Source organism: Kribbella aluminosa, assembly GCF_017876295.1.
In the GTDB taxonomy this organism is placed as follows: Bacteria; Actinomycetota; Actinomycetes; order Propionibacteriales; family Kribbellaceae; genus Kribbella; species Kribbella aluminosa.
Window position 1 is genome coordinate 2838710 of the sequence record NZ_JAGINT010000002.1, and the last position, 461373, is coordinate 3300082.

Genomic DNA, 461373 nt, shown 5'->3' on the forward strand with positions numbered 1-461373 from the left:
GCCAGGAGAGCGGGGCGCCTCCGGGCCCGACGGGGTCGTCCGCGAGCGCGAATCGAGGGAAACGGTCATGTCATTCCTTGGCCAGGGCGTCGTTCATCGCGGCAGCGAGCTTCTTGCCGACCGTGTCTGCGGACGCCTTGCCCTGCCACAGCGGCGCCAGGGTGGGAGCCTCGAGTTGGTCCCACGCCTTGGTGTTCTTCGACGTCGGGTACAGATAGCCGTCGGCGGCGGCATCGATGAAGGTCTTCAGGTTCCAGTTCGGGATCGTCTTCAGGAAGGCGCCCTGGCTGCCGTCGTACGCCGGGATGACCTGACCGTCCTCGGCGACCGCTGCCGCGAACTCGGGACCGGCGATCCACTTCAGCACCTCGCGGGCGGCCGCCTTGTTCTTGGACCGCGAGGAGATGACCGTCGTGGTGCCGTTGAGGACGCACTGGTTGGTCTTCTTCGTGGGCAGCCGGACGATCTGGAAGTCCTTCGCCAGCTTCGACCCGGACAGGTCGGACAGGTTGTACGACGCGGCCCAGGTCATCGCGCCCTTGCCGTTGATGAACCAGTCGGTCCCGGGGATGTCGGTCAGCTGCTGGATCGTCGGTGACGTGCCGTTGTTCAGCACGTCGCCGAAGAACTTCAGCCCTTCGATCGTCTCGGGCCGGTCATACCCGGACTTGTTCTGCTTCCGGTCGATCACGTAGCCGCCGGCCGCCGGGATCGAGTTGTAGTAGGTGATCTGCGAGTCGCCCATCGCCGGCGTGAACCCGTAGATCCCTTGTCCCTTGAGCTTCGCGCTGATCGCCGCGGCGGTCCTCAGGAACTGGTCCCAGGTCCAGTCGTCGGTCGGGTACTGCTGACCCGCATTGTCGAAGATCGACTTGTTGTAGAACAGCGCGACCGAGTCGAAGTTGTTCGGTACGCCGTACTGCTTGTCCTGCCAGACGTACCGCTCGACCAGCGACTTCGGGTACTTCGCCAGGTCGAGCTGGCCGCCGGACACGAGCTCGTCGATCGGGTCGATCATGCCCTCGGAGGCGTAGAGGTCGAACTGGACGCCGTTCATCGCGAACAGGTCGGGTGCGTTGCCCGCGCTCGCCTGGGTCTGCAGCTTGGTGAAGTAGTCCTTCCAGGGCGTCAGGGTGACCTCGAGCTTGATCCCCGGGAACTTCTGCTGAAAGGCCGGGAGCTGCTTCTTGATCGCGTTGGCCGTGTATGACTCCCAGGTGGCGAAGGTGAGGTCGGCCTTGCCGGTTTCGCCCTCACCACCACTTCCTCCGCCGCTGCCCCCGTTCCCGCCGCAGCCTGCCAGGACGCCGGCCACGGCGGACGATGCGAGCCCGGCGAGCACTGTGCGCCGGTTGATCAGGTTTCGTGTCATTGGGTATCTCCAGAAGAAGTTCTTGGATGACTGGTGGAGCCGCGTTCGAACAGCGACCACTCGAGGACCGCGCGGGTCGCGCGGGTGTCGTCCCCGAGTGCGCGGCGGCGTACCTGCCGCGCGATCTCGCCGTACTCGTCGGCCGCGCCAACGGTTGTCAGCGCCGGGGTGCTCATCGTGCCGTCCGGGATGTTGCCGGCGCCGACGACCGACAGTTCGCCGGGAATCCGGATCCCGCGGCGTTCTGCCGACTTGACGACACTGAGCGCCAGATAGTCCGAGGCGCAGAAGATCGCCGACGGCGGATCCGGCAGGTCGAGCAGATCGGACGCCGCCTGGTAGCTGCCGAGCGGCGTCGACCCGGCCGCCCGCAGAAAACCTTGGGGGATCGGGTAGCCGTTCGCCGCCATCTCGGCGAGGTACACCGCGGCGCGGTTGGGCCGGTCCTCGGTGTGGGGCTCCACCGTCAGACAGGCGATCCGGTCGTGACCCAGGCCGATCAGGTGACGCATCGAGAGTTCGCAGCCCGCGGTCGCGCGCGACTCGATGACGTCGTACCCGCCGCCGGGCAGGTTCTCGCCCAGGACGATGATCCGCTGCCCGCCGGCAACCAGTTCGTCGACGTGTGCCACGTCGACCGCGCCCCACAACCCGTCGATGAAGACCGCGTCCGGGTTCATCCGTTGCAGGGCGCCGTACCAGTTGCCGTCGGGCAGAACGAGGGCCTGTACGTCGTGCTTCTCAAGTTCCTCGCTGACGGCCGAGACAACTGCCTGCACCCAGGGATCGGAGGTGACCGTCATGGCGAGCAGTACTTGTCCCGTACGTCCGGTGCGAGTGGCCAGGGCGGAGGCGTTCGCACGGTAGTGCAGCCGCCTGGCGGCCTCACGGACCCGGAGCTCGGTGGATTCGGCCACCTTGGCCCGGGAGTCGATGCGGCTTCGACCGGTGAGCACGTACGACGCGGTCGCAATGGAGACGCCGGCCGCTCGGGCGACGTCGCGAAGGGTGACCCGTCGCATCGTGAACCATCCCGTCGTATTGCGTGTCCTCTTAATCGTTTAAGGCAGCCTGTGGGAACAGCCCGGGTCGTCACAAGGACTTCGCGATGCGCAAGGAGCAATGGCCGTATTGCAAAACGAGTCCGGAAGTATCGACGGGCCGTCCGTCGCTGAGCTCTTGGCCTTATGTGCTAACTTTCGGAATCCCTTTCGTATGCAGGAGACAGATGCGGGCGAAGAGTTTCGGTGATCTGGCGTCGAGGGCAAGCTGCCTGACGGCCCTGCGTACTCTCGGTGCCGGCACGGTCTCCGAGATCGCGGAAGCTGCCGGAACCTCGCGACAGACGGTCGACGTCGCGCTTGCCAGGCTTGCTGAGATGGGGCTCGCGGAGTACAGGGTGGACTCCGTCCTGCCGCACGAAGGCGGCGGCCGGCCCGCGCGGGTGTCCCGGTTCCGGGCCGACGCGGGGTACGTCGTCGGTGTCGATCTGATCGGTACGACGGTCAAGGTGGCGCTGGCCGACCTCGCCGGACGGTGGGTGCGAGTCGGATCCCTTCGGCCGCCGACGCCGACCAGCGATCGCCCGGCTCTCGATCCGGTCGTGGCGGCCGTGCGTGATGTCGTGGACGAGGCCGGAGTCGACCGGTCCCTGCTGCGAGCGGTCGGAGTCGGGACCTCGGGCGTGCCGAGCCCGGACGGAAGCATGCTGACGTCGCCGCTGATCAAGCCGTGGACCGAGGGCAACGTCGGCAGGCAGTTGTCGGACCTGCTCGGTGTCCCAGTCGTGCTGGACAACGACCTGACGCTGGGCGCGATCGCCGAGTCACGCCTGGGCGCCCTGCGTGGGGCGGCGACCGCGGTTTTCGCCGAGACGTTCTACAACCTGTCGGCCCGGATTCTCATCGATGGTGCCGTCGTCCGGGGGCGGAGCGGGGTTGCGGGCGAGTTCGGTGTACTGAAGGCCTTCGGTCGGCGCAGGAGCCGGCTCGAGACGTACTTCAGCGATGTCGGCCGAATGGACGAGGTGCTGCATCGACTGGCCGATGGCTCGGATGAGCCTGCTGACACCGCGGAACTGGACGAGTTGGTCGAGGCGATGGCAGCGCCGCTCGCCGGTCTGGTATTGGCGGTCGACCCGGACGTGATCGCGCTGGGTGGGCGGCTCGGCAGGTACGCGAGCGTACTCGCGAAGCCGTTGCGGGCGGCGCTCCGTGATGCGATCGAGGGTGGGCCGCCGGTCGATCCGCGCATCGTCGGTGCCGAGTTCGTGACCGAAGGCGTGCTGGTCGGTGCGATCGACCAGGCCTTCGCGCGGTTCCCGGACCGCATCTACGGGCTGGACAGCATCCAGCCACCTACGCAGCTCCTGCCGGCCGAAGCGGCCTTCGCCGTCTGAGACCGTGAGGCGCTCGAAGGGCATCGTTGTCAGCGCCGGAAACATGCGCCTCGCGGAACAGCCCGCATCACATCTGCGTGTCGCGTTCGCCGACGGCGTGAATCGAATCAGCTGACCGCAGAACCCCGCAACCTGTCGCGTTTGCTCCGTTGACACGCAGAACCAGGCCCGAGCGAACGCTCGTGCCAGCCACGTCCGCGAACCCGGCGCACGACAGCCGCAGCTTGGGCCGGGCGAAAGGCTTCCGGCTATGGCTCCTATAACCGGAAGTAGTTGCTCGGGGCCTTGACTTCGTGACCGCGCAATTTGAACATAAGTGCGCGCGCTAGCTCAGAAATACACAGAAATCATCATGATCGAAAGATCGACACCCTTACCGTCCTGAGGAGTGAGATGCGACGCTTGCTTGCTGTTTCCGTTGCGGTGCTTGCGATGGCTGTGTCACCGGCGCGGGCCGCGGTCGCCGCACCGGGCGCCGAGTCGGACGCCACCGACACCGGAACCCTCGGCGCTCGGCCGCCGATGGGATGGAACTCCTGGAACACCTTTGGCTGCAACATCAACGAGAAGCTCATCCGGGAGGCCGCCGACAGCCTGGTGTCCTCGGGGATGGCGAAGGCCGGCTACCAGTACGTCAACATCGACGACTGCTGGGCCGAGAAGGATCGAGACCCGGTCACCGGTCAGTACGTGCCGAGCCGGACACGGTTCCCGAGCGGGATCAAGGCGCTCGCCGACTACGTACATGCCAAGGGCCTGAAGCTGGGGATCTACACCAGTGCCGGCACGCTGACCTGCGCCAAGACGATGCCGGGCAGTCTCGGTCATGAGGACCTCGACGCCCGGACTTTCGCGTCCTGGGATGTCGACCTGCTGAAGTACGACAACTGCAACAACCAGGGCGTTCCGGCGAAGGATCGCTACCAGGCCATGGGTGACGCACTCCGCAAGTCCGGCAGAGACATCCTCTACAGCATCTGCGAGTGGGGCGCGAACGACCCGTGGTTGTGGGGCAAGTCGGTCGGCGGACAGATGTGGCGGACGACCGGTGACATCAACGCCTCGTGGGGCAGTGTGATGTCGATCCTCGATCAGCAGGCCGCGTTGTCGCCGTACTCCGGTCCGGGTGGCTGGAACGACCCGGACATGCTGGAGGTCGGCAACCCGGGACTCACGGTGGCGGAGAGCCGGGCGCACATGAGCCTGTGGTCGTTGCTCAACGCACCGTTGATCGCCGGAAACGACGTCCGGTCGATGCCGGCCTGGGTCCGCACGATGCTGACCGATCCCGACGTACTCGCTGTCGACCAGGACTGGGGCGGCCGCCAGGGGATGAGGATCCGCGACGACGGCGACCAGGAGGTCTGGTCCAAGCCGATGTCCGATGGCTCAGTGGCGGTCGTCCTGCTGAATCGCGGCGCGGCTGCGCAGACCATCTCGACCTCGGCCGCCGAGCTGAAGTTGCCCGAGGCGAAGGCGTACACGGTCCGGGATCTCTGGGCCAACACCGAAGCGGCGTCGAACGGCGCGATCCGCGCCCAGGTCGGCTCGCATGACGCGGTCATGTTGCGGATCACTCCCGGCACCACGACCGCATTGCCGCCGCTGGTGACTGTGGTGGTGCAGCCGTCGGCACCGTACGTCGAGGACAACGCACCCGTGAAGGTGCAGGTCAAGGTGTACAACGACGGTACGTCGAGCATCGACGGTGTCCGTGTCGATCTGACCGCTCCCGAGACCTGGACGGCGAAGCCTGCGGGATCGACTCGGATCGCCTCGATCAGGGCCGGCCAGATCGGCAGCGCGACCTGGTCGGTGAGTGCGGATCGTCCCGACGCCGGGCCGGTAGACCTCGGTGCAAGCGCCAGTTGGCTGTGGCGACGGAACGCGTACTCCGACGGTGGCGCAGGCCGCTTCGTTGTCGCGACCCGGCCGCCCGCCGGGGAATCGAACCTCTCGGATCTGACCCTGCTCTCGTCCCAGAACGGGTGGGGCCCGGTGGAGCGGGACCAGAGCAACGGTGAGGCCGGAGCCGGTGACGGGAACCCACTGACGATCGCAGGTGTCCAGTACGCCAAGGGATTCGGGACACACGCCCCCAGCTCGATCGACTTCTTCCTGGGGTCGCATTGCTCGCGCCTGACGGTGACCGCCGGCATCGATGACGAGGTAGGCGACCAGGGACGAGCCGGCTTCGAGATCCGCGGCGACGACGCGGTACTGGCCTCCACCGAGGCAACCGGTGCCGGGCCAGCGGTCCCACTGACCGTTGACCTTACCGGAGTGCAGCACCTGGAACTACGCACCACGAACGTGGACGGCCCCAACTTCGACCACACCGACTGGGCGCAGCCGAAGATCACCTGCGCCTGACAGAACCTCCCTTGGCCTTGCTCAGGTGCCGGGCAGGCCAAGGGCAGGCAGTTCCTCCAGGGCGGAGGAGGGCACTACCTACCACCGTGCCGTTCTGAGCACGGCGGAACAGCAGGACCAGCACAGAATCACTGGAGGAGTCATGAAGTACACCCGTCGTGGTGTTGTGGTACCCGTTGTCGCGGTCGGCGTCCTCGCCGCCCTGCTGGCCGGCTGTTCGAGCGGTGCAGAGTCCTCCGGGGAGGCGACCGTGAGCGCGCCGAAGTCCGGCAAGCTGACGATCGCGCTGCTGCAGAAGCAGGGCGATCAGCAGTACTTCGTAGACGAGGCGACCGGTGCGAAGGACGAGGCCAAGAAGTTGGGCGATGTCGAGGTGAAGGTGATCGACCTCGGTACGGACGCCAACAAGGCGATCAGCGAGCTCGACAACGTCATCGCTCAGAAGGTCGACGGTATCGCGATCGTCGTTCCGGACCAGAAGATCGGCCCGCAGGTGATCGATGCGGCCAAGGCGGCCGGGATTCCGCTGGTCGCGTCCGACGACGCGATCTCGTCCGGTGACGGCAAGCCGGCACCGTTCGTCGGCTTCGATGGCCATGGCATGGGCATGGAGGTGGGCAAGAAGGCGGCCGAGCTGTACAAGGCCGCGGGCTGGACCGCCGCCGACACCAGGATCATCGCGGGCTGGAAGCAGGACCTGAAGACGTGTGGAGACCGGGTCCAGGGTGCTGCCGAGGCGTTCAAGGAAGGGATCGGCGGCGGCGAGGCGCCGAAGACAATCGAGCTCGGTACCGACAACTCGGTGGGTGACGCGCTGAACAAGACCGGTGCGGCGCTGACCGACAACCACGCCGTGAAGCACTGGGTGGTCTGGGGCTGCAACGACGAGAACGAGACCGGCATCGTCACCGGCCTGCAGAACGGGAAAGTTGCCCCCGACAACATCATCGGTGTGGGGCTCGGTGCGTATCTGACCTGCAAGGACTGGAAGGCCGGACAGACGACCGGCAACAAGGCCGCGCTGTACATCGGCGGCCCGGCGGTCGGCAGTGCCGCCGTCCGGGTGCTGACCGAGAACCTGCGAGGCCAGAAGCCGCTGCCGGAGAGGACGATCGCCAAGACGCAGATCGTGGATGCCAAGACCTGGCAGAGCAGCGGCCTGGTTTGCACCTGATCCGGACGGGAGCCGACACAGTGGGCGCAGTACAACCCTCCGCTTCCGAGGTTCTGGTAGCGCGGGGCATCACCAAGAGATTTGTCGGCGTTCGCGCGCTGACGCAGGTCGATCTCGCCGTCCGCGGTGGCGAGGTCCTCGCCCTGATGGGGGAGAACGGCGCGGGGAAGTCGACGTTGCTCAAGATCATCACCGGTGACTACCAGCCGGACGAGGGATCGCTGATGCTCGACGACGCCGTCGTCGGGTACTCGTCGCCGGCAGGGGCGCATCGCGCCGGAGTCAGGGTGATCGCCCAGGAGCCGGAGATCGTCCCGCACGTCGACGTGGCGGAGAACGTGTACGCCGGTGCGTTGCCGCGCCGCGGCCGGATGTACTCGCGGCGCCGGGCGCACGAGCAATGCGCCCGGGACATCGACAGACTCGGTCTGACCGGGTTCCTGCGGCCCGGCACGCTGGGCCGGCGGCTGTCGCCGGCGCAACGCCAGCTCGTCGAGATCATGCGCGGCCTGGTCGGCGCGGTCCGGGTGGTCGCGTTCGACGAGCCGACGTCGTCGCTGTCCGATCACGAGGTGGAGATCCTGTTCGGGCTGATCCGGCGCCTCCGCGACGACGGCGTGGCGGTGATCTACGTCTCGCACCGAATGAAGGAGATCTTCGCCGTGGCAGACCGGATCGCGGTCCTGCGCGACGGTCGGCTCGTCGGTGTGCGCAGCGCCTCCGAGACCAACGAGGACGAGCTGGTCCGGATGATGGTGGGCCGCGAACTGCAGGCGATGACCCGTCCCGCCCGGAGCCCTGGTGAGGTCGTCCTGTCGGTGGAGAACATGACAAGCGACGAGGTCCGCGGCATCGACCTCCAGGTTCGCCGGGGCGAGGTGGTCGCCCTGGCGGGGCTGGTCGGCGCGGGCCGGTCGGAGTTGGTGCGTGCCGTCGTCGGCGACCTGCCGATCCGCTCCGGAGCCGTCCGCATGAACGGGCGCGCGCTGCGTCTGCGATCCCCGCACGACGCCGTTCGTGCCGGGATCGGCTTCGCCCCTGAGGAACGCAAGGCCGAGGCCCTGGTGCTGGAGCGAAGCGTGCGGGAGAACATCTCGCTTGCTGTCCTGGACCGCATCCGGCAGTTCCGATTCGTTCGGCGGCGGCGCGAGCAGGAGTTGGTCAGCGGCTACGTGAGTTCGCTGCGGATCAAGACTCCGAGCGCGGAACAGCAGGTCCGCAAGCTGTCCGGTGGCAACCAGCAGAAGGTGGTCTTGGCCCGCTGGCTGGCTCGCGATCCCGAACTGCTGATCCTGGACGAGCCGACCCGCGGCGTCGATGTCGGCGCGAAGGCCGAGATCTACACCGTGATCAACCAACTGGCCGAGCGCGGTACGGCGATCCTCGTCGTGTCGTCGGAGCTGCCCGAGGTAATCGCCCTCGCCGATCGCGTGCTGGTGATGCGGGAGGGTCGGATCACGGGCGAGCTGCCGGCCGGCCCGACCGAAGAGCAGATCCTCGCGTTGGCCATGACGGCCGATTCGCAGAACCTGAAGGAGAGCCCCGCGTGAGCGCCAACAATGACACCGTGCCGGTCCGTGCAGATCAGGACGGTGAACACCGTGACGAGCAGGCGGATGCTTCGCTCGCAGCCAGCTCGGCGCCGCGGCGGATCCTGGACGCCGTCGGGGTTCAGAACGTGAGCCTGCTGATCGCGCTGGCCGTCCTGGTCAGTTTGGTCGGCAGCCGGTTCCCGTCGTTCTTCAGCCTCGCGAACTATCAGGTGATCGGCAAGGCGGTCTCGGTGATCGGCATCCTGGCCGTGGTCGAGACCGTCGTGATCATTCTCGGTGGCCTGGACATCTCGGTCGGCTCCGCGGCCGGCGTGGGCTCAGTGGTGACGGCCCTCGTGTTCATGCACACGGGCAGCAGTTCGGTGATCGGCATCCTGGCCGCGCTCGGGGTGGGTGTTCTCGCCGGGCTGGTCAACGGCTGCGTGATCGTCTACGGACGGGTGAATCCCGTGGTGGCGACGCTGGCCACGCTGGCGGCGTACAAGGGGGTCGCACAGTTGATCTCCGACGGCCGGGCGCAGGGATACACGGGTGCCGACCCGGTGTTCGTCTTCATCGCCCGGGGTGCGATCCTCGGCATTCCGACCCTGATCTGGATCTTCGTAGTGGTCGCAGGCCTTGCTCATCTCGTTCTGCGCTACACCGATCTCGGCCGCAACATCTACGCGATCGGCGGCAACGACACGGCCGCCCGGCTAGCCGGCATCAACATCAACCGCTACATCATCGCGGTGTACGCGATCACCGGGCTGGCCGCAGCCTTGGCCGGCGTCATGATCACGGCCCGCACCGGATCGGGTCAGCCGGTTTCCGGCAGCGAAGGTCTCGAACTGCAGGCGGTGACCGCGGCCGCGCTGGGTGGATGTGCTCTCCAAGGCGGTCGGGGCACGATCGCCGGAACGGTGCTGGCTGTCGTCCTCTTGGGCGTTCTCGACAACGGAATCACTCTGTTCGGCGTGAATCCGTTCTGGCAGAACGTTGCCCGAGGCTCCCTTCTGGTCATCGCCGTGGTCATTCAGCAGCTTCGCAACGGCGAACGCCGGGTCGGGATGCCGACCTGAGCGTCCGGCTCTGGAGATCGGACAAAGCCGCCGCCGGAACACGTGATTTGGCGATGGCTTTGATGGCGAAAGCGGTGGAGTCGAGTTCTTGCCGGCTGATGGCAGCGAGGTAGTCCGCCGTGGAAAGCGTGGAGCAATTTTCGTCGTCCGGAGAGTCTTGACGTCACGGGACGGAAGAGGCACCATCAAGCAGGCAATATCCTATAGGATTCAGGAGTCAGTCCCATGATCGTGTCGTCGTTCTGCCGGAAGGCTGCTGCGGGGCTGGCCCTCGTCGCGCTGGCCGCGACCGGATGCACCACGAAGAACCCGAGCGCCACCGGTAGCGCCACGACCGGAGACGACGCATCCACGAAGTCGTCCTCAGGACCGGTGACCCTGAAGGATGGTTCCCAGGTGAAGCTGGCGCTGATCCCGGGCGGCGCGCACCCGTACTTCCAGCCGTGGAAGACCACGGCCGACCAGGACAAGACCGAGTTCAAGCTCGGCGCTGTCACGTTCAACGAGACCGGCGAGTGGGACCAGGGTAAGCAGAACAACGTGATCAACTCGCTGGCCGCGCAGGGGTACAACGCGTTCGGGATTTTCGGGGTGTCGCCGACCGACATCAACTCGACGTTCGAGGACCTGAAGGCGAAGGGTTTCGCGGTCGGTTCGCTGGCGTCCTGCCCGGCCGGTGACACCAACTCGGCCGACTTCTGCCTGTCCACCGACGTGGAGACCGCGGCGTACAAGGCGGCCAAGGCAACGATCGCGGCGATCGGCGGCCACGGCACGATCGTCCACCTGACCGGCAACAACGTGGACTCGAACACCCAGCGCCGGATTGCCGGGGTGAAGAAGGCGGTCGCGGAGACGAACGGCAAGGTCACCGAGCTGCCGGTGATCACCGACATTGACAAGGACCTGTCCACGGCGCAGAAGGCGGTCGCCGACCTGCTCGCGGCGCAGGGCACGAAGATCAACGGAATCGTCACGACCGCGTACAACCCTGCCGTGGCCGCCGCCGACGGTGTTGCCAGCAGCAAGCTTCCGATCAAGGTGGTCGCGATCGACGACGACGCGAAAATCCTGGCCGGCATCAAGTCCGGGGGAGTGGCCGCGACCGTCACGCAGAACCCCGTCGGTCAGGCGTACGTCGGCGGCTGGCTGCTGGCTCTGCTGCAGTCGAAGCAGTGCACGATGAAGGACCCCGGCGTGATCGTGGACTCCGGGTCGTTCGTCGTCACCAAGGCCAACGTCGACACCTACGACCAGGAGCGGCAGGCGAAGACCAAGGAGCTCCAGACCGAGTTCGCGAGCCACCTGACGTGTTCGTGAGCGATCGCAAGGGTTCAGAGCTCGCGGACGGGCTTGTGTCACCGACGGCCGCCGCGGCACTGCAGGAGCCTGATGTCCCGGTCGGGAAGGCGGAGAGCCGGCGCGTCGGCGGACTGGTGCCGTGGTGGGCGAATCAGCGGATCGGTCTGCTCGTTCTCGTGGTCGCGTTGTCGGCGTTGTTCGGCGTTCTGCGGCCCGCGTTCTTCAATCAGCAACTGGTGATCTTTCCGTTGCTTCGGGATATCGCGATGTTCACCGTGGTCGGCCTGGCGCAGCTTTGCGTGCTGTCGATCGGTCACATGAACCTCGCGGTCGGCCGGATGGCTGCGTTCTCGATGATGATCACCGGCATCTCGTACGATCTGTGGCATTTCACCCTGTACGCCGGTCTGGTGATCGGCCTCGTCGCCGGAGCGGCGATCGGGGCGCTGGCGGGCTGGGTGATCGCTCGGACCAGGGTCAACTCGTTCGTGGTGACGCTGGCGCTGGACTTCCTGCTGCTCGGCCTGATTCCCCTCGTGTACACGGCCCTGACCGACAACGCGGCGTTCGTGACCAGGCCGCCGGGGATGCGGGAGCTGCGCAACTACTCGCTCGCCGACGTGTGCGTCGGCAACGTGTGCGGCTCGCCGGCGGTCCCGCAACTGGCGCTGTTCGCTGTGGTCGCCATGGCCGTCGTCGGGTGGATCTACAGCCGGACGAAGCTCGGCCGGGAACTGCTGATGACTGGTGCCAGTGTGCGGGCTGCCGAGTTGTCCGGGATCCCGACCGCGCGTCGGGTGATCGTCGCGCATGCCATGTCGGGCAGTCTGGCCGCGCTGGCCGGGTTCATGCTGGCCGTGTCCACAGGCTCTATTAAGGCAACCATCGGTGAGGAGTTCATGCTTCCGTCCTTCCTGGGCCCCATCCTTGGAGGAACGCTGCTGGCCGGCGGCTTCGTCTCGATCTGGGGAACGCTGATCGGCACCGCGCTGACAACGGTGATCCGCAAGGGCCTCGATCTGCTCGGTGTCGGCCTGGAGAGCCTGAACATCTACCTGGGTCTGATTCTGCTGGTAGCTCTGTCCACCGATCGAATCCGGGCAAAGTTGTCCGACCGGCAGGGGGTGCGAGAACGATGAGACGCTTCGCGCGGTCCACGGAAATGACCTTGCTGGCCATCTGCGTCGTGTTCTTCGTCGCTCTCGTGATCGCCTCCGACGGCGAGCTGCTGGCGGCGAACTCGTTGCGCGTGCTGCTGCAGTTCCTGGCCGTGCCGGTGTTGATCGGGCTGGCGCAGATGGTGGTGCTGGCCGTCGGGCAGCTCAACCTTGCGGTTGGGGCGATCGGTGGGTTCGCGGCGGCCGCGATGGCTGTGCTGATGGCGGATCACGGCGTACCGGCTCCGTTCGCGTTGCTGATCGGGTTCCTGCTCGCGGCGGTCGCCGGCCTGGTGAACGGCGTCCTCGTGGTGCTCACCCGGATCAACGGCTTCATCGTCACGCTCGCCACGATGACCGTGCTGATCGGCGTGCAGTACCGGATGGTCGGCACCCGCACCGTCGACGCCTATCCACAGGCGCTGAAGATCTTCGGGTCCTCCGCCCTCTTCGGCGTCGTCCCGTGGATCTTCATCGTCGCGCTGATCGTCGCGGGCGGGCTGTCGGTTCTGCTCCGCCGTACCGTCCCCGGCCGGAAACTCCTAGCCTCCGGCGGGAACCCGATTGCGGCACGCCTTTCCGGAATCTCCAACGACCGCTCGGTGATCGTCGCGCACACGCTGTCCGGCGCGGTCCTCGGGGTCGCCGCGATCCTCACGGTCGCCTCCTCGCCGGGGGTGAACAAGAGCATCGGCGGCGACTGGCTGCTGCCGTCGTTCGCGGCGCCGATCATCGGTGGCGCGTTGCTCACCGGCGGATCCGCAGTTGTGCTGGGGACCGTGCTGGCCGCGTTCATCGTGCGGTTCGTGGACACCGCGAGAGCGGAGTTCTCGCTCGAGCCGTCCTGGGTCAATTTCGTGGTCGGCGCTGTGGTTCTTGGGTCGGTGGTCCTGGGGCAGGTCCGCACCCGGCGCCAACAACGGCGTACCGTCGTGAAATCCCCTGACGTGACCGTCGCCGGAGGTGTGTCGTGACGCTGTTCGAAGCCGAGCGAGTGGAGAAGGTCTTTCCCGGTGTACGGGCCCTGGACGGCGTCAATCTCTCGCTTGAGCCCGGTTCGGTGCATGCGCTGCTCGGTGAGAACGGCGCTGGGAAGTCGACGCTGATCAAGGTGATCACCGGGCTGTACCGCCCCGACGGCGGGCGGCTGCTACTGGACGGACAGCAGGTGTCCTTCGGCTCGCCGCACGAGTCGGCGTCGGCAGGCATCGGCGTCGTCCACCAGGAGCGCAACCTGATTCCCGGCTTCACTGTCGGTGAGAACATCCTGCTGCAGCAGCTCCCGACCTCGCGCGGGCTGGTCGATCGCACAGCGATTCGCTCCGAGGCGGCGCGCTGGCTCGCGGAGCTGGACCTCGAGCTGGATCCGGATCTGCCAGTGACGGAGTTGTCCGTAGCACAAGCGCAACTGGTCGAGATCGCGAAGGCCCTGTCGATCGAGAGTCGAGTGTTGCTCCTCGACGAACCGACGGCCTCCATTACTCCGAGCGAGGCCGAGCGGCTGTTCCGCGTCGTTGGCAAGCTCAAGGATCAGGGCTGCGCGGTGCTGTTCGTCAGCCACAAGCTCGAGGAGGTCTTCGAGATCTGCGACACGGTCACGGTCCTGCGCGACGGAGCATCCGTGCTCGAAGGCGGTCCGCTGTCCGACCTGACCCGCGACGAGGTTGTCGACCTCATGGTCGGTCGTGTCCACGAAGCCCTCGTGCTCCCGCCACGAACGGTCGACACCACGGCCGAGCCCCTACTGGAGTTGTCAGGCCTGAGTACGGCGACCGGGCACGACGGCGTGGATCTCGCTGTCCGGCCGGGGGAGATCGTCGGGTTGTACGGACTCGTCGGCGCCGGCCGCAGTGAGCTCGCGAAGGCCCTGCTCGGACTGGACCGGATCACGGCGGGCGAAGTTCGCGTGCGCGGCGCCGCGGTCCGAATCCGGAACGTCCGCGACGCACTGAAGAACCACAAGATCGGGTACGTCAGCGAGAACCGCAAGGAGGAAGGCGTCTTCCTCGAGCAATCCGTCGGCCGGAACATCGCGGTCACCGTCTGGGACCGGCTCCGCGCGGGGATCGGCCGGTTGCCGGTACTTCGTTACGTTCCGAAGCGGGCCGAAGCGGACTTGGTGTCCGACTACGTGGAGCATCTGGGTATCAGGATCGCGTCGCCGGCGCAGTTGGCCGGAACTCTGTCGGGCGGCAACCAGCAGAAGGTGTCGCTGGCGAAGTGGCTTGCGGCGCAGACCGAGATCCTGATCATCGACGAACCGACCGTCGGCATCGACGTCCGGACGAAGGATGCGTTCCACACGCTGATCTGGGACCTGGCCGCGAACGGCCTGGCCATTCTGCTGATCACCTCGGATCTGCCGGAGATGATCACGCTGGCTGATCGGGTTGTCGTCATGCGGGACCATCGCGTTCGCGGCGAGGTGGTGAACAGCCGCGACTACGACACCATGAGCCAGCGAGTCATCCGCCTGATTCACGCCGAACCGGCGCCCGCAGCCTGAGCAACGGGACGCCGTCTCATCGAGTACATGCTGAATCCTCCGACGCCCGGCTGGACCGGCCCCGACCGAGGATTCGCCGATCTGTTCGCCCACCAGAGGAGTCGCACATGGGATACCCGGCTGAAGGCTCGTCCCGCCCCAATCACGAAGAGCGCGGCAACCACATCGCAAGGCGGCGCGTCCTCCAGGCCGCTGGTCTCACCGGCCTGGCGACGTTCGCGCTACCGGTCTTCGAGGCGCACGCCGCCGTCGACCGACCGGCAGACTGCCAACTCGTGCCGGACGAGGAGGCACTGCGGCTCTGGTATCGCACACCGGCGGAAGAATCGATCATCATCGAGGAAGGCCTCCCGATCGGCAACGGACGACTCGGAGGTCTGATCGGCGGCACTCCAGCGGATACCGCGCTCTTCCTGACCGACGCGTCATTGTGGAGCGGTGGTCGCAACACCACGCTCGACGGCGCGGGACAGTTCCCGTACGACAGGTCGACGTTCGGTACCTTCCAGTTACTCGCCAAAGCCCGGGTGCTCCTGCCGGACCACACACCCGATGTCGTCACCGACTACCAGCGATCCCTCGACCTGAGCAACGGCCTCGTCGTCACGACGTACCGAGTGGGCGAGGTCGCCTACCGCCAGGAGTGCTTCAGCAGCCACTCCGACGACGTCGTCGTAGTACGCATCACGCAGTCAGGTGGAGGATCGCTGACCGGATCGGTGGCCGTCGAGGGCACGCGCGGAGAAGTTGCGGTCGTCGACCGGTCCGCATCGACGACGTCGATCACGGACGCTCTCGACAACGGCCTTCGGTATGCAGCGGTGGCGGGCGTCTCGACCGACGGCGGGACTGTCGGAACGGGCAGTTCGACGGTGACATTCACTGGGGCGTCCGAGGTGCTCGTCGTGATCAGCGGTGGGACCAACTACCGGCCTGATGCTTCGATCGACTACCGCGACACACGGGTCGACCCCGGGACGGTCGCGCGACAGAAGTTGCGGACGGCGTTGCTCGAGCCCCGGTTGGTCGAAACCCACGTGGCCGACTACCAGCGGCAGTTCGGCTCGTTCTCGCTCCACCTTGGCGACTCGACCGCGCAGCAACGAGCCCAGGACACTGCCGCAAGGCTTGCCTCCCGAGGCGCCCCAGGTGCGGCGCCTGACCCTGAGTTCGATGTGCTCTACCTGCAGCTCGCCCGGTACCTGACCATCACCGGATCCCGGGCGGGCCTCCCGACGAACTTGCAGGGCCTGTGGCTCGACACCAACGAGCCGGACTGGATGAGTGACTACCACACCGACATCAACATCCAGATGAACTACTGGCCGACGCACCGATTCGGGCTCGCCGAGCATGCCGAGCCGCTACTCGACTACTGCCTCGCACAGCTTCCGCAGTGGTCGAAGCAGACACTCGAGCTGTTCAACGATCCCCGCAACCGGTTCCGCAACACGTCCGGGCGGGTCGCCGGCTGGACAGTGGCGTTCTCTACGAACGTCCACGGCGGTAACGGTTGGTGGTGGCATCCGGCCGGCGGGGCGTGGTTGTGCCTTGAACTGTGGCAGCACTACGAGTACACCCTCGACAAGCGGTTCCTCGCGCGACTCATGCCGCTCCTGCGTGGCACCGTCGAGTTCTGGGAGAGCCGGCTGATCGAGCGCACCGTTGGCGAGGGAAGCGATCAACGGACCGCGCTGCTGGCCGACAAGGCATGGTCGCCCGAGCACGGGCCTCAGGACGGGATCGGTAACACCTACGACCAGGAGCTGGTGCACGCGGTTCTCGGATGCTTCGTCGAAGCGTCGAAACTTCTCAATCGGGACGTGGAGTTGGCGGGCCGGGCTCAGCTGATGCGCGAGCGCCTCTATCTTCCCGAGGTGAGTCCCAAGACCGGCTGGCTCGAGGAGTGGCGGAGCCCGGACAATTTGGGCGACGCCCAGCACCGGCACCTGTCCCCGTTGATCGGTTGGTACCCGGGTGACCGGATCCGCCTGGACAACCAGCCCGCTGCGTACATCGCTGGAATCCGCAACTTGCTGGAGGCCCGCGGATTTGACAGCTACGGCTGGGCCTGCGCGTGGCGCGCGGCCTGCTGGGCGCGGCTGAAGGATTCCAACCGCGCCTACAAGACCATCTCCAACGTACTGCGTCCCGCACACGGGCACCTGGGCGGGACAGGGATCAACCTGTTCGACCTCTACCGGACCAACCGGTACATCTTCCAGATCGACGCCAACTTCGGGATCCCGGCTGCGATGCTGGAGATGCTGGTCCACGCCAAGCCCGGAGTGGTCGATCTGATGCCGGCCGTCCCGGCTGCCTGGAACGACGGCAGCGTGCGCGGCATGGGGGTGCGAGGTGGATTCACGCTCGACATGACCTGGAAGGCCGGGGCGCCGATATCGGTGACGCTGCACAGCGTGGGAGGCACGGCTACCGAACTGCGAGTCGGTGACTGGAAGCGGAGCGTCCACGTGCGGCCGGGAGGGTCGGTCACTCTGCAGCCGCAAGGCGTCCCATACCCGCCGCCGCCTCCGCCACCCGAACCCGCTCCGGCAAGTGTGATCAAGAACGTGCACAGCGGACTTGTGATCGATGTCTCCGGCGGCGGCTCGAACCCCGGCGCTGCGATCGATCAATGGCCGGATGTCGGCTCCACCAACCAACGCTGGCAGCAGGTACAGACCAACAACGGCTTCGTCATGCTCCAATGCGTCAGGTCAGGCCAGGTCATCGACGTGCCGAACGCGGCTACCGCGGAAGGAACCGACGTCGTGCAATGGACGACCAGTGGCGCCCCGAATCAGCAGTGGATGATCGAGAACACCGGTTCAGGACAGATGCGCATCGTCAGCCGGATCACCGACAAGGTACTCGGCATCGCCGGTCAGTCGGCCCAGGCAGGCGCAGCCGTCGAGATCCAGGCCGACACCGGCCATCCCAGCCAGCGATGGACCATCGTCCAGGAATAGCCATGCACCATTGCCCAGGACTGCTCCGGTGGAGGTCGCCACCGGACCTGATCGTTGCCAAAGGCCCCTGATTGACGAGTAGATGTATCGGGCGGTAACCACTGGCGATGCGTTCGTCGCCCCGAGCATGATCGTGGTCGGCGCGCCGACAAGTTACGCCCTACCCGTGGCCGATCCCTGCCAAGCCCGGGATCGGCCGATGGCCGGTCAGGTCGCGGGTGGAATGTGGAACGCTCCCGCTGGGAGGTTGGAGTGGAGTCACACACCACTGCAGGTGACTGCTTCGCCGCGTACGACGTGGCGCTGCCTCAGGTGCGCACGTAGGTCAGCCAGATCAACTAGTCCCGCGCCCGTTGTGGCAGCGATGCCGGGCTTCGGATGCTGTCGAGGTCCAGCAGAGACTTGGCCAATAGCGCGCTGGCGGCGCTCACGGCCACGTCCGGATCCCGACGCCTGATGGCGTCGAGAACCGCTGCATGCGCTGGGGTGGGATCATCGTCCTCGACCAGGTCGTGGACGACCTGGTCGCGCGCTGCCAGGCCTGGTTCGAGCACGATCCTGGTGCGGATCAGCAGTTCGTTGTGAGAGGCGGCCAGGAGCGCGCGGTGGAAAAGGAGGTCGGCCTGGACGGGATCGCCGACGCCGTGGGTCGCCTCTGACATCTGGGCCAACGACGCGTCAAGGGCCTGGAGGTCTGCCTCGGTGCGGCGCAGCGCGGCCAGTCCTGCGGCGGCGGGCTCGATGATGTTCCTCAGCTCGTTCAGGTCGTTGAACAGTTGCTGGCTGTCCTGTCCCTCGAACTGCCAACGAATGACATCGGGGTCGAGCAGGGTCCACTCGGTCCGCGGCTGAACGAACGTGCCCCGTTTCTGGCGGGCGTCGATGAGACCCTTCGCCTTGAGGACCCGCAGCGCCTCGCGAATGACAGAGCGACTGACGTCGAGCTCGGCTTCGAGCGAGGCGATGTCGAGAGTGGCGCCCTGGGCGACCTCGCCGGTCAGGATCCGCCGCCCGAGCTCTTCGACGACCGCTCCGTGGATACCGCGTCCACGGTATCCAAGCTCGGAACCCGCGCCATGCACGTTCGAGGTCACACCGACTCCTTTGAGCTGCTCTGCCACTTTCTCACGACCGTCCGGTCGCTGACTGGCTCCTCGTGAAAGATTACGCGAAGTAGCGCGATTAGATCACTAAAGAAGAAATTATGATTTAATCTTGACGTCAGTGTCCACTGTCCTCCAGAGTTGCGATTGGGCCGCTCCCCGGTCCGGACCAGCATCAGCGGTGACGGAGTCACCGGAAAAGGAGACCCTGATGTCCTTCGAGATCGATCGCCGGCGACTGCTGGGGGGCTTCGGAGCCCTGGGAGCCGCAGCCCTGGTGCCTGGATGTGCCACGTCCGGCGGTGGGAAGAAGCAGGCAGCGGGCGGTGCCGGGGATGGCTCGATCTTGTTGCAGAACAGCGAGTCCAATGACCCCACGAAGTCCGCCACGGAGGCCCTGGTGAAGGCGTTCAACAAGGGGGCCGGATCGGACGTCAAGCTGAACACCGTGGCGGTCGAGACCTTTCGTACCCAGCTGCCCAGCTACCTGAGCTCCAACAACCCGCCCGACGTCTACACCTGGTACGCCGGCTCGGTCGCTCGCCAGTTCGCCAAGAAGGGCGAACTCCTCGACCTCTCCCACGTCTGGGAGAGCTCACTGAGCAACTACTCGCCCGCTCTGAAGAGCTTGTGCACCGACACCAACGGCAAGCAGATCTTCGTCCCGCGAAACTACTACTACTGGGGCGTTTGGTACCGAAAGTCCATGTTCGCGCAGTGGGGCGTCGAGGTTCCGGCGACCTGGACCAAATTCCTGGACGTGTGCAAGAAGATCCAGACCAAGGGGGTGCCCGCGGTCGGCACCGGCCACCAAGGCACCAACGCGTGGATCCTTGCCGGCTGGTTCGACTACCTGAACATGCGCATCAACGGTCCGGACTATCACGTCAAGCTGCTGGCCGGCGCCGACTCGTTCGACTCGCCAAAGGTCACGACGGTCTTCGACACCTGGAAGCAGGCCATGCCCTACTTCGACCCCAAGGGCGCAGCGACCGACTACAACCTTACTTTCACCCAGCTCGCCCAGGGCAAGGTCGGCATGACGCTCGCAGGGTCGTACATCCTCGGAGCACTGCCCGAAAACGTGCTCGGCGACATCGACTTCTTCCAGTTCCCCATCATCGATCCGTCGGTACCCGTGGGAGAGGAAGCGCCGACCGACGGTGTGTTCGCCAGCGCCCGCACCCAGAACTCACGGACGGTCGAGGCGTTCTGCTCCTTCATCGCCCGGCCGGAAGTCCAGCGAGACTGGATCGCCGTTGCCGGAGGCGGAAATCTGCCGTGCAATCCGGGCGCGCCGATTGCCGACGATGTCCATACCAAGAAGGGAAAGGACATGCTTGAGAGGGCAGGTGCGCTGACCCAGTTCTTCAACCGTGACTCAAGCGACGGACTCCAGGAGACCGCGAATGCCGCCCTGGCGGAATTCCTGGCCAAACCCAACGACGCCAAGCGGATCCAGTCGACCTGGGAAGACGCTGCCAAGCGGGTCTTCACAAGCTGATGAGTGCTACAGCCACCATGGGGGACCAGGGCCGCCGACTGAGCGGATCACGGAGGCGGCGCGGCGGCGGTCTGCCGCCGGTCTTGCTCGCCTTCATCCTTGTGCCGTTGTTGGTCGAGGCGACATGGGTTCTCTGGCCGGCGATTCAAGGCTTCTACCTCTCGACCCTCAAGTGGGACGGCATCACCTCACCTGAGTTCGTCGGCAGCAGCAACTACCGGGCGATGATCCATGACCCGGTGTTCCAGACGGCGTTCAAGAATACGATCATCTGGCTGGTGTTGTTCGGCGGGCTGTCGATACTGGGCGGTCTGGGCATGGCAATGCTCCTGCAGCGTGATCGCCGCGGTGTCTCGTTCTATCGCAGCGTGCTGTTCCTGCCCGTTGTGCTGTCGATGACCGCTGGGGCGCTCGTCTGGGGGGTCTTCCTGCAGCCCGATGGCCCGGCGAATCAGGTGCTGAAGCTGCTCGGACTGGGATCGTTTCAGCACTTCTGGCTTGCCGACCCTAAGGTCGCCTTGTACTCGATGACGCTTCCGGCGCTATGGCGTCAGATCGGGTACCTCATGGTGCTGTTCATCGCTGGGCTCAAGGCCATCGACCCGCAGCTCTACGAAGCGGCGCGCATCGATGGTGCGTCGCGATGGCAGGAGTTCCGGCACATCACGATTCCCCAGCTTCGCAGCGTCAACGGCGTCGTGATCGCGGTGACCATCATCGACGCCTTGCGCTCGTTCGACGTCGTCTGGGCGCTGACGCGGGGAGGTCCCTATCACTCGACCGAGCTGCTCAGCACCTACATGTACTCCGAGGCCTTCCAGTCACGGCAGCTCGGCTACGCGTCCGCGCTGGCAGTCGTGATCTTCCTGCTGGCCAGCGCCGTCATCGTCACGCATCTCGTGCGCGCGTTCAGGGAGGACTCCGATTGATCACCATCGACCGAGCAACTGAGCAGACGGAACTTGCCGCGTCACCGGCCCTGCGACGCAAGGCCCGGAGACTTCGAAAGTTGACCGACCTGGCCTTCCACGCAGCGATGATCGCGATCTGTGCGGCCTGGCTGGCGCCTGTCGCTCTCCTGGTGATGGTCTCGGTGCGTACCCAGAACGACATCACCGGAAACGGGCTCGGCGCGATACCCAGTTCCTTCTCTCTGAGCTCGTTCGGCGCCGCCTGGAACGAAGGCGGGGAGAAAGGGGCAATCGTCAACAGCCTCGTGGTCGCGGTCCCGGTGGTCGTTCTCGAGCTGTTCCTGGGGTCCCTCGCAGCGTTCGCACTGGCGCGCTTCGCGATCCCGGGTCGCCGTTCCCTGCTCCTGCTGATGCTGGCCGGCAACCTGCTGCCTCCACAGATCCTGCTCATCCCTATCTACACATTCACCCAGCAGCTCGGCATCTATGACACCAGGCTGGCTCTCATCATCGTCCAAGTGGGCTTCGGGATCGGCTTCTTCAGCTTCGTCCTGCATGGCTTCATGCGCGGCATACCACGGGAGCTCCAGCAGGCTGCACTCGTCGATGGTGCGAGCGTGGTCCAGATTTACGCCCGGATCATCATGCCGCTGACCCGTCCTGCTCTCGCCGCGCTGGGAGCGCTGGCGTTCACCTGGGCGTTCAACGACATGCTCTTCGCGATCACCGTCCTGACGAGCAGCTCGAAGATGCCGGTCACCCCCACCTTGCTGGGTCTGCAGGGCAATTACGTATCTCAGTGGAACGTCATCGCTGCCGGCACGCTCATCGCGGCGGTGCCCACCGTCCTCGTGTTCCTTCGCTACCAGCGCTACTTCATCGGCGGACTCATGCTTGGAGCAGTCAAGTGATCCAGGGCCCCTCTCACCAGTGGTTGCTACAGACCGCAACCACCACTTACTCGGTGAGCCTCGCCGGCCCCGGACTGGTGCTCGACTACTGGGGGCCGACCACGCTCGAAGTGCCGATGTGGGCACCGCCGGATCCCATGCCGGACTTCGAGACCCTGGCCGACATCGCTCCTCTCGAGTGCACCTCCAACGGCACGCGGCACGTGCACCAGAGTGAACTGCTGATCGATCACGGCGACGGCCTTCTCGGCTCCACGTGGGTGTTCGACGGGCACTCGCTGACTGAGGACATCGAGTCCGTCCTCGCCGTACATATGCGCGACGAGACTGGATCGCTTCGGCTCACGTTGCACACCGCAGTCCGACCTGACTCTGACGTCGTACGACGTTGGTCGACCATCCACAACGTTTCGGCCGATCGCGCGGTGACGTTGCGACGAGCGTGGTCGGGAGGCTGGTCGGTCAATGCACCGCACGGCGCACGCCTGAGCTACCTGGCCGGTGCGTGGGGTCGGGAGTTCGACAACCTCCAAGTGCCTCTCCGATACGGCACATTCTCCATCGGCAGCCGGATGGGCGTTACCGGTCATCTGTTCTCACCGCATATGGTGTTCGAGCCCTTCGATGTTCGTGGTGAAGTCTCCGAGGGCACAGCCGCCATCGGGGTAGCGCTGGCGTGGAGTGGGTCATGGGAGATGGTCGCCGAAGCACACGCGAACGCCCGTGCCTGGAGAGTCTCAGCCGGCGTGCAGAGTGAAGCCCTCGCCATCGTTCTCAACCCCGGCGAGTCCTTCCAGACGCCGGAGACGCTGGGCGTCTATTCGGCAGCCGGCGCTGAAGGCGTACGCCGTGCATGGCACCACTACCAGCGCAAGGTGCTGGCCCGGTCGGTGACGCCCTATCACCAACCCGTTGTCTACAACTCGTGGTTCGCTACCAGGTTCGACGTCCGTTCTGACCACCAGCGCGAGCTCGCACGCGTCGCGGCCGACCTCGGCGCAGAAGTGTTCGTGGTCGACGACGGATGGTTCCGCGGACGTGACAGCGAGCGCCGCGGACTGGGCGACTGGACTCCGGATCTCGATCGGATGCCCGAGGGACTGACCCCGCTGATCGAAGCCGTTCAAAAAACCGGAATGCGGTTCGGTCTCTGGATCGAGCCGGAGGGGGTCAACCCCGACAGCGACCTGTTCCGCGAGCACCCCGACTGGGTGTATCGAGCCTGCGACCGCCCCTTGGTGTCGCTTCGCAAGCAGTACGTCCTCGACTTCGGCCGGCCCGAGGTCGTCGAGTGGATCCAGGAGACCCTTCGCGATCTCCTCACGAGCTATCAGATCAGCTACCTGAAGTGGGACATGAACCGCCCGGTGACCGATGGCGGACGCCCAGGCGACGCACGATCGGCGCGTTGGGCGATCGACCACACTCAGGGGTACTACCGAGTCCTGCAGATGCTGCGCGACGAGTTCCCACATGTCACCATCGAAGGGTGCGCCGGCGGCGGCGGCAGGGTCGACCCGGCCGTACTGGCCCTGACCGATGTGGTGTGGCCGAGCGACGAGACTGGGCCCCGCGACCGCTTGATGATCCAAGATGGCTTCCTGCGCGCCTACCCCCAGCACGTCATGAGCAGCTGGGTCACCGACCTGCTCGGCACCAGGGACCGAGCACAGACCTCACTCGGGTTCCGCTTCGTGACCTCGATGGCTGGCGCCTTGGGAATCGGCTCGGATCTGCTCTCCTGGGATCACGAGAAGGTCAAGCACGGTCGTGACCTGGTCGAGCTGTACAAGTCGATCCGCCAGATCGTGCACAACTCCCAGGTACACACGCACGGCGACCCTGGGATGCGTGGATATACCCAGGAGTTCCTTGGAGAGGACGGCACCATCGTTCTGCTCACCTGGGCCGCCGGTCGAGACCGTCCCGCGGATGCTGGCAGGTTCACCGAGTGGCTGCTTCCCGCCCGGCTCTTCCCCAAGACCGTGACCGCCGATCGCCGCTATCGGGTGCGCAGCACGGGGGAGATCTTCACAGGTGCTGTGCTGCGATCGGACGGGCTGCCCATTCCGTGGCTTGTGGCACCGGACGCCGACGTTCTCATCCTTGATCCGCTGGACGAGCGCCCGACGTAACCACCCTCAGCCCACCACGATCGTCTGGCGTACGTGCTGGTGAAGGAGTTCTCGCGGCGACTGTCGCCAGTTTTCGAGAGGACCCGCGGTGGTACCCCGCTGTCTGTTCACGGCGGATGCGCGACGCCGTACGGGTCACAGTCGAAGGAGCGCACCTGTACCGCACCGGTCTCGACACCGTAATCGGTCTGTACTCGGCGAGCGCTTCACACGGCTGGTCCACCGGAACGATCGTTCAAGCCAGGACCGCCTATCTGTCCGCACCATAGCCGTATGACAAGCTTGCTTCTCACGCGTGCCTCCGCGGCCGCCGGCGAGCAGGACCTGGATGGTGCCGTGCGGCCTGGCCGCCACCTGGAGCACCGTCGGCTCACCATCTCGGCCCTCGTGCTGCCGTCATCGCCGCGTTGCTTACTTTGAACGCGGTCCTGATCAACGAACAGACGGCATCCGCTGCACCGACGGGCACCGTACAGATCGACGGGACTGCGCTGTACGTGCAGCAGGTCGGCCCGGCGACCGCGCCGACGCTCGTCCTCATCCACGGTCTCGGGAGCTCCACCCACGTGTGGGACGCCGTGGCGCCGACCTTGGCGAAGTCACATCACGTCGTACTCGTTGACCTGCTAGGGCACGGTCGGTCCGCCAAGCCTGTTGGCGACCAGTACTCGATCGCCAACCAGGCCAGGCTTGCTGGGGATGTTCTGGTCAAGTTGGGTGTTACTCACGCGGTCGTCGTTGGTCCCTCGACCGGCGGATCGGTGGCCACAGCCCTGGCCGAGCAGCGCACCGACAGCATCCTGCGCAAGGCCGCGTCCTCGGCCTTCAGTCGCCCAGGGTTCAAGATTTCGCAGCAGATGATCGAAGACGTGCACGGGATGACCTACCAGGCGCTGACCGCGACCTCTCGCGCGTCGGACGACTTCATCAAACAATAGCCAGTACCGCAGCGGCTGGCGCCACTCGGCGAACCGCTCCTCGTCCTGTACGGAGCCAACGACCACCGTTGGCAGCCGGCGTCGTACACCCAATATCGCCTGGTGCCGGGCGCCCGCATCGAGGCGATCGCCGGCGTCGGTCACTCCCCGATGCTCGAGAACCCCAAGCGTATGTTGTCGCTCATGTTTTCGTTCCCTTGCAGCAGTCGGGCCGAGGTCAGGGCCTTATACGATCAGGGTGTGGGATCGCCTGACTGGGACATCGCCGTACCGCAGGGACGATTGTTGCCTGGGTTGCGGATGGCGCCTTTCGCCGACCGATCGGCCGAGCGGTCGACATCTCGATACTGCCGCATCCGACAGTCACACCGATCCTCGACCTTGGCGACGCAGCCGTCTCAACCCGGTGGGCGACGATTGCGTCCGTGGCGGTGGAGTCATTGGCATGAGCACCGGCCGGCTCCGTGGGCGCGTTCTCACGCTCGACTGCGTGCAGGTGCGGTTGTCCCCGACTCTGGCGTACGCCGTCCGATCTCGTCAGTGAGGCTGTCGCTCTTGACGCGCTCTTGACGCGCTCTGGTGCGCGGAGGTAGAGCGATTGCGCGGTCGTCTTCATACGCATCCGAACTGGGACGACCGGTTCGCGACGATCGAGCCGGCATCGGTCCGACTGTGTCACGATCGACGCCGGGCCAGCCCGGAGATCGCCGAGGCATGGCGCCGGATGTCCGCCTCCGGCGGCCGGCTGCGGGTCGACCGGCTTGCGGACGCGGTCGGCTGGAGCCGAAGACGGTTGTTGAGCCGGTTCCGATCGCAGCTGGGCATCACTCCCAAGCGGGCTGCGCAGCTGGTCCGGTTCGATTATGCGGCGCACCGGCTCGCGGCCGGTCAGAGTGCAGCTGTCGTAGCCGCTGAGTGCGGATACGCCGATCAGCCGCACCTTCAAAGTGACGCGGCGGCCTTCGCCGGACTAACACCCTCCGGCGTCGCGACCGCACCATGGCTGCAGGTCGACCCGATCACTTGGTCGCAGGAGCCGGCGTATTGGGGTTCGTTTCCCAATCCCACGCCGTCAGGCCCTGACTGGGCCTGATCTGCGGTTGTGTGAGCCAGCCGGTCGATCCCTAGATCCTCACGGGCGAGCGAGCGTCCAAGGTCAACGACGAGCAAAGCTTCAAGGTCGCGGCGTACGGTGGCATCCAGTACACGCGGGTGATCGGATCGGGGGTGCTCAGGCGAAGGTTCGCTGCCAGAGATAGTTGTTCCAGTTGTAGGAATTGTCGTGCTTGTCGCTGTAGACGGCGCCGGCGCGGGCTGGTGCGCACGTTGCTGGTGAGATCACGGTTGAAGGATGCCCAGTTGGTGCCGAACACGTTCCAGCGTCGCTCCTTCGTCGCGGTGCACACGCTCTGCCAGACGGCGTTGACCGTCGTCCTGTAACCGGTGGTCAAGCACAACCCGGTCGCCTTGTTCTGGATCAAGTAGAAGCCATACTGCGGATTGCCGGTGGTGCGCCACTGCTGGTACTCGCTTTCGTTGCATTTGGCAACGAATGCGCTTCGGCCTAGTCCTGCGGTCAGGCACGTTCGGGAGTGTTGATTCCACAACCTTGCATTTCGGGGGCCGTGAGGCCCGGCCGTCCAGTACGGCCCCGTGATGCCGCAACGATCGCGCCGGCGGTCAGCAGGGAAACGGACAGGGCCAGGATGCCGGTCCTGCGCTGGGGGTTCTTCATGGAGTCGTTCACCTCTCGTGTGGTGGTTCCGAGACCGAGGACTCTAGTATCGTAGAGGCTCATGTTCTACGATGATGAAATGAACGTGTTGAGTGACGGGCCCTCGTGGCGTTCCTGGCGGGCCGAGATCTGCGAGGCTGCGCTGGATCTGGTCGCTGAAGGTGGGAACAATGCGCTGACCCACCAGGCGATCGACAAACGGCTCGGCGTCGCCCAGGGGGCGACGTCGTACTACTTCCCGAGTCGCCACCTGCTGGTGATGGCCGTCATCACCCATCTGACAACTGTCGCCCGATCGGCGTTCACCGCCGCTGCGGGCGAGAACCCTTCCGATGGCGCTGTCGAGCACACCGTCGACGGCGTTGCAGTTGTCATCGCCGCGCAACTCGACGGCCTGCTCGGCTCACGCCGTCGTGCGGTGCTCGCGCGATATGCCTTGCTGCCCGACGCCGGGCTGGACACAGAAGCTCGGGCGACCCTCGCCCGGGCCCTGTTCAGCCCGGACATGGCCGCACACCTGATGTCGTCGTTCGGTGTGGCTGACTCTCGGGTGGCGGCGAGTGATCTGCTGAGCCTGCTTGAAGGGTTGCTCTTCGACCGCATCTACGGGACCCGCCCCGAGCTCGCTGCGGGAACGCCCGAGAGTATCGAGGACCTGCGTCGGCCGGTCGCGCGCTGGCTGATGGCCCTTCAAGCGGTGTAGGTGGTGCGCGTGCCGATCGGATACTTGTGGAGTGTCGCCGTACCGGCGATCGCGGTCATGCTTGCGCTGGCGCCGCTGCGTCGGACCTGGGCACTGGGGCAGCTGAGCTGGCGTTTGGGCTTTCAGGTGAACGAGCTGCCGTTCCTCGTTGCGTTGTGGGTGACCGCTGCCACCGCGCAAGCCGCCGTACAGGGTGATCTGGCAACCGTTGTCGGTCTGGTCGGCGCGAGTCTGGCAATGTCCACGATCGCCGGGCTTGCGGTCGTCGTACGGCGTTCTCTGCGCGCCGGACCTGTCGTAGTGACCGCGCTTCGCGACGGCCTGGGGGAGGGGTGGGCTGACGATCTCGGGTGGTTGCCGAGGGTCAGCCTGCCGTGGGCGCCGATCGTGCTGGCACCGCTTTCCAGGTGGCCGCGGGACGTCGTGCGGTCGAGGAATCTGGCGTACGGCGATGCCGGGCCGCAGAACCTGCTGGACGTGTACCACCGGAGAGACAGGGGATCCAGCCGTCCGTGCCTCGTCCATTTTCATGGGGGTGGATATCGCCGTGGCCGCAAAAGCCGTGAGGCCCGTGCGCTGATCCTGCGTCTGGCCGCTCAGGGCTGGGTCTGTGTGAGCGCGAACTATCGGCTGAGCCCAAGGGTCGGGTATCCGGCGCCGCTCGTCGACGCCAAGCGCGTGATCGCTTGGGTCCGTGAGCGGGCACCTGAGTACGGCATCGACGCTGGTTCGATCTTTGTCGCTGGTAGCTCCGCGGGGGCGCACCTGGCGGCGATGGTCGCGCTCACTCCTGGGTCGATCTCACTGCAGCCCGGCTTCGAGAATGCCGATACGACCGTCGCGGGGGCGATCTGTCTGTACGGCTTCTACGGCAGCCCGGAGTGGATAGCGTGTGTGGAGGATGCCCCGTCGGCGCCGGTCGAGGAGATTCGTGCGGCTGTGCCGCCGTTCCTGATCGCGCACGGTGACAAGGACTCGTTCGTGCCGGTCGACGGTGCGCGGGACTTCGCGGCGCGCTGCCGTGCTACCTCCGACGCGCCGGTCGTTTACGTCGAGTTGCCCGGTGCACAGCACACGTTCGACCTCTACCACTCGATCCGGTTCGAGTCGGTCGTCAACGGTGTGGAGGCGTTCACCGCGTGGGTCCGGTCGTCGGCCGATGTCGCCTAGGGTTCGTGGTGTGTACAGCAGCGCATTCCTGCCAGTGCCGGCGACGCCCTCCGCTCCCGCTTTGCGTCTTCGCCCGTGGCGTGAGGGGGACATCGATCAACTGATCGAGCTCAGCCGAGACCCTGGCCTGCGGCGCTACACGAGTACCTCGGTGGACAGCGTCGCGGACGGAGTGCGTTGGGTGCAGACCCAGGAGTCGGGGTGGGTGGCCGGCAGGCGGTTCAGTTTCGCAGTGGTTGGCGACGGGCCGAGTACCGAGCGCGTGCTCGGCAACGTCGTACTCAAGGAGTTCGCCGACGACGGGGCGACCGCCGAGGTGGGCTATTGGACCGCGGTGCACGCTCGAGGGCAGAGCCTGGCGCCGCGCGCGCTCGACGTACTGACGGAGTGGGCTTTCGGAGCCTTCGCGGCGCTCGAACGGCTCGTGCTGCGTCATCAGGTGGACAACGTCGCATCGTGCAGAGTCGCGCAGAAGTGCGGCTTCGCCTTCGACCAGGCTCTGGTTCCCGGACCGCCCAGGTTCCCACTTGAAGGGCACCTGCATGTGCGGATGAACGCAACAACCAAGACGTCAACTGACATGGAGAATCCACTGCGATGAACCGGCCCGATGCAGTCGAGACCGTTCGCACCTTGATCGAAGATCGGTATCCCCAGGCCGTTCAGGCGTTGCTCGGGGGCTCCGCGGCCGCGGAGCGGCTGACCGAGACATCGGATCTCGACGTGACCGTGCTGCTGCCCGACACCACGGTCTGCCGGCAGGCGCTGACGTATGCCGGGTGGCCGATCGAGTTGTTCGTCCACACCGAGGAATCCGTACGCCGCTTCGTGCAGTTGGACGCCGCCAAACGGCAGCCATCGATGGCACGGCTCGTCGCGAGAAGTATCCCTGTGCTTCCCGGCGATGGTGGTGCCGTGCTGCGTGCCTACTGCTCGGCGCTACTTGAGGAGGGGCCCGCTCCGCTCAGCGAGGACGAGATGCAGCTGGCGCGGTATATCCTGACCGACCTTCTCGATGATCTCGACGGCGGCGCGTCGAGGCCCGCCATGGACGCTGTCGTCGTCGAGGTGTGGCGCCGTGCGGCCGAGTTGCTGCTGGCGTCCGAGCGGCGCTGGAGCGGGTCCGGCAAATGGCTGGTCCGCGAGATCGAGGCACTCGATGCTGCCGCCGGCAGTCGCTTCGCCACGAGGTTCCACGGGTCGCTCGAGGCCGCTGTCAACGGCCGGCCGGACAACCTCGTCAGGCTCGTAGACGAGATCCTTGGCCGGGTGGGAGGACGCTTACGGGACGGGTTTCGCCTCGTCGCGGCATCAGGTGAGTGACAGGTAGGTCGCGAGGACGTTGAGGCGGTGGAGGTCGCGGCAGAGCGCCAGATATGCCCTGCTGATGTCGTCTGTGTTGCCCTCGTACTGGTCCAATGCTGCGAGCAGATCCGGCTCCAAGCCGTCGGCGAAGGGGGACGGGCACCGCCGGACCGTGTCGAGCATCGAATGACCTGAGGCGTGCAGGGAGGAGACGTCGTCCCGCAGCCGTTCGAGGTACCCGATCAGCCAGTCGATCGCCTGGTGACCGTCGCCGATCGGGCCGTGGCCGGGCACGATCGTGCCGAGGTCGGGGAGCGTCTCCTGCATCCGTCGCAACGAGGCCAGGTACGGTTCCGGTCCGCCTTGCAGCAGCATGGGAGCCGTCCCACCGGAGCACGCCAGCTCTACGATCTTAGAGTAAAACTCTATGATCGTAGAGACCGGGAAGACAAGAGCCGGCTTTCTCCGGCGGCGTGTTCAGTGTCACGTGGTCGGGTCGTCGTCCTCCCATGCGATCGAGCTGATGCGCCAGCCGGCCGGCGTATGGACGAACTGGGTCGACTTGTGGCCGCCACCCTTGAATTGCTCGCCGTTGTCGACGCCCGACTTGCGGTACTCGCTGAACCGGTGTGCGATCGAGCCATAGATCTCGGTCTGATCGCTGACCTCCCACTCGGAGAACCCGGTCAGCGTGCCATCGGTGAGGATCTGCCGGTGGGGTGCGATGAACGAGTCGAGGTCGCAGACGACCGACTGTTCTCCGGTCTGGCTGATGATCGTCGCTTCAGGGATGCAGACCTCGCGGACGCGGTCGGTGCGGGGTAACGGGGCCGTCCGTGTTGGTGAAGGCGCTGAAGAACAGTCGCATCAGCAGGTCGAGTTCGGCCTTGGCGGCAGAGCGCTCGGGGCGGGTGTGGGCGGTGAACATCGAACCCCATTCATGGGTGTTGTCAGGTCTCGTTGCGGAGGGCCTCGAGCCACAATGCGATCGGGCGGCGAAGGTCGTTGAGGCTGGCTCGGGTGCCGGGTGTGATGGCGGCGCGAGCGCCGTACAGACGGTCGAAGAGGAGGCCTTCGAGCAGGCTCAGTAGGTCGCGTGCGGAGCGGGCTGGGCGGGGCGCTCCGAGCGACTTCATCAGTTCGGTGGCCGACTCGAGGCCGAAAAGGCAGACTGCGAGGGCGTTGCGGAGTTCTTCGTCGTCGATGGCGTCCGGGGCAAGTGCATAGCGGGCGAGGGCGTCTCGGCGACGTGGCCCGAGCAGCGTGTCGACGTACTTGGCCATGGAGGCGGCCGCGGTGGCGGTCGTCACCTCGGTCGCACGGCGCTCGGTCTGGGCGGTGGCGAAGGCGTCGCGGGTCACGTCGGTGAGGTGCCTGATCGCGGCCTCGACCAGTTGCTCGCGGGTGCGGAAGTAGTACGACGTAGAGCCCTGCGCGATGCCGAGCTCCCTGTCGATCTTCTGATGGGTCAGGGCGTGATTTCCGCCTTCGGCCGCGAGCGTCAGCGCGGCATCGCAGATCTCGGTGCGGCGACTCGAACGGCGAGGCATGCTGCGCATCCTAATAACTCTAGGATCTCTGAGCCTCGCCGGACGCGCCGCGTGGCTCAGATCCAGCCGGTGGTGTTGATCTTCGTGCTCGCCTGAGCACCGATCCAGGGTTCGTCGACAGCCCACAGCAGGCCGGCGTTGAATTCCGGTACGTCGAAGTCGCACATCACCCAGCCGCCGGCCTCGCCGCGGTCGTTGAAGCACTCCCGATACCAGCTCCCCGACGATTCCTGGTCCTGGATCGTGGCGGCGACGGGATGTCCGTTCGCCTTGGTGTCCTTCACCCAGACCCGATCTCCGTACGCGGCGAAGCACGCCTTCGCGCCGGTCACCGAAACGCACCAGACATTGTCACCCGAGGGCGGCGGTCCACTCGGGACACCGTTGGTTGCGGAGGCGACGCTCGCCGTCCCGGCCGCGATGAGGGTCGCCGCCACCGGAATCCCGATCAGCACACGCACCAGCCTGTTCATCAGTAACTCTCCGTCTTCGTCTTCGACTCACGACAACTCTAATATCCTAGAGTATGGCGCGACGGGCTCTGCCGGGACCAGATGTCGCGGATCCACATCTCGACGTCAGCGGCGGTGCGGGGCATTGCGGCGGACAGGTTCTCGTAGCCGTCGGAGGTGACCAGGACGTCGTCCTCGATGCGTACTCCGATGCCTCGGAAGCGCTCAGGGACTTTGAGATCGTCGGCCTTGAAATAGAGGCCGGGTTCGACCGTGAGAATCATTCCTGGCCGGAGTTCGGCGTCCATGTACTCGCCGCGGGTGGCCAGCGCGCAGTCGTGAACGTCGATGCCCAGATGGTGGCTGGTCCCGGTCACCATCCACCGTCGGTGATATTGGCCGTGGTTCCTGTCCAGGGTGGCTTCCACATCGATGCCGTCGGGTAACAGACCCCATCCGTACAGGTGTTCGGCGATCACCCGGATGGCCGCCGCGTGGATGTCGGAGAACCGGTTACCCGGCTTGACCGCAGCCAGTCCAGCTTCCTGCGCGGCGTAGACAGCGTCATAGATCTCCCGCTGGGTATCAGTGAACTCGCCGTTGATGGGTAGCGTGCGGGTGATGTCAGCGGTGAAGAGTGAATCCAGTTCGACACCTGCATCCAGCAGGAGGAGGTCTCCGAGCCGCAGGTCGCCGGTGTTCTTGATCCAGTGCATTGTGGTGGCGTGGTCACCGGCCGCGCAGATGGAGTCGTAGCCGATGCCGTTGCCTTGATGGCGGGCGTGCAGTCCGAAGACGCCCTCGACCCAGCGTTCGCCGCGGCCCCGGGCCACGGCCTCTGGAAGGTCGGCGATGACGGCCTCGAAGCCGTGCTGCGTCGCCGCGACGGCCTGACGCATCTGCTCGATCTCCCAATCGTCCTTGATCATCCGCATCGTCGAGAGAAAGTGGGACAGCTCCTCGTCCAACTCGAGTGCGAGGACCTCGTGCGCGGCAGGCCTGATTCGCGTCGCCAGCGCAGTGACATCGGGGTCGGCGTCGGGAACCACCCGCAGAGTTACCCGGCCGAGGTCCTTGGCGACGGCGTCTGCGAATCCGTCGATGTGCCGAGCAGTCAGGCCGAGCTCACTCTCGATGTCCTCGATCGTCGGGCTAGCGCCGACCCAGAATTCGCCGTACCGCGTGTCTGCGAAGAACTCGTCTGTATCCCGGTCGGCCAGCGGGCGGAAGTACAGGACGGCCTCGTGACCGCCTTGGTCGCGTGGCTCAAGTACCAGGACTGCGTCGGGCTCGCGGTCGCCGCCGAGGCCGGTGAGATGTGCGAATGCCGAGTGGGGGCGAAAAACGTAATCCATGTCGTTGCTGCGTACTCGGTGTCCGCCGGCAGGGATCACCAACCGTTCGCCCGGGAACCGATCGCTCAGCGATTCGCGGCGCCTGGACGCGTACGGTGCCACCTCGGCCGGACCGGTCGTCGCGGTGCGGCGCGGAGCCCAGTCCTGCCCGATGAAGTTGCGCAGTTCATCGGTGGTGGGACGCGCTCTATTGGCGACCAGTCGTTCACGTTCCTTCGTCATGGGCTCATCGTGACGCCGAGTCCCTCTGGACGGTGCCCAAATCCGACAGTGGCGCGGTTGGGCGTCGGCGGACGGCCGGTGGATGTAGAAAGCGGTCCTGCTATCAGATCATCGGCCAGAGAGGACCTACCGCCATGCGTCTTCGTCGTTCCGCCATGATTGCTGGTGCTTGTGTGGCGCTGCTTGCGCCCGCGGCTCCCAGCATCGCCGTACCCGCTCCGCCACCGCCTACCGCGTGCACTCCGTTCAGCGACACCGCCACGCACCGTACCGACGAACGCCCGAGTTGTCTGAAGACCGTCGTGACGCTGTCCGGCGCACCCGCCGTTGGACACGAGGCAAGGGTCGATCTCGTGGTCGACACCACGGCGACCACCCAACCGGTCAAGCTCGAGGTGACACTTCCGGCCGGCCTGGAGTGGGTGGATCCGCCGGGCGACCTGAGCTCCAGCGTCAGCGCATCGAAGGTACCTGTCAACCGCGGCGAGGTGCATCGGGCCGTAGGACAGGGGCTGGCCGGGAAGGGGCATCCGTGGCGGCTCAGTGGCACGATCCGGGCTGTGGACGCGGGAGCTGCGGAGATCGGGGTGACAGCCACGGCGACGTCCGGAGATGAGGCCACGGCGAGCACATTCGTGACCGTTGGCGCGAAGACGTCCAGCGCCGGGATCGCGGTCAAGGAGGTCGCCCAAGCTGCTCCGGCGGCGAACGGGGCGACGAGGACGTTCCCCCGATACGCTCCGAAGGCCGTCGCCGACTCGTCTGCCGCAACAGTTCCGGCGGCCAAGCCCGCGGCCGCAGAGGCCTGTGCGGCCGGTTCCTGGAACTACGTCGACTACCAAGGGGTCGCACGGGTGTCGGCGAACGCTCGGGTGAAGGTGTACGACGCGGACAAGGGCGGGGACGACCTGCTCGCCAGTGGACTCACCGATGCGGACGGCAGGTACCGACTCTGCTTCGGGAATGTGGACGAGGACGGAACGGGTCAGGACGTCTACGTCGAGTTCGGGACGGAGAACCCGAACTGGGTGATCCAGAACAACGTCTCGAAGAAGGCCTACCGGTTCACCACCAACACCCGTCAAGACGTAGCAAATGGTGAAACGGTCGATTTCGGTGCGTTTCAGCCGGCCGATCCGGCCCTGATGCGCGGCGTCGAGGCCTTCGATACGATCAACACCGCGTGGAACTGGAAACCCGCCAGCAAGTGCTGGGACGCCCGGGACACCAAATGCCGGCAAGGCAAGGTGAACTGGGCCCCTGACTCCACGACATGCTGCTGGTACGACCTGCAGGAGAATGCTGCCTACATCGATGCGAGCACGCCGGACTTCCACGTCATGGTGCTGCACGAGTTCGGGCACGGCGTGATGGACGATGTCTACGAGGACAAGTTCCCCGATTCCCCCAACTGCTCCCCACACTGGTTCGAGAAGGCGAGTTCGGCAGGGTGTGCATGGACCGAGGGCTGGGCCAGTTGGTTCGCGATGACGGTGCTCGACGACCCGCACTACTACTGGCCGGGCGGCTACGTGCTGGATCTGGAGAGTCCTACCTGGGGGACCACGCCGCCGAACTGGGAGAACGGAGACACAGTGGAGGGACGGGTTCTGGGGGCCATGATCGATCTCGGCGACGGCGGCGACCGCAACGAGGCCGGTGACACCTGCAGCGAGGACCCGACCAAGGCCTTGTGGAACACCTTCCTCGACGATGTCTCCGGCAGCTTCGCCGCGTTCTGGGCCGCGCGTGCCAAGTTCGGCTACAGCGTGGGGCCGAACGAGCTCAGCTGCCTGTACCACAACACGATCGACTACCGCTGACAGTCGCAGGTGCACCACGTTCGGGGGACGTGGTGCACCTGCACGCCGTCGCTTGTTAGGTTGCGTCCATGGTGACATTCACGGTCTCCGAAGCCCTGAGCCAGCTGGGTCTCTCGCGCGAGGCGGGCCAGGCGTATCAGGAACTGCTGAGCGGGGGAGTGTCGAACCTCGAAGAGCTGACGACCAGGACGGGCATGTCAGCGGACGCCGTCGGACTGGCTCATCGGGACCTCGTCGATGCCGGTCTCGTCAACACCCTGGAGTCGCCGGACGGGGTCATTGTGCCGCTACCACCGCAGGCCATCGTGGAGATCCTCGGCAGGCACCGTGCGGCGGAGATCGACGAGTCCCGCCTCGCCGTGGCCAGTGCCTTCGAGGCGTTTCGCCGTCGGCAGATGGCCACCAGCAGCGACAACCTCGTAGAGGTAGTGACCGGCTCAGCGATTGGCCCGCGGATGAGGCAGTTGTATACCAGCGCTCGCAAGCAGATCCGGCAGTTGGACTCGCCGCCGTACTATCCGCATGAGGCACTGCGCGACGCGCTGGAGAACCTGGCCCGCGGCGTCGAACAACGGATCGTTTACGCCAGGGAGTCCTTGACCCATCCGGGCAAACTGCATGACGACATCGAGCCGTCCATCGAGGCCGGGGAACAGGCGCGGGTAGCACCGGAGATCCCGGTCAAGCTCATCATTGTCGACGAGACCGTCGCCATGGTGTCCTTCTCCATCCGGGAGGTGGACGTCTTCAACACCATGCTGGTCGTCCAACCCTGCGGCTTGTTCACGGCGCTGGCGGCGCTCTTCGAGCACATCTGGCGGGCGGCGCTGCCGTTCCACGATCGCGAGGTGGACTCGCAGCGGCTGCTCGCTCAGGACCGGCGGCTGCTGGCGTTGCTGGCCGGTGGAGTTTCCGACGAGGCAATCGCCCATGAGTTGGGCGTCAGCCGCCGGACGCTGTACCGGCGGGTCGAGATCCTCGGCGCCAGGCTGGGGGCTTCGACCCGCTTCCAGTTGGCCCTCCTGGCCCAGCGCCGAGGATGGTTGTGACGGAGCCGTCAGGTCACTTCTGCCAGCCGATGTCCTCGAGGCGCCCCCGGAAGAACAGACCGGATCCGTAGTTCGCCAAGCCGGTCTTGACGGCGGTGATCTTCGGCCCGTTGAACAGCGGCAGCACTTCGTACTGCTTGAGCGCCTCGACCTCGAGATCGTTGAAGCGGCTCTCCTGCTGCGCCTTGTCCGGAAGCCTGCCGATCTCCTTCGCCTGCTTGGCGAGCTCGGTGGTCGTCTTGGCATCGCTGTAGCCGGCGTCCGGCGAGCAGTAGAACTGGCAGAACAGATAGAACCCCTCATCGGGTCCGCCGGTCGCCCAGCCGAGGTACAGGGTGTCGTACTCCTTCTTGGCCAGGATGTCCGCGAACTCGGATCCCTTGCGCTGCGGCAGTTCGAGTTCGATACCGACCTTCTTCAGCATCGCCTGCGCGGCCACGCTGACGTTCTTCACGACCGCGGCGTCGCCGATGATCGGCCAGACGAGGTGGAGCCTGGCACCGTCCTTGGTGCGGATGCCGTCCGCCCCCTTGGCCCAGCCCGCGTCGTCCAGAAGCTTGTCGGCGGCGGCCTCGTCGTAGCTGATGCCAGCCTGCTTCAGGTTGTCTCTATAACCGGCCTGGAACGGGTAGAGGACGAACGAACCCGGCAGCTCCTCGCTGTAGTTCATCCCCTCCGTCTTGATCTTCAGGAGCGTCTCGCGATCGAGTGCCCGCTCCACGGCCTGACGGACCCGCGGATCGCTGAACGTCTTCGAGTTGGGGTTGAGGGCCACGAACCCGGTGCTCAGGGCGGCGGACTGACGCAGGTCGATGCCCTGCATCGTCTTCACCTGGGTGTTCGGTTCCTTGCTGCTGGCGTCGACGGCGTCGAGTTCGCCGTTGCGGAAGGCGTTGATCGCGGCTGTCGACTCGAGGTTGCGGAAGATCCGCTGATCCAGTTTGCCGGGCTTACCCCACCACTTGGGGTTGCGCTCGAAGACCACCGTCTTGTCGGTCTTGCTGATCGACTTGATGTGGTACGGCCCCGCACCCCACTCGTCATGCGGGTTGTCGATGTAGCCCTCGTTGAACGTCTTCGGGTTTCCGACCTTCGGGTTCAGCAGCGTGTTGAACTGACCCTGCCACCACACCCAGGGACCGGAGTACGTCACCACGGCCTGCTTGGAATTCGTGCCTGGCTTGACCGAGCTGATGATGTCGTAACCGTCGGTGCTGTTGACCGAGTACTGCTTGTTCTTACCGTTCGACACCTTCCACACCGTCTCGAACGCACGCCAGTCGATCGGTGTCCCGTCGTTGAATGTGGCCTTGGGGTTGATCGTGTAGGTGACCACCCTGTTGCCGTTGACGAGTTGGTCCTTGACATCACTGAGGTAGTCAGGGTTGGGCGACCACTTGCCATCGGGTGACATCAGGCTCAGATTCGCGTTGTACCAACTGAAGAGCTGGACGCTGTCGCTCGTGTAGTCGGCATGGAACGGGTTGAGCTGGTCCGGCGCGCCGCCGTTGGCGGTGGTCAGCGTGCCGCCGTCCTTGATGTTCTCGCGCGGTTGAGGATTGTACTGAGCCAAGGTCGAAAGGCCCTCGCGGTCGATCTTCGGGCCGGATCCCGCAGGACTGTTCGACGAGCACGCGGCGAGGGCGAGGACGAGGAGTGCCCCCACGACCATGCCCTTGTTCTTGAACTTCATGGTGGGTGCCTTCTGTGAGAGTGGTGAGTGGAGGAGCGCCTCAGCGGTGCAGGCAGGCATGACTGTGGTCGGTCCCGCCTCCGATCCCCTCCAACGCAGGCGACACGGTGGTGCACCTGTGTTGCTGCTCGTGGCTGAGGGTTGGTTTGAGCGGACAGCGGCTCGCGAACGGGCACCCGGTCTGCTGCTCGGTCGGGCTGGGAAGCTCACCGGACAGCAGAATCCGGCGGCGTGACCGCTCCACGTCGGGTTCGGGGATCGGTACAGCCGAGAGCAGCGCCTCGGTGTACGGGTGCGTCGGCCTCCCGAACACCTCGTCGACTCCGCCATACTCCACGAAGCGGCCGAGGTACATGACCGCCACCCGGTCGGCCAGATGCCGGACCACGGACAGGTCATGGGAGACGAACAGATAGGACAGGCCGAGCTGGTGCTGGATCCGCTCGAGGAGGTTGATCACGCCCGCCTGGATCGACACGTCCAGCGCGGAGACCGGCTCGTCGAGAACCAGCAGGGAGGGGTCCGAGGCGAGTGCGCGGGCGATCCCGATGCGTTGCCGCTGGCCTCCGGAGAAGGCACCTGGGAAGCGTTCCACGTGCGCCGGGTCGAGTCCGACCAGATCCATCAGGTCAGCTACTCGCGCGTCGATCTCGCGGGTGGGTGCCAGGCCGAAGGCACGGATCGGCTCGCTGATGATCTCGCCCGCGGTGAACCGTGGATCCAGTGCGCCCATCGGATCCTGGAAGACGATCTGCAGCCTGCGCCGCAACCCCCGTACGACGCTCCGGTTCGCAGCTGAGAGATCGATCCCCTGGAATTCGATCCTCCCGCCGGCGTCCCTGGCCAGATCCATGATGGAGAGCAAAGTCGTCGTCTTGCCACATCCGGACTCCCCGACGATGGCAAGTGTCTCGCCGGCCCGAATGTCGAAGCTGACCCCGCGCACGGCGTGCACGGTGCCGATCCGTCGCTTGAGCAGCGCGCCCTTCGTGAGCGGAAAGCCCTTGGTGAGGTCCTCCACCACCAAGACCGAGTCGCGCTGGTCTCGCGGTACGTCGGCGATCGCGCCCGGTGGAATCTCGGGCGGTGGAAAGACCGGGGTCCCATCGATGGAACCGTCGACGATCTCGTGGCTTCTGATGCAGGCAGCCCCGTGGCCGGCCTGTATCTGGAGCAAGCGAGGTTCAATGTCCAGGCATTCGTCGACCGCGACGGGACATCGCGCGGCGAACGGACACCGGTCAGGCAGGTCAATGAGCAGGGGCGGGTTGCCGGTGATGGGCACCAGCGGAGAATCCGACCGGTCGTCAGAGCGTGGGACGGCGCCCAGCAGACCGATCGTGTAGGGCATTCGAGAGTGGTGGAAGATCTCGTCCACGCCGGCCCTGCTCGACCGGTCGGCCGGCGTACATCACCATGACGTCGTCGGCCAGACCGGCCACCACGCCCAGGTCGTGCGTGACGAAGATGACGGCGGCGCCGGTCTCCGTCTGGGCCTTCTTCAGCAGGTCCAGCACCTGCGCCTGAATGGTGACGTCGAGGGCCGTGGTCGGCTCGTCCGCGATGATCACCTGCGGATCGTTCGCGATGGCGAGGGCGATCACGACCCGCTGCCGCATCCCTCCGGACAACTCGTGCGGGTAGGAGCGCATTCGCTGTGCCGGGTTCGGGATGCCGACCAGGTCGAGCAGTTCGATTCCGCGCTCCCAGGCGCGGTTCTTCCCGAGTTCCTGATGGACCCGAATCGCCTCTACGAGCTGCTTGCCGATGCTGTGCACGGGAGTCAGGCTGGTGAGCGGATCCTGGAAGACCATCGCGATATCGTTGCCGCGCACGGCCGACAGCTGCTTGTCGGTGAGGCCGAGGAGTTCGCGGCCCAAGAGGCGGATGGACCCGCTGACCCGGGCATTGTCCGGGAGCAGCCCCATCACCGACAGCGCGGTCACCGACTTGCCCGAGCCGGACTCGCCCACGATGCAGAGAGTGCGCCCGGGATGGAGCTCGAACGAGACCCCCCGTACGGCGTCCACGGTGCCCGCCTCGGACGGGAAGGACACCTGGAGATCGTCCACCCGCAGTACAGGCCCGCCGCGGACCTCCCCAGGGACGGTGACCGCTGGAGTTGTAGACGTCATGCGTGGCCTCCCGCCCGCGAGTTCGGGTCCAGGGCATCGCGGAGCCCGTCGGCGATGAAGGCCATCGAGACGGTCAGCAGAGTCAGCGTCACGGCAGGGAACCAGAACTGCCACGGAGCGCTGTAGAGCAGCGAGCTGCCGTCACCGATGAGCGCTCCGAGAGACACATCGGGGGTCTTGACGCCGAACCCGAGAAACGACAGTCCGGTCTCGGCCTGGATAGTCGTCACGACGCCGAGGGTGAAGTGGATGGTCAGCATCGAGCCGATGTTCGGTACGATGTGGCGCCGCACGACGGCGGCCGCTCCGAGTCCCATGTAGCGGGCGGCGGCGACGTACTCGCGTTCGCGCAGCGACATGGCCATCGTCCACACGACGCGGGCGTAATACATCCAGCCGAAGACGATCAGAACGACGATCAGCATTCGCCAATTGCCGTTCACACTGTTCGACACGAGGGCCAGGATGAGGAAGCTCGGGACGACGAGCAGGAAGTGGATGATTTCCAGCACGATGCGTTCGATGCGGCCACCGAGGTAGGCCGCGATGGAACCGACGAAGGCAGAAACCGCCGTTGTGCACAGCGACACCAGCACACCGATGGTGAGCGAACGCTGGATGCCATGTGCCAGTTGGGCGTACACGTCGTTCCCCGACCCCGTGGTACCGAACCAGTGCTGACGACTCGGGCCGGTGCCGATAGCAAGGAAGTCGACGTCGCTGTAGGTCCAGTGCACGAGGTGGCCGCCGATCATGCCGAACAGTGCAATCAAGACGAAGACGCCGACGCCGGCGACGGCCGTCCGATTGCGCAGGAACCGCTTGAGGTACAGCCGAGACTTCCGGGTACTCCGAGGCAACGTTCGTGCCTCCAAGGAATTGCGGGTAACGCCGTCGGCGCGGACGGTCTGGTTGGCCACGTCAGCTCACCCGCACCCGCGGGTCGAGGATGCCGACCACGACGTCGGAGAGCACAGCACCGATCGCCGTGACGACGGAGCCGAAGGCGGCCACGGCGACGGCACCGTGGATGTCATTCTTGGAGATGGTGGTGACGAAGTATCGCCCCATGCCTTCCCAGCCGAAGATCGTCTCTGCGATCACGGCACCCGTGAAGATGCCGGGTATCGAGAACGCTATGGAGGTCGCCACCGGGATGATCGAGGTGGGCAGCGCATGGCGCCGGATGGCGGTCGCCTTGGTCAGCCCCTTGGCTCGGGCGGTGCGGACATAGTCGGCACCGATGTTGTCGAGCAGCAGCGCCCGTTGCAGGAAGTGATAGCCGGAGTAGCCGGTGACGACCAAGGTGACCGTCGGCAGGATCAGGTGCTGGACACCGTCCAGCAGACCGGGGAGGAAACCTCGCGTGCCGACGCTACCGGACCCGGCGACGAACAGCACCGTTCGGCCGAGCTGGTTGTTCAGTGCGATGCCGGCCACCACAGCGGCAAGTGCCATCACCGGCGTGGGGATGTTGAGGGTCACCACCGACACCTGCTGCAGGATTCGATCGGAAGCCTTGTACTGGCGGGATGCGGTGAAGACACCGAGCGCGATCCCGATCAAGGCCGTGAGCACGGTTGCCCCGAGAACGAACTCCGCGCTGACCCAGATCCGGGTCGCGACCTGGTCGTTGACCGAGGCACCCTCCGGGCTGGCGCCCCAGTTCCAGTGCAGGACGATCGCGGTGATCCAGTCCCACCAGCGGTGCAGGATCGGTTCCTTGTCGTTGAGGTTGAAGCGGGTCAGATTCGCATCGACAGCGAACTCGGGCACCGGTGGTCGCCGCTGGAGGTAGTTGGCGCGGGGGTCGAGGAAAGCCGAGGCCAGGAAGTAGGTGAGATTCGTAGCCAGGACGATCATCAGCGCCCAGCCGAGGATCCGGCGCAGGATGTACTTCGTCATCGACGATCCCTTCTCGTCGTAGAGGCCCGGAAGCCGTTCGGCGCTGAGGGGAGGTCTATCGAGCCGACGAGCGGCGTGGAGCACATATCCGCCACTGGCACGATCCGGCCAGCAGGGTCAGGTGGGTGACAGAGGTGCGCAATCCGGCCATTGGCGCGCCTGGGACCATGCCGACGGCAACTTCCGCAAGAGTTTCTGAGTCAAATGCGGACCACTACCAAGGAAGCCCATGGCCAGCGACTTTCTCGAGGACCAGATCAGAACCCGCAACTTCTCGCTCGGACGACCGACACAGCTGAAGGTGAGTGCTGATGGGCGGAGAATCCTGTTCTGCCGCGCTGCGAACGGCTTCAGCGATCTCGTCAGCCTCTGGTCGTACGACGTCGAGAATGGAACTGAGCAACTGCTGTACGAGCCTGACAGATCGGATTCACCGCTGGCAGCCGAGGAACGGGTACGTCGGGAGCGGCAGCGGGACCGCTCGCGCGGAGTGAGCCGGTTCAGCACAGATACTTCAGGTACGTTGATCGTGACCGCGGTCGAGGGTCGGCTGATCGTGGTTGACGCCGCGAGTGGATCCGTTCGTGAGATGCCAACAGCGGGCCCGGTCATCGCGCCGTCGCTGAACCGAGCAGGAACTGCCGTGGCTTATGTGAGTGGTGGGTGTCTGTTCGTGCTGGAGCTCTCGGACCTGCACAGCAAGGCGTTGCTGCAGTCTCCCGAGCCCGAGGTCAGCTATGGACTGCCCGAGCACGTCGCTGCGGAGTCGTTCGATCGTCAGGAGGGCTTCTGGTGGTCGCCGGATGGTCAAAGCATCCTCGTCGCTCGCGTCGACAACTCGCGGCTGCCGGTCGTCCACCTCGCCGACCCCACGGACCCGGTCGCCGAGCCCAGAAGTCTGCGCTATCCCACGGCCGGCGGACCGAACGCCGATGTGAGCCTGTCGATCGTCGGACTCGACGGGCGGGCTACGGAGGTCGTCTGGGATCGGTTGGGCTATGAGTACCTTCTGCGCGTCCTGTGGGACGCGCACGGGCTGCTGATCATGGTCCAGAACCGTGCGCAGACAAAGATTGTCCTGCTGGCCGTGGATCCGGCGACCGGGGTGACCCGCGAAATCTATGCCAGGGAGGAAGCAACGCCTATCCCGGTCCGGACCGGAGTCCCCGCGCGGCTCGCCTCAGGTCAGGTCCTGTGGATCGGCGGCGGCGGCGACGCGGTCAGCCTGCTAGTGGACGGCGAAGTCGTGACACCGCGCGAGCTGCAAGTTCGTGCGGTCATCGACGTCGAAGGCGACAGCGTTCTGTTCCGGGCCACCGACGAGCCGACCCAGACCCACGTTTACCGGTGGACGCCGGACGACGGAGTGATTCGGGAGTCGACCGATGCGGGGGTGCACGATGCTGTGCGTGGCGGAGGGACCATTGCGCTCTCGAGCCAAAGTCTTGACCTCGACGGTGTGCAGGTCGTCGTGCGTTCACAAGGGCGCCCGGACGGTGGAATCGCCTCCCGCTCGCATCCGTCGCCGACTCCAAGGGTCGACATCTTCCGGGCCGGGCAACGGGACGTCCGGACTGCCGTCGTTCTGCCCCGCGACGAGAAGTTGGCGTCCGGACCACTGCCGGTCCTGTTCGCGCCGTACGGCGGACCGGGTGGACAGCGCGTGACTCAGGCGCGTGGCGGTTATCAGCTGCCGCAGTGGTTCGCCGACCAGGGCTTCGCCGTGGTCATCGCGGACGGCCGTGGGACCCCCGCTCGGGGCCGAGCGTGGGAGCAGGCGATCTGGCTGGACAAGGCCGGCCCCGTGCTGGAAGACCAGGTGGCGATCATCGACGATGTCGCCGCCCGCTACCCGCAACTGGACTTCGGGCGGGTCGGTATCCACGGCTGGTCGTTCGGTGGGTACCTTGCCGCGCTCGCGGTACTCCGGCGCCCGGACGTGTTCCATGCCGCCGTCGCTGGTGCCTCGGTGACTGACCAGCGGCTGTACGACACGCATTGGGCCGAGCGTTATCTGGGACATCCCGATGAGCAAGCAGCGGCGTACGACCGGTGCTCGCTCATGCTCGAGGCGCACCAGTTGCGTCGACCGCTCCTGATGGTGCACGGCTTGGCCGACGACAACGTTCTGCCAGTGCACACGTTCCGCCTGTCCGAGGCGCTGACAGCCGCAGGCAGGCCACACGGTGTGGTGCCGCTGCGAGGGGTCAGCCACATGATCTCCGATCCGGAGGTCGCGATAGCCCTGCGCCGCATGGAGGTCGAGTTCTTCCATCAACATCTGGGTACGTCCACCCGCGTATAGGCGCAGCACCCGCAGGACCTTGCGCAACAACCCGCCCCGCTGGCGTCGGACGGCCGGCGCGATGACCAGTGCCGGCCAAGCCGGCAGCAGCGCGGCGAAGATCCCGATCAGTAGGTCGAGCCAGAAGGATCCGGTCAGAGCTGATCCACCACCCGCAGCCGTGAGGCCGCGGGCGTAGGCGCTTCGGCGTGAATCGCGCCTTGCTCGAACGCGGCGAGTTCGGTGGCGACCGGCTCGATGGCATCACGGCCGCCAGGCCGCCTTCGTCGTCGAAGTAGTCGCCTTCGGCCATCTTGGCCCAGCCAGTTGCCGAGGCGCTCAGGGCCGGCATACAGCGCGCCGAGGGACCGCAGCTTGCGCCAGACCTGTACACGCAGGATTCCGGCCCCACGGCTCTCGGCATAGGGGCTGCGGCGTTCCAGGACGGGCTGCCGTTGTTCGGCGATGCGTTCGCCGTGGCCCAGGACGGCGCGGCCGGGCGATCCGGGCGAGGGCGGTGGCGATGGCCTCCGCCCAGACCGGCAATCTTGAGCGGACCTTCCTTACCTGGCAGCGAAGACCTTGTCGAAGGTGCTCGGGAGCGCGACGGTCGGTGGGTATCGGGTCGAGCGAGTCGACGTCTTCACCAACGTCGGGCGTCGCCGATGTCGAGCAGGTCAGCGCTGCGGTTCGATTCGCGCGGACCGGGGCGCGATCCTGCCCATCAACGCGTTGAACATCGACTGCCACTGCCGGCCATCCAGGCTGTCGCCGGCGACCTCCGTCACATCAGCTGGATTCCACAAACCCGGCGTGATGACGCGGTGGCTGCGCCACGCACACCACCATGCCGCACATCGCCATGTCCCCCAGACCCTCAGCGGCGGGTGAAAGGGAAAAGCGTCAGTCGAGGGTGTACGCCGCGGTCTGTATTCTGTAAAGCTCGGCGTAGCGGCCATCAGCGTTCAGCAGGTCCTGATGTGTGCCGTGCTCGACCAGGGTGCCCTTGTCGAGGACGAGGATGAGGTCGGAACCGGCGACGGTGGAGAATCTGTGCGACACGATGACGGTGATGGCTCCGGTGCTGCGGGCGAGCGACCGGGCCCGTTTCATGTAGCGCTCGAAGATGGTGTGTTCGCTGGGCGCGTCCAGGGAAGCTGTCGGCTCGTCCAGGACGAAGAGCAGGGGAGCTTGGCGCATGGAGGCACGCGCGAGGGCGGTCTTCTGCCATTGACCCTCGGAGAGGTCGACGCCGCCGAAGGCCCGGCCGAGGCTGGTGTCGAGACCGTTCGGCAGACTGTCCACAATCCCGTCGGCATCTGCCTGCCTGACGGCGTCGGCGATGCGCGCGGAGTTGGAGATGTGCTGCAGGTCGCCGAGTCCGACGGCCTCGGCGAACGTGGTCTGCGGGTAACGGCCGAAGTCCTGGTATGCGGCGCTCGTTCGCGCGCGCCAATCGTCGGTGTGCAGGGCGGCCAAGTCAGTGCCGTCGACCAGAATGCTGCCACTGTCCGGTTGGTAGAACTTGCCCAGCAGCTTGATGAGTGTGGACTTCCCCGAACCGTATTCCCCGACGACCGCAACTACTGAACCCGCCGGCAGGGTGACACTCACGTCCTGCAGCGCCGGGTGCAGCGTGCCTGGGTAGGTGTGGCACACACCCTTGAACTCGATACCGTCGCGCAACGCGGGCGGTGGGGGGAGGGTTCCGTTGGCACGCGCACGGTCGGTTTCCGCATAGGATCGTAGCCAGAGATACGGCTCGATGACGACGCCGGCGCTCATCGTGCCGGTGAGCTGGCTGACCGCGGCCTGGACTGTCTGCTGCAGCGACGCGGCGAGGGTCACGGTCATCACCACGTCTCCCACCGAGCGGCCCGAGGTCGTATGCATGACCACGAAGGCGAGCGTGGCGGTGAACCCGGCGGTGAAGGCTGCCCATCCCACCAGCCTCCACAGGAAGGCATGCAGCCGAGCGCGGAAGCGTTGCCGCACCATGACGTTCCATGCGTGGTTCTGGTGCTCGAGGAGTCGCTCGGTGGCACCGCTGATGCGGATCTCCTTGCTCGCGGCAACGTCGGTGGAAAGTTCGAACAGGCGTCGCTGGAGGCGGAACTTCTCGGCGGTTGCAGTCTGGGCCTGATGGTGCAGCCTTCGCGCACGGGAGTCGCACCACAGCGGCACCGCCGCCAACGCGAACAGACACAGCAGCCAGGGCGACACGCTACCGAGCAGGAGCAGCACGAGCAGGAGTTGTACGGCCGAGAAGAGCGTGCGGATGGCGGTCCACATGCCGGCCACGAGTTCCCACGAGGAGGTCCGCAGCAGGCCGATGCGGTCCAGGTAGTCTCCGCGCTCCATGTGCTCGGTGCCTTCGAGCGTCGCGACCTCGTGGGTGATTCGGCTCGCCAGCCAGGCCGGACCGATCTTCTCGACCACCAGGAAGTTGCCGATCAGGTCACGTAGGCGTGCGGTCACCAACGTCGCCGTGGCTGCCAGTGCCGCTCCGCAGGCTCCGATCAGCGCCTCGGTGCTGTCGCCGTACGCGGCCCCCGTTGGCGGCAGCGCGCAGGGCCAGCGCCATTCCCACCCCGGCCAGCAGGGTTACCACCTCGACGGCGAGGTTCACGGTCATCAGCACCGGGGTGCGCTCGCTGGTCACGCGCAAGATGTCCCACCAGAAGCGAAGGTAGCGAGCACTGTTCATCGGGCTTCGTCCTCGATCCTGTCGTTGTCACCGGAGCGGAAGCGCTCAGCTTGAATCGTGAACAGGCGTGCGTAGGTGCCGCGCTGTGTCATGAGTTCGTCGTGCGTGCCGCTCTCCGTGATCCGTCCGCCGTCGAGCAGGACGATGCGGTCGGCGTCGCGGACGGTGGACAACCGGTGAGAGATCAAGACAATGCCGGCATCCCGCCGGCGGTCAACGATCCGATGGAACACGTCGAACTCGGTGCGGACGTCCAGGTGCGCGGTCGGCTCGTCCAGGACGAGCACATCCACGCCGCTGCGGACGGCATACAAGGCCCGTGCCAGCACGACTTGCTGCCATTGCCCGCCGGACAGATCAACCCCTCCGGTGCGCGAGCGCGACAGTGGCGTATCCCAGCCCCCAGGAAGCTGGGCAACCAGTCCGGCGAACCCCGCGTCCTCGGCTGCCTCGACGACACGGCTGTGTTCGGCCGGGACACTCGCACGGCCCAGCGCGATGTTCTCCGAGACGGACAGCGGGTAGCGGACGAAGTCCTGGAACACGATCGCGAGACGCCGTCGCCACTGTGCGGCCTCGAGGTCGGCGATGTCTACACCGTTGGCAGTGATGCGGCCCGACGTCGGGACGTACAGGCCCCCGAGAAGTTTGATCAATGTGGACTTGCCGGCGCCGTTGAGCCCCACCACGGCAAGCAGTTCGCCGGGATGCAGGGTCAGGTTCAGATGGGTGAGGACGGGCCGGTCCGTCCCTGGATAGCGGAACGATACGTCTTCGAAACGAATGACGACGCGACCTTCGGGGATCGTCGCTGCGGCAGCCCGCACTGCATCCTTCTCGCTCTCACCGAGATCCCGTTCCAGTTCGTCCATTGCTGTCAGGCCCGGCAACGCTCCGTCGATGTCGACGGCGTCCGTGTAGCTGAGGGCGCCGAGCACCGACCACGCTGCGGCAAGGACGGCCGTCTCGACGGCGACGGTGCCCGGACCGTACACGGTGTCCCACATGACCAAGAAGTACGCCGCGAGCAACGGCGGCCCGACGACAACAGCCACCAGCCACTGCCGTTTCGCGCTACGCTCGGCTGCCGCCCAGGTCGGTGCGCATTGCGCCAGCGTGTGGTGCCGGGACTTGGCCGTCGCCCAGTCGGCGAGGCCGAACGTCCGGACCTCCTTGCCCTCGGTCCACTCCGTCGCGAGCTGAGTCCAGTGCCGGGCATGGATCTCGTCCATCAGACCGGAGCGGTCAAGCGAGAGTGCGGCGGCGAATTCCCGGCGCCACATCCATCGGCAGAAGAGGGCGGGAAGCAGCACAAGGGCAACGAGCCACCACGCATAGGCGGCGAGCACCAGGCACGAAGCCAGCAGGCCGACGTAGCGCACCGCCAGCGCGAGCTGAGCCAGGGCCCCTTCGCCCGGAGTCCGTTCACCCCAGAACTCCCGCTCTCCGCGCGCGAGTCGCAGCAACTGGCGCGTACGCGGACGTTCCAACGCATCGATCGTTGCGGCACGGGAGACCAGGCGGACCACAGCGGCCCGGTGTTGACCGTCGATGCGCTGCAGAGCCAGGTACGTCAGCGGGCCGGCCAACTCCTGGGTGATCCGGCCGAGGAGGAAGGCGCCCCCAAGGAGCACAACAGGCAGCAATGCGCTGTCGACAATGGCCTCTTGCGGTCCGTTCATCAGCCTGCCTACCAGGAACCCGGTGGCGAGCGCGGTGCCTGCGGGAACCAGTGCGGCCACTGTCTCCACTGCGGCGACTGTCACCGCCAGACCGATCCCGGCCTGCCGAAGAATGAGCATCAGTAGAATCCGCTTCTTCAATGACGCCACTGGGCGACCCCCTCGACTAGACCGACGGCGACTATTGCAGACACGACCACATTCGCGCAAGGAGAAATACCCGAAAGTCCATTTGACGGCGCCTGAAATGACGCCGAGAGCCTGGTGATTAATATCCTTCATCGCCAATGAGGCCATTAATCCGGCTCTTTGCAGTGAGTCGGCGTCGTCCCGTGGTTGGCTGTGCTCCGGCCTGGCGGCCGGCGCACGCATGCTGGACTCGGAGGCGTTGGCTGCTGGGGCTTCTGGCTCCGCAGGCGCCTCGGCCGACGTCCTGAATGAGTCTGTTGGTGCTGCAGTCCTGGCGGTCCGGATTGTGCCCAGGCGGCCGCGGCGAAGGTGCCGACGGGCGCAGGTGACGGCGACCGTTTTGACTGTCTCGAGGATCTCGGCGACGACCGCCCCGTTCCGGGCTTGTGGTGCTCGACGTTGGTCGGAAGCATGCCCCTGAAGGCCAACCTCTGCGTCTGCTGCAAATGAACTAATGGCAGTCGTTGTCACGGTGATGCAGCGCAGGTGTCCGCGGTTCAACGAGCCAGCCCTAGCAATATTCGGCGGGCCGCCGAGGCTGTCCCGACACTCGACGGGATCGTGCAGCAAATCGGACTGGACTATCAAGGTGATAGGCGCCCCTCGCCGACCAATTCCTACCGAGATGTGCCTCGTCGAGATCGCTGACCCGAAATGGACGCACCCACGGAATCCGGATCTCTTCGATGTCCCGCTCCTCAGATTCTTCGTGCGACGACGGGAGGAAGGACGGCACCCGGAAAAAGTTGTGCAGGCGGTCCGGGCGATAAAGAGGTCGGGGTCCGAGAACAGCCGGGTGCGTTGGCGGTGCCAACAGACGTAGATTGGTCCGATGCTCAGCAGGGTCGGCACGACAACAGCCACGGCGTCAGACCGTCGTACCGGTTCCGGCGCGGGCCCGGAGATCTCGGCGCCTCCGACTCCGACGATGTCGTCCGCGATTGTGGGTCGAGGGAACTGGGCCATTGCATTCCTTCGGCAGGGCGTCCTCATCGCAGCAGCGCTGGTTGCCCACCTGGTCGGCGGAAGCCTTGCCCTGCCACAGCGGTGCGAGATTGGGTGCCTCGAGTTGGCGGACTCTGGCCGGCGATCCATCTCGCACCGCGCGAACAGCTTCCTTGTTCTTCGATCGCGAGGAGACGACCGTCGTCTTGCGGTGACGACCCACCGGTTCGTCTTCTGCGTGGACAGCCGGACGATCTGGAAGTCCTTGGCCAGCTTCGCCCCGGACAGGTCGGAGCGGTTGTGCGACGCGACCCGCGTCGTCGTGCATCGCCGTTGATGAACCAGTCGATCCCGGCGATGTCGGTCAGCTGCTGGATCTTCGGTGCAGCGCCGTTGCTGAGCACGTCGTCGTCGGCCACCGGGAACCAGTTCTAGTAGGTGATTGCGATCGCCCATTGCCGGGGTGAACCCGTGGATGCCGTGCGTCTTGACCTGGGCGCTGATCGTGGCCGCGGTGCGGAGGATCTCGTCCCGGGTCCAGTTGTCCGTCGATTACTGTTGGCCGGCCTTGTCGAAGATCGCCTTGTTGCAGAACAGCGGCACCGAGTCGAAGTTGTTCCCGCCGGACGATAACCGTGCAGAACGCCCGGGAACAGCCAGAGCGCGGCGGGGGCCTGGACCTGTGTGATCCGGCGGCTCGGGCCGTGCAGGAGCGCGCCGTGTCCCGCCCTGAGCAGCACGGCCGCGTGACAGCCGAGAGCGCGTTCAGGGCTCGGCTGGGGCTGATTCCGCACCTCGCCGGCGCCGAGGCAGAAGAGTCCAAGTTGCCGATGTGCTGCGCCGGGGGTGCGGTAGATCGACCAGTTCTCAGACCGCCGTCGGCGCCGGGCCTTGAGATGTCATATACACAAGAATCCAATAGCCGGGCGACAGATGTCCAGGCGCCGCCCCCCACGACGTCGCCCGGGCTCACGCCCGGCTGCGCGCGCGAGGCCGAAGGGGGGTACCTGGCGGAACTCCGACGAACGAGAGCGGCTGGAACTCCGACCGACGACTCGGGCCTATTGTCTCAGCTGGTCAAGGGGGCCGTAGGTCGCCAGCGCCGTGAGAATGTAGGGGTTCAGGATCTCGTCGTCGTGAGCGAGGACGAAGCGCCAGAGACGGCCGTAGAGATCGTGGACGACCGGGCGGAACGGCTCCGGAACGGTGTCGTCCGCGCGCCGTCCCAGCGTCCTTCGCTGCCCGGCTGGACGGGCGATCAGGTTCACCATCTCACCGGGATCGGTTTCTCGGTCATACAGTTCGTCATCGTCGAACAAGTTGACGACCAGCTTCCACCGGTCGGTCAGCACGATCCGCTGGATGCCGTAGACCTCGTTGCCGTTGGACTGGAAAACCAGATCGCGTGTCGCCGGGGCATCCGGTGACCTGAGATCGGCGGCGACCGACTGACCCGACATCGGCGAGGTCGCAGCTACCCCGCAGAGATCGAGAAGAGTCGGGCCGAGGTCAACCAGTGTGGTCGGACGTTCGAACACGCGTACCTGGCGCGGCTGGCCCGGGCCGCGGTCCGCGTCCTTGATCAGCATCGGCACCTGGTAGGCCGGTAAGAAGCTCGGCAGGCCCTTTGCCCAAAGGCCGTGCTCCCCGGTGTAGTCGCCATGATCGGACACGTAGAGCACGATCGTGTTGTCGTAGTGGCCGGTCTCGACCAGTGCGTCGAGGAGACGTCCGAAGAGCTCGTCCTCGTAGCTGCAGAACGCGAGGTAGTGGTGCAGTGCAGCGCGGTGCTCGCGCTCGGTGAGCTGGTCGAAACGATCGCGCGCTCGACGGTACATGGCCGGCTTGTCGGCCATGTCGTCGACGAAGGTCGGGGGCAACTCGATCTCGGTGGGGTCGTAGAGGTCGAGGAACCTCTGCGGCGGCACATAGGGATCGTGCGGACCGAGGGTCCCGACGTACAGGGCGAACGGTTCGTCGTCGGGGGCGGAGCGGATGTATTTCACCCCCCGGTCAACGACATCGTCGTCACCGAAGGGGTTCTCGCGGGTCCCGTACAGGGACCAGGCAGGCCAGCCCGGACGGAGGATCTGTCCGTCGCGGCGTTCGCCGTCAATGACACTCGGGCTGCTCCGGACCAGGATCTCGCGCTGACTTGCGATCGCCTCGGCGCGCTGTCGATCGTCCGACTGCGGCTCGACCGGGAACGGTGGTGCCGCGTTCAGCTCTTCCCAGCCGTACGCCGACGGACCCTGACGGTTCGCCACGTGCCACTTACCCGTGAAGCCAAGCCGGTAACCGGCCTGAGCGAGATCGGTCGACCAGAACGGAACGCCCTCACGTGGCCCTCGGCTCAGTGCGTTCGGCACGTTGACGTTGTTCCACACACCGTGTTCCGAAGGGTAGAGCCCGGTGAAGAAGCTCGCGCGGGCCGGGCAGCAATGCGGCGAAGGGGTGAACCCTCGGCAGAATGTGGTCGTGTCATTGGCGAACGCGTCGAGCCGCGGTGTCAACGCACGCAGCGGATGACTGCCGCTGACGGTCACGCCTCGCTGCTGGTCGGTCATGAAAATCACGATGTTCGGGCGGGACGGCATTATGGCCTTTCGTAGGTCGTCCCGTCCGAGCCGACGTCGTACTCGTCGAACTGACGGCTGGGATTGGGGCGGGGGACAAGTGCATGGACATCCCGAAGCCAATCGTCGAGGAGCCGGCCAAGGTCGGCCCGGTGGCTGACTTCGGTCGCGGCGAGGTTCAGCGTCTCGCCGGGGTCGCTCGTCAGCTCGAAGAGGGACTCGGTTGCTGTCTCGTAGCGTCTCATGAGCTTCCAGCGCCCCCGTCGTACGGCGGAGCAGGGACTGGCGCCGCCGTAGTTGTAGTGCGGGAAGTGCCAGAACAGTGCGCGCCGGGAGAGCTCGTCGATATCTGGACCCGGGTGCGTCATCAGACCTGCGAGACTTCGCCCGTCGAGATGTCTTTCCGGCAGTTGACTGAGCCCGGAGAGCTCGAGCAGCGTCGGAAAGAGGTCCAGCCCACTGACGGGGGTGTGGACCGTCGTGCCGCCCTGGACTGCATCCCGGTCCCGGAGGCATGCCGGCTTGATGATCATCGGGACCCGAAGGCCGCCCTCTTCGAGCCAGCCTTTGCCCTCCGACAACGGCTCGTTGCTTGTCGGGGCGCTGTTCGAGTGCAGTCCACCGTTGTCGGAGGTGAAGACGACCACGGTGTCGTCGAGGATCGCGTTCCGACGCAGCGCGTCGGCCACCCGTCCGACATTGGTGTCCAAGTTGCTGATCATGGCCGCGTACGTCGGGTTGCCCTGCAGGCGTCGCCGCCGGACCCGAGCACCGGTGGTGTTCCAGTAGGGCAGGGGTTCGCCGATCTCGATGTCGCGATCAGCGCCGCGCCCCAGCGTCTCGGCGCGCGCCGTCTGTGCGGCCACGAGATCACTGGGAGCCTGCAGCGGTGTGTGCACCGCGTAGTGCCACAGGTTCAGCAGGAACGGACGTGAGTCCGCGCCGGAAGCCCGTTCGGCTGAAGCCTTGTCGATCAACGCGATGGCCTCGGTGGTCAGTCGATCGGTGAGGTACTCGCCGGCTGGGGCCGTCGTCGAGCGTCGGACACCCGTACGGGCTCAGGTAGGTCCGCGGGCTGCCCCAATCGCAACCACCCACGTTGACGTCGAAACCGTGCCGCTGCGGCCACGAGTGCTCGGGACCGAGGTGCCACTTCCCGACGTGCCAGGTCCGGTAGCCGGCGGCCCGGAACGCGCGCGCGTAGGTGTACTCGTTCCTGGGCAGCTGCCCGAACGACGGCACGTCCGCGAGCCGTCCGACGCCGTGTCCACCGACGATCTGGGTCAGGCCGATCCGCGCCGGGGCGCGCCCGGTCAGCAGGCTGGCACGAGAAGGGGAGCAGTTCGGTGCGGCCGAGTACGCCTGGGTGAATGTCACTCCCGCCGCCGCGAGTGCGTCGATCTGGGGCGTCTGGTAGAAGTCGGAGCCGGTGCAGCCGAGGTCCCGCCAGCCGAGGTCGTCGACGACGATGACCACGACGTTCGGCGAGGTCACTCAGCGCTCCTTGTAGTCTGCGTCGCCGTAGTCCTTGATGGGATCCCAGTTGCCGAAGACGCGGTCGGCCCGGGACACGACGGCTCCTTGCTTGCGCACCTTGGCGATCGCGTCGTCCAGCGAACGCTCGTAGCGGTCGTTGGTTTCTTGAAGCGCCTTGGGCAGGTTGTCGACCTGGCCGAGGAGGTATCCCTGCACGATCTCTCCGAATGTCGGCGAGGCCGGCTTCTGCACCAGTGCGACCTTCTGGTTGGCCGCGTTGACCAGCAGCGGGTCGGGCAGCATCCGGCAGAATTCGTCCGCGAGATCGAAGCTGACCTTGTCGTGCGGGTCGATCGTCGCGGACTTCCTGAGATTCGCGACCGCCGTCTCCGACCAGCCCGCGTTGGCGGAGCCGCAGTACCGGGCCCAGGCGCCCTGCCCTTCCGGGGTGCCCAGGAAATGCAGGAGATCGCCGGCGACGGCCTTGTGGTCATCGGGTGCATCGAGCGCGACGCTGTACATCGTTCCGCCGCGGCTGGTTCCGATGTGGCCGTGGTTCTGCGGGGCGGGTGGGGCCGCGACGCCGTACTCGAACCGAGGGAAGTTCTGCTTGTAGTTGGAGATCTGGTAGGCCCCGGTCAGCATCATGCTGACCTGTCCCAGCGGGAACTGTTTGCGGCTGGCATCGTCGGTTCCCACCGAACCCCACCCTGGGAACAGGACCTTCTCCTTGACCATCGCCTGGAACATCTCGATGATGTCGACCTTCAGATCGGAGGCAAAGTCGTAGCGGCCCGTCCGGTAGTCGAAGCCAGGTGTGCCGTGCTCGAGCTCGGACAGCGCCTCGACCAGGCCGCCGAAACTGCCGTCGATCCCGCCGTGCAGGAATCCGAAGTACTTTCCCGCGCCCTGCGTGGTCAGTCGTGTCGCCGCCGCGCGGAACGCGTCGCGGGTGAAGGGCGAGCCCACCGGGTCGAGGCCGGCGTCGCCGAGCTGGCGCTTGTTGAACAGCAACAGCGGATCCAGCGAGCGGCCACCCCCGGACACCATCGAGTACATCTTGCCGTCGAACATATTCCTTCCCGCGACGTTGACCCCGAAGGGCATGGCGTTCTTCCACGCCTCGAAGTCGGGCACGATGTCGTCGATCCGGCGCCAGCCGGCCGGAGGCGATCAATGCCGGCAGCGGAATGTTGATCACGTGGAAGACGTCGGCGGTGTTCCGGCTCCGGAGCTGTAGAGGCAAGACCTCGGCGATCTTGGCGTTGGGCAGCTCGTCGTACTCCACGGTGATGTTCGGATGCGCCTTGTGGTACGCCGAGAACAGCGCCTTGAACAAGGGCGACTTGGCGCTGGGGCCGCCGCTCATCCACCGGATCGACACGTCGCCAGACGGCAACGGCTGGATCGGGTCGGGGATCGAGATACCACCGGGGTCGGCCGCTGATCCACGGCCAGAGCTGACCTGGACCTTGCACCCGCTGAGCGCTGCGGCAGCCGCCAACCCCAAGCCGACGCCCCCGAGCAGCCGCCGGCGGCCGATTCTCAACCCCTGTTCGAATTCGATCTGGTTCATGTCGAGGAGCTCCTCACTCTGGCACGGCTCTCCCGAAGACCGTAGGGTAAGCGCGATGTTATTCACAAGGCCTTGATTAATAGATTCGAAGAGTGGGCCGCGAAGAGGAGGCCACATGGCCAGCATCACCGCCTCCCGGGGAACCGGGCGCCAACCGGCTGCTGCCACCGCGCCGCGACCGCGGCCGAAGCAGCAGCAACGACGCGGCATCTGGTTCTGGTGCTACGTCTTCATGCTCCCCGCCGCGGTACTCGGCGCCCTCTTCACCTTCTACCCGATGGTGATGTCGTGGGTGATCTCGTTCATGGACTGGAACGGCTTCACCGCCCACGGGACCTTCATCGGACTGGCGAACTACCGCGAGCTGATCGGCGACAGCATGTTCTGGCAGGCCTTCGGCCGATCGATGATCTTCATGGTGGTCGGCACACCGATCAGAGTCGTTCTTTCGCTGCTGGTCGCCATCGCCCTGAACAGCCAAATCGTCAGGTGCCGGCCAGCGATCCGGACGTTCTTCTTCCTCCCGGTGATCACGACCGCAGCCGTCGTCGGAGTGGTCATGAGTTTCGTGCTGGGTTCCTACCAAGGCCCGGTGAACACCTTGCTGATGGCCCTGCACCTCACCGACAGCCCGATCGAGTTCCTGGCCGATCCGAGGACGGCGATCTGGAGCGTGGTCGGCGTCCAGATCTGGAAGAACTTCGGCATGACGATGATCTACTGGCTTGCCGCACTCCAGACGGTCCCGGCGGAGCTGTACGACGCCGCCAGGGTCGACGGAGCGAGCCGGATCGCGGTACTGCGTCACATCACCGTGCCGCTGTTGCTGCCTTTCGCCCTGGTGATCATTGTCCTGACCGCTAAGGAGAACCTGCACGCCTTCGCCCTCGTGCAGTCGATGACGGCCGGCGGTCCGTTCTTCAGCACCCAGGTGATCGAGGTGTACATCTACCAGACCGCGTTCGCCGCCGGTGAGACCGGCGGCCAGCCCCGGCTCGGCTACGCATCGGCCGCCGGGTGCTTCTTCGGCGTTGTCACTCTCGTGATCGCGGTCTTCCAGCTCTACGCGGTGAAACGCGTCAACGACCTCCGCGGACAGCTCGGCAAAGGACGTGCGGCATGACCGGAACCCCGCCAACCACCGCAGACACGAGATCGGCATTGCGCCGGCGGCGACGGGCGTTCGAGGCTGGCCGGGTGACACTGATCACCGGAGTCCTGCTGCTGATCTGCGCCGTCTGGATCTACCCGTTCCTGTGGAATCTCAGTGCCTCTGTCAAGAGCCCAGCCGAGGTGTTCGACGGTCTGAACCCCTTTCCTTCGGTCGTCCGGCTCGACAACTACGTCCGGGCGTGGACCGACGGCTGGATGGGACGCTACTTCCTGAACACGGTCTTCATCACGTTCTTCTCCATCGTCATCTCCGTCACCGTCACTGCGCTGATCGGCTACGTGCTCGGGCGATACGCCTTTCCGGGCAAGAAGGTGGTGATCGCCTTGTTCGCGGTATCGGTGTTCATGCCCGAGGGCTACACGATCATCCCGAGCTTCGACCTGATCCACACGTTGCACTTGGACAACTCGTTGTGGGGCATCACGCTCGCCGAAGCCGGTGGCGCCCACGTCGTCGCCGTGCTCCTCTTCGCGGGTTTCTTCCGGCAACTCCCGGGCGAGCTCGAGGAGGTCGCACGAGTCGACGGGGCCGGCTTCCTGCGCATCTTCGCCCGGATCTACCTCCCGCTCGCGAAACCCGTTACGGCCACGGCGATCATCCTGCAGTTCATGGCGAGCTGGAACAGCTTCCTGCTCCCGCTCGTCCTCACCTTGTCGCGGCCCGACCTGCGCACTCTCGCGGTCGGGATCTATTCGTTCCAGGGCGAGCACCAGACCGACTTCGGCGCGATGGCGGCCGCATCGGCCATCGCACTGATTCCGATCGTCGTCGTATTCCTCGTCCTGCAGCGCTATTTCGTGGAGAGCGTCGCGGGCGCAATGAAAGGCTGACCGATGACCTTACTTGCCTCCGGACGGAGCACAGTGCAGCGGCAGAGAGCCGAATTCGTGGGCGGCTACGATTGTGCAGTGCCGGCGCAGACAGTGACACCGCTGATGAGGGCGACCCGAGACCAGTCGGCTGGAGCCTTGTTGCAGCACCTGCTGATGTCCGGTCCGACTGGCCGCAAGACGCTCGCCAGGGAAACGGGTCTGAGCACCACTACAGTCACCAAGTTGACGACGATGATGACCGAGAGCGGCTTGCTGACGGACGAGGAGCCACTCGACAACGGCACCGTCGCCCGGGCGGGAGCCGGCCGACCTGAGCGGCCGCTGACCTTCAGCGCCGGAACCCGTGCCGTGCTCGGCGTCCACGTTCGGGAGAACGCGACCACCGTCACGGCCTACGACCTGCGGCAACGACCGCTGGCGACCGCGAGGGCGGCGCATCGCGGCCGATCGGCCTCGGCAGTCCTGCGCGGAGCGGCGCGCCTCACCCAGCATCTGATCGATGTCCGGCTCGGTCGACTGGCCCCGTCACCGCAGGTCCTGGGCGTCGGCCTGAGCGTCGGCGGCACCGTCGACTTCGAGCGTGGCACGCTCATAGAGTCGCCGCAGCTGGGCTGGCACGACGTCGATCTGGCCGGTCCGTTCGCTGACTTCGACGTCCCGGTGCTGATTGACTCCTCGGTGCGCGCGCTGGCGGTACGGCAGCTCTGGGACGCGGACGATCCGGTCGGCAAGACGACCGTCACGATCTTCGTCGCCGGCGTCGTGGCCGCAGCCCTGATCGTCGACCGCCGCCTGCTGCGCGGGCCGGGGGCGTCCGCGGGCGACATTCGCCATCTTCCGGTTCGTGACGGTCTCGGTCTTCGCTGCTGGTGCGGGCGCACCGACTGTCTCGGCGTCACGGCCAGCAATCGGGCCCTCTACGATCACGCCGTCGCGCGGGGGCCTGCTCGACCCATCGGTCCGGTGGCAGTCCAGGGTCGGCGAGGGGTACGTCGACACGCCTGCTCTCGCGGCGCTGCGGCGTCGCCGCGCCGGCTGGCTCGGCGAAGCGATCGCGACGACGATCGAACTCGTGGATCCGGACACGACGGTGATCTTCGGGTACCTCGGCACCGACGACGACGTCAGAAACTGTCTGTCGATCATCGACGCGAGGTGTGCCGCGACCCTCGACGGCCGACAGGGCCGGGTACTGCACCGCGACTCCCCGGCGTCGATCTGGGACGCAGCGTCGGCCGCTCTCGTTCTCGACGACTTCCTCTGCCGACCGACCCGCTACGACAGGAGTCTGCTCACGTGACGCGGCCGACGAACGTCCTGCTGATCACCACCGACCAGCATCACTGGCGCGCCATTGGATCCCGCACGCCACTGCTGCAGACCCCGAATCTCGACCGCATTGCTGCCGGCGGGGTGACGCTGGATCGCGCCTACTGCGCCAACCCACTGTGTACGCCGTCCCGAGCCTCCATCTTGACCGGCCAGTACCCGTCCACCCATGGCGCATGGACATTGGGCACCAAGCTCGATGAGGAGGCGACCACCGTAGCGGGTCTACTGACCGACGCGGGTTATGCGACGTCGCTGATCGGCAAGGCTCATCTGCAGCCACTCAGGTCGATCCCGGGCCAGACCTCGATCGAGACTCCCGACCACTTCTGGGACGCGAGCCTCTGGCGTGGCTTCCACGGGCCGCACTACGGATTCCAGCACTTCGAGATCACCCGCAACCACGCCGACGAGCAATGGGTCGGGGCGCATTACGCGTTGTGGATGGAGCAGAACGGCCTGAAGGACTGGCGCAGCTACTTCCGTCGTCCGGACGGCAGCGGCGGCCGCAAGCACCAGTGGGATCTTCCGGCAGAACTGCATTACACGACCTGGACCGGCGAGCGCACCATCGCCGCGATCGACGCGGCAGCCGTCGGCAACACCCCGTTCTTCACCTGGGCGAGCTTCCACGACCCGCACCCACCCTATCTCGTCCCCGAGCCCTGGGCGTCCATGTACGACCCGGCCGACTGCGAGCCTGGCCGGCTGGTGCCCGGTGAGCTCGACCGGATGCACCCATGGTTCGCCCAGACCCAGCAGGCCGAGCCCGACTTCAGTCGCTGGTCCGAGACGCCGTACGCCACCCACGGCTTCCACCGTCAGGTCGTCGATGACGACACGATGCGGAAGAACATCGCGGTCTACTACGGCATGATCAGCTTCGTCGACGCACAGGTCGGGCGGATTCTGGACCGGCTCGACACGCTCGGGCTGACCGAGGACACCCTTGTCCTGTTCACCACCGATCATGGTCACTTCCTCGGCGCTCATGGGCTGACGGCCAAAGGCCCGTTCCACTACGAGGACCTGATCAGGGTTCCCTTCCTCGCCCGCCTCCCGGGCCTGCTCCCCGCTGGCACCCACACCCAAGCCATCACATCACTGATCGACCTGGCCCCGACCATCCTGTCCGCGATCGGACTGCCCGTACCTGGAGCAATGCAAGGCATCGACCAGCTGAGCAGTTGGAGTGGTGCTCCGCCCGCTCGCACCCACGCGATCGTGGAGAACCGCTTCCAGCCCACGAAGGTCCACATCAGGACGTACGTCGAGGACCGGTACAAGATCACCGTCTACCGCGACGAGGACCACGTCGAGATCTTCGACCTCGTCGAAGACCCGGAGGAGCTCCACAACATCGCGCTCGAGTCGACGTACGACGTCCTGCGGGCGGAGCTGTCGGCCCGGTTCCTCAATGCCGAGCTACGGCGAGAGGCAAGCGATCAGGTCCGCGTGTCACACGCGTGACGTCACGGTTGTCCGGCGGGAACCGAGTCGGCTCAGCTCCGGTGCCGAACCATCAGGCGAGGCACGACCGCGCCCCGGAACGAGAGCCGAAACGGATGTTGCCCGGCGGCTAGGCGGACGGACCCACGCGAGCCCTCGTCGACGATCACGGCGTCGTGGACCCGCAGCACCGCATGGTGGATCCCGACCAAATCGAAGTCGTAGAGCCCTGCCGCCGGCACCACCAGTTCGCCCGTCCACTCCTGGGCCGTCACGTCGGGGGTGACCGGCTCGCCGACATTCACTGATTCGCGTCGTGGCAGCGATGACGAGCGAGTAGCTGCCAGAGTTGGCGTCCACGGCAACTCGCTGAGCACGGGGTCCCTGCTGATCAGCTGCTCCGTCACCACTACAGCCACCTTCTCGGTTGCCGCGGCCTCGGCATCGGTCGCCGGCAGTGCCTGCATGGCTTCGCCGTCGTAGGGGCGGGGAAACTCGGGGTGGGCCCGGCGTACCCGCGACGCCTGCGCGGCGAGCATGTCGTGCAGGTCAGGCCTGGTGTCCGCCAGATCGTGCTCCTGCTTCGGATCACGCGCCACGTCGTACACCTCGAAGCGGTCGTCCGCCGCTGCGACGTCGTACCGGACCCCGACGTGGTCACCCATCCTGACGAGCTGCATCTGTCCGCGCTGTCGTCCTCGGTGCGCGGGAGCGAAGGCGGCATAGGCGGGCGTCCGGCCGTCCACGGCGTACTCGACGTAGAGCGTCGATGGCGAACGCGAGCCGCTTCCGAGAAGGGTGGGAGCGAGCGACACTCCGTCACTTCTGGCGGGCGCGGCGATGTCGGCCAGGTCGGCGAAGGTGGCGAGGAGGTCATGGAACTGCGCTGGTTCGGCGTCGATGCGGCCACCGGGTATCAGTCCGGGAGCCCGGACGAGGGCGCCGACACGAACGCCACCTTCCCAGCAGTCGCGCTTGATGCCGTCGAACGGCCCGAACGACCGGAAGAAGTCGGCGCGTATCGGTTCGTCCAGATAGCTCTCGATGCTCGGACCATTGTCGGAGGTGAAGATCACCAACGTCTCCTCGTCGACACCGACGTCGGCGAGCAGGGCCAGCAGGTCGCCGACGCAGTCATCGATCCGTCGAACGGCCGTGGCGTACCGCTTGTACACGTCGGGCCACTGTTGTTCTGCCTCGGGATCGCCGAAGGTCGCGTGCCTGTAGTCAGGGTGTACGAAGGAATCCGGCAGACCGGCGGCTGTGTTGATCATGGCACCAGGACGCCCCGTCCATTGGAGACCCCCCGCCAGACCTGAGCCGGCCGGGTAGGGACCCGTGGGCAGTTCGAGGACTGCGTGGGGGGTGTCGTACGCGAGATAGAGGAAGAAGGGCTGTTCCGCATCCGCCCGTACCTGCTGTCCGATCCACTGTTTGGCGAACGCCGTGAACAGATCGGTGGTGTAGCAACCCGCGAGATCGGCCGAAACCTCGTCGTCGTTGTGCCAGACCTCTTTCGGGCCACGGTAGAGGCCTTCCACCGGATAGTGCTCATGGCCATCCCCGTGCCGGACGTAGCCGAAGAACTCGTCGAACCCGCGACGGGTCGGGTATCCGGGCCAGGCCCCGCGGCGTCTGCTCCTGCTCGAGGGGGTCCTGACCTTGCAGTCCCCATTTCCCCACGGCGGCGGTCGCGTAACCAGCCTCCTTGAGCATCGAGGCGAGATTGGGCCCGTCCTGCAACTGGCGGTCGAACGCGTTGTCACGCAGATCGCAGTGCCCCTGCGTGGTCCCGGTAAGCAGGGAAGCCCTGGACGGGGCACAGACCGGCGCTGGGCAGTACATGCCGGTGAGCACCACTCCATCCGCCGCCATCTTGTCGAGCCTAGGAGTGTGCAGAGTGGGCGAGCGATCCCCGTTCCGCCGCGCGCTGTTCTGGAACAGGACGCCGAGGTCGCCGTAGCCGAGGTCGTCACACAGCACTACGACGATGTTGGGAGGGCGGCGTCGTGTCCTCGTCATTGCCGGTCCCCGGACCGTCGCTGTATCGGATCCGCAATTAGTGCCATGGCTACGATAAAAGCGCATCTCTCACCGCGCCGCAACGCCGACGGGCGTGACCTTGAGGACTGTCCGTGGCTACACAGTCGTATAGTATCCGTCGTGAACGTGTAGGGCAGTGCCCGTACGAGCAGGGTCGCCTTGATGGCTCGCGGCCCCATGACAGGAACCGGAGAACGATGGTCGCGATCAGGCCCGACCTCACCGGAGTACAGGTGACGTCGCTCCTCACGCTGTATCAACGCTGGCAGGACAATCAACGGCGTACGCCGTTGCTCGACGACCGATGGCCGGATCAACTGGTGCCGGCGATCGACTTCGACTTCGGCCAGTTCGTCCGGATGGCGCCGTTCGGCGGATACTCGCTGACGGCCCTCCGGACCCGCGTGATGGACGACTGGATCAGGCAGTTCCTGGCCGGTCACCCGGATGCGATCGTCGTTGATCTGGGGGCGGGCCTGGACAGCCGTGTTTTCCGTATCGATCCTGCGGACACCCACCACTGGTACGACATCGATCTTCCCGACGTCACCGAGCTCGCCCGCAGGCTGCTGCCCGAGCGCCCCGGTCATTCCCGGATCGCCGCGTCAGTCGTCGGCCCCAGTTGGGTCGAAACCCTTCCGCGAGACAGGCCGGTGGCAGTCGTGGCCGACGGCTTGTTCGGGTTTCTGTCCGAGGAGGAGGCTCGGGGTCTCCTTCGCCTGGTCGCCGACCATTTTCCTCGCGGCGAGGTCCTGTTCAACGCGTACGGGCCGATGATCCTGAAGAAGCGCGAGCCCGTCTTCGCGAAGTACGGGATCACCTTCGGATGGACGATCGACGAAGCGGCTGACGTCGAGCGGCTCGAGGGTCGCTTGAGGCTCGTTGAGGAAGCAAGTCAGTTCCGGAATCCGCTGCTGGCCGAGACCTCTCTGCCTTGTCGACTGATGTGTGCCGCGATTCGCCTGTCGCGCAACGCGACGTACACCACCCGTCTGCTGCGATACGAGTTCTGATGCCACGATGTGAGGAGAATCGTCGATGACCACCTTCGTCCTTGTCCACGGAGCATGGCATGGCCCGTGGGCCTGGGATCGCGTCATCCCGCTACTGCAGGCCACGGGTGCGCGCACGCTCACACCCGATATCGGCGCCGGGGGAGACCGCGGGCTTCATGACGACGCGGCCGTGGTCGTGGCCGCACTCGACACGATTCCCACCGAGGAGAATGTCGTGCTGGTCGGGCACAGCTACGCGGGACTGGTGGTACGAGAAGCCGCGGATGTGCGATCTGACACGGTCGATCACGTCGTTCTTGTGGACGGATGGGCGGGAGCCGGCGGTGCGAGCCTGTTCAGCCTGGCGCCGGAGCCTTTCGTCGAGGCGATCCGCCACGCCGCCAAGAGCTCAGGTGACGGGCGGCAGATCCCAGCTCCGCCGCCCGCCGCATTTGGCATCGTGGACAGTGACATGGCTCGCTGGCTCGGTGAACGGCTGGTCCCTCAGGCGCTGCGCACCTTCACCGAGCCAACGATCCTGACGGGAGCGGTCGACCGGATTCCTGGGACGGCCATCTACTGTCGGCCGCAGACGTACCCCTTCGAGCAGTTCGGCGAGGCGCTCGGGTACCGGACCCTCCCGCTGAGCGGCCCCCACGACGTGATGCTGACCGATCCGGAAGGGCTCAGCGACATGCTCTTGTCGTCGCACATGTACACCAGCGACGTGTGAACCTCAGAACGACGAGACTGGGGCACCGACAGCCAGGACATTCATTCGGTGCCATCGTTCTCGATCTTCCGTTCAGCGATCCGGATGAACTCGGTCCAGTCCGGATCCGAAAGAGTCAGCGAGGCGCCGGTTCTGGCGATCTCTGCGGCTGCCGTGTCCACCAGCCAGGCGGCTGTTCGGACCATCTGCGCCGCGGCGTCGCGGTTGCTCCGCACGCCGGCGGGGGTCAGGTCCTGGTTGGTGAGCGCCTGGGCCGCGGTGGTCAGGAGATTCGCTACCAGGCTGTACGAATGTCCCGCCGCCGTGGTGCGGCTCAGCGCCATGAATCGTGGGCGGGCTGCTTCGGCCAGGTCCGGCGTTAGCAGCTGAGTGAGCCGCGGCCACTCCGCACTCATGTGTTCGGCCAGCCAGACTGACAGCTTCCCGTATCGCATCGAGGCCGTTTCCCAGCCGGCCCGCATCGCGGTCAGCTCGGCCGGCTCGGATGCACCCTCCATGAACAGGATTCCCGTCGTCGCGACCACCGCTGGGTCGTTGAGGTCGGCGCACCCGACGGCACCTTGGTCGGGATCCGCCAACCGGGGACCGTCCTCATCCGTGACGGACCATCGGTCGGACAGCAACTTCAGCGCATTCGCATCCCGGCGCCACGCAACAGCCTCCTCCAGCTTGAACAGCGAGTGGAAACGCTCATGCTCACGGTGTGCCCGAGCAACATCGACGAGTCCCTCGAGCTCCGAGGTGTCACCATCCATGATATTTCCTCTGTGTTGAACAGGCGGTCCGACTAGGAACGCATCGATCACCGTCACGATATCCGGTCACCAGGACGACGGCTCGGCATGCTGCCGCGGCGAGAAACCCTTGCCCTGAACGCGGTCGCGGCTCAGCTTCGCCGAGCTCCAAGATCCTCTCGCGCATTTCGGCCGTGCTGATCTTGCCGGTGACGGTCGTCGGGAGTCGTCGACGAGCAGCTGTCATCTCGGGATCCTGAAGTGCACCAGGTTGCCGGCGGCAAGCTTCTTGACGCCTCCGCATCGAGGGGATCGCCGCCGGGCATGTGTTGCTCCAGGCGCAGAGCTCGTCGCCGCAAGCACCTCTGGTCCGGTCCCGCGCCGCAAAGCCGGCTCCGGACGCCGAGGTCCACCTCGGAATCGGCATCGTAGGTGACGTCGGCTTCGCCACGTTCCGGTGCCTTCGAGCCGCCGTACGTACTGCGACCGGAGCTGCCGTTCGTAGCGACCGAGAGCACGAGCTGGAGGTTCGGCTCACCTCTCGGCGGCGCCGATCGAAGGCGGTTGTTCGGTCGGCACTCGGCGGCCGAAGATGTCGTACGGGCTGTTGCCGGGGATGACGAGTCCTGCCGAGCGAGCGGGTGAATCGGGGCCGAGGTGGTAACCGGCGAGGTCGTGGATGCTGGTTGCTGTTCCGGGAGCGACGAGGCGCGGATCGGCGGTGGAGCCGCCCGGGTTGTCGAAGGTACCGCCGACGCCGGTGAGGAGGTTGTACGACGTACGGACCGCGGTGCCAGGTTGGAGCCGCATCGTGGCCGTCCCGGTTCCTTGTTTGAGGACGATGTTGTTGTCGAAGCGGACCTGGTGCGGTGCTGTGGTGGTCTCATTGATCACGGTCATCGAGCGTCCGGATCCGACAAAGATCGTGTTGTTGTGGACGTGTGCGCTCTCGAGCGGCCCGGAGCACATCTCGACACCACGGAACGAGTCGTTCTGGCTTACGTTGTAGCGGACGACCGCGTTGGCCACGCGGCCCGACGCGTTGCACAGCAGGAGGAATCCGCCCGCGTTGTCGTGGCTGTAGTTGTACTCGAACGTCGTACCGTCGGTGCCTTGATCGACGTCGAACGCCATTCCGTCGCGGGTCGTCTCGCCGCCGGACACTTCGTTGTGACGGAACGTCGTACCGTCGGAGTTCCACGGCCACAGGCCGGCGTTGTATCCGGCAGATCGCCGCTGGAATCCATCGATGCGATTGTTCGCGACCAGAGCGTCGCGGGCGGTCAGTACGACGATGCCGTCGCCGCCGATGTCGCGTACGTCGTTGCCGCTGACGACGATGTTCGTGTTCGCGGTCCACGGTTTGGTGTAAGGCGCAGCGCCGCCGACCTCGGCGCGCTGCTCCCATTGCGAGACGACCAACCGGATACCGCCGCGATTGACCCCGGACACCGTGTTGCCGATCACCTTGATGTCGTCGAAGTTGCTGGGTCGCTGGTCACCGATGACCGAGAACAAGATGCCGTCGCTGCCCGAGGTGCTTTTGGTGTCGTCGCCCCAGATGTCGTGGACGTCGAGGTTCTGCAGGACGTAGTGGCGGCCCTGGCCGTAGTTCTCCAGTTCAACGTGGACGCCGCGCCGGTTGGTGCCGGGGGCCGCGGCGTTGGTGACCTCGAGGTCGCGGACCTCGATCCATTCCGTGTTGCGCAGCAGGACGGCGTCCGGCGCACCCGCTCCGTCGATCGTCGGTCGTGAACCGGATCCGTACGCGCCGATCCGGATCGGCGCGCCGGCCAGGCCTTGTCCGGAAGGCGCCAGGGTCCCGACGCAGCGCGAGCCGCGTCGGAACAGCAGCGACTGGCCGGGCTGCAGTCGAGTCGCGTTCACCGCGGCGAGCGAGTTGAACGGCCGACCGACCGAACCGTCGCCCGGAACGGAGGCAGCGCAGTCGACATGAAGGGTCGCCGTACCAGCCGCGTCGGCCGAAGAGAGTGGGAGCAGTGCGGTCAGCAGTCCGGCAGTAAGCCCAACCGCGACCCGGAGCACTGACGTACGGGAAGTGATCATAGGTGACGTATTCCCGCTGACTACGCGCATAAACACGCATCTCGATGGAGGGCTGGTCAAGGGCTCGTGACGGTCTTCTTGGTTATCGCCGCGATAACCAAGATGCCGGTACGCCGACGGTCCTCGTCGTGGGAGTTTGGCGCTCGTTCCTGGTTTCTCGGATTCGCACCGCCCGCCACAGCGACCCGGAAGGATGTTCATGAACGATCAGCTACCCGCGGAGACGCGCGAAGGTCTGGCGCGACGGTCGCTTCTCGGAGGTGGTGTCGCGGCGGCCGTGTCGCTCGCGGCCACGCCGGCCCTCCGCGGCCGACAGGCCACGAGCCACCGGACCGATCCGGGCGGCCGTGCTCGAGTACGTCGACCAATGGACCCACGGCAAGGGGCTCGCGGCATTACTGACCCAGGCCGGCGTCGAGGTGATGACCCTCGATGTCAGCAAGCCTGCGAGTGGTCAGCTGATCGACGGGCAACGGGTCGATCTGATCGCGTTCGGCAGCTTCACCAACAACGATGCCGCCTACCCCGCCTATGTCGCCGAGGAGGCGCAGTCGATCCAGGACTTCGTCGCCCGCGGCGGCGTCGTTCTCGATCTGGCCCAGTCGGACCAGCTCGGTGCAAGCGTCGCGTATCTGCCTGAGGGCCTGAGCGCGCGGCGGGCGGACCCTGATCACGACACGGTGTACCCGATCGACGCTGAGCACCCGCTCGTCGCCGGTCTGCGGACTGTCGACGGGAGGTTGTTCACAGGTCGCAGTACGGCGATCCGCGTCAGCTGGGAGACGTTGGCGTCCGGGCTGTCGATGTGCGTGCTGATGGCGACGGCCCCAACCGGTCTTCCACCGTGCCTGCTCGAAGGCGCGTACGGCCGCGGCCGGTTCCTGGTCAGCAGTCTGACCCTCGACAAGGTGTACGACGCATCGGGTCAGACGCCGATCCAGCCCGACGCGGCGATCGCCGACAGTGTCGCATTCTTCACAGCCGTCGCCCGGTACACCTCGATGGTCCGTGCGGGCACGGCTCCGAAGGTGGTGCCGACCCCGATTCCGACGGAGCCGGCGACCGGCCCGCTCGTCGGTCATGTCGACACCGAGCGGGCGAGGATCTGGTTCCGCCCAGGTGCCGACCACCAGACCCTGACGCGCTGGCAATGCACCGTCCGCAAGGGATCTGGTGTGGTCACGGTCGCGAGCACCGAGTTGTCCGCGTTCAACGACAACACCGCGCTGTTCGACGTCCGCGGGCTGAGTGCGGCCGGCACCTACACCTACGCGATCACGCCGAAACGGTTCGACGGCGACTTCGCGCCGCTGACCGGATCATTCACCACCGGACCACGATCCGGCCGCCCCGCCGTGGTCACGATGGGTCTCGGGTCCTGTGCCCCCTCCGGCGCCAACACGATCTGGACCAGGATCGCCGACGAGGGTTGCGACAGCTTCGTCATGATGGGCGACACGCCGTACGTCGACTCGGGCGACCTGGAAGTTGCCCGCGGCAAACAGCGCGCCTTCCTGAAGGTTCCCCAGCTGGCCGAGCTGATCCGGTCCCGGCCGATCTGGGCGACCTGGGACGACCACGACTTCGGTGGCAACGACCAGGCCGGTGACTTTCCGGGGAAGAAGAACACCCGGCGGGCTTTCGTCGACTACCGGGCGAACGCGACGTTCGGGCACAACTCGGCGGGGGAGCAGTTGACGGACCGCCAGGAAGGGCTGGGGGTCTACACCTCGTTCCGGCGGGGTCCGATCGAGGTGTTCCTGCTGGATCCGCGCTGGTTCAGCCGGACCGAGCCCAGCTGGGCCGACCCGACGCAGACGACGTGTCTCGGCGGGATCCAGTGGCAGTGGTTCCAGGAGCAGGTGCGTCGCAGTGCGGCGACCTTCAAAGCCATCACCACCGGCATGATCTGGGACGACAAGGAGAACGCCGAGAAGGACGACTGGGCGACGTACTCCTACGAGCGGGAAGCGATCTTCGACTTCATCAAGACGGAGAAGATCCCTGGCTGCTTCCTGCTCAGCGGCGACATCCACGTGTCGCGGGCGCTGAACTACGGGCCCCGCGTGGGGTACGACCTGTGGCAGTACATCGTCAGCCCGATGCACGGCAGCACGATCCCGAGCCTGAACGTGCCGAACCCGGCCCTGGTCCACAGCGCGGTCGAGCCGTACGTGTTCCTGAAACTCGTCGCCGACACGACGGTCACCCCGGCCACACTGACCGCCACCTGGATCAACCGCGACGGCCGCCGCATCTTCGAGGTGCGACGCACCGCCGCAGAGATGGGCTATTAGTAGCGCCCCACCCGCGGCTTGGACCTGCAGGCCGACCGACCCGGGGGCCATGACGTTAGTGGCACCCCGGGACCGTCGATGAGGAGCGTGCTACTTGATCAGGTGTGAGCGGCCTGCAGTTGGCCGACCAAGGTTGCGAAAGGCATGTCGAGTGCCTGGTAGACATCGCCGGCGAGTCGGTCGGAGTTGTCTGCCAGGATCTCGACGACCAGGCTCGCGTAGTCGCTCGCAACGACTCCGGCTTGGTGTAGGCGGAGCAGGGCGGTCTCGTGCTTGGTGGACGAGAAGGTTCCCGAGGCGTCGACGGCGACGTACGTCGCGTAGCCGTCCGCGGTGGCTGCGATGGCAGGCAGGGCTGCACAGACCTCCACTGAGACCCCGGCGACAATGAGCTTGCGCCGCCCCGTTGCTTTGACGGCTTGTCGGACTCGGGGGTCGTGCCAGGCGTTGACCGTGTTGCGGTCGATGACCTCCAGGTCGTCCGGTAGTACCGAGGCGAGTTCGGGCACCAGCGGTCCCCACATGCCTTCTGATTGTGTGGTGGTGACGATCAAGGGCAGCTTGAGCAGCTGGGCGGCGCTGGCCAGGGCTGCCACGTTGTGTTTGAGTTCGGCGACCGGTAGGTCGCGGACGCCGGTGAACAGGCCGATCTGGTGATCGACCAGCAAAACGGCTGCATTCTCGGTGGTCAGTACGTCGTGGAACATGGGTCTCTCCTGTCTGAAGGGGCGTACGCCTGCTTGGTGTTGGCTTCGAATCGAGGTGTCACAGGAGGTGAGTGATTGCTCATGGATCGACCTTGACGTGCGGGCGGCGAACCACGAAAAGTTTCATTCGTGACTGAATCCTCGATGGCCGAGTTCGACTTCACCTCGGCCGATCTGGCCCGGCTGCGCTTCGCCTTCTCACCGGCGGCGGAGGCGGTTGCCAGCCTGCGCCTGCTGCAGGATCCCGGCCGGCAGGCGCTACACCTGCCTTGGGTCAAGGCGGTCCGGCCCCGCCTTGCGGAGCTCGATCTGCGGCTGCTGTTCGCGCTCGTCCCACTCGGTGCCTATTTCGTCGACTTCCTCACCCCACCCCCAACAGGACCACTCCCCGACATCGCCGCGGAGCTCGACCTCATCGCGGCCGTCGGCCTCGATGAGGCCGTGGCCGAAGCCTCCCGCGTGCCTGCCGCCGAATCTCCGATCGTCGAAGAGTTCCTCGCCGATCCCGCCGCCGGCGTCCTCCGTGCCACTGACCAGCTACGGCAGTACTGGGACGCAGCACTGGACGAGTTCTGGCCACAGATCCGCGGTCTGTTCGAATCCGAGATCCTTCGCCGCGCCCGCCAACTCACCCGCGACGGAGCCGGCGCCATGTTCAACGACCTGCACCCGAATATCGCCTGGCGCGACGGTACGCTCCGTGTCCGCACCCGCGCCTGGAGCCGCAGCGGCCCGGTCGGCGGAGACGGGATGATCCTCGTGCCCAGCGTCTTCCATTGGCCGGACACCTCGATCATGGCTGAGCCGTACCAGCCCAATCTCGTGTATCCGGCCAGCGGAATCGCGACCGTCTGGTCGCACGACGTCGTACCGACCACCGACGCACTCGACGCGCTGATCGGCAAAACACGCGCCCGGCTGCTGATCACTCTCGAAGACACTGCCACCACCAGTACCTTGGCTCGCCGCCTTGCCATGGCACCCGGCGCCGTCAGTCAACACCTCAAGGTGCTACTCGAAAGCGGCCTGATCAGTCGGCACCGCAGCGGTCGCGAAGTCTTCTACCAGCGCACCAGACTGGGCGACACTCTCTGCGCCGCGTCCTGAGCCGCGCCACCCCGGGTGCTTCATGGCCGCAGGCCTCGGGCTGACGCGGGCGTCAGCGGCTCAACTGATCGTTGCAGTCGGCCCCGTTCTGCCAGTCGCGGAGGTGATCGATCAGCGCGCGGGTTGCGGGGGTGAGGTAGCGGCTGTGTGAATGCACCAGGAAATAGTGATGCCGTGGAGTGGCCTGTACCAGCCGGCGGACGGTCACCAGGCCGGCGTCGCGCCACACCCGGATCGAGCTGAGCGGAACCAGGGATGCGCCCGCGCCGGCGGCGACAGCTTCGTTCACCGCCGTCGTACCGCTCAACCGTGCGACGACATTGGTCTCGTACGGCTCGAGCAGGTCCTGCATCACAACGCTGGTCATCGACCCGTCCTCGCGGGCGACCAGCGGCAGGGTCGCGAACTCCCCGACGGTGATGGGATCCGCGGCCGCACGGTCGCGCGGCAGGGCGACGACGAGGTCGTCGGCGAAGAAGGGCTCACAGGTAAGGTCCCGGGTCAGCGGCCGCAGCGGGGTGACGGCGACCTCGGCTTCGTCGCGTTCGACCAGCCCCCAGACGTCTTCGGTGTTGCTGACGTTCATGGTCACGACGATCTCGCAGTTGCTGCGCAGGAAGTCGGCGACGATCGCGGGCAGGATGTGATTGCCCGCCGTCGACGTCGCGGCCAGCCGGACCGAACCGCGGTGCAGACCCCGGAACTGCTGGACGACCTGCTCGGCTTCTTCGATGTCGGCGAGGATGCTGTTGATCCGCTCGTAAAGGGCCGTCCCCGCTTCGGTCAGCGAGATGCCCGGACGGGACCGGATGAACAACGGCACCCGATAGTGCTCCTCCAGCTTGCGGATCTGGTTGGAGACATGGGGCTGCGAGGTGTACACCTCGCGGGCGGCCAGCGAGAACGACAGGTTCCGCGCCACTACCCGAAAGACTTCCAGTTGCTGCAGCGTGACCGCCATGCCGACACGATACGACGCGCATTCGTAGCCCGCAGCTCCGGGCGAGCCCATCGGCTATGGGCCCATAGCCCACTGCGCATTGACCGTCAGCACGTCCAGGAGAACGCTTGATCAGCAACCTTCGACAATCTGTCGATCGTCACCGGTCGTCCGTCCTGCGACACGGGATCAGCGCAACCACACCAGCGATGAACGGTCGCTGCGGGGCGATCTGCGTCAACGGGCCATCGTGACGACTGAGTCCTTAGGCAACGAGGAGTCCATTGCATGGATCAGCACACGCAGTCCTCGAATCAGTCGACCACCTCTCGTGGATCCGTCCGGCCGAGCCGGCGCCGTTTGTTGCAGGCCGCCGCAGCCGGCACAGCAGGCATCGCCCTTGGCGGCACCGTCGGACAGGCCTGGGCTCGCCCCGGCGCTGGTGGTCCGCTTCCGGGGTCGGCCGGTTCGGTTTCCCCAGGTGACCGCGCCTTCCTCCGGCACGGCCTGCAGCACCTGGCGTGGCTCGGCATCGCGGGCGGATCGGACTTCCCCACCGGAGAGCCCACGCCCATTCCGATTCCCAACGCCGAGCAGTTCAACGGCTCCGGCTTCACCGCGCCGTGCTACTACTTCATCGGCCCGGATGGTATGTACGACAAGGCCTACCAGCGTCAGCTCGATGCAGGGCTCTGGTCGGCGGCGCAGTTTCCTGAGTCCGGGCCGACTGTCGGTCCGCCGCAACCCGGTCAGAGGTTGCTGACGCCGGCGATGCGCGCCAACCGGCAGAACTTCTTCTCGGCCTGCCTCGGCGACGAGGAGAGCTACTCCGAGGACCTGGTCGGGTGGCTGAGGCAGTACTTCGACCTGTTGCGCGAGCAGTCTCCCGGCACACTCGTGTACAACAATCAGTACGCGAACCAGTGGACCGACGATCAGTTGCGGCACTACCTCCAGACCTGTCATCCGGACCTGCTGTGCTGGGACTCCTACTACTTCTCCCTCACCGCCCAGTACGCCAGCGGTAGCGTCACCCCGCTCTACAACAACACGTACCGCTACCGCAGGCTCGCCCAGGAAGGACTGGACGGTACCGGCGCGCAGCCGATCAACTTTGGTCAGTACACCCAGGGGTACGGCGGCAGTAAGGGCCTGTATGTGCTGTCCGAGTCGCAGTTGGCCGTGGTGCCGTACGTGAGCTGGGCGATGGGTGCCAAGCAACTGGATCTGTTCCGCTGGACCTGGCAGACCAGTTCGAGCAACATCTTCCTGCTGAATTACCCAGACGGCCGGGTCACGCCCAACTACTACGTCTTCGCCCAGCTCAACGCCGACATGCAACGGCTCAGCCCGTACCTCGTTCGGCTGCGGACCTCGACGGTCGGCATCCGGCGCGGCTCGTACGATCCAGCAGCACCGAAGCCGACGCCACAGAGCCAGGTCCCGGACTGGACCGCCACAACAGATCCTGGAACCTGCATCAGCGCGCTCGACGTGACCAACACCGGCGGCGCCAACGGCGGGCTGCCCGGCGACGTGCTGGTCGGCAGCTTCCGGACGCTGCCCGGGCTGAGCGCTGCCGAGTGTGGTGAATGGGTGGACCCGAACGGTTCGGCGTTCATGCTGGTCAACGCGCTCAACCAGCCGAACAGCGACCCGACGTCCTCGCCCGGCACCGGAGGTCGCAGTGTCGACACCCGGCAACGGATCCGGGTGACGCTGGACCTTTCCGGTCGGCACCGCCGGCTCTATCGGGTACCTGCCGAGAGGCGGCCCGACGAGGAGGTCCAACTGCAGCCGGCCGGCGGGTCGAGCTACACGTTCGACGTCGAACTGGGCGGGGGCCAGGGGACCTTGTTCATCTGGCGTTAGCCCCACAGTCCACGGCTGCCCGGCCAGCGGCTGGACCGGGCCGCCGTGCTCGCGCCACGACCCCCGGTCAGACCGCTGTTTCCTCCGCGATCGTCGGCCACTCCGGATCCGTCGTCCGCAGGGACAGCAGGTGGGCGGTCCATGCGTTCCGGCCAGGGAGGGGCGGGTTGCACGCCCCTGCCTGGCTCTCATGAGAGTGTCCGTTCTAGACGGTATGACGTGACGCCGTCGTGGTGGCGGGGTTGCGGGCCGGGGCCTCACTCACAAGATTCGTGGGTTACCGAGTAGGGGCTGCCTGCTCGGCCTATCCGACATTTGTGGGAGGCCCCGGTGTTTACCGAGCGTACGAGTGTGGGGCTGGATGTGCACGCCCGATCGGTGGTCGCGGCGGCGATCGACGGTGTGACGGGTGAGCTTGTCCAGGTCAGGCTGACGCCGTCGCATGACGACATCCGGTCGTGGTTGAGGCGGTTGGAGGGTCCGGTCGCGGTGGCGTATGAGGCCGGGCCGACCGGGTTCGGGCTATCCCGCGCGCTGGAAGCGGTAGGGATCCGGTGTGAGGTGGTCGCGCCGAGCAAGTTGCAGCGGCCCTCGGGTGACCGGGTGAAGACCGACGCCAAGGATGCTGTGCATCTGGCCCGGTTGTTGCGGCTGGACGAGTACGTCGCGGTGTCCGTTCCGACGGTGGAGCAAGAGACCGCCCGGGACCTGGTCCGGGCCCGCGAAGACGCCCGCGGTGATTTGATGCGGGCCAGGCATCGGTTGTCGAAACTGTTGCTGCGGCAAGGGTTCGTCTATTCCGGCGGGCAGGCCTGGACCGGGGCGCACGACGCGTGGCTGCGCCGGATCGGCCGGGAGTTCGGCTCACCGGTGCTGCGGACGACGTTCGAATCCGGATACGACGCCGTACTGACCGTCCAGGGCCCGCCGTGACCGGCTCGACACCGCCATCACCGAACTCGCCGCGACGTCGGAGTTCACCCCGCTCGTGCGGCGGCTGGGATGCCTGCGCGGGATCGGCACCCTGACCGGGTTCGCGCTCGCGGTCGAGATCGGCGACTGGCACCGGTTCACCGGCAATACCATCGGCGCGTTCGTCGGTCTGGTGCCCTCGGAGTCCTCATCCGGGCAATCCAGGGTGCAGGGGCCGATCACCAAGACCGGCAACACCCACGTCCGCAGACTCCTCATCGAAGCCGCCTGGCACCACCGCGCCCGCTACGTCGCAGGAAAGACCATGCGCGACCGCTGGGAACTCGCATCACCGGCAGCCCGGGCACGCGGACACGCCGGCAACCAGCGGCTGCACGCCCGGTGGAACACGTTCCGCGAACGCCGCAAGCGACACGTGGTCGCCAACGTCGCGATCGCCCGCGAGCTGGCCGGCTGGTGCTGGTCCCTGGCCGTCCTCGAGGAGTAAATCCACCCCCAAACCGGCTTCGTCGACCACCGTGGTGGAAGCAGCGCGTGGAGCGACCCGCGAACCGACTATGAGCAGCCAGCGCACCACCACGGCGACGCTCGACTCTAGACACGCGGCCAGCTCCTGCCGAACACCCCGTCCTGCGGTAACCAACCCGCGCATATCAGTCTGACCGCGCGTCGCCAACGACACGCTCACCACCAACCAGCCGACGACGCCAGAGACGCCCGTCCACTGCACAAACCAGGACGGGCGTCTCACCCTGCCCATTGACAGGAGACCGCTACATATCAGTCGGTCAGTTGAAGATGTGCAGTCCGTCGATCGAGAACTTCGTGTCCGACGACGCGGCGTTCTTCGTTCCGGTCGGAGCGATCGTGACCGTATGCCGCCCTGGCCTGAGAGCGTCCGACGTGTAGACGATCTGCTGTGCCTCCGGTCCAGCCGCGTACTCGTCGATCAAGACGGGCGCGTGACCGTCGATCGAGATGGTAGCCATCCCGTAGCTCGGCGCCTTTGCCCCCAGGAGTGAGAAGCCGTTCCCGTAGAACGTCATGCTCGAGGTCGGCCCGGCCACCGTGGCCGAGTGCGTCGTGCCGCCGCTGGCGCTGCTGTCGTTCGTCTCCGTCCAGGTCCCGGAGTAGCGGAAGAGGTTCTCACCGATTCCGTCGCCGGGCACCTGAGTACCGCCCGCGCCGCGGACCACGTTGGAGTCCTCGACGAGCATGTCTGCCTTCTTCCACACCCTGATGTAAGCGGTCTGGCTGTCCGCGGGAAACCCGGTGCCCGTCGGAGACGTTTTGTACGGCGAGCGGATGCCCTGCGAGAGGATGATGTTGAGGCCGGTCTGGTCGTAGTCGGTGCTGGAGTAGCTGCGCCGCAGCACTCCGTCGACGTAGAACTTCAGGGATCCGGGAGCCCACTCGAGTCCGTACGTGTGGAAGGAGCCGTTCAGGCTTGTCGGGCTGACATAGTCGGCCGTGTGACTCGTCAGGGTAGTGGATGTCGGCGACTTCCAATTGTGGTCGGTCATGCTGACATCACCGGGAGTGGTTGTGCGCTGCCCGATCTCCTCGATGTCGATCTCGTTGCCCCAGACCGGGTCGATGTGCTCGAGCCAGAATGCCGGGCAGGTGCCGGGAAATGCGGTCGATGACGCTTTGATTCTCGCTTCGAAGTAGCCGTATTTCGCGGTGTCGAGGCTAATGATTCCGCCGGATTGGTACGGCGTCATCGTTCTCGTCTCGAAGCCAGGATTGGTCAGGAGATTCGTCGAGCTGCCGGTGGGGGCGAAGCTGGCGTCATCGATCCGCACCCACCCCTGATGGTCGGATTGGCTCTCGACGCCGACGGTGCAACTGCCGCCGACCACGGAGATGCCGCTGAGCGTTGCGAGCTGCCATCCTCCGGTTCCGACGGGGATGGGCGTCGACGTTGCGGCCGATCCGCAGTCCTTCGCCACGAGTGAGTGCGACTGCTCGCTGGCGCTGATACCGCTCGTCCACACGTATGCGGAGAAGGTGTACGTGCCGTCGGTCAGACCGGTCACCACCTGCTGTGTCGTAACGTGATAGCTCCAGTAGTTGTAGTGCACGAGCGCCGACGACCCTGTGCGGTGCCAGTCGGTCGTGATGTAGTCGGCCAACGGAGACCAGGAACCGTCCGCGCTGACGGTCTGCCAGCCCGAGACGGTCTGGTTGAACGAGTCATTCGGCTTGTATTCCGAGCGCAGCCCGAGGTTTCCTCCTCCGACGCTCACGTCACTCGCATCCCAGCGCCAGACGGGGGTGTAGGTGAGTGGCATCGCCTGCCACTTGGCCGGGTTGAGCCGGGTGCCGTGGAATTCGTCGGAATAGGCATGCGAGTAGACCCAGTTCCCACTGTTCGACGGGTCCGAACTGGGCAGCGGATCGGTGTCGGCGTGAGCTGTTTCGGTCGTGTCCGTCATGGCGCCGACCGCTGCCGTTCCGGTACCGCTCAGGAGAGCGAAGACCGCAACCGCTGCCGCGAGGCAGCGACGCCAGTTCTTGGCAGTTCGCACTTACTCATCCTTTCGTCGAATCATTTCCCGGCGCCGAGAGTGAGTCCCTCAATGATTCGCCGGCCCAGCCACACGTAGATGATCAGAATCGGGAGCAGAACGATGACGACGCCGGCGAACAACTGGCCCCAGTCCGCGCCGGTGTACTGCAGGCGCTGGAGGAACTTCAGCAGGGCCAGAGGAAGCGTCTCGTTGACGGTCGTCTGCATGAAGACCAGCGCAAAAGTCGTCTCGCTCCAATGGGCGATCACGTTGAGGATGACGAGGGTGACGATGCCGGAGCGCGCGAGCGGGAGCATCACCGTCCAGAAGGTTCGGACGGGTGAGGCGCCGTCGAGGGATGCGGCTTCCTCGATCTCTCGAGGAAGGGAACCGAAGAAGGCGGTCAGGAAGAACACCGCGAACGGCATCGACGTCGCAACGTAGATCAGCCACAGTCCGACAAAGTTGTTGACGAGACCGACACTGCTGAGTGCGGAATAGAGCGGGAGCACGACCAGTTGGACCGGGATGCCGAGGCCGATAGCGAAGCCCGCAGTGATGAACCGGCTTCCACGGACGTGGAACCTGCTGAGCGCATAGGCCGCAGGTGCGGCCAGAAGGACCGTCGCCGCCGCTGTCGCGATGACGAGGCCGAGCGTGTTCAGGAACGCGACACCGAAGTTGCTCTCGTTCCATGCCGCTATGAAGTTCTGCCATCGCCAGACGGCGGGCAACCGGAGCGGACTGCTGAAGATCTCATCTGTCGTCTTGAAGGCAGCGAGGACGATCCACGCCAGCACGAAGATGCTGAACAGTGCGATCAGCCAGGTCATGATGGCGAACAGGTGGGAGAGCACCCACGAGACCGCGCCGGCCGCGTTCGAACGGCGATCCGTGGCAGGGACTGCCTTGAGCGTGGTCACAGTTGACTCCTCGTCAGAGTTCGATGGGGTCGCGACGGAAGAGTCGACCGAGCAGGCCGACCGCGGCGATCACCAGGACCATCATCACGACGGAGGTGGCAGCGGCCGTCCCGAATCTCGGAGTACCGACCGCGGCGAACGCCTCCGCGTACGCATAGATCGAGGTGTTCCAGATCTTCAGTGGCGGCAGATAGCCGGCGCCACCGGCGAAGGCGTAGAGGAACTCGAAGATCTTGATCGAACTGATCGTCCACAGAATCGAGGCGACCCCGATCACGTCCCACGTCAGCGGCAAGATGACGTAGCGGAGGCGCTGGAACGCGGTAGCGCCGGCGAGCTCACACTCCTCGAACAGATGCGGCGGAATTCTGTCGACAGCCGCCATCAGAATCGTCGTGTAGAACCCGGTGCTGATCCAGACGAGTCCGGCCATGACCACCAGAAACAGGGTGTCCTCGGCCAGCCACGCGGGAGGATGCGCGACGCCCAGCCACCCGAGTGCCTGGTTGATCATTCCCTTCTGCTGGAACAGGAACCCCCACACGATGGCCAGCAGCACGCCGGGAGCAATGTTGGGAAAGAAGATCACCATCCGGATGAACTTGCGTCCGCGGAGGTCTCGCAGCGTCAGCATCATGACGAACGCGAGCAGGAACGTGACGATGCCGACGCCGAACAGGATCGTCAGGGTGTTCCGGAACGACGCGACAAACGTCGGATCCTTGAAGATGGCACGGTAGTTGCCGACGCCGACGAACGTCATCGGGCCGGCTCCTGGCCATTTGTTGACCGAGATCCACAGCGTGACGAGTCCCGGAACGATGAGGAACGCGGCGTAGAGTATCGCGGCGGGCGCGACGAACCACCCGAACAGCCGCTTGCGCCCACGGTCCAGCGGGTTCACCCGTGGACCCTTCGGCACGTTGCCGGAACCATGCGCGACGACGTCCACAGGTGTCTCGGTCAGAGTCATGTTTGGTTCCTTTGGAGAGTGCTGGAGCACGCCTTCTGGACGCGACAACGGGTTCAGCCGTGGGCCGCCCAGTAGTCCTTCGTCTGCTTGGCGAGCTCGTCGACGAATGATTGGGCGTCGCGCTTGCCGAAGATGAGCTCGTTGTCCAACGGCTGGAGGACCTTGGTCGTCCAGTCGCTGTAGTCGTCGACGACTCCGTCGAACTGACCGTGCAGCGTCTTCGATGCGTCGAGCGCCTTCTTCACGTTCGCGAGAGCCGCCGGCGCCGGGATGTCGTCACGAGGGGTGAGGTTCTGGGCATCGGTGGCGATCGGAGCGAGCCTGTCCTTGTTGAGGAAGTAGCTGATGAACTTCTCGGCGGCCGAGGCATGCGCAGCCTTCTTCGGAACGGCGAAGCCGATCAGGTACGCCTCAGCCGAGTCGTCTCCGCCCGGCTGCGTGGAGGGCATGGGAAACGATCCGAACTGGAATCCGGGAGCGAGGTACGACGCGGTCTCCGATGGGATCCAGGAGCCGTTGTACATGAAGTCGGCCTTGCCCGCGGCGAACTGCTGCTGGAGCGCAGGGAACTTGCTGCCGGAATACCCCGGCGCGAAGAAGCCCTTCTTGACGAGCTCTTCGACGTGCTGCGCGGCCTTCAGCATTCCAGGCGACTTGAAGGACTCACCGGTCTTGTCTCTCGCGGCCTTGTTGAGACCGCCGGCCCCGAGTTCGCGCACCGCCAGCTCGGCGAAGTAGTAGAGGTTGTACGGCGCGATGTCACCGTCGAGCGCCAACGGGGCCCGGCCTGCGTCCTTCGACGCCTGGAGCATCGAGACGAGGTCAGCCCACGTCTCCGGCGCGTGTCCGGCGACGTCGCCGAGTCTGGCCTTGTTGTACCAGAATGCCGACGACGCGACCTCGTAGGGAACCATCCATGGATTTCCCTTCGACTCGATCAGCTCGGCATACCGTTTCGGGATCACCTGGGCAACGGTCTTGTCCTCGCCATCAACTTTCGAGTCGAAGACCGTGCCCATGTCCAGAGCGCTGCCGGTATCGACCATGACGGACTTGATGTTGCGCTGGGCACCGTCGACGAGATCGACGGGCGTCGTGGATGCGTTGAGAGTAGGCGACAGCTTCTTGAAGTTGTCCCTGCCGACCCATTGGACATCGACCTTGATGCCTGTGTCAGCGGTGAACTCTCCGATCGCCTTGGCGAGAACTTTCTGCTGTGGTTCGCCTTCGCTCCAGCTGGACCAGTACGTGAAGGACTGTGCGCCGGCGGACGACTTGGATTCGGAACCGCTGATCAGGCTTCCGCATCCGGAGAGCAGAAGCGACGCGACAGCGACGGGAACCGTTGCGATGATGAACCGGCGACTGAGGGGTCGTGACATGTGAGGCACTCCTCGTGTTCAGGGTTGTCCGGCGTCGCGAACCATCTCGGGTGCCTCGCTGCCCGCCGAACAGGTGCACGCTCACATGTCGGTGCCGGGGTGCGGAAGGTGGTTTCGGCTTATAGGGGTCATAGGACAGATCAGGTCTTGAACGCGATCCGGGGGCGCGTGGAGTCCTGCACACTGGTGTACGACGGCCCTGGCCCGGTGAGTGCGCCGCGGCCGATTGCCAATCACTGCCACTGCCGGGTTACGTGTCGTCATTTCCTGACCTTCGAAGGATCACCGTTGAGCCAATATGACCTCCCATTGAACGAACTCGCCGGTTACCGCGGAGCACTTCCCGAACCGACCGATTTCGACGCGTTCTGGTCCGGCACCATGCACGCCAATGCCCATCCGTCCGCCGTGACTGCAGAGCGGGTCGAAACACCGTGGTCTCTGATCGATGCGTACGACATCACGTTCGCGGGATACGGAGGCGCTCCCATCAAGGCCTGGCTGACTGTGCCTGCCGGGGCGGACACGCCCCGACCGGCCGTGGTCACCTACCACGGGCATACCCGGGGCCGTGCGTTTCCCCATACCGACCTGCTCTGGGCTGTGGCAGGATACGCTCACTTATCGGTCGATACGCGTGGCCAGGGGAGCGGTTCCGGTGGGCCCGGTTCGGGCAGTCCTGACCCTGACGTCGCCGCGGGACTTCCGCATGCACCCGGCTATCTCACCCTCGGTGTGGAAGATCCGGCGACGTTCTTCTACCGACGTGTATTCGTCGATGCGGCACGCGTGCTCGCCGCCGCCGCCGAGCTGCCGTACGTGGACGCCGGCCGGATCGTCGTCCACGGAGCGAGCCAGGGCGGAGGAATCGCTCTGGCGGCCGCAGCGCTCGCTCGTCACGTCGGGGTCAGCCTGCGCGGAGTTGGTGTCGACGTCCCCTACCTGTGCGCCTTCCCGCGCTCGATCCGCCTCGTCGACACGCACCCGTACAACGAAGTCACCAAGTATCTGGCGGCGTGGCGGGACCGCGAGGAGACGGTCTACCGGACGCTGTCCTATTTCGACGGCGCCCTTCTCGGGCAGCGCGCCGAGGCGCCTGCGCTGTTCTCCGTCGGGCTCATGGACCTCACGTGCCCACCCTCGTCGGTGTACGCCGCCTTCAATCGTTACGGTTCGCTTGCCGCGCCCGAGGTGGAGAAGACGATCAAGGTCTACGGTCACAACGGACACGAAGGCGGGGGCGACTATCAGACGCTCGCACAGGCGGAGTTCTTCCAACGGGTCGCGGCGCGCTGAACCATCGTGGGTCATCGACCACGCCAGCTGGACGACCGCCCCATCGGCATCATCGACGGCGACGGCGACGAACCGTTCGAGCTTTCTCCTGGGCCTGTTTGCCACATGGTCCGCAGCGGCCCGGCGAGCGCCTGACGGCCGCCGTGCTGGCCCCAAGGTTCGTCAGTGCAGGCCGCGGAGGGAGGCGCCCTGGAGATTCGGCACGCCGAAAGCTGCGTCCCGAAGGCGACGAGACGCCTCATGTACAGCACCGGCGAGCACTGCGCTGTCACCGAGCCGCGACACCCGCAGGTCGACTCCCCATGGCAGGTGGTCAGTCAGCACAGAGGTCAGTGGCTGGACGAGCGCGCTGCCGAGCATCTTCGCTACCTCGCCGGCAAGGACGATGCATCCGGGATCGACGACACTGACCATCGCGAGCAGTCCGACGGCTATCTGCTCCGCGATCGCCCGCCATTCCGGAGCGGTAGACCGCAGGGACAGCAGGTGTTTGGTCCACGCGTACGTGGGATCGTGCTTCATCCCCGCGGCACCGGCGAGAGCCACCGCGCCGGCCACCGTCTGGTAGCTCGCGATCCTCCTCTCCAGTCTGCGCATCGGGACCGGCTCGGCGCTGGCCGGAAGGAAGCCGATCTCGCCCGCGGCACCGTGTTCGCCACGCAGGATCCGTCCCTTGAGCATCAAGGCCGAACCGACGCCCATGCCCAACGACAGCAAGAGAAACGAGTCAACGTCCTGCGCGGTGCCCTGACGATGCTCGGCGACTGCGCGAAGGTTGACCTCGTTCTCAAACGCGGTGTCAGGGCCCAGATGCCGGCGAATTCGCGCGGCAGCACCGGCCGGCCAGTCGGGCCGGTCCCAAGCGAAGATGATGTCACCACCGACCGGATCGACCGAGCCAGGAAGGCCGACAACACTGCTGAGGTACTTGAACTGCCGGTCCTGCTCCGTCAGCCCGACGGCATCGACGATCTGGTCGACCAGATCCACGCCCGGAATGATCGGCGTACTGGTGTCGCTACGGCGTGAGCTGCCGAGAACCACGCGGCGAACGCGGATCTCGTCCAGGGCGATGTCCACTCCGATGCACAGTCCGAGATCCGGCGGGAGCCCGTACAAGGCGGCCTTCCGTCCACGTTGAGCACTCTCCCTGGTGCCCTGCCGTGCGACGAGCCCGCGCGCGGCGAGCCGGTCGGTGAGTTCGAGCACATAGGGCCGGGAGAACTGCGCAGCCTGGGCGATCTGGCCACGGGTCAGCGGCCCGTGATCGGCCAGTAGTTCGAGGAAAGCCCTGTCGTTGATTGCCCGGACGACCTCGACCGAGAGTTGGGGCACCTTCATCCGCGGCTCCTGACCAAAAGTGGGTGGGCCTATTCAAACATCCCGAACCTGCCCAGAATGGCCCCCGTTGGCTGGACCCGAGCTCTTGACGGATCCGCATCGTTCGATAACTCTTGCTATCGAATTCTCTCATCGGAGCGGCCACGGGGCACTCCGCGGAGGACGGGATCAAGGCATGCACAACCCGTCGCCCGGGCGGAACGAGTTGACCTGGGAGCAGGTTCAGGAGCGGTTCGCCTGTCCGCCGTGGCTCGCTGAGGCCCGGTTCGGTATCTGGGTGCACTGGGGATTCAAGGACGTCATCCATGAATGGAAGGCGGCCGAGCTCGACGGCGAGGGGACCTGGTGGGACGGGCTCGATCCGGCCGATCTCTACGGGCCTCCGCCCAGTCGCCTTACCGACGAGTGGATCGCCGGGATGGAGCAGCAGTGGGAGTTGCGGCGCACGCTGATCGAGATGCTGTTCGATATCATCAGCAAGAACGGCAACCTCCTGTTCAACGTCGAGCTGACGCCGGACGGCAAAGTTCCTGACGATCATCGTCCGATCCTCGACGGCCTGGGCGCCTGGATCCGCACACACGCCGAGGCGATCTTCGCGAGTAATCCGTGGCACGTGTACGGAGACAACCAGGCGGCGAACACCGCGGTTCGGACCGTCGACAACGCGGACCTGGCCGGGGCAAAGGAACACACTGACGGGCACTTCAACGAACGGACGCTGGCCGGTGCGCCCTATCCTCACGACGAGGTGCGCTTCACCACCCGGAACAATCATCTGTACGTCTTCGTCCTCAACCCGGAGGCGGGCGAGCTCGTGCTGCCTGCCCTCGGCCCGGACTCACCGCTCGGGCCGGAAGGGCCAGCAGCAGTCCGCCTGATCGGTAGCGAAGCTGTCATCGATCACCATGTCCACGACAACGGGCTGTCGCTCAGGGTCCCGCCGAGTGGGGGAGTCCTTACACCGCAGTCTTCGATCTGATGCTGAGCGCCGGGAAGACGGTCGGTCCCACCTGATGCGGGACACCACGCCAGGTGCCGCAGCCCGTTGCTTCAACCTCATTGTCGCCGTTAGGGAGTCTTGCGTGACCGTCCAATTGGCCTCCGCCTGGAAAGGGTTCCACCACCAATCGACCGACGACGAGGGGTGGACCACTTTCTGGCGACTGGATCCTCGTGGTGAGAACCCTGACCTAGCTCGGTGGCACGGCGCCGACGACCGGGCGAAACGTCCTCCGATGCCGGCGCTCTGGTCGCGGGCCTGTACGCCGGCGGGTGTGCACGGCCGCTGGCGTACTGCGGCGCGTCACCTGCGGCTCGAGATCCGCGGAGACCCGGTGCCTGAGGGCACGATCGGATCGATCGATGTGCTGGTCGACGGCACGTTGCGCTCGCGCCGCCGGGTCGTCGAGGGTGAGCAACTGGTCGAGGTCGATCTGCCCGGGACGAGCTCCGAAATCGACGTCTGGCTGCCACACCTCGGAAAAGCGTCGGTCCGTGACCTCGCCTTCGACGCGCCGGCCGTTCCGCTGCGGCGAGACGGAGTCCGCTGGACGACGTACGGCAGCTCCATCACCCAAAGCGGAGCTGCTCCGGGGCCGTCGGAGACCTGGCCCGCTCTGGTCGCACGGGCGAACAACTGGGAGGCGTTCGCTCTCGGCCTCGGGGGCGAATGCCACCTCGACCCGGTCGCGGCCAGGGCGATCCGGGATACCCCCGCGGATCTCATCTCGCTCTGCATCGGCATCAACATCTACCTCAGCGGGACCTTCAGCGGGCGCACCCTTCCGGGACAGGTCGAGGCCTTTCTGACCACCGTGCGAGGACAACACCCCCGCACACCGATCGTCGTGATCACTCCGCTGGTGGCGCCGCTGCGAGAAGGGCAGCTGAACGCCGTCGATATGACCTTGGATGACGTCCGGTCCTGCGTGTCGCTGGGAGTCGGGTCGCTGGTCGACCGCGGCGATCATGCTCTCCACCTGGTCGACGGACGATCAGTCCTGTCAGCGTCCGACGCGCTCGCGCTATACGGCGACGACGTACATCCGAGCGCCGCGGGCTACCAGCTCATCGCATCGCGGCTGACGCCGAGACTCGCGGGATACCTGTCGACTGGCGGGGCCGGGAAGCCGGTCTGATCGCGCTGTAAGGGCGGAACGAGGAGGAAGAACACGTGAACCAGAAGGTATCCAACTCCCAGCACGAGTCACGCGCGACGCGACTGGAGATCTACGACGGCCCGCTCGGACCTACGACGTTCACAGTGATGACGATGAACCTCTGGGGCTCCAACCACTGGGACGAACGTCGGGAGGGGGTGGCCGCCCTGATGCGGGCTCGCAGGCCAGATGTGCTTTGTGTGCAGGAACTCACGGCCTGGTCGCGGCAAGTGATCGACGAGTCCCTGGTCGGCCACCGGCGGGCAGAGGGGCCGCATCCCGGCTGGGAACGAGCAAGCAACATCTGGTGGCGTGCAGATCTGTTCGAGTGCGAGGGCCAAGGGGTCGAAGACATCGATGAACTCGGGGACCATCGCGGCTTGTTCTGGGTTCGCTTGCGTCCCCTTACCGGGCCCGACCGTGATGTCGTCGTCGCGACGGCGCACCTCACCTGGCAAGGCGATACGGCGGAGCTCCACGACCTGCGTAACCGCCGGGTGCCGCAAGCCCGCCAGATCTGCGAGCATCTGGACCGCCTCGCGGCGGGCGGACCGGTAGTCTTCAGCGCCGACCTCAACGACGTGTCGCCGGCACAGTACGCGATGGCCGGCCGTGGTTTCTGTGACGCATGGGCGGCTCTGGGGCAAGGTATGCCCGCTACATCGCCGGTGCCTGCTTCGCTCAGCTACGGCGGCCTGTGGGATGTGTCGAAACAGCTTGTGCGTGTGGCGACCGGGTTCGACGTGCAGTTCTCAAAGGGCGCTGTCCGGGTACGCGGTGCGGAGGTGGTCGACTTCTACCACCTGGGCCGAGCGGTCTCAGACCACTTCCCGGTGCAGGCCACGTACACCTTGGGCATCTGAACGTTGTTATGCCTACCAAAGCGCCGCACCCTGCCGCGCGCACACCTGGCACGGCATCGATGCAGCCTCTTGACGACCTCGATCAATTACGTAACGATGATGCCTAATCGTATTTAGTAGGTCTAACTACCGAAATCACGCTGAACCCGATCGCGTACGTCGCGGGGAACGCGCGGGACAGGCCGGCACGATCCGCGCGGCACGCTCGGACAGCGTCTGAACACGGTCTCGATCGTGGTGCTCAGTGCGATTGCACCGAACTGCCGGTGCCGCACCGAGGTATCTCAATCGGCACGAGGGACACCGCGAAGCGGAGAGCAATGCCGGTCGGCCTTGCCTCGCTGAGTCGCAGCAACGGATGCGAGGAGACGCGCGACATGCATCTGCGCGAAGGCGCGCGCGGTCTTTCATTCCCACAGAGAGCAAGAGATCGGAGAAGGGCAGTATGAACGTTGAGCGACCGAAAGGCGCCCTCGGATTGAGTCGGCGCAGGTTGTTACAGGGCTCTGTGGCCGCAGCTACCGGACTTGCGTTCGCGGGTGCGATGGCGGATCCATCTGCGGCATCACCACAGCCGTCGGGATTGTCCGTTGGTGATCGTGCGTTCCTCGAACGTGGCTTGCAGCACCTGGCGTGGATCGCCACGCCAAACGCGACGACCGCCACCGGAGCCGCGCTGCCGTATCCCAGTGCAGAGCAGTTCAACGGCTCTGGCTTCACTGGCCCGTGCTACTACACCGCAGGCCCAGATGACATGTACAGCACAGACTACGAACGGCGGTTGGATACGCGCTTGTGGGCCGCCGCACAGTTCCCGGCCGGCCGGCAGCAGCAGGGACAGCCACCGAGCAGCGGCGGGATCGTCGGCCCGCCGCAACCGGGTGAGCAGTTGCTCTCTCCGACGATGCGTGCCGATCGGGACAACTTCTTCTCCGCCTGCTTCGGCGACGAGGAGCGATACTCCGAGGACCTGGTCGGGTGGCTGAAGCAGTACTACGACCTGTTGCGCGAGCAATCTCCGGATACCCTGGTCTACAACAACCAGTGGACCAACGAGTGGACCGACGACCAACTGCGTCACTATATCCAGACCTGTCACCCCGACCTGCTGTCTTGGGACCGGTACTACTTCTCCCGGATCAATCAGTTTTCCAATGGGAGCGTCACTCCTCTCTACGATGGCACCTATCGCTATCGCCGGCTGGCTCGAGAGGGTCTGGACGGCACCGGTGCGTATCCGATCAACTTCGGCCAGTACACCCAGGGCTACACCGGACCCGCGGGACCGTACATCCTGTCGGAGTCGCAGCTGGCAGTGGTGCCGTACGTGAGTTGGGCGATGGGAGCCAAACTCCTCAATCTGTTCCGTTGGACCTGGCAAACCAGTCCCGCCAATGTCTTCTTGCTCAACGACTCCGACGGGCGGTTGACGCCGATCTACGACGTGTACGCCGCACTCAATGCCGAGATGCAGCGGTTCAGCCCGTACCTGGTCCGGTTGCAGACCAATGAGGTCAGCATCAAGCGCGGATCGTATGATCCGGCAGCCCCTAAACCGACGCCGAAGAGTCAGGTCCCGGACTGGACGGCAGGAGCGGATCCGTGCAGCCGGATTTGCGGACTCGACGTGACCAATATCGGTGGGTCCAACGGCGGGCTTCCCGGCGACGTGCTGATCGGCAGCTTCCAGACTTTGCCCGGGCTACGAGCCGCCGAGCGCAATCACTGGGTCGACTCTGATGGTTCGGCGTTCATGCTGGTCAACGCTCTGACCCAACCAAACATCGACTCAACGTCTTCCACCGGCACCGGCGGCCGCAGCATCGACACCCGGCAGCGGATCCGAGTCACGCTGGACCTCGGCGCCGAGGAGTCCCGTCTGGCGCATGGCCTGTATCAGATCGATGGCGGCCACAGTCACGCCGAGCTTGTCCGGCTTCAGCGAGCAGGAGAGTCGAGGTTCACTTTCGACGTCGAACTGGGCGGTGGACGGGGGGCGCTCTTCATCTGGAGTTGATCACCCAGGCGGCGATCGAGCGGGCGACCGGGGTCCGGGAAGGCAAGCGTCAGGTCAAGGACCCTGGCCGCCGCGGTGGCCGTTGATGTGGACGCTCACCACGCAGCGTGCGGGACATCATCGGCATCACGACGGTCCCGCCCGGCACGGCGGCAGCCACAGACCGGTGCGGCATCAAGCACGAGGGGACGTCGAAGCACGCCCAGGATCGAAGCAGAGCGGCGATGCAGCCTCTTGACGACCCCGGTCAAATTACGCAACTCTAGTTAATATTTCTCATTGAGTAGGTCTAGCTACCGAATTCGAGCACCGGATTCGGCACCCGCTGCAACGCGCGGACCGCCGACAGGGAGTTGTGATAGGTGAAGACGCAGGAGCGCTCCGAACCGGTAGCCGCGATGCCACACGACGCCGAGCATCGGTCGCGCGCGACCTCCCGAACGTCGCAGGGCTCAGCCAGAGCGAGCAAGATCCGCGAGCCGCGGTCGGATCGGCTTCTGAACATGGTCTCGATCGTGGTGCTCAGTGCGATTGCGGTCTCGATCGTGTATCCGTTCGTCTACATCGCGAGCGCGTCGTTGAGCGATCCGGACGCGGTGAACTCGGGCCGGGTCGTGCTGTGGCCGGTCGGGTTCAACCTGGATGCCTACTTGGCGATCCTGCACTACCCGGACGTCGTCCGCGGGTTCGTGAACTCGTTGATCTATTCGGGTTCGGTGATGGTTCTCGGTACGGCGATCGTCATCGCCGGCGGGTACGCGCTCTCGCGGGCGGACCTGCCGGGGCGCAGGTTGTTCATGGTTCTCTTCGTCGTCACCATGCTCTTCTCGGGCGGGATGATTCCGCTCTACCTGGTGATCCAGCGGCTGGGGATCCTGAACACGATGTGGGCGATGGTGCTTCCCAGCTGCATGAGTGTCTGGCAGCTGATCATGACCCGGACCTACTTTCAGGTGACGGTGCCGAAGGAGTTGCTCGAGTGCTCCCAGCTCGACGGTGCGACGGACTTCGGCTTCTTCTTCCGGATCGTGGTCCCGCTGGCCAAGCCACTGATCGCGGTGAACTGCCTGTTGTTCGCGGTGGCCACCTGGAACGGATACTTCAACGCGCTGATCTACCTCAATGACCCGCACCTGTACCCGCTGCAGTTGGTGATGCGGAACATCCTGCTGGAGAACAGCTACGACCCGTCCAAGCTCACCAACGTCGACCCGAGCCGGCTCGTCCAGGCGCAACAGTTGGCGGGGAAGCTCAAGTACGCGTTGATCATCATCGCGTCCATTCCACCTCTGGTGGCCTACCCCTTCGTGCAGAAGCACTTTGTCAAGGGCATGATGATCGGCTCGCTGAAAGGCTGACGACGATGGCTGAACCGACGACCAACTTCGTCGACACCCTGCGAGTCGACGACAACGCCCGTCAACGGCGCCGACGGAGGGTCAAACCGCAGTTGCCGTTGGCAACGCGGATCCTTCGGGCGTGGCGTCTCTACGTACTGCTCGCACCGGCGCTGATCTGGGTGCTCGTCTTCTGCTACTGGCCGATGTACGGCGTACAGATCGCGTTCCGGGACTTCTCACCGGCGACCGGACTGACCGGTGGCCCGTGGGTCGGATTCGAGCACTTCACCCGGTTCGTCACCAGCTACCAGTTCGGACTGGTGCTGAAGAACACGCTTATTCTGCACCTGTACGAACTGGCTGTCGGTTTCCCGGCGCCGATCATCCTCGCCCTCGTGCTGAACGCGGTTCGGCAGAAGTACTTCAGCCGGGCGGTGCAGTTGATCACCTACGCGCCGAACTTCATCTCGGTCGTCGTGGTCGTCGGCATCATGGTGATGCTGCTGGATCCGCAGGCCGGCGCGGTCAACAGCCTGGTGAATCTGTTCGGTGCTCCATCGGTCAACTTCATGGGCCAGGCAGGGTGGTTCCGGCACCTCTACGTGTTCTCGGGCGTGTGGCAGACCGCCGGCTTCTCCGCGATCATCTACCTCGCAGCCTTGAGTTCGGTGCCACCGGAACTGCACGAAGCGGCCCGGGTCGACGGTGCGAGCCGGTTGCGCCGGATCTGGCACCTCGATCTGCCCGCGATCCTGCCGATCGCGGTCATCCTGCTGATCCTCAACATCGGAAACATCCTCAACGTCGGCTTCGAGAAGGTGCTGCTGATGCAGAACCCGCTCAATCTCGACGTCTCCCAGGTGATCGGCACCTACGTGTACCAGGTCGGGCTCAAGGCCCCGATTCCGCAGTACTCCTACGCGACGGCCATCGGTCTGTTCAACAGTGTGGTCGGCGTGCTCCTGCTCGTGATCGTCAACCAGATGGCCAGGCGGATCGCCAAGGCCGGACTCTTCTGAGGCATCCCCCGCACCGAAAAAGGACATGGCATGTACAACCCAATGCTCACCCGGCGGCGCATGCTCCGGAATCTCGCCGCGGCGGGCGCTACGGCTGCCGCCGGTGCTGCGGCACTGGCTGCCTGCAGCGGAGGTTCTGGTGCCAAGGCAACAAAGGCCGGCGCGAACTACAAGCCGGGTAGCGCCGGGCTGAAGGTGAAACTCGGCCCCGAGGTCGAGGGCGTGCTATATCCGGATCCGTTCGACTCGCCCAGGGTCAGGACTTTCGAGAGGTTCGCCGACGGCTCGAAGAGCTTCCGCGTGGTCGGCCCCACCTATCCCGGGCTGGACTATGCAACCAACAGCTTTGCGCAGTGGCTGGAGAAGGCGACCGGTGTCAAGGTTCAGTACGACGTCGTGCCGGGGGGAGAGGAGGGGAGGCCGAAGATCAACGCGATGATCAGCTCTGGCAACCTCCCGGACGCATTCCTGAACGGGCTCAACCAGTACTTCACCCGCTCCGAGGTCGCGCTGTACGGCCAGCAGGGACTGTTCATGCCGACAGACCAGCTGATCGACGAGAACTGCCCGGAACACCTGGATCTGTTCAAGTTCCGGCCTGAACTGCGTCCGTACCTCACAGCACCGGACGGCAAGATGTACGGCTTCGGCTACACCAGCGAGTGCTACCACTGCTTCAGCGCAGGTGTCCGGATGTGGGTTGACCAGGAGTGGCTGGACAAGCTCGGCCTGGAGCACCCGAAGACGAGCGACGATCTGCACGCGATGCTGGTTGCATTCCGGGATCGGAATCCCTCCGGCCTCTCCGGCACGATCCCGATGAGCGACGCTCGCCCAAGTGCCATCGGCGGGGCGGACGGCGGCGGCATGATCAACTACCTGCTATCGGCGTTCACCTACCCGGCTGAGAACTACATCGACAAGCAGGGCGACAACCTGCTGTTCACACCCGTGCAGGACAGCTATCGCGAGGGTCTGAAGTGGATCCGGACATTGTTCGCCGAAAAGCTGATCGACCCGAACGCCTTCACCCAGACTCCGGCGCAGCTCAAGGGCAAGCTGATGAATGCCAAGGGGCCGCTGGTCGGCGCGCACTACGCCTACTCGACCGTCGTCGACTTCGATCCGAGTCCCCACAGCATGTTCCACAAGATGGCGCCGTTGGCACCGGTGACCGGTCCGGACGGCAAGGCCTACATCCCGTGGCGGCATGAGCCGTACGCCAGCAATGGACTCGTCATCAGCAGCAAGTGCCAAGACCCGGTCGCGATGGCGCGCTGGGCCGACGCCATGATCGGTGTCTACGGCACACTTTCCCAGTGGCAGGGCCCACAGGGAGGTAAGAACAACACCTTCAGCTGGGCCGCGAAGGGCGACAAGGGTATCGACGGCAGGCAGGCGACCTGGGCGACCAAACAGGTCGATCCGGACCAGAAGAATACCGGATGGTGGAGCTACGGGCCGATCAACAATCTGGTGGACGTCCGGCACAGCCAGTCCGCTGACCCGGCCAAGTCGCTCGAGCCCACGTTGTACCGGTTCGGCAGGTTGTACGAACCGTTTGCCATCAGCAAGGATCGGTACTTCAGCGAGCCGATCTACACGGCCGACCAGGCATCTCAGCTGAGCGAAGTGGAGACCAACCTGGCGAACCACCTTGCGCAGTCGACCGCTCAATTCTGCCTCGGTCAGCTTGACATCAACGACGACGGCGCGTGGCAGCGGTACAAGGAGAAGTTCAAGCAGATCGGCTCGGAGAAGTATCTGCAGATCCAGTCCGATGCGATGAAGGCCTCCAAGTGACCCACGCCGAGGAGCCGGCCCGCTACACCTGGGAGCAGATCCAGCAGAAGTTCACCTGCCCGGCGTGGTTCGCCGAGGCTCGCTTCGGGATCTGGGTCCATTGGGGTGCACAGACTCAGCCTGCTGAAGGCGGCGGCTGGTACGGGCGGCACATGTATATGGAGGACGTCGGTGATCAGACCTGGGGTGCGGACGCGTATTCGTACCACCTGAAGACCTACGGGCACCCGTCGGAGAAGGGGTTCAAGGACGTCATCCACGAGTGGAAGGCGGAGAATCTCGACGCAGACGCCCTGCTCGAGTACTTCGCGGGTCTGGGTGCAAGGTACTTCGTCGCGCTGGCGAACCATCATGACCATTTCGACAACTTCGACTCGACCTATCAGCCCTGGAACTCAGTCAACGTCGGACCGAAACGGGACCTGATCGCGGAGTTCGCGGCGGCCAGCCGCCGGATCGGGATGCCGTTCGGGATCAGCTCGCACGACGACCGCATGCTGATGTTCTACGAACACGCCTTCGGTGCCGACTCGTCCGGCCCCAAGGCAGGCGTGCCGTACGACGGCAACCTGACGGCGGCGGACGGGGCCGGCACCTGGTGGGAGGGGCTTGATCCGGCTGACCTGTACGGGCCGCCACCTGCGCGCCGTACTGCGGACTGGGTTGCCGACATGCAGCACAAGTGGGAACTGCGGCTCAAGGAACTGATCGAGAAGGCCCGCCCGGACATGTTGTGGTTCGACGGGCACGGATTCCCCTACGGCGAGCACGGCAAGGAAGTCTGCCGGGCGTTCTACTCCGGCCGCCTGACCCGAACGGGCGAACTCGACGGGGTGGTCGTCGCGAAGATTCCGGGCGACCGGGCGATCGTGCAGGACGTCGAGCGCGGTGCCGCGGAGGACCTCCAGCCGGACGTGTGGCAGGGCACCTCGACGTTCACCTCGTGGTTCCTCAAGACCGACAAGGCGATCAAGCACGACGCGCGAACCCTGATCGAGATGCTGGTCGACATCGTCAGCAAGAACGGCAACTTCCTGCTCAACGTCGAGCTGACCCCGGACGGCCGGGTGCCCGATGATCACCGGCCGATCCTGGATGGGCTGGGTGAGTGGCTCGCGATCCACGGCGAGGCGATTTTCGCCACCAAGCCGTGGCATGTCTACGGCGACAACCTGGCCTCCGATCGATCCGCCCGAACCGTGGACGAGGCCGATCTCGCCGGGGCGGAGGAGCACCCGTCCGGGCACTTCATCGAGCGCACGCTGGCCAGCCCGCCGTACCCGAGCGACGAGGTCCGTTTCACCACGCGCGACGGACATCTGTACGTCTTCGTGCTCAACCCGCGACCAGGTGAGATCGTTCTGCCCCAGCTCGGTACGGGCTCATCGATCGGGCTGGCCGGACCTGCGGCGGCGAGGTTGATCGGTAGCGACGCACCGGTGCATCACTCGGTCGGCGAGCAGGGACTGTCCCTCGAGATACCGCACAGCCGGCCGAGCCTCTACACAGCTGTTTTCGACCTGACATTCCGTACGACTTAGTGGTCCGCTCCCGACCGAAGGAGAAATCCTACGGCCCAGGAGTACACCGGCGCCGGATTCACCTTGCCGATGTTCTACGATCCGCCGCAGTTCAACGCGCCGCTGATCGCCAGCCTTCCGGCGCATTCGACCTGGGGTCTCGCCAACGCACCGCACGCCGGCCCGATGGACCGGGCTCCGCAGCCCGGCTGAGTACGTCGGGGACGACGGGTGGACCAGGTTTCGTACCGGGCGGTCGACGAACCAGGGCTGGACCACGACCTGGCACTCGACCCGCGTGGTCAAATCTCGACCTGGTCCGCTGGGACCCTGATGACGAGCGGCTGGAGCTGGTTGCGCGAAGCAACGGCTGGGACGCGTCCGCATTTGGTCTGGGCGGTGAGTGCCACCTTGATCTGATTGCGGCCAGGGTTGTCCGGGATGAGCCGGCGAGCTACCTCGGCTCCACCATTTCCGGCCGCAGCCGACAGATGGGAGACCCGGAGGTCAGCTGGTGTGGTTGCGGCGTGCTGACTCGAAGAACTCACTTACGACGGTGGGACCGCCGTGGGCGTCGTCGATACTGTGCGGATGGTGGTCGGCGCCAGGGCGAATGATGCTCGTCGACGGGCCACCGAGGGCGGCGTATCTGGAGACGAGAACCTCTGAGTTCTCCTCCGCGGGAACGACCTGGTCGGAATCGCCGTAGACGACCAGGAGCGGGATCCGGGCTGTGGCGAGCGGGGCGAGCTTGCTGATCGGGCTGGCCGCCGCAAGGGCGTCCGAATCGTCCGGGCCGAAGCCGAACACGTTCAGCATCTCCTGCCATTGCTCTGGTGCGCCGGTGCCCCGGCCGTATCCGTGCGGCCGCCCGCCAGGCCAGCTGCGCAGATCGCACACGGCGTTGTCGAGGTAGATCGCGCTGACGCACTCCGGGTGATCCGACGCCCATGCGATCGCATACAGGCCGCCGCGGCTCAGGGCGATCAGCCCGGGTCGCGGATGGAAGCCGAACTCGTCCACCAGGGTCCGGTACGCCGACCACCAGGCAGCCATCGACACCGGATCGCCGTACCGATCCGGCACGTCGACCTGGACAAGGTGCCACCCTGCGTCCAGTAGGGCTCGGTCGGCGTCGTCGAAGGCACCGAGGAACTCCGCACGCCAGATCCACGGCAATCCGCATGCAGGTGGTGTACCGCTCGAAGGAGTGACGACTCGGACGCAGGTACCTCCGACGGTGGACGCATACATCGGATACCGGTCCTGGTAAGTGCCGGCGGGCGCCATCCCCGGGTCCAAGGACGGCAGATGAGTTGCTTGATCTGACATCTTCCCACTTCCTGTTGCGTCTGTCCGCTAGCCCGTAGAGGGACTGCGATCGCCATCGCTGCCCCAGAGCAGCAGGCGGCCCTGTTCCTTGGCGACGCGCAGACCGCCGGCGAGAGCGGCATCGCGCCAGTCGGTGAAGCGTGGCGCGACGACACGCGAGTCGAGGGGTGAGCAGTCCCGCAGCTGCGCCTCGACCCGCGCGGCGAGATGGGCGCCACCGGCAACGCCGGTCTCGCCGTGCAGGACGAAGAGGCCCGGATCCATGACGGAGGAGATCGCAGCCAGGCCGACCGCGATGCGACGGGCGACCTCGTCGAGGAATGCGTCCGCCTCTGGGGTTTGTCCGCGCATTGCCTGGGTCAGCATCGTCTTGATGGAACGGCTGGTGAGGCCGTACTGCGTTCGGCCGAGGTCGCGCAGTGCGCGGGAGCCGGCCAGAGTCTGGAAGTCGCCACGGAAGCCATCCGGTGCGGACGGGATTCGGTCAACCGGGGGCACCGGCGCACCGGGCACGGGCATGTAGCCGATCTGGCCGGCAGCGCCGCTTGCACCGAGGTACGGGCGGCCGTTGTCGATCACAGTCAAGCCGAGGCCGACTCCCAGCCAGACCAGGGCGTACTGGGTGTCCGGGGGAACGTCCAGGAACTGCTGCTCCGCGAGTGCGACGAGTCGAACCCCGGTCACGAGTTCGACCGGCCCGGCGATCAACTCCCGCAACGGGTCCAACATGCCGGATCGCCATTCCGGCAGGTCCCAGGAGAAGCCGAGATCGCCGGTCGCACGATCGATGATGCCGGGCAGGCCGACGACCGTGTGGACCGGTGTCTCGCCGGACCGTCCGGCTGCGGCGATAACCTCACGGACGAGACCGGCGATCTGCTCAGGCAGGGGAGTGTCGTCCTGTGCACGGCTGAGGGTGTGCCGTGGACCGCCGGCGACGTCGATGACAGTTGCCCACAACTCGTTGTCCCGGACGTCTGCCGCGGCTACCAGATGGTTGCCGGTGCGTAATCCGTACAGAACGGGACGTGGGCCGGGGCGGACGGCCTCGACCTGTCCGAGCTCCTCGATCAGGCCGCTGTCAGTGAGGCGGCGGACGAGATCGATGACGGTTGGCTGAGCCAATCCGGTGATCTCCCGCAGTTGCGTTCGGGTCAGCGGTCCCTGGTCGGCGAGCAGGTCGAGTGCGACCCGGTCGTTGATCTGCCGCGCCATCCGCGGATCGCCGCGTCCGACAGTTCTGGTCATCGTTCCCTCCTTCGGTCTTGACGACACCCTACGCAACATCTGCGCGGAAGTGGGCCAGAGGCGGACGCGTCACACACGTTTGTACGGAACTCCGCCATTGACTAGTAGGATGCCGACTGATTAACTCTCGTCTCGACCGATCGCGAGCGTCAACGGCCTACGACCGACCACGGAGACGAGGAGTTGGGTCATGACTGCGGACTCCAGCACAACGGAAGCCACCGAGTCACCGACCTGGTCGAAGATCCAGCAGAGATTCAGGTGTCCTGCCTGGTTCGTGCATGTCCGGGGAGCGGGAGCCTCCTGCTACCACCAGAAGACGTACGGCCACCTGTCGTCGTGCGGCTTCAAGGATGTGACGCCCGCCTGTGACGACCGGCGTCCGCGCACCGACCGAAGAAGATCTCTCAGAACTGGCGATGGCGCCACCGCGGGCCAGCTCCGGGTGTGCTGAGCTGCGGCGCAACCAGTGTGCGGGAATGGCCGGTTCCCGGCCCATCGGTTGACGATCTGCAGGCCGACGACACGATGCTTTGGCACGACCGGCGGCGTGGTTCGGACCCCGCCGTCATCGCCCCAGCAGGATCCAGCAACTGGAATCAAATTCGTCAAGGAGGACCGCAATGCCCCCTTCGAAAGATGTGAGTCGTCGTACGCTTCTTCAGATTGTCGGCGCCGGTACCGCGGCCGCGGTGACCGGTGTGACGCCGCTACGCGCTATGGCGGGTGCGGCTGCTGATCCGCTGACGCACGCCGACCGGGTGTTCCTCACCTCTGGCCTGCACCATGGATCCTGGAACCGCTCGGGGCCGAGTGACGGCTGGGACCCGACGCCTCAGCGGTACGTCGAGTCCGGCTTCACCGCCCCGACGTTCTACGGTGGCGCCCCGGGCTATGCGTCTGACTTGATGGCAGGCCTGCCCGGCTATCACTGGTCGAGCGCTGGGGACCCTGGCGGCAACGGTGGACTGCACCAGCCGCCGCCCGCCGGTACGCCCATCTTGACGGGCGACCGCGCGCTGAACGCCGATCGGCTGTTCAGCGTCTCCGTCGGTGACGAGAACGACTACACCGCTGAGCATCTGTCGTGGTGGACCGAGTACTTCTCCCGCCTACGCGTCGAAGCCCCCAACGCGATCCTGCACAACAACCAGTGGGGTGGCCAGTGGACCGACGCGCAACTGCGCACGTACATCCAGACCTGTCACCCCGACCTGCTGACATTCGACAACTACTACTTCTGGGGGAATCCGCAGTTCGCGGGTGGCAGCGTCACGCCCCTCTACAATTACACCGCGCGTTACCGGAGTCGTGCGCTGGAAGGTCAGGACGGTGCGGGGACGGCGCCGCTCGCCTTCGGCCAGTACACCTGTGGATTCCGGCTTCCGCTGACTTCCTCGTCGCCGGGCTACGAGCGGAAGTACATCACGTCCGAGTCCCAGCTCAAGGTCGTGTCTGGAGTCACTTGGGCGATGGGTGGGCGCTGGCAGACGCTGTTCCGCTGGGAGCTCGACGCCACCAACCCGCCAGATTGGCCGGAGAGCGACGGGCTGTTCCTCAACTACGCCGACACCACCCCGTCGCCGCAGTTCTACCAGTTCCAGAAGCTGAATGCGGAGATGCGCGCATTCTCGCCGTACCTGGTCCGGCTGCGGACGAAGGCGATCGCGGTACGACGTGGCAAGACAGCTGCCGGAGCCACCAATCCCGCATCGAACGTCGGCGATTTCAGCGCCGCGACCGACGCGGGCAGCTGGGTCAACGACATCACCGCAGTGAACACCGGGATCGCGAACAATCACCAGCCCGGCGACGTGTTCTTTGGTTCGTTCCGCACAGTCCCCGGGCTGACGAGCGCGGAGATCGGAAGCTACCTGCCCGGTCCGGACGCGCGGGCGTTCATGCTGGTCAACGCGCTGACCGCCAGCAACACCGACGGCACCAGCTACACCGGCACAGGCGGACGTGGCGTGGACTGCTCGCAGCGAATCACGGTCACGCTGAACACCGCGAAAGCCGGCAGCTACGTACTCAACCGCGTCAATCGCCTCGATGGAACGCTCGTGCCTGTGCCGTTGACGCAGGTCAGTACCGGCGTACACAGGTTCGACATCGACGTCTGGGGTGGCGACGCACACCTGTTCATCTGGAGCTGACCATGCCTGTCCAGAATCGATCCGTTGACCTAGACCCAGGTTGGCGCGGATATGCCTACGCCGAGACCGACCCGGACCGCTGGACCACGTTCTGGCGGCTCGATCCGCGCCGGGAACCGTTCGAGCTGGCGGATTGGCACTCGTGGCCTCGCAAGGATTGGTCGCATCCCGATGTCCCGCTGTGGGGACGGGCGCGTACGCCCGCGGGCATTTGCGGCCGCTGGGATGTCGACGCTCGCGCCGTGGAGCTCGATGTACGAGCAAGTACTGGGGTCGACGGGTCGATGGGGCAGGTGGACGTCGTCGCCGACGGCGTCATCGTACACCGGCAGCAGATGGAGACCGGCGTACAGCGAGTCCGGGCGGAATTGCCCGAACAAGCCGGGCAGGTGGAGATCTGGCTGCCCCAGCTTGGCGACGCAGCTGTTCGTGGATTGCGTTTCGCGGGGACGGCGACGCCGGCTCCCCTCGACCGTGTCCAGTGGGCGACGTACGGAAGTTCGATCACGCAGTGCGGCGAGGCGGCGGGGCCCGCCGATGCCTGGCCGGCGATCGTGTCGCGACGGCTCGGATGGGGACTGCGCGGGATGGGCTTCGGCGGAGAGTGTCACCTCGATCAGGCTGCCCTGCACGAACTCACCAGCAGGCCGTACGACGTGGTGTCGATGTGTTTGGGGATCAACATCTTCGGCGCCGAGACCTTCAACGGCCGTTCGCTGCCAGGACAAGTCGCGACCTTTGCCGGCGCTGTGGCCCGAGCTCAACCCGACGCCGCGGTCGTCGTGATCACCCCGATCGCAGCGTCGGCTGCGAAAGAGGCCGAGCGCAACGGGGTAGGACTCACCTTGGACGACATCAGGATGTGTGTGCGATTGGGAGTGGAGACAGCCAACCGGACACTCGAGAAGCCGGTGCATCTCATAGCGGGGCCGGACGTCCTCGGTCACGCCGAAACACTTCAATACCTCGGGGATCCTGTCCACCCGAATCCCGCGGGCTACCGGCTGATGGGCGAACGCCTCGCCAAGATTCTGCAGGAAATCGCGGCCTGCTGAACCGCACAAGTGTCTGCTGGGCCGCATCCCGGCCCAGCAGGCGTCATCGAAGCAGGTGTGCGGTCACCACGCGGAGCGTCGCGCCAATCCAGGTCCAGCAGGTCCTGCGCCAGTTGCAGGATGCGAGCGCGCCAGTCCATGAGACCCCAGGAGAATCTGAGATCCCTGGGGCTCGGTCGACGATGCCGGCCAGGCCGATAACACAGTGCACGGCAGGCGGGCCAGGTTCTCATGCTTGGTCAGGCCTCGCGTCAAGGTCCACGGGTTGCTGTTGACTTCGCTGAGCGCGTGCAGCCGGATGTAGTGCGCGGAGACAGGTTTGAAGCGCGCTTCCTGCTCGGCGGAGGTGTTGGTCCAGGTTCCGGACCCGACCAGGGCCACCACAGGTACTGCCGTCCCGACCGGTGTAGGCCTCGTACGTGGCGACGCGGCCGTTGGAAGCGCTCTGGCGTGGCAGGTAGAACAGGCATGACGCGGTTCGGTCGCGGCCGAGGTTGAGCTGGATCTCGTGCGGCATCGGTGCGGCGCTGCCGGACTGCTTGGTGTGCCAGGTTTCCGGGCCGCCGTCGAGGACGTTGGTGGTCGGGGCGTTCTCGACGGCGGTCTCCTCGCTATTCACATAGGCCACCGAGATCTCATCCTGCGGGGGCCGGACCTCCCTCGGGGGTGTATCCGAGGTCGTCGACTGCGAGGTCGTCGATCGACAGGTCGTGCTGGGAGCCGGAGCTGCCGACTCGCTGCACGCCGATCCACGTGCTGTCGTCAGGGTTTGCGGCGAAGGTGGTGGTGAACGTGGTCGGGGTGTGGGCCGCGGCGAATTTGGCTTGTCCGCCTGGGGTGACGAAGGCGTATTCGCCGCCGTTGGAGGCCTCGTAGGCGAGGGTGACCTTGTAGGTGTGGTTGGGCTTGAAGCGCAGGGTCTGCGGCAGTGTGCGGTATATCAGACCGCCGTCGCCGTGGGACTTGAGCGAGTAGTTGCCGTCGATCACGTCATCGATCAGCTGCCCGTTCCAGCCGGCCTGCGTGTACGGCGCGTTCTTCGGCGCCAGGTGCGTCCGACCGTTCGTCGGTCCGCCTCCGGATCCGGCGTAGACGAACGGGCCCCACATCTGGCCGGTTTCGTGCTCGAAGCCGGTGTAGTAGTCGTGGCCTGCCTGATCCGTCGGGCTGGTCGCGACGACCCGGACGTTGGCGAACAAGGACGCGACCGTGCCGCTGTCCGCTGACAGGGTCAGTGTGGCGGTGGTCTGCCCGGCCGGTTCTTGGAACAGGACCTTCATCGGCTGCATGGTGGTGCCGTTGTAGTCGCTGGCTCCGTCGAAGTTCTTGAACGGGGAGCTGTCGGTGTAGTTGGTGACCGCGGTTCCAGCGGCCGGTTTGACCGAGATTCGGGTACGCCGGGAGCTGCTGGGAACCTGAACGTCGGCGGTCACCGCGTAGGTCCGCCCGCCGGTCAACCCGGTCATTTTCTGGGAGACGGTGGTGCCGTCACCCGGCGCGATCTGCAGCACCCTCTGGCCTCTGGTGTTGGTGATCTGCGATGCCTTCGAGCTGTCGCCGCCGATGGTCCAGCCGGACAGGTCACTCGCTTCGAACGAGGGGTTGCTCAGTGGCGTACCATGGCCGAAGTGCGGATCCGGCACCGCGCCGGGGTTGGATTTGTAGACGACGTACGGCGTGTTCGCCTCCGCGGTGATGGTGATCCGCCGGTCGGTGACCGGTAGGTCCTGCACCGGGGTGCGGCCGTTGTCGGTCAGCTTGTACAGCTTCACCGACTTCGGACTGCCCCAACTGTCCGGCAGAGTCCAAGTGGTGGTGCCGCCGGCGGAGTTCCAGTGGTAGAGCTTGGTTTCCTTGGTCTGGCTCCACGGCAACAGGTAGGCGCCGCCGTTGAGGATCAGGTGGCCGTCCTTGGTGATCTGCCGCGTGCCGGTCGCGTTCGACACCGACACACCGTCGGTGAAGGTGACCGTGTCAGGGGTCCACTTCATGATCGGGAAGCCCTGCAGGTATTTGGTCGGCACGTTCGTGGCGAAGGTGGTCTTGATGAAGCCGTTGTAGTCCGTGCCATTGTGCCAGCCTTCCAACAAGGGCAATGTGGCCTTGCCGAGCAGCGGGTCGTTGCCCCAGGTGTCCTTCTGGTGGTTGCCCATGAACCGGGCGATCTGGGAATTGAAAGCGGAGGAGCCGGCCTCGTTGGCCCAGTGCGTCCACGTGGTGTTCAAGGACAGGGCATTGGAGGCTTCGGTGGCGATCCGCCATCCGAGGCCGTTGACCTCGCGGGCGAACTCGTTGCCGACGTATCCGTCGCCCGGATAGGAGTCTATGTAAAGGAAGTCGAGGTTGGGCACTGTGCGCTTCAGCTCGGTCAGCCTGGCCAGCCGCCGGCCGCTCACACCGTCGTAGCGCTTGTCGATGAGGTAGCTCTGGTCCAGCCAGTCCCAGCCAAGTCTTGTTTTGACGTCGATGGCCAGCGCAGGGTCGAAGGCCGGGGAGTTCGGGTACTCCTCGTTGCCCTGCAGGTGCACTCCGATGTTGGCGTTGTACTTGTGCGCGGCGTTGACCAGGGTGTTGAGATCGGCCGCGCCGCCCTGCTTGGTGCCCACCCCCGCGTAGTCCGGGTGGCCGGAGTCGTGGCCTTCGTTCGCATAGCCCTTGAGGATCACCGACTGGCCGAGGCCGTCGGTGTTCAACCAGATCCGCTTGGTCTCGTCCAGCGTCTGCAGGAACGGGTGGGTGGCGGTGGAGGCGAAGTTGAACGGGATCCGCTCCACCGGCTGCTGTGCCACGCTCTGCCAGCCCTGGGGGCTGGTCATGATGTCCCGGGACGCGATCGCGCCGTCCTGCCAGTCGACCTTGCTGTCATCGTTGCGGTCACCGGTGATGACCACCTTGGTGTGGGGCAGCGGCTCGGTCTTGTCGAATGCCGCCTGTCGCGGGTGGTAGAGCCAGTCGCCACTCCACAACCCCAGACGGTTGTAGCCGTCCTTGGCCACCACCTGCTTCATGATCCGGCTGTTCTCGATGGCCGTCGCACCCGAGGGGTCGTCGTACTCGGAGTTCGTCGTGATGGTCGCGGCCAGCTCGGCGTTGTTGACGATGGCGTACATCCAGCCCGTGGGAGCCGGATCGGCCGGCGTGCTCGCGTCCAGGGTGCTGAAGGTGTCGCGGGACTGGTCCATCCGCGCACCGGCGAACGCGGCCCCGCCGTCCGTGCTCCGGACCGACACCAAGTTCTGCTCCGGTATCGACAGCGTGTTCACCGGGTTCGACATAGTGTCCGCGATCTTCGTGACGGCGAAGTCGACTGCGGCCCCCTCGACCTGCACCGTCGCATCGATCTCGACGCCGCCGTAGTCCGGGAACTTCATGACGTAGTCGATGCGGTCCTCGGACAACTCGCTGGTCACGACCGGTGTGTGCGTACTGCCGTTGACCACCACCTGCGTGAGAGGATCCTCGTTGCCATGCATCACACCCCCGCTCGCCTTGTCGGTGTACGAGACCACCTGCGGGAACGTGCGGTCGACGTTCACCTTGAGCGCATTCGAGAAGATCGTCACCGCCGCGGCATCGGCCTGCGCCGAGTGCGGCGCCGACGTCGGCGCGTCGGCGGCCCGCGCCGCGGCGGGCGCCAGCATCGGTGCGAGACCGCCCGCGGCGGTCAGCGTAACGACGGCGGCAGCGCAGACGAATCGCGTCAGCCGAAGCCGCCTCCTGGGTTGTCCCAGCTGTGGGCCGGACGATAGCTGCATCGCAACCTCCGTGATGTCCAGAGCCTGGCGACCGGGCAGGGCCGACGCAGGCCGATCAAGTACGGCGACTGACGCGAACCGATGTGCGTTACTGCTCGAAAATTCATGTTTCCAGGCAGAAACGAATCGATCCGGCTATTGTTGGAACTAACTCGAGCCCGCGTGAACCCCAGAGGTGAAACGGCAGTGAGCGCGAGCAGGCATCTGTCGGAAGACCAGGACGACGCATCAGGGTGTCGGGTCAGATCTTGAGACCACCTTGGCCGACCCCTCGGTAGAAATGGCGTTGCAACAGGCCGAAGACGACGAGAATGGGAACGATCGATACCACCGCGCCGGCCATGACGACTCTCTCGTCGTTTCCGAGTTGGGTGGTGGCCAGCTGTGCCAAGCCGAGCGTGAGCGTGAAGTGCGCGTCCTGGCGCAGTACGAGCAACGGCCAGAGGAACTCATCCCAGCTGGAGATGAACGTCATCAACGCGACAAAGGTCAGCGCACCCTTCGCGGCCGGCAGGAAGACGTGGGTGAAGCGGGTCCACTCGTTGGCGCCGTCGAGAACCGCCGCTTCCTCGAGCTCGTCGGGTACGGCGAGGAACGCCGCCCGCATGACCATGATGTTCACTGGCGTGACAAACATCGGCAGCCAGACGCCGATGAGGTTGTCGATCAGTCCCAACGAGTTCACCATGACGAACAGGGACACCATGATCGCCTCGAACGGGAACATGATCGACGCGATGAGCAGGAGGAAGACCAGCCGGCGGCCGGGCCAATACCGGCGTGACAACGCGTAGCCGCCCAAGGCGCTGAACAGGCACTGCGAGCCGATCGACAGGACCGCGACGAACAAGGTGTTGGCGATGTAGGCAACGACCGGTATCCGATCGAACAATGCCCGGTACGCGCCGAGTGATGGGTGGCGGGGCAGGACGGAGGTGCTGCCGTACAGGTTCTCCCCGGTGCTGCGGAAGGAGGTGACGATCATCCAGAAGAGCGGCAGCACCGTGACTACGAGGATCGTGACGAGCAGCAGGTAGCGCAGTGCGAGCGCGCCGCCGCGCCGCCGGCCCACCGCGACCGCGAAGGTTGTTCCGCGCCATGAACTGCCCGATGTCACCGCGGTCATGAGGTTTCCTCCTTGACGAACGCTCGCCCGAGCAGGGCGACGACGAGGGTCAGCAGGAACAGTCCGACACTGATCGCAGCGCCGTAGCCCGCGTTCCCGTTCACCGGATCCAGACCGGCATCGCGGATCAGGAAGGGTAGGGTCCTGTCTACCCCACCCGGGCCGCCGGTCGGCCCGCCGAGCATGTAGACCTCCGCGAACACCCGCAGCGACCCGATCGCCGCCAGCGTTCCCACCAGCAACATCACTGGCCGGATCGCCGGCAGTATCACGTACCAGACCCGCCGGACGGCGCCTGCTCCATCGATCCTGGCCGCTTCCAGCTGACCTTGATCAACGTTGCCAAGAGCAACTAGATAGAGAACCATGTACCACCCGGCTCCCTTCCACACCGTGACCGCGATGCACGCCAGCAGCAACAGCCACTGGTCGGTGAGGAACGGCAGCGGTCCGTCGATCAGGTGCAGCTTGCCCAGCACTGTGTTCACCAGCCCGCGGTCTTGGAGCAGGAACTGCCAGGCGATGCCCGCGACAACGACTGAGGTGAGCACCGGGACGTAGTAGCCCGTCCGGAACACGCCGACGAACGGCGCTTGCTTCTCCACCAGAAGGGCAAGGAGTAGCGGCAGAACGATCAGCAACGGGGTCGCGATCGCCATATAGCACAAGCTGTTCGTGGTTGCTTGCCAGAACTCCGAGTCGCCGAGCATCTCCCGGTAATTCGCCAGTCCGACGATGCGTCCACCGCCTCCGATCGCGGGCGCATTGGTGAATGACAGGGCGATCGTGTTCAGGAACGGAAACACGGCGAACACCAGCGTTCCGATGAGGCCAGGCAGGAGCCACACATACGGAACCCACCAGCGGCGGAATCTGGCGACGCCTGGCCTCGAGGAGATCGCGCGAACACTCACGTAGCTGATCCCCTAACCGAGCGCCTTGTTGGCTGCGTTCTGAGCGTCCTGCAGGGCCTGCTGCGGCGTCTTCTTGCCTTGCATGGCCAGCTGGATCTGCGGTACTACCTTCGCGGATACGGCGCCGGACCAGTACCAGATGACCGGATCGCTCTTGGAGTTTGCGATCGACTCGCGCTGGATGCTCATGTACTTGCGGAAGGTTGGGTCGTACGACGCGTTGTTCCAGCAATCGGCCGTCGCCGGCAGGTTCGCCATCGGTGGAATCGGCTGGACGCCGTTCTTGGAGCACCAGGCCTCCTGCTCGCCGAGGCTGGTGACGAACTTGGCGAATGCGAGCGCGGTGGCCAGGTTCTTGCTGGTCTTCGATACCGTGATGAACTGTCCGTTGACGAGTGGCCCGCCGAGCTTGTCGTAGTAGAACGGCGCCGGTTCGGTGTTCTTGTACACCTCGGGCGCGTTCTGCTGGATGAAGCGTGGTCCGAGGGCACCCATCACCAGTTGGCCGGCGACGAACGCCTTGGCGGCGTCGGGTGAACCCGAGACGCTGTCGCGTGGAAACGCACCCTCGCTGTAGGCCTTTGCGAGCTTCGTCAGCCACTGCACCGCGACGGGGTCGGAGGCGAACGTGAACTGTGTGTGGTCGTCGTTCATGACTTTGACGCCCTGGAAGACGAACGCGTTCGGTAGCAGGTACTGCGGATTGCCCCAGTCGCCGTAGTAGGCGCCCTTGGCGGTCGTCGCGATCTTGTCCATCGCGGCGAAGTATTCGTCGAAGGTCGTCGGCGGCTTCACCCCGACCTTGCCCGCGAGCGGCTTGTTGATCATCAGAGTCGGCGCCCCGGTGTACCACGGAAGCGCGACGTGCTCGGTCGAGCCCGGTGGTTGCACGGAGGCCCAGTTGCCCTCGGAGTAGTTCTTGGCCACGTCGGGCAGGCGGTCTCCGAGGTCCAATGTGAGGCCGGCGTCGTGCAGGACGCCCACGCCCTGGATGTCCGCGTTGATCACGTCGGGGACCTTGCACACCTTGACGTCCGTGGTCAGGCGGGTGATGTAGTCAGCGCCGCCTGGATCGTCGATCCAGTTGATCTTGACCCCAGGATGCAGGTCCTCGAACCGCTTGATCTGATCGTTGAAGAAGGTGGCGAACGTGCCCTTCAGCCCGAGGGTCTCGAACGTGACCTCGCCCGTCACGTCGCCCGTGATCGGACCCGTTTTCTGGTTCTCGTCGGGGATCGGACAGGCGGCCTTCTTCGGGTCCGCGGCCGACTGGCTCCCGACGACGCCGCCGCTCGTACATGCTGTCAGCGCCAGTGAAGAGATCACGGCGGCTGTGAGGAAACGGGTCTTCGCCATTTCCGACTCCTTGGCTACGTGGAGGCCCGAGCGCCCCTCGACTGTCGGTGGGACGCTATTGAGTAAGGTTCCTACTTGTCAATAGATCGGATCGGTTATCTGTCTGCTGTATCTCCATAGCGCAGACGGTTTACAGGCAATTGACAGATCGGTAGCCTACTAATCAATGATTGTCCGCTTCGTCCGGCGTGAGGTGAGATGAGTCCCGTATCGCGACAGCACCCGAACATCGTGCTCGTGATGACCGACGACCAAGGTGCCTGGGCACTTGGTGCGTCCGGTAATCGCGAGATCATCACTCCGCACCTCGACCAGTTGGCGGCCGAGGGGACCAGGTTCGACCGGTTCTTCTGCGCGTCGCCGGTCTGCTCGCCGGCCCGGGCCAGCTTGTACACAGGTCTGATGCCCTCGGCTCACGGCGTACACGACTGGATCTCAGACCGTCATGTGGGTCCGCGCGGCCAGAACTTCCTCGACGGGCTCGAACTGGTGACCGACGTCCTCGCCAAGCACGGGTATCGCTGTGGACTGGCTGGAAAGTGGCATCTCGGTGCCAACGATGTGCCGCGGCCGGGCTTCGTGCACTGGTTCTCCCACCAGAGTGGAGGCGGCGTGTACACAAACGCCCCGGTCGTTCGTGACGGAGCGCTGGTCGAGCAGCCAGGCTATGTGACGGATGCCTTCACGGCCGACGCCTGTGCTTTCATTCGTCGTGAGGCCGGACGTGACCGGAACGCGCCCTTTTTCCTCGCCCTGAACTACACCGCGCCGCACTCGCCCTGGAAGGACCAGCATCCACGGCGGTTGACCGAGCTCTACGACGACTGCAGGTTCGAGACTGCTCCGCAGGCTCCACAGCATCCATGGGCACGTGTTACGGCGCTCGGCACTCCGGCCGAAGGCGAATCGGATCTGCGCGCCGCACTCGTCGGGTACTACGCATCGATCACCGGTGTTGACGAGGGCGTCGGCCGCGTGCTCGCCGAGCTCGACCGGCTCGGCATTCGCGACGACACGCTCGTCGTTTTCACCAGCGACAACGGCTTCAGCTGCGGCCAGCACGGCTTCTGGGGCAAGGGCAATGGGACGAACCCGCAGAACTTGTACGAGAGCTCGATTCTGGTGCCGTTCATCGTGAACCAGCCCGGCAGGGTGCCGGCTGGTCGCACGGTCCGCGCGCTTGTTTCGGCGTACGACGTGAAGGCGACACTGCTGGAGTACGCCGGTATCGATCATCCCGGCGATCCCCGGTCACCCGGCCGGAGCTTCGTCGACCTGATCGAGGGCAGCGACAGTGGCGCAGAGCGGGAACGCGTGGTCGTTGCCGACGAGTACGGTGGAACTCGCATGATACGGACGGAGCAGTGGAAGTACGTCCGGAGGTTCCCGCTCGGTCCGGACGAGTTGTACGACCTGGCGGCCGACCCGTGGGAACGGCACAATCTCGTCGGTGACCCGTCACAAGCCCGACGAGTCACGCAGCTGGCCGAGGAGTTGGCTCTGTGGTTCGCGAAGCATACCGATCCTCTGCACGACGCCCGGGCGGCGTCGGTCACAGGCTGGGGTCAGGTGGAGTACGACCATGTGCCGGGTGCGTTCAACCAGGGACCAACAGACCGTGTTACGCCCTGACCACCGTGACCAGGTCAGCGGGATCTGAACTGCGTCGGCGATGTTCCGGTGTCGCTGCGGAATCGGCGGGAGAAGTACAGCGGATCGTCGTACCCGACCCGCGTTGCCACCTGCGCGACGGTCAGATCCGTCAGCTCGAGGAGCTCTCGCGCGGCGTCGATACGTAGCCGCTGGACGAAGCTCATCACCGGCATCCCCGTGTGCCGGCGGAAGGTGTGAGCGAAATGGGATGGCGACAGACCCGCGATCCGCGCCAGCGACGCGACCGTGTGCGGCTCAGGCAGACGTGCGCTGACGTACTCGACGACGGCCATCACCTGAGGATCGGACGCGCCCTGGCGAGGATTCTGTCGGCTGCACCACAACAAGGCCTCCTCGACTGCATTGATCGCGAAGGCGGTGGCATGCTGGAGACCTGCGCGGTGGTGACCCACTGCCGCCTCCAACGCGGTAGCCACGCGCTGTGAAATGACCGGTGTCAGGTCCAGCCGTCTGATGCCGGGGGCAACCGTCGGCCAGTCCAGCAGTGTCAGCCACTCGGGCCGTGGCCGCAAATGAACCCACAGAAGATCCCAGGTGCCGGTCTCGGCATGGGTGGCGTAGTCCTGAGGTGTGTTCGGAGCGAAGGTCACGACCGAGTGCGGCGTCAGTGGCGCGTGCCGGCTGTCCTTGCTGGCGAACCGGCCGGCGCCACCGATGGTGTGAATGAGCAACCAGTCCTCGGTGCCGCGAGGCCGGACTGTGCTGTAGCCGGGACCGACGTCCAGGTGTCCAGGCAGCAGGCGATCCACGATCGGAGTGCCGTCGTCTCGGGACTGAGTGCGTCGCACAGCAGAATTGTCCATGCCGACGACTGCCCCGTCCATGGCTGGACATCCTGCTCGGCGGCGACAGTTGATGGCATGACGATCACGGAAGCATTCTCATACCGTCGCGCGACCTATGAGCGCGACGGAGTCGTCCAGATCGACGGCCTGCTCGCGGCGGCCGAGATCGACGAGATCCGCGCGGCGTTCATGGAGCAGGTCGCCCGCGACCGCAACGCCGTCGGCGCGGTCCACGAGGTCGCCGGCGACGAGATCCTGGCGAAGTACCCGCGGTTCATGCACCCGCACCGTCGTACCGATCTGCTGATCGGCCGGATCGCCAGGAGCTACTTGGCCGATCGGCGCATCGTGGACATCGTGACCGAGCTGATCGGGCCGGCGTGGGGCGCGCAGTCGATGTTCTACTTCAAGCCGCCTTCGGCCAGGGGACAGGCCATGCACCAGGACAACTACTTCCTGCGTGCTCATCCGGAGACCTGCCTGGCCGCGTGGATCGCGATTGACGACTGTGACGCCGAGAACGGTGCCCTGTCCGTAGTTCCCGGTTCCCACACGATGGAGGTCGTCTGTCCCGACGAAGCCGACGCGGAGGAGTCGTTCACTCGTGGCCTCGTGCGGCCGCCGGCCGGGATGGAGGCGCGCCAGACCAGGATGCGGGCCGGCGACGTCTTGTTCTTCCACGGCAGCACTGTCCACGGCTCGCTCCCGAACACCTCAGCCGACCGTTTTCGGCGGTCACTCATCTTCCACTTCGTGCCGAAGGCGAGCCAGGAGATCTCCGACGGCTACCTTCCGCTGCTCGATCCCGACACCGGCGAAGACGTCACGATCACCACCGCCTCCGGCGGCGGCCCGTGCGGCGACGGGTGGGAAGGAGGCGCCCACTGACTGGCGGCCGGCGAATGCTCTGACCGCGGACCGCCGGGAAGCAGATTTCCCGGCGGTCCGCGGTCGACCTTCGCTACGAGTAGATGTCGAAACCGTCGACGACTCCGATGTCATCGGTCGCGGCTGCCCGCTTCACTCCTAGGACTCGGACAACCATCGTGTGTGCCCCCGAGGCGAGCGTCGGCGTTGTGTAAACCGAGAGATCTCCGATCCGTGTCTGCGAGTACAAGTCGACGGCCACCTCCGGCCCGCCATCGACCGAGATTCCGACTTGCCCTTCGTTGTTGTCCTTCACGACCCGGAACGCCGCCTGGGTGCCGGTGAAGCGGAGCGTGGCGGTCGCGCCGGTTGTACCGTTCCAGTGATTGCTGTTGTTGAACTGAGGTGGCACACCGTACGGCGGAGAGCACGGACCACAGCTGGACCAGCCGCCGGAATACTGGATCTGATTGGTCCCGGTGCCTGTGACCGTGTCGTCGATCCGGAGCGGAGTTCGGACGACATCGGCACGGTCGACCGAAATCAGTGTTCCCGTCGACGAGGCGTTCTTGGTGCCCGTCGCCCGGACAGTCAGAGTGTGAGCGCCTGAAGACAGGACGGCTGAGGTGAACAGCCGCCGATCACCCTGGCGAGACGGCGCGTAGAAGTCGACGAGTTGCTCGCTGCCACCGTCGATGGACACGCCTGCGATGCCGTGCGACGGATCGACCACTCCGTACAGCGATACCTGCGTGCCGGTGAACCTGAAGGTCGCCGTCGCGTTCACGGTGCTCGACCAGCTGTTGCTTCCTTCGAACTGGGAGAACTGGCTGGACTCCACGCAGGGCTTGCAGTGATCCCAACCGGCAGGGTAGGCCCAGGTGCGGTCGGTCGTTCCCTGAATCGAGTCGTCGACGGCCAGAGCAGTGAGCACCTGCTGTGCCGCACTGAGGCCCGTGCCGTTGTCTGCCCCGATGTTCGGTGCCGCCGTGGGGCTCACAGGGTTGCCGAAGTAGTCCACGCTCGGCGCGCCGGGAATGATGATGCCGGCACCGATGACCGGTGCGGACGGGCGCAGCTTGTATCCTGACGTGTCGTCGATGTTGGTGGCGACGCCGGGCGCGACCAGCAGGGGATCGGCGACGATCTTGCCGGTCTCGGCGGGTTCGGGGGCGGGGTGGTTGCCGAAGTACGCATTGTGATCGAACACGAGGCCCGTCGTCTGGTAACCACCGTCGCCCCAGTTGACGAACAGGTTGTTCTTGAACGATGTGTTCGCCGGGGTGGATCCGAGGACCTTGATCATGGCTGTGTGCTGGCCAGGACCGTTGTAGATCGTGTTGTTGTAGATCTGAATGCCGTTCACGCTGTTGTAGAACGTGAAGGCCGACCCGTCGTTGTCCTGCCAGATGTTGTAGCGGAAGACGCCGGTGGTTTGGTAGAACATCTGGAGGAAGCCGACCGAGTTGTCGTGCGCGTAGTTGTATTGATAGGTGACGTTGGTCTGTGCGAAGTCCAGGTCGAAGGCGTACCCGTCGCCGCCGGTCGTGGTCTGTCCGGCGACTTCGTTGTACTGGTAAGTGGGGCTGTCGTTCATCGCGCCCCAGAGCCCGGCGTTTGCGCCGCACCGCCCGCCACTGTTGAACACCTTGCTGTGCTCGATCACGCCATGGTCGGTGTTCGCGAGCAGCAGACCGTTTCCGCCGGCGTTGTTCACCGTCACCCGATTGATGCGGACGCCGGTCGCCCGGGCGGAATTGTTGCGGGTGTTGATCCGTACTCCGGCATCGTCCACGGTGTTGATCGTGATGTCCTGGACGAGGAGGTTGTTCACCATCGACGTACTGCTGTCGCTGCGGCCGGTGACGACGATTCCGCCGTCTCCTGGTTCTACCCATGCAGCGTTCGGGTAGCTGACGCCGATCACATCGTGGATGGACAGATTGGTGAGTGCGATGCCGGTGAGTGGGGTGGTCAAGGCGTCGTCGACGACGATGCCGCTGCGCAGGTCGCGCGTCGCGGCCCCGGTTCGCGATGTCGAGGCCGGTCACCGTGATGTACGAGCCGGTGGTGATGACCAGCGTCCCTGGTTTCGCGCCGCCGCCGTCGATCGCCGGCTTGTGGCCAGTGCCGTAGCTCGAGATCGTGATGGGGGATCCCGCAACTCCTGAGCCCTGAGGTGCCAACTTTCCGGTCCAGGCGTCGCCCGCCTTGAACAGGACCTGGTCACCAGGACCGAAGGTCGCACCGTTGACCTTCGCCAGGCTCTGCCAGGGCGTCGAACTGGACGTTCCGGAGTTGCTGTCGCTCCCTGTCGACGACACGTAGTAGGTCGTGCCGGCGGCCAGGGCTGGGGTAGGCAGGACGGCCATTCCGAGAATGGCGAGAGCTGACGCCACGATCAGCGCGAGCGCCGATCTGGCGAGGCGGACAAGATGCACGGCTCCTCCTTGAAAGGTCGCGCGAGCATCATCTGGGCGGGAGTCGCAGCGGTGTTCGCGCGAGGTGATGGCGACGGTCAACGTCTGGTGCGAGCGCTATCGGTGACGTATCCAGACAGGAGTCCATCGCGGCTGCGCATAAAAGTAGCCAACCTACTAGCAAGTGTCATCAGCAGAGCTGTGACTTTCTGCGAATGAGGCACCTGCACGGCCTTGATCGGTAGGTATCCTATCTACTAGGTTCTTCGCAGTTCGCGAGTGCACGTGCCGAGCACCTACCCCTCGCCGGCGGGCGCGTGCCCGTGTCCCGCCAACGCGTACCGGAGGTCCACTTGTCAGATTCCGTCCCTCGCCACATCCGCCAGAACATCAGTCGAGACTGCCGAGATCTGAGGAGTTTCCATGCAGCTGCTCGATGTCACCTTCCTGGGCGATTTCGACGGTTCGTCGTACACCGCCGGCCGGGGGGGAGACGGTTCACGGCGCGTTGACCAGAACCGGCGACGTCTGTAGGTGGCGCGGCGACGCGGTCCGGCTGGGATCCGGCGATGCCGAGTTGCGGTTCGTTGCCGATCAGTTGCCTGTCGCCGAGGCGGTGCTGGTCGAACTGGTGGTTCGCCGAGACCTCGTGGCAGATGCACCAGACCTGACACTGCTCACCGTCAACGACCTCCGCTACGAGCGGCTCCGAGCGTCGTGGCGGCTCACTGCCGGGGATGTCTCAATGCCCGTGCCCGGGCCGACTTCGGCCTTTCCACAGCACCTGGCTGTGCTGATCCGGCGCGTGGACGAGGCCGCGGTTGTGAGCGTCTGGTTCAACGGTTGGCAGGTCGGCTCCGGCGCCGAAATGGACTGGCCGCTCGGTGGTCCGCTGGTTGTCACCGTCGGTGGCGGCTCGACGGCGATGCACGGCTTCCTGACTGCGCTGGCTGTGTCGGCGGTCGATCCCGCTGTTGACGCCCCGGTGTTCGCAGTGGCTGATCTGCCCGCGAACGCAGTACCCGTGAATCCCGACGACTCGCAGGAACTGCTGGTCCGGAAAGCGGCGAATGTCCGGCCCACGGCGCTGCAGCACGAGTGGCAGCGGTTGGGGCTGACCGCGTTCGTGCATTTCGGGATGGCCACGATGACCGATCGTGAAGGTGGTGACGGATACGAGGACCCTACACAGTTCGATCCGAAGGAGCTGGACTGCAGGCAGTGGGCTCAGGCGCTCAAGCGGGCCGGGTTCACGATGGCGATCCTCACCGCCAAACATGCGGACGGCTTCCTGCTTTGGCCGAGTCGGTACGCCGCTCACTCGGTCGCTGCGAGCCCATGGCGCGACGGCCATGGCGACGTGATCCGTGAGTTCGTCGATGCTATGCGCGCCGAAGGGCTACGGGTCGGGCTGTACTTCTCGCCGTTGAGCCGGCACGAGATGCGCGTTGTGCCGAGCCGCGTCGACGGCCGGCATCACCGGTTCGGTGGCACTGAGGACAAGGGCGTTCGGCTGGAGCAGATCCCGGGTCCCGAAAGGGACGTGCCGTCGGACCAGCGGTTCAGCTATGTCGTCGACGAGTACAACGCGGTCTATCTACGGCAGCTGCACGAGTTGCTCACCGAGTACGGCGAGATCGACGAGGTGTGGCTGGACGGCAATTCCGACTGGTTCCCTGATGACGAGGTCTGGCAACGTTTCGACGGTCGGCTCTGGTACGACATGGCGCGCAAGCTTCAGCCGCGGGTCAAGTTTTTCGGCGGCTGGGAGCTGCGCTGGGTGGGCAACGAGGACGGCCTGGCCCGGGACGCGGAGTGGAGCGTGCTTCCGGTGGCGGGCGATCTCGACGGCAACCAGCCGCAATGGACAGCCGGCGAACCGGAGGCGACGGTGCTCGGCGACCGCAAGCAGTGGAAGGGTGCGTCGTACTTCGTCTGGCACCCGGCCGAGGTGGACGTTTCGATCCGGCCGGGCTGGTTCTACCATCCACACGAGCGTCCCAAGTCGGTTGCAGAGCTGACCGAGATCTATGTCCGCTCGGTCGGGCGGAACTGCAACCTGCTGCTGAATATCCCGGCAGACAGGCGCGGACTGCTTCCTGAGGAGGACGTCGACGTACTGACCGGGTTCGCCGACCACCGCGCGCGGATCTTCGGCGAGAACGTCGCCGCTGACTTGCCCGATGGACGGTGGTCACCGAGCGCAGCGGACCAGGTCCTCGAGATTCCGCTGAGCCGGCCAGCCGCGGTGCGGTACGTGGACCTGGCCGAGGACGTGACTGTCGGGCAGCGGGTGGAGAGTTTCACGGTCTCGGCGCGGGCGGGGCGAGACTGGATTCCCGTGGCCGGCGGAGGAACGATCGGGCAGCGGCGAATCGTCGATCTTCGGTGGTCGGTGTACACGGATCATCTCCGCCTCGAGATCACGGCGGCTCGAGACGCTCCCGTCATCGCGGAATGCAAGGTGTACGCGGTACCACCTGATGGGGACCATCTGCCGCAGGCAGGGGGACCGATCCGATGACGAGCGCGACGGTAACGGGCAGACATGCCGGGAAGCCGCTGGGAGGTCCGCTGACGCTCGCTGTGGCGGGCTCAGGTGCCAGGGGAGCGGCATACGCCGAATTGGCAACTCGTCGACCCGAGCGCTGCCGTGTTGTCGCTGTCGCGGAGCCGCACGAACCGGCTCGGACGGCATTCGCGTCGCGGCACGGTCTCGCGGACGAGGCGGTGTTCATCTCCTGGCAACACTTGGCGGCGGCCCCGCGGCTGGCCGACGCTGTCGTAGTGGCGGTGGTGGACGACCAGCACGTCGACGCTGCGCTGGCCTTCATCGAGCGGGGATACGACATTCTCCTGGAGAAGCCGATCGCAACCACGGCCGACGGTTGCCAGGTAATCGCTGAAGCCGCTGCTGCAGCCGGTGTCGCCGTGCGCATCTGCCACGTGATGCGGCACACCGACTACACCTGTGCCTTGAAGGCAGAGCTCGCCTGTGAGAACGACGGTGCCGACCACCAGGTCGTTGCCATCGAGTACGACGGCGGTGTCACCGCATCGTTCACACTGTCCGCCTTCACTCCACTGGAGCACCGCCGGACCAGGATCTTCGGCACCCATGGTCAACTGACCGGGGACGGCCGGTTCCTGGAGATCTTCGACTTCCGGAGCGAACGCCGGACCGTCGTAGACACCTCCAACGACGGGTCCACGCAGGCGGAAGGCCACGCTGGCGGCGACCAGCGGCTCGTCGACGATTTCGTTGACCGGCTCCTCAGCGGCCGCCGCGACCTGATCATGGACCAGCTTCCACAAACCGTCGACAGCCACCGCGTCGTGTTCGCCGCCGAGCGCGCCCGCCGCGAGGGAAGGATCGTGACACTGTGACTGGAACCGACTGGTTGCTGGATCCACAGGCCTATCGGGCACGGGTGGTGCACACGGCAGACGGGATCGTCTTGGACAACGGCCTGGTCCGCCGGACCTTCCGGACGCAGAACGGCTTTGCGACGGTCGCGCTGGAACACCTCGAGTCGCTTCTGCGAAGCGTTCGGCCTGAGGCATCGTTGGTGCTGGATGGTGTCCGGTACGACGTCGGCGGTCTGCTCGGGCAGCCGGTGCACAACGCCGTACTACCGACCTTCCTGGAGGAGATGCAGACCGATCCGGCAGCCTTCGCGCTGACAGCTGTCGACGAGGGGCAAACCCAGGCACCTTTCGACTGGACACCGCGCAAAGAGTGGTTGACGGTGACGCCGGAATGGCCGGCGCCCGGTGTGTCGGTGACCTTCCGGTGCGAGCCTCCGTCAGGTGCGGGCCTCGAAGGCATGTCGGTCGACGTGCGGTACGAGCTCTACGACGGTCTTCCGGTGATCTCCAAACAGCTGGTCCTGCACAACTACGGCACACGTGCCGTAGTGCTGAACAGCTTCGTAGCCGAGACGTTGGCAATCGCCGCCCCTGCGCCGCCGGCGATGACACCGAGCGAGGGGTACGGGAGCGCTGACGTGCGGCTCATCTACGACCGGATCGCACCGCTGCACGTGCAGACCGACTATGCGTTCGGGGCGGCGATGGTGGCGGCACGGGACAACCCGGCGGTGACCTGGTCGCGCGACACGGCATACACCACCGGACTGCCCGCTGACGACGCTCTGCTTGTGGTGGAGCCGCCTGTCGGGCCGGAGGCCATGATCGTACCGGGGGAGACGTTCGAGACATTCCGCGTCTTCGAACTGCTGCATGACAGCACCGAGCGCGAGCGGCGAGGGCTCGCTGTTCGGCGGATGATGCGCGTGCTGGCTCCGTGGGTTCAGGAGAATCCGCTGATCTTCCACGTCCGCAGTACCGATCCGGCGGTGGTGAAGCCTGCCATCGACCAGGCGGCTGATGCTGGCTTCGAGTTGGTCATTCTGAGTTTCGGTTCCGGACTGTCGATGGAGGACGACTCGGCGGACAACGTCGCTGCGATGAAGGAACTCGCCGACTACGCGCACGGCCGGGGGATCGCGCTCGGCGGGTACTCGTTGCTGGCGAGCCGCGCCATCTCACCGGCCGACGACGTTGTGGACCCCGCACCGAGGTTCGGCGCCTCGCCCTGTCTCGGTAGTCGGTGGGGGCAACGGTACTTCGACGCGCTCCGGCACTTCCTCGACGCCACCGGATTCGACTGCCTTGAACATGACGGCTCGTATCCCGGCGATCTCTGCGCATCCACCGAGCATCCCGGGCATCGCGATGCGAACGACTCCCAGTGGAACCAGTGGCGAAGCATCACGGGCTTCTATGCTTGGGCCCGGAGCCGCGGCATCTACCTGACAGTGCCCGACTGGTACTTCCTGGCAGGCTCGAGCCGGATCGGCATGGGGTACGTCGAGGAGAACTGGTCACTGCCGCGCGCGCAACAGGAGATCATCGAGCGGCAGAACGTGTACGACGGCACCTGGGAGAAGACGCCGTCGATGGGATGGATGCACGTGCCGTTGGTGCAGTACCACGGCGGGGGCGCCGAGGCGACACTCGAGCCGCTGCACGAGCACCTGCCGGACTACGAGCGGCGACTGGCGAACCTCTTCGGCGCGGGGGTGACGGGGGTCTTCAGGGGCACCCGGTTGTACGACGCAGACCGGACCCGCGCTGCCGTCGTCCGGTGGGTTCAATTCTTCCGCCAGTACCGAGACCTCCTCGACGCAGACATCGTCCATTGCCGCCGTGCCGACGGCCGCGACCTCGACTACCTCCTACACGCCCGCCCGCTTCCCGAACCAGCGGGTCTACTGATGCTGTACAACCCAATGCATGTTCTGGTCGAGCGCGAACTTCTCGTACCGCTTCGTCACGTGGGTCTGACAGTCCGTACCACCGTCCACCATCCCGGCGGCGAAGCCCGTGTCCAGCCGCTCGACGCCGACCAGCGTCTCCATCTGTCAGTCCGCGTCGGTCCGCACTCGTCGTCGTACTACATCATGAAGCCGGCGCCGTAGCCCACCTCCTGCGCGCAGCACAGCGGTGCTGGAACCGCCGCGCTCAGGCCGATGCCCACCGGCCATCACGATCGACGACGTACCAGGTCTCATGGCTTCCGCCCTTCGCGCTGATGTGGTGGGCAATCGGTCACAACTCACCCCCCATGCTGTCTGCCGAGAATCGGCCGCAGGGCACGCCGGTAAGCCTCGGCGTATCGCATCCCACCCAAGTCGCTTGGGTGTGATCCATCCACGAGCGCCCTCGCCGTCATGGCCTAGCAGGTCATCGGCGGCCAGGTAGTGCAGGTTACTGACACGATCCGACCGTAGCCGCTCGTAGGCGGCCCGCAAGGCGTCGTGATTGCCTTGGTTGCTCTCGCGAGAAGCGGCCACCAGGACCGCGTTCGGGTAGTTGCGGTGGCCAGGATCGATCCCCGCAGCCAACTGCTCTTCGACGTCCTCGGCGGACGGCTTGGTGCCCGCCAGCCAGTGATCGTTGCCGTGGTCGAGCTCCACATACAGATCCAGTCAACTGACACCGGTAGCCGGCATGTGGGGCATGGCTATCCGCGATGAGCTCAGCCGGTAGCGGACGTCGAATCTCGTCGAGTCGGTCTCGAACCGGGCTGCCATGCCAGCGGACTGCCGACTCAGGCTCCAGACAGGGGGACGGACCATCGCTTCAGCCCGGGCGGGCAGGCGGTCGTAGAACCCGTTGGTGTCGGACCAGCCCTTTCCCTCGACGCCCCAGCCGGCGACGTCGTACCACACGACATCTCCGTCGATCGCGGGCTCAGCTCCCGGAGCCAGTGCGCCGGTTCCGCTCGGGACGGCGGCGCTTGCACCGTCTAATCGGCCCGCGGCGATCAGACCTGCGCCGGAGACTCCGGCGGCCTTGAGCACGCCTCGACGAGAAACCCTTGCTGACATTGGAGAACCCACTTTCTCAGTTCCGAGAGGGCGTGACCTGTGCATGTACTGCTTCAGGTGATACAGCCACCGACCCCGCGGGTCAGCCGGGATCCTTTGGCCGGCATCGCGGTCCCAACCGTTGCCGCAGAGTCTGACGACGGGGGCAGCGGAGTTGGCGTAGGCCACCGTAGTGGGGCCCTCACAGTCGCTCGAGCATTGCTCGCGGCCGTTCGGCCAACGGCGGCATTCACGCGATGAACGGTTGCGCTTCGATCAGCCGGACGGCCCCGCCCTCCAGCCCTGGCACGAACCGGCAACTCCTCGATCTTCACCATCGACAGGGGTGCCGTGGTCAGACCGCCGCTCACACAGGCACGGTGCTCCTCGTACGGCAACCCAGGTGGTTCCATGAAGCTGCTGAAACCGGTCGGTCGATCCGATGCTCATGGCAGGCGACATCGTGGGATGGAAGGGCTCGCTTGGTCCTTTCCTCGTATAGGAGTCATAAGTGGAACCCTTGTTCACGCGTTCCTCCCCGGCTGCGATCCTTCCAGGTGAGCCCCGGTCGGACGGCGTGAAGCGGCACGAGCATTCTTTCTCTCCATGCTTGTGCACGAGTTGCCTCACTCAGTCCTCCACCCCACCGGGACGGTGCCCAAAATCCAGCACCGACAGCTCCCTCGTCTGAACCCATCAGAAGAACGGCGCCGTCTCGGCACCCCAGAGAAGGGTTGGCCATGTACAGAAATCGAAGAAATCGGGTGGCGTCTTTCGCTCTAGCCGCCCTCGCAGGAGCGGTTGTGTCCGCGTCGATCGGCGGCACCACGAGTTCGGCGGCTCCCGCAACGACCGCGGCCTCTCCGCCGGAGACCGCCGTCCAGATCGTGCCGAAGCCGGTGTCGATGACGGCCGGTCAGGGTGCGTTCACTTTGACTGCCGGGACCCGCATCCGTGCCACCTCACCCGAAGAGAGGGCCGTGGCCTCGAGCCTCGCCGCGGATCTCGCACCGGCGACCGGTTTCCAATTTGAGATCAGTTCGGGCAGCGCCCAGCCGGGGGACATCCAGCTGGTGCTGGCCGACCCGGGGACGCTCGGCGCCGACACGACCCACGAGGGTTACCAGCTCGATGTCACCGAGGGCCGGATAACGTTGGTCGCGCCAACCCAGCAGGGCCTGTTCCACGGCGTTCAGTCGATTCGCCAGCTGCTCCCGGCGTGGATCGACAGCTCGGTCGTACGCCCCGGTCCATGGCGGATCCCCGCCGTGTCGATCACCGACTATCCCCGGTACGCCTACCGCGGCGTCATGGTCGACATCGCCCGCCACTACCAGACACCGGAGACGGTCGAGGAGATCATCGACCAGGCCTCTTCGTACAAGCTGAACACCCTGCATCTGCATCTGTCCGACGATCAGGGTTTCCGTGTGGTCATCAACGGATTCCCGCGGCTCACCGAGATCGGCGGCCGCGGATCAGTCGGCACGCAGGGACGGACGATGGATCCAGGGGGCTTCTGGACTCAACAGCAGTACCGCGACGTCGTGGCGTACGCGAAGGCCCATGCCATGGACGTCGTACCCGAGGTCGACTCGCCCAGCCACAACAATGCGATCGAGATGTCGGAGTACGGCGACACCACGAACCCGCTGCTGGACGGTCACCCACAAGACATCGCCTGCGGATACAAGAACCCGCCTGTGTGGAACTACACCATTGACGTCGGCTACAGCGGGATGTGCCCGAACAGTGCCAATACCTGGGCGATCTACACGGCGATCACCAATCAGCTCGCCGCGATGTCGAGCAGCCCGTATTACCACCTCGGCGGCGACGAAGCGCATCCGTTCACCGCGGCCCAGTTCGCCGACTTCATGAAGCGCCAGACGCAGATCGTGCAGGCCACAGGGAAGACCCCGATGGGCTGGGCAGACGGCTACGCGACCGTCGCCGGGACTACACCACCGCCGGGTTCGATCGCCGAGTCCTGGGCACGCGGCGCCAAGGACGGTGCGGCCGCGGTGCAGAAGGGCATGAAGGTCGTCATGGCTCCCGCCGACCACGCATACCTCGACCAGGCGTATCCGAATGACACGAGCGGCCTCGGTCTCAACTGGGCATGCAAGGGGTGCGACCTGGACGTGAACTACAACTGGGATCCGGGCTCGTTCACAGGCGTGCCGGACAGCAGCGTTCTCGGTGTCGAAGGAGCGTTGTGGAGTGAGACGACCCGCACGCTCAAGGACTGGCAGTACCTGCTGTTCCCGCGGCTGCTGGCGATCTCCGAGCTCGGCTGGTCGCCGAAGGCGTCCCGTACGGGGGTGACCAGTCCGGCGTTCCAGGACTTCTCGGGTCGTGTCGCGGCACAAGGTGCACGTTTCCAGGCTGCCGGCGTGAATTTCTACCCGACCTCTCAGGTGCCTTGGCCCATCACCGGTGTCGGTGTCGGCGCCACCGCGGACTCCGACGGCCAGGTCAGCGGGACGATCGCTCGGGTCTCCGCGCCCGGTATCGCCCTCGGTAACCTCAGTGCGACGATCGACTGGGGCGACCACTCCGAGCCGACCAATGCGACCATCTCCGGCATCTCGCCGAAGCCCGGCCGGGTGAACGGGCTCTACGACCTCGCGGGCGACCACGCGTACCACTCGAACGGCAGCCACACCGTCACCGTGACCGTGACCGCGTCGAACGGTGCGAGCGGCACCTTCACTGTCAGGCTTGCGCCGGGCGGCGAGCCCCCCAACGGCCACGTTCGCGTGCTGACGCTGAACATCCATCACGGCGCTGACGCTGCCGGCGACTTCGACATCACGCGTGCCGCCGAGGTCATCAAAGCGTCCGGTGCGGATGTGGTGAACCTGCAGGAGGTCGACAGAAACTACTCGTCGCGCAGCAACAACATCGACGAACCTGCCTATCTGGCCAAGGCGCTGAACATGCGGGTCGCCTACGGGGCCTGGCTGCACTCCCCGGGTGAGTACGGCGATGCCATCCTCACCAAGGGCGACATCACGGAGTCGCGCACACAGTTGCTACCGACAAATGCCGGCAGCGAGCAACGCGGCATCCTTGAAGCCACCATGACCGTCAAGGGGCGCACCTTCCACGACTACGTGACCCATCTGGCCTACCCGTCCGTTCCCGAGGCAGAGCAGCAGGCACAGGCTGTTCAGGAGTACGTCGCAGGGACGCCAGGGCCCTCGATTCTCGCTGGTGACCTCAATCTGCATCCGGACGACCCTGCCGTCCGTGCACTGAGCGGTGAATACACGGACGTCTGGGCTGTGGCGGGCGATGGCCCGGGCCTTACGGAGCCGGCACCGAGCCCGACCGAGCGCATCGACTACATCTTCGCGTCGCCCGGCGTCAGGGTCCGCTCGGCGGCCGTCATGACCTCCAGCACGGTGTCCGACCACTACCCGGTCGTCGCCGACCTGTCCTTGCCCTCCGACCGATGACCTGTCCACCAACTCACGAACCGCACATGAATGCGAATCAGCAGCCCCAAGGCCCGCCAAGGCGCCGTTCCTGACGGCCGCGCCGGCGGAAGCGCGAACCTGGCCGATGGGCCGTCCTCGGATCGCCGGGGGCGGCCCACGCGGAAGTGTCGCCGGCTCGCCCCTGGTACCGGCCGGCGGTTCGGTCGGTCGGTCCACGGGAGGGACAGCATCGGGTTCGACGAGACCGGCATCGAGCAAGTGCAGCTGCCACACGGTGTGACGCCGATGTCCTGGCGCAACCGGAAATCCGATGCCTGGACGGGCATGTCGTTATACCGCAGGCACGTCGCTGCCCGAGCAATGATCAGCACCTGCGGATGATCCTCGGCCAGTTGACATGAAGGCGCGCACCTTCCCGAAGATGGTCTGAAATCCGTTGCAGTTCTGATCAAGAGCCCTCGTTGGTCGCCTGGTGTTCTACGTGGACGGGCCTAGATGACGACCAAACGGGCAATGGCCGCGGGCACGCACTCTCCGAAGCGCCGACGGTCAAGTGTGACCAAGACCTGTTCTGAAGGTTGGCCCGGACGCGCCGGCGCTCGCCACCCCGCCTTTGGCGTTATCCGCCTCCGTGGCCCCGGAGGAGCGGGCGCTGCCGGTTCCTCGACGTCGCGAGGAGCCGCTCGTCGGCGAGCTCGGCAGGCTCGCGCAAGACGATGCAGCGGTGTGATTAGACCTGACGCAGCTGCGCTGCGGGGTGCCGGCGCGTCTCGGCCGGGCCGCCCCGGACCGAGGTCAGGTCTGCTCCCAGCCTTGGCCGCATGTCCGTGCGGAGCGTCATTCCACGTCACCGCAATTGGCAGGGATCCTTCTGGTCGCACTTGGTCAGCACAGCGTGAATCTCGGCTGCCGCTCAACCTTGCGACCACAACTCGTTGCACTTCTGAGCTGGGGAACGAGACAAGTCTCATCTGGAGGCGTGGAGGAACTCGCGGTTCAGTCTGGCGATGCTGGCGAACGGGATTTCCTTCGGACACGATGCGACGCATTCGCCGGTGTTGGTGCAGCCGCCGAATCCTTCGTCGTCCATCGCGGCGACCAGGTCGAGGACCCGCTGTTCGCGCTCAGGTTGCCCTTGGGGCAGCACGTTCAGGTGTGTCACCTTCGCCGAGGTGAACAGCATCGCCGACCCGTTCGGGCAGGCTGCCACGCACGCCCCGCAGCCGATGCACGTGGCGTTGTCGAACGCGACCTCGGCGTCCGGCTTCGGGACCGGCGTGGCGTGCGCCTCCGGGGCGCTGCCGGTTGGTGCGGTGATGTAGCCGCCGGCTTGGATGATCCGGTCGAACGCCGACCGATCGACGACCAGGTCCTTGACCACCGGGAAGCCCTTGGCGCGCCACGGCTCCACGTCGATCACGTCCCCGTCGCGAAATGCCCGCAGGTGGAGTTGGCAGGTCGTGGTCTGCTCCGGACCGTGTGCTCGGCCGTTGATGACCACTCCGCAGGCTCCGCAGATGCCTTCTCGGCAGTCGTGGTCGAAGGCGACCGGTAGCTCGCCGCTGGTGATCAGGTCCTGGTTGAGCACGTCCAGCATCTCCAGGAACGACATGTCCGGGCTGAGGTCCTCAACGGCGTACGAGACCATCCGCCCTTGGTCCTGGGGACCGGACTGACGCCAGATGCGTAGTGTGAGTTTCACGTGTAGCTCCGCTGCGTGGGGTGAACATGATCAAAGGTCAGTTCCTCGCGATGCAGTACGGGTCGGTCGCCGTACTCCCACGCGGCGACGTGACTGAAGTGCGCGTCGTCCCGCAGCGCCTCACCGTCGGCGGTCTGATGCTCCTCGCGGAAATGCCCGCCGCAGGACTCTTCGCGCAGCAAGGCGTCCAGCAGCATCAGCTCGGCGAGTTCGAGGAAGTCCGCGACCCGGTTGGCCTTCTCCAGCTCCTGGTTGAGCTCGGTTCCCTCGCCCGGGACGCGGACCGAGCGCCAGAACTCCGTGCGTAGCTCAGGTACGCGTTCCAATGCCGAGCGCAGGCCGCTGTCGTGACGAGACATGCCGCAGTGGTCCCACATCAGCAGGCCCAGTTCGCGATGGAACGAGTCGACGGTTCGCGTGCCGTTGATCGAGAGCAGCCGGGTCAGTCGGGTCCGTACCTCGGCTTCGGTCGCGGTGACCGCGGGATGTGCCGCGTCGACCGCGTCGAACGTGGTGCTGCCGATGTAGTCGTTGATCGTGGTCGGCAGGACGAAATAGCCGTCCGCCAGGCCCTGCATCAGCGCCGAGGCCCCGAGCCGGTTCGCCCCGTGATCGGAGAAGTTCGCCTCGCCGATCACGAACAGGCCGGGGACCGTGCTCTGCAGGTCGTAGTCGACCCACAGCCCGCCCATCGTGTAGTGGATCGCGGGGTAGATGCGCATCGGGACCTGGTACGGATCCTCGGCGGTGATCCGCTGGTACATGTCGAACAGGTTGCCGTACCGGTCCTCGATCGCCGGTCTGCCCAGCTCTTCGATCGCGTCGGCGAAGTCCAGGTACACGCCCAGCCCTCCCGGCCCGACCCCGAAGCCGGCATCACAGCGGCTCTTCGCCGCCCTGGACGCGATGTCGCGTGGGACGAGGTTGCCGAAGCTCGGGTACAGCCGTTCGAGGTAGTAGTCCCGTTCGTCCTCCGGGATCTGGTCCGGCGGCCGGGTGTCGCCCGGGCGTTTGGGCACCCAGATCCGGCCGTCGTTGCGGAGCGATTCGCTCATCAGCGTCAGCTTCGACTGATGGTTGCCCGAGCGAGGGATGCAGGTGGGATGGATCTGGGTGAAGCAGGGGTTGGCGAAGTAGGCGCCGCGCCGGTGCGCGCGCCAGATCGCGCTCGCGTTGGACCCCTTGGCGTTGGTGGACAGGTAGAACACGTTGCCGTAGCCACCGGTCGCGAGCACGACGGCATCGGCGAGATGCGTTGTCAGCTCGCCGGTGATCAGATTGCGGGCGACGATTCCCCGCGCGCGGCCGTCCACGACGATGAGATCGAGCATCTCTGTGCGGGCGTGCATCTCGACGGTGCCGGCGTCGATCTGCCTCGACAGCGCCTGGTAGGCACCGAGCAGCAGTTGCTGGCCGGTCTGGCCGCGAGCGTAGAACGTGCGCTGAACCTGTACGCCGCCGAACGAGCGGGTGTCGAGCAGACCGCCGTACTCGCGGGCGAACGGCACGCCCTGGGCAACGGCCTGGTCGATGATCTGCGCGGAGATCTCCGCGAGCCGGTAAACGTTGGCCTCTCGCGAGCGGAAGTCGCCGCCCTTCACCGTGTCGTAGAACAGCCGATAGACGGAGTCGCCGTCGTTGCGGTAGTTCTTCGCCGCGTTGATGCCGCCCTGCGCGGCAACCGAGTGGGCCCGGCGGGGAGAGTCCTGGAAGCAGAACTGCACCACCTGATAGCCCTGCTCGCCCAACGTCGCGCCCGCCGACGCACCTGCGAGCCCGGTGCCGACCACGATGACCCGGTGCTTGCGGCGGTTGGCCGGATTCACCAGTTTCGCAGTGAACTTCCGCTCGTCCCAGCGCCGTTCCAGAGCGACGTCCGGCGACTTGGTGTCGGCGATGGGAGCTCCGACGGTGTGATCGATCATGCTCAGGCCACCAATCCGCTCATCACACCGATCGGGACAGCGAGGAACCCGGCCGTGATCGTCACGGCAACGACAGCACCAGCGATCCTGATCGCCCCGCCGGCGACGCCCAGGGTGCGGGCCGCGCTCGAGCAGCCGTGGTAGAGATGCAGTCCGAGCATCAGCAGCGCCAGGATGTAGATCACGTTGACCCACCACACGCTGAAGTCGGCGACGATGTTGTGGTACGGCTGTCCGTCGACGTAGTCCCGGTTCGCCACGCCCACGGTCAGATCGAGAATGTGCCAGACGACGTAGACAGCCAGCGTGGCGCCGCCCCAGCGCATCGTGCTGGTCGCGAAGCCGGCCCGCAAGCGCCGGCTGTGCACGTACCGGACCGGCCTGGCGCGGCGATCTCTGACGGACAACTGCGCGGCGGCGGTGACGTGCAGGACGACCGCGACGATCAGGCCGGCGCGCACGATCCACAGGAACACCCCGTACGGCAGCACAGGTTCGCCGATCTCGCGCAGCCAGCCCGCCTACTCGTTCAGGGCGGCAGCACCGAGGAAGACCTTCAGATTGCCCAGCATGTGCGCCAACAGATAGCCGACCAGCGCCAGGCCGGTCACCGCCATGACGGCCTTCTTCCCGATCGTCGAGGTCCAAAACCGGCCGATCGACGTGCGCCGTCGCGGCTGCACAGCGAGATCCGTGGTCACCTGACCGACGGTAGAGCCGCAGATGATCAGAGGGCAAAGACAAGATCAGTCTGATCATGATAGGTGGCGCCTATCATGGGCCAGGTGCAACTCCACCAGCTCAGCTACTTCGTGGCCGTCGCCGACACGCGGCACTTCACCCGCGCGTCCGAGCTCATGCGGATCGCCCAGCCCTCGATCTCGCAGCAGATCCGCGCCCTCGAGCGCGACGTCGGCGCCGAGCTTTTCCATCGGATACGGGGGAATCTCTCGCTGACCGAAGCCGGTGAGACGTTGCTGCCGTTCGCCAGGCGGATCCTGGCCGACACCGAGTCGGCGTACCAGGCGGTGCGCGAACTCGACGAGCTGGCGCGGGGGAAGGTGCGGCTGGGCGCCACGCCGAGCCTGTGCACGGGCCTCCTGCCGGCGATGCTCGCGAGATTCCGGGCGGCGTACCCCGGGATCGACCTCACACTGCGGGAGAGCGGTTCGCGGGATCTGCAGAACGATGTGTCCGAAGGCTCGCTGGATCTCGCGATGATCGTCGACTCACGGTTGCGTGACCACAGCCTGCTGCGCACGCGGCCGCTGTTCATCGAGGAACTCGTGGTGATCTCTGCCAAGGATCGGCCGGCGCCGGTACGGCGGGCACGAATGCGGATCGTCGACCTCGAAGATCGGCCGCTGGTGATGTTCCGGCGCGGTTACGACCTGCGCGACGTCACCATGGACGCCTGCCACGCCGAGGGATTCGAACCGTCGTTCGCCATCGAGGGTGGTGAGATGGACGCCGTGCTGGAATGCGTGGATGCCGGCATGGGCATCGCGGTGGTGCCTAGCACGGTCGTCAGGGACAGGTTTCGGGTCACTCGATTCGCCGCGCCAGGGCTCAGCCGCGTCGTACGGCTGGCATATCGCGAGGACGTGAAGCCGTCCAGGGCCGTCCGGGCTCTGCACGAAACCATCACCCATCAGCTCACCGATGCCGCCGCTCTTCCCCGCGGCATCCAATCCCTGGTGAAAGAAGGCGAACCGATGTGATGACGCCGCGGCCCCTGGCTGGTCAGTGCAGCGGGAGGTAGCGGGAAGCTGTCACTGGGACCCCGGCCGCGGTCCCACCCGTGCCTCCGACCTCGCCGTGCGGCGGGCTGTCGGCAGGCCGTCCTCGTCGAGGGCGGTCCTGGTACGCCTGTTGCGCTGTCGCGGTCGACCTGGACGCCGCCGCAGAGGAACTGCTCGGCCGTCGCCACCGGGATCTGCTCGGACTGTAGATCGACACCGATCGAGGCGCAGGAGGCCTGCACGGTCGGGAACTGCCGACGGAGAGCGTCTGGCTCGATGCTCCTGGCATCGAGCCAGACATGGTCGGAGCCGTCCCTGCGCATCGCTGCCTCGATCTCGCGGGCGACGATGTCACGCGGCGCCAGGTCGGCCCCCGATGGCCGGCCGGCCATGATCAGCCGGCCACGCGCGTCGCGCAGTACGGCGCGTTCTCCCCGGACCGCCTCGGTCACTAACGGCAACTGCCCGGGGGCTTCCCCGGTGAACAGAGCGGTCGGGTGGACCTGGACGAACTCCATGTCCACCGGCGACGCCCCGGCCAGCAGTGCGATCGCCATGCCGTCACCGCGCACAGCGGACGGGTTGGTGCTCGCCAGGTAGGCGTTGCCGATGCCGCCGGTCGCCAGCACGACGGTGTGCGCCTCGATCCGTGACGCTACGCCGCCCGCCTCGACAACGACACCGTTGACGCGCCCCGAGTCCGACTTGGTCAGGCCGATCGTCCGCCCGGCCATCGTCTCGACACCGGCGGCGCAGACCGCGGCATGCAGCGCGCGACAGACCTCGACGCCGGTGGCATCACCACCGGCATGCACAATCCGGGGATGACCGTGGCCACCCTCGAGTGTCCTCGACAGTGAGCCGTCCTCGCGCCGGTAGAGCGCGCCATGCGCGATCAGTTCGGTGACCCGCTGCGGTCGTTCCTCGACCAGGGCGCGCACGTTGCGCGGATCACAGAAGCCCGCCGCGGCGACGTAGGTGTCGTGTGCATGGTCGAGCGGATCGTCCTCGCCGAACGCGACGGAGCCGCCGCCATGTGCCCACGGCGTGCTGCCGTCGCCGGCGCTGAGCACGATCACCTCACGAGTCGCCGCCGGGCCGGGCGCGGCCGAGAGCCCGGCCGCGCCCGCACCGATCACGACAACGTCGACGGCGCGCATCACCGCGCGCCCGCCGGCTTGCCGATGGCAACCATCCGCTTGACGGAGCGCCGCGCGTGTACAAGTTCGCAGCCCGCGAGCTGACCGTCACCGATCCGTTCGCCGTGTACTACGTCCCCCGTGCGGAGGTATGCGGCGACGCGTCGGGGCAGTCGGCGTTGAGGCCGGATCCTCGCCCCAGCGGACGAGCGGGGGCATGGCCACCATTCGTGGGCGGTACCGAAACGCCGCGGTGGACAGGAGCGTTCGCGCTGGACGGCATACGGGCGCTGAAGCCGGTGGGGAAACGAAGGCCTCGTAGCCGTCGGCGCCGACGGTGAGGGTGCGGTAGAGCCTGAAGGTGCGGGTCCCATCAAGTCGACCTCGAGGTCGAACAGCGATTCGAGCGACTCGAGGGCACGACGGATCAGGCCCGAGCCGCGCATGCTCTGGTCGGCGAGCACGTGGATCGCCGGGTCGGCAAGGGCCTTGCGCTGCCCGTTCTGATTGGCCAGCCCGACAGAGGCCAGCGTTTTCGGTTAACGCGCGTCGGTTCCAGCCGCAGCATCCGTCCCAGCTTTCGCGACCCGACCGCATGTGCAGCGCCGCCAGCGCCCGGAGGCAGGCCAACCCGTCGATCAGTGACTGATTCGGCTGGGCCGGTTCCACGGTGCTAATTTTGCATTACTTGCGAAGGCGGCCGGGAGACGACATGTGCGGGTTCGGATCGTGACGGGAGTCGCCGCCTCCACCGCGGCGTACCACGTCGACGGTGACTCGGTCGGTGTGCTTGTCTGCCATGGGTTCGCCGGTAGCGGACTGTCGGTGCGTCCCTGGGCGGAGGCTGTCGCGACTGCGGGCCATACGGTCGCGTTGCCTTTGCTACCGGGGCACGGGACGTGCTGGCAGGACTTGGAGCAGACGACCTGGACCGACTGGTACGACGAGGTCGAAAGGGCTCTCCTCGGGCTGCGGGACCGGTGTACCGACATCTTCGTCTTCGGGTTCTCGATGGGCGGCGCGCTGGCCCTGAGACTCGCTCAGCGCCACCCCGACCTGATCGCCGGACTCGTCCTCGTCAACCCGGCGATCGCCACTCGCGATTGGCGGATCGGTCTGATCGGCAGGCTTCCGGCGCTGACCCGTTTGGTCCGCACTGCTCCCGGCATCGGTGGCGACGTCAGAAAGCCCGGTGTCGGTGAGACCGGCTATGAGGTCGTCCCGACGCGCGCGGTCCACGAGTTGACGCTGCTCTGGCGGGCCGTTCGCGCCGACCTCGCGGCGGTCCGTGCCCCGACCCTCGTCTACCGCAGCCGAATCGATCACGTCGTGGACGACTCCTCGGTCGACCTGCTGCGGAGCCGGCTTCCCACTCGCCCGGTCATCGAGGTGCTCGAGCACAGCTATCACGTGGCGACACTCGACAACGACGCCTCGACAATCATCGACGGAAGCCTGACCTGGCTGGCGAAGCACCGGCCTCGCGGATAACCCACGGCCTGTCCTATCCGCCATATTCAGATCGCTATCGGCTGATAGCTGTGATCGCATGCCGCTGACGGTCCGCGGCGCGTTGGGCTCCGGTAGCGTCGCGCTCGAACCATGACCTTCGGAGGTAGAACCGGTATGGCGACCAGCTCGCACGTCCTCGTGATCGGCATCGACGGCGTCAGGTACGACGTACTGCAGGAGGTGGCGACGCCGAACATCGACGCGATCGGGCGCAACGGCTTCCTCCGCCCGGTGGTGGTGAACCGAGCGGCACCCACCATCTCGGGCCCCAGCTGGACGACCATGGTGACGGGGGTCCTGGCTCCGATCCATCAGGTCTTCGGCAACGACTTCAGCTCGGCACGGCTCGCGGCCTGTCCTGACTTCGTGTCGCTGGCCCGGGACACGCATCCCGGGATCCCGACGTACGTCGGTGCCGACTGGGAGCCACTGGTCACGAGCCACAGCGGCGGGCCGTTGTTCGGCGGTGGTGGCTATCTGCCTGACCGCCGTCGGGACGCCTCTTCGACGCCGCGGAACTGGCACGACTCCGATCAAGACGTCGCCGACCAGGCCCGTCAGTTCCTCGGCAGAGTCCGATCGGACTCGGGGTCGGTCTCCTTCGTCTACCAGCACGGACCGGACACGGCCGGGCACCAGACCGGAGTCAGCGATCTCTATCGGGAGTTCATCGAAGCGTCGGACACCAGGGTCGGCCAGCTCGTCGAGGCAGTCCGCAACCGCCCGCAGTACACCGCCGAACGCTGGCTGATCGTCGTGGCGACAGATCATGGCCACGTCGACGCCGGAGGCCACGGTGGCGACACGCCCGCGGAGCGAGAGGCCTGGATCGCGGCCGAGGGGGCGGACGTTCCTCTCGACGACGAGGAGTTGATCCTCGAACAGGCAGATGTCGCCGGCCACGTCGCCCACGTCCTGGATCTGCCCCGCCCGGGTGAGGGCGTTGGCGTCCCGTTCGGCACCCGGAAGTCGGCGGCATAACAGTCCCTCGCGGGATGCTGCGGCCAGAGCGGGCCGACTGGTAGCCGCGTTCCAGTTATGACCGCGATAGCAAGACCGAAGGGGCCGAGCTGTTACCTGATCGTCAGCTGTGCTGATAACTCTGGGCGACAGACAGCGGGTTCGTAGCCCGCATCCTCGAAAGGGAGTCATCGTGAGATCTTTCCGCCCCACAATTGCATTCTCGGCGACGCTCGGTCTGCTGGCCGGTCTGGGCGCTGTACTGGCCGGGTCAGCTCCGGCCGGTGCGGCGCAGGGCCGCGGCCGGGCTACCCCGTCCGGATCACGTGGTTTTCGTGTTGTTCGAGAACACCTCTGCCGGTTCGGTGATCGGCAGCCCGAACGCGCCGTACTTCAACCAGCTCGCCTCGACCGGCGCGAATTTCACCAGCTCGTTCGCGATCGAGCATCCGAGTCAGCCCAACTATCTCGACCTGTTCTCCGGGTCGAACCAGGGTGTCACAGACGACTCGTGTCCGCACACCTTCAGCAGTGACAACGAGGGTGCACAGCTGATCGCGAAGGGCCTCACCTTCAGCAGTTACTCCGAGGACCTGCCAGCCACGGGATCGACCACGTGCGGCTCCGGGAGATATGCCCGCAAGCATGCGCCGTGGACGAACTTCACCAACGTGCCCGCGTCGAACAGCAAGCCGTTCAGTGCGTTCCCGACCGACTTCACGCAGCTGCCGACGGTGTCCTGGGTGATCCCGAACCTGTGCAACGACATGCACGACTGCTCGGTGTCGACCGGCGACAACTGGCTCAAGGCTCACCTGGATGCCTATGTTCAGTGGGCGAAGACCCATAACAGCATCTTGATCACAACCTTCGACGAAGACGACTACTCGGGGAACAACCGGATCGCCACGATCGTCAACGGACAGCCCGTCAAGCCTGGCAGTTATGCCGAGCACATCGATCACTTCGACGTACTAAGGACCGTCGAGGACATGTACGGCCTGCCGTATGCAGGGGCCGCCGCGCAGGCCACGCCCATCACCGATGCCTGGGCGACCAGCGCCGATGTCCGCGAGATCTTCCTGCAAGGCGGTCTCGCGATGGATGACCCGGCCTCCTCCGCGACCGCCGGGACCCAGCTGATCGTCTGGGGTCGCAACGGTGGCGCGAACCAGCGGTGGAGCTTTCAGCCGAACACCGATGGCACCGTGACGATCAAGAACAGCGCATCCGGGCAGTGCCTCGACAACGCAGCGAGCTCGACCACGGCCGGCACGAAGATCATTCAGTGGCCTTGCACGGGTGGCGCGAACCAGCGCTGGACGGTCGTCTCGAGCGGCTCCGGCTATGCCCTGCTCAGTAAGGTGAGCGGTCTGGCCATCACCGCGACGGGCACCACGAACGGTTCCGTCCTCACCCAGCAGCCGAACTCGCGAACCGTCCAGCAGACCTGGTCGTTCGCCACAGCCGGATAGCGCCGCAGCAACGAACCACTGACGGCCGCAGTTCAGGGCCGACATGCCAGTCAGTTGCTCCTGGCATCAGTACAGGCCATCGTCCGCACCAGACCTGCGGACGATGGTCACAGCGCGACTGGAATCGGGGACGCGCCAGCTGCGAGGGCACCGCAGCTGGCGCGCACGCGCAGCTCTGGGCGCAGGAGCAACTGGTGCGGAGGCCGCCGAGGCTCGCGTAGCCGCTGCATCAGGAGATCGACCGCCGCGGCTCCGACGGCTTCGCGTGGTGGCCCCACGGCGGTGAGTGGGGGGTCTGCCAGCGCGGCGAGTTCGTCGTCGTACGTGACGACCGCGAGGTCGCCTGGGATCTCGATCCCGGCTTGACGAAGCCGGCTTACCAGTGGCAGCGCGGCGGCGTCGTTGTGGACCAGCAGAGCGTCGGCAGTCCCTGCGCGCACGCACTCGATCAGCGCCGCTGCGGCTTGGTCCACGGCCGCTGGACTGTCCCCGTCGAGTGTCCTCGGAACCTCGGAGGCGCATTCCTCGAGCCCGAGCTCTGACCGTGCCTCCTCGTAGCCTGCCCGCAACCGGGGTGCCGTGATCGTGTCGGAGTGCAGCAGACCGATCCGGTGGTGGCCGAGGCCCGCGAGGTGACGTACGGCCGTGTAAGCGCCGAATTCGTGGTCTGTCGCCACCTGCTCAACGCTGCCCGAGTCGCGGCCGACACGTCGCTCGGCCAGAACGGTGGGCACTGGGATCGAGCGCAACCATTCCTCGGTCTCGCGAGATCTGCTGGGGTCCAGGCGAGTCGCGATGACCAGGCCGTCGATGCCGGCTTCGAGGAGCCGGGTGACCAGCGACCGCTCCTCGGCGACATCGTTCTGGGAGACCCCCAGGACGAGCTTCGCGCCTAACGCATCCGCCGCGCTGCGGGCCCCGGCGACGACCTTCGGGTAGTAGTACGCCGAATGCGGTACGACCATGCCGATCGTCGGCGCACCGGGCGCGCGGGTCGCGGGTGCGTACAGCGCGGTGGAGGGGGATCCGGCTGGACGGCCGTCCGCCCCGGCAGGCACGGCGATGCGCGTCGCCCCACCGTGAACGCGCGCCACGAGGCCGTTGCGTGCCAGTTCGCGGACATCGACCCGCAGGGTGACGGCCGAGACACCGAGTTGATGGGCCAACTCGCTGATCTTGACCGTGCCCCGCTTCTCGACGCTCTCCAGGATCGCGCGGTGCCGCTCCTCGGCCCGCAGTACCGGCTTCCCATCCACCGCGTCCGTCATCCCCAAACGATATCACTATCCGCCAGTTCGTCGAAAGAACTTGCGAATGAAACCTTGACGGCAGGCAAGTGACATCAAATGATGTCACTTGATTCGAAGCGATAGGAGCGGACATGAACTGGCGCAAGGGCGCGGCCGTTGCCGTAGCCATCGGAACGGCGGCGCTGCTGGCCGCTTGTGGGACGAACAACGGTGGAGCTGGGGCAGCCGCTCAAAGCTCTCCCCAGCAGGCGAGCGGTGAGATCGTGTTCTGGTCCTTCCTCAAGGGATCGGATGCCGTTGCGGCGGCCTTCGAGAAGACCCACCCGGGGATCAAGGTGAAGTTCGAGACCCAGGCGGGTGGGCCGGACTACTACACGAAACTGTCGAACGCCGTGAAGTCGGGGGCGGTGCCTGACGTCGCCGTCGCGGAGTACACCCGACTCCCCGAGATCGTGAGTCTCGGCGGCGCGCAGGACCTCACGCCGGCCGCCGGGGCGCTGGTCGAGAAGACGTTCCCCGAGCCCATCCGTCAACTGGTGACGTTGGGGGGCAAGACGTGGGGAGTCCCGCGCGATGCCGCACCGATGCTCTACTACTACCGCAAGGACTTCTTCGCCGCTCACGGCTTGACGCCCGCCACGACGTGGGACGAGTTCCGCGCGCTCGCGGCGAAGGTCGTCAAGGCTGATCGGAAGGCACGAGCTGCGGCCTACCTCAGCGGAGACGCCAACCTTCTCACCGATCTCTCCTGGCAGGCCGGCGCCCATTGGTTCGGCACGGACGGCGATGCCTGGACGGTCAACGTCGACGACGCGGCCTCGAAGAAGGTCGTCAACTACTGGCAGGGCCTCGCCAAGGACCACTTGGTCGGCACCTTCCCGACGTACGCCGACGAGTTCTGGCAGGGTGTCCAGTCCAACAAGGTGGTCGGCTATGTCTGCGCCAGCTGGTGCGCCGGCGGCCTGCAGGCGACGGTTCCCGGCCAGACCGGCAAGTGGGCCGTTGCCGAGTTGCCGAGCTGGGACGGCAAGCCGGCTTCGGCGATGTGGGGTGGCTCCTCGTTCATCATCCCGAAGGGCGCGAAGAACGCGGCTGCGGCGCAGACGTTCATCAACTGGATCACGACCGACCCTACGGGCATCGCGGCGTGGTACGGCTCCGGCACCAGCAGCATGTACCCGGCCTCGCCCGAACTGCTGCCGGTGGCGAAGAAGTCGTTCAACACGAAGTTCTTCGGCGGACAGGACATCTTCGAGGTCGGCACCCGTTCGTACACGGCCGTCACCGGCGGTTGGACCTGGGGCCCGGCGATGTCGGTGACGGACAAGGCCTTGCTCGACCGCATCGGCAAGATCCAGGCCGGGTCACTCGGTGACGCCCTTGCCGGCGTCGATGCGGAGACGACCAAAGCCTTGCAGAGCCGCGGTCTGAATGTCCGGGGTTGAACGCGTCCGATGAGCACCCCGATGATTCGCAGGCAACGCCGAACTGCGGGACTGCTCCTCGGTCCCTATTTCGTCCTTGCCTGCCTCGTGACCCTGGCCCCGTTGGTGTATGCGGCTTGGCTCAGCTTGTTCAGCGATCGGAGCTCCGGGCTGGGATTCGGCGGCGTCGAGCACGTCTTCGTTGGACTCGGCAACTACCTTCGGGCCTTGGGAGACAGCACGTTCCGGGCCGGTTTCGTGACGGTTGCGGCGTACATGTGCCTCTACGTGCCGGTGCTTGTCGTGGCGTCCCTCGCGCTGGCACTGCTGCTCGACTCCGGGCTCGCTTGGGCCCGGAAGGCGATGCAGGCCGCGCTTTTCCTCCCGCACGCAGTGCCGGGGCTCATCGCTGCCCTCATTTGGCTGTACCTGTACACGCCCGGGCTCAGCCCGGTCATCGGGTGGCTGGGCGGCCTCGGGGACAACGGGGGGCCGGCCAACACGGCCCCGCTCGTGTCCGTGATCAACATCGCGGTCTGGCAATGGCTGGGCTACAACGTGGTGATCTTCTATGCCGCGCTGCAGGCCGTCCCGCGTGAGGTGGTCGAAGCGGCCGCTGTGGACGGCGCGAAGACCTGGCAGATCGCGGTACGTATCAAGGCGCCGTTGATCCGGTCCGCGGTCACGATGGCTGCGCTGTTCACCGCGATCGGCGGGGTGCAGTTGTTCACCGAGCCGAAGATCCTCGACCAGGCGTCGGCATCGATCACGAGTACCTGGACGCCGAACATGTTCCTGCAGAGCGCGGCGTTCGACCGCAACGACTTCGGGCTCGCCGCCGCGGCGTCGATCCTCCTCGCCCTGGTGGCAGGCGGAGCGTCGTTCTTCGTGATGCGTCTCGGCCGGAGGGGAGAAGCATGACCCAGCCGACAGTCGCGTGGACGCGGGTGTCCAGGCCGACCTCGGCCGCCGTCCTGGGCGCCCAGTCGGGTCCTGGGCAGACGGCGCCAATGGAACGCCCGAAGGATCGGCCGAACCGCGGCAGAACACGTCCTGCCTGGCTGTCCCGGTCGGTGATCAACGTCGTACTGCTCATCGCTGTGGCCTATGCGCTCCTTCCGCAGGTGTGGCTGGTGATGGCGTCGACGAAGGATCTCCACGACCTCTTCGGTACCAACGGCTTCGCTCCCGGTGCCGGGTTCAACCTCGACGAGAACCTGCGATACCTCTTCCAGGCACAGGACGGGATCTACCTGCGTTGGCTGGGCAACACGGTGCTGTACGCCGGAGGCGGGGCCCTCGCGGCGTCCCTCCTGTGCGTCATGGCGGGCTACGCCTTCGACAAGCTCGAGGTCCCGGGCCGCGAGGCACTCTTCGGCCTGGTCCTGGTCGGCGTGATGATCCCGAGTACGGCGTTGGCGTTGCCGACGTACCTGCTGGCCTCGAAGGTTGGCCTCGCCAACACCTTCCTGGGAGTGTTCATCCCCGGCCTGGTGTTCCCGTTCGGGGTGTACCTGGCCCGGATCTTCAGCGCCGCTTACGTGCCGGACGCCGTGATCGGCGCGAGTCGCGTCGATGGCGCGGGGGAAATGCGGACGTTCTGGTCGGTCGCGTTCCCGATGATGCGACCTGGCTTCGTCACGATTCTGTTGTTCCAGTTCACCGCGATCTGGAACAGCTTCTTCCTGCCGCTCATCATGCTCTCGGACACTCGGCTCTACCCGGTGAATCTCGGTCTGTATGTCTGGAACACGACCGCGATGAGCCAGGGCCGACCAGAGGACTACCTGCTCGCGATCACCGGCTCGCTGGTCGCGATCGTGCCGCTCATCCTGTTGTTCCTTACCCTGCAACGCTTCTGGCGTGCGGGCATGACCGCGGGGGCGATCGATTGAGTGCCAACGGCAACGGGCGCCCCCGGGCCTTGCTCGCGATGGGTAGGACGGTCCGGGACGAGCTGTTCGGTCCCGACGACGTACGCCGCCTCAACAGTCTCGTCAACCTCCGTCCGGGGCACGCGGTGCAGGACTTCGCGACGGTGCCCGACCTCGGCATGGTCGAGGTGCTGGTGACCGGGTGGGGGTGCCCGCCGGTGGATGCCGGCGTCCTGCGGCGGGCGCCGCGCCTTCGGGCGATCGTCCACACCGGCGGCTCGGTCAAGCATCACGTCACCGATGCTTGCTGGGAGCAAGGGATTGTCGTCTCGTCCGCGGTCGAGGCGAACGCCGTTCCGGTCGCGGAGTACACCCTGGCGGCGATCCTGTTCGGGCAGAAGCGCGTCATCGAGACCAGCAGGCGCTACTGCGAGCTTCGGGAGTCGCGATCGTGGGCGTCGTCGTACGCCGGCTTCGGCAACTACCGACGGGTCGTGGGGATCGTAGGTGCGTCGCGGATCGGCCGCAGGGTCATCGAACTGCTCGCACCGTTCGACCTCGAGGTGCAACTGGCCGACCCGTACGTCGATCGCGAGGACGCCGACCGCCTCGGCGTCCGGCTCGTCGAACTCGACGAGCTGCTCGCGGCGTCCGACACCGTCTCCCTGCATGTCCCGAGCCTGCCCGAGACGCGACACCTGCTGAACGATCGGCGGCTTGCCCTGATGCGCGACGGCGCCACGCTGATCAACACGGCCAGGGGTGCCGTGGTCGACGGTGCCGCACTCACTCGCGAGCTGATCTCGCGACGTCTGCACGCGGTCATCGATGTCACCGAGCCCGAGCCACTTCCGGCGGACTCGCCGCTCTACGACCTGCCGAACGTGTTGCTCACCCCGCACATCGCGGGCTCGCTGGGCAACGAACTGCGCCGTCTCGTCGACCACAGCCTCGACGAACTGGAGCGGTGGACCCAGGGCAACCCCTTCGCGTCCCCGGTCCGGCGCGAGCTACTCAGCACGTCCGCATGACCAAACCCAGATCCAAGGAGCTGTCATGAAGGAATCTCAGCCCAGCAGGCGCGCCGTGCTGCGGGCAAGTGGCGCTACCGGCCTCGCGCTTGCCCTCGGCGCCTGGTCGGGGCAGCACGCTTCCGCGGTGCCCACGCTCGCCAGTACCCCCACGACGACGGTGACCGACCTCGGTCCCGGTCTGCTCCAGTTCTCCCTGATGAGTTCTGTGGTCGTCGGTGACTACGCCTACATCGGTTCACGGAACGTCGAGCCCGCGCGGGTCGTCGCGTTCCACCTGCCGACGCACAAGGTCGTGGCACGCACCGACGTACCGACTGGTTACACGATCCAGGCGATGGCTGCCGATCCGACGGGGCGCTACCTGTACTTCGGCGTACTCCAGAAGGACGGAGGTCCGCAGAACAACCTCTACCGGTGGGACCTCGGCGATCTCACCAAGCCGGCCACGTCGATCGGGCGGATGGGTGATCGGGACGTGCGCGACATCACCGTCGCGCCGGACGGCGTGGTGTTCGCGGTAGGTGGCGGCAGCCCGACCGCGCCGGCGCTGTGGGAGTACAGCCCCGCGACGGGCCTGGTGTCCAACCGCGGCATCCCGGCCCCTTCGTCCACCCTCGCTCGGGCAGTCGCGGCAACCAGGACGACGGTGTTCTTCGGCGGGGGCAGCACGTTGGGTGGCGGCGGCAACGCCAGCCGGGCGTCGCTGTTCGCGTACGACCGGGCGGCCGCTACCTTCGCCGACGTGACGCCTGACGAGATGGTGGGCGACCCGAGCATGCGCGAGCTCGCCGTGATCGGCGACCGACTCGTCGCGGGTTCGGCCGGGGCCACCTCGCCCGCGAAGATCGCGATCATGGACCTCGCCGGGCTCTCGTCGTACCGGCTCACCACGCTGACCGGGGCGGTCACCAAGATGTACGCCGCGCACGGTGACACCGTCTACTACGCCGCGACCGACACGCTCGAGTCGATCTCGTTGTCCACCGCCCGGATCTCACCGGTGCCGTACGACGGTCCGTCGCTCGGGGAGATCTGGGGCGTCGACGTCCGCGGCGACACGGTGGTCGCCGTCTCGGGCTACGGCTTCGTCGCGGAGGTGACTCCGGCAACCGGCGCGTACGTCGTGACCGACCTGGGCGAGGCCGGTGCGCCGGTCGACGCTCAAGCGGTCATGGGCATCGCCGCCGGCGGGGGGTACGCCTACGTGGGCGGGAACGGCGCCATGGCCCGCCACAGCCTGTCGACCGGCGAGGTCCTGAACCTGCGCATGCCGGGTGAGGCCAAGGACGCTGAGGTTCTGGACGGCATCCTGTACACCGGCCAGTACAACTCGATGGGCATCTGGCGCTACGACCCTCGCGACGGACAGGCCCCACGCCAGGCCGCGCACTTTCCCACCGACCAGAACCGTCCGCTGGACACGCAATGGGACCCGGTGAACCGGCTTCTGCTCGTGGCCGTGCAGCGCGACACCGAGGGCGGGGGCGCCCTGTGGACGTACGACCCGAGGACCGGAGCGGCGGCGAACGTCCAGAACCCGATCGACGCCGCCCAGCTGGTCCGCGCGGTCGCGACCCGCGACGGCATCGCCTACCTCGGTGGGGACAACGCGCAGCCGACGGGACCTCGTGGCACGGTGGTTGCCTTCGATCCTGTACGCCGGAAGGAGTTGTGGCGTCTCGAGACCAACCAGGGCTACGGAATCGGCTCCCTGGTCGTGCACGGACGCTACCTGTACGGGATGGCGCTGAAGGGTGGCTTCTTCGTCATCGACCTCGAGCTCCGGAAGGTCGTCCACACGGCGAACCTCAGGCCGGTCTGCCCACAGTGGTCGGCGATGCTGCTGAACCGCGGGCGGATCTACGCGGTGTCGGACACCACGCTGATGAGGTTCGATCCGAAGACTTTCGCGATGGAGGTCGTCGTACCGCAGCTGAACGGCGGCTGGTACAGCGGCTGCCACGTCAACAGTGACGAAGCCGGCCGGCTCTACACGCTGCGCGGCCGGAACCTCGTCGTGATCGACGATCGTCCCTGACCCACTGTCTGTTCTTCGGTACGGCCGATCCTCAACGAGGAGTGAAGATGAACGATTCGAGCTCGATCACACGACGCCGCGCCCTCCAGCTCGCGGCGGCCGCGGCGGTTGCCGCGGGCACCACAGTCACGGCCGGCGGCCCGGCGCGGGCAGTCGGGCAGCGCGAGTCCACGGAGGTCACCGACCTCGGGCCGGGAGTGAGCAAGTTCGCGCTCATGAGCGGCGTGCTGGTCGGCGACACCTTCTACATCGGTTCACGCAATCTCGATCCGCCCCACGTGATCGGCTACCACCTTCCGACCCGGAAGGTCGTCTCGCGTGCGGACCTGACGTCCGGCTACAGCATCCAGGCACTCGCGGCCGACCCCTCGGGACGCTACCTCTACGCGGGCGTTCTGCAGGACGCCGCCGGGCCACCGAACCTGCACCGCATCGATCTCACCGACCCCGGGACGGCGCAGCCGGTGGGCCGGACAGGCGAACGCGACATCCGTGATCTTGCGGTGGCGCCCGACGGCGTCGTCTACGCGGTCGGCGGCGACGGCGGTACGATCGCGCCCGCGCTCTGGGAGTACGACCCGGCCACCGGCCTGGTCCGCAGTCTCGGCGTACCCGATGCCAATGCGACGCTCGCGCAGGCGGTAGCGGCGACTGACGCGACAGTGTTCTTCGGAGCCGGAAGCATCCTCGCCGGTGGCGGCGGCGCGAGCCACGCGACGCTGTTCGCCCTCGACCGCGCGACGGGTTCGTTCACCTCTGTTCTGCCCGCGGCGTTCGCAACCGCGGTGTCCGTGACCGACCTCCAGGTTCTCGGGGACCGGCTCGCAGTCGGGCTCAAAGGCCCCGGCAAGTCGGTACTGATGATGCTGGGCAACCTGTCGTCGTACGAGACGATCCCGCGGACCGGCATCCTCTTCCAGGCATCCGGCGACACCATCTACTTCGCCAACAACCCCAACGTCTACGCATACTCCACGGTGACCAAGAAGGTCACCACCGTGCAGGACGGGCAGGACCTCGGCACCACCTGGGGCCTCGGCGTGCACGACGGCACCGTGGTCAGCGTGTCCGACTACGGCTTCGTCGCGACCATCGACCCGGTCGCGCGCTCGGTGTCGTTCACCGATCTCGGTGAGGCGGGCGCGCCGGCCGATCCGCAGCTCGCCATGGGCATCGAGGCAGGAGCGGGTTACGCGTACGTCGGTGGTACCGGAGTGGTCGCGCGGCACGCGTTGGACAGCGGAGCGGTCGTCAACCTGCAGCTGCCTGGCGAGGCCAAGGACGGCGTTGTCGTCGACGGCGTTCTCTTCACCGGGCAGTACAACAACCAGGGCTTGTGGTCGTACGACCCTGCTGGCGCCGGGCCTGCTCGCGTGGCCGGCTTTCCCACCGGGCAGAACAGGCCCCTCGACGTCTGCTGGGATGCCGTCAACCGCCTCGTCCTGGTCGGGGTGCAGTCGGACACCAATGCGGGTGGCTGCTTCGCCGCGTACGACGTGGCGCTGCGGCAGGTGCGGACCTGGGTCAACCCGATCGACTCTCTCCAGATGGTTCGGGCGGTGGCGACCCGCAACGGTCTCGCCTTCCTCGGCGGCGACAACATCTATGCAGGCGGCCCCCGCAGTACGGTCGTCGCCTTCGATCCGCTGACGGGAACGGAGCAGTGGCGGCTCGACCCCGGGGCGCCGTACGGGATCGCCGCACTCGCCGTACAAAGCCACTATCTGTACTGCCTGCACCGCCAGGCGAGCGGCCTGACGGTCATCGATCTCGAGACGCGATCGGTCGTTCATCGCACCGACCTGAGCGCCGTCTGCACCGACTTCGGAGCACTCGTCACCAACCGAGGCGTCGTCTACGGAGTCTCGGACACCACGGTGTTCCAGATCGATCCGTCGAGCTTCGCCGTCCGCGTGGTCGTTGCCGACATCAACGGTGGGTGGTACAGCGGCCCGCACATCACCAACGACGAACAGGGCATGCTGTACACGATGCGCGACCGCAACCTGGTCCGCATCAACGACCGAGCCCCAGCCGCTCGTTGAGGTCGACGCTGTTTGGCCAGGCGCCTGTGACCGCCGGTGACCAGCCTGATCCGCGTCGACGGCGCGCTGTGGACACAGAGGGATCCACCGCGCGCCGTCAGCCGGGTCACAGTTGTTCGATGATGATGTCGTCGTCGTAGACCACGACGTCGGGTCCTCCGGTGGGGTAGCCGGGGAAGTTGGCGGGGTTCCAGTTCGGCCGATAGATGCCGAGATGGAAGTACGGCGCCAGGTCCTGGTGGTAGTTGTTCGGTCCCGGGTGACTGAGAACCTGTGTGCCGTTCAGCGACGCGGTCACCAGGCCGTCGGAATCCGGTGTCGACCAGGTGATGTTGAAGTCCCAGTGGCTCCAGGCGCCGAAGGCGCAGGCGCCGAGATCGAAAGATGTACTGACCACAGTGGTTGGGTCTACAAGGTGATGGATGCGGACCTGCCAGTAGTCCTGAATGACGGCCAGCTGGATCGGGGGATTGGTGTCGGCCCCGTTGACCAGCTTGTAGCCGTGCCATTGTGCGGTAATCGTCCCTGCGGAGAAGGGCGTCCAGTTCGCGGGAAGGTACGTCGAGAGCCGGAAGCGGAACTGCCCGTAGCCGAACGTTCGGAGCGCCACCTCGGAGCGGTAGGACTGCCCGTCGTCGGGGATGGTGAAGCGGGCAGCCGGGTTCTGCGCGTCCGTCGGGCCAGCGACGACGCCCATGGTGCCGTTGCCGTTCAGCCCGGTGAGTGGCCAGCTGGACAGGTTGCCGGAGGAGAAGTCGTCGGAAAAGACGACCGTACTGTCAGGTCGCGGGCGAACCCGTTGGGTGGCGGTGTGGGCCGGAGCGGCGAGGCCGATCGCCGCGGACGCGCGGAACAGGGTTCGTCGTGACATCGATGGGAGTGGACGGGCGGCGAGTGGTCCGGACGGAGGGAGCGGCATTGGATCCTCCTCGAAGGTTCAGCAAGGTGGCTGGTCGATCTTTGGATTCCTTCAGCGGTTCACGGACTGACGCGTGGATCCGGCAAGGCAGCGGTTGCCGGCCTCGACGATCGCGACGATGTCGAGGATCTCGGTGGTCGGGACTGTCGGGCGGTGGTTGCGGCCGGCGGCGATCAAGGCGGTGAGCAGGCCGGTGAGCATGGGTTCTCCGGCAACGATCTCGAACGACTCCTCGCCGGTTGCGAAGCGCAGCCGGCCGGCCGTGACCGGCTCCCACTCTGCGGGGCCGGAGAGTCGGGCCTGGCGGTCGTCGGGCCAGGTGAGGGTCAGTACGCCATCATCGAGTCCGACGGTTTCGCAGCCGGGGCCGAGGGCGGCGACGGCGAGGTCGACCAAGTGGACGCCGTACCAGGAGAGACCTGGATGACCGGGCTGGGTCGGGAGTGGGCCGCTCAGGTCTGCCGTGAGGACGGGCTCGGAGCGCAGGCTGCGCTGGAATTCGTGGGTGAACCTCTTCGGTGAGCCTGCCAGTACGAGAGCACCGGCGGCGGCGTCGAGCATGCCGCGTGCCTCGGCAGAGGTCATTGCGAACCTGGTGTCGACATAGACGGGTTTGCCGAAGTGGGCGACTCGATGGAAGAGGTCAGCGTGCGTTCGCGCGTCTGCTTCGACGATCAGGATCACGTCGGATAGTTCTGCCACCTGTTCCGGGGTGTCGAGCAGTGGCACGCCGAGTTCGGCCAATGTCTGGGAGTTGGGGGCGCCGCGGCTGCTGAGCGGGAAGTCCTCGCGGGGTTCTGCGGACCAGGCCCCGGCCACTTGCCCGCCGTCCACGGTTCCGGCGGCAAGCAATTTGGTGAACGAGATGGCATGGGGTGAGTCGGTGCCGACGAGCCCGAAGCGGACGGGGTTCATCCTTTGACTCCGGTCGCCGCGATGCCGGCCACAATGTGGCGTTGCAGTATTACGAAGATCAGCAGGCACGGCAGGAAGCTGATCAGTGCAGCCGCCATCAGGTTGGACGTGGAGACGGTCTCGGTGTTCAGACTGGCAAGTCCGACGGTGAGGGTCCGAGCCGAGTCGGACTGCCCGACGACCAGCGGCCACAGTAGGTCGTTCCAGTGCCAGAGGAACAGGAAGATCGCCAGGGTGGCGATGACGGGCCGGATCAGCGGCAGCACGATCGACACGAATGTGCGCCATTCGCCCGCACCGTCGACCCGCGCGGCGTCGAAGAGTTCGTTGGGCAGTTCGCGGATGAACTGGCGGATCAGGAAAACCGCCTGAGCATTGGCCAGGGTCGGCAGGATCAGGCCCCACAGGGTGTTCACGCCGCCGACGTGAGCGACCAGGACGAAGGTGGGGATCAAGGTGGTCTGTACCGGCACCATCAAGGTCGCGACGATCGACCACAGTACGACGTTGCGACCGGGGAATCGCTTGCGGGCCAGGGCGTACGCCGCCATCGACGACGTGAACAGGATCACCACGACCGAGATGGCCGAGTAGCAGAACGAGTTGAGCAGCCAGCGGGGAAACGATCCGAGCCGGAGGATCCGCACGAGGTTGTCGAAAGTGAGCTCGCGCGGCCAGGCGTTCGGGATGGTCGGCGCATCCTGCGGTGACAGGGCGAGGATCACGACGGCGATCAGCGGGGCGACCGTGAACAAGGAAGCGACACAGAGGAGCGTCATCAATCCGGCCCGCGGAGGTCTCCGTCCGGCCGCGGCCCGACGTACCTTGGCGGCGGGCCGGCGTGCCGGTCTCGTGGCTGCTTGCAGAGTCTGTGTCATGCCGTTTCCTTCTCCTCGAGCCAGCGCCGCTGGAGGATCGACAGGACGAGGACGATGAGGAACAGCGCGACGCCGATCGCGGCGGCGTACCCGAAGTCGAGGAACTTGAAGCCCGCGTCGTAGAGGAAGTAGGTGATGCTGAAGCTCGCCCGGGCCGGTCCGCCGCCGGTCATCACGTAGATCGTGTCGAAGACCTGGAAGCCGATGATCGTCTCCATCACCAGCACGAAGAAGAACACCGGCTTCAGCAGCGGCAACGTGATCCGGAGGAAGACCTGGCGCGGCGATGCGCCGTCGAGGACCGCGGCCTCGTAGACCTCCGCCGGTTGCGCCTTCAGGCCGGCGAGGAAGACGAGCATCGAGTATCCGAAGCCCTTCCAGACCGAGACGACCGCCAGACTCGCCAGCACCAGCAACTGTTTCCCGGTCAGGAAATGCACGGGTCCCAACTGGAGCTCGTGGAGGGCCGCGTTCACCGGGCCGTCGGTCCGGAAGATCCAGGACCAGACGATTCCGGCGAGTACGAACGAACAGAGGTAGGGGACGAACAGCAGGGCTCGGAAGATCCCGGTCGCGCCGCCTGCCACGGCATTGAGCAGCATGGCGCCGCCGAGCGACACGACGATCGTGGCCGGCACGAACAGGGCGACGTACAGGAACGTGACGCCGACCGAGTGCCAGAAGTTCGCGTCGGCCAGGAGTCGCGCGTAGTTGTCGCCGCCGATGAATGTCACGTCGCCGTTCAGCCGGTACCGCGTGAGGCTCATGCCGGCGGCACCGAGGATCGGGATGAACTTGAACGCGCCGAAGATCACCAGAACGGGCAGCAGGAACAAGAGACCGGTGATCGCCTCACGACGTCGTGACGGTGTTTGGGTGGACATGGTGACCCTCTCGGCTCGTCAGGACTGTTGCAGCGCCGTACGTGCTTCGGTGGCGGCCTGCTTGAGGGCTTCCTCGGGGGTGACATCTCCACGGAGGGCGGCCTGGACGTGCGGTGCGAGGATCGTCATCACCTGACGCGACGCAGGTGACGGCTCACCGGGATTCGCATTCGCCAGGGCGGCCCGCATCGCCGTCAGGTCCGGTGTCGACTTGTCGAGCTGCACGTCTCTGCGGGTCGGGAAGTTGCCTGCAGCCCCTATCAGGGACTTCTGGAACGTGGGCGAACTGAGGTACTCGAGGACCTGGTACGCCGCGGCGCGGTTCTTGCTCTTGTTGATCGAGGTCAGGGCGAGCAGACCGGGACCGCCGTACGTGACGGGTGCCTTCCCGGCGATCGGCCGGCCCAGGACCACGGTCTGCTTGCCGAGCGCTGCGCGGAGCTGGCCGAGCTCGGGCAACGAGGTCAGCTGCCGGAGCCCGACCTTGCCCGCGGCCATCGGCGAGCCTTCGATCGCGACCCCCTCGGTCGCCGCGTCAGCCGGCAGCCCACCGGCCTTCTTCAGGTCGACGAGGAACTGCAGTGCGGCAACGCCTTGCGGTGAGTCGAAGGCGACGTCCTTGCCGTCCTGACTAAAGATTCGCCCGCCCGCCTGCCAGACGAGGGGATAGAACGACATGTTCAATGTCTGCTCGGGGTTTCCGGCATAGTCCATGACGGCCACGCCCCGGCGCGCCAGGACCGGCGCCGCCGCCTTGATGTCGGACCAGGTACGCGGGAGCGCGACGCCCGCGTCGGTGAAGACCTTGGTGTTGTAGGCGGTGGTGAAGATGTTCTGGAAGATCGGTACGCCGTAGGTCTTGCCGCCGAAGGTCGCCGCCCGCAGAGAGCCCGGGTAGAACCGACCGCGCGACGCGGAGACGGCGTCGTCAACGGGGAGCAAGCCGCCCACCTTGAGGTACGTCGCTGCTTGGTCGGGCGTGATGAGGACGATGTCGGGGCCGGAGCCGGCGGCGAGTGCGGCGGAGATCTGTGCGTCGCGCTTGTCGAAGGTCTGCAGCTGGATCTCCAGGTGCGTGCCAGGATGTGCCTTCTCGAAGCTCTGCGTCGCGTCCTGCCAGAACTTCTTGCTGGCGGCCGGATCCTTGATGACCGGGTACATCCAGAGGACCACCTTGCCGTTTGCATCTCCCGGCGAGTTCTCGCCGGAGGTGCAGCCGGTGAGGCTGAGTGCCGTGGCCACGACGGCTGTCGCGGCCACGAAGAGGCGTCGTTTCACGTGGCTCTCCTTGCCTTGGGCAACTGCGGAGTTCAGCAGTTCGAGGGTGTGCTGGTGTCGGGGGCTGACGGTGGAAGGGGCCAGCAGTGGATCGCCCTCGCGGTGCATCCAGTCGAGGAGCAGCCGGGCGAGTGAGCGGACGGTTTCCTGGTGGTCCGGTTCGTCGGCCAGGTTCGTCGTTTCCGCAGGATCTGCGGTGAGGTCGTAGAGCTCGAGCGGAGCAGTCGATCCGACTGCCGGCCCGGCCAACGCGGCGGGGGTGCTCCGATGTATCCACGACTGGGTCGGGTCCATTGCCTGTGGGGCGTTGGAGAAGTTGGCGATCAGTTTGAACTCAGGGGTCCGCACTGATCTGCGGGGGTCGTAGTAGATGTGGTGGGTGAGTTGCCCGAGGACCGCGCGTGCGGTGTCGTTGCGGCCCTCGACGAGGCCGGTCAGGCTGGAGCCGCTGACGCCGTCGACCGGGTGATCGATCAGGTCGAACAGGGTGGGTACGACGTCGACATGGCTGACCTGCGTACGGACGCGGGTGCCTTGCCAGGCGGGCCGTCCCGGCGCCCGGATCATCAAGGCGACCTCCAGGCCAGGGTCGTACAGGGTGCACTTGGCGCGCGGCAATGCCAGCCCGTGATCGGTGGTGAAGACCACGATCGTGTCGTCGCGAAGCCCGGAGCTGTCGAGGGCGGTGAGGATCCGCCCTACGCCATCGTCCAACCGCCGTACGGCGCCCTGCAGTTCCGCGATCTCCTCGTGCGCGCCCGGATCGTCGCGCAGGAATGCCGGCACCGACACCCCCAGGCTGCTGTCCGGCCGGATGTCCGGCCCGAGGAACCCCATCACGCCCGGACGGTCACGGTCGGACGGCGACCGGTGCGGTTCGTGGAACCCGACCTGCAGATACCACGGTTCGTCGCTCCGGGCCGACGCCTGCACCGACTCGATCGCACGGTCGGCGACGGTGGTGTGGTGGTGGTCGGTGCGGACCCGGTCGAAGCCGAGACGCCGGGCGACCTCGACGTCAGGCAGGGTGCGTGATTCGTGGTGGACGCCGATGAGTTCGGTGCGATACCCGGCCGTCCGGAGCCGCCGCGCGAGATGGATCGACGGGTCGTTCAGGTCCCAGTCGAACGGGCTGTGCGTCAGGCCGAGCACACCGTTGCGTTGTGGGTACGTGCCGGTGAACAGGGCTGCTCGGGCGGGGCTACAGTGCGGCGCGGCCGAGAAGGCCAGGTCGAAGACGGCGGATTCCGCTGCCAGACGGTCGAGGCTAGGGGTGTGTACGGTCGGTACGCCGTAGCAGCCGAGGAACCGCCCCAGGTCGTGGCAGTGGATGAAGAGGATGTTGGGCCTCATCGTGGCTCAGGCCATTCTCGCGAGTGCGGCGGGGGTGACCGCGTGCTCGAGCGGCCGGCCATCGAGGTGCCGGCGGATCTCGTCGATGACGATCTGCCCCGCGCGGAGGCGTGATTCGCGGGTCGCGCCCGCGACGTGCGGTGAGACGAGCACGTTCGGGAGCCGGGTCCAGCGATCGCCGGCCGGGAGCGGTTCGCTGTCGAACACGTCCAGGGCCGCATCCAGCCGCCCTGACGAGACCTCGTCGTACAAGGCGTCCAGGTCGATGATCGAGGCACGGGCGGTGTTGACGACCCCGGCGCCGTCCGGCAGCAGGGCGAGCGCGTGCGCGTCGATCAGGTGGTGCGTCTCGGGAATGCCCGGTGCGTGGATCGAGAGTACGTCGGTGCGCGGCAGCAGGGTCGCGAGATCGGCCGCGTACGGCGCCAGCGGGTCCCCGGGTGGCAGGTAAGGATCGTAGACGCGGACCTCCGCGCCCAGGGCACGGACCGCCGCGATGTAGGCACGGCCCGTTCGGGACGCGCCGACGACCGTAACCCTGGCTCCACGGAGCTCCCGGGCGCGAGGGATCTTCCTGGCGCGCTCCCAGCCGCCCTTTCTCCGGAGGCCATGATCCAGGCGGGGGACGCGTCGCAGGAGTGCCAGGGAGTAAGTGAGCGCCAGTTCGGCGACGGCCGGCGCCATCGCGTCGCCTGCCTGCGAGATCGGGATGCCGCGCTGCCAGAAGTCGGGTCCGGTGATCGACCTCAACGACGACGCCGCATGTGCGACGAACCGCAGCCGCGGCGCCAGTGCGAGCCGGTCGGCGGTGATACATGGGAATCCCCAGGCCGACACGAGGATCTCCACCCGGGCCATCGTCTTCCCGAACGCACCGAGGTCCTGGAGTGCAGCCGTGGTGGTGACGCGGACGCGGCCCAGTTCGTCGAGCGCCTGCCGTGCGGTCGCCGGGAAGAAGGCGCCTCGCTCGGGCTCGTCGACCGCGAGCAGGATGCCTGGCCCGCCCGCGAGATCCGTTCCGCAGTGTGTCTCCATAAATCGAGACGGTATGCACCATCATTCCTTTTGTCAATGACCGAAGTAAGCCATAATGATTCTGTGAACTCGACTCGGACCCGGGTAGGAAGCAAGCAGTTGATTCGTGAGATCAACGAGGCACTGGTCCTCGACGCCGTCCGCTCCGGCGGCGTGATCTCACGCTCGGCGATCGTGCGGTCGACCGGCCTGAGTGCCGCCACGGTGACCGGTATCGCCGGTCGCCTCGTCGGGCTCGGCCTGCTAACCGAGGTGGACGAGCTCCGCGGCACCGGCGGCCGGCCGGCCCGGCTGCTCGGCCTCGGCCGGGAGGCCGTGTTCGCCGTCGGGGTGCGGCTGTCGGCCGACGCCGTACTGGCTGTTCTCGTCGACCTGCACGGCGACGTCGTGGCGCGACAAGACGAGCGCCTCGCCGCGCTGGATGTGGACACCGCCGTGCGGACGATCACCCGGGCCGTGAAAGGCGTCTCGAAAAGCGTTGGAAACAAGGTGATCGGAATCGGCGTCGCGGTGTCGGGCGTCGTCGATCGAGCCGGCGGCGTGGTCCGCCACTCGGGATCGCTCGGCTGGGAGGACGTTGGCTTCGCAGCGCAACTCGGGACGGCGCTCGACCTGCCGGTGACCGTGGACAGTTATGCGAACAGCTTCGCGAACGGTCTGCTCCAGTACGGCACGGAGTTCAGTGGTCGCGACCTCGTCGTCTACAGCATCGGCGTGAGCCTCGGTGCAGCCGTCGTCGTCGCGGGCCGCATCCACCGAGGGCACAACGGCACCGCCGGCGGTTTCGCGCATACCCGTGTCTTCGCTGCCGGAGCCCCCTCGCGGCCGTGCCACTGTGGATCCTCGGACTGCTTGGAGGCGTGGGCGTCGCGCTGGGGGATGGAGCGCGAGGCGCAACGTAACGAGCTGTCGTGGAACGACGTGACCAAGGCCACCTCGCCGGTCAGAGCACGGATCGTCGAGGCGGCGGCCGGCAGGTTGGCGCTGGGCATCGCCGCATCCTCGAAGGCACTCGGCCCGGAGACGATCGTGATCGCGACCACTCTGGAGGCCGACCTGCCGGAACTCGCGACGGCAACGATCGCCCGTCTCCAGGCGGAGTACGAACACGAACCGTATCCCGCACCGGCGATGCATCACGCCGCCGCCGACGGCGAGACCCTGGCCAGGGGTGTCGCCTACGAGGTGCTCGACGGCGTCTTCAGTCCTTTTCGGTGAGTTCGCCGAAGCGCTCTCTGTTCGGTCTCCTGACCGACCCGGGCCCGCGGGGCGACGGTGCGTCCTGCGAATACGTCGACGTGTCGCCACGGAGACGCAGGCCACCTCGGCGACCTGACGCAACGTCGTCCGCTAGGCCCGAGACGGTCTCATCGGATCAGGACGTCTTCAGGGAGATGTCGTCGAGCAGGAAGTCGGTCTGCTCACCCTGATCTTCGTCGCTGACGAAGCGCAGGGTGACTGTGTGCCCCGCGAATCGGCTGAGATCGATCACCCGGTGCGCATAGGACGGGACCTTGTCAGTGTTGTACCAGGTGTAGACCGTTGCGCTCTGGTTGCCGTCGATCACCTGTAGGGCGAGGCTGTCGGGTTTGGCCGCGGTCGGCTCCGCGCTGTTGATCCGCAGGTAGAAGCCCAGCAGGCTGGTTCCCTTCGCCGGTACCGCGACCGTTTGGCTCAACGTGTCCTCGTTCGGTACTCCGTTGCCGCCCATCCACGCGTAGTACCTGCCGGAGTGGGCGGGATAGTAGCCGAACGTCCCCACGACACCACCAGTCCAGCTCCACCCCGCGCCCTGGTCTTCCAGCCCCCCGTTGACCACGGACTCGCGGCGCTTCACATCGCGGTAGTCGATCGTGTGCTCGTACAGGACGTCGCGAGCCTTCCTGCCCACCGAGAGGCCGGACTTGGCCCGATCGACGTTGAACCATTCATCGAACGTGTCGGAGGCGTAGTTGTCCATGTTCACAAGGGTCTTCTGCGGGCCGCCATCGACGTCGCGCCACAGCGCGATCATCGCGCCGGCGATCCTTCCCTCGACCGCGTCGCCGTTGTCCGGGTTCGATCTGGCCGGTGCCTGGGTGGTGTCCTGGAAGCCCGTCTGCATGAGGTCCATCCAGTCGGTCACGTTGTAGTAGTAGCGGCCGTCGCCCATGGCGTAGCCGGCCACGGCGTTCGCGAAGCCCTCGGTCCACGCGCACATCGCACCGGTCGCGCGGTGCAGAGAGTGCGGCGATGGGCAGTCGCCTGCCGGCCAGTACCAGTTGTAGAGCAGGTGCTGGAGGTTGTGTCCAGCCTCGTGAACGACGGGGTGGCGGGCGTCGGGCATCGCATCGGTCAGGAACGCCGCGCGGATCGCCGGGTCGGTGTTGTAGTACCCCCCGTTGGTGTTGCCGGGCGCCCACCGGGCCTTCAGCTTGGAGCAGTTGGTCGTCTCCGCGGCGGTCCAGCACTGAGTGCCCGATCCACGCATCGCGTAGATGTTGTTGATGACGTCAAAGGCATCGAAGGCCCGCATGTGCAGGGCGTCAGGCGTAGTGGTGCCGAAGGCCTGCGTGGTTCCCGCCGGTACGTCGGTCAGTGGTGCGACCGCTACGACGTACGGGTTGTCGCCCGTCATGTCGGTGACCTCCCACCAGTTGGTGCGAGTCGAGAACTGCACCCACAGCCGAGCCAACGGCGGGCCCGAGTGTTTGAAACAGAGCGCATAGCTGCCGTCGGCCGCGCTGGTGACGCCCGTAGCGAGAGTGGTGGTCGTGGAGTCCGGAGTGGCCTGGCCGACCGCACTGACAGCGAAGCGGCGGCCTGGGTGCCAGACCCCGTCGTACGTGGCGTAGTTCAGTGTGCCGGTGGCGCAGATCTCATCCGGCGCCGCGGCGGTGCGAGGGGTCTGTGCGGCTTTGCGTTGCGGTACAAGCGAGCCGTTGGTGTAGCGGCCCGCGGATCGGGTACCGACGGCCGCGTCCTTCGAACTCGCGGCGGTCGTGCCGACGGTGATCTCTTCGGTCGCGTGGGCGCTGCGCTCCTCGGCCGGTGCGGCGAGGTCGGTCAGGTCGGCCTGGATCTGGGCAGGGCCGGTCACGTCCGCGGCTACCGTGAAGGTCACCGTACGGCCGGACTTGCCGAGCGAGAGCGCACTGGTCGCGACAGTGTCGAGGCCTCGCGTGCGTGGCGTGGAGAAACCAGGGGAGGTGATCCGCAGGCCTTGCGGCAGGCGAATCGCGAGCTCGGCTCGCGGGATGTCGACCTCGGATCGCAGGATGACCGTGGCCGTCGCGGTTTCACCGACGGCGGGCACCCGGTCCAGAGCGACGGTAGCGCTGACGCAACGGGTCGGCGACTCGTCGTACTTGCTGGCCGGCGGCGCGAGCGTGCACGCCGATTGGGGAGCCTGTGGATCAAGCGCCTGTGCGGCGTGGCCGGCCTGTGGGACAAGTCCCATGGCGAGCGCCGTGACGAGGATTGCGGCGGATTGTCTGAGCTGCCGACGCGTGAGGTGACAGAGTGGAGACATGGAGGCCTTCCGGGGACTCGGCGCAGCACCGACGGTGTGCGCAGGCGGGTGAATCCAGGGACCAACGAAGCCGGGCACACGTTCTGTCGCCGGCTCGGATCGAGATGCCTGCCACGAAGTGGCTCAATCGATTAAGAGGACGCTAGGGGTGCCTCGTCCGGGCAACAAGGAGCTGGGCATACGCACTCACGAATGCCCCCATTCGCAACTGATGGACCGGATCGTCAGGTCGAGTCGCTCAGCCGGGCCATTCGGCAGTTGCGCGGACCAGGGCGGTGAACGCGTCTTCCGGTGGGGTCAGAATGCGGTCGGCGCGGCGGACGAGCGAGACCTTACGGAGCGGCGGGGCTGGGCTGATGTCGAGGCACACCAGGAAGCCGACTTCGACCTCACGGCGTACGACGTGCTCGGACAGGACGGCCAGGCCGAGTCCTTGCTGCACGGCCTCCTTGACTGTGTCCGAGCCCCACAGGTCCCAAGTCTCGACCTGATCCAGGCCCCAGGCGCGTAGGGACTGCTCCTGCAGCCTTCGGGTCGCCGATCCCGGCTCTCGCAGCAGGAAGCGACTCGTGGCGATGTCGGCCGCGGTAATCGGGCGATCCTGCAGCGCGAAACCGGCCGGCGCCACCAGGACCATGTCCTCGGTCAGCACGGGTTCGCTGCGCAGCGCCTCGGCCGTCGGGGTGGCTGCGCACAGCCCGAGGCCGACCTCGCCCGCCAGCAGCCACGACTCGACCGTGTCCTCGTTCCCGACCCGGATCTGGCACGACACCTTGGGTGCGCGGGTCGTGAACTCGCTGATCAGCCGCGGCAGCAGATAGGTGCCCAGGGTCGTGGTTCCGGCCACCACGAGCTGCCCGGTGTCGAGCCCGCGGTACCCGGCGGTCGCGTGCTCGAGCCGGTCCAGCATGGCGAGAACCTCGCGCGCATGCCCCACCACGACCGCGCCCGCGGGGGTGGGCTGCGCGCCGTGCGGACCGCGCTGGACCAGGCTCACGCCGAGGCTTCGCTCCAGTTGCCGGATGTGGTTGGAAACGGCCGGCTGGCTCATGTAGAGCGACTTCGCCGCCGCGGAGAAGCTGCCTTCGTCGACGACGCGCACCAGGATCTCCAGCTGGGTGATACTGAACATCGGCCGCCTTTCGTGCGAGAACGCGGCCATCGTCGCACGAGGAGGTGAAGCCGGAACAGACTCCGAGCGTCCGTTTTCCGGCGTCGTCGTCAATATCTGATGCAGGCCGAGCGGAGGTCGGTGTAGAAGTTCCAGACGTCGGGCGAGCACTCCGGTGCGCCGAGCTGGGAGGCCTTGGCGCCCATGTGTGGCAGGTGGGAGTATGCGCCCACGCCGGGGCGGTTCACGTGCAGCATGCCCGCCTGGAAGTCCTGCAGGGCCTGGAACATCAGCGCGGGGTTCTGGGTGAAGATCGTTCCGGACATGCCGTACTTCACCGAGTTGCTGATCCGCATCGCGTCGTCGTACCCGTCGCAGGTGATGACCGACAGGACGGGCCCGAAGACTTCCTCCTGGGCGAGTTCGGAGTTCCAGGCGACGTTGTCGAGCAGGGTCGGCTGGACGAAGTACCCCGGGGTGGCGAGTTCGGCTGCCCCGCCGCCGGCAAGCACTTCGGCGCCGTCGGCAACTGCCTGCTCGATCGCGTGCAGGCAGGCCTGGTGCCGCTCGTCGTTGACGACCGGGCCGATGTCGGCGTCCGGCTGGTCGCCAGGCCCGATCTTCATGGCGCGGACCCGCGGAGCCAGCCGGGCCATCAGCTCGTCGTGTACGGCGCGGTCGACGATGACTCGGCTGGTGGCCGAGCAGCGTTGTCCTGACTGGCCGTAGGCGCCGTGGATGATGGCGTCGCAGGCTGCGTCGAGGTCGGCGTCGGCCAGGACGATGAGCGCGTTCTTGCCGCCGAGTTCGAGCTGGGTGCGCAGGAGGCGCCCGGCGCCGGCCCGGTTGATGGCCTGGCCAACGGGTAGCGATCCGGTGAAGGAGATGCCGGCGATCCGCTCGTCGCCGACGAGTGCCTCGCCGGCCTCGCGGTCGCCCTGCACGAGATTCAGTACGCCGGCCGGTACGCCCGCGTCGTGGAACGCCTGGACGAGCAGGGCAGCCGTCAGCGGGGTCAGCGGGGACGGCTTGAGGACCGCCGTACATCCGGAGAGCAGGGCCGGGGCGACCTTCCAGATCGGGATGGTGAGCGGGAAGTTCCACGGCGTGATCAGTCCGACGACGCCGATCGGGCGCCGGAAGGTCAGCACGATCGTCCGCGGCTCCTCGGCTGCGGTGGTCTCGCCGTTCATCCGGCGGGCCTCGCCCACGTGGAAGTCGAGGATCGCGAGCCCGCGGGTCACTTCGCCGCGGGCCTCGCTCAGCCGCTTGCCCTGCTCACGGGTGATCGCCGCGGCGAGGTCGTCGATGCGATCCTCGATCAGCCGGGACGCCCTGGCGAGGACCTTGGCCCGCTCGATGGGGCCGATCGCGTCCCACGCCGGCTGGGCCGCCTCGGCGGCGTCGACCGCGGCGGTGACGTCGGCCGTGACGGACTCGGTGAACTCTCCGATCAGGTCGTCGGTGTCGGCGGGGTTGAGGTTCGGGCGGGTGTGTCCATCGCTGCTCAGTGTCCACGTCCCGTTGACGTAGTTGAGCAGGTGGTCCGCCCGGACCTTGAAGTCGAGGCTCACTAGGAGATCTCCTTGCGGGGCTGGTGATCAGGGGAAGTGGACGGCGATTCGTGGGGCCGTGCTGCTGCTGGCGGTCGCAACCGCCGGCACGATGTCGGCCAGCGGGTAGGGGGCGGGGATCAGGTCGGCGAACAACTGCTGCACGGCGGTGCGCTCGAGGAAGTCGACGGCCTCGACGAGGTCGTCGACGCGGTAGTTGTGGCTGCCGACGACGGTCGTGAGGTTCTTGACGAAGCCGCTGGGTTCGAAGCTGATCTCTGGCGCCGGCGACACCGATCCGACCAGCGCGATCCGCCCGCCGAGATCGACCACGTCGAAGGCCGACTGAACCGCCCGGCTGTTGCCGGACAGCTCGAAGATGACGTCCGCGCCGTACTTGCTCGTCGCGGCGGCGAGGTCCTGCGGCTCGACGACGGTGGTGGCGCCGAAGAGCGTCGCGAGCTCACGGCGGGCCGGGTCGACGTCGGAGGCGATCACGGTGGCGCAGCCGCGGTCGCGGGCGTACGCGACCGCGGTCAGTCCGAGCATGCCGCACCCGAGTACCACGACGACGTCGTCGGCGGTGAGGTTGGTACGACGAGCCGCGCAGGTGACGGTCGCGGTGGCGCAGTTGGCCGGGGTCGCGACGGTCGCCGGCAGTTGCTGCGGGAGCTTCACCACGCCGGTTCCCGCGACGAGGTGTACATGTGTCCCGAAGCCACCGTTGAGCTTCCAGTGGTCGTCGATCGCCTCGTGGCCGTACTTGCGTACCGAGAGGCACTTCTGGGGTATGCCGCGCAAACACCGGCGACAGGTGCCGCACGACGTACCGATCGTCCAGGTGATGCGGTCGCCGTCGCTCACCGGTGCTCCGTCGGCGGCGGTCACGTCGCCTCCCGTGGCGACGACGTGGCCGATGGCCTCGTGCCCGAGGACGGTCGGCAGTGGGGTCGGGCGATCGCCGTTGATCGTGTGCAGGTCGCTGCCGCAGATCGTCGCCAGCTCGGTGCGTACCAGGACCTCACCCGGCCGGAGGCCGGGCAACGGCAGCGTGCCGACGGAGAAGCCGGCGTCGACGCCGGACCAGATCGCCGCCGTGGCGGTCGCGTTCACTGTCGTCGTCATCAGGATGTCCTGTTCTGTCGGCTCAGCGTCGGATGGTTGAGGCCACGGCCGCGCTGGCAGTGCAACTGATCGCCACGATCAGGAAGATCAGCCCGGCGTCACCGCCGTTGTGGTCCATGATGCGGCCGATGATGGGTTCGGCGGCGCCGGCGAACAGGTAGGCGAAGAAGTTGACCACGCCCACCGCCGTGCCGGCCATCACCTTTCCGGCGAGGTCCGGGCAGAGTGCCCAGAACGACGACTGCGGACCGTAGACGAAGAAGCCGGCGAGGAACAGCAGGACGATACCGAGGCCGACGCCGGGGTGCAGGGCCCACATCCCGAGGGAGCTGAGTGCGCCGAGCACCATGAAGAGCATGATCGGGCGGTCGCGACGCGAGCCGAAGAGGCGGTCGGAGAGTTGACCGTTGACGAGGGCACCGACCGCCATGCCGACGGGCAGGGCGACGGTGATCCAGACGGCGTGGTCGGTCTTCTTCCAGTTGTCGCCGAGGAAGTACACCGGGACCCAGATCAGCAGGCCGTAACGAGCGGCGTTCTGGAAGCCGATCGCGACGCCGGTGATCCAGATCCGTGGGATCCCGAGCACGGTCTTGTAGCGGTCCGTCGACTTGGACGCAATGGTCTCGGCCGCGTCGTACGCGACGTCGTCGGTGTCGTGGGTGAACGATCGCGGCGGCGTGATCCCGGCGCTCCGCGGCGTGTCTCGCGCCAGGACGAAGAAGGTGATCCCGCCGACGAGCATCAGCAGCACCGGGAGCCGGAACAGCCACTGCCAGTCCAGGCCGAACGAGGTGATCGTCAAGGTCGAGGTGACATAGACGAGGACCGAGGACGAGCCGGCCGCGAGTGTGTAGAAGCCGAAGCTCTTGCCCCGCTCCTTGTGGCTCCACCAGTTGGAGATCACCCGGCCGCCTGCCGACCAGCCCATCGCCTGCACGAAGCCGTTGGCCCCGAGCGCGACGGCCATGCCGGCCGGCGAGGTCATGAAGCTGGCGATGATGCACAGACACGTCGACAGGACCGCGCCGAGAGCCATCAGCCGGCGGCCGCCGAACTTGTCCGCGAGGTTGCCGTTGACCATTTGGCCGATCGCGTACGACCAGAGGGCGATGCCGCTGATCGTCCCGATGGTCGCCTTGGTCCAGCCGAAGTCTTTCTGGATGCCGGTGATCGCGAAGCCGAAGGCCTGTCTGCCGGTGTAGAAGAACAGGTAGCAGAACATTGCCGCTAGCAACATCCGCCAGGCGAGGCGCCGGAAGGAGGCGTCGGAGACGGGTTCGGCCGGCAGGTTGCCGGTGCTGGGGTCTAGTGTGCTGGACATCCTCGTCGCAGACCTCTCTCAGGGGTAGGGACGCGCAGGACGGAGTGGACTCACGACGCAGGGGACGTCGCGAGGTCGAGCTCGGACACGAGGGTCGTGGCGACCCAGAACGCGTCATAGTTGTGGACATACGCCGGCTGTCCCCAGGGCTCGTCGAGCTCGTCCGGCCGGGGTAGCACGCGGTTGATCAGGAACGGGATCTGCAGCTCGCCCAGGGCGCCGTGCGACCGCAGTGGCGCGTCGAGGCCGGTGAGGTCGTGCCATGCTTCGTACCGGCCGACAGCGGTGCCCTTCTCGGCGAGCACCACGATGTCACCGATCCGGTCCGCCGGCAGCGAGAAGTTGTCCGCGGCCTCTTCCCGGTTGTGCACGGCCTGTACGCCGTCGATCGCGCGGAGTGCCTCGATGGTCGAGTCCCGGTCCGCGCCGGCGGGCAGGTAGACGCTGGCGAAGGAGCCCAGTGCGCCGTGGTGGACGGTGTACGGGTCCGTGATCGGCAGGATGACCCGTAGTTCGTCCGATCCGGGCTCCGCACTGGTGGTGCCGAGAATCCGGCGTGCCTCGTCCTCGACGAAGATGACGTTCGCTGCGCCGGTGCTGTCAGTCTTGGCGCTCATGCCGTGGTCGGCGGTGAGCACGACGACGGCACCGAGCGCTTCGAGTTGTGCGGCGTGCCGATCGATCTCGGCGTACAGGTCATTGGCCGCTTCGGTGCCGGGCGCGTGCTTGTGCTGGATGTAGTCGGTGAGCGACAGGTACATCAGGTCGGCGCCCCGGGTCTTCAGGATCTCGACGCCTGCGGCCAGCGCGAAGACGGACAGGTCGGCCGAGTACACGGTGGGCAGCGGCCTGCCGACGAGCTCCAGGACGCTGTCGATGCCGTTCTCCTCGAGATTCGCTTCGTCGGCCTTCTCCGCCGAGAAGCAGATCCCCCGGCGGCTCGGTTCGACGAACTCACCGGAACCGTCGAGGCTGGGGCCTGCTTCCACCACTCCGGCGCCGAGCAGGCGCCGCAGCTTGTCCTTTGCGGTGACGACAACGACGTCGAGGCCGGCCTCGTTGGCGGCGGCGAACAGGGTTGGGGCGCGCAGGAACGACTTGTCGTTCATCAGCACCTCCGCGCCGGTCGATGTGTCGAACAGGTAGTTGCCGCTGATTCCGTGGACCGCCGGCGGACGCCCGGTCGCGATGGACACGTTGTTGGGGTTGGTCAGTGCCGGCATGGCGCAGTGGGCCTCCCACGAGCTTCCCCGGCCACTGGCGAGCACCTCGGCCAGCCACGGCATCCGGCCTGCCTTGATGGCCTCGAGGTGGTACTCCGGCTCGCTGCCGTCGATGCAGATCACAACGACCGGCGCACCGTGGGTGGTGTACGTCCGGTCGTTGACGCTGAAGGTGGTGGTCACGAAGGCTCCTGCGATCGGGTTCTCGGGTTCGGTGCCACTGTCCAACCCCGCCGGTCGCGCCGGGAACCCCGGATCGGGCTATGGACCGCATAGGCAGATCCGACGTACCGCGCGGTAGACCCGGCTGCCAATGTTCGGAGTTGTCCGTCGGCCCGCCCCGAGGAGCTCGCTCATGCGATTACGTCTCACGGCTCTGACCGCCACCGCAGCCGTCGTCTTCGCCGGGGTCGTCGCGCCCACGGCGACTGCCGTCACCATCGGTTCGGAGAACTTCGACGGGCTGGCCGGCAGCCTGCAGCCGCGAACGACGGAGACCGGCATCCCGGCCGGCCTGCTCGGCTGGACCCACACGGCACCGGGCGGCTGGTCCGTCACGTCCGTCGACGCGATGACCGGCAAGGGCATGGACGAATGGCGTGGCTGGTCGTTCGCCACACCGCAGTTCTGGTCGGTGGCGCAGACCGGACAAGGGCGCGAGAACTTCACGAAAGCCGGCGGCGTCCTCGCCGTGGCCGATGACGACGAATGGGACGACGCGAACAACCCGGCGACCAGCTCTTCGAGAGCACGCTGACGTCGCCCGCATATCCGGTGGCCGGGAAGTCGACGGTCTACGTGAACTACGACCAGAACTACCGCCAGACCGGCCCGCAGGTGGCCGCCCTGGACGTCTCCTTCGACGGCGGCGCGCCGCAGCGGCAGTTCACCTACAGCACCGCGACCCTGGGCGACCAGGTGTACCGCGAGAACGAAACCATCGCCGTACTGGTGACCGTGCCGGCCGGCGCCCAGTCGGTGAAGATCAGCTGGGTCATCGAGAACGCACACAACGACTGGTATTGGGCGATCGACAACATGAGCATGAACGACGAGGCGCGCCCCGGCGCGATCCCGCCACTGCCGAAGGTACAGACCCCTGACGACCTGCCGAACGGCACCAGCGCGACGAAAGTGCTGTTCGTCGACATGGACGGGATGCGCTGGGACAAGATGCACGAGGCGGGTACGCCGAACCTGATCGCGACCGGCGCGACCGGGCAGTTCGGGCCGGCGTACATCCAGGACAACGCCATCGCCGGGACGAACTCCGGGCCTGGTCATTCGAACATGTTCACCGGCGTGTGGCCGGACAAGCACAACGTGCTCGACAACTCGTTCAACGGTTATCGCAAGAGCCAGTATCCGGACTTCATCACCCGGGCCGAGGGCCTGAAGCCGGAGTTGTCGACGTTCAGCACACTGGACTGGACGCCGCTGAACACCTACCTCATCGACCGTCCGGACGTGAAGCTCCAGCAGACCGGTGCCAACCAGCAGATCACCGACCGGCAGAGCACAGACGCCGCACTCGAGGTGCTCGGCAAGCACAACCCGGACCTGATGATGGTCTACCTGCACGATGTCGACGCGACCGGGCACGCGCTCTGCTCGGACCGTACGGCGTACCTGGACGCGATCCGCCGGGTCGACGCGAAGTTCGGTGAACTGGTTGCCGCGGTCAAGAAGCGCCCGACGTACAACGACGAACGCTGGCTGATCATCGCGGCCACCGACCACGGCCAGACCGGCTTCGGTCACGGCGGTGACCAGCACACCTCACGCCAGGGCTGGATCCTGGCGACCGGACCAGGGATCCCGACGAACTTCGCGCTGCACCGGGAATGGCGGCAGGTCGACATCATGCCGACGATCTACCGGCACCTGGGCCTTCCGGTGGATCCCGCCTGGGGGCTGGACGGCGTACCGATCGGTGCCCGGAGCAACGATCCGTTCGACACCGTGCCGGCCACGTCGGGCGTCGTCGACGAGGCGCCCAAGCCCGCGAGCGTCGGCGGCTGGACGACCGCGCTGCCGAAGTCCTGGACCCGCGTCGACAAGACCCCGCCGGGCAGTGGCGTGACGGAGTACCGGGGGTGGCGGCTGATGAGCGGTGAGTTCTGGACGACCTCCGAGGAAGGTCAAGGCCGCGGTTCCGTCGTCCGCGGGCGAGACGTGATCGCCGTCGCCGACCCGGACGAGTGGAACGACAAGGGCGACCCGGCAGCCGGCGGTGCGCTGTTCGACAGTGCGCTCAGTACTCCGTGGGTCGCGGTCGGCAAGGCTTCCGGTGTTCAGGTCGACCTGAGCCACTACAAGCAGGTCGCCGGCGGACAGCCGCAGGACGCGGAAGTCGTCGCGGAGTTCGACAACGGTGTGCAGCGGGTGCTGTGGACCGCGTCGGCGACCACTGGTGCGAAGTTCGACATCAGCAAGCCCGTGCACCTGCTGACCGCAGTTCCCACCGGCGCCACGAAGGTTCGCGTCACCTGGCACTTGACCGCCGGTAACAACGGCTACTGGGCAATCGACGCACCCGAGGTCACCACCCGCTGACCGGTGCGACGTACGATCGCACGATGTCCAAGGGTGAGATTGACCGGGTGACCGCCGAGTTCTTCGGTGCGTTCGACAACCGGGGCGGCCGGGTCGCCGAGGTGGATCGGATCCGCCGGCTGGTGCTGCCGGCCGGGGTGATCGTCTGCACGCGTCCAGAGTTCACCGTCTACGGTGTCGAGGACTTCATCGAGCCGCGCCAGAGGTTGCTGTCGGACGGCAGGTTGACCGAGTTCTCCGAGTGGGAGGTGTCCGAGCGCACCGACATCGACGGTGACCTCGCCACCCGGTGCAGCGACTACCAGAAGTCGGGAACGCTCGACGGCCGGCCGTACGAGGGCACCGGAACCAAGACGATCCAGTTCGTCCGTTCACCCGACGGCTGGCGGATCTCGGCCCTGGCCTGGTACGACCACACCTGACCGGCGCCCGCGACAGTTGCTGCCGAACGCCGCAGGGAGGCTTGTCAGTCGGCTGCTGGTCGTTCGGCTGCGCCGATCGTCGGGGGGCGATTCGCGGGTACGGGTTGGCCGAAGATGTCGCGGCCGCCGTTGCCGGGGATGATCGTGCCGGCGTCGAGTGCGGGTGAGCCGGTCCGGACGTGATAGCCGTCGAGGTCGCTGATGCCCGTTGCGCTACCGGGGGTGTCCAGCAGTGGGTCGGCGGTTGATCCGCCCGGGTTGTCGCCGGCGCCGGTGACGCCGTACAGGATGTTGTGGGTGGGGCGTACGGCGGTTCCCGGCTGGAGGCGCATCGCCGCGGTACCGGCTCCTGCCTTGACGACGATGTTGTTGTCGAAGCGGACGTTGTGTGGTGCCGTGGTGTTCTCGTTGATCACGGTCATCGATCGCCGGTCGCCGACGTAGATCGTGTTGTTGTAGACGTGTGCGCTCTCGAGTCCGCCGGAGCACATCTCGACGCCGCGGTAGGAGTCGTTCTGGCTGATGTTGTACCGGATCACGGCGTTCGCGACGCGGCCTGCGGCGTTGCACAGGAGCAGGAATCCGCCGGCGTTGTCGTGGCTGTAGTTGTACTCGAACGTCGTACCGTCGGTGCCTTGGTCGACGTCGAAGGCCATCCCGTCCCGGGTGGTGGTCCCGCCGGAGACCTCGTTGTGGCGGAAGGCCGTGCCGTCGGAGTTCCACGGCCACAGCCCCGCGTTGTAGCCGGCGGACCGGCGCTGGAACCCGGCGATGTGGTTGCCCTCGACAACGGCGTCGCGGGCGGTCAGGATCACGATGCCGTCGCCGCCGATGTCGCTGACCACGATGTGGGTGTTCGGGGTCCATGGTTTGGTGTACGGCGCGGTACTGCCGACCTGGGCGCGCTGTTCCCACTGCGACACGACGAGCCGGATGCCGCCGCGATTCACTCCGGCGACGCGGTTGCCGACGACGCGGACGTCGTCGAAGCTGCTGGCCCGTTCGTCGCCGACGACGGAGAAGAGGATGCCGTCGCTGCCCGAGGTGCTCTTGGTGTCGTCGCCCCAGATGTCGTGGACGTTCAGGTTCTGCAGGACGTAGTGGTGGCCTTGGCCGTAGTTCTCGAGTTGGACGTGTACGCCGCGCCGGTTGGAGCCGGGCGCGGCGGCGTTGGTGATCTCGAGGTCGCGGAGCTCGATCCACTGTGTGTTGCGCAGCAGGACCGCGTCCGGTCTGCCCGCGGCATCGATCACCGGCCGCGCGCCGGGGCCGTAGGCGCCGATCTGGATCGGCGCACCGGGTCGGCCTTCGCCGGTTGGGGCGAGTGTTCCGGTGCAGCGTGAGCCGCGCCGGAACAGTACGAGCTGACCCGGACGGAGACGGGTCGCGTTCACGGCGTCGAGGCTGGTGACCGGTCGCGCGGCCGAGCCGTCGCCCGGCGCGGTCGCAGCGCAGTCGACGTGGATCGTGCCCGGACCGGCGGCCGAGGCGGGCACGGGGACGACGACAGCCAGGCAGGCTGCGGCCAGGGCAAGGGAAGCAGGCGAACGGAACCTGATCATGAGGAGACCTCCGAGGGCGGTGAGAGGGTGATTGCTAGTGACGTATTCCCTTGAGCTGCGTGCATAAACGCGCAATCTGGGTGCTGCCGCAGCACCTACAGGCCGAGGTCGCGGCCTGTCTCGCTCAGATGGCCGGTCATTGCCGCGGTCGCCCGGGCGGGGTCGCCGGCGGCGATGGCATCGAGGATCGCCTGGTGTTCCTCGATCGTCCGGTCGACGCCGGCCTGGCGTTTGCGTCGGCCTGCGTAGCTCGCGCGGCGGGTGTCCAGGAGCACGCCCTGCATGGCGGACAGGATGAAGGACAGGATCGAGGCATCGGCGAGGTCCGCGATGCCGTCGTGGAACTGCAGGTCGAACGAGATGAACGCCTCCGCGGTCAACCCGGGCTCCCGCATGTCCACCAGGGACTTCTCGATCGCCTTGACGTCGCCCGAGCCGTCGGCGATCCGTTCCGCGGCCCGTGCTGCGAGCGCACCTTCGACGACGATCCGGGTGTCGATGAGGTCTCGCATGGCCATCGATCGCTGGCCCAGGCGGAAGGCGAGGATCTGCCCGAAGACGGCCGGCGACGGAGTGGAGACCCGGGCCCGCTTGCCCTGGCTCGAGACCAGGATCTCGCGTGCGACCAGGGTCCTGATTGCCTCGCGGACCACCAGTTTGTTGACGCCGTAGAGCTCGGCCAGTTCACCCTCGGCCCTGATCTCGTCGCCGGCTTTGAGGCCGCGTTCCGCGATGTCCGCGACGATGCCCTTCGCGACGTGATCGCTGAGGGTGGTGCGTTCGATGCTCATGCCGGGATCCCCAGTTCTGTGCCGAATTCGTCGATGAAGGCGTCGATGCGAGCGTGCTCCTGGGCATCCAGTTGCCAGCCGGGTCCGCGGCAGACCGCCGACTCGAACCATCCTCGCCGGACGGAGATCTCCTTCTCGGCCGCGATGATCAGCTCGACGTCGAGCATCCAGTAGGCGATGTACGGCAACAATCGCGCGTGCAGCGTGGCCGCGCTCCGATGGTCGCCCTGCTGCCAGAGACTCCAGATCCGCTGGTAGATCTCGACGAACGAGCAGCCGGGCTGAACCCCTGCCACGCCTCGAGCGAGAGCGTCGGGGAGTTGGACACCGGCGTACCCGACCATCGACCGAACGGGTGGCTGCCCGGCGGCCAGTGCCTCGACCAGTCTCCCGGGCGGTGTCGATTCGACCTTCACGTAGGCAAGGTTCGCATGGTCGGCGGCCAGTCGGGCGATGACCTGCGCGTCAAGGGCCGTTCCGGTCTGCGCCGGAGCGTACTGAAGGACGACAGGGATCCGGCCCGCCGCTTCGAGGACGGCGACCAGGTGGGCAACCACCGAAGCCCTGGACGGGCCGAGGTAGTGCGGCGGCAGGACGTTGATCGCGGCTGCGCCCGCGTCGACCGCCTCCCGCACCCGGCGAACGGCAACCCGGGTGGCGTGGTCGGGCACCGACACGACCGCCGAGAAGCCTGGCTGCCGACGCGTGTGTTCGAGGAAGATTCGGGTCAGCCGGGCCCGCTCGTCGTCGGTCAGCTTGTGGTACTCGGAGGCGAACCCCGGGAACATCGCCGATCGGACCGCGGCGCTCAGCATCGCGTCCACGACGCGGGCGAAGCCCGGCTCGTCGATGCTCTCGTCACCACGAAACGGCGTCTCGAGGACAGGGGTCACTCCACCCAGCATGCCAGGGACCTCCCGATCAGGTTGTCTGCGTACTGTTGACAACTTAGCAGCTAAGCAGTGATGCTGCGACCGTGTTCCAGAGAAAACAGTCGCCCTCGTCCGAGCCGTTCCGCAGCGCGGCATGGCTGCAGGACCAGGGCAAGGCGGGGTTCATCGCTCGTTCGCACCTGCGGGCGCTCGGTCTTCCGGACGAGGTGTTCGACGGCCGGCCAGTCGTTGGGATTGCCAACAGCTTTTCCGAGCTCAATCCGTGCAACTCGCAGCTGCGAACGCTCGCTGAGCATGTGAAGCGCGGCGTGATCGCAGCCGGTGGACTGCCGCTGGAGTTCCCGACGATCTCCCTCGGCGAGCCGTTGATGCGGCCGACGACGATGCTGTTCCGCAACCTGATGGCGATGGACGTAGAGGAGACCTTGCGGGCCAACCCGGTCGACGCGGTGGTGCTGCTCGGCGGCTGCGACAAGACGATTCCGGCGCAGCTGATGGGGGCGGCCAGCGTCGATCTCCCCACTCTCGTGGTGCCGGCCGGGCCGATGATGTCGTCGTCGTACCGGGGAGAGCCGATCGGCAGCGGGACCGACATCTGGCGGTTCACTGAGGAGTTCCGCGTCGGCCGGATGACCGGCGGACAGCTCGCCGAGGTGGAGGGCTGTATGTCGCGCAGCGCCGGAACCTGCATGACGATGGGCACGGCGTCGACGATGGCGTGCGCGGCCGAGGCACTGGGGCTCGCGTTGCCCGGCACGGCCGCGATCGGCGCGATGGACGCCCGCCGGCAGGTCGCGGCCGAACGTAGCGGCCGGCGGGTTGTCGAGCTTGCACGCGAGGGACTGACCATGTCGCGGATCGTGACGCGGGACAGCTTCGAGAACGCGGTGCGCGTCAACGCGGCCATCGGTGGGTCCACCAACTTCGTACTGCACCTGCTGGCGATTGCCGGTCGCTCGGGTGTGGAGCTGTCCCTGGACGACATCGACGCGTGGGGTAGCGACGTGCCGCTGCTGGTCGACCTGAAGCCCAGCGGGCGGTTTCTGATGGACGACTTCGCGGCGGCCGGCGGGCTGCCGGTGGTGATGCGCGAGATCCTGCCAGTACTGCGTGCTGATGCCCTCACAGTCACCGGGCACACCGTGGCCGAGAACGTCGCCGCAGTCGAGAGCTTCGGGCATCCGGCGGTACGAACCATCGACGACCCCGTTCAGGCCGCGGGCAACGCGACCGCCGTACTCCGCGGCAATCTGGCCCCCGACGGTGCCGTCATCAAGGTCTCTGCCGCTACTCCGGCTCTGCTTCGCCATCGTGGTCCGGCCCTCGTCTTCGACTCGCTGGAGCAGTACCACGTGGCGGCCGCCGATCCGGAGCTCGAGGTCGGTGCCGACACCGTGCTCATCCTGCGACAGGCCGGGCCGCGCGGGTATCCGGGTATGCCGGAGGTCGGCAATCTGCCGATCCCGGTCAGGCTGCTGGAGCAGGGCGTCACCGACATGGTCCGGATCACCGACGCGCGGATGAGCGGTACGGCGTACGGCACCATCGTCCTGCACGTAGCGCCGGAGAGCGCGGTCGGTGGTCCGCTCGCGTTCGTCCGCGACGGTGACCTCGTCGAACTGGACGTGGTGAATCGGAAGCTGCACCTCGTCGTCGACGACGCCGAGTTCGATCGGCGTCGTCAGGAACAGCCGGTACCGCGCACCGCGACGGAGCGCGGGTGGGTCGGCCTCTACCGGAATCACGTTCTCCAGGCCGACGAAGGCGTGGACCTCGACTTCCTGCGCGGCGGCAGCGGACACGCGGTACCGGCCGTCCCGTTCTAGTTCCCGACCGCCGAGTAGTTGTACATACGCCAGACATCACACAGATCAACCGGAGGATTCATGAAGCGCACCCGACGCGGTGTTGTCGTCCTTCTCGCCGCGGCCGGCGCCCTCGCCGTGCTGGCGGCGGGCTGCTCGAGCGGCGCACAGCCGTCCGATGCGCCGGCCGCAGGTGCTGCGAAGACCGGCAAGCTGACCATCGCGTTGCTGCAGAAGCAGGGCGATCAGCAGTACTTCGTGGACGAGGCGACCGGAGCGAAAGAGCAGGCGAAGAAGCTCGGCGACGTCGACGTCAAGGTGGTCGACCTGGGAACGGACGCCAACAAGGCGATCAGCGAACTCGACAACGTCATCGCCCAGAAGGTCGACGGGATCGCGATCGTGGTCCCGGACCAGAAGATCGGTCCGCAGGTCGTCGATGCGGCCAAAGCGGCGAACATTCCGCTGGTGGCCGCCGACGACGCGATCTCCTCGGGCGACGGAAAGCCGGCACCGTTCGTCGGCTTCGACGGGCGTGGCATGGGCCAGGAGGTCGGCAAGAAGGCCGCTGAGCTCTACAAGGCGGCCGGGTGGACCGCTGCGGACACCCGGATCGTTGCCGGCTGGAAGCAGGACCTGAAGACGTGCAGCGATCGGGTCGAGGGCGCCGCGGAGGCGTTCAAGACCGGCATCGGGGCCGGCGAGATCCCGAAAACGATTGCCTTGGGCACCGACAACTCGGCGGCCGATGCACTGAACAAGGCCGGGGCAGCGCTGACCGACAACCTGGGCGTCAAGCACTGGATCGCCTGGGGCTGCAACGACGAGAACGAGACCGGAATCGTCACGGCGCTGCAGAACGGCAAGGTCGCGCCGGCCGACATCATCGGTGTCGGGCTCGGCGCCTATCTGACCTGTAAGGACTGGAACGCCGGTCAGAGCACGGGAAACAAGGCAGCGCTCTACATCGGCGGTCCGGCCGTCGGCAGCGCGGCCGTCGACGTACTGGTCGGCCATCTGCGGGACCAGAAGCCGCTACCGCCCAGCACCATCGCCAAGACCGAGATCGTCGACGCGAAGACCTGGAAGAGCAGCGGACTTGTCTGCACCTGACCCGTCATCCGGGTCAGCCGGTGGGAAGAGGAGGTCACAACGTGGTTGCAGCAGTCGGACGGCCAGGTAGCCGCGATGTTCTCGTCGCCGAGCGCCTGAGCAAGCGGTTCGTCGGCGTACGGGCCCTGACAGAGGTGGATCTCGCGGTCCGCGGCGGCGAGGTGCTCGCCTTGATGGGGGAGAACGGTGCCGGTAAGTCGACGTTGCTGAGGATCATCAACGGTGACTACCGGCCGGACGAGGGGAGCCTGCGGCTCGACGGCGCCGAGACCAGGCACTCGTCGCCGGCGGCCGCGCATCGGGCCGGGATCCGGGTGATCGCGCAGGAGCCCGAGATCATCCCGGATGTCGACGTCACCGAGAACGTCTATGCCGGCGCGTTGCCGCAGCGCGGACGGATCTATTCGCGAGGAGCGGCGCGCGAGAAGTGCCGGGATGATCTCGAGCGACTCGGTCTGACGGGATTGCTGGAGCCCGGCACCCTGGGCCGGCGGCTCTCGCCTGCTCAGCGGCAGCTGGTCGAGATCATGCGCGGGCTGGTCGGCGACGTACGTGTGGTCGCGTTCGACGAGCCGACGTCGTCCCTGTCGGACCACGAGGTCGACATCCTCTTCGGCCTCATCCGCCGGCTGCGCGACGAGGGCGTCGCGGTGATCTACGTCAGCCACCGGATGAAGGAGATCTTCCAGATCGCCGACCGGATCGCGGTGCTCCGCGACGGCCGGCTGGTCGGTGTCCGGCAGGCGGGAGAGACCGATGAGGACGAGCTGGTGCGGATGATGGTCGGCCGCGAGTTGCAGGCGATGACCCGCCCGGAGCGGGTTGCCGGCGAGGTCGTCCTCGCCGTGTCCGGCGTGACCAGCGCGGACGTCCGTGACGTCAGCTTCGAGGTACGCCGTGGCGAGGTGGTCGCGCTGGCGGGGCTCGTCGGCGCGGGGCGGTCGGAGCTCGTCAAGGCCGTCGTCGGCGATCTGCCCCTGCTGGCCGGAACGGTCAGTATGAACGGCCGCCGGTTGCGGCTTCGGAGTCCGCGCGACGCGATCCGGGCAGGAATCGGGTTTGCGCCGGAGGAGCGGAAGGCCGAGGCGCTGATCCTCGAACGCAGCGTCCGGGAGAACGTCTCGCTCGCGGTGCTCGACCGGATGCGCCGGTTCCGATTCGTGCAGCGCGGCCGCGAACAGCGGGTCGTGAATGGCTTCCTGCAGTCGCTGCGGATCAAGACGCCGAGCGCCGAGCAGCAGGTCCGCAAGCTGTCCGGCGGCAACCAGCAGAAGGTCGTCCTCGCACGCTGGCTGGCCCGTGAGCCGGATCTGCTGATTCTGGACGAACCGACCAGGGGCGTGGACGTCGGCGCGAAGGCCGAGATCTACGCCGTCATCAACGAGCTGGCCGCCGACGGTACGGCGATCCTCATCGTCTCCTCGGAGCTGCCGGAGGTGATCGCGCTGGCCGACCGCATCCTCGTCATGCGCGAAGGCCGGCTCGCAGGTGAGCTCGGTGCCGGCCCGAGCGAGGAAGAGATTCTCCGGCTCGCGATGAAACACGACGAACAGATCGACAGGGAGAACGAATCGTGAGCGCAAAGCAGGCCGTCGTGACGGCTCGAGGTGATACGGGCAGCGCCCCGGAGCCCGCCGCGGATCAGCGGCGCGGTCCAACCCGTCGGGTGCTCGACTTGATCGGTGTGCAGAACGTCAGTCTGCTGATGGCCCTTGCGGTCCTGGTCGCTGTCATCGGTGGCAGGTTCCCGTCGTTCTTCACCGTGGCGAACTACCAGGTCATCGGTAAGGCCGTTTCGGTGATCGGGATCCTGGCGATCGTCGAGACAGTGGTCATCATCCTCGGCGGCCTCGACATCTCGGTGGGGTCATCGGCCGGCGTCGGTTCGGTGGTGACCGCACTCGTGTTCATGCATACCGGCGGGAACGCGCTGCTGGGGATCCTCGCGGCGCTGGGAGTCGGCGTGGTCGCCGGGCTGATCAACGGCTGTGTGATCGTGTACGGCCGGGTGAATCCGGTGGTCGCCACGTTGGCCACGCTGGCGGCGTACAAAGGGGTCGCCCAGCTGATTTCCGACGGCCGCGCGCAGGGCTACACCGGTGCGAGTCCGGTGTTCGTGTTCATCGCGCGGGGCGCGATCGCCGGTATCCCGACGCTGATCTGGATCTTCCTGCTGATCGCGGCCCTGGCCCACCTGGTACTGCGGTACACCGATCTGGGCCGCAACATCTACGCGGTCGGAGGCAACGACACCGCTGCCCGGTTGGCCGGCATCGACATCAACCGGTACATCATCGCGGTGTACGCCGTCACCGGCTTCGCCGCGGCTCTGGCCGGCGTCATGATCACGGCACGAACCGGTTCGGGGCAACCAGTGTCGGGAAGTGAGGGTCTGGAACTGCAGGCGGTCACCGCGGCCGCTCTCGGCGGTTGCGCTCTGCAGGGTGGGCGCGGCACGATCGCAGGCACCGTCCTGGCCGTGCTGCTCCTCGGAGTGCTGGACAACGGGATCACCCTGTTCGGTGTCAACCCGTTCTGGCAGAACGTTGCCCGCGGCTCCCTTCTCGTGATCGCCGTGGTGATCCAGCAACTGCGCAACGGTGAGCGCCGGGTCGGGATGCCGACATGACGGGCGCGGGCAGGCTGCTGGGCGAGATCGTTCTGGTGACGGGTGGCGCACAGGGAATCGGTGCCGCGATCGCTGCGGTGGCTCACCGGGAGGGGGCGAAGGTCGGCATCATCGACCTCCGCCCGGTGGAGCCGGCCGACGGACGTGTCGGAGTCGTCGCGGATGTTTCTGACGGCGAACAGGTCGAGGCCGCGGTCGCGAGCCTCACCGGCCAGCTCGGTGAGTTCACGGTGCTGGTCAACAATGCAGGCCGGAACGCGTACGGCGATGCGACGACGATGACCGATGACGACTGGGACGCGGTCTTCGCGGTCGACCTCAAGTCGGCGTGGCTCTGCGCCCGGGCCGTGTTGCCAGGGATGATCGCGCGCAAACACGGGGCGATCGTGAACATCGCGTCCCTGCACTCCCGGCTGACGATGCGTGGGATGTTCCCGTACGCCGCCGCGAAGTCCGGCCTCGTCGGTCTGACCAGGAGTCTGGCGCTCGATGTCGCCGAGCACGGCATCCGGGTGAACGCGGTCAGCCCGGGCTACGTGCGGACCCCGATCCACGATGATTTCGTCCGCCGGTCGGAGGACCCGGCCGCGGCCGAGCAGGCGATCCTCGACGTCCACCCGCTCGGGCGGATCGGCACACCGGACGAGGTCGCCGAGGTCGTGTGCTTCCTCGCCTCGCCTGCGGCCAGTTACGTCACCGGCGCCGACTGGGCGATCGACGGCGGGCTCGGCGTCCGGTTCGCCTGAGCTCGTGCTTCCCGGAAGAACGTCCGGCTGAGCTGTTGGGCTCGGCCGGAAGCACTTCACCACTATGTAACAACGTAGCTGCCTAGTTGCTAGGAGAGGTATCCGATGACCTCGTACCCGCCCGACGCTGATCCGATCGAACAGGACCAGCCCCGTTCGCAGTTCACCCGGCGTACGGCCCTCAAGGGGCTGGCCGCTGCCGGCCTGCTCACCGCCGTACAGGACGGCATCTTCCTGACCGGTCCGGCTCATGCCGCGACCACTCGTCCGTTGCCGTCCATCCCACCGCTGCCCGCGTCGGTCTCCGGGGTCCGTAACCCGCAGATCCCGGTGACAACGGGGTGGCGGTACTCCAGCTCGCCGCCGCCATCGTTCTGGTCGGCCGGGACGGATACCGCCTCCTGGAAACCGATCGCGGTGCCGGGCGAACCCGCCCTGCAGAGCCAGACGGTCCGGTCCGACGCCGAATGCGCCTACGTCGTGAGCCTGCCGATCCCGGCCGACTTCGCCGGCCGACGGGTGCTGCTTCGGTTCGACGGCGTCTACAACTACGCCCGGCTGTGGGTCAACGGGACCTTTGTGCGTGACCACGACGGTGGATTCACGACCTGGTACGCCGACATCACCTCGCTCGTGACACCCGGCCGTGCGGCCACGGTCACGGTCGGGGTCACCGACCGGGCGACCAGTATTGCGGGCCAGTCGGACTATGCCCACCACATCATCGGCGGCGTCCTGCGGGACGTCACGCTGGTCGCGCTACCCGGTTCGTACCTCAGCCGGCTGCACGTCGACACCCGGTTCGACGCGGCGTACCGGGACGCGACCCTCGAGGTGACGGCTGCGGTCGGCAACCTCGGTGGAGGCACGAACGGCGTCGTGGAGCTGAACCTGGCCGACCCCGCCGGCCGGCCGGTCGCGATCTCGCCGTCGACGCTGAAGCTCACCGATTCGATGCCCCAGGCAACGGCTGGGATCCAGGTCAAGGCGCCGCTCAAGTGGGACGCCGAGCATCCCAACCTGTACACGTTGACGGCGACGTTCAAGTCCAAGGGCACGACCGAGCAGGTCGTCCGGCGGATCGGATTCCGTCAGGTCGAGGTCCAGGGCAACCAGCTGCTGGTGAACGGGCAGCCGGTACATCTGCTGGGTGTCTGCCACCACAGCATCACCGAGGCCCAGGGCCGGTCGACCAACGCCTCGATGGAAGAGCTGGCCGCCAGGCGGTACAAGGAGGCCAACTGCAACTTCGTCAGGACCTCGCACTACCCGCCGACGCCGGCGTTCCTCGACTGGGCCGACAAACTCGGTCTGTACGTCGAGGTCGAGGCGCCGGTGTGCTTCCAGTACGGCACGGTGGACGATCCCGCGTACACCGAGCAGTACATGTCGCAGTACGTGGAGATGCTCGAACGGGACCGGAGCCACCCGAGCGTCATCGACTGGTCGCTCGGCAACGAGAGTGGCATGGGCCGAAACTTCGCCGCCGAGAACACGTACTCGCACGAGGTCGACCCCTCCCGCCCGACCGTGTTCGAGGATGTTGCCCAGCACAACGGCGGGAACCAGGCGGACGTCTACAGCGGCCACTACCCGAACCTCGGCAACGCGAACGGGAACCCGACGCAGCCGGTGCAGTACGGCGAATTCGCGCACGTGCCGTGCTACAACGTCGACACGCTCAGAGCCGATCCTGGTGTTCGGGACTTCTGGGGACACAGCATCGCGAAGCTCGCGGCGAAATTCCGGACGACGAACGGTGTCGTCGGCGGCTCCATCTGGGCCGCGATCGACGAGGTCTTCCACCTTCCGGCCGGCCCGGTCGGCTACGGCGAATGGGGCATCGTCGACCTGTGGCGGCGGCCGAAACCCGAGCACTGGCTGACCAAGAAGGCGTTCTCTCCGGTGCAGATCGCGGACGGCGTCCTGACCGGCCAGACACCCGGCGCGGCGATCGCGGTGCCGGTGACGAACTGGCACGACCACACGAACCTCGGTGAGCTCACCATCGCCTGGAAGATCGGCAACCGATCCGGCAGGCTGAGCGGGGTCGACATCGCTGCCCGGAAATCCGGAACGCTCACCGTTCCGGCCGGCTCCTGGCGATCGGGGGACGTGCTCGCGCTGACCTTCTCCCGCGGCGGATCTCTGGTCGACGAATACCGGATCTGGCTCAACAACAGAACGACTCCGGACTTCCTCGCACCCGGCGGCACCACGCCCGTGGTCCGGGAGACCCCTAGCCGGATCACGGTCACCGGCGTCGACTCGCCCTTCACCGTGGTGTTCGACAAAGTCGCGGGCCGGCTTGTCGAGGCCACCGCGGGCGGAGCACTCGTACTGACCGGCGGACCGGACCTGATGCTCTCGCGGGCAGTCCCCGGTCAGTGGACGGCCGGTTCGGCTGTTGTCACCACCCGCGACGGTCAGGTTGTCGTCACGCTCGCCGGACGATTCGGGTCCATGAACACGACGATCACGGTCGCCATCGACGGCCGCGGTCTGCTGACCACGTCGTACACGATCGCCAACCCGCCGAGTGGCGCCGTCAGCGACGTCGGGATCAGCTACGTGATGCCCGATGAGATCGACACGCTCAGCTGGCAACGCGACGGTCAGTGGACGGCGTACCCGGACGACCACATCGGCCGGGTGGCCGGAACCGCACGCAAGTCGCGCGCAGCGGGAACCGACGGGTACCGGACGCAGCCGAGCTGGCCGTGGGCGCAGGACACGCACAGCTACTACCTGTTCGGCAAGGACAGTGCGCCGCACTGGACCAACGACTTCCGGAGCAGCAAGGCCAACGTCCGGCTCGCGAAGGCGACGGTTGGAGCCCAGGGGCACGGTGTTCAGGTCGAGTCAGGCGGCACGGACTCGGTTCGGCTCGCGCGGGTCGAGTCTCCGGTGGTCGACGACGCGTCACCGCAGATCAGCTACGCAGGAGCGTGGACCCACGCCGATCTTTCGTCCGGATACACGGCCGGCGACCTCTTCGGCACCGAATCGTTCGCCAGCGTGTCCGGCGCCAGCGCCGAGCTGGCATTCACCGGAACCGGTGTCGGGTTCTACTCCGCGAAAGCCGCCAATCTCGGCATCGTCAGGATCTCCATCGACGGGAAGGCCGTCTCGACCCTCGACCTCTACGGTCCCGGCAAGGTTCCTGCGCAACTGGTCTTCCGCAGCGACGCGTTGCCGTACGGCGAGCACAGCATCAAGATCGAGTGCACCGGCGAGAAGAACGCCGCTTCCTCGGGGACGTACGCGCTGGTCGACGCGTTCCGGATCGTGAGCAGCGTCGTCGACGATGCGTCCGGGCAGGTTCGGTACGACGGAACCTGGTCCCACGCGGACACGACGAGCGGCTCGACCGCCGGCGCTCTCGGACAGACCGAGTCCTACAGCAGCGAGGCCGGAGCGACGGCACGGACGACCTTCCGTGGCACCGGGATCCGGGTTGTCTGCCCGGAAGGCCCGAACGAGGGGATCGCGGAGATCTCTGTCGACGGCGGCACTCCCACACGGGTCGATCTGTACGCCGCGAGCAAACAGTTCGCGCAGACAGTGTTCGCGCGGACAGGACTGCTCGACGGTGAGCACACGGTCACAGTACGAGTGACGGGAGACAAGAACCCTGCCGCCACCGACGTCTACGTAGCCGTCGATGCGTTCGACGTCGAGTCCGCTGACCCGTTCGCGTCGATCCAGCCGGGAGTCAACCTGATCACGACCGCGCGGCTGAACTACCCAGATCTCTCGTGGGGCAACTACACCGACCCGGCCATCGTGCTGCCGCCCAACTACAGCGCCACGGCCCGCCTCCGCCTGCTGGCCTGACACTTCATGCCCGGCTGGACGCACCGTGGGAAGTAACGGTGCATCCAGCCGGGCCCCGTCAATCCTGAGGCACTGCCTCGCCGATCTCAGATGGTGAGCTCTTGTTTAGTAGATCGTATTTCGCATATCGTCGCCGTCATGCTTACCGATGATGTGGTACCGCCTGCCGCCCAAGCCGGCGTCCGGCGACGGACCTTCCTTGCAGGCGCCGCCGGGACGGCCGCCGTCGCTGTTGCCTTGCCCCGCGAGGCCGTCGCCGCGCCTGCCGAGGTCGGTGGGGAGACGTACGTCGTGCAATGGCGCAGGCCGCGCCAGACGATCCTCGGCCTGGGCTACGAGATCCAGAGTGACTCCATCGGCTCCGGGAACAACGGCCTCCCGGACGCCACGACCTCAGTTCCGCACGACCTTGTCGAGAGCGAACGAGACCGGCTGTACGACGAGATGCTGCGGGCCGGCGGCCAGCGGGGCTTCCGTTTCTGCAGGCTCGCGATGGGGCTCTATCTGCGGGGTCTCACGCCGGACAAGAAGAATGTGATCGGTCGCTGGCCGGAGCAGCTGGACGAGCTCGCGACGATGATCCGGCGGTCGAAGACCGAGGGCCTGATGGTGGAGTACTGGTCACCGGCGCCGGCCTGGAAATCGACCGGCTCCTACGTCAGGGGGACGCTCAACAGCGGCGATCAGCCGTTCCTGTCCGAGTTCGCCGACGCGCTCGTCCAGGACGTCCGGTACCTCAAGCAGCACGGTCTGCCGGTCTCCTGGTGGGGTCTGCAGAACGAACCGGGGATCACGCCGAACTACTCCGGCTGCGACTACTCGCCGGATCTGTACTACAACGCCTTCCGGACAGCCGCCAGCCGGATCCGGTCGACGTTCCCGGAGGTGCGGATCCATGCCAACAGCCTCGGAGGCCAGCACGGTGTCGGGTGCGACCGGATCCGGGCCGACCGCGGAGCCCTCGCGCTCGTCGACGGCTGGACCTTCCACCACATCGGCTGGGACACCAACTACGAACTGCAGCACGACCTGCAGGTCGACAACGAGCATCGGCCGGTGTTCAACAACGAGTTCGAATACCTGTCGTGGAACACTGCCCGGACGCCTTGGTACACCGTGAACACCGCCCAGTCGGTGATGAACTGGATGACGTTCCAGGACTCTCCGACCTGGGTCTGGCTGCATGCGCTCAAGCCGACGTACAACGCCGAGGCGGTCGGTTACTCGCTCGGCTTCTGGCGGCCCTGGGACGAGGACGACTTCTCGCACTTCCCGGATCTCCCGAAGGGCCACTGGACCTGGAATCCGATGAACTGGAACGGTGTCGCCGGTTTCCTGCGGCACCTGCCCTGGGACTCGGTGCGGGTCGAGGTCGACGAGCCCTCGATCGACGGTGACCATCGGGTTATGGCGTGGCTCGCGCCGGGCGGAACGCGCTCGTTCGCTGTCACGAACCGTACGGCGACCCCGTTCACCTACACGGTCGCGGTCGGCGACAATACCGCGTTCACCGGAAGCCGCTACGCGCACGACACCAACGCACTGTCGATCGGCGCGAAGACCGGACCGCAGTTGAGCATCGCCGTACCGCCCTACGCGATCGAGTTCTGGACCGAGGAGAGCAGCCGATGAGCACCGCCGGAACGTCGCAGCAGGTCGTCGCAGAGGTCGTCGTCGACAATCCGCAAGCCGAGTTCACCGGCACCTGGACGAACTCGTCCTTCCAGCCGCACCTCTACGGCACCGACTACGCCTACACGAACCGCAACGCGGTCTCGCAGGTCGCGCGCGTGGTGCGGTGGCGTCCGGCACTTGCGACCGCGGGGGACTACGCCGTGTCCGTCTGGCTCCCGGATGGCAATGGTGACCGCGCGGACGCGGTGACCTATCGGGTGCGGCACGGTGGTCAGGAGTCGGTCTTCGTGCTGGACCAGACCGTGGCGGGCGGCTACTGGAGGCAACTCGGCCGAGGCCCGCTGGCGTTCACGGGTTCGGGCGACGAGTACGTCGAGCTGCGCGTGGCGGATGTCGCGCCGAAGCCAAATGGTGCGGCGACCTACGTCCAGGCCGACGCCGTCCGTTTCGCACCGCCACCTCCGCCGTTGGCGTCCGGGCCGCAGGTCGACGTCGTTGCTGGGCGCAACTATGCGGAGCTTTCGTGGCCGACGCTGGACGGGGCGTCGTCGTACGTCGTACGGCGGGCGCTTGCCGGTCAGCAGCCCGAGGAGGTCGCCGAAGTCGTCAGTGCGGGCTACCTCGACCTGTCGCTCGACTCGCGGTCCGACTACGTGTTCACGGTCGCGGGTGTCAACGGCGCCGGCCTGGGGCCCTCGTCGCGCACGGTGCGGGTCCGGTACGCGGCAGGTGCACCGTTGGAGGCCGTCCAAGGACTGGTTGTCACCGGCAACGGTCCGAAGGCAGTCCTGCAATGGCAGCCGTCGCTGGGTGCGACCGGCTACCGGATCGAGAAGGCGACGCGCAGCGGGCGGGCCGGCCAGGTGATCGCCACGGTCACCGGGACGACCTTCATCGACGTACCGCCAGGCCCGCAGGCGTACTACGTGGTCCGATCGACCAACGCTGCGGGGACATGCGCGCTCGGATCCTGGCAGGTCGCCTGGTTGCGGGCCTGAGCGTTCGGCGCTCAGAGAGGCGGCAGGCCGAGTTGCCGGCGGTGGCCATCGCGGAGCAGGCTCGCCGGACTCACGACGGATGATCCGGCATCGAGCACTAGCTCGGAGCCGTTGAGCAGTCGTGCGTCCGGCGACGCCGCGAAGGCCACGGTCGCAGCGACCTCCTCGGGTGTGCCCAGCAGGCGCATCGGGTTGCTCTCCTCGAGGCGCACCAAGTCGGCCGTGTCGCCAAGCCGCGACTCGGTCGCAGGCGTCCGGATCCAGCCTGGCGAGACGGTCACGAAGCACAATCCGTGGTGTCCGTAGTCGACCGCGAGTTGACGCGTCAGTGCCGCGACCGCTCCCTTGGCAGCCGCGTACGCCGGCAGTCCCGGAGCCGTCGTTCGGTGCAGGACCGATCCGACGGTCACCACGACTCCGGACCCCGCGGCGACCATGGCGGGCAAGACCGCCCGTGTGCAGAGGAAGACGGACCCCAGGTTGGCGGCGAGTACGTCGTTCCAGTCGTCGATCGTGGTCTCGTGCAGCGGCGATCCGCTGGTCAGCCCGGCGCACGCGACGAGAACGTCGACCCCGCTCGCGGTAGCCCCGGCGAACGCGGCGGTGACGTCGTCCGGATTCGTGACGTCGGCGCGGTGGAACGTCACCCCGTCCATCTCCGGGTCGACGACGTCGATCCCGGCGACGACGTACCCCTCGGCCAGAAAGCGTGTGGCCACCGCGCGGCCGATGCCGCCGGCCGCGCCGGTCACCACGACTGTTCGACTCATCCGGACTCCTCTGGAACGCAGGTCGTATATCGCATATCGTAGCTCACTGCGGGGCGACGGTCGCCCCGTGGAAATGAGGTTGTCATGGACGACCCGCCCGCAGGCCTCGTGCTCTGTGTCGGCGAGACGATGGCGCAAGTCGTACCGGTCGACGGACGGTCCTTGGCCACCGCTGCCGAGTTCGCTGTTCACGTCGCCGGGGCCGAGTCCAACGTCGCACTGGGCCTGGCTGCGCTCGGCACGCCGTCCGGATGGGTGAGCCGGGTCGGCGACGACGCGCTCGGCGATCGGGTGCTCGCCGCTGTGGCGGCGGGTGACGTCGACACGACGCTGGTCCAGCGAGAACCCGGCGGACGTACTGGCGTCTTCTTCAAGGACCCTTCGCCTACCGGATCACGTGTCTCGTATTACCGCGACGGATCGCCCGCGAGTCGTCTCGGACCGGATGATGTCGACCGCATCTTGGCCGCCCGGCCGCGGTCGATTCATGTGACCGGAGTATCGCTTGCCTTGTCGCCGTCGACCCTCGCCATGGTCCGCGAACTGCTGATGGAGGCGCGGGCGGAACGGGTACAGACGACGTTCGACATCAACTATCGGCCGCAACTATGGACGCATCGCGAGACCGCGGCGACAACTCTCGCCGCGACGGCAGAACTCGCCGACACGGTGCTGGTGGGGCTCGACGAAGCCTGCACGCTCTGGAACACGGAGACGCCGGCTGATGTGCGTCGGTTACTGGGTGATCCGTGCACGGTGGTCGTCAAGGACGGCTCACGGTCGGCGAGCGCGTTGACGCACAACGATAGGTACGACGTCTCCGCATTGCCGGTGGACGTCGTTGAACCGGTCGGTGCGGGTGACGCATTCGCGGCCGGGTGGATTCATGCCCGGCTGGCCGGCGCGAACCCAGTGGTGGCGTTGCGCTTGGGACATCTGGTGGCCGGCTACGCACTCCGGAGCCGTGATGACCAGGGCGAGCTGATCCGCGACAGTGCGGGCCTGCTCGGGCGCGCGACCGCGGGCCGGGACTGGTTTGCCTTGAAGGAGGCTCTTGATGACTGAACTGTCCATGGCGAACGCCGATGAGTGGTTCGACCGTGCATTGGCGACCACCCACGTGATGGCGATCCTCCGCGGGTTTTCGCCCAAGCGCACTGTCGAGCTGGCCGAGCGGGCGTGGGCCGCCGGTATCCAAGCCGTCGAGGTACCTGCGCAGGGCCCGGTTTCCTTGCGTGCCTTGCAGGCCACGGCCGAAGCCGCTCGCTCGGCTGGAGCGATTGCCGGTGCCGGAACGGTCGTGTGTGCCGAAGGGGTCGCTGAAGTCCGCGACGCCGGTGCGATGTTCACGGTCGCGCCGGGGTTCGATCCGGTCGTGTCCGCGGCGAGCCTGGCCGCCGGCATGCCGCATCTTCCCGGCGTGGCTACCCCGACCGAAGTTCAACGGGCACAGGCGTTCGGGCACCGCTGGCTGAAGCTGTTCCCGGCGTCTGTGCTCGGAGTGGCCGTGATCGCGGCAATGCGCGGGCCGTTTCCCGAGGTGTCCTTCGTGGCGACTGGTGGTGTCGGTGTTCACAACGCAAAGGAGTTCCTGGACTCCGGTGCGCTCGCGGTCTCGCTCGGTGCCTCGTTCGCCGACGCGGCGGAGTCCGAGCTGGCCGATCTGATCGGGAGGGACGTGCCATGAACGACTGAGCGCAGGCAACGGCGAAGGGCCCGAACTTTCGGTTCGGGCCCTTCGCGTGGGGGAGGGGAGCAAGACTCGTAGTCAGCGTCCGTCGGTCCGCCAGCCGGCGACGCGGTCCCAGTCGAGCTCGATGCCCAGGCCGGGGCCCTCGGGGACCGGAAGGCAGCCGTCGACGAGCTGGAACGGCGCGACGGTGAGCGAGTCGCGCAGCGGGTTCGGCAGTTGGTTGAACTCGAACGTCCGGAAGTTCGGTATCGCGGCCGACAGGTGCAGGCTGGCTGCGACGCCGACGGCCGACCCGACGCCGTGCGGTGCCACGTCGACGTGGAAGGCACCCGCCAGGGCGGCGATCTTCAGCGACTCCGAGAGGCCGCCGGCCCGGGCGACGTTCGGCATGATCACGTCGACCGCTCCGCCGACGAGGTATTCCCGGAAGTCGTAGCGGGTGAACAGCGTCTCGCCGTTGACGAGGCTCATCGGCAGGTGGCTGCGCAGCCTCTGGTATCCGGCCAGGTCGTCGACGGCCAACGGCTCTTCGAACCAGGTGATCCCGAGTTCGGCGAGCGCGAGACCGATCGGCAGGGCGATATCGCTGGTGTAGGCGCAGTTGAGGTCGACCAGCAGTTCGATGTCGTCGCCGATCGCTGCTCGGACAGCGCGGGCATGAGCGAGATCGGTGTTCCGCCCGCGGCCCAGCTTGAGTTTGAGCGCCCGGAAGCCCTGGTCGACGAAGTTGCGGGCCATCCGGGCCGACTGGTCCGGGTCGGAGCACATCGGTACCGGGCTGGCGTACACCGGGACGAGTTCGCGGTGCGGGCCGCCGAGGAGCCGGTGGATCGGCAGCCCGAGGGCCTTTCCCTTGAGGTCCCACAGGGCGATGTCGACCCCGCTCATGGCCTCGAGGTAGAAACCGCGTAGGTGGCCGCCGCCGCTCATCGCGCCGAAGACCTTCGACCAGATGACGTCGATCGCGAGCGCGTCCTCGCCGATGACCAGCGGGGCGATGATCTCGTCGACGATCCGGCTGGTGACCGCGGGGCTGGGGAGCCCGTAGCACTCGCCGATGCCCTGCAGGCCGTTGGTGGCAGTCAGCACGATCAAGGTGCTGAACTGGCCGGAGCGGCGCAGCGTCCGGTGGCTTGCGGCGGGATGGACGAGCCAGTCCGGGACGGTCTCCCCGGGGTAGAGGTCGGCGAACGAAGCGGTCAGCGGGATCGCTTCGACGGTGGCGATCCGGACCGTGCCGGGGTGTTCGGCGCGGTCTTCGGGGGCGGGAAGGCCTTGGGTCACTTCTTCACCAGTGCCTGCATCTCGCCGTTCGCGGCGTCCAGTGCCTGTTGCGGGGTCTCCTTGCCGATCAGCGCGGCCTGGACGTGCGCGGCGAGTGCGCTCTCCATCTGGCCGTACGCCGGGAACTGCCACAGGGGGTCCGGCTGGGCGTTGGCCGTGATCGCCGTCTGCCAGGCGGAGCTGTACGGGTCGGACTTGAACGCCGGCGAGTCGAGTGCGGCCTGGGTGGTCGGTGCGGAGCCGATGGCCTTGTACCGGTTGATCGCCGTTGGGGTGTCGCTGGTCAGGTATCCGGCGAACTTCGCGGCGGTGCCGGCCGGGCCGTCCTTGAAGACGACCACGAGGCCGCCCCACGCGAGGGACTGCGGGGTGTCGCCGGCCTGCTTGACCGGCCGCGCGATCGGTACGGTGTTCTGCAGCAGCGTCTGGTCCTTCGCCTGGTTCTTGATCGTGCCGCGGACCTGGTTGGCGTCGTCGAAGAACGCGGTCCGGCCTTGGCTGAACAAGGTGCGGGCTTCGGGCCGGCCGATGTTGAGGCTGATCAGCTTCTGGTCGAGCAGCGACTTGAGCCAGGTGAGCGCTTCCACTGCGCCGGCGTCGTTCACCTTGATCTGGTCACCGTCGACGATCGGCGAGCCGAAGGTACGGAACCACGGAATGACGTCCTTGATGGTTTCGGGTTTCGTCGTCATCGCGTACGGGACATAGTCGCCGCCGAGGGCCTTGATCTTCTTCAGGGCCGCTTCGAAGTCGGCGATCGTCTTCGGTGCGGACGTTACGCCGGCCTTCTGCAGCAGTGCCTGGTTGCTGACGAGGCCGATCGATCCGGTGTACCAGGGCAGGCCGAGTTGCTTGCCGTCGATCTGACCGGACTTGAGGGCCGCCTCGGTGTAGCCACCGGACTTCGCGTACGCGCCGAGGTCCGCGAGAACTCCGAGCTGGGACAGCGAGTTGAGGTCCGCGATGTCGAGTTGGGCCGCGCCCTTGAGGTCATGGCTCCGGGCCCGCAGCAGCACCTGGTTGCGGTATTCGGCGAAGGGGTACGACGAGAGCTGCGCCTTGATGCCCTTGTCCTTGGTGAAGCCGTCGGCCTCGGTTGTGATCAGGGCCTTCTGCGCGTCCTCGCCGTAGTACCAGCTGGTGAACGTGAAGTCCTGGAGCTTGCTGTCCGTGCCGGGCGCCGGGGCGGCGGAGCCGCCGCCACCGGAGCAGCCGGCCGCGAGCATCGCGGTACCGAGTGCGAGACCGAGGACCGTTGGCAGCCGGCCGAATCTCGTTGTTGACATGGTGCGGTTCCTTTCGGGTGAACGGATCAGGCCTTGACGGCGCCGGAGCTGAGACCGGCGACGAAGTGGCGCTGCAGGAGCAGGAAGATGAGCACGACAGGCAGCGAGCAGACGAGTGATGCGGCCATCAGCTCGGGCCAGCGGTTGCTCGATTCGCTGAGGTAGGTGTTGACGAGTCCCGGCGGCAAGGTCCGGGTGCTGTCGCCGGACAGCGTGAGCGCGAAGACGAAGTCGTTCCAGCCGCGGATGAACGCGAACATCCCGGCTGCGACCAGGCCCGGCCGGACGAGGGGCAGCAGGATCCGGTGGATGATGACACCTTGGCCGGCGCCGTCGATCTTCGCCGCCTCGATGATCTCGTCGGGAATGCCGTCGAACACTCCCTTGAGCATCCAGACGCACAGCGGCAGCGTGAAAGTGGTGAAGGCGATGATCAGCACGAGGTATGTGTTCAGCAGCCCGAGGGCACTGAACAAGGCGTACATCGTGGTCAGCAGCAGCACGTGCGGGAACAGTTGCGACACGAGGAACGTGAGCATGATCGTCCGGCGGCCGCGATAACGGAACTTGGAGAACGAGTAGGCGCAGTAGCTGCCGATGGCAACACTTCCGAGCGCCGTGACCGATGAGACGAGCAGGCTGTTGACGAGATAACGCAGTACGTCGTGGTTGCCCAGCACCGTCGACAGATGGCTCAGTGTCAGCGAGCTGGGGATCAGCCGCGGCGGGAACTCGAAGACGTCGCCGTCGGGTTTGATCGCGGTCGTCACCAGCCAGTAGGCCGGCGCGAGACCGAAGAGCGCGATGAAGGTCAGCGACGTACGGCGCAGCCACCGTACTGGGCCGGACTCGTCCGTCGGGCCACCCGGCCGGCGCCGTCCGAACGTGCTCCGGGGGAGCGGTGCGATGGTCATGACTTGTTCTCCGTGATGCGCAGGTAGATGAGGACGATCGGGAGCAGGAACGCCAGCCAGAGCAGGCCGATCGCGCTCGCCTTGCCGAGGTCGAACCCCTTGAACGCGGTTTCGTACACCGCGAGCGAGAACGTCGTGGTCGCCCTGGCAGGCCCGCCGCCGGTGAGCACGTAGATGGTGTCGAAGTGCTGGAAGTTCCACATGAACTCGAGCAGCACGACGACGCCGGCCACCGGGCGCAGCGAGGGCCAGGTGATGAACCGAAAGCGCTGCAGGGCGTTCGCGCCGTCGACGTGGGCGGCCTCGATCGCACCGGCAGGGAGGGCCTGGAGGCCGGCCAGCAACATCACCATCATCCAGGGGAACGTGGACCAGCACCGTGCGACGACGACCGCCAGCAACGCACCGGTGCCTGAGTCCAGCCAGCCGACGTTCGAGTCGATCAGCCCGATCGAGCGCAGTACCCCGTTGAGTACGCCGTAGTTCGCGTCGAAGATCCATAGCCACAGGAACGACACCACGACGCCTGGAAGGATCCACGGCACCAGCAGCACCGAGCGAAGAATCCCGCGACCGCGCATCCGCTGGTTGAGTCCGAGCGCGGCCACCAGACCGATCAGGAACGGCAGGAGCGTGGCCGGGACGGCGAAGAGCAGCGTCGTACGGAGGAGGGGCCAGAGGTCCTTGGCCGCACTGGCCAGGTTGTCGAGGCCGGTGAAGGTACGGCCGGAGACCAGCAGGTTGTGGTCGAAGAACGCATCGATCACAGCACCGATCAACGGGTAGATCAGGACGGCGGTCAGCAGCGTCACTGCCGGCAGGACGAGCAAGACCGGAAAGACCTGGCGTCGTGCTCGCCGCGGCACGCTCGGTCGCGACACGGCGGAGCGACCACCGGGAATCGTCAGTTGGACTCGGTCAGACATGACTCATACGATATACGATCTACTAACTGAGTCAATATACGATCTACGGTAGGGTCTATGGAGTGGTACGGCGCGACAGGAGGATCGATGGCAGACGGCGACACCAGTGGGCGTCTGGTGGTTCGGACGAAGACCGAGCTGATCCGGGATCGGCTCGAGGCGCAGATCATCGAGGGGCAGTTGGAGCCCGGCGCGCGGATCGTGCTCGACGAGCTCGCCCGTGAGCTGGGCGTCTCGAAGATCCCGATCCGGGAAGCGCTGTCGAGTCTGGAGTCGCAGGGGCTGGTGGTGCAGTCACCGCATTCGGGTCCGCGGGTGGCGCCGCTGTCGCTGCGCGAGTTCCAGGCGATCTACCTCCTCCGGGAAGAGGTCGAAGCCCTGGTCGCCCGGCTGGCCGCGACCAAGATCGACGACGCCGAGCTCACCCGGATGCGGGAGATCAACGCGAGGATGCGAGCCATGCTCGGCTCCGGAGACGGTGCCGCCCTCGCCGACCTCAACACGCAGTTCCATCTGGCGATCGCGAAGGCGACCACCTATCAGTCCTTGGTGGACGCGGTGACCCAGTCGCTCCGGTCGGTCCGCCGCTACCGGGCGGTGATCGACAAGCTGGCCACCAACTGGCCGGCCGCCGTCGACGAGCACGACAAGGTCCTGACGGCGCTGGAGTCCCGAGACCCGGTCCGCGTCGAGAAAGCCGTCCGCGGTCACGTCCGAAGCCAACGCCAGAGCGAAGTCACCACCGACGACACCGAGACCGACTGAGGCGGGCGCAGCATCGACGATCGGCCCGTGCCGCGGCTGCCGCGGTGCCGCGGCGCAACGGAGCGATGCGGTGGGTGACCGATACGCACTCAGCCGACCTTGGTGAATGTCCAGGCGGTCCCGGTGCCGGACTCCTGGGTAAGCAGGCTGCCGTCGGCAGTGCCTCCGGCCTGGATCGCCAGACCGCTGATCTTGCTGACCAGTGATGTGCCGGAGCCGTTGGCAGTCATTCCCCAGTGCTGGTTGTCGTTGCCGGTGCACGGCCACTGAATGATCCTGCCGCCGGGTGCTGTCGACGAGCCGGCGTCGTCCAGACATTGCCCGGAGGCCGAGTTCTTGAACGAATAGCTGCCGTCGGGGTTGGCGGTTGCGGTCCATTTCTGGTTGGTGCCACTGTTGTTGTGCCAGACGATCAGCTGGATCCCAGCGGTCGTCGAGGAGTTCGGGTCGTCGATCAGTTGTGTGTTACCGGTCCGGCTGAGCTGGTAGATGCCACCGGAGGCCAGTGTGTTGCCCCAGATGTCGGTGATCGGCGTGGCGGTTGCGGCCGAGCCGGCATGCGGGAGATCGTAGGAATCCTCGATTGTGCGGAGAACGTTGTAATGATTGATGTGTTCACCGTAGGAACCCGGTCGTACGTGCGCGCCGGAGAACACGGTCGCGATCTGATTCACCGTGGTGAAGTCGTCTTCGTCGAATGTGACGATCAGCAGGCTGTTGTGCGTCGTGGCCCAGCGTGCGTAGGCGTCGAGCTTGTTCTTTGTCCAGGCGTCTCCGGTTGCGACCGAGCAGTTGTGCATCGAGTTGCACATGTTTGCGGTCACGAAGGAGACGGTGGGCAGGGTGCTGAAGTCGGTCGGGAAGGACGAGAATGGCTTGTTGTCGGCCGCCGGGACGTTGGTGAAGTCGACCGCTGGGTTGCGGGCGCGCTGGTACTGGTTGTCTGGGCTTGCGCACGCGGTGTACCCGGTCGACGGCATGCTTTCCGAGTACTCGGAGAACGTCAATCCCGCCCCGATGAGCTCCGAGCCCAGGTTCGGGGCCGAGTAACTCAGCGGGCACGGGTCACCTGAAATCCCCTGGGTGGACCCGGAGAACAGTGCGAGGTAGTTGCCTTCACTGGGGTGGGTGACGCCGAACGACTGCGTCATTTTCGCCCCACCTGCTGCCAGCGAATTGATGTACGGCGCACTCGAACTCCCGTAGATCGCCGACGCCGGTTGATTCTCGTGAATGACAACGACGATGTGGTCGAAACGCGGCACAGAACCGGCTGCGTCAGCCGGTGATGCCGTGAGTGGAATTCCCGCCGCCACAACGGCGACGGCCGCCGCTGCGGCCGTCAACAACTTCCGGCGAACCATCCTGTTCCTCTCCGATCATTGAAGGGAATGAGTCGGACAGCGCCAAGCGAACTTCTCCGCGACAATCGGCGCGGTTCCGGGCTCACGTCAAATGAACGGTCCCGACGGACGTCGGCCTCAGTGCCGACTGCTGCCATCAGAACTGGTCCTGGACAGAGTGGCGGACGTCACCTCATGCAGACCAGTCATGATCTGGCTATACGCCCTATAACCAGCCAGGCAGAGCCGATGCGCTTCACAGCCGAGAGCGTCGACTCGATGTCGGACGTGTGCACTCGGAACTGACCCAGGCGAGCGGCACTCTGACCTTCCGTCGAGCGGGTTTCTCTCCTCAGGATGAAGTTGCCGGAGCGGGGTGGCCAGGACGGGGCGACTCGGGGGCACATGCAGCCGGATGTGTGATCGGGCGTGTGGCCAACCTGTTGGTTCCGGCGGTCGCAGTCATCGGGCCGGAGCCGTCGGGCCGGTGAGTATTTCTGAGCTGCGATGGAACGATCGCTGCGCGCGGAACTCCCTCCGCCACTGCGAGATCTCCCAGTCGCGCCCGCTGTTCTTGGTTCGGATGCGGCGCTGATCGGAGCGGCGCGGCTGGCTTGGATGGACCTTGAATGAACGTTATCGAGGTGCTGCGAGGCGGGCCGGGTCGTGTCCGTCCAGGCCTATCCGGGCGAGCCGATGCGTGACCCGGGCACGATTCATCACGTCGCGCAAGCCTGCGCGATCGGCGGTGCGGCCGGGATTCGCGCCCAAGGAATCGCCGACCTGGCAGCCATCCGCCCAGCGGTCGACCGGCCTCTCATCGGGCTGTGGAAGGACTGGACGAGGGGCGTCGTCGTCACGCCGACCGTCGGGCACGCGGTCGCGGTGGCCCGCACCGGCTGCGAGATCGTCGCCGTCGATGGCACCGTGCGCTTCCGGCCGGACGACTCGTCGGTCGCGGACTCGATCGCCGCGCGATCCACGCCGCAGGCGCACTCGCGATGGCGGATTGCTCGTGCCTCGCCGCGGCTGCGGCTGGGGCCGTCTCATCGGTACGACGCTCGCCGGCTACACGGACGACACTGCCAGGACCGACGGGCTGGCCCTCGCTCTGGTCGCCACCTTCGCCCGCGAACTCGACCGCCCGATCATCGCCGAAGACTGCATCCACACCCCAACTCAGGCGAAATCCGCAGTCGGCGCCCGGCGCCCACGCCGTCGTCGTAGGCACGGCCATTCACCCACCCCACCACCAGCACCTCGTGGTGTTCGGACTCCGTACGCTGAGCCTGAAGATGTGACGAACCCCAACCGCGAATAGCTGGCCGGGGTTGCTATCAACGGGACGCGTCAGTTCGAGGTTACGCAGGTAACGAACGGCTGGACCGTGATCTGGCCCTTGGGGTCGTTGTTGGTCATTGCGACGGTCCAGGACGTCGCAGACGCCACTCCGTCTGCTTCGGCCACGTCGCTCGGGTAGGAGCCGTTCAGGACCAGGTCGGCGGGCGTGCCGCTGCCGGAGTCCCACTTGCCCCCGCCGCTGATCGCCTTCTTTCCCGCGGCGCACCCGAGCTTCAAAGTGCTGTATCCCTTGGGCACAGTCGTCGGCTGGCCGTCCACTGCGAGCCCGGATACACCGTCCTTGCCAGCTGCGCCAACGGGTCCCTCAGCACCTGCAGGCCCCGCGGGCCTCGCCCGTGCCGACCTTATTGAGCTTTCCCGAACTGCGGGGCTCAGGTCACTCTCGCCCAGCGAGTTGTCGACAACCTGGAGCGACGCAACAGGGCGCGCGCGCAGCGGGAGTGTGCGGGGACTGACGGGTATTGGCGGCGGTCAGCGCCGTTCACGTCGTGGCCGCCGTACTGCTCGTGGCGGGCGTGTTCTCGCGTTGCCTCGGCGCGGCCGTCCCGATGATCGCGGCAGTCGCTTGCCGGGATCATCGGATAGGTGGGTCGACCCGTCACTCCTACGGCTACGCACCTATCGACCGGTGTTTGGCCAGGCGTCCGGTGAGGTCGGCGTAGTTGCGGGGGTTCTGTGGTGTCCAGCCGGCTTTGGCGGCCGGGGCGATCCGTGGGTAGGCGTAGTGTTGGGCCTGGGTCGGTCCGGCGGATGAACTCGCCCCACAGAGCGGACTCGACGCCGAGAACATCGGACTCGTCGACGCCCGGGCTGAAGGTTCTCGGATCCCAGTTGCGGTGGCGGTTGAGATCGCAGGGACCGCCGCGGGCCCAGGTGCAAAGCCGGTGGTCTTCCGATCGCACCTGTGTTCATAGCCGAGGGCGCCGCGGCATGGCTGATGTCGAGTGTGCGCCTGTAGCAGTCAAACTCTCGAAGAGGTACTCACCTGAGAAGCGAGATGCAGGTGTCAAGGCCGGCGGCCGGTGCGGTGTGACCTTGCCCGCTTGGCAGCTCTGTAGGCGTCTTCCGCATATCGGGAGATGCCGGCCGCGGGGGACCAGCCCTCGGCGGTGCGGGTGAAGGGGTACCAGGAGCCGTCGGGCCCGAGCCGGATCTGAACTCCAATCGACTCCCAGGTCAGGCAGTTGTCCGTGATGACGGCGGTGAGCCGCTCGAGCACGCGGGGCCTGCTCCAACCGCTCCCGTAGATCTGGACCTGGATCGAATGTCCGCAGATAGACGTCGACGCCGATCTCGCCGCCGAGCTGGTACGCGCGCCGGATCCGGCTGAGCTCAGCTCGATGGATTCCGGCCCGCGTTGCGACCTCCTGGGCGTCGAACCGAGACCCTTCACAAGCCATCATGCGAGCGAGCTCGATCCTCGCGTCGGGTGCGTCCTGCTGGTCGAGAAGAGCAGCCGCCCGGAGGGACGCCTCGTGGAGCATGGCGTTCAGGTCGAGGTTGGTGATTGCCGGGTGAGGTATCGGCGAGAGTGCAGGATCGGCCAGGATCTCTCGTCGTTCGGATGTTTCAGCGTCAGGCATCGAGCAGCTCTCCGGACATGCTGTTGAGAAGCTGGAAGGGCTGAACCGTCAGCTCGCCCGGCCATTGGCCGGACGCATTCGGCACCAGGAGCGATGCAATGTGCCGTTTCTGGCCTTGCAGTTCATCGAGTCGCTGCTCGATACTGCCGACCGAGATCAGCTTGTGGACATGGACCGGTCTGGTCTGGCCTCGCCGGTGAACGCGGGAGTTGCCTTGGTCCTCCACCGCAGGATTTGGATGTACGTCGAAATGGATCACCTGCGAAGGTCGCGTGATGTTCAGGCCGATCCCGCCGCTCTGCAACGTCATGAGCAGGACCTTCACCTCGCCGTCGGCAACCCGCTGAAGCGTCGCGGCCCGCTGTTGGCGCGACATCTTTCCGTGGTAAAGGGCAGTCGCGTGGCCGGTCCCTTCCAGGAACGCTGCGACAAGTAGGGCTGCTTTCAGGAACGACGTGTACACCACAACACACTCGTCCGTAGCGGTCGCCTGCAGAAGTTCCGCGAGCTTCGCCAACTTCGGTGTTCGGACCACGGCTTTGGCTGGATCCGCAAGGATCTCGTCGGGTCGATCATCAGCGAAATGTGCGGCCGCGTTGGCGATCTTGCGTAGAGCAGTGATGGCCTTCAGGACGAGTCGGCCGGCGGGCACTTTTGCCGTGCGAATTTCGTCGGCGGTGTCGAACATCATGGCTTGGTGCATGCCACGCTGCTCGGAGGTCATGTCGACCAGATGGCGAGTCGTGACCAGGTCCGGTAGCCCGAGTGCGAGAGCTGGATCGGATTTGAGCCTGCGCATGATGAAAGGGCGCACGACGGCGAGTACCTCGTGCGACGGATCGGCAGCAGCCAGGGCAGGATCGACGACGTACTTGCGGAATGTTGCATAGCGGCCCATGAGGCGCGGGTTGCACCAATCCAGCAACGCATGGAGGTCGCAGGGGCCATTCTCCAAGGGAGTTCCGCTGAGGGCCAGTCTCAGGTCGGTGGGTAGATTGGCGGCACAACGCCATACTTTGGTCTTGGGGTTCTTGATCGTCTGGGCCTCGTCGGCGATGACCAGGCCCCAGTTGAGCGAGGCGAAGCGCTGGGCGTTCTTCCGCATCGTCGCATACGTTGTGACCAGGACGCAGCGGCCGACCATCCTCCGCGTGAACGCCCGTCGCACGACCGGGCCGAATCGGTACACCAGTTCTTGCGGGGCGAACTGCCTGAGCTCACTGATCCACTGGTCGATGTTCGCCGCGTTGGGTACGAGGACCAAAGTCGGGCGGTTGTGTCCTCTTCGACGAGGGGACAAGTGGAACGCGATCGCGGTCGGGGTCTTACCCGTGCCTGCTTCGTCAGCGAGGAGTCCGCTCAGGCCGTTCTCTCCGAGAGCCTCCAGCCATTGCACGGCCTGATGCTGGTAGAGATCGAGCTGCGGATGCGACCTGGACCGAGTAGACGGCGGTGCCGTCATCGCATCCCTGAGAGTTTTCACAAGTTTCGCCAAGCCCACGGTCGGCGTGCAGGCGTAGCGGATGCCGTCGATCCAGATGAATCCCCCGAGTGCATCGAGCGCACTCCTCCCCTGATCCTCGTCGACCGGAACAATTGGTTCACAGACCTTGTCGAGCAGGTCGGGAGTCAACACCATCCAGCGATTTCGGAGCCGAACGCACGGGAGCGTCGCAGACGCCAGGCGCCTCAGCTCCCCATCTGTAAGCTCCTCGCCGTCAAGTGTGAAGCGCCAGCGACGGTCGAACACATCGGACAGGCCAAGCCTGTGATCGGCCTCTCGAAAAGCACTGGGAAGGATGACGTCGACGGTCACAGCGATCTGCTCGACCCAGTCGTCGGTCCACTCGATCCTCAGGCCGTGTCGTTGAATATCCGGCGAGAGGTCGCTTCTCAGCGTGGCTACGTCGTACAACGACAGCAGAACCGCATCAGGCAACGTGGTGTCGGCTAGAGGCTGAAGAGCGGGGAGGAGGGCCGCGGCCCTCCTCAAGGTGCGCCGGCACCGATGATGCAGCCGCTCGCTGTTCTGCCTGCGTAGTCCTTCCAATTGCCAGGATTCGCGAGCTTCGAACTCTTGTCCCTCGTCATCCGTGAGGAACAATCTGGCCGTGACGGTCTGAGATTCCATGTCCGGAGCGCCGAGCCTGAGCACAATCGGAACCTGGCTCAGGTCGGCTGCGAACTCGTCCACCTCGTCGACCCAGTCCTGGAGGGGCGTAATGGGCTCGTGAGTGATGATGTGTGCCACGAACGGAGCCGGTCCATGGACCGCGTAGCGTGCCATGGACGGCATGAAGGCATCGACAACCATGTCGATGTATCCAGTCACGAGATCCAATGGCGGTCGTACGACGTCTTCCGCGCCCGTGGCCATCGGCAACAATCGGATGCCCCCGAGTATTTCGGAGTACGGTGAGTCGTCGGCTGTGGCCATCGCCCGCCACGTAGGTATGTACTTCTTGCCGTCACCGAGGTCGGTGATGTGCGGCAGTACTCGACCGTCCCGGATGATCTGCAGCGCGTGGCGCGTCGCCTGCGACCAGATCGAGGCTGATGCACTCCATCGACGCGGCTCGTGACTGGCCAGGTCTTCCAGCAGGACGAGTATGTTGACCGGCCAGCATCGGGCAGTTCTGAGCTCACCACCTGGCCAGAGGAATTGCCGGTAGGTCGACTTATCTGGCAGCTCTTGCCGAGTGTCGGTCGGTTCAAGGCAGAGGAGCGTACCGATCTCACCGAAGTAGGGATCGAAGACCAGGTCGGCGCCGTTCGACAGTAGGCCCAGGGCCGCGAGTCGTCCGATCCCACGCGTCGGCTGCCGTTCAGTGAACCCGCGAGGTGCTTGCGGCTGCGGAGTTTGACGAGTGACCTGTTCGCTGGCGACTTGCCGCTTCTCGTCGGCCGCGGGCGTCGGCTGGTGCGTAGCTCCTACTGATCTGAACTCGGATCGATCGCAGATGCGTTTGTTGCCTGCCAGCAACAGGAGCCGTGCTGCCTGTTCCCGTGCGGATGTCTTCGTGCTGTCGACTCCGGTGGCTCCGACCGGCTCACCTTCCAGCTCACCGTGGAGCTGGCAGGACCAGGTCTCGTCGGCATTGAGCGTGAAGTCGGGATCACAGAGTGCGGCGCGACCGTCGAGGATCTCGAGGCGCTGGAGGGTCTGCAGGGCTGTTTGTCCGTCAAGTCGGGTCAGCCCCGTGGCTCGCAGTTGCGCCGTCCGGGCCATCGCGTCCGGAAAATCGGCCACGCACGCGATGAGCTCGACGAAGCAACGGTGCCGTACGTCGTTAGCTGCAGCGCTAGCCGCACTGACACGAGCAACTTCTCCCGTGGACAGCTCCAGCCGGCCCTCCCCGACTCGCCTCCCGTCGCGCGTCGTCTCCGTGAATTCAACCCCCGGGAGCCCGTGACCGTTGGAGTAGGCGTTCAGCAACTGGCGAAGCCGGATCGGAGCCTGAGTCAGTCCAGCGATGGCTGCCAGCTTCGCCGGGAGCCACTGCGGATGTGCAGTTTCGAACAGCAGTTGGACTAGCTGACTCATCTCGAGCACCCCACTGATGCCGCGCAGAAAGGTCGCTTCCATCAGGTGCTTGTGAGGATTCCGGAACCTTCGCTGGAACTCGGACGCGAAGTCCGAGTCTCCCGGGAGCGGCACTGCCTCCGTGGTAGACGGTCGGGTCCAGAGCTTCCTGGCCGGCTGTTGGTCTGAGGCACCTTCGGGCGTGGGCGAGTCCGCCGTACCGGTTCGCCTACCTGACATCATGTGCAGCCGACGTTCGGTCATGGCGTGAACCAGGCTCACATACGCACGCTGACGGGCATCGGGCCGGGTATGGCCGGTGCACCAAGCGCCTTCCACTCGTCCTGATGCATCCACCAGGACGACCCGCGAGCGGAACATCGGTTTGTCATCGCAGGCCTCAGTGGTGATATCCGGCTTCGGGAGCCGACGAGCCGACCGGTAGCTGTTGATCAACATGCTGGCCATTACCGAGTCATCGGCGAGACCGGCTGACGACATCGCCCGGAGTTCCTCAGCCCCACTACCAGTCACACCATCCAAGAGCGCCACCCGCACGGCCAGCAGCGGCAGGCCTCCGGCGGCGATCGAACGCCTCGCCTCCGCAACGCACTCCACGTCAGCCGTGCCAGTGCGCACCAAGGCGCGAACCCAAGCGGGGGTCGAACTGCGAGTCATATCAACCTCGATTGCGTGGCGGACTTCTGCTGTACCAACGCGCGAGGAGGCTGCGGGTTATCAGTCCACCCGTACGTGTCTGGAGGGATGTAGCTGCACCATGTCGGGGGAGTCCTGGATTTCGAGTTCTGGGTTCCGGGCTGACTCGTGTGGCGGGACCCTCGGACGGGTGAACCGAGTTCGGGTAACGGTCGACGACCTTCGCCGGGCCGTCGAGACGGACATACGGCGAAACTGGTCTGATGTGGCCTGGGGTAGGTGGCTGGAGGCTGCTGCTGTACTTCGCGATCAGTCGTTCCGCAACGTCGTGCTCATTAAGCTGCAGATGCCGAGCGCAACCTGGGTCGACGGGCGGCCGGGCTGGCAGCGTAGAGGACGTCATGTCGTCCAGGGTGCGCCAGGTATCAGAATCGTTGCCGCGACCTCCGAGGTGGATCGTTCGGCGGGTCCCGTGCAAGGGCATGGGGTCGCGACCGTGTGGGACGTCAGCCAAACTGACGGTCGATCGTTCGGAGTGGTCCCGGCCTGTCCGCCGGACGTGGCCTTTGCCGCTCTGCGAGAGGTTGCGGTTGCTGGCGGATACAGCGTCGAGCGTGGTCCTTTGCCATCGGACGCGGATGGAGCCGAGACTGCTGATCGCCGTCGGCGGATCGTTGTCGCTGACGATCTCGACGTTCCGATGGCGGCGATGAGCCTTGCCCACGAGTTGGCGCACCTGCGAATGCACAAGGGCTTCCATGGCGCGAGCTGCCGCGGCGCTGTGAGGCTGGAGGCGACGTCAGCCGCGTACCTGGTCCTCTCGCGGCTTCGATGCTTGCCCGATCAGTCGTCGGCGGACCTGATCGCCAGGACGACAGGCGTGGTCAGTCGGACGCCACCCGTCCGGTTGATCGAGACACTGGGCGGCAGGGTCGTAGCGGCCGCGAACCGCCTGTACGACGCCGCTGAACGGCACCTGCCGCCGCCGCATCTCCATCCGGCCAAGCCGACGCTTCTCGCTGACGCCTCAGAAGGCTTGAGATCGAGGACTCCTGGACATCCTGATCCGGGTTCTGATCGCGGTCCTACGCCATGACGCTGACCCGAAGAAGTTGCTATCAGCAACGCGCGGAAGGGGAGTGTCATGGATCGAGTACCAGATGGGGAAGCGGACGCGCGGCAGGACGAGTTGGGGCTGCCGCGGTGGTCGATCCGGCGGGCGATCGAGTTGCTGGATGAGGGGATCGATCGGATGGGGGAGCAGCTGACGCGTTCGGCTGGTCTTTGGGGTGACTCGCCGGCTGAGACAGAGGTGCCCACGGATCCGGGTGGTCCTGAGCTGCCTTGAGGTGGTGATTGGTGCGATGAGCTGTGATGATCGCCGGTTGATGGCGGTACAAGTCGCGGCGGGGCAGTTCTTCCGTCAGCAGCTGTTGCAGTCTGTTGCCGGTTGGGCGGCTGCTTATTTGACGCGGCGTGGGCTTGGGCACGTGCTGAGGTCGACCTCGCGCTGGAAGGTCGGTTACGCGCCCGATGGCTGGGCCTACTTGGTTGACCACCTGAGGTCCCAGGGTTTCGACGACGAGACTCTGCTGGCCTCGGGCCTGGCGAGTGCGACGAAGAAGGGGTATCTGATCGATCGGTTCCGCGATCGGATCATGTTCCCTGCCTGGGATTCGGGTCAGGAACTGGTCGGGTTCGTGGGGCGTTCGCGGGGTGGTCGGGTGAAGTACCTGAACTCGCCGGCGACGCGGATCTACCAGAAATCTTGCACGCTCGTCGGCCTTGCGGAGCAGCGTGATCTCTTGGAGGGCGGGGCAACGCCTGTCTTCGTCGAGGGGCCGATGGACGCCGTGGCGGTGGATGAGTTGAGCCGGTTGACCTGTCGCGGATGGGCTGGTCTTGGGGTGTGCGGGACGGCGTTGTCGTTGCACCAGGTCTCGATGGTTCGCCAGTACTCGGACAGTGACACCGTGATCGTGGGAGTGGATGCAGACGGTGCCGGGAGCATTGCCGCCCGAAGGTGGCTCGATGACCTGTCGGCGGTCTTCAAGCGTGTGCAGGTGGCTGAGTTCCCGTCAGGGCATGACCCGTCCTCGCTGCTCGAGACACCCGCAGGTGCCGATCGACTCTTCAAGGCCCTGAACGAGCCAAGACCGCTTGCCGAGCTGGCGATCGAGGCAGAGGTAGCTCGGTGGTCACCAGTCCTGGATCACATCAGTGGCCGGGTGAATGCCCTGCGCCGGGTAGCTCCTCTCGTGGCGAGGTTGCCGCAGGACCGGGTGGCGGCTCAGTTGGGGGAGCTCGCGAAGGTCCTGCAGCTCGACCAGGAGATCGTTTCGCGCGAGGTCCTCGAGTCCGTCGGTCGCTCGGCGCCTCGACGTCGGCCGCACTCACCGCCGTACCCGATCGCTGACACGGACCTGCCCGATAATCTCCCGACGCCTTGATCCAGTAGTCCCCGATGTCGAAATCCGGGTTCTTTGTCGAGCCGTCGGAGACGACCTTCTTAGCCAATGAGTTGTTGGTCTACGGAGGTTGTGATGAATGCTGTGTCATCGGATTCCGAAAACGTCCTGATCAGCGGTGAACGTCAGCGCATGATGGTGGCGAACATGGCTGCGGCCAGGTTCTACCGGCGAGAGTTGCTCAGGGCAAACGTTGGCTGGCCGGTCGAGCAGGTCCGGGAGCGCGGTGTCGGTGAGGTACTGCAGATCGATTCGTCGTGGCGGATCGGGTACGCGCCCGACTCGTTCACCCTGCTCACCGACCATCTGCGGGAGAAGGGATTCGACTTCCGCACGTTGATCAGGGCCGGCCTGTCCGAGTGGACGAACGAAGGCACGGCTGTTGATGTGTTTCGTGATCGGCTGATGCTCCTTGCGCGGGACGAACGGCTCGATCCTGTCGGTTTCGTCGGCGTCGGGCCGGGTGTGAAGCCGGAGTACTCGGCGTCGCCGACGACGTTGATCCACCGTCCGTCGAACGCATTGGTCGGGATCGAGGAGCAACTGGACATGCTGACCGAGGGAGCGTTTGTCGTCGTCGTCAACGATCCGCTGGATGCGGTCGCGATCGAGAACCTCGGGCGCCTGGCGGGTGAGCGCTGGGCGGGCATTCCGATGTGTGGTTCGCAGCTGTCATCGGCACAGGCGAAGACCCTGTACCGCTACACGGTCACGGACACTGTGATCGTTGCCTTGGACGGCGATCAGGAGTGGCGTCGTACGGCGATCGCCTCGCACCCCGACCTGTCGTACTTCTACAAGAGGGTCCGCGCGGTCGAGATCCCGGATGGCCTGTCCGCGGCGAGTCTGCTGAAGACCGAGAACGGCCCGCAGCGTCTGTACGACGCGATGGTCTCGACGCGGCCGTTGGCGGACTACAAGCCGGGTCGGCAGCAGCTTCCGGAGTTCGACAGTCCTGGCCCGTCGCCGACCGGCCCGTCGCTGTGACGAAGTCCAGGACTCCGGGACTTCGTAGTCCGGGTTCAGATCCGGACCGCTCCGGCCGAGATTGGTGCCGACAGCAAGCGTCAGCTCTCGGGCCAGGGTCCGGGGCATCGGGAACGGAGTGAGCCAGTGACTGAAGAACTTGAGGCGCTTCTGGCGAACGCAGTTGACTCGGGGTGGGCGGAGGAGCCGTCGAAGCGGCTTGCCGCCGCCATCGAGGAACGCATCGTCGCGGAGTTGCCCGGCCGGCTTCGGGCCGCCCTGGGCCATGACGAGGCGGCCCAGATGGCACGGGTCGTGGCGTGGGAACGCTGCCGTCGGTTGGCCGAGAAGCTCCCCGGCGGCCGAGTGTCGTGGGGGTACCTGGCGAACCTGGTGCGGTGGCGGTTGGCCGACGTGGTCCGTCAGGAAGCGAGACGGCGTCAGCGGCATCCGTTGCTGGACTTCGTCCCTGAATCCGTGGAGCCGAGCCTGCTCGCGGAGCTGGGCCCGCTGCTGGACCGCATTGGTGTGCGGTTGGAGAATGCCGGGCTCCCGGTTGGCGAGGTACGGCGGCGGCTGGTGGTCGCGGCCGATGGCCCTGGCTTCTCCAAGCATGCGATCACGTCACGCGTGCGAGCCATCGGCGTACCCAGGGATCAGGCCGAGGGCTTGGCGTCGCTCCTCCACAACGGACCGATCCGGACGTCAGCGCTGTCGCGCCTCGCGGCTGGGCAGCCGCCGGATGTGGTCTTCGCGGATCCGGTTGTGCGGCAGTGGATCGACCAAGCTGCCGGGAGGTCGCCTCGTATGTCGTACCGATCCAGGAGGTTCGGTCGGCCGCCGGGTGCGTCGTGGCCTGACGGTCTCGGACTGGGACTCGCTCACGCCGCCTGACCCGAAGTTATCCGGCGAAGTTGCCCGGTGAGGTACCCGGTGAAGTTACTCGGGGGTCATGAGGGCTCAGACGTTGAGCTTCCATGAACAACTTCGACAGGCATCCACGCCGCCGGAACTGGCTCGTTCGGTTTTACCTCGCCCAGTTCCGCTTCTACCTGCGTCTGCAGGCCGCTGTCGGCATCATCCCCGCGCCCGTTGCGCGCGCACTCATCGCTCGGCTGCGGCCGGCGAAGACACGAAGGGAACTGTGACATGCGTCGAGTCACGAACTCGAAGCTCGTCGTACCGATCGTCATCCTGATCCTGCTCGTCATCGTGATCCTGGCGGTCGTGATCGGTTGGCGAGACACCCCGCAGGTTGCCCACGGCGAGCCAGGGCAGTCCAGTCCCGGCCGGGTGACTGGTACGTCGACGCCGGGTCCGGCGCCGTTGTCGGTGTGGGTACGGCCGGCGACGACGGATCCGGCGGAGTACGCGATCGCCTTCGGTACGGCGATCTGGACCTACAACACCGCGGTGCACACGTACGCCCAGTGGCAGAACGTCGTCTCGTCGTTCGCCGACTCGCTGGAGGCACCGGACTCCGCGCCGATCGCACGCAGCATGCTCCCGTACGCCAGCCAATGGGAGGAGCTGAAGGCCCACGGGGCACGGGCCAGCCTGCGCGACGTCACGGCAACGACGACACCCAAGCTGGAGGCCTTGGCCCGGGATCCCAGAGCACCGAAGGGCTGGCATGCTCTCCTCGTACGGGGAACGCAGGACAACGTGGTCGACGGGGCGACGACCAGGACTGAGCGGCATGTGACAGTCAGCGTGATCTGTCGGCCAGTGTGTACGTTCTGGTCGGCCACCAACGAGCTGCCGCAGTGATCCTCAAATGATCCTCAAGCTCGTAGCCGTGGGCACTTTCCTGGCGACAGCCGTCGGCCTGGTGACTCCGCTCGTGAGTGTGGCGAAGGGACAGGGCGCCTGCGAGGCGCACCAGACCTCGAAGGTCCTCAGCCTCGACGCCGAGCAGGCCTCCAACCTGGCAGTGATCGTCGGTGTCGGCGATCGCTACAGAATGGGCGAGGCCGGCAAGGTCATCGCGGTCATGACGGCCCTGACCGAGTCCTCGCTGCGGAACACGAATCAGGGAGATGCGGCCGGTCCGGACTCGCGTGGGCTGTTCCAGCAGCGTGATGGCTGGGGGCCGGTCGAGGTGCGCCTGGACCCGGCCGGTGCGGCGGGATTGTTTTACGCGGCGCTTGCGAATGTGCCCGGCTGGACCGCGATGAAGCCGTGGGCGGCTGCGCAGGAGGTGCAGCGGTCGGCGTTCGCGGACGGCAGTAACTACCGCAGTAACTACGCTGCGGCAGTACGGCTCGTCGGTTCAGCAACCCCGGTTGTCGACGGTTGCGGGAGTTGGGGAGCCGGCGACACAGACCAGCTTCCTGGTGCCGTCGCGGCCGTTCGCCGAGCACTCGATCTGGTCGGCAGCCGCGGCTACTACCAGCTGTGCGCGCGGCTGGCGTCGAACGTCTGGGGCCGTTCCAACTCCGGCTATTACTCGGCAGCCGAGCAGTGGAACCAGATGGTCAGTAGCGGGAACGCCCATCCCGACGACCGGCGGCCGCCAGTCGGTGGGCTGCTGTTCTGGGCGACCCAAGGTCCCTACGGGCACGTCGCGGTGTACGTCGGCAACGGTCAGATCGTGTCGAACGACATCGGCGACCGCGTGCCCGGCCAGGGCGGCGTGTACCTCGTCGACGTGGGCGCAATCGAGAAGCAATGGGGTGCCACCTATCTGGGGTGGGCGCCACCGATCTACCCGACCACCTAATCAACCCACCTAATCAACCCACCTAATCAACCCACCTAATCAATCCAGTGGTGTGTTCGGCACCAGGAGGCAACGCATGCTCAGCAACTTCGGACTCCAAGATCCCGGAGTCAGTCCCAACTCCAGCGGTCTTCCCGGCTTGCCTGCACTGCGGGAGATCGTCGGTGCGCTGCAGACCTTCAGCCTCGTCGTCTGCGTGGCCGCGTTCGTGATCTCCGCCGTCGCGTGGGCGATGGGGAGCCTGGGCAGCAACTCGCACTACGCAGGCCGCGGCAAGCTCGGCTGCCTGATCGCAGCAGGGGCGGCGATTCTGATCGCCTCGGCGAACCCGATCATCCGCTTCTTCAGCGGCATCCACATCGGCTAGGAGATCCAGATATGGCGTGGAGCGATTGTCTGCTCAGCCCCGTCGGGTGCGCGGTCGACGCCGTGGGTGGCAAGGCAGCAAGCTCAGTGTGGGATTCGTTCCTCAAGTGGACCGCGAACGGCTTGGCAGACCTGTCCTCGAACGTGTTCCAGATGTTCAGCACCAGCACCTCACCGACGTTCGACCAGGCCTGGTGGAAGGACAACCTGGACCTGATGGTCGGGCTCTCGCTCCCGATCCTGGTCGGCGTCTTCGTCCTGCAATGCGTCTCAGCCGTCATCCGCCGCGAACCCGGCCGCCTGGGGCACGCGGCCGTCGGCGCGTTGATCGGATCGGCTGGTGTTCCGTTGGCGGTCGCCGCTATTGCGGCCTGCGGGCGAGCCGTCGACCAGATCTCGGTCGGCCTGCTCAGCGCGAAGCCAGCCACGGACGGCATCAAGCGGATGATCGACATCACAGCGTTTCTCGCCGTGCCGACCTATGGCGGCATCCTCCTGCTGGCGCTGGAACTCGGCCTACTCGCGATGTTCTCGCTGTACTTCGTCATGCTGATCCGCGACGTCGCACTGGTCGCGTTCGTCGTCTTCGCACCGATCGCGATGGTCAGTTGGACCTGGTCGGCGACCAGGCATTGGCTTCGGCGATGGATAGAAGTCGTCGGTGCCCTGCTGTTCTCCAAGATCGCCATGGCTGTCGTCTTCACCCTTGGCTTCTCGGCTGTGGGGGCACCCGGACAGGACGATGCGCCGAACATCGGCACCTTCATCGCCGGCATCCTGCTGGTTGCCATGGCGGCGTTCGCACCCTTGGCCACCTATTCGTTCATCCATTGGGCCGGGGATCACAGCCAGGCCGCGACGCGGATGCTCCAGCAGGGCACCGCCGGGGTCGACGCGGGCAAGGACCAGCTCGAACGCGTTCAGCAATGGACGGCCGGCGACTTCAGCGGATCGGACAAGGACGACGAGTCACCGGTCACGGGCGACGATCAAGATCCCGACGGCGAGTCGACAGCCGATAGCAGTACCGACAGTACCGACGCCGGCGAGCACTCTGATCAAGCGACAGACCCTGCCGACTCGCAGCCTGCGGCGGACTCGGCCGCGCAGCCTGACGCTCCTCCGACGGCAGGCTCGGACTCGGGCGGCACCGTCACCGCCGTCGCCACCAGTGAGGTGTCGGTCGAAGGCGACTCCAGCGGACCAGGGGACAGCTCCAGTTCGGCGTCGGAGCGGGGAGACTGAGGATGTCCAACGCACTCTCGGCACGATTTCCACGACCGCAGCGCAACTCGCTGCTGCTCGGTCTGCGCCCGATCCAGGTAGCGCTGGTGATCATTGGCGTCGTCTCGTCGCTGACCTCGCTGCTCGCCGGTTGGCCGGCGGCGATGCGGATGGCCGGTATGACCATCACAGTCGTCTGCGCAGTCACCGCATTTGGACGCTTCGAGGGCCTGCCGGCGTACCGCTGGGTCGTCTTGCGGACAGCCCATGTGCTCCGCGGGCTACGGAAGAATCAGTCGTACCGGGCCAACCTGCTGGCGCCGCGGCGTCACGGTGTGCTGCAGCTGCCGGGCGAAGCGAGCCCGCTGCGGATCCTGGACACCCGATCGTCGATCGGTGCTGTGCATGATCCGCTGCGCCGGCGGCTGATCGCAGTCGCGAAGATCGAGGGACCCGCACACCTCCTCCAGAACTCCGACGAACAGGACCGGCGCGTGGCGGCGTACGGCCGGATGATCGCCGGCCTGTGCCAGAGCAGCCGGATCGCCAGGGCGCAGATCCTCGAGCGGACGATCCCGGATCCCGGCGACGGGCTGGGCGACTGGGCGCGCAAGCGCGGTCTGGACGTCTCGAGCCCGGCGGGAGCGATCTACCGTGACCTGTTGCAGCATGCGGCGCCGGCCGCGGCCAGGCACGAAACGCTGTTCAGCTTCGCGTTGAACCTGGATGCGGTGTCGAAGGACGTTCGCAAGTACGGCGGGGGACTGGCCGGCGCCATGGCCGTCCTGGACTCGGAGTCTCGTGCATTCCAGACCTCGTTCGCGGCAGCCGGCGTCGCAGGTGCCTGGCTCAACGCCACCGACCTGGCAGCCAGTTTGCGAGTAGCCTTCGACCCTGCCGCGACCCGGACGCTTCTCGGAGACCTCGATCCCGTGGACGCGGCGCCTCTGGCCGTCGATGCGACCTGGGACCACCTGCGGACCGACTCGTCGTTCCACCGGGTGTACGTCGTCACCGAGTGGCCCCGCCTGCGAGCGACACCGTCGTTCCTGAGCCCGCTCCTGCTCAAGCCGGGGATCCGTCGGACCTTCTCGCTCGTACTGCAGCCAGTCCCGATCGGCAAGGCGCTGCGCGATGCCCGCCGTCACCAAGTTGAACGGGTCACCGACCGCGCGACCCGCAAGCGTGTCGGCCAGATGGAAACCGAAGAAGACCGTCAACTCGACGCCGACGTCGCTCAACGAGAGAAGGACCTTGCCGCCGGACACGGCGACGTCCGCTGGATCGGCCTGATCGCGGTGTCGGCGGACACCGAGGACGGTCTCGACGAGGCCTGCACCGAGATCGAGATCGCGGCGTCGCAGGCGTTGCTCGACGTACGGCGTCTCGTCGGCCAACAGGTCGAAGGGTTCCTTGCCGCGGCGCTGCCGTTCGGGGTCGGTCTCGGATGAAGGCGAACGCAGGGTGGTTCGAACCCACCGAGACCGATCGACGAACCAGGCGAACCAATCGGCGGGCCAGCCGAGTGACATCGCGCCGCACGAGGCCCGCCAAGCCCTCGCCCGATGACGAGCAGGTACCGACTGAGATTCTCGGCCTGCGTCGGAGGCTTCCGCTGCTGGTGGACAACCATCGCGCGACCACCAGAATCCTCAGGATCGCGTACCCGTTCCTCGCCGAAGGCGGGCTGGGCGCCAACGGCACCTACATCGGCAACGACGTCTTCAGCGGCGGATCCTTCGTCTACGACCCCTGGGAGCTGTACCAGTCACGCGTCATCACCAACCCGAACCTGCTCCTGGCAGGAGTCATCGGCAGCGGAAAGTCCTCCACGGCCAAGGCGCTGATCACCCGGTCGATTGCCCTGGGCCATCGGGCCTACCTGCCGTGCGACCCGAAGGGCGAGTGGACCGCAGTTGCGGAGTCGGTCGGCGGATCGGTCATCAAGCTCGGGCCGGGCCTGTCCACCAGGCTCAACCCGCTGGACGCTGGAAGCCGTCCTGGCGGCGTCGCGGACGCCGACTGGGACCGAATCGTCCGGTCCCGCAGGCGCGCTCTGCTCGGCACACTCGCCGAGTCCACGCTCGGCCGGCCGTTGTCAGCGGTGGAGCACACCGCACTGGATCTGGCCGTCGACAGGGCGTCCCGGATTCCCGTACCGACGATTCCCGACGTGGTCGAAGCCCTGTTCTCGCCCGGGCTCGGCGATGGTACCTCGGAGGCCGACAGCCGGGATCTGGCGCACGCGATCCGACGGCTCGTACACGGCGATCTGGCAGGCATGTTCGACGGCCCGTCGACAACCCGGTTCGACCCGTCACTTCCGATGGTGAGTCTTGACTCATCGTGGATCGGTGCCGGAGGCAATGATCAGGCGCTGCGCCTGACACTCGCATGTGCCTCGTCGTGGCTGGAGGCGGCCGTCACCGACCCGGCCGGCGGGAAGCGGTTCATCGTGTACGACGAAGGCTGGCGCGTGATGCGGGACCCCGCCCTGCTCCGCCGGATGCAGGAACAGTGGAAACTCTCGCGTGCGTGGGGCGTCTCCAACATCCTGATCGTCCACCGCCTCTCGGACCTAGCCGCCGTCGGCGACCTGGGATCGGAAGCCCGCGCCCTCGCCGAAGGACTGCTGGCAGACTGCTCCACACGGATCATGCTGCGGCAAGAACCCGACCAGCTCGCCCGTACGGCGACCCTCCTCGGGCTCACGGACGTTGAGGTATCCACCATCGCGAAGCTCCCGAAAGGCCGCGCGTTGTGGCGGCTCCCGAGCCGGTCGTTCGTCGTACAGCTCGTTCGGCACGCCCGCGAAGCTCGGCTGTTCGACACCGACGGAAGGATGTGACATGGACACCGGCGGACGATCTCCCCGAGACCTCTCGGACATGGCCATCATCGGCGGCGCACTACTGCTGTCCAGTGCGGGGATCCTCTACCTCGCAGGCGGCCTCAGCAGCCTCCTGACAACACACGAGTGGATTCACACACCATGGGCCGGCGCGCTCAAGGTCGTACTCGATCCGGGTGACCCGGCGCGGGTCTTCGGACTCCCGAGCCGAGCGTTTCATCCCGCCGTCTACTGGGCCGTACTCACCGTGCTGCTGATGATTCCGCTCACGGGCGGAGTCGGCGTCCACTATCTGTGGACGAAACGCCAGGCCGGCGGGGCACGTCGTGCGAGGTCTCTTGCCAAACGCCCAGGACTCGCCACCGGTGCCGACGTCGAGGCATCGGTCGGGCGTGGCCAGGTCCTGAGCCGTGGCCGGTCCGCGCGCCCCGCCGTACGACATCCGCAACCGTCAGATGTGGGACGGTTTCTGGGCCGCTCGCACGGGCGCGAGTGCTGGGCGTCGGTCGAGGACTCCGAGATCGCACTCGGCCCGCCTCGCTCCGGCAAGGGCCTCCACCAGATCATTGGCGCCATCATCGACGCGCCCGGCGCCGTCGTCACCACCTCCACCCGACCGGACAACCTCGCCGCCACCGTCGAGCTTCGCCGTACCCGCGGACCCGTTGCGATCTTCGACCCGCAAGGCCTCGGGCAAGTCGAAGGCATCCGCTGGTCACCGGTCCGGGGCTGCGAGAACCCGACCACAGCAATCGTCCGCGCCAGCGGCCTCGCCGCCGGCGCAGGCTTCACCAAGGGCGGGGTGTCCGACGGCGCGTTCTGGCACGGACAAACCGAGATGGCCTTGCGCGGGCTACTGCATGCCGCAGCCATCGACGGTGCCGGCGTCGCGCAGCTCTACCGCTGGAGCCTCGAACCCGCCTCAGCCATCGAAGCCGTCACCATCCTCAACCGCTCGACCGACGCCGCCGAAGGCTGGGGCGACACACTCGACGGCATCGTCCGCATGGACGGCCGCACCCGAGACGCCGTCTGGGCAGGCGTACGCTCAGCGCTCTCCGCCCTCGCCGACCCCGCCGTACGAAAGTCCTTCGACCCAGCAGACGGCGAAGGTCTCGATCCCAAGACCTTCATCGCCAACCGCGGCACCATCTACCTCCTCGGCACAGGCATCGGTGCCAGCGCAACCTCGGCGTTCATCGCAGCCCTCCTCGAAGACATCACCGAAACCGCCCGACAGCTCGCCGCCGGCAACCCAGGCGGTCGCCTCGAACCCCCGCTCGCGCTGATCCTCGACGAGATCGCCAACCTGTGCGCAGTACCGTCACTGCCCTCCCTGATGGCCGACGGCGGAGGCTCAGGGGTCTCCACCCTCGTCGTCATCCAATCTCTCGCCCAGGCAAGAGACAAATGGGGCGAACAAGCAGCCGCAGCGATGTGGGACGCCGCGACGCTCCGCCTCATCCTCGGCGGATCCGCCCAACCGCGAGACCTCCAAGACCTCGCCGCAGTCTGCGGCGATCGGGATGAGGAGATCCGCAACTGGAGCCGAGGCCCCGACGGCAAACGCACCATCTCCACCAGCACCCGCCGCATCCCGATCCTTCCGCCCGACGTCATCCGAACCCTCCCACTCGGCACCGGCATCCTCCTCGCCCGCACCGCCCCACCAATCCTCCTGAACATGACCCCATGGCCGGCCCGCGCAGACGCAGACCAGATCCACGCCAGCATCGCGCAATCGACCCGCAGCAGAAGGCAACCCGAATGACCCCGCGCGACGACCTCTTGAAGTCTTTCGACCTTGCCACCGACGATCCGTTCATCATCTGCTGGCGAGACCTCGAGGCCGGTACCGCCACCGAGGAACTCGAGCGGCTCGACACCTGGGTGGTGTGGCTGGCAGGCCGCTACAGCCTGGATCACAAAGTCATCCCACCGTGCTGGTCACACCACGGCGCCCTCATCGAGGAACTCTCCGCTCTCCGCACCCTGTGGGAAGCCTCCTACCTCGAAGACGCCGCCCCCTCCAGCCCCCTCGCCTTCCACCGCGAACTCGACCTAGCCCTCCGCCGCCTCCGTGAATGGACCTCCCGCCTCGGCTGCTCAAGAACCGAGCACCGCGCTGAGTCTTGAGCGCTTGACGCTGTACGAGGTCGGGGCGGGCCCCGTCTGGTACGTGCGGTCGCAGCAGGACGACCAACTCATCGAGCCCACTCTTTCCGCCCCTGCACTCACGCTGCCTGCGGGCAGCGTCCTCGCCGTCCTCGTCGGGCAGCCGGATTGGCAGCCGTGGGGAACGTGCAGCGGCGGGGTCATGATCGACCCCGAAACGGGCGGCGAAATCGACCCTTCCTTTCACGGGCGGTTCCGCAGATGATGCCCTCGACAGAACTTTCGCCGCTGTTGGGAAAAGTTCAGGAGTGGAACTGAGACGCCGCCGGGCAGGTGTTCCAGCCACCTCGCTGACGCACTCCCCTCGATCTGCAACGGAGACCAGGTGCCAGCGATCAACTGGAACACGGTGGCCACTTCGGCGGCCACCGCGATCATCGTCACCTTGGCGATCGAGTACCTCGCGAAACCGCGGCTGGAAGCCCGCAAGGAGCGCATCCTCGGCGTGATCCGCACCCGTCAGGAGGTCCTGGCGGTGATCACCAAGCTGTCAATCGTGGCGAAGATGTACGGCGATGACCTGCCTGCGACCGCGCCACTGGACCTGCAACGGCGCGTGAAAGTCGAGCGGGACAGGCTCTACAAAGTGCTGGAAGACCAGTCCCGTCATCTGATGGACGACGTGGCCCGCTATGCGGGTGTGTACCGAGGCCCTCTCCGCGACATCCTGATCGAGTACACCGGCGCCGTCCACGGTGTGATGCTCTCGATGCGACCGCGGCAGCGTAAGGCAGCCCATCTCGCCCAACTCGGTAAGCCGATCGCCACGGCACCCGAGGTGCCGCCTCGATGGCAGGTACGGGCTCTTGTACGCATGGTCCTGGCGCTGCGGCAGGTGCAGCACATGGTCGCCACGATCGAAGACGAGATCCCGGCCGCTACGCCGGCCGAGCTCGCCCGCCGACGTTGACCTCGGCCGCTGGGGAGGATTTCGTCGGTGGCTACGTGCACACTGGCAGGTATGGCTTTGCGCACACCGATCTACCTGGACGCCGAGACCCTGTTCGCCCAGGCCGAGTATCACGATCTCGCTGTACCCCAGCAAGCTGAGATCGTCGAAAAGACCACCAACAAGAGGTCGGCCTCCGGAAACGCCGCCTTTCCTGGTGTCGGCGGAGCCAGCGCAGGCGTGGGCCGCGATGTCGAACTCCAGTCGACCTACACCCTTACTCCGAGCCATAAGGCCACAGTCAGCAAGCTAATCGACTCGCTGATCAAGAACGGCGAAGTCAAGGTCAACCCCGACGGGAACACCCCGCTCGGCAAGGACGACCTGGTCGAACTCGACGGCCGAACGAGGATTACCGCCGCGAGCCTCGCCGGCAAGATGTTCCACATCATCCGTCGGCTGACCGACGGCATCAGCGACGTAGACGGCCTGACAGACCTCGATGCAGACTCGCCCGAGGTCGCAGCACAACTGAAACAGGTGTACCTCCAGAACGAGTTGCTGCCGATCCCGATCCTGCTCGAGATGACCGAGACAGGACTGCCGCAGAAGGCTTACGTGAGTCTGCGCCCCAGCCATTTCGTCGAGCTCGCATCAGCCGATCGTGTCGAGCGTGAACTGCGGGTCCTCGGCACAGTGACACATCTGGTCGACGACAGCCCCGACGGCTACTTCAGTGCCGAGGAGTGGCTGCTCCACGGCTACGAGTACCTCTTCCGGCGCCTACTGATGACGCAGGTCAACGACGTTGTGAAGAAGCTGGTCAATGACATTGGCCTGGATTTGCCGGCCAACGACGTGCATGGCTTCATCGCCGGCCCAGCGATCGTCGTCGACGGCATCGCTGTCTACTGAGGCGGGTCATCCCTAGCGCCGTCTGCCAATGAGCTGCCGTATGTAAGGTGCAAGACCGTGATGCTTCTTCTTTCTCAGAGAGCGTTTCCCGGAGTCTTCAGGCTCGTAGCTGAGGTGACCTCAGGAGCCGGTTCGTCCTGCAAATCGGTGCCTGCAAGCTCCTGCATCATCCTCTGAAGGTGACTGTGTTGGCGTTGTTGGGCGTAGGCGTTGGCCGGTGGTGAGCCGAGGGGATCGAGACCAATAATCCGATGAAGCTCGCGGTACGCCGCGACGTCACGAACAAGTTGACGCAGTGATTCGGTCGTCTCCGGCATTGATTCGATCAGATGCCGGTGCCACGGCTCGTTGGCAGAAGCGGCTTGTTCGGCCAGCCAGTTGGCGCGCTGGGCGATCTGGGACTCGATCTCCTGGAGGGCTGCCTTGTAGGTGGGGTTGGATACGTGGACCGACGGTGTGACCAGGCCGGCGATGTGTGCGGGCGAGGCCCGGCGGGTACGTCGTTCGGTTCGTGTGATGAGTCGTTCGACGCGGGCGTGGAGGACGGCGGCTATGTCGTTTGCGTTGGTCAGGGATGACTGGTTGACGATCTGGTGGAGGGTGGTGGGGACGTCGAGGCCGAGGTGTTCGGCGTGGCGTAGGGCGGTGATGAGGGGGCCGAAGGCGGGGGAGGATTGGAGGGCGGCTTGGTCGATGGGGTCGAGGCCGCTGGTGGTGATTGCGGGGCGGTAGCGTTCGCGGGCGTCTAGCTGGCAGAGGTGTTCGTGGATGGGGATCAACCGGTCGAGGCGGGTTGCGTTGTCGAGTTGGGTGCGCATGGTCTCGTGGGCTGAGCGTTCGATGCCGTCTTGTTCGAGGACGGCTTCGAGGACGTCTTGCATGGTTTGCGGGAATTGGGGTTCGTGCATCTCGGCGGTCGTGGTGTGGGTGGCGACGTAGGCGCGGTTGCTGTGGCGGCCTCGGGTCAGGCCGACGTACATGAGGGCGCGGGTGAGCTTGTCCGTGACCAGGAGGTGGGCGGTGTCGACGGTGGCGCCCTGGGCGCGGTGGGCCGTGGTGGCGTAGGCGAGTTCGACGGATTCACGTACGTACGCGCTCGGCAGGGCCACGGTCTGGAGGTCGTCGTTCTGGACGGTGAGGGAGCCGTCGTCCCAGCGGTGGATCACGGTCCAGCGGTTGCCGTTCTGGACGAAACTGCGCCGGCCGATGCGGAGGCGTCGGTTGTTGAGGCGGGTGACGATATGGTCGCCGAGGCCGACGTGGGTGCCGTCATGGAGGAGGATTCCGTCTGGTTCGACCTCGCCAGTGGTTACTCGGTCGAGTCGTGCCCGGGCGTTGAGGCGGGCGACGGTGGCGTTGTCCGCCGCGATCAGAAGACTGGTCTTGCCAGCGTTGGAGTCACGTCGCCAGGCGAGGTAGGCAGCGTCCTCCATGTCTTCAACTGATCCGTGTGAGAGTCGATCGTGATCGTCGTACAGATCGATGACCTCTGCGCGTCCCTTGCGGAGCTCCAGGCTGGCTTCACGTTCCCACTGGTTGGAGAACCGCCAGACGTCGCTGAGTTCGGCCGCGTTGGTGTCACGCGCGATCAGCCGGAAGGCGCCACCGACATCCGCGGCGCCGAGTTGGGCGTCGTCCCCGACGAGGAGGAGCTTCGCGCCGGCCTTGTCGGCTTCGCGAGCGAGGGTGGCGAGTTCCATCGTGCCGGCCATGGACGCCTCGTCGACGATCACCAGCTGGTTCCTGCGGAAGTGCCATCGGTCGCGATCGGCGTACGCACGAGCCAGCTCCGCGACGATTCGCCGGTGGCGCCGGCGGCGGCCGGTTGTCTCGGCTGCTTGTGCTGCTCGTTCGAGTTCGCTGATCCATCGGCGGCGTTGATCGGCTGCGACTCCGACGGCCTCGTGGATCCACTTGGCGAGGTTGTCTGCGGGCAGGGACAGGGTGTCCGACAGGACGGTTGCTGCAGCGGAGGAAGGCGCCAGCGCGATGACGGATCCGTCGCCGTGCTGCGCTTCCCAGCTGGTGCGGAGAGCGGCGAGAAGGCTGGTTTTGCCGCTGCCGGCCGGTCCGACGAGAGCTTCGACTGTTTGACCGCTCTGCGCGATCCGCTGCAGTGCCTGGATCTTGTCGTCGCTGAGCCGGGAGGTCGTCACGCGACGGTGGGAGATGGTCGGGGCGTCGAGCTTCGCTGCGAGGTCGAGGAGCAGGCTCTCGGCTCCTAGGATCACCGGCGACGTGAAGATCTCGCCGTTGTGAATGGTGAAGACGCTCTGCCCGTCTGCGCGACGTTCTGGTGTGGTGAAGGTCGCGGCCGGAGAGATGCTGATCGACTGTTGTTCTGCGTCGTGGACGATTGCCTCGAGCGCCTGAAGGCGGTCTTCGGTGGTCGAGAGACGGAGGAGGCGGGTCTGGCGGGACGCTTCCGCGAGGAGGTTCCACCGTGTCCAGGTTGCACGCTTCGCTTGCAGTGCCAGAACTGTCATCGCGCCGTACGCGTGGATCGTCTCGGCACTCAGGTCGGCCGCGGTGAGTGGTCGATCGGTTGTCGAGTCGAGAACCTTTTCGATGATGGCGGAGGCCTGTTTGTGTGTGACTCGTTCGGCGCGCTCGCGCCAGCTGCGCATGAGGTCTGCGAGCGGCTTCGCCAGGTGTTTCGGCGGCCGGTTCATCAGGGTTGCTTGTTGCCGCAGTACGTACATCTCACGTCGACCTGGCGGACCGGAGTCGTCGGCGCGGTGCTCCAGCAGCGTGGCGAGATTCGCCTCGATCTGCTCGGTGCGTGAGGAGAACTCGCGGATCAGTTCTTCCGGGATCCCGTCGATTTCGAAGGCTGGTGATCGGCGTTCTCCACGATCGTGGAGTTGCCAGGTGACGCCGAGCCGACGGCTGAGGTTGTCGGCCAGAAGCGTGTTGTGTACCTCGGACAAGGCAACGGCCGCGGCGTACAGAACCCTGCCATCGATTGTGCGCCAGCATCCGTCGTCTCCCTGGACACGATTGGCTACAACGACGTGGGTATGGAGTTGCGGGTCGCCGCCTCTGGTGTCCCAGTGGTCGAACGCGGCCGCGATGACGCCGCGGGTGTCGAGCTGTGCGACGCCATCGTGGCCCGTTCTGGTGAACACTGCCTGATCCTGCAGGCTCTCAAGTACGTCGTGGATCGCCTCGTAGTGTGCCAGGACGATCTGTTCCTGCACGCCCACGTCGGCGGTGGCCCACAGCGCCGAGACTGACTTGACCGGGGAGAACGTCAGGTCGAAGCCGGCAACGGCGTGCTTGGTCTTCTTACGCGCCGCGGTCTTTCGTATCTGCTCGATCTCGAGCTCGCGCAGTGCGGTCGGCAGGGTTGGATCGAGAGCACGTATCTGGTCCGCGACGCTCTCGCTCGGTGACTTGTAGGTACGGTACGGCTCGCCGAGCGTTGTCCCGGTGATCGGGACTTCTGCTCGCCCGAACAGCGCGGCCATCTGTTCCTCTGTGACCTCTGCTCCAGCGGTCAACTCTCCCTTGCCAAGGCCGCTTAGCCCGCGCCCGAACCATCTGCCTGCCGGGTAGCCGGATTCTGCGTAGTACGCGGTGAGCGGTGTGGCCATGCGCCGGTCCACGTCGCCGGGTGCGACGTGTTTGAGCAGGTATGTGTAGCCGTCGCCGGCCGTCAGTCGGTGGATGCTCAGCATGGGGTGCCGTGGTCCTCCGGTGGCGCACCAGCTGCCAGATCGCTTGTCCCCGGTACGTCGTTCTGACGCTGAAGACGGAAGATCGCCTGATCGAGTTTCGCCAGCTCGCCGAAGGCCGCCCGGAGCGGTTCGGCAACAGCGGACCGTGGGTCTGCATCGATGAGTCCGAGAAGGATCTTCCGGATCGTCTGAGTGTGCGACGCGACCGAGGAGCGCTCTGCAACGGCCGCGTTGGTCGCGGACTTCTGTAAGCGCCAATTGCGCAGGCGGCAACGATCTGAGCAGAATCGTTGGTCGGATCGGCGGGCGATGAAGAACGCGGCGCAGTGCTCGCACGCTCGGTCGTTGCCGCGCTCGGAGCTGTTCACGGTGTGGTTCATGAACGCTCAACGCTGGGGCCCACGTAAGGCTGGTCGGAAGCGTTTCGGCGACAGAAACGCCTCGGATGCAAGAAGTGTGATCGATTTGTGCCTGGACGCGCCCAGCCCGTCGGCGGGCTGGCGCGTGGCGGGTGCTGGCGCGCGGGTTGGGGCGGTCCCGAACGTTGAACCTCTGCGACGTCTTTCGCCGTGCCGGTGAGAGGCGAAGTTGTCCACAGATTCGGCCGGAGACTGCCGAGGAGCGGCGGTTCTGGCGCATCTTCCCTGTGACGAGAGGAATTCGATGAACAACTTCGAAGTACCGAGCCGCGTGACCGAGCTGGTCGTCGAGGCTGAGGCGATTGTCGAGGCGTTGGAGGCGAAGGCGCCTGGCGGGCGATGGGCGATGACGGCGTTCAGCCGGTTCCGATCTCTCCAGTTGCTCGGTGCGCCGTACCAGCCCTACGACGGCGATCTGGACGGCGACCCCGCCGAGCTCTACGAGCAGGCTGCCAGCGAGATCGATCAGCTCGATGTTCCGATCGACCATCTCAGCTGGCGGCTCGCTCTGGCCGATGCTCTGAGGTCGGCGGCCGCGGACGTCCGGATGGTCCAGGATGCGTACGACGTATGAGGACTTGCTCCGGATCGCGCGACGAGACGCGATCGCCGCATGCAACCTGGCCGCTGGCGACACAACCGACCTGGCCGCCGGCTGGCAGGCAACGCTGACGGCAGCGCGGCATCACTTCCGCTGGCTCCGTCTTGAGTTGTCGGTACAAGATTTCACGGATGCTGACGGCGGCAGTGCGGCCGGCCCGCTCGCGGTACTCGCTCGGTCGCTCGGCGCGGGAGCGGACCTGCTCGCGTCGCAGAACAGAAGCACCAGCGGCGTCTTCGAGGATCGGTGGTTGGTGGCGGCTCGATCGGAGCTCGCGTTCATCACCGGGCTGGCCGCCCGGGCGGCCGTCACGAGGCTCGCCAGCCACGAGACGCACGATGCTGAACGGAGCCAGCGGCTGTTGAGGCACCTGGTCGACGTGATCGAGGAGCTCGAGTTCCACTGCACCTCCGGTACGTCGGACTTAGGGCCGCTCCTCGGGTTGGCGACAACGTTGCCGCACGCATCCGTCGACAACGGCTGCCGAGTTGCCCTGCTGGCCGCCCGCTGGCAATCGGCGCATGACGCGACAAGTCCAGGTGGCGTACTGGCCCGCGACCTCCGGTCGACCACAGCCCAGCTGCGCACGGTCATCGGTTACAGCCGTCACCTCACAGGACTCTTGAACCAGCCAGGCGCGAGCGCCGAGGCAACCCGCGAACTGGAGCGCGCTCTGCGAACAGCGGATTCGACCACCCGGTGTGTCATGGACTCGTTGCGGACCCGCGTCTCGGACATGGGCGGGCGCAGCGACGCAGCAGCCGAGGCCGCGTTCATCGACTTGCTTCAAGAGCTCCGCGGATGGGTCTCCGATGGAAAGCGGCTCAAGGATCGGAGAGAGCTGCTCGCCGATAGCCGAGCGGTCGCGCTTGCTCGCGATGTGGTCGACGAGCTGATGCACTCGGCCGTCAGGGTGGCAGAGCTGCAGCAGAAGACCGTAGCGTGGCTGATCGCTCGCGGTCAGCTGTTCGTCCCGAAGCCTGAACTCGGCAAGCGAGATCCTGAATTCCACAACCGACCCGGTGTCTGGCGACTCAAGTACCCACAGCCGTCGTGGGTCAGGACGAACCTGGCAGCGTGCTTCGACCAGTTGACCGCCGACCTGGCGGAGCTGACCAAGCAACTGTCGATCGCCGCCGACGCTGCATGCAGCATCGCTGGAACATCCACTCTGCGACGCCCGTACGGGCCTGAGCACTTCAGCGGACCGCCGATCGTGCACACGTCCCGGTGGCGGTGGGCGCCGCCGACGTACGACGCACTGTTTTCGGACACCAATCGTGATCCGGCCGGTCCCGAACGTTGAGCTTTCCCAGACTCAACTTGGAGGATTGATGGAGCGGCCAAGAGTCACCCCCGAGGATCTGCGCGACGCGCTGCACTCGGAGATCCGCAAACGCAGCTCAGGCGTCGAGTGGGTCAGATGGCTTGATGCTTCAGTTGCTCTTCGCAACTACAGCTTCAGGAACGTCGTACTGATCACCCTCCAGATGCCGTACGCAAGCCAGGTCGCCAGATCCGACATCTGGCAGAAGCTCGGACGATCCATCCAGAACAGCCAGCAGGACAGAGAGATCCGCGTCCTGGCGCCCGTCATCCTTCAGCGCGGCCGACGATTGACGCTGGAGACTAGCCAGCCTGACCTCGAGCTCGAACGGGCCAGACAAGCGCGGGGCGGCGGACGACTTGTCGGATTCAAGGTCGCGTCCGTCTGGGACATCTCGCAGACCGATGGCCCGGTGCTTCCACAGCCCGCCGCACCGTCCGGAGGCGGTGCATCGACCGGTGAGCTTTGGCGGGCGCTCGAACACGAAGTCCGCTCGGCCGGCTACACGCTCGTGGAAACCAACGTCGGCGATGCGAGCCTTGAAGGATTTACCAACTTCCAAAAGCGGACTGTGGTGATCAGAAGCGATCTGGACGAGGTAACGGCCGTCGCGCGGTTGGCGCACGAAGTTGCACACTTGCGAATGCACGACGCGAAGGAGATCGCTGCGCCTGAGACCGTGGTGTGCCGCGGGATGAAAGAGATCGAGGCAGAGTCCGTCTCCTACCTACTGATGGCACACCATGGGTGGTCGACCGGCGGATCCTCGTTCCGCTACATCGCCAGCTGGGCGGCGCAGGTCAACAAGCGCGAACCGGAGAAGGTCATCGAGCGGACTGGTGCGCGGGTGGTGTTGGTCGCGCGACGCTTGATCGGCACAGTTGATCGCCAGCTTCATCGCGGCGGGTTGAGCCACCGGCGCCCGGAGCTACGCAGTCTGTCTCTCGGCACTCTGCCGAGCCGCCACGAGACAGCTGAGCGACCCTTCGACGGTCCCGAACTGTGATGGAGCGAAGCGGATGACCAATTCAAGAGTGGCGGCCCTACGAAGGGCGCGCGAACGCCAGTCACGCATCGAAGCAGCAACCGCGCGTGCGACCCGCGCGCAGGCCGCACTGGAGCGGGCGATCAAAGCGAGGCTACTCGCAGCGGAGCGGCACGACGAACGAGTTCGAGACGCCGAGGACGCTACAGCTACAGAGGCCGCCGGGCTGGCCAGGGTATGCGGCAGCGCCGAGGCGGCCGCGGAGATCCTCGGCTGGAGCGTGCGCCACGTCCGTAGCGTTCTCAAAGCGGAGCACGAGCGAGCGTCCGGGGCACCTGGAACGCGTACGCCCAGGACAGCCTCGCTGCTCGAGGGAGGAGGCAACGGTGTCAGCCCCAGAGGCAACTGATCCGTTGTGGGACATCGAGCAGGTCTCGGCATACCTCAAAGTGCCCAAACGAACTCTGTACGCGTGGCGGACCCACCGGTACGGGCCGAAGGGAATTCGCGTCGGCCGCTATGTGCGATACCGACGCAGCGTCGTGATCGAGTGGGTCGACCTCATGGAGCATAGCGATGACGAGTAGACGTTCAATCGAGTGGCTCATGCGGAGGCGCAGGTCGACAGCCTCTCCGCGGATGGAATCCGAGCTCGGCGTCGTCCCTTGCGCCGAGGATGAGGCAGAGGGCTGCTCGGTATTCCTGGCAGGGCCACCACACCGCGCCGCGTTCCAGCTTGGCGATGTAGTGGCCGGTGATCGGGTACCGTTTGGCGTTGACCGCGTACAGCAGCTCGGCTACGCGTTGGGCGAGTTCGCTGCGGCCCATCGGGCGGCCGGGCGCGATGCGCGACACCGTGCGCAGGCGAGCGGCGGTCAGGAGATGGTTCGCGCCTGACGGATCGTCTGGGCTCACGCCTGACATTCGCGTGGCTCGTAGCCGGAGTCGTGGACGCTGTCTCCGTGCTTCAGGTCAGTCCACTTCACTGACGTCCTCCGAACGCTCGAGGCCCTGCCACCGACAGGGGAGACGGTGGCAGGGCCTGGCCCTCGCCACGTGCACGACGAGGATTGGATGGCGTGACCGACGCGGAGGTGAAGGTTCACACGCCGGCCTCGCCGGTCTACAGGGGAAACGTGCCGGTGTTGGTGAGTGCCGGGTCCCCTTCAGGGTCGAACGGATCGGGGTCCAGCCATCGGATCTCCGATTCGCCGAGGTGGCCGTGGGTCTCAAGGAGATCGCCGATGCCCGGCCAGAACGCGATGTATGGGTTGTGGCCGAGCCACTTGACGGCTACCCACTGATGGCCGTCCTCGTTCGGCGGGAACTCGGCCAGTAAGGCAACGACGCCGGTACCGCTGACTCCGGATGGATCTCGATACCGGTAGAGCTCCCCGCGGCGTATCAATTCCGTCTCCTTGGTTCGTTCCGGCGGCTGGTCAGAGGCCGTGACCCAAGACTCCTGGCTCCGGTCGGGACAGGAAAACCATGTCGTTTGGCATTTGTGGACATTTGTCGGATAGCTCAGAGCACGAACGGTTGGTGGGTCGCCTCAAGCACGATCTCCTGGCCTCTCGGAACCAACATGGGCGTCACGATCGGTCCTTCGCACGCGTTGAGTCGGTCGTCGTGGGAACTGGATCCGTGGTCACTCGCAAGCCAGCGAATCGGCGTTGCATGGACGAGGCGTACCGGTCGGCGAGGCTGGCAGAGGCGGTGTAGCTGGCGACCACGTGTTGCCCGAACCACACCCTGACCCAGTGCAGCGGTTCAGCACGATCCCCGCTCATCACGCGCCTCGGAGTTCGTCATCGATAGCGCGGACGATGTTTGCATAGGTGCTCGTGGCAACAACAACCATGATCCCGATCGCGAGGGTGCTGTTCCAGCCGGGGATGGTGCCCAGCATCGCCGGTAGCGCGTCGAAGTGAGCCAACATGCCCAAGTAGCCTTTCACGTGTGCCTCCCGTGTGAGCCTGTGGTTGGGCCCCGTGAGACGAGCGACACGCCCGGGTCACGGGTAGCGCCGTGTTGCGCTAGGTGATCGAGTGTCGGCGCGCTGACTGCGGCCTGATCAGCCCAGCGTGGGGGTCCACCATGGACCCCCACGCGATGGGGGCGCGTGGTACAGCGGACTACTTGAAGCGATGCCAGATCGCGTCATCTTTCGCGAAGTAGCTGCGCAAGCGATGGCCGAGCTCCTCTGCGACATCTGGCCGGCCAAGGAGTCTCGCGATCACGCTGGTCACCAGTTGGAGGTCCCGCACGTCACGCAAGACTGGCCAATTGGGAGAGGAGAATAGATCGAAGCCGTACGAGGACGCGAAGCCTTCGTATTCTCGGTGCGAGTCGGCGAACCGCTCCACCCCGTGTGCGGCCGGCACCAAGTCCCACTCTGGAGGGCCGAAGCGAACTGAGTCCAGGTCGATCAGAACCACGCCCAGGGGCGTGCTGAGCAAATTCCCAGCATGGGCGTCGCCGTGGATGACGCTGACGGGCAAGGCCCACTGGGCAGCCGCGATGGCCGAACGGAGCTCAGTGCAGCGCTGCAGCAGCCGATCGGCGACCTGAAGGATTGACAGATTGAGCTCACGCTTCGCCCAGGAGTGCAGGTAGTCCATGGTTTCGCCAGTTGCGTCCGCTACCTTCCGCACGCGAGTCCCGCAGCGGTCGATCACGTCCCATTCGGGGACGGCGAGCCCCAGATGGTGAATGGAATGTACGGACAGGAGCGGGGAGGCAAGGTCCACGAGCTCATGCCGGTGACCAGCGGGTTGGGGTAAGTAAGTCCATGCGGTTGCCATCCATGCCGACGTCTCGATCGGCTCCCCGAGGCCTGGTGCAAGCCGAACGGTGGGCAGATTCAACTCGGCGAATCGGCTGGCGACCGCGGCGGTTTGACGCACCTCGTGGACGTGATCGGCCGGTGCGATTCGCAGTACGACGTCCGCTGCTGGCACGTAAAACACCGCGTTCATGGTGTAGCGCAAGAGTCGGGCGCCTGTTGGGTCGACGCCAGCTGCGGCAGCTATCTCATGCAGCGCCGTGTTGAGGCGATCGCGTTCGTCGCTGCTGAGAGTCGTCACACCGTAGAAGTTAGCTTCCCTGCACCGTAGAGGACACGTTCGACGACTCCCCGGTGCCGGCTGACCCGCGGTCGCGGAATTCGATGGGAACGACCTGGCAGTCGCGGAGGCTTCGATGCCCTCGGAAAGGGAGGGCCGCAGACGGTTCGGGCATGGCTTTGCCGAGCCACGTCGATCCTGCCGGATGTCGCGGACCTGTAGCAGGTGAGGCAACTCGACAGCCGGACATTTATGTACATTTTCATGCTACCGTCCAACAGACATCCATAGACATCTAGTAGCTGGCAAGGTTGAGCATAGTGAACGAGGTGCTTCGGAGAGCGATGTACGGCGCGAACCTCACTGAGACGGACGTGGCTGCGGAAGTGGCCGTCGATCCGAAAACGGTGCGGAACTGGCTGCACGGGCAGCTTCCGCAAGCCCGGCATCGCGCCATCCTGACCAAACTGCTCGGCATCGAGGAGGAGCGGACATGGCCTGAGCTGAGCGGAGCTCGTCAGCCCGATCTCGTCGCCGTCTACCCTCGACGCACTGCACTCATGCGCGAGTCTTGGCTATCGCTCTTCGAGTCTGCCGTCTCAGAGATCGGCATCGTCGCCTACGACGCGATGTTCCTTCTGCAGGACACGGACTTCGTGCGATGCCTCCGCGACAAGTGCGCTGCGGGCACTCAAGTCAGAGTGGGGCTGCGGGCTCCAGGCGAGGCGACCGCGGCACTCGGCGATCTTGACGCCGAAACCGAGATGAGAGTGGCGAACGTGCGAAGCGCAGTGTCACTACTTCAGCCACTGTTTCCATACGCCGGATTCGATCTACGACTGCACGACGTCATCCTCTACAACTCGCTGTACCGCGCAGATGACGAGCTGTTGGTCAACCAGCACGCCCATGGGATCGCGGGGGCCGAGTCTCCAGTCTTCCATTATCGACGTGCGCCGAGGGGCAACATGTTCCAGTCGTACCTCGCAAGTTTCGAGACCATCTGGTCGCAGGCTGAGTCGCTGCACGCGTTCAGACTCTGAGCGCTCGGCCGACGTCCCGGATCGGAGGGTGACCGCACAGAGCATCACGGCTCTCCGATCGGCAGGGCACTCTCCCAGACCCGCTCGAAGCTCTCGAGGTAGTGGCCCGCGAGTTGGCCGCCGGGGATCCTACGCAGATGCCACGCCGGAGCCTGCGCGGCGGGCAGCCCGTAGAGGTGGGTGTTGACCAAGAGAGTGTCATCAGCGCGGAAGATCGAGTTGTAGAGAATCGTGCGATGGGTCCGAAACTCTATGCCGGGGACCGTAGCCAAGTTACTGAAGAGGACCATGGAGTTGCGGACCTTCGCAGCTAACGCCTCACCGATTCCCTGTTCCCGCCCACGCTCGGCGACATGCGAGTCATCGGGATCTCCGAGCAGGATCCGGACACTCGCTCCGGCCTTCGCCTTCTTACGGATGACTCGTTGCAGCTGAGTGCTTTCGGCAACGAACAGACCCGCGTACACGAGTATGCCGATGTCGCTGTCGCCGGACTCGAAGAACGTTCGCCACGCATCCGCCGAGATGTCGGAGAACTGAGGGTAGACCCGAACGATCTCGCTCTCGGACACCGCGGCGGCGCGCTGGCCGGTTACTGCAGTCGGGAACAGGTAGGCCTCGTCCCGCCCGAGCCGTGTGGCCAACCGATGGCGATTGCGGGGGAACGGGATGTAGTCATGGGCAACCCACCGCTCGACCGTCTTGACGTTGACGCCGAGCTCTTCGGCGAGCGCCAGGTAGGTGAGGTTGTGCTCGGCGAGCGCGGCGCGCAGTCGTTCGTTAGCCACAGACACAACCTAGGACATTTCCAGGCGTTTCGCCGGGAGGGAAACATTTTCGGACGTCTGTCGATGCCGTGTCGATGCCCTGGGGCGGCACGGCATCCTTCCTCCGACAGAAGGAGGAATCAACTTCATGGTCGATCGGGAGCCGAACAGGCTGCTGCGAAAAGCCCGAGGTTCTATGACACAGCGCCGCCTGGCTGACCTGGTCAGTGCAGAGATCTACAACGCCACGGGCAAGAAGAGCGTCATCACCGCGAAGTCCATCTCTGACTGGGAGTGTGGCTTGTATACCTGGCCACCGGCGCACGTTCGGACGGCTCTGTGTCGTGTGCTTCAGGAGCCAGACCCGTCCGACCTCGGCTTCTTCAACAAGCGACGTGTCAGTGCGCCCAAGAAGCCGGAAGTCGCATCCCTCGTCGATCTGATGGCCGGCCAACTGCCCGCAGCCGGGTCCATGACCCTGCGTATCCCTGACGGCCGGTCGTTCTCGGGAGTGGACGTCGAGGCTCATCGTCGTGAGGCGGTGTCGCCGGGGGACGGATGGTTGATGGTCGACCCAGGACCTGATGCTGTGCTGAACCGGCCCGACCGTCGTTCATTCGTCATAGCCGTTGATGACATGCAGCAGTCCTGCATTTTGGACGGACGCCGGTTCGCTAACCGCGTCGGACGTCGAACGGGCCCGCAACCGGTCTCGTCGGCGACCTCCGTCGATGATCTGACAGTTGGCGTCATCTGGGCAGTGACAAACACAGATGTGGCGTTGTTGGCGGACGACAGTCATCTCTCGACCCTTCAGGCAGAGTTGGCGCCCCACGACAGGCGGTGCTTGTCGGATATGCTGCTGACCGGGGTGCCTATGCTTACCCCGGTCGCGAGCCAATGGCTGAGGTCCTGGCTCTGTACTCGCCACATCAGTCGCAAGCTCGAGCGGTTGTCGGGTCAGCCGTACTTATGGCCGCTGGGGAGAAGAGGCGAGGATGCGACCTCGTGGCTGCTGTGGCGACATAGGTTCGAGTATCTTCGTCATACGTCGCGGTGGTTCCCGCGTATGCGGCACGACTTCCACGTGCAGGAGTCGGATGTTGTGGAGTCGCCGATGTACGAGCGAGTTCTGCTCTTGCTGGCGGCCGCGCTGATGGAGGCGTTCGGGATCGCAGTGGCCCTGAGTTCTGAGTGTGAGCCCGCAGAGGTCCTGCAGTCCGTGCCCGGCGATGAGTCGATCGTTGCGAACTGGCTCGGTGCCTCAGGCCTGTGCTGCGTCGATGCAAGCGCACCGTGGTCGTGCGGGGTGGTGTCCGGCGATGGCGCTGAACAAGCGCGCGAGCTGTCGCCGGTCACCGAGCAGTCCTCGGAATGCAGGCTGGAGGCGATTGCGAATCGACTGGACGTGTCGTGGCCGTGGTTCCAACGGCGATGTGCGGAGCTTGCACCCGAGGGAGTTGATGACATCGCCCATCCGCGCAGTCGGTTGCTTTCGACACGGGGGTTGAACTCTGCGGTTCGATACATTGCCCGGGCGAAGAATCTTTGAGCGGACTATTCGGTGGGCGCGAAGTAGTTCACAAGCATGTCGGTGGTCCAGGCCGGCTGGTGAGTCGCGCCCCGGGGGCCGAACTCGTCGAACCATGGCTTGATGTCCAGAACGGGAGTGCCGTCTACGGCATCGAGATCCTCGACGAGAAGGTCGAGGCCATCGACCTTCAAAAGCCGACAGCGGGAGATCCCGAGCCAGTTGATCCGGCGCATATTCCTATGGCCAAATGCACCGACTTCGGGCCAGGCCGGGTTATCCCTGGGCCGGCGGGCGCCCAGGTTCAGGTCGCTCTGGTCGCTGAGATGGAAGAAGAACACGACCTCGAGGTGAGAGAAGTCGTCCAGCCCGACAACGGATCGTTCGTCGAACCGCTCGCTGTTGATGCGCAGGATCGCGCGCGCGCCACCCCAGTTGTCATCGGTAGGTTCGCTTCGGCCGCCGATGACCTGGGCGACGGGTTCGAACGTGAGGGCGCGGTGCGTCATAGGGACATCCTTCGATCGACGAGGTTTGACGGCGAGGCCTGGTCACCTCGCCGCGGAGGCGAGGTAGCGAGAAGCCCGATGGTCGAGTTCGGTCGCTGCGGGGATGCCGCGGGCTCGGAACGGCGACAGCGCCGCGCGCATGTCGACGACAGTCTGACGCGTGCGGCCGGAGTGCACACCATCCATGACGTCGAGGGCAGTCGACCAGGTCGAGCAGGCTTCGTCGATCGCGCCCTGACGAGCCTGGACTGCGCCGAGGTATCCCAGGGTCACGGCGTGCGTGCGGGTGAAAGTCGCTGCCTTGCGGGTACGAACGCTGTGTCTGAACTGGGATGTCGCCGCGGTCAGATCGCCGAGGTCGCGCAGGGTACACGCGGTTTCGTGGGCGAGGCTGGCCTCGCCGAAGAAGAACACCCGACCGGGTTCGTCATCATTCTTGCTAGCGCTGGCGAGGTTGTCCTCAGCACGCAGCAGAGCCTTGGCGGCGGCACTGCCGTCGCCAGCGGCCGCCAGCGCCCGGGCATGGACGACCTCGAGCAACGCCCGCTCGCGGGGACTTGCCAGGGTTGACCGTCGCCCGTCCAACGACGCCTTCGCGAGCTGGACGGCTTGGCGTGGGTGACCCAGGTCGACGGCCTGATGGGCCATCGCACGCAGGACGTGGCCAGCCAGCGGTGGGTCGTCGGCCTCGGCCGCGAGCTGGACGGCGACTGTGAAGTACTTCTGTGCGGTGGCGTGCTCAGCATTGTCGAATGCCATCCAACCACTGAGGTACGCAAGTTCGCCGGCCGTGGAGAACAGGTCCCGGCGAATGTCGGCGCTGGCGTGAGCGGCTCTCAGCGCGCTGGCGACTTCAGAGGTCAGGTACTGTGCCAGAGCGGTGCGTGCGTGCCCGCCCCCACGGCGCTGATCGAGCCGGGTGAACATGGCCGCCATCTCCTGGATCGCTTCCAGGTCACCGGCGCCGATCAACCGGCCGGTCCGAGCAGAGCGCTGGGCTCCGCGGCGCGCCATCGTGTCCCACCAGGCCTGTGAGGGCACCGCGAGTGCGGCCACCGAGTAGCCAGCGGCTCGTAGGACAGATCTGCGCTCGATGTCCACGTTGCCTCTTCCCAGATCGGCGAGCGTCGTCAGCGTATCTGCGGACCAATTCAGTGCTGCAGGCGGCTGCGGACCGGACAGGCCGATCTCGTCGACAGTGACGACCCTGCCGAGGCGTCGGGAAAGCGCCTCAGCCAGGATCGCCGGCGCGTCACCAGATGGCGTCGACCCCGCGACCCAATGTGAGACGTGGGACCTGCCCACCGAGACCAGGCGCTCGTTGCCGGCTTCGAAGGCGACTCGACCGACCGCGTGCGCGAGTTGGGCATGCGACCAATCTGCCTCGGCGATGACGGCCGCGAGCTTGGCATTGCGGCGCGGTTCAGCGCCCGACCTTCTCGTTCGCTCGTTCACCGCTTTCACCACTCTCGACGTCCGAACAGGTGTCCCACGCGAAGAAGCCATGGTTCGCTCTCATCGTAACGAAACCGGGTAGCAGAGGAGGGCGAGAGGTGCACGTGGTACGGCCAGATCCGCAGTGGTGGACCTCGGGCGTGCACGGGGGACGGCCATTGCGGGATTGCCTGGCCGAGCAGGACATCAAGTCGCTGTTCCTGTTCCTGAGGGATCGCGGCTACAGCAGGAGCGCGCTCGCGGCTGCGTCCGGTCTCACGGAAACCCGAGTGCGGAGCATTTCCCAGGGCAAGCAGTTGGTAACGTCGTACGAGGTCCTGGTACGTATCGCGGATGGCTTTGGAATCGACCGCGGCCTGTTGGGTGTGGGATCTCATGTGCCCAGTAGCGACACCAAGACCGATATCAGGCTGCGCGACCCGGGCGCAGTCCCAGGGTTCGTCGGATCACTGGCTGCCCTGGCGGTTGGCCCCGTTCCGGCTGAGTTGAGCGAGTACGCGGCTGCCAGGCACCCGGCCGCAGCCAGTCCCCCTGAGCGGGTTACTGCTGCCCACGTCGACCTGGTCCGCGCGGTCTGCGATGAACACCGCCAAATCGATGCCACGCGCGGCGGCGGATCCTGCCGGGACTCCGCAGCCAGCTACATCGCATGGGCGAGTGGCATGTTGGGCAGCAGATTCGAGACGGAACAGACCGAGGCGGACTTCAAGATCGCCTTGTCCGACATGTGCCAGGTCGCTGGGTGGGCCAGTCACGATCTCGGTGACGACGCTGCGGCCCGTCACTACCTGACTGCTGGGCTTGTCCTCGCCCGGGAGGTCAACGAACTCGCCCTGATTGCTGGTGGTTTCTACCGTCTTGGCCGAGTCTCGATCCACCTCGGCCGGCCGCAGGAGGCGCTGCGGCTATGGCAACTCGGGCAGATCGTTGCCCAAGACAGCGGGAACCTCGCTGCAGTCGCTGTCTTACATGCCAACGAAGCCTGGGCGTACGCCATGCTCGGCGCAGCGGACAGAGTGTCGGACTCGCTTGCGCGTGCTCAAGACGAACTCGGGCGGGTCGACGAAAGCACGGTCCCATCGTGGGCACGGTTCTTTCTGGCGCCCGCGGACCTTGATGGAATCTCAGGGGTCATCTATGGCTGCCTCGCCTCACACGTCGAACATCGGAACCGCTTCGCGGAGCGGGCGATCGATCATGCTGAACGCTCGTACGCGACGCGGGGCGCGGGAGAGGAGCGGAGCCGCACGTTTGATGCGATCAGTATCGCCACTGGCTACGTCCTCGACGCCCAGCCGGACCGAGCAGCGGCAACCGGACACCAGGCCGTTGACATGGCCTTGGCTACTGACTCAGTCCGGGCTGCCGATCGGCTGCAGGCGATGGCGTCCTTGGCGCGTCCGTACGCCACACACAACGGGGTCAGCGGGGTGCTCGAACGCGTCAATGCGATGGCCAGCGCCTAACGGCCTGAGGGCCGGTGGATCGACGTCGACCGGGGAGACCGTCCTCATGGCTCCAGCGAGGAATACATCGAGTTCCACCGCTCGTAGATCGCCGGGTCTGGGCGGTAGGAAACGATGGCTGACAACGGGATGTGCATGATGACGCCACCGGTCATCGCTACTTCCGCCCACGGCTGATCGTTTCCAACTGGGTAGTGGCGGTGTGGGGCGAAGCGGACCACAGCATCGGAACGCACGACGTCGGCAGACTCATGTGGTTCCCAAGTCAGCCAACCTGACTTCGCAACCTGGGCGATCTCGACCAGTGCCCGATAGCTGTGTTCCGCGTCGGAGTCGTCAGCCACCCAGGTCTCTGAGTCGGCGTTCGTCGTTTGACGGGCGAGATGCACGACCTCGCTGATTGGAGGAAACCCTGTGATCGGGGCTGGCGCATCGACCACATCCGGCTTCCGCGACATCGCCCGCAGTTCGTCGGAGTCGAGCAGGTGATAGAGGTCGTGCACGCGTGGGGTCGTCGCGTCGGTCTCGGCATAGGGATGGACGACGCGGTCGGTGTTGAACGGTGTGAACCAGCCTTCGACTGGCGGAAGCCACATGCCGAGCGAGCGTTGCATGGCAGGGTCATCTTCGACGCCGTCCATATCGTCGCTGAACAACAGCTCGAAGTTTGTGTCGTCCAGTATCAGGTCTTCTAGGCTCACGTCGTGATCGAGGCCGGCTTCGTCCATCAGGGTATAGGCGTACTTGCAGATCGCGTTGACGATGATCTCTTCGGCTATGCACGCGGGCCGATCACTCTTGGGGTTGGCCAGGTCGTGGCTGACCTTGACCGCGGAGACCAGGATCTTGGCGAAGAACTGCTGATCGTACGAGGGCCGGAACCGAGGTGGGAAGTAGTTCCACACGAACGTATCGGCGTAGATCTCGGGATCGGGTGCGCCGTCCGGATCCATTTCGGCAGCGCCGATGGTCTGGATGTCAGCGATGCACTCATCGACGATGTGGATCGCTGCGAGGGTGACGGCGCCCAAGAGACGTCGCTCGATCAGTAGGTCCGCATCGCTTGGTGGGTTGTCGCCCCAGTCCCCGCGGTCGTCGGGCGAGCCCAGGTAGGCGATGTACGGGTTGCGGGCCCGATCAGCCAGATCGTCGAGGAGTTGAATCAGCGCAGGATCCGTCACCCGATCAGGCTGCCACATGATCCACACCTTCAGAGCAAATCGGGGTCGTCGAAGGCTCTTTCGAGCGCTTCGGCGGCGGCTGGGTTGGCGGCTCGACGGCCCATATACACATCTTGCGTGATCGAGACCTTGGCCTGACCCAGTTGGTCGGCAACTTGGCGGGCGGTGTGGCCGGCCTCGTCAAGGGCGGTGGCGGTGGTCTTGCGGAGGGCGTGAGAGCGGATCCAGGCGAGCTTGTCTGACTCGGCGGGTTGGATGGCCGCCTCAAGCTGGGCAAGCAGGTCAGGACTGTCGTTGAGGTCGATGCCGTAGATCTTGACGAGGCTGGCAACAAGTGAGTCGTCGACCTTGATGCGGCCGGTTTCGACCAGCTCCACTCTGGTTTGAGGCCATCCGAGCGTGGCAGCTACCTGCTTGCGGGACATGCGCATCTTGCGGCGGTGCGTCTGGAGGGTAAGTCCGAGGTCGCGGCGGGCGGCGCTTCCGACGGGGGACAGGGCGGTGCGGAGGGAGCGGCGGGTGTTCGAGGGGTCGCGGAAGCCGCCGCGGGTGTCGGAGAAGATGGGGTTGTCGAGGCGGACGCCTGCAGCGAAGCGGGCGCGGAGTCTGGCGGTGGCCCAGGCGGGGAGGCTGAGGACCCGTTGGCCGGCTCGTGACTTGGTGGTCTTGCGGATCAGGCCGCCACCTGGCAGCCGAGCGATGGTGTGGGTGATTTTGACGGTGCCGGTTTCGAGGTTGACCTGCTCCCAGAGGACGGCGAGGGCTTCGCCGATGCGGACGCCGGTGCCGAGCATGAAGGTGGTCAGGTCGGGGAGGTCGGCTTGGACGGCTCGTTGGTCGGCGGCCAGGCTCTTGCGGAGGAGGGTGACTTCTTCGGTGGTGAGGGCTCGGGGTGGGTTCTTGGGTTTGGCTTCGATGGCGTCGACTTCGCGGACAGGGTTCACGGACATGGCGCCGTAGCGGACGGCGAGCTTCATAGCCCCAGACAGGATGGCGCGGCAGGTCTTGGCCGTGGGGGCGCCGGACGTGTTCTTGATCTTGGACAGGACGGTGTCGATGCGTGGGGTGCTGGCCTCGCCGATGCGGAGCTCGCCGACGGCGGGACGGATGTGGTTCTTGAGGGCGCGCCGGTAGGTATCCAGGGAGGTGGGGGAGCGTGTGCCGTCGTTGACCAGGCCCTCGAATCGCTTTTCCCAGAGGTCGAGCAGGTGGTTGATCTTGTGCATCGCGGTCAGCTCGCCCGACTGGCTGGTCTTCGCGCGGTCCTGGACCTTCTTCAGAAGTGCACGTTCGGCGGCGGTCTTGGTCTTGCCGAACGCGGACACAACGCGGACGCGGCCGTCGTGGTCGCGGAACTTCGTCTTTGCGCGGTAGGCGACAGGCTTGCCCTTGTCGTCGGTCCTCTCGACGCTGGCCGAGATGCTTCCCCAGCCTCCGATGGGCAGCGGTGGTCTCGACATCTCAGGCCTCCAACCGGGGTGATGGTTGGCAGCTCAACGCTCGGCGCGGCTGAGAATCCGAGAAATCGGCAGCGACGCGAACCGATGTGACGTGACGCACAGTAATGGTGAACGAGAGGCGGCGAGGGCGACCTGAACAAGACCCTGGGCGCTCGCCACGAAGGGTGGATCTGGCAAAGGGGCACGTAAAGGGCCCGTGCCAGACATGACGAAACCCAGGACACTCGCGTGACCTGGGCTTTTGTGCGCCGCCAGGGACTCGAACCCCGAACCCGCTGATTAAGAGTCAGCTGCTCTGCCAATTGAGCTAGCGGCGCTTGGTGGTGCTTTCGAACGAAGAGGATCGTAGCAGGGGGATCGGGGAGATGCGAAATCGGTTAGTGGGTGAGGACGGTCATCGCGGCGTTGTGGCCGCCGAGGCCGGAGACGGCGCCGCCGCGGCGGGCGCCGGAGCCGCAGATGAGGAGGTTGGGGGTGTCGGTTTCGGTGCCCCAGCGGCCGATGTCGGCGGGGGTGGTGGCCCAGGGCCACTGGAGGTCGCCGTGGAAGATGTGGCCGCCGGGCATGCCGACGGATTCCTCGATGTCGTACGGCGTCTTGGCCTCGATGCAGAGGTTGCCGTTGGTGTCCCGGGCGATGCAGTCCGCGAGTGGTTCGGCGAGGTACGACTCGAGGCCGGCGAGCACCCGCCGGGTGGCCTCGGTGCGGGCCGAATCGTTGTCGGAGGCAAACAATCGGGCGGGGAAGTGCACACCGAACACGGTCAGCGTTTGGTAGCCCGCGGCAACCAGCTCGGGGGAGAGGACCGACGGATCGGTCAGCGAGTGGCAGTAGACCTCCGATGGCGGTACCGCCGGCAACTCACCAGCCAAAGCGGACTGGTACGCCGACTCCAGCTGGCTGTAGTCCTCGTCGATGTGGAACGTGCCGGCGAACGCGCGCGCCGGGTCGTCGCCCGACTTCAGCGCCGGCAGGTGGCGCAGCAGCAGGTTGATCTTCAGCTGCGACCCCTCCGGCTTCTCGACGCCGGCTTGACCACGTAGCGCAGCCAGCGTCGAAGGGGCGACGTTCGACAGCACCCAGGTGCAGTCCACGGACCGCTCGCCGTCGCCGCCGAGCCAGGTGACCGAGCCGCGCGTCCCGTCGACCTCTACGGAGGTGACTTCCGCGTTGGTGACCAGTGCGGCACCTGCATGTCGCGCGGCTGCAGCCAGCGCGTCAGTGACCGCTCCCATGCCTCCCACCGGTACCCGCCACTCGCCGGTGCCGTTGCCGATCAGGTGGTACAGGAAGCACCTGTTCTGGATCAGTGACTCGTCGTGCAGGCCGGCGAACGTTCCGATCACGGAATCGGTCGCGACGACGCCCCGGACGGTGTCGTCGGCGAAACGGCGCTCGATGGTCTCGCCGAGCGGTCGCTCGACCAGCTCATTCCAGAGCGTGCTGTCGACGCGGGAGCGGATCTCTGCGGCCGGCTGGAGCGGCTCGAGCAGTGTGGGTGCTACGGCTGCGGCCAGCGAGCCGACAGCTCCGTAGAAGTCGGTCCAGGCCTCGTACTCCGTGTCACTGCCCGTGAGCGCCCGGAACGAGTCCCTCGTGCCAGGGCCTTCCGGCCGCTCGACCAGCAGGCCGACGTCGCGGCCACCACGCCGCACCGGGGTGTACGACGCCACGGCGCGTGAGCGGAGGTCCAGGCCGAGCCCCAGGTCGGCGACGATCTTGTCGGGCAGGAGGCTCACCAGGTACGAGTACCGCGACAGCCGTGCGTCAACACCCGGGAACACTCGCTCGCTGACCGCTGCGCCGCCCGTGTGCGCCTGCTGCTCCAGGACGAGTGTGGAGAACCCGGACTGGGCCAGGTACGTGGCGGCCACGAGACCGTTGTGCCCACCGCCCACTATGACGACGTCGTAGAAGTCCTTCATCCCACCGGCCAATCGAGCGTGTGATAAGCGGCGTCCCAGAACATCCATTCGTAGCGGCACGTCGTAGCGAAGTGCTGGTGACAACGTTCCCGCTCCGCAGTGCCGACGTCCAGTGTGTCTGTCACCGCAAGCACCTGCTCGACCACGACGTCGAACTCCTCCGAGCCGTACGTCGCGATCCACTTCGCGTACAGCGGGTCCGGTGACGACTGCTTGAGCAGCTCCCGCCCCACGCCCCGGTAGATCCAGTAACAGGGCAGGACGGCGGCCACGGCCTCGGCGTACGTGCCTGTGGCGCACACAGCCGTCAGATAGGACATGTACGCCGTTGTGGTCGGCCCGGAACCAGCCGCGTCCACGTCGGCTGCCGTGAGGCCGAGAGACTCCAGCAGCGACGTGTGCAGCTCTCGCTCGACTGCGATCGCGTTGGCGGCGTGCAGCGCGAACATGCTGACCGCGTCCTCGTCGGGCGCCCGTGCCGCGACCAGGCTGAGTGCCCGCGAGTACGCGCGCAGGTAGTGGCTGTCCTGCGTGATGAAGTACCGGAACGCGTCGTGGCCCAGGGTCCCCTCGGTCAGGCCGGTGATGAACGGGTGCCGGACGATCTGGTCGTACACAGAGGCGGCACCGCGGTCCCACAGCTCGCTGGAAAACGTCATCCCCACTCCTCGCCGTCGACTGCCACCGACCCTATCCACAGAGCGCGCACGGATCACGAGACGCAGCTCACCTCGACGCCCTACTCTGAAGCATGGGTGGAAGCATGGGTGCACTCGAGGGGATGCCGCCGGAGACGCCGCTGCTCCGGCAGATCCGTGCATCGGTGATCGGGGACGACCAGGTGATGCCCGGTCCGTACGGGCCGCGGCGGGTCACGTACGCCGACTACACCGCGTCCGGTCGCGCGCTCACGTTCCTGGAGGACTTCATCCGCGAGGAGGTCCTGCCGCGGTACGCGAACACCCACACCGAGTCCAGCGGGACTGGTCTGCAGACCACCCGGTTGCGGGAGGACGCCCGGAGGATCATTCACAACAGCGTCGGCGGCGACGACGAGACCGCGGTGATCTTCTGCGGCTCCGGCGCGACCGGGGCGATCGACAAGCTGATCGGGATCATGGGCCTGCGGATCCCCGCCGAGCTCGACGACACGTACCACCTGACCGACCAGATCCCGCCGGAGCAGCGGCCGGTCGTCTTCATCGGCCCGTACGAGCACCACTCGAACGAGCTGCCCTGGCGGGAGTCGATCGCGGACGTGGTGCTGATCAACCAGGACGCGGACGGCCACATCGACATCGACCAGCTCGAGTCCCGGCTGCAGCAGTACGCCGCCCGCCCGCTCAAGATCGGCTCGTTCTCGGCGGCGAGCAACGTCACGGGCATCGTCAGCAACACGCAGCGGGTGTCCGCGCTGCTCCACCGGTACGGCGCCCTGTCCTTCTGGGACTGCGCCGCCGCCGCGCCGTACGTCGAGATCGACATGTACGGCGGGCACGACCAGGACCCGCTCGCCTACAAGGACGCGATCTTCCTCAGCCCGCACAAGCTGATCGGCGGTCCGGGTACGCCGGGTGTGCTGGTCGCGCGGCGCGAGCTGCTCCGCAACCGGGTGCCCGACGTACCGGGTGGAGGCACGGTCGCGTACGTGAACCCGCTGGAGCACCGCTACCTGGACGACCCGGTGCACCGCGAGGAGGGCGGGACGCCGGCGATCATCGGGTCGATCCGTGCCGGGCTGGCGTTCCAGCTGAAGCAGGCGGTCGGGATCGACGTGATCCGCGCGCACGAGGACGCGTACCTGCGGCGCGCGGTCGAGGCGTGGAGGCGCGAGCCGAACCTGCAGATCCTCGGCAACCTGGACGCCGAGCGGTTGTCGATCGTCTCGTTCGTGGTCAAGGGGCCGTCCGGGCGGTACCTGCACCACAACTTCGTTGTCGCACTGCTGAACGATCTCTTCGGAATCCAGTCCCGCGGCGGGTGCTCGTGCGCCGGCCCGTACGGTCACGCGCTGCTGGGGATCGACCTGGCCCGGTCGCACGAGTTCGAAGAGGAGATCCTGCACGGCTGCGAGGGGATCAAGCCGGGCTGGGTGCGGGTGAACTTCAACTACTTCATCTCCGAGGCGGTGTTCTCGTACGTCGTCGAGGCGGTCAAGCTGGTCGCCCGGGACGGCTGGCGGCTGCTCGGCGACTATCGCTTCGACCCGGCGAACGGCCTCTGGCGGCACCACAGCGGCCCGGTCGAGCCGCCGATGCGACTCTCCCAGGTCGGGTACGACGCCGACGGCAGGCTCAGGTATCCGCGGCACGACCACACCGCGCCCGAGTCCGCCCTCGACGACTACCTCGCCGAGGCCCGCGACCTGCTGGCCATCTGCGCCCAGAACGACGCCGACAACGCTGACACCGCCGACCCGGACGGTCAGGTCAACACCGGCTTCGACCACCTCCGCTGGTTCGAGCTCCCTTCTCGCTGCCTGATCCGGGACTAACGCGCACCGGCGGTGCGGAGGATCTTGGCGATGTCGTCGTAGCCGCTGGACCGGGCGTGCTGGAGCGGGGTGACGCCGGCCCTGGTCGGCGAGGCTCGGGTCGGCGCCGGCGTCGACGAGGATCTGCACGATGTCCTGCCACGGCTTCGTGCCCTTGCCGAGGAGGACCGCCTCGAGGAGCGCGGTCCAGCCGAGGTCGTTGACGTGGTTGACGTCGATCTTGGTCTGCACCACCCGCCGCACGTAGTCGACGTGACCGCGCTCACTGGCCGGGATCACCGAGATGCCGCCGAACCGGTTCCGCAGGGTCAGATCGGGGTTCGCCGGGAGGAGCGTCTCCAGCATCGCGACACTCCCGGTGACGCCGGTGACGAGCCAGGCGGAGTCCTTCCGGTCGTCCTGCGCGTCGGGATCCGCGCCGAGCTGGACGAGCAGGCGTGCGACGTCCACCCGGTCGTTGAGTGAGGCCAGCAGCAGCGCCGTACGCCGGACGCCGCGGCGCCGAGGAGCGCGCCGGCGGCGACGTGCTTGTCCCGGAGGTCGTCGGCAGCGTCCGGGGCGAGTGCGGCCGCCACGGCGGTCTGGCCACGCTCCTTCGCGGCCCGCACCGGGGTCGTGCCGTCGTTGACGGCGGGCTTGTTCCGGTCGGCGCCGCCGGCGATCAGCAGCCGGACGGTGTCGACGTACTGCGGGGTGCCCTTGCCGAGCAGGACCGCCTCGTGCAGCGCGGTCCAGCCGAGGTTGTTCACGTGGTCGACCGCGACGCCCGCCTGGAGCAGCCGGCCGACGACTGCGGCGTGACCGCGCTCGGCGGCCCGGATGAGCGCCGTACCGTGGTAGCTGTCGAGGCTGCGGACGTCGGCGCCGTGCGCGAGCGTCAGGTTCAGCAGATCGAGGTAGCCCTCGCTGGCGGCGATCAGGAACGCGCTCTGGACGGTGTCGTCGAGGGCGTTGACGTCGGCGCCTGCCTCGATCAGCCGCTTGGCCTCCGGGACGTCGTTCTTCCAGGCGGCGGCGATCAGCTGGCTGTCGAGAGTGGACGGCACGGTTGCGCTCCTCGAGGGTGACGGGTTGGGTCGTGGACTGTTACTCGTATCAGTGGAGCACGCGGTGGTCGCTGCCATCATCAGGACGGCGACCACTGCGACCGGGCGGCGTTTCATCGGCGTGGGTCGAGCGTGATGACCTGGTACGGCGGGACGGCGGTCGCCTCGTCGAACTTGCTGTCGACCACCAGCAGCCGGCCCTGGGCGAGCTTCGCGGTGGTCAGCACCCGGTCGGGGTCGGTCGGCTTCGCGGTCCGCAGGTCGAACCGCCAAAGCTTGCCGACGTTGCCCTGGGCCACGACCAGCGCCCTGCGGTCCGGGGAGAGCACGATGCCGCCGAGGTTGAAGCCGTCCGCGGTCTGGATGGACCCGGTCGCGTCGGCCCAGGTGCTGACGGTCCACCGGCCGTGCCGCTCGGCGACCCGGAAGATCTGCGGGGCGTTCGAGTTCGTGAAGTAGGCGGCGCCGTCCGGGCCGATCGCGATGTCGTTGAGGAACGAGTCCGGTACGCCGGTGCGGAGCGCGGCCAGCAGTTTGCCGTCGCGGCCGTAGACCCAGAGGTCCGGCGCGCCCGGGTGGTCGATCCCGTTCGGCCCGCCGGCGACGTACACCCGGCCCTGGGAGTCGACGTTCACGCCGCGGGCGGTCCAGCGGCCGTCGGTGCCGTCGCCTTTCAGCCACTCGACCGCGGTGGGGGAATTGACCTGGCCGCGGTGGATCTCACCGCCGGTGGTCTCGGAGACGTAGTAGTTCCTGGTACGGGCGTCGTACCCGATGCCCTCGAACTTCGAGCCGCCGGGGTCGCGGCGAGCTCGTAGGTGTTCGGCCGGGCCGCGAACGCCGTCGAGGCGCCGGCGCCGAGCAGCGTGGCGGAGAGTGCGAGGGTGGCGGACAGCGAACGGACAGACATCTGTACCTCTCCAACGATCGGTGGATTTCGAGCTGCCTCCAGCCTCCGTCCGCGGCACCCCCACGCACGACGGGTGTTTGGCCATCAACGGATAGCCGAACGGATGATTCGGAACCGGCCCAACCGGGCCTACGATCGGCTGAACATGTCCACTGCGCACACCCCGTCGATCCTGAGCCACGCGACCCGACTGGTGGCCGCGCTGCACGCGGCGCTGGTCGTGCTGGTGCTGGCCTCCGTGGTGCGGTACCTGAGCGGCCACGGGTTTACCTAGCGAGATCCGTGGCTCCTCCTGGCGGCCGTAGTGCTGTTGGCGACGTACGCCGGCTACCGTCTGCTGCCCAGCCGGGTCTGGCTCGCGCTACTGGTGCTGGAGTGGTGCGTGCTGGTGCTTCTGGCGCCGTCATTCGCCTGGTGCGCCGTGCCGCTGTCCTTTGTTGCGCTACGCATCCTGTCGTTCCGGCCGGCCTGTCTGGTGGTGGCCGGCATGGTTGTGGTCACCGTGGTGCAGTGGACCCGGATGACCGACCGGTTGGACCCGACGATCGTGCTGGGGCCGGTCTGCATCGCAGTGCTTGCCGTGGGCGCCTATCGGGCGCTGGAGCGGGACGCCCTGGCCAGACAGGCGTTGCTGGACGAGCTGCACGCGGCACAGGGCGATCTTGCCGACGCACAGCACCAGTCCGGGGTGATAGCGGAGCGGGCCCGGCTGTCGCGAGAGATCCACGACAGCGTGGCGCAGGGGCTGTCCAGCATCAACTTGCTGCTGCAGGCCGCAGAGCGCGAGTGGGACGACAAGCCCGCTGTTGCGCGCCAGCACGCGGCACAGGCAGCAGCCACGGCACGTGACGGTCTGGACGAAGCCAGGCGAGTCGTGCGCGACCTGGCCACCCGCAGAGCTCGCTGCAGGTCTGCCGGACGCACTTCGCAAGACCTGCGAGCGGTTGTCTGCGCACAGCGACCTCAAGATCCACGTACAGGTGCACGGTACGCCGGTGACGCTGGACTCCGAGGTGGAGACCGCGTTGCTCCGCACGGCCCGCGGCGCGGTGGCCAACGTGCTCGAACACGCGCACGCGGATTCGGCTTTCGTGACGCTGACCTACCACCCGGATGCGGTCGTCCTCGACGTTGTGGATAACGGCCGGGGCCTTCCGCGATCTCATGTCAAGATCGATTCCGACCGCGGCCACGGACTGGCCGGGATCCGGGAACGGCTGAGACAACTGGGAGGAACGCTCGTGCTGGAGAGTGAACCGGGGGACGGTACGGCGTTGGCCGCCTCGATCCCCCTGAAGGCCACGGAGGACGGATGATCCGGGTGGCATTGGTCGACGACCATCCGGTCGTCCGGGCCGGCATCCGCGCGCTGGTCGACGGCGAGGACGATCTGACCGTCGTCGGCGAGGCGTCGGACGCGCCCAGCGCCGAGCAGCTCGTCGCGGCGGTCCGCCCCGACGTGGTGCTGATGGACCTCAACCTCGGCCCGGGCCCAGGCGGGGCGGAGGTGACCGCGAAGCTGCGGCGGAGGGCTGACTCGCCGTACGTGCTGATCCTGACGACCTACGACACGGAGGCCGCCATCATGAGTGCGATCGACGCGGGCGCCTCCGGGTACCTGCTGAAGGACGCGCCGTCGGAGGACCTGTTCCGCGCGATCCGCGGCACCGCCCGCGGGGAGACCGTGCTCGCGCCGACGGTCGCCGCCCGGCTGATCCGGCGTACCGGCCCGACGCTGACCGAGCGCGAGGTGGAGATCCTCGGCCTGCTCGCCACCGGCAAGTCGAACCGGGATCTGGCCAAGACGCTTTACGTCAGCGAGGCGACGATCAAGTCGCACCTGCAGCACATCTACACGAAGCTGGAGGTGGAGACCCGGGCCGCCGCCGTGGCACGCGCGATCGAGCAACGCATCATCCGGGCGGTCAGCTGAGTATGGTCTGAGGGTGAGCAGCTCCGAGAACGACGAGGGCGGTGGCGAGAGCCTCCTGACAGTGCTGGTCGCGCTCACCGCGAACCTGCTGATCGCGCTCGCGAAGACGGTCGTCGCGGTGATCACCGGATCCGCCGCGATGGCGGCCGAGTCCGCGCACTCCTGGGCCGACACCGGCAACGAGATCTTCCTGCTGGTCGGGGAACGGCGGGCGCGGAAGCCGGCCGACCGGACGCATCCGCTCGGCTACGGACGGGTCGGGTACATCTGGTCGATGTTCGCGGCGTTCGGCCTGTTCACGGTCGGCGCGGCGGTGTCGGTGTGGCACGGCATCCAGTCGCTGCAGCACGGCGAGGCGGAGGCCGCGTCGTACGGCTGGGCGTACGCCGTGCTCGGCGTCTCGTTCGTGCTCGAGGGGCTCTCGTTCACGCAGGCGCTGCGGCAGACCAAGGCCGGTGCGGTGGAGCGGATGCTGCGGCCGTGGCGGTACGTCCGGATCACCTCCAACCCGGTACTGCGGGCCGTGTTCGTCGAGGACCTGTCCGCGCTGATCGGCATCCTGATCGCGACGCTCGCGATCCTGATGCACCAGCTGACCGGCAACGCGGCCTGGGACGCGGTCGGGTCGATCGTGGTCGGCGTTCTGCTCGGCGTGGTGGCGCTGTTCCTGATCAGCCGGAACATGGACTTCCTGACCGGCGAGGCCGTCACCCCGCTGGCCCGGAACCGGGTGCTCCGGGCGCTGCTCGCACACCAGGACATCGAGCGGGTGACCTTCCTGCACATGGAGTGGGTCGGCGCCGACCGGATCTTCCTGGTCGCGGCGGTCGATGTGATCGGCAACGACGTCGAGTCCGAGGTCGCGGGCCGGCTGTACGCGATCGAGGACGCGCTGAACGCGCGGCCGGAGATCCAGCAGGCCATCCTGACGCTGTCCCGGCCGGGCGACGCCACCAGCCTGCAGCCGGCCGAGCTGCCCCGCTGGTACGTCGAGCCGCAGTCGTAGGGCACGTCGCCCTAAGGCACGTGCGCTAAGGCACGTGCGCGAGGAAGTGTTCGCGGTCGACGACGACCCGGACGAGTTCGCCGTCCGCGATCAGCTGACCCGCGGAGTTGGTGGCACGGACCTGGAAGCGCAGGTGGTTGCCGTCGAGCTCGGGGGCGTCCGCGGCGATGTCCACGGTGTCGCCGACGCGGGTCGGCATCCGGTGGCGGACGCGGACCGACGTACCGACGGAGGTCTGGCCGGCGGCCAGCAGCGGCTGGGCGAGCTGGACGGTCGCGTACTCGAGCCAGGTGATCAGCCGGGGCGTGGCGAGCACCTCCACGTCTCCGCTGCCGACGGCGAGCGCGGTGTCGGAGGGGGTCACTTCATGTCGCACGGCGAACTGTCCTTACACGAGGTGTACGCTTCCCGACCGTGGAGCCCGTACACGTGGCGGTTTCGGCTTTGGCTGCATTGTTGCCGATCACCAACCCGGTCGGCGCGCTGGCCACCTTCGCAGGCCTGACTGACGGCGTCGAGCGCGCCGCGATGCGGCGCCAGGCGGTGATGACGGGCGTCTACGTGCTCGGCATCCTGACGGTGTTCGCGCTGCTCGGCACGCTGGTGCTGGAGGGCCTGGGGATCGGCCTGCCCGCGCTGCAGATCGCCGGCGGCCTGGTGGTCGGTCACTCCGGCTTCGGGATGATCGTGTCCCGGCAGACGCTGACCGACGACGAGAAGACGCACGGCGTGGCGAAGCCGGACGTGTCGTTCTCGCCGATGGCGCTGCCGCTGGTCGCCGGCCCCGGCGCGATCGGCGTCGTGATCGCGCTGACCGCGCGGCACCCCGGCATCACCAACCGGCTCGGGGTGATCGTCGGAGTAGCCGTGATCGCGGCGCTGGTGGCGGTGCTGCTCCGGTTCGGCACGCCGCTCGTCGACAAGCTCGGCCCGACCGGGATCGGGGCGCTCAGCCGGATCATCGGCTTCCTGACACTGGCCATCGGCGTCGAGCTCGTCACCCACGGCGTGCTCGCGGTGAAGTAGGGCCCGGCGCCCACCTGAGCGCCGGGCCTGCTCGGCTACTTACTTGTCTACTTGCCGATCTTGGAGACCGGCGGGAGCTTCCACGCCTTGCTCTTGGCGAGCGCGGTGAGGTCCTTGACGGACAGCAGGGGCGTGGCGCGGGTGTGCGGCTTGCCCTTCTCCTGCGGGCCGTTGTAGCTGGTGAGGCTGATGCTGCGGCCGTCGCGGCGTTGCAGGACGACGTAGTTGTTCACGACACCGAACTCCGCTTGACGGCTGTCGGTGTACTCGGGTGACTCCTTCTCGACGTACAGGACGGAGCCGTCCGGGAGCGTGCTGCAGCCCTGGCGGACTGGTACGCACGGGTTCTGCTCGCCGCCGGAGAGCATGACCTCGACCCGGGACGCGCCGTGGCCGTCGTTGACGACGTACGCCGCGGCGCTGAACCTGCCGTCGCCCCAGGCGTCCGGGCTCGAGAAGGTCCGGCCTGGTGCCGTCAGGAGCGTCTTCAGTGTGCTGAGCGTCTTCGTGTAGCCGGGACCGTGCGTGCCGGACGGCGTCGGCGTCGGTGTCATCGGTGTCGCCCCCACCGTCGCCGGCGGTTTCGCGGACGGCTTTGCGATTCCACTCGGCGCACCGGCGGCCCGCGCTGTCGGCGGGGGAGCTGAACACGTGGATCCCGCCCGCGATCAGGCCGGCGGTGGCCAGTACGGCGCCCGCGCCGCCCGCGGCGAGCAGTGTCGTACGACGGCGGCGCAGCCGGGTGCCGTGCGCGACGGTACGTTCCAGCAGGTCGGGTGTGACGGGCTCGAGGTTCTCGGTGGCCCGCTCCATCAGGTCAGTGAGCTTGGTGTTCATTTGGGTTCTCCTGGTCTCAGTGCGCGATCAGCTGGTCGGCACCCTCACCGAGGACCGCCCGCAGGCGTTCCAGGGCACGGGCGGTGCGAGTTGTGATCGCACTGGTCTTCTTGCCGAGATCGAGCGCCACCTGCTCGACGCTGCGATCTTCGAAGTACCGCAGCACCAGCACCGCCCGATCCAACGGCGCGAGCTCCCCCAACGCGCTCTGCAGAGCCAGCCGCAGCTCCACGTCCCCAGCCCGCTCGACCACCTCGGGCACGTCGGCCGTCGGCCGCTCTCCCCAGCTCTTACGCCGCCGCTGCGAAACAAACGTCCGCACCAGCGCAGTTCGCGCATAAGCCCCCGGCGTGTCGATCCGCCCCCACGCCGTCATCAACTTGGCCAGCGTCTCCTGAACCAGATCCTCGGCATGATGCCGATCCCCGCACAACAACCAGGCAGTCCGATACAACCGCGGTATCTGCACCCGCGCGAACTCCTCGAAGTCCTCGCCCGTACCCATCCACACCTCCCGTAGACGCCTCTGCCTCAAGAGACGCATCCACAAGCGCGTCAGGTCACAAGAACCTCAAAACACCAACGAAAGCACCCAAACCCCCAACGCCAACACCCCGACCACAAACGTCACAACAACCACAACCCCATACCCGAACCAAGCACTCCCACTCAACTTCACAGAAGCATCCTCCCACCAACAGCACCAGGAGATGAGCAACAAACAACCCCAGCCACAGCAGCCGACCAGGAAGGCCAACCCAGCCACGGCAGCCGACCAGGAAGGCCAACCCAGCCACGGCAGCCGAGCAAGAAGGCCAACCCCAGCCACAGCAGCCGAGCAAGAAGGCCAACCCCAGCCACAGCAGCCGACCAAGAAGGCCAACCCCAGCCACAGCAGCCGACCAAGAAAGCCAAACCCAGCCACAGCAGCCGAGCGAAGCGAAGGCGAAGGGGGTGCGGGTGGCGGAGCCCCCGCTCGCGGCAAGCGAAGCGCAGCCGCACAAAATGACGAAGCCGACCACTCCCGCGCGCTTCTGCGCGGGCATGGCCGGCCATCGGGTGAGTGACGGGACTTGAACCCGCGACCACCTGGACCACAACCAGGTGCTCTACCAGCTGAGCTACACCCACCATTACCGCCCGAAGTGCGACGGCTGAGCAATCATAGCGACGAAGTGGCGGGACCAGAAATCGAGGGTGAATCCGCGGCTCAGGAGGCGGTCGAGGTGTCCTCGGCGGGTGCGGTGATGAGGCTGGCGGCGGCTCGCGCGGTGCTGGAGTCGGGTCCGGGTTGCGGCACGAACACGGTCTCCCGGTAGTACCGGAGTTCGGCGATGCTTTCGGTGATGTCGGCGAGCGCGCGGTGGTTGCCGTTCTTGGCGGGGGTCGCGTAGTACACCCGCGGGTACCAGCGGCGGACGAGTTCCTTGATCGAGCTGACGTCGACGTTGCGGTAGTGCAGGTGCGATTCGACGCGGGGCATGTCGCGGACGAGGAACGTGCGGTCGGTGCCGACGGAGTTCCCGGCGAGGGCGGCCTTGCGGGGCTCTTTGACGTACGACGTGATGAAGTCGAGCACCTGCTGCTCGGCGTCGGCGAGCGGGATGCCGGCAGGGAGCTCGTCGAGCAGCCCGGACGCGGTGTGCATGTCGCGGACGAAGTCACCCATCTGCTCGAGCGCGCCCGGGGGCGGCGCGATCACCAGGTCGATCCCGTCACCGAGCACGTTCAGTTCGTAGTCGGTGACCAGCACCGCGACCTCGATCAGGGCGTCGTTTTCCAGATCGAGGCCGGTCATCTCGCAGTCGATCCACACCAGCCGGTCATTCATGGGCACCCACCTTACGGCGACGGTCCGACAGTACGGCGACCGCGTGCCCGGTCAGCGCGGCGCGTGCCCGATGTGGACGCTCCGGACGGACAGTACGGCGAGGTCTGTGCGACGTCCGAGGAAATACGGCCCTTCGGGGTCCAGCAACTGCTGCCAGACGTCGACGTCCTCCGGACTGAGCCATTCCTCCTCGGGCACCTGACCGTGCCCGACACCGGTCAGCCGCTCGATCCGCGTCCGGAACGCATGCACGACAGCGTCCATCCGCGCGGGCTGGAGCGGTGCGGGCGTCTCGCTCAGCACGCTCCGCGTGGTCACGTCGACGAGCCCGGCCCGGGTCAGCGCCTCGGTCCACCCGTACGGCATCGGCACAGCTCCGGTCAGCGAGTCCCGCATCACCTTGAACCACCGGTCCTGCGCGACGTCCAGCCGCAATTCCAGGCCGGGTTCGCCGATCCCGAGGTCCCACGGCAGTTGCCGCGCGGGCAGCCCGCCCTCCGCCAGCGCCAACCGTCCGCCGGGGGCGAGCAGCGACGCGAGCGCGTCCACGGCCGCCTGCTGATCGGCGGCGTGGTGTACCGAGGCCGACGCCCAGATCAGGTCCGCCGGTGCACCGATTGCCTGGCGCAACGGTTCCGCGCCGTCGTCGAGCGAGGCGAGTTCGCAGCGCACGAGCCCACCCGTGTACTCGCGTGCCTGCGCCAGTACGTCGGGATCCGCGTCGATCGCCACCACCGTCGCGCCGGGCCGCGCCTCGGCGAGGGCCTTCGCCATCCCGCCCCCGCCGCACCCGACGTCCGCGAGCATCTGGTCGCCGTCGCGGACGAGCGGGCCGGCCACCGCCGCGTTCCAGTCGGTCTCGCCCTCGGCGGACGTCCGCAGCCGCCCGGCCTCTCCAGCCCAGTCGATCTCGATCATGCCGACCAGTCTGGTACGGACGGGCTGGACAGCACACGCCGGATGACGAGGTTTACCGTTGCGCGATGATCACCACCGAGCGCCTCGCGCTGCTGCCGCTGCAGGTCGAGTACGCCGTACCGATGGCAGAGGTGCTGTCCGACCCGGCTCTCTACACGTTCACCGGCGGGGAACCGCCGACCGTGGAGGCGCTCGGGGCGCGCTACCGCCGCCAACTGGCCGGTCCTGACCGGGAAGGCGAACAGTGGCTGAACTGGATCGTCCGGTACGACGACAACCTGATCGGCTACGTTCAGGCCACGGTCACCGGAAGTACGGCGGAAATTGCCTGGGTGATCGGCACCGCATGGCAGGGCCGGGGATTCGCGAAGGAAGCAGCGCAGGGATTGGTCACCTGGCTACGGGCGGGAAACGCCCACCGGATCATCGCACACGTACATCCGGAACACACCGCGTCGGCCGCCGTGGCAGCCGCGATCGGTCTCGCCTGCACCGACGTACTGGAGGACGGCGAGTACCTGTGGAGCACGGCAGACCCGGCCTGAGCCGGGTCTGCCGCCGAAAACTACCGTCTGGAAGACGGCCGAGATCAGACCGGTCGAACGTTCTCGGCCTGCAGGCCCTTCGGGCCCTGGGCGATCTCGAACTCGACGCGCTGGTTCTCGTCCAGGGAGCGGAAGCCCTGGGTCTGGATCGCCGAGTAGTGAACGAACACGTCGGCGCCGCCGTCCTCCTGGGAGATAAAGCCGAAGCCCTTCTCGCCGTTGAACCACTTCACTGTTCCCAAAGCCATGATTTTCTCCTGATACGACAAAACGCCCGGCGGATCACAAATCCGCGGGCGCTTCGACACGAACGTGGAACTGCAACTGCAACAATGCAAAACCCTAGCACGCTGGATGAGTCGTCAGCCACCCCTCGCCGCGCCGTACGTCGTACTCGTCCGGAGTTCCGGGCCAAGTGCACGCACATCCGGGGCTTCCGCACTCGCAGGCGAACGGGTTCGGCGGCAGCTCGGCCAGCCCACGATCCGCCTGCCACAACCGCCCCTGCCGGCCCGCCGCGAGGTTCTCGTACTGCCGCTGCCTACTCAACTCCTCGCCGCCCTGCACCCGGGGGAGTGGCCCTAGCGCATCAGCAACGCTCTGAGCGACAGCGGCCCAGTCCGGGTCGGCCGGCACCTCGACTACTACCCGCCCGCGCTCCGCGGCCCCCCGCCGTACCCGATGAGCCAGCCCATCCTGCTACGGCCTGACGTACGTCGCCAGCGAGGCCGCACCGGCGGGGACGACCGAAGCGAGCTTCAGGTGCACGGGCTGGTCCAAGGGGCCGAAGATCTTCTCGCCGTCGCCAACGATCGACGGGAGCGTCATCAGCCGGTACTCGTCGACCAGGTCCGCCGCCTGCAGTGCACGGATGACGCTCAGGCTGCCGGTGACCGCGATCGGCCGCGGCTCCGAACGTACGTAGTCGGCCAGCGAACCCTCCATCAGGGTCGAGTTGGGGAACACCGAGAGGTCGGTCAGCGTGTGCGACGCGACCACCTTGGCCATCTTGTTCATCTTGGTCGAGAAGTCGTCGGTCCGGTTCGGCCAGAGCCTGCTGAACAGCTCCCAGGTGTTCCGGCCGAGCAACAGCACGCCCGTGTCCATCAGCTCGCCCAGCCGGAACTTGTCCCCGCCGGTGGTCTCAGGTCCGTGCCGGAACGCCCAGCCGCCGAACGGCGTACCTCCCGAGCCGTCGGGGTCCGTGATGACGCCGTCCATGCTGACGAATCCGGTGACGATGACGTGTCCCATGGCTCCTGCTCCTTCTGTCGAGTGCTTCACGCCGGTACATACCGCCGGACCGGCTGAGAATCATCGGTCCCCGCGAATGTGACCTTGACCTCATTCGGAGCGTCGCCTACCGCATTCTGTATGCAATCTGCGCGCCGCCCACGCGGTCGCCGATCTGCTGGCCGGCAAGGTCGGTGTCTGACGCGCCGTCAAGCCGATGTGTTGACGCAAACATGTCTAGACTCCTGCCACACGGGAGGTGCCGGGTGGAGGGAACGGTAGGACGGCGGCGGGGTCCGTCGATGGCCGACGTCGCACGGCTGGCCGGGGTGTCCGGGCAGACCGTCTCGCGGGTCGCGAACGGCCGGCAGAACGTCGACGCACTCACCCGAGCCCGGGTGCAGGACGTGATGCGCGAGCTCGGCTACCGCCCGAACGGCGCCGCGCGAGCGCTGCGCAGCGGCGAGTTCCGCAGTATCGGCGTGATCGTCTTCGAACTCTCCACGTTCGGTACGACGCGAACCCTGGACGCGATCGCCACCGCCGCCACCGCGCGCGGGTACTCCGTCAACCTGATGCCCGTGCTCTCGGTCAGCCGACAGGCGGTCGTGGACGCGTTCACCCGGCTGGGGGAGCAGGCCGTGGACGGCGTCATCATGATGATCGAGGCCCACGTACTGGAGGAAGTACGGCTGCCCGTCGGGCTGCCGGTCGTGGTCGTGCACGCCGGCGCGCACTACGACCACCCGGTCGTCGACACCGACCAGACGCAGGGCGCCCGGCTCGCGACGGAGCATCTGCTCGAGCTGGGGCACCGGACCGTCTGGCATGTCGCCGGGCCGCCGTCGTCGTTCGCGGCGGACCAGCGTCGCCGGTCCTGGGAGCAGACGCTCCGCGACCGCGGCCGCGACGTACCGGCTGCGCTGTTCGGGGACTGGTCGTCAGCCTCCGGGTACGCCGCCGGCTGCCGGCTCGCCGCGGATCCGGACATCACCGCGATCTTCGTCGCCAACGACCAGATGGCGCTCGGCGTACTGCATGCCCTGCACACCCACGGCCGGTCGGTGCCGGACGACGTCAGCGTGGTCGGCTTCGACGACATGGAGGAGGCGGCCCAGTTCTGGCCGCCGCTCACCACCGTCCGTCAGACCTTCACCGACATCGGCCGCCGCAGCGTCGACACCCTGCTCGCCGAGATCCACTCCACCGGCCACCACGCCCCGGTCGCCGTCCCCACCACCCTCATCCTCCGCAACAGCACCGCCAGTCTCCGCTGACGAGCGTGTGGGATGGTGCGGTCATGACCACCGAGTGGCATCGTGCTACTGCTGCGGACGCCGAGTTCCTGGCCGGACTTGCAGCGGTTGGCGTGGCCGAGGTCGCGGCGTTCCTGCGCAGCTGGCGGGTCCACATCACCGCGACCAACGACGCGGCCGTCGCGGTCCTCCCGCCGGCGGATGGGCAGCGCAGAGGGTACGGCGCTTGGTGGGTGCGTGGAGGATCTGACGAAGCAGCCGCTCAGTTGGTGCGGCTGGCGAGGGCGACGCCGGGGGTGCGGGTCCTGCAGATCGCGCTGCCTGCAGACGAGATCGTCGATGACCCACCCTTCGAGCGGGCCTTCTCCGTGTGGACGATGGTCCACGACGGCATCAGTTGGCCCGAGCGAGAGCCGGAGTTGGCGGCGCCGCTCAGGTACTGCGGGCCGGGGGACGTGCTGCAGGACGAGTTCCAGCACGCCTACGAGCAGGCGTACCGCGACCAGCGGCTCGTCGAACCGCGTACGTTGTGGGACCGCCTGCCAGACCAGGGCGCGCTGGCTGTCACGCCCGACGGTCGAGTGGCCGGGTTCGTTCTCGGGTTCTCCCAGGCAGACGGCAGTGTCGAGCTAGGGCCGATCGGGACTGTGCCCGGGTGGCGCGGGCGCGGTGTGTGTACGGCGTTGCTCGGCTCGGTGCTGCTGCGCTCCCGAGGACTCCAACTCCACCTGACTGTCGACGGGGAGAGTCCGACGGGTGCGCAGGAGCTCTACCTTCGGCACGGGTTCCGGATCACCGCACGGCTGGTCAGATACGAAGTACAGCTCAGTTAGTCCGTCGGCGACGCTTCTGGGCGGGTGCGGACGGCGCGGGGGTGGGGGCCGCGGCCTGGAGGTCGTGGTAGGCCTTGCGGGTGTGTTCGGTGTGTTCGCGCATGATCTGGGCGGCCTTGTCCTCGTCGCCTTCGCTGATGGCTTTGACGAGGCGGTTGTGTTCGCGCCAGGACGCCGCACCGCGGACGGGAGCGACCGGCGTGTAGTACCACCGGACGCGGCGGTCGACCTGCGCCGCGAAGTCGACGAGGAAGCGGTTGCCCGACATCTCGGTGATGAGGCTGTGCAGCTCGCCGTTCGTACGGACGGTGCCGTCGATGTCGCCGGCCTCCTGGTGCGCCGTGCCGACCTTGCACAGGTCGCGGAGCTTGGCGACGTCCTCCTTGGACGCGTGCCGGGCCGCGAGTCGCGCGGACTCGGACTCGAGCGCGGCGCGGGCCGCGAGCAACTGGTCGACCTCGTCCTCCGCGGGCACGTGCACCATCGCACCGAACCCGGGGCGCAGGTCCACCCAGCCCTCGTTGTTCAGCCGCTGCAGGGCCTCGCGCACCGGCTGGCGGGAGACGCCCAGCAACTCGGCGAGCTCGACCTCGACGAGGTGCCGCCCGCGCTCCAGCGTGCCGTCGATGATCATCTCGGTGAGGGCCTCGTACACCGATTCGCGCAACGGCTGCGGCCGCTTGACGTGCCGTGCGCCTGCCGGTTCCGCACCCGCCCCTGGCCCCGCACTGATCGTCGTCATCAGGTCCCTCCCGGTCCTCCAGTGATGGCACTTGGTAGACAGTCTACCAAGTGCCATGACCTGACCTGCAGCTCCGCGGCATCCGGGAACCGCGGCCGAGCCGCCAGAGCACCGAACCTACGCATGAAGTGTGCAGTCGCCCGTATACATAATCCAGCCGTAGTAAGCCGGGAAGATCCCGGGCAATGGTGTGAACTGGATCACAGTGTGTCTGGTTCGGGGGGAGCTCGTTCGACGGTCTGTCAGAGAGAGGAGCTAGCTGATGGAGAAGGTCGTTTCGAAGGACGGCACCGAGATCGCGTACGACGTGACCGGTCGCGGACCCGGGTTGGTACTGGTAGCCGGCGCCTTCACGGGTCGCGCGTACTTCGCCGAGTACGCCCAGGCGCTGTCGTCCACGTTCACGGTGATCGCGTACGACCGGCGTGGTCGCGGTGACTCCGGTGACACCACGCCGTACGCCGTGGAGTGCGAGTGGGAGGACCTGGACGCCGTACGGTCAGCCACCGGCGCCCAGTACGCATGTGCGTTCTCTTCGGGGAGCATGGTGCTGCTGCAGGCAGGGCTGCCATTCGAGAAGCAGGCAGTCGTAGAGCCGCCGTTCCGCGTCGAGGGCGCGCCGCCGGAGCCGGAGCGGTACCTGGAGCGATTGCAGGAGTACGTGGCGGCTGGAGACCCAGGTGGCGCGGCTGAGCTGTTCATGGTGGAGGCGGTCGGCCAGCCGCGAGAGATGGTCGAACAGATCCGCCAGACACCCATGTGGGCCGGGCTGGAGGCCATGGCGCCCACACTGGTGTACGACGCGCTGCAACTGCGGGACAGCGCCGTACCGGTCGAGCTGCTCGCGTCTATCGAAGTACCGACGCTGGGGCTCTACAGCAACGCCAGCCCGGAGTGGTTGCAGCGGTCGGTGCGAGAGACGGCCGCAGCGCTTCCGCAGGGCACTGTGGAAGGTCATGACGGCACGTTCCACACACTGGCGCCGGAGACGCTGGCAGCGGTGCTGAAGGACTACTTCGTCGGTGCCTGAACCGGTTTGCTCAGGAGGCGCTTGAGGCGCGGCGCCAGCGGCCGCTCCCCGCCGTAGTGCAGGGCGGCAGGTACGCCGACCATCAGCGCCATCGTGGCGGCGACCAGGAGGACGTGGTTCACCTGGTCGCCGAGGCGCTCGAAGATGATGAAGCCGAGGGTGCGTGTGCACCAGGCTCGACGTTCTGGACGTTCGGCAGCGAGTTGAACATCGTGAGGTTCGCCAGGTGCCGCGGCAACGAGACGGGAACCGCGCCTGGCTGAAGCCGACCGACCAGCGTGGCCGCGACCCAGTACGCCGGGTACAGCCGGACCGCCCGCGAGACCACGAACGACCGCGGGCTCCGGTTCCACGTACCGGACGTCAGCCCTCCGCACGATCCCGGGTGCGACCTAAAGGATGACGAGGTGAGCCGGGCAGACGGTTGCAGGCGGCAAGGACTTCGGCGGGGGCCGATCCACGGGATCAGCGGGGCGTGGCTGAGGATCGTCGTACCGGGGAGGTCGGCGAACGAGCGCTCGAAGCAGGCGTGAGTACGACGTTGCATCGTCGGATCCTGGATCAGGAGCAACGTCCGCGGTGTGACGATCAGGCGGCGGGTGAAGTCCGCGTTCTCCCCGCGGTTGGTGGACTGGTCTTCGACCTTGATCCGCCCCGCTGGGACGCCGTACCTGATGAGCAGGTCCCGGAAGACGTGCGCCTCCGGTCGTCCCGTCGCGATGTCCAGACCGCGTCGCCGTACTGCGTCGTCGAGGAACGAGGTAGCGGGCGGTCACGTCCTCATCCAAAACAGACGCGCTCCCAGTAGTCGTCCGACGTGCTGACATCAGGTCGGCAGGCGCATCGGCATCAGGATGTACGCGGCGTCGGCGGTCGGCGGGTCCTCGGGGGAGTGCAGGCCGGTCAGGTTGGCCGGCTTGATCGGCTGGGTGAAGGCGAAGTGGGCGACCGGCGTGCCGAGTGAGGCCAGGCCGTCGAGCAGGTACCCGGCGTTGAAACCGGTCACCACCGGGTCGCCGGTGAGTGTGACCTCGACCGACTCCGAGGCCTGTGCCTCCTCACCGTTGCCCGCGTCGAGCGTCGCCGTACCGTCCGCGAACGTGAGCCGCACCGGCGCCGACCGCTCCGCCACCAGCGCGACCCGTTTCACCGCCTCGACGAGCGCGGCGGTCTGCACGGTGACCGTCGACGCGATCGCGTTCGCGGCCGGAATCAGCCCGCGGACCTTCGGGAACTCGCCGTCGATCAGCCGGCTGGTCACATGCCGGCCGCCGCCCTCGAACCCGATCAGCCCGTCCCCTGTGCGGGTCGAACCGAGGGAGAGCGTGACCTCGTGACCGGCCATCGCCTTCGCGACGTCCAGCAGCAGCTTCGCCGGGACCAGCGCGTTCGTCTCGGCGCCGGCGTCGACCGGTTGCCACTCGAACGTACGAACGGCCAGCCGATACCGATCGGTGGCGAGCAGCGAGATCGTCGACCCGCGGACCTCCAGCCGGATCCCGGTGAAGACCGGCAGCGTGTCGTCACGCCCGGCCGCGCTGATCACCTGCGCCACCGCGCGCTGGAACACGTTGCCGTCGACCACCCCGCTCGCCGCCGGCATCTCCGGCAGCGGCGGATACTCATCGAGCGGCAGGGTGTGAAGGACGAATCGGGCAGCCCCGCTACTCACCTGGACCCGGGCGGTCTCCGCGCTCAGCTCCACCGTGTCGCGCGGCATGCTCCGGCAGATGTCCGCCAGCAACCGCCCGGACACCAGCACCCGCCCCTCGTCGGCCACCTCCGCCGGCACGCTGACCTGCGCCGAGCTCTCGTAGTCGAACCCGGACAACGTCACCTGACCGTCCGCCGCGTCGACCACCATCCCGGCGAGGATCGGCACACTCGGCCGGCTCGGCAGCCCACGAGCCACCCACCCGACCGCCTCGGCCAGCACCTCTCGCCCGACCCGAACCTTCATCCCTGACTCCTCCCCATCGAGAGAACCCAGCCAATCAGGCGCCACCGACAGTTTCCGGCGGTCAGAGCGCGAGGTCGAGCAGCAGGCTGTATTGCTGACCCCCGCAGCAGTCGGGGTCGTCGAGGGCGCTCTGTACGTGCGGACGTGGGACGCCGATCTTGATCGCGAGCGCCGGCCGGTGGTGGTACATCCGTACCCGTGCGGGCTCGACCTGGTAGAGACGGGCGAACGTGTCGACCGTCAGTGCCGGACTCGTACTCAGGTGCAGGTACCCGAGCAGAGCGACGATGAACTGCGCTGCCGGGTTGATGTGGATGTTGGTCACGTAAGTGAGGCCATAGATGGCCAGCTGCATGGTCAGGGTCGACACCGGGGCGGAGATCAGCGGCAGGATCGCCAGCGCTGAGCCGAAGACCCAGAGCAGGACGAGCAGCGCCAGTGCCCCACCGATCAGGATCTCGGTCATCACGCTGGATCCTCCAGCGGAGCCGCCGGCACTCAACTGCTCGATGCCCGTCTGCGCCACGCCGGCGCCAGGGATGGCCCGAGTGATCACCTGCGACATTGCATCCATCAAAGGTGGTGCGACAGGGTCACCCGCCGCCGGTGGATAGACCAGCATCAGGACACCGGCGACCGTCAGCGCCGTCCAGACAAGCACCACCAGCACTCGGTGGCATCACCCCGCGGCCATCCGTTTCCACGACCCGACCTCCTCGAGCACCCCGGCTCTCGGTGGAGCCGGCCGACGTTCAAGAGGCTCGGAGCAACTACCTTTCGATCTGCTTGACCACGAGACGGAGGTCACCGCGGCGCATCCAACGGCCTGAGCAGGCGCACGTCTTAGCCACCCCACACAATTACGCGGCGAGATGGACACGACGCGGCTGCGCCGTCGCGGCGGGAGGCGTGGCCCGGACTGGAAATGGCGCTGCTCGACGCCGAAGTCTGGGGTGCACCCGGCTTCCCAGCTTCCGTTGGCAACACGGCCTAATACCGCTGCGCGTACCAGGTCGGTGGCTCGCCGAACATGCTCTTGAAGTCGCGGATGAAGTGGCCCTGGTCGGCGTAGCCGAGGTCCGCCGCCAGCGCGGCCCAATCGATCGCCCCGCCCGCGGCCATGCGTGCGGTCACCTCGTGCAGGCGGTAGCGGCGGATCACCCACTTGGGGCCGATGCCGACGTTCTCCGCGAACAGGCGTTGCAGCCCCCGCATGCTCAGCCCCAGCTCACCGGCGAGGCGTTCGACCCTGGTCACGGCCTTGTCCCCGGCGATCAGCTCGACAGCGGCCGCCGCCTGGCGGGCCCGGGTGTCGTCGTTCGGTAGGTGTCTCAGCAGGAACGCATCCATGGCCGGCCCGTCGAGTGTCGTCGGCGGGTCAGAGCCGAACACTTCGGTCGCCGGGACGACACGGTCGGTGATCGTCGAGACGGAGGCGCCGAGGAACGGGCGGAAGCAGCCCGGCCGGAACGCGACGCCGAAGACGTGGTCGCGGCCCTCGAGGACCTTGATCTGGTAGCAGCTGCACACGCCGTTGACGTCCGCGCGGCCGCCGCCGAACGACAGGTGCACGTTCGGGTACGGCACGATCTTCTGCCGGTAGGGCTCGGCGTAGTCCCAGCGAGCCTCCCAGTAATGCTCCACCCATGGCGCGAGCGCCGGCGACGGGTCGTGGAACGCGTGGCGCTGATACCTGCTCCACGCACTCGCCCGCTCACGAATGTCGCGTCCCACCCGGCAGAGTGTATGTCGTCTTTGTTCAATACCCCTCCGGTGCACGCCACCTAGCATCGCCGCCATGTCACACCTTTCCTACGCGGCCGAGGCCATGGCCGCAGTCGCCCGCACCATCACCGACGACCAGCTCGCCAACAAGACTCCATGCACGGACTACGACGTGCGGGCCTTGGTCAACCACCTGTTGTTCTGGGGTCCCTCGCTGGCCGGCGCCGGCCGCAAGGAGTCAGTTCCGCAGCCGGCGACCGCCGAGTCCGATGTGGACCTGGCTGCCGGCGACTGGCGCGGACGCCTGCTCGCCCTGCTCGACGACATCACGTCGTCGTGGGCGCCGCCGAGCGCCTGGGACGGCGAGACGAGCATGGGCACGCCGCAGATGCTGCCCGCGCCCGTCATGGGCGACATGATCGTCGGCGAGCTGGCCGTGCACGGCTGGGACCTGGCGGTCGCGACCGGGCAGCAGCTGGAACTGCCCGCCGACCTGCTGGCGCACCTGCACGACACGATGTTCGCCGGCGTGGAGCAGGGGCGGGGGTTGGGCATGTACGGACCGCAGGTCGCGGTGCCGGCCGACGCGCCCACCTTGGACCGCATCCTCGCCCTGACCGGCCGTGATCCCGCCTGGGCGTAGTCACGACTCCGGCTCTGAGCGAGCGGCGTACCCTCCGAAATGGAGCCGGAGGGTACGCCGCCCCACGGCAGGGCCTCCGACGGGTGTGTATGGTGCCGAATACCCTCTGAGCTGGGGATTCGCCTGGCGCCCCCGGCAGGATTCGAACCTGCGACCCACAGATTAGAAGTCTGTCGCTCTATCCAGCTGAGCTACGGGGGCGTACGGCAGGGAAGAGTCTCTCAGATACCCGGGCGATCCCGCCTCTGGGTTCCCGATCGCGGTGCTCCGGGCGGCGTCGAAGTACAGGGATGTCGTTCCATCCCGGTAACGCTGAGTGGGTGGTCCTGCCGCTGGATCTTGACCCCAACTAGGCTGCGGTGCATGAGTTACCCCTCACCAGGCCCGTCCGGCACGCCGCAACCCGCGGCTGGGCCGGCGTACCCGCCCGGCGGCCCCTACCCGCAGCCCAGTGCGCTCGGGGCTCACCCGGTGCCCGGCCAGCGGCGGAACCGGGGGGTACTGATCGGCATCGTGATCGCGGTGGTGTTCGCGATCGCGGGCCTGGTGATCTTCGGCGTGGTGGCCAAGTCGACCGGCGCCGGCGGCTTCCGCTGGGGCCTGGTGTTCGCGTTCGTCCCGGTCATTCCGGTGATCGCGCTGTACCTCTGGCTGGACCGGTATGAGCCCGAGCCGACCCGGTACATCGTCTTCGCGCTCTGCTGGGGCGCCTTCATCGCGACACTGGTCGCGATCTTCATCAACACCGAGGTGTCGCACCGGCTGGCCGAGACCGGCGTCGGCGGCGACCGGTCCGCGGTCTTCGTGGCGCCGCCTGTCGAGGAGTTCGCCAAGGGGTCGGTGATCCTGCTGCTGGCGCTGCTGCGCCGCAAGGAGTTCGACGGCATCATCGACGGCCTGGTCTACGCCGGGATGGTGGGCGTCGGCTTCGCCTTCACCGAGAACATCCTGTACTACGGCCGCGTCTTCAACACGCTCTCCCAAGAGGCCGGCAGTGACGTCGGCCTGAAGGGCGCGTTCGCGCTGTTCGTCGTCCGCGGCCTGATCTCGCCGTTCGCGCATCCACTCTTCACGTCGTTCACCGCGATCGGCATCGGCGTGGCGGTACGGCACCGAAGTACGGTCGTCCGTTTCCTGGCGCCGGTCGTCGGGTACCTGGCCGCCGTACTGGCGCACGCCGCGTGGAACGCGTCCGCGAGCTGGGCCGGCGGTGGCGGCTTCATCCTCGCGTACCTGTGCCTGATGGTGCCGCTGTTCATCTGCCTGGTGGTGTTCGCGCTGGTGATGCGATCACGGGAGGGACAGATGATCGCGTCCCGGTTGTACGACTACGTGCGGTTCGGCTGGCTGATACCCCAGGACGTACCGCTGATCGCGACGCTCCGCGGCCGCAAGGCGCTGCGGCAGAACGCCCGCCGGTACGGCCCGCAGGCGGAGGCCGCGGCGAAGGCGTTCCAGCACAACGCGACCGAGCTGGCGTACCTGCGCGACAAGATCGTCCGCCAGGTGATCGGCCCCGACGCCCTCGAAACCGAGAAGTCCCTCCTCGACGAACTCCGCCAACGCCGCCCGAGCGTCCCGTTCCCCCCCATGCCCGCCTTCGCCCAAGCCGCCCCCTCCTACGCCGCCCCCATGGCCCCAGGCAACCAAATGCCTCCCGGCACCCCGATGGGCCCAGGCACCCCGATGGGTCCCGGCGCCCCGATGGGCCCGGGTGCCCCGATGGGCCCGGGTGCGCCAATGGGTCCCGGCGCCTCGATGGGCCCGGATGCGCCAATTGGCCCTGGTGGACCGATAGGCCTCGGCGGACCGGTCGGCCCGATGGGCGTCGGTACGCCGATGGGTCCCGGTACGCCGATGGGTCCGGGTGGGCCAGCGGCCCCGGGTGCACCCGTCGACCCCATCGGTCCGGGTACTCCCGACGGGGAGCAGGCGCGTTCGCAGGACGTGGTTCCGCCCGAGCGTTCGGGGCGTTCGGCCGGGCAATCCGGCCAGCAAGCGGGTCAGCCTGGATACCCGCCGGGACCCCCCGGCCAGCAAAGACCGCCGGGAGGATACGGTCCGTACCCACCACCGCAGTGACTGCCACCCGTCCACGCCGCCAAACGGGGATGACGATGACTTTGCTTCTGCGCTGTCCGACCGGGCACTCTGTGCTCGTGGGTGGACGTCGTGGCTGACACCAGGTCAGCAGCAGGTGAAGGTTCGGAACCGCGGGTTCCGGACCAGGATCAGCCTGCCCAGGAGCTGGCGAACCTGATCGCCCAGTCCACCCCCAAACCCCGCGGCTTCTGGCGCCGCCGCCGCAAACGCACCGCCGACCCCACACCCCCCGCGGACACGACCCCCGCCACGGGCCCCTCAAACACGCCACCCTCCGAGCCCGACACCAGCACCACGTCGTCCGGACCCGGCTCCAGCACCCCCCAGCCCGAAGCAGCCAAATCCCCCGAGGCCCCCTCAACCACGCGTCCCGCAGACACTCCCGTCCCATCCACAAACACCGCTGCCACCACCCCCGCCTCAACCACCCCGGCGGCAGCCACCCCCACACCCAGCGGCACCCCCACGTCCGGCGACGCCTCCGCACCCGGCGGGACCCCCACGTCTAGCGGGACCTCCACGTTCAGCGACGGCCAGGCGTCCAACGGCACTCCCGCGCCCAGCGGGACCTCGACGTCCAGCGATGCCCCGGCCTCCAGCGGCACCCCCGCGCCCCCCGGGACTTCCACGTCCAGCGATGCCCCGGCCTCCAGCGGCACTCCCGCTTCCAGCAACGGCGCGGCCGCGACCGACACCACCAACCCAGCTGGCGGCCCAGGCCCGGCCAGCGATGCCGGCTCAGCCGCAGCCACTGACTCAGCCACCGGCCCGGCTGCAGCTAGCGATTCGGTCGCCCCCCAGGCAGTGACCACGAGCGCAGCTGACACTGCAGATGTCACGGCATCCCACAGTGCGCCCTCCGCAACCGACGCCGATCCGGCCAGCCAGCCGCAGGCCCACACCGCGGAGACCGCCCAGCCCGCCGACGCGACCGACACCCGCGTGACAGCAGACACAGCCGACTCAACCCCAGACACACCTGCCAAGCCCACCGACGCCTCATCGGCGAACGGAACGACGACCACGCCGAGCGGTGACGCCTCGACCGGTACGCCGACGGCCAGCGGTCCTGCAACCCGAACGGCAGACGACACCGCCGTACCCCCGACCCCCCGCGACACCCCCTCCCGTCCGCCCGTAGGCATCGTCTACGAGCCCGACGAGTCCCCGGACGGCTTCCCCCTCGAGTACGGCAACATCATCGTCGGCCTCCCGAAGGAGCCGAACCAGCCACCCTCGACCGAAAACCCGTCCGAGCCCACGACCGACCGCACAGTCCCGGCAGCCTCCTCACCCGGCGCCGCAGACCCGGCCACGCAAGCTCCGGCCGACGCCGACGACGCAGCCGCGCCCAAATCGGCAGCCAGCACCGCCTCGCCCGACTCAGCAGACGACGCCTCCGGTGCAGTCGGCCCCGCTCAGGCAAATGCCACCGACGGGGCAACCGACCCCGCAAACGACGCGACCGCGGCAGCCGACCCAGCAGACGGTGGGATCGGCGCAGCCGACCCAGCAGACGGTGGGACTGCGGCAGCCGACCCTGCGGGCGGTGGGATCGCCGCAGCCGACCCTGCAGGCGGTGGTACCGCGGCAACCGACCTGGTAGGCGGTGGGACCGCCGCAGCTGGGGCCGACCCAGCTGGCGATGCGACCGCCGTGGCCGGAGCCGATCGGGTCGAAGGCGCGACCGTGGCAGCTGACCCGGCAGGCGGTAGGTCCGACGACGCCGGGACCGACCTGGCAGATGGTGCGACCTCCGGGGCCGACTCAGTCGGAGATGAGACGGCCGCCGAGGTGGGTGGCGCGGTGGTTGAGGCGTCCGGCGCGGTTGTCGGCCCAGCGGATGGTGTGGGTGCGGCTGGCTCGGTGGAGGGCGGGGCTGGTGCGGACGCGTCCGATCCGGTGCACGCTGATGCCGGCGAGACTGCCGATGACGCCTCGGGCGGTGCGTCGGAGCGCTCCGATGGGGCGACGGCCGACTCTGCAGCGGTACATGTTGGAGATAGCCCGGCCGACCCTGCCAGGGCCGACGCAGGCGTTGATGGCGCTGACGGCGCTGATGAGGTGGCGGTCGACCCGTCGGAGGTTCGTTCGGATAGCTCGGGCGGCTCGGAGATCGAAGGAGCAGTCGGCTCTGGAGCCGCATCCGCTGGAAGCGCTGGTGGTGCTGACACCGTGTCCGCTGAGGAGGCGGACGGTGGGGACAGCGTTGGCGCGGCGGGGGGACAGCTTGGGCGGCACGCTGCGAGTGATCGTGGATCCGAGCTGCCGTCGCATGGTGCTGAGGGGAACCACCCGTCCGACAGCGCAGCAGCCGGCGAGGCTGCCGGTGGCGCGGCCGACGGAGAGGCCGTAGCGGACCAGGCTTCGGCGGACGACGCAGAGCCCCAGGCCGACGGTGTGGAGAGTCCGGCGGAGGACGCGGAGGCCCCGGCGGATCGTGTGGAGACCACGGGGGATCGCACCGGGAGCCCGGCGGATGGTGGGGTCGGTGCCGCGGGTGCTGGTACCGAGGGCTCGGCGGATGATGCGGTTCGTGCTGGTGAGGGGGCCGCAGGTGGTGGTGCGGGGCAGGATGGTGGGGAGGCTGCGGGGGATGAGCCGGAGCTGACTGCGGAGGAGCTGGCGGCGAAGGTGGCGGCTGAGCAGGCTGCTATGGCTTTGATTACGGCTTTGATGAAGTTGCGGGGAGTACTGGCGGGGAGTCGGTTGCCACTGGAAGTGGTGGGGGCTGATGAGGCTCGGCAGCAGCAGAAGGCGATGCTGGATCAGCTGGACGATTACTTGTTGCCGCGGCTGGTGCAGTTGGAAGCTCCGATTCTTGCGGTGGTTGGTGGGTCTACGGGAGCCGGCAAGTCGACGCTGGTGAACACGGTGATCGGGAAGGTAGTCAGTGAGCCGGGGGTGTTGCGGCCGACGACCCGGTCGCCGGTGCTGATTCATCACCCGGCCGATGCGGACTGGTTCGTCGGGGACCGGGTGTTGCCGGGAATGGCGCGGACCGCGTCCGAGGAGCCGGGCGGTATGGAGGACGCGGGGCAGCTGCGGCTGGTTGCGGCTGACAGTGTGCCGCGTGGGCTGGCGATCCTGGACGCGCCGGACATCGACTCCGTTGTCGAGGCGAACCGTGATCTCGCGACGCAGTTGCTCGCGGCCGGCGATCTCTGGCTGTTCGTCACGACCGCGGCGCGGTACTCCGACGCGGTCCCGTGGGAGTTCCTGCAGAGCGCGTCGGACCGCAGTACTGCGGTTGCGGTGGTGCTGGACCGCGCGCCGAGCGAGACGATCGACGACATCACCGGGCACCTCGCGCAGATGCTGCTCGAACGCGGGCTGGGTGACTCGCCGCTGTTCTCGATCCAGGAGACGGTTGTCGACGGCAACGGGATGTTGCCGCCGCCGGCTGTTGCCGGGATCAAGGACTGGCTGGTGGACCTGGCGGCCGACGCCGAGGCTCGGGCGGGTGTCGTACGCCGGACCCTGCAGGGTGCGGTCAGCGCGATGGTGAAGAAGACCCCGCCGTTCGCGGCCGCGGTCAGGGCGCAGGCCGATACGGCTCTCGAGCTGCGGTCCTCTGTGGAGTCGGCGTACGACCAGGGCGTCAAGGACATCGCGAAGGCGAGCCAGGACGGGACGCTGCTGCGCGGCGAGGTGCTGGCCCGGTGGCAGCAGTTCGTCGGGACCGGCGAACTGCTGAGGGGCCTGCAGTCCAACGGCGGGCGGTTGCGCGACCGGCTGAAGAACTCGCTGGGGAACAAGCCGGCCGAGACGCGGGACGTCAGCGACGCCATCCAGTCCGGGCTTGAGTCGTTGCTGAGCGAGCATGCGACCGCTGCGGCGGAACGGGCCGAGACGACGTGGCAAGGCACCGCCCCAGGACGCCAGTTGCTCGCCGCTGCGGATGCCGAGAGCGCCACCCCTGCCTCTGGCGGCAAATCTGCCGGGCCGGCTGGGAAGGCCGGTGCCGGTGGCAACGATGTGGTGCCGTCGCTCGGTACGTTGTCGGAACAGTTCCCGGCCGCCGCGAGCCGGACGGTGCGGGAATGGCAGGCGTTCGTACTCGACCTGGTCCGCAAGGAAGGCGCGGACAAGAAGTCGACGGCGAAGATTCTGGAGTACGGCGTCAACGGGCTCGGCCTCTCGCTGATGGTGGTGATGTTCGCCAGTGCGGCCGGCATCCCGAAGGGTGCTCAGGCGAGCACCGGCGCGGGCAGCGCGGTCGTCGGGCAGCGGTTGCTGGAGGCAGTTTTCGGCGACAAGGCAGTTCAGGGCATGGTCGACAAGGCACGCGAGGATCTTGACGGTAAGGTTCATGCCCTGATGGATGCCGAATTCGCCCGCTATCTGGCCGTCCTTGACCGGCATCCGGTCGACGCCGAGACGGCCAGGCAACTGACCGAGGCCGCGCGCGCGGTGGAGGACTGCACGTGACGGAAACAGTGGATACGGTCGAGACGCCCGCCCGGGCGGAGACCGATGTCCTGACGAAGATTGACGCGCTCGAGGTAGCGGCCAAGGCAGCGGACGGCCGGCTGGACCCGGTGGTGCTCACCGAAGCCGCGCAGATCGTCGACCGCGCCGGGCAACGGCTGCGGATGTCGGGCGACCTGACGGTGGTGGCGCTCGCCGGTGCGACCGGCTCCGGGAAGTCGTCGCTGTTCAACGCGCTGACCGGGCTCGACCTGGCCGCGATCGGAACCCGCCGGCCGACCAGCTCGATGCCGCTCGCCTGCGTCTGGGGTGACGAACCCTCCGGTGAGGTCCTGAGCTGGCTGGGTATTCCGCGACGGCACCAGGTCCAGCACCGCAGCTCGCTCGAGGACGCGCACTCCGAAGACCTGGACGGCCTGGTCCTGCTGGATCTTCCCGACCACGACTCGACCGAGGTCGAGCACCGGCTGATCGTCGACCGCCTCGTCGAGCTGGTCGACCTGCTGATCTGGGTGGTGGACCCGCAGAAGTACGCCGATGCGGCGCTGCACAACCGGTACATCAAACCGTTCGCCTCGCATTCCGGGGTGATGGTGTTCGCGCTGAACCACATCGACAAGCTGACGCCGGAGCAGCGGAAGAGCTGCCTCGAAGACCTCGACAGGCTGATCAAGTCGGACGGTCTCAAGTCGCCGACGATCGTTGCTACCTCGGCGGTCAGCGGTGACGGGCTGGAAGAGATTCGCTCCTTGCTGGTCAAGCGGGTCAGCAACAAGCGCTCCGCGCGGGAGCGGCTCGCGGCCGACGTCGACCGGGTTTCGGATCGGATGGCGAGTCAGTGCGGCAGTGCGAAGACTCCGGAGATCGCCGAGGCCGACGTCACCGAGCTCGTCGAGTCGCTGTCGGACGCGAGCGGGCTGACGGTGGTGTCGGATGCCGTCCGGCGCTCGTACCTCCAGCGCGCCGGCGCGGCGACGGGATGGCCGTTGACGAAGTGGCTCGGGCGGTTCCGGCCGGATCCGTTGCGGCGGCTGCACGGCGACCAGGTGTCTCGCGAGCAGGGCAAGGCGTTGCGTAAGTCGGCGTCCAGTGAGGTTGCGATCGCGCGGTCTTCGTTGCCTGCGGCAACTCCGGTGCAGCGCGCCCGGATGGATGCCGCGGTGCGCACGATCACGAACAAGGCCGCCGATGGTTTGTCGCGGCCGTGGGCGGACTCGGTACGGACGGCGATCCGGCGGCGCGAGGAGTCGCTCGGGGACGAGCTCGACCAGGCGGTCGCGCGGACCGACCTCGGGGTGTCCGGCACTCCGGGCTGGTGGAGTTTCGCCCGGATCGTCCAGTGGCTGCTGTTCCTGGTGACGCTCGGTGGTGCCGCGTGGCTGATCGCCTTGCTGGTAACGCGAATCGCGCACCTGAACGATCCGCCGCTGCCGGAGTGGAACGGCATCCCGTACGCCTGGATCATGCTGGTCGGTGGTGCCGTCCTGGGATTGGTGCTCGCCTTCCTCTGCCGGGTCTTCGCTACCAATGGGGCGCTGCGGCGCTCCCGGCAGGTGTCGAAGGCGCTCCGTGAAGAGCTGGAGAAGGTTGCCGACAGCCACGTTGTGGCGCCGGCGCGCGACGAGCTCGCGGCGTACACCAAGTGCCGCGACAGCCTGGCCACCGCTCGCCGGTAAGGCGAACGGCGGACGGCGTGCGCTCCGAAGGGTCAGAGTTCGGCGTCGGGCGCGTACTGCGACATCGAGATCTTGGCGGCGTTGAGGAGGTCCTCCTCGGTGGTGGTGCCGGAGGCGCGGACGGCGTCGATCCAGGCGCGGACGCAGTGCTCGTTGTACTTGACGACCTCGGCGGAGTTGGCCATTGCGGTCGGGTCCGCGTCTGCCGGGAGCTCGCCGGTGACGTAGAGCGCGAGGCCTAGCAGGCCGCCGTCCCATCCGGGGCCGACCCAGAGGGCGCCGGCGCCGCCGGGGGCTGGTGCCTCGTCCATCGAGTGTTCGAGTTCGAGATCGGTCGAGACGTCCGCGCCGGGGAGCAGCCGCAGTTCGAGCAGGCTGTTCGGGCCGCCGAAGGTCACCTTGAAGCGCTTCGGGGGATCGCATTCGAGGATCTCGCCGCCGGCGTTGCCCTCCAGCTGGAACGAGCCGCCGACCTGCAGGTCGCCGCTGACCGGCATGAACCAGCGGCGCATCCGCTCCGGGTCCGTCAGGGCGTCCCAGACCTCCGCCGGCTCGGCCCGGTAGGTACGGCGCATCAGCACCGTCACGGTCTCGCCGGTCCGGCTGACCTCGCGCTGGACCGCGTTGAGGTGCTCGAGGATGTCGATCACGGGTAGTTCCCTCTTCTGGTCGGCTGCTGGGTAGGTCCCCAGAATGCCGATCAGGGCTTATATAAGTCAACGATGAGATAGTCATGCCGCCTCCGCGGCCGGGTGTTCCGCGGCGAGGGGCAGCGGGGTCGCGGAGAACTCGTCGGGCGGAAACGGCGTGGCGGTCACTTCGGGTGCCTGTCGGGCAGATTCGAACGATTCGGAGCGCGGTGCGTTCTTGCGGAACGCCGCAGTACCGCGACTGAGATCGTGGCCGAGGGAGAAGGCCTCGAGAATGACGCGGCTGCGTTGTTCGCCGGAGTCGTCTGTCCATTCGTGGGTCCTGAGGCGGCCGGTGACGATGACCGGATGGCCGATCCCGATCGATTCGAAGACGTTGCGGGCCAGCGCTCGCCAGCACTCGACCGTGTACCAGGTGGTCGGCTTGTCCACGTAGGTGTTCAGGGCCTTCTCGAACTGGCGTGGGGTCGAGGCGAGCCGGAAGCTGACCTGTGGAGTCTGCCGGAGCTCTTTGAAGTCTGGCTCGCTGCCGATCCTGCCCACGACTGTGATGTAGGTGTCGCCGAGGCTCATGGTGGGTGCCTTCCGTTCGCGGTTGTCGACGGAGAAGGTGCACCGATCGGGGGGTGATCGGGCGGATGATGTTCGGGCCTGTGGACGACCGGTTGGGAAACGGGTAGGCGGAGCACATAGGCTCTGCGGTATGGCGGAATTCATCTACACGCTTCGCAACGTCCGGAAGGCGTACGGCGACAAGGTCGTTCTCGACAACGTCACGCTGAACTTCCTGCTCGGCGCGAAGATCGGCGTGGTCGGCCCGAACGGCACCGGCAAGTCCTCGCTGTTCAAGATCATGGCCGGGCTCGAGCACCCGAACAACGGCGAGGCCCGGCTGGCCGAGGACGCGACGGTCGGGATCCTGCTGCAGGAGCCGCCGCTGTCCGAGGGCAAGACCGTGCTGGAGAACGTCGAGGAGGGTGTCGGCGACACCAAGCAGAAGCTCGACCGCTTCAACGAGATCTCCGCCGAGCTGGCCGACCCGGACGCGGACTACGACACGCTGCTGACCGAGATGGGTGACCTGCAGACCGAGCTCGACCACCGCAACGCGTGGGACATCGACGCCCAGCTCGAGCAGGCGATGGACGCCCTGCGCTGCCCGCCGCCGGACGCGATCGTCGACAACCTCTCCGGTGGTGAGCGCCGCCGGGTCGCACTCTGCAAGCTGCTCCTCCAGCAGCCGGACCTGCTGCTGCTCGACGAGCCGACCAACCACCTGGACGCCGAGTCCGTGCTCTGGCTGGAGCAGCACCTGCAGAAGTACCCGGGTGCCGTCATGGCGATCACCCACGACCGGTACTTCCTGGACAACGTCGCCGAGTGGATCCTGGAGCTCGACCGCGGCCGGACGTACGGCTACGAGGGCAACTACTCGAAGTACCTGGAGACCAAGCAGCAGCGGCTGGTGGTCGAGGGGCAGAAGGACGCCAAGCGGCAGAAGATCCTGGAGCGCGAGCTCGAGTGGGTCCGGTCGAACGCGAAGGCCCGGCAGACCAAGAGCAAGTCCCGGCTGGCGCGCTACGAGGAGCTCGCGGCCGAGGCCGAGCGCAACCGGAAGCTCGACATCGACGAGATCAACATCCCGGCCGGTCCGCGGCTGGGCAGCACCGTGCTCGAGGCCTCGAAGCTGGTCAAGGGATTCGGCGACCGCAAGTTGATCGACGGGCTGAGCTTCAGCCTGCCGCGGGCCGGCATCGTCGGTGTGGTCGGCCCGAACGGCGTCGGCAAGTCGACGCTGTTCCGGATGATCGTCGGCGAGGAGCAGCCGGACGCGGGCACGCTGAAGCTCGGCGAGACGGTGAAGATCTCGTACGTCGACCAGTCGCGCGGCGGCCTGGACCCGAAGAAGACCGTCTGGGAGCAGGTGTCCGACGGCCTCGACCACATCAAGGTCGCGAACTTCGAGATGCCGAGCCGGGCGTACGTCGCCTCGTTCGGGTTCAAGGGACCGGACCAGCAGAAGCCGACCGGCGTACTCTCCGGCGGTGAGCGGAACCGGCTGAACCTGGCGCTGACGCTGAAGATGGGCGGCAACATGCTGCTCCTCGACGAGCCGACCAACGACCTGGACGTCGAGACCCTGCAGTCGCTCGAGGACGCGCTGCTGGAGTTCCCGGGCTGTGCGGTGGTCGTGTCCCACGACCGGTGGTTCCTGGACCGCGTCGCGACCCACATCCTGGCCTGGGAGGGTACGGACGAGGACGAGGCGAAGTGGTTCTGGTTCGAGGGCAACTTCGCGTCGTACGAGGCGAACAAGGTCGAGCGCCTCGGCCCGGATGCGGCCCGCCCGCACCGGGTGACGCACCGCAAGCTCACCCGCGACTGAGTACGTCGTACCAAAGAACCCCGTCTCCGCCCACCGGAGGCGGGGTCCTTTGCGTTGCGGCGGCCAATAGTTATCTCTTGCGCTAAGTATTCGAGGCACGCAATACTTAGTCGCATGGCACAGTATTCGGCGGAGGTCGACGGCGTGTTCGTCGCGCTGGCCGACCCGACGCGGCGTCGGGTGATCCGGCGGCTGGGGCGCGGGCCGGCAAGCGTGGGGGAGCTCGCGGAGGAGTTTCCGATCACGTTGCCATCGTTCCTGAAGCACGTACGGACGCTGGAGTCGAACGGACTGATCCGCACGGTGAAGGTCGGCCGCGTGCGGACCTGCGTACTGAACAGGGAGCGGCTCGCGCTGGTCGACGACTGGCTGGCCGAGCAGCGCCGGACCTGGGAGGGCCGGACCGACCGATTGGAGCGCTTTGTTATCGATGAAGAGGAGAGCTTGTGAGTCTCGGGGAGTTTGATCCGGAGCTTGATCTGGTCGTGGAGCGGGTCATCCGCGCGCCGCGCCACGCTGTGTGGAGGGCGTGGACCGATCCGGCGCGGTTGGCGCAGTGGTGGGTGCCGGCGCCGGCGGTCTGCCGGGTGCAGCGGCTGGAGATGCGGCCGGGCGGCGCGATGGTGTCGCAGTACAGCACGGATGGCACCCGGTTCGTCCCGCACCTCGACGCGGTTGTCCTGGCGGCCGACGAGTTCGAGCGGATCGCGTTCACGAATGCGATTGCCAGCAGCTGGCGTCCCGCGGATCCGCAGCCGATCGCGGTGACGGTCGAGGTAATTCTCGCTGAGCATCCGGAGGGTACGGACTACCGGATGATCGCCCGGCACGGCGATCCGGCCAGTCGGAGCCGGCATGCCGAGATCGGGTTCGCCGACGGCTGGGGCACAGTCACCGGGCAGCTTGCCGCGCTCGTCGAGGGCGTCGGCGCCGAAGCGCCCGCCGGGTTTGAGGGGTCCAGATGAAGCTTGTACTGACGGAGTTCGTCACGCTCGACGGGGTGAGCCAGGGGCCGGGGTCGCCCACTGAGGACACTAGCGGCGGCTTCAACCGGGGTGGCTGGTTGGTGCCGTACATCGATGAGGCTTTCGTGCGGCAGACCGTCGACTGGCTCGCCTATGCGGACGCCCTGCTCCTAGGGCGGCGCACGTATGACGCTTTCGCTCGCGACTGGCCGCAGATCACCGACCCGGACGACCCGTTCACCGAGCGGATGAACGCGTTGCCGAAGTACGTTGTGAGCACGACGCTGGCGGAGGGAAGTTGGCGACCGACGACCATCATCAGGGACCTGGCGAGTGTCGGAGCGCTCAAGGAGCAGGCGGGCAACGAGATGCAGATCCACGGCAGCGCAAGGCTGGGTAACGCACTGCTGAGGGCAGGGCTGGTCGATGTGGTCCGGTTGGTGGTTGCGCCAACGGTCATCGGATCCGGAAGAAGGCTGTTCGAGCACTCTGGCGAGGCCGCGGGGCTGCGGCTCACGGCGCAGCAAGCGACGCCGAGCGGTCTCCTCGTGCTCGAGTACGAGAGCGTCGGCGCCGCTGCCGTCGGGGAGTACGAAGGCGTCAGTCAGTTTGTGTGACGTGGTCGGCCAGGACGGCTTCGACGATCGGGAGGCTGTCGGTGATCAGGGCCTTCCAGAGCGCCCATCCACGAGCACGCGCCCACGTCGCGTCGTCCTGCCGTACTGCGTCCCGGAAGGCGGCGCGGGATGATCCGGAGAAGAATCCGTAGGCGATCACCAGGTCGCAGGCCGGGTCGCCGACGCCCGACGTACCGAAGTCGATGACCGCGGAGAGCCGGCCGTCGCGGACCAGGAGGTTGCCGGCGGCGATGTCGCCGTGGAACCAGACCGGTGGTCCGTCCCACGACGCGGCGAGTGCGGCGTCCCAGACCTCGCGGGAGAGATCCGCGTCGATCCTGCCCTTCAGTACGGCAAGGGCGTCGACCGTCTCGTCGTGGTAGTTCTCCAGCGAGGCGCCCCGGTAGAAGCTGTGTGCGCCGGCGAGCGGGCCGCCGGTCGCGTCGACGCTTTGCAGCCCGCGGACGAACTCCGCGATCTCCCGCGCGAAGGCCTCCAGGTCCGCGACCGACTCAGGTGATGCGGTCGTCCCCGAGATCCAGCGACGGATCGCCCATGGGTGCGGGTAGCCCTCGCCCGGTGCGCCCTTCGCGACGGCTGTCGGAATCTCGACCGGCAGCAGCGGGGCGAGCACCGGCAGCCACTGGTGCTCCTTGTCCACAGCTGCGACGTAGCTCTCGTGCGTAGGCAGCCGGGCGGTCAGGTCCGGACCCAACCGGTACGTCCGGTTGTCCCAGCCGTCGACCGCGACCGGCGTCACCGGCAGGTCGGCCCATTGCGGGAACTGCTGTGCGATCAGTCGCCGTACCAGCGCCGCATCGATACCGGCGCGGCCGTCCTGATGAAGTTCGGTCACGTCCAGCAGATTCGCCGACGACGCCGCCGCCCTCAATCGCTTTAGCTCCTGGCTTCAGCGACCGAGTCGTTCAGGAACGCGGCGATGGTCTCGAGCTCCTCGACGGTGCGCGTCGCCAGTACGCCGGCCAGCCGGTTGCCCTGGTCGGCGTACAGCGGCGCGAGCTGCTCGTTGATCGCCTCCAGCGACGGCGTGACGACGACCTTGCGGCGGTCGGCCGGATCGGCCTGGCGGGTGACGAAGCCGTGCGCCTCGAGCCGGTCGATGACGCCGGTGACGGTGCCGGACGTCAGACCCGTGTGCTCGGTGAGTTGCCGCGGGGTCAGCGGTCCGTACGTCCGCAGCAGCGTCATGAACTGGGAGTCGCTCGCGCCGAGCCCGACCTTCGCCGAGATCGCGTGGTTGAACAGCACCACCTCCGCGATCAGCCGGATCATGCGCTGCTGGATCTCTCCGGTGAGCTCTTCGCGGGAACTTGTCATGGTCCGCCTCAGCATAGGGCTTGCATTTCTCTCGGATATCCAAGATACTCGAAGAACCAAGATACTTGAAGGGACGAGAGAACATGAAGGTATTGGTCATCGGTGGCGGGACCGGCGGACTCGCGCTGGCGCACGGTCTACTGCGGGCGGGGATCGAGGTGGCGGTGTTCGAGCGCGACGCGCTGCGCACCGACGGCCTGCACGGCTACCGGGTCGGGATCGACCCGGACGGCAGCCGCGCACTCCATTCGCTGCTGCCGCCGGAGCTGTACGACACGTTCGTCGCGACGAAGGCGCGCGACCCGAAGTACTTCAACATGCTCACCGAGGACCTCAAGGAGGTCCTGTCGATGGAGGTTCCGCCGTCGACGGAACCGGTCGAGAGCGAGAAGTCGATCAGCCGGATGACGCTCCGCCAGGTGCTGCTGACAGGCCTCGAGGACGTGGTCGAGTTCGGCAAGGAGTTCACCCGCTTCGAGCAGTACGACGACCACGTGACGGCGTACTTCGCCGACGGGACCGAGGCGACCGGGGACCTGCTGGTTGCCGCCGACGGCTCGGGATCGCGGGTACGCCGGCAGTACCTGCCGCAGGCGAAGACCGAGGAGACCGGGATCGTGGCGCTCGCGGGGAAGCTGCCGATCACCGACGAGAGCGCGAAGCTGGTGTCGCCGAAGGTGTTCGAGGGCATCTCGATGATCAACGCACCGCGCGGGCTGTTCTGCATCATCCACGTGATGGAGTTCCAGTGGGACCGCGACGGTCACGTGAAGCACGGGATCGGCGGCAACACCGAGGAGCTGATCCGGCGCTGGCCGGGGCTGCAGTTCGACAACACCCGCGACTACATCAACTGGGGGCTGTCGGCGACCCGGGACAAGCTGCCCGCGAACATCATGGAGCTGACCGGTGACGAGCTGATCAAGGTCGCGCTCGACCTGACGCCCGACTGGCACCCGAACCTGCGCCGGCTGTTCGAGCTCACCGATCGGAGCACGTGCTTCCCGGTGAACATCTGGACGTCGGTCCCGGTGGAGCCCTGGGAGAGTACGAACGTCACGCTGATCGGCGACGCGATCCACACGATGACGCCGGGCCGTGGCGTCGGCGCCAACACCGCGCTCCGGGACGCCGTGAACCTCTGCCGCGCGCTGATCGACGTGCGCGACGGCCGCCGCGAACTGGTCGCGGCTGTGCGTGAGTACGAGACGAAGATGATCGAGTACGGCTTCGACGCCGTGATCAAGTCGCGCGCCCAGATGACCGCCGACGACCCGGTCCACAAGCCGGTGATCGGCCGGCTGGCGCTGGCCGGCATGCGTACGGCGCTGCGCACGGTGAATCACGTACCGCCGTTGAAGCGGCGGATGCGTGACTCGATGCTGGCCTACCGGGGCGCCGACCGGGACGAGACGGCGCTGGAGATCAGCCCGGCCCCGGCCGGCCGCTGAGTCAGCGCTGGCCGATGTGCTCCGAGACGGCGTCGAAGACCCGGCCGACCGCGGCGAAGTCGTCGGGGGTGGCGAGGTCGACCAGGTTCTCCCGGACGCCGTCCACGTGGTACGGCGCTGCCTGCTCGAGCAGGGCGAAGCCGGCGTCGGTCAACTCGGCCCAGACGCCGCGCTTGTCGCTCGTGCACGACGTACGGCGGACCAGTTCGGCAGCCTCGAGGCGGCCGACGGTATGGGTCAGGCGCGACCGGCTCTGGTGCAGCCGGTCGGCCAGGTCGGCCATCCGGAGCCGCCGGTCGGGCGCCTCGGAGAGCCGGACGAGGATTTCGTAGTCGTTGATCCCCACGCCGAACTGACGAAGGTCGTCATCGAGCTTCGCCATCAGGCGTGCGGTCCCCAGCAGGTAGGCACGCCACGCCAGCTGCTGCTCGGCGTCGAGCCACCGAGTCCCCCTGTCCATCTCAGTATCCATCGTCACGAGTACAGTGTACCGGGAATGTGGTTGACATTTAAACTGTTATTGCCTACCGTCGTAGTCATCGGTTGAAGCTTTAACTATTGAACCAGGCTGCGTCGCCCCCGACCAGTAGGATCACATTCCCGAGAGGACCTCATGAGCGACACCACCACCGGCACCCTGACCAGCACGATCCCCGGCCTCGCTGCCGGCACCTATGCCCTCGATGCCGCGCACACCGAGATCGGCTTCACCGTCCGGCACCTGATGACCAAGGTCCGCGGCACCTTCGAGGACTTCAGCGGCGAGATCGTCGTCAAGGACACCATCGAGGAGTCCGTGGTGAACGTCTCCGTCGAGCTGGCCTCCGTCCACACCCGCAACGCGCAGCGCGACGGTCACCTCCGCTCCGGCGACTTCTTCGACGCCGAGAAGAGCCCGAAGATGACCTTCGTCAGCACCGCCATCAAGGCTGAGGGCGACGACTACGTGCTGGCCGGCGACCTGACTATCAAGGACGTCACCAAGCCGATCGAGCTCGCGGTCGAGTTCCTCGGTGTCGACCAGAACGCGTACGGCCAGACCATCATCGGTTTCGAGGGCTCCGCCTCGATCAGCCGCAAGGAGTGGGGCATCGACTTCAACGTCCCGCTGGAGGGCGGCAAGCTGCTGATCGGTGACAAGGTGGACATCCACCTCGACATCCAGGCTGCCCTGCAGGCCTGATCTTCCCCGGCGAACCCCGCACCGGTGGTGCGGGGTTCTGTCATGCCTGGACCATCCGGTGCGCGAGGTCCGCGTACAGCTTGCCCAGCGCGGCAGGGTTGCCCCGATGAGGCGTGTACCAGCGGGCCACGTCGATGGAAAGGGAGAGTACGGCGAGGGTCGTGCCGGGTAGGTCGGCCACGGCGAAGGAACCGTGGGCGACCCCGTCGGTGAGGACCTGCTCGATCTGCGTGGAGATGGCGCGGCGGATCGTCGCGACCTCGGCCAGGTGCTCGGGGGAGAGCGCGGCCAGCTCGTACTGCACCACGCGGGCGATGGTGTGGTGTTCCGCGTGCCAGGCGGTGAAGGCGGCGACGAGGGAGCGCAGCCGGTCCGCGGGGGTTGGCCCGGTGTCCGCTGAACGCAGTACGTCCAAGGCAGCCTTGTGGCCGTACAGGCTGATCTCGAAGAGCAGGCGCTCCTTGGACGGGTAGTGCACGTACAGCGCGGCGGGGCTCATCCCGGCGCGGGACGCGATGTCGCGGGTCGTCGTCGCCTGGAAGCCGCGCTCGGCGAACGCGTCGACGGCGCCGGTCAGCAGCCGGCGTGCGGCGGCCGGCTGGACGTGCTCCCAGACCAGGGGGTCGGTGACTGCGGACACGTTGACACCTTGCACCAAACGCGTGAAGCTAAGCAAGCGCTTAGCGATGCGGAAAAGTCAAACACAGCGCCATCTGTCTCATGCCTTGGGGAGGCCCCATGGACCGCGTCATCTTCAACGAGGACCATCACGCATTCCGGGCCAGTGCGAAGGAGTACTGCGACCGTTCGCTGGTGCCGCGGATGGAGCAGTTCCTCGACGAGAGGACGGTCGACCGCGCCGTCTGGCTGGAGGCCGGCAAACAGGGCTTCCTCGGGCTGGACGTGCCGGAGGAGTACGGCGGATCGAGCGTCGGCGACTACCGGTTCAACGCGGTGTTCGCGGAGGAGGTGTCGAAGGTCTCCGCGTCGCTGTCGAGCTGTTTCGGCATCCACTACGACTGCGCCGCGCCGTACTTCGTGGACCTCGGCACCGAGGAGCAGAAGCAGCGCTGGCTGCCCAAGTTCTGCTCCGGTGAGTACGTCGCCGCGATCGGGATGACCGAGCCGTCCGGTGGGTCGGACCTGGCCGCGCTGAAGACGTCCGCCAAGAAGACCGACGGCGGCTGGGTGCTGAACGGGTCGAAGACCTTCATCACCAACGGCGACATGGCCGACCTGGTGATCGTCGCCGCGCGCACCGATCCGTCCAAGGGCGCGAAGGGCATCACGCTGTTCGTGGTCGAGGAGGGGATGGGCGGGTTCGCCCGCGGTCGCAAGCTGGACAAGGTCGGCCAGACCGAGTCCGGTACGTCGGAGCTGTTCTTCGAGGACGTCTTCGTTGCCGACGACAACGTCCTCGGCGAGGTGGACCGCGGCTTCATCCACATGATGGAGCGGCTCGCGCAGGAGCGGATCGGCGCCGCGGTGTCGAACATCGCGCACGCCACCCAGATCCTCGCCGAGACGATCGACTACGTGAAGCAGCGCAAGGCGTTCGGCCAGCCGGTCGGCTCGTTCCAGTACAACAAGTTCCTGATCGCCGAGCTGGTCACCAAGGCCGAGGTGACCCAGGCGTACGTCGACAACGCGATCGTCGCGCACGACGAGGACCGGCTGTCCGCGGTGGACGCCGCGAAGACGAAGTGGTGGAGCGCCCACGTGCAGAACGAGATCCTGGACGCGTGCGTCCAGCTGCACGGCGGCTACGGCTACATGAACGAGTACCGGGTGGCCCGCGCCTGGCGCGACGCCCGGGTGACCAAGATCTGGGCCGGTTCGAACGAGATCATGAAAGAGCTTATCGGCCGCGACCTCGGCCTCTAGGAAGGACCTGTCATGCCTGAAGCAGTCATCGTGTCCACGGCGCGTTCGCCGATCGGGCGTGCGCACAAGGGGTCGCTGACCACGATCCGTCCGGACGACCTCGCCGTACAGATGATCCAGGCGGCGGTCGAGAAGGCCGGGCTGACCGGAGACCAGATCGAGGACCTGGCGCTCGGGTGTGCGGAGCCGCACGACGAGCACGGAGGGAACATGGCCCGCCGGGTCGCGGTGCAGCTCGGCTGGGACAACACGCCGGCGACGACCGTGAACCGGTTCTGCGCGTCGTCGACACAGACCGCGCGGATGGCGTTCCACGCGATCAAGGCCGGTGAGGGCGACATCTTCGTCAGCGCCGGTGTCGAGTGCGTGTCGCGGTACAAGAACTTCGGGTCGGCCGGGGTCGGGGACCCGAGCTCGTTCAACCCGGTCTTCACCGACGCGGTGGCGCGCACGGAGAAGTACGCCGAGACCAACGACACCTGGCACGACCCGCGCGCGGACGGGCAGCTCCCGGACATCTACATCTCGATGGGGCAGACCGCGGAGAACGTCGCGACGCTGCGCGGTATCAGCCGCGCGGACCAGGACGTCTTCGGCGTCCGCTCGCAGAACCTGGCCGAGAAGGCGATCAACAACGGCTTCTTCGAGCGTGAGATCACGCCGGTGACGCTGCCGGACGGGACCGTCGTGAGCAAGGACGACGGGCCGCGGGCCGGTACGTCGCTGGAGAAGGTCAGCCAGCTGCAGCCGGTGTTCCGCCCCGACGGCACGGTGACGGCCGGCAACTGCTGCCCGTTGAACGACGGTGCCGCGGCGGTCGTGATCATGAGCGACACCAAGGCGCGGGAGCTCGGGCTGACGCCGCTGGCGCGGATCGTCTCGACGGGTGTCAGCGGTCTGTCGCCGGAGATCATGGGCCTCGGTCCGGTGGAGGCGTCGAAGCAGGCGCTGGCGCGGGCCGGGATGAGCATCGGCGACATCGACCTGGTCGAGATCAACGAGGCGTTCGCGGTCCAGGTGATCGGGTCGGCGCGCGAGCTCGGCATCGACGAGGACCGGCTGAACGTGCACGGCGGCGCGATCGCGCTCGGGCACCCGTTCGGGTCGACCGGTGCGCGGATCATGACCACGCTGGTGAACGGGCTGCAGTTCGAGGACAAGCAGTTCGGCCTGGAGACCATGTGTGTCGGCGGCGGGCAGGGCATGGCGATCGTGCTCGAGCGCCTCAGCTGATGAGCTTGGACGGCCGGACGGCGATCGTCACCGGAGCCTCGCGCGGGATCGGGCTGGCGGTTGCCCAGCGTCTGGTCGCCGACGGTGCGCGGGTTGTTATCACCGGGCGGACCCAGGAGACGCTCGACGAGGCTGTGACGACCCTGGGCGGCCGGGAGCACGTGCTTGGGATCGCGGGCAACGCTGCAGACCCCTCGCATCGCGGTGCGGCGGTCGCGGCTGCGGTGGCGACGTACGGCTCGGTTGATCTGCTGGTGAACAACACCGGCATCAACCCGATCTACGGCAAGCTGCTGGACGTGGACCCGGCGGTGGCGGCCAAGATGGTCGACACCAACGTGCTGGCTGCGATCGCCTGGGTGAAGGCGTGCCGGGACGCGTGGATGGGTTCACACGGCGGGGCCGTGGTGAACCTGTCCTCGGTGGCTGGACTGGCGCCGTCGCCCGGGATCGGGTGGTACGGCGCTACCAAGGCGATGCTGTCGCGGGTCACACAGGAGCTGGCGGTGGAGCTGGCTCCGGAGATCCGGGTGAACGCAGTGGCTCCGGCGGTAGTCAAGACGAAGTTCGCCGGAGCGCTCTACGAAGGGCGTGAGGACAAGGTCGCGGCGACGTACCCGCTGGGTCGTCTTGGCCGGCCGGAGGACGTTGCGTCACTGGTCTGGTTCCTCCTGTCCGACGAGGCGTCCTGGATCACCGGCCAGACCATCACGATCGACGGCGGCCTCACCCTCAACGGCGGGATCGTCTAGGGCTGACGGCCCTGCCACGCGGCCAGCTGGTCGTACGGCGATGCGTCGTCGGGCACCTGGACCACCGGGCCGAACGGGACGTGGCCGCCGCGCTGGCCGGCCGGGATGAACCGCTGCACCATCGGAAGGACCTGTGTCGCCACAGCATCGTCCAGCGCGCTCAGACGACCCGTAGCCTTGGCCAGGTCCCAGGAGTGCGTCGTGAGCTCACCCGTGTAGCCGGCGATCGCGGCAGCACCTGGCAGCGTGCCCCACGGCAGCCTGCAGGTCCGGCCGAGAACTGCGTCCTCGGTCAGGGTTGCGTCGAGCGCTACGCGACGTTCCTTCCACGTGGTCGGTACGTCGTCGACGCCTGTGGCCACGACCGGGATGGTCAACGGGTCGCCGCCGTTCAGGGCCAGGTTGATCCGCGCGACGACCGAGAGCAGATGGCCGAGCAGGGTACGGACGTCGTAGTCGTCGCACGGTGTGGGCAGCGCGAGGTGCTCGGGGTCCGTGGTGGTGACGAGCTGCTGCGTCTGGTCGAGGGCGCGGACGAACAGTGGGCGAGGGTCGTTCTCAACGATGGTCATGGGGAGATCCTCGCAAGATATATACGACACCGTCTGTCCCATATCGTTGGGGACATGCGGGCAGACCGGTTGTTGCAGATCATCTTGTTGTTGCAGCGGCATGAGCGGTTGAGCGCGCGGGAGCTGGCGGAGCGGCTGGAAGTGTCGTCGCGGACGGTGATGCGGGACATGGAGGCGTTGTCCGCAGCCGGCGTGCCGGTGTACTCCGAGCGCGGCCGCAACGGGGGCTGCGTGTTGCTGCCGGGGTACCGGGCCGATGTCAGCGAGCTCACGCCTCGGGAGGCGCAGGCCTTGTTCGCATGGTCGGGGCGGGCTGCGCTGTCGGACGAGCTCGGGCTGCAGGACGCGCTGCACTCCGCGATGGGCAAGCTGTCCGCGACGCTGCCGGTGGAGCTTCAGGACGACGCGGACGCGCTGTCCGGGGCGATCGTGGTCGACCGGCGCCGGTGGTTCTCGGACGCCGAGGACACCGGTGCCTTGCCAGTACTGCGGCAAGCGGTCGTGAAGCGTCGCCGGGTGCGGCTGCGGTACGCGTCGGCCAGTGAGGGCGTGCAGCGCCGGACTGTTGACCCGTGGGGCTTGGTGGAGCAGGCCGGCCGCTGGTACCTCGTGGCGGCGCATCGTGGGGTCGCTCGGATGTACCGGGTGTCACGGATCGAGCAGGCCGACCTCCTGGACGAGGCGGCGGCGCGGCCCGACCAGTTGGACGTGCGTGCGGAGTGGGAGCGCCTGCGGTCCGGGCTTGAGCGACAGGTCCCGGTGGGCGTCGACGTACTGGTCCGGGTCCGGCCGGACAAGGTCGAGCTGATCCGGCGGATCAGTGCGCCGATGCTGGCCAAAGGGGAGGTGCCGCGCGCTGTGCCGTCGGACGACGAGTGGCCGCACCTGCAGTTGCACTTCCGCGTCAGGGAGGCGGCGTGCGGCGTACTGCTCGGGTTCGCGGGCGATCTGGAGGTGCTGGCGCCGGAGGATCTGCGGGGCCGGATGCTGGAGTTGGCCAGGGCCGCGGTGGCGACGTACGGCTGAGATGCGGACGCCCCGCCGCCGGTGACCCCGTCGCGTGCAACCACGATGGCACTTCCGGCGGTCGGGGCATTCAGTCCGACAGCACCGCGCCACTTTAATACGAGTTCGCCCTACAGCCGAATCACGGGACCCGCGCGATCACGTCTCTTAATGCGTGGCGAGCGTGCGGAACGCTGGTTAGGGTCCGAGAGCATGAGGACTCGGGCAGTGGTGCGGCAGGCCGTGGCGGACGACGCGGAGGCGGTGGCGGCGGTACGTCGGGTGGTGTACCCGTACAAGGCGATGTCGCCCGCTGCCCTCCGGCACATGATCACCGTGCAGTCGCCGGGCGAGCGGTTCCTCCCGCTGGTCGCCGAACGCGATGGTGAGCTGGTCGCCTGGGGATCGGCCGGCCTGAACGTCTGGACGAGCGAACCCGGCCAGTCCGAGGTGACCATCTACGTCCATCCGGAGTACCGCAAGCAGGGCATCGGCAGCGAGCTCGCCGACCGGCTGCACCAGCACCTGACCGAGGTCGGCGCGGTCCGGGTGCGGACGTTCGTGCACCCCGATGGTCTCGAGTTCGCCCGCAACCTCGGGTACGACGGGACCCGGCAGATGCACTACGCAGGCCTCGAGCTGACGGGGCTGCCCGAGCAGCCGCCGACGCCGGAAGGGATCGAGCTGGTCAGCTTCGACGCTGTCGACCCGCGGACGGCGTACACGGCCGACACGATCGTTTCGCTGGACGAGCCGAGCGACTCGCCGCTGGACGCCGTCGAGTTCGACCAGTGGCTCGACGAGATCTGGAACAGCCCGTCGATGGACAAGTCGCTCAGCGTCGGTGCGATGGCCGGCGACGAGCTGGTCGCGTTCACCGTGGTCGAGACCGCCGTTGACCGGATGTGGTCGGGCATGACCGGCACGATTCCGGGGTACCGGGGACGAGGCCTCGCGAAGCTGGTGAAGTCGGCCGCGCTGCGTCGTGCGGCAGCGGCCGGGATCGCTTCGGCGTACACCTCGAACGACGACGAGAACGGCCCGATGATTGCCGTCAACAACTGGCTCGGCTACCGCCGCGTACAGACCGAACTCGGCCTGCTGCGAACCCTCTGAGACAGAGCTGTAATGGGCTGTCACGGGTTGACTTCCGGTATGCACCTGAAAGGGCGTTAGATTCCGGGGGACTCGTTGTTGGAGTGCCCAAGGAGTTTCGGATGGAGATCAGGGCGGCCGGACCGGGGGATGTCGATCAGGCGGTTGCGCTGCACGACTCGCTCGTGCCTTACCTGGTGACCACTCGGGGCATGCTGACCCGCCGGCTTGCGGGACCGGTCGTCCCGGGCAGGGCGACGTTCGCGGCGTTCGACGGCGGCGAACTGGTGGGATGGGCAACGACCGGGCTGATCGGCGGGTCGGATCCGCTGGACGGCGAGCTACGGCTGCTGGTCCGGCCGGAGCACCGGCGCCGGGGCATCGGTACACAGTTGCTGGAGGCAACGCACGCGAACCTGCGGGAGGCGGGCGCGACGACCGCCCGGGTGTTCGCGGATCCGTCCTCGGTCGAGTGGGCCGCGCGGTTCGGGTACCGGCAGACGCGGCGGGTGGTCTACGCGGGCATCGATCCGCGGCAGGCGCAGGACCAGCCCGAGCCGCCGTCCGCCGTAGACCTGGTCGTGCTCACCGACGTACGGCCGGAGGCTCTGTACGCCGTCGACGTCGTTGCCCAGCGCACCAAGCCGGGTGACGCGAAGATCTCCGCGCGGCCGTACGACGAGTGGCTCGCCGCCGTGTGGCAGTCCGAGGACACGGTGCTCGACGTGAGCGTGGCGGCGACGTACCGCGACGAGATCGTGGCGTTCACGCTGGGCCTCGGCGACCACACGATGATCTGGTCCAAGATGACGTCGACGCTGCCGGAGTACCGCGGCCGGGGCCTCGCGAAGCTGGTGAAGGCGGCCGCCCTGCACCGTGCCGCCAACGCCGGCGTACGAGGCGCCTACACCGCCAACTACGACGGCAACACGCCCATGCTCGCCGTCAACGACTGGCTCGGCTACCAGCGGATCGCCACGCACGCCGTCCTGATCTGCCCCCTCTGACCCGTTACGTCCGAAGAACGGTGGCGCGCACCCTCGGATCGTCGGACGTAACGGGTCAGGGGACGAGGAGTACGACGGTTTCCGCGACGCAGGCGGGCTTCGTGGAGTTCTCCAGCTCGATGACCCAGTTGAGCGACACCTGGACGCCGGCCGGGGTCTGCACCGCGTTCGAGATCGAGGCGCCGGCGCGGACCCGGCTGCCGACCGGGACCGGCGCCGGGAAGCGCACCTTGTTCACGCCGTAGTTGAGCTTCGCCGTCACGCCGTCGACCTTGAACAGCTCGTCGCCGAAGCGGGCGATCAGGCTCAGCGTGAGGTAGCCGTGCGCGATCGTCCCGCCGTACGGGCCCTTGGCGGCCCGCTCGACGTCGACATGGATCCACTGGTGGTCACCGGTCGCGTCCGCGAACTGGTTCACCTGCTCCTGGGTGATCTCCAGCCAATCGCTCTCGCCGAGCGTGGTGCCGACCGCATGCACCACCTCGTCGACGCCGTTGAAGGTCTGCGGCATGGTCGCTCCCTCTCAGTTGCGGGGTCCGCCGGCGACGTACAGGACCTGGCCGGAGACGAAACCGGCCTCCTCGCTGCAGAAGAACGACGCAGCGGCGGCGATGTCCTCCGGCTTGCCGGTGCGCTGCACCGGGATGGTCGCGGCGGTCGCCTTCTTGAACTCCTCGAAGTCGACGCCGACCCGGGCCGCGGTGGCCGCCGTCATGTCGGTCTCGATGAAGCCCGGCGCGATCGCGTTCGCGGTGACGCCGAACTTGCCCAGCTCGATCGCCAGCGTCTTCGCCAGACCCTGCAGGCCGGCCTTCGCGGACGCGTAGTTCGCCTGACCGCGGTTGCCGAGCGCCGAGGTGGACGACAGGAAGACCATCCGGCCGTACCCGGCGCCGACCATGTGCGCCTGGCAGGCCTTCGACATCAGGAAGCTGCCCTTGAGGTGCACGGACATGACCGTGTCCCAGTCGTCCTCGGACATCTTGAACAGCAGGTTGTCCCGCAGTACGCCGGCGTTGTTCACCAGGATCGTCGGCGCGCCCAGCTCGGTCGCGACCCGCTCGACCGCGGCCGCGACCTGGTCGGACCTGCTGACGTCGGCGCCGACCGCGATCGCCTTGCCACCGGCGTCGGTGATCGCCTGGACGGTCGCCGCGCAGGCGGCCTCGTCGAGGTCGATGACCGCGACGGCATTCCCGTCCGCGGCGAGCCGCTGCGCGACGGCCGCGCCGATTCCCCGGGCCGCCCCGGTCACGATCGCCACCCGCTGCTCGCTCATCAACCACTCCAATCGGTCAACTGGTCTGCCGGGGACGACATTACCCACGGCCCGTCACGCCGGATGTACCCCGGATGACATGATCGTGGTGTGGATCATCACAACCGCCACGTCTACCACTGTCCGTTGCGCTGGGGCGACATGGACGCGCTTGGTCACGTGAACAACGGCCGGTACGTCGACTACCTGCAGGACGCCCGCGTCGACTTCCTGTTCCGGACCGCGAAGGAGCTCGGCGCCGACACCCTCGAGACCGGGCTGCTGGTCGCCCGGCACGAGGTCCAGTACCGCGCGCCGCTGCACTTCCGCGCGGAGCCGGTCCGGATCGAGCTCTGGATCAGCGAGATCCGGGCCGCGTCGTTCACCGTCGACTACGAGATCCTGGACGCCGAGCCGGAACGCCGTACCTATGTCGAGGCCCGCACCCGGCTGGTGCCGTTCGACTTCAAGGCCAACCGCCTGCGCCGGATCACCCCCGAGGAGCGCACGGCCCTCGAGAAGCTGGTGGGCTCCTGATGTACACGTACCAGGTCCAGGTCCGGTGGTCGGACATCGACTCGTACGACCACGTCAACAACGTCCGGTACTTCGACTACCTGCAGGAGGCGCGGATCGCGTTCCTCACGCAGCTGATGGCGGCGACCGGCGACTACTTCGAGCTGTACCCGTGCGTCCTGGCCAGCCAGACGGTGGACTACCTGCGCCCGATCCTGCTCCGGCATCCGCCGTACGACGTGGACGTGTGGATCGCCGCCGTCGGTACGTCGTCGTACACGCTCGGCTCGCGGATCGTCGACCGCAGCGGCGAGTCCGACGACGTGTACGCGAAGGCGGAGTCGGTGATCGTCGCCGTCGACGGTACGACGCAGGTGAAGCGGCCCCTCGGAGAGGCCGAAAAGGCAGCCCTGCTGAAGCACGTTGTGACTAGTTGAGAGACTAGATCCGATATGACTGAGCAGCAGAGCTTCTACGACGCCGTCGGTGGGGCGGACACCTTCCACCGTTTGGTGGCCGCGTTCTACCGCGGCGTTGCCGCCGACCCGGAGCTGCGGGCGATGTACCCGGAGGAGGATCTCGGCCCGGCCGAGGTGCGTTTCCGGATGTTCCTGGAGCAGTACTGGGGCGGCCCGAAGACGTACTCCGAGCAGCGCGGGCATCCCCGGCTGCGGATGCGGCACGCCCCGTTCGCCGTCACCCCGCGCGCCCGGGACCTGTGGCTGGGCCACATGCGCGCCGCGCTGGACGAGATCGCCCTGACACCGGAACAGGACGAGCAGATCTGGAACTACATGGTGATGGCCGCGCAGAGCATGGTGAACACCGACGAACCGCAGTACCCGGGCGCGATCGACGTGTCCGGCCGCTGAACCTCTTCTAAGGAGACAACACGAGCATGGCTACCACTCGTACGGCGAAGGCGCACTGGGAAGGCTCGCTGATGGAGGGCGCCGGCCAGGTCGCCCTGGAGTCCTCCGGTGTCGGCACCTACGACGTCACCTGGGCCTCCCGCGCGAACGACGCCAACGGCAAGACCAGCCCGGAAGAGCTGATCGCGGCCGCGCACTCGACCTGCTTCTCGATGGCGCTGTCGCACGCGCTGGCCGGTGCGGGCAAGCCGCCGGCGTCGATCGACACCCAGGCCGACGTGACCTTCCAGCCGGGTGAGGGCATCACCGGCATCAAGCTGTCCGTGAACGGCAACGTGCCCGGCCTGACCGCCGACGAGTTCGCCGAGTTCGCCGAGGGCGCGAAGAAGAACTGCCCGGTCTCGCAGGCGCTGTCCGCCGTCCCGATCACGCTGGACGTCACCTTCACCGCCTGAGCTGTGATGGAGCAGTGCCCCGGCGTGCGCGCCGGGGCACTCTTGTGTTCAGCGCCGGTACTGCGCGATCACCTTCGTGAAGTCGTACGCGTTCTGCGAGATCCCGCTGCACGAGTCGCCGTCCGTGTTGCCGCCGCCGCACGACCGGTCGCGATTGACAGCCCAGAACGTGAAGCGGGCCAGGTGGTGCTGCTGCGCGTACGAGAGCAACGTCTTGAAGTCGGACAGCCGGACGGTCTCGCCGGAGTCGTCGGTCTTGCCGTTCATCGACGAGATGCCCATGTGCCGGTACGCCTCGTCGTCGGAGTAGCCGTACGCGCTCTTCAGCCGGGCCTTGAGCCCTTCCTCCGCCTGCTTGGTGAGCGTGGCCATGGTGGTCGAGCCGCCGCCGAAGTCGAACGGCATCAGCACCCAGCCGTCGTTGGCCAGCCCGGCGGCCGCGCCCTTCTTGATCAGGTCGACCCCCGAGGCGTCCGGGCCGCCCTGGTCGGTGCCCATCGTGATGTACGTCGTGATGCCCGGGTTCTTGCTCTTGACGATCTTCAGCGCGCTGACCACCCGCTGCCGGGCGGCCGAGCTGTGGAACTCGGTGTCCTCGATGTCGATGTCGATCGCCTTCAGCTGGTAGGCGTCGATCACCTTCTGGTACGCGCCGGCCAGCGCCGAGGCCGAGCCGCACTTCTCGCCGAGCTTGTTGCCGGACCAGCCGCCGAACGACGGGATCACGTCGCCGCCGGCCGCCCGGATGCTGTTGATCGCGGACTGGTCGGACCCGCCGGTCAGCGGCCGGCTGCCGTCCCACTTCGGGTTGCAGCCGCCGTCGGACAGGACGAACGCCAGCGTGAACCACTTGTTCCCGGCGGCCTTCATCACGTCGGCCGGCTTCTGCGGGTTCCCCCAGCCGAGATACAGGTACGGCGCCGCGGGCATCGCCGCCGCGTCGGCAGCCTGTACCTGCGGGCTGCTCACCGGCCGGGTACTCGCCTGCGCGACGGACGCGACACCGGTCGCCAGACACGCGGCGGTCACCGCGCTCACGAGGATCTTCATGACTCTCCTTGGATCGGGGCGGTCAGAGTCTTCGAATCAATAGGAAGGTTTCCTAATGATTCTGCTCGATCATGACGCCCGGCCTACGCCACGTCAACAGCTGATTTCTCTGTCGGTGCCGCGCGGCAGACTGCGCGCATGGTTGATGACCTGCTCGAGAACCACCTCGCCTTTGCCGAGGCGTTCGCGGAGGTGCAGAGCGCCGCGTTCCTCGAGGAGGGGGAGCCGGACTGCGACTGGTGGCGCCAGATGTTCGGCGAGCGGGCCGTGCAGAACTACGCGGCGCCGGACCAGTACCTGCTGCGCGTCGACGGCGACCCGGCATCGATCACGCTCGTACTACGGACCGACTCCGGTCGTCGGCGTCTACGCGGTCGCCACGAAACCGCAGTACCGCGGCCGCGGACTCGCCACCAGCTTGCTCGCCCAGGTGCGACGTGACGCGGCCGGCAGACGGCTCACACTGCAGGTGGTCGAGGGCTCGGACGCCGAGCGGCTCTACCTCAATGCCGGTTTTCGTCCTGCGTACCGGTCGCCGCCTCTTCGTCGGCCTTAGCCTCGTCCCTTTCGGTGGCGGAGCCGACGCCGGAGGGCGAGGTGCTGTTCGGGTCGCGGGTGGTCAGGTTGCCGATCCGGACGACCTCGCCGTTGCGGACGTACCAGGTGGTGCCGTCCTCGCCACGCAGGGTGGTGATCCGCAGGCCGACCGCGACCACGGTCCCGGTTGCCTTCTCCATGTCGATCAGGTCGCCGACGCCGTACTGGTCCTCGAAGATCATGAACACGCCGGCCAGGAAGTCCTTCACCAGCGTCTGCGCGCCGAAGCCGAGCGCGACGCCGATGATGCTCGCGGAGGCGATCACCGGCAGGATGTTGAACCCGAGCTCGGCGAGCACCATCACCACGAGGACGGCGCTGAGCACGATCGTCACGGTGCTGGTCAGCAGCGACGCGATCGTCTCCGCGCGCTGCGCCCGGCGTTCGTTGGCGAGGGTGTTCTCGACGAACTCCTGGCCGCGCTTGGACTTCGCCAGTACGCCGGCCACCGCGCCGCTCCCGGTCCGCCGGGCGAACCGGCGGATGAGCTTGTGCAGCACCCACCGGAGCACGAAGAAGCCGATGATCAGTCCGGCGATCCGGGCCGGTACGACGACGATCTGATCGGTCATCTCCAGCTTGCCGTCGGAGCCCGTCCGGAAGAAGGTCGGGAAGGAGCTCGGCAGCGAAAACAGGGGGTGACTGACTAGGGACACAAGGTAGTTGGTCAGAATAGGCATCTCGCCGCCTGATGTTAGTAGGGCTGACAAGGAGAAGCGATCGCATGTCGAGCCGGCTGGACGACGAGCTTTCCAGGCTCGTGAGCGCTGGTGTGCTCCGCCAGTACCAGGCCGACTCGATCCGGGACGCCGCCGACGCGGAGATCGGCGCGGCGCTCGCGGACCCGGGCCGGCCGCGGCCGTCCAAGGACCCCGCCGAGCCCGCGGAACCTGAGACGGCCAAGCGGAAGACGCCGCCGATAGCGGTCCATACCAACGCCCTCGTCGAGGTTCTCGGGTACGTCGGCGGCGCGCTGCTGCTCGGCGCCGTGGCGCTCCTGACCTTGGCGAACTGGGGTGAAATGGGGCGTGCGGCGCGGATCAGCACCGGTACGACGGCCGCCGTCGTACTGCTCGGTGCCGCCGTCGTTCTGGCCGTGCTGGGACGTCGTGCGCAGCTGAGTGCGGCGCTCGCTTCGCTGGGGTGCTGCGTGGCCGGGTTCGCGACGTTCGTGGCCGTCGAGGGGGAAGCCGGGCGGGTCGCCGGTGTGCTCGTCGCGCTCGCGCTGGCGGCCGGCGGACTGTGGTGGCTGAAGGAGTCGTCGTTGCTGGTGGCAACGTTCGGGATCCTGGCCGTCGGTGTGCTGGTGATCACCTCGGACGTCCTGACTCCGGACGCCGGGTCAGCCGCGAACAGCGCGGGGATCGCCGGCACCGGGTTCATCATCGTGGCGTTCGCGTTCGCGATGCTCGGCCTGGTTCGCGATCAGGTGACATCGTGGTCACTCGCCGGAGCCGCGATGTTCAGCTCGTCGATCTGCTGGCTGGTGCAGGAGCGCGGAGAGATCATGGCGCTGGCCGTCGGTACGGCGGGACCGGCCGCGCTGCTGGTCGCGTACGGGCGGACCCGGCGCTCGGCGTACGCCGTGGTGGGCTGCGCGATCCTCCTGGTGATCTGGCCGACGGCCCTGTACCAGCTGACCGACAACCTCGGCGGCGTAGCGATCGGCCTGGTCGTCGCGAGCGGCGTACTGCTCCTGGCGGTCGTCATGCTGAGCCGCCGCCGTTCGAACGAGTAACGCAACGCGCGCCGTTTGGCCGTACCTGCGGTTGATACGGCAGACTCGCTGGGGTGACAGCTCCCACTCCGGCCCTTGTCGAGCTTGCAGTCGCCCATGGCGTGGCCACGGAGTACTGGAACTGGCAAGGCGAGCACGTGGTCGTCTCCACCGAGGTCGTGTCCGAGGTGCTCGCTGCGCTCGGTGTCGACGCGTCTACACCGCAGAAGGCCGTCCTCGCGCTCGCTGAGCATCAGCTGGCGCGCTGGCGCCGTACGCTGCCTGCCACCGTGGTGATGCGTGAGGGTTGGACGCCTTGGTTCGCCGTACACCTGCCGCACGGGTCTGCGGCCGAGGTGTGGGTGGACCTCGAGGACGGCGGTCACCGGCGGGACCTCCCGCAGCAGGACCATTGGGTCGAGCCGGAGTGGATCGACGGCGTACAGGTCGGTGAGGCGACGTTCCAGCTGCCCGGAGACCTGCCGCTCGGCTACCACCGGTTGTGCGCGCGGGTCGGCACCAACCCGGAGATCTCGGTCAGCACGCTGATCGTCACGCCGCGGAAGCTGGAGCCCGAGAAGCTGCCCCGCACGTGGGGCTGGGTCCTCCAGCTGTACTCCGTGCGCTCCCGGCGCTCGTGGGGTATCGGCGACCTCCACGACCTGGGTGACCTGGCTGCGTGGTCAGCGCACGACCTGGGGGCTGGCTTCGTCCTGGTGAACCCCTTGCACGCTGCCGAGCTGGCCGGCCGTATGGAGCCCTCGCCGTACCTCCCGGCGTCACGGCGGTTCGGGAACCCGATCTACCTGCGCATCGAGGACATCGACGAGTACGGCGACCTCACGCCGATGGAGCGCGACCAGGTACGGGCGTTGGCGCTGCAGGTGCGGGCGCTGAGTGAGGACTCGACCGCGCTCGACCGGGACACCGTCTGGGCCGCGAAGCGTGAGGCGCTCCAGGTGCTGTTCCGCGTGCAGCCGTCGGTAGGGCGGATCGCGGAGTACGGCGCGTACTGCGACCGTGAGAGTCAGGGGCTGATCGACTTCGCGACCTGGGCCGCGATCGCCGACGTCCACGGCCCCGAATGGAGCAAGTGGCCGGAGGAACTGCAGGAGCCGACGACCCCGGCTGTTGTTGCCTTCCGCAATGAAAACCCGGATGCGGTCGAGTTCCACTGCTGGCTGCAGTGGCAGCTGGACGAGCAGCTCGGGCGCACGCAGGCTCGGGCGAAGGCCGCCGGGATGGCCCTGGGCGTCGTACACGACCTGGCGGTCGGTGTGCATCCAGACGGCGCCGACGCCTGGGCCTTGCAGCACGTGCTCGCGAAGAACATCCACGTAGGCGCTCCGCCGGACGCGTTCAACCAGCAGGGACAGGACTGGTCGCAGCCGCCGTGGAGGCCTAACGCGCTGGCCGAGACCGGGTACGCCGCCTGGCGCGACCTGGTACGGGCGGTGATGCGGCACGGTGGCGGGCTGCGGATCGACCACATCCTCGGCATGTTCCGGCTGTGGTGGGTCGCGTCGCCGGAGCGGCCTACCGAGGGCACGTACGTGCGGTACGACCACGAGGCGCTGGTGGGCATCCTGGTGCTGGAGGCGCAGCGTGCCGGGGTCACCGTGATCGGTGAGGACCTGGGCACCGTGGAGCCGTGGGTGCGCGACTACCTCACCGAACGCGGCGTTCTTGGTACGTCAGTGCTCTGGTTCGAGCGGGACGCGAATGGCAAGCCCCTGGCTCCGGAGCGGTGGCGGGAGCTGTGCCTGGCCACCGTCACGACGCATGACCTGCCGCCGACGGCCGGGTACCTGGCCGGCGACCACGTGCAGCTACGGAACCGGCTAGGCCTGCTCGCTCGACCCGTGGCCGAAGAGCTCGCTGTTGACGAGGCGGACCGCGATGCGTGGCTCAACGCGCTCCGTGAGCGTCACCTGCTCAGCAACACCGACGGGGACGTCGAGCGGATCGTCGAGGCGTTGCACCGGTACGTCGCGCACACGCCGGCGAAGCTGGTCGGTGTCGCGCTGACCGACGCCGTGGGCGAGCGCCGTACGCAGAATCAGCCGGGCACCACCGACGAATACCCGAACTGGCGGGTGCCGCTCGGCGGACCCGAGGGAGAGCCGGTCCTGGTCGAGGATCTGCCCAACAACCTGCGCCTGCGCCGGCTGATCGGAGCGCTCAACATCTAGCTTTCCGTGTCCACCTGCTCACGAACCGTTGACAATAGATTTGAACGGTTGTTTTCTATTGAGCAGGAGAGGCGCCCTTCCTTCACTGTCCACCGCCCCAACAGTGCAAGGAGATCGCATGCTGCGGATACGCAAGTTCAGCATGGCCGGGATCGCCGTCGGCGCGCTCGCGCTGACGGTCTGTACGTCGGTACCGCTGACCGTCACGATGAACGGCAGCCGGCCGCCGAGCGACGTCGCCCATCCGGGGACCATCCCGTCCGGCCGGTCCGGGCGGCACATGATCCTCGCGGTCTGGACGATCGCCGACACCGGCAACGCCTTCTACCAGTGCTCGGACGTTAGTTTCTGATTCAATCTGACGTTTCGCCAATATCTTTCGCGGGAAGTTCACTCCTTGAAAAACCGCCCCGTTTTCAAGGAGTGTCCCCATGAAATCAGTGCTCCGACGTGTCCTCGTACCGCTCGTCGCCGTCGTCGCCGGTCTGCTGCCCGGTGTGGTGGTGGTCGAACAGGCCTCTGCCTTGACCAAGATGACGCACGCCCAGGCGACCGCGATCTTCAGCGCCACCGGCATCACCTGGTCGTCCAGTGGCAACTGCTCGAACCGCAATGTCGCGAGCTGTACGTCGTTCGACCAGATCAACGACAGCACCGTGTACGGCGTTCGTACGCTCAAGAACGCGAGCGGATGCGCGATCAACATCACCGGCGGGACCGAGACCGGGCATGCCAGCGGTACGTACAGCCACTGGAACGGGTACAAGGTCGACCTCGGGAAGAACACCTGCATCACGAACTACATCCACGGGTTCACCCGGATCGCGAACCGCGGCGACGGCTACCCGCAGTGGCAGTCCGGCGCCGGCAACATCTACGCGGACGAGGGCAGCCACTGGGACGTCACGTACTACAACTGCGGAGGTTGCTGAACAGCACAAAAACAGCCGCGCTCCGCGCGGGTTTGTCGCGAGGGCTGCGGGTGGTTGCTGAACTGAACAAAACAGCCGCGCTCCGCGAGGGGCTGCGGCGGGGGTTGTTGGGAGGTGTGGTGGGAGGGGGTGTTGGCTTGGTGGTGGCCCCTCGGTTGTGGTGGTGGTGTGACGTACTAGGCTGCGGGCGTGATTGCTGAATTGTCCGGGCACTCGTTGCTGGTGTTCGTCGGGATTCCGGTGCTGGTGATCTCGGTGGTGGCGTTGCTGACGTTCGCCTCCTCGATCGCGAACGGGCCGCGGTACCGTCCGGGGCTGTCCTGGTGGGCACCGCCGGTCTGGATCAACGGCCCGGCCGCCACCAAGCCCGACCCCGCCAACCTGCCCGAGCTGGAACCCGCTCCGGCTGCCACCGCGACCGCCGGCAGCGGCGTCGCCCGCACGATCGGAGGCGCAAGTGCCAGCTGGTGACGCTTTCACCCCTGACCAGCTCTACGACCTCGAGCGCGCGGTCCGGAACGCCGAGGAGGCGTCCGGCCTGCACTTCTCGGTGTACGTCGGGGGCGCCGACTCCGAGACCCGTCCGTTCGCCGTCGAGCTGCTGAACGAGCTGGACGACCCGGACAACACCGTGCTGGTGTACGTCGACCCGGCCGGCCGCCGGCTCGAGATCGTCTCCGGCGAGCAGGCCCGCCGCCAGCTGTCGGACACGTCCGCCGGCCTGGCCGCACTGACCATGCAGACGTCGTTCGCAACCGGTGACCTGGCCGGCGGCCTCGTCACCGGCGTACAGCAACTCGGCGCCCACGCGCACCAGCCGCCGCTGCTGCACGCGAACAACGAGCCGCACAAGCTCTAGTGTCCGCACTGCGGCCGCATCGCATCGAGCTGGGCGATGTGGTTCTCCGCCCGTTCGTCGCGTCCGACGAAGCTGCGGTGGCCTCGGCGCTCGAAGATCCCGGCATCCTGCGCTGGACGGCCGGGATCGCGGTCATCAGCTCACCGGCGGACCTCCGGGCCCGCAGGTGGCTGGAGCCGCGGATCGACGGCTGGGCGCGCGGCAACGCGATCTTCGCGATCGCCGAGCGCGACACCGACCAGGTGATCGGCCACGTCGCGCTGCGGGACGTGCACCGCGTCCCCGATCAGGCCGTCGCGGCGTACTGGGTGAGCCCGGTCGCCCGTGGCCGCCGGCTGGGTGCCCGGGCGCTGGACGCCGCTGCACGCTGGGGCTTCGCCACCGACGGCCTCCGCCTGCACCGCATCTCGCTCGACCACTCGCTCGTCAACGAGGGGTCCTGCCACGTCGCGCTCCGCGCCGGGTTCCGGCTCGAGGGCGTGATGCGTGAGTACTACGTCGAGCCGACCGGGCAGCGGCACGACTCACACCTGCACGCCCGGCTCGCGACCGACGCCGTACCTCAGCCGGCCGGTTCGTAGGTCGGGCACGGGCTCGGGTACGCCGCCTGCGTGCGCGGGTCCTGGCACAGGGTAACCATCTGCTCGGACGACGAGCCCGGACCGAGGTACACGACCCAGGTGCCGGTGATCGGTGCCAGCGAGCTGTCCGTCAACCCCCGGTACTGACCGCTCACCAGCATCGCCTTCGCCGGGATCCCGGCCCGCGTGACCTTCGTGGCGGTGGCCTTCGCCGTGTCTCCCGCGTCGGCGGGGTACTTGTCCAGTACGGCGATCCACTCGCCGTGCTTGAACTTCGGCGACTCCGGGCCGGTGTTCACCGGCGGCACCGTGGTTGTCTGCACCTTGACCGTCGGCTGCGTCTGGGAGACGGGTGGCTTCCGGTCCGCCTTCGTGACACTCCCGGAGGCGCTCGCGGTCGGCGCCGCGGCCCCGTCGTCGGTCCCCGAACCCATCCGCAGACCGTCCGCCGTCGGACCCGTGGTCGTGCCACGCGTGAGGATGAACGCGAACACGGCAACCAGCGCCAGCCCGGCCACGATGCCCGCGCTGACCGCACTCCGCGACCGCTTCTTCTTCCTGCGATGACCGACACGTGTCACAGCGAGGGCCCCTCCCCTGAGCTATCCGGTGCAGCCTAAACCCAACTCCGGCAAAAGTGAGCGGCTTTCAGGTGGCGAGAATCTCTTTCCCGCGAGGGAAATCGCGCACCGCACACGACCCCTCACGATCCGCCGACCAACAATCGTTTGACTCTCGCAAGTGGCGTCCGCGCCATCACCGGGCGCACATCGCCCGGCCGTACGCACGGCTGCACGCTGCGAGGCTCCTCAACGACGACGCGGTCTGCCAGGGTTCTTGACCTAGACAGCGCTCTAGTTGTTTGGCTGGCGGTATGCGAGAGCTGATGATTGGGAGCGACCCCGCGCGGCAGCGCCGGGTCAGCACGATCGCCCTCGGGGCGATGCTGATGGGAACGGTGACCGACGAGGCGACCTCGTTCGCGGTCCTGGACCGGTACGTCGAGGGCGGCGGGACGTTCGTCGACACGGCCAACAACTACGCGTTCTGGGTCAACGGCACCCAGGGCGGCGAGAGCGAGCAGCTGGTCGGGCGCTGGCTGAAGAGCCGCGGGGTGGGCGACGAGCTCACCATCGCGACCAAGGTGGGCGGGCGACCGCCGCAGCCTGCCAGGCAGCTGAGCGAGAACCTCGAAGGCCTGTCCGCACAGGTGGTCAAGGAGTCGCTGGCCCGCAGCCTCGACAACCTCGGCCGGGACCACGTCGACGTGTACTACGCCCACATCGACGACCCCGCCGTACCGGTTGAACAGCAGGTCGAGACGTTCGGATCACTGGTAAAGGAGGGGATGGTCAGCCTCGTCGGGCTGAGCAACTACTGGACCTGGAGGCTCGAGCGTTACCGCGCACTGGCGGCCCAGGCCGGACTACCGGGGCACGACCTGCTGCAGTACCACCACACGTACTTCCGGGCGCGGACCGACCTCGGTGGACTCCGTTCGAAGGACGGGAGCATCGGCGTCGCCGAGGGCAACCTGCTCAGCTACCTGCGGGCTGAGCCCGGTCCCACGTTGGTGGCGTACTCACCACTGCTCAGTGGCGGCTACGTGCGAGCCGACAGGCCCTTGGACGAGTCTTACGACCACGCCGGTACGAGAGCTCGCAAGATCGCGCTGGACGAGGTTGTGAAGGAGACAGGCGCAACGGCGAACCAGGTGGTGCTCTCTTGGCTGACAGGTGGTGAGATCCCGACGGTGGCACTGGTAGGTGCGTCCTCGGTCGCCCAGATCGGCGAGAGCCTTGCGGCTGCCGAGCTGGAGCTCACATCGGACCAGCGCCAGCGCCTTGACGCAGCGGGTAACAACTAGGTCCCTGACGGGATCCCGTCGTACCGGACCGTCGGGCGGGTGTCGAGCACGTCGTCCAGCCAGCCGTCCACGTCGACCTCCCCGGACAGGATGTGGCTCACGTACGCCGCGCGCTCGTGGCTGACCACCTCCTGCTCCCAGACGCACGGCGCGGCACCGATCGGCGCCGGGCGCAGGTCGTCGACGTCCATCCCGCTGAAGATGCTCAACCGGGACTGGAAGTCCCGCGCCCAGCTCTGCACCACCAGGTAGACACCGTCGTCGCCCAGATGCAGTACGACGACTCCGAGCCCGACGGCGCCCATGGCGTCGTCGAACTCGAGCTGCCGGGTCGCAGTACTCCGGGCGATCTCGACCATCTGGTCGTCCCACTGCCGTCCGCGGGCCGTGACGATGTACGGCTTCACCAGGCGGTTGGCGTAGCGCCAGGGCATCAGGGGAGTGACGGGGCGGGGTCGGTACGCCTCTGCGAGTCCGGTCAGCGCAACAGCTGCCGCACCAGCCAAGGCGGGATCAGAGGCGGGCACCGTCCCAGTCTCCCCCAACCAAGGCCCAACGTCCGAACAACTGTGGTCGATAACCCTCAGTTCTTCGGACGTAAGGCGGGATGAGTGGTCAGGCGATGGTGTCGGTGGCCTGGGCGGCGATCGCGCGGGTGAGGTCCGCTTGGGCTTCTGTGACGTAGCGGAGGGTCGGGGCGTCGACCGACGTCGACTCCGCGGCCAGCCAGCCTGTGACGGCGTCCAGGGCCGCCTGGTCAGCCAGGTGCCGCGGGGACAGGTAGACCAGCACGTTCTCGCCCATGGACGAGCCGAGCCGCGTGTACACGTCCTTGGCCGCGCTCAGGTACTTGTCGACGTACGGCCGAAGGAGGTCCTCCTGGCCGGGCTGCTGGAAGCCGAGGATGGTCCGGAACTGGGTTTCGTTCGGGGTGTCCTCGGACTCCACCGCGACCCGCCAGGCCTCTTCCTTGGCCTCCGCGGTCGGCCGGGCGGCACGGGCCTGGGCGGCCCGCTCCTGACCGGTGATCGTGGTGTCGCGGGTCAGCTCGTCGTCGATCTCGGCGGCACCGATCCGGCCGAGCCGGGCCAGCGCCACGATCAGCGTCCAGCGCAGGTCGGTGTCGACGACCAGGCCTGCCGGCAGGTCACGGCCGTCCAACCAGCCGGCCAGCCGCTCGGCACCGGCCTCTGAGAACACGGCCGAGCTGTACGCACGGACGAACGCGAGCTGGTGGTCGCTGCCCGCCTCCGAGTCGGCCACCAGCTCGGACAGCGCCTGCTCGTACTGCGCGCGCAGGGCCGCCCGGTTCTGCGGGGCGGCGTACTGGTTGATCGCGCTGCTGGCCTGGTTGAGCAGCGAGCGCACACCGGTCAGGTCGGTCTCTGCCCGGATCCCGCGCAGCACGATGCCGACGTACTGGCTGGCCGGCATCTCCGCGTCCCGGGTCATGTCCCAGGCCGAACCCCAGGCGAGTGCCCTGGGCAACGATTCGGTGAGCTGGTCGATCGACTCCACCAGGGTCGCCCGGGACCGCTCGTCGAGCCGGATCTTCGCGTAGGTCAGGTCGTCGTCGTTCAGCAGGACCAGGTCCGGCTGGGTCGCGCCGGTCAGCTCCGGGAGCTCCGTGCGCGCGCCGTCGATGTCCACCTCGAACCGCTCGGTCCGCACCAGGCCCTCAGCGGTACGCCGGTACAGGCCGACGGCCAGCCGGTGCGGCCGCAGTACCGGGAACTTGTCCGTCGCCGTCTGCTCGATCGCGAACGACGTGAAGGCACCGGCAGCGTCGACGCTGAAGTCGGCGCGCAGCGTGTTCACCCCGGCGGTCTGCAGCCAGCGCTCGGTCCAGTCGTCGAGGTCGCGGCCGGAGGCCTTTTCCAGCGGCTTCAGCAGGTCGGTCAGCTCGGTGTTCCCGAACGCGTGATCCTTGAAGTACTCCTTCAGCGCGGTGACGAAGGTCTCCTCGCCGACGAAAGCCACCAGCTGCCGCAGGGTCGACGCGCCCTTGGCGTAGGTGATGCCGTCGAAGTTCACCTCGACCGCGTGGAAGTCGATCATGTCCGCGGCGATCGGGTGTGTCGTGGGCAGCTGGTCCTGCCGGTAGGCCCAGTTCTTCCGGGCGTTGCAGAACGTCGTCCAGGCGTCGGAGTACTTCGTCGTCGCGACCACCTGCGCCCAGTGGCTGGCCCACTCGGCGAACGACTCGTTCAGCCACAGGTCGTCCCACCAGGTCATCGTGACCAGGTCGCCGAACCACATGTGCGCCAGCTCGTGCAGCACGGTGTTGGCGCGGGCCTCCAGCTCCGCGTGCGTCGTCCGGCTGCGGAACAGGTACTCGTCCCGGAGCGTCACGCAGCCCGCGTTCTCCATCGCGCCCATGTTGTACTCCGGCACGAAGGCCTGGTCGTACTTGTGGAACGGGTACGGCGTACCGAACGCTTCCTCGAACAGCGCGAAGCCCTGCTTGGTGACCTCGAACAGGTCGTCGACGTCCAGCGCGCCCTTCAGCGACGGACGGCACAGCAGCGACAGCGGGTACGTCCCGTGCGGGCCTTCGTACACGTCCGTGACCACGTGGTACGGACCCGCGACGACCGCGGTGATGTACGTCGAGATCCGCTCGGTCGGCGGGAACTCCCAGCGCGCCAGCTGCTCCCCGTCCGGGCCCTGGTACGGCGTCGGCTCCGGGGTCGGGGCATTCGAGATCACGACCCAGCGGGCCGGTGCGGAGACGGTGAAGGTGAACGGCGCCTTCAGATCGGGCTGCTCGAAGGTCGCGAACACCCGGCGGGCGTCCGGCACCTCGAACTGGGTGTAGAGGTAGGTCTCCTTGTCGGCCGGATCGACCGATCGGTGCAGCCCTTCACCGGTCCGCGAGTACAGGCAGTCCGCCACGACGATGAGCTCGTTGCGCTCGGCCAGCCCGTCGAGCTGGATACGGGCGCCGTCGTAGACCGCGTCCGGGTCCAGCGCGACGCCGTTCAGCGTCACCTCGCGGATCTTGTCCGCGATCAGGTCGGCGAAGGTGCTCGCGCCGGCCTCGGCGGCGAACGTGATGGTGGTCACCGACGGGAACGTCGGTGCGCCGGTCGGGGCGTTGGCCAGCTCGAGCTCGATCGAGTAACTCACGTCACTGACCACACCCGCACGGGAACGCGCCTCGTCGCGCGTCAGGTTGGTTCCAGGCATGTCCGCATCCTATGCACCTGGATCTCGGGTTCGCCGAGGGTTTCCCCCCGACATCGGGTATTGGATACCAAGACGGTATATCGGTTCTTCAACTTTGTATGATGGTGAATATGACTGCCTCCGCTGATTTCTGGTTCGACCCGGCCTGCCCCTGGGCCTGGATGACGTCTCGCTGGATGCTCGAGGTCGAGCAGGTCCGGGACGTGAAGACGACGTGGCACGTGATGAGCCTCGCCGTCCTGAACGACGGCCGGGACGAGCTCCCGGAGCAGTACCGGAGTTTCCTGACCAACGCGTGGGGCCCGGTGCGGGTGCTGATCGCGGCCGAGGAGGCGCACGGCAACGACGTACTGCTGCCGCTCTACACCGCGCTCGGCAAGCGGATCCACGTCGAGGGTCGCGGCATCGCCGACGAGAACGTGCTGCCCGAAGCACTCGCCGAGGCCGGCCTGCCGGCATCGCTCATCGAGGCAGCCGGCACCGACCTGTACGACGACGCGCTGAAGAAGTCGCACCACGCCGGCATGGACCAGGTCGGCATGGAGGTCGGTACGCCGGTGATCGCGGTCGAGGGCACCGCCTTCTTCGGGCCGGTGGTGACGCCTGCGCCGAAGGGCGAGGCGGCCGGCAAGCTCTGGGACGGCGTCCGGCTGGTGGCCGGCACCGAGGGCTTCTTCGAGATCAAGCGCACCCGGGACCGCGGCCCGATCTTCGACTGACGGTTCAGGGCTTGAACTGGAGCCGCCCGAACGGTGAAAGTTGCTCACTCAAGAATCCGTCCAGTGGGTGAGTAGGTTTCAGATGACTTCAGGTGGTGTGCCCGGTGGTGTCACTGTCGGCATCGCGGTGTTCGACCGCCAGACCGGGCAGTTCGTCCAGCAGCAGGACGCCGAGCGGCAGTTCCGCTCGGCGTCGGTGGTGAAGCTGCTGATCGCGCTCGACTACTTCTGGGACCGCGGTCCGGAGTACGCCGTACCGGAGGAGGACCGGGCGCGGCTCGAGGTGATGCTGCGCAGCAGTGACGACGACGCGGCCAGCTACTACTGGGACCAGCGCGACGGTGCTGCGCTGGTGGAGCGCATGGCGGGGCGGCTCGGTCTGACACACACAGCCGGGCCGCCCGCGAGTCACCCGGGCTTCTGGGGGTACGTCGCCATCACGGCCGTCGACACCGTCCGCATCTACCGGTACTTGCTGGAAGACGCGCCGCAGCCGGTTCGTGAGTTCGTGATGGGCCAGTTGCACCAGGCGACGCGGAACGGCACCGACGGCTTCGACCAGTACTTCGGGATCGCGTCGGTGTTCGCGCCGGGCTTCAGCATCAAGCAGGGCTGGTCCGGGTTCCAGGGCTCCAGCGGCTACCGGACCGACAAGGCCAAGCCGGAGTCCGTCGTCGACCTCGTCAGCGATGCACTGCACACCACCGGGACCGTGGGAGCGGACGACCGCACCATCGTCGCCGTCTACACCCTGCACCCGTGCGGAACGCCGTACGAGCAGGCCTCGGCCAGGGTGACGCAGTTGACCGCCGCCCTGACTGTGCCGGGCGGCGTGCGGGCACGGGTGAGCTGACAAGTAGATTGCTCGCCATGCGAGTGCACATCGGCTGTGACCACGCCGGCTTCGAGCTGAAGAACCACCTGGTGCAGCACCTGACCGCTGCCGGGCACGACGTAGTCGACCACGGTCCGGCGGCGTACGACGCCGTCGACGACTACCCGCCGTACTGCCTGCGCACCGGGCAGGCCGTGGTCGCCGACCCGGGCAGCCTGGGCATCGTGATCGGCGGCTCGGGCAACGGTGAGCAGATCGCCGCCAACAAGGTGAAGGGGGTCCGGGCGGTGCTGGCCTGGAGCACCGACACCGCGCGGCTCGGCCGTGAGCACAACAACGCCAACGTGATCAGCGTCGGCGCCCGGATGCACAGCGAGGAGGAGGCCACCGGGTTCGTCGACACGTTCCTGGCGACCGACTACTCCGGTGAGGAGCGGCACACCCGGCGGATCGAGATGCTGGACGGCTACGAGTCGACCGGCGAGCTCCCGCCGCTGCCCTGATCGTCCTGCTCGGCGTCAGTGCCGGAGCCGGAGCCGGAGTCGGTCTCGGTGTTGGTCTTGGGCAGTACCGGCCGGCGGTGCACCGGTTGCCGGGGCTTGGACACGTCCCGCGCCCGCATGCTCCGGCCGGTGCCGACCACCGCCGGGCCGGCCGGCGAGGCCTTACCGCCCTTGGAATCACCTGTCGTCCCCATGTGAGGAATCATGCCTGAAGGTCACACCCTGCATCGGCTGGCGAACGACGTCTGGGACGCCTTCGGTGGCCGCCTGGTCCGGGCGTCCAGCCCGCAGGGCCGGTTCGCCGACGGTGCCGCGTTGCTCGACGGCCACGTGCTGCGGCAGACGGAGGCCCACGGCAAGCACTTCCTCGCCGACTTCGAGGGCGCCGGCTGGCTGCACATCCACCTCGGCCTGATCGGCAAGATGGACATCAAGCCGGCGCCGGTGCCCGAGCCGGTCGGCGCGGTCCGGGTCCGGCTGCAGAACGCCACGTCGTACGCCGATCTGCGCGGCGCGACCGTGTGCGAGGTGATCACCGACGACGAGCGCGACAAGCTGCTCGGCCGGCTCGGCCCGGACCCGCTGCGCGACGACGCGGAACCGGCGGCGGCCTGGAAGCGGATCCACCGCAGCAAGCTGCCGATCGGGCAGTTGCTGATGAACCAGGACGTGCTCAGCGGGGTCGGCAACGTGTACCGCGCCGAGGTGTTGTTCCGGGCCAAGCTGAACCCGATGACGCCCGGCAACGTGGTCAAGAAGCGCGAGTGGCAGGGGATGTGGGACGACCTGCTCGAGCTGATGAAGTACGGCGTGGAGACCGGGCGGATCGACACCGTCGCCGACGACCACACGCCGGAGGCGATGGGGCGCGACCCGCGGCAGGACGACCACGGCGGCGAGGTCTACGTGTACCGGCGCCAGGGGCAACGATGCCACGTCTGTCAGTCGGTGATTCGGACGAAGATCCTCGCGGGCCGTAACTTGTTCTGGTGTCCCAAATGTCAGCGAACCGGCCTCACTCGCAAGAGCTGACAGTCGTCGGTTGTGTCTCGAATTGATGCGGGGGCCGATCGGTACCGTTATCTTCTTCACACCATGAACAAGAGCGGCGGTCTTGCGCTGATACGACGCATCGGCCGCCGGGTCGAGGCGCTGGGGCGTCGCGCCCGCCGCTCGCACCGGGTCGCCTTCGTCGCGCTGATGCTGTTGCAGCTGGTGATCGCGATCGCGAGCCTCACCTGGCCGGACCTGACGCCGGCCTCGTTCCTGATCGTCCCGCTGGTGGTCGGCGGCGTCCTGCTGCAGTTCCGGGAACTCGTCGCCCTGTCCGCGATCACCGCGGTCTTCGGGGCGTACGTCGTACTGTCCCGCGGCGTGACGCTGCCCCGGATCGGGTTCGTGCTGGTGCTGCTGGTGGTCGGCTGGATCATGATCACCAGCGCCAAGGTGCGCAGCCGGCTCGGGGTGCCGGGCACCCGCGGCGAGTCGATGCTGATGGAGCTGCGGGACACGCTCACCGCGCAGGGCGAGATGCCGACGCTGCCGGCCGGCTGGCGGGTCGAGGTCGCGATCCAGTCCGCGGGCAGTTCGACGTTCTCCGGTGACTTCGTGGTGTCGACGGTGCACGACCAGGTGCTCGAGGTCGCGCTGGTCGACGTCTCCGGCAAGGGCATCGACGCCGGGACCCGGGCGCTGCTGCTGTCGGGCGCGTTCGGCGGCCTGCTGGGCGTCGTACCGGAGGAGGAGTTCCTGCCGTCGGCGAACCGGTACATCCGCCGGCAGGAGTGGGACGACGACTTCGCCACCGTCGTGCACGTCGCCATCGACCTCGCGACCGGGGAGTTCGACGTACGGACGGCCGGGCATCCGCCGGCGATCCAGTTCGACGCCTGGTCGGGACGGTGGCAGACGCGGGACGCCGACGGGCCGCTGCTCGGGCTGGTCGAGGCGCCCGAGTTCGCGATGAACCACGGGCAGCTGAAGCTGGGCGACGCGCTGTTCCTGTACAGCGACGGGATGGTGGAGACGCCGCGGCGGGACATCGGCCGCGGCACCGACCGGCTCGCCGGGCACGCGGAACGGCTGGTGGCGCAGGGGTTCCTGGGCGCGGCGCAGGAGCTGGTCGCGACCGCCGGCGGGCCGGGGGACGATTCGGCGATCGTGATCATCCACCGCAAGGCGCATGCCTGAGGCAACCAGGCGGGTCCGCTGATGGCGTAGCCTGCTCCGTCGTGACGATCGATGGGCTGGGCGACACCTTCGGCGCGGATCGGGCCGCGCCGGACGTCTCGTTCGAAGAGCTGGTCGCGATGATGCCGGAGGCGTTGCGGGAGGTGTTCCCGCCGTACCGCTGGCAACTCGCGAAGCTGTGGGAGCTCGAGCTGAAGGTCGAGCCGGTCGAGATCGCGGACCTGGTCTGGATGTTCGACCTGCCGCTGTGGCAGCTGGAGGGGGAGCGGTTCAGGGTCACGCCGCACCAGGTCGCGGAGACGCCGATGAACTTCCGCGCGCACTACCAGCGGGTGATGGACGCGGACCTCGATTTCCCGATCAACCTGGTCGCGTACCGCGGCCGGCTGGTCGTCCTGGACGGCGTCCATCGACTGGCCAAGGCGCATTTCCTCCGCCGCCGCTGGATCGAGGCCACGATCGCCACCGCGACCCAGCTGCAGACCTGCGCGCCGTGAGTTGACTGTCGTGTGTGACGCGTCACCATTAGTATTGGTGACATGACATCGAAGCATGACGAAGAATACGCGCCGAGCACGGCGGGGTGGGTCCGCGACCAGGTCGACAAGGTGACCGAGGCCGGGACCACCGACGCGGTCGACATCAAGGGCATGAAGGTGGTGCTGATGACGATGCGCGGCGCCAAGTCCGGGAAGATCCGCAAGGTGCCGGTGATGCGCGTCGAGCACAACGGTGTGTACGCCGCGTTCGCCTCGCTCGGCGGCTCCCCGAAGAACCCCGTCTGGTACTACAACCTCCAGGCCGACCCGAAGGTCACCCTCCAGGACGGCGACGTCGTCGGCGAGTACGTCGCCCGCGAGGTCGACGGCGCGGAGTACGACGAGTGGTGGCAGCGCGGTGTCGCCGCCTACCCGCCGTACGCGGAGTACCAGACCAAGACCACCCGCAAGATCCCGCTGTTCCTCCTGGAGCGGGTCAACTAAGTCCTTGCAAAGATCTCGCTCCGGACGACGGTCGGTGACCGGAGCGGGACCAGGCTTGTGAGACGCTGGCGGCGGCCGGGTTCACCTTGACCCGGTCCGGCGCTCTGCGCCGGATGAGTTCTGGGAGTTGTCCTGACCACACACGACGCGGTGCGGGAACCGTTCGTCGGGTCGACGCGGCTGCGTCTGGCCGGACTTGCACTGCATGCCTATACCGCGAGCGGAACGGTGCTCGCGCTGCTGATCGTGATCGCCGCCATCGACGGCGACGCCGTCCGGGCGCTCTGGCTCGGGCTCGCGGCCCTGGTGATCGACGGTACCGACGGGATGCTCGCGCGCCGGCTGCGGGTGAAGGAGACCATCCCGTGGTTCGACGGCGCGATGCTCGACAACATCGTCGACTACCTCACGTACGCGTTCGCGCCGATCGTGCTGCTCTGGACCGGCGGGTACCTCCCGGCCGGCACCTGGGGCGCGGCGCTCGGCGCGTTGCCGTTGCTCGCATCGAGCTACCAGTTCTGCCGGGTCGACGCGAAGACCGAGGACCACTTCTTCCTGGGCTTCCCGAGCTACTGGAACGTGGTCGCGTTCTACATCATCGTGCTCGGCCTCAGCCCGATCGTCACCGGCGTACTGCTGGTGGTGTTCTCGGTGCTCGTCTTCGTCCCGGTGAAGTACGTGTACCCGTCGCGCACCAAGGCGTTCCGCTCGCTGAACCTGCTGACCACGGCGATCTGGCTGGCGTCGTACGCCGTACTCCTGGCGCAGATGCCGCACCCGAACGTGGTCGTGGTCGCGATCTCGCTCGCCTACCTCGTGTACTACGCCGGCCTGAGCCTGTACCTGACCTGGCGCCGTAGGGTCGTCGCGTAGTGGTTCTTGGTCTTGGCGCGGCCCTTGGTGCCGCGGTGCTGTTCGGTGTCGGGGCGATCCTGCAGGCGGTCGGTTCGCGGAAGGTACCGACCGAGTCGGAGCTGGATCCGCGGCGGCTCGGCGGGTTCGTGGTCAAGCTGCTCAAGCAGCCGGCGTTCCTCGGCGCACTGGCGCTGAACCTGGCGGGCTTCGGGCTGCACTTCGTCGCGCTGCGGCTGCTGCCGCTGTACCTCGCCCAGGCCGGGATCGCGGTCAGCCTGGTGGTCACCGCGTTGCTCGCGACCCGGTTGATGTCGGACCGGTTGAGCGCGCTGGAGTGGTCGGCGGTGATCGGCGTCGTCGTCGGGCTCGGTCTGCTCGCGGTGGCGGCCGGGGACGCAGGCGCAAGCGCGCAACATCACGCGCTCACCGTCGGCATCGTCGTCGGGCTGGTCGCCCTCGCCGTACTGGGTGGTGTCGCGAGCCGCTCGCAGCACGGTGCCTCGACGGCGCTCCTTGGACTGTTGGCCGGTCTCGGGTACGCCGGGGTCGCGATCTCGGCGCGCCTGCTCAAGGACGGGTCGCTGGCGGAGCTGTTCCACAGCCCGACCCTGTACACGCTGCCGATCAGCGGGGCACTCGCGTTCATCCTGTACTCGCTGGCGCTGCAGCGCGGTTCGGTGACGCTGGCCACCACGCCGATGATCGCGCTGCAGACCATCACCCCGGCGGCCGTCGGAGTGTTCGTCCTGAACGACGCCGTACGAGCAGGTTGGTGGCCCGCCGCCATCGCCGGCTTCCTGCTCTCGGCAACCGGCTCAGTCATCCTGGTCCGCTTCGAGAGCGTCAAGCACTAGGGCACGTCTCCCGATCCCACGCCTACTGCGGGGCACTCGGCACGGCACCTCCTCGCGACGGCGTGGGATCGGGAGACGTACCCTAGCGACTCGGCCACTTCCACGGAGGCTCGTCGAGGGGGCCTTGGTCGGTGATGGTGGTGGCGCCCTTCTCCTTCACGAGTTCGATGGTGTGGAGGTCGGGGGAGAGGGCCTCGAGTGCGCTGATGAACGGGCGGGAGTGCGAGACCACGATCACCTGGGTCTCCTTGGCCGCGGTGACGACCAGGTTGGCGAGGGCCGGTAGGAGGTCCGGGTGCAGGCTGGTCTCCGGCTCGTTGAGCACCAGGAGCTCGGGCGGTCGTGGCGTGAGCAGGGCGGCGACCCACAGCAGGTACCTGAGGGTGCCGTCCGAGAGTTCGGCGCCCGAGAGGGGGCGGAGCAGCCCTTGCTGCCGGAAGGCGATCTCGAAGCGGCCCGCGTTGGTGGTGATCTCCACGTAGCTGCCGGGGAACGCCAGCTCGATCGCTTCGTCCAAGGCCCCGGGCAGTCCCAGCTCGCGAACCGTCTGCAGCGCGGCGGCGACGTCCGCTCCGTCCGACGCGAGTACTGCGGTCCGCGTGCCGACCTGCACCAGCCGGGCGGGAGCGGTCGCGTCGGTCCGGAAGTGGTCGTAGAACCGCCAGCCCCGCAGGCGTTCCCGCACCACCATCAGCTCCGGCGCGCGCTCGGGGTCCGCGAACTCGCTCAGCATGCTGTCGAACGTCTGCAGCTTGTGCCCCGCGCGCTGCCACTCACCACTCGCGGAACGGATCCGCACCTCGCTGTTGCTGCGCTCGACCAGCAGCGCCGCCGGCCGCAGGAAGGGCCCTGCCCACAGGGCCTCCCGCTTGATCTCCGGATCCAGGTCGAACCGCGAGCCACCCGCGATCGGCAGCCCGAGATCCATCAGGTAGCCGTAGTCGTCCCCCGCGAACCCCATCCGCAACGTCACCGGCCCGGTCCGCCGCGTCCCCTGCGTCGGCCGATCCTTCCGCACCTGCTCCGGCCCCGCCCACAGCGTCGACTGCAACCCGCCCTCCCGCGCCAGCGCAGCCACCGCCCCGTTCCTCGACGCATCGGCCAGCAACCGCAAGGCCTTGTACAGGCTCGACTTCCCGGTCCCGTTCGCGCCGGTCACGACGTTCAACCCGCCAAGGGGCATGACGACCCGCCGCAGTGACCGATAGTTCTCCACCGCCAGCGTCGTCAGCATGCGACCAAGCTACAGACGCCCTCGGACAACGTCGTACCTGAAGTGGGCGCGCGGGGATGACCCCACGCGCCCACAGCCGTCAGGCCAGGGACTCTTCCCAGGCCTGGTGCAGGCCGGCGTAGTGGCCGTCGACGGTGATCAGGTGGTCCGGCGAACCGTCCTCGATGATCTGGCCGTACTCCAGCACCAGCACCCGGTCGGCCGTCTCGACCGTGGACAGCCGGTGCGCGATCACGATCGCGGTCCGGTCGGCCAGGATGGTCTTCAACGCCCGCTGGATCAGCCGCTCGCTCGGGATGTCCAGGCTGGACGTCGCCTCGTCCAGGATCAGTACGGCGGGGTTCGCCAGGAACGCCCGGGCGAACGCCACCAGCTGCCGCTGACCGGCCGACAGCCGCGACCCGCGCTTCTCGACCGCGGTGTCGTAACCGTGCGGCAGCGCCGTGATGAAGTCGTGCGCGCCGATCACCTTGGCGGCCTCGACGACCTCCTCCATGGTCGCGTCCGGCTTGCCGAACTTGATGTTGTCGGCAACCGATCCGGTGAACAGGAAGTTCTCCTGGGTCACCATCACGACCCGCTCGCGCAGGTCGTCCTCGGACAGGTCCCGCAGGTCCACGCCGTCGAGCAGCAACTGGCCGCTGGTCGGGTCGTAGAACCGGGACACCAGCTTGGCGATCGTGGTCTTGCCCGCACCCGTCGTACCGACCAGGGCCAGCGTCTGGCCTGCCGGTACGTCGAGCTGCAGACCGGGCAGCACCGGTACGCCGTCGACGTACTCGAACCGGACGTTCCGCAGCTCCAGGTGACCGTGCGCCGGGCCGGGCTTCGCCGGTTTGATCGGCTCCGGCACGTCCGGGGTCTCGTTCAGTACGCCGGACAGCTTCTCCAGCGCCGCCGACGCGGACAGGAACGTGTTGTAGAACTGCGTGATGTCCTGCAGCGGCTCGAAGAACTGCCGCAGGTACAGCAGGAACGCCGTCAGTACGCCGACCGTCACGTGTCCGTGGTACGCCTGGTAGCCGCCGTACGCCAGGATCGCGACGATCGTGATGTTGCCGACGCCCTTGATGGCCGGCATGAACACCGCGTTCAGCCGGAACGACTCGAGGTTCGCCTTCCGGTAGCGGTCGTTGACCCCGTGGAAGATCTCCTCGTTCCGCGGCTCCCGGCGGAACGCCTGGACCGCGCGGATCCCGGTCATCGACTCGACGAAGTGCACGATGACCAGTACGACGGCCTCACGCGTCTGCCGGTACACGGCCGCTGACCGCTTCCGGAACCACGCTGTCAGGATCAGCAGCGCCGGGAACGACAGCAGTGCGAGCAGACCGAGCTTGAGGTCCAGCGTGAGCAGGATGATCGACGTACCGACCAGGGTCAGGACTGCGGTCACCAGGCTGTCGAACCCGCTGGCCAGCATCTCGTCGATGACCTGGACGTCGGAGGTCAGCCGGGAGATCACCCGGCCGGACGTGAACCGGTCGTGGAACGCGGGGCTCAACCGCTGGAAGTGGTCGAACACCCGCTTCCGCAGCCCGAGCAGGATGGTCTGGCCGAGCCGCCCCGAGCGCATCAGGAAGATCTGCCGCGCCCAGGCCTGCAGCAACGCCGACGCCAGTACGACAATGACGATGGTGATCAGTTGCTGGGAGCCCTGACCGGCAAGAATCGGCGGGATGCCCTTGTCGATGCCCAGGTGGACCAGGTACGGCACCGCGAGCCGGGCAGCGTTCTCGACGATCACGATCACCACCAGCAGCCAGATCAGCTTCTGGTACGGCCGGAGCAGCTCCCCGAGCAGCTTCCGGGAGTCCTCCTTCAGCCGGATGCTGGTAGCGCGGGAGATCTCCCGGTCGGGGTCCTCCTCGAACAACCCGCGCCACTTCTGCTCCTCCGGCTGCTCTTGCTGTTCCTTGTCCTGAGGAGGTGTTTGCTGGGTCGTCGTCATGCGTGCACCTCCTCTTCGTCAGCTGCCAGCAGGTGCCGGTACGCCGGGACCGTGGCCAGCAGTTCCTGATGGGTTCCTACGTGCGTGACAGTGCCGTTCTGCAGCAGGGCCACCTTGTCGGCCAGCATCACCGTCGAAGCACGGTGCGCCACCACGATGCCGGTGGTGTCGGAGAGCACGTTCTGCAGTGCCTCCTCGACCAGGGCCTCGGTGTGTACGTCGAGAGCTGACAGGGTGTCGTCCAGCACCAGTACGGCGGGCTTGGCGAGTACTGCGCGTGCCAGCGCCAGCCGTTGCCGTTGACCGCCGGACAGCGACATGCCCTGCTCACCGACCCGGGTTTCCAGGCCCCACGGCAGGTCGTTGGCGAACTGCGCCTGTGCGACCTCTAGCGCCTGTTGTACCTCTGCTTCAGAGGCGTCGGGCCTGCCGAGCGTCAGGTTTTCCCGGACACTCATGGAGAACAGCGTCGGGTCGTCGAACGCGGACGCGACCGCCGTCCGCAGGGACACCAGGGACAGGTCCCGGATGTCGTGGCCGTCGATGGTGATCCGCCCCGCGGTTACGTCGTACAGCCGCGGGACCAGTGCGGTCAGCGTGGTCTTGCCGGATCCGGTGGCGCCGACCAGGGCGAGCGTCGTACCGGGGGACAGGTCCAGGTTGATGTCGTGCAGGACCTCGGTCGAGTCGTCGGAGAACCGGAAGCCGACGTTCTCGAACCGCAGGTGCCCGCGGGCGTGGGTGAGCTCGTCCGGACCGGACTTGATCACCGAGTAGGTGTCGAGGATCTCGCTGATCCGGTCCGCCGCGGTCATCGCCTCCTGGGCCATCGCGAGGATCGCGCCCAGTGAGGTGACCGGCCAGACCAGCGACAGCATCAGCGTGATGAACGCGACCAGGGTGCCGAGCGTGATCGCCTCCCGGCCGACGGCGAGCGCGCCGAGCAGCAGCACGATCACCAGGGTCAGGTTCGGGATCACGCCGAGGAAGCTCCAGAACCGGCTGGCGAGCCGGACCTTCGCGACCTCGGAGTGGTACAGCGTGGTGGCCTCGTCGTCGAACTGCTCCTGGACGTGCGGGCGCCGGCCGAACGCCTTGATCACCCGGAAGCCGAGCGCGGACTCCTCGATCCGGGTGGCCAGGTCGCCCTGCTGGTCCTGCACCTTGCGGGAGATCCGCAGGTACTTCTTCTCGAACTTCAGCGACACCATGACGATCGGTACGGCGGCCACCAGGACGACCAGACCGAGCGGCCAGTACAGCTGGAGCAGCAGGATCGTGACCACGATCAGCTGCAGGATGTTCATCACCAGGAACAGCAGGCCGAAGCCCATGAACCGGCGGATCGTGGACAGGTCGGTGGTCACCCGGGACAGCAGCTGACCGCTCTGCCAGCGGGTGTGGAACTCCATCGGCAGCGACTGCAGCCGGACGTACAGGTCGTGCCGCAGCGTGGCCTCGAGGTCGCTGACGGTCCGGGACTGCGCCCAGCGGCGCATCCAGACCAGGATGACCTCGGAGATGCTGAGTCCGAGGGCCAGCAGGGTCAGCGGGACCAGCAGGCTCAGCTCGCGGCGGGTGACCGGGCCGTCGATGATGGCCCGAGTGACCAGCGGGACGGTGAGGCTGACGCCGACGCCGAGCATGGCGGTGGTGAACATCACCGAGAGGCGCCAGCGGTGTGGCTTCAGATAGGGACGCAGCCGCCAGAGGTTTCGGCTACGTTCCGGGGTACGGGTGGAAGGGGCAGCGATCGAGGGCGCTTGGACAGGGAGCTCGGAGGGCATCTGGACGGGCGCACTTCCCATCTATTTCGGATCAAATTGGGGTTTGGCGACCTGAAAACGGCGCACTTTCCAGTATCGCCCACTAGGTAAGCGCTTGTCCTGCCAATTCCATTCCCGGCAAATGATTCGCAATAGGCCGTCGCGGTTCCACGCGGCGGAGGCTCGCGGACCTATCACGGATCGCTATCGGTCCGGCGCGATCGATCGCGCGACTTCGGGCAACTCACGCAATCCGCGGAGCGGGGAGAGGGCGGCGACCAGGAAACCGGCCAGCATGCCGGCGGTGACGATGAGCAGCGTCGGCCGGACACCGAGGGCGGTCGCGAGCACACCGGAGCCTGCTGCGCCGACGGTCTGGCCGCCGATCACCAGGGTGCGCCAGGAGGCGGTCACCTGGCCCAGGAGGTGCGGCGGCGCCATTGCTTGTCGCAGCGTGCGTTGCGGCACGCTGAACAGCGACATGCCGAGTCCGGTGCACACCTGTCCGAGAAGGATGACCGGCGTCAGCCCGGTGAACAGTGCGACGCCGGTCAGTGACGCAAGGAATACACCGGACAGATAAGAGCGGCCGATACCGACCCGGGCACACCAGGGCCCGGCGACAAAGGTCCCGGCGACCGCAGCAGCTCCGAACGTTGTGAGGCTCAGTCCTACGAACGCAGGAGACTTGTGGAGCTCCCGGATCAGGAGGAGCACGACCAGCGGTCCCAGCATCGCTCCGGCCATGGCCGCAATTGCCGCCGAGGTGACGAGCGGCCTGAGCATCCGGTTGCCGAACAGCACCTGTAGCCCGGCTGACAGTCGTACTTCGGACCGTGGCTGTGCAGGTGGGCGAGCAGGCTCACGGAGGAGGTACGCCGTCACCGTGGACACGACGTACGACGCGGCGTCCACGAGGATCGCGAAGGGTGCGGTGAGTACCTGTACGAGCAGGCCGGCCGCGGACGGTCCGAGCGTCGACGCGAGGTTCGCATTGAGGAGGGCCGCGCTGTTGGCCCGCATCAGGTCAGCACGCGGTACGAGCGACGGGATGATCGTCTGCGAGGCGGTGTCGAAGAGCAGAGTCAGTACTCCGGTCAGTACGGCGACGGCGTACAGCTGCTCGATCCGTAGCCAGCCCAGGGCCGCCGCTGCGGGCACGGAGGCCAGCAGCACGAGCCGGCCGAGGTCCGTCCAGATCAGCACGCTGCGCAGCGACCACCTGTCGACCCAGACACCGGCCAGGAGCCCGAACACCAGGTGCGGTGCGATCGACAACGCCGACAACGCACCCATCTCCACAGCCGAGGCATGCAGCGTCACGACGGCTACCAGCGGCAGGGCGACCGTGGTGACCGCACTGCCCGATGCCGACACCAGTTGCCCGAGCCAGAGCTTCCGGAACTCACCTCTCACGACCCATGCCATGACCGCGAACCTGTCACGGAGCAGAGCCACCCGACTACGCCTGTTCGCCTGCAGCAGACGGAGTTCACTCCACGCGAAACACGGGACCTCTTGCAGTGAACGGCAGCGATGCACCACGAGGGATCAGCCAGGCGTGCTCCCGACGTACGCGGACCACGTCGCACTGCCCGTCTGTGATCAGCAGGATCGGCCCCTGCGCCGGGAAGTCGTCAGCACGCTCCAGCAAATCCACACCCGGCTGCAGGACGGTCCCGCCACGACCGTGCACCTTCATGCGGCCGGCTATGTCGTCCACCGGCACGTAGCCCGCGTCGTACGCCGCGGCGTCGCAGTACACGACCCGCGCAGCCGGTACGTCGCGTGCCCGTGAGTAGGAGGCGATCGCTCCGAGTGCCTTGCCGAGCAGCTCGCGGTTCATGGAGCCGGACGTGTCGAGCACCACGCCGTACGTCGGGAGGCGCTCCAGCTCCAGCGGGCGGATCCAGCCGGGCCGCGGGATGTCCGGCGTACCGGACTGGCGGCGGGACGCCCGTGCGTACGTGCGGCGCTTCTCGACGGCAGGAACGTGCTCCTCGAACCAGCGGGCCAGCTGTGCGTCCCAGGCGAGCGGCGGGTGGTCCAGCGCGCGGATCTCCTCCACCAGACCTGCTGGCAGCGTGCCGCGGCTGGGGTCGTGGTAGGCGAGTCCGGTGTTCAGTGCGCGCCGGTAGATGTCGTCCAGCCCGGCTGCACTGGCTGCTTCGCCTGCGTGCGGCAGCGGATGGCCGAGTACGTCGCCCAGTCCGACGCCGCGCAGCGTCGCCAGCTTCCGGTAGCGGCGCAGGTCGGTGGTGATCCGGTCATAGACCTCTTCAGCGGACATGCCCTTCAGCTGCGGGTCGTGCAGCGCGCCGTCGGGCATGGTGCCGACGCCCATCTCCAGCAGCCAGCCGTTGATGACCAGGTCCGCTGCGACGTTCCACAGGTACGGGTCGCGGCCGCCGACCCGTTCGCCGTGCCGGAGCGCGGCGTGCAGCATCTCGTGGGCCATCACGAACCGCCACTCGTTCTGGGTGAGGTCGGTCAGCGGGTTCACGTAGATCTCGCCGGCACTCGCGTTCACCGCGGCCACGTGGATGTCCCAGCCGCGGGCGAGCTCGGGCTCCGCGACGACTGTCATGCTCGACGCGATCGCACCCAGCAGCGGGTACGACGAGACGAACCAGCCGAGCGCCAGGTCCCACTTGTCGCGGCTGCCCCTGCTGAGGGAGGACCGAGCGCCACCTGCGACATCAACGGCCGCTGCAGCCGCCGCGGAGAGGCCTGCCGCGAACAGCTCGCTCCAGTTGGGTGGCTTGCCCCAGCCGTTCCAGCGGGCCGTGGTGACGTCGGCTGCGTGACCTGCGACGCCCAGGCCGTCGTACTCAGGAGGTACGCCCGAACGCCGCCAGAGTCGGGCCAGCCGGTCTTCTTCCATGCTGGGGAACGTAGAGGGCAGCTCCACGACCGGTGTGCCTAGCTTTAGCGACTGCAGGTAGCGGTTGACCGCTACGTCGCACGCAGCGCTCGCTGCCGGGCCCGGTGTGGCGTGACCGAGCCCTAGGTGGATCAGCAGGTGTGCGAAGACCCAGGTCCATTCCTCCGGCGTCGCCCGTCGGGTCCGGTGCGTGTGGATCTGCCCGTTCGAGTCGATGACCGCCCAGCCGTCGTCCGGGCAGCCGTCGTCGCGCTGCGGGGCGTACGTCCGGTCGGTGATCGGCGCGAACAGCGGGTGCTGGACGACGGCGGTCCAGCCGGCCTGGATGGCCTCCAGTGCCGGGTCCTGCTTCTTCCGCTTAGGCACGGGCCGCCACCAGACGCGGCAGGTCGCGGCTCACCTCGACCAGGAACCACGTCGGCAGCACCGGGCGGCCGTCGTCGTCGGACGCGATCACCAGCTGGGCCACCTCCAGCGAGATCTCCGCCAGCTCCACCAGCAGAGCCTTGCCGCGGTGCGCGAGCTGCCGGGCCGCAGGGCTCGCGGACGCCTTGTCGGCCGCCAGCTCCTTGATCAGCCGGGCCCGGAACGTCTCGGCCAGGAAGTACAGCAGGTCGCGGTCCTCCGGGGTGGCCGGCCAGCCGGCCTCGCCCTTGAGTACGGCGTCCAGCCCGAACGCGTGCCGGACCGTCTTCACGTACGCGCGGAACGCGGACGCATGCCCGGCGGACAAGGTGCCGAAGGCAAGCACCCGGAGCGTCTCGTCGGACACGTCGTCGCCGTACGAATGCAGGGCGTCCGACAGCATGTGCCAGCTGCGCGGTGTGGAGAACGGCTCCTCGGTCTTCGGCGGAGCGGTCCACAGGTGGTCGGGGCGGTTGCGCAGGTACTCCAGCACCCACTGGTGGATGCCCGCCGTACCGGCCCACTGCAGCCAGTCCGTTGCGGAGGCGCGCAGGTGGATGTGGACCAGCCGGTTGACCAGTGCGCTCGCCATCGGGCGGGCCAGCGCGTTGTCGGTGGCGCGGTTGCCGGCGCCGATCACGACGGATCCCTCCGGCAGCTCGTACTCACCAATGCGGCGGTCCAGGATCAGCGAGTAGAACGCCTTCTGCACCTCGGCGGAGGACGCGTTCAGCTCGTCCAGGAAGAGGCAGTACGGCTCGTCGCGGGCGATCGCCACCGGCGGCGCGAACCGGCTGCGGCCGTCGACGATCTGCGGTACGCCGATCAGGTCCTCCGGAGCGAGCTGGGTGCCCAGGAGCGTCACGCACTCCAGGCCGAGCGATTCCGCGAACGCCCGTACCAGACTGCTCTTGCCGATGCCGGGCGCTCCCCAGAGGAACACCGGGCGGACAACTGCGACGTGCAGTAGTACTTCTGGCAGTTCGGCTGCCGATACCGTGATTCCTGCCTGCATGCCTTCCCTTCGGTTGGTGGCCAACGTTCCAGGATCCTCTGGAGGTCACGGGGTGTCACCTGGTTTTCGCGCGTCGCTTCCGTTACTGGCGGTTACTGGCTAGGGTGCGATGGCTTAGGAGTGCTGGGGGGTCTCGTGTTTCGTGCCAGAGCTGTTGCTGTCTGTTCCGTCGTACTGCTGCCGTTGAGCGCGGTGCAGGCGAGTGCTGCCGATCCTGTTGAGGCCGGGGTGCTGGTCCCGGGCCATACGGCGGCCGACGTCGGTTTGTCCGGTGCGCGCGTGGTCGTGTCGGATCCGGCTACGCACGCGGTGTACGAGACCAGCAACAACGGGACGACGTGGACGGCGTCGGGCGGTACCTCTTCGGGCAAGCCGTTGCAGGTGGAGGGTGCGGCGCTGCTGACGTTCGACGGCAGTACTGCGAAGGTCGGTGGGCTCACGTTCCCCGCGACGGACGACGTGGTGCTCGGGAAGGGCGGACTGCTCGTTTCGCACCGTGTTGCGAGTGCTGCGACGGCTGAGGTGTACGACGTTGCCGGCAAGACCAAGTTGGCCGACGTGGCGCCGCCGTTCGCGTTGTCCGGCGACACGCTGTGGAAGGTGACCGAGCCGGGGCATCTTGACGGCAAGAACCTGACCACTGGTGACGTGAAGTCCGTGCTCGTTGCCAGCGCGTGCAGCATTGGGCCCGGCGGTGTGAACGGGCGCTGGGCGGTGCTGAGCGGTTGTAACCAGGTCGTTGACGTCAACGGGCCGCAGCCGCCACGGAACCTCACCGTTGCCGCGGACTCCCAGCTGGGCAACGGGTTCGCCGTACAGTCGTCGGGGTCGAACCTGTTGGTGACGGACCTCAACGATCCGGGCCTCGGGCAGCGCAGCTACGGGCCGATCCGTAGTACTGGGCCTAGCTTCCGCGTGGATGGCTCTGGGCAGGCCAAGCTCGTGTACGCCGACGGGTCGAACAACCCGCGGGTGGCGACGTTGAGCTGGCTGACCGCGGACCCGCAGCAGCTCCCGGACACTGTGGCGCCAGTACTGACCAACGCGTCTGCTGGGGACAGGGTGCGTGACAACACGAGCCTGTCGTTCGAGTGGGCGTACGACGACCCGCAGTACCCGAACTCTCCGGCCAGCGGGGTTCTGAGCTACGACCTACGGATCCAGCAGCGTCCGAGTCGGACGTCGCCGTACGGTGCGTGGAACGAGGTACCGGGCTGGCAGGGGCTGACGTCGACGGCTGCGAGTCTTACGGCTCCTATTGGCACGGATACGTGCTGGCAGGTGCGGGCGCGGGACTACGCGGGCAACCTGAGCGCTTGGAGTACGTCGTACTGCAGTGAGGTGGACGGTACGGCGCCGGCGTTGGTCACGTGGCGGATCGGGGACCGCGTCCAGCTGAGCGGGATCGCCACGGTGCGCTGGGGGTACAAGGACGACACTGACATCGCGTCGTACGACGTGGTCTACAAGACCGCCGCGACGGGCGCCGCACTCGGCCAGTGGATCTATCCGGCCAACTGGCAGAACACCCGCATCACCGCGATCACCTGGGCGCCAAGACCCGGCTGGGACGAGTGCTTCATGGTCCGAGCCCGCGACTACCTCGGCAACGTGTCCGCCTGGTCGGCGCCCATCTGCTCCGTAGCCCCCGAAGACGACCGAGCCCTCACCTCAGCCGGCACCGTAACCCGCACCACAAGCCCACTGGCCTTCCAGGGCACAACCACAATCCTGCGAGCAAACGGCGCCTACCTCACCAAGGCAACCGAGTCCGGCCAACGCATAGCCCTGATAGCCCTCCACGGCCCCGGCCAAGGCAAGGTCGACATCTACCACGCCAACATCAAAATAGGCACCGTCTCCCTGTCCGCCTCCACCACCACCCGCGTCGTCACCTACCTCCCCACAACGGCCTTCCGCACCGGCCCCCTAAAAATCATCTCCACCACAACAGCCCCCACCTCAATAGACGCCGTAGCCCTCCTCCGAGCCCCATAACCACAAAACCCGACCTGAGCAGCCGAGCGGAGCGAAGGCGTAGGGGGTGCGGGTGGCGGAGCCCCCGCCGGCGCCGAGCGGAGCGACGGCGCACAAAAGAAGAGGGCGAGGCCGCCTGCGCTGTTCGCAGGCATGCCTCGCCGCTCGCCCGAGCGGGTGACGAGAATCGAACTCGCGTAATCAGTTTGGAAGACTGAGGCTCTACCATTGAGCTACACCCGCGTGCCCGGACATGATTCCACACGGGGGGCATTGGACTCAAAACGCCACGGGCGAGGCCCCGGTTGAGGCAGTGGTGGGGACCCGGTGGCGCGAGCACTGGTTCGGGGCGGCTAGACTCGTCCGGTCACTGCGGGGCGTAGCGTAGTGGCTAGCGCGCCTGCTTTGGGAGCAGGAGACCGCAGGTTCGAGTCCTGTCGCCCCGACAAACCCCGTGCAGTACCGGCTGTGGCGTCGGCTGTCCGGCGCCGCAACATGTCACCGAATCAAGGAGAACCGCCACCGTGAAGAGCACCGTCGAGTCCTTGAGCCCGACCAAGGTCAAGCTCCTCGTCGAGGTGCCGTTCGAGGAGCTCAAGCCGAGCCTCGACGCGGCGTACAAGAGCATCGGCCAGCAGATCGTGGTGCCGGGCTTCCGCAAGGGCAAGATCCCGCCGCAGGTGATCGACCAGCGCGTCGGTCGCGGTCCGGTGCTCGAGGAGGCGATCAACGACGCGCTCCCGAAGCTGTACTCGCAGGCGGTCAGTGACAACCAGGTCAAGGCGATCGGCCGGCCCGAGGTCGACGTGACCGAGTTCAACGACAAGGAGAGCCTGCAGTTCTCCGCCGAGGTCGAGGTGCGCCCGGAGATCACGCTGCCGGACCTGGAGGGTCTGGTGGCCGAGGTCGAGGACATCGCGATCTCGGACGACGAGGTGACCGAGCAGATCGAGTCGCTGCGTCAGCGCTTCGGCTCGCTGAACCCGGTCGAGCGCGCCACCGGGGACAATGACTTCATCACGATCGACCTGTCCGCCAGCAAGGACGGCGAGAAGGTCGAGGAGGCGCAGGCCACCGGCCTGTCGTACCAGGTCGGCTCCGGCCAGCTGCTGGACGGCCTGGACGAGGCTGTCATCGGCCTGAGCGCCGGCGAGAAGAAGACGTTCGTCACCCAGCTCGTGGGCGGCTCGCTGAAGGGCGAGGACGTCGACGTCGAGGTGACGGTGACCGCGGTCAAGGAGCAGGAGCTCCCGGAGTTCGACGACGAGTTCGCGCAGACCGCGTCGGAGTTCGACACGGCGGCCGAGCTGAAGGCCGACGTCCAGACCCGCCTGGAGCGCGGCAAGCGCCTCGAGCAGGCCGGCGAGGCCCGCGACGCGGTCCTGGAGAAGATCCTGACCCTGGTCGAGGTGCCGGTCCCCGAGGGCCTGCTGACCGACGAGCTGGCCGCCCGAAAGGAGAACCTGGAGCAGCAGCTCGGGTACTCCGGGATGACCATGGAGCAGTTCCTCGAGGGTGAGGAGCAGACCCAGGACGAGTTCGACGAGGACCTGAAGAAGCGCTCCGAGGACGCCATCAAGGCGCAGTTCGTGCTGGACCTGGTGGCCGAGCAGCAGGAGCTGAGCGTCAACGACCAGGAGCTGACCGAGCACATCGTCCGGCACGCGCAGCGTTCCGGCGTCAGCCCGGACCAGTTCGCCCAGCACGCGGTCGAGAACAACCTGGTCCCGAGCCTGGTGTCCGAGGTCGTCCGTGGCAAGGCCCTGGCCTACCTGGTGGAGAACGCCAAGGTCACCGACGCGTCCGGCAACACGGTCGAGCTGCAGACCCTGCAGCCGGACGGCACGTACGCCGACCCGGAGGCCGCCGAAGCCGAGGCGCCGGCCGAGGAGCCGGAGCCGGCGAAGGCCTGACGCACCCGAAATCCCTGAAATCCCCAGCACGGCCCGGACCCTCGGTGGGTCCGGGCCGTTCGCATGCCGTCGTACGTTCGCGACCCGGCTGTGACCTTCCTCGCCTAGCGTGCTCGGTGAAACGATTTCCAGGCGGAGGGGGCGGGTGTGGCCGCGCTGCTGGAGGAGCCTGAGGTACGGCGGGACGCCGACCGGCCGGACCCCCGCGAGGTACCTGACGAGGCAACCGTCGAGGAGTCCGGGTCCGTGGTGCTGTGCGGGTGGTGAACGTTCCCGGATTCGCTGACAGCAGACGAGGAGGAGCCGCGGGGTGCGCCGTGAGCGAACACCTCCGGCCCAGCCTTAGGTCTGTCGCCACGGACCAGTAATGTCGGGTTCGTGAACGAGACATTTGCAGCCAGCCCCACCGCCGCGGGCGGCAACGGATCCGGCGGACACGACGACGACATCTACCGGGAGTTGCGGAAAAGCCGGATCATCTTCCTGGGGTCCGAGGTTCGCGACGACAACGCGAACGCGATCTGCGCGCAGATGCTGCTGCTGAACGCGCAGGACCCGAACGCGGACATCTGGCTGTACATCAACTCGCCGGGCGGCTCGGTGGACTCCGGCATGGCGATCTACGACACCATGCAGTGGATCTCCAACGACGTCGCGACGGTCGGGATGGGTCTGGCCGCCTCGATGGGCCAGTTCCTGCTCTGCGCCGGCGCGAAGAACAAGCGGTACGCGCTGCCGCACGCGCGGATCATGATGCACCAGCCGTCCGGCGGTATGGGCGGCACGGCCTCCGACATCAAGATCCAGGCCGAGCAGTCCCTGCACCTGAAGGCGCTGCTGTTCAAGCTGATCTCCGAGCACACCGGCCAGCCGCTCGATCAGGTCGAGAACGACGCCGACCGGGACCGCTGGTTCACCGCCGAGCAGGCCAAGGAGTACGGCTTCATCGACCACGTGTTCGCCAGCGCCGCCCAGCTCAGCCCGGGCAGCCCGAACTCCTGATCTCCCACTCCGTCAGTTAAGGACAGCACCATGAATTACTTCATCCCGCAGTGGGAGGAGCGCACGTCGTACGGCATGCGCCGGATCGATCCGTACACGAAGCTCTTCGAGGACCGGATCATCTTCCTCGGTACGCCGATCACGGACGAGATCGCGAACGCCGTGATGGCGCAGCTGCTCTGCCTGCAGTCGATGGACTCCGACCGTGACATCAGCATCTACATCAACTCCCCGGGCGGCTCGTTCACCGCGCTGACCGCGATCTACGACACCGTCCGCTACATCAAGCCGGACGTCCAGACGGTCTGCCTCGGCCAGGCGGCCTCCGCCGCGGCGGTGCTGCTGGCGGCCGGTACGCCGGGCAAGCGGCTGGCGCTGCCGAACAGCCGGATCATCATCCACCAGCCGGCCACCGAGGGTACGTACGGCCAGTCGAGCGACATCGAGATCCAGGCGAACGAGATCCTCCGGCTGCGCGCGCTGCTGGAGACGATGATCGCCGACGCCAGCGGCAAGTCGCACGAAGAGGTCTCGCGCGACATCGAGCGGGACAAGTTCCTGACCGCCGAGCAGGCGATCGAGTACGGCCTGATCGACGACGTCCTGCAGAGCCTCAAGACCCCGGTCCCGGCCGGCGTCTGAACGAGTTCGAAACTGGCCCAGCCGGTCTGACCGGCTGTCAAGGGCCTGACGCGTTCGCCACCGGCGTAGTCACAACCCGGTGGCGAGCGCGGTTTTTCTACCCCGTACGGGGTACCGTCGAATTCGGTCCGACTGCGCATAGAAGGGATCTGTCCCGGTGGCACGCATTGGTGACGGCGGCGACCTGCTCAAGTGCTCGTTCTGCGGCAAGAGTCAGAAGCAGGTCAAGAAGCTCATCGCCGGTCCCGGCGTCTACATCTGCGACGAATGCATCGATCTCTGCAACGAGATCATCGAGGAGGAGCTGAACGAGGGCTCCGAGGTCGGTCTCACCGAGCTGCCGAAGCCGCGCGAGATCTACGACTTCCTCAACGCGTACGTCGTCGGTCAGGACGTGGCCAAGAAGGCACTCGCGGTGGCGGTCTACAACCATTACAAGCGGGTCCGCGACGGCCAGGGCGCGTCCAGCGCCGGCCGGCACGCGAAGGACGAGGCCGTCGAGCTGGCCAAGTCGAACATCCTGCTGATCGGCCCGACGGGCTGCGGCAAGACGTACCTCGCCCAGACCCTCGCCCGGATGCTCAACGTCCCGTTCGCGATCGCGGACGCGACCGCGCTGACCGAGGCCGGGTACGTCGGTGAGGACGTCGAGAACATCCTGCTGAAGCTGATCCAGGCGGCCGACTACGACGTCAAGAAGGCCGAGACCGGGATCATCTACATCGACGAGGTCGACAAGATCGCCCGCAAGAGCGAGAACCCGTCGATCACCCGGGACGTCTCCGGCGAGGGCGTGCAGCAGGCGCTGCTGAAGATCCTCGAGGGCACGACCGCGAGTGTGCCGCCGCAGGGCGGCCGCAAGCACCCGCACCAGGAGTTCATCCAGATCGACACCACGAATGTGCTGTTCATCGTCGGCGGCGCGTTCGCCGGGCTGGACCACATGGTCGAGCAGCGGGTCGGCAAGAAGACGCTCGGCTTCAACGCCTCGCGGGAGCCGGAGAAGCCGAAAGAGGCCGGCGGGTACGCCGACGTCATGCCGGAGGACCTGCTCAAGTTCGGGCTGATCCCGGAGTTCATCGGCCGGCTGCCGGTGATCACGACGGTGTCGCCGCTGGACCGCGATGCACTGATCAAGATCCTCTCCGAGCCGAAGAACGCGCTGGTCAAGCAGTACCGGCGGCTGTTCGAGATCGACAACGTCGAGCTGGAGTTCGACGACGACGCGGTCGAGGCGATCGCCGACCAGGCGCTGCTCCGCGGCACCGGCGCCCGCGGCCTGCGGGCGATCATGGAAGAGGTCCTGCTCAACGTGATGTACGAGGTGCCGAGCCGGGAGGACGTCGCGAAGGTCGTCGTCACCGGCGAGGTGGTGCTGGAGAACGTCAACCCGACGCTGATCCCGCGCGACCAGATCGAGCGCACCAAGCGCGACCGGCGCGAGAAGAGCGCCTGACCACTTCACTCCGCAGAGGGAGGCCGGGTCCGCCGTACGGCGGGTTCCCGGCCTCCTTCTCGTGGTGGACGCGACGGGAGCGGCCGCCCTCCTACGGTCGGTGACATGACGCCCAGAAGAATCCTTCGAAGACTGTCTGTCGCCGGCGTGGCCCTGGTGCTGCTGACGCCGCTGACCACTGCCGTCGCCCAGGCGAAGTCCGTCGTACCCGAGATCAAGTGGGGGACCTGTGGGTCCGACCCGAGGCTGAAGCCGTTCCAGTGCGCGAGTGTCGAGGTCCCGACCGACTACGACAACCCGCACGGTCCGACCACGAAGATCGCGCTGACCCGGCTGCCGGCCACCGACCCGGCAGACAAGATCGGCACACTGTTCACGAACCCCGGCGGACCCGGCGGTCCCGGCGTCCTGTTCCTCCATCAGGACGGACTGCGGATCTACACGCCGGAGGTCCGGGCGAGGTTCGACATCCTCGGCTTCGACCCGCGCGGTGTCGGGCAGTCCGACCCGGCGACCTGTTACCCGACCAAGGCCGACGAGTCGAAGGCGCTGGCGAACTACCCGGCGTTCCCGGTGGGGGCGAAGGAGGAGCGCCAGTTCATCGTCGACAGCGCGAAGCTCGCGGTCAGCTGCCGGACCACGTCACCGGACCGGATGGCGCACTACTCGACCGCGAACGTCGCCCGGGACATGGACCTGCTCCGCCAGGCGGTCGGCGACGACAAGCTGTCGTACGTCGGCTACTCGTACGGCACGTATCTCGCTGCGACGTACGCCAAGCTGTTCCCGAACAAGGTACGGGCGCTGGTGCTCGACGGCACGCTGCTCCCGGAGTGGTACTCCGGCTCGAACGGCGACAGGTCTCCGGTCGGTGTCCGGATGAAGCAGGGCGAGGGCGCGTACGACACGTACGAGCAGTTCCTTGCCGAGTGCAAGAAGGCCGGCGGGAACTGCGCGCTGAACAGCCTCGGTGACCCGAAGACGGTCGTCGAGGGCACGCTGGAGCGGCTGAAGACGCATCCGGTCGACCTCAGCATGCCCGACGGCTCCACGCTGAGGATGACGTACGCCCTCGCGGTGGCCGTCACGTTCTCGAACCTGTACGACCCGAACGGGTACCCGGCGCTCGCGCAGCTGTGGACCGAGCTGGCGAGCACGAATCGGGCGAAGGCCGCGACCACCATCCCGCAGGCGATCGTGGAGTGGAACCGCCGCAAGGAGGACTACACCTCGATCGGTACTGCGCTGCAGCCATGCGTCGAGGCGAACCAGTCCGGCCGTCCGCTGGCCTACCCGGCGTACGCCGCGGCCGCGGACAAGCGGGCGCCGCACTTCGGTGCGTACCGCGCGTGGATCGGCATCCAGTGCGAGTTCCTGGGCATCCGCGACCACGACGCGTTCCTCGGCCCGTGGCGGAACAAGGTGAAGCAGCCCGTGCTGGTCTTCGGCACCCGCCACGACCCCGCGACGCCGTACGAGGCCACGAGGCCGTACGCCGACCTGTACCCGGACGCGCGCATGGTGACGGTCGAGGGCTGGGGGCACACCACCATCGGTAAGAGCGCCTGCGCCGACCGTCTCACCACGGAGTACCTGACTGAGCTGAAGGCGCCTGCGGACGGTACGACATGCAACCAGGACCGCAAGCCGTTCGACCCGGTGCCTACAGGGACGCAAGCACCGAGTCTGCTGCCGCAATAGTCTCGTCGACCTGGGCCGCGGTGTGCTCGGTCGACAGGAACCACAGTCCACGCGGGACGATGTTGATCCCGGCAGCGAACATCCCCGCATGGAACCGAGCCATCGCGGCCCGGTCGCAGGCGGCGAACGAGCGGTAGTCGGTGACCTCGGCCTGGTCCGTGACGTACGTCTGGAACACCGGGCCGGGGCCGTCGACAAGCAGCGGTACGCCGTGCCGTGCTGCCGCCGTACGGAGACCGTCCATCAACCGCTGACCCATGGCGTTCAGCGACGGGTAGACGGCGGCACGGTTCTCGTCGAGGTGACGGAGTACTGCGTCCGCTGCCGCCATCGCGACCGGGTGCGAGTTGAACGTACCGGCGTGCGCGACCTTGCCGTCGGCGATCGACGTCATCACCTCGCGGGAGCCGACCAGTGCCGACACCTGCATACCGCCGGCCATCGCCTTCCCGAAGGCGGCCAGGTCGGGTACGACGTTCAGCAGTTCGCCGGCGCCGCCCGGAGCGACCCGGAAGCCGGTGATGATCTCGTCGAAGATCAGCAGCGAACCGTGCCGCCGAGTGAGTTCGCGGAGGCCTTCGAGGTAGCCGGGCTGTGGGGTGATGCAGCCGGTGTTGCAGAGCAGTGGCTCGAGGATGACGGCGGCGATGTCGTCGCCACCGTCCTGCATGACCGAGGCGACCGCTGGAAGATCGTTGTAGGGGAGCACGATCAGGTCGTCCGCGTCGTGCCGCGGCTGGCCCGCCGTACCGCCGACCGCGGTCGGGTGCCGCGCGTCGCCCGCCAGCGCGAGGTCCGGGTGCACGCTGTACAGCACCGGGTCGAGCCAGCCGTGGTAGTTCCCTTCGAACTTCACGATCTTGGGCCGCCCGGTGTGCCCGCGGGCCAGTCGGATCGCGCCGTGCACCGCCTCCGATCCGACGCTGTTGAAGCGGACCAGTTCTGCTGCGGGGACGATGCTGCAGAGGCGCTCGGCGACCTGTGCCTCCAGTTCGTGCTGTGCGGCGTACGCGACACCACGGCGTACCTGTGCAGACACCGCGTCAGCAACCAGCGGCGCTGCATGGCCCAGCAGGTTGGGGCCTTGGCCGAGTACGTAGTCGACGTAGCGGTTGCCGTCCACGTCCCACAGCTCCGCGCCGCCGGCGTGGTCCACGAACAGCGGGCGCTCGGCGCGGCGGGCGTCGCTGGACACTCCCCCCGCGATCACCTGCTTGGCACGGGCGTACAGACGGTCGGCTTGGGTGTGCACAGCGTCCTCCAAGGGCGGTCAGTCGAGCTTCTCGGTCAACAACCGGAACTGCTGGCGTGGCCGGCCGCCGCCGGTGGACCGTGCCGGTGGCAACGGCCAGGCGAGGCCTGCGTCGACCAGCTCCTTCAGCATGCGGCGGCCGGTGCGCTGGGTGACCTGCATGATCGCGGCGACGCTCTCGACGTCTACGACGACCTGCCGGCCGGGTGTGGAGCTCATGGCGGAGGCGATCGACGTGACGATCTCCAGCGCCCGCTGGTCAATGGGCGACGTACTGTCGATCGGTGCGGCGTCAGTCGTGGCAGGGCCTGGCTCCAGGTCCAGCCGGTCGCTGCCACCGTCCAGGTAGACCGCGACCTTCCCACCGGCCGCTACGGACTCCTCCACAGCCATGAGGGCGTTTGCCTCGGCAGCACGAGCCGTCTGGCCTGTACCGGCACCTACCGCGACAGGTACACCGAGCTGCGCGGTCAACGCACCTAGGAAGGGCGCGAAGGCGAACTGCTCGGTCAAGCGCACAAGAGCGCCGTACGTCGTCGTCACCAGGAACAGGGTGTCTGAGCGGCGTGTGACGGAGGCTCCCACCTGACGTGCTTCCGACAGCAGCTTCTGGTGTGTGAGCAGCGCCAGTTCCTGCTGCCAGTAGTCTCCGGACTCAGCACGCGACGGGATCACCTGTACGGCGATCATCGCCAGCTGGTGCGCCCCCATGCGCGTGCCTTGTCCCAGCAGTACTGCGGTCTCCAACGCGTCCCGCACACTCGACCGCGTCGGCGCGATCCGCAGTACAGGTACGCCGGCTGCTTGCAGGTCCCGCTCCACCGACAGGATCGTGGTCAACGCGACCGTCGTGTGCTGCCGCTCGTACTTCTCCCGGTGGAACGCCGCGAACCTGTCCACGGAGGCAGGCCCTTCGTACGGCACGTCGTACACCTCTGCGGTGTCCAGGCCGATCTCGTCGTACGCCTCAGTGACGTCCGCGAGCGAGAGCGAGTCGATGCTGACCCGGCTGAGGTCGACGTTCTCGATCCTCAGCGAGGCCCGCAGCAGGGCGGCGTACAGCGCGGCGCCCGTGAGCGGCAGGTGGGTGGACGGGACGGTGAGCCAGTGGCCGGTCGTCGCCAGGTCGAACGCCCACGGGCCCGGGAACACCGCCGAGTCGATGCGGTCCCGCAGCCGCAGGTAGCGCTCCTCCGCCTCGGACTGGTCGTCGTACCCGCCGGTGAGGAACCGGATGCCGTGGGTGGACCGTTCCGCGACCTCCTGGCCCACCTCCGCCATCGTCTTCACCAGCCGGCGCGGCCCGAACAGGCCGACGGTCACCGACGGCAACCGTTCACCCGACACCTGCTCCGGCTGCTGCGTCTCGTCACTCATTGGTCAACCCCTCGTCCTCCCGGCAGCGGCCGCCACCGGAACAGCTTGCGGGCGTTCCCGCTGAGAACATCTTGACGTTGACCCTCCGTCAGCGGCGCGCACACCACCCGGCCCAGCGACATCCGCTGGTCGATGAACGGGAAGTCCGAACCGAACAGCACCCGGTCGCTGCCGATCTGGTCCACCATCGAGCGGATCAGCGGCCCGGTCATGTGCGAGCCGCACACCTCCAGTAGCAGCGACTCGTACCGGCTTGCCACCTCGATCGCCTCGTCCACGCCGGGTGGGGTGATCCCGGCGTGTCCGAGGATCACCGACGTACCCGGGTAGCGTTCGGCGACCGTCCGGAACATCGCGGGGGAGTCGTACGGCGACCTGTGCTCGGAGTGACTGAGCACGGGGCAGCCCGTCTCCGCGGCGAACTTCCAGACCGCGGCGTACCGGGTGCCGGTCACGGGGTAGCGGTGCAGGCTCGGATGCACCTTGATACCGACGAACCGGGCGTCGTCGGCGAGCCGCGTGAGCTCCCGCTCCGGGTCCTGCCACGGGTTGACGACGGCGTACGCCGCGATCCGGTCCGGGTACGCGTCGACGGCGGCGAGCGACTGCGAGTTGCCGAGGTGCGCGTCCTGCTGGATCGCACGATTGGCCGCGAGCACGGTGACGTCGGTGCCGGTGGCGTCCATCACTGCGACCATCGTCGCGGCGTCCGGAGTGGGGATGAAGAACAGCGAGTACGGGCCGAGGTGCGCGTGCACGTCGACACTGCGGTACTGCGGCCGGCGGCCGATCACGGCCGGGCTCCGAGCCGGAACAGGCGGCTCGCGTTGCCGAAGCCGACCCGGCGGACGGTCGGGTCGTCGAGCCCGGACCAGGCCAGCCGGACGATGCTCTCGCCGGGGTCGCGGACGCCGAGCCCGGTGGCGAACAGGAGACGATCGGCGAGGTCGTTCTCGGCGAGCCACTCGGCGCCCTGGTGCGCCGCGAAGTCGACGAGGTCGACGTGAACGTTGGGGTGGCCATCGAGTGCGGCCCAGAGCTCGCGGAGCTTCCGGTAGCCGAGGGTGGAGAGGACGATCGGTAGCTCGGGGTGGCGGGTCGCTATCGCGCCGAGCTCCGGCCAGGAGAGCTCGGCCGCGTCGACACACAGGGGCAGGCGGTTGGCCTCGAGCGCTTCGTACAACTCGTCGAGCAGCCCGGGCGAGTAGCCGTGCGATGCCGGATGAATCCGGAACGCGGCCACACCGTCGTCGAGCGCCCGCTCAACCAGTCCGCTCAGCGAGTCCAGCTCGCCGGCTGTTGCCGGCACCGCAGTCCAGCAGGCGACCACTCCACGATCAGCCAGATCATGTGCCACCGCAGACGCTTCACTGTTCCCACCGATCGGATCGTGCAACCAGGACGCCATCGCGCTGACCAACGCACCAGATAGCTCGAACCGGTCGAGATGCGCGGCGATCGCCTCCCGATCGGCAGCCGGCAACAGACTCGCAGGGTGAGCCCCAGTCACCACCCGAGCATCGAACCACCCAGAAGTCACCCCTTTACTCATCACGACCGGCTTCCACAGTCCAGGGGCCGGCGTACGGGAGGGTGAGGTGCGCCCAATCGTTCTCGACAACCGCGTCGACGGCTATGTCGTCCAGCCGGATCTCTCCACTGGCATGGATCCACAGTCCACAGCGGGCCGAGCTGTTGACCTCGAAGCGGATCCCGTCGTCGGTCAGCTTCGCGAGTACGTCGACCTCGTCCGTCGAGCGTAGGAGTCCCGGGAGTTCGCGTACGCCCCAACCGATTGCCCAGGACAACTTCCCGTCGACGGTCCGGGCCCAGGTCGACGTACCGATCCGATCGACGGTCGCGCCGAAGCCGACCACCAGTTCACCGTCGGCCCGCTCCGCCGTCACCGCGGGCGGCTCGCCCTGAGCGTGCGGTACCAGCACGGTCGTGAAATCACCAACCGTCCGCGTGATCGCCAGCGAATGGAGGGGTCCGTATTCAGCCGACCGACTACGCAGGACCGGGCGGCGGGCGATGCCTTCTGTCAGTTCGGCCGCGGTGGCGTCCGCGTCGAGCAGCAGGAGACCCGGCCCGTCCGGCGCGGAGGCGTCGTACGTGCCTGGTCGCAGCTCTCGCCACGGGTGCAGTGCATGCCAGTACGCACGGAACGTTGCCCCCTCGGCGTTGTCGACCACCACGAAGTACGACGGCTCCTCGCGGACCAGCGCAATCGTCCGCGACTGAGGGATCCCGTACCCGTGGTGTCGCCCGGCGAAGACGGCAACCGGCCCCGTGTCCACCAAGGCGTCGACCTGCACACCCCGGTCCGTAGACAGCTCCCGACCGTCCACCACCACAGTGTTGTGCCCGAGTCCCGCCTGGTACCAGGTCAGGTACGACGGATCGTCGTAGCTCGGCGGACCACCTGCCTCCCACAGCAACGGCTGCTGCCACCCGTCCACCACAAGATCGAGCACCGCCCGATGCGAGTGCGACTCCAGCTCGTGCTCGATGTGCGGCCCGTGGTTGATGACGGCCCGGATGTCCGCACCCCGGAGGATCGTGTACCCCGAATCAGGCAGCACAGTCGACGGCGCCAGCTCAGCCGCAGGCCCCGGCTCCAACCACCGCTCCTCCCGCCCAGCCCAAGCAGGAAACGCAGCAGCCTCAGCAGCAAGCTCCGACGGCGACAGCCACTGCGCGGCAACCCGCGCCAACGCAGGGTCGTTCAGCAGATAGCTACCGCGCAGCAACGACGCAGCCGGCCACTCGATCCCGCTGTCCTGCAGGTGCGGCATCCACCCGCCGGACGACGCCAACTCGCCCATCCACCCATGCATCGCAGCAAACCGAGGATGCGCCGCCACGGCCGGGTCGATCCGCGCTGCGGTCTGTAGAGCGGTCAGAACCATCCGGTGGTACCCGGGCGACCTCTCGTAGTGTCCGCCGTCCGGATAGACGTCCAGAACCAAGTGCTCCTCGATCCGCTCCCTGGCACGCGCCGCCCACGCCGCAGACTCCACCAGGCACGGCAGTACGGCGCTCAGGTGCAGCAGCTCGGTAGCGCAGACCAGCTGCCAGTTCCCGTGCCGGAACACGTCGTGCTCGTCGTACGCCCACCGGGCACCACCGACAAGCGTCGCCACCAGCCGGCCCCAGACGCAGTCGGAGAGCGGTGAGGTCGTCAGTACTTCAAGAGTCGGCAGCAGGCTACGACAACGAGCCCACGTGCCTAGCGAGTACCAGACGGGGTCCAGCCCAGGCCACTCGCCAACAACGGTGTCACGCCGCTCCACCCACTCGTCCAGGTGCCGCTCGAACGCCTGCAGGTACCGCTCGTCACCAGTCAGCAGCCACGCCTGCACCCCTGGCAGTAACCACCCCAGGTAGTGGAAGCCGTAGAGCTGCGAGCGCCCAAGCCCACGCCCAGTAACGTCCACTCCCGAGAGCAACGGCGCAGCAGCGGCCAGGGCGGCATCCGGTTGTGCTGCGGCGGCCCACTCGGGCAACGGCCAGGCCGGCCGCCGCAGCTGCTGACCGACAAAGCCGCGAAGCCCCTCAAGATCGGCGGCGCGCGAGCCGAACGCCTTGAGCAGATCGTCGGTCCCGATCCGGTTGATCCGCCCGTCGATGTGCCGGGGCTTCTCAGGACCCGAGCTCACGAGACCTCGACCGGCTGCCGCGTCTCGATCGACAGGTGCGCGGCCTCCAGTACGGCGGTCACGTTCCGGCTGCTCTCGATCGTGATCAGCGGTTCCCGTCCGGTACGGCAGCAGTCGACCCAGTGCGCGATCGCGTCGGCGTACGCACCGGACGGGACCCCGTGCATCACCCGCTGCAGCATGTTCCGCGGATACGTGTACCCGTCCGCCCGCGCCAGTACGACGCTTTCCTTCTGCCGATCCAGCTGTACGACGCCGTTGTCCGCGACCACCGACACGTACGAGTCGACCGTCGTCGGGAACGTGTTCGGATAGATCCACGCCGACTCGAACGTCGCCACCGCGCCCCGCGAGTACTCCGCCTGGATCTGGATCGCGTCGGGCGTGTCGATCCCGAGCGACCGCAGCTTCCCCCAGCGCGCCGTCGCGTACACCCGCCGTACCTGGTCGCGCAGCAACCACGACACCAGGTCGATGTCATGACTCGAGAGAAACCAGGCACACGTCGTCCGGTCCGCCCACGACAGCATCTCGGTCGGCACGAAGATCGTGTCGTCCTTCCGCGCGTAAGCGACCGCGCCCTCGCCGAGATCGGCGAGCAACTCGTAGGCCTGTGCGTACGCCGGCACCCACCGGTGATTGAACAAGCACATCGCGACGACACCGTTCGCCCGGATCGCCTGCACCGCGGCGTCCGCCTCGGCGACCGACGTGGTCAGCGGCTTCTCCACCAGAATGTGCTTACCGGCCGCGGCGGCCTGCACCATCATCTCGCCGTGCAGGTCGTCCGGAGTGGTCAGCACGACGGCGTCCACCGAGTCACTCGCCAGCAGTGCCGCGAGATCGGGGTACACCTCCGGCCGGGCGCCGCGGCCGCCGATGTCGCCGGCGAGCAGCTCGGCGGATGCCGCCGAACGGCTGGTGACCGCGGTGATCGAGGCGTCGGGCCGGGCGGACAACGACAGCGCGTTGCCGCGCCCCATGATCCCGGCCCCGACGATCCCGATCCGCAGCTTGTCGGACGTCACAGTCACTTTCCCTTCGCCAGCGTGTCGTTCCAGGCCTTCTCGGCGGCGTCGAGCGCCTGCTGAGCGGTCTTCGTCCCGGACATGTACGCCCGGACCTGGTCGTCGAAGAGCTGGCGCAGCTGCTCGTCGTTTCCGGAACCCATCGACGCGTCCACGCTCTGCTTGAAGGTGTCGACGAGGATCTTCCGGGCCTGGTCGGCCGGCGCCGTCCCGGTGACGTCGGTGAAGAACGGGTCCTCGAGCGCCTTCACCGAGGACGGGTAGATCGGCACCAGCTTGCAGAGTGCGAGCTGCTGCTCGGGCGCCGCGACGTACTTGAGCCACGCCGCCGCGGCCGCCTGGTGACCGGACTTCGCCGGGATCCCCATCACCTGCTGGCCGGGCATGTAGAACTTGCCGTCGGCACCTGTCACCGGCGGGCCGACCACGATCGACGAGTAGACCGCGGGCGCGTTCTTCTGCACGTTGAGCAGCGAGCTGGACACCGCCGCCGGGTTGAACGCGATCAGCTTGTTCTCCAGCGTCTGCGGCAGGTCCCGCCGGTTCTCGCCGAGACTGCCGGGGGCGATCGCGCCCGAGTCGAACGGCTTCTTGAACTTCTCCAGCAAGGCCAGCGTTTCCGGCGTGTTGAACGCGGCCTTCTTGCCGTCGCCGGAGAGCAGCTTGACGCCGTCGGCCTGCACCACGGCCGAGTACGCCATGAAGTTGGTCGCGGACTTGCCGGTCGCGTCGTGGTACTTCGTGGCCAGCGCGAGCGCCTCGTCGTACGTCGCCGGCGGCTTCGCCGGATCGAACCCGGCCTTGGCCAGCAGGTCCTTGTTGTAGAACGACAGCGACGTACCGCCGTTGTACCAGGGAATCGCGATCCGTTTGCCGTCGACAACCAACGGCTCGGAGAGGTTCGGCAGGTACGCCGCCGCGTCCTCCTTGCTGAACAGCGAGTTCAGGTCGGCCATCGAGGAGGCGAACAGCCCGGTGGTCGCCGAGGTGAAGTTGACGACATCCGGCACCTTGCCGCTGGCCAGCGCGGCCAGCAGCTTGGTGGTGATGTCCTGCCCCGGCACGTCCACCCACTTGATGTGCACTTTCGGGTGGTCCTTCTGGTAGGCGTCGATCCACTGCTGGATGTCCGGCCCGTAGTTCTTCTGCAGGTTGATCGTCCACCACTCGACGTCACCGGAGTACGCGTCGCCGGACTGCTTCTGGTCGCCGCCGCCGGCCGGGCTGCCGGACACACAGCCGGCCAGACAGCTGACCGCCGCGAGCATGAGGGTGGCGACGAGCGCGAGTCGGAGTCGGGCCATCATTGGCTCCTCAGAATGGAGTGTCCTAAACCTGGCTTACAGACATCAGAGTGTTCGCCATTGGATCGCGTGAGTCAACGGAACGCCTGAAGTTTTCTGGAGTTAGCGCTTCCTGCCGTCCAGAGTTGTGCGCTACGGTTCCGGTCTGAAAGCCGGGTTTCAGACATGAGGAGCGTGCATGCCGGGTCTGAAGGGCCGTGTGGTCGGTCAGCACAGGTACACGCCGTACGTGTTCATGCTGCCCGGGCTGCTGTTCTACGCCGCGATGTTCGCCTGGCCGGCCGTGATCGCGATCCAGCTGGCGTTCTCGGACTACGACATCGTGCATCCGGTGCGCTTCTCCGGCCTGGACAACTTCGTCCACCTGGTGCACGACCCGCGGGTCTGGATCGCGTTGCGGAACTCGCTGCTTTTCGTGCTGATGTTCCTGCCGCTGACCGTGGTCGCGCCGCTGTTCCTCGCGATGCTGGTGAACCTGAAGCTGCGCGCGATCCAGGCGTTCCGGATGCTCTACTACCTGCCGGTGATCACGTCGATGGTGGCGGTGGCGGTCGCCTGGCGGTACGTCTTCAACCGCGAGGGCGTGGTCAACTGGGTGCTCGGGCTGTTCGGCGCCGGCCCGACGGACTTCCTGCTCGACCGGCACTGGGCGCTGCCGACCGTCGTACTGCTGGAGGCGTGGAAGAACGCCGGCCTGTTCATGATGATCTACCTGGCCGGGCTCCAGGCGGTGCCGTCCGACCAGGTCGAGGCCGCGACGATCGACGGTGCCGGACCGTGGCAGCGGCTGCTGTACGTCGTCGTGCCGGCGCTGCGGCCGACGTTCGCGGTGACGCTCGTACTCAGCATGCTCGAGGCGATGCGGGCGTTCGAGTCCGTGTACGTGCTGACCCGCGGCGGCCCGCTCGACGCCACTCTCACCCTCGGCTACTACATCTGGTCGAAAGCCTTCCAGGACTACGACATGGGATACGCGAGCGCTGTCGGCCTGCTGCTGTGGGCGATCATGATCGTCCTCGCCGGGTTCAACCTGCTGGTCACACGGCGGAGGGATGTCTGATGAGTCGTCGGGTTGCGTGGTACGTCGTGCTCGTCGCGGTGGCGGCGTTGTTCGTCGGACCGTTCCTGATCCTGCTGAGCGCAGCGACCAAACCGGCAGGCCAGGACGTGTTCGGGTTCCCGCCCGACCTGATTCCGCGGCCGCCGGTCGGCACCTGGTTCCGCGAGGCGTGGACGACGATCCCGTACGCACGGTTCCTGGTGAACTCGGTGATCTACGTCGGCATCACGGTCCCGGCGTACCTGGTGGTGTCGGCGCTGACGGCGTACCCGCTGGCCAGGATCGCGTTCCGCGGCCGCGGTGTGTTCTTCATGCTGTTCCTGTCGATCATGTTCCTGCCCGGCGAGCTGATGCTGATCCCGCGGTTCCTGGTGATGAGCCAGCTCGGGCTGACCGACACGTTCGCGTCGGTGATCCTGCCGGCCATCCTGTCCTCGCTCGGGATCTTCCTGCTCCGCCAGGCGTTCGCGCAGATCCCGGACGAGGTCGTCGAGGCCGCCCGGGTCGACGGCGCGAACGAGTTCCAGATCTTCGGTCGGATCTGCGTACCGATCGTCGCCCCGACCCTCGCCGTGCTCGCGATCCTCGGATTCGTCTCGGTGTGGAACAGCTTCATCTGGCCGCTGGTCGTGCTGACCAGTCAGTCCAAGTTCCCGATCGCCCTCGGGATCGCCTACCTCAGTGGGGTCGCCGGTACCGACGTCCGCGGTCTTGCGGCCGGCACGGTGATCTCGCTGGTTCCCGTCATCGTTGTCTTCCTCCTGCTGCAGAAACGCATCCTCAACAGCATGGGCGGCGCAGTCAAAGGCTGACCCCTTCACCCTTGTGAGGCATCATGCACCCCACCCGCCGCACCTTCGTCCTCGGAGCCACCGCGGGCGGTATCGCCGCCTGGGCAGGTCTCCCGTCGCTCGCTTCCGCCGATCCACTCGCCTACGACTCGTCACCGGCCTTCGACGTCGCGCAGGCCGGATACCTGGCCTCCGACCCCCAGCACAACGAGGCCGGCCTGTACGCCTGGGGTGAGTCCTACTTCCTGCTCAGCCTGCTCCGGATGTACGAGGCCTACCAGGACGAGCGCTACCTGCGTACGTTCGAGGACCGGGCCCGGCACGTGATGCGGACCACCGACCACGCCCGGCACGTCGTGGACTATGCGGGCCGCTCGGGCAAGGTCTGGCGGACCGCCGGCAACTACACCGCGGGGCACGGCGTACTGCCCGACGGCACCGGCAAGCCCGCGGTCCAACTGCGCTGGGCCGGCACCCGGTCGGCCGAGTCGACGGCCGAGGTGTCGAACGTTGCCGACAGCACCTTTACTCTCGTACTGCGCAACCCGGGAACGACGGCCGTGGTGACCTTGCGGAACGTCGACCTCGACCCCACGTCCCCGGCGTACGTCGTGACCGCGGTGAACAACGCGTACAACGCCGGGCTGCGCTGGACCGCGGTCGAGCTCCGGGACGCCCCGGCGGCGGCTCCCGCCCCGGCAGCGGGCAGCATCGCCTTCCAGCCGCAGTACTACGTGTTCGCCGTACACACCGGGATGATCGCGTTCCCGCTGGCCCGGTACGCCCGGATGGTGCTGCAGTCGTCGAAGCTCAGATCGCGCCACAAGTTCGCGCGGGAGGTCCTGGACGCGGCGACCCAAGCCGTTGCCTTTCACGACCCGGAGTGGGACGGGACCGGAAACTACGTGTGGCCGAAGGGCGCGCCGATCCCGTTCGACGGGACGATCCAGCCGTACAACCAGAGCCAGGCCCTCGGGCAGGTGATGGTCGAGCTGTTCCGCGTGACGAAGCAGCCTCGGTACCGGACTCGGGTTCAGCAGCTGCTGAAGTCGTATCAGCCCGCTCTACGACCGGTCGACGGCGCGTACGTGTGGACGTACTGGCCGCCGTACAGCGAGTTGTACGCCGGTTACCCCAAGACCGCGGGCATCTCCGAGTACACGCCGTCGTACCCGGCGTCGACGCAGGTCGAGGACCTGAGCCACGCGGCGATCAGTACCGAGTTCGTGCACGCGGCGTACGACGCGGGCATCGACGGCGGGCCGGCGACGGACGTGCAGGCGTTCGCGAAGACCTTCACACAGAAGCTGATCCGGTCCGCGAACGAGGTCTGGTTCCGCCTCGACGGGACCGGGGACGCCGTACCGGCGAACGCGGTGCAATGCGCCCGCTGGGGCGAGTACGCCGAGCAGGACCTGCTGATCTACCAGCAGTCGTTGCGCGTGTACGACGCGGTGCAACTCCAACCCGTACAAGGCTCGCACGCGTTGGGCATCGCGTACCTGAACTGGGCGAAGAACTCTGGATGGAGGAACAAGTGAGACTGCTCCGGATCCATACTCCGGACGGCCTGCGCGACGCAGTCCTGAACGACGACGGCAGGGTGCAACCGCTGACGGACGGGTCACCCGACGGTGCCGCCCTGGACCTCGCGGAGGTGCGGCTCGCAGCACCTCTCGATCCAGGAAAGATCGTGTGTGTAGGCCTCAACTACGCCGACCATGCGGCCGAGGGTGGGCAGCAGGCACCCGCCGAGCCGATCCTGTTCCTGAAGGCGCCGGACACCGTCGTCGGTGCGTACGACGACATCGTGATTCCGCGCGGGAGTGAGAAGACGGACTGGGAGGTCGAACTCGGCGTGGTGATCGGCCGCACGGCGGCGTACCTGAACTCCACGTCGGAAGCGCTCGGCCATGTCGCCGGGTACGTGCTGGTCAACGACGTGTCCGAGCGGCACTTCCAGCTCGAGCGCGGCGGGCAGTGGGACAAGGGTAAGAACTCCGCGACGTTCTGCCCACTCGGGCCGTGGATCCTGACCGCCGACGAGGTACCGGATCCGCAGGCGATCAAGCTCGGGCTGGACGTGAACGGCGAGCCGTTGCAGGACAGCTCGACCGCCGAGATGATCTTCGGCGTCGCGCACCTCGTGCACTACATCTCCCAGTTCATGACGCTCTATCCGGGCGACGTGATCAGCACCGGTACGCCGGCCGGCGTCGGCGCGGGCCAGAAGCCGCCGCGCTACCTGCGGGCAGGCGACGTACTCCGGACCTGGGCCGACGGACTGGGGGAGCAGCGCAACCAGCTGGTCGCGGCGCCATGATGGACCTGCACGCAGGCACAACCCGGGTTTTGAGCGTTCGAACAGCGTCGAAACCGGGGTTCTGCCTGCATGGAGAACCGCCTAGGCCTTCAACGCCGCCGCGACGGCGTCGGCGACGGGGGTGGTCGGGCGGCCGATCAGTCGGCTGAGGTCGCCGCTGCGACGGGCCAGCAGGCCACGCTCGATCGCGTCGTCGACGCCGACGAACAGCTGGGCCACCGGCTCGGGCAGGCCGGCACCGACCAGCACCTGCGCATGGTCCGCGGGCGAAAGGTTGTTGTAGGCAACGGCTTTCCCGGACTGCTTCGACAGCTCCGCGGCGTACTCGGTCAACGTCCAGTCGGTGTCGCCGTTCAGCTCGTACGCCTTCGTCTCGTGCCCCTCCCCGGTCAGTACGACGGCTGCGGCCGCCGCATAGTCGCGGCGCGCCGCCGACGCGATCCGGCCGTCGCCCGCACTGCCGACGACGCCGTTCGCCAACTGGACGGGGATCTGGTCGGTGTAGACCTCGTTGTACCAGCCGTTGCGGAGGAACGTGTACGGCAGCCCCGAGTCGAGGATCGCCTGCTCGGTGGCGATGTGGTCCGTGGCCAGGTCGAAGTCCGCCTTCGGCCCGCCGAGGGCGCTGGTGTACGCGATCCGTGCGACCCCGGCCTCCTTCGCCGCGGCGATCACGGCGCGGTGCTGGTCGAGCCGGTTCGGCTCGAGGCCCGAGATCAGCAGGACCGTGTCGCCCGCCCCGAAGGCTTTCGCCAGCGCGTCGGTGTCGTTGTAGTCGGCGATCCGCACCTCGACGCCGCGGTCGGCGAGCGGGGCGGCCTTCTCGGCGTTCCGCGCGACGGCGACGACCTGGTCGGCGGGGACCCGCTGCAGCAGCTCGTCGACGACGAGGGTGCCCAGGTGACCGGTTGCTGCGGTGACGACGATGCTCATCGATTGCTCCTTCTCGTTGATGTCTGTCACCGACAGTAGACGGCATCTGCGAGCGGATCTATGTCCATCAGGCGCTGGTTTATGTCCGATCGTCTTGATCGCTGCGCGTATGATGCCTGGTATGGATGTACTTGCAGACGTCGTCGACGCGATGCGGACAGGTCCCGCCACCTCCGGACGCACCGACGTCCGCGGGCCGTGGGGCCTGGGCTTCGTGCACTCGTCCGGCGCCACCTTCCACCTCGTCCTGCAGGGTTCGGCGTGGTTGCTGCCGCCGGACGGTCACCCGATCCCGCTCGGCCCGGGTGACGCGGTGCTGCTGCCGCGCGGCCTCGACCATGCGCTCGTCGATCACCCGGACTCGGCGGTGGTTCCTTTCGACCCGACCGTCGCGGAGCCGCCGCAGGGGCAGGGCGCGCGGGCGTTGCTGTTGTGCGGGACGTACCGGCTGGATCGCGAGCGCCCGCACCCGATGCTGACCCGGCTGCCGGACGTGGTCGTCGTACCGGCGGATCCGGGGCGGCACAGGTCGTTGCATACGGCAATCAGCATCCTGGGTGAGGAGCTCGACGCGCAGCGGCCCGGCGCGACGGCCGTCGTACCGGCGCTGGTGGACGCCTTGCTGGTGCTGATCCTGCGGGCCTGGATGGAGGACCACAACTGCCCGACGGACCGCGGCTGGGCGCGGGCGCTGACGGATCCGTCCGTCGTCCAGGCGCTGGAGCTGATCCACGAGCGGCCCGGCGCCGCGTGGACGGTCGCCGAGCTGGCGTCGGACGTCGGGTTGTCGCGGGCCGCGTTCGCGCGCCGGTTCACCGAGGCGGTGGGGGAGCCGCCACTGACCTACCTGTCCCGCTGGCGGATGACCACCGCGGCACGGCTGCTGCGCGACCACGACCGCCCACTCGCCACGGTCGCCAAGGCGATCGGGTACACCTCGGAGTTCGCTTTCGCGAAAGCCTTCAAACGCGACTTCGGCGTACCCCCGGGCACCTACCGCAAGCAGCTCACCCTCGCGCTGTAGGAATTTTACCGAGTCTGCGCAATCATGGGCAGCAAGCACCGCACACACTCAAGGTTCCTGGATGGTCACCCACGGTTCGGGGGATCCGGAGGCCTGCCGCCCTGAGTACCCGTGAAGGTGAGGCTCATGAGCCCAATCAGTCGCAGGACCCTCGTTCTCGGCGGACTCGCCGCGGCTGGTGCCGGCGCCGTCCCGGCAGCCGCACAGTCATCCGTGATCACAGCCACCGCCACCGCCGCCGTCCCGTACCCGTTCCAGCTCGGCATCGCGTCCGGCGAGCCCGACGCGAACAGCGTCGTGCTCTGGACCCGCCTGGCGCCGTCGCCGACCAACGCCGACGGCCAGGGCGGGATGGCGAACGCCGACGTCGCCGTCGACTGGCAGGTGTCGACGACCGACACGTTCGCCACCCTGGTGTCCTCGGGGACCGTTACCGCGCCGTACGCCGCCGCGCACTCGGTGCACGCGATCGTGGGCGGTCTCGCCCCGGACTCCGACTACTTCTACCGGTTCCGCGCGCAGGGCCACCTCTCGCCGGTCGGCCGGACCCGCACCACGCCCGCCGTCGGCGCCGCCGGCCGCGACCTGCTGATGGCGTTCACCTCCTGCTCGCACTACGAGGAGGGCTACTTCACCGTGTACCGCCGGATCGCCGAGGAGAACCCGGGCGTCATCCTGCACCTCGGCGACTACATCTACGAGTACGGCGCGACGGCCGGCCGGACCAGGCTGCACCTCGGCGACGAGACCGTGTCGCTCGCGGACTACCGCCGCCGGTACGCGCAGTACAAGACCGACCCGGACCTCCAGGCGGCGCATGCCGTCGCGCCGTGGATCGTCGTACCGGACGACCACGAGGTGGAGAACAACTACGCGGGGACGGTGCGCGAGAACAACACGCCTGCGCTGACGGCGGCGCAGTGGACCGCGCGGCGCTCGGCGGCGTACCAGGCGTACTACGAGAACATGCCGCTGCGGCCTGCTCAGGTCAACAGCGGCAACAGTATCCAGCTGTACCGGCGGCTGCGCTGGGGGAGCCTGGCGACGTTCCACATGCTCGACACGCGCCAGTACCGCAACGACCAGGCCTGTGGTGACGGCTGGAAGGTGTGTTCGGACGCGGACCTGCGTCACGCAGTCTGCCCGGTAACGCCCAGGAGAGCTGGCTGCTCGACGGACTGGGGCAGCACCTGGGCACGTGGGACATCATCGGCCAGCAGGTGTTCTTCGCCCGCCGGTTCAACTCGACCGGGGCGAGCATGGACTCGTGGGACGGGTACCGGGCGTCGCGGGCGCGCATCCAGCAGGGCTGGGTGGACCGGGCCGTCCGCAACCCCGTCGTACTGACAGGGGACGTGCACCGCGCGTGGGCGAGCGATCTGAAGGCCGACTACAACAACGCGAACTCCGCGACGATCGGTACGGAGCTGGTCACCAGCTCGGTCACGTCGAGCGGCGACGGCGACGGGTCGACCTCGGTGCCTGATGTGGGTACGAACCCGTGGCTGCAGTTCTACAACAACCGCCGCGGGTACGTGCGCGCTACGGTCAGCCCGACCGAGCTACGGGCCGATTTCCGCAACGTGGCAAAGGTTTCCGAGCACGGTGCCGCTGCCGCGACCGTGAAGTCGTTCGTCGTCCAAGACGGCCACCCCGGCCTGCAGGCGGTGTGACCATGAAGAAGACAGTAGCTACCGTTGCGCTTGTGGTTGCCGGGCTGGTCTGTACGACTGGGGCTGCCTTTGCGCACATTGCGGCTCCTACGTGGACAACCGCGAACAGTGTGTCCACCGGTGACCAGGACAACGCCTCCGTAGCCACCAAAAGGAACGGGTACGTCGCTGTCGTCTGGGAGGACGACCCTGACGGCAACGGGTACTACAACATCCCGTACCGCGTCGTGAACACCGCAGGCGCGGTCACAGCGTCCGGCAATGCCAACAGCAGCGCGACTGGTCAGCAGATCAACCCACGGGTCGCTGTAGACCCGGACGGTGCACCTGCTGGTGCCGGTGTGGCGTTCACGGTCGTGTGGGAGGACATCCAGACCGGCGCACAGGCCACCGTGAAAGCCGCTGGCTTCACGGGCCCGACCACGCGCGCCTGGGAGATCTCGGCTTCTGCCACGACCGGCCAGCACCACAACCCCGACGTGGCCGTGTCCGCGTCGGGCGACGCAGTTGTCGTCTGGGACGACGATGCCGACGGCAACGGCTACTACCAGATCGGCCTGATCCGGCTGGCTCGTACGAACGGCGCAGCCACGCTCTCACGCCGCTCCGCGAACGCCTCCGGCGGCGGCCAGCAGACGCACGCGTCGGTAGCCGCTGACTTCAACGGCGACTTCGCAGTCGCCTGGGAGTCCGACCACACCGGTACTCCAGGTGTCTGGACGCGCTCGTTCACCTCAACCGGTACGGCGCGCTACGTCGACACAGAGGTCGCAGGCGGCGGTACTGCACCGTCAATCGGCATCGACGACCAGGCGCAGTCAGTCGTCGGCTGGACCACCCAAGGAAGCGACCCTGATGTCTGGGTTCGTGGCTTCGGCACCGATGGGACCGATACCGGCCGCCTGTCCTCGCAGAAGCTCAGCTCGGTGAGCACGGGCCGGCAGGAGCAGATGGCGGTCGCGGTCTCGCCGTACGCCGAGGTCGCCGTCGCATACACCGACGACAGCGACGGCAACACGTACGACCAGGTCATCCTGGGCACAGGCATCTCCAACAACAGTTGGTGAACCGGTCTGAGGGATCTCACGTATGTGCGGGTGAGAGGAGATCCTGATGAAGACCACAACGTTGTTCATTGGTGCAGCAGTGGCGGCGCTTGGCACTCTGACCGCCTGCGGTGGCAGCAACAGCAGCCCCCCGCCGTCCTCCGGCGGGGGTGCTGCTGCGGCCGTCTCCGTCAAGGACGTCAGCGGGGTCGGCCAGGCGCTGGTCGACGCCTCCGGGAAGACGCTGTACTTCGCCGACCAGGAGGCCGGCGGGATGATCAAGTGCACCAGCGGCTGCCTGGACATCTGGGTGCCCGCGACCGGGACCGCCGCCGACGCCAAGTCGGTCAGCGGACTGGGCACCATGAAACGCTCCGACACCGGCGCGGACCAGCTGACCTTCCAGGGCAAGCCGCTGTACAGCTTCAAGCTCGACAACAACGGCCAGGCCAAGGGCAACAACGTGACCGACAACTTCGCCGGCACCAGCTTCACCTGGCACGCCGCGACCACGTCCGCGACGCCACCGTCGTCGGCTCCGTCGTCGTCCTCCGGTGGCGGCTACGGCAACGGTTACTGACGTTTGTAGACAGCCGTCAGCTGCCCGCGGGCGATCGTGCTGCCGTCGATCGACTTGAGAGCGTCGGCGAGTTTGGTGCCGGCCGGGAGGTTGGTTGCCTTGGACAACGCATAGACGGTGAAGCGGTAGTGGTGCATGCCGCTGGGCGGGCACGGGCCGTAGTACGACGGTTTGCCGGCCGAGTTGGCGGCCTGCGCGGCGCCGGGTGGTGTGCCGCCCGCGGCCAGCGACGTGGTCTTCGGATCGACGTCCAGGAGGACCCAGTGTGTGAACGTGCCGCTCGGCGCGTCCGGGTCGTCGACGACGATCGCGAGCGCCTTGGCATCGTCCGGCGTACCGGTCCAGGCGAGCGGCGGCGAGTTGCCGGCGCCGTCGCAGGTGTACTTCGCGGGGATCGAGCCGCCGTCGTGGAACGCCGGACTGGACACGGTGATCCGCGACGGCGCGGTGGTGGCGGGCTCCTTCGGCCCGCCGCCGCTGCAGCCCGCCGTACCGAGCAGCATCACCGCGCACAGCAGCACACGCCTCATGGCCTCAACGTACTACCGCAGCTCGTTGCTCCAGGCACCGATCAGCGTACGGTCAGCGTGTGGTCAGCCGGATGACCGGGAGCTCCCGATCCGTCTTCAGCTGGTAGTCCGCGAACCGCGGTGACGCCGCGATGATCAGCTGCCAGGCCTCCTCGCGCTCCGCCCCGTGCAACTGCTCGGCGCGTACGTCGACCGTCTCGCCGCCGACGTCGATCCGTACGTCGTCGGGGTGCGCGGCGAGGTTGTAGTACCAGGCAGGGTTCCCGGTTGCCCCGGCCGCCGCGGCCACGATCAAGCGGCTGCCGTCCGCGGCGGGGAACCAGCCGAGCGGCGTGAACCGCTCCTCGCCGGACCGGCGCCCGACGGTCCGCAGTACCAGGGCGTCGAAGCCCATGAACTTGCTGTTCCGGCCGCGGCGGATCCGGCGGGAGACGAGGCTGTTCATCCATTGCACCAGCCGCCCCTTGGGCTGCCGGGAGCCGCGGGTGCCGGCGCGGGTGTCGAAGCTCATGACGTGTGCACTGTGCGCTTGGTGGTGACCTGGTCGCCGTGGCCGAAGGGCTTGCCCTCGAGGTTGAAGCTCCAGGAGATCGTCGGCGTGATCCGCAGATACTTGCCGGCCCCGAACTGCCCGGTCCGCTCGACGGTCTCGGCGGTGCCGTAGATGCGCAGGTAGCGCGGGACCCACGGATCCGTGGACGGCACGTCGTCGAGGATCACCGCGACCTTGGTGTTGCCGGCCTGCACGTTGCGGTACTTCCGCGTCTTCGCAGGGTCGAGGCCGCCGATGAACAGGTGCGTGCCGTCGTACTCGAACCCGACCGGTACGGCGTCCGGCTGGCCGTCGGGGCCGACCGTCGCGATCCGGGCGATCCGCTGGGAGCGCAGGTACTCGAGTTCCTCGTCGCTGAATGACATCGGTCCTCCACGGTGGTTAATGCCATGTACTGTATGCGAGATTAACCATACATGCCATGTACCGTAGTGCCGTGGGCGAGACGTGGGCGGAGCAGCTGGACACCGGTACCGGGCTGATCCAGCTGATGACGCTCGTTCAGGGGATCTACACGACCGCCTCGGAGCGGCACGAGCTGACGCCGGTGCAGGCCAAGCTGCTGTGCGTGCTGATCGGCGGACCGCGCGGGATGGCGGAGCTGGCGCAGCTGTTCGGCGTCGAGAAGGCCGCGCTGACCGGTTTGATGGACCGGATCGAGAAGCGTGGGCTCGCGGTGCGTTCCGCCGTACCGGGGGACCGGCGCGCGGTCCGGGTGACGCTCACCGAGGCCGGGCGGCAGGCGGCGTCCGCGTTCCACTCCGACATGGGCGAGGCGCTCGGTCGGCTGACGGACTCGATCCCGTCCGGCGACCGCGAGCAGTTCCGCAGTACGGTCGAAGGTATCATCCTGAGGTGCCGCACGTCACCGTCCGCCGAGTGAGCTCCCGGGCTGCGGGGAGAGCGTTTACCCCTACGATCGAGGGCGTGCCCAACCCGTTGAGTTCCTGAGATGTCGGCCGTCATCGGCGCCTTCGCGGCGCTGGTCGCAGTGGCCGCGCTCGGGTACGTCGTGGGCCTCTTCGGCGTACTGCGCTCGCAGGACGAGCTGGTGCTGTCCCGGCTGGCGTTCTTCGTGGCGACGCCCGCGCTGCTGTTCACCACCGTCGCGCGCGCCGACCTGCGGTCGATCTTCTCGGTGGTACTGGTCACCAACCTGATCAGCCTGTTCGTGGTGCAGGCGGTGTTCCTGCTGATCGCGGTGGTGCTGTGGCGGCGGACTCGGTCCCAGGCCACCATCGGGGTGCTCGCCTCGTCGTACGTGAACGCGGGCAACCTCGGCGTACCGGTCGCGGCGTACGTCCTCGGTGACGGCGCGCTGGTGGCACCGATCGTCCTGTTCCAGGTGCTGGTGATGGCCCCGATCGCGTTCGCCGTACTGGACGGCGACCGCCAGGGGAGCGGCCGGCGGGTGTCGCTGAAGGCAGTCGTGACGCGGCCGCTCCGTAATCCGCTCACGGTCGCGTCCCTGCTCGGGCTCCTCGTGTCCCTGCTCGGCGTCCACTTGCCCGAGCTGGTGATGCGCCCGATCGACCTGCTCGCCGCGGCCGCCGTACCGGTCGCTCTGATCGCCTACGGCCTGAGCCTTAGCGCCGGCACCAAGGACTCGATCACCTTCCGCCGTGACGTGATCCTGGCCGTCGCCCTGAAAACCGTCGCCCAACCCGTGGTCGCCTTCACCGTCGCCCACTGGCTCCTCGACCTCCACGGCCCCGCCCTACTCGCCCCCACACTCCTGGCGGCCCTACCCACCGCCCAAAACGTCTACGTCTACGCCGTCCACTACCGAGCCAGCCGCACCCTCGCCCGCAGCGCAGTACTCCTCAGCACCCTCCTCTCCATCCCCGTCATGATCCTGATAGCCGGCCTCTTGACCTGACTCAGCGCATGGCTTTGAAGGCTTCTTCGGCTACGGGGGCCACCTGGTCCACGGGGACGCCTTCGTTCGCGGACTGGGCGATGACGGTGAGGGTGTTGGAGCCTCGGTAGCACTGGGTGGGGAGGTTGCCGCTGGCCTCGACGCAGGTGCTGTTGCCGACCTTCTTGATCTTGTCGGGGGTGGCGCCGGAGTCGGCGACGGTCTTGCTGATGTCGACCTTGCCGCGGAGCGCGATGATCACGTACATCCGGCTGCCGTCGATCGTGCCGTACGCCTCGACGGTCGCCTGCTTGCCGTTGTTGATCCGGCTGAGCGCCTGCCGGGTCTGGTCGAGCTGCAGCTGGTCGCGGATGTCCTTGTCGGTGATCCGGTCCAGCCCGGCGAGCTTCGCGGGCGGGTTGATGCCGCGGTTGGTGTTCAGCCGGTTCAGCGGTCCAAGCCCCCAGACGTAGCCGAGCAACGCCAGTACGACAAGCAGAACCACCGCCCCACCAACCGTCAACCAGGCCCCACTCAACCGAACCCGCCGCAACCCCTTCCGCTTCTTCCCCGCAACCGCCCCCGCCCCGCCCGCAGCAGCCCCGCCTGCGGCGTCAGCCGCGCCGGCGTCGTTGCCGGGGGTGGGTTCGGTTGCCGGGACGGCGGGGAGTTCGGTGGTGTCCGCCTTGGTGTCGGCAGCCTCGGCCTTGGGATCCGCCGGGGTGGTCGGGTCGGTCATCGAGAGTGGCTCCTCGGACGTGCGGTCACGGGGTGCTACGGCGTCGGGTCGTAGTGCTTCGTCCCGATCGTTCCACATCAGGACAAGCCGGTCTCACAGGGTTGGGGAGTCCGCTGGGTCCCCGCCTACTGCGGGGCACCCGGCACGGCACCTTCTCGCTACGGCGCGGACCCATCAGACACCCCCTGGCCGAACGCACAGGTGCCCGCCTCCCGAAGCAGGAGGCGGGCACCTGGGGCCGGTGCTCAGAGGGTCGCGACGACCTTGACCGCGTCGGACTCGTCGGCGTTCCAGACGATCTCGCCGGTGATGCGGCCGGCGGCGCGCAGGTCCGGCTCGGCTCGCTCGGCGAGTGACAGCCGCGCGGCGGGTCCGGTGACCTCGACCTTCGAGACCTCGGTCTTCATCGACACCTGCGCCTCGGACTTCGCGCCGCGGATCCCGGCGAGCACCTCGGACACCGCGTCCAGGACCTCGGCCTCCTGCTCGGCCACCGTCAGGTCGTCCTCCACCGTCGGCCACGACGACAGGTGGATCGAACCCTCCTGCCACCACGACCAGACCTCCTCGGTCGCGAACGGCAGGTACGGCGCCAGCAGCCGGAGCTGGACCGACAACGCCACCGCGAGCGCGGCCTTCGCCGACGCCGCCGCGGCCTCACCCTGACCGCCGTACGCGCGCTCCTTGACCAGCTCGACGTAGTCGTCGCAGAAGGTCCAGAAGAACCGCTCGGCGATCTCCAGCGCCCCGGTGTAGTCGTACCGCTCGAAGGCCGCCGTCGCGTCCGTGACGACCGACCGCAGCCGCTGCAGCATCGCCAGGTCGACCGGCTCGGTGACCGCGGACGTGTCGACCGTCGTCGCCCCGAACCCGAGGACAAACTTCGACGCGTTCAGCACCTTGATCGCGAGCCGCCGCCCGACCTTCATCTGCGACTCGTCGAACGGCGAGTCCAGCCCCGGCCGCGCCATCGCCGCGCGCCAGCGGACCGCGTCCGACCCGAACTTCTCCAGGATCTCGGACGGGACGATCGCGTTGCCCTTGGACTTCGACATCTTCTTGCGGTCCGGGTCGACGACGAACCCGGAGATCAGCGACCGCGCCCACGGGAGCGTGCCGTTCTCGAAGTGCGCGCGGACGACGCGGGAGAACAGCCAGGTGCGGATGATCTCGTGCGCGTGCGTGTTCAGGTCCATCGGGAAGGTACGGCGGAACAGGTCGTCGTCGCGCTCCCACCCGCAGACGATCTGCGGCGTCAGCGAGGACGTCGCCCAGGTGTCCATCACGTCCGGGTCGGCCTCGAACCCGCCCGGCTTGCCGCGCTGGGACTCGTCGTACCCGCGAGGCGCCTGCGAGGTCGGGTCGATCGGCAGCTCGGCCTCGGACGGCAGCAGCGGGTGGTCGTAGTCGACCTCGCCGTCGGCGTCCAGCGGGTACCAGACCGGGAACGGGACGCCGAAGTACCGCTGGCGGGAGATCAGCCAGTCGCCGTTCAGGCCCTCGACCCAGTTCAGGTAGCGGTGCCGCATGTGCTCCGGGACCCAGGCGAGCTCGTTGCCGCGCTCGACGAACTCCTGCTTGAGGTCGGCGTTCCGGCCGCCGTTGGTGATGTACCACTGCCGCGTGGAGACGATCTCGAGCGGCTTGTCGCCGTTCTCGTAGAAGTTCGCCATCCGCTCGGTCTTCTTCGGCTCGCCGTCCAGCTCGCCGCTCTCGCGGAGCTTCTGGACGACCAGCTCGCGCGCGCTGAAGACCGTCTTCCCGGCGAGTTCGGTGTACAGCTCCGAGCCCTCCAGCCACGCCGGGGTGTCACGCAGCAGCCGGCCGTCGCGGCCGATCACCGTACGGACCGGGAGTTGCAGCTCGCGCCACCACTGGATGTCGGTCTGGTCGCCGAACGTGCAGCACATCGCGGTCCCGGCGCCCTTGTCCATCTCGGCGGCCGGGTGCGCGAGGACCGGGACCTCGACACCGAACAGCGGCGACTTCACCGTCGTACCGAACAGGTGCTTGTACCGGTCGTCGTCCGGGTGTGCGATCAGCGCGACGCAGGCCGGGATCAGCTCCGGGCGGGTGGTCTCGATGTACACCGGCCCGTCCGCGCCGTGGAACGCGAGCCGGTGGTACGCGCCCGGATACGGCCGGGCCTCCATCTCGGCCTGCGCGACCGCGGTCTGGAACGTGACGTCCCAGACCGTCGGCGCCTCGGACAGGTAGGCCTCGCCGCGGGCGAAGTTGCGCAGGAACGCGCGCTGCGACGTACGCCGGGAGTCCTCGGAGATCGTGGTGTAGAGGTACGTCCAGTCGACGCTCAGGCCGACCTGCCGCCACATCGCCTCGAACGCCTGCTCGTCGATGTGCGTGAGCTCACCGCAGAGGTCGACGAAGTTCTGCCGGGAGATCGGGATCTGCTTCTTCGGGTCCGGCTTGGCCGGCGGCGTGAAGTCCGGGTCGTAGGGCAGCGTGGGATCGCACTTGACGCCGTAGTAGTTCTGCACCCGGCGCTCGGTCGGCAGGCCGTTGTCGTCCCAGCCGATCGGGTAGAAGACCTGCTTGCCACGCATCCGCTGGTACCGCGCGACCAGGTCGGTGTGGGTGTAGCTGAAGATGTGCCCGACGTGCAGCGACCCGGAGACCGTCGGCGGCGGCGTGTCGATGGAATACACATCGGCGCGCTCGGCGGTGCGGTCGAAGGCGTAGGTCTGCTGCTCCTTCCATACAGCAGCCCACTTCTCCTCGAGGCCATCGAGTGTGGGCTTGTCTGGAACGCGGGACGTCTGGCTCATGCGCACAATGTTAGTGGTTGTCAAGGGGTGCTCCGACCGGTTATCCACACCCCCCTCCTAGACTGGGCCTTCTGATGAGCGACCTCTCCTTCGCCGAAGTGTCGGCGCGGCTCCAGCAGCGCTGGCCGGAGCACAAGATCGAGCCCACCCTGGAGCGCGTCCGGCGGCTCGTCGAGCTGCTCGGCGACCCGCAGAAGGCTTACCCGGTGGTGCATCTGACGGGAACCAACGGCAAGACGTCGACGGCGCGGATGATCGACACCCTGCTGCGCGCGTCCGGCCTGCGGACCGGCCGGTTCACCAGCCCGCACCTGGAGTCGGTCCGGGAGCGGATCACGCTGGACGGCGAGCCGGTCAGCGAGCAGCGTTTCGTCGAGGCGTACGAGGAGATCGCGCCGTACCTCGACGTCGTCGACGCCGAGCAGGAGCACCCGCTGACGTTCTTCGAGGCGATGGTCGGGATGGCGTTCGCGATCTTCGCCGACGCGCCCGTCGACGTCGCGGTGATCGAGGTCGGCCTCGGCGGCAGTTGGGACGCCACCAACGTCGCCGACGGCACGGTCTCGGTGATCACCCCGGTCGCGGTCGACCACGCGCACCTGCTCGGCGCGGATCCGGTCACGATCGCCGGCGAGAAGTCCGGCATCATCAAGCCGGGCGGTACGACGGTGATGGCCCAGCAGAGCCTCGAGGTCTTCGAGGTGCTGCTCCGCAAGGCCGCCGAGATGGGCGCGCAGGTGGCGCGCGAGGGCATCGAGTTCGGGGTGGTCAGCCGGACGCTCGCGGTCGGCGGCCAGATGGTGTCGATCAAGGGCCTCGGCGCGGAGTACGACGAACTGTTCGTTCCGCTGCACGGTGAGTACCAGGCGCACAACGCCGCCGTCGCGGTCGCGGCCGTCGAAGCGCTGCTCGGCGCCAGTCCCGAGACCGAGGGCCGGGTCACCACCGAGCTTCTGCAGGCCGGCTTCGAGCAGGTCACCAGCCCTGGCCGGCTGGAGGTCGTCCGGCAGAGCCCGACCATCGTCGTGGACGCCGCGCACAACCCGCACGGCGCGGAGGCGACCGCGGCCGCGGTGTCTGAGGCGTTCCAGTTCCAGCCGCTGATCGGCGTACTCGGCTGTATGAAGGACAAGGACGTGTACGGCCTCCTCGAGGCGTACGAGCCGATCATGGAAACGGTCGTCTGCACCCGGAACAGCTTCGTCGAGCGCTCGATGCCCGCCGAGGAGCTGGGGGACCTGGCCGCCGAGGTATTCGGCGAGGAGCGGGTACTGGTCCGCCCACACCTGATCGACGCGATCGACGACGCGATCCGGCTGGCCGAGGAAGGCGCGGTCGCCCTGGGCAGCGGCGGCGTACTGATCACCGGCTCGGTCATCACCGCGGGCGAGGCGCGCTCGCTGCTGGTCCGCAGGCAGAAGGACGAGAAGTGAGGTCGCTCGCCTCGATCGTGCTCGCGTTCGAGTCCGTCGTACTCGCGCTGGTCACGCCGGTGATGATCTCGATCGCGGACATCCGTCCCGCGGTGGCGATCCCGACCTGCCTCGGCCTGTTCGTACTGGCGCTGCTCGCGGCCGGTCTGCTCCGGTTCCAGGCCGGGTACGTCCTCGGTTCGCTGGTCCAGGTCGGCGCCGTCGGCCTCGGCTTCGTCGTACCGGTGATGTTCGTCCTCGGCGCCGCCTTCGCCGCCTTCTGGGTGGCCGCGATCGTCCTCGGCCGCCGGATCGAGTCGGCCAAGAAGGCCCACGAGACGTTAAGCTCAGCCGCCCCGACTACTTCGAGAGAGAGTTGACAGATGTCGCAGCGCACGCTGGTCCTGCTGAAGCCCGACACGGTCCGCCGCGGCCTGGTGGGCGAGGTGCTGGGCCGGTTCGAGGCGAAGGGCCTCACGATCGTCGCCATGGACCTGCGCACGATCGACGGCGAGATGGCCGACCAGCACTACGCCGAGCACGTCGACAAGGCCTTCTACCCGCCGCTGCGGGACTTCGTCACCAGCGGCCCGATGGTCGCCCTGGTCCTGGAGGGCGACGAGGCGATCGAGGTCGTCCGGGCCCTGAACGGCGCCACCGACGGCCGCAAGGCCGCCCCCGGCACCATCCGCGGCGACCTCTCCCTCTCCAACCGCGAGAACCTCGTCCACGGCTCCGACTCCGACGAGTCCGCCTCCCGCGAAATCAAAATCTGGTTCCCCGACCTGCCCTGACCCCGGTGGTCCCGCCCGGCCTGGAGAAGGCTGCGGTACTGCCGTAGCCGCAGGCCGTTGCGGACTGCTGGTGGTTGAACAGATACGATCTGTTCTGGGCGGACGGGTCGTGTCGGTCCACGGGCTGTGCGCGGGCGGCGCTTAGCCTGACGTGAGGTCGAGTGGGAGGTGCCGCGGTGGCGAACAGCATGCTCGGCCGCGACATGGCGGTCGATCTCGGGACGGCGAACACCCTGGTGTACGTGCGCGGCCGGGGCGTCGTGCTGAACGAGCCGTCGGTGGTCGCGACCCGGACGGACGATCCGCAGGAAGCGGTCGCGTTCGGGCACGAGGCGAAGAAGATGATCGGCCGGACACCCGGCAACATCACCGCGATCCGGCCGTTGAAGGACGGCGTGATCGCCGACTTCGACGCCGCCGAGCAGATGCTCAGGTACTTCATCCAGCGCGTCCACCGCCGGCGGTACTTCGCCAAGCCGCGGATCGTGGTCTGCGTGCCGTCCGGGATCACCGCGGTCGAGCAGCGCGCGGTCCGGGACGCGGGGTACATGGCCGGCGCCCGCAAGGTGTACATCATCGAGGAGCCGATGGCCGCGGCGCTCGGCTCGAACCTCGAGGTCCGCGACGCCACCGGCAACATGGTCGTCGACATCGGCGGCGGGACCACCGAGGTCGCGGTCATCTCGTTCGGCGGCATCGTCACCAGCCAGTCGATCCGGGTGGCCGGCGACGCCATCGACAAGGCGATCGTGAACTACTGCAAGAAGGAGTTCTCGCTGCTGCTCGGCGAGGCCACCTCGGAGCAGATCAAGATGACCATCGGGTCGGCGTTCCCGACCACCGACGGCCCGGACAGCGAGATCCGTGGCCGGGACATGGTCTCCGGCCTGCCGCGCACCGTGAAAGTGTCCTCGGCGGACATGCGGCAGGCGATCGAGGAGCCGATCACCGCGATCGTCGACGCGGTCAAGGCGACGCTGGACAAGACGCCACCGGAGCTGGCCGGCGACATCGTCGACCGGGGCATCGTGCTGACCGGCGGCGGTGCGCTGCTGAAGGGCATGGACGAGCGGCTCCGGCACGAGACCGGGATCCCGATCCACGTCGCGGAGAACCCGCTGGACGCCGTCGTGCTCGGCGCCGGCAAGTGCGTGGACAACATCGAGACCCTCAACCGCATCCTGGTCACCGACAAGCGGCGCTGAGGTACCCACGGAATGCTCAAAGACCTCGGTAGCCCGTCCCGCAGTACGTCGGCCCGGAGCGGCACCTCGGCCCGGGGCGCGTTCCGGTCGGCGGGCGAGACGCCGCTGCGCTCGGCCGGTACGCCGCGCGAGGTACGCCGCCGCCGGTCCGTGCTGGCGCTGGTGATCCTGGCCTGTTTCACGCTGATCGTGCTGGACGCCCGGCGCTCGGCCGGTTCGCCGCTCGAGCCGGTGCGCGAGGCCGCGGCCGCCGTCTTCGGCCCGCTGGAGTCGACCGCGACCTCGGCCCGGCAGCCTGTGGACAACCTCCGCGAGCGCTTCGCGGAAATGGATAGGTTGAAGGCCGAGAACGAAAAACTTAAGAAGGCCAACGAGGATCTGACCCGGCAGCTGGACACCTCCGACTACGCCCGCAGCCGGGCGCAGGAGCTGGACCAGCTGCTCAAGATCGCACCGGCGTACACGATGACCCCGGCCAGGGTGATCGGGATCGGTAGTGCGCAGACGTTCAGCCACACGGTCACGATCGACGCCGGCACGGCCGACGGCGTGCGCACCGACATGACCGTGCTGAACGGCACCGGTCTGGTCGGCCGGGTGGTGCGAACCACCCAGGGGACCGCGACCGTGCTGCTGATCGGCGACCGCAACTCGACCGTCGGCGGCCGGCTGAACTCGACGCTCGCGCTCGGATTCGTCTCCGGACGCGGCGACGTGGCCGGCACCCTCGACTACAAGCTGGTCGACCCGAAGGCACGGCCGAAGGCCGGCGACCGGATCGTCACCTGGGGCTCCACCGGCAACGCGCCGTACGTGCCGGGTGTCCCGATCGGCGTCGTCACCTCGGTGACGCCGAACGCGGGCGCTCTCGGAACCACCGCCACCATCAAGCCGTCCGTCGATCCGACCAAGATCGACACCGTCGGCGTGGTGACCGGGCCACCCGCCCGGCCGCCGCGCCAGCAACTCACCGGCAGTGTCAATCAAGGAAGGGGGAACTGACCTGTGATCGCGCTGCGCATCGGGTTGGCGGCCCTGTTCCTGATGATCGCCGTGACCCTGCAGACGTCCGTGCTGACGCACATCGCGGTCGCGGGCGTGACCTGTGACCTGACGCTGATCGTGGTGATCGCGCTCGCGCTGTCCCGCGGTGCGGAGTGGGGCGCGATCGCCGGGTTCGCCGGCGGTCTGCTGATGGACGTCGTGCCGCCCGCCGACCACACGGCCGGCCGCTGGGCGCTGTCGATGGCGGTCGCCGGGTACGTGGCCGGCCTGATCCGCCGGGAGCGCGCCTCGTCCGGGCCGGTCGGTCCGCTGGGCGTCGCGCTGACGGTGGTTCTCGGTACGGCGATCTCGTTCTTCCTCTACAGCGCGACCGGCTCGCTGCTGCACGACCCGTCGGTCGACTGGGGCCAGTTCGGTGTCCGCCTCGGGATCGCCGCGGGGTACGACGTGGTCGGCGCGATCGTGGTGATCCCGCTGGTGATGTGGATCATGGGCCGCGTCAAACCGGCCCGCGAACGCCGCCGGGTGGCGCCATGAGCCCGGCGAAGGGTCTGTTGTCGTGAGCTGGGACGGGTTCGAGGCTCCGCTCAAGGCCAGGTTGCGGCTGTTGGTGATCGGGGTGCTGGTCTTCTCCTTGCTGTGCACGCTGTTCGGCCGGCTCTGGTACATGCAGGTGATGTCGAGCGCGGACTACTCCCAGGCCGCGAACCAGCAGCACATCCGGCAGGTGCTGATCCCGGCGCCGCGCGGCACGATCGTCGACTCGCAGGGCCGGACGCTGGTCGGCAACCGGGTCTCGCTGATGATCACGGTCGACCGCTCGGTGCTCGCGAAGCTCCCGGAGTCCCAGCAGAACGTCGTCATCGCCCGCCTCGCGAAGGTGCTCGGCCAGCAGCCGAAGGACCTCAAGGCACGCACGATGCTGTGCGGTGAGCCCGGCGCGTCCAAACCGCCCGCCTGCTGGAACGGTACGCCGTACCAGCCGATCCCGGTCGCGAAGGACGTCAGCGAGCAGGTCGCGATCGACGTGATGGAGCGCCGCGAGGACTTCCCCGGGATCTCCGCCGACTCGCAGACCCTGCGGGCGTACCCGGGGCCGTTCAAGGTGAACGCGGCTCACATCCTCGGGTACCTGTCGCCGATCACGACCGAAGAGCTCGATGCGATGGACAAGGCCGGGCAGGACTCGGTCCCGCACCGCTCGGACCTGGTCGGCCGGGCCGGCATCGAGCGCTCGTACGACAAGCTCCTGCGCGGCACGCCCGGTGAGAAGGACGTGATCGTCGACGCGGTCGGGTACACCACCGGCACCCAGAAGCAGACCGCCCCGGTCCCGGGCGCGACGCTGGTCAGCACGATCGACTCCCGGATCCAGGCGGCGGTCGAGACCCAGTTGACGAGCGCGATCATGACCGCGCGGAAGCAGACCGACCCGGTCACCCACAAGAAGTACGTCGCGGACTCCGGCGCCGCGGTGGTGCTGGACACCAAGACCGGCCGGGTGGTCGCGATGGCCAGCTACCCGACGTACGACCCGGGCGTGTGGGTCGGCGGGATCAGCCAGCGGGAGCTGGACACGCTGTACTCGGCGAAGTCCGGGACGCCGCTGGTGTCCCGCGCGCTGCAGGCCCAGCTGGCGCCGGGGTCGACGTTCAAGCCGATCACCACCTCGGCCGCGCTGGGCGCCGGGTACAGCGCGAAGACCCGCCTCGACTGCTCGCCGTACTTCGAGGTCGGCAACCGCAAGTTCAAGAACTACGAGTCCGCGTCGTACGGGATGATCGGGTTCGACCGGGCGCTGGCCCTGTCCTGCGACACGTTCTTCTACCGGGTCGCGTACGCGCTCTGGCTCCGCGAGGGCGGCAACTCCAGCGACATCAGCACCCACGACCCGCTGGTCGAGATGGCGCAGAAGTTCGGTCTCGGTACGCCGACCGGCGTCGACCTGCCCGGCGAGGTGAGCGGCCGGATCGCGGACCGGAAGTGGAAGAAGACGTACTACGACTCGATGAAGGACTACTACTGCAAGATCTCGGCCAACCCGCCGGCCGGGACGTCGGCGTTCCTGAAGCAGTTCTCCCGCGAGTTCTGCGTCGACGGGTACAAGTACCGCGCCGGTGACGCGGTGAACTTCGCGATCGGCCAGGGCGACACCACGGTCACCCCGCTGCAGCTGGCGACCGTGTACGCCGCCCTGTCGAACGGCGGCACGCTGTACGAGCCGCGCGTGGTGCAGTCCTGGATCGGCGCCAACGGCAAGGCGCACGAGATCAAGCCGGTCGTGAAGACCAAGCTCCCGGTCTCGGCGGGCAACCTGAAGTACATCGACAACGCGCTCAAGCAGACCACCCTGACCGGTACGGCGGCGTGGAAGTTCCAGGGTTTCCCGCTGGCCAAGATCCCGGTCCGCGCCAAGACCGGTACGGCTGAGGTCTACGGCAAGCAGACCACGTCCTGGCTGGCGTCGTACACCGATCGGTACGCAGTGGTGATGATGATCAGCCAGGCCGGTACCGGTTCGGGCGCCGGTGGTGACGCGGTCCGCAAGATCTACGAGACGCTGTACAACATCACGCCCGCCCCGCCGCCCGGGAAGCAACCGAAGCATTGAGAGGGCGGACATGGCACTCCTGAGCCCGATCCGGACCCGCCCGCGGATGGACCGGCGGTCGACCGTGTGGCAGGTCGACTGGGTCCTCGTGTTCGGCGTGGTCGCGCTGTCGTTCCTGGGTGCGCTGCTGGTCTGGTCCGCGACGCACAACAAGACCTCGCTGACCGGCGGCAACCCGCACGCGTACCTGATCCGGCACGCGATCAACTTCGCGATCGGCCTGGTGCTCGCGGTCGGCGCCGCGATCACCGATCACCGCCGGGTCCGGATCCTCGCCCCGGTGCTGTACGCCGGCTCGATCGTCGGCCTGATCCTGGTGCTGGTGCCGGGGATCGGTGCGACCATCAACGGCTCGCGGTCCTGGATCCAGCTGCCGTCCATGTCGGTCCAGCCGAGCGAGTTCGCCAAGCTGGCGGTGATCGTCGGGATGGCGCTGCTGATCGCGGAGAAGAGCGAGACCGACCGCAACGAGGACGCCCGGACGCTCGACATCGCGCAGGCCGTCGCGGTCGCCGCGGTCCCGGTGGTGCTGGTGATGCTGCAGCCGGACCTCGGCACGGTGATGGTGCTCGGGTCCATCGTGTTCGGGATCATCGCGGTGTCCGGGGTCCCGAAACGCTGGATGCTCGGGCTGCTCACCGCGGGTGTCGTGGTCGCGGCGATCGCGATCAGCACGCACATCCTGAAGCGGTACCAGATCGATCGGTTCACCGCGTTCATGAACCCGTCCTCGGATCCGCAGGGCATCGGGTACAACGTGAACCAGGCGCGGATCGCGATCGGCAACGGCGGCGTGTTCGGGCAGGGCCTGTTCCACGGCGGCCAGACGCAGAACGCCTTCGTCCCCGAGCAGCACACCGACTTCGTGTTCACGGTCGCGGGGGAGGAGCTCGGGCTGATCGGGGCCGGGGCGATCATCGTGCTGTTCGCGATCATCCTGTTCCGCGCGCTGCGGATCGCGGTGAACGCGCGGGACGCGTTCGGCCGGCTGGTGGCGACCGGGATCGTCTGCTGGTTCGCGTTCCAGGCGTTCGAGAACATCGGGATGACGCTCGGCATCATGCCGGTCACCGGCCTGCCGCTGCCGTTCGTGTCGTACGGCGGGTCGTCGATGTTCGCCTGTCTGCTGGCCGTCGGCCTGTTGCAGAACATCCACTTGAGGTCGCACCAGCACTGACTGCCCGGTCAGGTACGCTGCTGCCTGCTCGGCCCCCGCCCAGAGCCTCGGAAGGCCCATGACTCTATTGAATGCCGCGACTCCGTCGCGGCAGGTCGTGGGGCTGTTGCTCCCGGCCTTCCCTCGTCGCTCCGGTGCTTCGCTCCCTCCGCTCCTCAGTCCAGGCCGGGAGGCCCCGTGACCAGGTATCTCGCGCTCGCCGCTGTCCTTGCGCTGTCCTTGACCGCCTGCGGCGGGAATGGCAAGAAGGACGCTGCGCCGCCCGCAACGCCGGGTCCCAGTACGACTCCGAGCGCGACGCCGTCGACGTCTGCCGGGCCGGTGAGCCGGACGAGCGCCGAGCTGACCGCGGCGCTGCTCCAGCTGGCCGACCTGCCGAGCGGGTTCTCCCTGGACAAGAGCGAGGACGACGGTACGCCGCCGTTCTCCGCACCGACCAGCCGCTGCAAGCCGCTCGTGAAGTACCTGAACGCGAGCAAGGCGCCGGGCTCGAAGGCCACCGCGACGCGTACCTTCACCGGCGGCCAGGAAGGCCCGTACATCGACTACGGCCTCGACTCGATGGGTACCGCCGGCGAGGTCACCGACCTCCGGGAGTCGTACGCGAAGGCCGTCGACTCCTGCTCGAAGGTAACGCTGAAGACCGCGGGCTCCGGCAACACGTCGATGAAGGTCGAGGCGATCACGGCACCGGCGTACGGCACCAAGCCCTTCGCCTTCCAGCTGACCGGCACGAGCGGACCGAAGCGCGGCCTCGAGTACGCCGCGGTCGTCACCGGTGTCGGCGACGTGATCCTCTCGGTCGGTGTGCTCGCCGGCCAGGGCGGCGAGCTGGACCCCGCGACCGAAGCCGCCGTCACGAAGGCCCGCCAGGTCCTGAAGCCCGCGTAATCCCGCCAAAGCTGTCAGCGGTAGAGGGGTAGCGCTCCGGTGAGCGAGTCGATCGACTGGCGCGGACCGTAGAGCGCGAGGCCGAGGTACTGGATGTCCTCGGGTTTGGTTCCGGCCAGGGTGCCGGCCATCTGCTCGTAGGTACGGGCCTGCTGGGCGACCTGGTGCATGTCGTGGATCGTGACGTCCGGGCGGGCGGCGGCCTGGGCCCGGAGCGTGCGGAGGTCGTCGGCGCGGAGGATCGGGATCGGGTACGCGCACATGCCGGTGTGCGGCGTACCGGCGGCGTCCGTGGTGTCCGGGCCGACGGTGCCGTCGTGCTGGCGGCCGAGACCGACGCCGAGCAGGGCAGCGGTGTTCAGGGCAACGCCGATGGGGGCTTCGGCCGCGATGATCACGACCATCTTGTTCGTCAGCACGGCGGTCACGGTAGTCCTGCGGACGGCAGATCACGGCGTACTCCGAACATCGTTCGGCGGTTCTGCGAAACTGGGCGCCGTGGACGAACTTGATACGGCGCTGCTGCGGATGCTTCAGAACGACGCCCGGCGGACCAACCGGGAGATGGCGGCCGAGCTCAAGATCGCGCCGTCGACCTGCCTGGAACGGATCCGCGGGTTGCGCGAGCGCGGCGTGATCAGCGGGTACCACGCGGCCGTCGATCTGCAGGCGATCGACCGGTCCACGCAGGCGATCATCTCGATCAAGCTCCGCCCGCAGGCGATGGCGGTGGCGACCGCGTTCCAGTCGTACGTGATGGACCTGCCGCAGACGCTGGACATGTTCATGGTGTCGGGCGGCGCCGACTTCCTCGCCCATGTCGCCGTCAAGGACACCCAGGCGCTCCGCGACCTGGTCCTGGCGCTCGCGAAGCGTCAGGAGATCGCCGACATCCGCAGTTCGGTCGTGTTCGAGCACCACCGGCGGACGACGGTCATGCCGCTGCCGGACCGCTGACCCACGAACTCCGCCCTACTGTCTGTTTCCGCTCAGCTACAGCAGGGTAGAAGCACTTTCGGGCGTGAGGCGCGGGGACCTGACCTGCCCAGCTCAATCAGCGAGCCGAGCGGGAGGTGGTCGACCCATGGGCCGACGGAGGAAGATCGCAGCAGTCGCGGCACTGGCCGTAGTGCTGGCAGGTGTGGGAGTCACGGCGGCAACGAGTGACACCTGCGGGATGGCGCAGGCGCCGTCCGTCGGGCAGAAGGCCGGAGCCGGCTGGGAACGCGTCGAACGGCAACTCTCGGGCGAGGACGGCGAGACCGAGACCGCGGGGATGCCTGCCATCTGCGCCGCGCACTTCGAACTCGCCGAGCGGGCCGGTGCCGGCGCGACCGGACCCGCGGACTACCTCACGACGAAGTTCTCGTCCGGCAAGGACATCGGCCTCGACCAGGTCCGGCAGGCCCGGGACCAGGCGGCGAAGATCCCGGACGACCCGGGGAAAAAGGCCTGGTCGTACGTCGGCCCGTCGAACATCGGGGGCCGGATCGTCGGCCTCGTGGTGGATCCCTCCCGGCCGGACACGGTCTACGTCGCGGCCTCCGGCGGCGGCGTCTGGCGCAGTACGGACGCATCGAAAACGTTCACCCCGGCCTGGCCGGCCGGCCAGAACCAGACGATGGGCGCGCTCGAACGCGGGCCGGACGGCATGCTCTGGGCCGGCACCGGCGAGGCGAACCCGCCCGGCGGTGGCCTGACGTTCTTCGGCGACGGCATCTACTCGTCCGGCGACGGCGGCAGGACCTGGCACAACCGCGGGCTGAGCGACAGCGCGGCGATCGGGCGGATCGCGGTCGACCCGAAGAACCCGCGCCGGATCTTCGCCGCCGCCTCGGGATCGCCGTACAAGCCGGTCTCGCAGCGCGGCCTCTACCGCAGTGAGGACGGCGGCCACTCCTGGCGGCAGGTGATCGCGCCACCGAACGGCACCACCGGCGCCATCGACGTCGTCATCGACCCGAACAACCCGCAGCGGATGCTCGCGGCGCTCTGGGACCACCACCGCACCGCGGGCGCACGGACGTACGGCGGCGTCGGGTCCGGCCTGTTCCGCAGTACCGACGGTGGTACGACGTGGACCCGGCTGGAGAACATCTCCAAACTCGCCGACGGTGACGCCAGCGGCCTGACCAGCGACCCGAGCCTGGGTCGGATCGGGATCGGCATCGCCCCGAGTCACCCGGACCGCGTGTACGTGATCACCGGTACGCAGTACGGCGCCGAGAAGGGCTTCTACGTCTCCGACGACTTCGGTACGACGTTCACCGCGGGCGGGAAGGCCGGCGGGCGCAGTGGCTACCAGTGGTGGTTCGCGAAGCTCTGGGTCGACCCGGCGAACCCGGACCACCTGTTCAGCGCGGACCTGAACATGCGGGCGTCCACCGACGGCGGCCAGACCTGGACCGCGTTGTCCGGGCTGCACGCGGACCAGCACGCGCTGGCGTACGACCCGAACGTCCCCGGCCGGCTGTACGTCGGCAACGACGGCGGCGTCTACCGTTCGGACAGCAACGGTGCCACCAAGACGTTCGTGCACTCCGAGGTGGAGCCGTTCAACCAGTCGTACCATCTGGCCGTCGCGCAGGACGACCCGAACCGGCTCGCGACCGGGCTGCAGGACAACGGCAGCGTCCGGTCCTGGACGGCCGCCGGTCCGCCGGGCGACCTGACCCAGTTCAACGCGTTCGGCGGCGGTGACGGGCACTGGGTACTGATCGATCCGAAGGACCACAACACGTACTACGAATGTCTCCAGCAAGGGACCTGCCACGGTCACCAGGACGTGAACGGCCAGGAGACCAGCTGGAACTTCGGCACCCGGCACAGCCAGCGGATCACCACCGACGCGCCGATGGCGTTCGACCCGAACGACCCGTCGATCGTCTACTTCGGCGGCAACGTCCTCGACCGCTCGACCGATCACGCACGCACCTTCGCCGCGATCTCGCCGACCGGTGACGCGGACCTGGCGGGCGGCCCGCCGACCGAGCCGCCGGACCCGGTCTACTCGAACAGCTACCACACGATCAGCGCGATCGGCGTCGCCGGCGACTCGAAGACGCTGTACGTCGGTACCGACAACGGGCTGCTCTGGCGCACCGACGACCTCGGCGCCCATTGGACGAAACTCACCGGTGTGCCCGAACGCTGGGTCAACGCGATCGTGGTCGACCCGCGGCAGAAGGACCATGTCTGGGTCGCGTTGTCCGGGTTCCGCGAAGGGTCGGCGGCAGCGTCCGTGTTCGAGACCCGGAACGGTGGCACCACCTGGACCGATGCCAGCGGCAACCTTCCGAACGCACCGGTCGAGATGCTCAGCTACGACCCGGTCCGGGGCCGTCTCTACGCGGCTACCGACTTCGGCGCGTTCACCGTCCGGCCGGGCCAGAAGCACTGGACGCGGATCGCCCGTGGTCTGCCGCAGACCTCGGTCCTCGACATCAAGGTCAGCGGCGACGGCAGCACGGTGTACGCCGCCACGTTCGGCCGCAGCATCTGGAAGGCGCCCGCTCCGAAGTAGGGGACTGCGACAACCGCTGGGGTCGCGCGACAAGCAATAGCTTGTTCCGCGACCCCAGCGCCTGCGCCCTGTACGTAGAGTGGTCGGCATGCGACTCAACTACGTGGAGACCGGTCCGGCCGACGCGCCCGTCGTGCTGCTGGGGTCGTCGCTCGGTGCGACCCAGGCGATGTGGGCACCGCAGGTCGACGTACTCGCGAAGCGGTTCCGGGTGATCGCGTTCGACCACCGGGGCCACGGCGGCTCGGAGGTTCCCGACGGCCCGTACACGATCGACGACCTCGGCGGCGACGTCGTCGAACTGCTGGACACGCTGGAGGTCGAGCAGGCGTCGTACGTCGGCATCTCCCTCGGCGGCGCGGTAGGCCTGTGGCTCGCCCAGAACGCCCCCGACCGCTTCCACCGGTTCGTCCTGATCTGCCCGCCGTCCAACCCTGCCGAGAACCCGCAGCCGTGGATCGACCGCGCCTCCCAGGTCCGCGCCGAAGGCACCCAGGCGATCACCGAGGCGACTCTCGGCCGCTGGTTCCTGCCCGAATTCAAGGACATCGACCCCATCCGGCAGTTGCTGCGAGACTGCCCCGCCGAGGGCTACGCCGCCTGCTGCGAAGCCCTCAGCACCACCAACCTCCTCCCAGGCCTCCCCGACATCACCGCCCCCGTCCTGGTCATCACGGCCGACTCCGACACCTCCGTCCCACCCGAAACCGTCATCCCCCTGGCCACCCAGATCCCCGGCGCCCACCTGGAAATCATCGAGAACGCCGCCCACCTGGTCACCTACTCCCACCCGGACGTCATCAACCCCCTCCTCCTCGCCCACCTCGGCTGATTCCAGCTGAGGAGTGGTGCAGCGTTAGGCTGGTAGGTGCTCTGGACCGCTGACTGGAAGTTGCTATGACTGTCGAATCGTTGTTTCCGCGCCTGGAGGCGTTGCTGCCGGCTGTGCAGAAGCCGATCCAGTATGTCGGGGGTGAGCTGAACTCGGTCAGCAAGGAGTGGGACGCGGTCAGCGTGCGCTGGGCGCTGATGTACCCGGACGCGTACGAGGTCGCCCTGCCGAACCAGGGCGTCCAGATCCTGTACGAGGTGCTCAACGAGCGGGACCACATCCTGGCCGAGCGGACGTACTCCGTCTGGCCGGACATGGAGAAGGTGATGCGGGAGAACGGGATCCCGCAGTTCACGCTCGACTCGCACCGGCCGGTGCGGGCGTTCGACGTGTTCGGGTTGTCGTTCTCGACCGAGCTCGGGTACACGAACATGCTGACCGCGCTGGACCTGGCCGGGATCCCGCTGCGCGCGGCCGACCGGACCGGCGAGGACCCGATCGTGCTGGCCGGCGGGCATGCGGCGTTCAACCCGGAGCCGATCGCGGACTTCATCGACGCGGCGGTGATGGGGGACGGCGAGGAGATCGTGCTGGCGATCTCCGAGGTGATCCGCGAGTGGAAGGCCGAGGGGCGCCCGGGCGGTCGCGACGAGGTGCTGCTGCGGCTGGCGAAGTCCGGCGGTGTGTACATCCCGCGGTTCTTCACCGTCGACTACCTGGACGACGGGCGGATCCAGCGGGTCACCCCGAACCGTCCCGGCGTACCGTTCCGGACCGCGAAGCACACGGTCATGGACCTCGACGCGTGGCCGTACCCGAAGAAACCGCTGGTGCCGCTGGCCGAGACCGTCCACGAGCGGTACTCCGTGGAGATCTTCCGCGGGTGTACGCGCGGCTGCCGGTTCTGCCAGGCCGGGATGATCACCCGGCCGGTGCGCGAGCGCAGCATCACCACGATCGGCGCGATGGTCGAGAACGGGCTGAAGCAGACCGGGTTCGAGGAGGTCGGCCTGCTCAGCCTGTCGAGCGCGGACCACAGCGAGATCGCGGACGTCGCGAAGGGCCTCGGCGACCAGTACGAGGGCAGCAACGTGTCGCTGTCGTTGCCTTCGACAAGGGTCGACGCGTTCAACATCACGCTGGCGAACGAGTTCTCCCGGAACGGCCGGCGCAGCGGTCTGACGTTCGCGCCCGAGGGCGGGTCGGACCGGATGCGCAAGGTGATCAACAAGATGGTCACGGAGGAGGACCTGATCCGCACGGTCGCGGCGGCGTACAGCCACGGCTGGCGGCAGGTGAAGCTGTATTTCATGGTCGGCCTGCCGACCGAGACCGACGAGGACGTGCTGGCGATCGCCGCCCTCGCGAAGCGGGTGATCGAGACCGGTCGCGAGGTGTCCGGCCGACGCGACATCCGCTGCACGGTGTCGATCGGCGGGTTCGTGCCGAAGCCGCACACGCCGTTCCAGTGGGCCGCCCAGCTCGGCTCGGAGGAGACCGATGCCCGGCTCGCGAAGCTCGGAGCGGCGATCCGCTCGGACAAGAGCTACGCGAAGGCGATCGGTTTCCGGTACCACGACGGCAAGCCGGGCATCATCGAGGGCCTGCTGTCCCGCGGTGACCGACGCGTCGGCCGCGTGATCGAGGCGGTCTGGCGCGACGGCGGCCGGTTCGACGGCTGGAGCGAGCACTTCTCGTACGACCGCTGGGTCGAGTGCACCGCGAAGGCGCTCGCCGACGAGCCGGTCGACCTCGCCTGGTACACGACGCGTGAGCGCGAGTACGCCGAGGTCCTGCCGTGGGACCACCTGGACTCGGGCCTGGACCGGGACTGGCTGTGGGAGGACTGGCAGGACTCGCTCGAGGAGGACGGCGCGATCGAGGTCGAGGACTGCCGCTGGACCCCCTGCTTCGACTGCGGCGTGTGTCCGCAGATGGGCACGGAGATCCAGATCGGCCCGACCGGCAAGAAGCTCCTCCCGCTGTCGGTCGTCTGACCGTTACGGGCGGGCTGACAGGAGCAGTTCGCTGAGCAACAGCTGGTCGGCGCTGCCTAGAACCAGGTCGGCCGCAGCGACGGCAGCGGGCGGCACGAACGGATTCGGTACGGCGACCGCGTACATCCCGGCGGCCTGCGCTGCCGCGACGCCGTGCGGGGTGTCCTCGACGGCGATCGCGTACGGTTCGCCCAGGCGCTGCAGGGCGAGCTGGTAGATCGCGGGATCCGGTTTGTGGGCCGCGACCTCGTCGCCGGTGGTGATCTGGTCGAAGAGGCCGACCGCGCCGACGCGTTCCAGATGGCCGAGCACCCACAGGCGCGGCGAGCTGCTCGCGATGCCGACCGTCACCCCGACGTCCCGCGCGGTGCGGATCCAGTCCCGGATCCCCGGGCGGAAGTCGAGTTCGGCGTGCAGCCGGTCGCGGTGCGCGAGGCGGCGGGCGTGGCTCGCGGGGCGGTCGAACCCGGCGCCGACGGCCGCGGCGAGGACGGCGTACCGCTGATCGGTGACGTCACCGCCGTGCCCGGGCCAGAAGCCGTCCAGGTCGAGCTCGAGCCCGTGGTGCGCCCATTCGGCCTGCCAGCTCTCGACCATCGTGGTCTCGGTGTCCATCAGCAGGCCGTCGAAGTCGAACACGATCGCCTCGACGTCGACCGGCACGAGTCGGGTCGCGAGCCGGTGGATCTGCGCGGCGGACAGTCCGAGCCAGGACAGGTACGCCCGTACGCCGCCGAGGGAGTCCAGGTGTTCGAGCGACCCGAGGATGGTCTCGGGAAGGGTCCGCGAGTACTCGGGCCCGTCCTGCGTCCCCAGGTTCACCTCGCTGATCGCGTAGTCCGCCGCGATCCGGTCCCGCGGTACGCCGGCCAGCTCGAGCAGCACCGCGACCGTGAGCCCCGTCCGGTCCTTGCCCGCCTTGCAGTGCACCACGACCGGCCGGTCCGCGGGCGCGTCGGCGATGGCCGTGAAGATCCGGCGGATGTGGTCCACGTTCCGCGTCAGGCTGTTGCGGTAGACATCGAGCAACCGCGGCTCGGCGTCCGGATCCCGCAGTTTCTCCGCCTCCGGGTCGATCCACGGGATTCGTTGGTACGCCGGTGTGCCGTCGAGCGGATGTCGTCGCTTCAGCTCCCAGTCGGAGCGCAGATCGAGCACCAGGCCCGCGTCGAGCGCCCGCAGCTCGTCGGGCACCGTCGCGAAGGCGTCGGTGCGCACCAGCACCCCAGCGCGTGTCGGTACGCCGTACCGGGTCGGAAGTCCGCCGACGTCACGCGCGTTCGGGCTCCACATGGCCGTCAGTTTAGACCGCCTCTCCACGGTGGTCCTGGGGCTGGGGAGAACCAGGAGGGGTGTCCTCCCCAGCGAGGTGCAGGGGGTCAGGGGTGCCAGGTGATGTCGAGTTGGTCGGGGGACGAGGTGACTATGCGCCCGGTCTTCCCGGACGTGAGGGCGAGGCGGCCGGTGGTGTCCCAGCGGCCGGGCTGGCCGGCTTCGGGGGCGTCGCCGCGGCCGATCGGGTAGTCCACCAGCGTGCCGTCCGCGCGGAACTCCACCCCCCGCCGGCCACGGGCCGGCGGGAAGGCGTAGTCGTCTCGGCGGTAGACGGTGATCCCGTCGTGGTCCTCCTCGAAGGAATGCGTCCAGTGGCCGATCGGTGAACTGGTCAGATCCCCACCGCCTGTCCGATCGACGCCGGCGACTCCGGGATCGTCACCCGGAAGTCGCTGATCACGCCGCCGAGTGCCTCGTACCCGGTGACCGACGGTCCCCAGGCGGACCCGTCCCACCACTTGTGGTACAGCTGCTTGTCGGTCCCGGCGACGAACACGTCCAGCCGGTTCGTGTCCCATGAGACGACCCGCGGCTCGTCGGTGCAGATGCCGCCCATGTACTCGTACCCGGTGAGTGACGGTCCCCAGGCGGACCCGTCCCACCACTTGTGGTAGAGCGCCGAGTCCGTCCCGAGCAGGAACACGTCCAGCCGGTCCGAGCCCCAGGAGACCACGGTCGGCGCCGTCGTGCAGACGCCGCCCATGTACTCCCAGCCGTTCCACGACGACCCGTCCCACCACTTGTGGTACAGCGCCGAGTCGGTCCCGATCACGAACATGTCGAGCCGGTTCGCGCCCCACGAGACGACCCGCGGCGGTGACGCGCAGACTCCGCCGAGGTACTCGTACCCGTTCCAGGACGACCCGTCCCACCACTTGTGATAGACCGCGTTGTCCGTGCCGAGCACGAACGCGTCCAGCCGATCGGGGCCCCAGGCAACGACCTCGGGCGGACTCGTGCAGACCCCGCCGAGGTACTCGTACCCGTTCCACGACGAGCCGTCCCACCACTTGTGGTACAGCGCCCGATCCGTACCGAGAACGAAGGCGTCCAGCCGGTTGGGACCCCAGGTCGCCAGCCGCGGCGGCGACATGCAGACCCCGCCGAGGTACTCGTACCCGTTCCAGGAGGACCCGTCCCACCACTTGTGGTAGAGCGCGTGGTCGGTACCGAGCACGAACGCGTCCAGCCGGTTCGGCGCCCAGGACGCGACTTCGGGTGCACTCATACAGATGCCACCCTGGTACTCGTACCCGGCGACCGACGGTCCCCAGGCCGATCCGTCCCACCACTTGTGATACATCGCGAGGTCGGTGCCGAGCACGAAGGCGTCCAGCCGGTTCGCGCCCCACGACACCACCGAGCCGGCCGGTTCCGGCGTCGCCCGCGTGCTGCCGAAGACCGGCAGGTCCTTGCGTACGGTCTCCAGCGTCGCCTGCATCCGGGCTACCTGGCCGGTGGTGAACATGACCATGCCGCGGTCGTCGGTGTAGTCCATGTAGTCGTAGAACAGGTCGCCGTTCGGCCCGTTGCTGCAGGTCACGTGCGGGAACGTCGGTACGCCGAAGTTCGGGCCGGCCGCGTTCGGGGTGTCGTCGCACTCGTCGCTGCCGCTGCACCCGGTGCCGTCGTCGCCCCAGATGTGGAACAGGTTGAAGAAGTGCCCGACCTCGTGGGTGGTCGTCCGGCCGAGGTCGAACGGCGCCGCCGCCGTACCGTTCGTGCCGAACCCGCTGTGCAGGATGACCACGCCGTCGGTCTGCGCCGGGCCGCCCGGGAACTGCGCGTACCCGAGCAGGCCGCCGCCGAGCTGGCAGACCCAGATGTTCAGGTACTTGTCCGCCGGCCACGGGTCGATACCGCCGGTCGCCGACGACTTCACCTTGTCGTCGGTGGAGAACGACGCTGTGCTGGTCTGCGTCCGGGTGACGCCGTTCGTCGGGTTGCCGCTCGGGTCCTGCGTGGCCAGGAAGAACTCGACCTGAGCGTCTGCGATCAGCCCGCTGAACACGCCCGGCACGATGCTGGTGTCCGGGTTGGTCGCGCGGTAGTCGCGGTTCAGTACCTCGACCTGGCTGTCGATCTGGGCCTGCGAGATGTTCTGCGCGGCTGCGTTCCAGACCACGTGTACGACGACCGGGATGCGGGCGGTCCCGGTGAAACGTTCCTGGCGGGAGACGTAGTCGATCGTGGCGGTCTCCAGCGCGGACCGGCTCGCGGCGTACTCCGGTGACGTCGACAGCAGCCGCCGGTGGACCTCCATCACACCGCACTGCCGGCGGCTCGGGGACTCGGTCCGCCCGCCGCCGGTCGCGCCGCTCATACCGGCACCACCCGCGGCACCGCCGCCGCTCATCCCGAGCCCGGCGGGCGTCCCGCCGCCGCTCATCCCGGCCCCGGCGGCTGCCCCGCCGCCCATGTCCGCAGCGGCCGATCCGCCACCGCTCATCCCGGCGGCGGCCGATCCGCCGGCGCTCATGTCGTTCGGCGATCCGGCGCCTGGGTCCGTACTGCCGGAAGCGTTCTGCCCGGTGGTCGGCATGCCGTCCGCGGGCTTTCCGTTCGCCTCCGGCCTGGCCGCCTCGCCCGGCATCCGGTACTCGTCGCGGTCCTTGCCCGCGTGCCCGTTGGCCTTCCTCGGCATTTCTCCCCCTTCTGCGGGGGCGCACGAGAGCAGGCCGACGTACGCCGAACCGCGGGATCACCCCCAGCGCGCCCTCGGCCGAAGGCGGTCCTGCCGCCTTCCCCCACCGAACAGTCGGCCCCCAAGTCCCTGCCCTGTGTTCACCATCCACCCGTCACCGCGTGCGCACAACCCTTCGCGCACCGGTACTCGACTCCGCGGAAACCCCTTGTGGCGTTGCGGATTTTCAATCAGGTGTGTGGTACGGCGGCGGGCCGTTCGGCGTGCTCGAAGAGCGCCTCGCCGGTGTGCTGTACGGCGGCGGCCGGGAGCGCGCCGACGGCGAGGACGGCGATCGTCGCCGCGAGCACCAGCGGCCGGCGGCGCGGCGGTGGGGCGAGGAGAGCGCGGACACGCGCCTCCAGGTCGCCTCCGGTGGCCGCGACGACCGCGGCGGGATGGGCGAAACGGGTCTGCAGCTGGGCGACCCGGACCAGGGTCGTGGCGACCAGTCGCCGGTCGCCGACGGCGCGTGCGGCGTCCTCGTCGGCCCAGCGTTCGACAGCGGTCGCGGCGGCGCGGGCGGCCGGCCGCAGTACCGGATTGACGGCCGCGGCGAGACCGGCGGCCAGGTTCCACCAGGCGTGGTGGTGGACGAGGTGCGACTTCTCGTGCGCCAGCAGTACGGCGCGCTGGCGCGGATCGAGGGCCCGGAGCAGGCCGCTGGTGACGATCACCCGGCCCGCGGGCTGCGGCGTACTGAAGGCGTCCGGCCGTTCGTCGTCGAGTACGACGAGATCGCCGACCGCGGTGAGGCGACGGCACGCGCGATGTACTTCGAGCAGCGCGCGCATCTGCCGGAGCCCGGTGACGAGGGCCGAGACCAGGGCGAGTGTCACGAGGCAGCCGGCGATCGCGGCGGGCCACGCGGGCACCGGGCTGTCGCTGCGGAGCAGGGCGGGGGACCAGGCGCCCTCCTCGGCGACGAACGGGAACTGCCCGATCCACGTGAACGCGAGGACGGCGAGGATGAAGACACCGCTGGCCGCGGACAGCACATTGCCGGTGACCAGGAGGACGGTCGCCGCCGACGGCGCCAACCGCCGGGTGGCGATCGGTGCGAGGAGGGCGTAGCCGACGATCGCGATCAGCCCCAGGACCGCGGCGGTCCTCATTCGGAGTCCTGGAGCAGGTCGACGAGGAGTTGGGACTCCTCCGCGGACAGGCTGCGGGCGAAGCGCGTGAGTACGGCGGCACGGTCGCCGCGGGCGTCCAGCAGCCGGTGGATCTGGTGCGCGGCAACCTCCGCCGAGTCGACGACCGCGGTGTACTCGTACGACCGGCCGACCCGCCTCCGGGTGGCCAGGCCCTTCTCGGCCATCCGGCCGAGCACGGTCATGACGGTCGTGTACGCCAGCTCGCCGCCGAGCGCGTCGCGGACGTCCGACGTGGTCATCGCGCCGTCGCCCGCAGCGAGCGCGGCGAACACCTGCAGCTCCAGATCGCCCCGGGCACGACTCATGGGTGGACTCCTCACGGCTACTACAAACAACGTAGTAGCATCAATCTACTGCCTGCATTGTAGTAAGGGGATCCAGGGTGAATCGCTGGCTGTTCGAGCAGTTCAACGCGTTCGCACGGGCCACGCCGTGGCTGCATTCGCCGGCGCAGTTGTACGCGAACTACGGCGTGGTGCTGTTCGGCGTACTGCTGCTCGCGGGGTGGTGGATCGCGCGCCGGTCGGGCCAGGTGGTGGGGGTGGCTGCGGCGATCAGTGCGGGAGGTGCGACGCTGTTGGCTGTGGCAGTCAACCAACCGATCGTGCACGCGGTCCACGAGGCCCGCCCGTACACGACGCTGCCGGGCATCCTGGTGCTCGCGAACCGCAGTACCGACCCGTCGTTCCCGTCGGACCACGCGACGATGGCCGGCGCGGTCGCGGCCGGGTTGTGGATCGTGAACCGGCGGCTCGGGATCGTCGCGGCCGCGGCCGCGGTGCTGATGGCGCTCACCCGGGTCTACATCGCCGCGCACTATCCGGGCGACGTGCTCGCCGGGCTGGTCCTCGGGGCACTCGTTGCCGTCGGCACCTGGTTGCTGGTACGGCGGGCCTTGAGCCGGGGCGTGCGCGCGGTCGCGGAGACACGGCTGCGGGTGGTTCTGCTGTCATGAAGGGACTGACCGACTGGCTGCTCGGACTGCACGGGATCGCCGTGTACGGGATGGTCGGACTGCTGGTGTTCGCCGAGGACGCGCTGTTCGTCGGGTTCGTGCTGCCCGGTGAGACGGCCGCCGTACTCGGCGGTGTGACCGCGGCGCTCGGGCACGCGTCGCTGCCGCTGGTCCTGGTCGTGGTGATCGCGGCGGCGGTCCTCGGCGACACCGTCGGGTACGAGATCGGGCGGTACTTCGGGCCGCGCCTGCTCCGGATGCGGGCGTTGTCGCGGCACGTGGGCCGGCTCGACGCGGCGCGCAAGCAGCTCGCCGAGCGCGGCGGTACGGCCGTGTTCCTGGGCCGGTTCGTGGCGTTCTTCCGGGCCACGATGCCCGCGCTGGCGGGGATGTCCGGGATGCGGTACCTGAAGTTCCTGACCTTCAACGCGGCCGGCGGGATCGTCTGGGGGACCGCGGTGGTGCTGCTCGGGTACCTGGCCGGCAACTCGTACTCGAAGGTCGAGAAGACGTTCGGCCGGGCCGCGGCGCTGGTCGTCGCCGGCATCGTCGTGATCGTGATCATCGCCTGGCGGATCCGCAAACACCGGCGGGAGCGGGTCTCGTGATCAGCTCCCGGAAACTCGCCATCTGGCTGGTGCTGACGGTCGTCGCTCTCGGCGTACTGCTCGCCTGGGCCTTCCCGGACGCGATCGAGCACCGCGGCGCGATCCACACCGTCTCCACCGAGGTCGTCGTCTGCGCCGCCGAACAACCCCACACCACCCGCACCCAGGTCCTCGACCACCTCGCCGACTGCGCCCGCGAGAACAACGCCGTACGCCGCCAACTCCGCGACGAACTAACCGCCCTCTTCCTGGTAGCCGTAACCATCGCCGGCACCTGGCGCCTCGTCCGCCGCCGTTCGTAAACCTGCGGTGTGCGGTGAATGGTTCGTCAGAGTTCGCGTTCCCAGGCGGTGCGTTGGGCTACCGGGCGGAAGCCGATCTTGTTGTTGACGGCAATCATCGGGGCGTTCTCGGGGGCGTTCCAGGTGTGCAGGACCGCCGGGCGGGCGACGCCGGCCTGGAGGGCGCGGAGGTTGGGGACCTTCACCGCGATCCCCAGCCGGTTGCCGCGGTGCGTGCGGCGTACGTACGTGTCGTACTGGTTCAGCCGCTCCGGGGTCTCCGGCGTACCGCCCATCTGGGTGTATGCCGCCAGCTCGCCCGAGGCGGTGTGGACGGCGGCCGTGGTGTAGGTGAACCGCCCCTGCGCGACCCGCCTGGCCTCGGCGTCGCGGACCAGCTCGGGGGTCCAGCGCACCGGCTCGTCCGTGCGGTCGCCGGTCGGGACGTCCTCGCTCATCCCGCTGAGCAGCTCGACGAACTGCGGCATCCACTCGTCGGGCGTGTGCTCCCGCCACTGCACGAGCTCATACCCGTCGACCGGCTGCTCGATCAGGTTGTCCACCGGCAGCTCGACCACCTGGTGCAGCTCGGCATGCTTCTTCACGAACCCCCGCGCCCGCGCGAACGCCGTACCCGGGCTCTCCCCAGTCTCCGGGTCACCCGCCGTGTTCGTCCCCGACACGATCCGCCGGCCGGCGTCCCTGGCCCGCCCGACCGCGACCTCCAGCAGCCGACTGGCCACGCCACGCCGCCGGTACGCCGGCACCACCGCAAGCTCCACGTCCACGGTGTCGGTGTTCCCCACCAACCACCAGTCCAGCCAGGCAACCCCCAGCCAAACCCCGTCCTCCACAACCCCAAGCCCCTCGGCCCGCACATCCGCGTGCGTACCGGCCATCACCACCCGGGCTTCCTCCACCCCCAACCCAGTCGGAAACTCCAGCTCCTCCCGCCGCACCCCGAACTTCACCTCATAAAACCGCCGAAACACTTCGGCATCCTGTCCATCAACACTCACAATCTCCACCCCGGCACCCTATGCGCCGCCCCACGGCACCACACCCGCCGGGTTGGGGTGGATTACCCTCCCAGAACGGGAAGAGATCCTCCCCAACCTCTCGTCTTGCACCGAGCGTCTGCAGGCTCGACGGGCCTGTCGCCAGTCGCCAGGAGGTGTGCGGAATATGGCGGCGCAGTACCACTTCGGGGTGTACGCCCGTATCCGCGACGGCGCCCGGCTACTCCTGGTCCGCAAGACCCGCGGGCCGTACGCCGGCTTGCTCGACCTGCCCGGCGGGCAACCCGAAGCCGAGGAGTCGTGGCAGCAGACCCTGGAGCGCGAGCTGCACGAGGAGCTCGGCGTACGGCTACCCGTGGCCGGAGAGTTCACGGCGTTCAGCATCCACGTCCAGCCCCCTCGTCCGCGAGGTGCTCAGGAGATAGGGCGGGCCGCGTCGAGGATCTGGGTGGGGGTGGCGGGGGTGCTGATGTGTGCGAGGAGGCCGAGCTGGTCGAGCATCCTGGATTGGTAGAGCGTCGAGCGGGCCAGGAACTTGTCGACCAGGTGGCGGCGGTCGGTGGGGAGAGCGTTGTAGCCGCTCGTCGTGTGGATGCGCGTGGTCAGCACCTGCTCCGGTGCGGTTAGCCAGACGGCTGAGGTGTACGGCGTGGTCAGGTGTTGTGCGTACGCCGGCCAGACGCCCGACCCCTCCAGCACTAGCCCCGGGCCGGCGGAGGCGTGTGCGGTGATCAGGTCCTCGATGCGCGGCCACATCCGTTCGTAGTGCGCCAGGAGGGCGTCAAACAGCTGCGAGGTGGTCAGCGAGCGGTAGTGCTCGACGACATGTGCCGGTACGTCGGCCCACGGGCGCCCGGGATGCCGCCCGAGCCGATCCGTCGACACGTACGTGTACCCGAGCCGCGCCGCCAGTGTCTCGGCTGCTGTGGATTTGCCGACGTTGGAGGTTCCCCCGATCAGCAGGACCCGCACGGCTCAGTGGTGCGGGCGCAGCGCCCGGTTCGCGGCCGGTTCGGCGATCTGGGCGCGGAACTCGTTGGCCGGGTAGACGCCGAGGATGCGGACCTCGACCGAGAAGAACGCCAGCTCCTCCAGTGCGAGCGCGACGTTCGGCTCCTCTGGGTGTCCCTCGATGTCGGCGTAGAACTGGGTCGCGAAGAACATCCCGCCGAGCTGGTACGACTCCAGCTTGGTCATGTTCACGCTGTTCGTGGCGAACCCGCCCAGCGCCTTGTACAGCGCGGCCGACACGTTCCGCACCCGGTACACGAACGACGTGATGACCGGCCCGGAACCGACCGGCGGTACGTCGGGCTCGCGGGACAGCACCAGGAACCGGGTCGTGTTGTGGTGCTCGTCCTCGATGTCGGACGCCAGCGTCTCCAGGTCGTACAACTGGGCGGCGGCCCGCGGCGACAGCGACGCGACGGTCGGATCGCCGAGCTCGGCGACCTCCCGGGCGGCCCCCGCGGTGTCGTCGGCGACGACCGTCGACCACCCGTGCTCGCGGATGATCTTCCGGCACTGCCCGAGCGCGTGGACGTGGCTGCGGACGGTCCGGATCCGGTCCAGCGACGTACCGGGTACGCCGAGCAGCTGGAAGTGGATCGGCAGGAAGTACTCGCCGACGATGTGCAGCCCGGACTCCGGCAGCAGGTGGTGGATGTCGGCGACCCGCCCGGCGATCGAGTTGTCCACCGGGATCATCGCCAGCCCGGCACGCCCGCTGCTGACCGCGTCGAGGGCGTCCTCGAACGTCGTACAGGGCAGCTGCTCGCGCTCGGGGAACATGTCGGTGCACGCCATCGCCGAATTGGCGCCTGGCTCACCCTGGTATGCGATCGGACCTTCCACGATCTCCCAGCGTAGACCTATCCCGTCTCACGAACCGGATCAGGTGTCCGACTTGCGGACCTTGTCCGGCGGGCCGGTGACCGCCCGGCCCTCCAGCGCCTTGGCCTTGGTGGCGTACATGTCGAGGTACTCCTGGCCGGACAGCTCCATGATCTTGTACATGATCTCGTCGGTGACGGCGCGCAGGATCAGCCGGTCGCTCTCCATCCCCTCGTACCGGGAGAAGTCCAGCGGCTCGCCGAACTTCACCGTCGGTGACGCGAACGACGCGACGATCTTCCCGGGCGGGGCGACCACGTCGGTACCGATCACGCCGCACGGGATCACCGGCACCTTCGCCTCCAGCGCGAGCCGCGCGACCCCGGTCCGGCCCTTGTACAGCCGGCCGTCGTGCGAGCGGGTGCCCTCCGGGTAGATCCCGAACAGCTCGCCGCGCTCCAGCACCTTCATCCCGGCCCGCATCGCGCCCTCGGACGCCGACCCGCCGGAGCGGTCGATCGGCACCTGTCCGGTGCCCTTGAAGAACCCGCGCTGGAACCGGCCCTTGATCCCGGCGCCGGTGAAGTAGTCGGACTTCGCCACGAACGTGACCCGCCGGCGGAGCACCAGCGGCATGAAGATCCAGTCGGAGTACGAGAGGTGGTTGCTGGCGATGATCGCCGCGCCGGTGTCCGGCACGTTCTCCGCGCCGACGATCTTCGGCCGGAAGATCCGCTTCACCGGCGGCCCGACGACCACGTTCTTGAGCACCCAGTAGATGCCCTTGCCGTCGCCGTCTCCGGCATCCACGACCGCAGGGCCCGGCTCCCGCCGCGGCGACTGTGCCGGTTCCGTCATCGAAGTCCCATCTTTGAATGTCACGCAGCCTCACGTTCCCCGAAATCACATGATGCCGCACGACGGCCGTTTCGGGGCCGGCTCGGCACGCGGGAACTCCTCACACCCCGGCGCCGCCCTTCGTAATCTGCTGACGGCGGCCGCGACGGTTCCCGGCGAACCGGGGGTTCTTGCTATCGGCAACAGCAACAGGTACGGCGCTGAGTCGAGCGGACATGGAGGTGAGCCAAGCCGACATGTTCCCGGCGCTCCGGAGCTTCTACCTTTCTGGTGCGGGGACCTTCCCGCCGTACTGAAGGAGTGAGATGAACGGACTGCGGGTGGCGTCGTTGATGGCGGCCACGATGACCACGGGCCTGGTGGCCGGCGTGTACGGGATCTACGCGAACGCGTTCATGCCCGGCCTCGGGAAGACCGACGACAAGACCTTCGTGAGCGCGTTCACCGCAGTCGACCGGGCGATCGTGAACCCGCTGTTCCTCGGCCTCGGGTTCGTCGGCGCCCTGCTGTTCACGCTGCTGGCCGGCGTGGTCAGCCTGAGGCAGAAGGCATTGCCGTGGATCGCGGTCGCGTTCGTGCTGTACCTGATCTCGATGATCGTCACGATCGCGGTGAACGTCCCGCTGAACGACGCGATGAAGGCGGCCGGTGATCCTGCGACGATCGATGTCGCCGCGGTCCGGGCGGCGTTCGACGAGGCGAAGTGGACGACGTACAACCTGGTCCGCACGGTGCTCGCGCTGGTGTCGTTCGGGTTCCTCGGCTGGGCGCTGTACTTGACCGGGAAGTCCGCGATGCAGCCGTGAAACCACTGTCCGGAGCGCCCGGCGGACCAGTACTCTCCGACCGGGCAACGGACCCGGGGGTAGTGATGAAGGACTGGTGGGACGACCGCCCGGTGTTCTCGACCACCGCCAAGGGGGCTCACATCACCGGACTCGCTCCCGGCGAGTCACCCGGCCATGTGACGACCGGCCTGACGGTCCTGGGCGCGCTGTGCTTCGTGGCATGGGGCGTCGCGAGTGTGCTGGGTACGTCGTGGTTGTGCAACGCGACGTCGGCGCCGGTCTTTCGGTCGTGACCGGCTTCTCGGTGGACCCCGGGACACTCCAGCGAACCCGCGACTTCCGGATCGGCACCGAGGCGTACGCGATCTCCGCCGCGCTCGCGCTGGTCGCCGTCGTCCGGTGGATCTTCGTGGTCGGCCGGCTGCCGTCGGCGCTGGTCCAGGCGCGGGAACAACAGGCAACGATCGACCGGCTGCGCCGCGACGGCCACCGGTACGCCGGAATCGTCAAGCTCGGCTGCATCGTGTTCTGGCTCGGGAGCTCCCCGGAGCTCGAGGTCACGATCGCGTACGACTCACCCGCCGGGGCGCACGAGATCAAGGCGCGGATGCGGACCTCGCCCGACCGCGTCCCCGCGGACGGCAGCCGGATCGTCGTTTTCGACGATCTCCGCGGCGACCTGCACGTAGAACTCGACCTCGACGCCACCCCGTCCTTCGAGCCGGAGCAGCGCTACACCGCATCCGACTGAGCCGGTCGCGGGCCGGCTCGTCGCACCGGGGTCAGCGGCCCTGCAACCCGCCGGCGGCGCGGGCTGAGACACTGTGCGGGTGCCACCAGTTCAAGCTCCGCCCTCGCAGCAGCTGCCCGCCGTTCAGAAGTTGCGGGTGCGCTTCGCCAAGCGCGGGCGGCTGCGATTCACCTCACACCGTGACTTCCAGCGGGCGTTCGAGCGCGCCGTGCGGCGGGCCGCGCTGCCGGTAGCGTTCTCGCACGGCTTCAGCCCGCACCCGAAGATCTCGTACGCCGGTGCCGCGCCGACCGGGGCCGCGTCGGAGGCGGAGTACTTGGAGATCTCGCTCACACAGGAGCGGGACGCCGAGGAGGTCCGGGCCGCACTGGACGAGGCGTTGCCGCCGGGTCTCGACGTACTCGAGGTGGTCGTCGCCGGGCCGGGGGCGCTCGCCGAGCGGCTGGAGGCCAGCGAGTGGCGGATCGCGTTGCCGGGGGTGGATCCGGTGGCGGCCGGGGCGGCGGTCGAGGCGTTCCTCGGCCGGGAGGAAATTCTGGTCGAGCGCATGACCAAACGGGGACTTCGCTCGTTCGACTGTCGGGCCGCCGTTCTCCGACTCACCGTTGCGAGTGAACCGGGGTCGGTTGCGACGTGTGCGATACTGCAAGTGGTGTTACGGCACGGAACCCCGGCCGTGAGACCCGACGACGTTCTCGCCGGTGTGCGGGAGGTAGCGACGCTGACGGTGACGGGCCCGGCTCTTTTGACCAGGCTCGCCCAGGGCCCGCTCACCACGGACACCGGCACGGTGGAAGACCCGCTCGCTCGTGACCGCGACGCCAACCAGGCGACCGCGACCGGCCAGGCAGATCCCCGCCAGACGCACACAGCGGAGGGCGACGCCGCCGCTCCCTCTGTGCCCTGAGCGCGGTCGGAGCGGATCCAGCAGGCTTCCGCTACGCCCCGGCCCGTGCAGTATCCACGGCCAGGTGTGGCGAACCGTGACCGCCTTACGGCCGGCGCCCGGGACCCGTGACAGGGGTCGGGGATGCGCCGCAAGGCTTGAGGAGACCGCACTACATGCTCGACAACGAGCCGACCACCGAAGCAGCCGGCACGGCTGCCGCCGCCCAGCCCGCCGCCCGCAGAACCACCAAGAAGACGGCGGCTGCGAAGAAGACCACCACGACGCGCAAGCGCGCGGTCAAGAAGATCGCCGAGCCGGAGCCCGCCGCCGAACCGGCCGCGGACGCCACCCCGGCGAAGAAGACGGCCAAAAAGGCCGTCGCGAAGGCGCCGGCGAAGAAGGCCGCCGCCAAGACGGCGACCGCCAAGACGACCGCCAAGCGCCCGGCGAAGAAGGCCGCTGCCGCCCAGGAATCCCTCCTGGACGTCACCGAAACCCCGGAGCCTACCGAGGCCCCCGCCGCGGCGAAGCAAACCACCCGCAAACGTACCGCGAAGAAGGCTGCCGCCCCCTTCGCGGCCCCCGCCGACACACCGGCCGCCACGCAGACCTCCGCCGACGCCCAGGCGTCGCCGGCCGCCGGTGCTGCGACCAATTCAGGCGCAGCGGCTAATTCCGGTGCAGTGACCACTGCAGGCGCAGCGACCGCGGCGAGCGCACCTGCCGCCGGGAGCGCGTCCGCTGCCGGCGCCGAGCAGGCTGCCGCCGAGTCGCCCGCCCGCAAGCGCACGTCCCGCCGCCGTACGACGAAGACCGCCGACCCGGCGACCGACGGCACCCCCCGAGCGGCCGCCACCGCATCCACGGACACCCAGCAGCCGGGCGCCTCCGCGTCCACGGGCGCGGAGCAGGCGAACGCCACCGCGTCCACGGGTGCCGAGCAGCCGAGCGCCCGCGCGAACGCCCGGCAGACGCGCGGCCGTGGATCCGCGAACGCCAGGCAGGCGAGCGCCTCCGCAGCCGCGGACGGTGGTTCGGATGGCTCCAGTGCCTCCAACGCGGACGGCGAGGCGTCAGGCACCACCCGGCGGAGCCGGCGTCGGCCCGCTCCGGCGGCCGTGCTGTTCCAGGCTCCCGCCGACGTACCGAAGAACGCTGAGGAACTGACGGAGGACGAGGCGGCCGCGGTGCCGGCGGCGTCCGCCCAGGAGCCCGGCGCCGACGAGCAGCCGACCGGCACCCGCCGTCGCCGCAGCCGCCGAGGTCGTGACGCGGAGGCCCGCGAGACCGAGGCCGCCGCGGATGACGCGCAGCCGCAGGCAGCAAGCGCGACCGACGAGACCGCCGAGGCGGCAGCCGACGGCACCAGCACGCGCGGCGGCCGCCGCTCGAACCGCGCCGGCGGCCGGGGCAACCGCGCCACCCGCACCGACGACCCGGCCGGCGACCCCACCGACAGCAGCACGGACACCCGCACCGACAGCGCCGCCGACGCCCGCACCGACAACCGCGCTGACGGGCGTACCGACAGCGCCGCGGACGCTCGTACCGACAACCGTGCCGACGGTCGCGCGGGCAACCGCGCCGGCGGGCGTGCTGCTGATGCCGACGACGACGACTCGCGCGTCGACGGGGAGGCTGACGCCGAGGAGGCGGACGCTCACGGTGAGGACGGCGACGAAGGTGGCGAGGGGACTCGTCGCCGGCGGCGTCGCCGGGGTGGACGTCGTCGTCGCAAGTCCGGTGACGCGGACGGTGCGGACGACAGCGCCGACGAGCAGAACGACGACGAGCAGGACGAGGAGTCCGACGCGCAGGCGGACGACGCCGACCACGACGGTACGGCCGACTCCGACGACGAGGACGCCGCGGGCGGATCGTCGCGCCGGCGCCGCCGCCGTCGCCGCCGTAAGGGCGAGGACAGCGCCACGTCCGCGGACGACCCGGACGAGACCGTCGTACGGGTTCGCGAACCGCGCAGCAAGAACACCGCGAACGAGATCACCGCGGTCGAGGGCTCGACCCGCCTGGAGGCGAAGAAGCAGCGCCGCCGCGAAGGTCGCGCCGCCGGCCGTCGCCGCGCGCCGATCGTGACCGAGGCCGAGTTCCTGGCCCGCCGCGAGTCGGTCGATCGGACGATGGTGATCCGGTCCCGCGACGACCTGACCCAGATCGCGGTCTCCGAGGACAACGTCCTGGTCGAGCACTACGTGACGACGGCCGAGCAGTCCTCGCTGATCGGCAACGTGTACCTCGGCCGCGTGCAGAACGTGCTGCCCAGCATGGAAGCCGCGTTCATCGACATCGGCAAGGGCCGCAACGCGGTGCTGTACGCCGGTGAGGTCGACTGGGGAACCCTTGGTGGCGCCAACGGTCCGCGCAAGATCGAGCAGGTGCTGAAGTCCGGTCAGGCGGTCCTGGTCCAGGTGACGAAGGACCCGATCGGCCACAAGGGCGCCCGCCTGACGAACCAGATCAGCCTGCCCGGCCGGTACGTCGTGTACGTACCGCGCGGCGGCAACGGCGGTATCAGCCGCAAGCTCCCCGACACCGAGCGGAACCGGCTGAAGACGATACTCAAGGACATCGTCCCCGACGAGGCCGGCGTGATCGTCCGGACCGCCGCCGAGGGGGCCTCGGAGGAGGAGCTGACCGCCGACGTCAGCCGCCTGCAGGCCGCCTGGGAGGAGATCGACAAGAAGTCCAAGAACGGCCAGGCGCCGCAGCTGCTGTACGGCGAGCCCGACCTGCTGATCCGCGTCGTACGGGACCTGTTCACCGAGGACTTCGCGAAGCTGGTGATCTCCGGCGACCGTGCGTACGACCAGGTCCGGGAGTACGTCGAGGGCGTCGCGCCGCACCTGGCCGACCGGGTCGAGAAGTGGGCCGGCGACAACGACGTCTTCGCGAACTACCGGATCGACGAGCAGATCAAGAAGGCCCTGGACCGCAAGGTCTGGCTGCCGTCGGGCGGTTCGCTGATCATCGACCGGACCGAGGCGATGACGGTGGTCGACGTGAACACCGGCAAGTTCACCGGTTCCGGCGGCAACCTCGAGGAGACCGTCACCAAGAACAACCTGGAGGCGGCCGAGGAGATCGTCCGGCAGCTCCGGCTCCGCGACATCGGCGGCATCATCGTGATCGACTTCATCGACATGGTGCTGGAGTCGAACCGGGATCTCGTACTGCGCCGGCTCGTCGAGTGCCTGGGCCGCGACCGGACCAAGCACCAGGTCGCCGAGGTGACCTCGCTCGGCCTGGTCCAGATGACCCGGAAGCGGATCGGTACCGGACTGCTCGAGGCGTTCAGCGAGAACTGCGACCACTGCGGTGGGCGTGGGCTGATCCTGCACGACGAGCCGAAGGAGTCCCGCCGCCGCGACGGCCGTACCAACGGCCAGAACGGCACCGGGAACGGTCAGCCGAACGCTCAGGAGCCGGCCAAGGCCGCGCAGCCCGACGAGGGCGGCCGGAAGACCTCGCGCCGCCGCCGCGGCAAGAACCGTGGCGACGACGAGCAGGCGGCCGAGGCGGAGGCGACGCAGCACAACGGCGACGCCGCGCAGCGACTGGCCCAGATCGCGGCCGCCTCGGTGAAGAAGGACGAGACGGACGCCGGTACGCCGGAACCCACCGGCTACCCGGTCTCCGCCGACACCGAGGACCACGTCAGCCCGGAAGCGACCGGTTTCCCGAGCTCCGAGACCTCCACGGACGCGCCGGAGCCGGACGAGGCGGCGCAGAACGGTGCGTCGAAGAGCACCCGGCGGCGGCGGAGCAGCCGGAGCCGGAGCAAGGCCGCTACCGAGGGTGAAACCACCGAGCCGTCCGAGCTCGTCACCACCGGCAGTTAGTGTCTGGCAATTCCCCGCCTACTGCGGGGCGCTCGGCACAGCAGCACCGATTTCGGATTTACCGACCCGGGGTTGTAAGCTTGTGGTTCGGTGCGCCGAGTGCGCACCGAACCTTTGCCTAACCGTGAATGTGTGAGGAATCTTCACACCGTCGCGATTGTAAGTTTTCCGATCCAGCAGAGAGTGAGATCCACGGTGTACGCGATCGTGCGCAGTGGCGGCACCCAGCAGAAGGTCGCCGTCGGCGATGTCATCGAGATCGACAGCCTGACCGAAAAGGTGGGCGACATCGTCGCTCTGCCGGCGGTCCTCGTCGTCGATGGCGACACCGTGACGGCCGACGCTGCGGCGCTGGCCAACGTGGCTGTGTCGGCCGAGGTCCTCGGCCGTACCAAGGGCCCCAAGATCCACATCCTCAAGTACAAGAACAAGACCGGTTACCGCAAGCGCCAGGGGCACCGTCAGCACTACACCCAGGTCAAGGTCACCGCGATCGACGCCAAGAAGCTGTCTTCTTCGGCAAAGAGTGGGAGCTGATCAAGACATGGCACACAAAAAGGGCGCGGCCTCGACCCGCAACGGTCGTGACTCCAACGCGCAGCGGCTCGGCGTGAAGCGGTACGGCGGTCAGCTCGTGAACGCCGGCGAGATCATCGTCCGGCAGCGCGGCACCCACTTCCACCCGGGCAACCTGGTCGGCCGTGGCGGCGACGACACGCTGTTCGCGCTGGCCGAGGGCCACGTGGAGTTCGGCACCCGGCGCGGCCGCCGCGTCGTCAACATCGTCCCGGCTCCGGCGGAGTAACACCGCCACCCGGTTCACGAAGCTCTGCACAAGGGCGGGTCGCGGAATACCGCGCACCCGCCCTTTTGCTGTCTCAGTAGTACTTGGCTCCTGCAGGAAGTAGAGAACACCGATGGCCATCCCTAGTTTCGTCGACCGTGTCACGGTGCAGGTCGCCGCGGGCCGCGGCGGGAACGGCTGCGCCTCGGTGCACCGGGAGAAGTTCAAGCCGCTCGGCGGTCCCGACGGCGGGAACGGCGGTGACGGCGGCAGCGTGATCCTGCGCGTCGACCCGGACGTGACCACGCTCGTCGACTACCACCGTTCCAGCCACCGCACCGCGACGAACGGTGCCCAGGGCAAGGGTGACCACCAGGCCGGCAGCAACGGCGGCGACGTGGTCCTCGGCGTCCCGGACGGCACGGTGATCAGCACGGCGAACGGCGAGCTGCTCGCCGACCTCGTCGGCCCGGGAGCCGAGTTCATCGCCGCGCAGGGCGGCAAGGGCGGCCTCGGGAACGCGGCGCTGGCGAGCAGCACCCGCCGGGCGCCCGGGTTCGCGCTGCTCGGCGAGGACGGCGAGGAGCGCACGCTCGTCCTGGAGCTGAAGGTCGTCGCGGACATCGGCCTGGTCGGGTTCCCGAGCGCGGGCAAGTCGTCGCTGATCGCCGCGATCAGCCGCGCCCGCCCGAAGATCGCCGACTACCCGTTCACCACCCTGATCCCGAACCTCGGCGTCGTGGTCGCCGGCGACACCACGTTCACGGTCGCCGACGTACCGGGGCTGATCGAGGGCGCCAGCGAGGGCCGCGGCCTCGGGCACGACTTCCTGCGGCACGTGGAGCGCTGCGCGGCGCTCGTCCACGTCATCGACTGCGCGACGTACGAGCCGGGCCGCGACCCGCTGAGCGACCTGGACACGATCGAGGCCGAGCTGCGGGCGCACGGCGGGCTCGAGGACCGGCCGCGACTCGTTGCCCTGAACAAGATCGACGTACCGGACGCCCGCGAGATCGCCGAGATGGTGCAGGCCGAGCTGGAGGAGCGCGGGTACCGGGTGTTCCCGATCTCGACCGCCTCGCACGAGGGCCTCGAGGCGCTGAAGTTCGCGATGGCGGACATCGTCCTACGCCGTCGTGCGGAGGCGGAGAAGCCCGACACCACGCGGATCGTGATCCGGCCGCGGGTGCATGGCGGGCCCGAGTTCAAGGTGAAGCAGCTGCCGGACGAGGGCGGCTGGCTGGTGCAGGGCCAGAAGCCCGAGCGCTGGGTGAAGCAGACCGACTTCGCGAACGCGGAGGCGACCGGCTACCTCGCGGACCGGCTGAACCGGCTCGGCGTCGAGGACGAGCTGCTCAAGCTCGGTGCGCGGCCGGGCGACGCGGTCGTGATCGGCGACGGTCCGAACGCGATCGTCTTCGACTTCGCGCCCGACGTCCAGGCCGGCGCCGAGATCCTGGCCCGGCGCGGTGAGGACCACCGGCTCGAGGAGGTTCGTCCGGCGGAGCAGCGGCGGCGGGCGAAGGACTCGGAGTACCACGCGTTCCGCGAGGGCGAGCGGTCCGAGGAATGGTCGGAGCATGGGCACGGCTGGGCGGTCGACGAGGTCGACCTGTCCCCGGCCGAGTCGAAGCGAGCGGCAGAGGCTGTGGCGAAGCAGGCGCGCAAGGAAGCGCGCGAGCGGGCCGCGGCGGAGGAACTCGACCAGAACGGTTGATTTCATGAACCATCGCGCGGAGGCGTCCGACGCCACCCGAATCGTCGTCAAGGTCGGCTCGTCGTCGCTGACCCAGCGCGGCAGGATCGACCTGGAACGACTCCGCCTGCTCGTCGACGCCATCGCGGCGCGGCGGGTCGAGGGGACCGAGGTCGTCCTGGTGTCGTCCGGCGCGATCGCCGCCGGGCTCGCACCGATGGGGCTGCGGTCCCGGCCGCGGGACCTGGCGACGCAGCAGGCGGCCGCGTCGGTCGGGCAGGGCCTGCTGATGGCGAGGTACAGCGATGCCTTCGCCGCGCACGGACTGCGGGTCGGGCAGGTGCTGCTGACCGTCGACGACGTCACGCGCCGATCGCACTACCGCAACGCCTTCCGGACGTTCGCGCGGTTGCTCGAGCTCGGCGTCGTACCGATCGTGAACGAGAACGACACGGTCGCGACCACCGAGATCCGCTTCGGCGACAACGACCGGCTGGCCGCGCTGACCAGTCATCTCGTGCACGCCGACCTGTTGCTGCTGCTGTCCGACGTCGACGGCCTGTACGACGGGGACCCGCGCAAACCAGGTACGTCGATGGTGACCGAGATCCGCGGCGCCGCCGACCTCGAACCGCTCGCGCTCGGGAAGTCCGGGGCGTCCGGGGTCGGCACCGGCGGGATGCAGACGAAGGTCGAGGCGGCCGGAATCGCCACCGAGGCAGGGATTCCGGTGATCCTGACGTCGGCGGCCCGGGTCGGCGAGGCGCTGCGCGGTGAGGCGGTCGGCACGCTGTTCCATCCCACGGGCAAGCGGCGGAAGACGCGGTTGCTGTGGCTCGCGCACGCGACGTCCGGGCAGGGCATCCTGCGGCTGGACGACGGCGCCGTACGGGCGCTCACCCAGCGCCGGGCGTCGTTGCTCCCGGCTGGGATCTCCGCTGTTGAAGGGACTTTCTCCGCGGGTGACCCGGTCGATCTGGTGTCGCCGTCCGGCGTGACGATCGCCCGCGGGCTGGTGAACTACGACGCGTCCGAGCTGCCGGAGCTGCTCGGACGTTCGACCCGGGACCTCGCCCGCGAGCTCGGAGCGGCGTACGAACGCGAAGTGGTACACCGCGACGACCTGGTCCTGCTGTGAAGCAGGTTCGCAAGCACGACAACCGACCTAGGATGGCGAAGTGAGCGAGATCATCGAGTTGGCGCGGCGTGCGCGGGTTGCTTCGTATGCCCTGGCGGAGGCGTCCCGGGCGACGAAGGACTGGGCGCTGCACGCGATGGCGGCCGCGCTGCGGGCGAACACCGACGCGATCGTCGCGGCGAACGCGAAGGACGTGGCGGCCGCGCGCGGGGCCGGTACGCCGGAGTCGACCGTGGACCGGCTGGAGCTGAACCCGTCGCGGGTCGACGCGATGGCGGCCGGGCTGGAACAGCTCGCCGGTCTGGCGGATCCGGTCGGCGAGGTTGTCCGCGGGTACACCCTGCCGAACGGGCTCGAGCTCCGCCAGGTGCGCGTGCCGTTCGGCGTGGTCGGGATCATCTACGAGGCCCGGCCGAACGTCACCGCCGACGCCGCCGGCATCTGCCTGAAGTCCGGCAACGCGGTGCTGCTGCGCGGTTCGTCGTCGGCGGCCGCGTCCAACGAGGCGATCATCGCCGTACTGCGGGACGCCGCCGAGTCGACCGGTCTGCCCGCCGACGTCGTACAGGGTGTGCCGACCGATCGGGCCGCCGTGAAGGAACTGATGCAGGCGCGCGGCCTGGTCGACGTACTGATCCCGCGCGGCGGCGCCGGGCTGATCCAGACCGTCGTGAGCGAGTCCTCGGTGCCGGTGATCGAGACCGGCGTCGGCAACTGCCACGTGTACATCGACGCGGACGCGGACCTGGACCTCGGCCTGGAGATCCTGCTGAACTCGAAGACCCAGCGCCCGAGCGTCTGCAACGCCGCCGAGTCGCTGCTGGTGCACGCGTCGGTGGCCGACGAGTTCCTCGGCCGGGCGTTGCCCGCGCTGGCCGCGGCCGGCGTGACGGTGCACGGCGATCCGACGGTCGTTGCTGCTGGCAAGGATGTGGTGGCGGCGACCGAGGAGGACTTCGGGACGGAGTACAACTCGCTCGACCTCTCGGCCGCGGTGGTCGACTCGCTCGAGGACGCGGTGCAGCACATCCGCCGGTACAGCTCGGGTCACACCGACGCGATCATCACCCGTTCGCAGGCGGCGGCGCGGCGGTTCACGCAGGCGGTCGACTCGGCAGCGGTGGTGGTGAACGCGAGCACCCGGTTCACCGACGGCGGCGAGTTCGGCTTCGGCGCCGAGATCGGGATCTCCACCCAGAAGCTGCACGCCCGCGGCCCGATGGGGTTGCCGGAGATGACGTCGACGAAGTACGTCGTCACCGGCGAGGGCCAGATCCGCACCTGAGCGACGCGCCTGCCGCAGCGCCGTACCAGGTGTTCAGCGGGCTGCAGGCGGAACCGCCTCACGGTGTGTGACCGGTCAGCTCAGGAGGTGGGTCGCGTCGTGGATGTGGACGACGGGCGGCTCGGCCGACGTGACGGCGAGGGCGGCCCGGTGGTCGGGGCCGGCGTCCAGCTCCAGCAGTTGAATGCCGCGGGGTGCTGCCGCGCGGAGATCGCCGCGTAGGCCTTCGCCGGTCGCCTTGACGACGGCTTCTTTCCGGGTCCAGTACGTCGTGAAAGCGGACAGCTTCGCGATCCCGTCGTACCTGGACAGGTCGCGGACCTCGTCGGCCGTCAGTGCGATCCGGGCCACCGCGTCCACGTCCACCGCTGGATCGATCCGCTCGACGTCGAGCCCCACCGGGCGATCCGCGAAGGCGACTCCGACGAGATCTCCGGAATGCGTCACCGACAGCTCGACCCCTCCGGAGGCTCGCACCTTCCCGTGCGGCTTCCCGCACTCCGGGCACGTTCTGTCCAGCAGAATGTTTGCTGCGGGCAACGAAAGGCGCCGCGCCAGCGCCCGCCGGACGATCGTCACGCCGAGCAGGAACCGCGCCTTGTCGACATCCCGTACGTACGCCGCCAGCCGGCCGCGCTCGACCTCGTCCAGATCGCGCTCGAACTCGTCCCGGGCTTGATCGACGCCCGCCCACCACACCTCGACAACCGGCGCGGTCATACCGGACCGGGCTTCCAGGTGAGCGTGCCCGACCGCAGTTCGCGCAGTACGCCGTCGATCCATTCGGCCTCGGCGACCGTGACCGCGACCTGGTACTCCGTCTCCAGCAGCGCGAACCGGGGGATCGGCTGCCCGTCCACTGTCGCCTCCAGCTCCCGCCGCAGCTCCGCGATCCGCCGCGTCAGCAACTCCCGCCGCCGTGCCAGCAACTCACCCGCGGTCTCCGGTGGCAGCAGCATCACGAACGACAGCCCCGCCGGGAACTCCGGGAACTCGTTCCGCGGCGTCGTCAGGATCTCCGACAACCACTCCCGGCACACCTCCCGCCCCGCGTCTGTCAGGTGGTAGACCGTTCGCTCCGGATACCGTTCGTCCCGCTCGGTCGCGCCGGCCGCGATCAGCCCGGCCTCTTCCAGCCGCACGATCATCCGGTACAGGCTGGTCCGCTGGCCGACGTTCACCACCTGGTCCTTGCCCCACTGCTTGATCAGCCGCTGGATCCCGTACGGATGCAGCGGACCGTTCTCCAGCAACCCGAGGATCGCCATCGCCAGCGTCGAGCGTCGAAAAGTCACCCCCTCACTGTAAGGGTTCAAAGAAACTAGTTGCAATGCAACTAGCCGCTATGTAACTATCGATCCATGAGCGCAGACCTGACCCAAGGTGCCGTCACCTCTCGCGACGGCACCGAGATCGGCTATTACAAGACCGGCCGAGGCCCGGCCGTCGTCGTGCTGCACGGCAGTATGGAATCGGCGACCAGCCACACCCTGTTCGCGCAGGAGCTGGCCGACGAGTTCACCGTCTACCTCCCGGACCGCCGCGGTCGCGGTCTTTCCGGCCCGCACCGGCCGGACCACGGCGTTCGTACGGAGGTCGAGGACCTGGACGCCGTACTCACCGTGGCCGGAGCTGAGCGCGCGTTCGGCATCAGCGCCGGGGGAGCGGTCGTGCTCGAGGCCGCGCGGACGCTGTCGTCCCTGAAGCAGGTCGCGCTCTACGAGCCGGCGCTCGTCGCGGACGGCGCCCCGCACCGCGAGTGGCTCGCTCGTTTCGACCAGCAGATCGCCCGCGGCGACATCGCCGGCGCGATGGTGACGAGCATGTTCGGCTTCGAGCTGGCGCCCGGGTTCCTCAAGGTGGTGCCCCGCGGCGTGCTTCGGTGGGCCACCGAGAAGATGCTGGCCAAGGACGCGCGCCAGGCCGCCGACGGCGCGGTCCTGCTCCGTGATCTCGCGCCGACGATCCACGCCGAGGGCACGATCGTCGCCGAGCTCGGCGGCACCTTCGAGAAGTTCAGGACGGTCGACGCCGACGTACTGCTGCTCGGCGGCACGAAGGGACTCCGCGGCCTGCAGCCCGGCCGGGACACCCTGGAGAAGGTCCTGCCGAACGTCCGCCGGATCGAGTTCGACGGCTACGACCACGGCGCGGCGTCGGATCCCGGCGGCGTCAACCCGGCCGGCAAGCCGGAAGCGGTACGGCGGATCGCCGCCGAGGTGAAGGCCTTCCTCAAGCGGTCCTGAACGCCCAGTCGACCGCCTCCGCGATGTCCGTCACCGGGTACCGCACCGCCTGCACGACGCGGTCCGCGCCGACGATCAGCACGAACCGCTTCAACCGCTCGTACCCGCCGGCCCGGAACGTCGGCAACCGCAGCGCCGCCGCCAGTTCCAGCTCGAGGTCGGACAGCAGCAGGTGTGGGATGTCCTCCGCCTCAGCGAACGCCCGCTGCTCGTCGGGCCGCTGCGTACTCACTCCACGCACGGCGATCCGCTGATCCGTGAACTCGCCGTACCGCCCGGCGAAGAGCCGGTTCTCCAGCGTGCAGCCGGTCGTCCCGTCGATGTCGTCCCACCCGTCCGGCAGCGGCGTCGGCCGTCCGGTCGCGGGGTAGCCGAACAGCACGGTCGCGCGACTGTCGACATCCAGAATGTCGACAGTCCTACCAGCGGTCGACGGCAGTTCGACGTACGGCACGTGGTGTCCGACCAGCTCGTGCAGACGTTGGGCCGGCGGCTCGTCCTCGGCGTTCGTCCCGGTGAGCGAGCCATCGCCGAGCAGCCAGCGGTCACCCCAGTCCTGCAGGGCGACGAGCACGGGCAGGAGGGCTCGCCCACGCGGCGTCAGCTGGTACGCGTACCGGGTCGGCCGGTCCTGGTACGCGACCTTGTCGACAATCCGACTGTCGACCAGGCCGTTCAGCCGCTCGGTCAGCACCTTCCGCGAGATGTGCAGTGCTCCCGCGAGCTCGTCGAACCTGGACAGCCCGCGGGCCAGATCGCGGACGATCAGCAGTTCCCAGCCGTCGCCGATGACGCCGAGGGACTGCGCGATCGCGCAGTCCGGCTCGGGCGAGAAGCTGCTCCGCCGCACGATCCGTACCCCTTCGATTCCAGTTGCTGCCCGGTCGTCGGGTCGAGTAAGTTCCCAACAGGAACTCACTCTACCGCAGGGGGACGGACGTGTACTGGCGCCGGATCGCGGAGCTGCCCACCTGGATGAAGGCGGTGATGGCCGGTCAGTTGGTCAACGGCGCCGGTGCGCTCGCCTGGGTCTACCTGACGCTGTACCTGGTCGAGGACCGCGGCATGTCGGCGCAGCAGGCCGGCTTCGCCGCGGCGGCGTACGGCGTCGGGCTGGTCGGCGGCAACCTCGGCGGCGGCTGGTTCGGCGACCGGTTCGGCCTGCGGACGACGGCGCTCGCGAGCCAGTTGCTGTGGGCGGTCAGCTGTACCGCGATGCCGTTCGCGCCGGGCCCGTCGATCGCGGTCGTCGCGGCGCTGGCCGGCCTGTTCGGCGGCGCCGGCCGCCCGAACCTCAGCGCGCTGGTCGCGATCTCGCTGCCCGCGGAACGCCGCCGTGAAGGGATCGCGCTGTCCCGCACCGCGACGAATGCGGGCTTCACCATCGGTCCACCGCTCGGCGGTCTGCTCGCGACGTACGACTTCTCGCTGGTCTTCTTCGTCGACGCCGTCACCAGCCTGGTGATGGCCGCGATCATCTGGCGCTGGGTGCCGAACGCCCGCGGGACCAGAGGATTGTCGACAACCGGATTGTGGACGTCCGTCCTCCGCGACCGCCCGGTCCTGGTCGTGCTCGCGACGATCGTTGTCGTCGACACCGTCTACCGCCAGATCTTCGCCACGCTGCCGCTCCTGCTGCGCGACGCGGGCACCCCGGCCGTCGCGTACGGCGTACTGCTCGGCGCCAGCTCGGTCGTGATCGTGCTGTTCGAGGCGCCGCTCGCCGTACGGCTCCGCGGCCATCGCGCGACCCGGGTGATCGCGGCCGGGTTCGCCTTCATCGGCATCGGGCAGGCGATCGTCGGCCTCTGGCCGGCGCTTGCCGGGGCGGCGCTGGCGATCGTGGTGCTGACCGCGGGGGAGATGCTCTACAAACCGACCGCCACCGCGCACGTCGCGGACGCGGCGCCGGAAGGGATGGTCGGGCGGTACTCCAGCCTGTACGCGGCTGCCTCGATCAGCGGCATGTTCCTCGCCCCGGCGATCGGCGGTACGGCGTACCAGCATGCGCCGCGACTGCTCTACCCGGTCGCAGCGGCCCTCGCGCTGGTCGCTGCCGGCGTACTGCTGCTCACTCGGGCAACGGCGCCGGACGCCCTTCCCAGCGCGTCGACAGTACGACCGTCGTCCGCGTCCTGACCACGCCGTTCACGCGGCGCAGTGAGCCGACGACCGCCTCGAGCTGGGTGACGTCGGCGACCCGGACCTTGACCACGAGCTCCTGGTCGCCGGCGACGAACCAGCAGTCCTCGACGGCGGGAATCTCCCGGACCTGCTCGACGATGTCGTCGGTCTCCACGTCGTCGCGCTGGAACAGGCCGATCAGCGCGCTGGTACCCAGACCGACCTGGTCCGGGGCGACGACGGCGCGGTAGCCGAGCAGTACGCCGCGCTCCTCGAGGCGCCGTACCCGCTCCTGGACGCTCGGGCCCGACAGGCCCACCTCTCGGCCGAGCTCGGCCCAGCTGGAGCGGCCGTTCAGTCGTAGCGCCTCGATCAGCTGCCGGTCGATCGCGTCCATGACCTCTCCTGTTCACCGCAGATTCTAAGGCAAGGAATGCTCTGTTCCTTCAATTCGTTTGTGAGAGCGTAATGCTTACCGTACAATTTTAGGTACCGGGGACAGTCCGCCCCGGTTCCCGCCGTACCAACCCAGTGAAGGAACCATGATCACCCCTGATGTTGCCCGTGCCCGTATCGACGAGCGGCACCGCGCCGCGGCGCAGGCGCGTCGTGCGCACGCCGTGCCGTCCACCTGGCGCCGGCTGCTGACCCGTACCGCCCGCAACCGCTGACCTCACCTCAGCTGTTCTGATCCGTCCTCAGCCGCGACCGGTGCGCCGTAGGGCCACCGGTCGCTGTCGTCGCCGCCGTCACGAGATAGGCTCTGCACCATGCAATCGCACCTGGTGCCGCTGATCGCGGTCGTACACGAGGCCGCCGTCAACGCCTCGCACATCTCGAAGTGGTGGTTCGGCGGGTTCGCGATGGTCGTGTTCCTGCTGCTGCTGGCCGTCACCGTCATCATGGGCAAGGGCCGGCCGCACAGCTGACCGGCTGTCGCTGTGCACATGGCGTGAAGGGCTGACGTGGCTTCTGTGGAGCGGGTACGACGGATCGGCGTGATGGGTGGCACGTTCGACCCGATCCATCACGGACACCTGGTCGCGGCCAGCGAGGTGCAGTCGTACTTCGACCTCGACGAGGTGATCTTCGTCCCGACCGGCCAGCCGTGGCAGAAGTCGGACCGCAAGGTCTCCCCGGCCGAGGACCGGTACCTGATGACCGTGATCGCGACCGCGTCGAACCCGCGGTTCTCGGTCAGCCGCGTCGACATCGACCGGCCCGGGCCGACGTACACGATCGACACCCTGCGGGACCTGTCCAGGCTGTACCCGGATGCGGAGCTGTTCTTCATCACCGGCGCCGACGCGCTCGCCCAGATCCTCACCTGGCGGGACGTCGACGAGACGTTCAAGCTCGCCCAGTTCGTCGGCTGTACCCGGCCGGGGACCGAGGGCCTCGAGCTGCCGCTGGACCAGCTGCCGATGGACCGGATCACCCTGCTCGAGGTGCCGGCGCTGGCGATCTCCTCCACCGAGTGCCGCGCCCGGGTCGCCAAGGGCAACCCGACCTGGTACCTGGTGCCGGACGGCATCGTCCAGTACATCGCCAAGCGTGAGCTCTACACCAACCGTTAGGACGTTTTATGCCTGCCAGTGAACGCGCCATCGAGCTGCTGACCGCGGCTGCGGAAGCGGCCCACGACAAGAAGGCCGAGAACGTCCTCGCCTTCGACGTCTCGGAGCAGCTCGCGATCACCGACGCGTTCCTGGTCGCCTCCGCCTCCAACGACCGCCAGGTCCGCGCGATCGTCGACGCCATCGAGGAGAAGCTCCGCGTCGACTTCGACGCCAAGCCGGTACGCCGCGAGGGCGCGCGCGAGGGACGCTGGGTGCTGCTCGACTACCTGGAGATCGTCATCCACGTCCAGCACGACGAGGAGCGCGCCTTCTACTCGCTAGAGCGCCTGTGGCGTGACTGCCCCGCCATCACCCTCCCGTCCGCCGTACCAGATGGCGCTGTGACCGGCGCTGCCGGCACGGACTCGGCCGCGGCTGAATGACCGCCGGTCGGCTGATCGTCTGGCGCCACGGCCGGACAGAGTGGAACCTCCAGAACAAGATCCAGGGTCAGGCCGACATCCCCCTCGACGAGGTAGGCATCGCCCAGGCCCGCGCTGCCGCGGCCCGGCTGGCGTCCCTCGCCCCCACCCGCCTGTTCGCCAGCGACCTGCAACGCGCCGCCGCCACCGCAGCTGAACTCGCCTCCCTCACCGACCTCAAAATCGAGTACGACGAGGAACTCCGCGAGATCGACGTCGACGACTGGGCCGGCCTCACCTCCGCCGAACTGGCCGCCATCAACCCGGAAGCCGCAGCCCGCATCGCAAGCGGCGACCCGCAACGCCGCGGCACCAACGGCGAAACCGTCGAGGAAGTAGCCACCCGCTTCGCCGCCGCCCTCAGCCGCATCTCCACCGAAGGCACCGCCGAAGACACCATCGTCATCGCCACCCACGGCCTCGCCGCCCGCGTCGGCATCTGTGTCTTCCTAGGCATCCCCCAATCCAACTGGGCCGCCTTCGGCGGCCTCTCCAACTGCAACTGGGTCTCCCTCCTCCCCGGCCGCCACGGCTGGCGCATAGAAGAGTGGAACGCCGGCTCCCTCCCCGAACCAGTAATGAGCGACGACCCCCAGCACTAAGCAACCCACCCAAAGCCCACACCGCTCCGCGGCGGCTGGTCAGTTGGTCGCCTCCGGCGGCGCGCGACGTGGTCCGTGGCGCGCGCCCTCCGGCGAAGCAACCGTCGGCGCGGAGCACGGTCAGGGCAGCCCGTTCGTGACGACAACGCGTTCGCGACGCTGCTCGACCCGGGCGAGCGCCTCCGCTGGCGGAACTGCAGGGAGTGCAGCTCGACAGACATCCCAGGAGCTAAGGGTGTCAAGCTGCGAGCAATTCGGCCTGTTGTGACCAGGCGGTTGTTTCGTTGTAGGGGGTGCTGGTTTTGAGGCAGCCGTGGAGGATGCCGACGAGCCGGTTGGCGAGTTGGCGCAGGGCGGGGTTGTGTTCGGCTCCGCGGGCTCGTTGTTTGTCGTAGTAGGCGCGGGCTCCGGGCGAGGTGTTGAGCGCGGAGAAGGCCTGGGTCATGAGGGCGTCGATGAGCCGGTCGTTGTGCACGTAGCGGGCCAGGGCGACCTTCTTCTTGCCCGAGGAGATGGTGATCGGGCTGGTCGCGGCGTAGTTCTTGCGGGCTTTGGCCGAGGCGTACCGTTCGGGGTCGTCGCCGAACTCTGCGAGCACCCGGGCGCCGAGGATCGGTCCCAGCCCGGGCTGGGACACGATGATCTCAGCGGCCGGGTGCCGGCCAAAATGTGCCTCCACCTGGCCCTGCAGCGTCGTGACCTGCTCATCGAGGACGACCAGGACCGCGACCAGCGCGCGGGTCGAGGCGGCGTAGGCGGCAGTCACCACGGCAGGCTGGCCGAGGTGCTCGGCGCGCAGCGCGGCCCGGATCCGCGCGGCCCTGCCGTCGATGCCGTCGATCTTGCGGCGCCGGGCGTGTTTGAGCGCCGCGGTGATCTGCGCGGTGGTCAGCCGGGCCGCAGACGCCGGGTCGGGGGCCTTGGCCAGTAGTTCGAGGGTGTCGGGCGCGTCGAGGTCGGCGAAGGCTTCCAGCGCGGCGGGGAAGTACTCGCGCAGCGCGTGCCGCAGCCGCTGCGTGGTGCGGGTCCGTTCCCAGATCAGTGTCTTGTGCATCCGGGTGACGACCTTGATCGCCTCGGCCCCGGCGCTGTCACCGGCCACCGTGCGCAGCTGGTGGGAATCGGTGCGGACCATGTCGGCCAGCACGTGCGCGTCGCCCGCGTCGCTCTTGGCGCCCGACACCGCATGCCGTTTGCGGTACGCCTTCGCCTGCAACGGGTTCACCGCGAACACCTGGTAGCCCGCGGCCACCAACGCGGCCACCCACGGCCCCCGATCGGTCTCGATCCCGACCACCACCTCGACCTCGTCCAGATCGGCATCGGGATCAACAGCGGCGAACTGCTCGGCCAGCAGCGCGTGCAGCCGGGCCATCCCCACCATCCCCTCGGGCAGCCGCGCCTTGGCCAGCACCCGCCCGGCCGGGTCCATCACCTCCACATCGTGATGCGCCTCGGCCCAGTCATCACCCACGAACAACTTCACTAAGTTCTCCCGCTCTCGATCAAGCCAGTCACCCGCAGGCAAGCCGGTCGGGAGAACCATCAGCGACCTAATGAAGCAGTACTCACGGCAACCCACCACACAGCACGGCGGGGCCAGGCACGACATCCCATCAGCGATCAACTCTCCCGGTCACCGGCAGGGGCACGCTCTGTCGACAGGACTCAAAGTCCAGGACGTATAGAGTGCTCACCCACCGGCGGCCTACCAGCTACCGAGTCTGCCCGACGGCGACCCGATAACTCTCATTAGGACGTGTACGTCGGTTGCGCGAGCGGCGCGGCTCGCAGGCAGCGCCCGAAGCCGCCAGCAGGCGAACACCTCCTGTCGAGCTGCACATGCGGGCGACGACAGCAGCCTGTTCAGTCATCCACAACGCCTGTACGACCCGCGCAGCCGGCGACTGCGGACCTAGCATCGCCACCCCGCAAAGACTCGGCAGACACGCGTTTCAGAAGCGACGTACTGTAACCGGCAGGCCTCCAACACCACCGAAACCAAGGTGTCCTGGACCACACCAGCCCCACGAAGGAACCGATTTTTCTTTGCAGCCACTCATCCGCTAAGCTTTCGGAGTCGCAAGACACCGCGGGGCTTTGGCGCAGTTGGTAGCGCGCTTCCATGGCATGGAAGAGGTCAGGGGTTCGAATCCCCTAAGCTCCACCGCAGGTCAGAGGCCGGTTCTCCACTCGGAGAACCGGCCTTTTTCATGACCTGAGTTACTAGCTGAGTGACTACCGGTTTCGGGGCAGGATCTCGTCCGACCATGCAGAGGTGCCCGAGCTGGTGCCAGGTGCGGTGTTGCCTAACATCGGCATCCGCGTGCTCGGCTCGGTGGAGCGTGTCGACCCGTTGGAAGACGAGGGAATCGCTCCACGCAAGGACCCCCTCGCCAGTCCGCCTCCGGTGACGGTCGACTACGTCGTGGCGGGCACAGTGGAAAGATCCAGAGACTTCCAGGTAGACGTGGGCGCAGGCCCTCAGCACGCCGGGGTCGAGTTGGTGCTGACTGTCAACGGTCACCTGCTCCAGGCGCAGGTCGACGGGCAGGCGCGCGATATCGAGCCCGGCTCCCGGTTGATCCTCAGTGGTGAACTCGTCGTCATCGGCGAGTACGAGTGGGAGGCTTTCGACTTGGTCGACACACGCGCTCCCTGGTCGGTCGAGGAGACACGGCGAGTCTCCAACGGCGACTACCTGCTCCGACTGGTACCCGCGCCTCAATCCTGGTGACGGTGCCTCACAGCCTGCTGCAACATTCGCACGTGCCGGGCTCTAACTCGCTTGGGTTCTGGAGCGCTGAGGGTCGGTGGCGCATAGCTTCGCTGGCCATGGAAACTCCAGGGGCTGGAGACTCGCGCTCCACTGCTCGCCCAGTTCGCGCAGAATCGTGGTGGCGCGATGAATGTCTTCGTCCAGGTAGGGACAGGGATCCTGCGAGATGACGCCCCAACGTTCGCGGGCTTCGGCGTACGGCGTCGGCTGGCGCTTCTCGACGGCTTCATGGATGACTGCCGCGATGGCCTCACTGATACCGACGCCCTTAGCGGCCTTCAGAATGCGGGCGCTGCGGACCTTGGCGTCGTGGCGCTTCTTTCCCTCGATCTGGGTCATGCTCGAGAACACCGCGCCTGCCGCGATCACGCCGAAGATTCCGTCGGCGATGCAGAGTTCGCGTTCGACCACCGCGTGCGAGAGGTCGTGCGGTACGCGCCACTTGCGCGTATACGACGAGAGCGTGAACACTGCGCCGTCCGCGCGACGGATCAGGGTGAGACTCTCACCGCGCGGATCATGCTGGAAGGTGAGTTGCATGTCATCCAGGGTGACCCCGTGCTCAGACTTGTACCACTCGTTTTCTGCCGTTGCCATGTGGTCGTCAACTGCGGTGGACCGAATCCACGGACGGGGCCGCAGCGGGGTCCGCGCCGGCAGACCACGGACTCAACCACCAATCAGCGAAACACCTTGTAGATAAGGGCCTGAGCCTCGTCCCGCGTAGGCCACCGATACGACCCTTGCACCGGAGCCGTGCCCCAGGACGCTGATCACGCGGATCCGCTGCACAAAGACGATCTGCACCGGGCCGGCGCGTGGCCGGGGGACGGGTGGGTGCCGACACGCTACTTCCCTCCAGCCCCAGTTCGATGCTGGTACTCCGATGGGCCATCGTGATCACCCGCCAGGGGATCGGGGTTGGGGAGGATTGCCCTCCCGGAGCGGAACGCGATCCTCCCCAAGGCGGCTTTTCCGGGACGTTCGTGTGGACGTTCGACAGGTAGAGCACCGGCGAGACCCTGTACGCGCGATCCCGATCACGCTCAGGTGCACTGCCCGACAGGCCGACACCTCCTGTCGAGAATGCACACCACCCGGCTGCAGCATCGCCCGGAACACAGCAACCACCCACAGGAGCCGATATCCACTCGTGCTGGGGGTTCTCCACTCCCACACCAACAGAGAACCGATGCCCTTAGCAACCAATTGACCCCCAACGGATCTGAGCCAAGCTCCACCCCGTGCACAATGCCCGAACTCATGCCAGCGGGGATCCGTGGCTGGAGTTCGGGCCTTTGTTGCTGTTGTGAGCCCTGGCGGGGGCGTTGCCCTCGGGATCGAGAAGCCGCTCCAATGGCGCTTTTGACGAGCGATCGTGCGAAGAGAGATGGTGCGGCTGCTTTGTTCAGCTTGCGTCGAGCAGTTCGGTGATTCGGGTATAGAAGGTGGCGGGGTCGCCGGCGAGTGAGGCCTTTACCATCGCGGTCCATTCGTCGACGATCACCTCGATCGACCCCGCGGTGAGGCCGTCGAGTGAGCGGCGTGGTACGTCGCGTGGGTGGATCTTGGGGCCGTCGTATCCGGCCGCGATATCGGTGTCGGCGGCTCCGAGGAGGACGCCTTGGACCAGCGTGCCTTGAGCCGCGAGCTCGAGACGTACGCCGTTGGTCATGTTCCATTCGGCGGCCTTTGCGGCTGAGTACGTGCCGGTGCCGGGGGCCGCGAACCAGGACAGTGCCGACAACACGTTCACGACGGCACCTCCGCCGTTCGCCGCGAGCACGGGGCTGAACGCGCGGATCACGTCGAGCGTGCCCCAGAAGTGCGTGTCCATCTCTCGGCGGGGCCTCGGCGAGGTCGCCGGTGACCAGAGCGGCGCCGGTCGCGATGCCGGCGTTGTTGACCAGGAGCGTTACATCCCGAGCGGTTGCCGCTGCGGCGACGACCGACTCGTGGTCGAGCAGGTCGAGTCGTAGGGCCACCACCCGGGGGTCGTCGAACTTGAGGCTCTCGGGGCGACGAGCGGTCGCGTAGACCTTCGCGGCGCCGCGCTCCAGGAGTTCGAGCACGTACTGGCGCCCGATACCGCGGTTGGCTCCGGTGACGAGGGCGGTCTGGTCGCTGAGGTTCATGGGTTCCTTGCTTCCTGCATAGCTGGTTCGGTTTCGACTAGGCTAAAACTTGACGTTGGCGTCAACGTCAAGTCGAGGAACCGAGGACACGAGATCAGTGGAGGCACAGATGCGGATCGGAGAGGTCGCACGCCGGGCGGGGGTCAGCACAAGAGCCCTCCGGTATTACGAGGAGCAAGGTCTGCTCACGTCGGAACGCACCCACAGCGGCCAGCGCATCTACCCCGAGACAGCGGTCGAACGTGTCCGGCTGATCCAGCAGCTCCTCACCGCCGGCCTGCCCAGCCGAACTATCGTGCGACTGATGCCTTGCATCGAAGCCGGGCAGGCTTCCCCCGAGGTCTTCGAGCTGATGGCGGCCGAGCGGAGCCGCATCAGTACCGCCATGGCCGGCCTCGCCGCTGCGCGGGATGCTCTCGACACCTTGATCGACATCGCGAACAACCCAACGCCCGAACACTGCCCGGCGCTCCGGGTGCCGGCCTGGGCGCCGTACGAACACGCCGAAGCGGAGCCGGCTGGCCTACCACCAACGCGAGTGCGCACCACCGCCTGACCGCATTCGTTTGGGGCAGGTCTGTCGACTGATCGTCTTCGTGGGACCACGGTCTGACTACCGCGTCGCTCGGAGCTGAATCGTCCCGGTGTGTCCGGAGAGTTCTGGTGTGAGACCTCGACGAGCGGGCGCGTCCGGGTGTGGGCGACGCGGTCGTATGGCACCCTGCGACGGGTTGCCGAACAGGTGCGCGTTGTTGGCTTTGGCTACCTGCGGGTGCTGGCGCGGATGATGGTGGCTGCGGTGGGGTGGGTCGTGGGGGTGATGGTGGCTAGCTGTTGGCGGAGGCGGGATTCGAAGGCTGTGCGTTGTTGTGGGGCAGGGCGTCGATGAAGGCTCTTGAGCCGTGAGAGAGGGACCAGTTCCAGAAGGGGTCGGGGAGGTGTTGGCTGACCTCGGTCTGGTTGAGGTTGTGGAAGCCTTCGGCCGCTAGCAGTTGCTGGCCGTCGAGGGGGCGGCCCAGGCGGCCCTTGCCGACCGGGATGTAGGGCTGGTACTCGCGGATGAGGGCGCCGTAGAAGTCCCAGTCCGGTGCGTTCTCGACGTCGCAGGGTATGGAGAACGAGAACACGCCGCCGGGGCGCAGTACTCGGTGGATCTCGGCGGCTGTTGCTGCGGGGTCGTCGAGGAGGTGCATGACGAAGCCGGCGCAGACCAGGTCGAAGGTTGCGCCGAGGTCGAGTGCGGCGGTGCCGGGCTGGGGGTCGAGCCAGTCGGCGTGCAGCTGCGCGAACCCGCGGAAGAACAGTGGAACCTCGTCGTAGTCCGCCGCCAGCTCGTCGAACAGCCGAATTGCCCGGGCGGTATGTTCGCTCACTTTTCGAGTCGATGACCGCCCGGTGGGGGACTATGTGGACACCGTACTGCGGAGCTGACCACCGTTGGAAGGACACAACGAATGACCGAGCTGAACGCCGACCAGGCGCGGCGAGCGATCGTCGACCACACCCGGCGCCTGGCGGAAGCAGCCGCCGCGGCCGGGCCGGACGCCGCCGTGCCGACCGCGTCCGAGTGGACTGTCACCAACCTGGTGGAGCACGTCGGCCAGACCCAGAACTGGGTCGCGGAGATCATCGAGCGGCGCATCACCGATCCCACGCAGTTGCCCACGGAGGTGGCCGCGCTGCCCGCCGATCCCGGCGAGTGGTCGGCGTGGCTGGCGGAGTCCGCGCAGCGACTCGCGAAGGCGTGCTCCGATGACGCGCTCGACGCGCCGGTGTTCAATCCGGCGGGGGACGGGCGCACCGGAGTGCGGTTCTGGATCGGCAGCCAGCTCAACGAAGCGGTCGTCCACGGCTTCGACGCGGCCGCGGCGGCGGGTCGGCCGGTCGACGTCGACGCCGACATCGCAGCGGCGCTGATCAGCAATCACCTCGCGATGCTCACCTCTCCGACGTGGGAGATGCAGCGGCCTGAGTCCGCTCATGCGATCCGGGGCGATGGGCAGGTCCTGCAGTGGCAGGCGACCGACGCCGGCGCTTGGTTCGTCGTACGCCGGCCTGACGGTGCGACGTGGCAAACCGGAACCCAACAGGCCGAGGTGACGATCACCGGCCCGGCACGATCGCTGCTGCTGACGTTGACCCGACGGCTGCCGTTGACCGACAGCGACATCACCGTGGACGGCGACGCGGACCTCGCTCGGCACTGGATCGACAACACCGCTCACGTCAGCGGCTGACACCGGGCGTACCGTGGTTCGAGAATCGCGCTTGAGGAGGAGCGCGTCGAGGCGGGCCTCGACGACTACGACCCGAACGACGTACCGCCGGCCACCGACGCCCCGGTGCCGACGGACGTGCGCGACACCGAGGAGTACCAGGAGTCCGAGGCCGAGCTGCGCCGCGAGGAGTCCGAGGGGGAGATCTACCCGCTCACCGACCGGCACCCGTTCCCGCCGTCGCACTACGACCGCTCGTAGGCCGCTCGGAGGACGTCGAACTCGGCGCCCGGCTCGTTCGGGTCGAAGCCGTGCTCGATCAGCCAGCGGGACGCCTGGAGACTGCGCAGCGACCACCAGGCGCGGATCACGTCGACGTCCACGTCGGTGCCGTACCCGGCCAGCAGGTCGTCGAGGCATTCCTCGTGCCCGAGCGTCATGATGGCGAGGTCGTTCAACGGGTCGCCCTTGCTCGCCTCGGACCAGTCGATGATGCCGGTGACCTCGTCGCCCTCGGTGAACACGTGGGTGATCTGCAGGTCCCCATGCGCGAACACCGGCTCCCACGGCCGGAACGCCAGCTCCGCGACCTCGCGATTCCGGATGACCAGGTCGGCGGGAAGTACGCCGTTCGCGATCAGCCACTCGCACTCACCGTCGAGCTTCGCGCCGATCTCCTCGCTGGTCGGCGCCGACCACGGCGGCAATGGTGCCTCATGCAACTTCCGTACGGCGGCGCCCGCCGCGGCCCACGCATCCGGCGACGCCGGCGAAGGCTCCCCGAGCCGGCCGAGCGCCGCCCCGCGCACCGCGGCAAGCGCGAGCACATTCGGCTTCCGCCACAGAACCTCCGGCGTCGGCACCGGCGCCAACCGCATCGCCTCGACCTCGACCTCGAGGTTCCCCGGATCACCGTCGACCTTCAGAAACACGTCCCCCACCCGCAGGGTCGCCCGTTCACTGTGCGCCACGACAACCTGAACCTCATCCACACGCCGCATTCTCCCGACCCCACCCACCAGCCGTCATCCGGTTTGTTCGGGTGGTTCGACCGGGAAGGAGATCATCGTGTGGAGGCGGGGGGTGCGGCCGGGCGCTGGGCTGTTTCCGGAGTAGTTGGCCAGGGTTTGCTGGATGTCCTTGATGAGGGCGGCCAGCTCGTCCTCGGAGAGCCAGAGGATGCCTTGGCGGTAGCCGACTGAGTCGTGGAGCGGGTTGGCGCCGGGGCGGTCGAGGTAGGTGTTGAACTCGGCCAGCAGGGCGGCCATCGTCGCGGTGAAGCCGCGGCGGTGGTCGTCGAGGGTCATCGTCGCGGCTGCCTCCGGGCCGATCCGGGTGCGGTCGGCGCGGAGTTGGTAGTGCCGCTCGACCGCGCCGTGGACGCGCTGCTCGTCGACGACCTCCAGTACGCCGCCCTCGGCCAGGAGCGCGACATGCCGGTAGACGCTGGTCTTCGGTACGTCGGACAGCCGCGCGCACAGGTCGGACGTCGTCCGCACGCGGCCGCCGGACATGGCATGCACGATGCGCAGCCGGACCGGGTGCAGCAGCAGGTCGAGCGGATCCATATCCACACAATCCCAGATTTGATACCGTTAGCAAAATTGGGAATGGAGGTCCGTGGTGACTGGACTGAGTGAAGCCGCCGTGCATGCGTTGGACGACCTGACGTGGCTCGACGACGTGATCGGCGACGCGCGGGTGGTCGCGATCGGGGAGAGCTCGCACTACAGCCATGAGTTCCTGGCGTTGCGTCATCGGTTACTGCGGTACCTCGTCGAACGGCACGGGTTCACGGCGTACGCGATGGAGTCCGGCTTCCCCGAGGGCCGGCGTACCGACGCCTGGGTCCGGAACGGTGCGCCGGACGAGCTCGGCTCGGTACTCGCCACGGGAATGACCTCGCTCATGGGCGTCTGGACCGAGATGCGCGACCTCCTCGGGTGGCTGCGGCAACACAACGGGAAGGTCGGCTTCTACGGGATCGACCTCCCGGGCTCGGTGGTGTCCACGCTGCCCGGCCTGGAGTTGCTGTTCGACTACCTCCGTGTCGCCGATCCGGAGTTCGAACCCGACCCCGTCATCCGGGACACCGCAGGAGCGCTAGCCGTGTCGTCACCGTTCTCCGCGCCCGCTGCGATGGCCGCGTACGGGCAGCTCGAACAGTCCACGAAGGACGCCTTCACCGCGGGTCTCGCCGGGCTTGTCGCGCGATTGGCTGCGCGGCGGCTGGAGTACGTCGACCGTACGTCGCGGGACGCGTACGGCGAAGCCTGGTGCGCGTTGGCGGGCGCGGTCGCCCTCGACGCGCTGGCCCGTGCGATGGCCGGCGGCGACCGGTTGTCGATGATGAACATCCGGGACGCCGCCATGGCGGACGCCGTCGAGTGGATCCTCGGGCGGGAGGAACGCGTCGTACTGGCCGCGCACAACGGCCACGTCCAGCGCCGGCCCGGCGTGCTGCCCGGCATGCCGCCGATGACCCCGCTCGGTATGCACCTTGCCGACCGGCTCGGGCAGGACTACGTGGTCATCGGTACGACGATGGACACCGGGCAGATCCTGACGAACGGGCCGGAGTTCTACACCGGCACGCTCTTCAGCCCGCTGCCGCCCGCCGCGCCGGACAGCATCGACGGGCTGATGGCGGCCAGCCACGATGGCCCGTTCGGCGTCGACCTGCGGCGGTTGTCCGACGCGGACGCTCGCGCGGTTCGAGCGGCAGGACGGCAGCGGGTGCTGGCCGACCATTACGGCGATGTCGAGGTGCTGACGGCGTACGACGTACTGCTGCACGTCCCGGTGATCACGCCGGCACATCCGGACGTCGACGCGCTGGCGTTTGCCCCCGTCGACGTACAGGGTCCGTTCGACGCCTACCTCGGTACGGCAAGGACCGCCTGAGGGTTTAGCGGCGGCGAAGGGGTGGGGTGGTCAGGGCGGGGGAGACGGAGTGTTTCTCGGCGGGGGAGAGGTCGGTGCCGGGGGCAACGATTGTGTCGATGGCGTCGAGGATGTCGGGGGTGAGGGTGGTGTCGGCGGCTGCCAGTTGGGAGTTGAGGTGGTCCAGGGTGCGGGGGCCGATGAGGGCGCTGGTGACGGCGGGGTGGGTGGTGATGAAGGCGAGGGCGAGCTGGATCAGGGTGAGGCCGGACTGGTCGGCGAGTTTGGCCAGTTGTTCGACGGCTTCGAGTTTGGCGGCGTTCGCCGGGATCGTGGTGTCGAAGCGTTCCGGCATGACGGCGGATCGGCTGGTCGTCACGGCTTGACCTGCGCGTACGGCGCCCGACAGCCAGCCCGACGCGAGCGGGCTCCACGTCAGCACCCCGAGGCCGTACTGCTCCGCGACCGGTAGCACCTCCGCCTCCGCGCCGCGTTGCAGGAGGGAGTAGCTCGGCTGCTCGGTGACGAAGCGGCTCAGGTGGTGCCGGTCGGCCGCCCACTGGGCCTCGACGAGGCGGTACGCCGGGTACTCGGACGTGCCGAAGTACCGGATCTTCCCCGCGCGTTGCAGGTCGGTCAGCGCCGACAACGTCTCCTCGTCGCTCGTGGCCGGGTCCCAGCGGTGCACCTGGTACAGGTCGACGTACTCGACCCCGAGCCGGCGGAGGCTGTTCTCCAAGGCCGTCGTCAGCCAGCGGCGGGACGCCCCGCGCCGGTTGCGGTCCTCGCCCATCGGCAGGCTGCCTTTGGTGGCGAGTACGACGTCGTCGCGGCGGCCGGCGATCGCGGCGCCGACGAACTCCTCGGACTGGCCGTTCGAGTACATGTCGGCGGTGTCGATCAGGTTGACGCCCGCGGCCAGCGCGGCGTCGACGATCGCGGTGGCCTCGTCCTGGCCGGTGCGCCCGATCGCGCCGAAGTTCATCGCGCCGAGCGCCAGCGTGCTGACCTGTACGCCGGTCCGGCCGAGTGTGCGGTACTGCATGTGTCCTCCGGAAGTGTCATCATGGACCAAAGCGGAACGTTGATCCGTATCCGACAATACGGAACGATGTTCCGATTCACAATGCCTAAGAACCGCCTCGCTCCGCTCGGCGGGGAGGAGGGTGAGATTCACAAGCCTGAGAACTGCCTCGCTCCGCTCGGTGGGGAGGAGGGTGAGATTCACGAGGGAGGACGGGTGGAGACGACCCCACGCCGGCGCGCCGACGTACGCCGGAACGAGAAGGCCCTGCTCGACGCGGCCGCCGCGGCGTTCGTCGCGTCCGGGATCGACGCGCCGGTGCGGGACATCGCGGCCCGCGCCGGGGTCGGCGTCGGCACGGTGTACCGGCACTTCCCGAGTCGCGCGGACCTGGTCGTCGCGGTCTACCGGCATCAGGTCGAGGCGCTGGCCCAGGTCGGCCCGCAGTACCTGAAGTCCGAGTCCACGCCGTACGCGGCGCTGCTCCGCTGGGTCGACGGGTTCGTCGACTTCCTGGTCACCAAGCACGGGTTGCCGGACGCGCTGAGCCAGGGCGACGCGCTGCACGGGTACTTCCTCGACGAACTGCTGCCGGTCTGTGCCGAGCTGCTCGCCGCGGCGCGGGCGTCGGGCGAGATCAACCGGCCAGGCATCGAGGCCTACGAGCTGATGCGGGCCATCGGCAACCTGTGCATCGGCGCGAACGACGACGAACGGTACGACGCCCGCCGTACCGTCGCCGTACTCGCGGCCGGACTCACCGTGTCACGTGCAGCGACGGACGGTAAGTGAGCTCCTGGGTGTTGCCGTCCAGCGTGCGCGCTTCGAGTAGCTCCAGGTCGAGGTCGGGTGCGCCGCCGAAGATCGGGTCGACGCCTGTCTGCCCCGTAATCACAGGGAAAACCGTCACCTGAACCCGGTCGACCAGACCCGCGGCCAGGAGCGCCCGGTTCAGCGTCAGGCTGCCGTGGGATCGCAGCGGTACGCCGGACTCCTCCTTCAGTCGGCGCACGACCTCGACGGCGTCGCCGCTGACGACGGTCGCGTCCGGCCAGTCGAGCGGTTCCTGCAACGTCGACGAGATGACGGTGGTGGGCAGCTCGCGCATCCGCCGCACCCACGGGTCGAAGCCCTCTCCACCGCCCGCCAGTAGCACGGTGTTCACTCGATGGGTGTTGGCGCCGATGACGATCCGCTGGTCCTCGCCGTACTGCTCCAGGCGGTGCGCGAGGAACTCCGGCCCCTGCTTCCCCCAGTACCCGCCCCAGTCGCCGGTGTGCGACCCGAACCCGTCCAGGCTGCTGAAGATGTCGAAGGTGTACGTCGCAGACATGATGTTCTCCTCCGTGTGGGTGCTGTCATCCCTGCAACGAACATCGTCGACCCGATCCGACAACGAGCCGCTAAGGACGGTACGTCGACTCGTCCAGCCCGCTCAGGCTCGGGTCGTAGGTGACGTCGCCGACGTCGTACATGGACGTCATCCAGTGGTAGAAGTTGTCGCCACGGTCCCGCAGTACCGCGTAGAGACGGCGCATCAGCTGCGACCGTACGGCGGCCTGCTCCGGGTGCTCGTACACGTTGAGCAGCTCGTCCGGGTCGAGCTCCAGGTCGTACAGCTCGTTCACCGAGTCCGGGTTGACCACCAGCTTGTACCGTTTGGTGCGCAGCATCCGTTGTGGATAAGGGAAATGGTGTCCGTGGAACTCGCAGACGATGTCGTCCGCCCACTCGACCGGATCGCCCGTCACCAGCGGCAGCAGGCTGCGTGAGTCGATCGCCGGCGCCGGGTCGGCGCCCGCGAGCTCGAGGATCGTCGCCGTACAGTCGAGCAGGCTGACGAACTCGTCGCGTACGACGCCGGCCGGCTGGCCGGGGACGCGGAGCAGACCGGGCGTGCGGTAGATGTCCTCGTACATCGCCGGGCCCTTGTCGTGCAGGCGGTGCGAACCGGTGAACTCGCCGTGGTCGCAGGTGAAGAACACCGCGGTCTCGTCGGTCAGCCCGAGCCGCTCCATCGCGGCCAGTACCCGCCCGATCTCGAAGTCGATCAGCGCCACGTACCCCTGGTAGATCGCGATCAGCTTGCGGGTCGTCTCGATCGGCATCGTGTCGAACGCCCAGTGCGCGCTGTAGTTCTTCTGCACCGGCGGCTTGCCCTGGAACGTCTCGGCGATCGACCGCGGCGGCTCGACCTCGGCGGGGTCGATCAGGTCGAAGTACTCGTCCGGCAGGATGTACGGCAGGTGCGGGCCGAAGAAGTGCAGCGCGAGGAAGAAGGGCTCCCCGGCGTACTGCTCCAGCTGCTCGATCGCGCGGGTGGCGAGGTAGTGCTCGAACGTCGCCTCCACCGGCTGGTGCAGGCGCGCGGCGAGCAGGTTGCCCGGGCCGCCGTTCGGCAGGGTGCCGCGGATCCGGTCGGAGATCTCGTACGGCGGGAACCCGCGCTCCTGGAGATACGCCAGGTAGTCCGGGTGGTCCACCGGGTTGTGCCAGCCCGGCAGGTCGGGGCCGTCGAAGCCGAAATCGCCCGCGGACCTGTTCGTGCCGACGTGCCACTTGCCGATCAGGCCGCAGTTGTACCCGCGGTCGCGCAGTGCTTGCGAGAACGTGAACGTGCCGTCGCCGAGGTCCTCGATGTACCCGACGTTGCGCTCGTAGTTGGCCAGCAGCTTGTGCCGGAACGGCGCCTGCCCGGTGAGCAGACTGGCGCGGGCCGGTGTACAGATCGCGGTCGGCGTGTACCAGCGGTCGAACCGGGTCCCGGTCCGGGCCAGCTCGTCGAGGTTCGGCGTCGTCCCCAGTTGGTTGCCGTAGGCACCAAGAGTGTCGACGCGATGCTGGTCGGTCATCAGGAACAGGATGTTCCGCGGCCTGCTCACGTCGGCCACTCGTCGATCGTGCCGTCCTCGGCCTGCACTCCGGTCTGCCTATGCACGCTCGCAAGGCTAAGAACTCCGGATTTCTCCGTCAACCCGCCGACTGGTCGCCCACGCAGGCAGAACTCCCGTTTCGGGACTCGAAGCGCCCCGATTCAGGCACTTCTGCCTGCGTGGGCGTCCACCGGCTACGGCTGGAGCAGTGCCTTGATCGCCTTGCGCCGGTCCATCGCCTCGTACGCCTGGGCCGCGTCGTCCAGCGGAAGGCTCAGGTCGAAGACCTTGCCGGGGTCGATCACGCGGCGGGAGATCAGGTCGATCAGCGTCGGCAGGTACTGGCGGACGGGCGCCGGGCCACCGTGCAGGTGCACGCCGGAGAAGAACAGCTCGTCGCCGGGCAGGCTCACGTCGTGGGCGACACCAACGTATCCGACATGGCCGCCGGGGCGGGTCGCGCGGATCGCCTGCATCATGGACTCCTGGGTGCCGACGGCCTCGATGACGCTGTGCGCGCCGTACCCGCCGGTGAGTTCCTTGATCCGGGCGACGCCCGCGTCCCCGCGCTCGGTGACGATGTCGGTCGCGCCGTACTCCACCGCGAGCTGCTGCCGCGGTTCGTGACGGCTCATCGCGATGATCCGGTCGGCGCCGAGCTGTTTGGCGGCGAGCACACCGAGCAGCCCGACCGCTCCGTCGCCGACAACCGCGACCGTCTTGCCCGGTCCTGCCTCGGCGGCGACGGCGGCGAACCAACCGGTCCCGAGCACGTCCGACGCGGCCAGGAAGGAGGGGATCAGGCCGGCATCGGGTGTGCCCGGGACGGCGACCAGGGTGCCGTCCGCGAGCGGCACCCGGGCCAGCTCCGCCTGGGTGCCGATGGTCCCCATCAGTTCGGCGTGGATGCACCGGGACTGGTACCCGGCGCGGCAGATCTCGCAGGTGTTGTCGGACGCGAAGAACGAGCCGATCACGAAGTCACCGGGCTTCACGGTGGTCACCGCGGACCCGATCTGCTCGACGACACCGACGTACTCGTGCCCCATCGGCGTCGGCCCGTCCAGCCTGTCCTGACCGCGGTACGGCCACAGGTCGGAGCCGCACACACAGGCGGCGCTCAGCCGGATGACCGCGTCGGTCGGCCGCTCGACAACCGGATCGGGACGCTCCTCGACGCGAACGTCGCCGGGTCCGTACATCATGACTCCACGCATGGGAGAGAACCTTTCTGGTTGGTGCTGAGAGCTAGCAGGGAAAAGCTGGTCAGGGCGAGCACGATGGCCGCCATCGGTACGGCGGAACGTTCACCACCGAGACCCGCGAGCGGGGCGATGACGCCGGCCGTGCACCACTGCAGGAAGCCGAGCAGCGCCGAACCGGTCCCCGGGTGGTCGGGCACCTGCGCGGAGGCGAGCGCCCCGGCGTTCGGGCCGACGAGGCCCTGGGCCGTCATCAGGACGAAGAACCCGATCAGTGCGACCGGGAGCGGCATGGCGAACCAGACCGCCCCGACCAGCAGCGCCGCGCCCGCCACGGCAGTCGCGATCAGCCCTGCACCGACGACGGTCCGTGTCGGGACGCGATCGGCCAGTCGTGCGGCGACCAGCGTGGCTACGGTCAGCCCGACCGCGTTGAGCGCGAAGTCGACCGAGTAGACGACCGGGGAGAGGCCGTTCATCGACTGCAGCACGAACGCGGACGTGGCGACGTACGCGAAGATCGTGCCCATCGAGAACGCGAACACGACCAGGTAGCCGGTGAACGCGCGGTTCTGTAGTACCTGACCGGACCACCGGGGCGGAGCGCCGGGGTGCCGGAGCGTTTCCGGTACGCCGATCGCGACCGTGACGACCATCACCGCGGCAAGGGCGGCGACGACCCAGAAGGACACCCGCCAGTGCGACAGTTGCAGGATGGCCGCGCCGATCAGGGGTCCGGCGATCGGGGCGACACCGGCGATTCCGGACACCAGGTTCAGGGTCCGGACCATCCGGGCTCCGGAGGTCAGGTCCACGACCACGGACCGGGCGATGACCATCGCCCAGCCGCCACTGAACCCCTGGACCAGCCGGGCGAGCATCATCAGGCCGATGGACGGGCTGAACGCGCACAGTGCCGACGCGACGGTCAACACCATGAGCGAGACCAGGAGGGGACGCCGGCGCCCGGCCCGGTCCGAGAACGGGCCGCCGAGCAGCTGGCCCAGTGCCATGCCGACGAAGAACGTGGTCAGCGTCAGCTGTACTTCGGCGGCGCTCGCGTCGAGGTCGCGGGTGACGAGCGGAAACGCCGGGACGTACATGTCCGTGGCCAGCGGGGCGATCGCGGTGATCAGTACGACCGTGCCCAGCACGGTTGCGGTCAGCGCGGCGCCGTCGCGGGTCTGCGGTGGTCGCTCGGCGGTCAGGCTCATCGGGTTCCTCTCTGCATCGCTTGCAGTTCCATGCAAGCGCCGGGAACACGTGTGAAGAAGGCCCGCTTATGAGGTGTACCAGCAGTACATCCCTCGCCGGGTGTGTCGCCGGTAGTGTCGATGACATGGACAACAAGGCCGAGGTGCGGGAGTTCCTGACCTCGCGGCGGGCGAAGCTGACGCCGGCCGACGTCGGGCTCCCGGCGGTAGGCCAGCGGCGCGTCCCCGGCCTGCGGCGCAGCGAAGTCGCCGTACTCGCCGGAGTCAGCATCGAGTACTACGCCAAGCTCGAACGGGGAGCGATCGGCGGAGCATCGTCCGCGGTACTCGAGGCGATCGCGCAGGCGCTCCGGCTGGACGACACCGAGCGCGCGCACCTGCTCGACCTCGCGCGGGCCGCCGACGGCATCCCGACCTCCGGCCGGCCCCGGCGCCGAGCGACCACCCAGACCACCTCGCGGGCCAGCCTGCACTGGGCGCTGGAGGCGATCACCGACGGGGTCGCGTTCGTCCGCAACCCGGCGCAGGACCTGCTCGCCACGAACGCGCTCGGCCGGGTGTTCTATTCGCCGGTGATCGGCGAAGGCGGCCGGACGCCGAACCTGGCCCGGTTCCAGTTTCTCGATCCGGCGTCGCGGGACTTCTACCCCGACTGGGAACTGTTCGCGCACATGTGCGTCGCGATCATGCGCGCCGAGGCCGGCCGCGATCCGCACGACCGCGGTCTGCAGGACCTGGTCGGTGAGCTGTCGACGCAGAGCGAGACGTTCCGCCGGCTGTGGGGTTCGCACGACGTCCGGACGCACGGCACCGGTACGAAGCGCTTCCAGCACCCCGAGGTCGGAGAGCTCACCCTGGCCTACGAGGAACTCGCCGTCACCGCGGAGCCCGGCCTGATCCTGATGCTCTACACGGCCGAGCCCGGCTCGTCGTCGGCGGAAAAGCTGCGCCTGCTCGCCTCGCTCGCCGCGGAGGTCACGCCCGCGTCAGGCTGATGCCGACACGTGTAGGCGGCGTGTCAGGTGCGTGTCAGCGCCGCTGCCGATGGTTGTCCCATGACAACTTCGGCGATCGCGGTCACAGGACTGCGCAAGGCATTCGGTGACAAGACCGTGCTCGACGGCATCGACTTCGATGTTCCCGCGGGTACCGTCTTCGCGCTGCTGGGCCCGAACGGGGCCGGCAAGACCACAACGGTGCACGTTCTGACCACTCTGATCAAGGCCGACGGCGGTACCGTCCGGGTCGCCGGGTACGACGTCGCGAATGACGCCAAGGCGGTCCGGTCCGCGATCGGCGTCACCGGGCAGTTCGCGGCCGTCGACGAGCTGCTGACCGGGCGCGAGAACCTCCAGCTGATGGTGGACCTGAGCCCGGTCAATGCCGACAAGCGGATTGTCGACAATCTGCTGGAGCGCTTCGAGCTGACCGAGGCGGCCGACAAGTCCGCGGCGACCTACTCCGGCGGTATGCGCCGCAAGCTCGACCTGGCGATGACGCTGGTCGGCAACCCGGAGCTGATCTTCCTGGACGAGCCGACCACCGGCCTGGACCCGCGCAGCCGGCGGACGATGTGGACGATCATCCGCGAACTGCTGGCCGACGGCGTGACGATCTTCCTCACCACGCAGTACCTCGACGAGGCCGACCAGCTGGCCGACCGGATCGCGGTCCTCGACAAGGGCCGGCTGGTTGCCCAGGGCACCCCGGACGAGCTGAAGCGGCAACTGCCCGGCACCCACGTCCGGTTCCGCTTCGACTCGGTCGCGGACCTGGACATGGCTGCCCGGATCTTCCCGGATTCGACCCGCGACGACGACGCGCTCGCGCTGCGGGTCCCCAGCGACGGCGGTACCCGGTCCGTCCGCGGACTGCTCGACCGCCTCGACGAGTACTCGCTGAACGCCGGCGAGTTCTCCGTCAACACCCCTGATCTGGATGACGTCTTCCTGGCCCTGACCGGCCACGACACCACGGAGGTACCCGCGAAATGAAGAACCCCTCGATGGTGATGCTGCGCCGCAACCTCAAGCACCTCGCCCGGAACCCGACGTCCGTGTTCAACGCGGTCCTGATGCCGGTCGTGGTGATGCTGATGTTCGTCTACATGCTCGGTGACGCGTTCAGCGTCGGCGTACCGTACGTCGACTACGCGACGCCCGGCATGCTCCTGCTGGCGGTCTGCTACGGGCTCGGCGCCGTGGCGACCGCGGTGAACTCCGACATGACCAAGGGCATCATCAACCGCTTCAAGGTGATGGACGTGCCCCGCGGCGCGGTCCTCACCGGGCACGTGATCGCCAGCGTGCTGACCAACCTGATCGCGATCGCGGCGATCATCGGGGTGGCGTTCGCGCTCGGGTTCCACCCGTCGGCGAGCTTCGCGCAGTGGCTCGGCGTGATCGGTCTCGTCGTACTGCTCGGCATCGCCACCGCCTGGCTGACCGTCGCGCTCGGGCTGTTCGCCAAAAGCCCGGAGACCGCGGGCCTCGCCTCGGTACCGCTGGTGATGCTGCCGTTCTTCAGCAGCGCGATCGTGCCCGCCGACAAGATGGGCCCGGGCGTGAAGCAGTTCGCGCAGTACCAGCCGTTCACGCCGATCATCGAGTCGCTGCGCGGCCTGCTGAACGGCGCACCGCACACCGGTGACCTGATCGCCGCGTTCGCGTGGTGCCTCGGGATCGCGGTCGTCGGCTACCTCTGGGCGACCTCGACGTTCACGAAGCGAGCGTGACCTCGACGAGGTCTCGCCAGCTCGCCTGCCTGCCCTCGTCGGACGCCTCGGTGAACTTCGTGTCACCGAGGCGCCGGCGCGTCTCCTGCTCGATCCGCCCGACGTTCGGGTTCGACCGGTCCGGCAGCCCGCGCACGGCGGTACTTGCCCCCAGCAACCGCGCGGCCTGCTCGTCCTGGCCGGTCCGCAGCGCGAGGTCCGCGATCCCGACCAGCATCTGCGCGATCCCCGGAACGTGCCCGGCCTCGATCGCCGCCCGGTACGCCGCCGCGCGGTGCGCCCGTACCTCGCCGAGATCCGTCGCCAGATAGCCGAGCCGGTCCTCGATCGTGGCCCGCAGGTTCGCCCGCTCCGCCTCGTGCCCGAGCACCGTCGTCGCCTGCGAGAGCTGCCGGTGCGCCTCCGCCACGTCGCCCTTCCAGTGCGCGAGCTCCGCCTTGGACAACGCCAACTCGATCAGCGCCTCCGGCCAGGCGACCCGTTCGGCCTTCCGCTGCGCCTCGGCCATCGCCGCCGCGCTCGCGTCCTCGTCGCCGGCCAGCCAGTACAGCTGCGCCTGCCGCGACCGCATCCGTACGACGTCCTCGGTCGCGCCGACCTCCGCCGCCACCGCGATCGCCTGCTCGTGGTACTCGCACGCGTCGGCGAACTCCCCGCGGACGGCGACCCGGTCGGCCAGCTCGGTCAACGCGAACGACATACCCCAGCGCTCACCGATCGCGCGGAACTCCTCCAGCGCGGTCGCGAGCGCCAGATCCGCGCCCCGCTCGCCGTCGCCGAGCATGATCCGCATCTTCCCGGTCTGCAGCCGGGCCAGCGCCCGTACCCACGGATCGTCGTCGGTCAGCAGCTGCTCGAACGCCGTCACGAACTGGTCCGGCCCGTCCAGCAGCCGTTCCAGCGCCTGCGACATGGTCACCGCCGGATGCGGGTTGTCGATCCGCCGGCTGATCTCGGCCGCCTTCCGGATCCAGTCCGCCGCGTCGTACTCGTCGCGCCCGCGGCCGGACGTCATGATGCCGGTGACGAACGCGTACACCACGGCCCGGATGTCGTCCGGTACGTCGCCCGGCAGCGCCGGCGCGGCGAGCAGGAACTCGTTGCCCTCGACCTTGTGCCCGGCGAACCACCAGTACCAGCCCGCCGCCGCGGCCAGCCGCATCGCACCGGCGGCCTCACCCGCGGTCAGGGCGCCCCGCATCGCGGCGGCGATGTTGTCGTGGTCGGGCTCCAGGATCGCCAGCCACTCCAACTGCTCCGCGCGGCGCAGGTGTGGGTCCGCCGTCTCAGTCAGGGCGGTGAAGTAGCCGAGATGGGTACGGCGGGTCTCGTCGGTCTCGCCCGCCTCGTCGAGACGTTGCTGGGCGTACTCCTTGATCGTGCCGAGCATCCGGTACCGCTGATCGTCCTTGGCGACGACGAGCGACTTCTCGGTCAACGCGGTCAGCAGATCGAGCACCTCCCACGACTCGACCGCCGCGTTGTTCCCGCCCCCAGGCCCTTCGGTCCCACCCCCGATACCGGCGCACACCTGCTCGGCCGCCTCCAGGCTCGCTCCGCCCGCGAACACGGACAGCCGCCGCAGTACCGCACGTTCCGCGTCTGACAGCAGCTCCCAGCTCCAGTCGACCACCGCGCGCAGCGTGCGATGCCGGGGGAGCGCCGTACGACTCCCGCCGGTCAGCAACCGGAACCGGTCGTCGAGGCGGTTCGCCAGCTGCTCGAGCGACATCGTGCGCAGCCGCGCCGCGGCCAGCTCGATCGCCAGCGGCATCCCGTCCAGCGCCCGGCAGATCCGGGCCATCGTGGCCGGGTCCGGCACGAGATCCGCGCGGACCGCGCCGGCCCGGTCCTGCAGCAGCCGGACCGCCGGTGACGCGTCGATCTCGGCCGGATCCGCCGTCTCCGTTGGGAGAGCCAACGGTACGACGGGCCACAACGCCTCGCCGGTGATACCGAGCGGCTCGCGACTCGTGGCCAGCACCCGGAGCCGCGGGCACTCGCCGAGCACCCGGTGCGCGAACTTCGCCGCCGACTCGATCACGTGCTCGCAGTTGTCCAGGATCAGCAGCATCGACCGCTCCCGGACGGCGGCGATCACCCGGTCCGTCGGGTCCGCCTCCGGTACGTCGCCGAGCAGCGCGTCCCGCAGCGCGAGCGCGCCCAGCGTCGCCTGCGCCACGTCCCCGTCGGCGCCGATCGCGGCGAGCTCGACCATCCACGCGCCGTCGGGCAGCTCCCGCAACATGGTGCGGGCGGTCTCGGTCGCGAGCCGGGTCTTGCCCGAGCCGCCCGGTCCGATCAGGCTCGTCAGGCGGTGCCCGGCGACCAGGTCGCGGACGGCGGCGATGTCCGCGTCCTTGCCGACGTACGTCGTGAGCTCTTCCCGCAGGTTGGTGTTGCGCTTCTCGTCCCGCCGTACCAGCTCCCCGCGGAGCAGCGCGACGTGCAGGGCGGACAACTCGGGCGAGGGGTCGACGCCGAGCTCGTCGGCGAGGGTCTCGCGGGTGCGCTCGTACACGCGCAGCGCCTCGGTGTCGCGGCCGGAGGCGACCAGCGCGCGCATCAGGGCCGCGACCAGGCGCTCGCGGACCGGGTGCGCGGCGACCAGGTCGGTCAGCTCGGTGACCAGATCGGCGCCGTTGCCGAGCGTGATCTCGGCGTCGTACCGGTCCTCCATCGCGGCCAGCCGGAGCCCGTCGAGCCGCGTGACGGCGGCGTCGAACGCGCCGCTCTCGGTCAGCCCGATGTCCTGCATCGCAGGCCCGCGCCACAAGGCGAGCGCCTCACGCAGCAGCCGCACGCCCTGCGGATCCCGGTCGGTACGGGCGCGCGTCAGCAGCCGCTCGAACCGTAGGGCGTCGACGCTGTCCGGATCGAGCTGCAGCCGGTAACCGTCCGTGTGCCCTTCGACCGGCAGCAGCTTGCGCAGGCGGGAGACCAGGCGCTGCAGGGCGTTCGCCGCATCCGCCGGCGGCTGCTCACCCCAGATCCAGTCGACCAGCGTCGCCTTCGGAACGACCCGCCCGGCGTCGAGCGCCAGCGCGATCAGCAACCCGCGCAACCGCGCGCCGGGTACGTCGACGACGTTCCCGTCGTCGTTCCGCACCTCGAACGGCCCCAGCATCCCGATCCACACCCGGCAGATCTTGCCACGCGCTCAGGTGCCTACCTCCCGTACGCAGGCGATCACCAGCTCCGGGACGTCGATCTGCAGGTAATGGCCGGACTCCGGAACCACCTGATGCCGCCCGTAGCACTCGCCGGCGAGCTGGTCCTGCGTCGCGATCACACGAGGCGTCCACTCGGGCGGGCGACCCTTGGTAGCCGTCAGAAGTACCACTGGAAGCCCCGTCCACACCCCCCGCTCCCGCCTGACCCGAAGCTCGCCGAGCCGGTCCAGAATCATCGGCAACTCCTCAAGCCAGACAAACCGCTGCTCGTCCCTCCCCAGATAAGCCAACCAGGCCCCAACCAAATCCAAACTCCCCCCGGCCCCGGCCCCGGCCCCGGCCCCGGCCCCGGCCCCGGCGTCGTGCGGTTCAGTGGCGGCGGGGAACAGGGTGCGGGTGATGTCGTGGGCCAGTTCGTGGGCGGTCTGGAGGATCTCGGGGTAGCGGGGGTCGGTTGCCGGGGGTTGGGTTCGGTCGGGGTGGGGGATCGGGGCGGCGTCGGCCCAGTAGGACTCGTGGGACGGGTCCAGGAGGACCAGACCGCGGATCAGGTCAGGCCGGTCCCAGGTCGCGAACTGCGCGAGCAGCCCACCCCAGCTGTGCCCGACCAGCACCGCCGGCCCCACCGCCTCGAGCAGGGCGACGAGATCGCCGACCTGGAGATCGACGCTGAGCGGCGCCGGATCGCTCACGCCGTACCCGGCCCGGTCGTACGCGATCACCCGATGATCGGCCGCCAGCCCCCGGAACACCGCGGCGTACCCGACCACCGGCGACATCGCCCCCGCCTCGAGCACCACCGGCGTACCGCTCCCTGCCTCGACCCACCGCAGCATCCGCCCGCCGCCGCGGTCGAGCTCCCGCCGGGCGAGACCCCCGCCGACGAGTACGCCGAACGCCTCCGCCACCGGATCGACCACGATCAGCCGATCGCCTTCTTGACCAGAGCAACGATCTGCTTCTCGAGCGCGGGGGTGAGCCGGGTCAGCGCGTACGACGTCGGCCACAGGTCACCGTCGTCCAGCCGAGCCTTGTCGCTGAAGCCGAGCGTGGCGTACCGGTACTTGAACTTCGCGGCGTCCTGGAAGAAGCAGATCAGCTTGCCGTTCAGCGCCCAGCCGGGCATTCCGTACCAGAGCTTCGGGCTGAGCTCCGGCGCCGCCTCGAGGATCAGCTCGTTCAGCCGCTCGGCGATCTCCCGGTCCGCGTCGGCCATCGCGGCGATCTTCGCGGCCTGCGCGGCGCCCGGGTCCTCGGTGCTCTTCAGGTCCTTCGCGTGCTCCTTCATCGCGTCCTGCTCGGCCTTGGTGAACCCGCCGTACGACTTCTTCTTCGTGGTAGCCATCGGAGTGCCTTCCGTTGTCGTCGTTGCTCAGAACACTAGGAGCCACGGCACCCCCAGCGCTTCTCGAATCCTGACCGACCCGACCGTGACCGCGCTCACGTCACGAGCCGCGGACCGTCGGCAAGCTCGCCGACCTTCGTACTCAACTAGATTGACCACGTGTACGACGACTTTCCGGCGGAGCTGACCACCGAGCGCCTGTGCCTGCGCCGCTGGCGTCCGTCCGACGCCGAGAACTACCGCGCGCTGTGGGCCGAACGCGACCACCGCGCCCTGCGCCAGATCGATGCCGACGGCAACCCCACCGTCGAGGAGATCCGCGGCTGGCTGACGGACAACCCGCTGGCCGCGGCCCCCGGCCTCGGCCTGCTCCCGATCGAACTCCGTGCCACCGGCGAGTTCCTCGGGTACTGCGGCCTCACCGTCGGCCAGGCGACGTACGACGAACCCGAGATCGCCTACGAACTCGCGCACCGGACCCACGGCCACGGGTACGCCACGGAGGCGGCCCGGGCCGTGCTGGAAGCCGCCGCCGGCACCGGCCGGAAACGCCTGTGGGCAACCGTTCGTGAATGGAACGCCCCGTCGTTCCGGGTTCTCGAGAAGCTCGGCTTCAAGCACAGCGGCCGCGTCACCGAGGACGCCGAACGCGGCAACTCGATCTGGATGACCCGCCGCCTGGATCAGGTGTAAAGGCAGATCAGGTGTAAAGGCAGAACGGATGGCCCGCCGGGTCGAGCAGGACCCGGACGTTCGGCTGCGGCTGAAAGTCGGCGAGCGTCGCGCCGAGCTCCACCGCGTGCCCGACCGCGGCGTCCAGCCGACCGACCTCGATGTCCAGATGCATCATCATCTGCTGCCGCCCCTCAGCCGCCGGCCAAACCGGCCGCGCCCACGGCACGGAGGTCTGCGGCTGGAACGCCAGGTACGTCTCGGAATTCCCCGGCACGGCAAGCACGAACTCGTTCGGCTCGTTCCGGTGGATCTCCCAGCCGATCACCTGGTGGTAGAACATGCCGAGCGCCTGCGGATCCGGCCCGTCGATCACCGTTCCGAACCAGTGCCCCTTCGCGGATCGTCCTCGAAGCATCGCAGTACCTCCTTCAGAGGTGACACTAGGAGGGTGGACCGACAGAGTGATCTTGCTGCCGAAGGTGAGCCGGAGAAGGAGTTCAACCCCGGGATCCCCGCCCGCTTGCCGCGGAAGACCGCCGCCGGCGGCGCCCTCACCACCGGCCACCCGACGTACACCGACTTCGGCCACCCCCGATGATCCCGTACGTCGCAAAGCAGAGCCTCACGATCATCGCAGTCGGCGACGCCCTGGAAGCCAACGCCGTCCGCGCCACCCTGGAAGGCCTCAACTACCGAACCACCACCCACTGGGTCGGCTCCCGCGCCGAACTCCTCGAACTCCTCGCGGGCGAGATCCCCACCGACGAGACCGTCATACTCTCCTGCCACGGCGACGAACGCGGAATCCTCGTCCCCGAAGAACCACCGATCACCGCCGCCGACATCCACACCCACGCCCACCTCGCCGGCAAAACAATCATCAACCTCGGCTGCGAAACCAGCCACCTCGCCCCGGCCTTCCGCACCGCCGGCACGACGCACTACGTCGCCCCAACCGCGTCCCCGGACGGCACCGCGGCCCTCGCCTTCGTCACCAACCTCTTCTTCCTTCGTACGTACAACAGCCCCCTCCCCGAAGCCGTCCAGCGCGCGGCGGCGTTCCACCCCGAGTGCGAGCAGTTCGAACTGTTCCAGCGCTGAATCAGCTGACCGCATTGGTGAGCAGGGCGGCGTAATCACCGGCGTCGGCGGCTCGCAACGCGTCGAGGTACTGCTGGCGCGCCTGCTCGGCGGGAAGGCTAGGTCTCCTGCGCGATCCAGAACGCCGCGTCCCCAAGGAGCAGCTGCAGCTCTTCCGGGATGCGCGCCGGCGCGATCCCGATGGTGGTGTCACGCCGTCGCGGCTTGCGCGCCCGGATCGAGGCGTACGACGCCTGGCTGGCCGCGAGCCCCGGCGTACCGAAGCTGCTGCTGACCTTCGAGGGATCGCCGACCCTGCTGATCGGAGCGGAGCTCGCGGAGTGGTGTACGGCGAACATCGCGGCCCTGGAGGTCGTGCACTGCGGCGAGGCCGGGCATCACGCGGCGGAGGACAGTCCGAAGGAGATCGCCGCGGAGATTTCCGGCTGGCTCGGCCGCCACAAACTGCGCTGACCGACAGGCCCGGCCGGGCAGGAACCGGTCGGGCCTGTCGACGGATCAGGAGAACTTCAAGCGGACAATCAGATTGTCGATTGTCGACGGTGTGCCGCCGTTCTTGTCGTTGTTGGTGGTCGTCAGCCACAGGCCGCCGTCAGGCGTGTGGGTGACGCTGCGGAGGCGCCCCCAGCGGCCCGAGAAGACGGCTTGCGGGGTGTCGACGCCGGTGCCGGCCGAGTTGATCTTCGTGACCCAGAGCTGTTCGCCGGTGACGCCGGCGATGTAGATCCAGTCGTTGACGATCGCGATGCCGCTCGGGCCGGCCTGCGAGGTGGGCCAGGTGCGCTTCGGCGCGATGTAGCCGGCGCAGTCGCCGATCGTGCCTTCGCACGCGGGCCAGCCGTAGTTGCCGCCCTTCTGGATCAGGTTGAGTTCGTCCTGGCTGTTCTCGCCGAACTCGGACGCCCACAGCTGCCCATGCGAGTCCCACGCCAGCCCTTGCGGGTTGCGGTGTCCCCAGCTCCACACGTACCGCGCGTTCCCGCCGCTGCTGTAGAACGGGTTGTCGCTCGGCGGAGTGCCGTCCGGGTTCATCCGCAGGATCTTGCCGTTCAGCGAGTTCTTGTTCTGCGCGTTCCCGGAATTCTTGGCGTCACCAACGGTCGCGTACAGCTTCCCGTCCGGCCCGAACGCGATCCGCCCGCCGTTGTGGTACCGGTTCTTCGCGAGCCCCGTGAGTACCGGGGACGACGTCGTCGCGAGCTTCCCGTTCTCGTACTTCATCCGCACGATCCGGTTGTCGCCGGACGCCGTGTGGTAGAAGTACACCCAGTGGTCGGTGCCGAAGTCCGGCGACAGCGCGACCCCGAGCAGACCGCCCTCGCCGTCGGTCGTCACCACGCCCGGTACCTTCCCGAGCGTCGTCTTCTGCCCGCTCGCCGTCACCCGCAGCACCTCGAACCGGTCTCGCTCGGTCACCAGCGCGGACCCGTCCGGCAGGAACGCCACGCTCCACCCGAGATCGACCTTCGCGATGTCCTTGTCGTACGCCGGAATGCCGCCGCTGCCGGTCGCCGACGTACGGACCGTGACCGGGTTGCTCGCCGCCGACGCGTTGCCGTCCGGGTCCGTCGCCAGCACGGTGAAGGTGTACTGCGTGTTCGCCGTCAGCCCGGTCACCGTCGTGGTCAGCGAACCGGTCGACGCGACCTTTGCCGAGCCCTGGTAGATGTCGTACGCCGCGATGCTGCCGCTGTCGTCGGTGGACGCGTTCCACGCCAGCGACACACTGTTCGCGGTGGCGCCGGTCGAACGCAGGTTCCCCGGAACCGTCGGCGGCTGCGTGTCACCGCTGCCCGGTGTGGTGAACGTGACCACGTTGCTCTGCTGCGAAGCGTTGCCCGCGGCATCGAACGCGCCGACCGAGATGTCGTACGCCGTGTTCGCGGTCAGCGTGTCCACCGTCGCCGACAGGGTGTTGCCGTCGACAACTTTCAGCACGTTGCCGCCTCGGTTGATCTCGTACCGGACCACGCCGACGTTGTCGGTGGCGGCGGTCCAGTGGAAGGTCGCGGCGTTCGGCTTCAGGTCGCTGACGGTCAGGTTCCCGGGCGCCGACGGGGGAGTGCTGTCGTCGGTGGTCGGTGTCACGGTCAGCTTGTCGGCGTTCGGTCCGCCGTCGGCGCTGGTCGCGCGGGCGCGGATCTTGTTCGTACCGGCGGCCAACTGGAGGCGGACCGTCTTGTTCTGCCACGTCGTCCAAGCGCCCGTGCCGGGGAACGTGATGCCGACCGCGCCGGGCTGCCCGTTGACGGTGAAGTCCATCGGGCGGGTGGCCGCCGTACCGTTCGCGTACCGCAGCGTGACGTCGGCCGGGCCGGCCGGGGCGTTCACGGTCCACTCGACGTACCCGCCGACGAGGTTGTCGTAGTTGACGAAGCCGGTGCCGGTGTAGCCGGTGTGGTTGGACTCGACGACGCCTTGCGAAATGGTCGCGTCCTCGGCCTGGTAGTCGGTGGACGCGGCGGTGGCAGGTGGGAGCGCGGTCAGCGTGAGCGCGCCGGCGGCGAGCGCGATCGCCGCCGCGAACAGGCGGGATGTCATGCGGGTCTCCTGGATTTTCCGGGGCGGAGGAACTGCAGGGGACGTAACTATTAGGAAAGCTTCCTAACGATAAGTCCATCTGTCAACAGTGGGAGCCCCCGAGCAGGCGGTCGTGCCGGTGACCGAGGCGTTCGCGGTGCCGGACGGGCTGGACCTCGGGGTGGCGCTCGCTGCCCTGCACGACGGGGCGACGGCGCTCGCGCAGCTGGAGCGCGGCAAGGTGCCGACGGCGCCGGCGGCGCGATCGGCAGGACTGCCTACGCGATCAGGCGGTCCGGCGGCCGGTTCCTCGGGTACGGCGCCGCGAGCGGTGACTTCGCGGTGCCGGCCGAGGTCCGCGACGACGGCACGCTGGTCGGCATCTTCCAGCCGGACCCGGCCGAATGGCAGGAGCTACCGGTCGCGCGCTCGACGAACTGGCGCAGGGCCGGATCACTCACACCGGCGGGCAGACGTTTCCGTTGTCGGAGGCAACGGCAGCGCACGTCGCGATCGCGAACCGGCGGACGGTGGGGAAGACGCTGCTGCGGCCCTGACGGAGCGGGGTGCGGACCGCCAGGCCATCACAATGGCGCCGCTCCCGGCACGACGAGCGTGCCGGGAGCGGCGGGAGTGCAATCGTGGTGGCGTGGCGGTCCGGGGACTACCCCGTCGTCGCCAGCGCCGTTGGGCGGTACAGAGTCAGGCCGTCGTCGTCGACGACGGCGACCCGATTGGACACCGCGGTGGAGTCCTGGTGCGGTACGGCGAACACGGCGAACACGGCGAACACGGCGAACACGGCGGTCGCGCGGCGGCCGTCGTACCGGGCGGCGTAGCTCACGAACCGCCAGCCGTCGTCGTCCCAGTAGTCGTGGATGTCGGAACGGAGCAGCCCGTCAACCGCGCGGTAGGCCGGGCTGAGCAGTACTCGTCGCTGAGTGGCGGCGCGTGGGGTGTTGTCGGAGGCCGTGTTGGCGTACGGGTGGCTGAGGCGGATGCGGAACCGGCGGAGGGGGAGGAGCCAGTAGCGGTCGAGTTCGGCAGACAGCATCGCGAATGCTGCCGCTTCTACGACCAGTACTGCCAGACCCTTCCCCGCTGACCACCAGCCGGTTGTTGCGAAGGTTGCGGCCGCCGATGTTGCCAGCAGCAACAATGCGCGAGCGATGGGGCGGTTCCCGACGGGCTTGGCGGACTTTCCCGCGCAGCCGCAGGACGCCTCCGGTACGACGACCTTCGAGTAGATCAGGAAGCCGACGAAGCCGACGGACAGTGCGGCAGCGGCGTACGCCTCGATCGCCCAGAAGGGTGGTAGGAGAAGGGCGAGGGCGATCAGCACCCGTTGTACTCCGAATTGGCGAAATCTCCCAGAGGTCGCTGCGGAAATGGAAACTTTTTGCCTACTGTTCGTGCGTGCCGAGCGCCTGCCCGCGGAGCAGGAACCACGCCGCGACCGCGGTCGCCAGCAGTACGGCGGCGCCGACACCTGCGGCGATCGAGACGCCGTGCGCGAACGCCTCCCGAGCCGCGTCGAGCAGCTCGGCCGCAGCCGCCGGCGGCAGCTGAGCAGCCGCCTCGACGGCACCACCCAGCGACTCGTGCGCGGCAGCCGGCGTACCCAGAGGTCCGTCGAAGTTCCGGTAGACCCCGGTGACGATCGACCCGAGCAGCGCGATGCCGAGCGCCGTACCCAGTTCGTACGCCGTCTCCGACACCGCGCTCGCTGCACCGGCCTGCTCTTTCGGTACGGCGGACAGGATCACGTCGGCCGTCACCGTGAACGAGAATCCGGCGCCCGCGCCGACGACGAGCAGCGCCGCGCCGAGCAACGGGTACCCGGTGGTCTGGTTGATCGTGGTGAGCGAAGCGAGCGCCAGCCCGATCGCGGCCAGACCGCCCGCGACGACCACGCGGACCGAGAACCGGCGCGCCACCTGTCCGGCGAGGAGCCCCGCGACGACCGACCCGATCGCGGCCGGCAGTTCCGCCAGCCCGGCTTCGATCGGCCGCCGCTCCTGGACGAGCTGCAGGTACTGCGACAGGAAGAAGATCAGCCCGGACAACCCGAGGATCGTCAGCAGATCGGCGAGTACGGCGCTGCTGAAGCCACGGCTGCGGAACAGGCTCAGGTCCAGCAACGGGATCGGGAGCCGCCGCTGCCGCCGGACGAAACCGTAGAGCGCCAGCAGACCGACGGCACCCGCCGCGACCGGCAGCCACGCGAAACCGTGCGCAGCGAACTCCTTGATCGCGTAGACGACACCGATCATCCCGATCATCGACAGCACGACGCTGACCAGGTCCCACGGACCCGGCTGCGGGTTCCGCGACTCCGGCAGCAGCCGGGCGCCCACGATCACCAGTACCGCCATCACCGGCAGGTTGATCAGGAACACCGAGCCCCACCAGAAGTTCTCCAGCAGTACGCCGCCGACGATCGGGCCGATCGCCATCCCGGCGGACGCGGCTGCACCCCAGATCCCGATCGCGAGACTGCGCTCACGCGGGTCGTGGAACAGGTTGCGGATCAGCGCCAGCGTGGCCGGCATCAGCGTCGCGCCGGCGACCCCGAGCAGCGCGCGCGCCACGATCATCAGCTCGGCCGAGTTCGCGTACGCGTTCAGCACCGAGAGCGCGCCGAACGCGGTCGCGCCGATCAGCAGGATGCGCTTACGGCCGATCCGGTCGCCGAGGCTGCCCATCGAGACCAGCAGGCCGGCGAGCACGAACGAGTACGCGTCGCCGATCCACAACAGCTGCGTACCGGACGGCTTGAGGTCCTCGGACAGGAACGGTGTGGCCAGCCCGAGCACGGTGGCGTCGACCGCGACGAGCAGGACCGCGAGCACCAGCACGGCCAGCGCGAACCAGCGCGCCGAACGCGGGCGGGTGTCTGCTTGCTGCTTCATTTCTGTTCTCTCCGTATTGCGCCGCCGAGCAACAGCTCGGCGATGTTCGTGGTGAAGTCCTTCGGGGCCACCCGGCCCTCGCAGATGGCCCAGGCCGCCGAGACGAGCAGCCCGTACAGCGCCTCGGTCAGCCACACCGGGCTGAGGTCGATCCGGAACTCGCCGGTCTCCTGGCCGCGCCGGAACAGCGCCACCAGACCGGCGTCAATCCGGGCCCAGCCCTCGTTCTGCTCGTCGCCCTCGAAGAGCTGGTTCTCGGAGTACAGGAACGCGAGCAGCCCGGCGGCCGGCTCGAGCTCGCGCACCAGGCGGCGTACGGCGTCCGCGACCGGGCCGTCGTCGACCGCAGCCCGGGCGGCGGCCGCCTCGCACTCGGCGATGCCGAGGTCCTCGAGCGCCCGGATCAGCGCGTCCCGCCCGGCGAACTGCCGGTTCAGCGTGGCGCGGCTGATGCCGGCGGCCCGGGCGACCTCGTCCATGGTCGCCGTGGACTTCCGCATCAGCAGGGTCGCGGCGGCGCGCAGTACTTGCTCTCGATCGACAGCCATGAGACAAGAATAGCTCATATGAGACATCGGTGTCTCATTCTTGAGATCCTTCTAGAATTGAAGGCAGTATGCGGTATGCATTTGCTGAGAACACGCTCAGACCGACTACACTGGGCACGTTGAGGAGGGGAGTATCCCTCTCGGACCACGCCCGCGCGGCGCCGGTCCGACGCGGCAGCGTCGTCATCACGGGAGGCCTGGACGGCCGAACCGGTGCTGCTGGCCCGGACTGATCGAGTACGAGGGTCATCCGGGTGGGAGAGACCTCCGGACCACGCTGCGGTATGCCGACGTCCGGAGGTTCGTCATGGTTTCTGTTATGTCACCCATCGTGTGGGTGCTGACCATTGTCGGACTGCTCGCGATCGTCGCGTTCGACCTGATCGTGATCGCCCGCCGCAACCACACCGTGACGATCAAGGACGCCACCCGCTGGGTGCTGTTCTACGTCGGCCTCGCCGGGCTGTTCGCGCTCGGGCTGTTCCTGTTCAGCCCGGGGCAGTCGGGCAGCGAGTTCGTCGCCGGGTACATCACGGAGTACAGCCTCAGCGTCGACAACCTGTTCGTGTTCGTGATCATCATGGCGCGGTTCGCCGTACCGGCGCTGGCACAGGACAAGGTGCTGTACGTCGGCATCGTGGTCTCGATGGCGCTCCGGGCGATCTTCATCCTGGCCGGCGCGGCGGCGATCTCCGCGGCCAGCTGGGTGTTCTACGTCTTCGGCGCGTTCCTGGTGTACACCGCGGTCCGGCTGGTCCTCGAGGGTGAGAACGACGAAAGTGACTTCCAGGAGAACGCGGTACTGCGTGGGCTTCGCAGGATTCTCCCGTTGTCGCACGACTACGACGGCGACAAACTCGTCAGCCGAGCCGGCGGGAAGCGGCTGCTGACCCCGCTGGTGGTCGTGATCGCCGCGATCGGGATGGCGAACGTGATCTTCGCGCTGGACTCGATCCCGGCGATCTTCGGACTCACCCAGGACGCCTACATCGTGCTGACCGCGAACGCGTTCGCACTGATGGGCCTGCGGCAGCTGTACTTCCTGATCGGCGGCCTGCTGGAGCGGATCGTCTACCTGAACGTCGGCCTGTCGGTGATCCTCGCGTTCATCGGCGTGAAGCTGATCATCGAGGCGCTGCACGGCTCGCACATCGACGACATCGGCGCGATCCACCTGCCGCACATCGGGATCCTCACGTCGCTCGGCTTCATCGTCGGCACGCTGTTCGTGACCACGGTGGTCAGCCTGCTCAAATCGTCCCGCGACAACCGCCGCGAGGCCGTCCGGGTCGACGTCGACGACTGACGGCGGACCGCCGGCACTGATCAACCTCGCTCGGACGCCGGTCGAGTGGCGCCGCCGAGCGGCAGGTCGCCCGCCGGCGCCGTCTTGGTGAGTGCCGGCGGTCCGCCTTACGCCGGGGTCGGCTTGGTGAGTGCCGGCGGTCCGCCTTACGCCGGATGGGCTTGGTGAGTGCCGGCGGTCCGCCTTACGCCGGATGGGCTTGGTGAGTGCCGGCGGTCCGCCTTACGCCGGGGTCGGCTTGGTGAGTGCCGGCGGTCCGCCTTACGCCGGATGGGCTTGGTGAGTGCCGGCGGTCCGCCTTGCGCCGGGGTCGGCTTGGTGAGTGCCGGCGGTCCGCGTCAGGCCGGGTCCGGTTGCTTGGCGCGAGTCGGGCGGAGCCGCAGGTAGAGCGCCGGGATCGGGAGCCAGATCAGGCCGGAGGCGAGCAGGGCGCCGCGTAGCGACGTACGGCCGAGGGCGCCGAGCGGTGGGCCGCCCGCGACCTGACCGATCGCGTTCGCCTGGGACACCATCGAGAGCACGGTCGCGCGGGAGCGGGAGTCGACGTGCCGGTTCAGCCAGGCGGCGTGGATCGGGCTCGTGACTGTGTCGGCGATCTGCCGCAGCCAGAGCGCTGCGAGCGCCAGCCAGAGGTGGCCGGCGAACGCGAACAGGAACATCCCGAGGACGTCCAGCGCGGCGAGCGTCGCGAGAATGCCGGTCGGGTGCGAGGCTTGCAGGCGCTCCGCGGAGAAGCGGTTCAGCAGCAAGGAGGCGCACAGTGAGAGCAGGGTGCCGGCGAGCGCCAGGGCGGTGAACCAGAACGCCGGGTCCGACGTACCGAACACGGTCGGGAAGTCGAAGGTCAGCAGCTTGACCGACCACAGCCGGTCGAACGCCTCGCTCGCCAGGCCTGCGATCAGGCTGATCACCAGGAGCGTCCGTACGACGGGACGCCGGCGGGCCGCGTCGAGCCCGCTCTTGAACGTGTCGGTCACCTGCCGGAAGGTCTCGCGCTCCGCGGGCGGTGTCCGGTGGAAGTTCCGCTCCGGCATCACCGCGTTCAGGACGAGCGCGAGCAGGATCATCCCCGCGCCGGAGATCACCATCGGCAGCGACAGGCCGACCAGGCCCAGCGCGCCGGCCGTGACGGTACCGGCGATCGTCCCGCCGAGCTCGAACTGCTGGGCGCGGACGAACACCCGGTCCGCGCGGTCGGCGCCGATCTCGTCGGTGATCCAGGCCTGGTCGGCGCCGGAGGTGAACGTGAAGCCGACACCCCACAGCACCTGCGCGGCGAGGATCGCCAGGAACGCGGGCACCAGGGCCTGGAGCAGGAAGCCTGCGCCGATCAGCACGAAGCCGATCACGAGCGAGAGCCGTCGGCTGTACAGGTCGGCGACGAGGCCGGTGGGGATCTCGAAGAGGAAGCAGGCGAGCTCGAGGGTGGTCCCGACGAGGACCATCTGGAGCGGGTTCAGTCCGGCGTGGCGAACGTAGTACACAGCACTGAGAGTGAACGACAGCGCGCCGAGGAATGCCCAGGCGGCGTTGTAGACGTAGTACGTCCGGGTGGGGTCGGCAGAGCGGTACGAAACCATCAAGGGGGCTCCTGAAAGCGCGTGCGGGCAGGACGAAGCGCGACCGGGAGTTACCAGCGCCGGTCAAACGCTTGCGTGGCGCACGACTAGGTGCGCTTTCAGGAATGCGAACGCATGGCGGAAAGAGTAAGGCAGCACACGGCGCGTCCGCCTCCCAATAACCCGACCCCGTTCGGTGATCAGGGGTATCATCGAAATTGCCTGGCCCGGCCGTTCCCCCGTGATGGTCGGGTCAGGTTTTTCTCGGCCGTCAGCTGCCTGTCAGCGACCGCCGGCGCTTGCTGTCCTCCGCGAGCGATCACAGCCCGTAGTCCGGAAACTCGTCCGCGAACTCCAGCTCCGTCCGGCGACTTCCCAGGTCTTGACATGGGGCGGTGGGGGCGGGTTGACTGCGATATAGTTAACAGAAGAAATAAATTGTGCAGCGGCTCGGCGTCGGTGGCTCAGAGCGACCCCGGACCCCGCTGAGGTGTGTCCTGATCCGGTGGCCGGCCATCGGATCATTGCTCTGTCCGGATGCTTGTTGTTGCTAACGGCAACCTCGGAAAACCCTTGCCTGCAAGGGATCTGGGCGCATCGGTCACCGTCCGGTATCGACAGCGGCCAGAGCCCTTCCGCTCCCCGGTGGTTCTGTGTCATCCTCCGGGATAGCGAAACCCGAGATCCTATCGGATATCGGTTCCACTCCAGCGCGTGAGGGAAAGGAAGCGGAGTGAGCGCAACCTTCGAGGTGAAACCGGCATCGGCGGCACCGGCACCGCCGGCGTCAGCAACCGCCCGGAAACCACCGCGAACGAGCCGCCGGACGCAGGCCGGGCGGAGTCTGCGGCGGCACTGGCAGCTCTACCTGCTGATCGTCGTACCGCTCGCGTACTTCGTGATCTTCAAGTACATCCCGATCGCGAACGCGGTGATCGCGTTCAAGGACTACAGCCCGGTCAAGGGCCCGTGGGGCAGCCCGTGGGTCGGGTTCAAGAACTTCGAGTTGTTCTTCCAGAACCCGGTCTTCTGGACCCTGGTGAAGAACACCTTCCTGCTCTCGGTCTACACCGTGCTGGCCAGCTTCCCGATCCCGATCATCCTGGCGATCGCGCTGAACGAGATCCGCAACGGCCGGTTCAAGAAGACCGTCCAGCTGGTCACGTACGCGCCGTACTTCATCTCCACCGTGGTCGTGGTCTCGATGACGATCCTGGTGCTGTCGCCGCGGCTCGGATTCGTGAACGACGCGATCGGGCTGTTCGGCGTACCGCAGATCGACTTCCTCGGGAACCCGGACTACTTCCGGCACATCTACGTGTGGTCCGACGTCTGGCAGACCACCGGGTACTCCGCGGTCATCTACCTGGCGGCGCTGTCCGGGATCGACCCGGCGCTGCACGAGTCGGCGCGGATCGACGGGGCCAGCCGGCTGCAGCGGATCCGGCACGTCGACCTGCCGGGCATCATGCCGACCGCGGTGATCATCCTGGTGCTGGGCGTCGGCAACATCATGTCGATCGGGTTCGAGAAGGCGTTCCTGCTGCAGAACCCGCTGAACACCGCGCAGTCCGAGATCATCGCCACCTACGTCTACAAGACCGGCCTGCTGAACGCCGACTTCAGCATGGCGACCGCGATCGGGCTCTTCAACTCGGTGATCAACCTCTTCCTGCTGCTCGGCGTGAACTTCGCCGCCAAGCGCATCACCGGAAACGGACTCTGGTCATGAGCATCACGTTGCAAGGATTCCGCCGTACGTCGTCGGGCGGCCACGAGTCGCAGCGCACGACGATCGAGGAGACGCGGACCGACAAGATCTTCCTGACCGGCGTGAAGATCATGCTCTGGCTGGCGCTGATCCTGGTCGCGGTGCCGCTGATCTACATCGTCGCGAACTCGTTCAGCAGCCCGTCTGCGGTGAGCGCCGGCAAGGTTCTGCTCTGGCCGGTCGAGCCGAGCATCAAGGCGTACAAGGAGGCCTTCAGCGATCCGCTGATCATGAAGGGCTACCTGAACTCGTTCATCTACGCGATCTGCGGCACCCTGATCAGCGTCACGCTGACGATCGCGATCGCGTACCCGTTGTCGCGCCGGACGTTCTTCGGCCGGAACGTGATCATGAGCGTGCTGATCTTCACCATGCTGTTCTCCGGCGGCCTGATCCCGACGTACCTCGTGGTCCAGGACCTCGGGATGCTGAACACCCGCTGGGCGATGGTGATCCCGAGCGCGATCGGCGTCTGGCAGGTGATCATCGCGCGGACGTTCTTCCGCTCGACGATCCCGGACGAGCTCTACGAGGCCGCGACCATCGACGGCGCGAGCGACCTGCGGTTCCTCTGGTCGATCGTGCTGCCGCTGTCGAAGCCGGTGATCGCGGTGATCGCGCTGATGTACGCGATCTTCCAGTGGAACAGCTACTTCGACGCCCTGATCTACCTGAAGGATCCCAGCCTGTACCCGTTGCAGATCGTGCTCCGGAACGTGCTGATCCTGAACACCCTCACCGGGTCCACCACCACGACGAGTCTGGCCCAGCAGCTCGAACAGCAACAGCTGGCCAACGTCCTCAAGTACGCGCTCATCGTCATCTCGAGCCTGCCCGTACTGGTCATCTACCCGTTCGTCGCCCGCCATTTCACCAAGGGCGTGATGGTCGGCGCGGTCAAGGGCTGATTCGGCCCACTGCAGAAGGGAAACACAGCAATGCGCTCATCCGTGAGCAAGGTCGTCGCGCTGGCCGCAGCCGGTGCGCTCGCCTTGGCGGCGTGCAGCTCGGACAAGTCCAGCAAGGGTGCGGCGAACGAGACGACGTCGGACGGCAAGGTGGTCATCGACACCTTCACCCCGTCGGACCAGAGCACCAACCTGGAAACCAACGCGGTGACCAAGATCATCAGCGACAAGTTCAAGATCAAGTTCCGCTGGCAGACCACGACGTACGACGCCGGTCCGGCCAAGGAGAAGCGGCAGATCGCGCTGGCCAGCGGCGACTACCCGGACATGTTCTTCCTGATCCCGTGGATCGACGCGTTCACCCAGGCGGAGGTGCTGAAGCTCGGCCAGCAGGGCGTCGCGGTACCGCTCGAGGACCTGATCAAGCAGAACGCGCCGAACATCCAGAAGGTGCTGGACACCAACAAGGAGTACAAGCAGATGGCGACCGCGCCCGACGGTCACATCTACGCGCTGCCGCAGTGGGCGGACTGCTTCCACTGCACGTACCCGGACAAGCTGTGGATCAACAGCACCTGGCTGAAGAAGCTCGGCCTGCAGGTGCCGAAGACCACCGACGACCTGCGGAAGGTGCTCGAGGCGTTCAAGACCAAGGACCCGAACGGCAACGGCAAGGCCGACGAGATCCCGATGACCACCGACATCCAGGACAGCAGCCTGATCGCGTACCTGATGAACGCGTTCGCGTACGACCCGGTCGGTGCGAACAACGGCGTCCGGTCGCTGCTCACGCTGAACGGCGACAAGGTCGTCACGCCGGTCACCTCGGACGCGTGGAAGGCAGGCCTGAAGTACATCCACGGCCTCTACAAGGACGGGCTGATCGACCAGGCTGCGTTCACCCAGAACGCGCAGGCCCTGCAGGCGCAGGGCAACAACCCGAAGGCCGTCGTGCTGGGCTCGGTGCCGGTGCTCTGGCCGGGCATCTTCGTTCAGCTGGACTCCAAGGACGGGCGGGACAAGCAGTACGACGCCGTACCGCCGCTGACCGGTCCGGACGGGAAGAGCTACACCGGCTACAACCACCCGACGTCGACCGGCTACACGTTCATGCTGACCAACAAGGCCAGCAAGGAGGCCCAGGTCGCGGCGATCAAGATGCTCGACTGGATCTACACCGACCAGGGCCAGGAGATCACCAACATGGGTCCGGAGGGCGTCGGCTGGACCAAGCCCGCTCCCGGCGACATCGCGCTCGACGCCAGCACCACACCGCTGTACAAGCCGAAGCAGGACGCGCCGAAGAACATCAGCTGGGGTGCGCTCGGTCAGTACAACAACACGCTCGCCTACCGGAACGCGCAGGTCGTGCCGAAGGACATCTACACCGGCGCCGGCCTGGAGCGGCGGCTGTGGGAGGCGACGAAGCAGTACGAGGGGCATGTCGACAAGTCGCAGTGGTTCCCGCAGTCGTTCATGTGGCCGGATCCGAGTCTGAGTGGTGAGCTTGCGACGCTGCAGACGAACCTGAACACCTACGTGAACCAGAACCAGTTGGCCTTCATCACCGGGTCGAAGAACCTCGACACCGACTGGGACGCGTACGTGAAGGGGCTCGACAGCACCGGCATGCCGCGGTACCTGCAGATCAACCAGCAGGCCTACGACAAGTACAAGAGCGGGAGCAAGTAGTTGTCACACCTCCTGTGGTTCCGGACGCCGGCACCCGACTGGTTCGAGGCGTTGCCGCTGGGTAACGGGCACCTCGGCGCGAAGGTGTACGGGCGGGTCGCCGACGAACGGATCGCGCTGAACCTGGACGACCTTTGGTCGGGTGACGGACCGCGCACGCCGGCCGTCCCGGACGGGCCGGCGGTGCTGGCCGACGTACGGCGGTTGCTGCTGGACGAAGGTGATCGGCTGGCGGCGACCGAGCGGACGCGGGCGCTGCAAGGGCCGCTGGTCGAGTCGTACCAGCCGCTGGCGGATCTGGTGATCTCCGGCGGCCCGGGCGGCTCCGGCGGCTCGGGTGCCGAGGGCGCGGACGGTGCCGAGGGTGCGGACGGTGCCGAGGGTGCCGAGGGTGCCGAGGGTGCCGAGGGTGCCGAGGGTGCCGAGGGTGCCGAGGGTGCCGAGGGTGCCGAGGGTGCCGAGGGTGCCGAGAGTGCGGACGGTGCCGAGGGTGCGGACTACAGGAGGAGTTTGGATTTGCGGACCGGGATCGCCGCCGTCGACTACACGGTCGACGGCGTGCGGTTCCGGCGCGAGACGTACGTGTCGGCGCCGGACCAGGTGCTGGTGTGGACGCTGATTGCCGACCATCCTGTTGCCGACCTTCGGATCGGTCTGGAGAGCCGGCATCCGGTGCGGACGGAAGTTGCCGACGGCACCTATGGGGTCGTCGGCCGGGTGCCGTCGGATCTGACGATCGAGTACCGGTCGCGGCCTGATCCGGTGCGCTACGAGGACGGGCGCGGGATCGGGTTCGGCGTCGCGCTGCGGGTGTTCGCGGACGGTGCGGTGACGGCGTCCGCGGACGGGGTTGCCGTGCGTGGGGCCTCGCGGGTGACGGTGCTGGTGGCGGCGGCGAGTACGTTCGCCGGCTGGTCGGTGCCGCCGGGGCGGGATCCTCAGGTCGCCTTCGGGGCCGCGGTCGACGTACTCGATGCGGTCGCCGGTGTCGTCGGTGTGGACAAGCTTCGGGAACGGCACGTCGAGGACCATGTCGCGCTGTACGACCGGGCGTCCCTGGAGCTGGGGTCGATTGTCGACAATCCGATTGATGAACGTCTACAGGCGGTCGCCGCCGGCGGCAGTGATCCGGATCTCGTCGCCCTCGCGTTCAACCTCGGGCGGTACCTGTTGATGGCGTCCTCCCGCCCCGGAACGCAGGCCGCCAACCTGCAGGGCATCTGGAACCAGGACCTGCGGCCGATGTGGGCCAGCGACTGGACCAACAACATCAACACCCAGATGAACTACTGGCTCGCCGACCTCACTGGCCTGAGTGAGTGCTTCGAACCGCTCACCGACCTGCTCGAGGGCCTCGCGGAATCGGGCGCCGAGACGGCCAGGATCCTGTACGACGCTCCCGGCTGGGTCGCGCACCACAACGCGGACATCTGGCGGGCGACCTGGCCCGTGGGCGAAGGCGGAGACGACCCGGTCTGGGCGATGTGTGCGACCTGCGGGGTGTGGCTGACAGCACACCTGATGGAGCACTACCGGTTCACGGGAGACGTCGCCTTCCTGCGTGAGCGGGCGTATCCGGTGATCGCGGGCGCGGCCGAGTTCGTCCTGGCGATGCTGGTCGAGGACCGGGACGGCGTACTGCAGCTCGTTCCGTCGACCGCGCCGGAGCATCACTTCGTGCTGCCTTCGGGCGAGAAGGCGTCCGTCGACCTGACGTCGACATTCGACAATTGGCTGATCCGCGAGCTGTTCGCGAACCTCGCACAGGCCGAGGACGTGTTGGGGCTGGGCTCCGAGCTGGGAGCGCGGGCCGCCGCCGCGCGGGGCAGGTTGCCGGAGATCCGGATCACCGCGGACGGGCGGCTGTACGAGTGGCCGACGGACTGGGAGCCTTCCGAGGTACATCACCGGCATCAGTCGCACCTCTACGGGTTGTACCCGGGTGCGGAGATCGACCCGGTACGTACGCCGGAATGGGCCGCGGCTGCCCGAGCTTCGCTGGAGCGGCGTACCGACGGTGCTGTGAACGGCGGGTGGACCGCGGCGTGGTTGGTGGCGTTGTGGGCGCGGTTGTTCGAGCCGTCGAAGGCGGTTGCGGTCATCCAGGACTACCTGAGCCGGCTGGTCTCGGGAAACCTGATGTCTCGCGACGGCGACATCTTCCAGATCGACGCGAACTTCGGCATCACCGGATGCATCCCCGAGCTGTTGCTGCAGAGCCACACCGACGTCGTCCGGGTCCTGCCCGCGCTGCCGGCCGAGTGGCCGGACGGCTCGTTCCGAGGGCTGCGAGCGCGGGGCGGGCTGGTGTTCGACGTGTCCTGGCACGACGGCGAGCTGACCGAGGCCGTCGTACGGGCCACGTCGGCGGGGACGTACCGGATCGCGCTGCCGTCGGGGGAGCAGACCGTCGAGCTGGCGGCCGGTCAGGCGCTGGACCTGGTTAGGGCTGCCTAACCTTTGTTGTTGTAGGGTCAGCTTCTGTGAAGAAGCTGATAGGGATTGCCGCCTCGGCTGCCGTAGTGGTGCTGGCCGGCTGTGGCGGCGGGGACACCAAAAGTGCGGGCACCGGCGTCGGTGACAAGGAAGTGGCGACCGGTGGGCGGCTGTTCAAGACCGCCGACGCGGAGACCGCGAAACTCGGGTCGGCCGCCGCGCCCGGCGTGTTCCCGCGGGCGGTGAAGGACGCGCTGGGCTCGGTGCAGCTCGCGAAGAAGCCGGAGCGGATCGTCGTACTGGACAGCGGCGAGCTGGACGACGTGCTCGCGCTCGGCATCACCCCGGTCGGGATGGCGACGACGGCCGGGCAGAACGGCGTACCGTCGTACCTGGCCGGCAGGGCGCAGGGGATCAAGACGGTCGGCGGGATCAGCGAGCTGAACCTGGAGGCGATCGCGGCGCTCAAGCCGGACCTGATCCTGGGCAGCAAACTGCGGGCGAAGGACCTGTACGACAAGCTGAGCGCGATCGCGCCGACGGTGTTCAGCATCCGGCCCGGGTTCCCGTGGAAGGAGAACTTCCTGCTGGTCGCGGACGCGGTCGGCGAGGAGACCAAGGCGACGTCGGTCCTGAACGACTACCAGACCCGCGCGAACGACGTGAAGAAGAAGGTGCCGGGGTCGCCGACGATCTCGCTGGTCCGGTTCCGTCCGGGGGAGATCCGGCTGTACGGGAACCTGTCGTTCATCGGCGTGATCCTGAAGGACATCTGGCTGCCGCGGCCGAAGCTCCAGGACGTGCAGGATCTCGCCGTCGAGGTCTCCCAGGAGAACATCGGCAAGGCCGACGGCGACCGGATCTTCTACTCCAGCTACGGCAGGCCGGACACCACCGACGAGACGAAGGTTGTCAACGGCAACCTCTGGAAGTCGCTGCCGGCCGTCAAGGCGGGCAAGGCCCAGCGCGTCGACGACGAGGTCTGGTTCCTCGGCCTCGGCCCGATCGGCGCGATGGACGTGCTGTCCGATCTGGAGAAGTTCCTCGGCGCCGAGGGCTGATCGTCAGCCGAGCGGCAACGGACGATGCTCGGCGATCGTCTTCATGACCAGCGTCGAGCTGAGTCACTGTACGCGGGGCAACGCCGCCAGGTGGTCGTCGTGGATGCGCTGGAAGTCCGGCAGGTCGCGGGCGATCACCCGGACGAGGTAGTCGGGGTCGCCGAACAGGCGGTGCGCCTCGACGATGTTCGGGATCGCGGCTCGGCGCGGTCGTGGCCGGACTGCCGTTCCTGCTGTCGGTGCTGACCGTGCTCGGTGCGGCGTACCTGATCTGGCTCGGCGTCAGCACGGTTCGGCGCCCGCCGGTCCTGCACGCCGCCGGGGGTCGGACGCCGATTCGTCCGTGCGACAGGTGTTCAAGGGGTTCGGCGTGAGCGGCATCGGGCTGTTCCTGCTGGTCGAACAGGTTAACCGTTGAGGCTGTAGTGGAGGTGCACGAAGCCGCTGTTGAAGCGGTGTTCGTCGATCAGGGTCAACGGCAGCCGGAGGTTGCCGGGCAAGGCCGGCTTGCCGCCGCCGACGACGACGGGGGACAGGAACAGGTGGAGCTCGTCGACCAGACCCGCTCGCAGCGCCTCGGCGGCGAGAGCGGCACCGCCGATCGAGAGGTCCTGAGGGACGGACTGTTTGAGGTCGCGGATCTCGGCCGGGGTGAAGTCGCGGACCAGGCGGGTTCTCGGGGTGGAGATCGCGTCGAGCGTGCGGGAGTACACCAGCTTGTCCGCGGCCCGCCAGATGTCGGCGTACGCCTGGGTCACCGGGGACAGGCCGGTGGCGGTCTGCCAGTACGACATCGTCTCGTACATGCGTCGGCCGTACAGATAGGTCCCGATCGGACGCTCGAGTTCGTTGACGAAGGCATGTACCTCGTCGTCGGGTGCGGCCCAGTCGAACTCACCGGCGGCGTCCTCGACGTACCCGTCGAGGGAGGCGAGAGCGGCGTAGACGAGCTTGCTCATGTCACGGGGAGCAGGTCGCGGTCCGCGAAGACCTTCTTGGCCACGGCGATCGCGTTGATGGCGCGCGGGAAACCGGCGTACCCGGCCGTGTGGATGAACGACTCGACGATCTCCGCAGGTGTCAGGCCGACGTTGAGCGAGGTTTTGATGTGGACCTCCAGTTCGGGCTCGCAGCCGCCGAGGGACGCGAGGATCCCGAGCGTGACGAGCTGACGCTGCTTGGGTTCGAGCGCCGGCCGGGAGTACAGGTCCCCGAAGCCGAACGCGACGACGTGATGCGCGAGTGCCGGCGCGATGTCTCCGAGACTGTCCATGACCGCGGGGGCGCCACCACCGTCGATGGCGTTCAGTACCTCGAGGCCGCGCCGGTACCGGGCCTGTTCTTCCGGGCTGTTGATGTCAGGAGGCGTCATGCCTTCGACGCTAACCCTGGAGCAGGTCGGATCGGTCCTCGACCCGGCCGCGGTCGGTGACGGGGATCTGGGGTGCGCGTTGGGCGACCGCGCTGACGAGGGCGTCGTACGGCAGCGGGCGGCCGAGGATCTCGTGGGTGCCGGGCCACGGGCAGGACGGGCCCCAGGCCTTGGTACTGCGGGGGAGTGCGTTCTCGTCGACGAGCATCACGACCAGGCGGGGCTCCCAGGTCTCCTCGGTTTCGTGGCGTTCGACCCGGCAGACGCCGCGGACCTCGCCCCAGGGGATCGTCCGCGGTTGTTCCCCGCCGAGGTGGATGCCGGTGTCGTCGACGGTCAGCAGTACGTCGTCGGTGTCCTCCTCGCGGCGTTCCTCGAGCGCGGTGATCGCGCCGACCAGGAGCAGTACGGGCAGGCCGACCGCGAAGATCAGCGGCGTACCGCCCCAGCTCAGCCAGACGGCCTCGAGCGGTTCGCGGACCGAGGATCCGCGGATTGTCTGCACTCCTACGATTCCGAGCGTCAGCAGGACCAGCGCGCCGAACACCGCGGTGCCGAGCGCGAGCGCGGTCTTCGTCGTACCCAGGCCGTGGCGTTTGACGACGAACGGCTCGCTGAGCTGCGTGGACGGCATACCGGCATTGTGGGTGAGGTCACCCGAAGGCACCAGGCTTCTCGCGGAATCCTCATCATTCCGATGACCGGATGCTCGTCCGTACGGATGAAATGCCGTACCTGACCGGGCACGGGCTTTGGTCCGGCCCGGACGTCCGCAACAATCGCAGGCATGCCGGACCGCCAGACCGCCGTCGCCACCCGTACGCGACCGCCGACGCGCACAGCAGCGCGCCGGCGGAAGAACACCGGTGGTACGTGGCGCCGCGGCTGGGTGATCGCCGTACTGGCGATCCTCGCCGGGCTGGTGCTGATCTTCCACCGCAGCGTGCCGAACTCGATCGGCAACCTCGGCAGCCTGCTCGACACGTTCCTGCCCTGGGTCGGCCTCGCCGTACCGGTGCTGGGCGTCGCGGCGCTGGTACGCCGGTCCGCGACCGCAGGTGTCGCGCTGCTGCTGCCGGCGGCGGTCTGGGGGCTGATGTTCGGCCACCTGTTGCTGCCGGGGAAGGTGAGTGGAGGCGCGTACGACCTGCGCGTGCTGACGCACAACGTGGACGCGGCGAACCCGGATCCGCAGCAGACCGCGAAGGACCTGCTCGGTGCGGACGCGGACGTGGTCGCGCTGGAGGAGCTCACCCCGGCGGACCTGAAGATCTACAAGGCGTCGTTCGCGAAGACGTACCGGTACGAGGTGACGCGGGACACGGTCGCGCTGTGGTCGAAGTACCCGGTCGTCGAGACGAAGTCGGTGGACGTCGGGTTCACCTGGACGCGGGCGTTGCGCGCCGAGGTCCGGACGCCGAAGGGGACGGTCGCGGTGTACGTCGCGCACCTGGCCTCGGTCCGGGTCGGGACCAGCGGGTTCACGTCCGACCAGCGCAACGAGACGATCAAGGCGCTCGGCCGGCAGATCGCGGCCGACAAGTCCAAGGGCGTGATCGTGATGGGCGACTTCAACGGCACGATCAACGACCGCAGCCTCGCGCCGCTGACCGTCGGTCTGCGGTCGGCGCAGGGCGCGGCCGGCACCGGGTTCGGGTTCACCTGGCCGTCGGCGTTCCCGACGGCGCGGATCGACCACATCCTGGTCCGCGGCATCACCCCGACCAAGGCCTGGGTGATGAGCCCGACCGGCAGCGACCACCGCCCGGTCGTCGCCGAGCTACGCCTCTGAGGGCGTCCGAGGACCCTGCGCCTACTGCGCGGCACTCGGCGGGCACCGCGCCGAGGCACTCCGCCGAGCACCTGCTCGCGACGGCGCGGGGTCCTCAGACGCCCTCTGACACGATGCCCTTGCGGAAGGCGTAGCGGACTGCCTCGGCGCGGTGGCGGGCGCCGATCTTCGCGAACGTGTTGTTGATGTGGGTTTTCACGGTCGCCTCGCTGATGAACAGTTGCCCGGCGATCTCCGGGTTGCTGAGTCCGCGCGCGATCAGCCGCAGTACCTCGGTCTCGCGGGCGGTGAGTCCGTCGTTGCCGGGATCGCTCGACGGGGTGAGCCCGGCGATCAGGCGCTTGGAGACCTCGGGGTCGAACGTCGACTGCCGGCCGCGGTCGAACGCAGCGCGGCGCCGATCTCGGCGCGGCCGGCGTCCTTGGTCAGGTAGCCGCGGGCGCCGGCCCGGAGCGCGTTCGCGATCGACGCGTCGTCGGCGTACGTCGTCAGCACCAGTACGGCGACGTCCGGGTGGTCGGCCGTGATCCGCGCGGTCGCCTGCGTCCCGTCCAGTACGGGCATCCGCAGGTCCATCAGTACGACGTCCACGTTGCCCTGGGCAACCAGGTCGACGGCCTCGACACCGTTCGCGGCGGCGCCCACGACCTGGACGCCGTCGATCAGCCCGAGCAGCGCGACCAGTCCTTCCCGGACGACCTGCTGGTCGTCCGCCACCACTACCCGGATCACGTCACTCAACCTCCGCCACCACCAACCAGTCGTCGCCGTCGGCACCTGCAGTCAACGTCCCGCCCACCAGCGCCAGCCGCTCCCGCATCCCGGCCAGCCCGAACCCCTCCCCGCTGGTGGCTCCCTTGTTCCGCACCGACACCCGTACGCCGTCGTCGTAGACAAGCCTCATGTCAACAATCTGACCAGGCGCATGTTTCGCTGCATTCGTCAGCGCCTCACGGGCCGCGCCCAGCAGTGCGACCGTGACACCCGACTCGAGCTTCTTCTGACCCGTCACCATCAGCCGTACTCGCGTGCCGTGGTCCTTCTCATGCTGTTCCGCAAGCGCAGCCAGCGCCGCGGGCAGCTCCGGTACCTCATCCGCCCTGAGCGCAGCCACCGCACTCCGAGCCTCCGTCAGCCCCTGTACGGCGAGCTTGCGCGAACGGCGTACCCGCTCGAGCGCGCCGGCCGTATCGGACCGCTCCGCCAGCAACGCCTCAGCCACCTCCAACTGAACGCTCAGCGCGCCCAGCGAATGCGCCAGTACGTCGTGCAGGTCGCGGGCGATCCGTCCGCGCTCCTCCAGCGCCGCAGCGCGCGCGTGCTCGCTGTGCGCCAGCTGGGTCTGCTCCAGCAGCTGCTCGGTCTGCCGCGCCTGCGCCTCGTACTGCCGCCGGTTCAACCCGAACGCGGTCAGTACCGCGGCCCACAGAACCTGTGTGAAGTACCAGCTGTCCGACTGGTCGAACAGCCACGCCGACACCCCGTAGGCGGCCGCGATACCGATGCCGGCGGCAATGATCGGGCGGTTTCCGCGCCGCCGGAAGTCGATCACGGCGATGTCCGTGATCGACACCAGCACCAGTACCAGCGCGTTCGACTGCGGGTACCCAGCGATCAGCGCGTTGCAGACCGCGACAGCCGACAGCAGCGCGAACGCGACGTACGGCCGGGTGGCCATCAGGACCGAACCGGCCAGGAAGACACCGAAGGTCGCCCCGAGAACGACCCACACCCAGCTGTCCGCGGGGCGCGCCGTTGCCAGGACGGCGACCGCCACGCCGGCGGTGAGTGTCCGGCCGACCCAGCCGCTCTCTCCGTGCGGGCGGGGCGGCAGCAGCGCCTTGAGCTTCACTGGTTGGTGTACTCCTCGGCCATGCGGCTCGCCTTGCCCTGGATGATCATCGACTGGGTCAACAGGTTCGCACCGAGGGAGACCATCAGCGCACCACCCTGGGCGACCGGTACACCGACCAGGTGCCCGACGCCCGCCAGGCCGAGCCGGATGACCAGGTAGGCCACCATGATGCCGAGTCCGGGCAGACCGAGCCGGTAGAACACCTTCCCGGCGCGTCGCTCGACCTGGGCGACCCGTCCGCTCGCTACACCGGCCACGAGTGCGACGGCCGCGCCGATCGCCAGCAGGATGACGCCGGCGACGCCGAGCTGCGCGTGGCCGGCGTACAGCTGGTAGATCCCGATCCCGACCAGCACGACCGGGCCGCGCCAGACGTCGGCGTTGGAGTTGTCCAGCTCGGACCAGGAGATCCGCCGGGCGATGACGGCGATCACGACGGCGATCACGACGAGTGCGTTGGGCAGGGTTCCGAGGCTCATGTCACGGACGGTAGGTCCGCACTGCTCTCGGTGAGGACAGACCAGAGGTGGAGATCCGGGTGGAGATCGTGCACCGCCGGGTCGCCGCTCACGTAGTTGAAAGAAGGAGTAACGTTCCTGATCGGTAACAACACGATCCGTCACAGCCGACCGATCCGGAGGGCCGATGCTTCCGCAACAATCCATCCTCAGACTGGACGCCACGGCGATCGACTACGTCATCATCGCCCTGTACTTCGTCTTCGTGCTCGGCATCGGCTACCTGGCCAGACGCGCGGTGTCGAGCAGCCTGGACTTCTTCCTGTCCGGCCGCTCGCTGCCCGCCTGGGTCACCGGGCTGGCGTTCATCTCGGCCAACCTCGGCGCGATCGAGATCATGGGCATGTCCGCGAACGGTGCGCAGTACGGCATGCCGACCGTGCACTACTTCTGGATCGGCGCGGTCCCGGCGATGCTGTTCCTCGGCGTCGTGATGATGCCGTTCTACTACGGCTCGAAAGTCCGCAGCGTGCCGGAGTTCATGCTCCGCCGGTTCGGGAAGCCCGCGCACCTGGTGAACGCGCTCAGCTTCGCCCTGGCGCAGGTGCTGATCGCGGGCGTGAACCTGTTCCTGCTGGCCACCATCGTGAACGTCCTGCTCGGCTGGCCGATCTGGGTGTCGGTGATCGTCGCCGCCGCGATCGTGCTCAGCTACATCACGCTCGGCGGTCTGTCCGCGGCCATCTACAACGAGGTGCTGCAGTTCTTCGTGATCGTCGCGGCGCTGCTGCCGCTGACCCTGGTCGGCCTGCACAAGGTCGGCGGCTGGCAGGGCCTGGTCGACAAGGTGAGCGGGTCGCCGGGCGGCTCGGACCAGATGTCGGCCTGGCCGGGGAACGCGCTGAGCGGCTTCCACAACGGCTTCCTGTCCGTGATCGGCATCGTGTTCGGGCTCGGCTTCGTGCTCTCGTTCGGGTACTGGACGACGAACTTCACCGAGGTCCAGCGGGCGCTGGCCTCGAAGAACATGTCGGCGGCCCGGCGTACTCCGATCATCGGCTCGTTCCCGAAGATGTTCATCCCGTTCATCGTGATCATCCCCGGCATCATCGCGGCGGTCGTCGTACCGGAGTTGTCGCAGTTCAAGGCGACCGGGAGCGGTGAGGTCGACTACAACGACGCATTGCTGCTGCTGATGCGGGACCTGCTGCCGAACGGCATGCTCGGCCTCGCCATCACCGGTCTGCTGGCGTCGTTCATGGCCGGGATGGCGGCCAACCTGAGCTCGTTCAACACCGTGATGTCGTACGACATCATCGAGCGCTACCTCCTCAAGGACCGGCCGGACGAGTTCTACCTGCGGACCGGCCGGATCGTGACGGTGGTCGGCACGCTGGTCGCGATCGGGACGGCCGCGATCGCCTCCGGCTACAGCAACCTGATGGACTACCTGCAGCAGCTGTTCTCGTTCTTCAACGCGCCGCTGTTCGCCACGTTCATCCTCGGTATGTTCTGGAAGCGGATGACCGCGGCGGCCGGCTGGATCGGCCTGGTCAGCGGTACGGCGACCGCGATCCTGGTCTTCGTCCTGTCCAAGAACGGCGTGATCAACCTGCCCGGTCAGGGCGCGAGCTTCGTCGGCGCCGGTGCGGCGTTCGCGGTCGACATCGTCGTCAGCGTGCTGGTCAGCCTGGTGACGACGCCGAAGCGTGACACCGAGCTGGTCGGGCTGGTGTACTCGCTGACCCCGAAGGAGCAGCGCACCGAGGTGGCGGTGGCCGGCGACGGCGGCTGGTACCGCAAGCCGGTGCTGCTGGCGGGCATCTCGCTCGCGCTGACCATCGTCCTGAACATCGTCTTCAGCTGACTCTTCAGCTGACAAGGGAGCAGTGAGATGGCGGAGAAGAAGAAGGCCGGAGCGTTCGACATCCGGATCGTGATCGCGCTGCTGGTCGGCATCTACGGTGTCGTGCTGACGATCCTCGGGATCACCGGCAGTGCGGCCGAGGTGGACAAGGCGGCCGGGATCAACATCAACCTCTGGGGCGGCATCGGGATGCTGGTGTTCGCCGCGCTGTTCGTGCTCTGGGCCCGGCTGCGGCCGATCGCGGTGGCCGACGAGGACTCGGCCGAGCAGTGACCGTGTCCGTTTGACGAACATCGGCGTCCGGGCGGATCCTCCCGCACCGGCGCCGGCGTTCGTAGGCTCGAAGTACCCGAACAGGAGGTACTCCGAGATGACGATCACATCCGAGCGGCCCGAGCTGTCGTCGCTCGCGCGGCAGTACGCCGCCGACGGCTTCGTACTGGTGAAAGGCCTGCTCAGCAAGGAAGAAGCGGCGTACTACCGCAAGCGCAGCCACGACCTGCTGGCGCAGCTGAACCGTGGCGACGACCCGACCTGGGGTGCCGCTCGCGACATGGCCGAGGCGCCCACCAAGCTGCAGCACCTGCACGACGCGCAGTTCTACGACGCCGAGTTCGCGAAGCTGCTGGTGGACCCGCGGTTCACCGACGTGGCCGCTGCGGTGATGGGCGTGGACAACGTCCAGCTGCATCACACCAAGCTGTTCGTGAAGCCACCGGAGAACGGTTCGCCGTTCCCGCTGCACCAGGACCACCCGTTCTTCCCGCACACGTACCACCGGGTCGGGGCGGCGATCTTCCACTTCGACGACGCCCCCGTCGAGAAGGGCTGCGTGCGGGTCATCCCTGGCAGCCACAAGGACGGGCCGCGGGAGCACAGCCCGGAGGGGTCGTTCCACCTGCTGGAGCCGTCGTTCGACGCGGCGACCCCGCAGCCGGCCGAGGCGGGCGACGTACTGTTCTTCACGTACCTGACCGTGCACGGGTCCGGCGTGAACACCAGCGACGAGGCCCGTACGACGTGGTTGATCCAGTACCGCGACCCGGCGGACCCGCCGGCGGTGAAGGCGCACGAGTGGTCGCTCGGCCAGGGCATGATGCTGCGTGGAGTCGACCCCACTGGCAGGAGTGCTGTTTGACGCTGTCGGACGTAGCCGGCGCGGACCGGTTCGTCGACCTCGCGGGGCTGCTGGAGTCCTGCGAGGTCGACGGCTTCCGCGCGGACTTCCTCAGCTGGGGGCACTACCAGCCGGAGTACTGGCGCAACTACTGGCACAGCCACTCGTTCCACGAGGTCTGCCTGGCGTACTCGGGGGAGGGGCGCTTCAACAACGGCTCTGTGCAGTACGACGTGGTGCCGGGGTCGGTGTTCCTCGCACGGCCCGGCGATGTGCACGAGATCGAGTCGTCGCACCTCTCTCCTCTGGGTATCGCGTTCTGGGGCTTTACGTTCAGTCCTGGTTCGGACGAACGAGGGTGGTGGTCCGGGCTGACACGCACTGATGGCCCGGTCATGTCCACAAGAACAGGTGCGTTGCCGGCACTCGTCATAGCGTTGGCCGCGGAGGCTGCGGCTCCAGTGTCCGGCTATGGCACTGCTCTTACAGCTCTGGGCTCGGCACTCGTGCTGGAGACGGCGAGGGCATTTGCGCGGGACGAGGACCTGGCTGTTGAACCAGTACGCCGAGACAGAGGGCCCTTAGTAGTAGAAGCCATGCAACGGCACCTTCGGGACAACCTGTCACGACCTATAACCGTTCGCGACGTGGCCGCGGCCGCCCACCTCTCCGAGCGTCACGCGGAACGCCTCTTCACGCAGCAGACAGGCGCCTCGATCATGTCCACCCTGCGCCGCCTACGCCTCGAGCTGGCCGCACAGCTCCTGCTGGATCACAGCCTGTCCGTCACATCGGTAGCCCGAGCCTGCGGGTACTCCGACGTACGCCCGTTCTCTACGGCCTTCAAACGCAGGTACGGCCGCACTCCCGGCGACCACCGGCGTACAGGCGGGACGGAGTTCCTGTAGTGCTATCCTGACCGCATGCGAGTGAGCCTGCTCCTTACGTAGCCGTACTGGCTTCCAGGCGCAACCTGAGCGCCGGTCGGTACGGCACCCCCTCCTGTGTGAGGGGTTTTTTCATTTCTGGCAGATTTAGGCTCAACAAGACCACGAAGCAGGAGTAGGACCGTGAGCGAGCAGGTGGACGACACTCCGATCGACCGGGGTGGCTATGACTTCAACGCCATGCAGGCCAAGTGGCGTCCGGTGTGGGAGAAGCTGGACCCGTTCAAGGCGAAGGACGACGGCTCGGCGGAGCGTCGCTACGCGCTCACGATGTTCTCGTACCCGTCCGGCGACCTGCACATGGGTCACGGCGAGGTGTTCGCGCTGCACGACGTGCTGGCGCGCTACTGGTTCCAGCAGGGGTACGACGTACTGAACCCGATCGGCTGGGACTCGTTCGGGCTGCCGGCCGAGAACGCCGCGATCAAGCGCAACGAGCACCCGGCGACATACACGTACGCCAACATCGAGACCCAGGCGGAGTCGATCCGGCGGTACGCGCTGAGCTTCGACTGGTCGCGCCGGCTGCACACTTCGGACCCGGAGTACTACCGGTGGACGCAGTGGCTGTTCCTGCGCTTCTACGAGCGCGGCCTGGCGTACCGGAAGGCGTCGTACGTCAACTGGTGTCCGAACGACCAGACCGTGCTGGCCAACGAGCAGGTCGTGCAGGGGCGCTGTGAGCGGTGTGGCTGGGAGGTCACGAAGCGGGAGCTGACCCAGTGGTACTTCAAGACCACTGAGTACGCCCAGCGGCTGCTGGACGACATGGAGCTGCTGCAGTGGCCGGAAGAGATCCTGCTGATGCAGCGGAACTGGATCGGCCGCTCGGAGGGCGCGTTCGCCGACTTCCAGGTCGAGGGCCGCGACGAGCCGATCCGCGTGTTCACCACCCGGCCGGACACGCTGTTCGGTGCCACCTTCATGGTGGTCGCGCCGGACGCCAAGCTGGCCGCCGAGCTGGTCACGCCGGAGCAGCAGGAGGCGTTCGACGGCTATCTGGCGAAGGTCAAGGGCGAGACCGAGATCGAGCGGCAGAGCACCGAGCGCGAGAAGACCGGTGTGTTCCTGGGCTCGTACGCGATCAACCCGGTGACCGGCCGGCGGATCCCGATCTGGGCCGCCGACTACGTGCTGGCCGACTACGGCACCGGCGCGATCATGGCGGTGCCGGGTCAGGACACGCGCGACTGGGAGTTCGCGGAGAAGTTCGGCCTGCCGATCGTCCGGACCGTGCAGCCGACCGAGGGCTTCGACGGCAAGGCGTTCACCGGCGAGGGTCCGGCGATCAACAGCGCGAACGACGAGATCAGCCTGGACGGTCTGGAGATCGCCGAGGCGAAGACGCGGATCATCGACTGGCTGCAGGGCAAGGGCCTGGGCGAGCGGACCATCAACTACCGGCTGCGCGACTGGCTGCTGAGCCGCCAGCGGTACTGGGGCTGCCCGATCCCGATCATCCACTGCCCGTCCTGTGGCGAGGTACCGGTCCCGGACGACCAGCTGCCGATGGAGCTGCCGGACCTGCGCGGCGCCGACCTGCGGCCGAAGGGCGTGTCGCCACTGGCGGCCGCCCGGGAGTGGGTCGAGGTCGACTGCCCGAAGTGCGGCGGCCCGGCCGAGCGCGACACCGACACGATGGACACCTTCGTCGACTCGTCCTGGTACTTCCTGCGCTACCTGTCGCCGGAGTACACCGACGGCCCGTTCGACCAGGCCACGGCCGAGCGGTGGATGTCGGTGTACCAGTACGTCGGCGGCAAGGAGCACGCCGTACTGCATCTCATGTACGCGCGCTTCTTCGTGAAGGCGCTGTACGACATGGGCATGCTGAGCGTGGTCGAGCCGTTCACCCGGCTGCTGAACCAGGGCCAGGTCATCAACCAGGGCAAGGCGATGAGCAAGTCCCTGGGCAACGGCGTGAACCTGGGCGACATGATCGACGAGTACGGCGTGGACGCGGTCCGGCTGACGATGGTGTTCGCGGGTCCGCCGGCCGACGACATCGACTGGGCCGACATGTCGCCGGGTGGTTCGCTGAAGTTCCTGCAGCGCGCCTGGCGGCTGGCCGGTGCCGTCGAGGCGCCGGTCGGTGCAGACCCGGCCACGGGTGACGCCGACCTGCGGAAGCTGACCCACCGGACGGTGGCCGACGCGGCCGAGCTGATCGACTCGCACCGGTTCAACGTGATGATCGCCCGGATCATGGAGCTGGTGAACGCGACCCGGAAGACGATCGACTCCGGTCCGGGTGCCGCCGACCCGGCGGTCCGCGAGGCGGTCGAGGCGGTGGCGATCCTGCTGAGCCTGGTTGCGCCGTACACGGCCGAGGAGATGTGGGAGGAGCTGGGCCACGAGCCGACGGTCGCCAAGGCCGGCTGGCCGAAGGTGGACCAGACGCTGCTGGTCGAGGACACCGTGACCTGCGTGGTCCAGGTGGCCGGCAAGGTGAAGGACCGGCTGGAGGTCGCGCCGGACATCACCGACGCCGACCTGGTGCAGCTGGCGCTGGCGTCCGAGGCGATCCAGAAGGCGCTGGACGGCCGGGGCACCCGCAAGGTGATCGTGCGGGCGCCGAAGCTGGTCAACATCGTCCCGGCGTAGGACTACGCTGCATGGATGCGATCTGAGCTGATCGACGTCCCGACCGGCGGGACCGAGGTCGTGTACGACCTGACGAGCCGGTGCGAGCAGTTCGTCGCCGCCGAGGCCCACCAGGCCCAGGGCGACGGGCTGCTGCACGTCTTCGTACCGCACGCGACCGCCGGAGTCGCGATCCTCGAGACCGGGGCCGGCAGCGACACCGATCTGCTCGCGGTGCTCGAGGAGCTGCTGCCGCGCGGCTTCGGCTGGCGGCACCGGCACGGCTCACCGGGGCACGGACGTGATCACGTCCTGCCCGCGCTGATCCCGCCGTACGCGTCCGTGCCGGTGCTGGACGGGCGCATGATGCTCGGCACCTGGCAATCGATCTGCCTCGTCGACACCAACGTCGACAATCCCCGGCGTCAGATCCGGCTGTCCTGGCTGGCCGGCTAGCGTCCTGCCGCTGGTAGCGTCCCGGGCGTGAGCGTCAGCGTGCGTGCCTACGAGCCTGAGGATGCCGAGTCGACCTGGAAGGCGTACTTCCGGGTGATTCGCGTGGCGTCGCCCGGGCGCTTGTGGAGGCGGTCGTCGTCATGGCCCGCGAGTTGGGGCTGTCGGAGCTGCACACGCACGCGAGCAGAACGGCGCGGCCGGTGTTCGAGCGGTTCGGGTTCGAGGTACGGCGGGCCAACGACCAGAACTGGATTCGCGGCGAGAACCTTCCGAACTACGACATGCGCCGGACGCTCGACCTGGCCGGTTAGCGGACTACGCGGTAATAACCGGCGCCGGTATTTTGGTGACTTATTGTGATGTTGGTGATCGCGTTACGTTTGCGAAACACGACTCGGCTTGAATTGCCGCATGGCTGCCCTGGACTCCCTGCGCGACGTCACCGTCGACCTCCTGGTTCGCGCTACCCGCGGGATTTGTGACGGCAGCTTGCTGAATGCCGATTCCGGCCGCGCCGACACCAGCGCCCGGATCGACGACTGGGCCGGGGTGCTTTCTCTGTACGCCGCCGAAAATGAATCCCGCTCGGTTCGCGCGACTGCTTGAAACGCGTATTTCTGATCGCGCAAGCATTTGATTCCGGTGGAATTCGGGGGACCCGGACCGCAGCTCGCACGCCGGGCAGCCCGGCGAACCACACGCCCGTCACGCTATGTTGTGTCGGGTACGTGAGGCCTCCAGAGGGGTGACGGGCTGTGTCGGACGTGGATGGCCGGGCAGGCGGTCGGCGAGGGTTCGCCGAACTGCTGCTCGACTTGAGGGTCCAGTCCGGCCTTTCCCAGGAGGAGCTGGCCGACCGGGCCGGGCTGAGTGTGCGCTCGATCCGGGAGATGGAGGCCGGCCGGGTCGCGCGCCCGCGCAAGGACTCCGTCCGGCTGCTGGCGTCCGCGCTGGAGCTCCAGGACGTGGCCGAGTTCTTGCTGGCCGCGGGACACGGCTCCGGGCGCCCCGTCGTACGTCCGGCTGTCAACGCCCCGGTCGTGTCGGTCGCGGACGCCGCGCCCACCGGCCTGCGGTGGCGTGGTACCCGGCCGATCCCGGACGGGTTGGTCGGGCGTGAAGAGGAGCTGCTCGAGCTCGAGGGGCTGCTCCGGCAGAACCGGCTGGTCACGCTCGTCGGCCCCGGTGGCGTCGGCAAGACCGAGCTCGCGCTGGCAGCGGCGGACCGGTTCTCCGGCGCCGACACCACCGTGGTGGTCGTCGACCTGACCACCGTGCAGCGCGACGCGGCCGTACCGTCGGCGATCCTGGACGCCTTCGGCACCGCCCCCGGTACGTCGGACCTCGACGACGTGCTGTCCGGCCGCCGTCCTGGTGACCTGGTGATCGTCGAGGACAACGCCGAGCACGTGCTCGACGGCGTCGCGACCGTCGCGAACCGGATGGTCCGCAGCTTCCCGGGCATCGGCGTACTGGTCACGTCCCGCATCCCGCTCGGCCTGCCGGACGAGGTGGTACGGCGCGTCCAGGTGCTCGGCGTACCGGCGAACGACGAGAACTTCGAGGAGATCACGGCCTCGCCGGCGGTGGAGATGTTCTGCCGCCGGGTGGCCCGGGTACGTCCCGATTTCACGCTGACGCGGGAGAACGCCCCGACCGTGGCGCGGCTGTGCCGGCGGCTGGACGGGCTGCCGCTCGCGCTGGAGCTGGCTGCCGCGCGGGCCGGGTCGCTGTCGGTCGAGGCCATCCTGGTTGCGCTGGACGACCGCTTCCGGTTGCTGTCCGGGCCGCGGCGGTTCGGTGCGCCACATCAGCGGACGCTGGCGGACACCATCGCGTGGAGCGTGGACGGGCTGTCGGACCCGGCGCGGCAGTTGCTGTACCGGGCGTCGGTGCTCGGGTCGCCGTTCACGCTGGAGGCGGTGGCCGGCGTGTGTACGGGCGCGCCGATCCACGAGAGCGACGTACGGATGCTGCTGGCCGAGCTGGTGGAGAAGTCGCTGCTGCAGCCGGTGCCGGAGTTCGAGCGGCTGTACGGCGCGCGGTACAAGCTGCTGGAGACGATCCGCGAGCACGCGTACGCCGGGCTGTCCTCACAGGGGGACGACCTCACCGAGTTCCGGAACCGGGCCGTCGAGTGGTGTACGACGTACGTCGCGGGGCTGGAGGGCGCGTGGTCGTCGCCGGACCGCGACCGGCGGTACCGGGCGGCGCATGCGAACTCGGCGCTGTTCGAGGTGGCGCTGGCGCGGGCCGCCGAGCTGGGGGAGTGGGACACGGCCGCGCGGATCGTGCTCGGGTTCCGGATCGCCTGGCAGTACCAGGCGAGTGTTGCCGAGAGCGGGATCCGCTGGGCGACGCTGTGCGCTTCGAACGTGTCTGACGAGGAGACGAGCGGCCGGCTGCTCGCAATCGCTGGCCGGCTGTCCAGCCTGACCGGTGACATCCATGGGGCGCGGCGGCACTACGAAGAGGCGCGCAAGCTGATCCCGGGCGAGACCGAGATGGGACTGGTCGCCCGTGGCGGCTGGGTGTCCTCGGGGTCGCACCTGCTCGATACACAGAGCTTGGCGGAGATTCCGGCGCTCGTGGACGACGCCCGGAAGCATGGCGACATCCAACGGTCTACAACCGTGCAGGCGACCTGTGGGCTCGCCCTGCTGCGCTGGGGGCGGCTGGTGGAGGCGAGGGAGCTCCTGCTCGCGTGGGAGGCCGCGCTGGTCAATCCGGGCGTCTACCCTGACGAGATCGGCTACATAGCGCTCAGCCGGGTCGACCTCGAGCTGGGCAACCTGGCCGGTGCACGGCACTGGGCTGAGCTCGCCCGCGACAGCCAGGCGCCTGACGACCCGGAGCGTACCAAGGTGGCCAGCTGCCTGGCGATGGTCGAGTACCAGGACGGCCGGTACGACGAAGCACGCGCACTGCTCGACCAGGCCGACGCGGACATCCGCGGGCATCGTGGGTACTTCGACTACCTGGTGATGCTGTACCGCTCTCGACTGGCACGTGCCGCCGGGGAGGTCGAGCAGGCCCGGCAGGCGGTGCTGGACGCGCTGAACCGGCTGCTGCTCGAAGGGCGGGTCGTGTACCTGCTCGAAGTACTGCCGGAGGCTGTGGCGGTGCTGCACGCATTGGGGCGCTCCGAGGCGGGCGACGCGGTGTGCGGTCAGCTCCTGGCGTGGCAGCGGACCATGGACCCGCCGATGCTGCCGACGGCCTGGGCCGTGCTGCAGGAGTCGTGCCTGAGCGCGTCGGTGGCGGACGGGTGGCCGCAGCCCGACCCGGCGGCCGCCGTACAGCGGCTGGCGAACGACGTACTCGCTGCTCTTTCCTGACGCCGATCTGCTGAAGCTGCCGGGTAACTGCCGGTTGTTCTGCCTCGTCCTGGCATGGCTGCCGGACGAAGAATTACAGCCGTAGGGCAGGTTCCAGGAAGCAGAGTCCGACCCCGGAAACGGCAGCGAAAGGCGGTGGACCATGAAGAGGTCATGGCACATCGCGGCCATCACGGCGCTGCCCGGTCCGGCGAAGGCGACGCGGAGGGCCTCCGGGTGCTGGTTGGTGGGGGCGCCGACCGGCGGCCGAGAGCTCCGGAGTGCTGCGGAATGCGGATCTGTCCTGCCTGAACCGGGCGCGGTGCACCGTCAGGGCACTGCTTCCGGGGCGGGGTCCCAGCAACGGGTCCGGCACACGACACAGGGGACGAGTGTCGGGACCCGGCTGACGCGGGTGCCCGGCGGGCCAGGTCTCCCGCCGGCGTGTCGGCTGCTGGGACCTCCCGGGACCTCGGTGAGCTCGCGGTCAGGCCGGTTCGTACAGAACCGGATACGGGGAGTAGCTCGCCGGGGACCCACCAACTTCAGCTGACAACCAGGGGGAGTCAGCCGGACGTGCCGGGCTGTTGACGCACAGGGGACGCCAGCGGCCCGGCCAAGTTCCCAAGCGAGGTGAAGGTCCCGGGAGGGGTGACCTTCACCTCGCTGCCCCTTGCACGCTCTCGTCGCCGTACCCGACGATCCAGGCGGGCTGGAGCCGGCAGTAGACGATGCCCAGGCCCCAGCTCGCCGACTTCCCTCATCTTGTGGAGTTTGGCACTGCGTCCGCACATTAACTGTCCGGTAACCTCGCTGCATGGCAGCCCGCGTGCAGGTCGTCACCGACTCCACGGCCGGTCTGTCCACGCACGAGCTGCTCCGGCACCCACTGACCGTCGTACCGCTGCGGGTCGTGATCGGCGGTACGTCGTACGACGACGGCGCCACCTCCGCGGACGTGGTCGCGGAGGCGCTCAAGACGTTCACCCCGGTGTCGACCAGCCGGCCGGCGCCGCAGACGTTCGCCGACACGTACGCGGCGTGCGCGGCGGCCGGCGCCGAGGAGATCGTGTCGATCCACCTCTCCGGCGACATGTCCGGCACCTTCGAGGCCGCGATGATCGGCGCCAAGGAGTCCCCGGTCCCGGTCCGGGTCGTCGACTCGCGCTCCCTCGGCATGGGCCTCGGCTTCCCGGTCCTCGCCGCGGCCGCCGCAGCCGCCGCCGGAGAAGATGCCGCCACCGTCGAAGCCGCCGCCCGGGCCCGGATGAAGACCATCTCGTCGTACTTCTACGTCGACACCCTCGAATACCTCCGCCGCGGCGGCCGCATCGGCGCCGCCCAGGCCCTCTTCGGAACGGCCCTCGCCGTCAAGCCACTCCTCACCATCAACGGCGGCCGCATCGTCCCCCTCGAAAAGGTCCGCACCTCCAGCCGAGCCATCGCCCGCCTCGCCGACATCGCCGTCCAACGAGCCGGCGACGCCCCCGTCCAGCTGGCCGTCCACCACCTCGCCAACCTGGAAAAAGCCCAAACCCTCGCCGACAACCTCGCCACCCGCCTCCCCCAAGCCAAGGAAGTAGTCCTCCGCGAGGTAGGCGCCGTAATAGGCGCCCACGTAGGCCCCGGCCTCCTGGCCGTAGTAGTAAGCCCCCTCTAACCCACGCCACCCGCGGACCCCACCCGCGGACCCCGTCTCCACCCGCGGACCCCACCTGCGAACCCCGTCCGCCTGTGGACCCGTCTCCACCCGCGGGGCCCGCGGACCCCACCTGCGAACCCCGTCCGCCTGTGGACCCGTCTCCACCCGCGGGGCCCGCGGACCCCACCTGCGAACCCCGTCCGCCTGTGGACCCGTCCCACCTGCGGGGCCCGCGGACCCCGCCCGCGGACCCGTCCGCCTGTGGACCCGTTCCACCTGCGGACCCCATCCCGCCTACGGACCTGTCCCACCCGCCCACGTCACCGTCCGTCCGGCCACCTCACCTCGCCGACGTCACGTGCGTGCTTCCCGCGCTGCCCGCCGACGGACATGCCGCCCGCGTAAGCGCCCCGCCCGGCCGGCGCCGGCGTCTCCTCCCTCCGGCAAGCACTCATCGCCGCCCGCGGCGACGCGTGTGCCCTCTCCTGCGTATGTGGCGACAAGCAACGGTGACCGACGACAGGTAATAGCCGGTCCCCGGCAACCATTACCTGTCGCCAGACACCACCACCGCCCCTCAACGGCTCCGTCGCCGCGCACCCCGCGCACCCCGCGCACCCCCCGCGTGGCACGCAGCGAGCGGTTCTCCACAGCTTTCAAGTCGGGCTTCGAACGGTGCGCCGGACTCGTACCTTCTCTGGCGTGAAGGTCTTCCGCCGTACCCCACCCCCACCCCCGGACGTCCGGGCGCGAGCACTCTCCCGCCTGGCAGTCCGGCCACCCACGCACGCCGACCCTCACACCCCCGACGTACCACCCGAAGACCCCGAGGAGCGTGATGAGGTGCGTGGTGGATGGATCCCGGACCAAATACCCGACCGCCTACGCAACGCCCGCTGGACCCTCACCCCACGCCACATCCTGATCCTGGTGGCGGTCCTCGCCATAGGCCTCACCTGGGCCACCTGGACCTTCGTCCACGCCCGCCCCACCCCGATCCCCGAAACCCACCCAGCCACCACGACCCCCGGCACCCCCGTAACCCAACCCGGCACCGGCCCCACCCAACCGGGCGCGGGAACAAACCAACCCGGCGCCGCCCCAACCCAACCCGGCGCGGTATCCACGCAACTTGGCACAGGCGCCACGCAGACCGGAACCGGGCCGAACCAACCTGGAGCCGGACCGACCCAACCCGGCCCCACCCAGCCTGGCGCGGCATCCATCCAACCCGGTGCCGCTCAAACCCCACCCGATCCCGCCCAGTCACCCGGCACCGCAACCTCGTCCGGCCCGCAGTTGGTCGTGTACGTAGCCGGCAAGGTACGCCGCCCCGGCCTCGTCCACGCCCCACCCGGCTCCCGCGTAGCCGACGTACTCACCCTGGCAGGCGGCCCCCTCCGGGGCGTAGACCTCACCACCCTCAACCTCGCCCGCCCAGTGACCGACGGCGAACAAATCAACGTAGGCCTACCGACCCAACCCTCACCTCCCAACCCATCGACCACCTCCACAACCACGTCTCCAAGAACCGCCCCCGGCACGACCGTCAACCTCAACACCGCCACGATCGACCAACTCGACACCCTGCCCGGCGTGGGCCCCGTCCTCGCCCAGCGAATCCTCGACTACCGAACCCAGAACGGCCCCTTCACCACGATCGACCAACTCCAGGAGGTCCCCGGCGTAGGTCCCAAGAAGTACGACTCCCTCAAGTCCCATGTCGGCATCTGACCCCGCCCCGGCCCCAGAGCGTCTACCGGAGCACGCACACGACGCCGCCCCCGACCTCACCCCCGAGCACCCGGCGGAGCCCCCACGACGCTCCACGTCAACGTCAGCCCCGACCCGAGAGCCGGACCCCGCTCCGGCCCTCAGCCCAGAGCCCTCGGGGGCGGCTGCACGAGGATGCATGTCGACGGCAGCTCCAGCTCGAGAGCCGGATCCCGCTCCAGCCCTCACACCCGTCCTCACTCCGGAGCACCCGGGGGTGGCTCGACCAGGCTCTACCTCGACGGCAGCTCCAGCCCGAGAGCCGGCCCTCACCCCGGCCCTCACCCCGGAGGCTGCGTTGGCGGCTGATGGGTTGGGTGGGGCCGAGGGAGTGGATGTGCGGTTGTTGCTGCCGGCGGGGGCTGGGTGGTTGGTGGCGGCAGTTTTGGTGGGGCGGGGGCCGGTGGTTGGTGGGGTAGTTGGTGGGGTGGCGCTGGTTTTGGCCGCGGTGGTGGGGCTGTTGTTGGTGTGGCGGCGGCGGCTGACTGACAACGGTGAGGTGGAGCCGTGGACGAGGGTCGCGTGGGTGGGAGTGGGGACATCGGTTGTTGTCGGGGGATTGGCGATCGCGGCGGCGCTGCAGGTTGCGACGGTGCGGGCCGGGCCGGTCTACGGGCTTGCGGGTGGTTCCGCGACGGTCAGCGTGCGGGTGCGCATCGACGGGGATCCGATCCTGAAGCAGAGCACCACCTCCAGGCGTCCGCCGTACGTCGTGGTGAAGGCAACTGTCGAGGAGGTACGCAGCCGGGCGAGCGGTCAGTCCTCCACCTCGGTTCGGGTTCGTACGCCGGTGCTCCTGATCGGCACCGCCAAGTGGAAGGACGTCAGGTTCGGCCAGCACGTCGACGCGAGTGGGCGGCTCGAGCGCGTCGACAGCGGTGGTGAGGTTGCCGCGATGCTCTCGACGCGGTCGCCGCCGCGCATCGTCGACGCGCCGCCGTGGTGGTTGCGTTCGGCCGAGCGTGTGCGAGCCGGCCTTCGGCAAGCGGTAGCCCACGAGCCAGACGACGTACGCGGACTCGTACCGGCACTGGTGATGGGGGACGTCTCCGGAGTCTCGGCCGAGTTGAACGCGGACTTCCGGATCACCGGCCTCACGCATCTGTCCGCCGTCTCCGGGACGAACCTGACACTTCTACTGGCGTTCCTGCTCCCGCTGGCGCGGCTCATCGGCGTACGGGCCCGTGGCCTGACGGTCGTCGGCGTGCTGACGGTTGTCGTGTTCGTCGTACTCGCCCGGCCGCAGCCGAGCGTGCTCCGGGCAGCCGCGATGGGCCTGATCGCGCTGGCCGCGATGACCGGCGGAGGAGGGCAGCGCCGTGCGGTGCGCAGTCTCTCGGTCGCGGTGATCGTGCTCTTGCTGCTCGACACCTCGCTCGCGCGGTCCGCCGGGTTCGCGTTGTCGGTGCTCGCGACCGCGGGGATCGTGCTGCTCGGGCCCGGTTGGCGGGATGCGTTGGCGCGTTGGCTTCCCGGCTGGCTGGCCGATGCGATCTCGTGCCCGCTTGCCGCACAACTCGCGTGTACGCCGATCGTCGCGTGGCTGTCGGGACAGGTGTCGCTGGTCGCGGTGGTGGCGAATCTGTTGGCCGGTCCAACGGTTGGTCCGGCGACGATCCTCGGGTTCGTGGCGGCCGGGGTTGCCTTGCTGAGTGCGGGATTGGCGCGGATCGTCGGGTGGGCGGCAGGCTGGCCCGCTCGGTGGATCATCCTCGTCGCGCGCGAGGGAGCCGATCTGCCCGGTGCCGAGAGTGCCTGGCCTGCAACGGTGTTCGGTGTCGCGGTACTGACGCTGCTCTGCCTGGCGCTCGTCTTTGGTATGCACCGCATCCTGGAGCGGCCGATCGCGATGATCCTGGCGACGGTGGTGCTGGCAGTCGTCGTACTGCGGCCGATCGGTACGTTCGGGTGGCCGCCGCGGGACTGGCTCTTCGCTGTCTGTGATGTCGGACAAGGGGACGGGTTGGTGCTGCGGGCGGGCGACGGTACGGCGGTGGTCGTCGATACCGGGCCGGATCCGGCGGCGATGGATCGGTGTCTGAAGGATCTTGGCGTTCGGCACATCCCGGTGGTTGTGCTCAGCCACTTTCATGCCGATCACGTCGGCGGGCTTGCCGGGGTGTTGAGCGGCCGGCAGGTCGACGAGATCGAGGTGACGCCGTACTTCTCGCCGCGGGCGGAGTACGACCGGGTGATGGAGCTCGCCGGGCACTCTGGGGCGGAGGTACGGACGGTCGCGTTTCACGAGCGGCGGGTTGTCGGGCAGGTGAGCTGGACGACGTTGTGGCCGGCGAAGGTGCCGGCGCTTCCGCAGGCGGGTACGTCGTCGGCCACGTCAACGGACGAAGGATCTCCGGAGAACAATGCGAGCATCGCGATGATGGTCGAGGTGGGTGGTCTGCGGATCCTGCTCACCGGGGATCTGGAGCCTGAGTCGCAGCGGGCCGTGCTGGCGAGCGGGGCCGAGCTGCGGGCGGATGTGCTGAAGGTTCCGCACCATGGTTCGGCGCGGCAGGATCCGGCGTTCATCGCTGCCGTGAACGCCCGTCTGGCGGTCATCTCCGCGGGCCGCGACAACGACTACGGCCACCCGGCGCCGAGGACGCTGGACCTCCTGTCACACAACACCACTCGCACAGCCACCACCAACGTCAGCGGCTCGCTGATCATCACCAACCCGAACAACCGCCTCTCCCTTGCGACCCGCTCAAGTGAGGCGGTGGGTTAGAAGGTGGTTGACGAGGTGGGAAGGGTGTTGGTGATCTGGTCGCCCAGGGACCAGGCGGCTACTCGGGAAGCGATGTGGGCGGGGACGAGGGCCGAGACGCCGGGGACGGCCGGGACGTCGTACGTGGCGTGGGCGTCGTGGGGGAGGGTTACCTGGTAGCCGCGGGAGATGGCGGTTTGGGCAGTGGCGCGGACGCACATTTCGGACATGACGCCGCAGATGGCGAGCGAGCGTACGCCGGCTGACACCAGGACCTCACCGAGGGGCGTGGCGTCGAAGCCGTCGTCGCGCGGCTTGCGGATGACGTGTTCGCGGGGGCCGGGGTTGACCGGAAGATACAGCTCCCAGCCGGGGGTGCCAGGTTCGTCGTCGGCTCCGGGCGGGCCGTCGTTCTGGAGGTGTACGACGACTGCGCCGGCTTTCCGTGCGCGGTCGAGGAGATCGCGGACCCGGTCCAGGAGTTGGGTGGCGCCTGGTACCGCGTCGGGGCCGGACACGAAGGCGGTCTGCATGTCCACGACGATCAGCGCATCGCAGGCGCCGGAAGCCGGCGCGTCGGTAGCGGAGGTCATGGGCCTCATCCTGGCGGGTTCGGGCGTGGGTGCGCACCCGGATTGTCCGGGCGTCGTGGGATGCTGGCACCGTGGCTGCTCGTAAAGGTTCTGCGCCGAAGCTCGGTGATGTCCTGCTGGTGACCGGCGCCGAGTCGTTCCTGGCGGATCGGGCGGTGCGGTCGGCCATCGCGGCGGTGTCCAAGAACAGTGCGGCCGTGTCCAGGAACAGCTCCGAGGTCGAGGTGACGGACGTCGACGCGTCGATGCTGGACGTCGGGGTGTTCGCGGAGCTCACCGGGCCGTCGCTGTTCGCGAGCGAGCGGGTGCTGGTGCTGCGGGCGCTCGAGAACCTGCCGAGCGAGATGGCGGCGCATCTGATCGAGTACGCCGGGGCACCGGTGGACGACGTGCTCGTGGTGCTCGTGCATTCGGGTGGGCAGAAGGGCAAGGGCGTTCTCGACAAGTTGCGGAAGGCATCGGTCAACGAGGTCGTCGCGACGGCGCCGAAGGCGTGGGAGTTGCCGCAGTTCGTCGCGGGGGAGATCCGGTTGCTGGGCGGGTCGGTCGACGAGGGGGCGGCGTCGGCGCTGGTCGACGCGGTCGGGCACGATCTGCGGGCGCTGGCCGGGGCGTGTGCGCAGTTGGTGTCGGACTCGGGCGGGCAGGCGGTCACGGCCGAGCTGATCGGGCAGTACTTCGGGGGGCGCGCGGAGGTGACGAGCTTCGCGGTCGCGGATGCGACGATCGCCGGGCGGACGGAGCCGGCGCTGGAGCAGTTGCGGTGGGCGCTGGACTGCGGGGTTGCGCCAGTGCTGGTGACGAGTGCGATGGCCGGCGGGTTGCGCGGGCTCGCGAAGTACGCGAGCGCGTCGGGCGGGATGCGGGACGCGGATCTGGCGCGCGAGGTCGGCGTACCGCCGTGGAAGCTGAAGCAGCTCAAGCAGCAGTCGCGAGGCTGGACGCCGGGCGGGCTGGCCGCCGCGATCAAGGCCGTCGCCCAGGCCGACGCCGACGTCAAAGGCGCCTCCGGCGACGCCGGCTACGCCCTCGAACGCATGGTCCTGACCATCACCCGAGCCCACGGCCGCCGCTAGCCACCTCGGCGAGGGTGGTTCTGGGTACGCAAAAACGATCGGCCGGTCGCGGGGACGGGCCGATCGTTCGGGGTCGCGTCAGGGACGCGACCGGGGTGTCAGATAGACGCGGCCTTCTTGAAGATGGCCGACTTGCGGTTGGCGGCCTGGTTGGCGTGGATCACGCCCTTGCTGACGGCCTTGTCCAGCAGCCGACCGGCCTTGCGAGCGGTGTCGTTGGCCTTCTCGGCCTCGCCGGCCTCGACGGCCTCGTGGAAGCGCCGGACAGCCGTCTTGAGGGTCGACTTCACGGACTTGTTGCGAAGTCGCGCAGCCTCGTTCTGGCGGTTGCGCTTGATCTGGGACTTGATGTTCGCCACGGAGCAGAGCCTCGATCAGGTGTGTGCGGTCATTACGGAAGGTGTCGCGGCGCACGACTGAACAACCACCCGTGGGCGCGCGAAGAGCCAGATTACCAACAAGCGGCGCCCACCTCCAAACTCAGCCGGCCTCGGCGGCGGACTTCAGCCGCGTCAGCGTGGTGTGGATGCCTTCGGCGTTGCGCGGGGTGCGGTTGCCGAAGACCGGTCGGAACAGCACCTTCAAGGCAGCCGGGCGGTGGTCGGTCCAGGACTCGGTGACCGTGCAGCCGTCGGCGGTGACCACGAACTCGTAGTCCCAGCGCGAGATCGGGACCGGGCCGAAGGTGATGTCGAAGGTGAACCGGCGGCCCGGGTCCGCGGTCACCACCGTGCCGAAGGTGAACCATCGGACGAAGCCGACCCGGTTGTGCCCGACGAACCGCGAACCCGCCGCCGGACCGATCCGGGACGAGGCGCCCCCGGACGACGAGCCGGACGGCGACGACCAGGTCACGCGGGTGCACTCCGGGCTCCACTCGCCCATCCGCGGTAGATCGCTGACCAATCGATACAGTGTGTCAGCGGTCGACTGCACTGCGATGGACTCGGTCAGATCGGGCATCGGGTTTTCCCTTCCATCGGCGGTCGCCGGCTGTGCTGAGCGTGACACTGCCGGCGACCGACGGCATACTCGGGGCCTCGCGAGCCCCATCGCTCCCCATCGCTCCGCCAAGCCCTGGAGGAACTCCGTGACCCGCAAACGACCGGCGATCCTGGTCGCCACCGCACTGATCGCCGCCGCGGCAGGCGTCCCCGTGCTGGTGAACGCCGCCAGCGCCAGCCAGCCGGCCGCACAGCCGTCCGCACCGGCCGCACAGTCGTCCGACCCGGAGGTGAAGCGTTCCGAGACCGGTTCGTACATCGTCCAGCTCGACGACTCGCCCGTCGCGGAGTACGACGGTGACATCGCCGGCCTCGCCGCCACCAAGGTGCTGCCCGGCGCGAAGCTGCTGAAGACCGCGGCGCCCGTCGTCGATTACGTGAAGCACCTCGCGAACGAGCGCAGCGACGTACTCAAGGCCGTCCCGCAGGTCAGGAAGCTCTACGACTACAACTATACGTACGCCGGTTTCTCGGCCGAGATGTCGTACGACGACGCCGTGAAGCTGGCGAAGTCGTCGGGTGTGAAGAGCGTCGAGCCGAGCGAGATCGAGCACGCCGACACCGTCGACACCCCGCGCTTCCTCGGGCTGTCCGGGAAGGGCGGCGCCTGGCAGCAGGCGGGCGGCGTCGACAAGGCCGGCGACGGGGTGATCATCGGCATGATCGACTCCGGGTACGTCCCGGAGCGCCCGAGCTTCGCGCCGATGAAGACCACCAAGCAGTCCGACGCGATCGTCGCGAAGAAGTGGAAGGGCACCTGCCAGGCCGGCGAGGAGGCACCCGTCACCTGCAACAACAAGGTGATCGGTGCGCGGTACTTCGACAAGGGCATCGGCAACCGCCCGATCCCGGCGGAGTTCAAGTCGCCGCGCGACTACGGCGGCCACGGCACGCACACCGCGAGTACGGCGGCCGGCAACAACGGCGTCGACATGACCGTCATGGGCCGCGACTACGGCAAGGGCTCCGGTATGGCGCCGCACGCCCGGCTGGCGATCTACAAGGCGTTGTGGGCGGTCGACGCGTCCGGCGGCGGCAGCGGTACGGACGCCGACATCGTGGCCGCGATCGACGCCGCGGTGTCGGACGGCGTCGACGTCATCAACTACTCGATCTCCGGCAGCGGGTCGACGTACGTGAACGCCACCGGGCTCGCGTTCCTGCGGGCCGCCAAGGCGGGGGTCTTCGTGGCGAGCAGCGCCGGGAACACCGGTCCGGGCGACGCGACCGTCGGCAAGACGTACCCCTGGGTCATGTCCGTTGCCAACGGCACCCATGACCGCGACATCCAGACCACGGTGACGCTCGGGAACGGCAAGGCCTACACCGGTGCGGGCATCGGTTCCGGTACGCCGCAGGCGCCGGTGGTGCTGGCGAAGGACGCCGGCCTGGCCGGTGCCGATCCGGCGAACCTCACCCTCTGCCAGGCCGGCACGCTCGACCCGGCCAAGGTGACGGGCAAGATCGTGGTCTGCGACCGCGGTGTGAACGCCCGGGCCGACAAGAGCCTGCAGGTGAAGAACGCCGGCGGTATCGGCATGATCCTGCTGAACATCACCCCCGGCACGCTGGACGCCGACCTGCACGCGGTCCCGACCGTCCACCTGGACGACACCAAGGCGGCCGAGGTCAAGGCGTACGTCAGCGGTACCGCGAACCCGACCGCGACGATCGGCGCCGGTACGCCGGTCCGCGTCAACGCCCCGATGGTCGCGAGCTCGTCGAGCCGCGGTCCGTCCCCGGCCGGCAACGGCGACCTGCTGAAGCCGGACATCATGGCACCGGGCACGAACGTGCTGGCCGCGACCACCGCGTTCAGCGCGGCCGGCGGCGAGTACGCGTTCATGAGCGGTACGTCGATGGCCACGCCGCACATCGCCGGGATCGCGGCGGTCCTGAAGAGCGCGCACCCGACCTGGTCGCCGATGGCGATCAAGTCCGCGATGATGACGACCGCGACCGACAAGGACACCAGCGGCAAGCCGATCAAGAACGACTCCGGCTCGGCGGCCAACCCGTTCGGGTACGGCGCCGGCGAGGTGCAGCCGAAGTACGGCATGGATCCGGGCCTGGTGTACGACTCGACGTACACGGACTGGACGAAGTTCATCTGCGGTTCCGGTCAGGTGCCGAGCACACACGAGCTGTGTGCGAACGGCAAGATCGACCTGAGCGACCTCAACTACCCGACGATCGCGATCGGCGACCTGGCGGGCAAACAGACAGTGACCCGGACGGTCACGAACGTCGGCAGGACGCCCGAGGTGTACTTCCCGAAGGTCGAGGGTGCGAAGGGGCTCAAGGTGACGGTGTCGCCGAAGCTGCTGGTCACGTTCCCGGGCCGCAGTGCGACGTACACCGCCACCATCGAGAACAACGGCGCCCCGCTCGAGCAGTACTCGTTCGGCAAGCTGGTCTGGAAGTCGGCGAAGCACTCCGTCGCCAGCACGCTCGCGATCAAGCCGCTCACGGTGAAGGCACCGGTCCAGGTCAACGGCACCGGGACTGCGGGCTCCGTTGACGTCCCGATCACCGCCGGGTACGCCGGGACGCTCAACACGACGGCCCTGGGGCTTAACCCGGCGACGGTCGCCGAGGCCACACTGAAGAACCCGGGAGGCGTGGCGTTCCCGACCACCGCGCCGAAGGTGAACGACCACGTCGCGAAGTTCACGGCTGACGTCCCGGTGGGTACGACGTACGCGAGGTTCTCCACGTTCGACGCCGACTACCCAGCAGGCACCGACCTGGACGTGTTCGTCTACAAGGCCGGTACGACGACCCTGCTCGGAAGCAGCACCGGTGGCTCCGCCGAGGAAGAGGTGAACCTGTCGCAGCCCGCGGGCGGTCCGGTGGACGTGTACGTCGACCTGTACGCCGGAGCCAACGAGCAGCAGGTCAAGCTCAACCACTGGGAGCTACAGAAGAGCACAGGCAACCTGACTGCCACCCCTGCCACCCAGCAGGTGCAGGTAGCCGGCCAGGCCACCGTGACCGCGAACTGGTCCGGCCTCACCGCCGGCACCCGCTACCTCGGCCAACTGCACTTCTCCGACGGCGCAGACGGCTCCGGCTCCACCGTGGTACGCGTAGACAGCTGAACAACCCAGAGGGCGGCCCGGCAGGCGGCCGGGCCGCCCTTGTCTGTCACGGCTCCTGCAGCGTGACCTCCGTGGCGTTCTGCTGAATGACAGCGCACTCACCGCTGCGTACGTCACACCGGTACATCGCAGGAGGCTTGTGCTGGTTGCGCGGTGGTGTGCTGAGGAGGATCAGCCGGTTCGCGTCCTCGAACTGCGGCGGCGGGAAGTCGGTCATCTCGTCCGCCGCGGGCAGTTGGAGCTTGGTGATCTTCCCCGACCGTACGTCGACGACGAGCTTCGCGTGGCTGTTCACGATGTTCCGGCCGTCGGGCGACATCACCGAGTACACCGACTCCGGGCCGGCGTCGCAGTACTGACGCAGGATCTTGAGCGCACCGTCGCGCAGTACGCCTGCCTTGAGACAGCGGTCGCTGCCCTGCCTTGTGGTCAGGGCGATGGTGTCGGTGTCCGCCGGAGCGCTCAGCCCACCCTCGAAGCCGGGGGCGTCGAGGTGTTCGGGCCGGCCGGACCCCGGCTGCGGCCACACCATGAGCTCGTTCGTCGTCACTCCCTCGTTGGCCATCCAGAGGCCGCTCCGGTTCCAGCCGAGCAGGGTCGGCTGGTGCGACAGCGGAGTGCGCGACACGGCCTTGCCCGTCTTGATGTCGACGATGACTATCTCGCCCCGAGTGCCGGTCAGGTAGTGCATCACGGCAACCTGCTTGCGGTCGGGGGACAGCGTGTTTCCATCCGATCGCTCCGGACCGATGGCGCGGAAGGTTCCGTCCGGGTTCAGCACGGCGGCCTGGAACTGCCTCGGTCTGGGCGTACTCATCGCCAGCCAGCCGCCGCCGTCGAGCCGTCCGAACAGGAAGGCGTCGAGGCCCTTCGGCATCCGCACCCGCTGGCCGCCGTCGTGCAGCGTCGTGCCGTCGGTGTACGGGATCGTCGGGGGACCGGTGGGCACCGGTTCGGCCGGCTGCGGCGTATCCCCGGACAGCCGGGTCAGGAAGGTCACGCTGACCGCCAGCACCACGGCGATCGCAGCCGCGGCCGCGAGAACCGGCCAGTGCCGGCGGCGGGCGAGTGGCTCGAAGCCGGGGCCTTGGGCGGTGTCGGGGACGGTGGTGGCCTGGGCCTGGAGGTAGTCGCGGAGGCGGGTCTCGGTGTCGGTCATCGCAGTTCCTTCAGGCGTTCGGTGAGGATGGCGAGACCGCGCGACGAGGTGCCGCGGGCGGAGGACTCGCCGATCCCGAGGATCTGGGCGATCTCGGCGAAGGGGAGATCGAGGTAGTACCGGAGCACGAGGACCTCTCGCGTACGTCGCGGCAGCGCCTGGAGCGCCCGCTGCACCTGTGACCGCTCCTCGCTCAGTACCGCGGCACTCTCGGCGGACGCGTTCGGCGCCTGGCGGGGCGGGATGTACAACCGCGCGACCTTGCGCCTTCGCAGGACGGACCGGCTGCGGTTCAATACCGACGTACGGAGGTAGGCAAGCGTCGCGTCCGGGCCACGCAACGGCCAGCGTCGGTAGAGCTCCGCAAAGGCCTCCTGTACGACGTCCTCCGCCGCCTGCCGTTCGTCGACCATCAGCACCGCCAGCCGGACCAGCCCGGCCCAGTGCCGCTGGTAGAGCGCCGAGACGGCGGCCCGCGCGTCCTCCTGCGCGGGCGCTGCCACCGGGCGCCTGATACTCACCATTGGGTTCGTCACACCGCTACAGACGTGTGCGGCTCAGAAACGCTGCATCCGGTCCCGTACCCAGTCCAGGTGCGCCAGGGCGTGCTCCCGCTGCCATGCCCGCATCGTAGGGATACCCGGTGGCGCAGGTTGCGCGGAACCCCACCACAGGCCGCCCGCGACGGCCGCTATGAACCCTGTGATCGCCTCGTCGTCCGGGAGCTCCGGCAGCGTCACCGAGCCGCGCATCTCCGCGTAGAGGATCACCGTGTCCGTCCAGCGCGGTGCCAGCCCCGGGTGCGCCCAGTCGATGAACACCACCCGGTCGTCGGTCAGGATGATGTTGTCGGCCCGCAGGTCGTAGTGCGCCAGCGCCTTGCCCTCCGCCAGCGCGCTGACCCCGGTGCGGGCCAGCTCCGCGAACTGCTCGGGGACAACCCACGGCGGTACGGCGATACCGTCCGCCAGCACGTCCTCCCAGCGGCTCAGGAAGTCATGGCTGCGTACGGCGACGACAGGAGCCTCCGGCCACGGCGACGGGTCCAGTACGTCGGTCAGCTCCGCCAGGGCGTCCAGCACCCGGTCCGCGTCGTACTGCTCCCACGGGTGCGCCGGGAGCCGCCCCTCGATGTCCTCGAAGAGCATCCCGACCCAGTCGCCGTCGTCGTACACCTCGTACAGCTCCGGCGCCATCGGGAGCCGGCCGATCTCCTGCATCGCGGTGATCTCCAGCCGGAACAGCGAGGGCGTCTTCGGGTTCAGCGACGTACCGACGGCCTTCAGGAACGCCCGGCGGCCGGAGGCGGTCACCAGGCGTGCCGCCGTACCGGGGGAGAAGCCGCCCCGCTGGGTCGTGGCCGACACCACGGCGGAGCCGAGCGTGCGCTCCACCCACCCGCGGACACCCGACGGCAGATCGGAATAGGGCAACCGGACCCCAGCAGCGTGCGCCATGCGTCACCACGCTATCGGGCGGCCGCCAGCGATTTTCGAATCTGCTGGACCCGCATGGGATGATTGACCGGATACACCACCCGAGACCAGAACTGGACCCCTCCGTGCCCGTTGGCCCCACGAAAGTGCCGCAGCCGGGTCGTACCGACCCGTTGCTGATCCGGAACTTCTGCATCATCGCTCACATCGACCACGGCAAGTCGACGCTGGCCGATCGGATGCTGCAGATCACCGGAGTGGTCGACGACCGCTCGATGCGGGCGCAGTACCTCGACCGGATGGACATCGAGCGCGAGCGCGGCATCACGATCAAGTCGCAGGCGGTCCGGCTGCCGTTCGCGCCCGGCCCGGACACCCCGGGCGGCCTGCTGGCCCCGGACGGTACGACGTACATCCTGAACATGATCGACACACCGGGCCATGTGGACTTCACCTACGAGGTGTCCCGGTCGCTGGAGGCGTGCGAGGGCGCCGTGCTGCTGGTGGACGCCGCGCAGGGGATCGAGGCCCAGACGCTGGCCAACCTGTACCTCGCGCTCAACGCGGACCTGCAGATCATCCCGGTGCTGAACAAGATCGACCTGCCGAGCGCGCAGCCGGAGAAGTACGCCGCCGAGCTCGCGCACATCATCGGCTGCGACCCGTCGGACGTGCTGAAGGTGTCGGCCAAGACCGGTGAGGGCGTCGAGGACCTGCTGAGCGAGATCGTCGCCCAGGTCGATCCGCCGAAGGGCGTCAAGGACGCGCCGCCGCGGGCGCTGATCTTCGACTCGGTCTACGACACCTACCGCGGTGTGGTCACCTACGTCCGGGTCGTCGACGGCGAGCTGACGCACCGGGACCGGATCAAGATGATGTCCACCGGCGCGGTGCACGAGATGCTCGAGGTCGGGGTGATCTCGCCGGAGCCGATGAAGACGCCGAGTATCGGTGTGGGTGAGGTCGGTTACCTGATCACCGGCGTGAAGGACGTCCGCCAGTCCCGGGTCGGTGACACCGTCACCGCCGCCGTGCACGGCGCGACCCAGGCGTTGGGCGGGTACAAGCACCCGCAGCCGATGGTGTACTCCGGGCTGTTCCCGATCGACGGCGACGACTACCCGACGCTGCGGGACGCGCTGGAGCGGCTGCAACTGAACGACGCGGCCCTGCAGTACGAGCCGGAGACCTCGGGCGCGCTCGGGTTCGGGTTCCGCTGCGGGTTCCTCGGGCTGCTGCACATGGAGATCGTCCGGGAGCGGCTCGAGCGGGAGTTCGACCTGGACCTGATCTCGACCGCGCCGAACGTGGTGTACCGGGTCGAGATGGAGGACGGCAAGGAGCACGTCGTCACCAACCCGAGCGAGTTCCCGGAGGGCAAGATCGCCGAGATCTACGAGCCGGTGGTGAAGGCGACGATCCTCAGCCCGAAGGACTACATCGGCGTCATCATGGAGCTCTGCCAGACCAAGCGGGGCACCCTGGGCGGGATGGACTACCTGTCCGAGGACCGGGTCGAGCTGCGCTACACGCTGCCGCTGGCCGAGATCGTGTTCGACTTCTTCGACCAGCTGAAGTCCAAGACCAAGGGCTACGCGTCGCTCGACTACGAGCCGACCGGTGAGCAGGCCGCCCAGCTGGTCAAGGTGGACATCCTGTTGCAGGGCGAGACGGTCGACGCGTTCTCGGCGATCGTGCACCGCGACAACGCGTACTCGTACGGCGTCGCGCTGGCCGGCAAGCTGAAGGAACTGATCCCCAGGCAGCAGTTCGAGGTGCCGA

416 protein-coding genes, 6 tRNA genes and 9 pseudogenes (2 of these 431 only partly in view) are annotated in these 461373 nt (G+C 67.6%); 243 read left to right on the top strand and 188 right to left on the bottom strand.

Translation table 11 applies throughout. The features are described from left to right. The 3 genes in view from JOF29_RS34895 to JOF29_RS34905 are tightly spaced (at most 1 nt apart) and all read right to left on the bottom strand, a layout consistent with a single transcriptional unit that may run on beyond the window. Positions 1–69: the 5' portion of a carbohydrate ABC transporter permease gene (locus JOF29_RS34895; protein ID WP_209698620.1), read on the bottom strand. It extends 882 nt beyond the left edge of the window; 69 of the gene's 951 nt are visible here — the first part of the coding sequence; its start codon is at positions 67–69; its stop codon lies beyond the left edge, outside the window. 1 nt (position 70) lies between these two features. Then, positions 71–1372 carry an ABC transporter substrate-binding protein gene (locus tag JOF29_RS34900; protein ID WP_209698621.1) on the bottom strand — a complete coding sequence of 434 codons (1302 nt, stop codon included), beginning with the start codon at positions 1370–1372 and terminating at the stop codon, positions 71–73. Then, positions 1369–2394, bottom strand: coding sequence for a LacI family DNA-binding transcriptional regulator (locus JOF29_RS34905; RefSeq protein ID WP_209698622.1), 1026 nt, complete (start codon positions 2392–2394; stop codon positions 1369–1371). The genes JOF29_RS34900 and JOF29_RS34905 overlap by 4 nt, the downstream gene beginning before the upstream one ends. A 206-nt stretch (positions 2395–2600) precedes the next feature. Between JOF29_RS34905 and JOF29_RS34910 the strand changes: the two genes are divergently transcribed. From JOF29_RS34910 to JOF29_RS34955, 10 genes are all read left to right on the top strand, one after another. Beyond that, positions 2601–3770: an ROK family transcriptional regulator gene (locus JOF29_RS34910; RefSeq protein WP_209698623.1), complete on the top strand. Its 1170-nt coding sequence runs from the start codon at positions 2601–2603 to the stop codon at positions 3768–3770. A gap of 432 nt (positions 3771–4202) precedes the next feature. Continuing rightward, positions 4203–6143, top strand: coding sequence for an NPCBM/NEW2 domain-containing protein (locus JOF29_RS34915; RefSeq protein WP_209698624.1), 1941 nt, complete (start codon positions 4203–4205; stop codon positions 6141–6143). Between the two features lie 142 nt (positions 6144–6285). Then, positions 6286–7317, top strand: coding sequence for a substrate-binding domain-containing protein (locus JOF29_RS34920; protein WP_209698625.1), 1032 nt, complete (start codon positions 6286–6288; stop codon positions 7315–7317). A 20-nt stretch (positions 7318–7337) separates the two neighbouring features. Beyond that, a complete protein-coding gene (locus JOF29_RS34925; RefSeq protein WP_209698626.1) occupies positions 7338–8867 on the top strand; it encodes a sugar ABC transporter ATP-binding protein in 1530 nt (509 codons plus the stop codon). After that, positions 8864–9931: an ABC transporter permease gene (locus tag JOF29_RS34930; protein ID WP_209698627.1), complete on the top strand. Its 1068-nt coding sequence runs from the start codon at positions 8864–8866 to the stop codon at positions 9929–9931. The genes JOF29_RS34925 and JOF29_RS34930 overlap by 4 nt, the downstream gene beginning before the upstream one ends. A gap of 225 nt (positions 9932–10156) precedes the next feature. Continuing rightward, positions 10157–11251 (top strand): sugar ABC transporter substrate-binding protein, encoded by a 1095-nt coding sequence (locus JOF29_RS34935; RefSeq protein WP_209698628.1) that lies wholly within the window; start codon positions 10157–10159, stop codon positions 11249–11251. Then, a complete protein-coding gene (locus JOF29_RS34940; RefSeq protein WP_307863846.1) occupies positions 11248–12372 on the top strand; it encodes an ABC transporter permease in 1125 nt (374 codons plus the stop codon). The genes JOF29_RS34935 and JOF29_RS34940 overlap by 4 nt, the downstream gene beginning before the upstream one ends. Next, the gene (locus JOF29_RS34945) at positions 12369–13364 is read left to right on the top strand and encodes an ABC transporter permease (protein WP_209698629.1); all 996 of its coding nucleotides are present in this window, start codon (positions 12369–12371) and stop codon (positions 13362–13364) included. Before JOF29_RS34940 ends, JOF29_RS34945 begins: the two co-directional genes overlap by 4 nt. Beyond that, entirely contained in the window at positions 13361–14896 is a 1536-nt protein-coding gene (locus tag JOF29_RS34950; RefSeq protein WP_209698630.1) for a sugar ABC transporter ATP-binding protein, read from the top strand. Before JOF29_RS34945 ends, JOF29_RS34950 begins: the two co-directional genes overlap by 4 nt. A gap of 107 nt (positions 14897–15003) precedes the next feature. Then, positions 15004–17868, top strand: a complete 2865-nt coding sequence (locus JOF29_RS34955; RefSeq protein WP_209698631.1) for a glycosyl hydrolase family 95 catalytic domain-containing protein — start codon at positions 15004–15006, stop codon at positions 17866–17868. A 338-nt stretch (positions 17869–18206) separates the two neighbouring features. On the opposite strand, the gene JOF29_RS45705 is transcribed toward JOF29_RS34955, so the two are convergent. After that, positions 18207–18962 carry a FadR/GntR family transcriptional regulator gene (locus JOF29_RS45705; RefSeq protein ID WP_307863847.1) on the bottom strand — a complete coding sequence of 252 codons (756 nt, stop codon included), beginning with the start codon at positions 18960–18962 and terminating at the stop codon, positions 18207–18209. 220 nt (positions 18963–19182) lie between these two features. On the opposite strand from JOF29_RS45705, the gene JOF29_RS34965 reads away from it, so the two are divergent. The 6 genes from JOF29_RS34965 (at position 19183) to JOF29_RS46190 (ending at position 26463) form a co-directional block, all read left to right on the top strand. After that, positions 19183–20475, top strand: a complete 1293-nt coding sequence (locus JOF29_RS34965) for an ABC transporter substrate-binding protein (RefSeq protein ID WP_209698632.1) — start codon at positions 19183–19185, stop codon at positions 20473–20475. Then, the gene (locus JOF29_RS34970; RefSeq protein ID WP_245359749.1) at positions 20475–21404 is read left to right on the top strand and encodes a carbohydrate ABC transporter permease; all 930 of its coding nucleotides are present in this window, start codon (positions 20475–20477) and stop codon (positions 21402–21404) included. Before JOF29_RS34965 ends, JOF29_RS34970 begins: the two co-directional genes overlap by 1 nt. Beyond that, a complete protein-coding gene (locus JOF29_RS34975) occupies positions 21401–22297 on the top strand; it encodes a carbohydrate ABC transporter permease (RefSeq protein WP_245359751.1) in 897 nt (298 codons plus the stop codon). The genes JOF29_RS34970 and JOF29_RS34975 overlap by 4 nt, the downstream gene beginning before the upstream one ends. A gap of 53 nt (positions 22298–22350) precedes the next feature. After that, positions 22351–24432: an alpha-galactosidase gene (locus JOF29_RS34980; protein WP_209698633.1), complete on the top strand. Its 2082-nt coding sequence runs from the start codon at positions 22351–22353 to the stop codon at positions 24430–24432. A 407-nt stretch (positions 24433–24839) separates the two neighbouring features. Beyond that, on the top strand, positions 24840–25370 hold the full coding sequence (locus JOF29_RS34985) for an alpha/beta fold hydrolase (protein WP_209698634.1): 531 nt from the start codon (positions 24840–24842) through the stop codon (positions 25368–25370). A 724-nt stretch (positions 25371–26094) separates the two neighbouring features. Then, positions 26095–26463, top strand: coding sequence for a helix-turn-helix domain-containing protein (locus JOF29_RS46190; RefSeq protein WP_372446429.1), 369 nt, complete (start codon positions 26095–26097; stop codon positions 26461–26463). A gap of 286 nt (positions 26464–26749) precedes the next feature. Here JOF29_RS46190 and JOF29_RS46340 read toward each other — a convergent pair. Then, positions 26750–26977: pseudogene (locus JOF29_RS46340) on the bottom strand (ricin-type beta-trefoil lectin domain protein); the annotation flags it as partial. A 207-nt stretch (positions 26978–27184) separates the two neighbouring features. Here JOF29_RS46340 and JOF29_RS35000 point away from each other — a divergent pair. The 4 genes from JOF29_RS35000 to JOF29_RS35015 are packed head-to-tail and all read left to right on the top strand — an operon-like array spanning position 27185 to position 30301. After that, entirely contained in the window at positions 27185–27808 is a 624-nt protein-coding gene (locus tag JOF29_RS35000; RefSeq protein ID WP_209698637.1) for a TetR/AcrR family transcriptional regulator, read from the top strand. Between the two features lie 9 nt (positions 27809–27817). Next, positions 27818–28978: an alpha/beta hydrolase gene (locus JOF29_RS35005; protein WP_209698638.1), complete on the top strand. Its 1161-nt coding sequence runs from the start codon at positions 27818–27820 to the stop codon at positions 28976–28978. 10 nt (positions 28979–28988) lie between these two features. After that, a complete protein-coding gene (locus tag JOF29_RS35010; protein WP_209698639.1) occupies positions 28989–29579 on the top strand; it encodes a GNAT family N-acetyltransferase in 591 nt (196 codons plus the stop codon). Next, complete coding sequence (locus tag JOF29_RS35015) at positions 29576–30301, top strand: nucleotidyltransferase domain-containing protein (RefSeq protein ID WP_209698640.1); 726 nt, start codon at positions 29576–29578, stop codon at positions 30299–30301. The genes JOF29_RS35010 and JOF29_RS35015 overlap by 4 nt, the downstream gene beginning before the upstream one ends. Here JOF29_RS35015 and JOF29_RS35020 read toward each other — a convergent pair. Beyond that, the gene (locus JOF29_RS35020; RefSeq protein ID WP_209698641.1) at positions 30290–30658 is read right to left on the bottom strand and encodes a hypothetical protein; all 369 of its coding nucleotides are present in this window, start codon (positions 30656–30658) and stop codon (positions 30290–30292) included. The two genes, JOF29_RS35015 and JOF29_RS35020, sit on opposite strands and share 12 nt — an antisense overlap. 168 nt (positions 30659–30826) lie before the next feature. Here JOF29_RS35020 and JOF29_RS35025 point away from each other — a divergent pair, with 168 nt between their 5' ends. Beyond that, positions 30827–31108: a hypothetical protein gene (locus JOF29_RS35025; protein ID WP_209698642.1), complete on the top strand. Its 282-nt coding sequence runs from the start codon at positions 30827–30829 to the stop codon at positions 31106–31108. Between the two features lie 125 nt (positions 31109–31233). Here the strand turns inward: JOF29_RS35025 and JOF29_RS35030 are convergent, their stop codons facing one another. From JOF29_RS35030 to JOF29_RS35040, 3 genes are read right to left on the bottom strand one after another with little or no spacing between them, the layout of a single operon-like run. After that, entirely contained in the window at positions 31234–31842 is a 609-nt protein-coding gene (locus JOF29_RS35030; RefSeq protein WP_209698643.1) for a TetR/AcrR family transcriptional regulator, read from the bottom strand. A 47-nt stretch (positions 31843–31889) separates the two neighbouring features. Further along, positions 31890–32306, bottom strand: a complete 417-nt coding sequence (locus JOF29_RS35035) for a hypothetical protein (protein WP_209698644.1) — start codon at positions 32304–32306, stop codon at positions 31890–31892. A gap of 38 nt (positions 32307–32344) precedes the next feature. Further along, a complete protein-coding gene (locus JOF29_RS35040) occupies positions 32345–33862 on the bottom strand; it encodes an aminopeptidase P family protein (protein ID WP_209698645.1) in 1518 nt (505 codons plus the stop codon). A gap of 173 nt (positions 33863–34035) precedes the next feature. On the opposite strand from JOF29_RS35040, the gene JOF29_RS35045 reads away from it, so the two are divergent. Continuing rightward, entirely contained in the window at positions 34036–35685 is a 1650-nt protein-coding gene (locus JOF29_RS35045; protein WP_209698646.1) for a transthyretin-like family protein, read from the top strand. 68 nt (positions 35686–35753) lie between these two features. Beyond that, a complete protein-coding gene (locus JOF29_RS35050; protein ID WP_209698647.1) occupies positions 35754–36734 on the top strand; it encodes a LuxR family transcriptional regulator in 981 nt (326 codons plus the stop codon). 13 nt (positions 36735–36747) lie between these two features. On the opposite strand, the gene JOF29_RS35055 is transcribed toward JOF29_RS35050, so the two are convergent. The 6 genes and pseudogenes from JOF29_RS35055 to JOF29_RS35070 form a co-directional block, all read right to left on the bottom strand. Beyond that, the gene (locus JOF29_RS35055) at positions 36748–38427 is read right to left on the bottom strand and encodes an ABC transporter family substrate-binding protein (RefSeq protein ID WP_209698648.1); all 1680 of its coding nucleotides are present in this window, start codon (positions 38425–38427) and stop codon (positions 36748–36750) included. A gap of 40 nt (positions 38428–38467) precedes the next feature. After that, complete coding sequence (locus JOF29_RS43980) at positions 38468–39604, bottom strand: ABC transporter ATP-binding protein (RefSeq protein ID WP_245360890.1); 1137 nt, start codon at positions 39602–39604, stop codon at positions 38468–38470. A 21-nt stretch (positions 39605–39625) separates the two neighbouring features. After that, positions 39626–39778 (bottom strand): annotated as a pseudogene (locus JOF29_RS43985) (oligopeptide/dipeptide ABC transporter ATP-binding protein); the annotation flags it as partial. Then, positions 39735–40562, bottom strand: a complete 828-nt coding sequence (locus JOF29_RS43990; RefSeq protein ID WP_245359753.1) for an ABC transporter ATP-binding protein — start codon at positions 40560–40562, stop codon at positions 39735–39737. The gene JOF29_RS43990 and the pseudogene JOF29_RS43985, both read right to left, overlap by 44 nt. Continuing rightward, a complete protein-coding gene (locus tag JOF29_RS35065) occupies positions 40559–41482 on the bottom strand; it encodes an ABC transporter permease (protein WP_307863849.1) in 924 nt (307 codons plus the stop codon). The genes JOF29_RS43990 and JOF29_RS35065 overlap by 4 nt, the downstream gene beginning before the upstream one ends. Before the next feature lies 1 nt (position 41483). Next, the gene (locus tag JOF29_RS35070) at positions 41484–42467 is read right to left on the bottom strand and encodes an ABC transporter permease (RefSeq protein ID WP_209698649.1); all 984 of its coding nucleotides are present in this window, start codon (positions 42465–42467) and stop codon (positions 41484–41486) included. Between the two features lie 229 nt (positions 42468–42696). Between JOF29_RS35070 and JOF29_RS35075 the strand changes: the two genes are divergently transcribed. Beyond that, complete coding sequence (locus tag JOF29_RS35075) at positions 42697–44772, top strand: S9 family peptidase (protein WP_209698650.1); 2076 nt, start codon at positions 42697–42699, stop codon at positions 44770–44772. Between the two features lie 882 nt (positions 44773–45654). Here the strand turns inward: JOF29_RS35075 and JOF29_RS45710 are convergent. Genes JOF29_RS45710 through JOF29_RS35090 form a run of 3 tightly spaced genes read right to left on the bottom strand, consistent with a single transcriptional unit; the run spans position 45655 to position 49290 of the window. Beyond that, a complete protein-coding gene (locus tag JOF29_RS45710; RefSeq protein WP_209698651.1) occupies positions 45655–47229 on the bottom strand; it encodes an ABC transporter ATP-binding protein in 1575 nt (524 codons plus the stop codon). Then, positions 47210–47458: a hypothetical protein gene (locus tag JOF29_RS35085; protein WP_209698652.1), complete on the bottom strand. Its 249-nt coding sequence runs from the start codon at positions 47456–47458 to the stop codon at positions 47210–47212. The genes JOF29_RS45710 and JOF29_RS35085 overlap by 20 nt, the downstream gene beginning before the upstream one ends. Then, positions 47455–49290, bottom strand: coding sequence for an ABC transporter ATP-binding protein (locus JOF29_RS35090; RefSeq protein ID WP_209698653.1), 1836 nt, complete (start codon positions 49288–49290; stop codon positions 47455–47457). The genes JOF29_RS35085 and JOF29_RS35090 overlap by 4 nt, the downstream gene beginning before the upstream one ends. A 1195-nt stretch (positions 49291–50485) precedes the next feature. Here JOF29_RS35090 and JOF29_RS44925 point away from each other — a divergent pair. Beyond that, positions 50486–50611: a hypothetical protein gene (locus JOF29_RS44925; RefSeq protein ID WP_281067458.1), complete on the top strand. Its 126-nt coding sequence runs from the start codon at positions 50486–50488 to the stop codon at positions 50609–50611. Between the two features lie 724 nt (positions 50612–51335). Here JOF29_RS44925 and JOF29_RS35095 read toward each other — a convergent pair. Genes JOF29_RS35095 through JOF29_RS35110 form a run of 4 tightly spaced genes read right to left on the bottom strand, consistent with a single transcriptional unit; the run spans position 51336 to position 55463 of the window. Further along, positions 51336–52871 carry a sulfatase family protein gene (locus JOF29_RS35095; protein WP_344748383.1) on the bottom strand — a complete coding sequence of 512 codons (1536 nt, stop codon included), beginning with the start codon at positions 52869–52871 and terminating at the stop codon, positions 51336–51338. Then, positions 52871–53827, bottom strand: a complete 957-nt coding sequence (locus JOF29_RS44005; RefSeq protein ID WP_281067459.1) for a sulfatase-like hydrolase/transferase — start codon at positions 53825–53827, stop codon at positions 52871–52873. The genes JOF29_RS35095 and JOF29_RS44005 overlap by 1 nt, the downstream gene beginning before the upstream one ends. Further along, positions 53721–54344: a sulfatase-like hydrolase/transferase gene (locus tag JOF29_RS44930; protein WP_209698656.1), complete on the bottom strand. Its 624-nt coding sequence runs from the start codon at positions 54342–54344 to the stop codon at positions 53721–53723. The genes JOF29_RS44005 and JOF29_RS44930 overlap by 107 nt, the downstream gene beginning before the upstream one ends. Further along, positions 54345–55463, bottom strand: coding sequence for an ABC transporter substrate-binding protein (locus JOF29_RS35110; RefSeq protein ID WP_209698657.1), 1119 nt, complete (start codon positions 55461–55463; stop codon positions 54345–54347). It abuts the gene before it with no gap. Between the two features lie 554 nt (positions 55464–56017). On the opposite strand from JOF29_RS35110, the gene JOF29_RS35115 reads away from it, so the two are divergent. The 5 genes and pseudogenes from JOF29_RS35115 (at position 56018) to JOF29_RS44020 (ending at position 60708) form a co-directional block, all read left to right on the top strand. Continuing rightward, the gene (locus tag JOF29_RS35115; RefSeq protein WP_209698658.1) at positions 56018–57025 is read left to right on the top strand and encodes a carbohydrate ABC transporter permease; all 1008 of its coding nucleotides are present in this window, start codon (positions 56018–56020) and stop codon (positions 57023–57025) included. A gap of 74 nt (positions 57026–57099) precedes the next feature. Beyond that, positions 57100–57906 (top strand): carbohydrate ABC transporter permease, encoded by an 807-nt coding sequence (locus tag JOF29_RS35120; protein WP_307863850.1) that lies wholly within the window; start codon positions 57100–57102, stop codon positions 57904–57906. Positions 57907–58143: 237 nt separating this feature from the next. Beyond that, positions 58144–58776, top strand: a pseudogene (locus tag JOF29_RS46195) (ROK family protein); the annotation flags it as partial. After that, positions 58754–59209 carry a hypothetical protein gene (locus tag JOF29_RS44015; protein ID WP_245359757.1) on the top strand — a complete coding sequence of 152 codons (456 nt, stop codon included), beginning with the start codon at positions 58754–58756 and terminating at the stop codon, positions 59207–59209. The pseudogene JOF29_RS46195 and the gene JOF29_RS44015, both read left to right, overlap by 23 nt. Continuing rightward, positions 59206–60708, top strand: coding sequence for a sulfatase family protein (locus JOF29_RS44020; RefSeq protein WP_307863851.1), 1503 nt, complete (start codon positions 59206–59208; stop codon positions 60706–60708). The genes JOF29_RS44015 and JOF29_RS44020 overlap by 4 nt, the downstream gene beginning before the upstream one ends. Positions 60709–60740: 32 nt before the next feature. Here JOF29_RS44020 and JOF29_RS35130 read toward each other — a convergent pair. Together JOF29_RS35130 and JOF29_RS44935 are read right to left on the bottom strand one after the other, a co-directional pair. After that, positions 60741–62237, bottom strand: a pseudogene (locus JOF29_RS35130) (sulfatase-like hydrolase/transferase); the annotation flags it as partial. Between the two features lies 1 nt (position 62238). Continuing rightward, positions 62239–62709, bottom strand: a complete 471-nt coding sequence (locus tag JOF29_RS44935) for a sulfatase-like hydrolase/transferase (protein ID WP_209698661.1) — start codon at positions 62707–62709, stop codon at positions 62239–62241. 113 nt (positions 62710–62822) lie between these two features. On the opposite strand from JOF29_RS44935, the gene JOF29_RS35140 reads away from it, so the two are divergent. Together JOF29_RS35140 and JOF29_RS35145 are read left to right on the top strand one after the other, a co-directional pair. Continuing rightward, positions 62823–63743: a class I SAM-dependent methyltransferase gene (locus tag JOF29_RS35140; RefSeq protein ID WP_209698662.1), complete on the top strand. Its 921-nt coding sequence runs from the start codon at positions 62823–62825 to the stop codon at positions 63741–63743. A gap of 25 nt (positions 63744–63768) precedes the next feature. After that, a complete protein-coding gene (locus tag JOF29_RS35145) occupies positions 63769–64458 on the top strand; it encodes an alpha/beta fold hydrolase (RefSeq protein ID WP_209698663.1) in 690 nt (229 codons plus the stop codon). 41 nt (positions 64459–64499) lie between these two features. Here JOF29_RS35145 and JOF29_RS35150 read toward each other — a convergent pair whose 3' ends face one another. Next, the gene (locus JOF29_RS35150) at positions 64500–65213 is read right to left on the bottom strand and encodes a hypothetical protein (RefSeq protein ID WP_209698664.1); all 714 of its coding nucleotides are present in this window, start codon (positions 65211–65213) and stop codon (positions 64500–64502) included. Between the two features lie 513 nt (positions 65214–65726). Continuing rightward, positions 65727–67259 carry a right-handed parallel beta-helix repeat-containing protein gene (locus JOF29_RS35155; protein WP_209698665.1) on the bottom strand — a complete coding sequence of 511 codons (1533 nt, stop codon included), beginning with the start codon at positions 67257–67259 and terminating at the stop codon, positions 65727–65729. Positions 67260–67606: 347 nt separating this feature from the next. On the opposite strand from JOF29_RS35155, the gene JOF29_RS45715 reads away from it, so the two are divergent. Continuing rightward, positions 67607–69556, top strand: coding sequence for an alkaline phosphatase D family protein (locus tag JOF29_RS45715; RefSeq protein WP_209698666.1), 1950 nt, complete (start codon positions 67607–67609; stop codon positions 69554–69556). Between the two features lie 98 nt (positions 69557–69654). Here JOF29_RS45715 and JOF29_RS35165 read toward each other — a convergent pair whose 3' ends face one another. Continuing rightward, positions 69655–70263 carry an isochorismatase family protein gene (locus JOF29_RS35165; RefSeq protein WP_245359759.1) on the bottom strand — a complete coding sequence of 203 codons (609 nt, stop codon included), beginning with the start codon at positions 70261–70263 and terminating at the stop codon, positions 69655–69657. 129 nt (positions 70264–70392) lie between these two features. Between JOF29_RS35165 and JOF29_RS35170 the strand changes: the two genes are divergently transcribed. Next, complete coding sequence (locus tag JOF29_RS35170; RefSeq protein ID WP_209698667.1) at positions 70393–71370, top strand: ArsR/SmtB family transcription factor; 978 nt, start codon at positions 70393–70395, stop codon at positions 71368–71370. A gap of 52 nt (positions 71371–71422) precedes the next feature. Here JOF29_RS35170 and JOF29_RS35175 read toward each other — a convergent pair whose 3' ends face one another. Further along, positions 71423–72331 carry a LysR family transcriptional regulator gene (locus JOF29_RS35175; RefSeq protein WP_209698668.1) on the bottom strand — a complete coding sequence of 303 codons (909 nt, stop codon included), beginning with the start codon at positions 72329–72331 and terminating at the stop codon, positions 71423–71425. 267 nt (positions 72332–72598) lie between these two features. On the opposite strand from JOF29_RS35175, the gene JOF29_RS35180 reads away from it, so the two are divergent. The 3 genes from JOF29_RS35180 to JOF29_RS35190 all read left to right on the top strand — a co-directional run bounded on the left by JOF29_RS35180 (position 72599) and on the right by JOF29_RS35190 (position 75602). Next, positions 72599–74182 carry a twin-arginine translocation signal domain-containing protein gene (locus tag JOF29_RS35180; RefSeq protein ID WP_209698669.1) on the top strand — a complete coding sequence of 528 codons (1584 nt, stop codon included), beginning with the start codon at positions 72599–72601 and terminating at the stop codon, positions 74180–74182. Between the two features lie 330 nt (positions 74183–74512). Then, positions 74513–75115: an IS110 family transposase gene (locus JOF29_RS35185; RefSeq protein WP_209698670.1), complete on the top strand. Its 603-nt coding sequence runs from the start codon at positions 74513–74515 to the stop codon at positions 75113–75115. A 55-nt stretch (positions 75116–75170) separates the two neighbouring features. Next, the gene (locus tag JOF29_RS35190) at positions 75171–75602 is read left to right on the top strand and encodes a transposase (RefSeq protein WP_209698671.1); all 432 of its coding nucleotides are present in this window, start codon (positions 75171–75173) and stop codon (positions 75600–75602) included. Between the two features lie 301 nt (positions 75603–75903). Here JOF29_RS35190 and JOF29_RS35195 read toward each other — a convergent pair whose 3' ends face one another. From JOF29_RS35195 to JOF29_RS35210, 4 genes are all read right to left on the bottom strand, one after another. Further along, positions 75904–77553, bottom strand: coding sequence for a glycoside hydrolase family 16 protein (locus tag JOF29_RS35195; protein ID WP_209698672.1), 1650 nt, complete (start codon positions 77551–77553; stop codon positions 75904–75906). Positions 77554–77666: 113 nt separating this feature from the next. Continuing rightward, entirely contained in the window at positions 77667–78461 is a 795-nt protein-coding gene (locus tag JOF29_RS35200) for a carbohydrate ABC transporter permease (RefSeq protein WP_209698673.1), read from the bottom strand. Positions 78462–78564: 103 nt separating this feature from the next. Beyond that, positions 78565–79524, bottom strand: coding sequence for a carbohydrate ABC transporter permease (locus tag JOF29_RS35205; RefSeq protein WP_209698674.1), 960 nt, complete (start codon positions 79522–79524; stop codon positions 78565–78567). Between the two features lie 53 nt (positions 79525–79577). Then, on the bottom strand, positions 79578–80906 hold the full coding sequence (locus JOF29_RS35210) for an ABC transporter substrate-binding protein (RefSeq protein ID WP_209698675.1): 1329 nt from the start codon (positions 80904–80906) through the stop codon (positions 79578–79580). Between the two features lie 288 nt (positions 80907–81194). Between JOF29_RS35210 and JOF29_RS35215 the strand changes: the two genes are divergently transcribed. Further along, on the top strand, positions 81195–82202 hold the full coding sequence (locus JOF29_RS35215; protein ID WP_209698676.1) for an acetylxylan esterase: 1008 nt from the start codon (positions 81195–81197) through the stop codon (positions 82200–82202). Positions 82203–82364: 162 nt separating this feature from the next. On the opposite strand, the gene JOF29_RS35220 is transcribed toward JOF29_RS35215, so the two are convergent. After that, positions 82365–83543 (bottom strand): ROK family transcriptional regulator, encoded by a 1179-nt coding sequence (locus tag JOF29_RS35220; protein WP_209698677.1) that lies wholly within the window; start codon positions 83541–83543, stop codon positions 82365–82367. 175 nt (positions 83544–83718) lie between these two features. On the opposite strand from JOF29_RS35220, the gene JOF29_RS35225 reads away from it, so the two are divergent. From JOF29_RS35225 to JOF29_RS44940, 9 genes are all read left to right on the top strand, one after another. Then, positions 83719–84525 carry an alpha-L-fucosidase gene (locus JOF29_RS35225; protein ID WP_209698678.1) on the top strand — a complete coding sequence of 269 codons (807 nt, stop codon included), beginning with the start codon at positions 83719–83721 and terminating at the stop codon, positions 84523–84525. A 256-nt stretch (positions 84526–84781) separates the two neighbouring features. After that, on the top strand, positions 84782–85684 hold the full coding sequence (locus JOF29_RS35230; RefSeq protein WP_245359763.1) for a GDSL-type esterase/lipase family protein: 903 nt from the start codon (positions 84782–84784) through the stop codon (positions 85682–85684). A gap of 35 nt (positions 85685–85719) precedes the next feature. Then, on the top strand, positions 85720–86568 hold the full coding sequence (locus tag JOF29_RS35235) for an endonuclease/exonuclease/phosphatase family protein (RefSeq protein WP_209698680.1): 849 nt from the start codon (positions 85720–85722) through the stop codon (positions 86566–86568). Between the two features lie 445 nt (positions 86569–87013). Further along, complete coding sequence (locus tag JOF29_RS35240; RefSeq protein WP_209698681.1) at positions 87014–88585, top strand: hypothetical protein; 1572 nt, start codon at positions 87014–87016, stop codon at positions 88583–88585. Between the two features lie 362 nt (positions 88586–88947). Next, positions 88948–89943: a carbohydrate ABC transporter permease gene (locus JOF29_RS35245; RefSeq protein ID WP_307863852.1), complete on the top strand. Its 996-nt coding sequence runs from the start codon at positions 88948–88950 to the stop codon at positions 89941–89943. A 5-nt stretch (positions 89944–89948) separates the two neighbouring features. Continuing rightward, on the top strand, positions 89949–90944 hold the full coding sequence (locus JOF29_RS35250) for an ABC transporter permease (RefSeq protein ID WP_245359765.1): 996 nt from the start codon (positions 89949–89951) through the stop codon (positions 90942–90944). A gap of 30 nt (positions 90945–90974) precedes the next feature. Continuing rightward, positions 90975–92747, top strand: coding sequence for an extracellular solute-binding protein (locus JOF29_RS35255; protein ID WP_209698682.1), 1773 nt, complete (start codon positions 90975–90977; stop codon positions 92745–92747). Beyond that, positions 92744–94288: an alpha-L-fucosidase gene (locus JOF29_RS35260; protein WP_209698683.1), complete on the top strand. Its 1545-nt coding sequence runs from the start codon at positions 92744–92746 to the stop codon at positions 94286–94288. The genes JOF29_RS35255 and JOF29_RS35260 overlap by 4 nt, the downstream gene beginning before the upstream one ends. Before the next feature lie 69 nt (positions 94289–94357). Then, positions 94358–94480, top strand: coding sequence for a hypothetical protein (locus JOF29_RS44940; protein WP_281067460.1), 123 nt, complete (start codon positions 94358–94360; stop codon positions 94478–94480). 294 nt (positions 94481–94774) lie between these two features. On the opposite strand, the gene JOF29_RS35265 is transcribed toward JOF29_RS44940, so the two are convergent. Both JOF29_RS35265 and JOF29_RS35270 read right to left on the bottom strand, forming a co-directional pair. Next, positions 94775–95446, bottom strand: a complete 672-nt coding sequence (locus JOF29_RS35265; protein ID WP_209698684.1) for an alpha/beta hydrolase family protein — start codon at positions 95444–95446, stop codon at positions 94775–94777. A gap of 180 nt (positions 95447–95626) precedes the next feature. Further along, entirely contained in the window at positions 95627–96847 is a 1221-nt protein-coding gene (locus JOF29_RS35270) for an ROK family transcriptional regulator (protein ID WP_209698685.1), read from the bottom strand. Positions 96848–97470: 623 nt separating this feature from the next. Here JOF29_RS35270 and JOF29_RS35275 point away from each other — a divergent pair. Together JOF29_RS35275 and JOF29_RS35280 are read left to right on the top strand one after the other, a co-directional pair. Beyond that, complete coding sequence (locus JOF29_RS35275) at positions 97471–99003, top strand: hypothetical protein (protein ID WP_209698686.1); 1533 nt, start codon at positions 97471–97473, stop codon at positions 99001–99003. A 293-nt stretch (positions 99004–99296) separates the two neighbouring features. After that, entirely contained in the window at positions 99297–100058 is a 762-nt protein-coding gene (locus JOF29_RS35280) for a GDSL-type esterase/lipase family protein (protein WP_209698687.1), read from the top strand. A gap of 229 nt (positions 100059–100287) precedes the next feature. Here the strand turns inward: JOF29_RS35280 and JOF29_RS46200 are convergent, their stop codons facing one another. From JOF29_RS46200 to JOF29_RS35305, 5 genes are all read right to left on the bottom strand, one after another. Then, complete coding sequence (locus tag JOF29_RS46200; RefSeq protein ID WP_209698688.1) at positions 100288–100686, bottom strand: discoidin domain-containing protein; 399 nt, start codon at positions 100684–100686, stop codon at positions 100288–100290. Between the two features lie 7 nt (positions 100687–100693). After that, entirely contained in the window at positions 100694–103813 is a 3120-nt protein-coding gene (locus JOF29_RS35290; RefSeq protein WP_209698689.1) for an endo-alpha-N-acetylgalactosaminidase family protein, read from the bottom strand. A 241-nt stretch (positions 103814–104054) separates the two neighbouring features. Beyond that, the gene (locus JOF29_RS35295) at positions 104055–104939 is read right to left on the bottom strand and encodes a carbohydrate ABC transporter permease (protein WP_209698690.1); all 885 of its coding nucleotides are present in this window, start codon (positions 104937–104939) and stop codon (positions 104055–104057) included. Further along, positions 104936–105787, bottom strand: coding sequence for a carbohydrate ABC transporter permease (locus tag JOF29_RS35300; protein ID WP_209698691.1), 852 nt, complete (start codon positions 105785–105787; stop codon positions 104936–104938). The genes JOF29_RS35295 and JOF29_RS35300 overlap by 4 nt, the downstream gene beginning before the upstream one ends. Before the next feature lie 78 nt (positions 105788–105865). Beyond that, positions 105866–107209 carry an ABC transporter substrate-binding protein gene (locus JOF29_RS35305; protein WP_209698692.1) on the bottom strand — a complete coding sequence of 448 codons (1344 nt, stop codon included), beginning with the start codon at positions 107207–107209 and terminating at the stop codon, positions 105866–105868. A gap of 198 nt (positions 107210–107407) precedes the next feature. On the opposite strand from JOF29_RS35305, the gene JOF29_RS35310 reads away from it, so the two are divergent. Further along, positions 107408–108841 (top strand): sulfatase family protein, encoded by a 1434-nt coding sequence (locus tag JOF29_RS35310; protein ID WP_209698693.1) that lies wholly within the window; start codon positions 107408–107410, stop codon positions 108839–108841. Positions 108842–108855: 14 nt separating this feature from the next. Here JOF29_RS35310 and JOF29_RS35315 read toward each other — a convergent pair whose 3' ends face one another. Next, on the bottom strand, positions 108856–109707 hold the full coding sequence (locus JOF29_RS35315; RefSeq protein ID WP_307863853.1) for a helix-turn-helix domain-containing protein: 852 nt from the start codon (positions 109705–109707) through the stop codon (positions 108856–108858). Between the two features lie 36 nt (positions 109708–109743). Between JOF29_RS35315 and JOF29_RS35320 the strand changes: the two genes are divergently transcribed. Next, the gene (locus tag JOF29_RS35320; protein WP_209698695.1) at positions 109744–110556 is read left to right on the top strand and encodes a phytanoyl-CoA dioxygenase family protein; all 813 of its coding nucleotides are present in this window, start codon (positions 109744–109746) and stop codon (positions 110554–110556) included. A 73-nt stretch (positions 110557–110629) separates the two neighbouring features. On the opposite strand, the gene JOF29_RS35325 is transcribed toward JOF29_RS35320, so the two are convergent. Continuing rightward, complete coding sequence (locus tag JOF29_RS35325) at positions 110630–112513, bottom strand: right-handed parallel beta-helix repeat-containing protein (protein ID WP_209698696.1); 1884 nt, start codon at positions 112511–112513, stop codon at positions 110630–110632. 950 nt (positions 112514–113463) lie between these two features. Between JOF29_RS35325 and JOF29_RS35330 the strand changes: the two genes are divergently transcribed. From JOF29_RS35330 to JOF29_RS35340, 3 genes are read left to right on the top strand one after another with little or no spacing between them, the layout of a single operon-like run. Then, on the top strand, positions 113464–115479 hold the full coding sequence (locus tag JOF29_RS35330) for an alpha-L-fucosidase (protein WP_209698697.1): 2016 nt from the start codon (positions 113464–113466) through the stop codon (positions 115477–115479). Further along, positions 115476–116342 carry a Gfo/Idh/MocA family oxidoreductase gene (locus JOF29_RS35335; RefSeq protein WP_209698698.1) on the top strand — a complete coding sequence of 289 codons (867 nt, stop codon included), beginning with the start codon at positions 115476–115478 and terminating at the stop codon, positions 116340–116342. Before JOF29_RS35330 ends, JOF29_RS35335 begins: the two co-directional genes overlap by 4 nt. Next, positions 116339–118438: a hypothetical protein gene (locus JOF29_RS35340; RefSeq protein WP_209698699.1), complete on the top strand. Its 2100-nt coding sequence runs from the start codon at positions 116339–116341 to the stop codon at positions 118436–118438. Before JOF29_RS35335 ends, JOF29_RS35340 begins: the two co-directional genes overlap by 4 nt. A gap of 510 nt (positions 118439–118948) precedes the next feature. On the opposite strand, the gene JOF29_RS45720 is transcribed toward JOF29_RS35340, so the two are convergent. Next, complete coding sequence (locus tag JOF29_RS45720) at positions 118949–119191, bottom strand: SGNH/GDSL hydrolase N-terminal domain-containing protein (protein ID WP_209698700.1); 243 nt, start codon at positions 119189–119191, stop codon at positions 118949–118951. 941 nt (positions 119192–120132) lie between these two features. Here JOF29_RS45720 and JOF29_RS35350 point away from each other — a divergent pair. Then, positions 120133–122793: a family 20 glycosylhydrolase gene (locus JOF29_RS35350; RefSeq protein WP_209698701.1), complete on the top strand. Its 2661-nt coding sequence runs from the start codon at positions 120133–120135 to the stop codon at positions 122791–122793. A gap of 949 nt (positions 122794–123742) precedes the next feature. Here the strand turns inward: JOF29_RS35350 and JOF29_RS35355 are convergent. The 4 genes from JOF29_RS35355 to JOF29_RS35370 are packed head-to-tail and all read right to left on the bottom strand — an operon-like array spanning position 123743 to position 127103. Beyond that, positions 123743–124477: a succinate dehydrogenase/fumarate reductase iron-sulfur subunit gene (locus tag JOF29_RS35355; RefSeq protein WP_209698702.1), complete on the bottom strand. Its 735-nt coding sequence runs from the start codon at positions 124475–124477 to the stop codon at positions 123743–123745. Next, a complete protein-coding gene (locus tag JOF29_RS35360; protein WP_209698703.1) occupies positions 124474–126402 on the bottom strand; it encodes a fumarate reductase/succinate dehydrogenase flavoprotein subunit in 1929 nt (642 codons plus the stop codon). The genes JOF29_RS35355 and JOF29_RS35360 overlap by 4 nt, the downstream gene beginning before the upstream one ends. A 2-nt stretch (positions 126403–126404) precedes the next feature. Beyond that, entirely contained in the window at positions 126405–126893 is a 489-nt protein-coding gene (locus JOF29_RS35365; RefSeq protein ID WP_209698704.1) for a succinate dehydrogenase/fumarate reductase transmembrane subunit, read from the bottom strand. 30 nt (positions 126894–126923) lie between these two features. Continuing rightward, positions 126924–127103, bottom strand: a complete 180-nt coding sequence (locus JOF29_RS35370; protein WP_209698705.1) for a hypothetical protein — start codon at positions 127101–127103, stop codon at positions 126924–126926. Between the two features lie 84 nt (positions 127104–127187). Between JOF29_RS35370 and JOF29_RS35375 the strand changes: the two genes are divergently transcribed. Beyond that, positions 127188–128123, top strand: a complete 936-nt coding sequence (locus JOF29_RS35375; RefSeq protein WP_209698706.1) for a LysR family transcriptional regulator — start codon at positions 127188–127190, stop codon at positions 128121–128123. Here the strand turns inward: JOF29_RS35375 and JOF29_RS35380 are convergent. Further along, positions 128054–129304, bottom strand: a complete 1251-nt coding sequence (locus JOF29_RS35380) for an FAD-binding protein (RefSeq protein WP_209698707.1) — start codon at positions 129302–129304, stop codon at positions 128054–128056. The two genes, JOF29_RS35375 and JOF29_RS35380, sit on opposite strands and share 70 nt — an antisense overlap. A gap of 708 nt (positions 129305–130012) precedes the next feature. On the opposite strand from JOF29_RS35380, the gene JOF29_RS35385 reads away from it, so the two are divergent. The 3 genes from JOF29_RS35385 to JOF29_RS35395 all read left to right on the top strand — a co-directional run bounded on the left by JOF29_RS35385 (position 130013) and on the right by JOF29_RS35395 (position 133230). Next, positions 130013–130774, top strand: coding sequence for an alpha/beta hydrolase (locus JOF29_RS35385; protein WP_209698708.1), 762 nt, complete (start codon positions 130013–130015; stop codon positions 130772–130774). A gap of 135 nt (positions 130775–130909) precedes the next feature. Next, positions 130910–131776, top strand: a complete 867-nt coding sequence (locus JOF29_RS35390) for an alkaline phosphatase family protein (RefSeq protein ID WP_209698709.1) — start codon at positions 130910–130912, stop codon at positions 131774–131776. Positions 131777–132090: 314 nt separating this feature from the next. Further along, complete coding sequence (locus tag JOF29_RS35395) at positions 132091–133230, top strand: RICIN domain-containing protein (protein WP_209698710.1); 1140 nt, start codon at positions 132091–132093, stop codon at positions 133228–133230. 107 nt (positions 133231–133337) lie between these two features. Here JOF29_RS35395 and JOF29_RS35400 read toward each other — a convergent pair whose 3' ends face one another. Next, positions 133338–134498, bottom strand: coding sequence for a substrate-binding domain-containing protein (locus JOF29_RS35400; protein ID WP_209698711.1), 1161 nt, complete (start codon positions 134496–134498; stop codon positions 133338–133340). Between the two features lie 113 nt (positions 134499–134611). On the opposite strand from JOF29_RS35400, the gene JOF29_RS35405 reads away from it, so the two are divergent. From JOF29_RS35405 to JOF29_RS35430, 6 genes are read left to right on the top strand one after another with little or no spacing between them, the layout of a single operon-like run. Beyond that, positions 134612–135925, top strand: coding sequence for an ABC transporter substrate-binding protein (locus tag JOF29_RS35405; protein WP_209698712.1), 1314 nt, complete (start codon positions 134612–134614; stop codon positions 135923–135925). A 9-nt stretch (positions 135926–135934) separates the two neighbouring features. After that, entirely contained in the window at positions 135935–136825 is an 891-nt protein-coding gene (locus JOF29_RS35410) for a carbohydrate ABC transporter permease (RefSeq protein ID WP_245359774.1), read from the top strand. Continuing rightward, positions 136822–137799, top strand: coding sequence for a carbohydrate ABC transporter permease (locus JOF29_RS35415; RefSeq protein ID WP_245359776.1), 978 nt, complete (start codon positions 136822–136824; stop codon positions 137797–137799). Before JOF29_RS35410 ends, JOF29_RS35415 begins: the two co-directional genes overlap by 4 nt. A gap of 38 nt (positions 137800–137837) precedes the next feature. Then, entirely contained in the window at positions 137838–138809 is a 972-nt protein-coding gene (locus JOF29_RS35420; RefSeq protein WP_209698713.1) for a hydroxyacid dehydrogenase, read from the top strand. Positions 138810–138834: 25 nt separating this feature from the next. Continuing rightward, positions 138835–140850 carry an NHL repeat-containing protein gene (locus tag JOF29_RS35425; protein WP_209698714.1) on the top strand — a complete coding sequence of 672 codons (2016 nt, stop codon included), beginning with the start codon at positions 138835–138837 and terminating at the stop codon, positions 140848–140850. 47 nt (positions 140851–140897) lie between these two features. Next, entirely contained in the window at positions 140898–142895 is a 1998-nt protein-coding gene (locus JOF29_RS35430) for an outer membrane protein assembly factor BamB family protein (RefSeq protein WP_209698715.1), read from the top strand. A gap of 106 nt (positions 142896–143001) precedes the next feature. Here the strand turns inward: JOF29_RS35430 and JOF29_RS35435 are convergent, their stop codons facing one another. From JOF29_RS35435 to JOF29_RS35465, 6 genes are all read right to left on the bottom strand, one after another. Further along, positions 143002–143766 carry a polysaccharide lyase family 20 protein gene (locus JOF29_RS35435; protein ID WP_209698716.1) on the bottom strand — a complete coding sequence of 255 codons (765 nt, stop codon included), beginning with the start codon at positions 143764–143766 and terminating at the stop codon, positions 143002–143004. 99 nt (positions 143767–143865) lie between these two features. Continuing rightward, a complete protein-coding gene (locus JOF29_RS35440) occupies positions 143866–144729 on the bottom strand; it encodes a Gfo/Idh/MocA family oxidoreductase (RefSeq protein WP_209698717.1) in 864 nt (287 codons plus the stop codon). Beyond that, positions 144726–145607: a carbohydrate ABC transporter permease gene (locus JOF29_RS35445; RefSeq protein WP_245359778.1), complete on the bottom strand. Its 882-nt coding sequence runs from the start codon at positions 145605–145607 to the stop codon at positions 144726–144728. Before JOF29_RS35445 ends, JOF29_RS35440 begins: the two co-directional genes overlap by 4 nt. Continuing rightward, positions 145604–146491 carry a carbohydrate ABC transporter permease gene (locus JOF29_RS35450; RefSeq protein ID WP_209698718.1) on the bottom strand — a complete coding sequence of 296 codons (888 nt, stop codon included), beginning with the start codon at positions 146489–146491 and terminating at the stop codon, positions 145604–145606. Before JOF29_RS35450 ends, JOF29_RS35445 begins: the two co-directional genes overlap by 4 nt. A gap of 18 nt (positions 146492–146509) precedes the next feature. Continuing rightward, on the bottom strand, positions 146510–149122 hold the full coding sequence (locus JOF29_RS44035; protein WP_245359780.1) for an extracellular solute-binding protein: 2613 nt from the start codon (positions 149120–149122) through the stop codon (positions 146510–146512). 6 nt (positions 149123–149128) lie between these two features. Next, positions 149129–150157: a hydroxyacid dehydrogenase gene (locus JOF29_RS35465; RefSeq protein WP_209698719.1), complete on the bottom strand. Its 1029-nt coding sequence runs from the start codon at positions 150155–150157 to the stop codon at positions 149129–149131. A 63-nt stretch (positions 150158–150220) separates the two neighbouring features. Here JOF29_RS35465 and JOF29_RS35470 point away from each other — a divergent pair, with 63 nt between their 5' ends. After that, on the top strand, positions 150221–151375 hold the full coding sequence (locus JOF29_RS35470; RefSeq protein WP_209698720.1) for an ROK family transcriptional regulator: 1155 nt from the start codon (positions 150221–150223) through the stop codon (positions 151373–151375). A 157-nt stretch (positions 151376–151532) separates the two neighbouring features. On the opposite strand, the gene JOF29_RS35475 is transcribed toward JOF29_RS35470, so the two are convergent. The 6 genes from JOF29_RS35475 to phnA all read right to left on the bottom strand — a co-directional run bounded on the left by JOF29_RS35475 (position 151533) and on the right by phnA (position 160187). Next, positions 151533–153596 (bottom strand): hypothetical protein, encoded by a 2064-nt coding sequence (locus JOF29_RS35475; RefSeq protein ID WP_209698721.1) that lies wholly within the window; start codon positions 153594–153596, stop codon positions 151533–151535. Positions 153597–153906: 310 nt separating this feature from the next. Then, positions 153907–154800 (bottom strand): LysR substrate-binding domain-containing protein, encoded by an 894-nt coding sequence (locus JOF29_RS35480; protein ID WP_209698722.1) that lies wholly within the window; start codon positions 154798–154800, stop codon positions 153907–153909. An 89-nt stretch (positions 154801–154889) separates the two neighbouring features. Beyond that, on the bottom strand, positions 154890–156353 hold the full coding sequence (locus JOF29_RS35485) for an aldehyde dehydrogenase family protein (protein WP_209698723.1): 1464 nt from the start codon (positions 156351–156353) through the stop codon (positions 154890–154892). A 27-nt stretch (positions 156354–156380) separates the two neighbouring features. Next, the gene (locus JOF29_RS35490) at positions 156381–157457 is read right to left on the bottom strand and encodes a zinc-binding dehydrogenase (RefSeq protein ID WP_209698724.1); all 1077 of its coding nucleotides are present in this window, start codon (positions 157455–157457) and stop codon (positions 156381–156383) included. Between the two features lie 22 nt (positions 157458–157479). Then, a complete protein-coding gene (locus JOF29_RS35495; protein ID WP_209698725.1) occupies positions 157480–158781 on the bottom strand; it encodes an MFS transporter in 1302 nt (433 codons plus the stop codon). Positions 158782–158831: 50 nt separating this feature from the next. Next, entirely contained in the window at positions 158832–160187 is a 1356-nt protein-coding gene (gene phnA, locus JOF29_RS35500) for a phosphonoacetate hydrolase (RefSeq protein WP_209698726.1), read from the bottom strand. 172 nt (positions 160188–160359) lie between these two features. Between phnA and JOF29_RS35505 the strand changes: the two genes are divergently transcribed. The 3 genes from JOF29_RS35505 to JOF29_RS35515 are packed head-to-tail and all read left to right on the top strand — an operon-like array spanning position 160360 to position 162982. Continuing rightward, positions 160360–160761, top strand: a complete 402-nt coding sequence (locus tag JOF29_RS35505; protein ID WP_209698727.1) for a hypothetical protein — start codon at positions 160360–160362, stop codon at positions 160759–160761. Further along, complete coding sequence (locus JOF29_RS35510; RefSeq protein WP_209698728.1) at positions 160713–162560, top strand: alkaline phosphatase family protein; 1848 nt, start codon at positions 160713–160715, stop codon at positions 162558–162560. The genes JOF29_RS35505 and JOF29_RS35510 overlap by 49 nt, the downstream gene beginning before the upstream one ends. A 23-nt stretch (positions 162561–162583) precedes the next feature. Continuing rightward, positions 162584–162982: a DUF4440 domain-containing protein gene (locus JOF29_RS35515; protein WP_209698729.1), complete on the top strand. Its 399-nt coding sequence runs from the start codon at positions 162584–162586 to the stop codon at positions 162980–162982. Positions 162983–163026: 44 nt separating this feature from the next. Here the strand turns inward: JOF29_RS35515 and JOF29_RS35520 are convergent, their stop codons facing one another. The 3 genes from JOF29_RS35520 to JOF29_RS35530 form a co-directional block, all read right to left on the bottom strand. Continuing rightward, positions 163027–164544: a right-handed parallel beta-helix repeat-containing protein gene (locus JOF29_RS35520; RefSeq protein ID WP_209698730.1), complete on the bottom strand. Its 1518-nt coding sequence runs from the start codon at positions 164542–164544 to the stop codon at positions 163027–163029. Between the two features lie 95 nt (positions 164545–164639). Next, positions 164640–165335 carry a FadR/GntR family transcriptional regulator gene (locus JOF29_RS35525; RefSeq protein WP_209698731.1) on the bottom strand — a complete coding sequence of 232 codons (696 nt, stop codon included), beginning with the start codon at positions 165333–165335 and terminating at the stop codon, positions 164640–164642. Then, complete coding sequence (locus JOF29_RS35530; RefSeq protein WP_307863854.1) at positions 165332–166228, bottom strand: dihydrodipicolinate synthase family protein; 897 nt, start codon at positions 166226–166228, stop codon at positions 165332–165334. Before JOF29_RS35530 ends, JOF29_RS35525 begins: the two co-directional genes overlap by 4 nt. Positions 166229–166311: 83 nt before the next feature. Here JOF29_RS35530 and JOF29_RS35535 point away from each other — a divergent pair, with 83 nt between their 5' ends. The 8 genes from JOF29_RS35535 (at position 166312) to JOF29_RS35570 (ending at position 178991) form a co-directional block, all read left to right on the top strand. Then, positions 166312–168054: an IlvD/Edd family dehydratase gene (locus tag JOF29_RS35535; protein WP_209698733.1), complete on the top strand. Its 1743-nt coding sequence runs from the start codon at positions 166312–166314 to the stop codon at positions 168052–168054. A 60-nt stretch (positions 168055–168114) separates the two neighbouring features. Then, a complete protein-coding gene (locus JOF29_RS35540; protein ID WP_209698734.1) occupies positions 168115–169146 on the top strand; it encodes a substrate-binding domain-containing protein in 1032 nt (343 codons plus the stop codon). 41 nt (positions 169147–169187) lie between these two features. Then, positions 169188–170723 carry a sugar ABC transporter ATP-binding protein gene (locus JOF29_RS35545; protein ID WP_209698735.1) on the top strand — a complete coding sequence of 512 codons (1536 nt, stop codon included), beginning with the start codon at positions 169188–169190 and terminating at the stop codon, positions 170721–170723. Beyond that, positions 170720–171775, top strand: coding sequence for an ABC transporter permease (locus JOF29_RS35550; protein WP_209698736.1), 1056 nt, complete (start codon positions 170720–170722; stop codon positions 171773–171775). Before JOF29_RS35545 ends, JOF29_RS35550 begins: the two co-directional genes overlap by 4 nt. Next, the gene (locus JOF29_RS35555) at positions 171772–172521 is read left to right on the top strand and encodes an SDR family oxidoreductase (RefSeq protein WP_209698737.1); all 750 of its coding nucleotides are present in this window, start codon (positions 171772–171774) and stop codon (positions 172519–172521) included. Before JOF29_RS35550 ends, JOF29_RS35555 begins: the two co-directional genes overlap by 4 nt. Positions 172522–172626: 105 nt before the next feature. Next, positions 172627–176358 (top strand): glycoside hydrolase family 2 TIM barrel-domain containing protein, encoded by a 3732-nt coding sequence (locus JOF29_RS35560; protein ID WP_209698738.1) that lies wholly within the window; start codon positions 172627–172629, stop codon positions 176356–176358. Positions 176359–176496: 138 nt separating this feature from the next. Then, the gene (locus JOF29_RS35565) at positions 176497–177990 is read left to right on the top strand and encodes a glycoside hydrolase (RefSeq protein WP_209698739.1); all 1494 of its coding nucleotides are present in this window, start codon (positions 176497–176499) and stop codon (positions 177988–177990) included. Beyond that, complete coding sequence (locus JOF29_RS35570) at positions 177987–178991, top strand: golvesin C-terminal-like domain-containing protein (protein ID WP_209698740.1); 1005 nt, start codon at positions 177987–177989, stop codon at positions 178989–178991. Before JOF29_RS35565 ends, JOF29_RS35570 begins: the two co-directional genes overlap by 4 nt. Before the next feature lie 11 nt (positions 178992–179002). On the opposite strand, the gene JOF29_RS35575 is transcribed toward JOF29_RS35570, so the two are convergent. Then, a complete protein-coding gene (locus tag JOF29_RS35575; protein ID WP_209698741.1) occupies positions 179003–179761 on the bottom strand; it encodes an SDR family NAD(P)-dependent oxidoreductase in 759 nt (252 codons plus the stop codon). Between the two features lie 84 nt (positions 179762–179845). Between JOF29_RS35575 and JOF29_RS35580 the strand changes: the two genes are divergently transcribed. Further along, positions 179846–180826: a sugar kinase gene (locus JOF29_RS35580; protein WP_209698742.1), complete on the top strand. Its 981-nt coding sequence runs from the start codon at positions 179846–179848 to the stop codon at positions 180824–180826. Then, a complete protein-coding gene (locus JOF29_RS35585) occupies positions 180819–181448 on the top strand; it encodes a bifunctional 4-hydroxy-2-oxoglutarate aldolase/2-dehydro-3-deoxy-phosphogluconate aldolase (RefSeq protein ID WP_209698743.1) in 630 nt (209 codons plus the stop codon). The genes JOF29_RS35580 and JOF29_RS35585 overlap by 8 nt, the downstream gene beginning before the upstream one ends. Positions 181449–181529: 81 nt before the next feature. Here the strand turns inward: JOF29_RS35585 and JOF29_RS35590 are convergent, their stop codons facing one another. From JOF29_RS35590 to JOF29_RS35605, 4 genes are read right to left on the bottom strand one after another with little or no spacing between them, the layout of a single operon-like run. Next, positions 181530–182738: a mandelate racemase/muconate lactonizing enzyme family protein gene (locus tag JOF29_RS35590; RefSeq protein WP_209698744.1), complete on the bottom strand. Its 1209-nt coding sequence runs from the start codon at positions 182736–182738 to the stop codon at positions 181530–181532. Further along, a complete protein-coding gene (locus JOF29_RS35595) occupies positions 182735–184024 on the bottom strand; it encodes a sugar ABC transporter substrate-binding protein (RefSeq protein WP_209698745.1) in 1290 nt (429 codons plus the stop codon). The genes JOF29_RS35590 and JOF29_RS35595 overlap by 4 nt, the downstream gene beginning before the upstream one ends. 26 nt (positions 184025–184050) lie before the next feature. Beyond that, on the bottom strand, positions 184051–184938 hold the full coding sequence (locus JOF29_RS35600; RefSeq protein ID WP_209698746.1) for a carbohydrate ABC transporter permease: 888 nt from the start codon (positions 184936–184938) through the stop codon (positions 184051–184053). Then, complete coding sequence (locus tag JOF29_RS35605) at positions 184935–185864, bottom strand: carbohydrate ABC transporter permease (protein ID WP_209698747.1); 930 nt, start codon at positions 185862–185864, stop codon at positions 184935–184937. The genes JOF29_RS35600 and JOF29_RS35605 overlap by 4 nt, the downstream gene beginning before the upstream one ends. A gap of 87 nt (positions 185865–185951) precedes the next feature. Between JOF29_RS35605 and JOF29_RS35610 the strand changes: the two genes are divergently transcribed. Next, entirely contained in the window at positions 185952–186629 is a 678-nt protein-coding gene (locus tag JOF29_RS35610; RefSeq protein WP_209698748.1) for a GntR family transcriptional regulator, read from the top strand. An 89-nt stretch (positions 186630–186718) separates the two neighbouring features. Here the strand turns inward: JOF29_RS35610 and JOF29_RS35615 are convergent, their stop codons facing one another. Then, positions 186719–187993 (bottom strand): alkaline phosphatase family protein, encoded by a 1275-nt coding sequence (locus tag JOF29_RS35615; RefSeq protein WP_209698749.1) that lies wholly within the window; start codon positions 187991–187993, stop codon positions 186719–186721. A gap of 675 nt (positions 187994–188668) precedes the next feature. Between JOF29_RS35615 and JOF29_RS45725 the strand changes: the two genes are divergently transcribed. Beyond that, a complete protein-coding gene (locus tag JOF29_RS45725; protein WP_307863996.1) occupies positions 188669–189199 on the top strand; it encodes a hypothetical protein in 531 nt (176 codons plus the stop codon). A gap of 123 nt (positions 189200–189322) precedes the next feature. On the opposite strand, the gene JOF29_RS35625 is transcribed toward JOF29_RS45725, so the two are convergent. Both JOF29_RS35625 and JOF29_RS35630 read right to left on the bottom strand, forming a co-directional pair. Further along, positions 189323–189550, bottom strand: a complete 228-nt coding sequence (locus JOF29_RS35625) for a hypothetical protein (protein WP_209698750.1) — start codon at positions 189548–189550, stop codon at positions 189323–189325. 1359 nt (positions 189551–190909) lie between these two features. Further along, complete coding sequence (locus JOF29_RS35630) at positions 190910–195079, bottom strand: DEAD/DEAH box helicase (RefSeq protein ID WP_307863997.1); 4170 nt, start codon at positions 195077–195079, stop codon at positions 190910–190912. Between the two features lie 1367 nt (positions 195080–196446). Between JOF29_RS35630 and JOF29_RS35635 the strand changes: the two genes are divergently transcribed. From JOF29_RS35635 to JOF29_RS35705, 15 genes are all read left to right on the top strand, one after another. Then, entirely contained in the window at positions 196447–197547 is a 1101-nt protein-coding gene (locus JOF29_RS35635) for a toprim domain-containing protein (protein WP_209698752.1), read from the top strand. Positions 197548–197712: 165 nt separating this feature from the next. Then, the gene (locus JOF29_RS35640) at positions 197713–198552 is read left to right on the top strand and encodes a hypothetical protein (protein ID WP_209698753.1); all 840 of its coding nucleotides are present in this window, start codon (positions 197713–197715) and stop codon (positions 198550–198552) included. Between the two features lie 126 nt (positions 198553–198678). Continuing rightward, positions 198679–199425, top strand: a complete 747-nt coding sequence (locus JOF29_RS35645) for a hypothetical protein (protein WP_209698754.1) — start codon at positions 198679–198681, stop codon at positions 199423–199425. Positions 199426–199508: 83 nt separating this feature from the next. Continuing rightward, positions 199509–199679 (top strand): hypothetical protein, encoded by a 171-nt coding sequence (locus tag JOF29_RS35650; RefSeq protein ID WP_209698755.1) that lies wholly within the window; start codon positions 199509–199511, stop codon positions 199677–199679. Between the two features lies 1 nt (position 199680). Further along, entirely contained in the window at positions 199681–200301 is a 621-nt protein-coding gene (locus tag JOF29_RS35655) for a hypothetical protein (RefSeq protein WP_209698756.1), read from the top strand. 28 nt (positions 200302–200329) lie between these two features. Further along, on the top strand, positions 200330–201253 hold the full coding sequence (locus JOF29_RS35660; RefSeq protein ID WP_209698757.1) for a C40 family peptidase: 924 nt from the start codon (positions 200330–200332) through the stop codon (positions 201251–201253). 76 nt (positions 201254–201329) lie between these two features. Next, complete coding sequence (locus JOF29_RS35665) at positions 201330–201620, top strand: DUF6112 family protein (RefSeq protein WP_209698758.1); 291 nt, start codon at positions 201330–201332, stop codon at positions 201618–201620. An 11-nt stretch (positions 201621–201631) separates the two neighbouring features. Next, a complete protein-coding gene (locus JOF29_RS35670; protein ID WP_209698759.1) occupies positions 201632–202864 on the top strand; it encodes a TrbL/VirB6 family protein in 1233 nt (410 codons plus the stop codon). 2 nt (positions 202865–202866) lie between these two features. Next, positions 202867–204294: an SCO6880 family protein gene (locus JOF29_RS35675; RefSeq protein WP_209698760.1), complete on the top strand. Its 1428-nt coding sequence runs from the start codon at positions 202867–202869 to the stop codon at positions 204292–204294. A 170-nt stretch (positions 204295–204464) separates the two neighbouring features. Further along, a complete protein-coding gene (locus JOF29_RS35680) occupies positions 204465–205691 on the top strand; it encodes a putative type IV secretion/conjugal transfer ATPase (protein WP_307863855.1) in 1227 nt (408 codons plus the stop codon). A gap of 1 nt (position 205692) precedes the next feature. Continuing rightward, the gene (locus JOF29_RS35685) at positions 205693–207465 is read left to right on the top strand and encodes a type IV secretory system conjugative DNA transfer family protein (protein WP_209698761.1); all 1773 of its coding nucleotides are present in this window, start codon (positions 205693–205695) and stop codon (positions 207463–207465) included. After that, positions 207462–207830, top strand: coding sequence for a hypothetical protein (locus tag JOF29_RS35690; protein WP_209698762.1), 369 nt, complete (start codon positions 207462–207464; stop codon positions 207828–207830). The genes JOF29_RS35685 and JOF29_RS35690 overlap by 4 nt, the downstream gene beginning before the upstream one ends. A 4-nt stretch (positions 207831–207834) precedes the next feature. Continuing rightward, complete coding sequence (locus JOF29_RS35695; RefSeq protein ID WP_209698763.1) at positions 207835–208074, top strand: hypothetical protein; 240 nt, start codon at positions 207835–207837, stop codon at positions 208072–208074. Positions 208075–208194: 120 nt separating this feature from the next. Beyond that, on the top strand, positions 208195–208779 hold the full coding sequence (locus tag JOF29_RS35700) for a hypothetical protein (RefSeq protein WP_209698764.1): 585 nt from the start codon (positions 208195–208197) through the stop codon (positions 208777–208779). 51 nt (positions 208780–208830) lie between these two features. Then, entirely contained in the window at positions 208831–209673 is an 843-nt protein-coding gene (locus tag JOF29_RS35705) for a DUF6414 family protein (protein ID WP_209698765.1), read from the top strand. 74 nt (positions 209674–209747) lie between these two features. Here the strand turns inward: JOF29_RS35705 and mobF are convergent, their stop codons facing one another. Continuing rightward, positions 209748–213992 carry a MobF family relaxase gene (gene mobF / locus JOF29_RS35710; protein ID WP_209698766.1) on the bottom strand — a complete coding sequence of 1415 codons (4245 nt, stop codon included), beginning with the start codon at positions 213990–213992 and terminating at the stop codon, positions 209748–209750. Between the two features lie 24 nt (positions 213993–214016). On the opposite strand from mobF, the gene JOF29_RS35715 reads away from it, so the two are divergent. The 5 genes from JOF29_RS35715 (at position 214017) to JOF29_RS35735 (ending at position 217582) form a co-directional block, all read left to right on the top strand. Continuing rightward, complete coding sequence (locus JOF29_RS35715) at positions 214017–214346, top strand: hypothetical protein (protein ID WP_209698767.1); 330 nt, start codon at positions 214017–214019, stop codon at positions 214344–214346. Beyond that, complete coding sequence (locus JOF29_RS35720; RefSeq protein ID WP_209698768.1) at positions 214330–215679, top strand: hypothetical protein; 1350 nt, start codon at positions 214330–214332, stop codon at positions 215677–215679. The genes JOF29_RS35715 and JOF29_RS35720 overlap by 17 nt, the downstream gene beginning before the upstream one ends. Beyond that, the gene (locus JOF29_RS35725; protein ID WP_209698769.1) at positions 215654–216706 is read left to right on the top strand and encodes a hypothetical protein; all 1053 of its coding nucleotides are present in this window, start codon (positions 215654–215656) and stop codon (positions 216704–216706) included. Before JOF29_RS35720 ends, JOF29_RS35725 begins: the two co-directional genes overlap by 26 nt. Before the next feature lie 365 nt (positions 216707–217071). After that, positions 217072–217272: a helix-turn-helix domain-containing protein gene (locus JOF29_RS35730; RefSeq protein WP_209698770.1), complete on the top strand. Its 201-nt coding sequence runs from the start codon at positions 217072–217074 to the stop codon at positions 217270–217272. 52 nt (positions 217273–217324) lie between these two features. Continuing rightward, on the top strand, positions 217325–217582 hold the full coding sequence (locus JOF29_RS35735; protein WP_209698771.1) for a hypothetical protein: 258 nt from the start codon (positions 217325–217327) through the stop codon (positions 217580–217582). 226 nt (positions 217583–217808) lie between these two features. Here JOF29_RS35735 and JOF29_RS35740 read toward each other — a convergent pair whose 3' ends face one another. The 3 genes from JOF29_RS35740 to JOF29_RS35750 form a co-directional block, all read right to left on the bottom strand. Then, complete coding sequence (locus tag JOF29_RS35740) at positions 217809–218093, bottom strand: hypothetical protein (protein ID WP_209698772.1); 285 nt, start codon at positions 218091–218093, stop codon at positions 217809–217811. Positions 218094–218474: 381 nt separating this feature from the next. Beyond that, a complete protein-coding gene (locus JOF29_RS35745) occupies positions 218475–218642 on the bottom strand; it encodes a hypothetical protein (protein ID WP_209698773.1) in 168 nt (55 codons plus the stop codon). Positions 218643–218820: 178 nt separating this feature from the next. Beyond that, entirely contained in the window at positions 218821–219771 is a 951-nt protein-coding gene (locus JOF29_RS35750; protein WP_209698774.1) for an aminoglycoside phosphotransferase family protein, read from the bottom strand. Between the two features lie 299 nt (positions 219772–220070). Here JOF29_RS35750 and JOF29_RS35755 point away from each other — a divergent pair, with 299 nt between their 5' ends. Further along, complete coding sequence (locus JOF29_RS35755; protein ID WP_209698775.1) at positions 220071–220793, top strand: XRE family transcriptional regulator; 723 nt, start codon at positions 220071–220073, stop codon at positions 220791–220793. Positions 220794–220837: 44 nt separating this feature from the next. On the opposite strand, the gene JOF29_RS35760 is transcribed toward JOF29_RS35755, so the two are convergent. Beyond that, a complete protein-coding gene (locus JOF29_RS35760) occupies positions 220838–221581 on the bottom strand; it encodes a helix-turn-helix transcriptional regulator (protein WP_209698776.1) in 744 nt (247 codons plus the stop codon). Between the two features lie 127 nt (positions 221582–221708). Here JOF29_RS35760 and JOF29_RS35765 point away from each other — a divergent pair, with 127 nt between their 5' ends. Beyond that, positions 221709–223112: a hypothetical protein gene (locus tag JOF29_RS35765; protein WP_209698777.1), complete on the top strand. Its 1404-nt coding sequence runs from the start codon at positions 221709–221711 to the stop codon at positions 223110–223112. 5 nt (positions 223113–223117) lie between these two features. Here the strand turns inward: JOF29_RS35765 and JOF29_RS35770 are convergent, their stop codons facing one another. Continuing rightward, entirely contained in the window at positions 223118–223600 is a 483-nt protein-coding gene (locus tag JOF29_RS35770; protein WP_209698778.1) for an SAM-dependent methyltransferase, read from the bottom strand. Positions 223601–223642: 42 nt separating this feature from the next. Beyond that, the gene (locus JOF29_RS35775) at positions 223643–225055 is read right to left on the bottom strand and encodes an NsdA family TPR-like regulatory protein (RefSeq protein WP_209698779.1); all 1413 of its coding nucleotides are present in this window, start codon (positions 225053–225055) and stop codon (positions 223643–223645) included. Positions 225056–225153: 98 nt separating this feature from the next. On the opposite strand from JOF29_RS35775, the gene JOF29_RS35780 reads away from it, so the two are divergent. After that, positions 225154–226521 (top strand): helix-turn-helix domain-containing protein, encoded by a 1368-nt coding sequence (locus JOF29_RS35780; protein ID WP_209698780.1) that lies wholly within the window; start codon positions 225154–225156, stop codon positions 226519–226521. Positions 226522–226565: 44 nt separating this feature from the next. Here the strand turns inward: JOF29_RS35780 and JOF29_RS35785 are convergent, their stop codons facing one another. The 5 genes from JOF29_RS35785 to tenA form a co-directional block, all read right to left on the bottom strand. Continuing rightward, the gene (locus JOF29_RS35785) at positions 226566–227720 is read right to left on the bottom strand and encodes a hypothetical protein (RefSeq protein WP_209698781.1); all 1155 of its coding nucleotides are present in this window, start codon (positions 227718–227720) and stop codon (positions 226566–226568) included. A gap of 11 nt (positions 227721–227731) precedes the next feature. Next, a complete protein-coding gene (locus JOF29_RS35790; protein WP_209698782.1) occupies positions 227732–229162 on the bottom strand; it encodes a helix-turn-helix domain-containing protein in 1431 nt (476 codons plus the stop codon). Between the two features lie 244 nt (positions 229163–229406). Then, positions 229407–229479: transfer RNA gene (locus JOF29_RS35795), tRNA-Lys, on the bottom strand. Positions 229480–229539: 60 nt separating this feature from the next. Continuing rightward, entirely contained in the window at positions 229540–231087 is a 1548-nt protein-coding gene (locus JOF29_RS35800; protein WP_209698783.1) for a phytoene desaturase family protein, read from the bottom strand. Beyond that, on the bottom strand, positions 231084–231746 hold the full coding sequence (gene tenA, locus JOF29_RS35805) for a thiaminase II (RefSeq protein ID WP_209698784.1): 663 nt from the start codon (positions 231744–231746) through the stop codon (positions 231084–231086). Before tenA ends, JOF29_RS35800 begins: the two co-directional genes overlap by 4 nt. Before the next feature lie 104 nt (positions 231747–231850). Between tenA and JOF29_RS35810 the strand changes: the two genes are divergently transcribed. Further along, positions 231851–233581, top strand: coding sequence for an aminotransferase class V-fold PLP-dependent enzyme (locus tag JOF29_RS35810; protein WP_245359791.1), 1731 nt, complete (start codon positions 231851–231853; stop codon positions 233579–233581). Positions 233582–233728: 147 nt separating this feature from the next. Here the strand turns inward: JOF29_RS35810 and JOF29_RS46205 are convergent. From JOF29_RS46205 to JOF29_RS35820, 3 genes and pseudogenes are all read right to left on the bottom strand, one after another. Beyond that, positions 233729–234031 (bottom strand): annotated as a pseudogene (locus JOF29_RS46205) (ankyrin repeat domain-containing protein); the annotation flags it as partial. Between the two features lie 107 nt (positions 234032–234138). Continuing rightward, positions 234139–234744, bottom strand: a pseudogene (locus tag JOF29_RS46210) (ankyrin repeat domain-containing protein); the annotation flags it as partial. Then, positions 234741–235595 carry an SMP-30/gluconolactonase/LRE family protein gene (locus tag JOF29_RS35820; RefSeq protein ID WP_245359793.1) on the bottom strand — a complete coding sequence of 285 codons (855 nt, stop codon included), beginning with the start codon at positions 235593–235595 and terminating at the stop codon, positions 234741–234743. The pseudogene JOF29_RS46210 and the gene JOF29_RS35820, both read right to left, overlap by 4 nt. A gap of 87 nt (positions 235596–235682) precedes the next feature. Here JOF29_RS35820 and JOF29_RS44955 point away from each other — a divergent pair, with 87 nt between their 5' ends. The 5 genes and pseudogenes from JOF29_RS44955 (at position 235683) to JOF29_RS35835 (ending at position 238476) form a co-directional block, all read left to right on the top strand. Next, entirely contained in the window at positions 235683–235811 is a 129-nt protein-coding gene (locus JOF29_RS44955) for a hypothetical protein (RefSeq protein ID WP_281067462.1), read from the top strand. Between the two features lie 246 nt (positions 235812–236057). After that, a pseudogene (locus tag JOF29_RS45730) lies at positions 236058–236369 on the top strand (histidine kinase); the annotation flags it as partial. A 13-nt stretch (positions 236370–236382) separates the two neighbouring features. Then, a complete protein-coding gene (locus JOF29_RS45735) occupies positions 236383–236853 on the top strand; it encodes a sensor histidine kinase (RefSeq protein WP_307863857.1) in 471 nt (156 codons plus the stop codon). Further along, the gene (locus tag JOF29_RS35830; protein WP_209698786.1) at positions 236850–237470 is read left to right on the top strand and encodes a response regulator; all 621 of its coding nucleotides are present in this window, start codon (positions 236850–236852) and stop codon (positions 237468–237470) included. The genes JOF29_RS45735 and JOF29_RS35830 overlap by 4 nt, the downstream gene beginning before the upstream one ends. A gap of 13 nt (positions 237471–237483) precedes the next feature. Further along, positions 237484–238476, top strand: a complete 993-nt coding sequence (locus JOF29_RS35835; RefSeq protein ID WP_209698787.1) for a cation diffusion facilitator family transporter — start codon at positions 237484–237486, stop codon at positions 238474–238476. Positions 238477–238501: 25 nt separating this feature from the next. On the opposite strand, the gene JOF29_RS35840 is transcribed toward JOF29_RS35835, so the two are convergent. Continuing rightward, positions 238502–238852: a thioesterase family protein gene (locus JOF29_RS35840; protein ID WP_209698788.1), complete on the bottom strand. Its 351-nt coding sequence runs from the start codon at positions 238850–238852 to the stop codon at positions 238502–238504. 38 nt (positions 238853–238890) lie between these two features. Between JOF29_RS35840 and JOF29_RS35845 the strand changes: the two genes are divergently transcribed. Continuing rightward, complete coding sequence (locus JOF29_RS35845; protein ID WP_209698789.1) at positions 238891–239502, top strand: MarC family protein; 612 nt, start codon at positions 238891–238893, stop codon at positions 239500–239502. A gap of 47 nt (positions 239503–239549) precedes the next feature. Here the strand turns inward: JOF29_RS35845 and JOF29_RS35850 are convergent, their stop codons facing one another. The 5 genes from JOF29_RS35850 to JOF29_RS35870 all read right to left on the bottom strand — a co-directional run bounded on the left by JOF29_RS35850 (position 239550) and on the right by JOF29_RS35870 (position 243088). Then, a complete protein-coding gene (locus JOF29_RS35850; protein ID WP_209698790.1) occupies positions 239550–240056 on the bottom strand; it encodes a hypothetical protein in 507 nt (168 codons plus the stop codon). Between the two features lie 299 nt (positions 240057–240355). Then, complete coding sequence (locus tag JOF29_RS35855) at positions 240356–240844, bottom strand: SigE family RNA polymerase sigma factor (RefSeq protein WP_209698791.1); 489 nt, start codon at positions 240842–240844, stop codon at positions 240356–240358. A 553-nt stretch (positions 240845–241397) separates the two neighbouring features. Then, positions 241398–241470 (bottom strand) — tRNA-His (locus JOF29_RS35860). A gap of 79 nt (positions 241471–241549) precedes the next feature. After that, positions 241550–242170, bottom strand: coding sequence for an oligoribonuclease (gene orn, locus JOF29_RS35865; protein WP_209698792.1), 621 nt, complete (start codon positions 242168–242170; stop codon positions 241550–241552). Positions 242171–242221: 51 nt separating this feature from the next. Continuing rightward, positions 242222–243088, bottom strand: coding sequence for a class I SAM-dependent methyltransferase (locus JOF29_RS35870; protein WP_209698793.1), 867 nt, complete (start codon positions 243086–243088; stop codon positions 242222–242224). Between the two features lie 65 nt (positions 243089–243153). Here JOF29_RS35870 and JOF29_RS35875 point away from each other — a divergent pair, with 65 nt between their 5' ends. Continuing rightward, positions 243154–243633, top strand: coding sequence for a GNAT family N-acetyltransferase (locus JOF29_RS35875; RefSeq protein WP_209698794.1), 480 nt, complete (start codon positions 243154–243156; stop codon positions 243631–243633). Between the two features lie 44 nt (positions 243634–243677). On the opposite strand, the gene JOF29_RS35880 is transcribed toward JOF29_RS35875, so the two are convergent. The 3 genes from JOF29_RS35880 to JOF29_RS35890 form a co-directional block, all read right to left on the bottom strand. Beyond that, the gene (locus JOF29_RS35880; protein ID WP_130381366.1) at positions 243678–243881 is read right to left on the bottom strand and encodes a cold-shock protein; all 204 of its coding nucleotides are present in this window, start codon (positions 243879–243881) and stop codon (positions 243678–243680) included. Positions 243882–243975: 94 nt separating this feature from the next. Next, positions 243976–244182: a hypothetical protein gene (locus JOF29_RS35885; RefSeq protein WP_209698795.1), complete on the bottom strand. Its 207-nt coding sequence runs from the start codon at positions 244180–244182 to the stop codon at positions 243976–243978. 150 nt (positions 244183–244332) lie between these two features. Next, on the bottom strand, positions 244333–244887 hold the full coding sequence (locus tag JOF29_RS35890) for a dihydrofolate reductase family protein (protein WP_209698796.1): 555 nt from the start codon (positions 244885–244887) through the stop codon (positions 244333–244335). 281 nt (positions 244888–245168) lie between these two features. On the opposite strand from JOF29_RS35890, the gene JOF29_RS35895 reads away from it, so the two are divergent. Further along, positions 245169–246143, top strand: coding sequence for a LacI family DNA-binding transcriptional regulator (locus JOF29_RS35895; protein ID WP_245359797.1), 975 nt, complete (start codon positions 245169–245171; stop codon positions 246141–246143). Between the two features lie 23 nt (positions 246144–246166). Continuing rightward, entirely contained in the window at positions 246167–246955 is a 789-nt protein-coding gene (locus tag JOF29_RS35900; protein WP_209698798.1) for a GNAT family N-acetyltransferase, read from the top strand. Here the strand turns inward: JOF29_RS35900 and JOF29_RS35905 are convergent. Then, on the bottom strand, positions 246948–247697 hold the full coding sequence (locus JOF29_RS35905; RefSeq protein ID WP_209698799.1) for a GntR family transcriptional regulator: 750 nt from the start codon (positions 247695–247697) through the stop codon (positions 246948–246950). The genes JOF29_RS35900 and JOF29_RS35905 overlap by 8 nt on opposite strands. 262 nt (positions 247698–247959) lie before the next feature. On the opposite strand from JOF29_RS35905, the gene JOF29_RS35910 reads away from it, so the two are divergent. Further along, entirely contained in the window at positions 247960–248727 is a 768-nt protein-coding gene (locus JOF29_RS35910; protein WP_209698800.1) for an alpha/beta fold hydrolase, read from the top strand. On the opposite strand, the gene JOF29_RS35915 is transcribed toward JOF29_RS35910, so the two are convergent. The 5 genes from JOF29_RS35915 to JOF29_RS45745 form a co-directional block, all read right to left on the bottom strand. Next, positions 248709–248849: a hypothetical protein gene (locus JOF29_RS35915; protein WP_209698801.1), complete on the bottom strand. Its 141-nt coding sequence runs from the start codon at positions 248847–248849 to the stop codon at positions 248709–248711. The genes JOF29_RS35910 and JOF29_RS35915 overlap by 19 nt on opposite strands. Beyond that, positions 248846–249454 (bottom strand): YdcF family protein, encoded by a 609-nt coding sequence (locus JOF29_RS35920; RefSeq protein ID WP_209700179.1) that lies wholly within the window; start codon positions 249452–249454, stop codon positions 248846–248848. The genes JOF29_RS35915 and JOF29_RS35920 overlap by 4 nt, the downstream gene beginning before the upstream one ends. A gap of 99 nt (positions 249455–249553) precedes the next feature. Further along, on the bottom strand, positions 249554–250687 hold the full coding sequence (gene dnaN / locus JOF29_RS35925; RefSeq protein WP_209698802.1) for a DNA polymerase III subunit beta: 1134 nt from the start codon (positions 250685–250687) through the stop codon (positions 249554–249556). Between the two features lie 61 nt (positions 250688–250748). Further along, complete coding sequence (locus tag JOF29_RS45740) at positions 250749–251243, bottom strand: DUF4387 family protein (RefSeq protein WP_209698803.1); 495 nt, start codon at positions 251241–251243, stop codon at positions 250749–250751. A 434-nt stretch (positions 251244–251677) separates the two neighbouring features. Continuing rightward, the gene (locus JOF29_RS45745) at positions 251678–252421 is read right to left on the bottom strand and encodes a DUF6597 domain-containing transcriptional factor (RefSeq protein WP_307863859.1); all 744 of its coding nucleotides are present in this window, start codon (positions 252419–252421) and stop codon (positions 251678–251680) included. A gap of 64 nt (positions 252422–252485) precedes the next feature. Here JOF29_RS45745 and JOF29_RS35940 point away from each other — a divergent pair, with 64 nt between their 5' ends. Next, a complete protein-coding gene (locus tag JOF29_RS35940) occupies positions 252486–253055 on the top strand; it encodes a TIGR03086 family metal-binding protein (protein WP_209698804.1) in 570 nt (189 codons plus the stop codon). 124 nt (positions 253056–253179) lie between these two features. Here the strand turns inward: JOF29_RS35940 and JOF29_RS35945 are convergent. Beyond that, a tRNA-Arg gene (locus JOF29_RS35945) sits at positions 253180–253256 on the bottom strand. A gap of 162 nt (positions 253257–253418) precedes the next feature. Between JOF29_RS35945 and JOF29_RS35950 the strand changes: the two genes are divergently transcribed. After that, on the top strand, positions 253419–255137 hold the full coding sequence (locus JOF29_RS35950; protein WP_209698805.1) for a PrsW family intramembrane metalloprotease: 1719 nt from the start codon (positions 253419–253421) through the stop codon (positions 255135–255137). A 149-nt stretch (positions 255138–255286) separates the two neighbouring features. Here the strand turns inward: JOF29_RS35950 and JOF29_RS35955 are convergent, their stop codons facing one another. After that, a complete protein-coding gene (locus tag JOF29_RS35955) occupies positions 255287–256252 on the bottom strand; it encodes a hypothetical protein (protein WP_209698806.1) in 966 nt (321 codons plus the stop codon). A gap of 1630 nt (positions 256253–257882) precedes the next feature. On the opposite strand from JOF29_RS35955, the gene JOF29_RS35960 reads away from it, so the two are divergent. Both JOF29_RS35960 and JOF29_RS35965 read left to right on the top strand, forming a co-directional pair. After that, a complete protein-coding gene (locus tag JOF29_RS35960) occupies positions 257883–259589 on the top strand; it encodes a GTPase family protein (protein ID WP_307863860.1) in 1707 nt (568 codons plus the stop codon). Beyond that, entirely contained in the window at positions 259586–261265 is a 1680-nt protein-coding gene (locus JOF29_RS35965; protein ID WP_209698807.1) for a GTPase, read from the top strand. The genes JOF29_RS35960 and JOF29_RS35965 overlap by 4 nt, the downstream gene beginning before the upstream one ends. A 32-nt stretch (positions 261266–261297) precedes the next feature. On the opposite strand, the gene JOF29_RS35970 is transcribed toward JOF29_RS35965, so the two are convergent. Both JOF29_RS35970 and JOF29_RS35975 read right to left on the bottom strand, forming a co-directional pair. Further along, complete coding sequence (locus JOF29_RS35970; protein ID WP_307863861.1) at positions 261298–261915, bottom strand: SRPBCC family protein; 618 nt, start codon at positions 261913–261915, stop codon at positions 261298–261300. 81 nt (positions 261916–261996) lie between these two features. Then, entirely contained in the window at positions 261997–262488 is a 492-nt protein-coding gene (locus JOF29_RS35975; protein ID WP_209698808.1) for a single-stranded DNA-binding protein, read from the bottom strand. Between the two features lie 130 nt (positions 262489–262618). On the opposite strand from JOF29_RS35975, the gene ettA reads away from it, so the two are divergent. The 4 genes from ettA (at position 262619) to JOF29_RS35995 (ending at position 265883) form a co-directional block, all read left to right on the top strand. Then, on the top strand, positions 262619–264301 hold the full coding sequence (gene ettA, locus JOF29_RS35980; protein WP_209698809.1) for an energy-dependent translational throttle protein EttA: 1683 nt from the start codon (positions 262619–262621) through the stop codon (positions 264299–264301). A 114-nt stretch (positions 264302–264415) separates the two neighbouring features. Further along, positions 264416–264751 carry an ArsR/SmtB family transcription factor gene (locus tag JOF29_RS35985; protein WP_209698810.1) on the top strand — a complete coding sequence of 112 codons (336 nt, stop codon included), beginning with the start codon at positions 264416–264418 and terminating at the stop codon, positions 264749–264751. Next, a complete protein-coding gene (locus tag JOF29_RS35990; protein WP_209698811.1) occupies positions 264748–265266 on the top strand; it encodes an SRPBCC domain-containing protein in 519 nt (172 codons plus the stop codon). Before JOF29_RS35985 ends, JOF29_RS35990 begins: the two co-directional genes overlap by 4 nt. Beyond that, on the top strand, positions 265263–265883 hold the full coding sequence (locus tag JOF29_RS35995) for a dihydrofolate reductase family protein (protein ID WP_209698812.1): 621 nt from the start codon (positions 265263–265265) through the stop codon (positions 265881–265883). The genes JOF29_RS35990 and JOF29_RS35995 overlap by 4 nt, the downstream gene beginning before the upstream one ends. On the opposite strand, the gene JOF29_RS36000 is transcribed toward JOF29_RS35995, so the two are convergent. After that, entirely contained in the window at positions 265867–266739 is an 873-nt protein-coding gene (locus JOF29_RS36000; RefSeq protein WP_209698813.1) for an aminoglycoside phosphotransferase family protein, read from the bottom strand. The two genes, JOF29_RS35995 and JOF29_RS36000, sit on opposite strands and share 17 nt — an antisense overlap. Before the next feature lie 41 nt (positions 266740–266780). Beyond that, positions 266781–267221, bottom strand: coding sequence for a MarR family winged helix-turn-helix transcriptional regulator (locus JOF29_RS36005; protein ID WP_209698814.1), 441 nt, complete (start codon positions 267219–267221; stop codon positions 266781–266783). A gap of 83 nt (positions 267222–267304) precedes the next feature. Here JOF29_RS36005 and JOF29_RS36010 point away from each other — a divergent pair, with 83 nt between their 5' ends. Then, positions 267305–268672 (top strand): FAD-dependent oxidoreductase, encoded by a 1368-nt coding sequence (locus JOF29_RS36010; RefSeq protein WP_209698815.1) that lies wholly within the window; start codon positions 267305–267307, stop codon positions 268670–268672. A gap of 1 nt (position 268673) precedes the next feature. Here JOF29_RS36010 and JOF29_RS36015 read toward each other — a convergent pair whose 3' ends face one another. Beyond that, positions 268674–269132 (bottom strand): MarR family winged helix-turn-helix transcriptional regulator, encoded by a 459-nt coding sequence (locus JOF29_RS36015; RefSeq protein ID WP_209698816.1) that lies wholly within the window; start codon positions 269130–269132, stop codon positions 268674–268676. A gap of 153 nt (positions 269133–269285) precedes the next feature. Between JOF29_RS36015 and JOF29_RS36020 the strand changes: the two genes are divergently transcribed. Then, positions 269286–269855, top strand: coding sequence for a YceI family protein (locus JOF29_RS36020; RefSeq protein WP_209698817.1), 570 nt, complete (start codon positions 269286–269288; stop codon positions 269853–269855). Between the two features lie 40 nt (positions 269856–269895). Here the strand turns inward: JOF29_RS36020 and JOF29_RS36025 are convergent, their stop codons facing one another. After that, positions 269896–270495 (bottom strand): TetR/AcrR family transcriptional regulator, encoded by a 600-nt coding sequence (locus JOF29_RS36025; protein ID WP_209698818.1) that lies wholly within the window; start codon positions 270493–270495, stop codon positions 269896–269898. A gap of 98 nt (positions 270496–270593) precedes the next feature. On the opposite strand from JOF29_RS36025, the gene JOF29_RS36030 reads away from it, so the two are divergent. From JOF29_RS36030 to JOF29_RS36040, 3 genes are read left to right on the top strand one after another with little or no spacing between them, the layout of a single operon-like run. Then, positions 270594–271739 carry an acyl-CoA dehydrogenase family protein gene (locus JOF29_RS36030; protein ID WP_209698819.1) on the top strand — a complete coding sequence of 382 codons (1146 nt, stop codon included), beginning with the start codon at positions 270594–270596 and terminating at the stop codon, positions 271737–271739. Positions 271740–271751: 12 nt separating this feature from the next. Further along, positions 271752–272972 carry an acetyl-CoA C-acetyltransferase gene (locus tag JOF29_RS36035; protein ID WP_209698820.1) on the top strand — a complete coding sequence of 407 codons (1221 nt, stop codon included), beginning with the start codon at positions 271752–271754 and terminating at the stop codon, positions 272970–272972. Beyond that, the gene (locus JOF29_RS36040) at positions 272972–273724 is read left to right on the top strand and encodes an SDR family oxidoreductase (protein ID WP_209698821.1); all 753 of its coding nucleotides are present in this window, start codon (positions 272972–272974) and stop codon (positions 273722–273724) included. Before JOF29_RS36035 ends, JOF29_RS36040 begins: the two co-directional genes overlap by 1 nt. Here the strand turns inward: JOF29_RS36040 and JOF29_RS36045 are convergent. After that, complete coding sequence (locus JOF29_RS36045; RefSeq protein WP_245359801.1) at positions 273721–274296, bottom strand: TIGR03086 family metal-binding protein; 576 nt, start codon at positions 274294–274296, stop codon at positions 273721–273723. The genes JOF29_RS36040 and JOF29_RS36045 overlap by 4 nt on opposite strands. A 54-nt stretch (positions 274297–274350) precedes the next feature. Here JOF29_RS36045 and JOF29_RS36050 point away from each other — a divergent pair, with 54 nt between their 5' ends. The 3 genes from JOF29_RS36050 to JOF29_RS36060 all read left to right on the top strand — a co-directional run bounded on the left by JOF29_RS36050 (position 274351) and on the right by JOF29_RS36060 (position 277403). Continuing rightward, positions 274351–275322, top strand: coding sequence for a helix-turn-helix transcriptional regulator (locus tag JOF29_RS36050; RefSeq protein ID WP_209698822.1), 972 nt, complete (start codon positions 274351–274353; stop codon positions 275320–275322). A gap of 192 nt (positions 275323–275514) precedes the next feature. Next, complete coding sequence (locus tag JOF29_RS36055) at positions 275515–276417, top strand: GNAT family N-acetyltransferase (RefSeq protein ID WP_209698823.1); 903 nt, start codon at positions 275515–275517, stop codon at positions 276415–276417. A 101-nt stretch (positions 276418–276518) separates the two neighbouring features. After that, on the top strand, positions 276519–277403 hold the full coding sequence (locus JOF29_RS36060; RefSeq protein ID WP_209698824.1) for a GNAT family N-acetyltransferase: 885 nt from the start codon (positions 276519–276521) through the stop codon (positions 277401–277403). 55 nt (positions 277404–277458) lie between these two features. Here JOF29_RS36060 and JOF29_RS36065 read toward each other — a convergent pair whose 3' ends face one another. After that, positions 277459–277914 carry a MaoC family dehydratase gene (locus JOF29_RS36065; RefSeq protein ID WP_209698825.1) on the bottom strand — a complete coding sequence of 152 codons (456 nt, stop codon included), beginning with the start codon at positions 277912–277914 and terminating at the stop codon, positions 277459–277461. A gap of 12 nt (positions 277915–277926) precedes the next feature. Beyond that, the gene (locus tag JOF29_RS36070; protein WP_209698826.1) at positions 277927–278682 is read right to left on the bottom strand and encodes an SDR family oxidoreductase; all 756 of its coding nucleotides are present in this window, start codon (positions 278680–278682) and stop codon (positions 277927–277929) included. A gap of 90 nt (positions 278683–278772) precedes the next feature. Between JOF29_RS36070 and JOF29_RS36075 the strand changes: the two genes are divergently transcribed. The 4 genes from JOF29_RS36075 to JOF29_RS36090 are packed head-to-tail and all read left to right on the top strand — an operon-like array spanning position 278773 to position 280504. After that, positions 278773–279198, top strand: a complete 426-nt coding sequence (locus tag JOF29_RS36075) for an acyl-CoA thioesterase (protein ID WP_307863862.1) — start codon at positions 278773–278775, stop codon at positions 279196–279198. Continuing rightward, positions 279198–279614: an acyl-CoA thioesterase gene (locus tag JOF29_RS36080; protein ID WP_245359803.1), complete on the top strand. Its 417-nt coding sequence runs from the start codon at positions 279198–279200 to the stop codon at positions 279612–279614. The genes JOF29_RS36075 and JOF29_RS36080 overlap by 1 nt, the downstream gene beginning before the upstream one ends. A 15-nt stretch (positions 279615–279629) precedes the next feature. After that, positions 279630–280049: a globin gene (locus JOF29_RS36085; RefSeq protein ID WP_209698827.1), complete on the top strand. Its 420-nt coding sequence runs from the start codon at positions 279630–279632 to the stop codon at positions 280047–280049. A gap of 26 nt (positions 280050–280075) precedes the next feature. Beyond that, complete coding sequence (locus JOF29_RS36090; RefSeq protein ID WP_209698828.1) at positions 280076–280504, top strand: OsmC family protein; 429 nt, start codon at positions 280076–280078, stop codon at positions 280502–280504. Positions 280505–280552: 48 nt separating this feature from the next. On the opposite strand, the gene JOF29_RS36095 is transcribed toward JOF29_RS36090, so the two are convergent. Beyond that, the gene (locus JOF29_RS36095; protein ID WP_209698829.1) at positions 280553–281554 is read right to left on the bottom strand and encodes a chitinase; all 1002 of its coding nucleotides are present in this window, start codon (positions 281552–281554) and stop codon (positions 280553–280555) included. A gap of 145 nt (positions 281555–281699) precedes the next feature. Between JOF29_RS36095 and JOF29_RS36100 the strand changes: the two genes are divergently transcribed. Then, positions 281700–282110 (top strand): GNAT family N-acetyltransferase, encoded by a 411-nt coding sequence (locus JOF29_RS36100; RefSeq protein WP_372446405.1) that lies wholly within the window; start codon positions 281700–281702, stop codon positions 282108–282110. On the opposite strand, the gene JOF29_RS36105 is transcribed toward JOF29_RS36100, so the two are convergent. After that, complete coding sequence (locus tag JOF29_RS36105) at positions 282058–282723, bottom strand: mechanosensitive ion channel family protein (RefSeq protein WP_245359807.1); 666 nt, start codon at positions 282721–282723, stop codon at positions 282058–282060. The genes JOF29_RS36100 and JOF29_RS36105 overlap by 53 nt on opposite strands. 152 nt (positions 282724–282875) lie before the next feature. Between JOF29_RS36105 and JOF29_RS36110 the strand changes: the two genes are divergently transcribed. From JOF29_RS36110 to JOF29_RS36140, 7 genes are all read left to right on the top strand, one after another. After that, on the top strand, positions 282876–283889 hold the full coding sequence (locus JOF29_RS36110; RefSeq protein ID WP_209698832.1) for a hypothetical protein: 1014 nt from the start codon (positions 282876–282878) through the stop codon (positions 283887–283889). 53 nt (positions 283890–283942) lie between these two features. Further along, on the top strand, positions 283943–286060 hold the full coding sequence (gene malQ / locus JOF29_RS36115) for a 4-alpha-glucanotransferase (RefSeq protein ID WP_209698833.1): 2118 nt from the start codon (positions 283943–283945) through the stop codon (positions 286058–286060). Between the two features lie 118 nt (positions 286061–286178). Beyond that, positions 286179–286412: a lytic polysaccharide monooxygenase gene (locus JOF29_RS36120; RefSeq protein ID WP_209698834.1), complete on the top strand. Its 234-nt coding sequence runs from the start codon at positions 286179–286181 to the stop codon at positions 286410–286412. A 79-nt stretch (positions 286413–286491) separates the two neighbouring features. Continuing rightward, complete coding sequence (locus JOF29_RS36125) at positions 286492–286992, top strand: hypothetical protein (RefSeq protein ID WP_209698835.1); 501 nt, start codon at positions 286492–286494, stop codon at positions 286990–286992. 189 nt (positions 286993–287181) lie between these two features. Next, positions 287182–287463, top strand: coding sequence for an aa3-type cytochrome oxidase subunit CtaJ (gene ctaJ, locus JOF29_RS36130; RefSeq protein ID WP_209698836.1), 282 nt, complete (start codon positions 287182–287184; stop codon positions 287461–287463). Then, entirely contained in the window at positions 287450–287851 is a 402-nt protein-coding gene (locus JOF29_RS36135) for a DUF5130 family protein (protein WP_307863864.1), read from the top strand. Before ctaJ ends, JOF29_RS36135 begins: the two co-directional genes overlap by 14 nt. Beyond that, positions 287851–288432: a GNAT family N-acetyltransferase gene (locus JOF29_RS36140; protein WP_209698837.1), complete on the top strand. Its 582-nt coding sequence runs from the start codon at positions 287851–287853 to the stop codon at positions 288430–288432. The genes JOF29_RS36135 and JOF29_RS36140 overlap by 1 nt, the downstream gene beginning before the upstream one ends. Here the strand turns inward: JOF29_RS36140 and JOF29_RS36145 are convergent. After that, positions 288414–289013 (bottom strand): hypothetical protein, encoded by a 600-nt coding sequence (locus JOF29_RS36145; RefSeq protein ID WP_209698838.1) that lies wholly within the window; start codon positions 289011–289013, stop codon positions 288414–288416. The two genes, JOF29_RS36140 and JOF29_RS36145, sit on opposite strands and share 19 nt — an antisense overlap. A gap of 293 nt (positions 289014–289306) precedes the next feature. Between JOF29_RS36145 and JOF29_RS36150 the strand changes: the two genes are divergently transcribed. Further along, positions 289307–290299: an aldo/keto reductase gene (locus JOF29_RS36150; protein WP_209698839.1), complete on the top strand. Its 993-nt coding sequence runs from the start codon at positions 289307–289309 to the stop codon at positions 290297–290299. On the opposite strand, the gene JOF29_RS36155 is transcribed toward JOF29_RS36150, so the two are convergent. Together JOF29_RS36155 and pepN are read right to left on the bottom strand one after the other, a co-directional pair. Further along, entirely contained in the window at positions 290296–290733 is a 438-nt protein-coding gene (locus JOF29_RS36155; protein ID WP_209698840.1) for a hypothetical protein, read from the bottom strand. The genes JOF29_RS36150 and JOF29_RS36155 overlap by 4 nt on opposite strands. A gap of 181 nt (positions 290734–290914) precedes the next feature. Further along, complete coding sequence (pepN, locus tag JOF29_RS36160) at positions 290915–293488, bottom strand: aminopeptidase N (RefSeq protein WP_209698841.1); 2574 nt, start codon at positions 293486–293488, stop codon at positions 290915–290917. A gap of 110 nt (positions 293489–293598) precedes the next feature. On the opposite strand from pepN, the gene JOF29_RS36165 reads away from it, so the two are divergent. From JOF29_RS36165 to JOF29_RS36175, 3 genes are all read left to right on the top strand, one after another. Continuing rightward, a complete protein-coding gene (locus JOF29_RS36165; RefSeq protein ID WP_209698842.1) occupies positions 293599–294207 on the top strand; it encodes a mycothiol-dependent nitroreductase Rv2466c family protein in 609 nt (202 codons plus the stop codon). A gap of 82 nt (positions 294208–294289) precedes the next feature. Beyond that, positions 294290–295060, top strand: a complete 771-nt coding sequence (locus tag JOF29_RS36170) for a hypothetical protein (protein WP_209698843.1) — start codon at positions 294290–294292, stop codon at positions 295058–295060. Positions 295061–295077: 17 nt separating this feature from the next. Next, positions 295078–295545, top strand: coding sequence for a ribose-5-phosphate isomerase (locus tag JOF29_RS36175; RefSeq protein WP_209698844.1), 468 nt, complete (start codon positions 295078–295080; stop codon positions 295543–295545). Here the strand turns inward: JOF29_RS36175 and JOF29_RS36180 are convergent. Beyond that, complete coding sequence (locus tag JOF29_RS36180) at positions 295509–295739, bottom strand: hypothetical protein (protein WP_209698845.1); 231 nt, start codon at positions 295737–295739, stop codon at positions 295509–295511. The genes JOF29_RS36175 and JOF29_RS36180 overlap by 37 nt on opposite strands. Before the next feature lie 10 nt (positions 295740–295749). Here JOF29_RS36180 and JOF29_RS36185 point away from each other — a divergent pair, with 10 nt between their 5' ends. The 6 genes from JOF29_RS36185 (at position 295750) to JOF29_RS36210 (ending at position 300427) form a co-directional block, all read left to right on the top strand. Beyond that, positions 295750–296577 (top strand): Fpg/Nei family DNA glycosylase, encoded by an 828-nt coding sequence (locus JOF29_RS36185; protein ID WP_209698846.1) that lies wholly within the window; start codon positions 295750–295752, stop codon positions 296575–296577. A gap of 63 nt (positions 296578–296640) precedes the next feature. Then, positions 296641–297735 (top strand): PP2C family protein-serine/threonine phosphatase, encoded by a 1095-nt coding sequence (locus JOF29_RS36190; protein WP_209698847.1) that lies wholly within the window; start codon positions 296641–296643, stop codon positions 297733–297735. Positions 297736–297776: 41 nt separating this feature from the next. Continuing rightward, entirely contained in the window at positions 297777–298232 is a 456-nt protein-coding gene (locus JOF29_RS36195; RefSeq protein WP_307863865.1) for a hypothetical protein, read from the top strand. 42 nt (positions 298233–298274) lie between these two features. Further along, entirely contained in the window at positions 298275–298718 is a 444-nt protein-coding gene (locus JOF29_RS36200) for a nitroreductase family deazaflavin-dependent oxidoreductase (protein ID WP_209698848.1), read from the top strand. Between the two features lie 150 nt (positions 298719–298868). Next, a complete protein-coding gene (locus JOF29_RS36205) occupies positions 298869–299591 on the top strand; it encodes a CDP-alcohol phosphatidyltransferase family protein (protein ID WP_209698849.1) in 723 nt (240 codons plus the stop codon). After that, positions 299591–300427: a DMT family protein gene (locus tag JOF29_RS36210; RefSeq protein WP_209698850.1), complete on the top strand. Its 837-nt coding sequence runs from the start codon at positions 299591–299593 to the stop codon at positions 300425–300427. Before JOF29_RS36205 ends, JOF29_RS36210 begins: the two co-directional genes overlap by 1 nt. 82 nt (positions 300428–300509) lie before the next feature. Here the strand turns inward: JOF29_RS36210 and JOF29_RS36215 are convergent, their stop codons facing one another. From JOF29_RS36215 to JOF29_RS36240, 6 genes are all read right to left on the bottom strand, one after another. Then, positions 300510–301661 (bottom strand): AAA family ATPase, encoded by a 1152-nt coding sequence (locus JOF29_RS36215; protein WP_209698851.1) that lies wholly within the window; start codon positions 301659–301661, stop codon positions 300510–300512. Positions 301662–301740: 79 nt separating this feature from the next. Then, entirely contained in the window at positions 301741–303612 is a 1872-nt protein-coding gene (locus JOF29_RS36220; RefSeq protein WP_209698852.1) for an ABC transporter ATP-binding protein, read from the bottom strand. Continuing rightward, complete coding sequence (locus JOF29_RS36225) at positions 303609–305273, bottom strand: ABC transporter ATP-binding protein (RefSeq protein WP_245359809.1); 1665 nt, start codon at positions 305271–305273, stop codon at positions 303609–303611. Before JOF29_RS36225 ends, JOF29_RS36220 begins: the two co-directional genes overlap by 4 nt. Before the next feature lie 309 nt (positions 305274–305582). Next, on the bottom strand, positions 305583–306806 hold the full coding sequence (locus JOF29_RS36230; protein WP_209698854.1) for an MFS transporter: 1224 nt from the start codon (positions 306804–306806) through the stop codon (positions 305583–305585). A gap of 64 nt (positions 306807–306870) precedes the next feature. Then, on the bottom strand, positions 306871–308628 hold the full coding sequence (locus JOF29_RS36235; protein ID WP_209698855.1) for a vWA domain-containing protein: 1758 nt from the start codon (positions 308626–308628) through the stop codon (positions 306871–306873). Next, complete coding sequence (locus JOF29_RS36240; RefSeq protein ID WP_209698856.1) at positions 308621–309682, bottom strand: AAA family ATPase; 1062 nt, start codon at positions 309680–309682, stop codon at positions 308621–308623. Before JOF29_RS36240 ends, JOF29_RS36235 begins: the two co-directional genes overlap by 8 nt. A gap of 135 nt (positions 309683–309817) precedes the next feature. On the opposite strand from JOF29_RS36240, the gene JOF29_RS36245 reads away from it, so the two are divergent. After that, on the top strand, positions 309818–311680 hold the full coding sequence (locus tag JOF29_RS36245; RefSeq protein ID WP_209698857.1) for a phage tail protein: 1863 nt from the start codon (positions 309818–309820) through the stop codon (positions 311678–311680). A 151-nt stretch (positions 311681–311831) separates the two neighbouring features. Here JOF29_RS36245 and JOF29_RS36250 read toward each other — a convergent pair. Further along, positions 311832–311902: transfer RNA gene (locus JOF29_RS36250), tRNA-Gly, on the bottom strand. A gap of 130 nt (positions 311903–312032) precedes the next feature. On the opposite strand from JOF29_RS36250, the gene JOF29_RS36255 reads away from it, so the two are divergent. The 6 genes from JOF29_RS36255 (at position 312033) to JOF29_RS36280 (ending at position 318373) form a co-directional block, all read left to right on the top strand. Then, positions 312033–312105: transfer RNA gene (locus JOF29_RS36255), tRNA-Pro, on the top strand. Positions 312106–312183: 78 nt separating this feature from the next. Continuing rightward, positions 312184–313572: a trigger factor gene (tig, locus tag JOF29_RS36260; RefSeq protein ID WP_209698858.1), complete on the top strand. Its 1389-nt coding sequence runs from the start codon at positions 312184–312186 to the stop codon at positions 313570–313572. A 378-nt stretch (positions 313573–313950) separates the two neighbouring features. After that, complete coding sequence (locus JOF29_RS36265) at positions 313951–314574, top strand: ClpP family protease (RefSeq protein ID WP_209698859.1); 624 nt, start codon at positions 313951–313953, stop codon at positions 314572–314574. Between the two features lie 30 nt (positions 314575–314604). Beyond that, the gene (locus tag JOF29_RS36270; protein WP_209698860.1) at positions 314605–315216 is read left to right on the top strand and encodes an ATP-dependent Clp protease proteolytic subunit; all 612 of its coding nucleotides are present in this window, start codon (positions 314605–314607) and stop codon (positions 315214–315216) included. Between the two features lie 157 nt (positions 315217–315373). Continuing rightward, positions 315374–316672: an ATP-dependent Clp protease ATP-binding subunit ClpX gene (gene clpX, locus JOF29_RS36275; protein ID WP_209698861.1), complete on the top strand. Its 1299-nt coding sequence runs from the start codon at positions 315374–315376 to the stop codon at positions 316670–316672. A 105-nt stretch (positions 316673–316777) separates the two neighbouring features. Further along, positions 316778–318373, top strand: coding sequence for an alpha/beta hydrolase (locus tag JOF29_RS36280; protein ID WP_209698862.1), 1596 nt, complete (start codon positions 316778–316780; stop codon positions 318371–318373). Here the strand turns inward: JOF29_RS36280 and JOF29_RS36285 are convergent. The 7 genes from JOF29_RS36285 to JOF29_RS36315 are packed head-to-tail and all read right to left on the bottom strand — an operon-like array spanning position 318336 to position 326996. Further along, positions 318336–319625, bottom strand: coding sequence for an aspartate aminotransferase family protein (locus JOF29_RS36285; protein WP_209698863.1), 1290 nt, complete (start codon positions 319623–319625; stop codon positions 318336–318338). The two genes, JOF29_RS36280 and JOF29_RS36285, sit on opposite strands and share 38 nt — an antisense overlap. Positions 319626–319643: 18 nt before the next feature. Continuing rightward, on the bottom strand, positions 319644–321002 hold the full coding sequence (locus JOF29_RS36290; protein WP_209698864.1) for a hypothetical protein: 1359 nt from the start codon (positions 321000–321002) through the stop codon (positions 319644–319646). Then, positions 320999–321796 carry an amidohydrolase family protein gene (locus JOF29_RS36295; protein WP_209698865.1) on the bottom strand — a complete coding sequence of 266 codons (798 nt, stop codon included), beginning with the start codon at positions 321794–321796 and terminating at the stop codon, positions 320999–321001. The genes JOF29_RS36290 and JOF29_RS36295 overlap by 4 nt, the downstream gene beginning before the upstream one ends. Further along, positions 321793–322515, bottom strand: coding sequence for an amidohydrolase family protein (locus tag JOF29_RS36300; RefSeq protein WP_209698866.1), 723 nt, complete (start codon positions 322513–322515; stop codon positions 321793–321795). Before JOF29_RS36300 ends, JOF29_RS36295 begins: the two co-directional genes overlap by 4 nt. Before the next feature lie 31 nt (positions 322516–322546). Further along, positions 322547–324664 carry a heparinase II/III family protein gene (locus JOF29_RS36305; protein WP_209698867.1) on the bottom strand — a complete coding sequence of 706 codons (2118 nt, stop codon included), beginning with the start codon at positions 324662–324664 and terminating at the stop codon, positions 322547–322549. Continuing rightward, positions 324661–325692 (bottom strand): Gfo/Idh/MocA family protein, encoded by a 1032-nt coding sequence (locus JOF29_RS36310; RefSeq protein ID WP_307863866.1) that lies wholly within the window; start codon positions 325690–325692, stop codon positions 324661–324663. The genes JOF29_RS36305 and JOF29_RS36310 overlap by 4 nt, the downstream gene beginning before the upstream one ends. Positions 325693–325694: 2 nt before the next feature. After that, positions 325695–326996 carry an ABC transporter substrate-binding protein gene (locus tag JOF29_RS36315; protein WP_209698868.1) on the bottom strand — a complete coding sequence of 434 codons (1302 nt, stop codon included), beginning with the start codon at positions 326994–326996 and terminating at the stop codon, positions 325695–325697. Between the two features lie 178 nt (positions 326997–327174). On the opposite strand from JOF29_RS36315, the gene JOF29_RS36320 reads away from it, so the two are divergent. The 4 genes from JOF29_RS36320 to JOF29_RS36335 are packed head-to-tail and all read left to right on the top strand — an operon-like array spanning position 327175 to position 331170. Then, positions 327175–328056 (top strand): carbohydrate ABC transporter permease, encoded by an 882-nt coding sequence (locus JOF29_RS36320; protein ID WP_209698869.1) that lies wholly within the window; start codon positions 327175–327177, stop codon positions 328054–328056. After that, positions 328056–328868, top strand: coding sequence for a carbohydrate ABC transporter permease (locus JOF29_RS36325; protein WP_209698870.1), 813 nt, complete (start codon positions 328056–328058; stop codon positions 328866–328868). The genes JOF29_RS36320 and JOF29_RS36325 overlap by 1 nt, the downstream gene beginning before the upstream one ends. 23 nt (positions 328869–328891) lie before the next feature. Continuing rightward, complete coding sequence (locus JOF29_RS36330) at positions 328892–330388, top strand: hypothetical protein (protein WP_209698871.1); 1497 nt, start codon at positions 328892–328894, stop codon at positions 330386–330388. Then, positions 330385–331170: a fumarylacetoacetate hydrolase family protein gene (locus tag JOF29_RS36335; protein ID WP_307863867.1), complete on the top strand. Its 786-nt coding sequence runs from the start codon at positions 330385–330387 to the stop codon at positions 331168–331170. The genes JOF29_RS36330 and JOF29_RS36335 overlap by 4 nt, the downstream gene beginning before the upstream one ends. An 81-nt stretch (positions 331171–331251) precedes the next feature. Here JOF29_RS36335 and JOF29_RS36340 read toward each other — a convergent pair whose 3' ends face one another. Then, positions 331252–332103 carry an SDR family oxidoreductase gene (locus tag JOF29_RS36340; RefSeq protein WP_209698873.1) on the bottom strand — a complete coding sequence of 284 codons (852 nt, stop codon included), beginning with the start codon at positions 332101–332103 and terminating at the stop codon, positions 331252–331254. A gap of 121 nt (positions 332104–332224) precedes the next feature. Between JOF29_RS36340 and JOF29_RS36345 the strand changes: the two genes are divergently transcribed. From JOF29_RS36345 to JOF29_RS36360, 5 genes and pseudogenes are all read left to right on the top strand, one after another. Beyond that, positions 332225–333127: an AraC family transcriptional regulator gene (locus tag JOF29_RS36345; RefSeq protein WP_209698874.1), complete on the top strand. Its 903-nt coding sequence runs from the start codon at positions 332225–332227 to the stop codon at positions 333125–333127. Positions 333128–333253: 126 nt separating this feature from the next. Continuing rightward, a pseudogene (locus JOF29_RS44965) lies at positions 333254–334168 on the top strand (alkaline phosphatase D family protein); the annotation flags it as partial. Positions 334169–334236: 68 nt separating this feature from the next. Then, the gene (locus tag JOF29_RS44970; protein ID WP_307863868.1) at positions 334237–334800 is read left to right on the top strand and encodes an alkaline phosphatase D family protein; all 564 of its coding nucleotides are present in this window, start codon (positions 334237–334239) and stop codon (positions 334798–334800) included. Between the two features lie 2 nt (positions 334801–334802). Continuing rightward, entirely contained in the window at positions 334803–335867 is a 1065-nt protein-coding gene (locus JOF29_RS36355) for a hypothetical protein (RefSeq protein ID WP_245359813.1), read from the top strand. 46 nt (positions 335868–335913) lie between these two features. After that, positions 335914–336426, top strand: coding sequence for a COG4315 family predicted lipoprotein (locus tag JOF29_RS36360; RefSeq protein WP_209698875.1), 513 nt, complete (start codon positions 335914–335916; stop codon positions 336424–336426). Here the strand turns inward: JOF29_RS36360 and JOF29_RS36365 are convergent. From JOF29_RS36365 to JOF29_RS36375, 3 genes are read right to left on the bottom strand one after another with little or no spacing between them, the layout of a single operon-like run. Further along, positions 336420–336956 carry a YbhB/YbcL family Raf kinase inhibitor-like protein gene (locus tag JOF29_RS36365; RefSeq protein WP_209698876.1) on the bottom strand — a complete coding sequence of 179 codons (537 nt, stop codon included), beginning with the start codon at positions 336954–336956 and terminating at the stop codon, positions 336420–336422. The genes JOF29_RS36360 and JOF29_RS36365 overlap by 7 nt on opposite strands. A 52-nt stretch (positions 336957–337008) precedes the next feature. Continuing rightward, positions 337009–337467 (bottom strand): nitroreductase/quinone reductase family protein, encoded by a 459-nt coding sequence (locus tag JOF29_RS36370; RefSeq protein ID WP_209698877.1) that lies wholly within the window; start codon positions 337465–337467, stop codon positions 337009–337011. Beyond that, positions 337464–337874: a PPOX class F420-dependent oxidoreductase gene (locus JOF29_RS36375; RefSeq protein WP_209698878.1), complete on the bottom strand. Its 411-nt coding sequence runs from the start codon at positions 337872–337874 to the stop codon at positions 337464–337466. The genes JOF29_RS36370 and JOF29_RS36375 overlap by 4 nt, the downstream gene beginning before the upstream one ends. Before the next feature lie 71 nt (positions 337875–337945). Between JOF29_RS36375 and JOF29_RS36380 the strand changes: the two genes are divergently transcribed. Then, positions 337946–338392, top strand: coding sequence for a MarR family winged helix-turn-helix transcriptional regulator (locus tag JOF29_RS36380; protein ID WP_209698879.1), 447 nt, complete (start codon positions 337946–337948; stop codon positions 338390–338392). Positions 338393–338461: 69 nt separating this feature from the next. Further along, positions 338462–339388, top strand: a complete 927-nt coding sequence (locus tag JOF29_RS36385; RefSeq protein WP_209698880.1) for an AEC family transporter — start codon at positions 338462–338464, stop codon at positions 339386–339388. Position 339389: 1 nt separating this feature from the next. Here the strand turns inward: JOF29_RS36385 and JOF29_RS36390 are convergent, their stop codons facing one another. Together JOF29_RS36390 and valS are read right to left on the bottom strand one after the other, a co-directional pair. Then, positions 339390–340106 carry a hypothetical protein gene (locus tag JOF29_RS36390; protein ID WP_245359815.1) on the bottom strand — a complete coding sequence of 239 codons (717 nt, stop codon included), beginning with the start codon at positions 340104–340106 and terminating at the stop codon, positions 339390–339392. 245 nt (positions 340107–340351) lie between these two features. Then, on the bottom strand, positions 340352–342892 hold the full coding sequence (valS, locus tag JOF29_RS36395) for a valine--tRNA ligase (protein WP_209698881.1): 2541 nt from the start codon (positions 342890–342892) through the stop codon (positions 340352–340354). A gap of 74 nt (positions 342893–342966) precedes the next feature. Between valS and JOF29_RS36400 the strand changes: the two genes are divergently transcribed. The 9 genes from JOF29_RS36400 to JOF29_RS36440 all read left to right on the top strand — a co-directional run bounded on the left by JOF29_RS36400 (position 342967) and on the right by JOF29_RS36440 (position 351987). Continuing rightward, on the top strand, positions 342967–344325 hold the full coding sequence (locus tag JOF29_RS36400) for a bifunctional folylpolyglutamate synthase/dihydrofolate synthase (RefSeq protein ID WP_209698882.1): 1359 nt from the start codon (positions 342967–342969) through the stop codon (positions 344323–344325). Then, entirely contained in the window at positions 344322–344684 is a 363-nt protein-coding gene (locus tag JOF29_RS36405; protein WP_209698883.1) for a DUF4233 domain-containing protein, read from the top strand. Before JOF29_RS36400 ends, JOF29_RS36405 begins: the two co-directional genes overlap by 4 nt. Before the next feature lie 3 nt (positions 344685–344687). Beyond that, a complete protein-coding gene (gene ndk / locus JOF29_RS36410; protein WP_209698884.1) occupies positions 344688–345098 on the top strand; it encodes a nucleoside-diphosphate kinase in 411 nt (136 codons plus the stop codon). 176 nt (positions 345099–345274) lie between these two features. Further along, a complete protein-coding gene (locus JOF29_RS36415; RefSeq protein ID WP_425557283.1) occupies positions 345275–346303 on the top strand; it encodes a rod shape-determining protein in 1029 nt (342 codons plus the stop codon). Between the two features lie 12 nt (positions 346304–346315). Continuing rightward, on the top strand, positions 346316–347305 hold the full coding sequence (mreC, locus tag JOF29_RS36420; RefSeq protein WP_209698885.1) for a rod shape-determining protein MreC: 990 nt from the start codon (positions 346316–346318) through the stop codon (positions 347303–347305). A 3-nt stretch (positions 347306–347308) separates the two neighbouring features. Next, a complete protein-coding gene (gene mreD, locus JOF29_RS36425) occupies positions 347309–347845 on the top strand; it encodes a rod shape-determining protein MreD (RefSeq protein WP_209698886.1) in 537 nt (178 codons plus the stop codon). A 22-nt stretch (positions 347846–347867) separates the two neighbouring features. Next, entirely contained in the window at positions 347868–349919 is a 2052-nt protein-coding gene (gene mrdA / locus JOF29_RS36430) for a penicillin-binding protein 2 (protein ID WP_209698887.1), read from the top strand. Positions 349920–349929: 10 nt separating this feature from the next. Next, positions 349930–351096, top strand: a complete 1167-nt coding sequence (gene rodA / locus JOF29_RS36435) for a rod shape-determining protein RodA (protein ID WP_209698888.1) — start codon at positions 349930–349932, stop codon at positions 351094–351096. Between the two features lie 177 nt (positions 351097–351273). Next, positions 351274–351987 carry a hypothetical protein gene (locus tag JOF29_RS36440; RefSeq protein WP_209698889.1) on the top strand — a complete coding sequence of 238 codons (714 nt, stop codon included), beginning with the start codon at positions 351274–351276 and terminating at the stop codon, positions 351985–351987. Between the two features lie 14 nt (positions 351988–352001). Here JOF29_RS36440 and JOF29_RS36445 read toward each other — a convergent pair whose 3' ends face one another. Beyond that, the gene (locus tag JOF29_RS36445; RefSeq protein WP_209698890.1) at positions 352002–352406 is read right to left on the bottom strand and encodes a DUF2000 domain-containing protein; all 405 of its coding nucleotides are present in this window, start codon (positions 352404–352406) and stop codon (positions 352002–352004) included. A 79-nt stretch (positions 352407–352485) separates the two neighbouring features. Between JOF29_RS36445 and JOF29_RS36450 the strand changes: the two genes are divergently transcribed. From JOF29_RS36450 to JOF29_RS36465, 4 genes are all read left to right on the top strand, one after another. Then, a complete protein-coding gene (locus JOF29_RS36450) occupies positions 352486–352944 on the top strand; it encodes an Lrp/AsnC family transcriptional regulator (RefSeq protein ID WP_209698891.1) in 459 nt (152 codons plus the stop codon). A 127-nt stretch (positions 352945–353071) separates the two neighbouring features. Further along, on the top strand, positions 353072–355510 hold the full coding sequence (locus JOF29_RS36455; RefSeq protein WP_209698892.1) for a WD40/YVTN/BNR-like repeat-containing protein: 2439 nt from the start codon (positions 353072–353074) through the stop codon (positions 355508–355510). A gap of 88 nt (positions 355511–355598) precedes the next feature. Then, positions 355599–356342, top strand: coding sequence for an alpha/beta fold hydrolase (locus JOF29_RS36460; RefSeq protein WP_209698893.1), 744 nt, complete (start codon positions 355599–355601; stop codon positions 356340–356342). Between the two features lie 65 nt (positions 356343–356407). After that, positions 356408–358339 carry a TIGR03960 family B12-binding radical SAM protein gene (locus JOF29_RS36465; protein ID WP_209698894.1) on the top strand — a complete coding sequence of 644 codons (1932 nt, stop codon included), beginning with the start codon at positions 356408–356410 and terminating at the stop codon, positions 358337–358339. A gap of 3 nt (positions 358340–358342) precedes the next feature. On the opposite strand, the gene JOF29_RS36470 is transcribed toward JOF29_RS36465, so the two are convergent. The 5 genes from JOF29_RS36470 to JOF29_RS36490 form a co-directional block, all read right to left on the bottom strand. Next, positions 358343–359632 carry an HAD-IA family hydrolase gene (locus tag JOF29_RS36470; RefSeq protein ID WP_209698895.1) on the bottom strand — a complete coding sequence of 430 codons (1290 nt, stop codon included), beginning with the start codon at positions 359630–359632 and terminating at the stop codon, positions 358343–358345. Between the two features lie 86 nt (positions 359633–359718). After that, positions 359719–359895, bottom strand: a complete 177-nt coding sequence (locus JOF29_RS36475) for a hypothetical protein (RefSeq protein WP_209698896.1) — start codon at positions 359893–359895, stop codon at positions 359719–359721. Positions 359896–360005: 110 nt separating this feature from the next. Next, a complete protein-coding gene (locus JOF29_RS36480; RefSeq protein ID WP_245359817.1) occupies positions 360006–362318 on the bottom strand; it encodes a DUF8189 domain-containing protein in 2313 nt (770 codons plus the stop codon). A gap of 230 nt (positions 362319–362548) precedes the next feature. After that, positions 362549–363472, bottom strand: a complete 924-nt coding sequence (locus JOF29_RS36485) for a M56 family metallopeptidase (RefSeq protein WP_209698897.1) — start codon at positions 363470–363472, stop codon at positions 362549–362551. Next, positions 363469–363819 carry a BlaI/MecI/CopY family transcriptional regulator gene (locus tag JOF29_RS36490; RefSeq protein ID WP_209698898.1) on the bottom strand — a complete coding sequence of 117 codons (351 nt, stop codon included), beginning with the start codon at positions 363817–363819 and terminating at the stop codon, positions 363469–363471. The genes JOF29_RS36485 and JOF29_RS36490 overlap by 4 nt, the downstream gene beginning before the upstream one ends. Positions 363820–363896: 77 nt before the next feature. Here JOF29_RS36490 and JOF29_RS36495 point away from each other — a divergent pair, with 77 nt between their 5' ends. The 3 genes from JOF29_RS36495 to JOF29_RS36505 are packed head-to-tail and all read left to right on the top strand — an operon-like array spanning position 363897 to position 365379. Further along, positions 363897–364469: a phosphatase PAP2 family protein gene (locus tag JOF29_RS36495; RefSeq protein WP_307863869.1), complete on the top strand. Its 573-nt coding sequence runs from the start codon at positions 363897–363899 to the stop codon at positions 364467–364469. Next, positions 364466–365077, top strand: coding sequence for a DedA family protein (locus JOF29_RS36500; RefSeq protein ID WP_209698899.1), 612 nt, complete (start codon positions 364466–364468; stop codon positions 365075–365077). The genes JOF29_RS36495 and JOF29_RS36500 overlap by 4 nt, the downstream gene beginning before the upstream one ends. Beyond that, positions 365074–365379, top strand: coding sequence for a hypothetical protein (locus tag JOF29_RS36505; protein ID WP_209698900.1), 306 nt, complete (start codon positions 365074–365076; stop codon positions 365377–365379). The genes JOF29_RS36500 and JOF29_RS36505 overlap by 4 nt, the downstream gene beginning before the upstream one ends. 26 nt (positions 365380–365405) lie before the next feature. Here JOF29_RS36505 and JOF29_RS36510 read toward each other — a convergent pair whose 3' ends face one another. Further along, the gene (locus tag JOF29_RS36510; RefSeq protein ID WP_307863870.1) at positions 365406–366329 is read right to left on the bottom strand and encodes a GNAT family N-acetyltransferase; all 924 of its coding nucleotides are present in this window, start codon (positions 366327–366329) and stop codon (positions 365406–365408) included. A gap of 214 nt (positions 366330–366543) precedes the next feature. On the opposite strand from JOF29_RS36510, the gene JOF29_RS36515 reads away from it, so the two are divergent. Then, positions 366544–366891: an NUDIX domain-containing protein gene (locus tag JOF29_RS36515; protein ID WP_209698901.1), complete on the top strand. Its 348-nt coding sequence runs from the start codon at positions 366544–366546 to the stop codon at positions 366889–366891. On the opposite strand, the gene JOF29_RS36520 is transcribed toward JOF29_RS36515, so the two are convergent. The 3 genes from JOF29_RS36520 to JOF29_RS36530 are packed head-to-tail and all read right to left on the bottom strand — an operon-like array spanning position 366792 to position 369068. Beyond that, positions 366792–367349 (bottom strand): hypothetical protein, encoded by a 558-nt coding sequence (locus tag JOF29_RS36520; RefSeq protein WP_209698902.1) that lies wholly within the window; start codon positions 367347–367349, stop codon positions 366792–366794. The two genes, JOF29_RS36515 and JOF29_RS36520, sit on opposite strands and share 100 nt — an antisense overlap. A gap of 3 nt (positions 367350–367352) precedes the next feature. Further along, entirely contained in the window at positions 367353–368231 is an 879-nt protein-coding gene (locus tag JOF29_RS36525) for a prephenate dehydratase (protein ID WP_209698903.1), read from the bottom strand. A gap of 39 nt (positions 368232–368270) precedes the next feature. Beyond that, positions 368271–369068 (bottom strand): lysophospholipid acyltransferase family protein, encoded by a 798-nt coding sequence (locus JOF29_RS36530; RefSeq protein WP_209698904.1) that lies wholly within the window; start codon positions 369066–369068, stop codon positions 368271–368273. A gap of 305 nt (positions 369069–369373) precedes the next feature. Between JOF29_RS36530 and JOF29_RS36535 the strand changes: the two genes are divergently transcribed. The 10 genes from JOF29_RS36535 (at position 369374) to JOF29_RS36580 (ending at position 380256) form a co-directional block, all read left to right on the top strand. Then, positions 369374–369874, top strand: coding sequence for an anthrone oxygenase family protein (locus tag JOF29_RS36535; protein WP_209698905.1), 501 nt, complete (start codon positions 369374–369376; stop codon positions 369872–369874). Between the two features lie 65 nt (positions 369875–369939). Beyond that, positions 369940–370149 (top strand): hypothetical protein, encoded by a 210-nt coding sequence (locus JOF29_RS36540; RefSeq protein WP_209698906.1) that lies wholly within the window; start codon positions 369940–369942, stop codon positions 370147–370149. Beyond that, positions 370113–370607: a hypothetical protein gene (locus JOF29_RS36545; RefSeq protein ID WP_209698907.1), complete on the top strand. Its 495-nt coding sequence runs from the start codon at positions 370113–370115 to the stop codon at positions 370605–370607. The genes JOF29_RS36540 and JOF29_RS36545 overlap by 37 nt, the downstream gene beginning before the upstream one ends. A 79-nt stretch (positions 370608–370686) precedes the next feature. Then, positions 370687–371514 carry a TIGR03936 family radical SAM-associated protein gene (locus tag JOF29_RS36550; protein ID WP_209698908.1) on the top strand — a complete coding sequence of 276 codons (828 nt, stop codon included), beginning with the start codon at positions 370687–370689 and terminating at the stop codon, positions 371512–371514. 155 nt (positions 371515–371669) lie between these two features. After that, complete coding sequence (locus JOF29_RS36555) at positions 371670–375353, top strand: Rne/Rng family ribonuclease (protein ID WP_209698909.1); 3684 nt, start codon at positions 371670–371672, stop codon at positions 375351–375353. A 195-nt stretch (positions 375354–375548) separates the two neighbouring features. Next, positions 375549–375890, top strand: a complete 342-nt coding sequence (gene rplU / locus JOF29_RS36560; protein ID WP_209698910.1) for a 50S ribosomal protein L21 — start codon at positions 375549–375551, stop codon at positions 375888–375890. A 7-nt stretch (positions 375891–375897) separates the two neighbouring features. After that, on the top strand, positions 375898–376158 hold the full coding sequence (rpmA, locus tag JOF29_RS36565) for a 50S ribosomal protein L27 (protein ID WP_130381076.1): 261 nt from the start codon (positions 375898–375900) through the stop codon (positions 376156–376158). A gap of 112 nt (positions 376159–376270) precedes the next feature. Next, positions 376271–377854, top strand: coding sequence for a GTPase ObgE (obgE, locus tag JOF29_RS36570; RefSeq protein WP_209698911.1), 1584 nt, complete (start codon positions 376271–376273; stop codon positions 377852–377854). Positions 377855–377858: 4 nt separating this feature from the next. Further along, positions 377859–378971 (top strand): glutamate 5-kinase, encoded by a 1113-nt coding sequence (gene proB / locus JOF29_RS36575; protein ID WP_209698912.1) that lies wholly within the window; start codon positions 377859–377861, stop codon positions 378969–378971. A gap of 40 nt (positions 378972–379011) precedes the next feature. After that, positions 379012–380256, top strand: a complete 1245-nt coding sequence (locus tag JOF29_RS36580) for a glutamate-5-semialdehyde dehydrogenase (RefSeq protein WP_209698913.1) — start codon at positions 379012–379014, stop codon at positions 380254–380256. Between the two features lie 75 nt (positions 380257–380331). Here JOF29_RS36580 and JOF29_RS36585 read toward each other — a convergent pair whose 3' ends face one another. Together JOF29_RS36585 and JOF29_RS36590 are read right to left on the bottom strand one after the other, a co-directional pair. Next, entirely contained in the window at positions 380332–380976 is a 645-nt protein-coding gene (locus JOF29_RS36585) for a 4'-phosphopantetheinyl transferase family protein (RefSeq protein ID WP_209698914.1), read from the bottom strand. Further along, complete coding sequence (locus JOF29_RS36590; protein WP_209698915.1) at positions 380973–381551, bottom strand: PadR family transcriptional regulator; 579 nt, start codon at positions 381549–381551, stop codon at positions 380973–380975. Before JOF29_RS36590 ends, JOF29_RS36585 begins: the two co-directional genes overlap by 4 nt. 66 nt (positions 381552–381617) lie before the next feature. Between JOF29_RS36590 and JOF29_RS36595 the strand changes: the two genes are divergently transcribed. Further along, positions 381618–382502 carry an alpha/beta fold hydrolase gene (locus tag JOF29_RS36595; RefSeq protein WP_209698916.1) on the top strand — a complete coding sequence of 295 codons (885 nt, stop codon included), beginning with the start codon at positions 381618–381620 and terminating at the stop codon, positions 382500–382502. On the opposite strand, the gene JOF29_RS45750 is transcribed toward JOF29_RS36595, so the two are convergent. Further along, on the bottom strand, positions 382489–383352 hold the full coding sequence (locus tag JOF29_RS45750) for a winged helix-turn-helix transcriptional regulator (protein ID WP_209698917.1): 864 nt from the start codon (positions 383350–383352) through the stop codon (positions 382489–382491). The genes JOF29_RS36595 and JOF29_RS45750 overlap by 14 nt on opposite strands. A gap of 89 nt (positions 383353–383441) precedes the next feature. Here JOF29_RS45750 and JOF29_RS36605 point away from each other — a divergent pair, with 89 nt between their 5' ends. Beyond that, positions 383442–384641 (top strand): MFS transporter, encoded by a 1200-nt coding sequence (locus JOF29_RS36605; protein WP_307863871.1) that lies wholly within the window; start codon positions 383442–383444, stop codon positions 384639–384641. On the opposite strand, the gene JOF29_RS36610 is transcribed toward JOF29_RS36605, so the two are convergent. After that, positions 384574–385023 (bottom strand): Lrp/AsnC family transcriptional regulator, encoded by a 450-nt coding sequence (locus tag JOF29_RS36610; RefSeq protein WP_209698918.1) that lies wholly within the window; start codon positions 385021–385023, stop codon positions 384574–384576. The genes JOF29_RS36605 and JOF29_RS36610 overlap by 68 nt on opposite strands. Before the next feature lie 145 nt (positions 385024–385168). Here JOF29_RS36610 and JOF29_RS44985 point away from each other — a divergent pair, with 145 nt between their 5' ends. From JOF29_RS44985 to JOF29_RS36630, 5 genes are all read left to right on the top strand, one after another. Next, positions 385169–385297, top strand: coding sequence for a hypothetical protein (locus JOF29_RS44985; RefSeq protein WP_281067464.1), 129 nt, complete (start codon positions 385169–385171; stop codon positions 385295–385297). A gap of 99 nt (positions 385298–385396) precedes the next feature. Next, positions 385397–385555, top strand: coding sequence for a hypothetical protein (locus tag JOF29_RS36615; RefSeq protein ID WP_209698919.1), 159 nt, complete (start codon positions 385397–385399; stop codon positions 385553–385555). A 36-nt stretch (positions 385556–385591) separates the two neighbouring features. After that, the gene (gene nadD, locus JOF29_RS36620) at positions 385592–386203 is read left to right on the top strand and encodes a nicotinate-nucleotide adenylyltransferase (protein WP_209698920.1); all 612 of its coding nucleotides are present in this window, start codon (positions 385592–385594) and stop codon (positions 386201–386203) included. An 8-nt stretch (positions 386204–386211) separates the two neighbouring features. Continuing rightward, positions 386212–386628, top strand: a complete 417-nt coding sequence (rsfS, locus tag JOF29_RS36625) for a ribosome silencing factor (RefSeq protein WP_209698921.1) — start codon at positions 386212–386214, stop codon at positions 386626–386628. Further along, positions 386625–387269 carry a histidine phosphatase family protein gene (locus tag JOF29_RS36630; protein ID WP_209698922.1) on the top strand — a complete coding sequence of 215 codons (645 nt, stop codon included), beginning with the start codon at positions 386625–386627 and terminating at the stop codon, positions 387267–387269. The genes rsfS and JOF29_RS36630 overlap by 4 nt, the downstream gene beginning before the upstream one ends. A gap of 238 nt (positions 387270–387507) precedes the next feature. On the opposite strand, the gene JOF29_RS36635 is transcribed toward JOF29_RS36630, so the two are convergent. After that, positions 387508–388749, bottom strand: a complete 1242-nt coding sequence (locus tag JOF29_RS36635; protein ID WP_281067286.1) for an IS110 family RNA-guided transposase — start codon at positions 388747–388749, stop codon at positions 387508–387510. A gap of 614 nt (positions 388750–389363) precedes the next feature. Here JOF29_RS36635 and JOF29_RS36640 point away from each other — a divergent pair. Next, positions 389364–389436, top strand: a tRNA-Ala gene (locus JOF29_RS36640). Positions 389437–389547: 111 nt separating this feature from the next. Continuing rightward, positions 389548–390006, top strand: a complete 459-nt coding sequence (locus JOF29_RS36645; protein ID WP_209698923.1) for a hypothetical protein — start codon at positions 389548–389550, stop codon at positions 390004–390006. A 42-nt stretch (positions 390007–390048) separates the two neighbouring features. Here the strand turns inward: JOF29_RS36645 and JOF29_RS36650 are convergent, their stop codons facing one another. From JOF29_RS36650 to JOF29_RS44995, 3 genes and pseudogenes are all read right to left on the bottom strand, one after another. After that, positions 390049–390588, bottom strand: coding sequence for a hypothetical protein (locus JOF29_RS36650; RefSeq protein ID WP_209698924.1), 540 nt, complete (start codon positions 390586–390588; stop codon positions 390049–390051). An 868-nt stretch (positions 390589–391456) separates the two neighbouring features. Next, positions 391457–391885 carry an SDR family NAD(P)-dependent oxidoreductase gene (locus tag JOF29_RS44990; RefSeq protein ID WP_281067465.1) on the bottom strand — a complete coding sequence of 143 codons (429 nt, stop codon included), beginning with the start codon at positions 391883–391885 and terminating at the stop codon, positions 391457–391459. Positions 391886–391991: 106 nt separating this feature from the next. Continuing rightward, positions 391992–392183, bottom strand: a pseudogene (locus JOF29_RS44995) (SDR family NAD(P)-dependent oxidoreductase); the annotation flags it as partial. Between the two features lie 109 nt (positions 392184–392292). Between JOF29_RS44995 and JOF29_RS36660 the strand changes: the two are divergent. Then, positions 392293–392739 (top strand): MerR family transcriptional regulator, encoded by a 447-nt coding sequence (locus JOF29_RS36660; protein ID WP_209698925.1) that lies wholly within the window; start codon positions 392293–392295, stop codon positions 392737–392739. 271 nt (positions 392740–393010) lie between these two features. Here the strand turns inward: JOF29_RS36660 and JOF29_RS36665 are convergent, their stop codons facing one another. Beyond that, on the bottom strand, positions 393011–393556 hold the full coding sequence (locus tag JOF29_RS36665; protein WP_209698926.1) for a class I SAM-dependent methyltransferase: 546 nt from the start codon (positions 393554–393556) through the stop codon (positions 393011–393013). Between the two features lie 81 nt (positions 393557–393637). On the opposite strand from JOF29_RS36665, the gene JOF29_RS36670 reads away from it, so the two are divergent. Both JOF29_RS36670 and JOF29_RS45000 read left to right on the top strand, forming a co-directional pair. Then, positions 393638–394420 (top strand): maleylpyruvate isomerase family mycothiol-dependent enzyme, encoded by a 783-nt coding sequence (locus tag JOF29_RS36670; RefSeq protein ID WP_209698927.1) that lies wholly within the window; start codon positions 393638–393640, stop codon positions 394418–394420. A gap of 105 nt (positions 394421–394525) precedes the next feature. Continuing rightward, entirely contained in the window at positions 394526–394660 is a 135-nt protein-coding gene (locus JOF29_RS45000) for a hypothetical protein (protein ID WP_281067466.1), read from the top strand. On the opposite strand, the gene JOF29_RS36675 is transcribed toward JOF29_RS45000, so the two are convergent. Both JOF29_RS36675 and JOF29_RS36680 read right to left on the bottom strand, forming a co-directional pair. Then, a complete protein-coding gene (locus JOF29_RS36675; protein ID WP_307863873.1) occupies positions 394645–395391 on the bottom strand; it encodes a phosphotransferase in 747 nt (248 codons plus the stop codon). The genes JOF29_RS45000 and JOF29_RS36675 overlap by 16 nt on opposite strands. A 33-nt stretch (positions 395392–395424) precedes the next feature. After that, complete coding sequence (locus JOF29_RS36680) at positions 395425–395967, bottom strand: helix-turn-helix domain-containing protein (RefSeq protein ID WP_209698929.1); 543 nt, start codon at positions 395965–395967, stop codon at positions 395425–395427. A 55-nt stretch (positions 395968–396022) separates the two neighbouring features. Between JOF29_RS36680 and JOF29_RS36685 the strand changes: the two genes are divergently transcribed. Next, a complete protein-coding gene (locus JOF29_RS36685) occupies positions 396023–397303 on the top strand; it encodes an erythromycin esterase family protein (RefSeq protein ID WP_209698930.1) in 1281 nt (426 codons plus the stop codon). 4 nt (positions 397304–397307) lie between these two features. Here the strand turns inward: JOF29_RS36685 and JOF29_RS36690 are convergent, their stop codons facing one another. Then, on the bottom strand, positions 397308–398327 hold the full coding sequence (locus JOF29_RS36690) for an aldo/keto reductase (RefSeq protein WP_209698931.1): 1020 nt from the start codon (positions 398325–398327) through the stop codon (positions 397308–397310). A gap of 195 nt (positions 398328–398522) precedes the next feature. Between JOF29_RS36690 and JOF29_RS36695 the strand changes: the two genes are divergently transcribed. Next, positions 398523–399098, top strand: a complete 576-nt coding sequence (locus JOF29_RS36695) for a TetR/AcrR family transcriptional regulator (RefSeq protein WP_307863874.1) — start codon at positions 398523–398525, stop codon at positions 399096–399098. Here the strand turns inward: JOF29_RS36695 and JOF29_RS36700 are convergent. From JOF29_RS36700 to JOF29_RS36715, 4 genes are all read right to left on the bottom strand, one after another. Beyond that, positions 399064–399639: a dihydrofolate reductase family protein gene (locus JOF29_RS36700; RefSeq protein ID WP_209698933.1), complete on the bottom strand. Its 576-nt coding sequence runs from the start codon at positions 399637–399639 to the stop codon at positions 399064–399066. The genes JOF29_RS36695 and JOF29_RS36700 overlap by 35 nt on opposite strands. Positions 399640–399709: 70 nt before the next feature. Continuing rightward, positions 399710–401197: a sulfatase family protein gene (locus JOF29_RS36705; protein ID WP_307863875.1), complete on the bottom strand. Its 1488-nt coding sequence runs from the start codon at positions 401195–401197 to the stop codon at positions 399710–399712. A 176-nt stretch (positions 401198–401373) separates the two neighbouring features. Further along, positions 401374–402396: a zinc-dependent alcohol dehydrogenase family protein gene (locus tag JOF29_RS36710; RefSeq protein WP_209698934.1), complete on the bottom strand. Its 1023-nt coding sequence runs from the start codon at positions 402394–402396 to the stop codon at positions 401374–401376. Further along, positions 402381–403595, bottom strand: a complete 1215-nt coding sequence (locus JOF29_RS36715; protein WP_209698935.1) for a multidrug effflux MFS transporter — start codon at positions 403593–403595, stop codon at positions 402381–402383. Before JOF29_RS36715 ends, JOF29_RS36710 begins: the two co-directional genes overlap by 16 nt. Positions 403596–403720: 125 nt before the next feature. On the opposite strand from JOF29_RS36715, the gene JOF29_RS36720 reads away from it, so the two are divergent. The 3 genes from JOF29_RS36720 to JOF29_RS36730 are packed head-to-tail and all read left to right on the top strand — an operon-like array spanning position 403721 to position 406329. Beyond that, a complete protein-coding gene (locus tag JOF29_RS36720; RefSeq protein ID WP_209698936.1) occupies positions 403721–404590 on the top strand; it encodes a helix-turn-helix transcriptional regulator in 870 nt (289 codons plus the stop codon). 60 nt (positions 404591–404650) lie between these two features. Continuing rightward, a complete protein-coding gene (locus tag JOF29_RS36725; protein WP_209698937.1) occupies positions 404651–405589 on the top strand; it encodes an ATP-binding cassette domain-containing protein in 939 nt (312 codons plus the stop codon). Continuing rightward, positions 405586–406329 (top strand): ABC transporter permease, encoded by a 744-nt coding sequence (locus tag JOF29_RS36730; RefSeq protein ID WP_209698938.1) that lies wholly within the window; start codon positions 405586–405588, stop codon positions 406327–406329. The genes JOF29_RS36725 and JOF29_RS36730 overlap by 4 nt, the downstream gene beginning before the upstream one ends. On the opposite strand, the gene JOF29_RS36735 is transcribed toward JOF29_RS36730, so the two are convergent. Genes JOF29_RS36735 through JOF29_RS36745 form a run of 3 tightly spaced genes read right to left on the bottom strand, consistent with a single transcriptional unit; the run spans position 406313 to position 410847 of the window. Further along, positions 406313–409468 (bottom strand): AfsR/SARP family transcriptional regulator, encoded by a 3156-nt coding sequence (locus JOF29_RS36735; RefSeq protein WP_209698939.1) that lies wholly within the window; start codon positions 409466–409468, stop codon positions 406313–406315. The genes JOF29_RS36730 and JOF29_RS36735 overlap by 17 nt on opposite strands. Positions 409469–409489: 21 nt before the next feature. After that, complete coding sequence (locus tag JOF29_RS36740; RefSeq protein ID WP_209698940.1) at positions 409490–410422, bottom strand: alpha/beta fold hydrolase; 933 nt, start codon at positions 410420–410422, stop codon at positions 409490–409492. A gap of 2 nt (positions 410423–410424) precedes the next feature. Then, the gene (locus JOF29_RS36745; RefSeq protein WP_209698941.1) at positions 410425–410847 is read right to left on the bottom strand and encodes an iron chaperone; all 423 of its coding nucleotides are present in this window, start codon (positions 410845–410847) and stop codon (positions 410425–410427) included. A gap of 159 nt (positions 410848–411006) precedes the next feature. Here JOF29_RS36745 and JOF29_RS36750 point away from each other — a divergent pair, with 159 nt between their 5' ends. Next, entirely contained in the window at positions 411007–411540 is a 534-nt protein-coding gene (locus tag JOF29_RS36750) for a GNAT family N-acetyltransferase (protein ID WP_209698942.1), read from the top strand. A 7-nt stretch (positions 411541–411547) separates the two neighbouring features. Here the strand turns inward: JOF29_RS36750 and JOF29_RS36755 are convergent, their stop codons facing one another. After that, positions 411548–411937, bottom strand: a complete 390-nt coding sequence (locus JOF29_RS36755) for a VOC family protein (protein WP_209698943.1) — start codon at positions 411935–411937, stop codon at positions 411548–411550. A gap of 33 nt (positions 411938–411970) precedes the next feature. Here JOF29_RS36755 and JOF29_RS36760 point away from each other — a divergent pair, with 33 nt between their 5' ends. The 3 genes from JOF29_RS36760 to JOF29_RS36770 all read left to right on the top strand — a co-directional run bounded on the left by JOF29_RS36760 (position 411971) and on the right by JOF29_RS36770 (position 413076). Then, entirely contained in the window at positions 411971–412120 is a 150-nt protein-coding gene (locus JOF29_RS36760; protein WP_209698944.1) for a hypothetical protein, read from the top strand. Then, positions 412117–412623, top strand: a complete 507-nt coding sequence (locus tag JOF29_RS36765) for a hypothetical protein (protein WP_209698945.1) — start codon at positions 412117–412119, stop codon at positions 412621–412623. The genes JOF29_RS36760 and JOF29_RS36765 overlap by 4 nt, the downstream gene beginning before the upstream one ends. Before the next feature lie 159 nt (positions 412624–412782). Continuing rightward, positions 412783–413076 carry a hypothetical protein gene (locus JOF29_RS36770; RefSeq protein WP_209698946.1) on the top strand — a complete coding sequence of 98 codons (294 nt, stop codon included), beginning with the start codon at positions 412783–412785 and terminating at the stop codon, positions 413074–413076. 45 nt (positions 413077–413121) lie between these two features. Here the strand turns inward: JOF29_RS36770 and JOF29_RS36775 are convergent, their stop codons facing one another. Next, entirely contained in the window at positions 413122–415164 is a 2043-nt protein-coding gene (locus tag JOF29_RS36775) for a PQQ-dependent sugar dehydrogenase (RefSeq protein WP_209698947.1), read from the bottom strand. A gap of 383 nt (positions 415165–415547) precedes the next feature. Between JOF29_RS36775 and JOF29_RS36780 the strand changes: the two genes are divergently transcribed. Beyond that, positions 415548–415700 carry a hypothetical protein gene (locus JOF29_RS36780; RefSeq protein WP_209698948.1) on the top strand — a complete coding sequence of 51 codons (153 nt, stop codon included), beginning with the start codon at positions 415548–415550 and terminating at the stop codon, positions 415698–415700. A gap of 107 nt (positions 415701–415807) precedes the next feature. Here the strand turns inward: JOF29_RS36780 and JOF29_RS36785 are convergent, their stop codons facing one another. The 3 genes from JOF29_RS36785 to JOF29_RS36795 form a co-directional block, all read right to left on the bottom strand. After that, positions 415808–416485 (bottom strand): MauE/DoxX family redox-associated membrane protein, encoded by a 678-nt coding sequence (locus tag JOF29_RS36785; RefSeq protein WP_209698949.1) that lies wholly within the window; start codon positions 416483–416485, stop codon positions 415808–415810. Positions 416486–416546: 61 nt separating this feature from the next. After that, positions 416547–418055 (bottom strand): MFS transporter, encoded by a 1509-nt coding sequence (locus JOF29_RS36790; protein ID WP_209698950.1) that lies wholly within the window; start codon positions 418053–418055, stop codon positions 416547–416549. Next, positions 418052–418603, bottom strand: coding sequence for a TetR/AcrR family transcriptional regulator (locus tag JOF29_RS36795; RefSeq protein WP_209698951.1), 552 nt, complete (start codon positions 418601–418603; stop codon positions 418052–418054). Before JOF29_RS36795 ends, JOF29_RS36790 begins: the two co-directional genes overlap by 4 nt. Positions 418604–418922: 319 nt before the next feature. On the opposite strand from JOF29_RS36795, the gene JOF29_RS36800 reads away from it, so the two are divergent. After that, positions 418923–419909 carry a TerC/Alx family metal homeostasis membrane protein gene (locus tag JOF29_RS36800; RefSeq protein WP_245359819.1) on the top strand — a complete coding sequence of 329 codons (987 nt, stop codon included), beginning with the start codon at positions 418923–418925 and terminating at the stop codon, positions 419907–419909. A gap of 338 nt (positions 419910–420247) precedes the next feature. Here the strand turns inward: JOF29_RS36800 and JOF29_RS36805 are convergent, their stop codons facing one another. Beyond that, the gene (locus tag JOF29_RS36805) at positions 420248–421489 is read right to left on the bottom strand and encodes an MFS transporter (RefSeq protein WP_209698953.1); all 1242 of its coding nucleotides are present in this window, start codon (positions 421487–421489) and stop codon (positions 420248–420250) included. Positions 421490–422201: 712 nt separating this feature from the next. On the opposite strand from JOF29_RS36805, the gene JOF29_RS36810 reads away from it, so the two are divergent. Genes JOF29_RS36810 through JOF29_RS36830 form a run of 5 tightly spaced genes read left to right on the top strand, consistent with a single transcriptional unit; the run spans position 422202 to position 429336 of the window. Beyond that, positions 422202–423200 (top strand): ABC transporter permease, encoded by a 999-nt coding sequence (locus JOF29_RS36810; RefSeq protein ID WP_209698954.1) that lies wholly within the window; start codon positions 422202–422204, stop codon positions 423198–423200. After that, complete coding sequence (locus JOF29_RS36815; protein ID WP_209698955.1) at positions 423197–424147, top strand: carbohydrate ABC transporter permease; 951 nt, start codon at positions 423197–423199, stop codon at positions 424145–424147. Before JOF29_RS36810 ends, JOF29_RS36815 begins: the two co-directional genes overlap by 4 nt. A gap of 30 nt (positions 424148–424177) precedes the next feature. After that, positions 424178–425839 (top strand): type 2 periplasmic-binding domain-containing protein, encoded by a 1662-nt coding sequence (locus JOF29_RS36820; RefSeq protein ID WP_209698956.1) that lies wholly within the window; start codon positions 424178–424180, stop codon positions 425837–425839. Beyond that, a complete protein-coding gene (locus tag JOF29_RS36825; RefSeq protein WP_209698957.1) occupies positions 425840–428296 on the top strand; it encodes a glycoside hydrolase family 95 protein in 2457 nt (818 codons plus the stop codon). 26 nt (positions 428297–428322) lie between these two features. Then, positions 428323–429336 carry an ABC transporter substrate-binding protein gene (locus JOF29_RS36830; protein WP_209698958.1) on the top strand — a complete coding sequence of 338 codons (1014 nt, stop codon included), beginning with the start codon at positions 428323–428325 and terminating at the stop codon, positions 429334–429336. Between the two features lie 63 nt (positions 429337–429399). Here JOF29_RS36830 and JOF29_RS36835 read toward each other — a convergent pair whose 3' ends face one another. Further along, positions 429400–429531 carry an Lrp/AsnC ligand binding domain-containing protein gene (locus JOF29_RS36835; RefSeq protein ID WP_209700196.1) on the bottom strand — a complete coding sequence of 44 codons (132 nt, stop codon included), beginning with the start codon at positions 429529–429531 and terminating at the stop codon, positions 429400–429402. Between the two features lie 17 nt (positions 429532–429548). On the opposite strand from JOF29_RS36835, the gene JOF29_RS36840 reads away from it, so the two are divergent. Continuing rightward, on the top strand, positions 429549–429710 hold the full coding sequence (locus tag JOF29_RS36840) for a LysE family translocator (protein ID WP_209698959.1): 162 nt from the start codon (positions 429549–429551) through the stop codon (positions 429708–429710). A 33-nt stretch (positions 429711–429743) separates the two neighbouring features. Here JOF29_RS36840 and JOF29_RS36845 read toward each other — a convergent pair whose 3' ends face one another. Genes JOF29_RS36845 through JOF29_RS36855 form a run of 3 tightly spaced genes read right to left on the bottom strand, consistent with a single transcriptional unit; the run spans position 429744 to position 431342 of the window. Then, positions 429744–430295 carry a dihydrofolate reductase family protein gene (locus tag JOF29_RS36845; protein ID WP_209698960.1) on the bottom strand — a complete coding sequence of 184 codons (552 nt, stop codon included), beginning with the start codon at positions 430293–430295 and terminating at the stop codon, positions 429744–429746. Then, positions 430292–430708, bottom strand: coding sequence for a carboxymuconolactone decarboxylase family protein (locus JOF29_RS36850; protein WP_209698961.1), 417 nt, complete (start codon positions 430706–430708; stop codon positions 430292–430294). The genes JOF29_RS36845 and JOF29_RS36850 overlap by 4 nt, the downstream gene beginning before the upstream one ends. A gap of 10 nt (positions 430709–430718) precedes the next feature. Further along, positions 430719–431342, bottom strand: coding sequence for a hypothetical protein (locus tag JOF29_RS36855; RefSeq protein ID WP_209698962.1), 624 nt, complete (start codon positions 431340–431342; stop codon positions 430719–430721). A 153-nt stretch (positions 431343–431495) separates the two neighbouring features. On the opposite strand from JOF29_RS36855, the gene JOF29_RS36860 reads away from it, so the two are divergent. Next, the gene (locus JOF29_RS36860) at positions 431496–432500 is read left to right on the top strand and encodes an endonuclease/exonuclease/phosphatase family protein (protein ID WP_209698963.1); all 1005 of its coding nucleotides are present in this window, start codon (positions 431496–431498) and stop codon (positions 432498–432500) included. A gap of 94 nt (positions 432501–432594) precedes the next feature. Here the strand turns inward: JOF29_RS36860 and JOF29_RS36865 are convergent, their stop codons facing one another. From JOF29_RS36865 to JOF29_RS36880, 4 genes are read right to left on the bottom strand one after another with little or no spacing between them, the layout of a single operon-like run. Further along, positions 432595–432837 carry a response regulator transcription factor gene (locus JOF29_RS36865; protein ID WP_307863998.1) on the bottom strand — a complete coding sequence of 81 codons (243 nt, stop codon included), beginning with the start codon at positions 432835–432837 and terminating at the stop codon, positions 432595–432597. Beyond that, the gene (locus JOF29_RS36870; protein ID WP_307863999.1) at positions 432834–433232 is read right to left on the bottom strand and encodes a response regulator; all 399 of its coding nucleotides are present in this window, start codon (positions 433230–433232) and stop codon (positions 432834–432836) included. Before JOF29_RS36870 ends, JOF29_RS36865 begins: the two co-directional genes overlap by 4 nt. Before the next feature lies 1 nt (position 433233). Continuing rightward, a complete protein-coding gene (locus JOF29_RS36875; protein ID WP_209698965.1) occupies positions 433234–434352 on the bottom strand; it encodes a sensor histidine kinase in 1119 nt (372 codons plus the stop codon). Then, positions 434349–434834, bottom strand: coding sequence for a hypothetical protein (locus JOF29_RS36880; RefSeq protein ID WP_209698966.1), 486 nt, complete (start codon positions 434832–434834; stop codon positions 434349–434351). Before JOF29_RS36880 ends, JOF29_RS36875 begins: the two co-directional genes overlap by 4 nt. Before the next feature lie 166 nt (positions 434835–435000). Between JOF29_RS36880 and JOF29_RS36885 the strand changes: the two genes are divergently transcribed. The 12 genes from JOF29_RS36885 to JOF29_RS36940 all read left to right on the top strand — a co-directional run bounded on the left by JOF29_RS36885 (position 435001) and on the right by JOF29_RS36940 (position 451243). Further along, positions 435001–436680, top strand: a complete 1680-nt coding sequence (locus tag JOF29_RS36885) for a sodium:solute symporter family protein (RefSeq protein WP_209698967.1) — start codon at positions 435001–435003, stop codon at positions 436678–436680. Positions 436681–436707: 27 nt separating this feature from the next. Then, positions 436708–436953 (top strand): hypothetical protein, encoded by a 246-nt coding sequence (locus JOF29_RS36890; protein ID WP_209698968.1) that lies wholly within the window; start codon positions 436708–436710, stop codon positions 436951–436953. Between the two features lie 97 nt (positions 436954–437050). After that, the gene (locus JOF29_RS36895; protein ID WP_209698969.1) at positions 437051–437818 is read left to right on the top strand and encodes a phytanoyl-CoA dioxygenase family protein; all 768 of its coding nucleotides are present in this window, start codon (positions 437051–437053) and stop codon (positions 437816–437818) included. After that, on the top strand, positions 437815–438705 hold the full coding sequence (locus tag JOF29_RS36900) for a helix-turn-helix domain-containing protein (protein WP_209698970.1): 891 nt from the start codon (positions 437815–437817) through the stop codon (positions 438703–438705). Before JOF29_RS36895 ends, JOF29_RS36900 begins: the two co-directional genes overlap by 4 nt. A 162-nt stretch (positions 438706–438867) precedes the next feature. Beyond that, positions 438868–441348, top strand: coding sequence for a leucine--tRNA ligase (gene leuS / locus JOF29_RS36905; protein WP_307863876.1), 2481 nt, complete (start codon positions 438868–438870; stop codon positions 441346–441348). A gap of 15 nt (positions 441349–441363) precedes the next feature. Continuing rightward, positions 441364–441783: a YjbQ family protein gene (locus tag JOF29_RS36910; protein ID WP_209698971.1), complete on the top strand. Its 420-nt coding sequence runs from the start codon at positions 441364–441366 to the stop codon at positions 441781–441783. A 74-nt stretch (positions 441784–441857) separates the two neighbouring features. Then, entirely contained in the window at positions 441858–442094 is a 237-nt protein-coding gene (locus JOF29_RS36915; protein ID WP_281067615.1) for a GNAT family N-acetyltransferase, read from the top strand. A 100-nt stretch (positions 442095–442194) separates the two neighbouring features. Beyond that, a complete protein-coding gene (locus JOF29_RS36920) occupies positions 442195–442389 on the top strand; it encodes a hypothetical protein (RefSeq protein WP_209698973.1) in 195 nt (64 codons plus the stop codon). A 149-nt stretch (positions 442390–442538) separates the two neighbouring features. Further along, positions 442539–445121: an ATP-binding protein gene (locus tag JOF29_RS36925; RefSeq protein ID WP_209698974.1), complete on the top strand. Its 2583-nt coding sequence runs from the start codon at positions 442539–442541 to the stop codon at positions 445119–445121. Between the two features lie 796 nt (positions 445122–445917). Next, positions 445918–446760, top strand: a complete 843-nt coding sequence (locus JOF29_RS36930) for a DegV family protein (protein ID WP_209698975.1) — start codon at positions 445918–445920, stop codon at positions 446758–446760. A 684-nt stretch (positions 446761–447444) separates the two neighbouring features. Beyond that, on the top strand, positions 447445–448476 hold the full coding sequence (locus tag JOF29_RS45755; RefSeq protein WP_307863877.1) for a ComEA family DNA-binding protein: 1032 nt from the start codon (positions 447445–447447) through the stop codon (positions 448474–448476). Between the two features lie 466 nt (positions 448477–448942). Further along, the gene (locus tag JOF29_RS36940) at positions 448943–451243 is read left to right on the top strand and encodes a ComEC/Rec2 family competence protein (RefSeq protein ID WP_307863878.1); all 2301 of its coding nucleotides are present in this window, start codon (positions 448943–448945) and stop codon (positions 451241–451243) included. On the opposite strand, the gene JOF29_RS36945 is transcribed toward JOF29_RS36940, so the two are convergent. After that, complete coding sequence (locus JOF29_RS36945) at positions 451240–451815, bottom strand: cysteine hydrolase family protein (RefSeq protein ID WP_209698977.1); 576 nt, start codon at positions 451813–451815, stop codon at positions 451240–451242. The genes JOF29_RS36940 and JOF29_RS36945 overlap by 4 nt on opposite strands. A 71-nt stretch (positions 451816–451886) precedes the next feature. Between JOF29_RS36945 and holA the strand changes: the two genes are divergently transcribed. Next, positions 451887–452891 carry a DNA polymerase III subunit delta gene (holA, locus tag JOF29_RS36950; protein ID WP_209698978.1) on the top strand — a complete coding sequence of 335 codons (1005 nt, stop codon included), beginning with the start codon at positions 451887–451889 and terminating at the stop codon, positions 452889–452891. Between the two features lie 98 nt (positions 452892–452989). Here the strand turns inward: holA and rpsT are convergent, their stop codons facing one another. Together rpsT and JOF29_RS36960 are read right to left on the bottom strand one after the other, a co-directional pair. Further along, positions 452990–453250: a 30S ribosomal protein S20 gene (gene rpsT / locus JOF29_RS36955; protein WP_209698979.1), complete on the bottom strand. Its 261-nt coding sequence runs from the start codon at positions 453248–453250 to the stop codon at positions 452990–452992. A gap of 121 nt (positions 453251–453371) precedes the next feature. Next, on the bottom strand, positions 453372–453854 hold the full coding sequence (locus JOF29_RS36960; protein WP_209698980.1) for an SRPBCC family protein: 483 nt from the start codon (positions 453852–453854) through the stop codon (positions 453372–453374). A gap of 127 nt (positions 453855–453981) precedes the next feature. On the opposite strand from JOF29_RS36960, the gene JOF29_RS36965 reads away from it, so the two are divergent. After that, positions 453982–456996, top strand: a complete 3015-nt coding sequence (locus JOF29_RS36965; protein WP_307863879.1) for a S8 family serine peptidase — start codon at positions 453982–453984, stop codon at positions 456994–456996. Between the two features lie 46 nt (positions 456997–457042). Here JOF29_RS36965 and JOF29_RS36970 read toward each other — a convergent pair whose 3' ends face one another. The 3 genes from JOF29_RS36970 to JOF29_RS36980 are packed head-to-tail and all read right to left on the bottom strand — an operon-like array spanning position 457043 to position 459612. Further along, positions 457043–458155, bottom strand: coding sequence for a hypothetical protein (locus tag JOF29_RS36970; protein WP_209698982.1), 1113 nt, complete (start codon positions 458153–458155; stop codon positions 457043–457045). Further along, positions 458152–458658 carry a SigE family RNA polymerase sigma factor gene (locus JOF29_RS36975; RefSeq protein ID WP_307863880.1) on the bottom strand — a complete coding sequence of 169 codons (507 nt, stop codon included), beginning with the start codon at positions 458656–458658 and terminating at the stop codon, positions 458152–458154. Before JOF29_RS36975 ends, JOF29_RS36970 begins: the two co-directional genes overlap by 4 nt. 54 nt (positions 458659–458712) lie before the next feature. After that, positions 458713–459612, bottom strand: coding sequence for a protein kinase family protein (locus tag JOF29_RS36980; RefSeq protein ID WP_209698984.1), 900 nt, complete (start codon positions 459610–459612; stop codon positions 458713–458715). A 104-nt stretch (positions 459613–459716) separates the two neighbouring features. Between JOF29_RS36980 and lepA the strand changes: the two genes are divergently transcribed. Continuing rightward, positions 459717–461373: the 5' portion of a translation elongation factor 4 gene (gene lepA, locus JOF29_RS36985; protein WP_209698985.1), read on the top strand. Its footprint extends 233 nt past the window's final position; 1657 of the gene's 1890 nt are visible here — the first part of the coding sequence; the start codon lies at positions 459717–459719; its stop codon lies off the right edge, out of view.

Excerpts from the sequence above, each read along its gene's own strand:
- JOF29_RS34900 (WP_209698621.1), bottom strand. The coding sequence starts at position 1,372 with ATGACACGAAACCTGATCAACCGGCGCACAGTGCTCGCCGGGCTCGCA.
- JOF29_RS34905 (WP_209698622.1), bottom strand. The coding sequence starts at position 2,394 with ATGCGACGGGTCACCCTTCGCGACGTCGCCCGAGCGGCCGGCGTCTCC.
- JOF29_RS34910 (WP_209698623.1), top strand. The coding sequence starts at position 2,601 with ATGCGGGCGAAGAGTTTCGGTGATCTGGCGTCGAGGGCAAGCTGCCTG.
- JOF29_RS34915 (WP_209698624.1), top strand. The coding sequence starts at position 4,203 with ATGGCTGTGTCACCGGCGCGGGCCGCGGTCGCCGCACCGGGCGCCGAG.
- JOF29_RS34920 (WP_209698625.1), top strand. The coding sequence starts at position 6,286 with ATGAAGTACACCCGTCGTGGTGTTGTGGTACCCGTTGTCGCGGTCGGC.
- JOF29_RS34935 (WP_209698628.1), top strand. The coding sequence starts at position 10,157 with ATGATCGTGTCGTCGTTCTGCCGGAAGGCTGCTGCGGGGCTGGCCCTC.
- JOF29_RS34945 (WP_209698629.1), top strand. The coding sequence starts at position 12,369 with ATGAGACGCTTCGCGCGGTCCACGGAAATGACCTTGCTGGCCATCTGC.
- JOF29_RS34955 (WP_209698631.1), top strand. The coding sequence starts at position 15,004 with ATGGGATACCCGGCTGAAGGCTCGTCCCGCCCCAATCACGAAGAGCGC.
- JOF29_RS34965 (WP_209698632.1), top strand. The coding sequence starts at position 19,183 with ATGTCCTTCGAGATCGATCGCCGGCGACTGCTGGGGGGCTTCGGAGCC.
- JOF29_RS34970 (WP_245359749.1), top strand. The coding sequence starts at position 20,475 with ATGAGTGCTACAGCCACCATGGGGGACCAGGGCCGCCGACTGAGCGGA.
- JOF29_RS46190 (WP_372446429.1), top strand. The coding sequence starts at position 26,095 with ATGTCCGCCTCCGGCGGCCGGCTGCGGGTCGACCGGCTTGCGGACGCG.
- JOF29_RS35000 (WP_209698637.1), top strand. The coding sequence starts at position 27,185 with ATGAACGTGTTGAGTGACGGGCCCTCGTGGCGTTCCTGGCGGGCCGAG.
- JOF29_RS35015 (WP_209698640.1), top strand. The coding sequence starts at position 29,576 with ATGAACCGGCCCGATGCAGTCGAGACCGTTCGCACCTTGATCGAAGAT.
- JOF29_RS35020 (WP_209698641.1), bottom strand. The coding sequence starts at position 30,658 with ATGCTGCTGCAAGGCGGACCGGAACCGTACCTGGCCTCGTTGCGACGG.
- JOF29_RS35025 (WP_209698642.1), top strand. The coding sequence starts at position 30,827 with ATGGACGAACTGGGTCGACTTGTGGCCGCCACCCTTGAATTGCTCGCC.
- JOF29_RS35030 (WP_209698643.1), bottom strand. The coding sequence starts at position 31,842 with ATGCGCAGCATGCCTCGCCGTTCGAGTCGCCGCACCGAGATCTGCGAT.
- JOF29_RS35035 (WP_209698644.1), bottom strand. The coding sequence starts at position 32,306 with ATGAACAGGCTGGTGCGTGTGCTGATCGGGATTCCGGTGGCGGCGACC.
- JOF29_RS35040 (WP_209698645.1), bottom strand. The coding sequence starts at position 33,862 with ATGACGAAGGAACGTGAACGACTGGTCGCCAATAGAGCGCGTCCCACC.
- JOF29_RS35050 (WP_209698647.1), top strand. The coding sequence starts at position 35,754 with ATGGTGACATTCACGGTCTCCGAAGCCCTGAGCCAGCTGGGTCTCTCG.
- JOF29_RS35055 (WP_209698648.1), bottom strand. The coding sequence starts at position 38,427 with ATGAAGTTCAAGAACAAGGGCATGGTCGTGGGGGCACTCCTCGTCCTC.
- JOF29_RS43990 (WP_245359753.1), bottom strand. The coding sequence starts at position 40,562 with ATGACGTCTACAACTCCAGCGGTCACCGTCCCTGGGGAGGTCCGCGGC.
- JOF29_RS35070 (WP_209698649.1), bottom strand. The coding sequence starts at position 42,467 with ATGACGAAGTACATCCTGCGCCGGATCCTCGGCTGGGCGCTGATGATC.
- JOF29_RS35075 (WP_209698650.1), top strand. The coding sequence starts at position 42,697 with ATGGCCAGCGACTTTCTCGAGGACCAGATCAGAACCCGCAACTTCTCG.
- JOF29_RS35085 (WP_209698652.1), bottom strand. The coding sequence starts at position 47,458 with ATGAACAGTGCTCGCTACCTTCGCTTCTGGTGGGACATCTTGCGCGTG.
- JOF29_RS35095 (WP_344748383.1), bottom strand. The coding sequence starts at position 52,871 with ATGCCGTCCCGCCCGAACATCGTGATTTTCATGACCGACCAGCAGCGA.
- JOF29_RS35115 (WP_209698658.1), top strand. The coding sequence starts at position 56,018 with ATGGCCAGCATCACCGCCTCCCGGGGAACCGGGCGCCAACCGGCTGCT.
- JOF29_RS44935 (WP_209698661.1), bottom strand. The coding sequence starts at position 62,709 with ATGACGAGGACACGACGCCGCCCTCCCAACATCGTCGTAGTGCTGTGT.
- JOF29_RS35145 (WP_209698663.1), top strand. The coding sequence starts at position 63,769 with ATGACCACCTTCGTCCTTGTCCACGGAGCATGGCATGGCCCGTGGGCC.
- JOF29_RS35150 (WP_209698664.1), bottom strand. The coding sequence starts at position 65,213 with ATGGATGGTGACACCTCGGAGCTCGAGGGACTCGTCGATGTTGCTCGG.
- JOF29_RS35155 (WP_209698665.1), bottom strand. The coding sequence starts at position 67,259 with ATGATCACTTCCCGTACGTCAGTGCTCCGGGTCGCGGTTGGGCTTACT.
- JOF29_RS35165 (WP_245359759.1), bottom strand. The coding sequence starts at position 70,263 with ATGTTCCACGACGTACTGACCACCGAGAATGCAGCCGTTTTGCTGGTC.
- JOF29_RS35175 (WP_209698668.1), bottom strand. The coding sequence starts at position 72,331 with ATGGCGGTCACGCTGCAGCAACTGGAAGTCTTTCGGGTAGTGGCGCGG.
- JOF29_RS35180 (WP_209698669.1), top strand. The coding sequence starts at position 72,599 with ATGGATCAGCACACGCAGTCCTCGAATCAGTCGACCACCTCTCGTGGA.
- JOF29_RS35195 (WP_209698672.1), bottom strand. The coding sequence starts at position 77,553 with ATGACGGACACGACCGAAACAGCTCACGCCGACACCGATCCGCTGCCC.
- JOF29_RS35200 (WP_209698673.1), bottom strand. The coding sequence starts at position 78,461 with ATGACCTGGCTGATCGCACTGTTCAGCATCTTCGTGCTGGCGTGGATC.
- JOF29_RS35205 (WP_209698674.1), bottom strand. The coding sequence starts at position 79,524 with ATGACTCTGACCGAGACACCTGTGGACGTCGTCGCGCATGGTTCCGGC.
- JOF29_RS35210 (WP_209698675.1), bottom strand. The coding sequence starts at position 80,906 with ATGTCACGACCCCTCAGTCGCCGGTTCATCATCGCAACGGTTCCCGTC.
- JOF29_RS35220 (WP_209698677.1), bottom strand. The coding sequence starts at position 83,543 with ATGAAGGTGCCCCAACTCTCGGTCGAGGTCGTCCGGGCAATCAACGAC.
- JOF29_RS35225 (WP_209698678.1), top strand. The coding sequence starts at position 83,719 with ATGCACAACCCGTCGCCCGGGCGGAACGAGTTGACCTGGGAGCAGGTT.
- JOF29_RS35230 (WP_245359763.1), top strand. The coding sequence starts at position 84,782 with ATGCCGGCGCTCTGGTCGCGGGCCTGTACGCCGGCGGGTGTGCACGGC.
- JOF29_RS35240 (WP_209698681.1), top strand. The coding sequence starts at position 87,014 with ATGAACGTTGAGCGACCGAAAGGCGCCCTCGGATTGAGTCGGCGCAGG.
- JOF29_RS35250 (WP_245359765.1), top strand. The coding sequence starts at position 89,949 with ATGGCTGAACCGACGACCAACTTCGTCGACACCCTGCGAGTCGACGAC.
- JOF29_RS35255 (WP_209698682.1), top strand. The coding sequence starts at position 90,975 with ATGTACAACCCAATGCTCACCCGGCGGCGCATGCTCCGGAATCTCGCC.
- JOF29_RS44940 (WP_281067460.1), top strand. The coding sequence starts at position 94,358 with ATGTTCTACGATCCGCCGCAGTTCAACGCGCCGCTGATCGCCAGCCTT.
- JOF29_RS35270 (WP_209698685.1), bottom strand. The coding sequence starts at position 96,847 with ATGACCAGAACTGTCGGACGCGGCGATCCGCGGATGGCGCGGCAGATC.
- JOF29_RS35275 (WP_209698686.1), top strand. The coding sequence starts at position 97,471 with ATGCCCCCTTCGAAAGATGTGAGTCGTCGTACGCTTCTTCAGATTGTC.
- JOF29_RS35290 (WP_209698689.1), bottom strand. The coding sequence starts at position 103,813 with ATGCAGCTATCGTCCGGCCCACAGCTGGGACAACCCAGGAGGCGGCTT.
- JOF29_RS35295 (WP_209698690.1), bottom strand. The coding sequence starts at position 104,939 with ATGACCGCGGTGACATCGGGCAGTTCATGGCGCGGAACAACCTTCGCG.
- JOF29_RS35305 (WP_209698692.1), bottom strand. The coding sequence starts at position 107,209 with ATGGCGAAGACCCGTTTCCTCACAGCCGCCGTGATCTCTTCACTGGCG.
- JOF29_RS35310 (WP_209698693.1), top strand. The coding sequence starts at position 107,408 with ATGAGTCCCGTATCGCGACAGCACCCGAACATCGTGCTCGTGATGACC.
- JOF29_RS35315 (WP_307863853.1), bottom strand. The coding sequence starts at position 109,707 with ATGGACGGGGCAGTCGTCGGCATGGACAATTCTGCTGTGCGACGCACT.
- JOF29_RS35320 (WP_209698695.1), top strand. The coding sequence starts at position 109,744 with ATGACGATCACGGAAGCATTCTCATACCGTCGCGCGACCTATGAGCGC.
- JOF29_RS35335 (WP_209698698.1), top strand. The coding sequence starts at position 115,476 with ATGACGAGCGCGACGGTAACGGGCAGACATGCCGGGAAGCCGCTGGGA.
- JOF29_RS35360 (WP_209698703.1), bottom strand. The coding sequence starts at position 126,402 with ATGATCGATCACACCGTCGGAGCTCCCATCGCCGACACCAAGTCGCCG.
- JOF29_RS35380 (WP_209698707.1), bottom strand. The coding sequence starts at position 129,304 with ATGCGCGCCGTCGACGTTGTCGTGATCGGTGCGGGCGCGGCCGGGCTC.
- JOF29_RS35390 (WP_209698709.1), top strand. The coding sequence starts at position 130,910 with ATGGCGACCAGCTCGCACGTCCTCGTGATCGGCATCGACGGCGTCAGG.
- JOF29_RS35400 (WP_209698711.1), bottom strand. The coding sequence starts at position 134,498 with ATGACGGACGCGGTGGATGGGAAGCCGGTACTGCGGGCCGAGGAGCGG.
- JOF29_RS35405 (WP_209698712.1), top strand. The coding sequence starts at position 134,612 with ATGAACTGGCGCAAGGGCGCGGCCGTTGCCGTAGCCATCGGAACGGCG.
- JOF29_RS35410 (WP_245359774.1), top strand. The coding sequence starts at position 135,935 with ATGAGCACCCCGATGATTCGCAGGCAACGCCGAACTGCGGGACTGCTC.
- JOF29_RS35415 (WP_245359776.1), top strand. The coding sequence starts at position 136,822 with ATGACCCAGCCGACAGTCGCGTGGACGCGGGTGTCCAGGCCGACCTCG.
- JOF29_RS35420 (WP_209698713.1), top strand. The coding sequence starts at position 137,838 with ATGGGTAGGACGGTCCGGGACGAGCTGTTCGGTCCCGACGACGTACGC.
- JOF29_RS35425 (WP_209698714.1), top strand. The coding sequence starts at position 138,835 with ATGAAGGAATCTCAGCCCAGCAGGCGCGCCGTGCTGCGGGCAAGTGGC.
- JOF29_RS35430 (WP_209698715.1), top strand. The coding sequence starts at position 140,898 with ATGAACGATTCGAGCTCGATCACACGACGCCGCGCCCTCCAGCTCGCG.
- JOF29_RS35435 (WP_209698716.1), bottom strand. The coding sequence starts at position 143,766 with ATGTCACGACGAACCCTGTTCCGCGCGTCCGCGGCGATCGGCCTCGCC.
- JOF29_RS35440 (WP_209698717.1), bottom strand. The coding sequence starts at position 144,729 with ATGAACCCCGTCCGCTTCGGGCTCGTCGGCACCGACTCACCCCATGCC.
- JOF29_RS35445 (WP_245359778.1), bottom strand. The coding sequence starts at position 145,607 with ATGACACAGACTCTGCAAGCAGCCACGAGACCGGCACGCCGGCCCGCC.
- JOF29_RS35450 (WP_209698718.1), bottom strand. The coding sequence starts at position 146,491 with ATGTCCACCCAAACACCGTCACGACGTCGTGAGGCGATCACCGGTCTC.
- JOF29_RS44035 (WP_245359780.1), bottom strand. The coding sequence starts at position 149,122 with ATGAGGCCCAACATCCTCTTCATCCACTGCCACGACCTGGGGCGGTTC.
- JOF29_RS35465 (WP_209698719.1), bottom strand. The coding sequence starts at position 150,157 with ATGGAGACACACTGCGGAACGGATCTCGCGGGCGGGCCAGGCATCCTG.
- JOF29_RS35475 (WP_209698721.1), bottom strand. The coding sequence starts at position 153,596 with ATGGGACTTGTCCCACAGGCCGGCCACGCCGCACAGGCGCTTGATCCA.
- JOF29_RS35480 (WP_209698722.1), bottom strand. The coding sequence starts at position 154,800 with ATGTTCAGTATCACCCAGCTGGAGATCCTGGTGCGCGTCGTCGACGAA.
- JOF29_RS35490 (WP_209698724.1), bottom strand. The coding sequence starts at position 157,457 with ATGACGACGACAGTGAACGCGACCGCCACGGCGGCGATCTGGTCCGGC.
- JOF29_RS35495 (WP_209698725.1), bottom strand. The coding sequence starts at position 158,781 with ATGTCCAGCACACTAGACCCCAGCACCGGCAACCTGCCGGCCGAACCC.
- JOF29_RS35505 (WP_209698727.1), top strand. The coding sequence starts at position 160,360 with ATGCGATTACGTCTCACGGCTCTGACCGCCACCGCAGCCGTCGTCTTC.
- JOF29_RS35510 (WP_209698728.1), top strand. The coding sequence starts at position 160,713 with ATGGGACGACGCGAACAACCCGGCGACCAGCTCTTCGAGAGCACGCTG.
- JOF29_RS35515 (WP_209698729.1), top strand. The coding sequence starts at position 162,584 with ATGTCCAAGGGTGAGATTGACCGGGTGACCGCCGAGTTCTTCGGTGCG.
- JOF29_RS35520 (WP_209698730.1), bottom strand. The coding sequence starts at position 164,544 with ATGATCAGGTTCCGTTCGCCTGCTTCCCTTGCCCTGGCCGCAGCCTGC.
- JOF29_RS35525 (WP_209698731.1), bottom strand. The coding sequence starts at position 165,335 with ATGAGCATCGAACGCACCACCCTCAGCGATCACGTCGCGAAGGGCATC.
- JOF29_RS35540 (WP_209698734.1), top strand. The coding sequence starts at position 168,115 with ATGAAGCGCACCCGACGCGGTGTTGTCGTCCTTCTCGCCGCGGCCGGC.
- JOF29_RS35555 (WP_209698737.1), top strand. The coding sequence starts at position 171,772 with ATGACGGGCGCGGGCAGGCTGCTGGGCGAGATCGTTCTGGTGACGGGT.
- JOF29_RS35560 (WP_209698738.1), top strand. The coding sequence starts at position 172,627 with ATGACCTCGTACCCGCCCGACGCTGATCCGATCGAACAGGACCAGCCC.
- JOF29_RS35565 (WP_209698739.1), top strand. The coding sequence starts at position 176,497 with ATGCTTACCGATGATGTGGTACCGCCTGCCGCCCAAGCCGGCGTCCGG.
- JOF29_RS35570 (WP_209698740.1), top strand. The coding sequence starts at position 177,987 with ATGAGCACCGCCGGAACGTCGCAGCAGGTCGTCGCAGAGGTCGTCGTC.
- JOF29_RS35575 (WP_209698741.1), bottom strand. The coding sequence starts at position 179,761 with ATGAGTCGAACAGTCGTGGTGACCGGCGCGGCCGGCGGCATCGGCCGC.
- JOF29_RS35580 (WP_209698742.1), top strand. The coding sequence starts at position 179,846 with ATGGACGACCCGCCCGCAGGCCTCGTGCTCTGTGTCGGCGAGACGATG.
- JOF29_RS35585 (WP_209698743.1), top strand. The coding sequence starts at position 180,819 with ATGACTGAACTGTCCATGGCGAACGCCGATGAGTGGTTCGACCGTGCA.
- JOF29_RS35595 (WP_209698745.1), bottom strand. The coding sequence starts at position 184,024 with ATGTCAACAACGAGATTCGGCCGGCTGCCAACGGTCCTCGGTCTCGCA.
- JOF29_RS35600 (WP_209698746.1), bottom strand. The coding sequence starts at position 184,938 with ATGACCATCGCACCGCTCCCCCGGAGCACGTTCGGACGGCGCCGGCCG.
- JOF29_RS35605 (WP_209698747.1), bottom strand. The coding sequence starts at position 185,864 with ATGTCTGACCGAGTCCAACTGACGATTCCCGGTGGTCGCTCCGCCGTG.
- JOF29_RS35610 (WP_209698748.1), top strand. The coding sequence starts at position 185,952 with ATGGCAGACGGCGACACCAGTGGGCGTCTGGTGGTTCGGACGAAGACC.
- JOF29_RS35615 (WP_209698749.1), bottom strand. The coding sequence starts at position 187,993 with ATGGTTCGCCGGAAGTTGTTGACGGCCGCAGCGGCGGCCGTCGCCGTT.
- JOF29_RS45725 (WP_307863996.1), top strand. The coding sequence starts at position 188,669 with ATGCGTGACCCGGGCACGATTCATCACGTCGCGCAAGCCTGCGCGATC.
- JOF29_RS35640 (WP_209698753.1), top strand. The coding sequence starts at position 197,713 with ATGGCTGCGGCCAGGTTCTACCGGCGAGAGTTGCTCAGGGCAAACGTT.
- JOF29_RS35650 (WP_209698755.1), top strand. The coding sequence starts at position 199,509 with ATGAACAACTTCGACAGGCATCCACGCCGCCGGAACTGGCTCGTTCGG.
- JOF29_RS35655 (WP_209698756.1), top strand. The coding sequence starts at position 199,681 with ATGCGTCGAGTCACGAACTCGAAGCTCGTCGTACCGATCGTCATCCTG.
- JOF29_RS35665 (WP_209698758.1), top strand. The coding sequence starts at position 201,330 with ATGCTCAGCAACTTCGGACTCCAAGATCCCGGAGTCAGTCCCAACTCC.
- JOF29_RS35670 (WP_209698759.1), top strand. The coding sequence starts at position 201,632 with ATGGCGTGGAGCGATTGTCTGCTCAGCCCCGTCGGGTGCGCGGTCGAC.
- JOF29_RS35675 (WP_209698760.1), top strand. The coding sequence starts at position 202,867 with ATGTCCAACGCACTCTCGGCACGATTTCCACGACCGCAGCGCAACTCG.
- JOF29_RS35685 (WP_209698761.1), top strand. The coding sequence starts at position 205,693 with ATGGACACCGGCGGACGATCTCCCCGAGACCTCTCGGACATGGCCATC.
- JOF29_RS35690 (WP_209698762.1), top strand. The coding sequence starts at position 207,462 with ATGACCCCGCGCGACGACCTCTTGAAGTCTTTCGACCTTGCCACCGAC.
- JOF29_RS35705 (WP_209698765.1), top strand. The coding sequence starts at position 208,831 with ATGGCTTTGCGCACACCGATCTACCTGGACGCCGAGACCCTGTTCGCC.
- mobF (WP_209698766.1), bottom strand. The coding sequence starts at position 213,992 with ATGCGCCAGAACCGCCGCTCCTCGGCAGTCTCCGGCCGAATCTGTGGA.
- JOF29_RS35715 (WP_209698767.1), top strand. The coding sequence starts at position 214,017 with ATGAACAACTTCGAAGTACCGAGCCGCGTGACCGAGCTGGTCGTCGAG.
- JOF29_RS35720 (WP_209698768.1), top strand. The coding sequence starts at position 214,330 with ATGCGTACGACGTATGAGGACTTGCTCCGGATCGCGCGACGAGACGCG.
- JOF29_RS35735 (WP_209698771.1), top strand. The coding sequence starts at position 217,325 with ATGGAATCCGAGCTCGGCGTCGTCCCTTGCGCCGAGGATGAGGCAGAG.
- JOF29_RS35765 (WP_209698777.1), top strand. The coding sequence starts at position 221,709 with ATGGTCGATCGGGAGCCGAACAGGCTGCTGCGAAAAGCCCGAGGTTCT.
- JOF29_RS35770 (WP_209698778.1), bottom strand. The coding sequence starts at position 223,600 with ATGACGCACCGCGCCCTCACGTTCGAACCCGTCGCCCAGGTCATCGGC.
- JOF29_RS35785 (WP_209698781.1), bottom strand. The coding sequence starts at position 227,720 with ATGTGGCAGCCTGATCGGGTGACGGATCCTGCGCTGATTCAACTCCTC.
- JOF29_RS35790 (WP_209698782.1), bottom strand. The coding sequence starts at position 229,162 with ATGTCGAGACCACCGCTGCCCATCGGAGGCTGGGGAAGCATCTCGGCC.
- JOF29_RS35800 (WP_209698783.1), bottom strand. The coding sequence starts at position 231,087 with ATGAAGGACTTCTACGACGTCGTCATAGTGGGCGGTGGGCACAACGGT.
- tenA (WP_209698784.1), bottom strand. The coding sequence starts at position 231,746 with ATGACGTTTTCCAGCGAGCTGTGGGACCGCGGTGCCGCCTCTGTGTAC.
- JOF29_RS35810 (WP_245359791.1), top strand. The coding sequence starts at position 231,851 with ATGGGTGCACTCGAGGGGATGCCGCCGGAGACGCCGCTGCTCCGGCAG.
- JOF29_RS44955 (WP_281067462.1), top strand. The coding sequence starts at position 235,683 with ATGTCCACTGCGCACACCCCGTCGATCCTGAGCCACGCGACCCGACTG.
- JOF29_RS35830 (WP_209698786.1), top strand. The coding sequence starts at position 236,850 with ATGATCCGGGTGGCATTGGTCGACGACCATCCGGTCGTCCGGGCCGGC.
- JOF29_RS35850 (WP_209698790.1), bottom strand. The coding sequence starts at position 240,056 with ATGACACCGACGCCGACGCCGTCCGGCACGCACGGTCCCGGCTACACG.
- JOF29_RS35855 (WP_209698791.1), bottom strand. The coding sequence starts at position 240,844 with ATGGGTACGGGCGAGGACTTCGAGGAGTTCGCGCGGGTGCAGATACCG.
- orn (WP_209698792.1), bottom strand. The coding sequence starts at position 242,170 with ATGAATGACCGGCTGGTGTGGATCGACTGCGAGATGACCGGCCTCGAT.
- JOF29_RS35870 (WP_209698793.1), bottom strand. The coding sequence starts at position 243,088 with ATGATCGAGATCGACTGGGCTGGAGAGGCCGGGCGGCTGCGGACGTCC.
- JOF29_RS35875 (WP_209698794.1), top strand. The coding sequence starts at position 243,154 with ATGATCACCACCGAGCGCCTCGCGCTGCTGCCGCTGCAGGTCGAGTAC.
- JOF29_RS35880 (WP_130381366.1), bottom strand. The coding sequence starts at position 243,881 with ATGGCTTTGGGAACAGTGAAGTGGTTCAACGGCGAGAAGGGCTTCGGC.
- JOF29_RS35890 (WP_209698796.1), bottom strand. The coding sequence starts at position 244,887 with ATGGGACACGTCATCGTCACCGGATTCGTCAGCATGGACGGCGTCATC.
- JOF29_RS35895 (WP_245359797.1), top strand. The coding sequence starts at position 245,169 with ATGGCCGACGTCGCACGGCTGGCCGGGGTGTCCGGGCAGACCGTCTCG.
- JOF29_RS35900 (WP_209698798.1), top strand. The coding sequence starts at position 246,167 with ATGACCACCGAGTGGCATCGTGCTACTGCTGCGGACGCCGAGTTCCTG.
- JOF29_RS35905 (WP_209698799.1), bottom strand. The coding sequence starts at position 247,697 with ATGACGACGATCAGTGCGGGGCCAGGGGCGGGTGCGGAACCGGCAGGC.
- JOF29_RS35910 (WP_209698800.1), top strand. The coding sequence starts at position 247,960 with ATGGAGAAGGTCGTTTCGAAGGACGGCACCGAGATCGCGTACGACGTG.
- dnaN (WP_209698802.1), bottom strand. The coding sequence starts at position 250,687 with ATGAAGGTTCGGGTCGGGCGAGAGGTGCTGGCCGAGGCGGTCGGGTGG.
- JOF29_RS35940 (WP_209698804.1), top strand. The coding sequence starts at position 252,486 with ATGTCACACCTTTCCTACGCGGCCGAGGCCATGGCCGCAGTCGCCCGC.
- JOF29_RS35950 (WP_209698805.1), top strand. The coding sequence starts at position 253,419 with ATGAGTTACCCCTCACCAGGCCCGTCCGGCACGCCGCAACCCGCGGCT.
- JOF29_RS35975 (WP_209698808.1), bottom strand. The coding sequence starts at position 262,488 with ATGAGCCTCGGCGACACCTACATCACAGTCGTGGGCAGGATCGGCAGC.
- ettA (WP_209698809.1), top strand. The coding sequence starts at position 262,619 with ATGGCGGAATTCATCTACACGCTTCGCAACGTCCGGAAGGCGTACGGC.
- JOF29_RS35985 (WP_209698810.1), top strand. The coding sequence starts at position 264,416 with ATGGCACAGTATTCGGCGGAGGTCGACGGCGTGTTCGTCGCGCTGGCC.
- JOF29_RS35995 (WP_209698812.1), top strand. The coding sequence starts at position 265,263 with ATGAAGCTTGTACTGACGGAGTTCGTCACGCTCGACGGGGTGAGCCAG.
- JOF29_RS36005 (WP_209698814.1), bottom strand. The coding sequence starts at position 267,221 with ATGACAAGTTCCCGCGAAGAGCTCACCGGAGAGATCCAGCAGCGCATG.
- JOF29_RS36010 (WP_209698815.1), top strand. The coding sequence starts at position 267,305 with ATGAAGGTATTGGTCATCGGTGGCGGGACCGGCGGACTCGCGCTGGCG.
- JOF29_RS36015 (WP_209698816.1), bottom strand. The coding sequence starts at position 269,132 with ATGGACAGGGGGACTCGGTGGCTCGACGCCGAGCAGCAGCTGGCGTGG.
- JOF29_RS36020 (WP_209698817.1), top strand. The coding sequence starts at position 269,286 with ATGAGCGACACCACCACCGGCACCCTGACCAGCACGATCCCCGGCCTC.
- JOF29_RS36030 (WP_209698819.1), top strand. The coding sequence starts at position 270,594 with ATGGACCGCGTCATCTTCAACGAGGACCATCACGCATTCCGGGCCAGT.
- JOF29_RS36035 (WP_209698820.1), top strand. The coding sequence starts at position 271,752 with ATGCCTGAAGCAGTCATCGTGTCCACGGCGCGTTCGCCGATCGGGCGT.
- JOF29_RS36040 (WP_209698821.1), top strand. The coding sequence starts at position 272,972 with ATGAGCTTGGACGGCCGGACGGCGATCGTCACCGGAGCCTCGCGCGGG.
- JOF29_RS36045 (WP_245359801.1), bottom strand. The coding sequence starts at position 274,296 with ATGACCATCGTTGAGAACGACCCTCGCCCACTGTTCGTCCGCGCCCTC.
- JOF29_RS36050 (WP_209698822.1), top strand. The coding sequence starts at position 274,351 with ATGCGGGCAGACCGGTTGTTGCAGATCATCTTGTTGTTGCAGCGGCAT.
- JOF29_RS36055 (WP_209698823.1), top strand. The coding sequence starts at position 275,515 with ATGAGGACTCGGGCAGTGGTGCGGCAGGCCGTGGCGGACGACGCGGAG.
- JOF29_RS36060 (WP_209698824.1), top strand. The coding sequence starts at position 276,519 with ATGGAGATCAGGGCGGCCGGACCGGGGGATGTCGATCAGGCGGTTGCG.
- JOF29_RS36065 (WP_209698825.1), bottom strand. The coding sequence starts at position 277,914 with ATGCCGCAGACCTTCAACGGCGTCGACGAGGTGGTGCATGCGGTCGGC.
- JOF29_RS36070 (WP_209698826.1), bottom strand. The coding sequence starts at position 278,682 with ATGAGCGAGCAGCGGGTGGCGATCGTGACCGGGGCGGCCCGGGGAATC.
- JOF29_RS36080 (WP_245359803.1), top strand. The coding sequence starts at position 279,198 with ATGTACACGTACCAGGTCCAGGTCCGGTGGTCGGACATCGACTCGTAC.
- JOF29_RS36085 (WP_209698827.1), top strand. The coding sequence starts at position 279,630 with ATGACTGAGCAGCAGAGCTTCTACGACGCCGTCGGTGGGGCGGACACC.
- JOF29_RS36090 (WP_209698828.1), top strand. The coding sequence starts at position 280,076 with ATGGCTACCACTCGTACGGCGAAGGCGCACTGGGAAGGCTCGCTGATG.
- JOF29_RS36095 (WP_209698829.1), bottom strand. The coding sequence starts at position 281,554 with ATGAAGATCCTCGTGAGCGCGGTGACCGCCGCGTGTCTGGCGACCGGT.
- JOF29_RS36100 (WP_372446405.1), top strand. The coding sequence starts at position 281,700 with ATGACCTGCTCGAGAACCACCTCGCCTTTGCCGAGGCGTTCGCGGAGG.
- JOF29_RS36105 (WP_245359807.1), bottom strand. The coding sequence starts at position 282,723 with ATGACCGATCAGATCGTCGTCGTACCGGCCCGGATCGCCGGACTGATC.
- JOF29_RS36110 (WP_209698832.1), top strand. The coding sequence starts at position 282,876 with ATGTCGAGCCGGCTGGACGACGAGCTTTCCAGGCTCGTGAGCGCTGGT.
- JOF29_RS36120 (WP_209698834.1), top strand. The coding sequence starts at position 286,179 with ATGCTGCGGATACGCAAGTTCAGCATGGCCGGGATCGCCGTCGGCGCG.
- JOF29_RS36125 (WP_209698835.1), top strand. The coding sequence starts at position 286,492 with ATGAAATCAGTGCTCCGACGTGTCCTCGTACCGCTCGTCGCCGTCGTC.
- JOF29_RS36150 (WP_209698839.1), top strand. The coding sequence starts at position 289,307 with ATGCGAGAGCTGATGATTGGGAGCGACCCCGCGCGGCAGCGCCGGGTC.
- JOF29_RS36155 (WP_209698840.1), bottom strand. The coding sequence starts at position 290,733 with ATGCCCTGGCGCTACGCCAACCGCCTGGTGAAGCCGTACATCGTCACG.
- pepN (WP_209698841.1), bottom strand. The coding sequence starts at position 293,488 with ATGCCTGGAACCAACCTGACGCGCGACGAGGCGCGTTCCCGTGCGGGT.
- JOF29_RS36165 (WP_209698842.1), top strand. The coding sequence starts at position 293,599 with ATGACTGCCTCCGCTGATTTCTGGTTCGACCCGGCCTGCCCCTGGGCC.
- JOF29_RS36170 (WP_209698843.1), top strand. The coding sequence starts at position 294,290 with ATGACTTCAGGTGGTGTGCCCGGTGGTGTCACTGTCGGCATCGCGGTG.
- JOF29_RS36175 (WP_209698844.1), top strand. The coding sequence starts at position 295,078 with ATGCGAGTGCACATCGGCTGTGACCACGCCGGCTTCGAGCTGAAGAAC.
- JOF29_RS36180 (WP_209698845.1), bottom strand. The coding sequence starts at position 295,739 with ATGGGGACGACAGGTGATTCCAAGGGCGGTAAGGCCTCGCCGGCCGGC.
- JOF29_RS36185 (WP_209698846.1), top strand. The coding sequence starts at position 295,750 with ATGCCTGAAGGTCACACCCTGCATCGGCTGGCGAACGACGTCTGGGAC.
- JOF29_RS36190 (WP_209698847.1), top strand. The coding sequence starts at position 296,641 with ATGAACAAGAGCGGCGGTCTTGCGCTGATACGACGCATCGGCCGCCGG.
- JOF29_RS36200 (WP_209698848.1), top strand. The coding sequence starts at position 298,275 with ATGACATCGAAGCATGACGAAGAATACGCGCCGAGCACGGCGGGGTGG.
- JOF29_RS36215 (WP_209698851.1), bottom strand. The coding sequence starts at position 301,661 with ATGCTGACGACGCTGGCGGTGGAGAACTATCGGTCACTGCGGCGGGTC.
- JOF29_RS36220 (WP_209698852.1), bottom strand. The coding sequence starts at position 303,612 with ATGACGACGACCCAGCAAACACCTCCTCAGGACAAGGAACAGCAAGAG.
- JOF29_RS36225 (WP_245359809.1), bottom strand. The coding sequence starts at position 305,273 with ATGTTCACCACCGCCATGCTCGGCGTCGGCGTCAGCCTCACCGTCCCG.
- JOF29_RS36230 (WP_209698854.1), bottom strand. The coding sequence starts at position 306,806 with ATGGCATGGGTCGTGAGAGGTGAGTTCCGGAAGCTCTGGCTCGGGCAA.
- JOF29_RS36240 (WP_209698856.1), bottom strand. The coding sequence starts at position 309,682 with ATGCAGGCAGGAATCACGGTATCGGCAGCCGAACTGCCAGAAGTACTA.
- JOF29_RS36270 (WP_209698860.1), top strand. The coding sequence starts at position 314,605 with ATGAATTACTTCATCCCGCAGTGGGAGGAGCGCACGTCGTACGGCATG.
- JOF29_RS36280 (WP_209698862.1), top strand. The coding sequence starts at position 316,778 with ATGACGCCCAGAAGAATCCTTCGAAGACTGTCTGTCGCCGGCGTGGCC.
- JOF29_RS36290 (WP_209698864.1), bottom strand. The coding sequence starts at position 321,002 with ATGAGTGACGAGACGCAGCAGCCGGAGCAGGTGTCGGGTGAACGGTTG.
- JOF29_RS36315 (WP_209698868.1), bottom strand. The coding sequence starts at position 326,996 with ATGGCCCGACTCCGACTCGCGCTCGTCGCCACCCTCATGCTCGCGGCG.
- JOF29_RS36320 (WP_209698869.1), top strand. The coding sequence starts at position 327,175 with ATGCCGGGTCTGAAGGGCCGTGTGGTCGGTCAGCACAGGTACACGCCG.
- JOF29_RS36325 (WP_209698870.1), top strand. The coding sequence starts at position 328,056 with ATGAGTCGTCGGGTTGCGTGGTACGTCGTGCTCGTCGCGGTGGCGGCG.
- JOF29_RS36330 (WP_209698871.1), top strand. The coding sequence starts at position 328,892 with ATGCACCCCACCCGCCGCACCTTCGTCCTCGGAGCCACCGCGGGCGGT.
- JOF29_RS36340 (WP_209698873.1), bottom strand. The coding sequence starts at position 332,103 with ATGAGCATCGTCGTCACCGCAGCAACCGGTCACCTGGGCACCCTCGTC.
- JOF29_RS36345 (WP_209698874.1), top strand. The coding sequence starts at position 332,225 with ATGGATGTACTTGCAGACGTCGTCGACGCGATGCGGACAGGTCCCGCC.
- JOF29_RS36355 (WP_245359813.1), top strand. The coding sequence starts at position 334,803 with ATGAAGAAGACAGTAGCTACCGTTGCGCTTGTGGTTGCCGGGCTGGTC.
- JOF29_RS36360 (WP_209698875.1), top strand. The coding sequence starts at position 335,914 with ATGAAGACCACAACGTTGTTCATTGGTGCAGCAGTGGCGGCGCTTGGC.
- JOF29_RS36365 (WP_209698876.1), bottom strand. The coding sequence starts at position 336,956 with ATGAGGCGTGTGCTGCTGTGCGCGGTGATGCTGCTCGGTACGGCGGGC.
- JOF29_RS36370 (WP_209698877.1), bottom strand. The coding sequence starts at position 337,467 with ATGAGCTTCGACACCCGCGCCGGCACCCGCGGCTCCCGGCAGCCCAAG.
- JOF29_RS36375 (WP_209698878.1), bottom strand. The coding sequence starts at position 337,874 with ATGTCATTCAGCGACGAGGAACTCGAGTACCTGCGCTCCCAGCGGATC.
- JOF29_RS36385 (WP_209698880.1), top strand. The coding sequence starts at position 338,462 with ATGTCGGCCGTCATCGGCGCCTTCGCGGCGCTGGTCGCAGTGGCCGCG.
- JOF29_RS36390 (WP_245359815.1), bottom strand. The coding sequence starts at position 340,106 with ATGACCGACCCGACCACCCCGGCGGATCCCAAGGCCGAGGCTGCCGAC.
- valS (WP_209698881.1), bottom strand. The coding sequence starts at position 342,892 with ATGAGCCAGACGTCCCGCGTTCCAGACAAGCCCACACTCGATGGCCTC.
- JOF29_RS36400 (WP_209698882.1), top strand. The coding sequence starts at position 342,967 with ATGAGCGACCTCTCCTTCGCCGAAGTGTCGGCGCGGCTCCAGCAGCGC.
- ndk (WP_209698884.1), top strand. The coding sequence starts at position 344,688 with ATGTCGCAGCGCACGCTGGTCCTGCTGAAGCCCGACACGGTCCGCCGC.
- mreC (WP_209698885.1), top strand. The coding sequence starts at position 346,316 with ATGCTCAAAGACCTCGGTAGCCCGTCCCGCAGTACGTCGGCCCGGAGC.
- rodA (WP_209698888.1), top strand. The coding sequence starts at position 349,930 with ATGGCACTCCTGAGCCCGATCCGGACCCGCCCGCGGATGGACCGGCGG.
- JOF29_RS36455 (WP_209698892.1), top strand. The coding sequence starts at position 353,072 with ATGGGCCGACGGAGGAAGATCGCAGCAGTCGCGGCACTGGCCGTAGTG.
- JOF29_RS36460 (WP_209698893.1), top strand. The coding sequence starts at position 355,599 with ATGCGACTCAACTACGTGGAGACCGGTCCGGCCGACGCGCCCGTCGTG.
- JOF29_RS36465 (WP_209698894.1), top strand. The coding sequence starts at position 356,408 with ATGACTGTCGAATCGTTGTTTCCGCGCCTGGAGGCGTTGCTGCCGGCT.
- JOF29_RS36470 (WP_209698895.1), bottom strand. The coding sequence starts at position 359,632 with ATGTGGAGCCCGAACGCGCGTGACGTCGGCGGACTTCCGACCCGGTAC.
- JOF29_RS36480 (WP_245359817.1), bottom strand. The coding sequence starts at position 362,318 with ATGCCGAGGAAGGCCAACGGGCACGCGGGCAAGGACCGCGACGAGTAC.
- JOF29_RS36485 (WP_209698897.1), bottom strand. The coding sequence starts at position 363,472 with ATGAGGACCGCCGCGGTCCTGGGGCTGATCGCGATCGTCGGCTACGCC.
- JOF29_RS36490 (WP_209698898.1), bottom strand. The coding sequence starts at position 363,819 with ATGAGTCGTGCCCGGGGCGATCTGGAGCTGCAGGTGTTCGCCGCGCTC.
- JOF29_RS36500 (WP_209698899.1), top strand. The coding sequence starts at position 364,466 with ATGAAGGGACTGACCGACTGGCTGCTCGGACTGCACGGGATCGCCGTG.
- JOF29_RS36515 (WP_209698901.1), top strand. The coding sequence starts at position 366,544 with ATGGCGGCGCAGTACCACTTCGGGGTGTACGCCCGTATCCGCGACGGC.
- JOF29_RS36530 (WP_209698904.1), bottom strand. The coding sequence starts at position 369,068 with ATGACGGAACCGGCACAGTCGCCGCGGCGGGAGCCGGGCCCTGCGGTC.
- JOF29_RS36535 (WP_209698905.1), top strand. The coding sequence starts at position 369,374 with ATGAACGGACTGCGGGTGGCGTCGTTGATGGCGGCCACGATGACCACG.
- JOF29_RS36540 (WP_209698906.1), top strand. The coding sequence starts at position 369,940 with ATGAAGGACTGGTGGGACGACCGCCCGGTGTTCTCGACCACCGCCAAG.
- JOF29_RS36555 (WP_209698909.1), top strand. The coding sequence starts at position 371,670 with ATGCTCGACAACGAGCCGACCACCGAAGCAGCCGGCACGGCTGCCGCC.
- rpmA (WP_130381076.1), top strand. The coding sequence starts at position 375,898 with ATGGCACACAAAAAGGGCGCGGCCTCGACCCGCAACGGTCGTGACTCC.
- obgE (WP_209698911.1), top strand. The coding sequence starts at position 376,271 with ATGGCCATCCCTAGTTTCGTCGACCGTGTCACGGTGCAGGTCGCCGCG.
- proB (WP_209698912.1), top strand. The coding sequence starts at position 377,859 with ATGAACCATCGCGCGGAGGCGTCCGACGCCACCCGAATCGTCGTCAAG.
- JOF29_RS36585 (WP_209698914.1), bottom strand. The coding sequence starts at position 380,976 with ATGACCGCGCCGGTTGTCGAGGTGTGGTGGGCGGGCGTCGATCAAGCC.
- JOF29_RS36595 (WP_209698916.1), top strand. The coding sequence starts at position 381,618 with ATGAGCGCAGACCTGACCCAAGGTGCCGTCACCTCTCGCGACGGCACC.
- JOF29_RS36610 (WP_209698918.1), bottom strand. The coding sequence starts at position 385,023 with ATGGACGCGATCGACCGGCAGCTGATCGAGGCGCTACGACTGAACGGC.
- JOF29_RS44985 (WP_281067464.1), top strand. The coding sequence starts at position 385,169 with ATGATCACCCCTGATGTTGCCCGTGCCCGTATCGACGAGCGGCACCGC.
- JOF29_RS36615 (WP_209698919.1), top strand. The coding sequence starts at position 385,397 with ATGCAATCGCACCTGGTGCCGCTGATCGCGGTCGTACACGAGGCCGCC.
- rsfS (WP_209698921.1), top strand. The coding sequence starts at position 386,212 with ATGCCTGCCAGTGAACGCGCCATCGAGCTGCTGACCGCGGCTGCGGAA.
- JOF29_RS36630 (WP_209698922.1), top strand. The coding sequence starts at position 386,625 with ATGACCGCCGGTCGGCTGATCGTCTGGCGCCACGGCCGGACAGAGTGG.
- JOF29_RS36650 (WP_209698924.1), bottom strand. The coding sequence starts at position 390,588 with ATGCAACTCACCTTCCAGCATGATCCGCGCGGTGAGAGTCTCACCCTG.
- JOF29_RS44990 (WP_281067465.1), bottom strand. The coding sequence starts at position 391,885 with ATGGACACGCACTTCTGGGGCACGCTCGACGTGATCCGCGCGTTCAGC.
- JOF29_RS36660 (WP_209698925.1), top strand. The coding sequence starts at position 392,293 with ATGCGGATCGGAGAGGTCGCACGCCGGGCGGGGGTCAGCACAAGAGCC.
- JOF29_RS36670 (WP_209698927.1), top strand. The coding sequence starts at position 393,638 with ATGACCGAGCTGAACGCCGACCAGGCGCGGCGAGCGATCGTCGACCAC.
- JOF29_RS36680 (WP_209698929.1), bottom strand. The coding sequence starts at position 395,967 with ATGGATCCGCTCGACCTGCTGCTGCACCCGGTCCGGCTGCGCATCGTG.
- JOF29_RS36690 (WP_209698931.1), bottom strand. The coding sequence starts at position 398,327 with ATGCAGTACCGCACACTCGGCCGGACCGGCGTACAGGTCAGCACGCTG.
- JOF29_RS36700 (WP_209698933.1), bottom strand. The coding sequence starts at position 399,639 with ATGTCTGCGACGTACACCTTCGACATCTTCAGCAGCCTGGACGGGTTC.
- JOF29_RS36710 (WP_209698934.1), bottom strand. The coding sequence starts at position 402,396 with ATGCGTGGAGTCATGATGTACGGACCCGGCGACGTTCGCGTCGAGGAG.
- JOF29_RS36715 (WP_209698935.1), bottom strand. The coding sequence starts at position 403,595 with ATGAGCCTGACCGCCGAGCGACCACCGCAGACCCGCGACGGCGCCGCG.
- JOF29_RS36720 (WP_209698936.1), top strand. The coding sequence starts at position 403,721 with ATGGACAACAAGGCCGAGGTGCGGGAGTTCCTGACCTCGCGGCGGGCG.
- JOF29_RS36725 (WP_209698937.1), top strand. The coding sequence starts at position 404,651 with ATGACAACTTCGGCGATCGCGGTCACAGGACTGCGCAAGGCATTCGGT.
- JOF29_RS36730 (WP_209698938.1), top strand. The coding sequence starts at position 405,586 with ATGAAGAACCCCTCGATGGTGATGCTGCGCCGCAACCTCAAGCACCTC.
- JOF29_RS36745 (WP_209698941.1), bottom strand. The coding sequence starts at position 410,847 with ATGGCTACCACGAAGAAGAAGTCGTACGGCGGGTTCACCAAGGCCGAG.
- JOF29_RS36755 (WP_209698943.1), bottom strand. The coding sequence starts at position 411,937 with ATGCTTCGAGGACGATCCGCGAAGGGGCACTGGTTCGGAACGGTGATC.
- JOF29_RS36765 (WP_209698945.1), top strand. The coding sequence starts at position 412,117 with ATGATCCCGTACGTCGCAAAGCAGAGCCTCACGATCATCGCAGTCGGC.
- JOF29_RS36770 (WP_209698946.1), top strand. The coding sequence starts at position 412,783 with ATGCGCGCCGGCGCGATCCCGATGGTGGTGTCACGCCGTCGCGGCTTG.
- JOF29_RS36775 (WP_209698947.1), bottom strand. The coding sequence starts at position 415,164 with ATGACATCCCGCCTGTTCGCGGCGGCGATCGCGCTCGCCGCCGGCGCG.
- JOF29_RS36780 (WP_209698948.1), top strand. The coding sequence starts at position 415,548 with ATGGCAGGAGCTACCGGTCGCGCGCTCGACGAACTGGCGCAGGGCCGG.
- JOF29_RS36790 (WP_209698950.1), bottom strand. The coding sequence starts at position 418,055 with ATGAAGCAGCAAGCAGACACCCGCCCGCGTTCGGCGCGCTGGTTCGCG.
- JOF29_RS36795 (WP_209698951.1), bottom strand. The coding sequence starts at position 418,603 with ATGGCTGTCGATCGAGAGCAAGTACTGCGCGCCGCCGCGACCCTGCTG.
- JOF29_RS36800 (WP_245359819.1), top strand. The coding sequence starts at position 418,923 with ATGTCACCCATCGTGTGGGTGCTGACCATTGTCGGACTGCTCGCGATC.
- JOF29_RS36805 (WP_209698953.1), bottom strand. The coding sequence starts at position 421,489 with ATGGTTTCGTACCGCTCTGCCGACCCCACCCGGACGTACTACGTCTAC.
- JOF29_RS36815 (WP_209698955.1), top strand. The coding sequence starts at position 423,197 with ATGAGCATCACGTTGCAAGGATTCCGCCGTACGTCGTCGGGCGGCCAC.
- JOF29_RS36820 (WP_209698956.1), top strand. The coding sequence starts at position 424,178 with ATGCGCTCATCCGTGAGCAAGGTCGTCGCGCTGGCCGCAGCCGGTGCG.
- JOF29_RS36845 (WP_209698960.1), bottom strand. The coding sequence starts at position 430,295 with ATGAGCAAGCTCGTCTACGCCGCTCTCGCCTCCCTCGACGGGTACGTC.
- JOF29_RS36850 (WP_209698961.1), bottom strand. The coding sequence starts at position 430,708 with ATGACGCCTCCTGACATCAACAGCCCGGAAGAACAGGCCCGGTACCGG.
- JOF29_RS36855 (WP_209698962.1), bottom strand. The coding sequence starts at position 431,342 with ATGCCGTCCACGCAGCTCAGCGAGCCGTTCGTCGTCAAACGCCACGGC.
- JOF29_RS36860 (WP_209698963.1), top strand. The coding sequence starts at position 431,496 with ATGCCGGACCGCCAGACCGCCGTCGCCACCCGTACGCGACCGCCGACG.
- JOF29_RS36880 (WP_209698966.1), bottom strand. The coding sequence starts at position 434,834 with ATGAGCCTCGGAACCCTGCCCAACGCACTCGTCGTGATCGCCGTCGTG.
- JOF29_RS36885 (WP_209698967.1), top strand. The coding sequence starts at position 435,001 with ATGCTTCCGCAACAATCCATCCTCAGACTGGACGCCACGGCGATCGAC.
- JOF29_RS36890 (WP_209698968.1), top strand. The coding sequence starts at position 436,708 with ATGGCGGAGAAGAAGAAGGCCGGAGCGTTCGACATCCGGATCGTGATC.
- JOF29_RS36895 (WP_209698969.1), top strand. The coding sequence starts at position 437,051 with ATGACGATCACATCCGAGCGGCCCGAGCTGTCGTCGCTCGCGCGGCAG.
- JOF29_RS36910 (WP_209698971.1), top strand. The coding sequence starts at position 441,364 with ATGCGATCTGAGCTGATCGACGTCCCGACCGGCGGGACCGAGGTCGTG.
- JOF29_RS36920 (WP_209698973.1), top strand. The coding sequence starts at position 442,195 with ATGGCTGCCCTGGACTCCCTGCGCGACGTCACCGTCGACCTCCTGGTT.
- JOF29_RS36930 (WP_209698975.1), top strand. The coding sequence starts at position 445,918 with ATGGCAGCCCGCGTGCAGGTCGTCACCGACTCCACGGCCGGTCTGTCC.
- JOF29_RS36945 (WP_209698977.1), bottom strand. The coding sequence starts at position 451,815 with ATGACCTCCGCTACCGACGCGCCGGCTTCCGGCGCCTGCGATGCGCTG.
- JOF29_RS36960 (WP_209698980.1), bottom strand. The coding sequence starts at position 453,854 with ATGCCCGATCTGACCGAGTCCATCGCAGTGCAGTCGACCGCTGACACA.
- JOF29_RS36970 (WP_209698982.1), bottom strand. The coding sequence starts at position 458,155 with ATGACCGACACCGAGACCCGCCTCCGCGACTACCTCCAGGCCCAGGCC.
- JOF29_RS36980 (WP_209698984.1), bottom strand. The coding sequence starts at position 459,612 with ATGGCGCACGCTGCTGGGGTCCGGTTGCCCTATTCCGATCTGCCGTCG.